Source organism: Actinoplanes sp. CA-030573, assembly GCF_050951115.1.
GTDB lineage: Bacteria > Actinomycetota > Actinomycetes > Mycobacteriales > Micromonosporaceae > Actinoplanes.
The window spans coordinates 9,645,780-9,991,100 of record NZ_CP192038.1 but is presented as its reverse complement, the minus strand read 5'-3'; the positions used below and the strand labels follow the sequence as shown (position 1 = coordinate 9,991,100).

The window sequence follows — 345,321 nt, the reverse complement described above, 5'->3', positions numbered from 1 at the left end:
CGCCGCGCCACCCCCATCGCCACCGACCCCCGGTGGACCTTGTCCGGCTTACCGCCTTTGCCCCGCCGCCGCCTGGTTTTCCAGGCGTCCGACGGCTCCCCCCAATCCAGCACCACATTTAACGTGCTGAACACGCTTGACGCCACCGGTTGTCCACAGGTTATCCACAACCTGTGCACTCGCCGGCGGTCGCTCCCCGGCCGGACGGTCGGCAGACTTACCGGAGCCTGACGGCGCGGTTGTACAGGCTCACCGTGCCGAACGATTCACGTGCTTGTCCGGTTTTGGCCGATTACGTCGTGGTATGCACACAGCGCTGATGACCAGCAAACGGGCACGCTAACAGCGAATTCGCCGAAGCTACAACTGTCCCACCGCTCGACAGGCGCCCCCGAGCGCGAAAAGATTCACTACCCGCGCAGAAGGACGAGCTGCCGCGGGTGATGATCTCGTCTGTCGGCGTGCCGACGAACGATATAGTTGACCTGCATCGCTGCCCTGCGTAGGGTCGAGCGGTTGCTCCGCCGCGTTCTGATAAGGTGGCGTCTTGCAGCCTGATGCCCCCTAGGACGTTCGTCCTCTCGAGTCTCGTAGTGAAGACGGAGTTTTGACGTGAGCAAGCGCACCTACCAGCCGAACAACCGCCGGCGCGCCAAGACCCACGGCTTCCGGCTGCGGATGCGCACCCGTGCCGGCCGTGCCATCCTCGCCGGCCGCCGCTCCAAGGGCCGCGCCAAGCTGTCGGCCTGAGCCGACGGCTGGCGGGGCCGGAATTGCCCAGGTAGTCGTGCTGGCCGCGGCGCAGCGTATGCGGCGTAGCGCCGAGTTCGCCGCGACCATTCGCGGTGGCCGGCGGGCAGGCCGGGGCACGGTCGTCGTCCATCTGCTTCTCGAGGAGCCGGTGCGAGCCTCCACGGCGCGCGCCGGCTTCGTCGTATCCAAGGCGGTGGGCAACGCGGTGGTCCGCAACAAGGTCCGCCGCCGCCTCCGCCACCTGGTCCGGCCCCTGCTCGGCGATCTGCCGGAGGGCTCGATGCTGGTGGTGCGGGCCCTGCCCGCGGCGGCCGGGGCGTCGTTCGCGACTCTCGGCGCCGACCTCGAGGCGGCCCTGGCGGCCGCTCGCCGACCCCGGCGGCAGCGATGAGCGTGCTCGCCCGTGTGCTGACCGCCATGGTCGTCGCGTACCGTCGTTATGTGAGCCCGGTGCTGCCGGCCCGCTGTCGGTTCTATCCCTCGTGCAGCGCGTACTCGTTGGAGGCGCTGGCGAAGCACGGCGCGATACGAGGGACGGGGCTGACCGTATGGCGGCTCCTGCGCTGCCACCCCTTCCACCCTGGCGGGTACGACCCGGTGCCTGACCCGATCCGTCACCGTCCTGCCGATGTGACTGGAGCCTGAATTGAGCCTCGACTGGATCTACACGGCCATTTCGTGGATCCTCCTGCGCTGGCACGACTTGTGGGACGCCATCGGCATTCCCGACAACTTCCTCGGAACCAGCTGGGACTGGGTCCTCGCCATCGTCTTCCTGGTGGTGACCGTCCGCGTCATCCTCTTCCCGGTCTTCGTCAAGCAGATCAAGAGCCAGCGGGCCATGCAGGCGTTGCAGCCCAAGGTCAAGGCCCTGCAGGAGAAGCACAAGGGTGACCGCGAGACGCTCCAGAAAGAGATGATGGAGCTCTACAAGACCGAGAAGGCCAACCCTTTGATGGGCTGCCTTCCGATGTTCTTGCAGATCCCCGTCTTCCTCGGTCTCTTCCACACGCTGCGCCGCCTGAACCCCGGAAACACCCAGACCACGCTGTACGGGTGGACGGACGCCGAGTTCAAGGACGCTACCCACGCGACGCTGTTCAATGCGCCGCTCGCCTCGAAGTTCGGGTCCACGGCGCAGGAGCTGGCCGCGCTCGGCGCCAACAGCGTCACGGTCAAGGTCGTGGCCGGCATCCTGGTCCTGATCATGATGACGACGACGTACGCCACCAGCCGTCAGATGATCCTGAAGACCGGCTGGGCCGAGGACCCGCAGCAGAAGATGATCCAGCGTCTGATGCTGTACGGCATTCCGCTGTCGCTGCTCGTGTCGGGCTCGCTGTTCCCGATCGGCGTCATCATCTACTGGGTCACGAACAACCTGTTCACCCTGGCCCAGCAGCAGTGGGTGCTCCGCAAGTTCCCGCCGCCGCAGATGGCCGGCAAGTCGGGCTCGTCCGCGAAGCCGTCGAGTGCCCCGGCCAAGAAGGCCACCGGCGCCGCTGCGAAGAGCCCGGTTCAGCCCGGCCGCAGCGGTGGTCTGTTCGGCCGCAACAAGGCCCAGGCCGCCGAGCCCGAGACCCCGGTCGTGGACACCAAGTCGCTCGCGCCGCGGCCCGGCGCCAAACCGGTGAATCCGAAGAAGGGCGCACGGCCCGCCAGTAAACCCAAGGGATGATCGCAGCTCGGACGTCGTGACGGCGCCCGAGCGCTCCCCTTACCGAGACCTCCCCGCGGGTGCCGCCGCGGGAAACATTGAGTACGGAGATGAGACCGTGACCGACACCAGCACTCCCGACTCTTCGGTCGCCGCCGAGTCGACCGAGTCTTCCGCGCCGGAGGAGACGGCCGAGGAGACCAAGAAGTCGGAGACCGTCACCTCCGAGGGTGACCTGTTCCGACAGAGCGAGATCGCCGCCGACTACGTCGAGGGTCTGCTGGACATCCTCGACTACGACGGCGACATCGACGAGCTCGTGTCGGCCGGGCGCCCGATGGTCGAGGTGGTCGGTGGCCGGCTGCAGCCGCTCGTCGGCCAGCGCGGCGCCACGCTGGAGGCGCTGCAGGAGCTGACGCGGCTGGCGATCTTCCGGGCGACTGGGTCGCCCTCGCGCCTGCTGCTCGACATCGGCGGCTACCGCGCGTCCCGCCGCAAGGAGCTCGCGGCCGTGGCCCGCAACGCGGTCGAGAAGGTCAAGGAGCACGGCGACCCGGTACGCCTCGAGCCGATGTCGGCGTTCGAGCGCAAGTGCGTGCACGACGTGGTCAACGCGATTCCGGGCGTGCAGAGCGAGTCCGAGGGCGTCGAGCCGAACCGCCGGATCGTGGTGCGGGCGGCGGACTGACAATGACGGAACCCCGCTACGGCGCGGGTGAGAGCGGCCCGGGCGAGTCGTCGCCCGGGCCGTCGTCTTTCCCAGGCCGCAAGTCACCGCGGCGCCCGGCCAAGTTCCCGGGGCGGTCTGCCCCGCGGACGGAGAGGTCTGCGCGTCCTTCCTCCGGGGAGTCTTCCGCCTCGGCCGCCCCTTCCGCGTCGCCCCCTTCCACCTCGACGGCCCATTCCACTTGGCCGGCCGCTCCGACCTCGGGCGCCCCTTTCACCTCGGCGGTCTCTCCCACCTCGCCGGTCGATGGGCTGCCGCCGGCGGAGATCGCGGAGGTTGCCTCGCGCGTTTTCGGTGACCGGTTCGGGCTGGCTGTGGACTACGCCCGACTGCTGGTCACCGACGGGGTTGTGCGGGGATTGATCGGTCCTCGGGAGGCGCCCCGCATCTGGGAACGTCACCTGGTGAATTGCGCCGTTATGACCGAGATCATCCCTATCGGCGCTTCGGTGGTTGACGTGGGGTCTGGTGCCGGTTTGCCCGGTATCGTGCTGGCAGTGGCCCGGCCGGATCTCACCATCAGCCTGGTCGAGCCGCTGGCACGACGAACCGCGTTCCTGTCGGAGGCGGTGACCGCACTCGGCCTCGAGTCGACCGTCACGGTCGTCCGGGGTCGCGCCGAGGACGTCGTCGACGGGCCCCCCGCCGGCGCCGACGTCGTCACCGCGCGGGCGGTCGCCGCGCTCGACCGGTTGGCCGGCTGGTGCCTGCCGCTGGCCCGGGTCGGTGGCCGGCTGCTCGCACTGAAGGGCAGCTCGGCCGCCGAGGAGATCGCGGAGCACGGGACCGTGGTCGCCGAGCTGGGCGGTGGGACACCGGTTCTGCGGGTGTGCGGGACGGGGCTGATCGAGCCGCCGACGACGGTCGTGGAGATCGTCAAGGAACGGGATGTCGTGCGGTCACGGCCCAAGCCGTCCGGCCGGGCGGAGGCAGCGGGGCGCGGTGCCGGCGGAAAGGCCGGTGGCCGGGGATCCGGACGAGGGAGAACGCGGAGGGGTTAGATGGCCAAGCGGGGCGCGCGGAAGCGGAATGTGAAGAACCGACGTCCCGATCAGGTCAGACCTCAAGCGAGCCAGGGGAACGGCGGTCTTCCGGGGCCGCGCGGGTCATTCGGCGTGGGCCCGCTCGCGTCTGAAGCTCCGGCGCACGACTCGGCGCGTGACCGGGCGCATGACTCGGCCCGGGACTCTCCGCGCGATTCGGAGTCGGGGTCCGGGAGCGTGCCGGGCCCCCGGGAGGCCGCGGCGGCGCCCGTTGTGGCGGACCAGAACTCGTTGCTTGTCGAGACGGTGTGGACGGGCGGATCTGCGGCGGGGTCGACCGAGGCGATTCTGAGTCGGCCTTGGCTGTCGGGCGGAATCGAGCCGTCCCTTACTTTGCGTCACGGGGCTGCGTCGTCGCGTACGGGTAAAAAGGTCGCGAAGAGCGATTCGCCCCGCGCGGAGGAAGCTGGTTCGGAGGCCGCGGTTGTTTTGGGCGCCTTTGGCCGGGAATCGTCGACGCCGAACGGGTGCGCCGAAGCGGCCGCATTGCGACTGGTGCCGGGCGTGATGGTCTTCGCAGTGCCCGAAGCGGATGATCTGTCGACGTCGCACTCGCCTCAACGTGTGGACGGCCGTGGCGAGGCTCGCCCAACAAACGTAGGCTGGCCGGGCGTCGATAGTGTGGACCGGTCTGACGCCGGAGCGCACGAGTCGCCTACCGACCCGTTCCTCACTTACAGGGATAAACCGGTGCATGAGTTCGGTGTTTCACGTGAAACCGAGTCGCCTCTCGGCCCTCCCGGGCCCGGGGGGATCGCCTTCGGTGGTCCTGTTGGCGCAACCATGGATCAGGGCGTGCCCACGCCTCGCGTAGGCAGCGGTTACGTGCCTCGCGCGTCATCGTCCGGGCAGGTGTACGGGACGCCGGCGCCACAGCCGGGCCCGGGGTCGGGGCCTGAGGAGCCGCGTTTGCCCGCGCCGCGTTCCGGACCGCCGGCCGTCGCATCGTCGCCTGTCCCCGTTTCGGCCTCTCCGGCCGCGGCTTCGGCGCCCACCTCGAACGCGGCTTCGGCGCCCACCTCGGGTGCGGCCGCGGCACCCACCTCAGACGGTCCGGTCGCCCCGGCCGGACCCTCATTCGGGCCCGCGAGCCCCTCGTTCGACGCTGACGAGCATGTTTCACGTGAAACGCCGAGCCAGGATGAAGACGATCCCCCGCTAGCCATGGAAGCGTTGCGAGCTGTGCAGATCCTCAACCCGAGCGGCGAAATCACCATGCCGCGTCCGGACCACCCGAGGGTGCTCTGCGTCGCGAATCAGAAGGGCGGCGTCGGCAAGACGACCACGACCGTGAACCTCGCGGTCGCCCTGGCGCTGCATGGCAACCGCGTGCTCGTCGTCGACCTTGACCCGCAGGGCAACGCCTCCACCGGTCTCAACGTGCCCCATCACGCCGGCGTGCCGGACGTGTACGACTGCCTGATCGACAACGTGCCCCTGTCCGAGGTGGCGCAGCCGGTCGAGGGTATCCCGAACCTGTTCTGCGTGCCGGCCACGATCGACCTCGCCGGTGCGGAGATCGAGCTGGTGTCGGTGGTGGCGCGCGAGTCGCGACTGGCCCGGGCCATCGCCGCGCACCCGGAGAAGTTCGACTACGTCTTCATCGACTGCCCGCCCTCGCTCGGCCTGCTCACGGTCAACGCGCTGTGCGCGGCGCAGGAGGTGCTGATCCCGATTCAGTGCGAGTACTACGCGCTGGAGGGCCTCAACCAGCTGATCAACAACATCAACCTGGTACGGCAGCACCTGAACCCGACGCTCGATGTCTCGACGATCCTGCTGACCATGTACGACCGGCGCACCCGGCTCGCGGACGCGGTCGAGCAGGACGTGCGCAACCACTTCGGCAGTAAGGTGCTCAACGCCGTCATCCCGCGGAACGTGCGGGTGTCGGAGGCTCCGAGTTATGGCCAATCCGTGATGACCTACGATCCGGGTTCAAGGGGTGCTACCAGCTACTTCGAGGCCGCCCTGGAGATCGCGATGCGTGGCGTCAACACGGGAGGCACGGCATGAAGAACCGTCCACGGGGCGGCCTGGGCCGCGGCCTGGGCGCACTGATCCCGACGGCACCGGCCGTCGATCCCGCTTCTTCTCCCCCGGTCGCTCCCGCGTCGGTGCCGATTCCGCCGCCGGCCGCCGCACCGTTCGACGAGACCGCGCCCTCCGCCGTTGATCAGCTCTCGCCCGTTCCCGGGGCGCGCTTTGCCGAGCTGCCCGTCGACTCGATCGTGCCGAACCCGAAGCAGCCACGGCACGTCTTCGACGAGGAAGCGCTCGAGGAGCTCAAGACCTCGATCAGTGAGGTCGGCCTACTCCAGCCGATCGTCGTGCGCGATCTTGGCGACGGTAACTACGAGCTGGTCATGGGCGAGCGGCGGTGGCGCGCGGCGCAGGCCATCGGCAAAGACAAAATCCCGGCGATCGTACGCGAGACGCGTGACGATGCCATGCTGCGCGACGCCCTGCTCGAGAACATCCACCGTGCGAATCTGAATCCTCTCGAAGAGGCGGCCGCCTATCAGCAGCTGCTGGAGGAGTTCGGCGCCACGCACGAGGAGCTGGCTCGCCGGATCGGTCGCAGCCGGCCGCAGATCTCCAACACGATCCGCTTGCTCAATCTGCCGGCGCCCGTGCAGCGGCGGGTGGCCGCCGGGGTGCTGTCGGCCGGGCACGCCCGCGCGCTGCTCGGTCTCGACGACGGCGAGGCTCAGGAAAAGCTCGCGCTCCGGATCGTGGCCGAGGGTCTTTCGGTACGCGCGACCGAGGAGCTCGTCTCGCTGGCGATCGCCGACGGGCCGGCCAAGAAGGCGGCGCCCACCCGCCGGGCCAAGGTCCACGCGCCGGCGCTGAACGAGTTGGCCGAGCGGCTGTCCGACCGGTTCGATACTCGGGTGAAAGTCGACATCGGCCGGAACAAGGGCAAGATCACGATAGAGTTCGCGACGGTCGACGACCTGGAGCGGATAGTCGGCATGATCGGCGTCGAGGAGGAGGGGCTGTCATCGCCCGACGGCGCTGAATAGCTGATCTCCGGCGGTGGTGAGGCACGTGATTCGTCACGTGCCTTTCTTGTTGTTGGCCCCTCTTTGCCGGTCTAGGGCGTTCCGTACCGTCTTGAGGCGCTTTCCGTTCGCCCTTGGCCGCCAATCTGGCCCCTTCCAAAATCCCAGGAGAATGGCTCTGACAGAACCGAACCGGAGCCGTCTCCACGGATGATCTCGATCTTCGTCGTTACTGTAGGCCTGTTATGAAGGGATGACGTATGACTGTCGAGCGGCCTGATCCTCCCCGCCGTGGTGGGGAGAGGGAGACGTTGCGAGTCTTTCTCGACTTCCACCGGGCGACGCTCGCGATGAAGTGCGCCGGTCTCACCGACGAAGAGTTACGGTCACGGTCGTCGCCGCCGTCGGAGTTGACGTTGCTGGGTCTGGTGCGGCACATGGCCGAGGTCGAGCGGACGTGGTTCCGGCGCGTCATCGCCGGCGAGGACATCCCGTTGGTGTGGTCCGAGTCGGGCAACTTCCAGGCGGCTTATGACGCCGGATCATCCACGCGGTCCGAAGCATTCGCCGTCTGGGAGGACGAGGTGGCCCGGTCGCGCCAGATCGAGCAGGCGGCCGAGTCGCTGGACATCACCGGCCATCAGGCCCGGTGGGGCGAGGACGTATCGCTTCGCTTCGTGATGCTGCACATGATCCACGAGTACGCCCGACACAACGGCCACGCTGACTTCTTGCGAGAGGCCATAGACGGCGAAGTCGGCGCCTGAGGGGTTGACCCGCTCGCGCGGTAGCCTTCGCGCCCCGTCACGCCTTTCGTCGGCCCCGGCGGTTTCACGTGAAACGGATGTCCGGCACGCGCCGATCCGATTCCGGGTCGGGGTCCAGGTCAGTCGGGGGCGAGGCATTAGCACATGACGGAGACTGCCGTCTGTCGTTGGCGGCCCGGCCGCCCGCTCTTCCGTTGACCCGCTGGCGCGCCGGCTCGCCGAGGCTAGTTCGCCAGATCGCCCGGACATCCGGACGTCCGATCTCCCGCGATCCCTCTTCCATCAGCCCGAGCCCTCGACCTCGCCTCCTTCGCCTACGCATCCCTTCGCTCAGGGTCTAGTCCGTGCACCTCGTGCACCTGGCGCCTCCCGACCACACGCTACCCCTGACGGATGTCTTGGCGGCGAGACGCTGCCTCTGCCGGCCACGTGCACCTAGCGCCTACCGACCATGACTCCGGGAGTACCGGCTTTGCGCAACCGCGTTGGCTCGGCCTACGCCCCTAGCATCTGCCGGGGCCTGCACACCTTGCGCCGACCGGCCTACCCACCCGCGCCCGCCTGCCCAACCCACCCGCCTGCCCAACCACATGCGCCTGCGCGATCCACCCGCCTGCCCACCGACCGACCGGCCGCTCCGCCGCCAGTTTGCTCACTCGCATACTGGCTGTGGCCCGCACGCTTGTCGCTCGTTGGTCAGCCAACTGTTCCGTTTCACGTGAAACGCCTTCCAGCCGCTACCGCTCCCGGAAGTCCACAGTTCGGACAGCAGTCCCGGCTGGCCCCCTTTTGGGGCGTAGCCGCAACCCTCTACTGAGATCGTCTGTCCGGTGCCGCGGGGTTAGCGAAGCGTCCGCTCGGAGCGACCTCGACTCGTTTCACGTGAAACGAGCGCCGCTGCACGTCGGCCTCCCGGATATCAGTCAGCCGCGGTTTAGTAGACCCTCTCGGATCGCGGCTCGCAGGCCGCTCCAGGCCTGCGTTGTGGGCGAGGCCGACGTGCTGCCAATCCCGTCTACGCCCCTCGGGCACGTGGATTCTTCAGCTGCCGTCTGGGAGTGCGGCGTGGGAACTCCTATGGCCAGCTGCGTCCCGCTGGGCGCTCCGCCCGCCCCGCCTAGGTTTTGTTCATGGGAACGGCTGCCTGTTTCACGTGAAACAGCTCGTCTACGATCCTCGGAGCCGGGAGCCGGGAGCCGGGAGCCGGGAGCCGGGAGCCGGGAGCCGGGAGCCGGGAGCCGGGAGCCGGGAGCCGGGAGCCGGGAGCCGGGAGCCGGGAGCCGGGAGCCGGGAGCCGGGAGCCGGGAGCCGGGAGCCGGGAGTTTCACGTGAAACCCAGGACCGCGCGGACGCAGGCGTTTGTGCGGCTGCCAACGGCCATCCGCTGTCGGGAGCGCGGGCGGGCCTGATCGTCTTGGACCGGAGAGCGATCCGCGAACTTGCCTACTGGGGCGGTGGTGACACCATGACGGCTCGGGGTTCTACCGCGGGCATCAGTCAAGTGCGCAGGTGCGTACTAGCGGTTGACGACCAAGGTGAGCTAAGACCTGGGCGGTCCATGGCGACGCACCTCGCTGAGAACGAAACCTGCTCCGTTGGCCGAAGCGGCTCCGTCCGGTCGTGCTCAGTCCGAGTCTCCGCTCCGGTCGGGGTTTCGGCCCCGGACCTACTATCGGCCCGGATCCAACTTCCGGCTTCGTCTTCAACCTCAGCCCAGAGGAAAACGGGCCACCGGTGCTGCCCGCGCCGCGCACGGCGCTACAGCCGAATGACGGCTGTGGTCCGTATCGCGCGGCGGCACGGCTCGGTCACTGCCCTGGCCAAAGGCGACCCGCAGACGATCCATGGTCACGACCCCTTCAAGCCGATCGAAGTCGGCCGTCGAGCGGATTACTCAAAGCGCTCCCGGCGTCGAACCCGATTCGCTAGGAGGCGCCGGCGCCGGCGGCCAGCTTCGCGGCGGGGGCCACGCGACTGCTGTGAGGGAGCGGCCTACTGAGTCGGTACAAGCGCGCGGCTCGGCTCGCGCTGTGGACGATGGCTGAGCGCATGAGGGAACGCTGGGCGAGGCGAGGACGACCTGAGGGTGCGAGGCTGTGGCATCGACGTCTGCGGGTCTGAAGTAACGCGAAGCTGGCTCGGTGCGGTGGGCGAAGCATCGGCGGGGGCGGTTATCCACAGGCTGTGTGTAAGGGCTGTTGAAAAGTGCGTGGCGGTGTTTCACGTGAAACGCGACCTATGTTGGAGCGGTCCTCCACTGGTTCATCCACAGGGGGTGCAAGCCTCCGACGTCGGGTTTCACGTGAAACGGCGGGGCCTGTGGATAACTTCTGTGGATAACTTTGGGTGTGCTGGAGTGCTGGCTTTGTGTGATGACCATCGACGTTGGTCTCGGCGGGACGGGGTGTGGGGAGGGGCCTGCACACAGGCCGGAAATTGACCCGGGACAGTCGCGCTGGCCTGGTCTAAAGTCACCCCGTGCCCGAGAACACCGCCCCCCTGCCCGACTTCACACGCTGGCCTTCGTTCCCGTTCGAGGGCGACATGAGGGTCAAGCCGCTGGCCGCTCCCGTGGAGGTCGAGCCGCCTCGCAGCGGTGAAGATGCGGCCGAGTGCGTTGCCTGCGCGACGCCCGACGACGCGTACATCTGGGTTAGTGAAAGATGGCGGGTGCGAGCGATGGACCGACCCACCGGGCTTCCGATGGTGTTGATCCTGGAGTGTCGGTCGCATCTCGATCTGGGCGACCTGCCGAACCTGCTCGCTGCGGAGCTGGGGGTCATGACGGTTCGTCTCGAGCGCGCCATCCGCTCGCTCGACGGGGTCGCTCGCGTGCACGTCAACCGGTGGGGTGATGGCTCGGCGCACCTGCATCTCTGGTTCCTGGCGCGGCCTTACGGGCGGCTGCAGCTGCGGGGGACGTTCCTTTCCCTGTGGGACGACATTCTGCCGGTCATCCCGGAGCAGCAATGGCGGGAGAATCTTGCGCTGGTCGCTGCTTGGCTGGCGGAGTTCGGTGGGGAGGCAATCGCAGAGCCTCCGCACATTCAGTGGGAGTCGCCCTCGACGATCACGTATTCGCCGGCGGCAAATGTCGGCGGGAACGCGAACGGGAACGGAAGTACGACGGCGACCGCGAACGACGTCGACGGTGGGAAGGCCATCGTGGCTGAGAGTGGCGCTCCAGAGTAGCGGGCTTTGAGTCGCGGGCTGCGATTGGCGGAGGCCGACTGCCGAGCCTGATCAGCGGGGCATGACTGGCGGGCGCCTGACTAAGCGAGGCACGACTGGCGGGGTCCGACTAAGCGGGGCTCGACTGGCGGGGCCTGACTAACCTTTGGCTATGTTGACCGCCGAGCGTGTGAGCATGTGGCGTGGCCGGTATCGGATTGCTGCCGAGGGACGGCCCGTTGCGGTGTGGGATCCGACTTGGTGGCGCACCGGTGGGGACTTCGAGGTCGAGGGCCGGCGCTATCAGGTGCGGGCCAACGGGTGGGGCACCAAGTATCGGATGCTCGATGAGATGGGGCAGGAAGTGGCGCTCATCGAGCGGGCCGGGCGCAAGCGGTGGGCGGTGCAGGCGGGCGGGCGCCGGTACGAGTTTCGGCGCGCCTCGTTCTGGGGGAACCGGCAAGAGTTGGTGGCCGACGGGGTGACGGTGGGATCGCTGCGCCGGACCAGTAGCTGGACGGGGGCCATCGAGGCGGATCTGCCGGGCATGCCGCTTGCGGTTCAGATCTGCGTGGTGGGCGTTCAGATCGCGATCTGGCAGGCGCAGCAATCGGCCGCCACGGCCGGCTGATAGCGGAGACATCGGCCGGCTGGGAGCAAAGCCGAGGCTGAGAGCAAAGCCGGGCTGGGAGCAATCTCCGGCTGAGAGCAAACCCTCAGCCGGAGACCGAAGGCCAAAAGAGCGGTGCTCGAGCCCAACGCACCGGATCGGCCGCGGCGATGTGGCGGCGATCGGCCTTAACTAGGCGCGCGCCACGGCGCGTTCGACCAGCGTTGCCAGGATGTGGCCCAGATCCAGGCCGGCGGCCTGGACGGCCAGCGGCAGCAGCGACGTCTCGGTCATGCCGGGCGACACGTTGATGCCGAGCACCTGCGGCGAACCGTCCGAAGCGACGATCAAATCGACCCGGGACAAGTCTCGCAGACCCAGCGCCTTGTGCGCCGCCAGCGCCGTCTCGGAGACCCGGGCTGCCACCTCCGGCGCGAGCCGCGCGGGCGTGTGCCACGTCGTGAGGCCGGCCGTGTAGCGGGCCGCGTAGTCGTAGACGCCGTCGCGCGGGACGATCTCGACGATCGGCAGCGCCTCGGGGCCGGAGCCCAGGTCGACGATCGAGACCGCCACGTCCTGGCCGGGCACGAACTTCTCCACGAGCGCCGTCGAGTCGTACGCGAAGCATCCCACCATCGCGGCCGGCAGGTCCGCGTCCTCCCGGACCACCGCGGCGCCCAACCCCGAACCGCCCTGGGCCGGCTTGACCATGAGCGGCAGGCCGAGCCGGTCGACGATGCGGTCGAGCACTGCCACCGCGCCGAGCTCGGAGAAGCGGTCGTGCGGCAGCGCCACCCAATCGGGCGTGGGGATGCCCGCCTCGCGCAGCATCGACTTCGCCGACGGCTTGTCCCACGCCAGCCGGGACGCCCGCGCGTCGCAGCCCACGTACGGAATGCCGCACAGGTCGAGCACGCCACGCAGCGAGCCGTCCTCGCCGGTGGCGCCGTGCAGCGCGATCACCACCGCGTCCGGCGGGTCCTCCTGGAGGGCCGGCAGCAGCGAGACGTCGGCGTCGTGCATCTCCGCGTGCACGCCGACGGCACGCAACGCGTCCAGCACGCGACGGCCGGAACGCAGCGACACGTCCCGCTCGTAGGAGAGGCCGCCGGCCAGAACCATGACGCGCGCATCGTGAGAACCCATGGGACTGATCATGCCAAGTCCGGTCCGGGAGCGTCGGCGGCGGCCGCGCCCCGACGACGGTGGTGGGTGGTCGCGGCCGGGCCGAAGACGGCGCGCATCGCCAGCTCCTGCTCCATGACGCCGGAGAGGCGCCGGACGCCTTCCCGCAAGCGTTCGGGCGCCGAGAACGAGAAGTTGAGCCGCATGTTGCTCCGCCCCGTCCCGTCGGCGTAGAAGCCGGTGCCGGGCACGTAAGCGACCCGCGCGGCGATGGCCCGGGGCATCATCGCCTTGGAGTCGAGACCCTCGGGCAGCGTCGCCCACACGAAGAGGCCGCCGGTCGGGTGCGTCCACGACGTGCCGGCCGGCATCAGGTCGCGCATCGCGGTCAGCAACGCGTCGCGGCGCTCGCGGTAGATCTCGCGATAGTCCTTGATCTGCTCACGCCACGGCATCGTCGCCAGGTATTGCGTCACGGCGCCCTGGGCGAACGCGCTCGGGCACAGCACGTTGGCCTCGCTCATCATCACGAGCTTCTCCCGGACCGCGTGCGGCGCGAGGATCCAGCCGACGCGAAGGCCCGGCGCGAACGTCTTGGAGAAGGTGCTCACATAGAAGACACCCTCACGGCGGCGGGCCCGGAGCGGAAGCGGGGCGTCACCGGAGAAGGAGAGCATCCCGTACGGGTCGTCCTCCACCACCAGGAGACCGGCCCGCTCGCAGATGTCGAGGACCTGCTCGCGCCGCTCCTCGGAGAGGGTGACGCCGGCCGGGTTCTGGAAGGTCGGGATCGTGTAGAGGAACTTGGCCCGGCGACCGGACCGGGCCACGGCCGCGATGGCCTCCTCGAGCGCGGCCGGGATCAGGCCGTCGTCGTCCATCGGCACGTGGTGAACCTGGGCCTGGGCCGCCTGGAAGACGCCGAGCGCACCGACGTAGCTGGGGCCCTCGGCCAGCACCACGTCACCGGGGTCGAGGAAGAGGCGGGCGAGCAGGTCGAGCGCCTGCTGGCCGCCGACGGTCACCACCACGTCGTCGGGCGAGGCGCCGGTGATGCCGGAGAGGGCCATCACCTCGCAGATGCGCTCGCGCAGGTCGATCGAGCCCTGGCCGATGCCGTACTGCAGGCTGACCGCGCCCTGCTCGGCGGCGAGCCGGCCGAGCATCTCGCCGACGGCGTCGAGCGGGAGTGCGGCGATGTAGGGCGAGCCGCCGGCCAGCGACACGACCTCGGGACGACTTGCGACGGCGAACAGTGCGCGGATCTCGGAGGTGGTCATCCCACGCACGCGTCGCGCGTACACATCGGTGTAATCGTCCTGGGTCGTGCCGGTCATGCGGCTCTCACCTCATAGCGGGGTGCGAAGACAAGGAGGGCATTCCGATGGTAGTCGGCGGCCGCGTTGAGGGCCCTCGGTTATCCGGCCGGATGCCCGACCTGGTCCCGTTCATGAGATTTGCGGCGTAGGATCCTGCGGGGGCCTAGGCACGTGCACAGGTTGGGGGCCCGAGAGGGGGAGCCGTGTCGCGACGCTTGGTCAACCTCACGCTGGATACCCTCGAGGATCTCCCGCGCCCGTGCCGGCAATGTGTCTACTGGGAGCTCGACCCGGTCTCGGCCGAGCGCGCCTGCGCCGCCGGCGACACCGGCCTCGAGAAGGAAGCGTGGGTTTCCCAGACGCTCCTGGAGTGGGGTTCGTGCGGCAAATTGGCGTACGTGGACGGGATGCCCGCCGGTTTCGTGATGTACGCGCCTCCGGCGTACGTCCCCCGGTCGATGGCCTTCCCCACGTCCCCGGTCAGTGCCGACGCGGCGCTGCTGATGACCGCGCACGTGGTGGCCGCGTTCGCCGGCGGCGGGCTGGGCCGCATGCTCGTACAGGGCGTGGCTCGCGATCTCACCAAGCGGGGTGTCAAGGCGATCGAGGCGTTCGGCGACGCGAAGTTCGGCGAGGCCGACGACGACAAGCAGGCCGGCTGTGTGGCACCGGTGGACTTCTTCCTGTCCGTCGGTTTCAAGACGGTACGTCCGCATCCGCGCTATCCGCGACTGCGCCTCGAGCTGCGCACCGCCCTGTCGTGGAAGTCCGACGTCGAGTACGCGTTGGAGAAGCTCCTGGGCTCGATGAGCCCCGAGACGCTGCTCCGCCCGGTGCGCCCGGCCGCCGCCACCCGCAACGTCGAAAGCTAGGCCTTGTTGGCCAGCGCCACCCGCAGCTGGCGCACGTCGATCGAGCCGGTCGGCACGTCGATCTCGACCGGGTAGTACATGCGCTGCACCGCCGCCAGGACCGCCTCGACGATCTGCTCGCGGAAGAGCGGGTTGACCAGGCGGTCGCGGTCGGTGGGCGAGGTCAGGTAGCCGAGGTCGACGCGAACCGCCGGCATCTTGGTCAGGCGCAGCAATTCCCACGTCTTGGAGTGCACGTGGCAGTCGCGCATGCCGGTGCGCACCACGATCTCGCGCTGCACCAGGTTGGCCAGCCGCTCGCCGACCGTGGAGCTCAGCCCGTTGCCGGTGCCGTAGTGATACGTCGCGACACCGTGCGCGGCCTCGTTGTCGAGCCCGTCCAGGTGCAGCGAGATGAACAGGTCGGCGCCCAGGCTGTTGGCCAGCTGGGCCCGCTCGGCGCCGCTGAGCTGCTGCGCCGGGTGCGGGCCCCGGGTCAGGTGCACCCGCATGCCGGCCGCGGCGAGCCGGCCCTCGAGGCGGGCGGCCAGGTCGAAGACGAGGTCGGCCTCGGTCCAGCGCAAAGGGCCCTCGGGCACGACCACGCCGGTGTCGTCCCCGCCGCCGTGGCCGGGGTCGATCACGATCGTCTTGCCCATCAGGTTGGTCCCGGCCTGCCGGAACGCCTCGGCCTCGCGCAACCACTGCGGGCGGCCGCCGACGACCTTGCGGCCGAGCCGGCGCAGCGCCTTCATCGTCTGCGGACCGCACGAGCCGTCGGGCGAGAGGCCGACCTCGCGCTGGAACTGGGCGACCGCGCGGGCCGTGCGGGGTCCGTAGATCGAGTCGGCGCGACCGGTGTCGTACCCCATCTCGAGAAGCCGCTCCTGCAGCGCCCGCACGTCCTCGCCGACCAGCGCGTCCGGCACCGAGTGGTACAGGGTGCGCGCGCCGAGGCGCCAGCGGGCCGCGTCGAGCGCGCCCCACGTCTCGTCGCCGACCAGGCCGTCGACGCCGATGCCGCGGCTCTGCTGGAAGGCGCGGACCGCGGAGTCCATGGCGTCGTCGAACTCGTCCGACGGAGTGTCGAGCAGATCCAGGCCGACCAGGATGGATCGGATTTCGGCAACGGCCGGGCCGTTGTCTCCACGTCGGATGGAACGCACGCGCGACTCCCTTGAATGAGGGTCCGAGGGAAAGAAAGAACGACTTCGGAGCGTACTCCCCGGGCGCCGTACCCACCCGACGGCAACGCCCCGCACCCATGGCGGGCGCGGGGCGTGACGGGACTGCTACAGAGCCGACTCGATGAAGTTGACCAGGGCGCTCTTGGGCCGGGCGCCGGTCACCGAGTTGACCGGCTCACCGCCCTTGAAGATGGTCAGCGTGGGCACCGACATCACCCGATAGGCGCGGGTGGTCTCCGGGTTCTCGTCGATGTTGACGCTGACGATCTGCACCTTGTCGCCCATCTCGTTGGCGATCTCGCCGAGCAGCGGGTCGACCTTCTTGCAGGGCATGCACCACTCCGCCCAGAAGTCCACCAGCACCGGCTTGTCCGACTGCAGCACGTCGGTCACGAACGTGGCGTCGGTGACGGGCTTGCCTGCTCCCACTACGACCTCCCGGGTCTTCTCAGAGCTCTACGAATGACGCGATGAAACGCTCGGCGTCGAGCGCCGCGGCACAACCCGTGCCGGAGGCCGTGATGGCCTGACGATAGGTGTGGTCGACGAGGTCGCCGGCCGCGAACACGCCCGGGATGTTGGTACGCGTCGAGGGCGAGTCGACCTTCACGTAGCCCTCGTCGTCGAGCTCGACCTGACCCTTGAACAGCTCGCTGCGCGGGTCGTGGCCGATCGCCACGAACACGCCGGTCACGTCGAGGACCTTGGTCTCGCCGGTCTTGACGTTCTTGAGGCGGACGCCGTTGACCTTGCCGTCCTCGCCGAGGATCTCCTCGACGACCGTGTCCCACTCGACCTTGATCTTCGGGTTGCTCAGCGCGCGCAGCTGCATGACCTTGCTGGCCCGGAACGAGTCACGCCGGTGCACGATCGTCACCGACTCGGCGAAGCGCGTCAGGAAGGTGGCCTCCTCCATCGCGGAGTCACCACCGCCGACCACGACGATGTGCTGGTTGCGGAAGAAGAAGCCGTCGCAGGTGGCACAGGACGACACGCCGTGGCCGAGCAGCTCCTGCTCGCCGGGCACGCCGATCGGCCGCCACGCGGAGCCGGTGGCCAGGATCACGGCGCGGGCGAAGTACTCCTGGTCGCCGACCCAGACCGTCTTGAGACCCTCGGTGTCGGCCTCGGTGGGCTTGTCGCCCAGCTCGACGCGGGTCACGTCGTCGGTGAGGAACTCGGCGCCGAACTTCTCGGCCTGCGCGCGCATGTTGTCCATGAGCTCGGGGCCCATGATGCCGTCGCGGTGACCCGGGAAGTTCTCCACCTCGGTGGTGGTCATCAGCGCGCCACCGGACTGGACGCCCTCGATCACGAGCGGCTTGAGGTTGGCCCGGGCCGCGTACAACGCCGCGGTGTAGCCGGACGGCCCCGAACCGATGATGATCAGATTGCGGACCTCGTCCACTGCCGACTCCTGTCGATCGAACCCGCCGGGCGGACGGCCCGGCGACACTGCACGCTAAAACGTCATGCTAGGCATACGCCATTCCCGCCCGACCGGCGGCCGTGGTGTGCCTCACGGGGGTGTCGCTCAGCGTACCGGCACCTTCGCCAGCGTGTCCGCGCCGCCGCTCAGTGTCCCGCATGCGGGGCCGCTCGCCACCGCCCAGGACTTGCCGTTCGACGTGAACCGCACCACGATCGCCGGCTTGCCGTTGTAGCGCGCGAAGTCGACGCTCTCCGCCTCCAGGTGCCCGCCGCCGTTCGCCGCCGCGATCATGTCGAGGCAGTCCTGCAGGGCGCTGCCGACGCGCAGCCGGGCGAGCGATTTGTCGTAGGCATCGGCGCTGGAGGCCATCGTGCTCGACACCGCCTCGCCAAGCGTCTTCTTCGAGTAGTTCATGCCGCTGGCCAGCAGCTGCGGGCCGGGCGGGACCTCGAGCTTGCGGGTGGGCGCGGGCACCGAGCCGGACGCGCGGTCGGGGGCGAGCGCGGGCGCCTGCGCGCTGTTGGCGGCGCCGCTGTCGGCCGCGGCGCCTTTGTCCGACTCGGCCTGGCCGCCGGCGGTGCTGTAGGAGCTGTCGGTGGACGAGCCGTCACGGCCGGCGAGATAGTCGAGGCCGAATCCGACAAATGCCACGGCGCCCGCGGCTACCGCGATCGGGGTCACCCAGCGCAACTTCCGCGAGGACTTCTTTTCCCGTACGGCCGGAGCAGTCTCGTCCTCGGACTCGGTGCTCCGCACGACGGCCAGCGGGGGCGGCGCCGCGGCGAGGGCGGCGTCCAATCGGGCCGCCACGTCGTCGGGCATCGGCTCGGCCTCGAAGCGGCCCAGCTCGGCGGTCACGGACGCCATGCCGCCGCTCAAGGTCTCGTAGGCGGCCCGCCAGGCGAGGTCGTCGGCGATCAGGGTGGCGACCACGGACTCGTCCGGCGTGCCGTCCAGGACGCCGCCGATGTAGTCGGCCAGCAGATTGACGTCGACGCCGCGGAACTCGGACCCGGTCACTTACCCTCCCTCCGATCGTTCGAGCCTGGTCCGGATGGGACGGTCTGGGTGGCCGCCTGGTTCCCGGGCGCGGGGTGAGGCGCGTCTCCCCCGCGACGCAGATGGCCCAGCGCCAGCGCCATCCGGGCGCGGCCGCGGGCACACCGGCTCTTGATCGTGCCCTCGGCGACGCCGAGCATCTCGGCCGCCTCGGCCACCGGGTAGCCCTGCACGTCGACCAGCACGATCGCGGCCCGCTGCTCGGCCGGCAGGTCGGCCAGCGCCTGCCGCACCAGCAGCGCGGTCTCGTGATCGGGGGCCGGCGCGGCCGGCTCGGGACCGGTCGGCCGGTCGTCGGCGCGGGAGCCGTCGGGCAGCGGGACGGTCGGGTGGGCCTGGCGGCGCCGGATCCGGTCGAGGCAGGCATTCACCACGATGCGGTGCAGCCACGTGGTGACGGCCGCATCGCCGCGGAACCGGGCCGCGTTGCGATGGGCCGAGAGCAGCGCGTCCTGCACCGCGTCGGCCGCCTCCTCGCGGTCGCCGATCGTGCGCAGCGCCACCGCCCACAACCGGTCCCGGTGGCGGCGGACCAGCACGGCGAAGGCCTGCGGGTCACCGTCGATATGGGCGCGCAGCAGGTCGGCATCGCTCGGAGCGGACCCGTCCGCGCCGGGCTGGGAAGTCACCCGAGCAATCTAACCGAGGCGCGCTCAGTACCCGTAGACCGAGACCTCGTTGACGCTGACCTGATACCGGTCGCCGTCGTCGGCCCGGGGCAGCTCGGTCACCCACACCAGCACGTACTGGTACTTGGTGTTGGCGTCGAACACCGAGAAGATCCGGTTGGTGCCGTCACCCTTGGCGTCCGCGTCGGGCTCGCCGAGCTTCTTGTACGTCTCGACGATCTTCTGGTCGCCGGCGCCGTTGTCGCCCGGGTCGGTGTTGCCCGTCCGGATCTCCATGCCGACGCCGGTCGACGAGGTCTCGACCCGCACGTCGGCGAGGTTGCGCGGCTTGCCCAGGTTGATCAGCACGCCCATGCCCGGCTTGAGGTTGCCGAACTTGGCCGTGTTGAAGCGGTGGGTCTCCCACGCCGTGTCGGGGTTGCCGTCCACGACGTTCTTCGCCTCGTCGGAGTCGGTGCGGTCACCCGGCGGCGGGTCGACGATGCGCACCATGTCGGGCGTCAGCTTGATCTTCTGCGGGGTCGGCGCGGGCGCCTGGGTGTCGCCGTCGGCCGGGTTGCCGTTGGCGTTGGCCTGGGTGGTCGAGCCGGGGTCGGGCTTGCCCCCACTGGTGATCGCGCGGATGCCGAAGACCAAACCGATGATCGCGATGACGACCAGCGCCGCAACTCCGATGACGATCTTCGAGTTGTTGCGGGGCGGCTCGGAGGTGGCGTTGCCCTGGGTGAACCGCAGCGGGCCGACGTCGTCGTAGTCGTCGTCGGCGGCCGCGTCGAGGCGGCCGAGCTCGGCGGCGAGCGCGTCGGCCTCGGGCGTCGCGACCCGGCGGTCGAGCAGATCCATCGTCAGGTCGTCGAGGTAGGCCGGGACGCCGGCGCGGATCTGGCGCGGCGCGGCCGGGTTGCCGGACGCGTCGCGGGTGGCGTCGGGCAGGGCCGACGGGCTCACCTCGTCGTGCGGCCAGTGCGCGGTGAGCGCGTAGTAGAGAAGGCCACCGACCGCGCGGATGTCTTTCTCGGCGGAGTCGGAGGAGTCGGCGCGCGCGTCGGCGAGCACCACCCGGCCGTCGTCGGCGATCAGCGTGGTGCCGGGGTGCACGTTGCCGTGGACCATGCCGGTGGCGTGCACGGCGGCCAGCGCGTCGGCGATGGAGTGGGCGATCGCGGTGGCCCGGGCCGGGTCGAGCGGGCCCTCGGCGGTGACCAGCTCGCGCATCGACTCGCCGTCGACCCACTCGCGGACGACGTAGGAGCGGGTGCCCTCGTCGATCGCGTCGTAGACGCCGACCAGGTTGGGGTGGATCACGCGGCTCGCGTCGACCGCGGCCTGGAGCATCTCGACGGCGTCCTCGCCGCCCGGGTAGCGCAGCACCACCGCGACGGGACGGCGCAGGATCACGTCGATGCCGCGCCAGACCTGACGGCCGGCGCTGTCGTCGTTGACGTGCTCCTCGAGCTGGTAGCGCTCGGCCAGGACCTCGCCGGCGGTGGGGGCACCGAAGGTCATGACCGGCCCGTCCGCATCGGCCGCGGTCTCGTGGCCTTCGCCGACCTGGGTCACCCGTCCTCCCTCGGTGCTCCGCGCACGGTCACCCGTGCTGGTGCAAGTCGCCTCATGCTGGCAGGCAGCAGCGTGCGAAGAGCACATGCCGACACCGACCATACCCGCCCCGGGCCACCGAGCGGCAGGTCGTCCCCCCGGCGCGGCACTCCGACATGCCCGTCCGAACGGACTTTTCTCCCCGCGGAACGGCGGAAAAATGCCTGATCAGGGGCGATTGCCGGGGAGGTTCGCGGCGATCATGCGGCGTTTCTCCTCATCGCCCGACTTTGCGGCGGACCATCCCGATCACCTGGTTGACCTCAGGCACCTTGACCACCATGGCCGCGATGAGGAACGCGCCGAAGCCGAGAACGCACTGCGCGGCCAGCAGGATCGCCGCGAGCAGGAAGCTGTCGTCCACGTGCGGGCCGACCAGGAGGTGGCCGGCCTCGGCGACGGCGAGCGCGGCCAGGCTGCAGACCGCCGCCTTCAGGAAGAGGGTGGCGATCTCGAGGCCGCCGAGCCGCCCGATGCGCTTGCGCAGCAGCACGATCGAGACCAGGCAGCCGACCGTCCAGGAGACGCCCTGCGCGCCGGCGATGCCGAGCACGACGTGCTCGGTCGGCAGCACCTTGGACATGACGACGGCGGTGATCGCCCCGGCGCCGGTCGAGAAGATCGCGATCAGGGCCGGCGTCCGCGTGTCGTGCTGGGCGTAGAAGCCGCGCTGCAGCAGCTGCAGGACGGTGAACGGGGTCAGCGCGATGGCGAAGACCCGCAGCACGTCGGCCATCACGGCGGCGTCGGCGGAGGTGGCGTTGCCGTGTGCGAACAGCACGAAGCAGATCTCGCTCGCGGCGCCGAAGAGCAGCGCCACCGCGGGCAGCATCAGCGCCAGCGACAGCCGAAGGCCTTCGCGCAGCTCGGCGGCCAGCCGGTCGAGGCGGCCCTCGGCGGCGCTCTGCGTCATCCGGGGCAGGATCGCGGTGATGATCGAGATGGCCACCACCGCGAACGGCAGCTGGAAGAACGCGTACGCGTTGGTCCAGGGAGTGAGGCCGACGCCGGTCTTGCTCCCGGTCTCCTCGGCGTAGCGTGCGCCCGCCGCGTTGGCCAGGTTGGTGTAGACGACCAGGGCGAGCTGCTGCGCCACCACGTAGAGCAGGGTCCAGCTGGCCATCCCCCACATCTGAGTGAGCTCGGCGCGGCGGAAGTCGAAGCGGGGCCGGAAGTTGAAGCCGAGCGCGCGCATCGAGGGGATCAGGCCGAGCGCCTGCGCGGCCACGCCGGCCGTGACGCCGATGCCGAGGAAGTTGATCTCACTGCTGGTGATCGACTCGGGGGTCAGATCGCCCTTGCCGTGCGTCATCACCATGAAGATGCCGAGGATGACGATCACGACGATGTTGTTGAGGACCGGGGTCCACATCGGCGCGCCGAACCGGCCGCGTGAGTTCAGCGAGGCGCCGGCCACCGCCGCGAAGCCGTAGAAGAAGATCTGCGGCAGGAAGAACAGCAGGAACAGGACGGCGAGATGGTGCTGCGCCGGGGTGAACTTGCTGGCGTACAGGTTGATCAGCACCGGCGCCGCGGTCATCGCGATCGCGGTGATGAAGCCGAGCAGGATCAGCAGGATCGTGAACAGCCGCTGCTCGAACTCCTCGCCGTACTTCTCCGACTTGTTGCGGGCCCGGATCAGCAGCGGGACGTGGGCCGCCGTCAGGACGCCGCCGAGCAGGATGTCGTACACGATGTTGGGGATCGTGTTCGCGGTGTTGAAGGGGTCGGCCACCAGGCCCGTGCCGAGGGCCGCCACCAGCAGTGCCGAGCGGAAGAAGCCGGTGACCCGGGACGCGAGCGTGCCGACCGCCATGATCGCGCTGGACCGCAGCAGGCCACCGCCCGGCTTCTGGGACTCGGCCGGCACCTCCTGCGGGGGAAGACCCTCCTCCTCGAGCAGGGGCACGCCCGGCATCGAGGCGGTGACCGGGCCGGCTACCGCACGCTCGTGGGCCGGCCGCCCGTACACGCCCGGGGGATTTTGCCGGGTCTGCTCGAAGCGGGCCGGCTCCCCCTCGGAGACGTCCTTCGCCGACGGCGGCAGGCCCTTGGAGTTGGCACTGTCATAAAGGCCGCCGCTCACGCCGACTCTCCCGGGGATAGGAACACAGAGTCACCATAAAGGGGTACGTCATACCTTGCGTCGCAGGAGGGTGCCCGGTTCGGCGCCGGCCAGGGTCTCCACCATCCAGTACGCCTCGACCGGGACCAGCGGCTCGCTCAGGGCGTCGAGCACCGTGGGATGGTCGCAGCCGGCCTCGGTGAGCGCGCCCAGCAGCGCGGGAACGGGCGCCAAATCGCCGCCGTCCAGGATCCGCCGGGCGATCGGCCGGGTCTCGGCATACCACGACTCGTGCGGCAGGCGATCGAGGTGGGCGGCCGCCCGGCGTACGAGATCGGCCAGCTCCTCGCGCGGGAAGCGCGGCTTGCTCCGAACCTCCAGCGAGGGTGACGCCGGAGAGCTCAGGGCCGCGATCGCCGCCTCGTCGAGCACCTGGGGCGAGGGCGACGGCGGGGCCGGCCACCACTCGTCGCTCGCGAACAGCGGCAGTGGCGCCTGCTCCGGACCGTGCGGCTCGACCGGGGGCACCTTCCGGCGCAATGACCGGTACGCGGCCTCGCGCATCGCGGCGATCGCGGGCTCGTCGTCCTCGGGCCGGGCCGGCGCGAACGGGCCGAGCAGCGCGACGACCAGGCCGGGATGCGGCAGCGTCGGGTCCTCGAGGGCGATCACCCGGGCGCACAGGTCGAGCTCGGCCCAGCGCAGGGCGGCCGGGTAGGGACCGTCGGCCGGTGCCCAGCCGAGCGAGGCCGGCTCGGACGAGGCGGGGCCGCGCAGGCCGAGCGAGCGCTCGCCGGTGGCCGGGTCGAGGTCGAGCACGAGCGCGTAGCCGCCGGTGACCGGGAACTTCACGCGCAGCTCGCGGGCGTCGGGGCCGTCGGGGTCGTTGCTGGTCGCGCCGTCGCCCGTCCAGAACCGGGGGTCCTCGGCAAGGCGACGCAGCGCCTCGGAAACGGGCACGCGTCCATCCTGCCCGCTGGTGGCCGCTCCTGCCACGACCGGCCGGCGCCGCCCTGGTTATCCTGGTCATCCCATGTCTGTGTTGAATGACGCCCAGCGGAACGCGGTCGCCGAGCTGCTCCGCGTGTCCCCCGTCGCGGACGAGCTCGGGCGCCGGTTCGACCGGGCCGGCCACGAGCTGCATCTGGTCGGCGGGTCGGTGCGGGATGCGCTGCTCGGCAAGCTCGGTGACGACCTCGACTTCTGCACCGACGCGACGCCGGAGCAGACCCTCGTCCTCGTGCAGGGCTGGGCCGACGCGATCTGGGAGACCGGCCGGGAGTTCGGCACGATCGGGGTGCAGAAGAACGGCCTCCGGCTGGAGATCACGACATTTCGGGCGGAAGCCTACGATGGCGTCACGCGGCACCCGGTCGTGCGGTACGGGACGTCGCTGCTCGAAGATCTTGAGCGGCGCGACTTCACGATCAATGCCATGGCCGTGTCGCTGCCCGGCCACGAGTTCACAGATCCCTTCGGTGGGTTGGCCGATCTCGCGGCGCGGGTGATCCGTACGCCCGCCGCTCCTGCTCTTTCGTTCGGTGATGATCCACTTCGGATGCTGCGTGCGGCGCGGTTCGCGGCCAAGCTGCGGTTTATTGTGGACAATTCGGTCGTCGCGGCCATGCGCGATATGTCCGCCGATCTCGACCGGATCACCGCGGAACGGATCCGGGACGAGTTCACCAAGCTGATGTGCGGCGCCGACCCGATCGCCGGCCTGCGGTTGCTGGTCGACACCGGGCTGGCCGACCGGTTCCTGCCCGAGATCTCCGGGCTCAAGCTCGAGATCGACGAGCACGCTCAGCACAAGGACGTGTACGAGCACACGCTGATCGTGGTGGCCAACGCGATGCGGCTCGAGGGCGACGAGGGCCCCGACTTCGTGCTGCGGATGGCCGCGCTGATGCACGACGTCGGCAAGCCGGCGACCAAGGCGGTCGGCCGCGACGGGCGGGTCAGCTTCCACCACCACGAGATCGTCGGCGCGCGGCTGACGAAGCAGCGGATGAAGGCGCTGAAATACCCCAAGGACGTGACCTCCGAGGTGGTCGAGCTGGTCGCGCTGCACCTGCGCTTCTACGGGTACGGGCGCGGGGAGTGGACCGACTCGGCGGTGCGCCGCTACGTGACCGACGCCGGGCCGCTGCTCTCGCGGCTGCACAAGCTCACCCGCTCGGACGTGACGACGCGCAACAAGCGCAAGGCGGCCAACCTGGCCGCCGACTACGACGCGCTCGAGGAGCGGATCTCCCGCCTGCAGGCCGAGGAGGACCTGGCCCGGGTCCGGCCCGACCTCGACGGCAACGCGATCATGGAGCTGCTCGGGGTGCCGCCCGGTCCGATCGTCGGCCAGGCCTGGCGGTACCTGAAGGAGCTGCGGCTCGACCGGGGGCCGCTGAGCCGGGACGAGGCCGAGGCCGAGCTCTACAAGTGGGCCCGGGACCAGGGGCACGTCTCTTAACTTGTCATACCCCCGGGGCAGAATCGGGGGCATGTTCGTCGTCGACTCGCCCATCGGCCCGCTCGGCGTCTCCGTCGAGGGAGACACCGTGGTCGGCGTGCGCTTCGGGGCGCGGCCCGGCCCGTCCGCCGCACATCCCGCCGTCGCACAGCTGACGGCCTACTTCGCGGGCGAGCTGACCGACTTCACGCTCCCGATCGAGTTGCGCGGCGGCTCCGACTTCGAGCGAGCCGTCTGGCAGCAGATCGCCAAAATCCCCTACGGCGAGATGATCACGTACGGCGCGATCGCCACCGCCCTCGGCGACCCCTCCGCGGCCCGCGCCGTCGGCACCGCCTGCAACCACAACCCGATCCCGGTCATCGTCCCGTGCCACCGAGTCGTCGGCGCCGGCGGCAAGATGGTCGGCTTCGGCGGCGGTCTGGACCGTAAGCGCCGCTTGCTGGAGCTGGAGGCGAGGGTCGCTTTGGCGCGGGCATGGGGTTGACGCACGCCTATTGGCGGTAGTACACCTGTCGCATGACAACGCAAGACCTGCAGCCGACGACCGACGAGTCCCTGGACCGAGCCATCGAGCGGCTGGTGTACGCCCTCAGATGCGAACCCGAGGAGGCACGGGCCATCCTCACGAAAGATCCCGAGCGCCGGAAGCTCATCGCCGAGATCGTCCGGCGCGAGGAGGAAGAGTATGCGGACTTCCATCGAGAGTTGGGCAACCGATGAGTCCCCGGGTCGAGGCCGAGAACCTGCTCACCTTCATCGGCGAGGCCACCGGTCCGGACACCCGCACCCGATGAAGGCACGCAAAAGGCCGGACCGCCCCGCGGCCCGGCCTTCCACTTGCGCTTGCGGGTCTCAGCGCTCGATCTCGCCGCGGATGAAGGCCTCGACGGCCTCCTTCGCGTCGTGGTCGTTGTACTGGACCGGCGGGGACTTCATGAAGTAGGACGAGGCCGAGAGGATCGGGCCGCCGATGCCGCGGTCCTTGGCGATCTTCGCGGCGCGGACCGCGTCGATGATGACGCCGGCCGAGTTCGGGGAGTCCCACACCTCGAGCTTGAGCTCGGCGTTCAGCGGGGTGTCACCGAAGGAGCGACCCTCCAGCCGGATGTAGGCCCACTTGCGGTCGTCGAGCCACGGCACGTGGTCGGACGGGCCGATGTGCACGTCGCTCTTGACCATCTCGTGCGGGATCTGGCTGGTGACCGACTGGGTCTTCGAGATCTTCTTCGAGACCAGGCGGTTGCGCTCCAGCATGTTCATGAAGTCCATGTTGCCGCCGAAGTTGAGCTGGTACGTGCGCAGCAGCTCGACACCGCGGTCCTCGAACAGCTTGGCCAGCGCGCGGTGCACGATCGTGGCGCCGACCTGGCTCTTGATGTCGTCGCCGACGATCGGGAGGCCGGCGTCGGTGAACTTCTGCGCCCACTCGGGGTTCGAGGCGATGAAGACCGGCAGCGCGTTGACGAAGGCGCAGCCCGCGTCGATCGCGGCCTGGGCGTAGAACTTGTCGGCCTGCTCGGAGCCGACCGGCAGGTAGGAGACGACCACGTCGACCTGCGCGTCGCGCAGCGCCTGCGCCACGTCGACGGCCTCGGCCGAGGACTCCTCGATGATCTCGCGGTAGTACGTGCCCAGGCCGTCGAAGGTTGGTCCACGCTGGACGGTGACGCCGGTGGGCGGCACGTCGGTCAGCTTGATCGTGTTGTTCTCGCTGGCGACGATCGCCTCGGCGAGGTCCATGCCGACCTTCTTGGCGTCCACATCGAACGCCGCGACGAACTGCACGTCCGAGACGTGGTAGTCGCCGAAGGTCACGTGCATGAGACCCGGGACGCGGTCGTTCGGGTCGGCGTCCTTGTAGTACTCCACGCCCTGCACGAGGGACGAGGCGCAGTTACCCACACCGACGATGGCGACGCGTACGGAGCCCATCGCGTTTGCCTCCTTGTTGTTCATCACGGCCGGTCCGTGTGCGGACGCGGGGATTCGGGGGGTGCGTCCCTCGCCGGGTCGGCGGGGAAGTCGAGAGTCTTGCCGGAGCGCTCATTGGTGATGAGCTCCTCCAGCCAGCGGACCTCACGCTCGCAGGCGTCGAGGCCGTGTCGTTGCAGTTCCAGCGTGTAGGCGTCGAGCCGCTCGCCGGCTCGGGAGAGCACGTCGCGCAGTCCCTCGCGGCGCTCCTCGATCCGCCGGCGGCGGCCCTCCAGGATGCGCAGCCGGGTGGCCCGGTCGGTGCGGGCGAAAAAGGCGAAGTGCACACCAAAACCGGCGTCGTCGTACGTCTCCGGGCCGGCCTGGGCGAGCAGGTCCGCGAAGCGTTCCTTGCCCTCGGCAGTGATCTTGTAGACAACCCGGCCCCGTTTGCTGGTCATCGGGGGGATCATCGATGGATCCGACTCCGACTCGGTGATCCAGCCGGCCGTCTGCAGCCGCTTGAGAGTCGGGTAGAGGGTGCCGTAGCTGATGGCCGCACGGATCGTGCCCAGCTTGGTGGCGAGCTCCTTGCGCAGCTCGTAACCGTGCATCGGCGTCTCCTGAAGGAGACCGAGGATCGCCAACTCCAACATCGGCCACCCCCTCCTCGTACCCCGATGTATCGAACCGATACATCGCTACCGTAGATCGAGTCGAAGCGGCGCGCAAGAAAGACTCGTCACCGCGATCGCCGCGCCACGCTGAGTGATGGCTGTCGCCGCCGCGGGAAGGACCGCGTACTCTCTTCGCCATGCGCACGCAGCGGCAGGTCGTCGACTACTCGCTACAGAAGCGGGCAGTGCTGCGTGACGTGCACAACGGCAGGGTCGGGACGCTCGAGGTCTGCGATGCGTCTCCGTACCTGAAAAACGCAGCTCGGTTCCACGGCGAGCCGACCGACGAACGCTGTCCGGTCTGCCGCCGCGACAATCTCACCCTCGTGCATTACATCTACGGCGATGAACTCAAGCAGTCCGCCGGGCAGGCCCGGAAGCTCGCCGAGCTTCCCGTCCTGGCGATGACTCTGCGTGAGTTCCAGGTGTTCGTCGTGGAGGTGTGCCGCTCCTGCGCGTGGAATCACCTGACCGAGCAGTACGTGCTCGGCCGGGACGCGCTGACCGCCGACGAGCTTGATCAGGGCGAAGCCGTCGCTTCGTCCGCCGCGGGCCGCCACCGCGAGCCAGGGTCGTCGTCACAACGCCGGGAGGGCCGCCGATGACGTGGCTCGATCTCGCTACCGTGTGCACGACCCCGACCGACTCGGGCATCCAGCGCCGCAATCGGTCATCGAAGACATCCGACAGGGCGGCTGCCGGTATGCAGCCCAAATCGTCCGCGCGTGGCGTGGCCGGCGGGGGCCCCTCCAGGGCTCTCCCGGCGCGCTTCACCGTGACCGAGGTGTGACCGCATGAACTCGTACGGCGATTCGCAGTCTCCGCGTGCCCGGGCCAGCGTGCCCGGGACCGGTGTCTCCGCGCCTGACGACGCCCAGTCCGCCGGCCGAAGTCCCGGCGGCCGTCCCGCACCCGACGCGTACCGCCGTGGGGCCGGCGGTCGCGCCAGCGTCGGCGCGGCCTCGGTCGGCACCGCCGGCCGCGCGTCGGTCGGCAGTGCCTCCGTCGGCACCGCCGCCCCCAAGGGCAGCGCCTCCGTCGGCGGCGTCACCGGCTCGGCCCGGGTCGGCGCGCGCGCCGCGGTCGGCGCCACGACCGGGTCGGCCTCCGTCGGCGGCCGGGCCTCGGTGGCCCGCGCCGCGGTCCGTCCCGGCCTCGACGCGCCCCAGGCGCCGGGCGCGCCCGGCGCAGGTCCCGGCCGCACGGGCAAGGACAAGTCGAAGGCGGCCAAGCGCCGCCGCCGCACCAACATCCTCACCGCCGCGGCCGCCGTGGTGGTCATCATGCTCGGTGCCGGCGTCGTCGGCGGCACCTATTTCTTCGATGACGTGGCGCTGCCGCCCCCGGTCACTGAGGACCAGTCGAACGTCATCCTCGACTCCAAGGGCACGGTGCTCGCCAAGCTCGGCGAGGCGAACCGGACCGTGGTGCCGGAAGAGAAGATCAATAAGGTCGTCGAGCACGCCGTCGCCGCGGCCGAGGACAAGAACTTCTACACCCACCACGGCATCGACATGAAGGGCATCGTCCGGGCCGCGTGGAACAACTTCACCGGCGGGGCGACGCAGGGCGCGTCGACGATCACTCAGCAGTACGCGCGGCACGCCGCCGACCTGAAGGCGATCAGCATCAACCGCAAGCTTCGTGAGGCGGTCATCGCCCGCAAGCTGGAGTCGCAGTACAACAAAGACCAGATCATGGGCATGTACCTGAACTACGTCGACCTCGGCGAGGGACGGTACGGCATCGAGGCCGCGGCCCAGGGCTACTTCGGCAAGTCGGTCACCACGCCGGCGGGCCAGAAGAACGCGATCACGCCGTACGAGGCGGCGGTGCTCGCGTCGATCATCAAGCAGCCCTACCCGAACTCGGCGCACCGCGGCTACGACCCGAACTACAACCTCCCGGACGCGAAAGAGCGCTGGGAGTACACGATGAAGAACATGCTGGAGATGAACTGGATCACTCCGGCGGAGTACGCGGCGCGGAAGTACCCGACGGTGCGGAAGCCGAGCGCGAGCTCCTGCAAGACCTGTGCCGCCAACAAGCCGGTCGGCATGATCTTCCGGCACGTCAAGGCCGAGCTGGCCCAGCTGGGCATCTCCGAGGCGGAGTTCGACAAGGGTGGCATGACCGTCACCACCACGATCGACCCCGACGTGCAGAAGGCGGCCGAGGACGCGGGCTCGCGCAAGAGCGAGGACTCGCCGATGCACGGCCGGCCCGCCACCTACCAGGCCTCGGTCATCGGCATCGATCCGAACACGGGCCGCGTGCTGGGCTACTACGCCGGTGACGACCCCAACGGCACCGACTACGGCGGCTATCTGTCCGGCGACGGCAAGCAGATCCTCGGCGGCCAGTCCCCCGGCTCGAGCTTCAAGATCTACACGCTCGCGGCCGGTCTCCAGGAGGACCTGTCCTTCAAGAGCATCTGGGACAGCACGCTGAAGCGGCCCAACGGCACGCCGATCAACAACGCGGGCGCCGACCCGGGCAAGATCTGTGCCGGCAAGATCAAGAACTGTGACCTCGAGACGGCGACGATCAAGTCGTACAACTTCCCGTTCTACTGGATCGCCGACAAGATCGGCCGCTCCAAGGTCATCGCGGCGGCCAAGGCGGCCGGTATCGACCACATGTGGACCGACGGCAACAAGCAGTTCCCGAACGGCAAGCTGGTCGACCTGACCAAGACCGACAAGTCGACCTGGGAGAAGTCCGGCTACTTCGACAACGAGGTCGCCTTCGGCCAGTACCGCGTCGTGCCGCTCGAGCACGCCGAGGGCGTAGCCACCATCGTCTCCGGCGGCGTGCATCACGCGGCGCACTTCGTCCGCCAGGTCAAGCGGGTCGACCCGGACACGGGCAAGGTCTCGTACCTGAATCCGGAGAAGGTCGGTGGCAACCGGGTCTTCCCGGCCGACCAGATGTCGAACCTCGCCGGCGTTCTCAAGAAGATCGTCGACGTGGACAACCGCGACCTGCGCAACGGCCGGGAGAGCATCGCGAAGTCCGGCACCTGGGAGTACGACGACGGCAAGGACGACCACACCGGTTCCGGTGACTGCTGGTTCGTCGGCGGCATCCCGCAGCTGGCGGCGACGGTCTGGGTCGGCGGCGCGAACAAGAAGGTCGAGCTGCACGACCCGAACAGCAGCAGCCGGTTCAAGGACATGTTCGGCGCCGGCATCCCGTCGAAGATCTGGAAGCAGTTCATCGACACCGTCACCGCCAAGCTGGACATGAAGAAGGAAGACTTCCCGCAGCGGCAGGACACCGGCAACCCGGAGGCTCTCGGCAACGGCATCAAGCCGGTGGTTCCCGAGACGCCCGCCAACGACTGCGCGCTGACGTTGATCGGCCTCACCTGCGACAACAACAACGGTGGCGGCAACAACAATGGCGGCCCCGGCAACAACGGCGGCCCGGGCAACGGCGGCAACAACAACGGTGGGAACGGCGGCAACAACAACGGTGGTGGTGGCACCGGGATCATCCCGAACGGCGTCACCACAACACAGGGAACCCCGGATACCGGCGGCGATTAGCGCCTGAAGCCGCTTTCACGGCCGGCGTGTGCCCTGCGGGGCGCGCGCCGGCCGTCGCCGTTTCGTCAGCCTTTCTCACGTACGCCGGAAGTTGTGTCCGACGTTTGGTGCCGGATGCGGCATGATGCGTTGTCATGAGCACGCATCCGTCCGAGGACGTCGATCGCCCCGCAGCACCGCCGACCGCTCAGGCGACCAGTGACGGTTTCGTGCGAGGTCTCTCCGAGGCGATCGGTGGGCCGCTGGGCAGTCACGCGGTGCGGCCGGAGGCGAGGCCGGGGCGGTTCTGGACCGCGGCGCGGATCATCCTTGCGCTGACCTGCATCACGCTCGCGTTCTCCTGGGTGCAGAAGTCGCCGTGCCAGACCGGTGACTGGCAGAAGAACATCCAGTACACCCGGTTCTGCTACACCGACGTGCTGGCGCTGTACTACGCCGAGGGACTCAACGAGGGTCAGGTCCCGTACAAGGACCATGCGGTGGAGTACCCGGTCGTCACCGGCTACTTCATGGGCGCGCTCGGGCTGCCGGTCCACGCGTACGGGGTCAAGCACCCGAACATCAACCAGGGCCAGTGGTTCTACAACACCAACGCCCTGGTGCTCTCGGCGCTGGCGGTCGTCACCGCGGCCGTGATCCTGGCGCTGCGACGACGACGGCCGTGGGACGCGGCGATCTTCGCGCTCTCCCCGATCATCTTCTTCACGGCCACCGTGAACTGGGACTTCCTGGCCATCGGGCTGGCCGCGATCGGCCTCTACCTGTGGGCCAAACGGCATCCACTCTGGGCCGGCATCTTCTTCGGCCTGGGCGCCGCGGCCAAGCTGTGGCCGTTGTTCATCCTCGGGCCGCTGCTGGTGCTGGCGGTGCGGTCGAAGACGATCGACAAGTGGTTCTGGGCCTTCCTCGGGACGGCCGGCTCATGGATCCTGGTCAACTTCCCGGTCTGGCTGCTCTACCACGACAGCTGGCTGCGCTTCTTCCAGCTCAACAGCGAGCGCCCGATCGACTGGGGCACGCTCTGGTACGTCGGCCGGTACCTCGACGGCAAGTGGCACAGCGGGGGCAGCGGTGATCAAGGGCCGTTCCAATGGCTCAGCAACCACGTGCCGACACTGAACATCATCACGTACGGTCTCTTCGGTCTCGCCTGTGTCGCCATCGCCGCGCTCGCGTTGGTCGCGCCGAAGCGCCCGCGCCTCTCCCAGCTCGCGTTCCTGGTGGTCGCGGCGTTCCTGCTGTTCAGCAAGGTCTGGTCTCAGCAGTACGTCCTCTGGCTGCTCCCGCTGATCGTGCTGGCGCGCCCGCGGTGGGGCGCGATCATCGCCTGGACCGTCGCCGAGTTCGGCTACTTCACCGCCTTCTACGCCGAGCTGCTCGGCGCCGGCGGCAAGCCGGTCATCCCGGAGGGCACGTTCGTGCTGGCCGCGACCTTGCGCATCATCACCGTGGCGGTGCTGTGCGGTTTCGTGATCCGCGAGATCTGGCGGCCGGAGCTCGACGTGGTGCGCCAGACCTACCAGGACGAGGACCCGGACGGCGGCTACCTGAACGCGCCGGACCAGCGCTTCGTCGACCGCCTGCGGCAGGCGTTCCGCATCGACAGGACGGCAGCGCCGGCATCCGAGTCGTCGTCATCGCCGGAGCCGGCCACAACGTAGCGGCCACGACGTAGCGGGGCTGGAGTAGCGGCCCGGAGCCGGGCACGAAGCCCGAGCCCGACGCGACCGTCACACGCGAAGCTCTTTACGGCGCCGGTTGCGCGACGAGATTCGGAACCTCGCGCTGCTGGCCCGGAGCGACCGGCTGGTTGGGGTCGGCCGGTAGGGTGCCGCCCGGCTGCACGCCGGTCCCCGGCTGGACGCCCGTGCCCGGCTGCACGCCGGTCCCCGGCTGGACGCCCGTGCCCGGCTGGACGCCCGTCCCGGGCTGCACGCCCGTCCCGGGCTGGACGCCCGTTCCCGGCTGGACGCCCGTCCCCGGCTGGGTGCCTGTGCCGGGTAGCGTGCCGGTCCCGGGGTCGATGCCCGTTCCCGGGAGGGTGCCGGGCTGGGTCGGCGTGACCGCGCCGGGCTGGGCCGGGTTCGCCGGCTGGGCGGGCTGCGACAGGCGGAACAGCACCGCGTCGTCCAGGTCTTCGCGGGAGATGCCCAGCGAGTCGACTGGGACGTCGCCCGCGCGTTCCCACGGGGTGCCGGTCACGTAGTCGCGCAGCAGCAGGACGGTGGTCACGCCCTGGGAGCGCAGGTACTCGATGCTCGTGCTGTCGGGGAAGCTCTCGACGGTGCGCCGCATGACGGCCTGGTGGACCGCGGCGAAGCCGCCCGAGCCGTTCGCGATCTGCTGGAAGCGGGTGGTCGACCAGAGCATCACCATCTGGTCGGTCGTGTCCCCGGTCGGCAGCACCAGCATCGGGCCGGTCACCGTCCGCATGGCGCTCGGCTGGGCCGGCACCACCGGGTGCGCGGTCGCGTTCCAGCCCTCGAGCAGCACCAGGACCAGCGGCACGAGCGTGGCCGACCGCAGCCACGGGCCGGGCCACGGCGGAATGCGGTGCTCGGCCCAGTGATCGGCGCGCCTCACGAACTCGGCGACCGCCCCGGCGGCCAGGATCGCCAGCAGCAGGGTCACCCAGAGCATCAGGCGGCCGGGAATGCGGGTTCCCAGCGAGGCGGGCAGGTGACCGAAGAGCGGAAGGTACGTCCATCGGCCGGCGAAGAAGCTGGCGCCCAGCGTCAGGATCGTGGTGACGGCCAGCCCGGCCAGCAGGAACAGCCGTTGCCACAGCGTCCAGATCGAGAAGGCCAGACCGGCCAGCGCCAGCGCGTAGAGCACGAAGCCCGGCAGCAGCGACATCTCGGCCGGCCACGGCAGCGACGAGCGCGGCACCTGGTGCGGCCCGCCCCACAGCCGAGACTCGGCCGGCCCGATCAGCAGGCTGCGCAGGGGCGGCGAGAAGAACTTGATCTCGGCGGTGGCGGTGGCGGCGGTCCCGGTCTTCCGGTACGGCAAGGCGATCACGGCGGCCGTGCCGGCCACGATCAGCGGGCCGATGATGTCCGTGGTCAGCAGGCGCCAGCCCAGCACCGGGCGCTCGGCCGGCCGCCGCCACCAGCGGATCGGCACCCGGATCAGCATCACCAGCAGGATCAGGCCGAGCACGCCGAGGAACGGCAGGCCGAGCGAGAAGCCGAGGCTGACCTGCCAGGCCGCGACGATCCAGCCGGCGGCGGCCCAGCCGGCATGGCGTTTGCCGCGCCGGAAGCCGCGCCGCATCGACCAGCCGTGCCCGCGCGCGATCATGGCGAGGGCGAGTGGGATGCCACCGGCCGAGATGATGTCGAGGTGGCCCTCCTGGGCGAGACGCCACGGCGCGTAGGCGAACGCGACGGCGGCCACGGCGGCGCCCGTGCGACCCGCGCCCAGTTGCCGGACCAGGGCGTAGGCGCCGATCAACAGCAGCGCGTGGGCGAGCACGAAGAGAATGTTGTAGCGCAGGACGGCGGCGAGGGGGCCGGTGCCGATCATGCCGGCCGGCGCATAACCGAGCAGGCTGTCGCCGTACGCGAAGCTGTTGGGTTGTGGGAAGTAAGCGTTGGATTGCCATAGCTTGACCGGATCGGTGAGCAGGATGTGGCCGCTCCAGGCGATCTGCCAGGCCTGGCGCGCGGGGTCGCCGAGATCTTGCGGGAGCGTGTGCAGCGGATATTGCAGGGTGGGCCAGGTCATCCCGACGGCAAGAGCGATGGCGATGTACGTGACCAGGGCGTACTCGTGGATCAGCGCCCGCCCGAGAGCGCGGGTCGCCCGCCGGATCCGCCCCGGGCCACGTTCCGGCGTGGTGGCGAAGGCGGTCCACGGGTCGGGCGGCGCGTCGGCGGGTCGCGAGCTGGGCAGCGGCTCCTTGATCTTCAAGGCAGGCGAAGTCGCTTGTGGAGCGATATCACCATCAACGGCGGAATCCGACACTTCGGGCGGGTGCGGGGCCGTTGGGGGAGTCGCCACCGCCGCTCCGACCATTGCCAGCTCCCGGGCCGGCGCCTTCTTCCCGATGCGGAAGAACCGCCGCCACCCGGTAGCGGGGGCGGCGGCCGGCTCGTCGGCCACGACCGGCTGAACCACCGTCGGCGGACTCGCCATCGCGGCGGCCCGCTGCGCCTCGGTGACCGGCGTCGCCGCCTGCCGAACGTCGGCGACCGGCAGCGTGACCGCGGGCTCAGCCTCCGTGACGGGCTTGGCCACTGTCTGCGCCTCCGTGACCGGCTTCGCCGCCGGCTGCACCTGGGCCGTCGGCTCAGCGCGGGGTGCGCGACCAGCTGACCCCGCGGCCGGCGTACCGGCCGAGCCCGGGACCTCGGCCGCCGCGTCCGGGCCGGGGCGCGCCGCCTCCGCCTCCGCACCCGGCGTGCGCGACGCCGAGGGCGAGGCGTCGGCCGCGGACTGCTTCGGCTGGTCGGTGGTCATGGTCCTCCCCAAGTACCGGCTGGCTCGGCCCGCCCCGTCAGCGGCCCGCGCGCTCCCGCAGGAGGGCGATGTCGGCGGTCTGACCCTCGACGCCGCCCGGCGTCTCGACGACGGCCGGCGCGCCGGCCGCCCGGATCGCGGCCACCACCAGTTCCGGGTCGATCTTGCCACTACCCAGGTTGTCGTGCCGGTCCTGGCCGGAGTCGAAGCCGCCCTTCGAGTCGTTCGCATGAATGAGGTCGATCCGGCCGGTGATCGCCTTCACCCGGTCGACGATGCCGGTCAGATCTTCGCCGCCCGCGAACGCGTGGCAGGTGTCCAGGCAGAACCCGGCACCGAAGCTGCCGACCGCGTCCCACAGCCGGGCCAGGTCGTCGAAGCGGCGGGCGCAGGCGTTGTCGCCGCCGGCCGTGTTCTCGATCAGGATCGGCAGCGGCAGGCCGCCGTCGGACTCCGCGTACTCGAAGGCCTTGCGCCAGTTCTCGAAGCCGGCCTCGAGATCGGCGTCCTTGCCGACGTGGCCGCCGTGCACGATCAGCCCTTTCGCCCCGAGCTCGGCCGCCGCCTTGGCATGCGCCATGAGCAGCTTGCGGCTGGGGATGCGGATGCGGTTGTTGGGCGACGCCACGTTCACGATGTAGGGCGCGTGGATGTAGATGTCCACCTCGGACTCCCGCAGGGCCGCGGCGTCCTCACGCGGTTTGGGCGATTTGTAACCCTGCGGGTCGGTCAGGAAGAACTGCACGGCGTCGGCCCCGCGTTCACGTGCCGCGTGCAGGGGGTCGGCGGGATCGACATGGGCTCCGATGCGCATGGGACGAGCCTACGACGCGGGTACGACGCTTTTGCCGCGCGTCACCGCGTCCGGCTGGGCGTCGTTAGCCCCAATCGAGGCCATTTACGCCGGTGACGACCGGCACGCCGGATGTATGCGGATGTGCGCCTCGCCGAACGACCACCGAACTGGGAGATGTGCATGTCGCGGCAGTTCCGATACCGGGTCACGGCGTTCGTGCTGGGCGGACTGATATTCGGGGCGCCGCTGCTGACGAACGGGACGGCCAGCGCCGAGCAGACCGACCTGCTCGACGAGGGCGGCCGGCAGGTGACCTTCGACGGCGGCGGCATGCTCGGCCTGTCCTGCCGCTCGCAGCCCGACATCGAGAGCATGGTCGTTCCGGCGGAGAGCACGATCCGCGTGGTCAACCGCACCGGTTACAGCGCCCGCCTGCTGCTCAGCGGCCAGAGCAAGGGGACGCTTCCGGACGATGCGGCGACCGAGGTCGTGTTCCGCCGGGGCACCACGTCGGTGCTGCTCAAGCCAAACTGCACGCTCGGGGACGACGACTCCTCGCCGGTCATGGTCACCGCCTCGCCGTCGGCCTCGGCCGCGATGCCGGACCCGATCCCGGTGCCCTCGGGCGGCGACTCGGCGGCCGCCACGCCGTCGGGCTCGGCGGCCGGTCCGTCTGGCTCCACGTCGGTCTCGACGCTGGCTGGCGCGGCGCCGGCGACGCATTCCTCCCGGCTGACGCCGGCGACGGGCCATGCGGGGGTGCGGGCTCCGGCGTCGACCTTGCGCACGTCGACGGTGAGCCAGGCGGCGGCGACCGCGGCGCAGGCCATGCCGCAGGGTGGCGGCGCCGCGAGGGTCAAGAGCAAAACCAGCGCCGGTACGCCGGGAAGCACCGTCCCGGCGTTCGCGGGCATGCCGCCCGGCGATCGCAAGGCGCTCATCCCCGGCGTACCTCCGCTGGATCTTGCGCAAGCCACCCCGGACGCCGCGCCGGCGGCAGCCACCCCGCCCCCGACGGAGATCGCCGCGGCCGAGCCGGTGGCCGCGATGACCCCGATGCGCCAGACCGCGCCGGTGGGCCTGCTGGGAGTGATCGCGGCAGTGTGCGTGATGGGTGTCGGCGCCGCCGCGATTCGGGCAATCGTGTCGCAGCGTGCAAATCGGGCTAAAGTGGCGTAAGATGGTTGTCAACAAGCTCCGCGGGGCGGCCGCGTCCAACCTCATCGGTGTGGTCGTTCCTCCCCAGGTCCCACCCAGCGAAAGCGGAACGGACGCCCCGCGGCTCCCGAAAGAAAGAGGATCCCGTCCGCCGATGGGGTCCTCTTTCTTCGTCTCCACAACCGGCCTCGGCCGGATTTGGGCAGGTCGACCCGCCTGGGTATGCTTGCTCGGTTCGCAGTGCGGAGGCCGTGGGCATACCGACCCACGGCTTTCGATGCGATCGACACAAGACCTCCTGCCACGGAGAGACCGTGGCCGCTCAGCCCACAGGAGGTGAGAACGTCTTGCGTCATTACGAACTCATGGTGATCCTCGATCCTTCGCTCGAGGAGCGCACCGTCGCCCCGTCGCTCGATCAGTACCTGAACGTGATCAGGACCGCGGGTGGCTCGGTGGAGAAGCTCGACGTCTGGGGCCGTCGCCGGCTCTCGTTCGAGATCAACAAGAAGGCCGAGGGCATCTACGCCGTCGTCGACCTTCAGGCGACCCCCGAGGCCGTCGCCGAGCTGGACCGTCAGCTGCGGCTCAACGAGTCCATCCTGCGTACCAAGGTCATTCGGCCCGAGACCCGCTGACCCTCGTTTTTGTCAGGGGGTGATGAGAGCCTCCTACGAACGAGAAAAGCGGCGAGGAGTAGATCATGGCAGGAGAAACCGTTATCACGGTCGTCGGTAACCTCACCGACGACCCCGAGCTGCGCTTCACCCCTTCGGGTGCGGCGGTTGCCAAGTTCCGCATCGCGTCCACGCCGCGCACTCTGGACCGGCAGTCGGGCGAGTGGAAAGACGGCGAGCCACTGTTCCTTGCGTGCAACATCTGGCGCGACGCCGCCGAGCACGTCGCCGAGTCGCTGCAGCGCGGCGCTCGGGTGATCGTGCAGGGCCGGCTGCGCCAGCGGTCTTACGAGACCCGCGAGGGAGAGAAGCGCACCGTCTACGAGCTCGAGGTCGACGAGATCGGCCCGTCGCTGCGGTACGCCACGGCGAAGGTGCAGCGGATGAGCCGCTCCGGCGGTGGCGGTGGCGGCGGCTTCGGCGCCTCCAACGGCGGTGGTGGCGGTAACCGGCAGTCCAGCGGTGGCGGCGGAGGCAACTTCGACGACCCGTGGGCTACGGCCGCTCCGGCTTCCGGCGGCTCCCGCTCCGGCGGTGGCGGCGGAAACTCCTCGTTCGACGACGAGCCTCCCTTCTAGCCCGGACGGGCTGCAACGAGTTCAGGAGTAAGAGCAATGGCTAAGGCTGCGGCACTGCGCAAGCCGAAGAAGAAGGTGAACCCGCTCGACAAGGACGGGATCACCTACATCGACTACAAGGACACCGCGCTGCTGCGCAAGTTCATCTCCGACCGGGGCAAGATCCGTGCCCGCCGCGTCACCGGGGTGACCTCCCAGCAGCAGCGGCAGATCGCCCGCGCGGTCAAGAACGCCCGCGAGATGGCGCTCCTGCCGTACACGGCGACGGCGCGCTGAGGGGGATCCGCGACATGAAGATCATCCTCACCCAGGAAGTGTCCGGTCTGGGCACGCCCGGCGACGTCGTCGAGGTCAAGAACGGCTACGGCCGCAACTACCTGCTCCCGCAGGGGTTCGCGATCCCGTGGACCAAGGGCGGCGAGAAGCAGGTTGCCGTGATCAAGCGGGCCCGCGAGGCTCGTGAGATCCGCGACCTGGGCCAGGCCAACGAGGTTAAGGGCCAGCTGGCCGGCCTCAAGGTCACGCTGTCGGCGCGTTCCGGCAACGGTGGCCGCCTGTTCGGCTCGATCACCCCGGCCGAGATCGTCGACGCGGTCAAGGCCGCCGGCGGTCCGTCGCTGGACCGGCGCCGCCTCGAGCTGCCGGGCCACATCAAGACCACGGGCGCGTACAACGTCCAGGTCAAGCTCCACCCCGAGGTGACCGCGACGTTCCCGGTGAACGTGGTGGCCGCCAAGTAAGTGCGTTTCTGACGCGTCGGACGGCGCGCTGGGCTTCGGCCTGGCGCGCCGTTTCGCGTTCCGGATATCTCCCGGCTCGGATGTCAGCTGAGGCTGTTGCCGGTGATGGCCGAACTGAGCACTGTGGCCAGTCCGCCGCCGACCACGGCCGCGGCCAGGCCGACGCTGATGGCCTTCCACGAGCTGCTGAACTTTCGCAGACCGAGGGCGACGATCACGCTGAGCACGAGTGAGATCAGGAACTGCGGGGCCGCCTTGGCCAGTGTGTCGAGCGCGTGGGACTGCGAGCCGGTGTTGACCACGAGCATGTACACGACAAAGAGGACAATGGGTACGCCGTACCAGATGACGGTGTAGCCGATCGCGGCGAGAGGGCCGCCGGTGTCCTGATCATCCTCCTCGTCGTCCGGATCGAGCAGGTCGCTCCTCCGGCTCGTCGGGAAACCGCCGGTGACCGGGCGGCGTTCGTAGGAACCGGTCGCGCTCTGCTGGAATCCGCCACCGGTGCGCTGGGGGCGCACCATCGGGTCGCGCTGCTCGCGGGGAACCGGCGAGATCAGCGACGTGGAGGTCATCGATAGGTTCGACGCTCGCGGGACCGATGCGGCCCCGCTGGGCCGAAAGGGCACGTAATCCGAGGTGCCAAATCGTCGGGACTCGCCCTCGGCGAGGTTGCTGCTGTCGGAGAGATCCCGGCGCCAGTCGTCGCCGCGGCCCTCGCGATAGGTCGCCGAGCCGTGCCCGTCACCCTCGGGACGCTCGGCAAACTCGAGCCGCCAGTCCCCGGTTGGCCGCGCGTCGGCGGGCGCGCCGGCGGTCCACGATGCGCTGGCGGAGGGGTTGCCGTTCCACGATCCGTTGGCGGATGGGCCGCCGGTCCAGGATCCGCTGGTGGGAGCATCCTCGGTCCAGGATGCGCCGGCGGAGGGGCCGCTGGACCAGGATGCGCCGGCGGGTGCGCCGCCGCCGGACCAGGGTGCCGCTCCGGTGCCGCGCGTTCCTCGACCCGGTCCGGCGTCGAGCTCGCGGCGCCAGCTATCGGTGCTCGGAGAAGGGTCGTAACCGCCCTCGGGCGCGGCGCGCCGCCGGCCGCCCGGCTCGCCGCCCTCCTCAGCGCGACGACGACCGCCGCCGCGATAGTCGGCCGCGCCGCCGTCGCCGTAGGGCGTGCCGCTGCGCGGAGCCGGGCCGTCGCCGTAGGGGCCGCCGGCGCGCGGACCTGGACCGTCGCCGTAGGGCGTGCCGTTGCGCGGAGCCGGGCCGTCGCCGTAGGGGTTGTCGCCGCGGGGATAGTCGCTCGGCTCGTCCGGGCGGGCCGGGCCGCTCGGGAGCGCGCGTCGCGCCGGCCTGTATGCGGGATCCGCCGCGCCACCGCCGTAGGTCTCCGATGCGCCGCCGTAGGTCTCTGCCGCGCCGCCGTAGGTCGTCTCGGCGGGGCCGCCGTAGTTGCCTGCGGGGCCGCCGTAGGTTCCGCCGCCGTAGGACGGGCCGCCGGGGCCGTAGGTCGGGCCGCTCGTCGGGGCCGCGCCGAACGCGGTCTCGTCGGCGCGGGCGCGGCCGCTGGGCAGCTCACGGCGCGGCGTGCCATATGGTGTGCCGCTGCGGGGCGCGCTCGGGTAGGAGTCGTCGGCGCCATACGGGGTCGCGCTGCGGGGCGAGGCGGGCATGCCGCTGCGCGGGGAGGCCGGCATGGCGCTGCGCGGGGAGGCCGGCATCGCGCTGCGCGGGGAGGCGGGCATGGCGCTCGGCGGGGAGGCGGGCATCGCGCTGCGCGGCGAGCTGGAGGGGGAGGCCGGCATCGCGCTGCGCGGAGAGGCGGGCATGGCGCTGCGCGGGGAGCTGGACGGGTCGCCGCGCCAGTCGTCGTCGGGGGCGGGGTGGGGCGGCTCGGGCTTCGCGGGGCCGGCGGGGAGCTCGCGACGCGCGCCCTGCGTGTGGTTCATCGCCTCGCGGCGGGCCGCCTCCTCGCGCCAAGCCTGCACGCGGGGGTCGTCTTCGGAACGGCTCCACTGGCCGGTGTCGGGGTCGCGCACCCAGCTGCTGGTGTCGGGCTCGGCCGCCCACGAGCCGGTGTGCTCACGCCAGTCGTCGTCGACCTCGTGGTAGCGGGCCTTGCCTCGCCCGGACGGGCGGGACGGGCCCTCGGGACGGGCACGACGGCCACCGCCGGGCGCGCTCCGAATACCGGTTTCACCGACGCCCCGGCCGTCCTCGGCGAAGCGATCGGGCTCGGGGCCGCGAGCCGGCTCGTTCTCGGCGCGGCTGCGCCGGCGGCCGACGCCGGGCTGTCCGGTGGGATAGGCCGGTGCGGCGCCCCGGCCGAAGCCGGTCGTCGGCGCCGATGCGGGAGGTTCCTCGACGCGGCTGAAGCTCGTGGTCGGCTGCTCACCGCCGCGGCCACGTCGCTCGCCACGCCCGAACCCGGGACCGCCCTGCTCGGCGCCGCGGCCGAAGCCGGTGGTGGGTGCGGCGGCCGGTGGCTCGGCGACGCGGCCGTAACCCGTGGTCGGTGACGCGGCGGGCGGCTCGGCGACGCGGCCGTAACCGGTGGTCGGCGCCGCGGCCGGCGGCTCGGCGCCCCGGCCGAAATTGGAAGCCGGCTGCGGGTCGGTGTAGCTCGTGCCCCGCCCGAAGCCGGACGCCGACGACGGGGTGTCGGGGTAGGCGGGCGCCGCGCCGCGGCCGAAACTGGTGGTGGGTGGCTCGGTGCCGTAGCCGGCACTCCGGCCGAAACCGCCGGTGGCGGGATCGGAGCCGCGCGGGATCTCGACCGCGGGGGGCTCGTCGGCGTAGCGACCGCGGCGCGGGGACGACGGCGGGTCGGCCGCGTGACCGCCGGACGGGCGGGTGTCGTAGCTCAGCGGCATCGCGGCCGAGGCGCTGCGGGCGATGCCCTCGTCGTGCCGCGAGCGGCGGGACGGGCTTTCGTCGTACGGGCTGGAAGGAAGCTCGCGGCGGCCCGCGGAGCCATCGTGGAGGCCGGAGCCGGCGTCGGGACTCGCCCATGAAGGCGTGGCGGGGTCGCTGAAGAGAGGGATGTTGCCCGTGTCGGTGTGACCGGCCCAATTGTCGGGGTCGGACTGGCTGCCCCAACCCGTACCGCCCTCGGGAGCGCGACGCCGGCCGACCGAGGGTGACGCACCACCCTGGTCCGAATTCTGCCGCCACGCCGCGCGATCGTCCTCGCGCACCAGGTGGCGCCCGTCGTCGCGGGAAGTCTGCCAGCTCGGCGTCTCGGCCGGATCCTCCATGCGCAGCCAGCTCGACATGGAGTCGGCGCCCTTGGTCGAGCTGCCCGCGGAACCGGGATCACTCCAGGTCGCGGTGCCGTCGATGGCGTCGCGCTGCCAGGACGGGCGCTCGGTCGCGCCCCACGCGGGCCGCTCCGAGCCCGAGTCGACCAGCTGCTGCCAGGACGATGAGCTCTCGGCCGGCGGGCGCTGCGACGGCTGCTGCCAGCTCGGGGCGGACTGCTGTTGCTGCTCCCAGGGTGCCGCGGGCGCGGTGAACTGCTGCCACGCGGGGCGCGGCTCCTCGGCCGGCGTGTCGGACGGGGACCAGGCCGTGCTCGAGATCGCCGGCTGGGAGGTGGGCGTCTCGACCGGCGGGTTGTACGAGTCGCTGCCGCCGGTCTGCCACGCCTCGGTGGTGGAGCGCCAGCCGTGCGAGCCGGTCGTCGAGCGCCACTCGGTGGTCTGCCGCCAGCGTGCGCCGGTGGCCCGCCACTCGGCCGTCTCGGACCGCCAGCCCACGCCGTCGGCCGGGAACGTCGGCCGGCCCGTCGAGGCCACCTCGGACCAGCGGCTGGCCGGCTCGACCGATTGGGAGTCGGACTCCGACTGCTGCGCCCACTGATCGGCGCGGCGCTGCCAGGCCAGGGCCTCGGGGCTGGGCTCCATGCTGCCGGTGTCGGTCAGCGACGCCCATTTCGGCTCAGCCTCGGTGAAATCGGTGCGCTCCGGACCATGAGTGGGATACGGCTGCGCCGCGCGACGGTCGCGCGGCATGCGGGCGCCGTAGTCCCATTCCCGTTGGTCCACCCAGAAAGCGTGACGTGCAAGCGACCGAACCGCAACGCCTCCGGGCGATGGCTTGCTCACGGGCGGCAGCTTTTTCTCCCTCCACAGCTGTTGACGACGTTGTTCCTGCTGGAGAAGGCACACCAGATTTCGTTCACAAGAGTTGTGCACAGGCTGTGCACAGGGCCGCCCACAGGCTGGGGCCAGATGTCCACAGGTTGTCCCGAGACTCGTCCACCGGCGCGCTTGGGCTGGTGGTGGGGCTGTTCGTAGAGTGGGGCCTCCTCACGCGTACGGGATCCGATATTTTTTTGGGATCTTGGCGGCGGGATCAGCCAAAAGTGTCGTACCCGGGCTGTTGGATCACGAGATAGACGTAGGCGAGCGGAGGGGGTCCGGGTGTCGATCACCGACGACGCACGGCCGGAGTCGCGGCCGCCAGCCCAGCAATCGGCCGGTGGGCCACCGCGCGGGGATGGTCCGGGCGGCGGTGGCGGCGGCTTCGATCGCAACCCCCCGCAGGACGTGGCGGCCGAGCAGGGCGTTCTCGGCGGCATGCTGCTCTCCAAGGACGCGATCGCCGACGTCGTCGAGATCCTCAAGCCGCACGACTTCTACCGCCCGGTGCACGCCACGATCTTCGACATCATTCTCGACCTGTACGGGCGGGGGGAGCCGGCCGATGCGCTGACGGTGGCCGCGGCCTTGGCCGACGCCGGGGACCTCCAGCGGATCGGCGGCGTGCCCTACCTGCACACGCTGATCGAGAGCGTGCCGACCGCGGCCAACGCCTCTTACTACGCGCGGATCGTCTCCGAGCGGGCGATCCTGCGGCGGCTGGTCGAGGCCGGCACCAAGATCGTGCAGCTCGGCTACGGCACCGGCGGCAACGGCGGACGCGACGTCGACGACATCGTCGACCTGGCGCAGCAGGCGATCTACGACGTCACCGAGAAACGGGTGAGCGAAGACTTCGCGGCCCTCGGCGACATGCTGCAGCCGACGCTCGACGAGATCGAGGCGGTCGGCGCCCAGGGCGGCGTGATGACCGGCGTGCCGACCGGCTTCTCCGACCTGGACCGCCTGCTCAACGGCCTGCACCCCGGTCAGCTGATCATCGTGGCCGGACGACCCGGTCTGGGCAAGTCCACGGTGAGTATGGACTTCGCCCGTAACGCGGCCATCCGCAGCAACTGCGCCAGCGCCATCTTCTCGCTGGAAATGAGCAAGATCGAGATGGTCATGCGTCTGCTCTCGGCCGAGGCGCGGGTGCCGCTGCACGTCCTGCGCTCGGGTCAGCTCACCGACGACGACTGGAGCAAGCTGGCCCGCCGCATGGGCGAGATCAGCGAGGCCCCGATCTTCGTCGACGACACCCCGAGCATGAACCTCATGGAGATCCGGGCCAAGGCGCGCCGGCTCAAACAGCGGCACAACCTCAAGCTCCTGGTCGTCGACTACCTCCAGCTGATGACCTCGCCGAAGCGCACCGAGAGCCGCCAGCAGGAGGTCGCCGACCTGTCCCGTGGCCTCAAGCTGCTGGCCAAGGAGATCGAGTGCCCGGTCATCGCGGTGTCGCAGCTGAACCGTGGTCCCGAGCAGCGAACCGACAAGCGGCCGCAGCTGTCCGACCTGCGTGAGTCGGGCTCGATCGAGCAGGACGCCGACGTGGTGATCCTGCTGCACCGTGACGACTACTACGACAAGGAGTCGCCGCGAGCGGGCGAGGCCGACTTCATCGTGGCCAAGCACCGAAACGGCCCGACCGACACCGTGACCGTGGCGGCGCAGCTGCACCTGTCCCGCTTCGTCGACATGGCGATCGTCTAGGCCTGGCGGCCGGAGGGCTCGGGCGGTGGGGGCCGGGCGCGGGTCAGGGTGCCGGCGCACGGGTCGTCCATTGGCCCGGGCCGTGGTACGGCAGCGGCGCCGGCCGTGCCTCGGCGTCGACCACCAGGGCGTCCATGGAGAGGACGTTGGCGTCGGCGGGGGCGCCGCGGTGGGCGTACAGCGGCACCTCCTCGCTGAGGCGGCCGATCTGCGGGTCCAGGAAGAGGATCGCGCCGCCGTGGTTGATCGTGGCCCACGCGTGGCAACCGCCGCGCTCGAGGTCGGTGAGCACGAAGGCGAACGCGCCGTGCCCCGAGTTGTGCAGGTGGTTCGCCAGGTTGAGCAGGGCGGCGTCGACCGCGGACCGAGCCGATGCGGGATCGGCGGCACCCTGGAACGGGCACAGGTTCTGGAACGTGGTTCCGGCTCTGGCCTCGATGCGCCGCGGACCATCCCACTCGCCGCCGGTCGGGCGGCTGGGCTCACCGTGGGCGTACCCGTCAAAGCTCCGCGGCGCCGCAACCCGCGGCCGACCGAGGAGATAGGTGTCGTAGAGCGCGAGGACGGCATCGGTGCAGTTCAGAGCCCGGGTCGGGTCCGCCGCCGGCCCGCCCGCGTTGATCAGCTGAAACCACTCCCCGGCGCGCGGATCGGCCAGGCGGGTCGCACGGCCGTCGCCATCTCGCGGCATCGCGTTCTCAAGAGCCTGCTGATGTACGGCTAGAGCAGCCCCCAGACCGCCATAGACCTCCGTGCCCATCCCAGCCGCGTGCGGCTTCGTGCCGGCGTGAGCGGCCTCTTCGCCCGGGGATGTGTCAGCGTGGTCGGCCGCGCGCGATGCTCCGGCGTGATCGGCCCCTGCGGCCGCCCAGGTCGCTCCCGCTTGATCGGCCCCGGCGGCGGCCCAGGTCGCTCCGGCTTGATCGGCCCCGGCGGCGGCCGAAGCCGCTCCGGCGTGATCGGCCGCGGCGTTCTCGAGGTCGGCAAGGATGGCGCGGAGGGTGCTGATGTGGCGACGTACTTCCTCGCCCCGCTCCGCCGAACCGCCGAGCGTTTCCTGTTCCGCGAGCCGGTCGAGGCCGGCAATCTTCGCGCGGATGTCTTGGCCCACCGAGTCCAAATAGGCGGAATAGTCGTCCCGACGGTCATCGGGTAAATATCCGAAATGCGATGTGGGCGCGGGTGGCGGATCGCTCACGATCGGGCCGGAAATCTCCATGAGCACCGTCGTTTCGCCACGCACCGACGGAATCGGCGGAATCGCGACGGTCTGCGTCCCTGGGTCATGTCGATCAGGAACATCCAAATCGGACGACAGAACTCGCCGTGTGCTTTCCGAGCTGCCGTACGACCTCCGCAAGATCCCGGACGCGCTGATGCCGGAAGACGTCTTGGCGGTCTTTTCCCTGCCGAGCGCGGGCCCGGGCGCGGCCACCTCATTCTCCGGCGGCGCGACAGGTGCGGCGGCCAACTCCACGTCCGCCGTCGTCGTCGGCGGGAACAACCTGCGAGTCGTCTCGTCAGCGACCCGAGCAGCGGCGGAAGTGCCTCCGGCCAGCCGAAGGGCGAGACCGGCGAAGATCTGTCGCAGCGCCAGGCGGGTAACGGCGATCAACACCTCGACGGCCGGGGCGATCAGTGGCGTACTCACCGAAAGCCCTAGCAAATCGCGCAAGAAGCGACCAATCTCGGTCCAGGCTTCCAGCTTCGCGGCCTCCAGCTCGCGCGCGCACTCGGCCACCGCCGCGCCGAGCTCCGACGCGACCGGCGCCAGGGCGTTGAGCGGCGCCGACGGATCGCCCGCCAGCTGCCGCCAGGCCTCCGCGAACTGCGGCGACGCGATCGGCGCCGCGGCGGCGAAGGCCTCGTCCCGCGGACCCGTCAGCGCCTCCGCCACGGCAAACCACTGATCCGCCACCGCCCAGGTCGCGACCTCATCCCCCGACGGCCACGAGAAGGCTCCGGCCGCCGCCGGCCTGGCCGCCGCCTCCGCGGACGATTCCGACAAATCGATGACCCGGGAGAGCGGCCGCACCGCCCACGCCGGCACGTCGAACGGGCAGAACTCCCGCGGACCCGGAATCGGGCTAGGCCAGACCGTCACGGCCGAGGCTCTCCATGTACTGCGCGAGCTGCTCCCACGCCGCCAGGACCTGCGCCTCCACCGGCCGATAGCGGCGCTCGAATGCCCGGCCGGCCTCGTCATCACCCCACGGCCGGGCCGCCGACGCCGCCGCGATCGACGCGCCGGCACCCTCGCGCAGCGCGGCGAGCGAGCGGGCCGCGCCCGGCCAGGAAGCGTTCACAACAGCGAGCCGAGGTCGTTGTCCCGCAGGAAGCGCAGCGTCGCCGAGTCGGCCGGAAGATAGCCGGCCAGCAGCTGCTCGACCTGCCCCGCCGTCTGCGACGCCGCCTCCTGCGCGGTGGCCACGATCGTGCGGGCGAGCAGCTCCGGATCACGGCACGCGTCCGGGTCGAGGCTCAGCTCGACGAGCCGGCCGCGCGGGTCGACCGTCGCCCGCACCCCGCCGTCGGCCGACGCGGCGCTGACCCGCAGGGCCGCCAGGCGTTCCTGCAGAACGTCCAGATCGGACCGCAGTTGGGCGTACTGCCCGTAAACCTCGCTCAACCGATCGCGCAGTGCCTGGTTGGCGTCGCGATCCGCCGTCTCTGACACGGTTCCAGCTCCCTGTTCGCCGCCATCGAACCTCGTGACAATACCGAGCTTCGCCACGTTGCGTGTTCCGGTAACTTCATTCCGCACAAGGAGAGGAAATTCACGATGATCAGTCGGGCGGAGGCCGAGGAGATCGCCTCCCGCTGGGCGCGCGGCGAGACCGAGCAGCGGGGGTACGCGTGTGAGCCCGCGCTCGCGGAGTTCGACCTCGGCTGGATCATCTGGACGCGGCCGGAGCCCTCGGTCCTGCCGCTCCCCGGCGACGGCGCCCGCACGGTCATCGATCGACAGACGGGCGCACTGTCCACCTGGCCTGCGATTCCGTCCGAGGAGATCGCCGCGCAGTACCGGCTGCGAGGCCCGCGTGCATCATCGACGGTCGATCCCGCGGTGGCGCTGCGGCGTGCCGCGAAGCGCCGGCCGACCCCGACCACGGCCGCCGAGCTGATCGTCGACGGCCAGATCTTCCGCGCCCAGGGTGCCAAGGGCGACCAAACCCTCAACCATCACCCGCTCGTACGCGAAGCCCTGTCCACCATCCCGCCGAGCGCCCGAGTCCGAGGCGTCGACCGTCACGCCGAGCTGATAGCCGCCTCCGACGCGCTGCATGCACTAGGGCGTCCGGGTTCGGCGTTGACCGCTTTCCTGGTACGCGAACCGGCCGACCCCCAGGCGGGCCAGGTGTGCCGCCCATGCGAGTCATGTGTGGCGGTCCTGGTGAGGCTGGGCGTGTTCCCACCCGAGGAGCTGGCGCACACCACGGAGTGGCGATACGGGTCGAGCCGCGTCCAGGGCCGCTTCCCGCCCGAGGTCTCCCACGCCCTGGCCGGCGGCGGTTGGCTGGGAGTCGAGCTCCCGACCGCAGTCGCCCCGGCAGAAGAGGGCACGTCGGCCGGCGCCGGGTCGGTGGGCAGCCCGACGATCGCCGAGGCCGAGCGGCTCAGCGGGTTGACCGCGTTCCCGGCCGCGCGGCGGGCGCTCGCCGAGTTCGGCGGGGTGCGGTGCGGACGCCGCGGCCCCGGCCGTCGCCGGGCGATCCGCCTGTTGACTTTCGACCCGCTCCCGGGCGCGCGCCAGGCCGCGACCCTGGCCGAGTTCGCCGACGTGATCGGCGCGCCCGTCTTCCCCCTGGGCACCGAAGGCGGCGACGCCCTGCTCGTCCTCGACGACCGGGGCCGCGTATTCGTCCTCGACCAGGCCGGCGAGTGGTTCGTGGGCGCGACCGTGGACGAGGCCGTGACGGGCCTGCTGACCGGGGACGGCCCGGCCGACCGCCTGCACGACGACGGTTCGTGGGGCTGAATCCCGACTCCGCACAGCGTCCCGCCCGCCGGCGCCACTGCGGGCGACGATCACGCGCCCGCATCGACACCGACCGCGGCGCTGCGGAAGGACGATCCGGTGCGGAAGGACGATCCGCTGCGGCTACGGCTACCGGCTGGCCGTGTTGCCGGGCGAGGCCGCCGACAAAGTTGCGCCGGCCTCGCCTCACGCGCGGTCAGTCGAAGAGGTCGTGCAGGAAGCTCTTGTGCCGCTTGCGGTGGTAATGCCCGTGATAGCCCTGCGCCCGGTAATGGCCGTGCGCCCGGTAGTGGCCGTGGTGGCCATACATCGGAGCGGCCGCCGGGTAACCGTGTGCGGCCGGCGCCCCGTAGGCCGGGGGCGGGGGCGCCGCGTAACCGCCGTGCGGGGGCGGGGGCGGCGGCGGGGCGTATGCGCCCGGCGGCGGCGCCTGGGGCGCGGCGGCGGGGCGGGGCGGGGCCTGCCGACTGTTGTAGCTTGCCTCGGCCTCGAAGAGTTTTTCCAGCTCACCGCGGTCGAGGAAGATGCCGCGGCACTCGGTGCACTGATCGACCGTGACGCCGCTGCGCTCGTAGACTCGCATCTCGCCGTGACACTTCGGACAGGTCATCTGCATCTCACCGACGGTACAAGGCGATGTCACTCCGACCGGCCTCGTCCGGCTGTGTGCTTGCTGAATGTTCGCCGGGAAACGTCGGACACCGGGGCCAACGCCGGGGCCCAGGCCAGCAGTGCGACCGGGTAGAGCAGGTAGCCGAAGCGGCTCGTCGGCAGCAGCAGGATCGCGGCGAGCAGCCCCCACGCGCAGATCAGCGCGGCCGTCGTCGCCGTCCGTGGCGGCCGCCGGATCAGCCACACCCCGATGGTGGCCGCGACCGCCACCAGCAGCCCGGCCGCCAGGAACCGCCCACCGGGCAGGTGCTGCGCGATCAGGTAGCCCGGGAACGGCGACTGCGCCGGGCTCTTGACCAGCCCGTGCCCGAGCGGGAAGCGCAGCACGTTCTCGACGAAGCCGCCCGAGTCGACCAGGAACGGCGGCACCAGCACGAGCACCGGCAGCCCGATCGCTCCCGGCAGGAATACTTTCCATCGGCCCCGGGCGACGGCCAGCACCGCGAGCACCACCACCACCGGAATGGCGAACAGCTTGCCGGCCGCGGCCGCGCCCACCGCGACGCCGGCCCAGCCGAAACGGTCCCGGGCGGCCAGAGCCAGCGCGAGCAGACAGAGAGCCAGCACGGGCAGGTCGTCACCGCCGGTAGCGATCGTCAAGGCAGCGACCGGGAAGACCGCGACGGCCTGGATCGCGCGCACCACCAGCGACGACGGGCCGGCTGCCAGGCGTACCGCCGCAATGAGCGCAACCACCGTCACCACCGCGAACCAAACTCGCGAGTCCGTCCACCAGTGAGCGCCGAAGGCAGCTCGCGGAAGTCCGAAAACCGCCATCCCGGGCTGATAGGGGCTGTAGGCCATCAGCCGCTCGTCGAGGGGTAGCGCCGCGATCGCGTCGCGTGCCAGATAGGGCGTGCCGTCGTGCAGCAGACGCTCGCCCATCCGCTCGACGACCAGCACTTCCTCCTGCGCGCGGTCGGTCCGCCCACCCGCGCGCTGCACCGCTTCGACGATCAACGGCACCAGACCCGCGGCCATCCCGACGGTCCAGGCGAGCGCGGCCCTCGCGCTATCGCCGATCAAGTTCCCCGAGCGCCCGTACGCGGTGAAGCGCCCCGCCATCTGCAGGAGCACCGCCGCCGCGCCGACCGCATAGGCCCACGCCGCGATCGCACCCCAGGCTCGATGCGGCAGGAGCGTCGAGGTGAGCGCCGTGATCAGCGCAAAGCCCGCGGCCAGCGCGTAGAGCACGAGATCGGCGGTGAGCCCGCTGCCCGCCCGATCAACACGCTCAAGCCCCCGAACGGCGCGACCAGTCACGCGCGCCAGTGTCGCAGAGCCCGCAACCGGCTCGCGCGAGCCGGATCACCCCAGCGTCGGCGCAGTGGTCACGATGGGTCGGATCGGCCTTGGCGGGGTGGGCCGCTCGGCTGGCGTCGGCGAGGTGGGCCCGCTGGCCTGGATCGATGTCAGCTGGGTTGGGCGGCGTTCGCTGGGTGGGCCGACTGGGCTGCTGGGCCGCCCGGGCTGGGCAGGTCCGGGAGCCGCATGGGCCCCCTCGGCTGGGTGGGTCCGTGAGCTGGGTGGGTCCGCTCGGCTTGGCGTGTCCCCTGAGCCGGGGTGAATCGGCTCGGCTTGGTGGTCGGCCCGTGAGGCCGGATCGGCCGCTGATGGCCGGCTCAGGCCGGTGGATGTGGCGTGCGAGCCGGTGGCGGGCGGCTCAGGCCGGTGGGTGCGGCGTGCCGGAGCCGGTGCGGCCCTGGCCGGTGGCGGGGCGGCGGCGCGGCAGGCGGACGACCGAGCCGGCGTCGTGCAACGCCGCGGCCAGGGCGCCGGGGCGGCCGCCGGAACCGCGCTGCAACGTGCCCAGCATGCGCGCCGAGGACATCGGGCGGGCGAACAGGTGGCCCTGGCCCGCCACGCAGCCCAGCTCCCACAGGGCGTGCCGCTGCGGTTCGCTCTCGACGCCCTCGGCGACCACGGTCAGGTGCAGGCTGCGGGCCAGGTCGACGGTCGAGCGGATCACGGCGGCGGCCTCCGAGGAGGTCTCGACGGCGGTCACGAACTCGCGGTCGATCTTCAGCTGGCTGATCGGGATGTGCGACAGCACCGAGAGCGGCGAGACGCCCGTGCCGAAGTCGTCCAGCGCCAGGCCGACGCCGGCCTCGCGCAGCTCGGTCAGCGCGCGCCCGACCGTGTCGAGCTGGCTGATCGTCAGCGTCTCGGCCAACTCGAGCACCAGGCGGTCGGCGGGCACGGTGTGCCGCTCGAGGCGGGACAGCACCGAGGCCGGGAAGCGCGGGTCGAGCAGGCTGCGCGGCGACACGTTCACGGCGACCGGCACGTCGAAGCCGGCCTCGCGCCACGCTCCCCAGGCGGCCAGCGCCTGGTCGAGCACCGCGTCGGCGAACGCGGGGAGCTGGCCCGAGCGCTCGACGGTCTCCAGGAACTGCATGGGCGTGAGGTAGCCGTGCTCGGGGTGCTGCCAGCGGGCCAGGGCCTCGGCCGAGATCAGCTCGCCGGTGCCGAGGTCGACGATGGGCTGGAAGTCGACCACGAACTCCCGCTCGGCCACGGCGCGCTGCAGCTCGCCGCCGAGCATCAGGCGGCCGACGTCGGCCGTGTCCTGCGAGTGGGCGTACGTCGCGGTGGTCTGCCCGGTCCGTTTCGCCTGGTACATCGCCACGTCGGCGCGACGCATGAGCTCGTTGATGCCGCCGCTGCCGGGGGCCAGCGCGATGCCGCCCGCGGCCTCGACCGTGATCTGCATGCCCTCGACCTCGAGCGTGGCCTCGAGCGCGCCCAGCATCTGCTCGGCCCGGTGCGTGGCCAGCGCCGGGGTGGCCAGGTCGACCAGCAGGACCGCGAACTCGTCACCGCCGAGCCGGGCGACCAGGTCGCCGGGGGCCGCCGCGTCGTCGAGCCGGCGGGCCACCTCGCGCAGCACTGCGTCACCGGCCGCGTGCCCGAGCGTGTCGTTGACCTCCTTGAAGTGGTTGAGGTCGATCAGCAGCAGCGCGACGACACCGTCGTCGGCGCGGCCGGTGAAATGCACGTCGGCCCGCTCGTACAGCTCGCGGCGGTTGGCCAGCCCGGTCAGCGGGTCGTGCGCCGCCTCGTACGCGTTCTGCTCGTTCAGCCGCTGCAGCTCCGCGTAGGCCGCCGCGTTGCGGATGGCCGTGCAGAGAGCGGAGGCGAACGTCTTGAGCTTGTAGCGCTCGAACTCGGTGAGCCGGATCTTCCCGTGGAAGTCGAGCACCAGCGCGCCGGCCCGGTAACTGCGGTCCCGGGTCTCGAGGTCGGTGGTGATTGCCGAGTCACCACCGAACTTCCGAGGCCCGGGACCGTCGTAGGTGACGCCCTCTGCCCGGGCGCGCACCACACGATCCACACCGCTGGCGGCCAGGTCGATCTCGACCTCGTCGGCGGAGAAAAGCCGGGCGCCCTGCTCGGCGGCCAGGTAGAGAACCCGGTTGAGGTCGACCGAGCTGAGCTCGTCGGTGGTGTCGGCCAGCCGCCGCCAGGACTCGCGCTCCTCGGCCGTGCGCAGCCGGCGCGAGTGCCACAGGTGCAGGCAGGCCACCACCAGCGGGACGAAGCCCAGCCAGAGCAGGCTGGCGCCGCTGACCAGCACCGCCACGACGTAGACGATCGTGATCAGCTTGGCCGCGTTGTCGACCAGGTCGGAGACGAGGTCGCGGAAGAAGACCCGCCGGATCGTCGAGTGCGATGCGATCGCGATGACCGGCAGGAAGAGGATCTGGTCGACGACGTTGAGCGCCAGGTAGGCCAGCGCGACCGCGCCCACGTTGACGTGCGGGTTCTGCAGGTCGGGCTGGGCGCCGGAGAGGATCAGCACCGCGCCCGCCGCGCTGCCGCTCAGGACCAGCTTGCCGGCCGCGAAGAGGGTCTTCTGTGGAGCGACCCGGGCGAAGACCTTGGCCACCGCGATGCCGGCGGTCGCGCTCAGCAGGACCCAGGGCATCGGCGCGAGGACGAGCCCGACGATCAGCGGGATCTCGCTCCAGTTGGTGGCGTTCTGGCTGGACTGCACGCGAACGTAGATCTTGACGCGATCACCGATCGCCGTGATCAGGAAGATCAGGAACAGGACCGCCGGATGCGGCGCGGCCAGGTGTGCGTGGAACGCGTACCAGCCGTCCAGGGCGGCGGCGGCGAAGGCGAGAACGACGACGAGACCGACGAGCAGCCGGAGCCGCCTATCGGTCACGTCGTCGTTGGAGCTTCGCTTTGCTGGCACGGGATCTTCCTGTCGCCGAGCTCAACGGGATGTGTTCCCGGGCTCAAGCGTATGCAACGGACGCCGGGCGGCGCACCGCCCTACTCCCAGTCGCGGACCCGCATTGTTTTCTCCTCGCGTAAGAACCCGGCCCCAGTCCGAGCTCTAAGTTGATCTCTGTTTGTCGCGACGAGCGAAACGTTATGCAACGATGCGGGCAGCCGTAACCCTTTTGTGTCGGTATGCGCAGAAAGCGATAATCGGGGGAGTGGTCGTTACTCCCTGTCCGAGAAAGGAAACTCTGTGCAATCTCGAATGTCGATTTGAAGCGCAGTGTCTACATAGCGCAGGGTGCTGTTTCTATTACCCTGCGGATTGACATAAGGACTATCTAATCCGTAACGTCGGCAGGCTCTTGAGCAGCGGATAGATCATGAACATTGCACGTCATTCAATGGTGAAGCGCATGTCGTGGGCGGGCTATCCCACCTGCTTCGACGAGGTTTCTATAAACTCCCGGTATGCCCGAGGAATCACCGCTTAGTCACGTCGACGAGACGGGTGCGGCCCGTATGGTCGACGTTTCCGCCAAGGAGGTCAGCGCTCGGCGGGCGGTGGCCGCGGGTCGCGTCGTCACCACTTCCGAGGTGGTCGGCCTGCTGCGGGGGGAGGGCGTTCCGAAGGGTGACGCGCTCGCCGTGGCCCGGCTCGCCGGCATCATGGGCGCCAAGCGCACGCCCGACCTGATCCCCCTCTGTCACCCGATTGGCCTGCACGGAGTCGTTGTCGATCTCGAGCTGACCGGCACCACCGTCGAGATCACCGCGACGACGAGGACGGCCGACCGCACCGGCGTGGAGATGGAGGCGCTGACCGCGGTCGCGACGGCCGGTCTCGCGATGATCGACATGATCAAGGCGGTGGACCCGGCGGCGAGCATCGAAGCCGTCCGTGTCCTGCGTAAGGAGGGCGGGAAGACCGGTCTGTGGGTACGCCCGGAGCACCGTCCATGAGGGCGCTGGTGATCGTGGCGAGCAACCGCGCGGCGGCCGGCGTCTACGCCGACACGAGCGGCCCGCGCCTGGTCGCTGGGCTGCGCGAGCTGGGCTGCGAGGTCGGCGATCCGGTCGTGGTGCCGGACGGCGAACCGGTCGCGCAGGCCCTTCGGGCGGCCGTCGCGGACGGCGTCGACGTGGTGCTGACCAGCGGCGGAACGGGCATCACCCCGACCGACCGGACCCCCGAGGCGACCCGCGGCGTGCTCGACTACGAGGTGCCGGGGATCGCCGAGGCCATCCGGGCGTACAGCCGCGACAAGGTTCCGGCGGCGGCTCTCTCCCGGGGCCTGGCCGGGGTGGCCGGCCGCACTCTGATCGTGAACCTGCCCGGGTCGACCGGCGGCGCCAAGGACGGCCTCGCCGTGCTCGGTCCGCTGCTCCGGCACGCAATAGACCAGCTCAACGGCGGTGACCACGGCCAGTCGTAGCCCAGGAGTACTACGCACGAGGGACTAAGCGAATAGTGCAAAACCCGACTATGTCGATCTTCCACATAGTGGGACCGAGCCTAGCCGGGCACCTATCCGTCGCGCTGGATAGGCTCGACCGGTGAGCTCTGACACTCCGGTCGACTGGGAGCAGGCCCGCGCGCTCGCGTACGAGGCGGGCCGCCGAGCCGCGGGACCGGCCGAACTGATCTCGCTGCCCGACGCCGACGGCCGCACCCTGGCCGAGCCGCTGCGCGCGCTCACCGACCTGCCCGCCTTCCCGACCTCCAGCATCGACGGGTGGGCGGTGCGCGGCCCGCAGCCCTGGCGCGTGACCGGCCGGGTGCTGGCCGGCGGCGTCGCGGCCCCGCTCGACGAGGACGGCGCCTGCGTCGAGATCGCGACCGGCGCCATGGTGCCGCCCGGGGCCGACGCCCTGGTCCGCATCGAGGACTCGACCCGGGAGGCCGACGGCCGGGTCCGGGGTGAGCCCCGGTCGGCGCCCGACTGGCGGCTTCCCGGCGAGGAGGCGCACAAGGACGAGGAGCTGCTCCCGGCCGGCACGGCGATCGACCCGGCGGTGATCGGCGTCGCGGCGACCTGTGGCTACGAGACGGTGAGCGTGCGGCCACGGCCCCGGGCCGGCGTGCTGATCTTCGGTGACGAGCTGCTCACCGCCGGTACCCCGGGCGCAGGCCGGGTGCGCGACTCCTTGGGCCCGCAGGTCCCGGGCTGGCTGCGCCGCTGCGGGGCCACCGTGGATCGGTCCGCGGTCGCCGGCCCGGTACGCGACACGCTCGAGGCCCATCTCGAGGCGGTACGCGGCGCGCTGTCCGGCGCCGACCTGGTCTGCACGACCGGCGGCACGATGCACGGCCCGGTCGATCACCTGCACCCGACGCTGGCCGAGCTTGGCGCCGAGTACGTGGTGAACACCGTCGCGGTCCGCCCCGGCTTCCCGATGCTGCTCGCCCGCGTCCGCGTCCCCGGCCCCGACGGCCGACCCCGCTTCCTGGCCGGCCTGCCCGGCAACCCGCAGTCGGCCGTGATCGCCCTCATCACCCTGGTCGCCCCGCTGCTCGCCGGGCTCCAGGGCCGTCCGGCGCCGGCGCTGACCCGGGTCGAGACGACCACCGACGTGCCGGGTCGCGGCGGTTTCACGCATCTCGCGCTGGCCCGCGTCGACCACGATGGACGGTCGGCGACACCGGTCGGCCACGTCGGCTCGGCGATGCTGCGCGGGCTGTCGAACGCCCACGGCTTCATCGTGGTCCGGCCGGACACCAAGGCCACCGCCGGCGACCTCGTCCCGTTCCTGCCGTTGCCGCTGATCGCCGGTGAGCGCCCATGACGGAGAAAAGCGAGATGTCCGAAGAGGCCGGGGGCCCGACCGGGGAAGTCGTCCTCGCCGAGGTGCGCGACGTGCCGCTTGATCTGGCCGCCCACGAGAAGGCGGTCGCCGACGTCCGGGCCGGGGCGGTGGTGTCGTTCCAGGGCGTGGTGCGCGACCACGACGGCGGGCGCGGCGTGACGCTCCTGGAATACGAGGGGCATCCGACGGCGGCCGCGATCCTCCGGGAGGTGGCGGCCGAGATCGCGGCCGACCCGGCGGTCTACGCGGTGGCGGTCTCGCATCGGATCGGCACCCTGGCGATCGGCGACGTCGCCCTGGTCGCCGCCGTCAGCACCGCGCACCGGGCGGCGGCCTTCGCGGCCTGCGCGCGGCTGGTCGACGAGGTCAAGGCGCGGCTGCCGATCTGGAAGCGGCAGGTCTTCACCGACGGCTCCGAGGAATGGGTCAACTGCCCCTAGGGCCGGGGATGGCCGGCGCCCGGCGGATCGGCTGTGGCGGGCGCGGGCGACGGGTCGGCACGGCCGGTGCCACCCCCGGGCGCCAGGGCAGGGCGTTCAGCAGCAGGATCATCGCGAAGGCGTAGCCGTTCCAGCCGGTCGTCCACCGCGGGCCGACCAGGATCAGCAGGTAGACCAGTGCCGCCGCGGTCGCGTGGCCGGCGCCGGGGAACCGTTGCCGGCGGGGCCGGCGGGTGGTGACGCGCAGGCGGGCCGCGGCATCGACCAGGATCAGGACCGTCGGCAGCAGCCAGATCAGCGCGTGGACGCCGCTCACCGGGCCGATCGCGGCGCCGGTCAGGCCGGCCAGCGTGAAGGCCGCGATCTCGTCGCCGTCGGCGTGCGCCGAGCGAGCCCGGATCATGCCGACCGCCAGCAGCAGGCCGGAGAACGACAGCCAGATCAGCACCGGCGCGCCGGACGAGTCGTACAGGCGGGCCAGCACGCCGGCCAGCGACTGGTTGAGCGGATCGTCGAGCGGGCCGTCACCGCCGAACGACGGGGACCGGCCGAGAAGGACCGCGCTGCCGAGGACCGTGGCCGCGGTGCCGGCGGCGGTCATGGCGGCCCGCCACTGACGACTGACCACGAGGTAGACGAGGAAGACGACCGGACCGAGGGCGAGTGCGGTCGCCACGCCGATGCCGACCCCCGCCCAGGCGCCGGTGGCCCACGCCCGCCGCAGCAGTGCGATGCCCGGCCGCGCGCCGAGCAAGCGCAACGCGAACAGCCGGGAGGCGGCCGAGCTCGACGTGGCGCGGGAGACGGCCGAGTGGGAGGGGGTCGAGCGGGAAGCGGGTGAGCGCGAGGCGGGCGGTCCCGGCCACCAGGCGGCCCGGCTGCGCGCCCAGGCCGACCGGCGCAACGCCACCACGTCCGCCGTGACCAGGCCGAAAAGCACCAGATCGAGGCCGCCGTGGCCGAGCGCGGCCCGCACCGGCTCGGCCACCAGGGCCAGCGCCGCGGCGGCGGCGACGGCCGTGGCCCGGGACCGGCCGTAGCGGCGGGCGACCGGGCCGGCCAGCGCCACCAGGGCGAGCACCAGGGCGGCGACGCCGGCGAACGCGATCACGTACCTCTAACGCCGGGATCGCCCCAAGGTCACCCGGCCTGCGGAATCACCCCGGGAGCTTGCGGGCGGCGGCGGCCGACATCGCCGCGATCTTGGCCTCCCGCTTCGCCGTCCGGACCGCGCGCCTCATCGAGCGCTGCGACCGGTTCACCGCGTGCTGCACCGTTCGCTGGGAGCGGTCCACCGCGTGCTTGACCTCGCGCTGCGAGCGGTCGACCGCGTGGCCGGTGCGGTAGCGCAGGCTCGGGCGTCCCTCGGTGTCGGCCGCGGCCAGCAGCAGGCCGCCGAGCAGGCCCAGGTTCTTGAGGAACTGGGTCTGGTGCGCCCCGCGCTCCTCCTTCTCCTTGCTCCAGAACGGGTGGCCGGCGAAGGTGGTCGGAATGAGACCGGCGGCGAGCGCCGCGGCGGCCGGCCGGGTGAAGTGACCGGTCGCCAGCGCCACGCCGGCCACCACGTCGGTGGCCGCCTTGGCCCGCACGAGGGTCCGCGCGTCGGTCGGGATGCGCGGGTCGACCTTCTCGAGGAGGGGCCCGACGCGGTCGGTGACCCGGCGCGCCGTCTCCACCTTGTCGTCGGGGCGGATCAGGATCTTGATGCCGCTGACCACGAAGATTGAGGCAAGCATGGCGCGGGCCGCGGTGCGTACGGGCTTCATGAATCTGGTTATACCCGCCCTGCGGGCCTTACACCGGCTGGGTACGCAGGTATCGGCCGAAATGCGGCACGGTGAAGGCCACGGTCCCCCGTTCGCCGGAGTAGATGAGGCCCTTCTTGATGAGCGCGTCGCGGGCCGGGGAGAGGCTGGCCGGCTTGCGACCGAGGGCCGTGGCGATCTCCGCGGTCGGCACGGCCGCGTCCATGTCGTTGTCGGGCTCGCCGGAGAGCGCGGCCATCGCCCGCATGTACTCGCGCTCGGCCGGGGTGGCGCGCTCGAAGCGGGAGCCGAAGAAGCCCACCGCCAGCTCGGCCTCGGCCTCGGGGGCGGCCACCCGCACGTCGGCGTCGGTCACCGGCGACTGCGGCGCGTGATCCCAGGTGGCTTTCCCGTACGCCTGGACGAAGTACGGATAGCCGCCCGACTTCTCGTAGAGCAGGTCGAGCGCCTTCGCCTCGTACTCGACCTCCTCGCGCGCGGCCGGGGCGCAGAGCGCGAGATCGGCCGCGACCCGGTCGAGCCGGTCGATGCGCTGGTAGCGAAAGAGGCGCTCGGAGTAGGACTTGGCCGCCGAGAGCACGGCCGGCAGGTGGGGCAGGCCGGCGCCGACCACGATCAGCGGCGCGCCGAGCTGGGAGAGCTCGTGGCAGGCCGCGCACAGCGCCGAGACGTCGGCCGGGCCCAGGTCCTGCATCTCGTCGATGAACAGGGCGATGCCGGTGCCGACGTCGGTGGCGAGCGACGCCGCGTCGGTGAACAGCTCGACCAGGTCGATCTCGATGTCCCCGGAGTCGGCCCGGCCGCGGGCGGGCGGCACGTCGATGCCGGGGGACCAGCGGTCGCGGATCTTGCCGTTCGGGTCGTTGGCCCGCAGCGCGAACGCCTTGAGCACGGCCAGCACCTCGTCGACCCGGTCCGGGTTGCGGTGATGCGGAGCCAGCTCGCGGATCGCCATGTGCAGCGCGGCCGAGACCGGCCGGCGCAGCGACTGGTCGGGCCGGGCCTCGATCTTGCCGGTGCCCCAGAGCCGGCCGATCGCGGCCGAGCGCAGCGTGTTGAGCAGGACGGTCTTGCCGACCCCGCGCAGGCCGGTCAGGACGAGGCTGCGCTCGGGGCGGCCGCGCGCGACCCGCTCGAGCACCACGTCGAAGGCGTCGAGCTCGCGGCCGCGACCGGCGAGCTCGGGTGGGCGCTGACCAGCGCCGGGGGCGTACGGGTTCCGCACCGGATCCACGGATAGCACCGTATCGGGTCGTCTAGCGCAAAAGCTAGAGAGCGCTATCGAAAGGTCGTCGTGTGTCGTCTACCCTAATCTACGAATCAGCCTAGAAAGCGCTAGAGCGACTTATGCTCCTTGAGGCAGAGCACGAAGTCGAGGTCGTCGAGCGGGCTGTCGTAGAAGTACCACTTGGTGTAACCCGGCACCTTGGCGCACTTCGACTCGGCGTCCTTCTCCCCCGTGGTCTTGCCGTCGATGCGCTTGAGCACCTCGTACGTCCCCGTGGTGCAGGTGTTCTTGCGCATCTCGGGCTTCGCGTCGGTGCCGTCGTTGACCACGCAGTCGCCCTGCTTGACGTTGAACCGGGCGTCCTCGCTGCCGATCGGCGCCGGGCCGGGGTTGGTCGCCGCGTCCGACGGGCCGGCGGTCGGGCTCGGCTTGTCGTTGCGGACCTTGAGCAGCCACGCCGTCGTACCGAGCCCGATGCAGATCAGCACGCCCAGCGTGACCACCAGCGCGATGATCGGCGTGTTCCGCTTCTCGGGCGGCGGCGGGGAAGCCGACGGCTGACCCCACATCGAGGCCCCACTGATCGGCGCGGACGGATAGGAAACCGGCTGCTGCGGGATGGACGGCGGATGACCACCCCAGGACGGATCGGGCGTGACCCCGGCACCCTGATCTCCCCACGGGTCGGCGGGCTCGGCATACGGCTCGTCGGAGCTCCCGTGCGACCACGGCGGGCCGGAGTGCGGGCCGTTCTGCGACATGGGGAATTTCCTCCGGATGCGGTCAACGCTGCCTGCCACCGTAGCGTGCGGGGGTCAGGCAAACCCGTACGGAATCGCCGCTGGTGTCGGCAACCTGACCCCCGGCGCGCGTGCCGTGACCGATACGGTCCACGGTCGTGTCGCCACTCCTCGTGATCTTCTCGGCCGGCTTCGGCGCGGCCACCGCCGCCTTTCTCCCCCGGCTCGCTCATCGCCTCGCCGTCGGCCGGGCCGACGGTCCTCGGCCGGCCTGCGCGGTCTGCGCACGGCCGTTCTCCCCGGGCTTCTCCGGGTGGGTACGGGCGGGAGCCGCGTGCTGCTTCGGCGGGTACGCGTGGACGACGGCCGCCGGCGCGACGGTCGCCGCCCTGCTCGCCGTCGTGATCGGACCGTCGCCGCGGCTGCCGCCCCTGCTGCTGGCGGCGGTGCCGGGCCTGCTGCTCGCGGTGATCGACCGGCGCTGCCTGCGACTGCCGGACCGGCTCGTCGCCGCGGTCGGAGTCCTGGGCGGCGTGCCGCTCGCGGTGCTGCGCCCCGACCGGATCGCGCCGGCATTGCTGGCGGCGGTCGCGGTGCTCACCGCGTACGGGCTGATGTGGGTCGCCGGAGGTCTGGGGCTCGGTGACGTGAAGCTGGCCGCCGTGCTCGCCATGATCCTGGGTTTCGCCGGCTGGCCGGCGGTGGTGGTCGGCGTGCTCGCGCCGCACCTGATCAATGGGCCGATCGCGCTGTTCGTGCTGGTCACCGGCCGGCGACAGATCATGCCGTTCGGCCCGGCGCTGCTGGTGGGTGCCCTGATCGGGCTTACAGCAGCCTGAGCTGGCGATCCTTCGGACGGGACGGGACGGTGTCGCCGAGGCGCTCGAACAGGCCGGAGTCGATCGCGTCGAGGAAGGGCGTGGGGCTCTGCTCGCGCTCGCTGCCGTGGCGGAAACGGCGGGCCGCGTGGCTCAGATAGAGGCGATCCTGCGCGCGGGTGAGGCCGACGAAGAAGAGGCGGCGCTCCTCGGCCAGCTCGTCATCGGTCGGCGTCGCGCCCGGCCAGCGCAGCGGCAGCAGGCCGTCCTCGCAGCCGACCAGGAAGACCACCGGGAACTCGAGGCCCTTCGCGGCGTGCAGCGTCAGCAGGTTGACCGCCTCGGCGCGGGGATCGAGCGCGTCCACCTCGGCGCCGGTCGCGATCTCCTGCAGCAGGCGTGGCAGGTCGTCGCCGATGCGCTGGGCCAGCGGCATCAGCAGGTCGGCCGCCGCCCAGATGTCCTCGGGGACGAGCTGCTCGGCGTCCAGCGTCGGCGCCGCGAACCGCTGGGCCAGCACCTGGGCGGTCAGTTTCACCCGTGCCGCCAGCGAGCCGCCGAGGCCGCCCGCGTGCCGCAGCTCGCGGGCGATGACCTGCACGCCGGCCCGGTCGCGCAGCCGGTTGTGCGACCGCTTCTGCACCGGCACGCCGGCCCGGGAGAGCGCTTCGACGATCACGCCGGACTGCGCGTCGGTGCGGTAGAGGACGGCAATGTCCGAGAAGGACAGGTTGCCGGCCGCGGTCGCGCGGGAGTCGACCCGGCCCGAGTCGAGCGACCGGTGGGAGAGTCCGCCGACCAGCTCGTCGATCGTGCGGACCACGAAGTCGGCCTCGTCGGCGGCGCTGGCGGCGGGGTAGCGGCCGACCAGCGGCGACTCGGGGTCGAGCCGGGCCGGGTCCAGGCGGCGGCCGCTGACCAGCGACGTCGGCGCGATCGCCTGCACGGCGGCGGCCAGGATCGGGGCGCTGGAACGGTAGTTGCGGGTCAGCCGCACCAGCCGGGCGTCGACGAAGTCCTCGTTGAAGCGCAGGAAGTACTTCACGTCGGCGCCGCGGAACGAGTAGATGGCCTGGTCCGGGTCGCCGATCGCGCACAGGTTGCCGTCGGCCGGGCTGAGCAGGCGCAGCAACTCGTACTGGGTCTCGTCGACGTCCTGGTACTCGTCCACGAAGATCCACTGCCATTGCCTGCGGTACTTCTCGATCAGGGCCGGCTCGTCGCCGAGCAGCGCCACCGGCAACTTGATCAAGTCGTCGAGGTCGACCAGGTCCTGCTGGCGGAGCAGTTTCGCGTACGCGAGATCGTCGTCCCCGGCCTGCTCCCGCGCCTCCGCCTGTTCCCGGTCGTCGGCGATCCGCCAGCTCGGACCGAGGCCGGCCGCCTTGGCGTTCTCCTTGAGGATCGTCAGCCCGACCGAGTGGAAGGTGCCGACCGTGATGTCCTCGGCGCCGTCGCCGAGCAGGGCGTCGAGGCGCTCGCGCAGCTCGGCGGCGGCGCGGCGGGTGAAGGTGATCGCCAGGCAGCGATGCGGGAAGACGTTCAGCTCGGCGCACAGATAGGCGATGCGATGCGTGAGCGTACGCGTCTTGCCGGTGCCCGGACCGGCGACGATCAGCAGCGGACCACCGGGGGCGCTCGCCGCTACCCGCTGCATGGCGTCGAGGCGATCGAGCAGGCCGGTGCCCACCTCTTCCATGCCCGCCAGCATCGGCTCGAACGGCTCGTGCGGGCTCGGCGGCACGGCCAGCGGGGGAGGCGGCACCGGATTTTTCGGCTCTTTAACCGCTTTAGCGGGTTTCTTCGGAGGGGTGACCTTCTCCGGCTTGCGCTGCTGCGGGACGTCGAAGGCCGGAAGGTCGAACAGCGCGTCGGCCTGGGGCGCCTTGCCGCGCAGCTCGCCGGGCTCGAAGAGGGTGATCACGCCGTACTCACCGTCGTAGCCCGGTACCCGGCGCACGTCGCCGCGCCGCAGCCGGCCGATCGCCTCCTCGAGGTTGTCCCCGCCGGCCTGGCCGATCTCGTCGAGCGGCACCCGGCGCAGGATGTCGAGCTCGGCGCCGAGGGTGGCGACCAGGTGGTTGATCTGGGCCTCGACCGTCTTCGACTTGGGGCCGACCCCGTTGATCTCGCCGAGGATCTCGTGCAGCTGGATCAGGTGCTCGACGTGGTCGTCGCGGTGGAAGCCGGTCGGCCGGTCGGCCAGGTCCTCGACCCGGCTGAGCACGCCCACGGTCAGCGGCTTGCCGCACTCGGGGCAGCGGCCGCCGGCCTCGCGGGTGCGCCGCGGCTCCCAGTTGACGCCGCAGGCGCGGTGGCCGTCGGCGTGGTACTTGCCCTCCTCCGGGAAGAACTCGAGGGTTCCGGCCAGTCCTTGGTGCAGGCGCACCGCTTCGTAGCCGGGCTCGCCGGTGAAGAGGGTCGCCTCGCGGGCCAGGGCGGCCGGCGAGTGGGCGTCGGAGTTCGAGACCAGGCGGTAGCGGTCCAGACTGGACACCCGCCAGTTCATCTCCGGGTCGGAGGAGAGGCCGGTCTCCACGGCCGTGATGTGGTCGGCCAGGTCGGCGTAGCAGTCGGCGATCGCGTCGAAGCCGGATTTCGAGCCGAGGGCCGAGAACCACGGCGTCCAGATGTGCGCGGGCACCAGGTAGCCGCCGGCCTCGAGGGTGATCTCCAGAAGGTCGCGGGAGTCGAGGCCGAGGATCGGGCGGCCGTCGGCGGTGAGGTTGCCGATCCGGCCGAGCGCGGTGTTGAACCGGGCGGCGGCCTCGAAATCGGGCATGTAGATGAGGTGGTGCACCTTACGCGTACGGTCATCGCGCTTGTAGATCGTGGAAATCTCGACGCTGAGCAGGAACTTCGCCGCGCGCGTGCCCTGCAGTGAGCCGGGCAGGCGCCTGGTCACCTCGTCCTCGCCGGAGAAGCGGTAGAGGCCGTCGCCGTCCGCGGTCAGGCTCTCGCGCAGGTGGTCGAACCACGCCGGGTGGGTGAAGTCGCCGGTGCCGAGCAGCGCGATGCCCTTGCGCCGGGCCCACCAGGCCAGGTTGGGCAACGTCAGGTCGCGGCTGCAGGCGCGCGAGAACCGGGAGTGGATGTGCAGATCCGCGACGTATGTGTCCGCGGCGACCGAGGACCCTGCGTTGTCCGAGGGCACGCGCTGCATCCTGTCACGGCCTCCGCTTCGGTCACCAATCGCCACGCGCAAACAAACTTACGGATCTTGATGCCTGGTCCTGCGCCTTTTACGCGGACCGCAACTCGACCACCGTCACCTGCGGGGGCGCGCCCACCCGGACCGGCGGTCCCCAGAACCCCGCGCCGTTGGTGACGAAGACCGGCACGCCGTCCACGTCGCCGTAGCCGGACACCACCGGTTGATCAAGCTTGACCAGCAGGTTGAAGGGTGCCATCTGGCCGCCGTGCGTGTGTCCGGAAACCTGCAGATCGACCCCGAACGGGGCCGCCTGGTGCGCCGCCGCCGGTTGATGGGCCATCAGGACGACCGGCCGCGCGGTGTCCCGGTCGCCGAGCGCCTTGCGGAAATCGGGCGGGTCGCCGACGTCCGCGCCACCGAGATCGTTGACGCCGGCCAGGTCGAGGCCGCCGAGCTCCACCCGCTCGTTGCGCAGCGGTCGCACGCCCAGGCTCGCCACCTCCTCGATCCATGGCTCGTATCCCGAGTAGTACTCGTGGTTGCCGGTCACGAAGTACGCCCCGTACCGCGACTCGATATCGGCGAGCGGCGTCGCGAACCGCCCCAGCTCCGCAACGCTGCCGTCAACCAGATCACCGACGACGCACACGATGTCCGCCTTCACCGAATTGATCAGGTCGACGATGCGTCCGACGTGGTGGGTGCCGGTCAGCGGCCCGAGGTGAATGTCGGAGACGACGGCCAGGCGGGTGCCGTCCATGCCGCGGGGGAGTTTCGCCATCGGCATCGCCCAGCGGTTGAGTTGCGGCGGCCCGAGGGCGGTCTTCATGCCGTAGCCGGTGATGCCCACCGCCGTCAGTCCCGCGAAGATCGCCGCTCCGCGCGCGAGGAGAAGCCGCCGGTCGATCCCGCCCGTGCCTTGCTTCTCACCGGCGCCGGCCGTCTCGCCCGTGCCGGCGGTCTCGCCCGTGCCGGCGGTCTCGCCCGTGCCGGCCGTCTCGCCCGTGCCGGCGGTCTCGCCCGTGCCGGCCGTCTCGCCCGCGCCCGCCTTTGTGCCCACGCCGGCCCCGTTGCCCGTGTCCGCCGCGTCGCCCGCGCCCGCGGTCTCAGCAACGCCCGCCGTTGTGCCCGGGGTCGTGGCCGCCTTCCCACCCGCGTTCGTTGGCTCCGACTCGGCTCTTGGCTCTGCGCTCGCGCCGACGAGCACCGGTTCCCTCTCGCCACGCCGCCGGGCACGCCACCAGAGCAGCACGCCGGCCCGGGGAGCCTCCAGCGGCAGCAGCACCACGAGCAGGTAGAACATCAGGGCCAGCCAGAGATAGCCCGGCCACGCCAGCCACTCCGCGTGCCCCGTTCGCGTCCCGATGAGCGTCGCCGGGAGCAGCACCGCCAGCACCACCGCCGCGACAGCCCCGAGACGCCGGGCCCGCTTGCCCCGCGTCGTGTCTTTCACGAGGCGTTTCCACAGATAGAAGTGAATGAGCCCGATGAGGACGAACACCACCGCGACGAAGACCAGCAAAGCCCCTCCTCAAAACCCCACCGGTCCGCAGCCGCCCGCTCTGGGACGCCTCAGGCGCCCGCTCTGGGACGCCTCAGCCGCCCGCTCTGGCCTCAGCCGCCCGCGAAGGGTGGCAACACGTCCACCGTCGCGCCGGCCGGAAGCGCGGCCCCGCGATCATGGCAGGCCAGCCCGTCGACCAGGAAGCTGGCCGCCTTCAGCACCAGCCCCAGCCGCTCGCCGTGCCGATCGGTCAGCAGCTGCGCCAGCTCCTCGATCGACCCCGCCTCGGCCGGTTCCGACGACACCCCGCCGGCCGCCGCCCGTGCCCCAGCGAAATAGCGCACGGTCAGCATGGTCGAGCTCCGATCGCCGACGTGAAGGCCACAGGTCAACCGCCGATCGCCGACATCGGCCGGGCCGGCTGCAGGAAGCTCGGATCATCGATGCCGTGCCCCGCCCGCTTGCCCCGCATCGCCACCCGCCAGGCCTCGGCGATCTCCTCGTCGGAAGCTCCACCCCGCAGCAGCCGGCGCAGATCGCTCTCCTCGGTGGCGAACAGGCAGTTTCGGATCTGCCCGTCGGCGGTCAGCCGGGTGCGGTCGCAATCACCACAGAACGGCCTGGTCACGCTGGCGATGACACCGACCCGGGCGGGCTCGCCGGCCGCGTCGACGTGGCCTGGGACCAGCCAGGTCTCGGCCGGCGACGTTCCACGTGAAACCGAATCGGCTCGCAGATCGAAGGGCGCCAACGCAGCCAGGATCTCGTCGGCGGTGACCATCGTGTGACGGTCCCAGCGGTGCTGGGCGTCCAGGGGCATCTGCTCGATGAAGCGCAGCTGATAGCCGTACGTCAGCGCGAATTTCACCAGCTGCGGCGCCTCGTCCTCGTTGATGCCGCGCATGAGCACCGTGTTGATCTTGACGGGCGTCAGCCCCGCCCGCGCCGCCGCCTCCAGGCCGCGAAGCACGTCCGAAAGCCGGTCGCGCCTGGTCAGGGCGATGAACCGCTCCGGATCGAGCGTGTCGAGCGAGACGTTGATCCGGTCGAGACCCGCCTCCCGCAGCGGCACCGCCAGCCGCTCGAGCCCGATCCCGTTCGTGGTCAGCATGAGTCTCGGCCGTGGGGCGAGACGCGCGGCGGCCGCGATGATGCCGACCAGGCCGCGCCGCAGGAGCGGCTCGCCTCCCGTGAACCGCACCTCGTCGATCCCAAGAAGCGAGACCCCGATGCGCACGAGCCGCACCACCTCGTCGTCGGTGAGCTGCTGCTCACGCGGCAACCAGGCCAAGCCCTCCTCGGGCATGCAGTAGGTGCAGCGCAGATTGCATCGATCGGTCAATGACACGCGCAGGTCGGTGGCCACCCGGCCGAAGCGGTCGACGAGCCCAGCCGGGAACGCCCCCTGGTCTGGTCTCGCTTCGTCCTCCACGCTTCGAATCTAGCCGCTCGGCCCGGTCGCCGCCGAAGCCGATTTCGATCTGTGGATAACCCGGTAATCCGGTTGAGCGGCGCGGGCCCGGCTGGGATGGTCGGCGCCATGCGAGGCTTCGACGATCTTGTGGCCGAGGGCGCCGCCGTGCCGGTCGACGGCTGGGACTTCTCCTGGTTCGAGGGCCGGGCCACCGAGGAGCGGCCGTCCTGGGGCTACGCGCGCCTGCTGGGCGAGCGGATGGCCCGGGCCCGTCGCGCGCTCGACCTGCAGACCGGCGGCGGCGAGGTGCTGGCCACGATTCCCGAAGCGCCGCCCACGCTGGTGGCTACCGAGGGCTGGCCGCCTAATGCGGCTCTGGCCCGGCAGCGGCTCGCGTCCCTGGGCGGACGCGTCGTGGAGGTCGGGGAGGATGCTCGCCTGCCGTTCCCCGACGAGTCGTTCGACCTGGTCACCAGCCGGCATCCGGTCACCGTGAACTGGACGGAGGTCGCCCGCGTGCTCGAGCCCGGCGGCACCTATCTCGCCCAGCACGTCGGCGCCGGCTCCCTGCGCGAGCTCATCGACTTCATGATGGGTCCGCAGGTCGTCGGCAAGGCGCGCGATCCCGAGCGGGCCCGAGCCGAGGCCACCGCCGCCGGTCTCACCGTGCTCGACCTGCGGACGGAGGCACTGCGCATCGAGTTCTTCGACGTGGCGGCCGTGATCGTCTTCCTGCGAAAGGTGATCTGGACCGTGCCCGGCTTCACCGTCGACGCGTACCTGGGCCGTCTCCGTGCTCTGCACGAGCAGATCGAGAGCGACGGACCGTTCGTGGCACATTCCCAGCGCTTTTTGATCGAGGTCAGGAAAGAGCCGCGTGGGCCGATCGGGCGGCCGTGACCACCGCGTTGCGGTAGGCGGCGCCGAACGCGGCCGTGTGCACAAGTAGAAGGTGCAGCTGATGCAGGGGCACGCGCGCCTGCCAGCCGTCCGCGAGCGGAAACGCATCCCGGTAGGCGCCGAGGATGCGATCGAGGTGCGGCGCGCCGCCGAAGAGCGACATCTCGGCCAGGTCGGTCTCCCGGTGTGCGCCCTGTGCGGCCGGATCGATCAGGTAAGCCGTGCCGTCCGACGACCACAGGATGTTGCCCGGCCAGAGATCCCCGTGGGTCCGGCTCGGCGGCTCGCCGTCGTCCCACCGGTCCAACGCGCTCAAGATTTCCTCCAGGAGCGCGACATCCTGGGCGGTCAACGCACCGGAGTCGGCCGAGGTGCGCACGTACGGCCGGAGCCTGCGCTCGGCGAACCACCTTCCCCACGGTCCGGGCTGCCGGGTGTTGTCCAGCGGGAGTGGACCGATGAAGCCGGGCCACTCGGCGCCGAACGACTCCGCTCCGGAGCGATGCAGCGCGGCCAGGTCACGGCCCAGGCGTTCGGCGGCCGCGGGAGTCGCCGGGCCGTGGTCGATCCACCCGGTCGCGAGCATCGACGGGAGGGCGACGAACACCTCGGGCACCGGTGCGCCCGCCTCGGCGAGCCAGCGCAGCCCCGACGCCTCGGCCTCGAAGAAACCACGCGGCGGTTCGCCGGACGGCCAGGTCTTGGCGAACAGGGACGTGCCGTCGTCGAGCGTCAGCCGTACGGCGTTGGACACGCTGCCGCCACCCACCGGGGTCTCGCGAATCCGCTGGTGGGTGAGAAATGTCGGGAGATGCTCGGGGTGCGCGCGTAAGTACGCCTGGTCCACCGGCTTATCTTCCACTTCGGCTTACGGCGGCCGGAAATCGGAGTCAAAATGTCGGCATGAGCCCTGTCACAGTGCGTTCGTACCGTCCGGGTGACCACTCCGCGGGTCGTCGACTGTGGTCCGAGCTGACCAACCAGCACAACCAGATGTACGGCTCGGTCGCCGACGACGGTGGGGAAGGCTTCGAGGAGTACCTCACCCGGCTCGATCTCTCCGGGCTCTGGGTGGCCGAGCACGCCGACGACGGGGTGATCGGGCTGGTCGGGCTGACGATCCGTGGGCGCTCGGGCGTGGTCGAGCCGATCGTGGTGACGATCTCGCACCGGCACAAGGGCGTGGGCCGCAAGCTGCTGCGGCATGTCGCCACCGAGGCCCGCAAGCGGAACATGGCGGCCCTGACGATCTCGCCGGCGTCACGCAACATTGACGCCATCCGCAGCCTGCACGCGGCCGGGTACGACGTGCTCTCGTCGATCGAGCTGACCCTCGACCTGGACCGGAACCGGCACGAGTGGCAGGAGGAGGGGCTCGAGCTGCACGACATGCAGTTCCGCTCCTAGCAGCTCTTCCCGTGGGTAGCGGCGCCTCCTGTGGATAAGAGCGCGTTGTCCACAGGCCGGCACTTTGGCACTCGCGCCGGCCGCCCGCCGGGCCACCATGCCCGCATGACCCCGGACTGCATGATCACCGTGAGCTCCTCCGCCGAGGCCGTCGCCGTCACGCCCTACATGCTCGGCTTCCATCCGACCGACAGCCTGGTCGTCCTCGGGCTGTTCGGCCGCCTGGTCGACTTCGTCGTGCGCTACGACTTCCCCCCGCCCGACCACCCATCCGCCCTCGAGGAGGCGGCCGAGCTCGTGGCCGCCCAGGGCGCCGGGCGGGTGATCGTCCTCGGCTACGGCCCGCCCGGCCCGGTGAGCCCGGCGGTGCTCGAGCTCGCCCACATGCTGCGCGAGGCGCGCGTAAGGGTCGAGGACACGCTTCGAGTGCACGACGGGCGCTGGTGGTCGTACGAGTCGCGCGGCCCCGCCGAGGGCACGGCGTGCTCGCTCGGCCTCGCGGCCGGCGCCGTCTTCCAGGGCCTGGTCGCGTTGCCGGACCGCAAGGCCCTGGTCGCCCAGCTGGCTCCGCTCGAGGGCGAGGCCGGTCGCGAGGCGGAGGCGGCGACCGTCCGAGCCCGAGCCCGCCGAGCTTCTTTGCCCGACGACGCCGCGCGGCGCGCGGGCCGCGAGGCGATCCGGGAGGCCGAGCGGATCGCCCGCTCCGGCGGCGAGCCGACCGGCGACGAGTACGCCTGGCTGAACGTGCTGCTGGCCGAGCAGCCGGTGCTGGAGCACGGCATCGACCGCACCAGTCCCGAGCGGTGGCGCGCCCGCCTCTGGACCGAGGCCGTGCGCCGGGCCGAGCCCACCCAGGTGGCCGCCCCGGCCACCTTGCTCGGCTTCGCCGCCTGGCGCGCCGGCGACGGCGCCCTGGCCCGGGTGGCGGTGGACCGCGCGCTGCAGGCCGCGCCGGGCCACCGCTACGCCGCCATCCTCGACCGCCTGCTCGGCGCCGGCATCCGCCCGTCCACGCTGGTCTCCATGAGACCACTCCCACCGCGGGGCCGCCGCCGCCGAAGGCCAGCCCGCGGCCGCGCAATCCCCTGACCCCGGCCCCGGCCGCCGCCCGCCCGGGCCGTCATGCCGGCTGACCAGGCTCGGACCGCCACGCCCGGCCGGGCCGAGGGTGGCCCATCAAGCCCGGCCGGGCCGGGCGTGGCCCACAGACTCGCCATGCCTGGTCGGGCCGAGCGTGGCCCACCAAGCCCGGCCGGGCCGGGCGTGGCTCACCGGCTCACCATGCCTGGCCGGGCCGGGCGTGGCTCACCGGCTCACCATGCCCGGCCCGGCCGAGCGTGGCCCACCAAGCCCGGCCCGGCCCAGCGTGGCCCACCGGCTCACCATGCTCGGTCTGGCCAAGTCCGGCCCGCCGAGCCGGGCTCGCCGAGCTGGGCCTGGCCGAGTCCGGCCGAGCACGCCCGGCCTAGCGGAGCCCGGCCCAGCACGCCCGGCCCGGCCGAGCCCGGCCCACCAAGCCCGGCCGAGCGCGGCCCACCAAGCCCGGCCGGGTCGAGCGCGGCCCACCGGCCCGCCTTGCCCGGGTCGGCCGAGCGCGGCCCACCGACCTCGGCCCGCGTGCGGTGTGCGGTGCGGTGCGGCGCGGATGGCATGCCCCTTCCGGGCGGCACGCCTGTCTGCGAGCCCGGAGTGCGCCCAGGGGAAGCAGCACGCTCGCCAACACCGGTGTGCGCGACATGGAGGTGACCGGTGTGCGCGACATGGAGGTGACCGGTGTGCGCGACATGGAGGTGATCGGCGTGCGCGAGATGGAGGTGATCGGCGTGCGCGACCTGGAGGTGATCGACGGCGCCTGGAGCTGATTAGACGGTGACTCGGGAAGGGACTGTGTAGACGTTCATGGTCTCGCCTCGGAGGAAGCCGACCACGGTCATGCCGGCCTCGTCGGCCAGTTCGACGGCCAGCGTGCTCGGGGCCGAGACGGCGGCCAGCAGCGGGATGCCGGCCATCCATGCCTTCTGGGTCAGCTCGAAGCTGGCCCGGCCGGAGACCAGCAGCAGGTGGCCGGCCAGCGGGAGGCGGCCCTCGCGCACGGCCCAGCCGATGACCTTGTCGACCGCGTTGTGGCGTCCGACGTCCTCGCGCAGCACGAGCAGGTCGCCGGTGGCGGTGAACAAGCCGGCCGCGTGCAGGCCGCCGGTGCGGTCGAACGTGCGCTGGGCGGCCCGCAACCGGTCGGGCAGGCCGGCCAGGGTGCGGGCCGGGACGGTCAGCGGGTCGGCGGCGACGTCGTGGGGGGAGCGGGTGCGTACGGCGTCGATGCTCGCCTTCCCGCAGACGCCGCAGGAGCTGGTCGTGTAGAAGTTGCGGCTCGGGTCGGTGACCGGCGGTGGCACGTCGGGGCCGAGCACGATGTCGACCACGTTGTACGTGTTCGGCGTGTCCGTGCCCGCGCACAGCTGGGCCGTCACCACGTCGCCGGCCGTGGTGATGATGCCCTCGCTGAGCAGGAAGCCCATGGCGAGGTCGATGTCGTTGCCGGGGGTTCGCATGGTCACGGCCAGGGGTTGCTTGCGCAGGCGGATCTCCAGCGGCTCCTCGGCGGCCAGGTCGTCGGGACGCCGGGACGTGGATCCGGCCAGGTTGATCTTTACGACCGGTCGCCGGGTGGTGGTGCGGGCCATGGGGCGAGCCTATGCCGCCCGATAGTGATCCACGACTGTGAAGTGAGCGCGCGGTCACGCTCGACACGCGCTCGGGATACGGTACGTACGTGGGGGGATTCGCGGCGGTGGTGCTGGCCGGTGGTGCGGCACGGCGGATGGGCGGCGCGCACAAGCCGACGCTGCCCGTTGCCGGTCAGTCCATGCTGACCCGCGTGCTGGCCGCGGTGCACGACGCGGATCCGCGAATCGTGGTCGGCCCGGTGCCGCCCGACCTGCCGGTTCCGGTGCACTCCACGCGGGAGGATCCGCCCGGCGGTGGGCCCGTCGCGGCCACCTCGGCGGGGCTTGCGCTGGTGCCGGAGGACGTGACCTATACGGCTTTGCTCGCCGCCGATCTGCCGCTGCTGACCGGCGAGGCGATCGACGTGCTGCGGCTGACGGCCGAGTCGGCGCCGATGCAGGGCGCGGTCTACCGGGACGCCGAAGGGCGCCGGCAGATGCTCTGCGGCGTCTGGCGCACCTCGGCACTGCGCGACGCGGTCGGCCGGCTCGAGGAGCAGCGCGGCGACCTGCACGGCGCGTCGGTCCGGGAGCTGATGGAGTTCCTGCGGGTGGCCGAGGTGTCGTGGCGCCGGCCCGGCCCGCCGCCCTGGTTCGACTGCGACACCGACGACGACCTGCGCACCGCCGAGGAATGGGCACGATGAGCGAGGACCAGGGCGAAGGCGGCCGCAACAACGCTCTGAACGCGTGGGTCGAGGCGGCGGGGCGCGCGCTGGGACTGGCCCCCGGCGAGGTGCCGACGAAAGCGGTCCTCGACGTCGCACGGGACGTAGCTCATGGAGTGGTCCGTCCGGCGGCGCCGGTCACCGCGTACCTGATGGGTCTCGCCGTGGGTCGAGGGGCCGACCCGGCGGAAGTCGCCGATCGTCTCAGCGAACTCGCCCTCTCCTGGCCGGAGCCCTCTCGATAGGGTGACGGGGAACGGAGGTGCGATCATGACGGCAGACAGCGCCACAGGCGGGTCGAACGACAACGGCATCCTGCTCGACGAGCCGACGACGGCCGACCTGCGGGCCAAGGTGACCGAGGCCTGGCGTGAGTTCGCCGGCGCGCTCGCCTCGCTGCTCACCGAGCTCGCGCCCGGTTCGCACGTCGACCTCACGCTCGACCCGACCGCCTCGGGCACCGGCCTCGCGGTCTACTCGGTGAGCATCAGGGTGTTGCCGGAGGGCGTCATCGAGGCGCTCGCCGTCGGCAACGCGGGACTTCCCGAGGGCTACCGGATGGACCGCGCCGCGGTGGCCGACCTGGTCGCGCTCGGCTGGTCGCCGCCGGGTGTGCTGGCCGGCTCCGGCGACTCGTTCGGCCTGAGCTCGAGCCGCGACCGGGTGAACCAGCTGGCCACCGTCGTCTCCCGCACGCTGCGCGACGTCTACGGCGCGCCGCACCCCGCGTTCCTGGTCTACCTCGTGCACGACGAGGAAGACGAGCCGATCGAGACGGCGCCGCTGGCCACCGCGCGGCACGAGCCCAGCCTCGAGGGCGGCCTCGACCTCGACGATCTCGACGCCGACGGCGAGCTCACGGCGGCGCTGGCCACCGCGGCCGAGGACGCGGTGCCGCTCGAGGAGCGGGTGCGCACGGTCGTGGCCACCATGTCCAAGACGCCGGTCGACCAGCTTCAGGTCGACACCGACGGCGACATCGGCATCCGAGCCGGCTCGGCCATGGTCTTCGTACGCGTACGGGACAATCCGCCTCTGGTCGATGTCTTCTCGCCGATCCTCACCGAGGTCGAGCCGACCGAGGAGCTGTACGTGAAGCTCTCGGAGCTGACCAACCGGATGCCGATCGGCCGCCTCTACTGCGCCCAGGACACGGTGTGGGCGTCGATCCCGGTCTTCGGCCGGAACTTCCAGGCCACCCACCTCATGCTCGCCGTGCAGGTGATGACCGGCCTCGCCGACGAACTCGACGACCGGCTGCACGGCGAGTTCGGCGGCAAGCGCTTCTTCGGCGAGGGCGACAAGCCGACGCCGGCGAAGCAGCCCGGCGACGATCACCGGACGGGCATGTATCTCTAACTGAGCGCGACCCGGCCGATCGGTTCCAGCGTGGACAGATCGGCCACCGCCAGCTCGTTGTCGCTCAGCGTCCACAGCCGGTCCCCGATCACCAGAGCTCGGCGGATGTTGCCGCCGGCCAGGTAACCGGCCTCCTTGAGGGTGCCTCCCTCGATCTTCAGCGCGATGGCCCGTTCGTAGGTGGGCACGACGAGCAGGTGCGTCGCCGGCCACCACAGCAGCGCGTGCGGGTCATATTCGGCCTCCGAGCCGGCGCCGGGCACGACGTGTTGCGCGAGCCGGGTCGGGTGCGCGGGGTCGGCGACATCGAAAAGCGACACCTGCAACCCTTCCCGTACGCCACCGGCGTCGGCTTCCTGTCCGATACCGACCACCCGGTCATCCCCGACCTGTTGCAGATGCGCGGAATAGCCGGTGATCTTCAGATCGCCGGTGACGCGCGGCCGTGCCGGGTCGCTCAGGTCGAGGCTGTAGAGCGGATCGGTCTGCCGGAACGTGACGACGTAGCCGCGCGACCCGAGGAAGCGCACGGCGTAGATCTGCTCACCGTGCCCGAGCCCGTCCACGACCCCGCGCTGCACCAGCTTGCCGCCCTGCTGGCCGAAGACCCGGACCGCCGACGACCGCTGGGCGAAGTCGGTCGTCGCCACCCGCAGCCAACCGTCCCATTCGGACAGCGAGTACTGGCTGAGCAGCATCCCGGGCACCGCGCCGGTCGCGGCCAGGATCGGCTTCCCGGCCGGCGGCAGGGTGAATTTGAAGATCTCGCTGTCCGGTGCCGACGAGTCGCGGAAGGTGTCGATCCGCCAGCGCTGGTCGTTGGCGATGTAGAGGCTGGTCGGCGTCCCGTAGACGATGTCGCCGTCGGCCACCAGCGAGACCGGGCTCCCGTCGGTCAGGGCGGGCGCGGCCAGGTCGAAGGTGAGCACGCTGAGCATCGACAGTCCGGAGAAGGACGGCGGCCGGCTCACATCGCCGCAGGCGGTACGCCCCTTGGTCGTCGTGCCGCCGGTGGTGACCTCCCACTCGGGCAGCCAGTCGTCGATTGTGGCGGCGTCCGGCGACTCGGCGAACCGCGGCGGGCTGCTCAGCACGACGCGGGCCACGCTGCCGGTCTGCCGCGCGTCGAGGACCCGGCCCGACCCGCGATAGCGGCTGATCACCTGCGGTGTGCCGGCCAGGTCGACCAGGATCGCCTGGGCCCCGGCCTCGGACGGCGGCACCAGACTGCGCCGCTCGAGGATCCGCTGGAAACCGGAGACCAGCACCAGCGCCCGGTCGCCGGACAGCAGCAGGTCGGCCTGGCCGGAGCTGCCGAGCGACAGCCGGCCGGTCTCGCGGCGGGACGCGGGGTCGATCACGTGCAGGACCCCGTTGGCGACGGTGACGATCCGCCGCCCGTCGGTCTTGACGATGTCCGGCTCGTCGCTACCGGCCTCGTTCACGTTGGTTCCGGAGAACGGGGTGGCCGCGGGCGCCGCCGCCTCCGCGCCGGCGGCGAGCGCGCGGTTGCCACCGTCGACGGCGATCCCGGCATCGGGCACCGGCCGCGAATAGCTCTTGCGGGCGGCCGCCCTCAACTCCTTCAGCAGCTGCTTGCAGGAGTCGAAGGCGACGAGGTCGAACTTCGGGGCGGAACTCCGGCTGGAGGTCGGGACCGGGCCGGGCCCGGGGTGGGTGGAGGTGCAGCCGGCGAGCGGCAGCACGGCGAACACGGCGCAGAGCCACAGTCGACAGCGCATGCCGGTTGGACGGCGCGGCGGCGAGCGCGGTTCCTACGACGGCGCGGGGACCACGGTCGGGGTCTCGACCAGGCGGGACAGCACGATCATGCTGCGTGTGGAGGTGATGAACGACTCGGCCCGCAACCGCTCGAGGGCCTGCTCGAGGTGCCCGATGTCGGCCGCCCGCAGGTGCACGATCGCGTCGGCCTCGCCCGAGACCGTGTAGGCGCCGACCACTTCGGGGTGCCGCCGGGTCGCCACCGTGATCTGGGCCGGCGTGGTGCGGCCGGTGCAGTAGAGCTCGACGAACGCCTCGGTGGTCCAGCCGACGGCGGCCGGCTCGATCACCGCGGTGAAGCCCTTGATCACTCCGCTTGATCGAAGGCGGTCGACGCGTCGCTTCACCGCGGGAGCGGACAGCGAGACCTTCGATCCGATCTCCGCGTACGACGCTCGCGCATCGGCCACCAGCAACGCAATGATTCGCTGGTCTACCGCGTCCATCTGCAACGATTCGCCTCCAACACACAAGATTTATTGCTGTTTCGTGCACCGAAGCCTACCTACGCTCTACCCCATGAGTCACCCGGAGCGCACGCCGCGAGTCAGGACATATCTGATGTGTCCGCCGGCGCACTTCACCGTCGAGTACGCGATCAACCCGTGGATGGACACCACCGTCCCGGTCGACGCCTCCCTTGCCGCCAAGCAGTGGGACCTGTTGCGCACGACGCTGATCGATCTCGGCCACACCGTGCATCTGCTCGACCCGGTCCCCGGCCTGCCCGACATGGTCTACGCCGCCAACGGGGCCTTCTCGGTCGACGGCCGGGTCTACGGCGCGCGCTTCCGCTACCCGCAGCGAGCGGCCGAGGCCGTGGCTCATCGCGGCTTCTACACCGACTGGGCGTTCGCCGACCCCGAGCACGTCAACGAGGGCGAGGGCGATTTCGCGTACGTCCCGGGCGCGCACGGCGGTGTCATCCTCGCCGGCTACGGCTTCCGCACCGAGCCGGCCGCGCACGCCGAGGCGCAGGAGGTGCTCGGCCGCCCGGTCGTCTCCCTCCGTCTCGTCGACCCCGCCTTCTACCACCTCGACACCGCGCTGGCCCCGCTCGACGACCACAACGTCGCCTACTACCCGGAGGCGTTCTCGCCCTCCTCGCAGCGGGTGCTGGCCCAGCTCTTCCCGGAGGCGGTGATCGCCGACCGGGCCGACGCCGAGGCGTTCGGGCTCAACCTGGTCAGCGACGGCCGCTACGTGATTCTCAACACCGAGGCCACCGCCATGGGCGAAAAGGTGCGCGCCGCGGGCTATGTCCCGGTTCACGTCGAGCTGACCGAGCTCAAGCGCGGCGGCGGCAGCGTCAAATGCGCGGTGGCCGAGCTACGCCGCTGAGCACCCGTGCGCAAAGATGGACCGCATGACCGACGACAACCGCACCGATGAGAAGCAGCAGGACGGCTCCGTCATCGTGGTCGGGCCGGACGGGCGTCCCATGGGCACGGTCGAGCCCGACGGCACGCTCAGTCCCGAGGAGCCCGGCAACCTGATCGAGCAGCCGGCCAAGGTCATGCGGATCGGCAGCATGATCAAGCAGCTCCTCGAGGAGGTCCGGGCCGCGCCGCTCGACGAGGCGAGCCGCGGCCGGCTGCGGGAGATCCATCAGCGGTCGATCACCGAGCTCGAGGACGGTCTCGCCCCCGAGCTGCGCGAGGAGCTCGAGCGCCTGTCGCTGCCGTTCGAGGGCGACACCCCGCCGAGCGAGGCGGAGCTGCGCATCGCGCAGGCCCAGTTGGTCGGCTGGCTCGAGGGCCTCTTCCACGGCATCCAGGCGGCGCTGGTCGCCCAGCAGATGGCGGCCCGGCTGCAGCTCGAGCAGATGCGGGGCGGTGGCGGTGGCCGGCCGGCGCTCCCGATGGGCCCCGGCGGCATCCCGGGCATGCCCGGGGCCCAGCCCGGCCAGCCCGGCGGTCCCGAGGGCCGCACCGGGCAGTACCTCTAAAGTCCGAAGACGTCTTCCAGGTAGACCGCGACGCCGTCCTCCTCGTTCGTCCGCGCGACCTCATCGGCCACGGCGCGGACGGCGGGGTGGGCGTTGCCCATCGCCACCGAATGGCCGGCCCAGGTCAGCAGCGGCAGGTCGTTCGGCATGTCGCCGAAGGCGATCACTTCGCCGGCCCGGATGCCGTGCTGCTCGCAGAGCCAGGCCAGCCCGGCCGCCTTGGTCACGCCGGTCGCGGAGATCTCGACGAGCGCGCTGCTCGACGAGTGCGTCGTCTCGGCCACCCCGGCCAGCATGCCGCTGACCAGCTCGCAGAACGCGTCGGGCTCGTGCGAGGCCGAGCGGGCCAGCAGCTTCACGGCCGGCGCCGACACCAGTTCCTCGGCGGTGGCGAGCACGCGGACGTTGTCGTGGTCCTCCGCCCAGCGCACGGGCCAGGCCTCCTCGTACCAGAACTTGCGCCCGCCCTCGACCTCGACGGCCAGCGCGATGTCCGGGATCGCCTCGCGCAGCCGCTTGCTGACGTCGAGCAGGATGTCGACCGCGAGCGGCTCGGCCCGGAGGATCTCGTCGGTCGCCGGGTCGTAGACCACGGCGCCGTTCGCACACACGGCCGGCATCGGCTCCGGCATCTGGTCGTAGAGCTGCCGGAGCCAGCGCAGCGGCCGCCCGGTCACCAGCACGAGCGGGACCGGCAGGGCGTGCATGACGTCGAGGGTGCGCGGGCTCAGCGTCCCGTCGTCACGGATCAGGGTGCCGTCGATGTCGGAGGCGACGAGGCGAAAAGGATGCATCACCTTGACAGTAACTGGTCCAGATAGACGGCCACCCCGTCCTCGTCGTTGGTGAGAGTCACCTCGTCGGCGACCGCCATGACCGCCGGATGCGCGTTCGCCACCGCCACCCGGCCCCACCCGGCCCAGGCGAACATCGGCAGGTCATTGGGCATGTCGCCGAAGACCAGGACGTCCTGCGGGTCGACGCCGACGGCCTCGGCGACCACCGACAGTCCCGCACCTTTGTCGGCATTCGCCGGAGTGATCTCGACGTAGTTCAGGCCGGCCTGGGTGACCGAGGCCACCTCGGCCGGAACCACCCGGCGGCACACCTCGAGCAGCTCGTCGACGTCGTGGTCGAACGACCGGGCGAACGCCTTGATCACGTCGCCGGTGAGGCAGTCGGCGCGCGGCCGCTCCTCGACCACCACCGGGTAGCGCCAGGTCGGGTCGTAGTCGCCCCACAGCGGGGACTCGTCGTGCTCCAGGGCCTCGATCATCACCGACAGCCGGCCCACCTCGGCCTCCACCCGGGCCAGCACGTCCGCGACCACCGGCCCGGACAGCCGCAGGCGCTGGAGGTACGCCGACTCGGCCTGGTCGAGCACCCAACCGCCGTGCGCCAGGATCAGGAAGTCGGCGGCCCGGATGTCATTACGGGTGAGCGAGGTGAGGCGCGGTCCGCGCCCGGTCGCGCCCACGATCCGAATGCCGGCGGCCCGGACCCGATCGAGAACCTCGTGCGTGTACTTGGACACGGTGTCGTCGCTGCGCACCAGTGTGCCGTCGAGATCCGTCGCGATCAGCTTGGGCAGTCCCGGCTTGACCATCGATTACCTCCGAGGGTGGGGCTTACCCCCGCGGAGGGCGGAAGGAAAACGGTACACCTGCCCAACTAGCTGCGGCTATGACTTCTGGTAGCGGGCAGGTGTATTACCCGTTAGCGAACAGGCTCGAGGACGTCGCGGCCGCCCAGGTACGGCTGCAGCGCCTTCGGCACGCGCACCGAGCCGTCCGGCTGCTGGTGGTTCTCCAGGATCGGAATCAGCCAGCGGGTGGTGGCGAGCGTCCCGTTCAGGGTGGCGGCGGTCTGCGGCTTGCCGTCGGCGTCGCGGTAGCGGATGTTGAGCCGGCGGGCCTGGAACGTGGTGCAGTTCGACGTCGAGGTGACCTCGCGGTAGCGGCCCTGCGACGGCACCCAGGCCTCGCAGTCGTACTTCCGCGACGCGCTCGACCCGAGGTCGCCGGCCGCCACGTCGATCACCCGGTACGGGATCTCGACCTTGGCCAGCATCTCCTCCTCCATGGCGAGCAGGCGCAGGTGCTCGGCGGCCGCCTCCTCCGGCTTGCAGAACGAGAACATCTCGACCTTGTCGAACTGGTGCACCCGCAGGATGCCGCGCACGTCCTTGCCGTACGACCCGGCCTCGCGCCGATAGCACGACGACCACCCGGCGAAGCGCTCCGGCCCGCCCTCGAGGTCGATGATCTCGTTCGAGTGGTAGGCCGCCAGCGGGACCTCCGAGGTGCCGACCAGGTAGAGGTCGTCGGCCTCGAGCCGGTAGACCTCGCTCGCGTGCGCGCCGAGGAAGCCGGTGCCCTCCATCGACTCCGGCTTGACCAGGCTCGGCGTGATCGACGGGGTGAAGCCGTGCTCGACCGCCTGGGCGATCGCCATCTGCAGCAGGCCGAGCTGCAGCAGCGCGCCCACGCCGGTCAGGAAGTAGAAGCGCGAGCCCGACACTTTGGCGCCGCGCTCGGTGTCGATCGCCCGCAGGCCCTCGCCGATCTCGAGGTGGTCCTTCGGGTTGTCGATCGCGGGACGGTCGCCGACCTCGCGCAGCACGACGAAGTCGTCCTCGCCGCCGGCCGGCACGCCGTCCTGCACGAGGTTGGGCACCGCGAGATGGGCGGCGCGCAGTGCCTCGTTGGCCGCACCGGCCTCGGCCTCGGCCGCCTTGACCTCGGCCGCCAGCTCCTTGGTGCGGGCCAGCAGCCCGGCGCGCTCGTCGGGCGACGCCTTGGGGATGCGCTTGCTCAACGAGTTCTGCTCGGCCCGCAGGGACTCGAAACGCTGGGTCGCGGCCCGGCGCTCCTCGTCGGCGCGCAGCAGGGAGTCCACCAGCTCGGTGGGCTCGCCGCGCAGTCGCTGGCTGGCACGGATCAGCTCGGGGTCCTCGCGGAGCAGACGCAGGTCAATCACGGTTGTCGAGCCTACCGGCGGCGATATCCGGTCAGCACCCGGATATCACCCTACGTCCCGATCATGACCGGGTGGGCTTGTCCCGGTCGTCGCCGAAGGAGGTGAACGGCTTGGCCGGGCCGACGGTCAGCTCCAGGGGCTGGTCGGGCGGCGGCTCCTCGCGCGGGGCCGGCGGACGCCGCCAGCTCCACTCCGCCTCCTCCGGCGGCGGGGCCGACTGGCGCGCGATCGGGGGCGCGGGTCGATGCCGGTCGGCCAGATAAAGGACGACCATGGCCAGGGCCACCCCCGCCGCGGCACACCACAGCCCTCGCCCGTAGGACCATTGGACCTGGTTCTCGTCGAACTGGAGCGTGTAGAGGCTGGGCACGGGCCGGCTCTGGTCGCCGAGCGAGGCCGCCGTCGCGAAGAGCAGCGCGAGCATGGTGCCGCCGACGCTCAGCCCGATCAGCCGCACCCAGCGCCGCCCGGCCGGCGGACCGAAGAGCGTCAGCACCACGGCCGCGACCAGCGGGAACATCCCGACCAGGTAGCCGGTGCCGAGCGCGCCGAGATCGGTGACGTCGGTCGCGATCGGCCTGGCGCCGGCCCCGTTGCCGAACACCTCGGGGTCGACCGTGGTCACCTGCCACTCGGAGATCAGCGAGGCGACGCCGGCGACCGCGGCCAGCGCCGCCGTCAGGGGGACCACCCGCCGGTCGGTGGCCAGCGACCGGCCGACGCCGGACACGTTCCACCGTCGCCGCGGCGCGGGCTCGTCGCCGCCGAACTCGACCACTTCGCCGGCGGGCGGCAGGCCGAGGTCGATCGGATCATGCTCGGGGGGCATGTGACCCATGATGACCCCTGCCCGGTCGCCCGGCCAGCGGCCGTCGCATGGACTAGCGTTTCGGCTATGCCTATTCGCACTGCCACGGCCCGCTGGGAAGGGAACCTCACCGAGGGTTCCGGCACGATCAAGACCGGTAAGGGCGGTTACCAGGGGAACTACTCCTTCAAGTCGCGCTTCGAGGAGGGCGAGGGTACGAACCCGGAGGAGCTGATCGCCGCCGCGCACTCCGGCTGCTTCTCGATGGCGTTCTCCAAGGGCCTCGCGGACGCCGGCTTCACGCCGACCTCCGTCGAGACCGTCGCCAAGGTCCACCTCGACAAGGGTGACGCCGGCTTCGGCGTGACCCGCATCGACCTCGAGACCGTGGGCACCGTCCCCGGCATCGACGAGGGCACGTTCCAGAAGATCGCCGAGGGCGCCAAGGAGAACTGCCCGATCTCCCGCCTGCTGTCACCGGGCGCCGAGATCACGCTCCAGGCCACGCTGGCCTGACCTGAGAAGAAACGCCGATGCGTCAGGGCCCGGTGTCGGATCCCTGACGCATCGGCAGTCCCGGCGGTGTGGCGCACAATGGTCGCTGTGCCGGTCGAGATGAGTCGCGAACGTTTCGAGGAGCTCGTCGGCGAGGCGCTCGACGAGGTTCCGGTCGAGTTGCTGTCGATGATGAACAACGTCGTCTTCATGGTCGAGGACCGGCCGCCGGACGGCAGCGACGACCTGCTCGGGCTGTACGAGGGCACCGCGCTCACCGACCGCGGGTGGGACTACGCGGGCGTGTTGCCGGACCGCATCACCATCTACCGCCTGCCCACGCTGCGGGTCTGCGATACCGAGACCGACGTGATCGACGAGGTGGCGATCACGGTCGTCCACGAGATCGCCCACCACTTCGGCATCGACGACCACCGCTTGCACGAGCTCGGCTGGGGTTGATTGTTGGTGCCACGCCCTACCCTGGTGGGCACATCTCGATCAGGAGGACAGCGTTCATGCGCAGCGAGCTCTTTTCGGCGGAGAACCTCGAGAAGGAGTCGGCCCAGCCCGGTCTGCGGCTGCAGAACTCCAAGCTGCTCAAGGCCGAGCTGAACGGCGAGTTCATGGCCCGCGTCGGCTCGATGGTCGCCTACCAGGGAAACGTGCAGTTCGAGGCGCTCGGCTCCGGCGGCATCGGCAAGTTCCTCAAGCAGAAGCTGACCGGTGAGGGCGTGCCGCTGATGCGCGTGCGGGGCCAGGGCGACGTCTTCCTCGCCGACCGGGCCGCCGACGTCCACCTGATCGACCTCGAGCAGGGCGACGCGCTCTCGATCAACGGGGCCAACGTGCTGGCCTTCGACTCGACCCTGTCGTACGACATCAAGATGGTCGGCGGCGCCGGGATGATGTCCAACGCCGGCCTCTTCAACTGCGTCTTCAGCGGGTACGGGCGAATCGCCGTCACCACCAAGGGCAGCCCGGTGGTGCTGACCGTCGACCAGCCCACCTACGTCGACCCGCAGGCCGCGATCTGCTGGTCGGCCAGCCTCCAGACCGGCTACCACCGGGCCGAGCAGATGGGTCTGGGCACGCTGATGGGCCGCACCACCGGCGAGCGGTTCACGATGAGCTTCGCCGGCCAGGGCTTCGTGGTCGTGCAGCCCTCCGAGGAGTTCCCGGGCGGCATCGGCGGCTCCGGCAGCGGCCAGCAGGCCGGCCAGGGCGGCGGCCTCTTGGGCAACCTGCTCGGAAACTGAGCTTGCCGGCCTCGCCTCCGGCTCGGCGGGCGTTGCTGTGACACGACCGTCCGGTTAGCCGAGATCCCCGGCGCGGAGGCGCCGCAGCCACGCGGCCGAGTCGGCGAAATCGGCGTCGGAGAGGCCCGGGGGCGACGGCACCGGGTCCTCCTTGACCAGGCGGTGCCGCGGGTAGCTACCGAGGAAGCGCACTTCGGCGCAGATCCGGCGCAGGCCCTGCAGCGCCTCGCCCATCCGGGTCTCGGCTACGTGGCCGGTGCAGTCGAGGAAGAAGAAGTAGGTGCCGAGCTGCTCGCCGGTCGGCCGGGACTCGATGCGGGACAGGTTGATGCCGCGCACGGTCAGCTCGGTCAGCACCGCGAGCAGCGCGCCCACCTGGTCGTGCCGGATCGAGACGGCCAGCGACGTGACGTCGTCGCCGGTCGGCTCGGCCGGCGGCCCGGGCCGGGTGAGCAGCGCGAAGCGGGTCACCGCGTCGGCGTGGTCGGCGACCTTGTCGGCCAGCACGGTCAGCTTGTTGCGCCCGACCCCGATCGGCGCGCAGAGCGCCGCGTCGTAGTTACCGGCGGCGGCGTCGATGGCGGCCGTCGCGTTGGACAGCACGTCGACCACCACCGCGTCCGGCACGTGGGCGAGCAGCCAGTTGCGGCACTGGGCCGACGCCTGCGGGTGGGCCGCGATCGTGCGGATGGCGGCGAGCGGGATCGGGCCCCGGGCGGCCAGCACGAACTCGACCGGCAGCACGACCTCGCGGGTGATCACCAGCGGGCTGCCCGTGACCAGCTCGTCGAGGGTCACCGGGATGGCGCCGCCCACCGAGTTCTCCAGCGGGACCAGCGCGGCGTCGGCGTCGCCCGAGCGGACCGCCTCGAGCGCCTCGGGCACGCTGCGGGCCGGCGTGCGCACCCCGCGCTCGGCCGCGGGCAGGGTGCGCAGGGCGGCCTCGGTGAAGGTGCCCTCCGGACCGAGGTAGACGAAGCGAGTCGGCGGCGTTCCCGGCATGCCGGAAGTCTAGGGCCTCTCCGGCCGGACGGGCCCTGGGTGTCGCTCACGATCCGCAGGCCAGCACCCGGATGCCGGCCGGCGCGTTGGCCACCACCTTGTTGAGGCACACCTCGGAGCCGGCCGCGACCTTCTTCAGCGTCGCATCCTTGCCGGTGGCCACCACCATCAGCGGCTCGGTCTGGTCCTCGCTCTCGCCGACGACCTCGAGCGTGGCGAACGACCAGTCCGACTGGCAGAAGGGGCCGTCGGCCACGCGCAGGGGCTTGTCCGGCATGCCCTTGTCGCCCTTGAGCAGCGTGATGATCTGGGCGGCGGTCGGGGAGCCGGTGCATTTGGCGGCGTGCGACGGGGTCGGCGTGGGGGACACGGTGGCGGGCCCGGTCCCGTGGGTCGGCGTGGTCGTCGGATGGACCGGGTAGCCCGGAACGTTGTTCGGGTAGCCGTTGGGATAGGCCGGCAGCGTCGGGGTGATGCCGAGCGTGGGCAGCGTCTGCGTGGCGCCGGCGGTCGGCACGCCGAGCGCCGGCCCCCCGGGTGGGGACGCGGGCAGCGAGAGCGGCGCCGCGCTCGGGCTGGGCAGCGGCGGCGACTTGGGCAGCGCCTGTGGCGGCTCGCCGCAGGCCGCGAGGGCCACCACCAGGGCGCCGGAGAGGACGCTCAGGGGGATGAGGTGTGTGCGGGGGGACACGCGGGACATGGTAGGCGCGTCCCGGTCAGGAGGCGATGCGATGCCCGGCGGCCTCGAGGGTGTCGACCGCCTCGCTCAGCCGCACGGCCGGCACCAGCAGGTAGTCCGTCGTATAGGTCGAGAACGTCACGATGTTCACGCGAGCCTCCGCCAGCGGATTGATCAGCGAGGCCAGCAGCCCGGTCAGCGCCAGGTCGAGCGGACCGACCACGCGCAGGCAACGCCAGGCGGTGTCGGCCACGGCGTCGTCCGGCACCCGGTCGGCCGGGCAGATGATCGACAGTTCGTCGGGGGCCCAGCTCAGCGAGATGACGCCCTTCTCGTCCGGGCCCGCGGCCAGCGAAGCCGGGATCGGTGAACCGGCCGGCAGCCGGCACACCGCGTACTCCTCCGGTAGCAGATCTAGATCGAGCATGAGGGCAGACTACGGTTCGAGATCAGCCCTTGCCCAACCCCGGAAGGTGCGGCAAACGCCACACGTACGAAATCGTCAGCGCACCGGGGAGAAGAACGTCAGCGATCCGGCCACCCGGTCGCCCTCCAGCAGCGGCGTGGTGATCGCGTCGACGGTCAGCGGCGGCTCACCCGGGCCCGGCACCACCCGCAGCAAGCCACGGGCCAGGCGCTCGCTGCGGATCGCCAGCAGCGGCGGGATCTTCTCCACGTCCGACCCGTCGAGCTCGGCCGCGCTCGCCGTGAAGTCGATCAGGCGCATGGCCTCGCCCAGCGACCGCCCGGTGACCTCGACCGGCTTGCCCAGGCCGAACAGCTCGCAGCAGGCGACCGATACGGCCAGGATGGTGGTGGACGTGTCGATCACCAGGCAGGGCTCGGCCGCCGCGGCAACCGTGGATGTCCATCGGTCGACACTCGGCACGAACTCGGCCTCGGCCGGTGTCCGCGCCTGGGGCACGAACGCTCCCGACAGGGAGAGCTCGACGTGTGCCACCCGGTCCTCCTCGCTCCGGTAGGAACGACGGGGAACGCCGCCGCATCAGCGGCGGCGACCCGTCGACTACACCGGGAGGAACGTTACCGGCGTGCCGTCCGCTTGTCAGCGGCCGTTTGTCCGTCGGGGTGCCACCGGTAGTCCCCGGTCGGGCGATAGGGTGCGTTGGCCCAGGTACCGGCGTGGTTGGCGACGGCGGAGAGCTTGCTCGCGGTGGCCGGCGAGATGCGCGCGCCACCCGCGATCAGCAGGCGGTCGAGCTCCTTGTCCGTCGCGACCAGGACCTCCTTGGGCAGCCCGTGCACGCTGATCACGCCGGAGCCCACGAACGTGAGCACGGGGGTGACCGGCACGGTCAGACCGACCGCGGCGGACAGCGCCTTGCCGGCCCGGCGGGCCTCGCGGCGCGCCTCGGCCACGTACTGCGGACGCTTTCCGTTGATCTGCACGACGTCCCCGGCGATCAGCACGCGGGCGCGGCCGTGGTCGGCCACGGTCACCGCGTAGACGCCGCCGGGGCCGATGGCCAGGAAGCCGGCGCGGTCGTCGGCGAGGTCGGGCTCGTAGTAGCTCTGCGAGTCGGTGTGCGGCCACGCGACGATGTGCCAGTTGGGACCGAGGCGGTCGAGCCGGGACAGGGCGCGGCTCCCGGCGGCCTCGACGCGGCGCGCGTCACGCTCGGCGCGGCGGCGACGGGCCCAGTCGGCGGGGTTGGAACGAGACGGCTCGATCGCGGTCGACGTCGCCGTGCGGCGATCGGTCGGACGACGGTCGACGGGTGTGAGCGCCTTTGCGGGCAGAGCAGGGCGCGGGAAGACAGTCACTTTTTCGACCTCCGGCAAAAGGTCTGTTAGGGCTCTCTAGTCACTACCGTACGTGCTCGCCCCCATACGGAAGCAAGACATCAGAGTGAAAGAGGCGGGAGTGAGTGGGGATGAATCCGACATTCACGCACCACTACTTCTTGCGGATGGTGCATCTTGGCGTCTGTCTCCCCCGGTTCGGCAGCTTCAAGCACAAAGTTAGCCTCACCTTCGCTCGCGTGCATCGCTGTCCCATGATCTAGTCAGAACGTCATCGGTCGAACGCGAGGAGTACCGAGATGGTTCACTACGTCGACAGTGAAGTGAGCCCGCTCCGAACCGTCATGCTGCACCGTCCCGGCCCCGAGCTGGCCCGCCTGACCCCCCGCAACAACGACAGCCTCCTTTTCGACGGCATTCCATGGGTCGGCCGCGCCCAGGAGGAGCACGACGCCTTCGCCGGCGCGCTGCGGGAGCGCGGCGTCGAGGTGCTATACGTCGGTGACCTGCTGGCCGAGACGCTGGCCGTCGAGCAGGCGCGGGAGGAGCTGACCGAGGCCGTGCTCGTCGACCGGCGCCTGGGCGACACCCTGCGCGCCAGCGTCGCCCGCTACCTGGCCGACCAGGACCCGCGCCGCCTGGCCGACGTGCTGATGTCCGGGCTGGCCCACCGCGAGCTGAAGCCGGGGCCGGGCGGGCTCGTCTACGAGCTGATGAACCCGCACGACTTCGTCATCGACCCGCTGCCCAACCTGCTGTTCACCCGCGACTCCAGCGTGTGGATCCGGGATCGGGTCGCGGTGACCAGCCTGGCCATGCCGGCCCGGGCCCGGGAGACGACGCTGACCCGGGCCATCTACCGCTATCACCCGCGCTTCGCCGGCACCGACCTGCTCTACGACCCGGCGCTGGAGCACGTCGAGGGCGGTGACGTGCTGATGCTGGCGCCCGAGGTGGTGGCGATCGGGGTCGGCGAGCGCACCACGCCGGCCGGCGCCGAGCGGCTGGCTCGCCGGATCTTCACCGAGGGCCTGGCGCACACGATCCTGGTGGTGCCGATCGCCCAGGAGCGGGCGACCATGCACCTCGACACCGTGTGCACGATGGTCGACGTCGACGCCGTGGTGATGTATCCGAACGCGGCCGACAGCCTGATGGCGTACACGGTGACCGCGGACGCCGACGGCGAGCCGCACGCCCGGGCCCCGCGCCCGTTCCTGGAGGCCGCCGCCGAGGCGATGGGCATCGAGCGGCTGCGCACGATCGAGACCGGCCTCGACCCGGTGACGGCCGAGCGCGAGCAGTGGGACGACGGCAACAACACGCTCGCCATCGCCCCGCGGCTCTGCGTGGCCTACGAGCGCAACGTCGAGACGAACGCGCAGCTCGAGCGGGCCGGGATCGAGGTGGTCCGGATCAGCGGGTCGGAGCTCGGCAGCGGCCGGGGCGGCCCGCGGTGCATGAGCTGCCCGGTCGAGCGCGCGCCCCTCAGGCCGCCGCGCGGGTGAAGTCGGCCGTCCAGTTCGTCTCCCAGGTCGCGCCCCGGTCGGTGGAGAACGCCTGCTCCCACCGGCAGGCGTCGGCGGTCGGCACGGTCCACTGGTAGCGGACCCGGATCGGCCGGCCGTTCCACTCCTCGTCGTCGTAGAAGCGGCCGACGCCGTCCTCCTCGAAGCGGCCCACGGTCGGCGGCAGCGCCAGGCCGGTGTCGTTGCGGGCCCAGTAGATCGACCACAGCTCGGTCTTCGGGTCGAAGAGGCGCACGGTCAGTCCCGTATAGCCCTGCTCCGGGAAGTGGACTTCGTCGATGTTGCCACCGCCGTCGAAGACGCTCCAGCAACGGGTGACGCCGCTGAACTCGTACCACTCGTCGCAGCCGGCCAAGATCTCGCGCAACCGGCGCTGCTTGGAGGTCCAGTTGCCGACCAGGAAATCGAAGTTGTTCGCCATGCCGGGCACGCTAGGCGGGGGTACCTGACATCCTTTGTCAGCTAACGGCGACGTGCTTGACGATCAACTCCGGCACCGGCACCTCGTCGCCGTCGGCTTTCTCCGGGAAATCGAAGACCGCGATCTGCAGCTGTACGGGGTAGTCGGGCGCCTGATCGACCCGCTTGACTGCCGAGCCGTCGACCGTGAACACCAGCTCGTCGCGGCGCCAGTCCACCGCGTACGTGTGCAGCTCGGAAACGTCGATCGGCAGCTCGACCACCGACCAGTCCTCGGTCAGCCGCGGGTCGCGGAAGCGGTGCAGCCCCATCCCGAAGCCGTGCGGCGCGCTGCCGAAGACCTCCATCACGCAGATCTCGCCGGACATCGACGGCTCGGTCTCGATGCCGGAGAGCCAGAACGCCGCCATCGACCGCGGCGTGATGACCGCCCGCATCCGGATCTCGATGTGCCCGTAGAGCGGGGTGATTCCCCAGAACTCGGGCTGCTCCTCGCGTACCCGCTGATCGTCGAGGAACGGCTGACCGCCGACCGTGCTGCCGACCGGGCCGGAGAAGTTGGCGCTCTGGATGCCGGAGACCCGCAGCGGCGTCTCGTGCACGCCCTCGGCCCACAACGGCTGATCGGGCGGGATGCTGAGCCGAAGCTCGCCCCCGCCCACCTCATACGTCGCCGCCGACTGCGCGCGGGAGCTCCAATGTGGCAGGTACCAGGGCACCCACCGGGAGCGGTCCAGCTCCGGGGAGTCGAACCGCTCCACGAAACTCATCGCAGCGTCAGTTGGCGGCCGATCAGGCCCTGCTTGGCCCGCCGGGCGTCGGCGTCCAGGGGACCCGTCTCGGCGAGGATGTCGGCGTAGCGCTTGGCGAAATCGGCGAGCGGCGCCTCCCAGTCGGCCGCCTCCGGCTCGCCCGGGATGTCCCACACCGGCACCAGCAGGCCGTGCGCGCGGAACATGCCGGCGAACTTCGTGTTCTCACCGAGCAGCAGGTCGCCGGCGGCCGAGAGGCGGGCCAGCGCGTCCAGCGCCTTGTCCTCGGGCTCGGCCAGGACCCAGCGCACGTGGCCCTTGTCCGGCGCGACCCGGCACCAGTACGCGGCCCGGCCCGCCGCCAGCCGGACGGTCGGGTAGATCGACGCGTTCGCCCGTTCGAGTGACGCCTTCACGTTCGGGTCCTCGGCCTGGTCGGCGTCCAGCCAGTACTCGAAGCCGTCGTGCATGGTGATCTCGAGCGGGCCGTCGACCAGCACGTCCTGCAGGCGCGGGCCCTCGCCGGGCAGCGCCGGGACCGACACCGTGTCGCCGGGCTCGGTGCGCAGCGCGCTGAGGATCGCCACCGCCAGGTCGCGGGAGACGTCGCCGGACTGCACGTGCCGCTGGAGGCCGATGAAGACCCGGCCGTCCGTGCGCGTCATCGCCGGCCAGGCCATCGGCAGCACGGTCGACAGCGTGATCGGGCGGTCGCCGTACTCCTCGATGATCTCGGGCCGCAGGGTCAGCGGGGCCGAGGCGGCCGGGACCAGCTCGCGCAGGGCGATCCACTCCGGCTCGTCGGCGAGGCCCTCGAACGGCCGGGCGACGAAGATGTCGCGCACCTTTTCGCGCTTCGGTGCGGTTTGGCGTTGGTTGCGGCGCTTGCTCACGGCTCGACAGCCTAGGCGCTGGCCTTTGTGTTGGGCCACTCAGGCGCGCGGGAGTCGCACCTCGGCGGTGGCTTTGCGCGGCACCTCAGGCGCGCGGGAGTCGCACCTCGGCGGTGGTGCCGCCGCCCTCGCGGGGGCGCAGCGAGACCCAGCCCTGCTGCCGCTCGACCAGCCGTCGCACCAGGTAGAGCCCGAGCCCCGCGCCCGGGTGCCGCCGATCGCCGGCCTCGGCCTGCCAGTAGCGCTCGAAGGCGCGCTCGACGTGCTCGGGACGGATGCCGACGCCGCGGTCGGAGACCCGGAAGCGCAGGGTCTCGCCGTCCGAGGCGGCACACACCTCGATCGGCGAGCCGGGCGGGGAGTTCTTCTCGGCGTTGGTGGCGAGCTCGGTGAGGATGGTCGCGATCGAGTCCTTGTCCCCGTACGCCTTCGGCAGCTCCGCCGGCACCTCCCCCTCGCGGATCCGGCGCCGCAGGTCCTCGGGCAGCTCCTCGACGGCGGCCCGCAGCGTCTCGGGCAGGTCGAACGGGCCGGCCGGGGAGGCGCCGATCTCGCCGTCCTCGCTGACCGCCGACAGCAGCCGGTCGACCAGCCGGGCCAGCTCGCCGGCCCGGGTGCCGACCACGCGTACCGCCTCCTGCCGGCCGGCCTCGCCGAGCGACTCCCAGTGGTTCGTCAGCGTGTCGGCGTAGCCCTTGATGACCGTGACCGGCGTGCGCAGCTCGTGGCTCGTGACCGCCACCCAGAGGTCCCGGTTCTCCTGGCGGTCGGCCTGGTCGGGGTCGCGGGGCTGGAGGGCGTAGAGCCGGCCGAGATAGGCCGCGAGCAGCTCGAGAACCGCGTCGAAGCCCTCACCGGGGTCGTCACCGAGGTAGACGTGCAGCGACCCGATGACCGTGTCGCCGATCTCGCAGCGGGCACCGATCACCCGGTGCAGGTCGCCGTCCTCCACCTGCTTGGCGAAGATCTCGTTGAGCGCGCTGAGCGGGATCGCCGCGCCCTCGGCCACGTCGACCCGGCGGCCGATCGCCCGGGCGCAGGCGCCGCTGGCGGCCACCACCCGGCCGTGCGACGACGCGTACTCCACGAAGCCGGCGCCCTCGCCACCCAGCACGTCCTGGGCGAGGCGGACGATCTGCTCCACCACGGGCAGCCCCGCCTCGCCGGCATTGAGCCGATCGAGGACCGCGATCTGACCCCGGGTCAGCGCGGCGTAATCGGGACGCTCGGGCATGACTGCGAGTCTGCCTCGCTTCTGGGGTTTTCGGCAGATGGTTGACTGCGGATCTTGGTGCGATTCACCGTACCGTGTCGGACGTCACATCTCGGCCAGGCGGTCGATCACGAACTTGGGCCGGTCGGTGATCACGCCGTCCACCTGGTGATCCAGGACCATCTCGAGATCGGCCGGCTCGTTGACCGTCCAGACGTAGACCTGATGGCCGGCCTGCTTGATCGAGGGGACCAGGCCGGGCCGCGCCCGCACCAGGCCCACCCCGGGACCGGCGATGCGCGCGCCGAACGGCAGCCGGCCGCGGCCGACCCCGGGCGGCAGGATCTCCAGCAGGTAGGCGGTCGGGACGCCGGGCGCCTGGGCGCGGATGCGGCGCAGGGCCAGCGCCGCGAACGACATCACCGTCACGTGCACGCGCTCGTTCGGGAGGTTGTGCCGGCGCAGCGTCGCGACCAGCTTGCGCTCGACCTCGGCGCCGTAGCGGGACGGATGCTTGGTCTCGATGAGCAGCCGCACCGGCCGGCCGCTGTCCCGCAGCGCCTCCAGCAGGCGGTCGAGCGTGAGCAGCCGGGCGAGGTCGGGCAGCTCCTCGTCGGCCGGGTAACCCGGGTGCCAGGAGCCGTAGTTCAGGGTGTCGAGCTGGGCCAGAGTCTTGCGGCTGACCAGGCCACGGCCGTTCGTCGTACGGTTGAGGTTGCGGTCGTGCACGCACACCAGGTGACCGTCGCGGGTCAGCCGCACGTCGCACTCGAGACCGTCCGCGCCCTCCTCGAGAGCGCGCAGGTAGGCGCCGAGCGTGTGCTCGGGAAGGGCGTCCGCGCCACCGCGATGGGCGAAGACGAGCGGGCGGTAGTCGCTCACAGCACCTGCGCTTGCTGACCGTTCTCACTGACCATGTCACGGCCGGCCGCGTCCCAGGACCGCATGCCGCCGTCCAGGTTGCGCACGTTGTCCCAGCCGTTGCCCATCAGGTAGGAGACGACCTGGCCGGAGCGGCCGCCGGAGCGGCAGACCACGACGACCTCGACGTCGGTCGGCACCTCGGCCATCCGGGCCGGGATCTCCATCATCGGCAGGTGGTGGGCCCCGGGGGCGTGACCGGCCGCCCACTCGTCGGGCTCGCGCACGTCCAGCAGGTAGGCGTCGGCTTTGACGTCGGCGGGGGTCACGCTGGGAACTTGTGGTCCGAACACGGCCAATAGCCTACTGGTGTCACTTCTTGAGGTTCGCGGACATCCACGCCGCCATCTTGTCGGCGGCGACCGCCTGGTAGAGCGCGAGCGCCTTCTCCCGGTCGGAGACCACGACCGACTGGCCGGCGATGGTCTCGCTGCCCTTGTTCGGGCTGGTGATGAAGGTCAGGTCCTTACCGCGAATGTCCTTGAACTTCATCATGTCGCTGAGCGAGAAGTCCTGGTCGACGGTGACCGCCTTGGTGACCGACTTGAGGAAGCCGTTGAGCTTGCCCGGGTTGGCCAGCACGCCGCCGCTCGCCGCCTTGTCCATCACGGCCTTGAGGAACTCCTGCTGGTGCTGCATGCGGGCGAAGTCGCCGCGGGGGAACTGCTTGCGCTGGCGCACCCAGTCCAGGGCCTGCTCACCGTTCATGTGCATCATGCCCTTGGTGAAGACCCGGTGCGGCTTGTGGATCGACGTGATGGTCTGGTCGACGTAGAGGTCGACGCCACCGATCGCGTCGGTGACCTCCTTGAAGCCGCCGAAGTCGATCGCCATGACGTGGTCGACGCGGACGTCGGTGAGGCACTCGACCGTGTGCACCGCGCGGGGCAGGCCGCCGAACGCGAACGACGCGTTGATCTTGGCCCGGCTGCCGTCGCCGCACGCGGCGCTGTTGGTCTTGGGCACGACCACCCACAGATCCCGTGGGATCGAGATCAGCTGGGCCGTCTTGTGGTCGGCCGGGATGTGCATGAGGATCAGCGTGTCCGCCCGCCAGGCGTTGGCCTGGTCCTCCTTGGCGTCCGGGTCGCGCGAGTCGCTGCCGACCAACAGGATGTTCTGCGCTCCGCCGGTGGCCGCGGCCGGCCGGTCGCCGGTGAGCTGCGAGAACGCGTCGGTCCGCTTGAGGTCCTGGTCGAGGTTGCTCGCGTACCCGTAGAGCGAGATGCCGACGATCGTCGCGATGATCAGCACGGCCAGGCCGGCCAGCAGCGCGATGCGGCCCCACCGCGGCCGGAGCCGGGGCTTGTAGGTCTTGCCCGGGCGGTCACCGTTTCCCGGCCGGTCATCGTGTGAAGGCTGCGGAATCGAGGCTCGTCCGACGGTCGTAGACATGGAACCCAGGTTACGTATCCGTACCGGTCGTGCCTGGTTATCGACACCCCTTCGGCACAAAGGGGGGAGTCCGGGGACCGCGGCGGGCGGCCCCCGGACCCGACTCAGTGTGCGCCGTAGCCGGTCAGCGAGCGGACCTCGAGCTCGGCGTACTTCTCGGTGTCGTCCTCCTTCGAGATCACCGTGCCGATCCAGCCGCAGAGGAAGCCGATCGGGATCGAGATGATGCCCGGGTTGTTGAGCGGGAACCAGTGCCAGTCGTGCTCCGGGAACATCGCCGTGGGGCTGCCCGAGACGACCGGCGAGAAGAAGACCAGCACCACGGCGCTGATCAGGCCGCCGTAGATGGCCCAGACCGCGCCGGAGGTGTTGAACCGCCGCCAGAACAGGCTGTAGAGGATGGCCGGCAGGTTGCCCGAGGCGGCCACGGCGAACGCCAGCGCCACCAGGAACGCCACGTTCAGGCTCTGCGCGAAGATCGACAGCGCGATCGCGACGGCACCGATGACCAGGGCGGAGATCCGGGCGACCCGGACCTCGTCCCGCTCACTGGCGGTGCCCCGCTTGATCACGTTGGCGTAGAAGTCGTGCGCCACGCTCGACGACGACGCCAGCGTCAGGCCGGCCACCACCGCCAGGATCGTGGCGAACGCGACCGCCGCGATGATCGCCAGCAGGATCGAGCCGCCGGTGTCGCCGCCGAAGTAGTCGATGCCGAGCGCCTGGGCCAGCTGCGGCGCCGCCGTGTTGCCCGCCTTGTCCTGCGCGGTGATCGCCTTGCCGCCGACCAGGGCCGCCGCGCCGAAGCCCAGGGCCAGGGTGAACAGGTAGAAGACGCCGATGATGCCGATCGCCCAGAGCACGCTCTTGCGAGCGATCTTGCTGGTCGGGACCGTGTAGAACCGGGTCAGGATGTGCGGCAGGCCGGCCGTGCCGAGCACCAGCGCGATGCCGAGCGAGACCAGGTCCATCTTGCTGTAGAAGGTCTCCGCGGCGGTCGCTTTCTCCACCCCGTACCGCAAGCCTGGTTCGAGGAACGCCGAGCCCTTGCCCGATTGCGTCGCGGCGTCGCCGAGCAGGTTCGACAGGTTGAACTTGTAGTGCCACAGCACCAGGAACGTCATCACCAGCGCGCCGATCATCAGCATGAACGCCTTGACGATCTGCACGTAGGTGGTGCCCTTCATGCCGCCGACGACCACGTAGACGATCATCAGGGCGCCGACCAGGATGATGGTGGCGACCTTGGCGGTGTCGGCGTCCATGCCCAGGAACGTGGTGCCCGGCTTGATGCCGAGCAGCAGCGAGACCAGGGCGCCGGCGCCGACCATCTGGGCGATCAGGTAGAAGATCGAGACCACCACGGTGGAGATGCTGGCGGCCGACCGCACCGGGCGCTGACGCATCCGGAACGCCAGCACGTCGGCCATCGTGTAGCGGCCCGAGTTGCGCAGGTACTCGGCCACCAGCAGCAGGGCCACCAGCCAGGCGACCAGGAAGCCGATCGAGTAGAGGAAGCCGTCGTAGCCGAACAGCGCGATCAGGCCGGCGATGCCCAGGAAGGACGCCGCCGACATGTAGTCGCCACCGATCGCCATGCCGTTCTGGAAACCGGAGAACTGCCGGCCGCCGGCGTAGAAGTCGGTGGCGGTCTTGGTCTGCCGGCTGGCCCAGATCGTGATGCCCAGCGTGATGGCCACGAAGAGCAGGAACAGCGTGATGGTCAGGCCGCGGGAGGACGACGCGGTCGCCTCCGCGGCGAACAGGTGGCTCTCCATCACTCCTCGCCCTCTTCCATCTTGTGGCGGATGCTGTCGGCGATCGGGTCGAGCTCCCGGCCGGCGTAGCGGGAGTAGTACCAGGCGATCAGGAATGTCGAGGCGAACTGCAGCAGGCCGAAGATCAGGGCAACGTTGATGTTGCCGACGACCTTCGTGCTCATGAAGCCCCGGGCGTACGCCGAGAGCAGCACGTAGAGCAGGTACCAGAGGAAGAAAGCGACCGTCATCGGGAAGATGAACCGGCGTACCTTCGTGCGCAGCCGCTGGAAGTCCTCGGACTTCTGGACGGCCTGGTATCTCTCGGTGGAGGACTCGGAAGGCACTTCTGTCGTCACCGGGATTCACCACCTTCGTGGGGGCGGGCGGACTTTCGGGCAACGTACGAAGCCCTCAGCCGCCGTGGCGAGGCCCGGTCGGACCCTGCGCCGAGTGGCGGTCTGACTGCGCCGAGTGGGCCGGCGGTCAGCCGTGGAGCTCGCGGTAGCGCCCTCGATAGTGGACGAGCGGCGCCGGGTCCGTCAGCACCGCGATGGTCTCGACGACGCCCTCGACCAGCAGCGCCCATCCGCACTCCCGGCTGCTCTCGAGCCGGCAACCGGCCCACGTGCCGGCCGCCGCCGGGACCGGGCCGTAATCGGTGGCGGTCCAGTCGCCGATGGCGAACGGGCCGCCGGGCGCCGGCATCAGGCCGGCGAACCGGTCGGCGAGCTGCCGGTCGGCCGGGGACAGGGGCGTCACCGCAAAGCGGCCCGATTCGGACAGCGCCTCCCAGAGATCGCTCTCCTCGTCGATCAGCCCGAGCACCCGGCCCGGCTCACCGTCGGCGACGAGCATCGACGACACGGTCAGTCCCCGCGGTCCGGGCGCCGTCCAGAGCGTGACCGGCGCGGCGAGCCGGCCGCGGAGCCGCCGGATCGGGGAGCGCTCCTCCTGCGGGGTGGCGAACGGATCGGTCGAGTGGATGCGGCCGCCGGCCGGGTCAGCTGTCACCGGATCATTGTCGCCTTTCGGGTTACCCGGCTTGTGCGATCCGATCCCGTTCCGTAGCCGGGCCCGTACTCGGTGGCATGCGAAGGGACGCGGATGGCTGAGCCGTTGCCGCAACCCGGCGACGTCCTCCACGTGGGAGGTGCCGCGAGCGTCCAGTTCCAGGGCGATCGTGCCTTGACCTTCCGCGTCATCCGGGTCGACCCGCGCCGTACCTATGACGGATGGTTGTGGATCGACGGTTACGTGCTCGGCCCGTCCGGCGACGCGATCGAGCGGCGGGTCATCTTCGTCCGCCAGGACGGCCTGCGGAAGGGGCGGTGAGTCCGGTGCTCCGGAAGATCGACTGCGTGATGGTCCATGTCGATGACCTGACGGCCGGGATCGGCTTCTACACGCGGACCCTGGGGCTGCGGGAGATGTGGCGGGACGGGACCTCGGCCGGGCTCGGCATGCCGGAGACCGACGCCGAGATCGTGCTGCACACCTTTCCACTGCCGGCCGGTCGCGGTGTCGGCTATCTCGTCGATGACGTCCGCGCGGCGGTGGCCGGCTGGGGATCGGAGGTGCTCGAGCGGCCCTTCGAGATCGCGATCGGGTGGTGCGCGGTGCTGGGCGACCCGTTCGGCAATCCGGTGTGCATCCTGGACATGACGAAGGGCGCGCGCGGTTAGCGGGCCGGGGTCACGGCGGCCAGCAGCTCCGGCATCCGGCGATCGAGGAGGTCGGCCGCGACACCGGAGCCGATCAGGTAGGCGGCCGCGGCGTACGCGATGCCCACCGGCAGCCCGATCCACAGCCACACCGAGCTCGCCACCAGCGCGATGATCTGCAGCGGCAGGCTGATGACCACGGCGCCGACCAGCACCGCGAGCGCCAGCAGACCCTTGGCCGGGCCGCCGCCGGAGGACATCGCGAACGGGTTCGACGAGTTCGGCAAGGCGTAGGCGGCGCGGATCGACAACGGCAAAACCAGACCGAGACCGACGCCGTACGCCGCGACCAGCAGCCCGAACGTGCTGGGAACCCGGCCCGGGTTCGCCGAGAGCGCACCGACCAGCACGGCGATCGTGAACAGCAGCGGCAGCGTGTAGATGGCATGCGCCGCGGCCCGCGAGTGCACCTCGACCCGGCCCGGCACGCCGGCCGTGATGTTCGCGGCGTAGGCGCTGCCGTCGAAGCCGAACTGGTTGGCCAGCGCGATCGCGGCCAGCGACCCGACGAAGATCACCATGCTGCCCGGCGACCCGGCGCTGATCGTGAGGCTGACCGGCAGGAACAGCCCGGCCATCGAGAACGTGATCAGGCTGGCCCGGCGCCGGGTCTCCCGCCACCAGTAACGGACCTCGCGGGCCACCAGCGCGCCGAACCGGGTGCGCGGCAGGCGCCGGAACAGCAGCAGGTCGACCGGGCTGCGGTCGGTCGCGCCGCCGCGGCGGCCGCCCTCGGAGGCGGCGCCGAGCATCGCGCTCTCCAGCGTCGTGCTCCACCACCAGAGCAGGCCACCGACCGCGGCCGCGCTGATCAGCAGCTTCAGCGGCACCGCCCAGGCGCGGCCCTCGACGACGTCGAGCCCCATCGAGTACGGCGATCCGAGCGGCGTCCAGCCGATCACGTCGGCGATCGTGGCGAACGTGTCCCAGTCGGCGCGCTCGGCGCCGGCCAGGGCCGCCAGCTGCAGCGGGCCGACCGCGGCGGCGATCAGGGCGAGCGCGACGGCGGCCAGGTCACGGGACCGGCGCGAGCGCAGGGCGGTGGCGAACGCGCTGGTCACCGAGCGGCTGACGGCCACACACAGGATCAGGCCGAGCAGCACCCCGGCGAGCTGGGCGACGGCCGCCCCGGGTCCGCCGAGCCGGGCCGCGGTGTCGACCATGCCGGCCGTGGCGGCGAGCGTGGCCAGCGCGGGCAGGCCGGCCAGCGCCGCGATCGACAGGCCGGTGATCAGCGTGCGGCGGCGCAGCGGGAGCAGCGCGAAGCGAGCCGGGTCGAGCGACTCGTCGACGCCGAAGAAGATCAGCGGGAGGAACAGCCAGCCGATCACCAGGGCGGCGCCGCCCAGCGGCAGCAGCAGCCCGGCCGCCCGCTCGCTGCCGGCCACGCCCGGGATCGCGAAGATCGCGTAGCCGGTGATGGCGAAGAACCCGGCCGCGAGCACGCCGAGGACGAAGAGCGTGATGCGGGCGGGCCGGCCGCGCAGGCCGTTGGCGGTCAGCCGCAACTTGAGCCGGACGAACGGCCAGACTCCGGGCTGGGCCGTCACAGCCAGGCCAGTTCCGAGCCGGTGGCGACCCGGCCGCCGACGACCTGGACGAACACGTCCTCGAGCGAACGGTCGCCGCGGACCTGGGCGAGCGTGCCGTGCAGCCGGACCACGCCGTCCGACATGATCGCGACGTGGTCGCAGAGCCGCTCGACGACCTCCATCACGTGACTGGAGAAGACCACGGCGCCGCCGCCGGCCACGAACCGCTGGAGGATGTCGCGGATGAGGGCGGCCGAGACCGGGTCGACGGCCTCGAACGGCTCGTCCAGCACGAGCAGGCGCGGGGCGTGCAGCAGCGCGCAGGCAAGACCGATCTTCTTCTTCATGCCGGCCGAGTAGTCGACGACCAGGGTGCGGTTGCCGGCGCCGAGCTCGAGCACGTCGAGCAGCTCGCGGGCGCGCTGGTCGACCGTCGCCTGGTCCATGCCGCGCAGCAGGCCGTGGTACGCCAGCAGCTCGGGCCCGGTGAGCCGGTCGAACAGGCGCACGCCGTCGGGCAGCACGCCCAGTCGCGCCTTCGCCGCCGCGGGATCGGCCCACACGTCGTACCCCAGCAGGAAAGCCCGGCCCTGATCGGGCCGCAGGAGGCCGACGGCCATGGAGAGCGTCGTGGTCTTGCCCGCCCCGTTGGGGCCGAGGAGGCCGTAGAAGGAGCCGGCCGGCACCTCGAGGCTGACGCCCGAGACGGCGAGCTTGGTATCGAAGTGCTTGACCAGGCCGCGCAGCGACATGGCCGCGACCTGCTCATCCGTTCGCTGCGCCGGCACCGTCATGACCATCAAGTTAGCGGGCCCGGACCACCTCGAACAGGTGTGGCCCGGGCCTCCCCTCAGCCCACCCGTTCGATGACGGCGCGCCGGATCAGGAACTTGCCCGGCTCCCGGACCTGCTCGAAGGCCGCGTTGTTGAGCAGCACGCAACTGCCCGACGTGGTCTCGACCTTGACCGTGATGCTCTTGTTGTTGTCCAGGTTCGTGACCTTGAGGGTCGTGCCCAGCGGGAAGGTGCCGCTCGACGCGAACGGCGCGCCGCCCTCGCCGGAAAGCGTGACCGTCGAGCCCTTGCAGACGACCTCGCCCGCCCCCGTTCCCGCGTTGTTCGCCGGTGCCGTGGTGGCCGGCGGCTTGGCCGGCGTGGTCGTCTTCGGGGGATTCGCCGGCTTGGCCGGCTTGGCCGGCTTCGCCGGTGCGGCCGGCGCGGCCGCTCCGGGGACCTCGCCCGCCACGTCGGCGGTGCAGCCCGCGACCTGGCGACGCTGGTTGATCAGGTCGACCACGGCCTGCCGGTTCTGGATGCGCGCGTCGGAGAGCGCGTCCGGGTTGGCCCGCTGCCCGGCGATGAACTGAAGGTTCTGCCGCAGCGCCTGGTCGAGGCCGACGCAGTTCTCGCCGGCGCTGCTCACCCCGGTGCTGATCGCGAACGCCCCGCCGGCGATCGCCAGCGCGACTCCGCCGATCGCCAGCTTCCTCGTACGCCCGGACATCGCGTTACGCCGGTACCGCCTCATGGCCCGCTCCTTTGCTCGGTGGCTGCCCATCGATACGGGGGGCAGCACCGACGGAGATCGGGGGTCGCACCTTAAACATCCTTAAATGCGCAACGACTCCGGCGCGTGCAGCCGCAGCATCGTCGCGCCGACGTCGTGCGGCACCCGGCGGCCGGTCAGCAGCGAGCCGACGATCATCACGAGGAACGCGAGCGGCACGGTCCAGGCGGCCGGCTGCCCGATGAGCTGGGCCGGCCACCCGCTCAGCGGTGGGCCGAGCACGGTGATCAGCACGGCCGCCATCGCCGCGCCGCCGCCGATCAGGATGCCGGCGGCCGCGCCTACGTCGGTGAGGCGCCGCCACCAGATGCCGAGCACGAGCAGCGGGCAGAAGCTCGACGCGGCGACCGCGAAGGCGAGCCCGACCACCCGGGACACGTCCATGCCCGAGACGTAGAGCGAGAGCGTGACCGGCACGATCGCGGCCAGCAGCGTGGCCACCCGGAAGTCGCGGACCGAGCCGGTGCGCCCGGCGTGCAGCACGTCGGTGAAGACCACGCCGGCCACGCTGGTGAGCAGGCCGGACGAGGTGGAGAGGAAGGCGGCGAGCGCGCCCGCGGTGACCAGCGCGCCGAGCAGCCGGCCGAGGTGGCCGCCGCCGAGCGCGGCCTCGGGCAGGGTGAGGACGACGGCGTCGGTGCGACCGGTCATCAGCAGTTGCGGGGTGTAGACCCGGCCGAGCACGCCGTAGAGGGTGGGCAGCAGATAGAACAGGCCGACCAGGGCGAGCACGACCAGGGTCGTACGCCGGGCCGAGGCGCCGTCGGGATTGGTGTAGAAGCGCACGAGCACGTGGGGTAGGCCCATCGTGCCCAGGAACGTGGCCAAAATCAGCGAATAGGTGGCGAAGAGGCTTCGATCGCCGCCGGGCAGCAGCCAGTCCGTCCCGAAGTGCGCGTCGACGGTGCTGACCGTGGGCACTGGGTCGCCCTGGTCGTAGTGCAGCTCCTGTCCCTTTTGGACCGGTTCGCCGTCGACGACCGCGTCCTGCTCGATCACCACGGCGGTGGCGGCCGGGAAGACGGCGCCGGCGGGCGGGGTGACCGACGGTCGCCCGTCCGACTGCCACTGCAGGACCAGGAAGATCACCGGTACGGCGAGGGCCGTGAGCTTGAGCCAGTACTGGAAGGCCTGGACGAACGTGATCGCGCGCATCCCGCCGAGGGCCACGTTGGCGGTCACCACCACGCCGACCAGGAGCGCTCCCCACACGTACGAGCCGCCGGTGACCGTGGTGAAGGTCAGTCCCGCCCCCTGCAGCTGCGGCACCAGGTAGAGGCAGCCGATGAAGACGACGAAGACGCTGGCCAGCCGCCGCAGCGTGGTCGAGCGTAGGCGTACCTGGCAGAAGTCGGGCAGGGTGAACGCCCCGGACCGGCGCAGGGGCGCGGCCACGAACAGCAACAGCGCGAGATATCCGGCCGCAAAGCCGACCGGATACCAGAGCACGTCGACCCCGTACCGCAGGATCAGCCCCGCCACCCCGAGGAACGAGGCCGCCGAGAGATATTCGCCGCTGATCGCCGCCGCGTTCCAGGAGGGGCTCACCGAGCGCGAGGCGACCAGGAAGTCGGAGGTGGTGCGGGCGAACCGGAGGCCGTAGGCGCCGATGCCGACGGTCACCAGCACGACCAGGACCAGACCCGGCACGACGTACGGATTCACTGCTCCGGCTTCCGGATCAGCGCGATGAAGTCCTGCTCGTTGCGTTCGGCCCAGCGCACGTAGGCCCAGCCCACGCCGACCAGGAACGGGAAGGCGGCGACGCCGAGCAGCAGCCAGGGCAGGTTGACGCCGAGGAGCTTGACCGTGCCGACCGCGGGCGCGCCCACGAACAGCAGCGGCAGCGCGCCGAGCCCGGTCACCACCACCAGCGCCAGCCGCAGGGCGAGCGCGAGCTGAGCCCGGACCAGGCCTTTCACCAGCGCCTCGCCCACCGGCGTCTGTTCCGCGAGGTCGGCGTGGCTGCGGTCGGTGGGGCGGCGCTGGGCGGCGATCTCGCCCAGCACCACCCGCGTACGCCGCGGCGACTGCTCCTCCATGCCCGGAGTCTTACGGTCGGGGCGTAGATGTCAAGGGCAGAACCACCCCGGACCCGATAGATCGCGGGCGATGATCGTGCGGGCCCGCTCCCGGCCGAGGTTCCAGCTCCGCCAGTCGTCCGGGTGCTCGGAGAGCCAGAGGTCGATGTGGCCGAGCACGCACTCGCGGCGGGCGGGGTCGAGGCCGGCCAGCCCCGGCACCGCGTCCGGCGAGAGCGAGCCGAGGTAGGCGAGGTCGAGGTTGTGGTCCTGCCGGACGTTGTGCTCGGCGATCAGCCGGTCGGGATTGGCGGCCGCCAGGCCGAGCAGCGCGAGCACCCCCGCGGCGATCGCGACGCGCGGCAGCCAGGCGGCCCGCATCCGGATGCCGGCGACCAGCACCAGCAGCAGCACCAGGCCGAACCAGGCCTCGCAGCAGGCGACCAGCAGCCGCAGCCGGGTCAGGCCGTAGGTGTCGGCGTACAGGGTGATCCGGTGCAGCGCCGAGGCCACGATGACCAGCGTCAGGACGGCCAGGGCGCCGAGGACGACACGGATCGTGCGGCGGTCGGCGGGCGTCGTCCGGGGCGCCCAGCGGGCCGCGCCGGCCAGCACCACCAGGGTGAGCGCGGTGACGAAACAGAGCTGCCAGAAGCCGCTGCGGGCGTACTCGGCGTAGGTCAGGCCGTCGGTCTCGAGCACGTGCCGGTTGCCGCCGAACAGAACGGCCAGTTGCACCGCCACGAAGCCGGCGAACAGCAGCACGAGCAGGCCCAGCGGGAGCGCCCATTCGAAGCGGCTGACCTTGCGGCCCTCGGTGGTGTCCAATCCGGACAAATCGGGTGGGCCGGCTCGCAGGAACGCGGCGCCGCCGAGGGCGAGGACGGCCACCACGAAGACGAAGATCCAGCGGGCGGTGGCCCCGGCGCTGACGCTCGGGCTCAACCGGGACAGCGCGTCGGCGAACGCGGCGTCGGCCGAGGCGAAGAGGGCGCCGAAGACGGTGAGCAGCGCGATCGAGACCGCCACGGTGGCCGCGACCCGTACGTTGGCGGCGGCTTCGGCCGGCCTGCGCAGCCGGGACGCGCCGCGAGCGAGCCAGGGCAGCGCCCGGAACGCGGCGATCGGCGGCATCGTGACGCCGGCCGCGATGCTGCGCAGGGAGTGGCCGCCGGTCAGGGCGAGGGTGCCGGTGAGGGCGGCGGTGGCGAGGCAGAGCAGGAACAGCCAGCCGGCCGAGCGGAAGGTGCCGACCGCGAGCAGCGCCACGGTCGCGGCCGACCAGGCGTAACGGTCCGGGCTCCGGTTCCTCTTCGGGGCGGTGACCAGCGGTTCGGGGGCGCCCGGCGGCCGGCGGGCCGGCACCGCGCCGGCCAAGATCAGCGCGATCGTGCCGGCCACGGCCGTGACCAGCCAGCCGACGCCGGCCCGATCGAGCGGGAGGCTGATGGCGGCGACCGCGGCTCCCGCCCCGATGGCGAGGATCGTGGCGGTGGTGGCCGGGCGGCTGGCTCCCGACCAGTGCCGTCCCCAGGGCGAGTCGGACGGCCAGGGTCCGTGGATCGCCGGCGGATAGCCTGGCGGCTTGGTTGTCACCGTCATAACGATTTACCTCCATATTTCGGGCAGCGTTGAGCAGCCCGGGCTTTGCTCGGGCTCGTTCCGGTGCGTTTTGCGGTGCGTTCTAAGCGGTCGGCAGGGTGACGTGGATGTGGCAGCCGCGGTGAGTGCGGTCGGGGTCGACGACGGCGATCGTGCCGTGGTGCAGCTGCACCACCCAGCGGGCGATGGCCAGGCCAAGCCCGGTCCCGCCGCCGGCCCGCTCCCCTCGGGTGAACCGCTCGAAGACCCGGTTGCGCTCCGCCTCCGGGATGCCGGCGCCCTCGTCGGCGACGGCGAGCAGCAGGTGGTCGTCGCGGCGCTCGGCGCGCACCAGCACGGTGCCCCCGGGCGGGCTGTGCCGGGCCGCGTTGTCGAGCAGGTTGGCGAAGACCTGGTGCAGGCGCTCCCGGTCGCCGGGCACCATCATCACGGCCGGCGGGGTGGACACCTCGAAGCGCACGTCGCGGCCGGCGCCGGCCGCGTTCACCTGCGCCTCGCGGACCACCTCGTCGAGGAAGGCGGGCACGTCGATCGGGGTGCGGGTCAGCGGGATCACGCCGGCCTCGACCCGGGAGAGGTCGAGCAGCTCGGTGACCAGGCGACCGAGGCGCTCGGTCTGGGTCAGCGCGGTCTGCAGCATCTCGGGGTCGGGCTCGGCGACGCCGTCGACCAGGTTCTCCAGCAGGCCCTGCAGCGCGGTGATCGGCGTACGCAGCTCATGGGAGACATTCGCGATGAGCTCGCGCCGCTGCTGGTCCGCCGCCGCGAGGTCGGCGGCCATCTGGTTGAACGCCTCGGCGAGCTGGCCCACCTCATCCTGCGAGGTGGCGCGCACCCGGCGGGTGTAGTCGCCCTGCGCCATCGCCTTGGCCGCCGCCGTCATCTCCCGCAGCGGCGAGGTCATGCCGTGCGCGAGAAACTGCAGCGTGGTCAGCGCGACGACGATCGCGGTGACCGAGGTCCAGACCGGGAACCAGCCCAGCCACAGCGTGAACCAGGCCATGCCGGCCGCGCCCGCCCCGATCAGGATCATCCCGATCTTGATTTTGATCGACCGCACCGGATCGAGCGGCCTCGGTAACCTGATCATCGCTCGACCTCCAGGGCATAACCGACCCCGTGCACCGTACGGATGAGGTCCGGCCCGAGCTTGCGCCGCAGACCCTTGATGTGGCTGTCCACGGTGCGGGTGCCCGACGCGTCGGCCCAGCCCCACACGTCGGCCAGCAGCCGCTCCCGCGGCAGGACCGTCCGCGGGTGCGCCGCCAGATGCACGAGCAGGTCGAACTCGGTCGGCGTGAGGTGCGCCTCGACCCCGGCCCGCAGCACTCTGCGCTCCGCTTGATTGATCTCCAGGTCTCCGAACCGCAGCGTCGCGGGCCCCTTCGGCGCCGGTGCGCTCTTGGCCGCCCGCCGCAGCAGCGCGTGCACCCGGGCCGCCAGCTCGCGCATCGAGAACGGCTTGACCATGTAGTCGTCCGCGCCCACCGCCAGCCCCACCAGCAGGTCGGTCTCGTCGTCGCGGGCGGTGAGCATCAGGATCGGCACCGGTCGCTCCGCCTGAATCCGTCGGCACACCTCGAGCCCGTCGAACCCCGGCAGCATGACGTCGAGCACGATCAGGTCGGGCGGGGTGCGCCGGGCCGCCGCCACCGCGCCCGGCCCGTCGCCGGCGATCTCCACCGCGAAGCCCTCGGCCCGCAGCCGAGCCGCCACCGCATCGGCGATGGTCCGCTCGTCCTCGACGACGAGCACCCGCCGTTCGGCCGTCTCCATGCTCGCCTCCGTCTGCCTTTTGCTCTGCTTACCTATACGCGCGGATGCTCGGTCATCGCATTGAACCGGGCGGTGGCAAGGCGCGGCCGGTGCGCCCCCGTGACTCACCGGCCAGCCTTCCGGCGAGGAGCCTAAAGATCACCCGTGCAGAGCCGGCGGTGAGTTTGTGAACAAGCTGTGTAGATGCCGACCCTGTGGATAACTCTGTGGAGAACTCGGCGAGCTTGTGGACAACGGTGTGGAGAACGTCGTACCGGGGCCGTATTCTCGCCCCACCCAGTGCCGGGGTGGGGTTCGGTAGGGCGCCCGCCTCGCCGGGGGTTTGTGCTTCGCGTCCCGCCCCGCGCCCGCGTCCCGCGCCCGGCCCCCCGCGCCTGCGTCCCGCCCCGCGCCCGCGCCCGGCCCCCGCGCCCGCGTCCCGCCCCGCGCCCGCGCCCCGCCCCCGCACCCGCGTCCCGCCCCCCGCGTCCCGCCCCCCGCGCCCGCCCCGCGCCCCGCGCCGGCCCCGCGCCTTGCTAGCCCCGCGCGTGCGTGCCGCCGGGCGCTGCGACCCTCGGCGGCCGGGATGAGTGGCCGGGCGGTGTGACGAAGGCTCGCCCGGTCTGGTGGCCGGCGGTGTGCCGACGGACGGCCGGGTTGAGTGACCCGCGGTGTGCCGACGGCTGGCCCGGCTTGGTGGCCTGGGCGGCGGCGTGACGATGTGTGGCTGGGCTGAGTAGCCGGCTTGAAAGCGGATGCGGCGGCCGTCAGCCGCGAGCGCGGCGCGGCGAGCGGGCCAGTGCGGCGCGGAGCTCGGGCCGTGCGGCGCGGCGGTGCGGTAAGTCGGGCGCGGCGGTGGGGTGGGTGCGGCGCGGCGGTGGGGTGAGTGCGGCGCGGCGGTGGGCTGAGTGCGGCGCGGCGGTGGGGTGAGTGCGGCGCGGCAGTGCGGTGAGTGCCGCGCGGGTCGCCTGGTTGCCGCGCGGGCCGGCCGCGTCGGGCATCAAGGGCGACGACCCCTCAGCGGGTCCAATCGTGCTTTGCGGCCCTGATCAGCTTGTCCTTCAGCTCCCGCGTGTGCCGGCGGCTGACCGGCAACTCCACCCCGTCCACCGCCACCACGTAACCCGAGCCGGTCAGGCGCAGCTCGGCGATCAACCTGATCTGCACCAGGTAGGAGCGATGAATGCGGACGAAACCGGCATCGGCCCAGCGGTCGGCCAACGTTGCCAAGGAGACGCGGACCAGGTGGGACGCGTCGGCGGTGTGCAGGCGGGCGTAGTCGCCCTGGGCCTCCACCCAGCGGACCGACGAGCGGGGCAGCATGCGGGTCGTGCCGGCCAGCTCGACCGGGATGGTGAGCTCGTCGGCCGGGGGCGGCGCCGAGCCGGCGGGCATGGACGGGGTGAAAGACGCGGCCACCCGGGAGCCGGCCACCCGGCGCAGGGACTCGCCCAGGCGCTCGGCCCGGACGGGCTTGCGGACGTAGTCGGTGACGCCCAGGTCGAAGGCGTCGACGGCGCCGTCGTCGTACGCGGTCACGAAGACGATCGCCGGCGGGCGGGCGAAACGCCGCAGGATGCGGGCCAGCTCCATGCCGTCCAGGCCGGGCATGCGAATGTCCAGGAAGACGGCGTCGACCTCGGTGTCGCGCAGCACGCGCAGGGCCTCGGTGGCGTCGCCGGCCCGGTGCACGTGCGCCACCCGGCCGTCCGCGTTCAGCAGGTAGGCCAGCTCGTCGAGGGCCGGCGGCTCGTCGTCCACCGCCAGCACGACCAGGGTCACGCTCGTACCCCGGGATGGAATTTCGGCACCCGCATGCTCACCTTCGTCCCCGCGCCGGGCGCGGTGTCCACCACCAGCCCGAAGTGGTCGCCGAAGACCGACCGCAGGCGCTCGTCCACGTTGGTGAGGCCGACGTGCTGGCCGTCGTCGGTCTCGGGGCGGCCGGGGGCGAACACCGCCGGGTCCATCCCCACGCCGTCGTCCTCGACCGTGATGTGGCACTCGGCCCCGGCGTCACGAGCTTCGATGCTCACCATACCCACGCCCGGCTTGCGCGACAGGCCGTGCCGGACGGCGTTCTCGACCAGGGGCTGCAGGCAGAGAAAGGGCAGGCCGACGGGCAGGACCTCGGGGGCGATCTGCAGGCGTACCTGGAGACGGTCGCCGAAGCGGGCCCGCTCGATGGTCAGGTAGCGGTCGATCGAGCGCAGCTCCTCGGCCAGCGTGGTGAACTCGCCGTGCGCCCGGAACGAGTAGCGGGTGAACTCGGCGAACTCGAGGATCAGCTCGCGGGCGCGCTCGGGGTCGGTGCGCACGAACGAGGCGATCGCGGTGAGCGCGTTGTAGATGAAGTGCGGGCTGATCTGGGCGCGCAGGGCTCGCACCTCGGCCCGGGCCAGGCGCTCGCGGGACGTGTCGAGCTCGGCCAGCGCGATCTGCGAGCCGGCCCAGCGCGCCGCCTCGGCGGTGGCCTGCACGAGGCCGGGCGCGGGCTGGTCGTCGGCCACCGCCACCAGCGCGGCCGTAGCCCGGCCGTCGGGGCCGGACAGCGGCGAGACCACGGCGCCGCGCACCACGCAGTCGACCCGGTCGCAGGGCAGGTCGGCGGGGGTGAGCACGACCGAGCGATGGGTGGCGAGCGCCCGCTTGGCCGCGGCCGTGAACTGCTCGCCGTGGTGGCTGCCGCGCCCGTCGAACGCCAGCGAACGCGTCCCGTCGTCGATGGTCAGCCCGACCGCGCCGACCAGCGAACGCAGGTGCCGGACGGCCTTGCCGGCGGTGGCGGTGGTGAGCCCGGCCCGCAGCGGCTCGGCGGCGAGCGCGGCGGTGTGCAGCACGTCGTAGGTGGCCCGCTGCATGGCGGTCGCGATGCCGCGGCGGGCGCGCAGCCGCACGACGGCCACGACGGCCGCGGCCAGGGCGGCGAGCACGGCGATCACCGCCAGCGCGCTGCCCACCTGTCCGGCCATGCGCAGATAGTAGGGCGCTAGTAGGCGCCCTTGCGCTTGAGCACGACCCAGATCGTGCGCCACAGGATCCCGAGGTCGTACGTCAAGGACCAGTTGTCGACGTAGTAGAGGTCCAGGCGTACGGCCTCGTCCCAGGAGAGATCGGACCGGCCGGAGACCTGCCACAAACCGGTCATGCCCGGCCGCACCAGCAGGCGGCGGCGGACGTCGCCCAGGTAGTCGCCGTCCTCGGCGGGCAGCGGGCGGGGGCCGACCAGCGACATCTCGCCCTTCAGCACGTTGATCAGCTGGGGCAGCTCGTCCATCGAGGTGGCGCGCAGCTTGCTGCCGAAGGAGAAGATCCGGGGATCCTCCTTCATCTTGAACATCATGCCGTCGGACTCGTTGAGCTCCTCGAGCGTGGCCTTGCGCTCCTCGGCGTCCACGTACATCGTGCGGAACTTCCAGACCCGGAACGTGCGGCCCTCGTGACCGACGCGCGGCTGGCGGAAGAAGACCGGGCCCGGGTCGGACAGGCGGATGCCGATCGCGATGAACAGCAGGAACGGGCTGAGGATGAGCAGGCCGAGGCCGGCGGCCACCCGGTCGAGCAGGTTCTTCACCAGCCAGCCGGGGCCGGAGAGCGTCGGTTCCTCGACGTGCAGCAGCGGCAGGCCCTCGATCGGGCGGATGTGCACGCGCGGGCCGGCGATGTCGGTGAGCTGGGGCGCGACCACCAGGTCGACGCCGGTGCCCTCGAGCTGCCAGGCCAGCCGGCGCAGCTCGCCCGGCTCGGCGCTGGCCGAGCCGCAGACCGCGATCGTGTCGGCGCCCACCTCGCGCACCAGCGAGAGCACGTCGCGGGAGGCGTACACCGGAACCGGCGTCTCGATGCCGCGGGCGGCCGCGAAGCCGTCGGTGAGATGGATGGCGACCGGTATCAGGCCGGCGGCCGGGCTGCGGGTGACCGCCGTGTAGACCTCGAGGGCCTCGGGCAGCGTGCCGACCAGGATCATCCGGTGCGCGCCGTGGCCGGTGCGGCGCCGGGCGAAGTGCAGGACCTGGCGGGCGAGTACTCGGCCGAGCAGCAGGAGGACCAGGGCGCTCAGCGAGACCAGGGCGACCGTGCCGCGGGAGAGCTGGGTCTTGGTGGCGAACGCCAGCAGCGACACACAGGCGACCACGGTGACCGAGCAGCGCACGATCCGCTTGAACTCTTCGCTGCCCAGGCCCAGGTAGCGGCGGTCGTAGGTGCCGTTGGCCCAGAGCAGGATCAGCCATCCGAGCGGCAGAACCACGTACGCGAAGAAGTAGAAAAGCTGAGCGTCGTGCAGGAAAAGCCAGTCCCGGTTACGGAAGCCGGTCTTGGCCTTCTCCAGCGAAGAGGTGGTCAGATAGGACGCCAGCAGCACCGAGAGAAGGTCGAGCAGGACCAGGGCCAGCGTGTACGGCCGATGCCAGCGCGACAGACGCTTGTGCGTCCGGTTCCAGGCCGACCGGGGTACGCCGTTGCTCGGCGGCTGCTCCTGCTGCCACTCGAAGCTGTCGTACGGCACGGGCTTTCTCCGGCTGCTGTCGGTAACCGGGCGATGCAGGCTTGTCGTCACGTCGCCTACGTCCTCCCGCATCCGGAAAAGATTACGCACCGCCACGAGTGCCTGGGACCGGGCCACTATACCGATGGACGGCGCGGAAGGGAGGGTACGTCACGCACCATGTACCGGACCGAGTTGTACGTGTACCGACCGTGATATTTGGGACTATCGAATCAGCTTCGACAGGCGGCGGTCGGCCAGTGGCTTGCCGCCGGTCTGGCACGTGGCGCAGTACTGCAGGCTCTTGTCGGCGAACGACACCTCACGCACGGTGTCCCCGCACACCGGGCAGGGCAGGCCGGTGCGCGCGTGCACCCGCATGCCGGCCCGTTTCTCGCCCTTGAGCTCGGCCGCCTTCTGCCCCACCGAGCGGGCGACCGCGTCCGTCTCCACCTCGCGCATCGCCTGGTAGAGGGTGCCGAGCTGCTCGTCGGTCAGCTTTCCGGTGAGGGCGAACGGCGACATCTTGGCGACATGCAAGATCTCGTCCGAGTACGCGTTGCCGATGCCGGCCAGCACCTCCTGATCGGTCAGCACGCCCTTGATCTGCCCGTTGCGGGAGCGGATGCGCTCGGCGAACTCGGTCTCACTCACCGCGAGCGCGTCGGGGCCGAGACGCGACACGCCCGGGACCTCGTTCGGATCCCGTACGAGATAGGCGGCCAGCGACTTCTGCGTGCCGGCCTCGGTGAGGTCGAAGCCGGAGCCGTCGTCGAGCCGCAGGCGCAGCGCGATCGGGCCGCTGCCGGGCTTGAGCGGGGCCGGCGACTTGAACGAGTCGCGATAGTGCAGCCACCCGGCCCGGGCCAGGTGCACGACCAGGTGGAGATCGTCACCGAGGCCGATATCCAGGAACTTGCCGTGCCGGCCGGCCGAGGTGACCGTCAGCCCGGCCACGGCGGAGGCCGGCGGATCGTACGTCTTCAGGGCGCTGAACGAGGAGACCTCGAGGCGCTGCACGGCATGGCCGACCGCGCGCTCGCGCAGGTAGGCCGCGAGCGCCTCGACCTCGGGGAGTTCGGGCACGCGTTCAAAGGTAGCGTTCCCTGCCGTGAAGGTGGTCGTCGCGCACAACCGATACCGGGAAGCGATCCCGTCCGGCGAGAACGTCATCGTCGACACCGAGATCGCGCAGCTCCGCGCGGCCGGCGTCGAGGTGCTGCCGTTCCTGCGCAGCTCGGACTCGATCGGTGAGCTGCCGGCCGTGCAGAAGGCGTTGCTGCCGCTCTCGCCGATCTACGGGCGGGCGGCCCAGCAGGACCTGGCCCGGCTGCTGGCCGACGAGCGACCGGACGTGCTGCACCTGCACAACCCGTACCCGCTGCTGTCGCCCTGGGTGATCCGCACCGCGCACGCGCACGGCGTCCCGGTGATCCAGACCGTGCACAACTACCGCCAGGTCTGCTCCTCGGGGCTCTACTTCCGGGACGGGCACAACTGCCAGGACTGCCGGGGCAAGCTGGTCGGCTGGCCGGCGGTCAAGCATCGCTGCTACCGGGGCTCGGCGGCGCAGAGCGCGCTGATGGCGACCACGCTCGCGGTGCACCGGCCGACGTGGCGCTCGGTCGAGCGGTTCATCGCGCTGACCGACCGGATCGCGGCGCACCTGCGTGACTACGGCATCCCGGACGAGCGGATCGTGCTCAAGGCCAACGGCCTGCCGGACCCGGGCGATCCGGCGCCGCTGGGCGAGGGTTTCCTGTACGGCGCCCGGCTGTCCCCGGAGAAAGGACTGGGCCTGCTGCTGGACGCCTGGCGACGGCACCCCGACGGCTCGCTCGGGCCGCTGCGGATCGCCGGCGACGGCGAGCTTCGTCCCCTGGCCGAGCGGGCCGCCGCCGAGCGGTCGGACGTGACCTACCTGGGCGGGATCAGCCGCGACGAGATGGCCGCGGCCCGCGTGGCGTCGGCCGTGGTCATCGCCTCGCCGACCTGGAACGACGTGCTGCCGACCGTGATCCTGGAGGCGATGGCGGCCGGCCGGCCGGTGCTCGGCACCGACGTGGGCGGCATCCCGTACCTGGTGGGGGACGAGGCCGGGTGGGTGGTGCCGCCCGACGCGGCGTCGCTGGCCGCCGCGTTGCCGGTGGCCCGGGACGAGGCCGCGACCCGGGCCAAGGGCGCCCGGACCCGCTATCTGCGCGATTTCCACCCCGATGTCCTGACCGGCCGGCTGCTGGCGGTTTACCGCGAGATCTCAGGGAACTCTGACCCGACCTCCAGGTAGAAAGCGGAGCCGTCGGGGAAGGGTAGGCCCGTGACCGAATCTTCGCGTGTCTCTCGGCGGACGTTGCTGCTCGGCGCCGGCGGCGCGGCCCTGGTCGGCGTGGCCGGTGTGGGCGTGGGCTACGCCCTCGGCCACGATGACGACGACAAGACCGACAAATCCGCGGGCGCGACCGAGGCCGCCGAAGCCGGGCCGCCGAAGTTCCGCTCCCGTCCCGACCTGCGCACGCTTCCGGACGTCACGATCACGACCGCCGCGAACGGGACCGTCGGCGGCTTCATCTGCCTGACCCCGGCCTCCGGCGCCGGCCTCTGGGGCCCGCTCCTGGTCGACGAGAAGGGCTCGCCGGTCTGGTTCAGGAAGGTGCCCGACCCGGCCACGGTGGCGATCGACTTCAAGGTCCAGCAGTACCGCGACCAGCCCGTGCTGACCTGGTGGGAGGGCACCATCGGGGGCACCGGCGGGCAGGGCGTGGGCCAGGGCGAGTTCGTCATCGCCGACCGGTCGTACCGCGAGATCACCCGGGTGCGCGCGGCCGGCTCCGAGCAGGCCGACCAGCACGACTTCGTGATCACCCCACGGGACACGGCGCTCTTCTGGGTCTACGACCCGGTGCCGTGGGACCTGTCGGCTCTGGGCGGCCCGAAGGACGGCGTCCTGCACGACGGCGTGATCCAGGAGATCGACATCGCGACCGGCAAGAAGCTGTTCGAGTGGCGGGCGCGCGAGCACGTCACGCTCGACGAGTCGTACGCGCCGCTGCCCCAGGGCGAGTCGGCCCACCTGCCGTACGACTACTTCCACGCGAACTCGGTGGGCCTGGCGGCCGATGGGCACATCATCATCTCGTCCCGGCACACCTGGACCACGTACAAGATCGACAAGAGCAGTGGCCAGGTGATCTGGCGCCTGGGCGGGAAGAAGTCCGACTTCACCATCGACGAGAAGGCCAAGTTCGCCTGGCAGCACGACTTCCGCCAGCGGCGGGACGGCACCTACAGCGTCTTCGACAACGGCGCCGGCGTCACCAAGGTCCACGACTACTCGCGCGGCCTGGTGATGAAGCTGGACGAGGCGGCCCGGCGGGCGACGTTCGTGGCCGAGTTCGTGCACCCCGACAAGCTCTCGGCGCCGACGCAGGGCAGCTTCCGCGAGCTGGCCGACGGCGGCGCGTTCATCGGGTGGGGCCAGTTGCCGTACTTCACCGAGCACAACGCGGACGGCACCGTCCGGCTCGCCGGGCACCTGCCGCTGGACAACCAGTCGTACCGCGCCTACAAGGCCGACTGGACCGGGCAGCCGCTCGACCAGCCGGCGCTCGGCCTGCACGTCGACGGCGGCAACGTGATCGTCAGCGCGAGCTGGAACGGCACGACCGAGGTGAGCAAGTGGCGGGCACGGTCGGGGGCCCAGCCCGGCGCCCTGCAGGGCGCGATCGAGGGCGATCGGTCCGGCTTCGAGACCACGCTCACGGTCCAGGGCACTCCCGAGTACGTGGTGGCCGAGGCCCTGGACGCGACCGGCAAGGTGCTCGGCGCGTCGTCGGCGATCCCGGTCCGGGTCTAGCGTCGGCCGCTCGAGGTCGCCGCCCAGCCCCCACCCCGGAACTGGGTGGGGCGACTCTACGGCCGCGATACGACACTCTTGCGGAGTTATCCACAAGCCGGCGGGTGCGGCACCTCAAGCCGGAAGCGGCCCGGCGTTCACCCCCGCAGGGCGGCGCGGGCTGAGAAGACCACGCTGGCGGCCAAGAAGGCCGCGTTCACCAAGGTGAACAGGCCGACGAACCAGATTGTCCACTGTGGTGCGACGATCAGGACCAGGCCGGCCAGGGCGACCACGGCGCCGTAGTCGCGGACCAGCTTGACCAGGCGGACCGGCAGCGAGCGGCTGGTCACCATGCTGGCCGCCTGCTCGCCGCCCTGCATGACCGACGTGACCAGGTTGACCATCCAGGTGCCGGCGAACGCGGCCAGCAGCCAGGCCGGTGTGTCGCTGACCTGCGCCTCGGCCGTCGCCGACAGGGCCGCGACCAGGGAGATCTGCACGGCCACGTCGCAGAGCACATCGAGGCGGCCGCCGGCGGTGCTGGCCCGGTGGGTCACGCGCGCCAGCTGGCCGTCGGAGCAGTCGAACGCGTACGCCAGCTGCCAGCCGATCAGCGCGACCAGGCCGATCGGCCAAGCCCAGATCTGGCCGTCGGCGACCGGGCCGGCCGTCGCGATCACCACGAACGACACCAGGCAGCCGAGGCCGAGGTTGAAGACGGTCAGCACGGACGGGGCCAGGCCACGCTTGTACGCGCCGACCGCGATCCGGGCGCCGATGCGCTGGCTGATCGCCTCGCTGAACAGGCCGCCCCCGCGGTTCACGGCGTAGTAGTCGGCGGCCGTGGGCGCGGGCGGGGGGCCGGCGGGCGGGGATCCGGCGGGCGGGGATCCGGCGGGTGTGGGGCCGGCGGGTGTCGGGGGCATCTGCCCGGAATCAGCGGTCCTCGATGGCTTCGGCATACTCGGCCAGCTTTCGACTGATCTCGTCATGGCTCATGGCGAGGTGTTCCAGGATCGTGTAGCGGTCGGGACGGGTACGCGGCGCGAAGAGCACCGCCTCGACGAACTGCTCGCCGGTGAGGCCGACGTCGTCCGGCAGCCGCGGCAGCTGGTGCCGGGCCAGGCAGGCGGACATCTGGGCGAGCCGGCGGTCGTCGCCGCGCAGGAACGTGCAGAACAGCGCGCCGAGGCCGGCCAGCTCGCCGTGCGAACCGGTGCCGGGGAAGAGCGAGTCGATGGCGTGCATGATCTCGTGACAGCCGCCGCTGGCGGGCCGGCTGCTGCCACACACCGCCATGGCCAGGCCACTGGAGATCAGCGACTCGGCGAGCACGGTGACGAACGCGTCGTCGCTCATGTCGCCGGGCATCGTCAGCATCGCCTCGGCGCCCATCCGGGCCAGCGAGGCGGCCAGGCCGTCGACCGGCTCGCCGCGCACCTCGCGGGCCAGCTCCCAGTCGGCCAGCGCGCTGATGTTGCTGATCACGTCGCCGATGCCGCCGCGGTTGACCCGGTCCGGCCCGTTGTCGACGAAGTCCAGGTCGACGATCACGCCGAACGGGATGTGCACGCCGTACGAGCCCTTGATGCCGTCGTTGACCAGGCTCGCGACCGGCGAGGCGATGCCGTCGTTGGCGAGGCTGGTGGCCACCGAGATCATCGGCATCGCCCAGCGGTTGGCGGCGTACTTCGCGGTGTCGATCGTCTGCCCGCCGCCGATCCCGACCACCGCGTCGTAGTTGCGGGCGCGCAGCTTGCCGGCCAGCTCGAGCGCGGCATCGAGGGTGCCCCCGCCGGTCGTGTAGATGTCGGCCGAGCCCAGCGTCGGGCGGATCAGGTCGACCACCTGCTCGCCCAGCCCCGGCCCGACCACGACCGCCACGTCACCGGCCGCGGAGATCCGGCCGTCGGCCAGGATGCGGCCGAGGTCGGCGACGGCGCCCCGGCGCACGTCGATGTGCAGCGGCGTCTGGATGCTGCGGGCTAGTAACGGCATGCGATCTCCCGGGCCTTGGCCAGGTCGTCGTGGTTGTCCACCTCGACCCAGCTGACCTCGCCGATCGTCGCCGCGCGCACCTGGCCGCCGCGGTTCGCGTACTCCTGGAAGCCGTCCTCGTAGTACAGGTTCGGGTCGCGCTCCCAGGTCGCCCGCAACGCGTCGGCCAGATCGGCGGCGGCGGACGCCTCGATGACGTTGGCCCCGATGTACTCCCCGAACGCGTCGGCCGGCTCCATCAGCTTCGTAATCTTGGTCAGCTGTCCATCTGCGTCGAAGACAGTCTTCATCTCCTCGTCAGCCAGCTTCTTCAGATTGTCGATGGCGAGCAGGATGCTCGGACCACGACTCGCGAGGAGGGTCTGCTCGACGCTCACGGGATGCACGGTGTCGCCATTGACCATCAACGCGCCCTGCGCGAAGTGGTCACGGGCCAGCCACAGCGAGTACGCGTTGTTCCACTCCTCGGCCTTGTCGTTGTGCACGAGGCTGATTTTGACGCCGTACTTGTCCTGGAAGGCGGGCACCCGCTCCTCGACGGCGCCGGCGCGGTAGCCGACCACGATCGTGACGTCCGTGAGTCCGGCCGCGGCCAGGTTGCGCAGTGAGATATCCATGATCGTGGTATCGCCGTCCACCGGGACGAGCGCCTTGGGCAGGGTGTCCGTGTACGGACGCAGCCTGCGGCCGGCGCCGGCGGCGAGTACGAGTCCGATCATGCGATAGCTCCTGTCGACGGTCACGCGAGGATAGCGGTACGACCGGACCGCCCGGAAAATTCTATAGAGGCTGCTCGTAAGCTGTTGGGCATGACCGCTGAGCAGCTGATCTCGTTCGCCCGTGGCGCTCCGTCGCTGGACATCATCGACGTCGAGGGCCTGAAGGCCGCCGCCGCGCGTGCCTTCGACGCCGACCCGGCCGGCGTGACCGCTTATGGCACGTCTGTCGGCTATGTCCCGTTGCGCGAGTGGATCGCGAAGAAGCACGGTGTCTCCGCCGACCAGGTCATCGTGACGAACGGGTCGCTGCAGGCCGACGCGTTCCTGTTCAACCACCTGGTGCAGCCCGGCGACGACGTGGTCGTCGAGAAGCCGACCTACGACCGCACCCTCCTGAGCCTGCAGAACCTCGGGGCCAAGGTGCACCAGGTCACGCTGCGCGAGGACGGCATCGACGTCGACGAGCTGCGCGGCCTGCTCGAGAGCGGCGTCCGGCCGAAGCTCGCGCACATCATCCCGAACTACCAGAACCCGGCCGGCATCACGCTGTCGGAGGAGAAGCGGCGCGCCCTGCTGGCGCTGGCCGTCGAGTTCGGATTCACCATCTTCGAGGACGACCCGTACGTGGACATCCGGTTCCGCGGCGACGCCCTGCCCTCGATGCTGTCGCTGGACAGTGACAACGCGGTCGTCCACGCCTCCAGCTTCACCAAGACGGTCTGCCCCGGCGTCCGCGTCGGCTACCTGGTCGGCCCGGCCGCGCTGATCGACGCGATCGCGAAGAAGGCCACCAACCTGTACATCTCGCCCGGCATGGTGTCCGAGGCGATCGTGCACCAGTTCTGCATCTCCGGCGACATCGAGCGGTCCGTGCGGACGGTCAGCGCCGCGCTCGCCGAGCGGGCCTCGGTCCTGGCCGACTCGCTGCGCAAGCACATCCCGGGCGCCACCTTCACCGAGCCCGACGGCGGCTACTTCCTCTGGGTGGACCTGCCGGCCGAGGTGGACGTGGACAAGCTCTTCCCGGCCGCCATGAAGAAGGGCGTGGCTATCGTCAAGGGGACGGACTTCCTGCTCGAAGGCGGGAAGAGCTCGGTGCGCCTGGCGTTCTCCGCGGTCACCGTCGACCAGATCGACGAGGGTGTCCGCCGGCTCGCCGCGGCCATCGACGAGGTACGCGCCTAGGTTTTCGCCCGCGCCGGGCGGGCATCTGAGCCCGTCCGGCGCCCGCCTCGCGGTGAGCTAGCCTGCTCCGGGCCCGTCGTGCGGTTTGTGGGGAGGTCATCATGAGCGAGCGTGAGTCCGGCACGCCCGGCACGCCGGGCACGTCCGGCACGTGGAGCCGCAACAAGCCCTTGTCGCGGGCCTTCACCGCGCCGGTGCGAGCGATGAACCGTTTCCTCGGCGCCAACGGCGAGCATCCCGACGGTTCCGGTGGGCGGCCCGCCGCCAGCTCGATCGTCGACTGCGGGGTGTACGTGGCGGGCAAGCGCCTGGCCGGGGAGTTCAGCCCGGACGAGGCCTTGCGGGTGGCCTGCTCGCACGAGGACGGCTTCGTCTGGCTGGGCCTGCACGAGCCGTCCCAGGAGGAGATGGCGGCGATCGGGCACACGTACGGGCTGCATGAGCTCGCCGTCGAGGACGCGGTCAAGGCCGAGCAGCGCCCCAAGCTGGAGAACTTCGGCGCGGTGCACTTCCTGGTCATGCGCACCGCGCGCTACGTGCCGCACCACGAGATCACCGAGACGTCCCAGGTGGTCGAGACCGGGCAAATGATGATCTTCGTGGGCGAGCAGTTCGTCATCACCGTCCGCCACGGCGACGCCTCCGAGCTCGGCTCGGTGCGGGCCGACCTGGAGACCGAGCGGGCCGCGCTGCTGGAGCAGGGGCCGTGGGCGGTGGCCTACGCGGTGACCGACCGGGTGGTCGACCATTACGTGCTGGTCGCCGACCAGGTCGAGGCCGACCTCGACATCATCGAGGAGGGCGTCTTCTCCCGCGGCGCCGCCAGCCCGATTCAGGCCATCTACCAGATGAAGCGGGAACTGGTGGAGTTCCGCCGGGCGGTGGTGCCGCTCCAGCGCCCGCTCGCCATGATCGTGGCGATCGTGCCCAAGCGGATCGGCAAGTACTTCCGCGACGTTCAGGACCATCTCACGCGTACGGTCGAGCAGGTCTCGTCCTTCGATGATCTTCTCAACTCGATCCTCCAGGCCCGGCTGGCCCAGGTGACCGTCGACCAGAACAACGACATGCGGAAGATCGCCGCGTGGGCGGGCATCGCGACCGTGTGGGCGGCCGGCGCCGGCATCTACGGGATGAACTTCCCCAACATGCCCGAGTTCAAATGGATGTACAGCTATCCGGCCTGGTGGGCGCTGATCGTGCTGGTCTCCGTTTTGCTCTACCGCGCGTTCCGCCGCAACGGCTGGTTGTGAGGGGCTGCCCCCTGAGCATCGACAGCGACCCCTAAAGTGACAGGGTGCCGTCGCGTCAGGACCAGCTCCACTCGTACCAGTACTCGCTTCAGCGGGTGGTGGCCGCGCTGGTTTCGCACGATCCCGACCCGGCCCGCTCGCCGCTCCGCCGCGCCGGCACCACCGCCCTGGTCAGCCTGCTGATCGCCAGCCTCGCGGTGGGCGCAGCGGCGATCTACGGCCTCCTCACCGGACACAGCAATGTGGAGCCCAAAGATCCGAAGGTGGTGTTCCAGGAGAAGGGCACCGGCGCGCGCTACGTCTACCTGGAATCGGACGCGAAGCTCCATCCGGTGCTGAACTACACGTCCGGCCTGCTGCTGGCCAACGCCGAGGCGCCCGAGCTGAAGGGCATCTCGGCCGAGAAGCTGGCCACCGTGCCGCAGGGCGCGCCGCTCGGCATCCCGGACGCGCCCGACTCGCTGCCGGCGAAGGCCGCGCTGATCACCGGCCGCTGGTCGGTCTGCACCGACAATCAGGGCGAAGAGGACACCCCGCGCAGCACGCTGCTGGTCGGCGACAAGCTCACCGACGGGGCGGTCGCCGCGCGTACGGGCGAGGCGCTTTTGATCCGTGAGCCCGAAGGCCGCACCGCGGTGGTCTACAACAACCGGCGGTTCAGCATCCCCGGCGATCGGCTGACCGCGACGTTGCGCGTGCTCGGCTGGGCCGGCAAGGACCCGTGGCCGGTCTCCACCGCCTGGGCCAACGCGGTGCCACTCGCCCGCAACCTGGTCGCGCCGAAGATCCCCGAGGTCGGCAGCCCGTCGCAGGTCTCCGGTTTCCGGGTCGGCGACCTGGTCACCGACTCGGGCAAGGGCTTCGCCGTGATCATGCCGGACGGCGCCGCCGACCTCACCGAGGTGCAGGCCAAGCTGATGCAGGCGGTGCCCGGCGTCGAGGCGCCCCGGGCGATCGGCAACGAGTTCATCCAGCTGCCGGCTTCGAAGACCCGGATCAGCGACGCCGGCGCCCCCGACGGCCTGCCGGTCACCGTGCCGAAGCTGCACGACACCGCGCCCGGCCGGGTGTGCATGACGCTGCCGATCGACGACAAGGCGGGCGACGGCATCCGCATCGACCCGACCGTGCCAACCGGCGTCGAGGTCGAGTCCAGCGCCTCGGACAACGGCGTAGCGCTCGCCGACCTCGTGCACATCCCGCGCGGCAAGGGCGTCCTCGCGGTGCAGGCGTCCTCGCCGACGGCGCCCGCCGACAGCGGCACGGTGAGCGTGGTCACCGATACCGGGCGCAACTTCCCGCTGGCCAGCCGGGCGATCATCAGCAAGCTCGGGTACGGCGGCGTGAAGCCGGTCCAGATCCCGTCCGAGCTGGTGGCGATGCTGCCCCGCGGCCCGGCTCTCGATCCGGCCCGGGCGCGCCAGACCGACGTTCAGTAGGTGCACGCCCGGGCGGGCGCCGCGAAGGCGCCCGCCCGGGACCTGCTGTGTCGCTCTACCGAGGGGTTTGCGGCGCCGTGTCCGGCACCGTGCCGTTCGGCGTGGTGTGGATCGACGGCTCCACCGGCTCGAAGGCGGCGTCGGCGGCGCCGCCGACCTGAGTCTCCGGCGTCACCGGGTCGTACTCGTCCCACTGGTCGGCCTTGCGGCGCTTGGCGACATATGCGGCGCCCACGCCCACGGCCGTGCCGATCAGCGCGAAGCCGAGCAGCCGCGACTTGCGCGACTTGCCGCGGTCCTTGCTCAACGCCGAGCCCGCCCGCTTCTGCAGCTTCTTCGCGTTCTTCTTGTTCTGCTTCGCGTTCTTCTTGGCTTCCTTCTTGGTCACCTTGCCGGTCTGCCGCACGTTCTCCGTGGCGGCCGCGACCAGCGGGGTGATCGTTGCGAGAGCGCTGTCCCAGCCGGTCGACGCGGCACCCTTGGCCTTGACGGCGGCCGGTTGCACCTTGTCGACCGCGGTCTGCAGCTTGGGCCCCACGGTCGCGCTGGTCTCCTGCGCCGCGAGCGAAGCCGCGCGCTTGAAGTGGTCAACGCTCAGTCCGAGCTCGTTCTTCATTCGCCGGTTACGGCTCTTGCGGCGCATCGTTGCGAACACCAGTGCCCACCTCCTGTGGTTCTCTCCCACGTCATGGTGCCCTCTATGGGTACCCCGGCGCTGCCGGATCAGACACATGGGGGAGGATCCGAATTGCAAGAGAACTGTCCCATCGCCCCTTAGAGGTACGCCAGGGGACGACCGCGACACAGACAGGAGTACCCGTGGCCGAGAAGCTTTACGCCACCCTGCACACCAACCATGGCCCGATCCGGCTGCAGCTGTTCCCGGACCACGCCCCGGCGACCGTGCGCAACTTCGTGGAGCTCGCGGAGGGCAGCAAGGACTACGTCGACCCGCGCACCGGTCAGCAGGGCAAGGGCACGCCGTACTACGACGGCACGATCTCGCACCGGGTGATCGCCGGCTTCATGATCCAGCTCGGTGACCCGACCGGCACCGGTCGCGGCGGGCCCGGCTACAAGTTCGCCGACGAGTTCCACCCGGCGCTGCAGTTCGACCGGCCCTACCTGCTCGCGATGGCGAACGCCGGGCCCGGCACCAACGGCTCGCAGTTCTTCATCACGGTGGCGCCGACCCCGCACCTCAACCGGCGGCACACCATCTTCGGCCAGGTGGCCGACGAGGCGTCGGCGAAGGTCGTCGACTCGATCGCCAACACCAAGACCGGCCCCGGCGACCGCCCGGTCGAGGACGTCGTCGTCGAGCGCGTGGAAATCGAGCGCGTCAACGACTGACGTAACGCGCGTCAACGACTGAAGCTTGTTCGCGACCTACCCGGTGAAGATCTCACCGTAAGTGATGCACGCGGTCTCCACCGTCGCGAACAAGCTTCACCGACGTACCGTTGATGCATGAGTGAGGCTCCCTCGACGGTTCCGGTCTGCTACCGCCATCCGTCGCGGGAGACTTACGTCCGGTGCACGCGTTGCGGCCGGTCGATCTGCCCCGACTGCATGACCGAGGCGGCCGTCGGCCACCAGTGCCCGGAATGCGTGTCGGAGGGAAAGCGCAGCCAGCGGCCGGCGCGGACCGCCTTCGGGGGGAGCCGCGTCGGCCAGGCCGCGTACGCGACCCGCGCCCTGATCGGCGTCAACGTCGCCGTCATAGTCCTCTCCGCCCTCGTCGGCGGCACGCAGGCGATCGCCGGCTCCGGCGGCTGGTTCGGCCTGCTCGGCTCGGGAACGCCGCTCACACAGTGGGGCGAGGTGCTGGGCTACGCGTCCTACGTGCCCGGCGGCGAGGTGCACGGCATCGCGGCCGGCGAGTGGTGGCGCCTGTTCACGGCGATGTTCCTGCACTACGGCGTACTGCACCTGCTGCTCAACATGGTGCTGCTCTGGCAGTTGGGCCGGTACCTCGAGGCCCACCTCGGCCCGATCCGCTTCACCGCCCTCTACCTGCTGGCCGGCCTCGGCGGCAACGTGGCGGCCTACGTCTTCACCGCCCAGAACCAGCCGGCCGCGGGCGCGTCGACGGCCGTCTTCGGCCTGGTCGCGGCCGCGATCATCGTGAACCGCCGGCTCAAGCTCGACATCACCACGCTGGTGCCGCTGCTGGTAGTAAACCTGATCTTCACCTTCTCGATCCGCAACATCTCGGTGGCCGGACACCTCGGCGGCCTGGTGGTGGGCGCGGTGGTTGCGGTGATCCTCGCGTACGCGCCGGCGCCGCGCCGAACGCTGTACCAGGCGGTCGGCTGCGCGGCCGTCTTCATCCTGCTGCTCGCGGCGGCGGTCGTCCGCACCCAGGCGATCCTCGCCTAGCTCGCCGGCGGTCATCGCCACACACTGCCCGAAGGGCATGGCAGCGGCAACGCATCGCCCGTCGCGGATGAGGACGCGTCGATGGCGCCGGAGCAGACTTTGCCGGTTGCCAGCCTCACCCGGGAGCAGCCATGGACAAACAGCTGCCGCTGCGCACTCGTCTGGCCGTAATCGTCGCGTCCGGGGCCAGCCTGGCCATGGTCGCCGTGGCGGGGCCCGGTCCGACGGCGGCCGCCTCGGCCCTCGCCTCGGCATCGGTCCGGGTAACCGCCACGGTCGAAGCTCCCGTGTGGAGCCACAACCCCGCGCTGCCCGATGGGCCGACGCACTGGGCCGGGCTGACGCCCGACTGGGCCGCCTGCGGTGGCGACGGGGACCAGTCGCCGATCGTGATCAACGACGGGCGTCGTGTGGCGCTGCCGCCGCTCCAGGTCGACTACCCGCGAGTGCCGCTGATCGTCGAGAACACCGGTCACGTGGTCGAGGTGCCGCAGCCGGCCGACGCCGTCGGCACGCTGCGGTTCGGCACCGCGGTGTACCGGCTGACGCAGTGGCACGTCCACGCGCCCAGCGAGCACGTCGTCAACGGCCATCGGGCCGACCTGGAGATCCACCTGGTGCATCAGGACGCGCAGGGGTCGACCGCCGTGCTGGCGATCTTCGCCGACATCGCCCGGCCGGGTCCAGGCGCCGACGGGCGCGGCGGTACCGCCGGTCTGCTCCGTCGCACGCTGCGCGCCGCGCCCGAGACGGCCGGGGAGGAGACCGACACCGGAACCAAGGCCAGCCCGGTCACGCTGCTGCCCTCGGACGCCCGGCGCTCCGGCCGCCCCGGCGCCGTGGTGGGCAGCTACCTCACGTACGGCGGCTCGCTGACCACACCGCCGTGTACCACCGGGGTGCGCTGGTTCGTCCTGCCGACCCTGGTGCGAGTCGACGCGGGCACCGTCGACCGCCTGCACGAGCTCGTGGCCGGGTTCCCCGGCTATGGCGGATACCCCGACAACAACCGTCCGGTCCAGCCGATCGGCACCCGTACCGTGCAGCGCCGCGCGGGCTGACCTGCGAGCTTTGGAGGATGGCCGTGAGCCGGATCGCCGCCGTATTCGAGCTCAACCGCAAGGGATTCAGTCCGCGCCGGGGAGCCGCCGTCCTCGTCATGATCGTGCCGCTGGTCGTCCTCGGGCTGCTGGACCTGGAGAAGTACTGGCTCAGCGTGGCCTTCGGGGCGCTGTTCGTGGGCCTTTGCGACCCCGGCGGCCGGTACGGCTACCGGGTGCCCCGCATCGCGGTGGTGGCCGTGGCCGGGGCGGTGCTGACGGCATTGGGCTTCGCCGTCGGCCGCGCCGCCTGGGGATGGGTCGTCCTGTCCGCCTTCGTGGTGACGCTCCTGGCCGGGCTGGCGGTGAAGTACGGCCCGCACCGGTTCGCGGCCGCGACGTTGCTCAACGTCTGGTTCCTGGTCGCGCTCGCGCTGGCGATCGCCGACCGGGAGGCGAAGGTGGACACCACCGCGTGGGGACAGGCGCTGGCCTGGCTGACCGGGGCGGCCGCCACCATCGCGTACACCTGCATCGTGTGGTTGATCCGCGGGCGGACGGCGCAGTCGCAGCCCGCGGCCGACGTGTTCCCCGGCGACATCACCCCGATGCCGCTGACCCGGCCGGTGGTCCTGTTCGTAGTGATCCGGGCGGTGGCGGTGGCGATAGCGGTCGCGATCGCCTTCGGGCTGGATCTGCCGAATGCCGACTGGATGCCGATCGCCGCGCTGGTCGCGATGAAGCCCAGCCTGCAGCAATCCGCCCTGGTGGCGGAACAGCGGGTGGCCGGGGCGATTCTCGGTGCGGCCGTGGCGGCCCTGTTCCTGCTCACCGTCGATGCCAAGGTCGCGCTGGTGGCGGTCATCGTGCTGCTGGGCATGCTGGCCGCGTCGCTGCGGAGCGTGAACTACGCCTGGTACTGCACGGCGGTCACCGGGGCGGTGCTGATCGGCATGGACATCCCGCATCCGGCCGACCTGGCCGACGAGGGGCGGCGCATCCTGTTCACGCTGATCGGCGTCGCCATCGCCGTGGTGGTGATGCTGGCGGCGAGCCTGCTCGGCAACCGCAACCGCAACCGCAGCCGCGGCCGCGGCAGAACGGCGCCCGCGACATAGGGTGAGCGAAGCCGCACGTCGGGAGCTCAGGCAGGACCGGCCGCGGCGCGTATTGGTGAGCAGAGCTGCACGTCGCGGGCGCAAGCACGGACGACCGCGGCGCGTATGGGTGAGCAGAGCAAAGGGCGCCGGGCCGGCTACTCCGGGGCGAGGGGCTTGGCGGCGCCGGAGGCGAGCAGGCCGATCAGCAGGGCGGCCAGGACGCAGAGGATGGCGTTCAGGACGCCCAGGTGCTGGGCCAGCACGCCGATCAGCGGCGGGCCGGCCAGGAACGCGCCGTAGCCGATGGAACCCGCCACCGAGACTCGGATGGCCGCGCGGACCGGGTCGTCGGCGGCCGCGCTCATGCCGACCGGGAAGCCGAGCGACGAGCCGGCGCCCCAGAGCAGGCCGCCGATCAAGGCCAGCGGGACCGCCACGCCGGAGTGGACCAGCAGCAGGCCGGCCGCGCCCAGCGCGACCGTGGCCCGCAGGACGCGCACCCGGCCCCAGCGCTCGATGGCCTGGCCGCCGAACAGGCGGGAGAGGGTCATGGCGGTGACGAACGTGCCGTAGCCGATCGCCCCGACCGTCTCGCTCGTGCCGTAACCGTCGACCAGGCTGATGGCGAGCCAGTCGTTAGCGGTGCCCTCGGTGAAGCCGAAGCCCAGCATGATCAGGCCGATCAAGATGGTGCGGGGCTCGCGCCACGCCTGGCCGACGCTCATCGGCGGACGCTCGCCGGGCGGCAGCGGGATGTGGGGCAGGAGTCGCCGTACGGTCGGAAGCGTCACCGCGGCCGCGAGAAGCGCGGTGAGATAGAGCTGCGCCCAGATCGGCAGGCCGGCGGCCGCGGCCAGCGCGCTCACCCCGGCGCCCAGCACCGTGCCGAGGCTGAAGCCGGCGTGGAAGCGCGGCATGATCGTGCGGCCCAGGTGGCGCTCGACCGCGGCGCCCTCGACGTTCATCGAGACGTCCCAGACGCTGTTGCCGGCGCCGACCAGCACGAGGCCGACCGCGGCGACCGGAACCGAGCCGGTCAGCGTGCCGGTGGCCAGGCCGGCCAGGCCGAGCACGAGCGAGCCGCTGCCGAGCAGGATCGCCCGGGCCGGGCCGACCCGCTGCACGAGCGGGCCGGAGAGCGGGATCGACAGGATCGCGGCGGCCGAGATGCAGAACAGCAGCAGCCCGAAGCCGGACGGCGAGAGATGCAGGTCGGCGCGCACGGCGGGGGCACGGGCGAGCCAGCCGGCGAAGGCCAGCCCGTTGGTGGCGAAGGTGGCGGCGACCGCGACCTTGGCCCGCTCGAGCCGCGGGCGGTCGAGGTCGAGAGTCGTCACGACACCCAACTTACTCGTTAAAGCTTGATCAGCACCACCGGTCGACCGCCTCCCGCAACGCGCCGGCACCGAGGGACTCGACCCAGGCGACGTGCCCATCGGGCCTGATCAAGGTGGGTGGGCCGGGATAGGGGACTCGTCGCACGTGCGGCGGCACCGCGGCGTCGCCGAGCAGGACCGGGCGGGCGTCGTGGAGATGCGAGAAGAGGCGGCTGCCGTCGGGGAGATCGAGATCGGGCACGTGATGGCCGGCGCCCTCGGGAAGCGGATACCGAACGTCGAGGGCGGCGATCATCGAGGACAGGGACCGGTTCACGTCACCGTGAGCGATCAGGCCGGTCACGACCGACCGTAGCGCCGACGTGTGCTCGTCGGGCCGGGTGAGCGCGGTTTGCGCCCTCGTGTTCTCGAGCACCCGCTCGGCCACCGGACGGCGCTCCACCTCGTACGTGTCGAGCAGCGTTTGATCTTGATCGCCCCGCAGCACGGCGGCGAGCTTCCAGCCGAGGTTGACCGCGTCCTGCACGCCGGTGTTGAGGCCCTGGCCGCCGGCCGGATAGTGGATGTGCGCGGCGTCGCCGGCCAGCAGGACCCGGCCCGCCCGGTAGCGCGCCGCCAGTCGCGCGGCATCGTGGTAGCGGGAGATCCATCGTGGATCGCGCAGGCCGAAGTCGGTGCCGGCGTGCCGCTCGAGCGAGGCGCGCAGGTCGGCGACGGTGATCGGCGCGTCCCGGTCGGCGACGGTGTCGAAGTCGTTTGTGATCACCCGGTACCAGCCGGGCTCGAAGTTCAGCACCGACCAGTTGCCGAACGGCGTGCGCCGCTGGAACACCGGCCCGGGCGGCGGGGCGTCGAGCGTGACGTCGCCGAGCACGGCGGTCATCGTGGCGGGCGTGCCGGGGAAGTCGATGCCGGCCAGCTTGCGGACCGTGCTGCGCCCGCCGTCACAGCCGACGACGTACTCGGCGGTCAGCTCACCCTCGGTGGTCTCGATCTCGACGTGGTCGGCCGTCGGGTGAAGACCGGTCACCTCCACCTCGCGCCGCAGCCGTACGCCCAGATCGCGCGCCCGCCCCTCGAGAAGCCGCTCGATGCGTCGCTGCAGGATGGCCAGCAGGAACGGGTATCGCGTGGGCAGGCCCGAGAAGTCCAGCGGGATCCCGGCGAAATGCCCGCCCGGTAGCCGGCGGCCCTCGGCCAGGAACGGCTCGAGCATGCCCCGCATGTCGAGGACCTCCATCGTGCGAGCGTGAATGCCGCCGGCCCGGGACTCGCCGCTCGGGCCGGCCAGCCGCTCGAGCACCACCGGATCGGCACCGCCGAGCCGCAGCTCACAGGCGAGCATCAAGCCGGTCGGGCCGCCGCCCGCGATCACTACCTGTTCCATGCCGTCCCCGCTCTCTAACTAAGTTAGGGATACGCCTAACGTTGATAGAGTGTCAAGCGTGAAGCTGACCCGGGACGCCATCGCCCGCGCCGCCCTGACCGTCCTCAACGAGGTCGGCCTCGACGGCCTGACCATGCGCGTGCTCGCTACCGAGCTGGGGGTGCAGGCGCCGACGCTCTACTGGCACATGAAGAACAAGCAGGAGCTGCTCGACGCGATGGCCGACCTGCTGGCGGCCGAGACCGCCGAGGGCGTCGAGGCGCCACGCCGGGGTGAGAGCTGGCAGGAGTGGCTGATCGGGCTGGCCGTGCGCAACCGGCGCGTGCTGCTGCGCTACCGCGACGGCGCGCGGGTCGCGGCCGGGGCCTACTCGGCCAACCCGGCCGTCGCCCGCACGGTCGAGCTCATCCTGCGCACGCTTCAGGACGCCGGCTTCGAGCCGGCCATCGCGGCCCGAGCGTTCCCGGTGCTGCTGCACTACACGATCGGCTTCACCATCGAGGAGCAGGCGCGAACGGGGGTGGCCTACGAGCGGAACCCGTACGCGGGCGGCCTCGCGGTCGACGCCGAGAAGTTCCCGCTGACCGCGAGCGTGGCCGGCGACCTCTACCCGGCGGACACCGACGCGAACTTCGAATACGGGCTGCGGCTGATCCTCGACGGGATTCAGAGCCAGGGCAGCTCGCGGCTCTCGGCGTAGCCGGCGATGCCCCGGCGCACGTCGGCCGGGGTGAACCGGTGGTGCGGGCCGCCGGGGGCCGACTCGTGCACGGTCCACGAGCCGTCCGGGAACGCGACGAGCGTCGACTCGAGCGTGTGGCCCGCCACGACCATGCCCTCCCGGGCGGCCGGTATGTCCTCGCGCCAGGTGCTCAGGACCCAGCCATTGCGCGTACGGGAGAAGCGCCGTTTGCCGTTGATCTGGAAGTTGGTCTCGATGTCGTGCCGCCCGGCCCAGTCGCCGAACTTGCGGCACAGCCGGGAGATGCCGTCGACGCGCTCGGCCTCGTCACGCTCCTGCTGCTCGACGCGGGCCCGCAACTCCGCGAGCTGCAGCGCGTCGTCCGGGTCAGCCTCGTGCCGGTTCACGGGCAGATCGTAGGCGCGTCCGTCCACAAAGCTCCAGCCGCAAAGCTCCAGCCGCAACAGCTCCAGCCTCAAGCGGACGGGGACGGCGGGTTGACGATCATCTGAGGTCCGGTGCCGCGGGCGGCGAGCCGGTCGGCCGGATTGATCAGGTTGCAGCGCTGGAGGGAGAGGCAGCCGCAGCCGATGCACCCGGTCAGCTGGTCGCGCAGCCGCTGCATCAGCACGATGCGCTCCTCGAGCCGTCCCCGCCAATGCGCCGAGAGCCGCGCCCAGTCGGCCTTGGTCGGCGTGCGCTCGTCCGGCAGCTCGGCCAGCGCCTCCCGGATCTCGTCGAGCGAGACGCCGACCTGCTGAGCGATCTTGATGAAGGCGACCCGGCGCAGCTCGGCCCGCGCATAGCGACGCTGGTTGCCGGCCGTACGGGTGGACCGGATCAGACCCTCGCGCTCGTAGTAGCGCAGCGCCGAGGCGGCCACGCCGCTGCGAGCCGCGAAATCCCCGATGGTGAGCGACTCCATCACACCACCCTTGAGTTGAAGTGCACTTCAAGTTGCAGCCTAGTCGGCATGACCGTGACCGCACTGCCCACCGACCGGATCCGGCAGCTGATCCGGCGCATGACCGGGGACGAGAAGCACGCGCCCAGCTCGTACTCGACGCTCGACGTGCTCTGGGTGCTCTACGACCGGGTGCTGCGCATCGATCCCGGCCGCCCCGACGAGCCCGACCGCGACCGGTTCCTGCTCTCCAAGGGCCACGGCCCGGCCGCCTACTACGCCGTGCTGGCGGCCAAGGGGTTCTTCCCGGAGAGCTGGCTGGACGACATGGGCGGCTGGGACAGCCCGCTCGGCAACCATCCCGACCGGCTGCGGGTGCCGGGCGTCGAGATCGGCACCGGCTCGCTCGGGCACGGGCTCGGCATCGGCGTCGGCGTAGCGCTCGGCCTGCGGGCCCAGGGTTACGCCCGGACGCGCACCTTCGTGCTGGTCGGCGACGCCGAGCTGGACGAGGGCTCCAACCACGAGGCGATCGCGTACGCCGCGGCGGTGCGCCTGCCGATGACGGCCATCGTGATCGACAACCAGTCGGCGACGCACGGCTGGCCGGGCGGGATCGCGGCCCGCTTCCCGGGCTGGGACGCCACCGTGATCGACGGCCGGGACCACGAGCAGATCGAGCACGCCCTGGCCAAGCGCCACCACGACCGCCCCAACCTGGTCGTGGCGGTTGTCGAGTCGAAGCGAGGCCTCTGATGATGCGTGACACCTTTGTCGCCACCACTACCGAACTGCTGGACGAGGATCCGCGTACGGCCCTCGTGCTCGCCGACATCTCCGCCGACTCCTTCGCGCCGGCCATGCGCCGGCATCCCGACCGGGTCCTCAACGTCGGCATCCGCGAGCAGCTGATGACCGGGGTGGCCGGCGGCCTCGCGCTCACCGGCATGCGGCCCTACGTCCACTCGTACGCGCCGTTCGTCGTCGACCGGGCCTACGAGCAGATCAAGCTCGACCTCGGGCACCAGGACGTGGGAGCCGTGCTGGTCAGCATCGGGGCTTCCTACGACGGCGCGGCCTCGGGCTACACCCATCAGTCGCCGGGCGACGTGCAACTGCTCGACACGCTCGAGGGCTGGACCGTGCACGTACCCGGTCATCGGGACGAGGTTCCGCCGCTGCTGCGCGATGCCGCCCGGCACGACGACCGGGTCTATGTCCGTCTTTCCGAGCAGGAGAACACGCGGCCGTACGCGGACAGCACCCGTCTCCGGGTCATCAAGCGCGGCGGCCCGTTGATCGTCGCCGTCGGGCCGATGCTCGATCCGGTGCTCGAGGCCACCCGCGACCTGGACGTGACGGTCGCGTACACGAACACGCCGCGCCCGCTCGACGCCGAGGGCCTGCGCCTGCTCGCCCAGGGTGACGTGATCATGGTCGAGCCGTACCTGGCCGGCACGTCGGCGCGGCAGGTGGCCGAGGCGCTCGGCGGCATCCCGCACCGCGCGCTGCACCTGGGCGTGGCCCGCGAGGAGGTCCGCCGCTACGGAACCTGGCGGGACCACGCGCGGGCCCAGGGGCTGGACGCGGCCGGCCTGCGCGCGCCGATCACGGAGTTCCTGTGGTGATGGTTGTTACGCGGCCGCGGTCCTGGGCGTACGGAAGACATGCTGGAGCAGCGAGTCGAAGTGCCAGACCGCCTCGGGCTCGGTCAGCCGCAGCCGGAAACGCTCGCGGACCCCGTCCACCGCCGTGGCCGCCAGCTCGACGGCGGAGCGGCTCAGGTCCGGGCTCCAGGTCACGTTGCTCAGGTGCCGCAGGTCGGCGTTGAGATGCAGCCGGAGCCGGTGCAGCACCTTGGTCTCCTGCGTCACCACGAGCCGGCGGTAGGTCAGCAGCATCATGAACTCGCCGGCCATCGGGGCCTCGGGGCGATGACAGCGGCTGACCAGCACGGTCGTGTCGTCGGGCTCCACGCAGCGCCGGAAGATCGGCATGTGCCGGCTGACGGTCGGGATGGCCACACCGGCTTCGGCGGCGGCGGGCAAGAACGTACGGGAGAACACGTCCATGTGGCATTCAACGGAGGTGACCGGGACAGGCATCGGCCACCGGCCGATGAATGTTTCAAATGACATAGTTGCTTCATGCAGTGGCGCATCAGGCCGGTCCTGCCGGTCACCAAGTTGATGGGTGCGGTCGCGGTCGTGGTGCTGGCGGTCGCCTTCGGCGCCGGCGATCCGATCCGCTGGGCCATCGCCGTGGTGGCGGCGGTCGCGCTCACCCTGTGGGCGGTGCGCGATCTCATCGCGCCGGTCCGCCTGGCGGCGGACGCGTCGGGGGTGACGGTGGTGGCCGGTTTCGCGCGCCGCCGGCACCTGCCGTGGGCGTCGATCGAGCGCGTACGCGTCGACCGGCGCACGCATCGGGGCCTACGTTCCGAGATGCTGGAGCTCGATGCGGGCGACGCGATCTACCAGCTGAGCGCCAACGACCTGGGCGCGCTCCCGGAGGACGTGGCCGTCGCCCTGGCCGATCTGCGCCCTCCGCAGCACACCGGTATCGACTAGCCTGCCCGTCCGCCTGACTACCCGAGCGGGATGAGGCGGCCACGGCCCGAGACGGTGGACAGTCGACCGATGCAGGGCCAGTTGACCCGCCCGCGCTTGTGGCCGGCGCCTCGACCCGCCACCCGGCCGCCGCTTTACCCGTCGCGGCCCGGCTCGGTGTTGGTCGTGTTGCTCGTCCTGACGGCATGGATGGCGCTACCGGCCGGCCCGGCCGCCGCCTTCGGGACGATCGACGGAGGCGGGCAGCACCGCGAGCACGAACGGCTGACCCGCGCCGCGTTGAGCTGCGCCGGCACCGCGCGTTCGGACCAGGACTGCTTCGCGGCCCGCTCCATGGATCAGCTCGCCGGACGCGGTAAGGGATTCGGGGCCGTCGGCGCACCGGACAGCGACGAGATCAGCGACCCGGCCGCACATTGCGACAACGCCGACTTCCTGCCCGGCAGCTATCCCCGCACCCGGGACCAGGCCACGACGCAACTCATCGCCTGCATCGATCATCTGCGGATGCGGTTCCGGCAGGGTGTGGACAGCGCCGAGGATCTGCTCGACGACCAGGGGCGCGTCGTTGCGGACGAGGTGATCCTGGACCGGGACTGCCGGCCCGGCAACGACGAGGACCGCGCCAAATGCACGGTCATCGAAGGGCTGGGCCGGGCCCTGCACGGCGCCCAGGACTTCTACGCGCACAGCAACTGGGCCGACGAAGCGGATCCGGCGCGTCCCACCGGACCGGAGAATCCGCCGGGCCTGAACCGTCCGGGGCCGAGTGCGCTCTTCGACCTGCGCGGCGATGCGGCGGTGAGCGTGCCGGAGGGACTGGCCACCGGGTGCTTCGTGCTCAAGGACGAGTCTCCCGGCGTCGGCAACTGCACGGGCCGGATCACCCACGCGGCGCTCAACAAGGACAACGGGATCATCGATCCGGCCAGCGGCGAGGTCACCGGCCCGACCACTGCGCGCGGGATGGTCGCACGGAACTTCGCCAAGGCGGTCGCCGGTGCGATAGCCGAGACCCGGCGCCAGTGGCAGGACTTCCGCGCCGCGCTGGCGGAGCGGTACGGACCGGACCGGGCGGCGCGCATGATCTGCGCGCTCACCCGGGACGATCCGGTCCGGCAGTGCAACCGTCCGACCGGCGCGGCCGCTGCCGGTCACGGTGCGCAAAGCCGCGCCGCGCGCCTCGGCGTCCTGGCCGTCGCCGGCGTGGCATTCGCACTGCTGGCCGGCGCGCTGACGCTGCGCACCCGGCGCCGTGGCTGGGGAAGGCGGCATACCGCTCGTCGCGAGTGAGCCCGACTGTCCGTGCGGAGGGCGTGGGATTCGAACCCACGATGAGTTTCCCCATACCGGTTTTCAAGACCGGCGCCATCGGCCACTAGGCGAGCCCTCCCGGTGGTGCCGGTCCAGTCTGCCAGACCCCGTCACGGCCTCCGGCAGGCACTCTTGACCGAAACTTGTATTAAGACTCTGAAGAGGCGTCTGAGCAGCGCAAACACGGCGAAGTCGCCCGCTTTTGGCAGTTGACAAGGAATCGACCGAGGTGTTTATTGTTCACCTGCCTTACCAATCCCCGCCAACGGCCCCCACCAACGGCAAGGGAGTCCCCATCCATGTCCATCCCCAGAACCCGAAGAACGCTGATCATGGCGGCCTCCGCGGCGGCCCTGGTCACCTCGATCGTGGTGGTCGCCCCCCAGGCGTTCGCGGCGAACGAGACGGTGAACGTCTACCTGACCACGACGAGTGACAGTGGCGGGCGCACGGTGACGCGTGGGCTGCAGCAGCAGACCCCGATCGCATTCGCGAGCAGCAGCGGCAGCGCGAACCAGACGATCACCGTCAACGAGAACACGACCTACCAGCCGTTCGAGGGCGCGGGCGCGTCGATGACCGACACCGCCGCCTTCGACATCAAGGGAAGCGGCGCGCTGTCGTCGAGTGCGCAGTCCGATGTCCTGACCAAGCTGTTCAGCAACAGCGGGGGCATCGGCGTCAGCGCGCTGCGCAATGTCATCGGCTCGTCCGACCTGGCGCAGAACAGCTACTCGTACGACAACACCTGCTGCGACCTGAACGATTTCTCGCTCTCCCGGGACGCCGACATCATGGCGCTCACCAAGCAGGCGTACGGGCTGAATCCTTCGATGTTCGTCATGGGGTCGCCGTGGTCGGCACCGCCGTGGATGAAGGACAACAACGCCTACAGCCAGGGTTACCTGCAGGCGCAGTACTACAAGACCTACGCGCAGTACTTCGTCAAGTACATCCAGGGCTACCAGGCGCAGGGCGTGCCGATCCGGTACGTCACCGAGCAGAACGAGCCCGGTTGCTGCGCCGGTTACCCGTCGATGCAGTGGCCCGTCTCCGGGCTGCAGTCCTTCGCCAAGAACGACCTGATGCCCGCGCTGCAATCGGCGGGACTCAGCACCAAGCTGCTGATCGGCGACTGGAACTTCGACACGTACGACACCTGGGTCTCGCCTTTGATCAATGACACCGCGATCCGGAACCACCCGAACTTCGGCGGCATCGCGTGGCATGACTACGGCGGCAACCCGTCCACCGAAAGCTCGGTCCACAACCAGTTCCCGTCGGTGAACATGTACAACACCGAGCACTCGGGCGGCACGTGGGTCTCCAACCAGCAGTCCGAGGACATGGGCGACCTCATCGACTACTTCCGCAACTGGGGTCGTAGCTGGACCAAGTGGTCGCTCGCCGTCGACGAGGCGATGGGTCCGCACAACGGCGGATGCGGCACCTGTACGGGATTGATCACCGTGCACCGCAACGACAGCCGGCGCGGGCAGGTCGACTACACCATCGAGTACTACACGATGGGCCACCTCACCAAGTTCGTGAAGCCGGGCGCGGTGCGGATCGACTCTTCGGCCAACTCGACGGTGCCGAACGTGGCGTTCAAGAACAGCGACGGCTCGAAGGCGCTGATCGCGTACAACACCAGCGGCAGCGCCCAGTCGATCAAGGTCAACTGGGGTGGGCAGTCCTTCACGTACTCGCTGCCGACCAAGACCTCGGCGACGTTCACCTGGGGCGGCACGCAGAGCGGCGGTGGCGGCGGCACCGGGACCGGCACCGGCAAGACCGGCACGATCACCGGCCTCGGCGGCAAGTGCCTGGACGTCACCGGCGGCTCGACCGCCAACGGCAACCAGCCCCAGCTGTGGGACTGCACCGCCGGCAACACCAACCAGCAGTGGACGGTCGGCACCGACGGCACCATCCGGGGCCTCGGCAAGTGCCTGGACGTCGCGAACAACTCCACTGCGGACGGCGGAGCCGTGCACCTGTGGGACTGCATCTCGACGGTCGCCACGCAGAAGTGGACCGCCTCCGGCGGCACGCTGATCAACTCCGCGTCCGGCAAGTGCCTGGACGTCAAGGACAACAACACCGCCAACGGGGCCAAACTGCAGATCTGGAGCTGCACCGGCGCCGCCAACCAGAGATGGACGGTTCCGGCATGAAGCGGCTTCTAGCAATCGCGGCCGGGGTCGCGGTCGTCGCGACCATGGGCATCCTCGGCATCACCAACGCCTCAGCGGCCAGCGCCGGCGCCCTGGTGAGCTCGCTCAACGGCAAGTGTCTCGACCTCACCAACGGCTCGACCACCAACGGCAACCAGCCGCAGCTGTGGAGCTGCGTCGCGGGCTCGGCGAACCAGACCTGGACGCTGGCCGACAACGGCTCGGTGCAGGTCAAGGGCAAGTGCCTGGACGTCGCCGGCAACTCGTCGGCGGACGGCGCGGTCGTGCACGTTTGGGACTGCTTCGACACGGTGGCGACCCAGAAGTGGAGCCTGTCCGGCGGCTCGCTGATCAACTCGAACGGCAAGTGCCTGGACGTGAAGGACAAGAACACCGCGGACGGGGCCAAGCTCCAGCTGTGGACCTGCACCGGCACGTCCAACCAGAAGTGGACCTTCGGCGGGGGCTCGACGCCGCCGACCACCACGCCCACCACGCCTCCCTCGTCGGGCGGCCCGGGCATCAAGGCGGTCGCGCCGTACTACTACACCGGCTGGGGCAACCCGCCGAACCTGACCACGGTCACCCAGACGACCGGGGTCAAGTGGTTCACGATGGCGTTCATGCTGAACAGCGGCAACTGCGACCCGAAGTGGGACGGCAGCCGGGCGCTGACCGGCGGCCAGGACCAGACGGCCATCAACACGATCAGGGCCAACGGCGGTGACGTGGTGATCTCGTTCGGCGGCGCCTCCGGCCCGTGGCTCGAGCACTACTGCACCAGTGCCTCGGCGCTGGCCGCGGCCTACCAGAAGGTCATCAACGCGTACGGGCTGAAGGCCATCGACATCGACATCGAGGGCACGCCCTACAACACCGCCGCCGATCAGCAGAAGACGGTCGACGCGCTGAAGACGATCAAGGCCAACAACCCCGGCATCACCATCTACATCACGCTGGGCAGCGGCACGAGCGGTCCGGACGCCTCGCTGATCAACCGGGCCGCGTCGGCCGGGCTGGTCATCGACGGCTGGGGAATCATGACCTTCGACTGGGGCAACACGACCGGTAACCAGGGTCAGCTGACCATCCAGGCGGCGGACGGGCTGAAGAACCGGCTGAAGACGGCCTACGGCTGGTCGGACGCCGAGGCGTACAAGCACGTGGGCATCTCCTCGATGAACGGGATCACCGACGAGCACGCGACGGTCACCCTCGCGGACATGCAGACCATCACGGCGTACGCGCAGCAGCACACGATCGCCCGCCTGACGTTCTGGTCGCTGAACCGGGACCGTCAGTGCCCGAGCGGGTACCCGAACGACGACACGTGCAGTGGCGTGGCGCAGTCGGCGTACCAGTACACAAAGATCATCGGCGCCTACAAGGGCTGATCTTCCCTGGTCAGGAAGCCTCGCGAGCTGCGGTGGGCGCAGCTCGCGGGGCTTCCTCCCCGTCCGGCCGCCCCGACCACCGCCCCCGGACCGGACTGAAGGCTCGTTTTCGGTCGCAGCCCTCGGGCAAGCTGAACCCATGCACGCGATAGTGATCGAAGACAAGCGGCTGGTGCTGCGCGAGGTGCCCGACCCGGTGGCCGGCGAGGGCGAGGTGGTCGTCGACGTGACCGCCGCCGGCGTCAACCGGGCCGACGTGTCCCAGCGTCAGGGCTTCTACCCGCCGCCGCCCGGCGCCTCCGACTATCCCGGCCTCGAGTGTGCCGGCGTGATCAGCTCGGTCGGTCCCGGCGTCACCGGCCGGCACGTGGGCGAGCGGGTGGCCGCGCTGCTGGCCGGCGGCGGCTATGCGGAAAAGGTCGCGGTGCCGGCCGGGCAGCTGCTGCCGGTGCCGACCGGCCTCTCGCTGCAGGAGTCGGCCGCGTTGCCCGAGGTCTCGTGCACGGTCTGGTCGAACGTGGTGGACGTGGCCCGCCTGCGCAAGGGCGAGACGCTGCTGGTGCACGGCGGCGGCAGTGGCATCGGCACGTTCGCGATCCAGCTCGGCAAGGCGCTGGGCGCCACGGTGGTGGCCACCGCCCGGGCGGCCAAGCACGACAAGCTGCGCGAGCTCGGCGCCGACCACGTCGTCGACTACACGACCGACGACTTCGTGGCGGCCACAAAGGACTTCACCGGCGGTCGCGGCGCCGACGTGGTGCTCGACATCGTGGGCGCGAAGTACCTGGCCCGCAACGTCGACGTGCTGGCGCCCGACGGCCGCATCGCCGTGATCGGCATGCAGGGCGGCCGCAAGGGCGAGCTCGACCTCGGGCAGCTGATGGCCAAGCGCGGCCGCATCTCGGCGACCGGCCTGCGGGCGCGCCCGCTCGACGACAAGGCCCGCGTGGTGGCCGGCGTCCGTCGCGAGGTCTGGCCGCTGGTCGAGGCCGGCGCGGTCAAGCCGATCATCCACACCACGCTCCCGCTGGCGGCCGCCGGCGAGGCGCACGAGCTGATGGAGTCGAGCGACCACCTGGGCAAGATCTTGCTGCTGCCCTGAGGGACCGTAACACTTTCGGGTGCATTTGGAGGAGGTTTATGCGCGGATAGGTCCGATATGCGGCGTGGCGATGCCGCGAACGGGGGACGGGTGCCGAGCATGGTGCCGCGACCCGGGCGCTCGCCGGGAGCTGCGGGGTCGCGTCTTGTCGCCGAGCCCGGTTCGGGAGCCCGCCATGAGTTCGAAGCCGCTACGCCCCGCCGCCGCGGACGAGTTGGAGCCCACGTCGCCGGACGCTAGGGCGCCGCGGGAGACGGGCACGCGCGGGGATGAGGTCTCGCTGCCGGGCTCGGGTGGGCGGCGACGCGGGAAGTGGATCTGGGTGCTGGCCGGTGGGCTTGCCGTTGTCGCGGCCGGGTCGGGGGCCTATGCGGTGGGTGGCTCGGGTGATCGGGGCGTCGCGGTGCCGGCGGCCAGTGCCTCGGGGTCGGCGGCGCCGGGGACGAAAGGTGCGGAACGGGGCGTTGAGGACGCGACGCTCAACCGGACCGGGGCGGACGGGGCGTTCATCGTGACGGTCACGGGGCTGCGGTGCGGCGTCTCGACGGTCGGGGCGGGCGAGCTCCGGCAGCGGGCCAAGGGGCAGTTCTGCCTGGTCAGCGTGAACGTGGAGAACGCCGGGCGGGAAGCGCGGCTGCTCGACAGCGGGGCGCAGCGGGCCCTCGACGTGCATGGGCGGGAGTACTCGCTCGACGATCACGCGGCGGCGATTCTGAGTGAGCGGAGCTTGGAGGACGGGTCGGCGACGCTGCTGGACGAGGTGCCGGCGGGGGCGACGGTGAGCGGAGTGCTGCCGTTCGACGTGCCGGCGGGGACCCGGCTCTCCGCGCTTCTCGTGCACGAAACGGCCGGCAGCCGGGGCGCGCGGATCGCCCTCTCGTAGCCGAGCCGCCGGGTGGAGGGGGACACGCCGGTGGGACACGCCCGGCCGGGATGCAATTTTTGCTATCGAGACGTGGCTATTTACAGCTCAAAAAGGCGCCCTTTTCCCGAGGGGGTGAGGGCGATTGTTGGAATTCGGCCCCAAAAGATTCCGGTTCTGTGTTGGCATGGTCGACGGAATTAACGAGTAGTCCGGGTTCCCATTGCTGTCCATCGACGGGCGGTATGGGCGCGGCCGAACGTTATGGCCGTGCTGATGGGATTCGCGCGAGTGCCCCGGGCCGATTTCGGAGGCAACGCTGCACCGTCCGTCCGCGAGCCGGGCGCTGACTGCAGGCGCCATTGCGCTGGCAGTCGTCACGCCGGCCCTAGAACCCGTCGAGCAGGCCAGTGCCGCCCTGCAGGCTCCGGTCGCCCCCGTCCGGAGCGGCCCGGTGGCCCGCCCGGAATCGGCCCGTCTCGACCCCGATAACGCTTTTGCCGTACGGGCGGTCCTCGCCCAGCGCGCTTCGCGCGCCTTGATTCGCCGCGCCGCGGGGGTCCGCCCGGCCGTCGCGCCGGCCTCCCGCCGCCCGGCACGGGCCGTCGTGCGCCCGATCCGGTTCGCCGGCGAAAACCAGATCTCCGCCGCCCAAAACTCGATCTTCACCGCCGAAAACTCGATCTCCGCCGCCGGACAGGATCTGACCCGGCTCGGAGGAAGCCCCCTCGGGCTCGGGGAAAACCCGATCGGGCTCGGAGAAAGCCAGATCGGGCTGGGAGGAGGTCAGATCCGGCTCACCGGACCGGGCTCGACCCGGATCACCGGCGCGAACGGCCGGCGGATCACCAGCTTGAACGGCCGGCGGATCACCGGCTCGAACGGGCGGCCGGCCGGGCTCGGCCTGAGCCGGGGCGGGGACGTCGCCCGGCGGGACAACTCCGATCGCACGACGGCGACCCGCACCGTACGGGCAAAGGCCACCCGCCGAGCCGTCACCCGCGTGCGCAGCGTCGTGCGCCGCACCACCGCCCCGGTCACCCACCGGGTGATGCGACTGGGCAACATGACCGCGGTGGTGGCGTTCGCCAGGTCGCAGGTCGGCCGGCGGTACGTCAGCGGCGGCGAGGGCCGGGGCGGCTTCGACTGCTCCGGGCTCACCAAGCAGGCGTACGCCCGGGCCGGCATCCGGCTCCCGCACTCCTCCGGCGCCCAGGCCGCCCGCGCCCGCCGCATATCCCGGTCTCAGGCGCGGCCCGGTGACCTGGTGGTCGGACCGGGGCACGTCGGCATCTACATGGGCAACGGGATGATGATCGACGCGGGTAACCACCGGACCGGAGTCGTCTATCGGAAGCTCTATTCGGGGCTGTCGGTGGAGCGCCTGTAAAGCCCGGTAATCCGTTCGCGGCCGTCCGCCGCACCCGAGACAATCGCGTTCATGATTGCCGATCAGTGGCCCCTCTTCGGGCTGGTGTTGCGGACACCGCGACTGGAATTGCGCGTACCGGATCTGGATCGTCTCGCCGAGCTGGCCGCCCTCGCGGCCGCCGGTGTGCACGATCCCGGGGTCCAGCCGTTCGTCGCGGAATGGACCGATCAGCCGCCGGAACGCGTCGCCCGCAGTGTTCTGCAATGGCAGTGGCACACGTGGGCGGCATGGCAGCCGGAAAAATGGTCGCTCGGTCTGGTGGCGATCGCCGACGGCCGGGTGGTGGGCACGCAGAGCATCGACGCGGCCGGTTTCGCCACCCTGCGGGAGGTCGGCACCGGCTCGTGGCTGGGCCGGGCCGAGCAGGGCCGCGGCTACGGCACCGAGATGCGCGCGGCCGTGCTCGAGCTGGCGTTCGCCGGCCTGGGTGCGGTGTTCGCCACGTCGGAGGCGTTCGAGGACAACCACGCCTCGTACCGGGTCTCGCGCAAGCTGGGCTACGCCGACAACGGCGTCGAGCGGCACGTGATCCGGGGCAAGGCCCTGGTCGGGCGGCGGCTGCGGCTCGATCGCGAGGCGTGGGAGAAGGCCCGGACGGTCCCGGTGCGGATCGAGGGGCTCGACGCCTGCCGGCCGCTGTTCGGCCTCACCGAGCAGGCCTAGCGGGCCGGCAACGTGAGACGAACGGTCGTGCCGACGCCGGGCGCGCTGGTCAGGTGGATGCTGCCGTGGTGGGCCTCGATGATCGATTTCACGATCGCGAGGCCCAGGCCCGGTCCCTGGGCGGCCATCACGTCGGCCGACGCGCAGCGGTAGAAGCGGTCGAAGACGTGCGGCAGCTCTTCCTCGGCGATGCCCATCCGGGTGTCGCTGATGGTCAGCTCGGGCTCGCCGTCGTCGCGGGACTCGACGGTGATCCGCCCGTCCGGCCCGGTGAACTTGATCGCGTTGACCACGAGGTGGTTCAGGGCCTGGGTGAGGCGCTTCGCGTCGCCCCGGGCCGGCACCGGCAGCGCGGTGCGGTCGATCAGCTCGACCTCTTGTGCGCGGCCAGCGGCCGGCACGCGGTCACGACCTGATGGGTCAGGTCGGCCAGATCGAGCTCCGTCACATCGAGCTGCATCGTCTCCTCGGTGTCGAAGCCGCCCTCGAGCAGGATCTCGAGATAGCCGCGGATGGTGGACAGCGGCGTACGCAGCTCGTGGCTCACCGTGGACAGGAACGAGTCGTGCCCGCTGATCGTGTGCGTGCAGAAGGACAGGTCGCGCGGTCCCTGCTCGAAATCGATGCCGACCCTTGCCTTCACCCACTGGCGGGTGGCGTCGACGAAGCTGACCAGGCCCATCGGGGTGTCGCAGATCTGCGAGGCGAGCAGCGCGATGTCGTCGAAGTCCTCTTCCGGCGCGGTGTCCAGAACCCCGGCGTCGTGCAGGGCGGCGAGCCGGGCCGGCTCATCCGCGGGCACCGGGGCTCTCATCGGCGGAGGAATGCGGATACAGCAGTCGGCACCCGCCCCGTGGGCGAGTGCCGACTTGCTGATCGCCACCGGGCACGGGGATCTCTGCCGCGCGCACCCGATCGGATGTCGAGAGAAGCATCGCCCGGTGGCGGGGAGCCCGCGCGCACCGCGTGTGCGGCTACCCGAACGAGTGAGAGAACGAGCCCGGGCGAGGCGCGGAGCGGCGTTCAGGTCTACCGGTTACTCTCGGCCTGGTTTGGGAAAGCGGAGAAGGTTTTCACCATCTCGCCGGAGGAAATCGCCATGAGTCTCGACCGCACGGTTGCCCCGGATCCGTACGATCATCTGCCCCCGGTCCCGGAGTTCACGGTGACCAGCGCCGACGTCACGGACGGCCAGCCCCTCGACGAAATGTTCGCGCACCCCAGCGTGGGCGGAAAGAACCTGTCACCCCAGCTGTCCTGGTCGGGTTTCCCGGAGGAGACCCGTGGCTTCGTGGTGACCTGCTTCGACCCGGACGCGCCCACGGGCAGCGGCTTCTGGCACTGGCTGGTCGTGAACCTGCCGGTCAGCGTCACCTCGCTGGAGCGCGGCATCGACCCGCTGCCGGGTGAGGCGTTCTGCGTGCGCAACGACTACGGCGAGCGCAACTACGGCGGCGCCGCCCCGCCGCCCGGCGACCGGGTGCACCGCTACGTGTTCGCGGTGCACGCCATCGACGTGGACAAGCTCGAGGTCGGCGCGGACGCCTCCCCGGCGTACGTCGGCTTCAACCTCGCCTTCCACACGCTGGCCCGGGCCACCATCCGCCCGACCTTCCAGGTTCGCGGCTGAGTGACCCCGGCCCCACCGCGGCACGACGAAAAGGCCGCCGGAGATCCGGCGGCCTTTCGTGTGTCCCGAGCCGAGTTACGCGACGAGCACCCGTCAGCTGGGGGTGCGCGCCACCACGAAGACCGACTGACCGAACGGCGGCTTCACGATCCGCTCGGCGGCCTTGGTCACCGGGAGCACGAGCGAGTCGTACACCTTGACCATCGGGCCTTCCTTGGGCGCCAGCTTGAAGATGCTGGTGGCGCCGTAGTAGCCGATCAGGCCGAGCGCGTTGGCGTAGTGCAGCTTCTCGATCTGCAGGCCGGCCTCGCTCATGGCCGCGCGCATCGTCTTCTTGGTGTACCGGCGGATGTGGCCGGTGGCGATGTCGACCTGGCTCATCGCGAACATGAACGCCGGCACGATGAGGATGACCCGCCCACCGGGGCGAACCAGCTCGGCCATGCTGCGCAGCGCCCCGACGTGGTCCTCGATGTGCTCGAGCACGTTGTACGACACCGCGGCGCTGTACTCACCGGCCGCGTCGGCGGCCGGCAGGAGCATCTGACGCACGTCGATGTTCGGGTAGTCGGCCATGCGCTCCTTGAGCTGCACGAGCCGGTCGGGGTCGGCTTCGGTCGCCGTGAACCGCGGAAGGTGCTCAGCCCACTCGATCGCGTAGTCGCCGAGACCGCTGCCGATCTCGATCGGGTTGTCCCCCAGGTACGGGAGCGCGAGCTCGACGAACCACCGGCGGTGGTTCACGGCCATGGCGAGGCCCTCGAGCACTTCGGACTGGATCCGCTGGTCTCCAGTGATGTCTGCCATAAGTAAGGTTCCCTCGTCTTGCCGATCGAAGCTGACAGCGGGACCGAACGAGTTAACCATCCGGCGCGCTGAACCGAAAGTTGAGCGGCACCCGCCCTCACATTATTTGCCTGATTGAGACATAGGTGCACGGGGTACTGCGGCAGGTTGGTGTGCCTGTGCCCGGAGCACTGGATGCCCGGAATACAACGTTCATATCGGCTCGATCACGCATGGCCCGCTCGACACAACACCGTTACCAACCTCGGTTAGGCTCGCCGATGCTATGACGATTACGGGTATTGACTCGACAGGCCAGTCGGCCGGCGGGAACGTTCTGCCACCCCGTCAAGTGACCGGCGCGGGGGACCTGGACGCGGAGCTGGCGGCTCTGGACACGGAGGTCGAGGCGACCGCACCGGTCTCCGTCGTCCCCGATGTCGAGGCGGCCCCTGAGCAGGAGCAGGAGCCCACCCGCCGCCTGCGCGTGTGGCGCCGGCTCAACTGGCGGGACGTTCTTGCGGTAGTGACATTCGTCGCTGTAGCGCTCTACATCACCGCCCCGTTGTGGCTCAATCTAGATCATCAGTCGGCCGACGATCCGCAGGATCAGGCATTTTTCGAGTGGATGCTCGCTCATGGCGCGCGAGTCCTCTCCGACGGCGCCTATCCGTTCTTCTCGGATCGCATGAATTACCCCGATGGGGTGAACATGATGGCCAACACCTCGGTGCTGGCCGTTTCCCTGCCGTTGTCGCCGGTGACCCTGCTCTTCGGGCCGCATGTGGCGTTCAACGTATTTCTCACTCTCGCGTTGGCGCTCACCGGTGTCTCGTGGTATTTCGTGCTTTCCCGTCAGTTCGTGCGTTCCCGGCTGGCGGCCTGGGTCGGTGCTCTTTTCTGCACTTTCGCGCCGAGCATGGTGTCGCACGCGGGCGGTCACCCGAACATCGTCTCGCAGTTCCTGGTGCCGCTGATCGTCTGGCGTACGCTGCGGCTCCGCCAGCCGGGACGGGCCCTGCGCAACGGGTTGGTCCTCGCCGGCCTGCTGGTCTGGCAGGCGTTCATCAACCTCGAGATCCTGTTCATGACCGCGGTGGGGCTCGGCGTCTTCTGCGCCATCATGGCGATCGCCCGTCGCAAGCAGCACCGGGGTGAGGCGCGCGCATTCCTGCGCGGCCTGGCGGTGACGGCCGCGGTCACGGTCGCGGCGCTTGCCTATCCCCTGTCCGTGCAGTTTTTCGGGCCGCAGAGCTATCACGGCCTGCCGCAGTTCGTCCGTAACTTCGGCGCCGACCTCGGCTCGTTCACGGCCTATTCCAGCCGGTCGGTTGCCGGAAACTCGGTGCTGGCCGAGCGCATCGCCCAGAATCCGCAGGAAGAGAACGCATTCTTCGGCTGGGGACTGGTCATTCTGTTCTTCGGCCTGATCGTCTGGATGCGACGCACGATCGCGGTCGTCGCGCTGGGCGTGGTCGCGCTCCTGTTCGCGGCGATGTCGCTCGGACCGCGAATTTTCCTCAACGGCGTCAACACCGGCGTACCCGGCATCTGGGCGGTTCTGCACAGCGTTCCGGTGCTCAACTCGGCCGTGCCGACCCGGTGGGCGATGGCCATCGCGCCGGCCGTGGGCATCCTGCTCGCGCTCGGCGTGCAGCGCGCCATCGATCTGGTCCGGGCCCAGCCCTCGGCCCGCGGCCCGGTCCGGGTGGCGATGATCACGGCGGTCGCGATGGCCCTCGTGCCGCTGGCGCCGACGCCACTCAAGACGGCCCCGATGACGCCGACCCCTGAGTTCGTCACCTCCGGCGCCTGGAAGCAGTACGTCGACGACGACCACACCGTGGTGACCCTGCCGCTGCCCGACTCGAGCTACCCGGACCCGATCCGGTGGAGCGCGGCGACCGGGCAGGACATGCGGATCGCCGGGGCGTACGCGCTGCTGCCCAACCAGAACCCGCTGAACCCGGCCGACCGTACGGCTCTCTTCTCGCCGCCGTGGCGCCCGACGAGCGGCCTGATGGCGTCGATCAAGCAGGGCAACCCGATCCCCGAGATCAGCGACACCCGCCGCGAGATGACGCTCGCCGACCTGCGGTACTGGAAGGCCGGCGTGATCGTGCTCACCCCGCAGATCCGCGACATCGAGATGCTGCGGGTGATGACCGACCTGCTGGGCTTCGAGCCCACCTGGAAGGGCGGGGTCTGGATGTGGGACGTGCGGCGGCTGGTCGACGACCCGGACGCGGTTCTCACCGGCCCCGACATCAGCTGACGTTCAGTATGTTGATTCGGTGACCGCTCCGGATCAGATCAGCTACATGGATGCCGCGGCCTCGACCGCGGCCGGTGCGGATTACAAGCAACGGTCGGTGGCCCTGCTCGACCTGCGACCCGGCCTGACGGTCGCGGACATCGGGTGCGGGCCGGGCACCGATCTCGGTCGGCTGGCCGACGAGACCGGCGAGACCGGGCTCGTGCTCGGCATCGACCGCGACCCGGCGATGCTGGCCGAGGCCCGCCGGCGCTTCGCCGACGACCCGCGGGTGTCGGTGCGCGAGGGTGACATCCACGACCTTCCGCTGGAGTCCGGCTCGGTCGATCGGGCCCGGGCCGACCGGATGCTCCAGCACGTCGAGTCGCCGGCGGCGGCCATCGCCGAGGTGCGCCGGGTGCTGCGGCCGGGCGGGCTCTTCGGGATGGCCGAGCCGGATTGGGACACCTTGGCCGTCGGCGACGAGGATCTCGCGTACAGCCGCGGATTTGCCGGGTTTTCGGCCGGCGGCGTGCGTAACCCGACCATCGGGCGTGAGTTGCCGCGGCTCTGCGCGGCCGCGGGGTTCGCGGTGCGGCACGTCATTCCGGTTCCGGTGATGTTCCAGGAGTTCGAGACGGCCGATCGGATGCTCGGCCTGCGGCGCAACTCGCAGCGCGCGATCGAGGCCGGTGTGCTGGACGAGGGAGACGCGCGGGCCTGGCTCGCCCGGCTCGAGCGCGGACCGCTCGTCGCCGGCTTCACGTTCTATCTGGTGGTTGCGGAGGCGTGACCGTGACGAAAGGACCGGAGATGCGGAACACGACGCTGGGTGACGGCGGGCCCGAGGTGGGCGTCATCGGCCTGGGGTGCATGGGCATGACGCACGCGTACGACATGGGGGCCGCGCGCGACGACGACACCTCCATCCGGGTCATCCGGCAGGCCCTGGATCTGGGCATGACGCTCATCGACACGGCCGACGTCTACGGGCCGCACACCAACGAGGAGCTGGTCGGGCGGGCGCTCGCCGACGGGCACCGGGAGCGGGCCGTGCTGGCGACCAAGGTCGGCCTGGTCTCGGCGATGGGCTCGACGCCCGGCGGCAACTCGCCCGGGATGGTCCGCAACGGCCGGCCGGAGTACGTCCGCGAGTCGATCGACGCCAGCCTGGGCCGGCTCGGCACCGACCACGTCGACCTTTACCAGCTGCACCGGGTCGACCCGGAGGTGCCGATCGAGGAGACCTGGGGCGCGATGGCCGAGGCGGTGGCGGCCGGCAAGGCCCGCCGGATCGGGCTCTCCGAGGTCACCGTCGACGAGATCCGGCGGGCCCAGGCCGTGCACCCGGTGGCGTCGGTGCAGTCGGAGCTCTCGCTCTGGACCCGGGACGCGTTGGCCGAGGTCCTGCCGTACTGCGCGGCCGAGGGGATCGCGTTCCTGCCGTTCTCGCCGCTCGGCCGCGGTTTCCTGGCCGGCCGCTTCGCCTCCTTCGACGACCTGCCCGAGGACGACTTCCGCCGCCGACTGCCCCGCTTCCAGCGCGAGGCCCTCGAGGCCAACCTGGCGATCGTCGGCCGGGTGCGCGCGGTGGCGTCGCGGATCGGCGCGACGCCGGCCCAGGTGGCGCTGGCCTGGGTGCTGGCACAGGGCGACCGGGTGATCCCGATCCCGGGCACGAAGACCCCGAAGTACCTGCTCGACAACGCGGGCGCGGCCGGCGTGACGCTCTCCGAGACCGACCTGGCCGAGCTGAACGAGCTGCCGGCGCCGACCGGCGACCGCTACTAGCTCACCGGCGGAAGCCGCTCACACCGTCCGCAACGCCACGGTGGGCGGCATTCGCGAGGCCCGGACGGCCGGCAGCAGTCCGGCGCCCGCGCCGATCAGGACGGCCGAGGCGATGCCGCCGGTCCACGCCTCGACCGGTATCACGACGGCCCAGCCCTTCGCCGCGGCGTAGATCGCCGTCGCCGCCACGCCGGCCAGCACCCCGACGACGCCGCCGATCACGGCGAGCAGGATCGACTCGGCGAGGAACTGGGTGCGGATCTGGCCCTCGGTCGCGCCGAGCGCGCGGCGCAGGCCGATCTCGGAGCGGCGCTCCAGCACCGAGATGATCATGATGTTGGCGACCCCGACGGCCCCGACGATCAGCGCCACCACCCCGAGCCCCAGGAAGAGGCTGTCGAACGCCCCGGCCGCGGCGGCCCGGGCGGTCAGCGCGTCCGACGGCTGGCTGACGTTGACCTCGTTCGCCGCCCCGGGCTTGGCCGTCTGGGCGAGCACCGACTGCACCGCCGCGACGTGATCGATGGCGGCCCGGACGTAGATCGAGCTGGGCGGAACGGCGTCACCCAGGTACTTCCGGGCGGCCGGGTACCCGACGAGGGCGCTGTTGTCGACGTCCGGCACCAGCGGCGCGGGCTGCAGGATCCCGGCGACGTTGAACCACTGGCCGCCCAGCCAGATCCGCTGGTCGGGGTGGACGCGCTCGATGCCCAGCCGTTGGGCGGCGACCGCACCGAGCACCGCGACCGGCTCGGCGGCGGTGCCCTCGTTGAGCCAGCTGCCGCGGGCGACGGCAGTGCGCAGGACGTACGGCAGATTGAGGCTGGTCGCTCGCACCTGGAGGCCGCCGGTGTTGGCGGCCGGGACCATCGAGCTGCGGTAGACCTTGTCGTCGGTCATCAGGGCGGTGTGTGCCACCTGTTCGACGTCCCTCAGGTGGGTGATCCGGGCCGGCGCCTCGACCGGCAACGTCGCCGGCCCACCGGTCAGGCTCTGCCCGGACTCGGCGGTCAGCATGTTGGTGCCGAGCCGGTCGATCTGCGCGAGGAGCCCGGCCTGCGAGGACGAGGACAACCCGAGAACGGCCACGATCGCGGCCGTCCCGATCGCGATCCCGAGCGCGGATAGCGCCGCCCGCAGGGGGCGGGCGCGCAGGCCGACGCTCGCCACCCGCAGGGCGTCCTCCGGCCGCAACCGGGCGCTCATCGGGCAACCACCTGGCCGTCGAGCAGCCGGATCCGGCGAGGCAGGCGGTCGGCGAGGGCGGCGTCGTGCGTGATCATGATGATGGTCGCGCCGGCGGCGTTCAGCTCGTGGATCAGCTCCATGATCGATGCGCCGGTGACGCTGTCGAGGTTGCCGGTCGGCTCGTCGGCGAGGACGATCGCCGGCCGCCCGACCAGTGCCCGGGCGATCGCCACCCGCTGTCGCTCGCCGCCCGAGAGCTTGGCCGGCTTGAACGTGGCGCGCCCGGCGAGGCCCACCCGGTCGAGCGCCTCGTCCGCGCGCCGGCGCCGCTCGGCGGCCGGAACCCCGGCGTAGAGCAGACCGTCGGCGACGTTCTCCCGTACCGTGGCGTGCTCGGCCAGGAAGAACTGCTGGAAGACGAAGCCGATCTCGCGGGCCCGCAGCAGAGACACCTCGCGGTCGCTCAGCCGGGCCGCGTCGACCCCGCCGATCCGGACCACGCCGCTGCTCGGCCGCTCCAGGGTGCCCATGATGTGCAGGAGCGTGGACTTGCCCGACCCGGAGGGCCCGACGATCGCCACCAGCTCGCCGCGCGCGACGGAGAAGGACACGCCCCGCAGGGCGGGCACCGGCGGCTGCTCCCCGTAGACCTTGGTCACTGCATTCAACTCCAGAACCGATTCGCTCACAGCGACGGCACCACCACGTCGTCGCCTTCGCCGAGGTCGCCCGCACCGGGACTGACCTGCACCCGGCCGCCCGCGGTGTCGAAGAGGCCGAGCCGCACCGCGACCAGTTCGCGGCGGCCGCCGGCGCGGACGACCTCGACCGCGTACCCGCCGCCCGACTTGCCGACGATCGCGGTGACCGGGACGCTGAGCGCGTTGTCCACGCCCGTGGTCGTGATGTCCACCCGGGCCGGCGCCCGGTCGAGCCCGCCCGCCTTCCCGGGACTGTCGAGGCTGATGTAGGCGGGGATGGTGGCGGCGCCGGCGTCCTGCTCGTGCCCGGCCGGTACCTGGGCGACCCGGCCCAGGCGGTCGACCCGGCCGGGCACCGACCGGTCGCCGGGGAGGGTGATCTGCGTGCGGGCGCCCCTGTGCACCTCGGTCTGCTGCGCGGGGTCGAGGGCGACCTGCACCTCGAGCGTGTCGGAGGTGGCCTGGGCGACCGGCGTGCCGGCCCGGGCCGGTCCACCCGGTGTGCCGGTCAGCTGGGCGACGCGTACCGGCTCGGGAAGGAAGATCGCGCCCGCGAGGGTGAGCTTCCCGGTGGCCTCCGCGCCCTTGGCGCGCTGCAGCGCGGCCAGACCCGCCCGCGTCCTCCCGGTGAAGTGGTCGCCGCCGTCGGCATCGTGACCGAGCCGCCGCAGATTGGCATTGAGCTCGCGTACGTCGTTGCCCGCATCGCCCTCGTGCAGGTCACGGTAGGCCGGAACGTCGCCGCACAGCAGCAGCACCGGCTTGTCGTCGACCCGGTAGAAGACGTCGCCGCAGCCGACCTTGTCGCCCTCGGCCGGCAGCCTGGTGTAGATGCCGGCGGCCTGATTGATCACGGGGTACGGCGAGCCGTCCGGCCGCCCACGGTAGGTCAGGGTCCCGTACAGGGAGATCCGGGCCGTCAGCTTGCCCTTTGTGACCTTCGCCGTGGTGGCCGGCTGCTCCCGCGCGGCCGCCGGTCTCGGGCCCGACGTCGCGGCCACCACGCCGATCACGACCAGGATCCCGGCCGCCGCGCTCAGCCAGACCTTCCGCCTCACTTCGGTCCGTCCAGGGCGCCCGCGGCGAAGTCCTTGCATTTGGTCGAGGCGGCCTCGAAGCCGGGTATCTCCTTGGCGCCCCGGCCCGCCGCGGACGGGATCCGGTTGGTGTCGATCAGGGCGCCGTCCGGCTCCGGATCCGGAAAGTCCTTGATCCCGTTGTCGCGCATGCACTGGGCGAACTTCAGGGCGCTCTGCTGCTGCGCGGCCGTCCGCTTGTGACCGGTGAACCCGGCCGGCTCCAGATCCCGGCACGCGTCCATCGCCTTCTGCCATGTCGGCGTGCTGGTGTCCACCGACGAGTTGTTGGCCACGCCGTCGGCGGTAAGCTCGCCGTCCGCGTCTGGGTCGGGGAAGTTCGTGACGCCGTTGTCGCGCATGCACTGGGCGAACTTCACGCCCTGCGCGCGCGGGCCGGCGGCGTCGTCACCGCCGGAATTCCTGCTCGAACAGCCGGCGCCGATCAGGGCGACCATGATCAGGGCCGCCATCGGTCGTAGTTTGCGACTCATGGCACTCAGTCAAGGCGGCCGGGCGTTGCCGCCCCGTATGCGCTTTCCGATACGCCCGCGATATGTGCCGGCCCGTTAAAATCGTGCGTGCGTGTATTGATCGTCGAGGACGAGCCCTGGATGGCCGAGGCCATTCGCGACGGCCTGCGGCTGGAGGCGATCGCGGCCGACATCGCCGGTGACGGCGACACCGCTCTGGAACTGCTGGGCATCAACGCGTACGACATAGTCGTCCTCGACCGCGACATCCCCGGCCCGTCCGGTGACGAGATCGCCAAGCGCATCGTCGCCGCCGGCACCGGCATGCCGATCCTCATGCTCACCGCGGCCGACCGGCTCGACGACAAGGCATCCGGCTTCGAGCTCGGCGCCGACGACTACCTCACCAAGCCGTTCGAGCTCCAGGAGCTGGTGCTGCGACTCCGGGCGCTCGACCGGCGTCGCGCACATCACCGGCCTCCCGTACGCGAGATCGCCGGCCTGCGGTTGGACCCCTTCCGCCGGGAGGTGTACCGCGACGGCCGGTACGTGGCGCTGACCCGCAAACAGTTCGCGGTACTCGAGGTGCTGGTCGCGGCCGAGGGCGGGGTGGTCAGTGCCGAGGAGCTGCTGGAGCGCGCCTGGGACGAGAACGCCGATCCGTTCACCAACGCCGTACGCATCACCGTCTCGGCCCTGCGCAAGCGGCTCGGCCCGCCCGGGATCATCGCCACGGTGGCCGGGGTCGGATACCGCATCGACACCGTCGCCATCGGAGGCTCGGAGTGAGCGTCCGCCTCAAACTGACCCTCAGCTACGCCGGTTTCCTGATGGTGGCGGGCGGCCTGCTGCTCGCCGCGGTGTGGGTGTTCCTGCTGCGCTATGTGCCCGACCGGGCGCTCATCGTCTCCGCCGATCCGCTCAACGGGGTCTTCCCGATCCGCTCCAACCTCCTGCACGTCTTCGCGCCGAGGGCGATCGCCGTGCTGGCGTTCCTGCTGGTCTTCGGCCTGGTCGGCGGCTGGGTCCTGGCCGGCCGCATGCTCGCGCCGCTGGGCCGCATCACCGACGCGACCCGCAAGGCCGCGACCGGATCGCTCTCCCACCGGATCGGGCTGAACGGCCCGCACGACGAGTTCCGCGAGCTCGCCGACGCCTTCGACGGCATGCTCCACCGGCTCGAGGCGCAGGTCGCCGAGCAGCAGCGGTTCGCCGCCAACGCGTCGCACGAGCTGCGCACCCCGCTGGCGATCACGCGGTCCCTGCTCGATCTCGCCCACCGGGACCCGACCCGGGTCACCGGCGAGCTGGTCGGTCGCCTGCAGGTCATCAACACCAGGGCGATCGACCTGACCGAGGCGCTGCTCCTGCTCAGCCGGGCCGACCAGCGGTCGTTCACGCCCGAGCCGGTCGACCTGTCGCTGGTCGCCGAGGAGGCCACCGAGACGCTGCTGCCCCTGGCCGAGAAGAACGGCGTGACCGTCCAGACGGCCGGCGAGGTGGTCCTCACCACCGGATCGCGCGCGCTGCTGATGCAGATGGCCATGAACCTGGTGCACAACGCGATCGTCCACAATCTCGACGATCGGGGCACCGTACGGGTTACGACCGGGATCGCGGCCGGGAGGGTGTCTCTCGTCGTCGAGAACACCGGTGCGATCCTCGCTCCGGACCTGGTCGGGACGCTCGCCGAGCCGTTCCAGCGCGGCACCAGCCGCATCCACGGCGATCAGGCGGGCGTGGGCCTGGGGCTGGCGATCGTCAAGAGCATCGTCAAGGCCCACGACGGGACGCTGACCATCGCCTCGCGGGCCGGCGGCGGCCTACGCGTGACGGTCGAGCTGCCCGCCGATTAGGCTCTCGGCCGTCTCGGCGATGGTGTCCTCGATCGGGCGGGCCTTCCACCCGAGCAGGCGCTCGGCCTTGGCCGACGTGGCGTCGAGGTTGCGGCCCAGCAGCATCCGCAGGGCGCGCATCTGAGGGTTGACCCGGGCCAGGGCGCGCGCGACCCACAGCGGCATCTCGCGCGTCGGCACCTTGGCCGCCCGCTCACCGAGACGCTCGCGCAGCACGGCGGCGACGTCACGCTGCCACAGGCTGTGGCCGGCGGTGGCGATGAACCGCTCGCCCGCGGCGGCCGGCTCGGTCATCGCCAGCAGGTGCAGGGACGCGACGTCCCGTACGTCGACGTAGCCGGTGGCGAACTTGAGCAGCGCCGACATCGACCCGTCCAGCATGCGGGCGATGCCGTAGAGAGACGGCGAGTAGTCGGGGCCGAGGATCGGGCCGAGCACGGCGGTCGGGTTGACCGTGGCCAGCTCGAGCCCGCGGCCCTCGCCCGCGACGAAATCCCAGGCCGCCCGCTCGGCCAGCGTCTTCGACTTCTGGTAGGGCCCGATGCCGGCGTCCACGTTCGTCCAGTCATGCTCGGTGAACGGGGTGTCGCGCGGCGGGTGCCCGTAGGCGATGGCGCCGATGGCCGAGGTCATGACCACGCGCCGGACGCCCGCGGCACGGGCCTCGCGCAGCACCCGCCGGGTCCCGTCGATGGCCGGGCGGACCATCTCGTCGTCGTTGCGCGGCGGCCGGGTCAGGGTGGGCGACGCGACGTGCAGCACCGTGTCGCAGCCAGTCACCGCCGCACGCCAGCCCTCGTCGCTCCGCAGGTCGGCTCGCACCACCGTCACCTTGGCCTCCGGGCTCGCTCCGCCGCGGGCCAGCATCGCGCGCACCTGAGGCTCGCGGGCCAGGTCGCGCACCGTCGTGCGCACCGAGTGGCCGGCGTGGAGCAGCGCCAGCGTGCACCAGCTGCCGATGTAACCCGAACCGCCGGTCACCAATACGTCTGCCATTTCGCCCTCCGTGGGTTGTCCGTTTCGCGCGACTCCCACGGTATTGGAGACGTCTCCGGTTAGTCAAGGGAGACGTCTCCACTTATTTGGACGCGGTGTTCAAGCCGTCGAGGATCAGGCCGAGCATGGGTCCCGTACGGTCCGGGGAGGCCCGCCACAGTGCGCCCGTGAACTGCAGGAAGTCACCGGGATCGGCATCGGCGCGGATGCTGCCGTCGTGCTTGCCGGCGTCGAGCAGCCGCGTGATCGCGGCGATCACCGGGCCGTAGGTCTGCTCGGTTATCGACCGGTGCGCGTCCGGGCTGAGGGCGGCGCCGAGGGCGTGCTTCGTACGCATCCCATCGACCAGCTCGGTCGTCCACCGCCGTAGCGCCTCGAGCGGGGGCAGCGTGGCGAGCAGCTCGGACACCGAGCCGGCGAGCCGGTCGACCTCCTCCTGATAGATCTCCAGGATGAGCGCCTCGCGGGAGGGGTAGTTGCGGTAGAGGGTGCCCGGGCCGACACCGGCGCGCTGTGCGATCTGGTTCATCGACGTGTCGCCGTCCTCGGCAAAAGCCTGGCGCGCGGCGGCCAGGATGCGAGCCCGGTTCTCGCGGGCGTCCGAGCGGACCATGCCCCTCCTCGTGCTAGTGGAGACCTCTCCGAAACTAGCAGACGCCTGAGGGTTCGAGGGGCCGTGTCCAGTTGTGGGTCCAAGTGGCGAGTAGCTGCTCGAGGTCGGCGGGGTCGAGAGGTTTGGGCAGGTGCGCGTCGAAGCCGGCGGCGCGGCTGCGGGCGCGGTCGGTGTCGGCGGTGAAACCGGAGACGGCGATCAGGCGGGTATGGCGGTGGGTGCGGCTGCGGCGTAACCGGCGGGCGACCGTGTAGCCGTCGTTGTCGGCGTCGAGGGTCAGGTCGCACAGGATGAGGTCGTAGGGCGTGCGGCGGGCGGCGCTCAGTGCGGCGTCCGCGGTGGTCGCGATGGTGACGGTGTCACCGCGTTCGGTGAGCAGACGGTGGTACATGGCGGCGAGGTCGTCGTTGTCATCGATGAACAGGATCCGCAGTGGGGGACGGGGCGGCGGGTCGGCCGCTTGCTGGTCGGTGACGGGCCGCCGGGTCAGCGGCAGGCGGATGGTGAACGTGGCGCCGGTGCCGGGGCCATCGCTATGGGCGGTGGCGGTGCCGTCGTGGGTCTCGGCGATGCCTCGCACGACGGCCAGGCCAAGGCCGAGCCCGGCGGGAGTGCGTTGCGCGGACGTGCCGGCGCGGACGAACGGGTCGAACAGGCTCGCGGAGCTCTCGGGCGGGAAGCCGGCGCCGGCGTCGTGGACGTCGATACGGGCGTGGCCGTCGGCGGCGGTCAGCTCAACGGTGATCGCGGTGCCGGCGGGTGTGTGTTTGTGGGCGTTGTCGAGCAGGTTGGTCAGCATCTGCGCGAGCCGGACCGCGTCGCCGTCGACGAGGACGTCGGTGTCCGGCTGCACCAGCCGGATGGCGGGCGCGTCCCCGGTGCGGGCGATCCGTATGGCGTCGGCGTCGCGGACGGTTGCGGCCACCAGACGCCGCAGGTCGAGCGGGCGGCGGGTGGTGCGCAACCGGCCGGTGATGGTGCGGGCGGCGTCGAGCAGATCGTCGGTCATGCGGGTCAGCGCGGTCAGTTGCCGGTCCAGCACGGCCCGGGCCGGGTGCTCGGGGATGTCGAGGGTGAGCACGTCCAGGGCGGCCCGGGCCGAGGCGAGAGGATTGCGCAGCTCATGGGAGAGGGTCGCGATGAAGCGGTCCTTGGCCTGCTGCTGCGCCCGGAGGGCGGCGCTGGTGGCGGCGAGCTCGGCGTTGACCTGCTGCAGTTGGCGGTTGGTGTCCTGCAGTTCCCGGCCGCGCGTGAACAGGTCGGCTTCCATCTGGTCGACGCGGGTCCGCAGCGCGGCGGCGGCCTGCTCGTGCGCGTCGCCGGCGCGGCGCAGTTCGACCAGGTCGGTGACGTCCTGGACCCGGTGCACGATGAAGGCGACAGTGCCGTCCTCGGCCAGCAGCGGTGTGTTGACCGGGCTCCAATAACGCTGCACGAACGTCCCGTCCGGAGCGCGCACGTCGTAGCGCTGCAGGGCCAGGGCGTCGGACCGGCCGGTGTCCACCACGGTCTGCAGGGATCGGCGCAGATTGCGGACCCCGTCGGCGCTCGGGTCGTCGGGGTTGTCGGGGAACACCTCGAACATCGGTCGCCCGGCCACCGCCTCCCGGTCGATCATGGTGGCGGTGGCGTAGGCGTCGTTGACGGTGACGATGGTGAAGTCCGCCGTCATGATCAGGTACGGCGAGGGCAGCGCATCGAACAATCGCTGGTAGTTCAGCGTCGGCGTCATGCCGGGCAACCTCCTCGCCTGGCTCAGGGGTCCAGACGGTAGCCGACACCGCGGACGGTGACGATCCGCGGCTGGGCCGCGCCGGCCCGGGTGAGTTTGCGGCGCAGCCGGTAAACGTGCTCGGCGACCGCGGAGTGGTCGCGTCGTTCGGAGGCCGGGCCCCACACCTCGGTCAGCAGTTGCCCGGCGCTGAACACCTGCCGGGGTGCGGCGGCGAAGGTGGCCAGCAGGTCGAACTCCAGCGCCGTGAGCGCGACGGCCCGGCCCTCGACGTTCACCTGCCGTGACCGGGTGTCGACCGCCAGGGCGCCGACGCGGTGCACCGCCCCGGCGCTCGCCGACCGGGCCCGGCGCAGCACCGCCCGGATCCGCGCCCCGAGCTCGGGCAGCGAGAACGGTTTGACCACGTAGTCATCGGCGCCCAGTTCCAGACCGACCACCCGTTCGTGCTCCTCGGCCCGACCGGTAAGGATGATCACCGGTAGGTGCCGCCCGGCGATGACGCCGCGCAGCAGGTCCAGCCCGCTGCCGTCGGGCAGCATCAGATCGAGAACCAGCAGATCCAGGGGATGCGCGCGCACCAGCGCCGCGGCGCCACGCACGTCGGCGGCCGTCACCACCGAGAAGCCGTCCCGGATCAGGTAGTCGGCGCTCATCATGACCAGGTCGGGCTCGTCATCGACGAACCCGATCACCGGGCGCGGTCCCGCTGCGGACAGCTGCACGTGCGGGCCTTTGTCGACCTGCCGTGGATGCGCCGGTGATGGCGTGGCCATCCCCGCACGTTAACACCGAAGCAGACCCGCTACCGCAGTCGAAAGGGGACGACCGTGCCGGCACCGGACCGCACAGCCCAGCATCTCGCCGGCGACAGTGAGCCCGGACGACAGACGGACGAGGCGGAGCGCGCCACGCCACCGACGCCGGCGGCGACCTTCGCGCGCACCGCGGTCCAACGCGCCGACGAGCTACGTCGCAGTGCGGCAGCAGCGCTCCAGCGCGCCGATGTACGTCTGCAACGCGCCAACGCCCTGCTCGCCTCGTCCCATCGCCGGCTGGACCGGCCGTCCGATTAGGTTCGTCCGGCGTCCCTCCTCATGTCACGAACGCAACGTGTGGCTCGGCAGAACCCCGAACGCCTCCCGGTACGCCGCGGCGAACCGGTCGGGCTTGGCGAAGCCCCACCGGGCGGCGATCGCGTGGACGGTCGCGCCCTGCGTGGGGTCGGCGGCCTGCAACTCCCGATGGGCGTGTTCCAGCCGGACCCGGCGCAGGTAGCCCATCGGCGTGGTGCCGTAATGACTGCGGAACGCGTACTGCAGCGCGCGAGCGCCCGTACCGGCCGCCGCCGCGATCTGCGAGAGGGTCACCGGGCGGTCGGCGTTGGCGTCGATGTAGGCCACGGCCCGGCGCAGCGCGGCCGGGGCGACCGGACCGGCTCCGCGCAGGTAGGGCTGAACGATGGCGGCGTTCGGGAAGGTGTGCAGCGCGGCGATCGCCACGTTGCGGGTCATCTCCTCGGCGACCAGCGGCGACGCCATCGGCGAAGGGTCGTCCAGCAGCGCGCCGTTGGCGAGATGGACCACGGCTCGCCAATAGCGCTGCATCGCCGTCGACACCGGCCGCACCCCGTCCAGGCGTAGTTGCCCGGCGGGGATGTCGAATGCTTCCTCACCTATCTGGTCGAGCCGCTGCAACGGCAGCCTCAGCACGCTGAGGGTGATGTCATGCATGGCGAACCCGACCGGAACGCCGACCGGGCACACGGCAGCCGCGCCCGGCGGCAGCTCGAGATCGCCCTCGGTGGGCGTCGTGATCCGCACCCGGCCCCCGTGCACCACGAAGAACAACCAGTAGCCGAACGGGTCGGTCGTCTGGGTGTAGTCCAGGGTGCTGCGGATGCGATCACCGGCGATGACCGGCAGCTGGCTGGTCTGCACCGAGAACCGCGCCTCGTCGCTCGTACGCGCGAACCGTGAACGTGTGCCGACGAACGTCTGCCGCATGAACTCGGTGATCTCGTCCTCGACCGCGGAGGAGATTGCCGACCGCTCGGGCGGATGCAGGCCAGCTTCGGTCACCGAGCGTCGCCTCCCGAAGAACCGACTGCGGACGCGACGGTCGACCCGCCGCCAAATACGCAGCATCTACCCTCGGAGCGAAATCCACCACTCTCCGCCCGCGGCGAACCACCGCTTGGGTGAACCAGGCCGAGGCCTTTCGCCAAGGCGGGGCTCGCGGTACCCGCGATGCGATCATTGCACCCTCGAAACGAAGCGACAAACCCGGCAAGGTTGCTTGGTCGGACCGCGCGTATTCCGATGACGACGTGGACCAGCCCGCCGACACCGTCCAGCAACAGCCACAAGCCCTCCTCGCGTACGCCATGGGCGCCCGCAGCCGCGCCGCGGAGCGGCAGGCCGACGCGGAAATGCACGCCCAGTTCGCCGAGGCCGCACGCGCCGCGGCCGAGCGGGCCCGGCAACGGCTGCTCGACCGGCAACCCCTCGCGCTTCGCTGGACGGGCTAGGGCCTGATCGTCGAGGTCGGTGTTCGCGTCGAATCTCCGCCTCCTGACGCGACGACGTTTGGTCGGCTCCAGATCGGGAAGGCCGTCGGCCGGCTGAGAGGCGGAAGACGACATGCGTCGGGATGTGGTTGTGATCGGCGGGTCCGCGGGCTCGCACAGGCCATTGGCCCAGACGTTGGCACAATTGCCGGCCGACCTGCCGGCCACCGTGTTGGTGGCCCTGCATGTGGCGCCGGGGGCGCGGGCCGGGCTGGCCGACTCGCTGGCTTCGTCGTGCGCGTTGCCGGTGCGGGCCGCCGTGGACGACACCCGGCTCGAACCGGGCTGTGTTCACGTGGCCGTGCCGGACCGGCATCTCATCGTGGACGAAGGTGACGTCATGCGGCTCAGCGGCGCCCCGCGGCAGAACCGGGTGCGTCCGGCCGTGGACGCGCTGTTCCGCTCTGCGGCGCGGTGGTGCGGTCCGCGGGTGATCGGAATGGTGCTGTCGGGCAGCCTGGACGACGGCGCGGCGGGCCTGGCCGCCATCGCCGCGGCGGGCGGGATCGCTCTGGTGCAGGACCCCGCCGAGGCCCGCTTCCCCAGCATGCCGGAAGCCGCGCTCCGCGTCGTGCCCGATGCGGTGACGGCCTCGGCTGTTGACCTCGGCGACTCCATCGCCGAAACGGCCGGCAAACCGGTCACGGCCGAGATCCGGCCGCCGGACCCCCTGATCTGGGAGACCGACATGATCGCGTACGGCGCATCGAGCACCCCCGATCGTGGTCAACCGGTCGCGCTCGGCTGCCCGGAGTGCACGGGCGGCATGTACCTGGTGCGCACCGGCCTGGCCGCCCACTACGTTTGTCACATCGGCCACTCGTACTCGCCGCAGTCGCTGCTTGCGATCCGCGACGACAGGATCGAGGAGGCGATCTGGACCGCGGTCAGCGCCCTGCAAGAGAAGGCCATGGTTATCGAGGAGCTGGTGCGGCAGTCGACGACGGCGAACGACGCCGCGGCGGCGCAGGGCTACCGGGCGGAGGCCGAGCGGGCCAACCGTGCGGCATCGGTGCTGCGGGAACACGCCGTGAAGCGGTCAGGCGGTGGCCGACCGAGCGCCGCACCACCGCAGTCTGTGGCTGACGGGAAGCTTGGCTGACCGCTTCAGCCGGTCATCTGGGCGTTGTGACTCGCCGCCGTCCAACCAGCCCGACGACGTTTACCCGAAGAGAGACAGGCTACGTCAAGAGTTGGCGGCATGCTGAGCCTGCTCGGAAGGAGCCTTTCCGTGCCTTTCGGTCAATCCGCATCGCAGTTGCGCATCGATGGCGTCGAACAAGCCGCGGACGGTTCGATCCGGGTGAGCCTGGTCAGTGAGCTGGACCGCGACGAGAGCGAATACCTCCTGTCCGGCGTCGCCGACGTGGTGCAACGGTACGCGCCGGCAACGATCAGCATCGACGCCACTCGGCTGACTTTCCTCGATTCCGCCGGCATCCGCGCCCTGCTCACCTGCCGCAAGCTCGCCGAGCGGGCCGGCTGCCGGCTTTCGATGCCCCGCGTGCACCTGCACGTCTTCCAAGTCCTGGAGATCTCCGGGCTGCTGGGCAACCTCGGCGTACTCGAGCAGACGGCTCCGAACGCGGCGCGCGAAGCACCTGGCGTAGCGGGACGGTCACGCTGACGGAAGCCGGTCCCAGAAGGCGGCCAGGGTGGCCGCGCCGGCCAGCAGCACGTCGATCGAGACGCGCTCGTTGCTGTCGTGCCAGCGGTCCTCCGGCAGACCGGTACCGAAGAACACCACCGGCGCGCCGACGCTGTGCGACAGCCAGACCGCCGGGCCGCCGCCGGCGTTGCCCATCCGTCCGGCGGGACGCCCGAAGCCCTCGCGCATGGCCTCGGCCAGGACCGCAACCGCCGGCAGGTCGTCCGGGGTGCGGTACGGGTCCTGCGCGTCGTCGGCGGGCACGGTCAAGCGGTACTCGAACCGGTCGCTGATCGTGTCGGCGACCCAGTGCCGCAGCTGTTCGGCGATGCCGGCGCCGGTCTGGTCACGTACGTATCGAATGCTCAGGTCGGCGGTGGCGACCGACGGCACGGCCGCTCGCGACGGTCCGATCGGGTCACCGCCGATCACGCTGGTCACCTCGATCGCGGGACGGGTCCACAGGCGCTCCAGGACGGTGTATCCGGCCTCGCCGCCCACGCTGCGCGTTTTCGACCGCTCGAGCCAGTCGGCATCGGTGTATGGCAGGGCGGCCAGTTCATCGCGGAACCGCGGCGAGGGCTCGACGACGTCGTCGTAGAAGCCGGGCACGGTCACGCGGCCTTTTTCGTCGTGCAACTGGGCGAGGAGCCGGCTCAATTCGAAGATCGGGTTGGGCGCCGGCCCGGACACCGCCCCGCTGTGCACATCCTGCAGCGGGCCCAGGACCTCCAGCTGCGCGAGCATGGTGCCGCGCATGCTGAGGCACACCGCCGGATGATCGGCGCGCCACATCAGGGTGTCGGAGAAGATGATCAGATCGGCGCGCAGCCGCTCCCGATTCTCGTCCAGCAGTTGCCGCAGGTGCGCCGACCCGGTCTCCTCCTCGCCCTCCACCAGCAGCTTCACGTTCACCGCCGGATGCCGGCGGCCGCCGGCGGCCAGGTGGGCGCGCAGGCCCCATACGTGTGCCAGCACCTGCCCTTTCGCGTCCGAGGCGCCACGACCGTAGAGGTAGCCGTCCCGCTCCTTCGGCTCGAACGGCGCCGTCTCGTCCCACTCCTCGTCCTTCGCGGCACGCACATCGTGATGGCTGTAGATCAGCACCGTAGGAGCGCCGGGTTCGGCGCACCATTCGCCGTACACCGCCGGGCCACCCTCGGTGTCCCAGACCTCAACCGTGGGAAAGCCGGTATGGCGCAGGGCCGCCGCGAGCCAGTTCGCCGACCGTCGAAGATCAATGGAGTGTTCCGGGACCCCGTCGACGGACGGCACCCGTACCCAATCCGCCAGTTCGGCGACCATCGCATCGCGATGTTCAGCCAGGAACTCCCGTACCTTGCCGGTCACTGATGACTCCCCTGTCCGCCTCGCCGGGGCCCCGTCGCGTGCCGGCCGACGCCGCTCGGACTACCCCTGAACAGGGGTGCTACACCTTCGGGGTGGTCAGCGGCAGTCGGTGACTCGGCGAGGTGGTCGAGCAGCTCAGGCGGTGCGCAGTGATCGGGCTTCCGGGTCGTGGAGCCGCAAGTCGCAGGCGCCGGCTGTGATGTGGGTCTGCGCGGCGGAACCGGGCGAAAATCGCCCGTCGGCCGGCCCGCGACCCCGCTGCCATCGTCGACCATGACACGTACTCCGGGTCATTCGGGGGTCCCGGTACCGCCGGCATTACGGTTGGCGGCGAGGCGGTTCATGAGTTCGCGTGATACGGCGACAAGATCATAGGCGTGGCCGAGCAGCGACTCCGACGTTCGGATCACCTCGGCCACCACCGCCTGGGCTGAGTCCGCAGACAACGGACCCCGCTGCGGAGCCGGGCGGACAGCCGCGACCAAATCGGTCGAGTCAGGCGGGCACAACAGCCGCCGTGCATCGGTGATGTCCAGAACCCGGGCGACGATCCCGCTGTCGTTGGCGACGCGCAGGCTGCCACCGGCCGCGAGGGCGAGGCCGCGGCAGGCGAGCAGGGCACGAATGCTGGCCGAGTCCATCAAGGTGACGTGCTCGACGTCGACGACGATGTGGGGCGAGCCGACACTCAGAGCACCCCTGACGGCGGTCGTGAGCTGATGGCAGCTGCTGCGGTCGAACGCGCCGCCGGCCAGCACCCGGACAGCCCGCGCGTCCGCCGGATCCGGAGCGAGCACGCGGGTCGACGCCCCGCTCGTACCGACCATCTGCCCTCCTCACGCCGGTACTCAGCTTGATGCCGGAGATCGGTAGGCCGCTACGTCACCAGACGACGTACTGGCCTACGCCCTGTTGGGTGAGCGAAGTGGCCACGCTGACGAAAGCTCGTGGCATTTCCCGTGGCAGACGACGCGCTGGGCAACGACGTGGTCGTTCGTTTCTGGTGGCGATAGCTGGTCCGCCGCGGTTCGACCACCGGAGGCTCGCTTGCGTTGTGATGGATCACGACTGTCGAGGCGACCAGACGGACAACTCGCCGCCAGGGCCGCAGACCACCTTGAGGCCGTCGGGGCCGGCGACCGTCCACGCTTCGAAGGCGCTGTCCGGCGTGGCCACCAGCCGCGTCCCGCCGGCGAACTGGATGCGCAGGCCGCCGGAGTCGTCGGCGCGGGCGACCGACACGACCTGGCCGGACAATTGCGCCACCGCGGAAGCGTCCGCGTTACGGCCCGGTTCGATTTCCCGGTCGAGACCGTCGATCCGCAGCGTGAGTGGGACCTCGACATGCACCTGGTAACCGCCGCCGAATTGCAGCGCGACGGTGTAGCCGAAATCGGTACTGAGGACTGCCTGGCCTGCGAAACCGAGATCCATTGCTGCTACCACCCTTGCGGTGTCAGATACGTGCCATCGACGTTGACCGGCAGCAGCCCTCGCCGCGTCGACCGTCACCGCCGCGAGCATCAGCCTCATCGGAGCCATCCAGCACGCAACAGCCTCCCTGATGAAGCACAAGCCCAAGACCGACTATCTCCGCGAGTCACTCCACTCGCCGACTGATGCCACGGCTGCAACGGGCATTGCGCCGGGAACAAGGAGCGCTTACGGGTCATACGGCAACGCGATTGCCCAGGTAGCGCTGCTCGGCGCACAGCGACATGCCGACTTCCTGCTCGGCTGAACGGTACTGGGCGTCAAGAGCGGCAGACTTGACCCTGAGACTTACGTCCTCCAGCTGATCGGATACGGCCTCCTCGCCCATGACGGTCTACGCCGTCGGCTACTAACGACTGCTGCGCTTCGCGGATAGAGCCGCGGCTCACCCTCGATACAGCAAGAGCCGATTTCGCTCTCGACCTGCGCCGAACGAACGCGGACGCTGCCGCCAACCTCATTCCCCGCAAGGCGGGATGACGCATCCCTCAATCCGTCCGCATGCGCGATCTCCGACCACATCCTGGGCCGCGCCGGCTTCGAACGTGGCCCGGCTCCTCGGCCGCCTCACCGTCCGGTCAGGGCCGGAACCTTAGCCGCCTCAGTTTTGCCGCTCCGGTCAGTAGAAATAGGCGTGCGCCGTCGCCGGCGGTTTGCCGGCGCGGGCGTAAGCGCGCAGGATCGCCGCCGCTATCTGGCTGAACAACCGGCCGTCCACCCCGGCCGCCATCCCGTTCGTGTCTCCGGAAACCGCGTCGAGCAGCAGATCCCCAATCGGCTGCCCGTTGCCGTCGGACGGGCGGAACCTGCGTGTCGGCACCTCGAACGTCACAAAGCCACGGTCCTGATCGGCCTCCCACCGGTACAGCACAAGGTCCCCGGCCGCATCGCCCTGAGCCCAAATCCCTATCGAAGCGGTCATTGCCAGTACTCCTGGTATTCGCCGCGCACTCGTCAGTCCCTTCGCTGATAGCCGACGCCGTCCCTGGCCGCGGCTTCAGGATCCCACGTGTAGCCGGCGTCGATCGTGGCAGCGTGCGCGCGTTGATAACTCGAATCCCCGGTAGTTCGCATGAATTCGGCCTCGTACCGCTCGTGTCGCAGTAGGTCGATGTCGGCCGGATGTGGATTGCCGTCGGCGAGCCGCTGCCACGCCTCCGCCATCCGCGGATTGGCGTCGAAGCGGGCCAAGGTGCTTTCCCCGTACGAGTCGAGTAGGTGTTCGTCGCGGAACACGTGGTTCTTGATCGCGGCGATGTCGTCGGGGGTGAAACCGTACGGGCGGGCGGTCTCGGCGATCGCTGCGATGTCGTCGTCTCCCGCCCTGATCCTGTCATAGGCCCGATCCGCCCACTCGAATTCGAAGTCGAAGTCGTTGCGGGGACGACGAAGTTCCCCTCCGGTCTGGCGAACCACATCTTCCCCGCCACGCGCGTCGTGACCGCCGCGTCCGAGCCGGCCGAGTAGCTCCTTCAGCTTCGCCAATAGCTCGCCGACCTTGCCGGCTGTCCCGCGCAGCTTGCTCAAGCTGCTGATCAGGTCCTTGAGCCATCTGCTGATCCGAGCAGCCCACGAGGCACACAGCGTGCTCACCTGCTCAACGACAAGGGGCGTCGCCAACCCGAACGACGCGACCTCCTCCGCCGCGTACACGATCAAGCGCGACACCAGCACCGCGATCGCGTCGCGCACCATCAGCCGTACGCCGGCAATCAGCATCCCCGCGGCCTCGGTGATCGCCGCCAGCGTCTCCGCCGCCTGCGCCATGCCACCAACCGCACCATGCTGCTGCGCCGTCCAGGCCCGGTACGCGTCCGCCGCCGAGCCGGTCCAGTCGGAAACGTCCCAGCGCACCGCGCGTTCCAGATCGGCCGCCCGGTCGTGCAGCGCCCCAGCGATGTTGCGCCAGGTCTGCGCGTGCGCGGCGATCTGCCCCGGATCACCGGCCAGCCAGTCCAGCGCCTCGGACAGCGGCTTGACGTGCTCGATGATCCACGCGACCCCATACTGCAGCAGTGAGCCCAGCGGATCGGACACCACGGCGAGTGCATCCAGACCCGCCGACACCGCTCCCAAGGTGCCGTCGATCCAACTGCCGTCCTTGACTCCACGGCACAGCTGCTCGATGTCCTCGGCAATCCACACGCCCGCCAGCGGATCAACCGGGCTGGCGACTTTGGTCGCGACGAGCGGGTTAGCCGTACTCATCGGGTGTTCCGGAGCCGCTCGGCCGCGTTGCTGTCCGAGCTGTCGTACGCGGCGGCCACCGACCGCAGCGCGTCCGCGGTGTCGTGGGCCGAGCCGGCGGCGGTCTCGATCCCGTCGATCACCTGGCTGTGCAGAAGGTTGATCAGCGCCGGCACGAACTGGCACAGCTGGCCGTACGCGCCGGCATCCGTCCGGACCACCGCCCCGGCGCGCTGAGCGAGTGTCAGCCCGTCACCGATCCCGTCCACCTTCGCCGCATGGGTCACCAGATCGGCAGAATTGACCCGGACCTGCCCGCTCACTTCGACTCCTCGTCCGTCAGCCTGGCTGCTAGGCCGGCCATCACCGCACGCCCAGTCTCACTGTCGACGCCGACCGTCTCCGCCGTGACCAACTGGAACTGCCGGGTCAGCTCGGCCTTGGCAGCCCGGATCGCCGCGAGGATCTGCCGCGCCGTGGTCGCCGCCGGCTGCCGGCGGATCCCTTCGTCCAACCGCAACCCGGTCACCTGACCGTTCGAGCCGACCGTCACCTCGATCAACCCGTCGGCATCCTCGGCCGTGGCCGACAATCCAGCCGTACGCTCGGCCAACGCCTTGGCCTGCGCCGCCCGCTCAGCGAACTCACGTTCCCACTCGTCGATCCGCTCCACCGTCGGACCGGTCCACAACTCGTCGGACATCGCACCCTCCGCCATCGATGCGCTCCACACTGTAACTAGACCCCGAAATTCGCAGCGGCGGCGCACGCAGTTATCGACCGCATCCCAAATCTCCTCGCACTGGCAGAGCTGTGGTTATCGGACCAGGATGGAGTCGCCTACCACCTACAGGTAGGTAGCGGAGCCGCGTACTCCTCAATGCTGATCCTGGCGCTATCGGACCAGAACCCGGGCCACGACCGACTGTCTCCGCGAGTACGACCAGCGGTTTTAGCTCACCGGCACCGTGAGATTACCGACAACGGCGTTCACGTCACCCTGGCCGGCGGGACAGACGGAAGGCCGTGACCCGCGTTTCGGTGGTCACGGCCTTCCTGAAGAAGCACACCGAAGGGACTCGAACTCCGAGCAACTCCTCCCCGGCGCCTGAACGAGTTAAGGAGACGCCGTGTCCGAGCCTGACCCAAGCCGGTCACTCGAAGAGATCGAGGACGAGCGCTGGGGCGACCCGCCGGCCGACGCGACGCGGCTGGTCACTACCGCGTACGCGCTGCGCAAGCGTCCCGTCGGCGCACTCGACGCCGAGGGGCTGCGGCTGCTCATTTCGCAACAGATCGGGCTCGACACCCTCGTCCCGGTGGCTCTCGACCAGGTCGAGCAGGATCCGCTCGCCGAGGGCGACTTCTATGCAGGAGACCTCCTCGACGCCTTGATCCGACGCGTGCCCGACTCTTACTGGCAGGCGCACGAAGATCAACGTACGCGCGTGCGCACCGTGGCCCAGGCTCTGGACCCGGACGAAACCTTCGACGCTCTATACAACCGGGCCACCGAATTCCTCCGTCGATAGAGCGATGGCAAAAGACGCAGAGCGCCACGCGCCTTCGAGGAACTCTGGGCGCGCTACAGCGGCGGCTTGACCTCAACCCGTACGTCCGGCAGCTGATCAGCTACGCCCTCCTGGCCTACTTCGACGGCCATACGGTCACGCACGTGGCGGTCTACGCCATCCGATACCAGCGACTGCTCCGCTTCCGGATAGAGCCGAGCCGGTTTCGCTGAAGCGGTAGAAGGCAGCCGAAACGGCACAGCAGCAGCCTGAGCGCCACGCGCCGGACCTCCCAACCGAGGTCCGGCGACGCTGCCAGCGGGTTCCCAACACGAGGACCGTTCGCCACGGTGTCGGCCGCCACGCGGCTGGGCGCACGAATAGTCGCTCCAAGTCATGAAGAAGCGGCCACCGGTGCGAGGTGCACCGGTGGCCGCCGTATTCATGCCGCTATTGCTGTGGGATCAGGGATAGGCCACAACCTGGCGCGGGGTGGTGTTACCGGCCGGGTTGGGGACGGAACCGCCGGTGTCGTTGACGACGTTGGCGATGGTGCCGACATCGCCGAGCGAGACGGTCAGGATGCTGCGCAGCTGGACGCCGGACCGGTTGGGCACCTCGAACGCGCGGTCGACCCGCACGCTGGGGTTGACGTTGAAGAAGCAGTACGAGCCGCCGCCCCAGAGCTGGTGGTCGGTGACGTTGTCGGCGACCTTGTAGGCGGCGTAGCCGTTGCCGCGAGGCCCGATCCACGCGGCCTGGTTCGGTACGTCGTACGGCTTCTCGTTCTGGAAGAAGATCGTCTTGCCGCGGTTGCCGTTCCAGATCACCTCGTACTTCTGGTAGTGCTCGACGAACAGGCCGGTGGCGAGGACGTCGTCGCCGTTCACGAGCAGGCCGGTGTCGCCGGTGTTTACCGTCCAGCCGGTGGGTGCGCCGCCGTGGTCGGCCCGCCAGGCCCAGATGTGGTCGATGATCGTGTCGTCACTGTGCACGGCGAGGGTGGTGGTGGCCTTGCCCTGGACGCTGCTGCCGATGCGGAAGAAGACGTCCTGCACGCTGATCGGGTTGGCGGAGTGGTCGGTGTGGACGCCGGCCCGTCCGACGCTCATCAGGGTCGGGCTGTTGGTCGTCCCGGCGTCGAAGGTCAGGCCGCTGACCTTGACCCCGTCGACGTCCGCGACGTTCAGGGCCTCGACGCCGCCGGTCGGGATCAGGGTCGGGAAGCCGATGCCGGTCACCACGGTGTTTGCGCGGGTGACCCGGATGGTGTCGTTGAGCGAGTAGGTGCCCGGGGTGAAGAACAGGTTCAGCCCCTGGGCGAGGGCGGAGTTGATCCGGGCGGCGCTGTCGCCGGGCTTGGCCACGTAGAACTGCCGCATCGGGATCGAAGTGCCGGCAGTGTTCGGCCAGTTGGCGCCGGCGGAGTTACGCCGCAAGTTCGGCACGAAGACGCTGTACTTGCCGGCGCTGTCGACGTACAGGAAAGGCTTCTCTCGGGTGATCGGGGTGGTCGCCAGCGTGGTGTGCGGCGGGTTCGGGAACGCGTTGGCCGGGCCGCCCTGGACGCCGGAGAAGACCATGTTCCAGACGCCGCCGTCCCAGCGGGAGATCCGGCTGTCACGGGTGTACCACTGCTGCTGCGAGCCGGAGGACACGACGCCGTCGACGACGGAGTCGGCCAGGTAGCCGCCGCTGGAGTAGCCCTGCCCGCCGTCCTGGTTGGAGGGCGCCAGGGTCAGGTTGCCCTTGATGTGCACGCGGCGCATCGGGGCGGCCTGGGAGACGGCCCAGCGGTTGGTGCCGCCCTCGGGCACGATCGACAGGTTCTCCATGCTGCGCCAGAAGTTCTGCGTCGCATTCTTCTCGTCGCCGTAGTTCCAGCCGGAGTCGACGTTGACCGCGCCGTTGATCGTCACGTCGTCGGGGTTCAGGCCGAGGCCGGCGACCGTCGTGTAGAAGCCGACGTTGGCCCAGATCCGGCCGTACGTGCCCGGCTTGAACAGGAACACGTGGCGCTGGGTGCCGAACTGCGCGGTCGGGCTGCGCAGCTGCGCGTTGAACGCCTGGTCCACCGCCGACTGAATGGTCGCCGTCGGCGTGGACGGGTCGAAGATCCGCACGTTCTGGCCGAGGTCAGGGGTGTCAGACGTCGGGAGGGCCGACCCGGTCGGCGTGGGCGTGGTCGGGCTCGGGGTCGGCGTGGTCGGGCTGGTGCTGGTGCCGAAAACCTGGAACTCCCAGAGCGAGTAGCCGTACGCGGTGGCCCGGGAGGTGCCGTTCATCCGTACGTACCGGCCGCTGCCGGAGACGTTCAACGTCTGCTCGCCCACCTTGCCGGCCGTCACCGGCGAGATGTTCGTCCAGGTGGTGCCGTTCGGCGAGGTCTGGATGGTGAACGCCGAGGCGTACGCCCCCTCCCAGTTCAGCACCACGCGGCTGATCGTCTGGGTGCTGCCCAGGTCGACCTGCAGCCACTGCGGGTCGCTGAACGCCGACGACCAGCGGGTGCTGGTGTTGCCGTCGACTGCGGCGGCCGCCGGGTAGGGGCCGGGGTTCTCACTGGACGAGGCGGTGGCCGGCTTGCCCTGCGACAGCGGGACGTCCGCGGCGCTGGCATTGGTGGTGACCGTGGCGACGGTGACGCCGAGGGCGGTGGCAAGGACCGCGCTCAGCGCGACCAGCCCGCGGCGCCGGCGTGTCCGCGGCGGTGGGGATGTCAGTGTCGGGTATGTCATGTGCCTGCCTTCTCGGGGCGGGTTGCCGCGCGTCCGTTGGGGACGGACGAACGGCGAGGGGGATGACCGTGCCGCGCTCCTGAGAGAGCGCTTTCCGGATTGTTACTTCCGTGTTGCGACGAGTCAAGATCGCGGAAACAAAAGGCTGCCTGACCTGCCCTTTCTGCTCAGACGACGACCCCGGAATCGCAAAAAATTGTTTCCGCAAAATTGTTATCGCGCTACACAGACGTTGAATCGACGAGTTCATCTGTGAGTGAGTGGCGTGTTGGCGTGACGGATGTCGATCACACCGGTAGGCCGGAGGGATGAGGTAATCGGACCTGGCCACATCCTGGCAGCGTTCGGACGCAAGGCTCACCAAGCGCAGTCGACGATCGCGGTAACGCCCGCACAGCTGGGGAACGCGCCGACAGGACTGCCGCAGTTGGTCGTTCGCACCTCGGTGTCCGCGCAGACCCCCGCGTGGAAGCGAGCAATACGGCAAGCCTGTGCGGACGCGGTTACTCGTCCGCTGCCGCCCGGAGCAATCCCGCCTACCGTTCCGGCCGGACGATGACCGGATCATCGATCTCGACCTTTACCGGCACCTGGACGACACGCTGGGGAACGACGTGGTCGTTCGTGTCTGGTGGCGATGGTGGTCCGCCGGGGCCCGCATCGACAACTGCTGTTGTGCGCTCGCGGAGCGATGAATCACGACTGTTGAGCGGACCAGACGGACAGCTCGCCGCCCGGCCCGCAGACCACCTTGAGGCCGTCGGGGCCGGCAACCGTCCACGCTTCGAAAGCGCTGTCCGGCGTGGCCACCAGCCGCGCCCCGCCGACGAACTCGATGCGCAGGCCGCCGGAGTCGTCGGCGCGGGCGAACGACACGACCTGGCCGCCCAATAGCGCGACCGCGGGAGCGTCGGCGTCGCGGCCTGGTTCGATCTGCCGGTCAACGCCGTCGATCCGCAGGGTGAACGGGACCTCGACACGAACCTCGTAGCCGCCGCCGAATTGCACCGCGACGGTGTAGCCGAAATCGGTATTGAGGACTGCCTGGCCGGCGAAACCGAGATCCATTGCTACTACCACCCCTGCGGTGTCGGGTACGTGCCGTCGGCGTTGACCGGGTCCGGCGACGCTGCCACAGCGGGTCCGACTCGCGAACCGTTCGCCACGGTGCCGACCGAATCTCGGCCGGGTGCGAACAGTCGCTCTCTCATCGAGACGTCAAGTGGGCCGCGAGACGCATAAGGACTGGTCACCATCGTTCCGAAGGGAAACGGCGGAGCACCATCGGAGCACCACCCGTCGCGGATCCCCCGAGCGGAACCGCCGCACCGTGGGGTTTCCGGGGGCTCGGCCCCCGGAGCAGATATGCCGAGTGGCCCCGGTCCGCGCATTCCGCGAACAGAGGCCACCCAGACCACTCGGCGCGCCCGAAGGGACTCGAACCCCTAACCTTCTGATCCGTAGTCAGATGCTCTATCCATTGAGCTACGGGCGCTCAGTGCTCCGCCAGCATACACACCGGCCTTACACGCGGAGACTCCGGGATTCGAACCCGGGAGGGGCTTTAAAACCCCAACCGCATTAGCAGTGCGGCGCCATAGACCAGACTAGGCGAAGTCTCCACGGCAGCCCTAAGCTGCCGACGCTTGAGGATACCGGACCCGGTCTGGCCCGCACAAAGAGGTTGCCCACTCGCGCGCGTCCGGCCTGCCGCACCGGACTCCAGCAGGTGAAATGCGCGACTTGCGACTAGGCTGCCACCCCATGGAGGAGAAGCCGCCCACCGAGCGCCGCGGTCGAACCGCGCGGCCCGCGTTCAGTGCTCCCGAGCAGGCCCAGCCGGAGGAAAAGCCGGTCGCACCGGCCCCTCGCCGCGCCGCCAAGTCGGCGCCGGCGGTCATGTTCCAGCCGCCGAGTGCCGAGAATCACCCGGGCGAGATCCCGGCATCTGCCTCCACACCGAGCCGTCCGGGGCGAAACACCCCATCCGGTACGCGTCCCCGGCCGCCCGCCGACGCCACCCCGCCGGCCAAGAGCGCTACCCCGCCGGCCAAGGACACCACCCCGCCGGCCGGGAGCGCCACCCCGCCGGCCAAGAAGGCGACGCCCCGCAAGGCACGACCGCCGCGCCCGGAGCCCGAACCGGAGCGCCTGGCCGCCCGGGCTATCCCGGCACAGGAAACCGCGGCGCGGGAAACGGCAGCGAAGGAAAGCGTGGCCCCAGCGACCGCAGTCGAGGAGAGCGCGGCGCCGAAGACAGCAGCGGAGGAGAGCCCGGCTCCAGACAAAGCTGCCCAAGAGAGCGCGACGCCGCCGGACCCCGCTCCCGCCAGGAAGGCGGCTCCGGCGAAGGCGGCCAAGCAAGTAAAAGCCACGCCTGCCGCGAAGGTCACCCCGGCGAAGAGGACCCCGGCTAAGCGAGCCGCCCCGCGCAAGGCCGCACCGCCCGCCGCGGCCACGGCTCCCGCCGCGGCCGGGCCCGTGAAGGCCGTTCCCGTGGAGGTCGCGCCCGTGGAGGTCGCGCCCGTGAAGGCAGGGCCCGTGAAGGCAGGGCCCGTGGAGGCCGCGCCCGTGAAGGCAGGGCCCGTGGAGGCCGTGCCCGCGGAGGCCGTGCCCGCGGAGGCCGGGCCCGTGAAGGCCGGGCTCGTGGAGGCGAGGCCAACGGAAGCGGCGCCGGCTCAGGAAACACCGGCTCAGCCAGCGACAGCGGACACAAAGCCGACCGAAGCGGCGCCGATCGCGCCGCTTGCGGGTGCGGGACTTCGTGCGGAGCAAACGCCCGACGAGCGAATCAAGGACACCTGGGCCAAACTGGTTGCGGACCCCGGTCACGCGCCCGAGCTGCTTGCGCTGGCCGCGGTCCAGACCTTCGGGCCTCGGGCTCGTGCCTGGGCCGAGCAGATCCGCGCCGACTACCCCCACGCCGATGACCGGGCCATAGCTCGGCTCGCTCGGCGGCAATTCACCCGGGTCGGGAGCATCGGCAGCATCTTCGGGGCGGTCGCGGGCTCCTACGCCCCGATCACGTTGCTGGGGACGGCCGCTGTCACGCACGCCGAGCTCATTCTGCACGTGGCCGCGGCGTACGGGAGAGATCCGGTTGATCCGCGACGGGCGGTTGATCTGCTGGTCATCACCCGGGTTCATCCGACGGCGGGGGACGCCGAGGCGGCATTGGCGAGCGCCGAAGTGCCGGCCTATGAGGATGGCGGGGTCAGCGGTGCGGTCTGGCGGCTGGGGCGGATGATCGCCGCGCAGGCCGGTGGGTGGGCTCTCGTGCGCCTGGTCAATCGGTGGTTTCCGGGCACCGGCCTGCTCGCCGCGTTCCTGGCCGGGTCCGCGTCGGCGGAGACGGTGGCCGTCCGCGCCGAGGCCTTCTACAAAGCCGAGGCCTTCTACAAGAAGGAAGCCGAGGCCTTCTACAAGAAGGAAGCCGAGGCCTTCTACAAGAAGAAAGAAGCCTAGACCCAGGTAAGCCACGAATGCGGCAACACGGTGTAACCGACGAAGGCCGTGATGTCGAGCAGACTGTGCGCCACGATCAGCGGCATCACGCGCTTGAAGCGGAGGAAGAACAGGGCGAACACCACGCCCATCACGGCGTTGCCGGCGAACGCGCCGAAGCCCTGGTACAGGTGGTAGGAGCCGCGTAGCACGGCCGACGCCACGACGATCCAACCCAGGGGCACCGCCATCGAGCGCAGGCGCGTGATCAGGTAGCCGACCACGATCACCTCCTCGAGCACGGCGTTCTCGATGGCGGACAGGATCAGCACGGGGATCGCCCACCAGTGCGGCGCGAGGGCCGAGGGCACGATCTGGGCGTTGAGGCCGAGCAGCTTCGCGACGTACACCAGACCGAGGCCGGGAATCCCGATGCAGGCGGCGAGCAACGCGCCCCAGCCCAGGTCGAAGCCCGGCCGGGAAAGCGAGATGCCCAGCTCCCGCCGCACCGAGACGCGGTCGCGCACGAGCAGATAGAGGGCCAGGGCGACCGGTACGAGATCGAAGAAGATCCCGAGCAGCTGGTACGTGAGATCAAGGTACGGCCGGGGCGAGACCGACGCGTTGAGCACCGCCGCCTGTGACGAGAGCGGCTTGCCGGCCGTGAGTTTCGCGATCAGCGACACCACCGCGTAGACGGCCGACTGCCCGAGCGACAGCAGCAGGACGATCACGATTTCGACGGTGAGGACGCGCCGGTCCGGCCGGGCTCGATCCAAGGTCACGCGACAACTCTAGGGACAGACCCTAGGGCGATCACTCAAAGGAGACCGCTCGCCTAAGCACAAACGGACCTATCCGGGCAAGCGACGCGCCGAACATTGAGACGAGTCGCACTTTCGGTGCGTCGGGTACCCGATTGAGCTGACCACCCTGAACGACATGGGAGACCTCGCTCGCTTGCTCAAGGAGAGCTGGAGCCTCGTCGAGGAGCATCAGGACAAGGTCGCCGGATACTTCTACGCGCGCATGTTCCTGTCTCACCCCGACCTGCGCGACCTGTTCCCGGTCCAGATGGATCTGCAGCGCTCCCGGCTGCTCCACGCGATCGTCACCGCCGTGCAGACGCTCGACGATCCGGAGAAGTTCGACGACTACCTCAAGGGTCTCGGCCGGGACCACCGGAAGTTCCACGTGGAACCGGAACACTACGAGGTCGTGGGGGGCGCCCTGATCGAGGCGATGCGCCGGCACGCGGGCGAGCAGTGGAGCATCGAGTACGACCAGGCCTGGGCCGACGCGTACGCGGTGATCGCCGCCCGGATGCTCGCCGGCGCCGAGGCCGATCCCAACCCCCCTTACTGGTACGGCGAGGTGGTCGCGCACGAGCGCCGTGCCCAGGACATCGCGGTCTTCACGGTCCAGCCGATGCAGCCCCTCGAATTCCGGGCCGGTCAGTACCTGAGCATCGAATGCCCGAAATATCAGTCTCGGATGTGGCGCACCTACTCCGTGGCCAACGCGCCGCGAAAAGACAACACCCTGGAGTTCCACGTACGCGCGGTGGGCGCCGGCTGGGTATCGAGCGCACTCGTGCGCCGGCTCGCCGTCGGCGACATGATCAAGCTGGCCGCGCCGATGGGCACCATGAACCTGGATCGCCGGTCGACCCGGGACGCGGTCTTCATCGCCGGCGGCACCGGACTCGCCCCGATCAAGTCACTGCTCGAGGAGCTGACCCGCTACAACCGGACCCGCTGGGTGCACGTCTTCTTCGGCGCCCGCAACCGGGAGGACCTCTACGACCTCGCGGATCTCAACCGGCTGGCCGCGCGCTACCCGTGGCTGTCGGTGGTGACCGCGTGCAGCGACGACCCGACCTTCCCCGGCGAGCAGGGCAACATCTCGGACGTGGTCGCGCGCTACGGACCGTGGAGCGATCACGACTTCTTCGTCTCGGGCTCGGGGCCGATGGTGAAGGCGACCCTCAAGACGCTGGCCGAGCTGCAGGTCCCGTCGATCCGGATCAAGTACGACAGCTTCAGCAACATGTCCTAGTAATCCCACGGACGGCCGGTCTGGTGATAGTCCGCCACCGGGACGAGGTTGGACTCGGCGTTCATCCGGTCGACGTAGAGCCGGCCCTCGAGGTGGTCGATCTCGTGCGCCACGAGCCGGGCCATCGCCCGCTCGAACGACGTGATCACCCGTGCGCCGTCGTGGCGGGCGTGCTCGACCTCGATCCGCAGCGGCCGCTTGACCAGGCCGCGGTAGTCGAAGAAGGACAGGCAGCCCTCATACTGCTCGTCCCGGTCACCGGACTCGCCGACGATCCTCGGGTTGAGCAGCACCACCGGCTCGGCGGCACGGTCGGGCGGGCGTACGACCGCGGCCGCCACCGACCGCCCGATCTGCGGCGCCGCGAGGCCGACGCCCTTGCTGAAGTCATGCAGGTCCTCGAGCCGGCGCAGCGAGGCGAGCAGCGCGTCGACCGTCTCCCGGGCCTGCGCCTCCTCGCGTGGCAGCTGGAAGTGCCGGGCGCGCTGCCGCAGCAGGTCCGAGCCGCGCTGCACGATCCCGATCCCGCGCATCTGGTGGGAGGCGCGGCGGTCGCCGTTGCGCTCGGCCGGGGCGAACTCCGCGTACGAGGGAGCGCCCGGCCCCCGGAACCGCCACTCCAGCCGGTAGCGGGCGTTGAGCAGCGGCGAGTCGGTCGACCACTCGAAGATGGCCCGGCCGTCCTCCTCGTGCCGCTCGAGCGGCGTGCGCACCGGCACCTCGGCCGCCAGCGACGTCTCCACGCCCCAGACCTGCGGATCGAAGGCGGCCGGGAAGTTGAGCCGAACGGTGAGCCGCCGGGTGGGCAGCCGTACGGCCCGCTGGAACCACTGGCCCCACTTCTCGGCGCCGACCGTGTACGCGTACTCGATGACCGTCCGCCGGCCGGGATAGAGCGGGAACTGCCCGCGCTCGTTCGCGAAGAGCAGCCACACCTCCTTGGCCGCGTCCCGGTCGAGCTTGACCCGCCACTGCATCGGCTCGCCGGCGTCGCCCTCGCCGGCCACGGCCTCGAGGTCCATCTCGTCGAAGGTGAGCGGGTGCTCGCGGTGGTGCCGGTTGGAGCCGGCCGGATCGTGCGGGTAGCGGTCCACGGCGATCTTCACGAGGTACCGCGTGACGGGCTCGGCGCCCGCGTTGTAGAGGCTGCGCCGGACCCGGCAGCGGTAGGCGCCGTCGGCGTACGTGAGCTCGGCGATCTCCTGCTCGACGATCAGCCCGGTCCCGGGCGGAAGCCACTGCACCGGCACCGGCGGGTCGCGGTGCAACGCCGTGCCCCGGGCGTGGCGCAACTCGTCGTACTCCTGGAAGCGTTGCCAGATCACCCCGCCCGCACCGAGGACCGCCTCGGCCCGGCGGGCGAAGTCCTCGGTCGGCTTATGTCGGCGTCCCTCGACGTGGCTGACATAGGACGGATCGAAGCCCATGCGCGCAGCGAGTTGCTTCTTGCTCATCCCGCGCTCGACCCGCCAGTGCGCCAGCGCCGTAACGAATTGGTCAGCGGCCCGCTCGACGGGCGAGGTGGTCATCATCGATGTCCCCTTCGCGACGAGAACCTCAGTGTCACCGCCGCCTCGTGTCCGCAAGGTGCTAGTAGCGCGTAGCCGACAGATACCTTGACGAATCCGGCAACGCATCAACGTACGGTTAGGCAACCCTTGCTGAGGGTATTCGTCCGAAAGGATCGGGTTGGGGGCGTTGGTTAGGCTAGCCTTAGAGGTGTACGGTGGGTCGTCTTGGAGCGTCCGGACACATCACCGGTAACGAGGATTGGCGAGGTGAGAGCGGTTACCACGACCCTCCGCCCGCGCACTCGTCCCGAGCCGCTGGCCCCGATCACCGCCACCCTCACCGCGATGTTCGGCACGAATACGGCGATCCCCGGTCTCGCGCCCGGCCTGGTCGTCCGTGACCCGGCCGCCTGGCGTCCCGCCTCCGACCTGGTCGCCGATCTCGACCTCCTGCTGAACGCCGCGGGCAAGCGGTGGAACGCCCAGCCGCACGCCGCCGCCGCGATGGCCTGGAAGGCGTACACCTATTGGCTGGCGCTCCCGGCCGTCCTCGGTTTCGCCTCGGCCCGCCGGGTCCCGCTGCTGACCAGCACGAACGTGCTCACGCACTTCGACGACCCGCGCCCGCTGATCACGCTCGGCCTGCGCGCGGACACCCCGGTCGCGGTCCTGGCCACCGATCCGCTTGCGCTGAGCGGTCTTTCGCACGTACGCGTGGTGCCCGACGAAGACGCGCTGCTGGCCGAGCTGCGCCGGTCGCTCCTCGACGAGCACCTCACGCCCCTGCTCAACGCGCTGCACACCCGGGTCCGCCTGGGCAAGCGCACGCTGCTGGGCTCGCTCTCGTCGGGCGTGGCCTACGGCGTCCTGCGCTCGGCCGACGTGCTGCCCGGACCGTCGGCCGAGACGATCGCCCGGCTGCACGAGGCGCTGGGCGTCGAAGACCTGATCGAGCTGGTCCCCGGCGCCGCGGGAAAGCTCGACGTCCAGCGCAAGACCTGTTGTCTGGCCTTCACGCTGCCCACGCCCAAGGTCTGCCGGGGTTGCTGCATCAAGAGCTGACCCGAGGCTTAGAACACCACGGGTAGACGCCACGTGATGGCGGTCCACGGGACGCCCTCAGGGCGCTCAGCGTTGCCGGCGACCGTCCGCGTCCAGGGCTCGTCGTCGCCGATCTCAGTCCGCATCGCGCGCAGTACCTTCGCGTTGAGCTCGACCGCGTCATCCCCGGCGCCGGCGTCCCGCAGGCAGACCGCCAGGTTCGCCATCGCGGCCAGCACCAGCGGATCGTCGTCCGGACGCGAGCTCCGAAGTTGGCGCAGGGCCGCATCACACTGCTGCACCGCGAGATGTTCCCGGCCGGTCCGGCGCAGGGAGTCCGCCAGCTCGCTGCGCAGCGCCAGAACCTCGAGCCGGGTGTCCTCCGCGGGCAGCTCGCCGAGGAACTTCTCGGCTTGCCACGCCGCCTCGCGGAACTGACCGGCGGACCGAAGAACCATGGCGAGCACCCTCTTGGCGTCGATCACGACCGGGTGCGCCGCGCCGAAGGCGGCCTCGGCGGTGGCCACGTTCGAGGTCTGCATATCCTCGATGTGCTCGGCCGCGCCTTCACCGGTGCGGACCGCCGCCACGACTGTGCGGGCGTGCGCTCCCAGAGGATCACGCGTCCGGGCGAGCTCCGGCGCGCCCACCGCGATCCACCCGGCCAAGCGGTGAGCTTCGCGGGTACGGCCGGCACCCTGCAGAACGAGCGCTAGCGCCAGTTCGGTCGCCAGCGTGTCGCGGTGGCGGGACCCCAGTTGTGCACGTACGCGCGGCAGGTCGGCCACGCCCAGATCGGCGGCCTCGCCGAAACGCCCGGCCACGGCGAGGCCGAGCCACGCAAGGCGGCCACCCAGCACGGAGACTCCGGTCTCCTTGTCCGGCGGCGCGTTCCCGGTGGCGATCATCAGCTCCGCCGCCCGGCGCCGTACCTCCGGGATGTCGGCATCGGCGAGGACGGCGATGAGCCGCTCGGCTGCGCCGATGTTGCCGACCGCCCGCCGGTAGTCGACGAGCCGGATCAGGAACTGCCGTTCCCTGGCGTTGTCCAGATCCCACGAGTCGACCACCGCGGCCAGCTCGTCCAAGGCCCGGTGGGCCGGCCAGCTGATCCCCCGATGGGGCGAGCCCGGGCGCGAGCGGCCGCAGAGCGCCCGGATCATCGGCGCGTACCGGCGGGCGCCGTCCACGCCGAGGTACGACAGGAGCGCGGACCTTACGTGCGGATGGACCGTGACGACCCGCTCCGACCTGGCGCCGGTCAGCAACCCGAGGTCGTGCAGCTCGGTGAGGGCCGCCGACCAAGTCCTTGCCTGCGGCGAGGTTCTGGCCTCCCAGGCCTCGACGACGAGATCACGCGCCTGGCCGAAGAGGACGCCGATCTCGAGCGCCGCCATTAGGTCCGGGTCGTCGCCGCTCAGGCGAGTGAAGACGTGGGTCAGCAACCGATCAAGACCCGATCCTCGGTGTCCGGCGAGTGCGGCCGGCAGGTCGGCCGGGGAGGTGCCGGACTTGACGATCCAACTGACCGCGATGTGGAGTGCCAGCGGAAGGTGCTCGAGCGCCTCGGCCAGCTCGGCCAGTTGCTGCCCGTCGGCGTCGTTGAGGGCGGAGAGGTACGGCAGGCTGTGATCCGGACGCAGCGGCGTGACCGCACTCCGTTCATCGGTGTACGGGAAAGCGTCCCTTTTCTCGTCGGCGATCAGCACCGCGACCGACGGATAGCGATCGACGATCGTCCGATCGGCGGCTTCGGCACGGATCAACCAGCGGCGGGCCTCGAGGCGACCGTCCTCAGCCAGTGCGATGCCGAGCGGCGCCACGGTGTCGGGCCGGTCAGACAGGTCCGAGAGTGCGGCCAGCAGCTCGGAGATCTCGAGCTCCGAACTGGTCTGCACCAGCTTGCGGGCCGCGTCCAGACGGCGGTTCGCGTCGATGGAGGGCGTGCGGATCAGGTCCGCCACGATCGGCTTCGCGCTGTTGTTGCCGTCCTCGAGGAGCAGGACGGCCGAGATCAGCCGGTCGCCGGGCGCGCCCTCGACCGCGTTGGTCTGCAATAGATGGGTACGCAACCAGTTCTGCGAGCGGGCGGTCCGCCGGCCTTCGGGCGGGGTGAACTGCGGCGCCGGCCACCCGCGGGAGGCCAGTTTGGCGCTCGCCCATCGTCGGGCATCGGGGTCGGCGTCGGCATCGACGGCCAGGGCGATGAGTGGGCCTGGCCCGATGTCCGGCACCCGTAGCAGCTCTTCGGAGAGCAATCCGCGGACCCAGGGGTCGGTACGGCGCGACGTTGCTATGTCGGCGAGCCGGGTGCCCAGAGCCTCGTCGAGGGCCAGCTCGGCGAGAACCCGTACCGCGCCGATGGCGTTGCGGTCCTGCCCGGTCACCAGCCGGATCAGATCCTCGACTACACGTTCCCGCAGTGCCGGATCGACGGCGATCCCGTCGACCAGGGCCTCACCGGCGACGACGGCGTACTCACCGCCCGTCTCGGCCAGTGTCGAGACAACGCCGTTGAAGTCGGCCTCGTCGTTGCGCGCCAGGATGAACATCGCGAAGTTGCGGGTGGCGGTAGCGCGGGCCAACTGCACCCACTCGGTGTAGTCAAAGCTTCGGGACCGGGCGCCGGCCGCGAGGTATTCGGCGACGCTCTGGTGGATGAAGTCGAGGCTGTCCTCGCGGCGGTGCGTGAAGACGCCGGACGCGTCAAGGAAGGTACGGAGCACGACGTCCCAGGAGAAGGCGGCCTCCAGCAGCTCGGCCGGCGCGTTCTCGCCGGTCCAGCGCGCGGCGGTCCGCATGATGGCGTCACGCTCGCCCGACATGTAATGGTCGGCGACCTGCTGCAACAGCGTCGTGCGCTCCTCGAGCAGCCAGGCCCAGAAGGCGCTCTCCCCGCCGTCGCGGTGCCCGGGCGTCGCCGCCCGATGGAGGATGCGCCCACTGAGAAGGTGTCCCAGGAACTTTCGGTACAGGCCTTCGCGGCTCGGCGGCAGCGCCTCGACACGATTGGCGTCGAAGACGAGCGCGGCAATGGTGGCCAGCAGCGGCACTTGGGCCATGACGTCGAGCTTGGCGGCGTTGAGCTGGGCCAGAAAGCGGCCGGCAAGCTGGTCGGCCTCCTCGGTCAAGCCGACGCGCTCGGTGAACCATTTGCCGGCGAAGCTCACGAGGTCTGCTTGCTCGAACGGCCGGAGATGATAGTTCGCCTTGGACCGCAGCTCGTTGAGCTCCCCGAACGGCAACGGCCGCGTGGTGACCAGGAACCGGCGGTCGTCCCGCTGGTCGCTCATCACCGCGTCGAGTTGGAGAAGCACGCTGGATCGCTCGGCCTGGTCGAACAGCTCGTCCAGCCCGTCCACCATGATCAGCCAGCGCAGGCCGGGCCCCGGGCGCTCCGCCGGATCGATCTGATAGGACGCGGCAAGGTCCTCGAGGGCACGGTCCAGGTTGCGGTCCACGATGGTAGACGCCGGGAGCAACATCGGCACGACCGCGCCGTACGGAGCGGAGTTCCGTCCGGTTGACCGGGTCGCATCCAGCAACCACTGGCACTGGTCGTAGACGATGTGGGCCAGCAGCGAAGACTTGCCCATCCCGGCACCGCCGACGACAACCGCGTGCATCGAGGCGGCGAGCATCTCCGCGGGAGTGACCAGCTTCGTGGTGGAGCCCACCCGTTCCGCGTGCTGTTCCACGTAGATCTTCGGCAGCGCCGGCGTGTGTCCGGCGAAGCGGTACCGATGCCGATTGGCCTCTTCCCGCTCGTCGCGCAGCACGGACCGAAGACCCGGGTGCTCGAGCAGGGGCCGCCGGCGCCGGAGTATCGACTGAGCGATCAGGATCCCGACCGCCGAGGCCGCCGCGACGATCGAGATGGGCAGCGCCGGCACGTTGCGCAGCGGATGGAAGGTGTGCAAGGTACCAGCCGCGACTGCCACGACGCCGCAAGTCAGAGCCACTCCGGTAAGCCATCGCCGACCCCTGCCGGCGCTCGCGCGCTGGGTCGAGGGAGACCCGCCCGCCTGCGTCAGCGCGACTACCAGGCTTGCACCGCCGATGACGGCGCCGGCCACGGACGACACCTTGTCGGCGACGTCCAATGGATCCACGGATCTGAACGTATGTGGATGGTCCGGCGCCACGCATCGGCGGTACGGTCCAACTCCTAGTCGTTCCTGGCGTTGAACTTCGAGGTCGACCAGAAATAGCCGAGCACCGCGAGCCCGACGCACCAGGCGACCGCCAGCCAGCCGTTGTGGCCGATGCCGGTGCCGAGCAGCAGGCCCCGCAGGGTTTCGATGGCCGGGGTGAACGGCTGGTACTCGGCGATCGGCTGGAACCAGCCGGGCATGGTGTCGACCGGGACGAAGGCGCTGGACAGCAGCGGCAGCAGGATCAGCGGCATGGCGTTGTTGCTGGCTGCCTCCGCGTTCGGGCTGACCAGACCCATGCCGACCGCGATCCAGGTGAGCGCGGTGGCGAAGAGGACGAGCAGCCCGAGGGCGGCGAGCCATTCCAGCGGCGTGGCGTCGGTGGAGCGGAAGCCGATCGCGACGGCGACGGCGCCGACCAGGATGACGCTCAGGATCGCCTGGATGACGCTCCCGGCCACGTGTCCGACCAGGACGGAGCCGCGGTGGATGGCCATGGTGCGGAAGCGGGCGATGATGCCCTCGGTCATGTCGTTGGCGACGGAGACGGCGGTGCCGATCACGGTGCTGCCGATGGTCATCAACAGCAAGCCCGGCACGATGTACGCGATGTAAGCCGACCGGTCGGGACCACCTCCCCCAATCCCGGCGCTGAGTGTGCCGCCGAAGATGTAGACGAATAGCAGCAGCAGCATCACGGGCGTGAGCAGCAGGTTCAGGGTCAGTGACGGGTAACGCCGGGCGTGCAGCAGGTTGCGGCGCAGCATGGTCGAGGAGTCGCGGACGGCGGTGCTCATCGGGTGGCCTCCGAGGTGGCGGTGAGGGCGAAGAAGACGTCGTCGAGATCGGGGGTGTGGACCGTGAGCGACTCGGCCTGGACGTCGGCCGCGTCGAGCCGGTCGAGGATCGTGCGCAGCGCGCCCTGGCTGCCGTCGCTGGGGATCTGCAGGGTGAGGGCCTGGTCGTCGGGGACGCTGCCGGGCACGGCGACGACCGCTTTCTCGTACGCCGCGGGGTCGTCGAACCGCAGCGTGACGTGCCCGCCCGGAATGCGCCGTTTGAGCTGCTCGGCCGTGCCCTCGGCGACGATCTTCCCGTCGTTGAGGACCGCGATCCGGTCGGCGAGCTCGTCGGCCTCGTCGAGATATTGGGTGGTGAGGAAGACGGTGACGCCGTCGGCGACCAGCTCGCGGATGATCTGCCACATGGTGTGCCGGCTGCGCGGGTCGAGCCCCGTGGTCGGCTCGTCGAGGAAGATGATGCGCGGGCGGCCGACCAGCGTCATGGCGATGTCGAGGCGGCGTTTCATGCCGCCGGAGTAGGTGGAGGCCGGCTTCTTCGCGGCCTCGACCAGGTCGAAGCGCTCGAGCAGCTCGGCGGCGACCCGGACGCCGTCGCGCCGGGGCAGGTGGTGCAGGTCGGCCATGAGCAGCATGTTCTCCTCGCCGGTGATCAGGGCGTCGACGGCGGAGAACTGCCCGGTGACGCCGATCGCGGCGCGCACCGCCTGCGGATCGGCGGCCAGGTCGTGGCCGCCGATGCGGATCTCGCCCGAGCCGGGGCCGGCCGAGATCAGCGTGGACAGGATCTTCACGGCGGTGGTCTTGCCGGCGCCGTTCGGACCGAGCAGGGAGAAGATCGTCGCCTCGGGGACGGCGAAGTCGACGCCGTCCAGCACGAGCTTGTCGCCGTAGGACTTGCGCAGTCCGGTCGCGGCGATGGCCAGGTTCGTCATGGTTTCGCTGATCCTTCTCTTCACAGGCTGCGGGCGGTGATGTCGCCGTACGAGGTGGTGGCGCGCACGGCGAGCTCGGAGGTGCCGTCGTTCTTCAGGCCGTTGCTGATCCGGCCGTAGGCGGTGGCCGCGTCGAGGGAGGCCGAGACGCCGGGGGCGGCGACGACCGTGATCGAGCCGGCCTGCGTGGTGAGGACGAGCTCCCCGCGTACGGCCTCGGTGATGGTGATGTCGCCCTTCTGGGCGCTGATCTGGGCGGATCCGGTCAGACGGCCGACGGTGACGTCGCCGGCCGAGATGGTGAGCCGGGCGGTGGCGGCCTCGTCGAGCTTGATCTCGCCGTGGGCGCCGTCGAAGACCACGTCGCCGAGGCGGCCCACGGCCCGGAAGCCGGCGCTGGCCGCCCGGGCCCGGACGTGCGAGCCGGCCGGCAGCTGGACGGTGACCTCGATCGAACCGGACGGGCCGAAGATCTGGTTCTTGGCCGAGGAGTCGATCCGCAGGACGCCTTCGGCGTACTCGACCGTGGTCTCCTCGGCGGCCTTGACGTCCCGGCTCTTGGCGGGGTCGGCGGGCTGGATGTCGACGACGGTGTCGGTGCGCTCGGCAGCGACCAGCTGGACGCGGCCGGCGGGGATGTCGATGACGGCGGTGATGGCGGCGGGGGTGGCGAAGTGCGGCATCGTGAGCTCCTTGCTCGTTCGTTCATTGTTTCCGATGGAGGAAACGCTACGTTGCGTTCACGAATCGAGCAACAAGCTTGTTGCACTTGTCAGCTTAAATACCAGCTCCTAGCCTTCAAATCATTGCAACCGTTTGGATTTCAATGCAACGTTGGCCGCGCCGGCCGTTGCACTAGTTGAAAAGTTAACGCTATGCTGGCGGCGTCGGGCCGTCGAAAGGGAGATCGCGATGCCGGGAGGCAGGCTCACCCAGCAGGAGCGTCAGCAGATCGCGCTGGGCGTGTCGGAGGGGCTCGCCTACGCCGAGATCGCCCGGCGTCTGGACCGTCCGACCTCGACGATCACCCGCGAGGTCATGCGCAACGGCGGCCCGACCGGCTACCGCGCCGATCTGGCCCACCGCGCCACCGAGCGGCGTGCCCACCGGCGCAAGCCGGCCGTGGCACGGGGCGAGGCGCCGGCCGACGAGCACGGTCGTGATCCCGAAGCCGTGCGCGAATATCAGGAGACGTTCACGACGCTGATGATGGCGTCGGGGCTGCCACACATCGCCGCCCGGGTGCTGACCTGCCTCTACACCAGCGATGCCGGCAGCTACACCGCCGCCGAGTTGGTGCAGCGGCTGCAGGTCAGCCCCGCCTCGATCTCGAAGGCGGTCGCCCTGCTCGACCACCAGGGCCTGATGCGCCGCGAGCAGGACGACCGCCGCCGCGAGCGCTACGCCGTCGACGACGACGCCCTCTACCAGTCGATGATCGCCAGCGCCCGGGTCAACGCCCAGCTCGCGGAGACGGCCCGCCAGGGCGTCGGTGTGCTGGGTGCGGGCACTCCGGCGGCCGCCCGGCTGGAGAATGTGGCCCGGTTCGTGGACTTTGTCGCGGAGGCGATCGTGCGGGCCGCGGAGCAGGCTCGAGCGGTGCTTTACACGAAGCCCGCAGAGGAGGCCGGCGGCCCGGAGGAGCCGGCGAAGCCCTGAGCCGCGGGTGTGGATAAAAGGCTGTGCCAGCACGTGGAACCACGCCGGTCAGCCGCCGGGCGCTATTGGGACGCGGTCAGTGCGTCGAGATGCTCCTTGAAGGTCGCCGTGAGGCTGTCGAGGATCATCCGGCCCTTGTCGGCGGAGGCGTTTGACGGCGCGCCGATCACTCCGGTCTCGGTGTACGCGGCCATGCCGTGGACCAGGAGCAGCTTGCGTTCGGAAGCGTGGTGATCGCTGTCCTCAACGCCTGGTTTCAGCAGTTCGGGGGCGACGTGGCGCAGCACCGAGACTTCAAGCTCGCCGGCGTGCATGTCGTCGTGGCCGGTGCTGGCGAGGCCGGCCGCCTCGCGGGCGGAGTTCCAGTCCTCTCGCGCCGGGAACAGGGTCATCGTCGGTCGCTCTACGTTGGCTTCCTGCACGATGTTGCCGAGGACGTAGTTGCCGCCGTGCCCGTTCACCAGCGCGAGCTGGCCTATGCCGGATTGCCGAAGTGAGCCCAGCACGTCGGAGATGATCGCGGTCAGCGTGGTGTGGCTGATGCTTACCGTGCCTGGCCAGGCGCTGCGGGTAGCAGAGTCATGGGTCAATCGTTGCAGGCCGTGAGGGCCATCCCGGTTGGACTCCGTGAGCTCGGGAAACACGACTAGCTCCCGATGCCGACGCAGACGCGGCAGCAACGTCGAGCGTCAGGCCGGGATGATGCGCCAGCGCTGGTTGGGCAGGCCCAGGTCCGGCCACTGGCCGACGTCGGCGCTGTTGGCGGTGGACTGGCCCTGCACCTCGAGCACCTTGCCGCTGTGCCGGGCCACCAGTGTGAAGACGTTCGGGCCCGACCAGGCCAGGCGCCACTGCTGGTTCGTGCCGCCCAGGTAGTCCCACTGGACGGCCTTCGCGCCGTCGGCGGTGGACTGGCCGGAAATGTCGACACATTTCCCGTCCATGGTGCTGACGATGGCGACGTAGCCGCCGCCTACATCCTGAAATTTCCAGACATGGTCGGCGGAACCGACCGGCGGATACTGCTGCAGCTGAGCACCATTCAAGGTCGACATGTTGTTGATCGCCAGCACATCGTTGGTGTGCGTGACCTGCAGTTTGACGTTGCCGTCGGGGATCAGCCGCCAATTGTGGTCGGCCGAGCCGTTGTCGGCGAACTGCACGACGTTGGCCGAGTCGGCCGTCGACATCCCGGCAACCGCGAGCACCTTGCCGGAATTCTTATTCTTTATCCGAAGATAACCAGTGCCGTTGTCCAGCACCTGCCACAGGTGGTCGGCGGTCCCGTTGTCCTCGAACTGCACCACCTGCGCCGAGTCCGCCGTGGACATCACATCGACGCCGAGCAGCTTGCCGGAGTTGACGTTCTGGATTTTGACCCAGCCGTCCGAAGCGGGGACGAACCGCCACAGGTGGTCCGCCGTGCCGTTGTCGGCGAACTGCACGACGCGAGCACTGTTCAGAACCGACATCCCGTCGACGCCGAGGACCTTGCCGCTGTTCTGGTTCTGGATGCGGAACGCGACGCTGCCGTTCTGCCAGGGCGTGCCGGCGCCGATCGTCGGGAACGAGGTGATCCGCAGCCGGGCCGCGCCCATCGGGATCAGCGTGATCTGCTCGACCGGCTCGCTCGACGGCGTCGGGCTGTCCTGCAACGGCGTCACGATCGTGTCCGCGTCCGCCTGCCAGCCGGGGATCTTCCGGGCCGGCGTCGTGATCTTGATCGGCGCATTCCCCCAAACGAACGGATCGTCGACGTTGCCGAGCCCGGTCGTCACCGCGAACTGCGTCCCGCCGTCTAGCCCGTAGTTCCAGGCCGAGCCGGGCCGCACCTCGCGCGTCGGCCAGGTCGAGGAGCCGCCGGTCTGCGCCCAGTTCTCGGTGATCGCCAGCGAGAAGGCGAGCGCCCCGAAGTCGACCGACACCGACCGGTGGTTGGCCGTCCAGGTGCGGGTCCTCGCCTGCATCGGCAGCCGCAGCACGACCTTGTCGCCGTTGACCCAACTGCGGGAGATCTTCGCGTACGCCGGACCGGCCGCCACCGCCACCGCCGACCCGTTGATCGTCACCGCCGGATTCGCGCACCACCCCGGCACGCGGAGGTAGAGCGGGAACGAGGTCGTCGAAGGCGTGCTCACCGTGTACGTGATCGTGTCGCCGAACGGATACGTGGTGGCCGCCTTGATCGAGACCGAAACGCCCGAGCCGACCTTCGCGGTGACCGTCGCCGGCCCGTGCAGGGTCGCCGCCAGGCCGCCGTCCGGGGTGGCCACCCACATCTCCTCGACGTAGTACGGCCAGCCCATGCCGTAGTTGTGCGGGCAGCACCGGTAGTTGTCGATGCCGAGCATGTACGCCTGCATCGCGAACCCGTTCTGGAACTGCCCGGCGTGCCCCGGCCGGTCGAGCAGGGCGACGCTGTTGGCGCTGGTGATGTAGTGGATGCCGCGCTGCTGCGGGTCCAGCGCCGCGGGCAGCGAGTTGAACGCCAGGTCCTCGGTGCGGTCGCCCCAGACCGGGTCGCCGGTGATCCGGGTCAGGATCTCGTGGCTGGCCATGAACTCGACGATCCCGCACGTCTCGAAGCCCTGGCGCGGGTCGCCGAACCCGGGCCGGGCGTTCTCGTCACCCGCGAAGCCGCCACCGGCGAACTGCCCGTACGCGCTCATGATCGTGTTGTAGTCCTGGTACGAAGCCTGCCGGTGGTTCGCGTCGCCGCTGAGGACGGAGTAGACGGCCGGCTCCCGGAACCCCTGCGCGAGGTTGACGTTGTGCAGCGACGGCAGGTTGTTCAGGTAGTTCGCCGAGTTCGAGTGGATCTTCCGGGCCAGGTCGAGCAGGAACGCGTCGCCGGTCCGGTTGTAGGTCCAGAACACCACCTCGAGCGTGTCGGCCCACCGCTGGCTGCCCCAGCTCTGGTTGAAGGCGCTCGGCCCCTGCGCGTTGACGAACTGGAAGAAGCGGGTGAAGAACGGCACGATGCGGGCGTCGGCGGTGAACTCCCCGTACGTCCGGAGCGCGTGCAGCATCGGCATGTGCGGCCAGAAGTCGGGGCCGCCGTTCAGGCTCGTGCGCAGTCCCGTCGGCCCGAAGTAGCCGTCGCTCGCCTGGGTCGCGAGTACGCCGTCGACCCACTTGGCGGTCTCGGTCTGCACCCGCGAGTCGCCGGTCACGTACCCGAGGCTCGAGAAGCCCTTCAGCCAGTACGGCACCTCCTCCCAGCCGGTCAGGTTCGGGTGGATCCAGCCGGTGTTGTCGTACTGGAGGAAGTGCGAGACCTCGGTCATCCGGCCGTTGATCCCGTTCAGCTGATAGCCCAGCTGCGTGGCCAGCCAGCCGCCGGCCCTGGTCGCGCCCGGCGGCAGCCGCAGGAAGGCGTCGGGCTTGAGCGGCGTCCGGTTGGTGACGTATCCGGGTACGGCGGCGGCCGCCGACTCGGCGCCGGCGAAGGGAGCGGCGGCTGCCACGGCCGCGGCCGAGGCCAGGAGCGTACGACGATCCACGGGGGAGACCTCCTGTGTGCGCTCGTGCTCGAAAATGTGCGAGCCGTTGCGTACAGGATGGTAAAAGACGAATTCATCCCTGTAAATGAGCGGCTTCCCCTCCGCCCGGCGACGGTGCCCTTCCGGGCAGCGGGGTGGTGGTCCGAACGGCGCGGGGGAAAGCGGACGGCCCCGGCGGCGGGCGAGCAGCCCGGTCCCGGCCCGGATCGGCGTGGTCCTCTCCGGCGGGAACGTGGGCGCCGCCCGGCGACCGCCGTTCACCCGATGGCGGTCGCCGGAATGACTCGCCCCTCGTCCGAATAGGTGCCCCAAGACGGCACGAACCGCCGCTCCACAATGCGCGCCGAAATGCGCTAAGCGCCGATGGAAATGCGTCCGGAAACGAATGTCAGCGCTGCGGCGCTTCGCCGGTTCCGCCGCATGCGGGGCACATCCGGGCGGGGGCGTGCCGGTCCTCGAAACCGTCGCCGACGAAGTTCAGGGTTCGTTCCGGCTCGCGGTCGACCCAGCCCGTTCCGCGGCACTGCAGGCAGCGCGGCCGGGGCCGCTGCCGGTCCCAGCTCGGGCGGCGTAGCCGCAGGAAGAAGCGGGTGTCGCCGACCGTGTTGACGACCGCCGCGAGCGCGCCGGCGATCAGCAGGAAAAGGAGGAGGAGCAACAGCCACTTCATGGGTTTTCATCTCCGCCGTTCGGCCGGACGGTGGTCGCCGATTGACCAGAAACGTACACCCTAGATGTACGTGGTCTTTTCAACGCGCTCGGTGGTTGGCTCCAATGAAATCAAATCCCCGAAAGCCCCGGAAGGCAGCCCGCCGCGATGACCGACGTCGTGCCTCATGCGAATCCGCTCCCGATGCTCGCCACGCCCGGCGAGCGTCTCGGGTGGATCTTCAACGACCGGAATCTCTATCGGCGCAAGTTCATGGAACCGCCGCCGCAGCCGGGGATGGTGCCACCGCACCTCCTGGAACGGCTCCACCGCGCGCAGCGGGGCCTGGCCCGGCGCATCCTGATCTCGCTCGGCGCCGGCGTCGGCCTCGCGGTGCTGATCAGCTGCTGTGGTGGCTTCGCGTCCCTCGGCCAGCAGGGCAGCAACGTCGGTGCGGGCGTCGGGTTCCTGGCCTTCCTGGCCTTCGGGGCCGGTGTCGTCGGCGCGGTCGTCTTCGGCATCATGCCGCAGCTGGCCAAGAACGCGATCCAGTCCGCGCAGGAGCAGATCCAGCAGGAGTACGCGCGGCAGTTCGCCGACTGGGACGGCCGGCGCCAGTGGTACGACCAGCAGCAGCAACAGACCGTCGACACGATGTTCGAGTGGGCCGCCGCGACCCCGTCGCCGGGCACCCGTCGCGTGGACATCATCGGCGGCACCACGTACGGCTGGGAGGCCGTCCTCACCGTCTTCGGCGGCTCGCTGCTCGCCACCCGCGGCCACATGACGCTCGTCGACTTCACCGGCGAGGCGCTCTGCGGTGAGCTGATGGACCTGGCCGCGATGACCGAGCGCTCGGTGCAGGAGCTGCGGCTGCCCTCCGAGCTGGCCCGCTTCGACCTGGTCGCCGGGCTCGAGCCGAGCGAGCTGGTCGACTGCCTGGTCGAGGCCATGTACGGCGACGCGCAGGGCGCGAACCGGGCCGAGCGCCACCAGGACGCCCTGCTGCTGCGCGAGATCTGCGACGTGCTCGCCCCGGCGATCACGATGGCCCGGCTGCTGGCCGCGCTGCGGGTGCTGACCGACCGCCCGGTGCAGGCCGCGCTGACCGCCGAGGAGAGCGGCCGGCTGCTCGACCTGCAGCCCGACGAGAGCCGCCGGCAGATGCACTCCCACCTGCGCCGGATCGAGGCGTTCCTGCAGCCGCTGGAAGCCATGGGCAGCGAGTCGTCCACTCCCGGCCTCACCGACCTGACCTGCCTGATCGCCGACGGCGCGGGCGGCAACGCGCAGAACGAGCTGCTCAAGGACCTGATCGTGCAGTGGCTGGCCCGCCAGGTGCGGCGCGAGTCGGCGCCGATGGGCTCGCTGGTCCTGCTCGGCGCGGACGAGGTCAACCACCGCTCGATCGAGAAGCTGAGCACGCTGTGTGAGCGCCGCGGCGTACGCCTGGTGCTGTTCTTCGGTCATCTGCGGGAGGAGTCGCTGCACACCATCGGCGGCGGCGAGGTCGCGCTCATGCGGCTCGGCAACCACCAGGAGGCCAACCAGGCCGCCGAGTACATCGGCAAGGGCCACAAGTTCGTGCTCAGCCAGCTGACCCGCACGCTCGGCGGCAACGAGACGCACACGCTGGCCGACACCTACGGCGAGTCCGAGACGCACGGCGGCAACAAGAGCAAGAGCTACAGCAAGCACGGCAAGAGCACGTCGTACGGGACGAACTGGAGCAAGACCCGCAACTGGAGCCAGACCGAGTCCACGGCCAAGGGCACCAACTGGAGCGACGCCAGCTCCGTGCAGCGCGTCTACGAGTACGCCCTCGAGCCGCGCGTTCTCCAGGACCTTCCCGAGTACGCGATGGTGCTGGTCAAGGGCCAGGGCCGGGGCTCGGTGATCCAGGCCGTCGAGGTCGACCCGGCGATCGTGACCCTGCCCCGGGTGTCGATGGGCCCGCTCGACCTGCCGCCGCTGCCCGACCCGAACGAGGCCGTCATCCCGGCCACCCGCCAGCCCAGCCAGGTGACCGTCTCCCAGCCGCAGCCCCTGGCCGCGCACGAGGCCAGCCCGCAGACCGCGGCCGGGCCGTCTCTGCAGGGCTGGGGCAACGCGCCGATCGGCCAGCCGCAGCCGCAGTACCCGCAGCAGCCCTACCAGGGACCGTGGGGCGGTCAGCAGTGACCGCCGCCGCCGAGCTGTTCGCCCGGCTGCCGGTCAGCCGGGTGCTGGAGCTGTCGCGGCGGCCGCCGTCATCGTCGTCGACGCGGGACGACCAGGGCGCCGACGTAAGCCGCCGGCAGCGTCTGGCCGGGATCGTGTCGGCCTACCACGGCGGCGCGAGCCTGTTGCTCGGCTGGCACCGCCGCGCCGCGGGCCGGCCGGTCGAGGTGTTCGCGTCCGGCGGCGTGACGGGCGAACCCGACGGGCGGGGAAGGATCCCGCTCTCGCTGCCGCCGGGGGCGCTCGGTCACCCGTACGGGCATGGTGATCTTTTGAGCTCGTTGCGCGCGATGCCACAGTGGACGCGCGTCGCCGGGCTGACCGACGGGCTGCTGGCCGACGACCCGACCCTGCGCGACGACGACCCGCGGCCCACGCTCGACGAATGCCTGCTGCACGTCTGGCACGCCGGGTTCGCCTGGTTCGTGCTCGCCGAGCCGGTGGCCCCGGCCGAGGTGCTGGAGGCCGCCCGCCAGGTCGCGCTCGAGGAACGCCAGGCCCAGTCGAAGGCACAGTCTCCGGAGCACGCGATCGCGGCCGCCCGTCTCCAGCGCCGGCACCGCGAGCTGCAGCAGGGCCGCTCGACCGGGATGTGGCGGGTGCACCTGCTGGTCGGCGGCGAGACGGCGCAGGCGGCCTCGGCGGTGGCGGGACTGCTGTGCGCCTCGGCCGATCTCGGGCGGCAGCCGTACGCGCTCGCGCCCACCGGCGTGGTCGGCGACCTCGACAAGGTGCTGGCCCTCGACGAGGTGCCGGACTCGCCCGTACTGGCCGGCTCGCCGCTGCTGGCCTCGCTCGCCGTCGCCCCCACCGACGAGGTGCCCGGCCTGCGTTACGTCATGCGGTCCGAGTTCGACGTGACGCCGGAGACGCTCGGGCACGGCCCGGAGTCGCTGACCGCCGGGTCGGTGCTCGACCGCACGGACACGCCGGTGGGCCCGATGGAGATCCCGCGCGGCAGCCTCAACCGGCACACGTTCGTCTGCGGCGCGACCGGCGCCGGCAAGTCCCAGACCGTCCGTCACCTGCTCGAGTCGGCCACCGGCCAGGGCATCCCGTGGATGGTCGTCGAGCCGGCGAAGGCCGAGTACCGGCAGATGGCCGACCGGATCGGCGCCGACCAGGTGATCACGATCCGGCCCGGTGACCCGCTGGCGCCGCCGGCCGGGTTCAACCCGCTGCAACCGGCGGCCGGCTTCCCGCTGCAGACCCACCTCGACCTGACCCGGTCGCTGTTCCTCGCCGCGTTCGAGGCCGAGGAGCCGTTCCCGCAGGTGCTGGCGGGGGCGCTGACCCGCTGCTACGAGGAGCTGGGCTGGGATCTCGCGCTGGGCGAGCCGCGGACGGCCGGCCATCGGCCGCGCTACCCGACCCTAGGCGACCTGCAGCGTACGGCCGAGTTGGTGGTCGACCAGATCGGGTACGGCAAGGAGATCGCCGACAACGTCCGCGGCTTCATCCGGGTGCGGCTGTCGAGCCTGCGCCTGGGCACGACCGGGCGGTTCTTCGACGGCGGCCATCCGCTCGACTTCGCGGCGCTGATGCGGCGCAACGTGGTCTTCGAGATCGAGGACGTGGGCGACGACCGGGACAAGGCGTTCCTGATGGGCGGCCTGCTCATCCAGCTCACCGAGCACCTTCGCGTCGAGACGCGTCTTTCTCCCGATCTTTTGACGCGCGGACTGCGACATCTGAGCGTCTTCGAGGAGGCACACCGCTTGCTACGCCGCCAGGAGCAGCCCGGGCCGGCGGCCCATGCGGTGGAGCTCTTCGCGTCACTGCTGGCGGAGATTCGCGCGTACGGCGAAGGTCTCATCATCGCCGAGCAGATCCCGAGCAAGCTGGTCCCCGACGTCATCAAGAACACCGCGGTCAAGTTCCTGCACCGCCTGCCCGCCGCCGACGATCGCGAGGCGGTCGGCGCGACGGTGAACCTGACCGAGCGCCAGTCCCAGTTCCTGGTCACCCTGCCGCCGGGCACGGCGGCGACGTTCGCCGACGGCATGGACCAACCCGTTCTCGTACGCTTGCCCGACGGCACCGCCCGCGAGCAGGGCGGCCGCACCCCGACCGCCGCGCCCGACCCGATCATCGGCCGGCGCAGCGCGACCTGCGGCGTGTCGTGCCGGGCCGAGGCCTGCACGCTGCGCACGATCCGCACGTCGCAGCGCATCATCGAGGACCACCCCTGGCTGACGCTGCTGGCCGAGACGTCCGTGGTCGCCCACCTGACCGGCAAGCCACGGCCGACCCTGTGGGACGAGCACCTGGCGGTCCTGCGCTCGCTGGAGCCCCGGGTGCGCGACTGCGTGCTGTCCCAGGCGGTGGAGGCGGCGGTAGGCGTGCGGTCGGCGGTGCTCGGCCGTGGGACCGACCCGTTCGCGCTGGCCGGGCACGTGGTGTCGGCCCTGCTCACCGGCTGCTCGTCCGACGAGCCCGAGTTCGTCGCGCCGGCGTACCGCTGCGGTCCCGTCCTTGATCTGCTCCTGGCGCAACCACCGGATGCGCCCGCCGATCCCCGCGTGCCGTCGTTGCTCACCCGCGAGATCGCCGGCGAGACCATCGCCGAGCAGGCCGAATGGGTCCGCTTCTGGATGAGCATCGACCTCGGCGCCCCGAACGCCCGGCGCCACGTCATCTTCGGCGCCGAGTCGCCGTCCGCGGTCGAGAGGGCGGTCGGTTCCACAGTGACCTCACCGGATTGGCCGAACCGGCTGGCATTGGCGGCGGCCGAGGCGTTCCGCACCGGGGAGTGGATCCAGGACCTGTTCGTCGCCGCACCCGCGGAGGAAGCTCATGCCTGACAATCCGACGCGCAACGATGCGCCGAAGGCCGGGACCGCGTCCGGACTCACCGAACAGCGGGTCTCCCCGGAGGTCCAGAAGAAGATCGACGATTTCCGGGCGCTGAGGGCGGAGGAGTCGCCGGCGACGGAGGCGAGCGGCGGCGGCCCCGGGAAGCGACCGCCGCGACCGCCCGGCGCGGGTCCGTCCGATTCCGGCCTTTATCCGAACGGACCCGGCGACCCGGATGGGCTCGGCGCGCTGGGCCACCTGTGGGAGAAACCCAAGGACCTGAAGCAGTCGGCCGAGTTCCTGCCGCCGGGCACGCAGATCGACCGATACGGCCGGCCGGACGGCGAGTTCTACGCCCCGAGCGGCACGCCGATCAGCGATCGCACCCTGCGACCCGGAACCAACACCGATCAGGTCAGCGCACGATGGGAGATACTCAAGCCGCTGCCCCCCGACTCGTTCTCGCAGAGCGTGGTGGCGTCCTACTACCAGGAGCGGGACGGCGGTGGGATGCAGTACCGCTTCCACACCCCGTTGAGCGAGCTCGAACGAGGCGGCTACGTGCGGCCGGTGAGCGAGTGATGGCCGAGAGGCTCGACGAGCACCAGGCGCGGAAGGCAGCACGCGACGTTGGCTGACACGCCCACCCGCACCGACACGCCGCCGCCCCCGCCGCCCAAGCCACCGGAGTCGTTGAAGCCGTCGCCGGAGATGCAGCAGAGGCTGGACACGTTCCGGGCGCAGAAGGAGGCGCGGCAGGACGCCGGCCAGGCGGTGGACCACCGTGCCGCGAAGGCGGAGAACTCGGCCGCCCGGGAGGCGTCCCGGAACGCGCCGAAGCCGGAGGGCCCGCAGCAAACTCCCGCGCAGCGTGCGGAGAACGGGGCGCCCGCGCGGCGTGCGGACAACGTCGCGCCCGCGCAGCGTGCGGAGAACGGCGCGCCCCCGCGGCGTGCGGACAACGTCGCGTCCGCGCAGCGTGCCGAGAATGGCGCGCCCCCGCGGCGTGCGGACAACGTCGCGTCCGCGCAGCGTGCGGAGAACGGCGTGCCCGCGCGGCGTGCTGAGAACGCCGGGCCTGCGCAGCGGTCGGAGCACGTGGCGCCTGGGCATCGGCCGGAGAATGGCGCGGCGCTGCACCGGGTCGAGGGCAATCGGCCGCCGCAGCAGCGGGTGGGCGAGGGCGACGGTGGGGCGCGCCATTCGGAGAAGGCGGGGCGGAACGGGACATCCGAAGCGCCTGGGCTTCGTCCCTCGCCGGAGTTTCAGCAGAAGCTCGATGACTTCCGGGCGCAGAAGGAGGCACGGCAGGACGCCGGCCAGGCGGTGGACCACCGTGCCGCAAAAGCGGAAAACCAGGCGGCGCGGGAGGCGGCGCAACAGTCCCGCACCGAGGCGGTGGCGGTTCGGCAGCCGCGGGCGGAGGGTGCGGCGCAGCGGCCGCGGGCGGAGGAAGCGGCGGTCCGGCAGCCGCGGGCGGAGGAAGCGGCGGTCCGGCAGCCGCGGGCGGAAGATGCGGCGGTCCGGCAGCCGCGGGCGGAAGATGCAGCGGTTCGGCAGCCGCTGGCCGAGGCAGCGGGCCGGCAGCCGCAGCGGGTTGATGTGGGTGGGAGACAGCAGGTGGAATCTCAGCCGCAGCAGCGCGTGGCCGAAGGCACGCGGCCCCAGGAGGCGGCGCGGAGCAAGTCCGGCGAACCGGCCGGGCTGCGTCCTTCGCCCGAGTTCCAGCAGAAGCTTGATGACTTGCGCGCGCAGAAAGAGGCGCGACAGCCCGAAGTCGGCAACAACATCGATCACCAGCGGCCGGGCGAGACGGACACGAACCGGAAATCCGACGTGCCGGCGACCCGGGACTTCTTCAGCAGGGGTCAGACGCGTTCCAATCAGGAGGTTCTCGACAACGGATCGGGAACGCCCATGACTCTCGACAACGTGCACAACGTTGCCGGCCGGATGGATGTCGATCTGCGGAACGTCGACGTCGTGATCGTCAACGATCCGGAGGAGATCCGCTATCTCGATCACATGGACGCGGTTGCCTACACGCCCTCCGAGAAGAACGGCTCGGAGATCCGTCTCGGGCCCGCGAGCTTCGCGGACGAGGAGACGCTAGCGGCTACGATCGCCCACGAGCACACTCACGTCCAGCAGCAACGCGCCGGGGACCATCTGCACATGTCGATGGAAGACCTGGAGGCCCAGGCGTACGACAGCGAGATTCCGGCACTCGAACGATTGAGGAACAGCGAGTCATGACTGCGGTGACATTCCGGGTTAACGAGGTCTTCGACATCCCCGCCCGTGGCGGGCTCGTCGCGGTCGGTTCGACGGAGGGCGGCGACCTCGTCGGCGTGCCGCGATTGCGGGATGACGCCAGCGGCCGGGTCGTTCGCGTGCTCGGGGTGGACAACCCGACGCCGCGGACCCAGCGGACCGGCGAGACGATCCTGGTGATCGACCGTGACGACGCCGACCTCGTCGAGGTGGGACGGCTCTGGAACGTCGAGTAGCCGGCTCAGGCGATGCCTAGGCTGGGCCCATGACAGTGCGGGCGCGGCCGTTGCGGGCCGGTGATCTCGTGGCGATCGTGGCTCCGGCCGGGGGAATCAAGGCGGCCGAGCGGGTGGCGGGCGCCGAGGAGACGCTGGCCGGGTGGGGATTGAAGGTGCGGGTCGGGCCGCATGCCCTGGGGCGGCACTCGTTCTTCTCGGGCACCGACGACGAGCGGCTTGCCGACCTCAACGAGGCGTTCCGCGATCCCGAGGTGCGGGGCATCGTCTGCCTCCGGGGCGGGTACGGCGTGCAGCGGATCGTGGACCGGATCGACTACGCGGCGGTGGCGGCTGACCCGAAGCTGGTGATGGGCTTCTCCGACATCACGGCCCTGCACTTGGCGCTGTGGTGCGAGGTGGGGCTGGCGACGGTGCACGGGCCGATGGCGTCCTATCTGGAGCGCGGGGCCGACGGGGCGCGGCGGGCCTTGATGCTCGACGAGCCGGTCGTCGTGCGCGCCGAGCCGGGGTTTCGGGTTCCGGGACGGGCCGAAGGGGTTCTGCTCGGGGGCAACCTCACGCTGCTCGCCGCGTCGGCCGGCACTCGGCACACGCCGGATATGTCGGGCGCGATTCTCCTCGTCGAAGAGGTGGACGAAGAGCCGTACCGGATCGACCGGGCGATCGTGCAGCTCGGGCGGGCCGGTTGGCTGGACGGTCTGGCCGGCGTCGCGATCGGGCAGTTCATCGACTGCGTGGATCCGGGACATGCCACGTCGGCCGGGGAAGTCTTGGCCGAGCGGTTCGGCGCTCTCGGCGTACCGGTGCTCGGAAGTTTGCCCATCGGTCACGGTGAGTCGCAGACGGCCGTGGGTCTCGGTGTGCCCGCGGTTCTTGATGTCGAGCGCGGGACTCTGACCGTGGGGCCGGCGCATTCCGGAGCTGGTCGCGTCGGTGTGGGGTGAGGTTGGACAGGGGCGGCCGCTTCACGGAGAGGCAGCCTGCTCTCCCCCGAGGAGCAGGCTGCACGATCTCTACGTCGCGGCGCAGGTATGGGAGCGCTCCCGGGCCGACTTGACCCAGTCTCCGGTCCGCCGCCGAAAGCAGTCAAGACTTCTCGGAAACTTCCGATGATCGTTCGGAAGTTCCGAGTGGATCGGCCCAGCTTCCCGCGGCTGCTCGGCTCGGCCGACTGCCCCCTGCCCACCGCCGTCCGCCGGCTGCGGGTGGCCGCGGTCTGGTTCGGTGACGGCTTTTGGCGGCGGCAATAACGACTTTTTCGATAAGCGTCTGAATGATCACAAGACCTGCCGAATAGGTCGGGGTGTTTGTAATTTCAGACGCCGTGCGGAGAGCGGGAAGATGGGCGGCGGCACTCAGTCTGCTGATCGTCACCGTGCTGTGGATCGCGGGCCTCGGCCACGCGCCCACGGGCATAGCCGCGGCCGGCCGTCTGGTCGCGCTCTGGTCGGCCGATCTGCTCCTGATCCAGGTCGTTCTCATGGCCCGCATCCCGTGGCTCGAGCGGTCTTTCGGCCAGGACACGCTGGCCAGGTGGCACCGACTGACCGGCTTCAGCTCGTTCTTTCTGCTGGTCGCCCACGTGGTGCTGGCCCTGATCGGGTCGGCGGAACGGGCCGGAACCGGTGTTCTCCGGCAGGTGTGGGAGCTGCTCACCGCGTACCAAAGCATGGTCTTTGCCTGGTTGTCGCTTTTTGCCTTTGTGCTTGTCGTGGTGACGTCGGTGCGCAAGGTGCGGCGGAGATTGCGTTACGAGTCCTGGCATCTTTTGCATCTGTACGCCTATCTCGGTGTCCTGTTCGCGCTGCCGCACGAGATCGGGCTCGGGCACGATTTCCGCTCCCCGGCGGCGCGCGGTTATTGGTGGACGCTGTACGCGGTCGCCACCGCATCCACGCTGATCTTCCGAATCGGCCTGCCCGTCTGGCGGACGCTGCGGCACCGGCTGACCGTCGACACGGTCGTGACGGAGGCGCCCGGACTGGTCTCGGTCTACCTTCGTGGACGGCGGCTGGACCGTCTCCCGGCACGCGCCGGTCAGTACTTCGTGTGGCGGTTCGCCGACGGTCCCGGGGTGCTGCGTGGCAATCCGTTCTCCCTGTCGGGCCGCCCCGACGGCGACCGTCTGCGCATCACCGTCAAATCGGTCGGTGACGGAAGCGCCCGGGTCGCGACGCTGCGGCCGGGCACACGCGCGTTGATCGAGGGCCCGTACGGCCGGATGACCGCCGCGAACTACTCGGGCGGACCGGTCACGATGCTGGCCTGCGGCATCGGCGTGACTCCGCTGCTGGCCCTGCTCTGGGACCTGCCGTACGGCCAGGGCAAAGCGACCCTGGTCTACCGCACCCGGCATCCACATGACCTGGCGTTTCTGCGCGAGCTGCAGTGGCTGGCGCGGGAGCGGGGCGTGCGGGTGGTTCCGCTGGTCGGGCCGCGCCTGTCCGACACGTCGTGGCTTCCGGCCGAATACGCCGACTACAGCGACGCGGAGGCATTGCGCCAGCTTTCGCCGGATATCGCGGATCATGACGTGTACGTGTGCGGGCCCGATCCCTGGACCGACGCCGTGTTGAAGGCCGCCCGGCAGTTGGGTGTCCCGCCCGGGCGGCTGCATCGAGAGCGGTTCGCCTGGTAGGTCGCGTGCTGCTTGACGTTTGTCAGGTCACCGCCCGGACGCCCACGCCCAGGCCGACGAGAACGACCAGCGCGGCGGTGGCGGTGGGCGCGCCGGCCGAGACGCGGCTCGTTATGTGGTTCAGCAGACCGCCGAGTCGCGCCGTGCGCCCGCCTCGGGTGATCAGCGCGCCCAGCCTGCGTTGGGCGACGACGAGCAGCAGGCCGACGGCGGTGAGCGTGCCGGCCATGCCGATGCCGTAGGCCAGGACCAGCAAGACGCCCAGCCCGGCCCGGCCCAACCCGATCGCGCCGAGCAGCACGACCAACGCCGATGGACTGGGCACCAAGCCGCCGGCCAGCCCGATTCCGGCCAGTCCGAGCCGTCCGCCGGGCCGATGATGATCGTGCCGGTGCGGATGGTCGTGCGGGTGCGGGTGGTCGTGGGGGTGCGGGTGGTCGTGCGGGTGCGGATGGTCGTGGGGGTGGTCGTGTCCGTGCGCGTGGCCCTGCCGGCGGGTGTCTTTGCGGGAGCGGCGGGCGGAGATGAGCATGCCCACGCCGACCGCGACGACCAGCGCGCCGCTCGCCGCACCGAGCCACGTCAGCACCCGGTCGCCGGCCAGGGCGGTCGACGTGCTCAGCAGGAGGCCGACGACCAGAACGCCGCCCGTGTGCGCGAGCGTCACCGTGCCGCCCACCGCCAGCGCGTCCCGGAGGCGACCGCGACGGCCGGCGAAGTAGGCGGCCATCACCGTCTTCCCGTGACCGGGCAGGGCCGCGTGCCCGGCGCCCAGCAGCAGGGCGAGCAGGAACGCCGAGGCGACCACGACGGGCGTCAGGTGGCCGCTCACCACGGACTCGATGCGGGCCTCGGCGCTCGTCAGCCAGCTCGGCCCGGGACTCGTGGGCGACGTCGCGGCGGGGGCAGGTGCCGAGCCGGCGGCCCCGACCCGGATGGTGGCGGTCCGGACATCGGGAGCCGACGTCAGCAGGTCGCGGGGATAGGACGTCAACCGGCCACTCACGCTGTCGGCGGGCAGTGAGCCTGTGACGCGTACGCCCTCGCCCCGGGCAGTCAGCTCGCGCCAACCCACCCGCCCGGACCGATAGTGGTTGTCGACCCGCACGGTGGCAACGCCGTCGAGCCGCGCGCGGGCCGAGAACAGGCAGGAAAGCCGGCTCGTGGAAAGGCCGCCCGCACCGGCCTTCACGCCGAAGGACGGACCGCTGACGGTCCAGGCAACGCGACCTCGATCGGCGTCGACCACGAAGGCGTCGGCGTAACGGCGACACTCCGCCAGCGCGTACCCGGACCGCTCCTCGTCCGACAGGGAACCGTCGCCGTCGGCGTCGACCAGAGGCTTCTCCTGCAGGGTCGGGATCTCCGCGATGTCGGCCAGCGCAAGCACGTCGATGCGGTCGGGGTGCAGGGTGATCTCGGCATACTGGTTGATCGAGAAGTTGCCCATCGGGTGCGCCTCGGCCGGTGCGGCGAGGAACAGCACACCGGCCGGCACGGCGGCGACCACGATCAGCGAGCGGACGAACCGGCTCATCTCGCGCCTCCGAGGCCGGACAGGGCACGGCGGGCGGCGGGCCCGTCGACGGGGGAGAAATACGGATTGGTGTCGAGCGCTCGGCGAAGCTCGGCCCGGGCGGCGGACCGGTTGCCTTGCGCCAGGTTGATCAAACCGAGGTGATAGGCGTACGTCGCGGGATGCGCACCACCGGAGACGGCGCGCCGGGCATAGGTGAGTGCTTCCGCGTCGTGGCCGGCGGCGTGCAGCGACCAGGCCAGCATGTCCGCGACGTCGGGATGCCGGCGGCGGGACCACTCGGCGCGCGCGGCGGCGACCGCATCGGCCGGGCGGCCCTCGGCCAGGGCGAGCGCCGCGGTGGCCAGTTCGTCGCGGCCGCCGTTCGCGGTGAACAGCCGCTGCGCGTTGCCGGCCAGGCTCAGTTGCTCCTTGGCCTGGGCGGGGTGGCCGGCGGCGGTGAGCAACTCGGCGTACTCGAGGAGATACGACGGACCGGGCAGCCGGGCGGTGAGGTCGGCGTAGTCGGCGATCGCGCCGGTCAGATCACCCTCGGCGGCGCGGACCCGGGCGCGGCCACGCTGGGCGGCCACGGATGCCGGGTCGGCGGCCAGCCCCGACGCGTACTCGTCGCCGGCTGTCGTCAAGTCGCCGCGACCGAATGCGAGGTCGCCGAGCTGGGTGTGGCAGAACGCGGCATCGTGCGGGTCGGCCGCGTCGTCCAGCGCGCGCCGCATCAGTGCGGCGGCCTCGGGGATGCGGCCGCGCAACTCGAGGTCGTAGGACGCGCGGGCGTACGCCGCGAGGCCGGGCCGGGTGTCGAGCATGCGCTGCACCGCGGCGGTCGCCCCCTTCGCGTCGCCCAGCTGGGTGAGGGCGTCGGCCAGCACGCCGTACGCGTCGGCATCCGCCTCGTCGATCCGAAGAGCCGCGCGGGCCCGGTCGCGCGCGGCGCCGAAGTCGTGGCGGGCGTTGGCGAGCGCGCCGAGCACGACCAGCGCGTCACCGTTGCCGTCGTGCCGCAGCTTCAGGGACTCGCGAGCGGCCTGCTCGGCCTGGGGATAGAGGGCGGGATCGGCGGTGACCCGGGCCTGCTCCAGATAGGCGGCGCCGAGCCCGGCCCAGCCGGTCCAGTCGCCGGGAACGTCGCGAAGATGCTGCTGAGCCCGGGCGACCCGGTCGGCGAGGACGTCCACCGGCTGACCGACCGGGACGGGCTCCTCGGACGGCGCGGCGTGCGGCCGGGCCACGATGCCGGCGACCGCGAGCGCCGTGGCCGCGAGCGCGGCGGCCAGGGCCAGGCGGGTCAGGGTGCGGCGCATGGTGAGCCTCCAAAGGGGATGCCGGGTGGGCGCGCGAGCTCGCGCGCCCACCCGGGCCGGTCACATCGGGACGGTCTTGCCGGGGTCGTGGTTGCCGGTCGCGGGCTGCGGCCGAACCGGTGCGGGCCGGCGTCGCCGCATGAAGGCGAGCAGACCGAAGGCCAGGATCAGCGAGCCGATTCCGGTGGCCCCGGTCGCGTACGCCACCGGCTTGGTCGGCCATCCGTCGCCGGCGGAGGTCAGCGCGGGCGCGGCCGCCGCCCCGGACTGCTCGGGGTCGGCGATGCCGGCGCCCACCGCGTCGCTGTCGGATGGCGTGGCCGTCTGCGGTTGCACGGCGGGTGGCTGGGCGGCACCGCCCTGGGTGTTCACGCCGGCCCCGTTCGGCAGGGCGACGTACGGGAAGCTGCCGCCGAACTGCTGGTTGTTCGCGTCCACCCGATCGCCCGCCGCGAGAGCGTCGACGAGCTTGCCGGTCTGCGCCGCGCCGGCCAGCGCCTGCAGTTCGATGTCGACCACGTCGTCGGTGAGGCGCCGTCCGTTCGGGAAGCCCTGCAGGTCACCGCCGAGCACGCCCAGCCGGTTGGGCCGGCCGGCCACCGGCACCGACAGGTTCAGCCGCAGCTCCTCGGCCGGCGTGAACCGGCCGGCCGGCACATCGGCGTTGTTGAGCTGCGAGTTGAGGTCGGCCTTGATCGGTCCGTTGGCCTTGGTGGTGATGCCGGTAAGGAAGATCTCGGCGAGGTCGTTGCGCGGCGTCGCGGGCGCCGGGATCTTGTAGATCTGTTGCAGCAGCCGCGGCACCTCGGGATCGGTGACCTGCTTGACCAGGGCCGGAATCTTCGCGTCCCGCTCGGGCGGGGTGGCGTTGAACGTGTCCTTGAGCCCGGCCGGGACGACGACCTCGTTCACCAGCGGGTTGCCCAGGCGCGAGACCTGCACCTTTCCGCCGTACGACGAGCCGTCGGCGACCCGGATGCGGTCGCGCTCGGTCGTGGTCCAGACGCCGACCACCGGGTTGCGGGCAGCGTCGCCCTTGAGAGCCACGTCCTTGAACGGGACCTGAATGGCGATGGTGTTCACGTTGTATCCGGAGAGGGTGTCCTGCCCGGTCTCGCTCAGGTCCCCGCCGTACAGCAGATCGAAGACGCGCAGGTCGAGGAAGAAGGGGTCGTCGGCCTGGCCCGCGAAGATCTTCCACCCGCCGGGCAGCGTGCGAGTGGCCTGGTGGCGCAGGGCGCCGTAGTCGGGCATCGACGCCGGGCCGACCCGGGACGGTGCGACCGGCACCCCCTGGGCGCGCATCTTGAACGGTCCCCCGCCGAACGACGACTCGAGTGAGTACGTCTGGCGGAACAGCAGGTTGTCGTCGTCGACCGAGGTGACCGGGCCGTTGTTGTAGAGGAAGGTGTTGTTGCCCCGCTTGTCGATGTTGCTGAACTTCCAGCGGAACACGGCGTCGGGCTTGGCGTCACCGTCGTTGTCGACCTTGATCAGGTACGTCGCGTCGGTGGCGAACGGATAGAAGTTGGGGCCGCCGTTGGGTTCCTCGAACGGCTGCCAGTTGGCGATGAGCGTGACGTAGCCGGGGCGGTCCGGGCTGACGAACGCGTACAGATCGGTGTTGTCGATGGCCGGGTCGGCGGCGACGAGCGGGGCCTCGCGGTGGCTCGACGCGGTGGCGGCGCCGGGACCGAGCCCCCACACCGAGCCGGCGAGCAGTGCGGCCACGCCGATTGCGGCCGTCGCACGCCGGCGCCGGAGGGCCGGGTTGACCGTCATGATGATGTCCTTCCGTGCCGGTGCAGTGACTTTCTCGGCACGAGTTCGCCACCACCGGAGCCGCGGCTTGGGCGTTGTGAGATTGCCGTCGCCGACCCATCCGCGGCGGTGACGGCGCCGAACCGTCTCGATGTCTTTTGGTATAGCCAGCGCTACTTCGCTCGGCGCCGATCCGGTCTAACCTCTGGCGCGGAGGTGACCGATGACGACTCTGCCCAGCCGTGCACGCCGCGCGATCGACGCCCTGGAACACCTGGTGGGCGGCCTGGCGACCGCCGTCCTGGCGCTCGCGATGCTGGTCTGGACGCTCGCCGTCGCGATCCTCGGCCTGCTCGTGGTGGGCCTGTCGCTCGTGCCCGGCACGCTGCGCGCGATGCGGATGGTCGCCGATCGGGAGCGAGCGCGCCTGTCGCGGTGGGGTCCGGAGATAGTGTCGCCCGGGCCGACGCCGACCGGCTTGCGCGCGGCTCTGACCGACCGTGCGTGCCGGCGCGAGCTCGCCTGGCTGGCCGTGCACGCCACCTTCGGGTTCGCGATCGGGCTGCTCGGTCTGACCCTGCCGCTCTACGCCGTGCAGGACGTGACCTATCCCCTCTGGTGGCAGCTCACCCCGGCCGGCAGCAGCGGTCCCAGCGTCGCGTTCTGGCCGGTCAATACGTGGGCCGACGCGTTGGCCGTCGGGTTGCTGGGCCTGGCCTGGGTCGCGGTCGTCGTGGTGGCCGTCCCGCAGCTGGCGCGGCTACCGGGCTGGATCGGCCGATCGCTGCTCGGGCCCGGGCCCGGCGCCGACCTCTCACTCCGCGTGGAGCAGCTCACCGCGACCCGGGCCGCCGCGCTCGACGCGCACGCGGCCGAGTTGCGGCGCATCGAGCGGTCGTTGCACGACGGCACGCAGAATCGGCTGGTGGCGGTCAACGTGCTGCTGGGCGCGGCCCGCCGGCAGCTGGCCCGAGATCCGGCCGCGGCCGCCGAGATGCTGGCCCGGGCGCAGGACGCGGCCGAGCAGGCTCTGGCCGAGCTGCGGACGGTGGCGCGCGGCATTCTGCCGCCGGTGCTGGCCGACCGCGGCCTCACCGAGGCGGTCGAGAGGCTGGCCGGCGACTGTGCGGTGCGGTGCCGGGTCGACGTGGAGGCCTCGGGGCGCTGCGCCGCGTCGGTCGAGGCGACCGCCTATTTCGTGGTGGCGGAGGCGTTGACCAACGTGTCGAAGCACAGCGGCGCGACGAGCGCGACGGTGACGATTCGGCGCGCGGGCGACCGCTTGCACCTGCGCATCGACGACGACGGTCACGGTGGTGCGGACGAGGGGCGGGGGTCGGGGCTCGTCGGCATCAGGCGGCGGGTCGAGGCGTACGACGGAAGGATGTCTTTGACGAGCCCGGTCGGAGGGCCGACGACCATGCGGGTGGAGCTGCCATGCGGATCGTGATCGCCGAGGACGACGCACTGTTGCGGGAGGGGCTGGCGCTGCTGTTGCGGGCCGAGGATCTGGACGTGGTGGCGACCGTCGACGAGCCGAAGGCGTTTCTGGACGCGGTCGACGAGCACCGGCCCGACGTGGCGATCGTCGACGTGCGGATGCCGCCCACGCACACCGACGAGGGAATCGTGGCGGCGGTCGAGGCGCGGCGCCGGCAGCCCGGTCTGGCCGTGCTGGTGCTGTCGGCCTATGTGGAGCGGGCGTTCGCCACCGAGCTGCTGGGTGGCGGCGCGACCAAACTTGGCTACCTGCTCAAGGAGAGGGTCGGGCGGGTGGAGGAGTTCCTCCGGGCGCTGTACCGGGTCGCCGAGGGTGGCACGGCGATCGATCCCGAGGTGGTCGCCCAGTTGATGAACCGGATGCGGCCGGACGGGGCGCTCGAGCGGTTGAGTCCGCGGGAGCGGGACGTGCTCGCGCTGATGGCCGAGGGGTTGGGCAATACCGCCATCGCCGAACGGCTGGTCGTCACCGAGGGGGCGGTGCACAAACACATACGCAGCATTTTCGCCAAGCTCGATCTCGCGCCGGACGATCGGGCGGACCGGCGGGTGACGGCGGTGCTGCGGTATCTGGAGGACGATCGCCGCCGCGGCTGAGCGAGCGTGGGGCACCACAGCGACACCGCCGCGGCCGAGTGAGGTGGGTGACCGGGGGCGGGATCCGGGCGCCCCGGCCGCGGCGGGCCGTCGTCAGCGGCCGGGGCCCGGAACCCGGAGTCCCGACCGCCGACGGCCGCGTACCCCGTAAAGGCGGGGGCTAACGCGCGGGATGCCAGTTTGCCGAAGAACGCCCCCGGGTCGTTGTCAGGTGTTCGATGGGCGCTCGATCTCGAGCGGAGAGCTCACCCCACCGCCGAGCTGGGGGCGTTCGGTGACGACCCGATCAAGTTGCCTGGCCAGCTGCGGGATGGTGGACGAGGACAGGTAGGTCTCGGCGCCCGCGTCCAGCATGCGCCGGATCGCTCCGAGGTAGCTGATGCCGAGGGTGTCGTCCTCGAACTCGGCGGCGACGATGCGGGCCTTCGGGAACATCGACCGGAAGTGCCCGATCAGTTGCGGACTGATCGGCGGCACCAGCAGGACGTCCGTCGTGGGCGGGGCCGACTGCAGATCGACGACGATGTAACCCGGGCCGAGCTGGTCGGAGAGCGCGGTGCGTGCCGCGTCGGGCAGCTTCATCGCGGTGGCGACGACGGTCACGTCGTCGTAAGTGGGTCGCTGGTGTTCGGCTTCAGGCACAGGGGTGGGCGCCACGATCTCGCCGTGGAGCGCGCCGGCGGCGGCGCAGACGGTCGCGATCGGGAGGCCGTTTCGGGTGATCGTCAGCTCTTCGCCGGGGCCCAGGTCGTCGATGAGGGCCGCGACGTCGTCGGGGAGGCGTGAGATGTCGATGCCGCGAGTGTAGGAAGGGGCCGCCAGCCGTTACCTAACCCCACCCGGTCACTGGGTGGGGAGGAAAGTAGACGGCGCGTACGACAATCTCGACCCGAAATCCACCAGGTGGCCGGGGAAGGTGACCTCGATACGCAAGCCGCCGGCGGGACCGGGGACACACGTCAGAACGGCATCGTGTGCGGCCGCGATCGCTCGCACTATGGACAAGCCCAGACCGTGGTGGCCGGGCGTCACGGCGGTGCGATCCAGGCGCTGGAACGGTTCGAACAGCCCCTCGATCCGGTCCGGAGCGATCCGCTCGCCGGTGTTGACGACCACGAGCGCGGCACGGCCGTCGTCGAGCACGCCCGTCGTCACCGAGATCGAGCCGTCCGGGACGTTGTAGGCGACCGCGTTGTCGACCAGGTTGGCCACCAGCCGCTCGACCAGCGCCGGATCGCCGGTTGTCCAGGCCGACTCGATGCGGGCTTCCACGCGTACGCCCAAGGGAAGAGCGACCGGGCGATAAGCCGCGACCGTCCGCCCGGCGATCTCGGAGAGATCGACGTGTTCGCGCTGCGCCAGCCCGCGCTCGCTGCCAGCCAGGGTGAGCAGCGACTCCAGCATCGCCGCCTGCTGTTTCCGCAACTCCAGCAGGCGTTCGACGAGGGACCGGTACTGCGGCAGCGTCGCCGTGCGGTCGGTCAGCGTCTCCTCCATCAGCGCGTGCTCGAGCGTGATCGGCGTGCGCAGCTCGTGGGCGGCGTTGGCGACGAAACGCCTGTGCGCGTCGAGCGCGGCCTCCAGGCGGTGCAGCAGGCCGTCGACCGTGTCGGAGAGCTCGCGCAGTTCGTCGCGCGGGCCGGTGGCGGCCAGCCGGTCGTGCACGTTGCGGGCCGAGATGCGCTGGATCGAGGTGACCATCGTCCGCAGCGGACGCAGGATGCGACCGGCCAGCAGCCAGCCCAGCCCGAGCGCGAGCACCGCGATGACGGTCAGCGCCACGCCCGAATAGACCAGCATCAAGTGCAGCGTGGCCTGGTGTTGTTTCTGGGCCTCGTCCGCCGCGCGGGCGGCGATGTCGTCGAGGGAGGGCGGTGGTGAGCCGAGGCTCGCGACATTCTGCACGATCAGCTTCCGGGGCGCATGCGAGACCAGCAGGTACGTGATGGCCAGCATCGCCGCACCGCAAAGCACCACGAGAGCGCTGTAGAGCAGGGTCAATTTCGCGCGTACGGGAAAGGTCATCTCGCCCTCAGATCCGGTATCCGGCCCGCGGGACCGTCGCGATCAGGGCCGGCTCGCCGAGCTTGCCGCGCAGCCGGTTGATGGTCGCCTTGACCGTGGTGGTGAATGGGTCGGCGGCCTCGTCCCACACCCGTTCCAGCAGCTCCTCGGCCGGCACCGCGCGATGCCGGGCGGCCAGCAGGTACTCCAGCACGGCGAACTCCTTCGGGGTCAGCGCCAGGCGCACCCCGGCCCGGGTGGCGACCCGCGTGGCCGGGTCGAGCCGCAGGTCGCCGTGGGTGAGCACGGCGGGGGCGGCGGGCTGGGTACGGCGGGCGATGGCGCGCACCCGGGCGATCAGCTCCGCGTACGCGAACGGTTTGGGCAGATAGTCGTCCGCGCCGAGATTGAGCCCCTCGACCCGATCGGCGAGCGTGCCCGAGGCGGTCAGCATCAGTACCCGCGGACCGGTGACCTGACGGCACACGTCGTCGCCGTGCACCACCGGAAGATCCCGGTCCAGCACCAGCACGTCGTAGTCGGTGGCAATCGTCCGTTCCAGGGCGGCGCCGCCGTCGTACACCACGTCGACGGCCATGCCCTCGCGCCGCAGCATCCGCCCGATCGAGTCGGCCAGCTCGGACTGATCCTCCACCACCAGCACTCGCATCGGCCCAGCGTGGCGGAGGGGACGTCACACCGGGGTCACCAAACCGCGGACCGCCCTGTGACCGCCCGGTCCGTAGAACCGAGAGCCATGCGAATGAGAACTCTGCTCGTCCTGCTGGTCCTGGTGACGGCCGGCTGCGGCGGCAACCACGACGAACCCACCGCGACACCGACGACGGCCGACCGCCAGGCGCAGGCCGTGAAGTACTCCCAGTGCATGCGGGAGAACGGCGTGCCCAGCTTCCCCGACCCGGTCGACGGCCGCATCCAGCTGCGGGCGCGCAAGGGCAGCGACCTCGACCCGGAGAGCGCGTCGTTCAAGAAGGCCCAGGAGACCTGCAAGCAGTACCAGCCGGCCGGCGCCGAGCAGCAGGGACCGGGCGGCGCGCAGCAGGAACAGGCGCTCGAATGGGTGCGGTGCATGCGGGAGAACGGCGTGCCGAAGATGCCGGATCCGCAGGCCGACGGCCGGATGCTGCTCGGGCCCGACAACGGCGTCGACCCCGAGTCGCCGGCCTTCAAGGAGGCCCAGCGCAAGTGCCGCGACCAGGCGCCGGACGGCATGGGATGAGACGGTGGACGACGGTCCTGGCCGGCGTGGTGCTGATCGCGGCCGGGGCACTCTACTGGTCGCGCTCGGGCCAGGCGGCGCCGTCGCGAGCCGCGGAGATTCCGCCGGCGGTGGCGACCGTACGCGAGGGCGCGCTCCACGGGCAGGTCGATCAGAGCGGCACCCTGTCGTACGCGGCACGGGCCGACGGCAGCGACTATCCGGTCGTCAACCAGGGGGCCGGCGTCTACACGAAGCTGCCGGCGGCCGGTCAGGTCATCGCCTGCGGCCAGGTCCTCTACTACCTCGGCGACGACCCGGTGTTCCTGCTCTGCGGCAGCCGTCCGCTCTATCGCGACCTCGCACGCGGCGACGAGGGCTGGGACGTCGCGATCCTCAACCGGAACCTGCGCGATCTCGGGTACGACGCCGACGACGGTGACGACTTCACGTGGCGGACCGCGGACGGCCTCGAGGACCTGCTCGGCGACGACGCCCTCGGCTTGGGCGATGCGGTGGTGCTGCCGGGGCCGGTGCGGATCGCCGCGGTGACCGCCCAGCTCGGTGGACGGGCCGTGCCCGGATCGCCGCTGGGCTCGGCCGTCACCACCCGCCGCGAGGTCGTGGTGCAGCTCGACGCCGCCCAGCAGGCCCAGGTCAAGACCGGCGACCGGGCGCGGATCACGCTTCCCGACAACCGGGTGACGAGCGGCCGGGTGAGCCGGATCGGCGCGGTCGCGGTCGAGGGCAAGGACGGCGCGACCATCCCCCTCTACCTGACGCTGGACAAGCCGACGGACGCGGGCGCCTGGGACGCCGCCCCGGTACGGGTGCAGATCGCCACGGCCGCGGTGGAGAAGGCGCTGATCGTCCCGGTCACGGCGCTGATCGGCGCGGGCGCCGGCGGCTTCGCGGTCGAGCGGCTCGGCCCGGACGGCGGCCGCGAGACGGTGCCGGTCGAGCTCGGCCTCTTCGACGACGGCGCCGGGATGGTCCAGGTGCGCGGTGGAACGCTGCGGGCCGGCGACCGAGTGGTGGTGCCGTCGTCATGAGCGAACCGGTTCTCGAACTGCGAGGCGTCGTCAAGCGCTACGAGGAGGTGGCCGTGCTGCACGGGATCGACCTGCGCGTCGACGCCGGTGAGCTGGTCGCGGTGGTGGGCCCGTCCGGCTCGGGCAAGTCCACGCTGCTGCACATCATGGGCACGCTGGAACGGCCGACCAGCGGGGCCGTACGCATCAACGGCGCCGACGTGGCCGGGCTGGACGACCGGCGGCTGGCCGACGTGCGCGCCCGCGACATCGGCTTCGTCTTCCAGCAGTTCTTCCTGGCCGCCCACGCCACGGTCCTCGACAACGTGGCCGACGGCATGCTCTACGCCGGCATCGACGCGCGCACTCGCCGGCGCCGGGCGGCCGAGGCGCTGGATCGGGTCGGCCTCGGCCACCGGCTGCGCTTTCGGCCGGGCAAGCTCTCCGGCGGCGAGCGGCAGCGGGTCGCGATCGCCCGCGCGGTGGCCGGTCGCCCGGCGATCGTGCTGGCCGACGAGCCGACCGGCAACCTCGACTCGGCGACCGGCGCCGCCATCGTCGAGCTGCTGCACGAGCTCAACGCCGACGGCGCGACGATCATCGTGATCACCCACGACCTCGGTCTGGCCGGCAAGCTGCCGCGGCGGGTAGGGGTGCTCGACGGCCGGATCGTGCGGGACAGTCATGCGGCTACGACCCACTGACCAGGCGCGGGTCGCGAGCATCGGGATCCGGGCCCGCAAGCTGCGGGCCGCCCTGTCCGCGCTCGGCATCGCGATCGGCGTCGCCGCGATCGTGGCCGTGCTCGGGCTCTCCTCGTCGTCGCAGGCCGGTCTGCTCGCCCAGATCGACCGGCTGGGCACCAACCTGCTCACCGCGAGCAGCGGCCAGTCGTTCAGCGGCGGCGATGCGCCCCTGCCGTCGGCGGCCCCGGCCCGGGTCGGCCAGCTCGCCGCCGTCCGGCAGGTCGCGCACACGGCGGCGATCGACGAGACGAAGGTCTACCGGAGCCCGCTGATCCCGTCGATCAGCACCAACGCGCTGCGGGTACGGGCGGCGAGCCTGAACCTGCCGGACGTGGTGGCGACCGGGATGGCCGGGGGGAGCTGGCTCAACGAGGCGACCGCGACGCAGCCGGTGGCGGTGCTCGGGGCGGTCGCGGCGCGGCGGCTCGGCTTCGACCGGGTCACGCCCGGCCTGCGGGTCTGGCTCGGTGGCCAGTGGTTCTACGTCTCCGGCATCCTCGCGCCGGCCGTGCTCGCCGACGAGCTGGACAGCAGTGTCCTCATCGGATACCCGGCCGCCCGGCGTTACCTCGGCTATGTCGCGATCGAGGGTGGCCGGGCCGTCGCCGGGCCGCCGGGCGAGCTGTACGTGCGGGCCGACACCGATCGGGTCGGCGAGGTGCAGGCGTTGCTGGCCCGGACAGCCAACCCGGAGGCGCCGAACGAGGTCGACGTCGGCCAGCCGTCGGACGCGCTGACCGCCCGGGCCGCGGCCGAGGGCGCGTTCGACCGCCTCTTCCTCGGGCTCGGCGTGGTGGCGCTGATCGTCGGCGCGGTCGGCGTCGCCAACATCATGATCATTTCGGTGCTGGAGCGGCGGTCGGAGATCGGCCTGCGCCGGGCGCTCGGCGCGACCCGGCGGCAGATCCGCGCGCAGTTCCTGGCCGAGGCGGTGTTGCTGACCGTGCTCGGCGGCCTGGCCGGGGTGGCGGCCGGCCTGATCGCGACCGCCGTCTATGCCCGCGGCAAGGGCTGGCAGGTGGTGGTGCCGGTCGAGGCCTGGGCCGGCGGCATCGCGGCGGCCGTGCTGATCGGTGCGGTCGCGGGGCTCGTGCCGGCCGTGCGGGCGGCGCGGCTGTCGCCGACCGAGGCGCTACGGACCGTCTAAAAATCGATCGCGGTGAGTATTGTCCGGCCACGTTACTCACGGGTAACGTGGCCGGATGGAGCGTCTCCTCACTCCCTCCGCGCGCGGCGGATTCCTCAAACCGCTCGCCTTCGGCGCCGGCTTCGCGGTGCTGACCCTGTTCGTGCTCGGCGGGCGGCCGTTCGCCTGGGACTTCCGGTCGCCGGCCTCGGCCGGGGCGATGGGCGCCGGCTATCTCGGCGGCCTGGCCATGCTGACCGCGACGGTGCGGCTTCGTCGATGGGTGGACGTGCGCCTCGCGTACGGGACCACGCTGTTGTTGATGTTCCTGATGCTCGGCGTGACGCTTCGCCATCGCGGGTCGACCCATCTCGGCGGCGGCGACGTCATGGGTTTCGGCTACGCCTGGGGCTGGCTGTTCGTGCACGTGGCGACCGTGATCGTGGGTGTCGTGCTGCTCGTCGGCCAGCTGCGGGCGCCCGGGAAGCCGTCGGCGCGGGTGGAGCCGCGAGCCTGGTTCATGGTGCTGCCGGTGGCTGTGGTCGCCGTGATCGGCACGGCGATCGGCGTGCTCGCGCTGCTGTTCCCGGCGGCGGTGGCGCCACGCTGGCCGTGGCCGGTGTCCGATCTGGACGTCTCGGCGCTCGGAGTGTGGGCGCTGGTCTTCGGCGTCGGGTCGATGCTGGCCCTGCGCGAGGGCGACGCCGACCGGCAGCGCGTGGGCGCGATCAACTACCTGGTCGCGGGCGGCGCGGCGGTCGTGGCCATGATGCGCTCGGCCGGGGAGATCGACTGGTCCTCGGCGTACGCGTGGATGTATTTGATCGCCATGCTCGCGCTCGCCCTGACCGGCCTGGTCGGGTGGGCGACCGCCGGGCCCGCCGAGCTGCGGACCTCGCCGGTGCTCGGGCGCTGAAGTTCGCCTGGGGTTCATCCGCCGGAGGGCGTTCGTGAACGAGCGACCGTCAGTCTCGGCGTTCGTGGCTGATGCGCGCTTCCGGATCGTGCGGCACCGACCCGACGGATCGTTGAGCTGGCGGTTGCTCGCCACCAACAACCGCGACATCGGGCGCTCGCCGGTCCGGCACCCCGACGTCGAGGCGTGCCGCGCGGCGGTACGTGACCTTCAGCTTCGTCTCGGCCGGGCTCGGACCTCGATCGTACGAGCGGAAGCCTCATCGTGGAGCTGGCGGATCGCCGTGGGTGACGTAGTCGTCGCGGTCTCCAGCCGGGACTATCAGCGCCGCATCCAGGCCGAGCAGGCCGCGGGGATCGCTCTGGCGCTGATCCCCGCGGCCGCGATCGTCGAGCCGGCTTGAATGCTTGTCCGACCGCTCGCCGAGCCCTTTATCCGAGCCGTTTATCCGAGCCGTTCATCCGAGCCGTTTACCCGAGCCGTTTATCCGAGCCGGAAGCTTTGGGCGCCGGTGCCGTTGCAGGCGTACTGGACGAGCTGGACGCCGTCGGCCGTGCTGGCCGCGGGGACGTCCAGGCACTTGCCGCTGTTCCGGTTGACGAAGTGGTAGTAGCCGCCGCCCTCGGACACGGACTGCCACTGCTGGTTCGCGCCGCCGCCGTACGTCCAGGTTTGGATCTTCGCGTTGTCGACGGTGGAGACGTTCGTGACGTCCAGAACCTGGGCGCTGTTGCCCCGGTTGTTGATCCGGAGGTAGCCGCCGCCCACGTCGGCCAGCTGGTACTGCTGGGTGTTCGAGCCGTTGCAGGCGTACTGCTGGATGACCGTGCCGTTGGCGGTGCCCGCGCCCTTGGCGTCCACGCACTTGCCGCTGTTCTTGTTGATGATCTGCTTCCAGGTCGGGTCGCTCGTGGGCGGAGTCGTCGGCGGGGTCGTGCTGGTTTGCCCGCCCAGCCACAGCAGCCCATTGATCAGCCATTGGTTCTGCTGGGCGGACTCGAACGTCGACGACGTACGCGTGTTGGTGTCGTAGTTCATGCCGTTGTGGCCGAAGTTCGCGTACAGCATCTTGTAGTTCTTGTTCGTCCACATGATCGGGTAATACCCGCTGCGCCACTGCTGGTTGGGGTCGCTGCCGACCGGGAACGTCGACGGGTCGAGCGACGCCAGGATGTCGATGTTCGGGTTCTGCCGCAGGTCGTTGCTCCACGAGTACCACTCGCTGACCGAGGACTGGATGGTCGCCGGCAGCCCCGCGGTCGAGGGGTGACCGCGGTCCTCGATCTTCAGCGTCTCGGCCGTCGGCCCCCAGGTGTTGGAGACGAAGTTCCCCGACCCGAGGAACGTGTTGTAGTACCAGCTCCAATCGTTGGCGCTCGTGGTGAACGCACTGACGTGGAACCCGAGAAACCCGCCGCCGCCCTGCACGTACTGCTGGAACGCGGCCCGCCGCTCAACCGGCGGCGCGTCGTCCAGAAACATGATCACCTGGTAGCCCGCAAGCCCGCTCGCACTGAGCCGGCTCCAGTCGGTGGTGGCTTCCCAGCTGAAGCCGTACTGGGCGCCCGCCTTCGGAAACCACTCCTTGGCTTCCTTGTCGAAGTCGATGTGCGCCGCGTCCCAGGTGCCGTTGTAGAACGCGAGCACCTTGAACGAGGCGGCCGCGGCCGCCTCGGCCCCGCGCACGGCAATGCCGGTGGCAGCCACCGTGAGCAGGGCAATAACCGCCACGAGGGCGCGTCGGAACAGTCTTCTCGCCACGATCCATACCTCAGGGGATGAGAGCGGTAGGGGAAGCGGCGCCGCTGGCTCACATCCTCAGGCATCGATGTCCGCCATCACAAGGTTAAGAGCATTAATAGTTAAACTAACTTCCGAAGCGGCCGCTTCCGCGCTTCCGGGCTTGCGTGGGTTCGTCTGGGGCGCTGGGGTCTTGGCTGGCCCCTTTGCTCTGCTTACCAATACGCGCAGATCAGCCTTCTGATCAGCGCCGTAACCCACCCCACCCCGTCACTGGGTGGGGTGAGAGTAGGTGCTGGCTACGACAACTTCGGCCGTAATCCACAGCGGGCCCGACCCGTTTCGGCGGACAGATTTGCTGGGTGAGCCGTTCCCGCCGCCGGGGGTGGCCGGTGGTGAGCTGCGGTTTTCGTAGGCGGCCGGGGCTGAGTTAGGGGGCCGGGGCAGAGTTAGGCGACCGGGGCTGAGTAGCCGAAGCCGGAGTGCCGGTGGCGAGGTTGGAGTGGCTGGGCCCGGTGTTCTCCTGGCGAAGACGACTCGCGATGTCCCACCACGACCCGCGCCGGCTGACCGACCGCCGCACGAACGTGGTGGCCGCCCAGCGGCCCCGACTCTTGCCGCGCACGCCGTCGGCCGACTCTTGCCGCGCACGCCGTCGGCCGGCTCTTGCCGTGCACGCCGCCGGCTGGCTCTTGCCGTGCACGCCGTCGGCTGGCTCTTGCCGTGCACGCCGTCGGCCGGGTCTTGCCGCGCCCGCCGTCGGCCCGCATAAGCGGGGCCTTGCGTTGGCGGCCGTGCCGCAGTCCGGCAGCGGGGAGTCCAGCGTCGAAGCGCGTTCCCCTGTAGGCGCGCTCCGACGTCGCGTGCACCTCGACCGTCTTTGTCGGTGAGCTGGTCATCCGCGCGGGCCCGTGCGGACTGCTGACCACGGGCGTGCTGGTAGAAGGCGAACCGGCAACCTCGAGCAGCTCACACGCACGCTCGATGTTGAACCCAGGCGGGCTGCTCCGCCGCGATGATCGGATACACGTTCATCGGTGCAGCCTCCACCCCACCCGGTCACTGGGTGGGGTGAGATTAAGGGCTGGCTACGACAACTTCGGATCGCTTATCCACAAGGCAACCCGTGTTGGCGCGTGGAGGTAAGCAGAGCAAAGGGCCGCGAAAGCGGGCGGCGATCAGCCGTTCCGGTGGGACGCCGGGCCGGTCGAGTCGCGGACTATCAGCTCGGTGGCCAGCTCTATGTGCAACGCATCCAAGCGATGCCGGTTGAGCAGACGCAACAGCAGGCTTACGGCGATGCGGCCCATCTCCTGCAACGGCTGACGGACCGTGGTCAGCGTCGGGCGGGTCGCCTGGGCCAGGTCGATGTCGTCGAAGCCGGCTATCGACAGGTCCTCCGGGACGCGCAGGCCGCGCTGGGCGGCGGCGGCCAGCGCGCCCGACGCGGCCTTGTCGTTGAAGCCGAGCAGGGCGGTGGGGCGGTCGGGCAGGTCGAGCAGGCGCTGAGCGGCCTCGTAACCGAAGCGGACGGTGGGCTCGCCGGGCAGGGCCAGGGCGGGATCGGGCAGGACGCCGGCGTCGGCCAGGGCGGAGATGTGGCCGGCCCGGCGGGCGGTGCTGGCCAGCCAGTTGTCGGGGCCGGCGATCACGCCGATGCGGCGGTGGCCGAGCTCCACCAGGTGGTTCGTGAGACTGCGGGCGCCGGCGAAGTGGGCGGCCGACACCGCCGCTATGTCGCGGGGGACGGTCTCGCGCGGGTCGACGACGACGAACGGGAAGCCGGCCTCCTGCAAGGCGACCAGCGCGGCGCCGGGCTCGGGGGGCAGCACGATGATCGCGCCGGCGATGCCGGGGCGGGACGCCAGGGACGAGAGGACGTCGTGGTCCTGGGTGGCCTCGCCGGCGTTGAGCACGACCTGGCGGTCGTGCACATCTAACGTTTCGGCGATTGATGAGACGATAAGTCCGAAGTAGTCGGTCAAAAGGTACGGGCAGCGGAGGAAGATCGCACCCGGCGGAGCGGGCCGCCGCGACGATACCTGGCCGCCCAGCTGGGAGATGGTGCGCTGCACGAGATCGCGCGTCTCGGGCGCGACATGCGACTGCTCGTTGAGCACCCGCGAGACGGTCGCGATGGACACCCCGGCATGGGCGGCTATGTCCCGGACCGTCACGCGTTTCATCAGCGAAGCATAGACATTGACGTGCGGCGCCGGTCAGTGGTTACCTGACCCGTATCAGAAACGTTTCGTGGTTGTTTCAGATTGTTACATCGGGAGAGAGCCCATGGCCAGCCTCGGAACCGCCGCCCTGACCGCCCTCGTCCTGGTGGCGGCGCCCGTCCCGGCCGCCGCGCATCCGGGACATCAGCACACCCGCTCGGCGCACGTCTGGCTCTCCACGCCCGACGGCACGAACAAGATGACCGACGCCGGCACGGTGGACTTCGGCGCGGCCGTCGACAGCGCGACGCCGACCATCGTCGTCGACCAAAACCGCAAATATCAGGAAATGGTGGGGTTCGGGGCTTCGATCACCGACTCCTCGGCGGCGGTGCTCTACCGGCTCGACCCGAAGGCCCGCGACGCGGCGATGAAAGACCTCTTCGCCGCCGATCGCCTCAACTTCCTCCGCCAACCTATCGGCGCCTCCGACTTCACCGACGAGCCGGCGTACACGTACGACGACGTCCCGGCCGGCCAGACCGATTTTGGCCTGCGCCACTTCAGCATCGCCCACGACAAGACCCAGATCCTGCCGCTGCTGCGCCAGGCCCGGCGGCTCAACCCAGAACTCAAGGTCATGGGCACGCCCTGGTCACCGCCCGCCTGGATGAAGACGAACGGCTCCCTGGTCGGCGGGCGCCTGATCGACACGCCGGCGATCTACCGCGCGTACGCCGCCTATCTTGTGAAGTTCATCAAGGCCTACCGAGCCGAGGGCGTACGCGTCGACTACCTCACGCTGCAGAACGAGCCCCAGAACCGGAACCCCTCCGGCTACCCGGGCATGGACCTGCCGTCCTGGCAGGCCGCCAAGGTGATCGAGCAGCTCGGTCCCATGCTGCGCGGCGAAGACACCAAGATTCTCGGGTACGACCACAACTGGACCGAGCACCCGAATGATGCCGCCAACACGCCGCCGGACGAGACCGCCGACATCAACCACTACCCGCAGGAGCTGCTCGCCTCGCCGGCCGCCCGCTGGGTCGACGGCACCGCCTACCACTGCTACTCCGGCGACCCGAGCGCGATGACGGCCCTGCACAACGAGTTCCCGACCAAGGGCATCTACTTCACCGAGTGCTCCGGCAGCCAGTCCGGCAACCCGGCCGACACGTTCTCGGACACGCTCAAGTGGCACGCCCGGAACCTGATCATCGGCAACACCCGGAACTGGGCGAAGACCGTCGTCAACTGGAACCTCGCCCTCGACGAGACGAACGGCCCGCACACCGGCGGCTGCGGCACCTGCACCGGCGTGATCACGGTCGCCGCCGACGGCACGGTGACCCGCAACGCCGAGTACTACACGCTCGGTCACCTGGCCCGGTTCGTCCGGCCGGGCGCCGTCCGGGTCGCCAGCACGTCGTTCGGCACCACCGGCTGGAACGGCCAGGTCATGGACGTGGCCTTCGTCAACCCGAACGGCGAGACCGTCCTGGTCGCCCACAACGAGAACGACAACCCGCAGGCGGTGAACGTCCGGTTCGGCGACGAGCAGTTCACGTACACGCTGCCCGGCGGCGCGCTCGCCACCTTCGTGTGGCGGGGCCGCACCGACGACCGCCCGATCGCGCCGACCGGCTGGACCGCCACCGCGTCGACGGCGAGCGCCACCGAGGGACCGGCCTACGCCGTCGACGACGACGCCAGCACCCGCTTCAGCACCGGCGCCGCCCAGGCGCCCGGGCAGTACCTGCAGGTGGACCTCGGGAAGGTCCAGCGCGTCGGCCGGATCGTCTTCGACACCGGCGCCTCGACCGGCGACTACCCGCGCGGGTACACGATCACCGCGTCGACCGACGGCATGACCTGGGGGCCGGTGCGGTCGGTCGGCGCGGCACCATTCGCAACCGGCTACCCGAAGAGTCCGGTCCGGTACGTCCGCATCACGCTCACCGGCGAGTCCGGCAGCTGGTGGTCGGTGGCCGACGTCCGGGCCTACCGGTAATCAGACCGAGGTGTAGAACCGGCTCGGGTCCGCGGCGAGGGAGGCCTTCACCTGGGCACTCCAGTCGTCCGCCGGGACCTCGAGCCGGTTCTCCTCGATCCCGTTGAGCGCGGCGGCCACCACGGTGGACGGTGCGATCTTCGGCCCGTCGTAGCCGGCCATCATGTCGGTGTCGGCGGCACCCAGGTGCAGACCGGTCACCAGCGTCTTCTGGGCCGCGAGCTCCAGGCGTACGCCGTTGGTGAGGTTCCAGGCGGCCGCCTTCGCCGCGGCATATCCGCCGGCGCCGGGATAGGCGAACCAGGAGAGCGCCGACAGCACGTTGAGGATCGCGCCGCCGCCGAGCCGTGGTGCGAAGGCCCGGATCATCCGGAGCGTTCCCCAGTAGTGGGTGTCCATCTCGCGCCGCAGCAGCTCCAAGTCCCCGCCGACCAGGTCGGCGCCGGTCGACACCCCGGCGTTGTTGACCAGCAGGGTGACGTCGGTGGCGGCCTCGGCCGCGGCCGCCACCGAAGCCGGGTCGGTGACGTCGAGCGGCAGCACCTCGACGCCGGGGATGTCGACGAGTGACGGGCGACGCGCCGTGGCGTACACCTTGGTGGCGCCGCGGGCGAGAAGCTGGGTGGCGAACTCGCGGCCGAGACCGCGATTGGCCCCCGTGACCAGGGCAATCGATCCGGAAATCAACATGGCGCTACGCTAGAACCTGACGTTGACGTCAGAGGCAAGGATCGCGACGGAGGTCACAGTGCGTATCGGCGAGCTCGCCACCAGGTCGGATGTGAGCGTCCGGGCCCTGCGCTACTACGAGGAGCAGGGGCTGCTGGTCAGCGAGCGCAGCGGCAGCGGGCAGCGTCACTACCGGGAGGCGGCGGTCGAGCGGGTCCGGCTCATCCAGAACCTGTACGCGGCGGGCCTGGCCAGCCGCACGATCGCCGAGCTGCTGCCCTGCGTCGACGCCCAGGTCAGCACCCCGGAGTCGCGAGCCCGGCTGGCGGCCGAGCGCGCCCGCATCGACCGGCAGATCGCGGAGCTGACGGCGACGCGCGACCGGCTCGATGCGATCATCGAGCTCACCGAGAGCCCCGAGCACAGCGGATGCCGCATTCAGGCCGGGTAAAGGATTCGGGCCACGTAACGGATTCAGGCCACGTAGAGCTTGCGGATCGGTGAGGTGACCTCCCACGTGGTCTCGGTGCCGGCGTCCAGCCGCACCAGGTCCCCGGGACCGACCGCGACCGCCGCCTCGCCCACGGTGATGGTCGCCGAGCCCGCCAACACCAGGAAGACCTCGTCGATCTCGACGTCACGGACGACGCCGACCGACATCTCCCAGACGCCGATCTCGACGCCCGAGTCGCCGAGCTCGGTGATCCGCGTGGTGCCGAGCGTCGGCGCGCCCGACACCACGTCCGTCGCCGGGGCGGCGGTGTGCTTGACCGCGATCTCGGCCAGCCGGAAGACCTCGACTCCGTCCATGCCCGAACGATAACCGGGAATGATCAAGGCTGCCGGAGCCGGCCGATCGCGGAGGAGACGTCACCCACCCGATCGGCGAGCAGGCCGACCGCGCCGACGGCCCGCGACACCGGGTCGTCGCCCTCGCCACCCAGGGACTTCGCCCGCAGGTAGGCCGCCTTCACCTCGGCCCACCGGGTCACCTGCTCGGGTGTCATCCGTCCGCGCAGCTCGGCCAGCTTCAGCAGGTTCGCCTCGGCGCCGGTGGTCAGCGTCTGCGCCTCACCCCGGTAGTGGTCATCGAGCACGGCCTCGACCTCGTCGTCGTTCATGGCCGGCACGATCCGCTCGGCGAGCTTGTTCATGTTCCGGTACGAGCCCTGCAGCCGGAACGGCGGCTCGGTGCGGGACTCGTCGGACTGCCCGGCCGAGGCGATGTAGGCCTCGTTGTTGCGCAGGACCACGCGCTGGACGTACCGCATCTTGCCCAGCACCGCGAGTACCTGCGAGAGCTCGGCCGCGGAGTACGCGTACGACAGCCGATCGGGTCGCACGGTCTCGTCGCCCTCGGCCAGGCGCAGCAGCAGCGGCAGATCCTCGGGAGCACGGGTGGCCAGCGGCGCCAGCACCGGGTTCGAGGTCAGCGCGTTCTCCAGATAGGACAGCTCGAAGAGATCGGACCGGCCGGCCAGCACGTCGCCCAGGTTCCAGACGTCGGCCCGGTTGGCCAGCATGTCCGGGATCCGGAAGCGCTGCCCGCTCTCGGTGTACGGGTTTCCGGCCATGCACACCGCGAACCGCTTGCCCCGCAGGTCGTACGTCTTGGTCGACCCCTCCCAGATGCCCTCCATCTGCCGCTGCGCGTCGCACAGCGAGATGAACTTCTGCAGCAGCTCGGGCGAGGTGTGCTGGATGTCGTCGAGGTAGAGCAGCACGTTGTTGCCCATCTCGAGGGCGAACGAGATCTTCTCGACCTCCTGCCGCGCGGTCGCGTTCGGCGCGGCGGCCGGGTCGAGCGAGGTGACCCCGTGGCCGAGTGCCGGCCCGTTGACCTTGACGAAGATCAGCCCCAGCCGGTTCGCGACGTACTCCATCAGCGTGGTCTTGCCGTAGCCGGGCGGCGAGATCAGCAGCAGCAGGCCGGACTGGTCGGTGCGCTTGGCGTCGCCGGTCGCGCCGATCTGCCGGGCCAGGTTGTCGCCGATCAGCGGCAGATAGACCTGGTCCAGCAGCCGATTCCGGACGAAGGCGGTCAAGACCGCCGGTTCAAACTCGGCGAGGCGGAGGCGGGTGCGTTCGGCGGCGGCCAGGGCGGTGCGCTTTTGCTGGTACGACCGGAAGGCCGGGACCGTGACCTCCCGGAATGCCGTGGTTTCGGCGAGGAATCGGTCGAGCCGGATCGTGAGCCGGCCCCCGTCGATGCGGGGGTGGACGCCGAGCAGCCCGTCGACGGTCTCGGCGAGCGCGGCCGCCGAGTCGTAGCGGGTGAGCTGGGTGCCGCAGAGCTCGACCGCGACCGCCTCGACGAGGTCGTCCTCGGTGCCGCTGTCCGGGTTGGCCGCCCGGAACGCGCTCAGCCAGCCGGTGATCAGCGCGCGGCGCGCGTCGACGTCGGGCAGGCCGCCGAGGTCGTCGAGATAGCCCCGCCCGGTCCGGTGGAAGCGATCGAGGAAGGTGCGGGCCCCGGCCGCGGTGACAAATCCGGAATTTCCGGCGGCCAGCTCCTCGGCGAGGTATGCGCCGACGGGTGAGGGGGCGGCGGGTGAGGAGGCGGCGGGCGAGAGGGCGCCGGGCGGGGAGGCGGCGGGCGAGAAGGCGGCGGCCGAGATGGCGGCCGATCGCGAGACCGAGGAGGCGACGGCCGCGGACAGCTCGGCGGCCAACTCGTCGAGCAGCCGCGGAGCGCCGAAGACCGAGCGCGCGCGGGCCAGCGAGGTTGCCCGCAATGTCCAGGCCGCGCGCTGCTCCGATGTGGTGTCGAAGGCCCAGAACAGCTGCGCCGCGACGCGCACCGAGGGCGAATACCGCAACAGGCCGGCCGCCGCGTGCAGCCGCACGACCGCGGCCAGGATCAGGGCGGCGTCGGCGTCGTGGACGCCCCGCTCGTAGCCCTCCTCGATCCGCGACTCGGCTTCCCGGCGTACGAGATCGCGAAGTGAGCCGTCCGCCAGCGCGGCCGCCGCACCGGCCGGATCGGCCGCGAAGATGGCGGCGGCCAGGTGCTCGGCGCGGTAGATCGCCCGGTTCTCGGAGATCAGCGGCTGCCCCCAGAACGGGCGCGTCGACGCGATGAACGCCGCGTCGCGGATCGGCGCCCGGTAGTCGGTGCCGGTGATCGTGAAGGCCAGCTCGTCGCCGTCCGGCACCAGGGTCAGGTCGATGGGCTGGGTGTTCACCGCGAACGAGTGCCGGCCGAGCCGAATCGTGCGGCCGCCGTCGGCGTAGAGGTCGAGCCGGTCGCGCAGGGCCCGCCCGGCCTCCTGCCGGGCCGCCTTGACCCGGCCGTCCAGCTCCTCCGCGCGTACGGTGTCGCCGAGGCCCCGCAGCTCGTCTGCCACCGACCGCAGCTTGCCCACCATCGGGTCGGTCGCGAAGTAGGTGTTGACCTCGTCCAGCGTGGACAGCGACGCCACCCGCCGCTGGACACTGGCCAGCGTGCGCTGCGCCGACGCCGCCAGCCGGTCGGCCCGCCGTGCCCGGTCGTCGAGCAGCGCCTGCCGCCGGCCCGCGAACGCCTCGTAGAGCTCGGTCCGCTTGGCCGAGAGCTGGTCGGTGAAGTCGTCGAAGTCGCCGAAGCGCGACTCCAGCGCCTCGACCTGCAGCAGCAGCTTGGCCGACTGCTCGTCGCACCGGGCCGGGCTGTCGGCCGCCGCCAGCCCGGCCGTGATCGCCTGCCCGAGCAGCGCGAACTCGGCCGCGAACGCCGAGCGCCCCTCGGACTCGGCCAGCGACCGGCGGCGGCCCTCGAGCGTGGCCCGGGCCCGGTTGATCCCGCCCAGCACCTCGCCGATGCGCTCGAGGATGGCGACCCGCATGGTGGCGTCGGCGATGTCCAGGCCGCCGACCACGTCGATCACCACCTGGAGGCCGTCGGCCTGCTCGGCCAGCCGCGCCGACACCGGTTCGGCGGCGGCGACCGTCTCGATCGTGGCGGCCGCGGCGGCCAGCTCCGACACCGCCTGCTGGTAGCCGGTGAACGCATCTTCACGGCGCAGGAACTCGACGGCCCGGCGTGCGGTCGCGTCGAGCTCGTCGGCCAGGCTCGCCTGCACCCGATCGAGACGGGTCAGGTCGGCGTAGCGCATCTCGCGCAGCGTGACCGCGTGGCCCTGCCGCTGCCGCAGCTCGGCCAGCAGCGCGATCCAGCCGTCGGTGGCGGTCGGCGCCTCGGCCTGGGCCCGCCGGATCAGCGCGGCGGCGTCCCGCTCGGCGGCGTCGACGGCGGTGGCTGCCTGGGCGGTGAGCTGCTGCACCGACTCGAACTCGTCGAGCACCTGCTCGGCCGTCGCGCGGACCTCGCGTACCGGCGTGGCCAGGTCCTCCAGATCGGGCTCGGCCAGCCAGAAATAGTGGTCGAAGAGCCGGCCGCAGGCCGCGATGATCGCCTCGAACACCGCGGCCGACGGGGACATCTCGTCGATCATCCGGGCCACCGACAGCGCGTCGGCGATGCCGCGCACCAGATCCGCGTTGCCGATCCGCTCCAGCGGTCCGGCGCCGGTCGGCTGCGCGGCGGCGAAGGTGTCCGAGACGTACGGCGTCTGCCAGATCTGCATCGGATGCACCCGGCTCGGCTCGTCACCGTCGTGCCGGAACGCGATGAGCGTGCCGTCGTCGAACAGCGAATAGCCGTGGCACGCGATCGGGGTGGGGACCTCCTTGCGGATCACGTTGTAGGGCAGCAGCAGATAGCGCCCGGCCGCCCGCGCGTGGAAGACGTAGAGCACGTCCTCGCCGTTGACCGACCGGATGACCCGCTCGAACTCGAGGTCGCCGGTGTCCGCGTCGAACGTCTTGGCCACGCCGGTGGCCAGGTAGTAGCCGCCGGGGAAGATGATCCCCTGGTCCTCGGGCAGCCGCTGGCAGGCCTGCCCGATGCCGTCGAGCCGGGTCACCTCGCGCGTCCGCGTGTTGAAGACCAGGTACCGGTGCTGCGTCTCCTTGTAGGGAAGGACCCGAAGCAAGATCAAAGACCCGATGCGGGCGTACGCGATATCCGCGTCGGCCAGGCTCTGCAGGGGCTCGGCCACCGGCTCGGAGTAAATCCCCTCGCCGTTCTCGGTGTTGTTCTCGATCTTGATCGTGAGATCGCCGCCGACCGTCTCGACGAAGACCGCGTCCTCGATCGAGACGTGCGGGTGCCGTCCCTGCACGTGCTGGTCGCGGGTGGTCGCCGTCCACTCGAAGTCGTGCGCCGGCGGGAAGACGTGGTCCCGTTCGCCCCGGTTGTCGAGATAGGACACCGTGCCGTCGGCCGTCACCCGCCAGCGCAGCACCTTGAGGTCGTCGCCGCGCGCCCCGGTCTGGAAGACGGCCAGCAGCAGCCCCTCCAGCCGGCGCAGCTGGAGCAGCTTGGTCTCCTTGTAGTACCGGTACAGCTCGGCGAAGTCCCGCTGGAAGGTCTCGTTGTCGAGCAGGCCGTTGACCGTTTTTTCGTGAAACGCGCCTTCTTCGAAGTCGTGGACCGCGAAGACGTCGGCGACCGCAGTCTCGGCCTTGAGCCCGATGAAGACGTTGTAGCCGAACAGCATCGCGCCGCCGACGTGCGCGATGTCCCGCGGCACGCAGTTGTTCTCGGTGCGGATCCGCTCGGTGCCGGTCAGCGTCATCGGCCGGCCGCCGAACGTCTCCACCCGCCTGTCGTTGAGCGCCTCGGCGCGGGCCGCCAGCTCCTTGGCCTGCGCGCCGAGCCGGGCGCGCAGCACCTCGTAGGTGCCCGCGTCGAGGTGAGGCTCACTCATTTGGCGTGGTTCTGCTTGGCCAGCAGGGCGGCGACGCTGACGTTCGCCACGTCCTCGGTGCTCATCCCGGCCAGCGCCTTGCTCAGGTCGCCGACCAGGTCACCCTCGCCGTCGAGATAGCGTGCGCCCAGTGTCTGCGCCACGGTCGAGTGCTCGACGAAGCCGTCCACGCTCTTGCCCAGCGTGATCGAGCCGATCAGCTTGTCGAAGAAGACCGACTCGCCGCCGACGATGTCGATGTCCGCCTTCTCGAGGCCGGCCGCGATGACCCGGGCCTGCGCCTCGGCGACCTCCCGGTGCACGTTGATGCCGGCCAGCCGGATCTCCTTCTCCGCCTCCAGGCGCAGGCGGTACTCCTCGTGCTCGCGGGTGGCGTCGTCGAGCGCCGCCATCGCGCCCGCCTTGTCCTGCAGGCCCTCGGCCTCGGCCAGCAGCTTCGCCTTGATCGCTTCGGCCGCGATCAGCGCCTTCTCGCGGGCCACCACGTTCTCGGCCCGGCCGGTCTTCTCGACCACCTCGGCGTCGCGCTCGCGCACCTGCACGTCGGCGAGGCCGGCCGCGGCCGCCTCGGCCTGCAGGCCCTCGGCCAGCCGGATCTTGGCGCGGGCGTCGAGCTCGGCGGTCTGCTGCCGGGCCTCGGCCAGCAGCAGCTCCTCGCGGGCCTTGAACTTGGCCGCGGCCTCGGCCGCCTCGGCCGCCTTGATGTCCTTGACCAGCGCCTCCTGGGCCTCGGCCTCGGCGTTGATGATCACGGCCTGGCGGGTGCGCTCGGCCTCCTCGACGACCCGCAGGCGCTTGATGTTCTCCTCCTGCTCGGCGACCGTCTTCTCGACCGCGATCCGTTCCCGGATCACCTCGGCGATCGAGCGCTTCTCCGCCTCGACCTCCTTGTTCTTGGCGATCGTGGTCAGCTCGGTCTCCCGCTGGCGGGCGATGACCTCGAGCATCCGGTCCTTCTCGATGCGCTCGGTCTCGATCGCGATCACCCGCTCGCGGTTCTTCTCGGCCACCGCGATCTCGCGAGCCTTGTTCTCCTGCTGCACGCCCAGCTGCTGCTCGGTCTTGAGCTTCGCGCCCTCGGCCCGCAGCAGCTCCTCGGCGTGCGCGAGGGCGATCTCGGCCTCCTCGCGGGCCCGCATCGTCTCGATCTCCCGGCGCTGCTTGATCTCCGCGTCCGACTGCCGGCGCTGCAGCTCGAGGATGGCCTCCTTGGCTTCCACGTTCTGCCGGGTGATCTCCTTCTCCTCGTTGCGGCGGTAGTCGTTGGTCTTCACCGCCTCGATCGCGGTGAGCTCGGTGATCTTCCGGATGCCCTGCGCGTCCAGGATGTTCTTGCTGTCCAGCGACATCAGCGGCGTCTGCTCGAGGAAGTCGATGGCCGCGTCCTCGAGGCTGTACCCGTTGAGGTCGGTGCCGATGACCTCGATGATCTGGTCGCGGAAGTCGTGCCGCTTGGTATAGAGGTCGACGAAGTCGAGCTGCTTGCCGACCGTCTTGAGCGCCTCCGAGAACTTCGCGCTGAACAGCTCCTGCAGCGTGATCTCGTTGCTGGCGCGGGCGGTGCCGATCGCCTGGGCGACCTTGATGACGTCCTCGACCGTCTTGTTGACCCGCACGAAGAACGTGATCCGGATGTCGGCCCGGATGTTGTCGCGGCAGATCAGGCCCTCGCGGCCGGTCCGCGCGATCTCGATGGTCTTCACCGAGATGTCCATGATCTCGGCCTTGTGCAGCACGGGCAGCACGACGGCTCCGGTGAACGTGACGTCCACGCGGCGGACCTTGGAGATGATCAGCGCCTTGCCCTGCTCGACTTTGCGGAACATGCGGCTGAGGAAGAACAGCACGCCGAGGGCGATGAGAACGACGACGGCAACCAAGATGCCCAGACCGGTGGAAATTACGTCCATCAATTGTCCTTCGTAGCGATGTCGGCCGGAACGACCCAGAAGAATTCGCCTTCCGGGTCGAAGTCATAGAGCAATGCGACGGTGCCGGCGTGCAGATCGTCGGCGCCCGCCTGGCGGACCTGAACGATGGCCGAGGCGCCGTCCTCGGCCCGCACCTCGGCCTGGCCGAACGTGCGCGTCACGCGGCCGGTGCGGATGACGCAGGTGCGGCCGACGAAGTCGGCGCGCGACTCCGGGCCGTCCGGCCGAAACCGTCCGATGAGGACGACGGCGGTCCGGGTGAGCAGCCAGGCCAGCACGATCGCGCCGATCAGCGCGACCCAGCCGGGCAGGAAGACGGTGCCGGCGAGGCTGCCGAACCAGGCGAACACCACCAGCAGCGAGAGCGGGACCGAGACCGGGACACCACCCAGCCCGGCGAAGGACAGCAGGTCGCCGCCGCCGTCCGCATCCGGATCGGCGCCGCCGGCGACCACCACCGCCCAGAACGCGACGACGATGATGAGAAGCGGTGTGAAAAGGACGGCGGGAAAACTGAGCGCAGCGTCGACAAATCCGCCCATCGCCCGATACCGCCCCCGTTTCGTTTTGACCGATGTCATGGTGACAGGCGCGGTCAACTAACACGAATCCGCCGAACGTGTGAGAAGTTCCGGGAAAGCTCCACCGAACGCGTCGTCCCCGATCGAACGTCCGGTTTCGTGCTGTTTGTGCCGCTAACGTCAATTCCGATGACAGAGGCGAGAACCGAGGTACGTCACCCGGCCGCGAATCGCGCGGCCGGGCCGTCCCTGCCGTTCCGGCCCGACATCGAGGGGCTGCGCGGCGTCGCGGTCGCCGCCGTCGTCCTGTTCCACGCCGGCGTGCCCGGCGTCGGGGGCGGCTACATCGGCGTCGACGTCTTCCTCGTCATCTCCGGATTTCTGCTCACCTCGCTGACGATGCGCGAGGTCGCCGCGACCGGTGAGCTGGCGCTGCTGCGCTTCCTCGGCCGCCACGCCCGGCGTGTGCTGCCCGCGGCGAGCGTCGTGCTGGTCACCGTGACCGTGGCCGGCTACCACTGGCTCGGCCAGCGTCGCGGCGACGAGATCGCCTCGGACGGCCGGTGGGCCGCGCTGTTCGCTTCCAACTTCAACCTCGCCGCCCAGGGCGTCGACTACCTGCGGGCGCAGGCCGCGCCGTCGCCACTCCAGCATCTGTGGTCGCTCGCGGTCGGGGCGCAGCTCGGTGTCCTGTGGCCGGCGCTGCTGGCCCTGCTGATCTGGCTCGGACTGCGGCACGCCACCCCGGCCGTGCTCGGTCTGGCCGTGGCCGGGTCGCTGGCCTGTTCGGTGTGGCAGGCCGGCGCCCCGTGGTCGTACTTCTCCCCAGCCACCCGGGCCTGGGAGCTGGGCGCCGGCTGCCTGCTCGCGCTGGTGGCCGGCCACCTGAGCCGGATACCGGCCGGATTGTCGGCGGCCATGGCCGGAGCGGGCCTGGCCGGCATCGTGGTCGCGGCGCTCTCGTTCACCGACGGCACGCCGTTCCCCGGCCACGCCGCGCTGCTGCCGGTGGTCGCCACGGTGCTGGTGCTGGCCGGCCGGGGCGACGCGGTGCTGGGGTGGGCGCCGTTGCGCTGGGTCGGGCGCATCTCGTACCCGCTCTACCTCTGGCACTGGCCGCTGCTGGTCATCGCCGAGCAGGCGTACGGCCCGCTGTCCGGCCGGACCCGGGCGGGGCTGGTGCTGCTCGGGGTGGTGCTGGCCATTTGCACGTACGTGCTGGTCGAGAACCCGATCCGGCAGTGGAGGACGAGCCGTTGACGAGCGAGGAGGGCGCCACCGGGCGCCCTCCTCGTCGCTTACGCCTTGCTCTGCTTACCTCCGCTTGCGCAGCACCGCTACCAGCAGCGCGGCGAGGCCGAGCGCGGCCGCGCCCACCACGACCAGCGGCATCGGCCGGCGGGCGCCGGTCACCGGGTCGCGGTCGGTGAGCTGGTGCCGGGCCCGGTCCGCGACCTCGGCGATCCGGTCGCCGGCGTCGGCCGCCAGCCCGGCCGCCCGCGTGGTCGCCTCGGCCGTGGCCTGCTGCACGTGCGCGGTCTTCTCCGAGCTGCCGACCTGCGCGGCCTTGTCGGCGACGGCGCCCTTGACCTGCGCCGCCTTCTCGACGGTCGCGTCCTTGACGGCTGCCGCCTTCTCCGCGGTGGCGTCCTTGACCGCGGCCGCCTTCTCCGCCGCGGCGTCCTTGACCTGGGCCGTCTTGCGGGCCGTGGCCTGCTTGACCTGGGCCTTCACGTCGGCCTTCTCGGCCAGCGCGGCGGCCGTACGGCCCAGTTCCTCGCGCGTCTCGGCGATCTCCGCCTTGATCTCCTCGGCCGACCTGTTGTCGCCGCCGCTCATCGACGTCCCTCCTGGATCGCGTGCTTGACCGCCTCGACGTCGCGCTTGCCGCTGGCCATCGCGGCCTCCGGCTCCGGCGGCATCGCGGCGCTCACCTGCTTCTTGCCGACCAGCGCCGCCACCCCGGCCGCGGCGAACAGCACCACGGTCACGATCAGGGCGGCCACCCAGACCGGCATCGCGAGGGCCAGGAGGGCGCCGATGGTGACGAGCAGCGCACCCACGCCGTAGAGCGCGAGCACCCCGGCCGCGCCGAACAGGCCGGCCCCGGTTCCGGCCCGCTTGCCCTTCTCGACCATTTCGATCTTGGCGAGCGAGAGCTCATCCTTGACGAGCGTGGAGACCTGCTCCGAGATCTGCCGGACCAGGTCGGCCGTCGACTGCTGATCAGTCTGTGTGGTCATGCCTGCATCCCTCCTTCGCCGGGCAAATACCCGGCGAAGCGGCAGGTAATCGGCCGGTGACCCGAAATCCCCGGCGGGGGCTACTTGCCGATCTCGCTGACCTCGGTGAACGGGCGGTCGTCCCACCACGTCGCGTGAATGATGAAGCTGTGGTTGGTCTCGTTGAAGTAGACGGCCATGTTGTCCGGCGAGTCCTGCACCTTCTGCACCGCCCAGCCGTCCGCGGGCGTCGCCGTGACCAGCGCGACCACCCCGTCGGAGGTCATCCTGATCACGGCCTGGCCGCCTTCGACCTGAAATGAGCGGACGTACGTGCGCAGGCCGTCGGGGGCGGTGGTGACAGTCCAGCCGTCCTCGGTCGTCGTCGGCGGGGTCGTGGCCCGGTCCGGCGGCGTCGTCGTGCCTCCGGTGGCACCGGTCGCCGGCTTGCTCGTGGCCGGCGCGGTGGTGCGCGGGCGGCGGCTGGTGGGCGAGTTGTCCGGGAACTCCGGCGCCTCCGACACTCGCGGCACGCTCGGCAGCGGCGCCGGGAAGCTGGTGGCCGCCGCCGGCAGCTGGGCCAGCGCCTTGTCCTGTGGCTCGCTCGGGCGCAGCACCGGCAGTATCGCGGCGCTGGCCAGCACGATGCTGGTCGCCGTGGCGGCCGCCCAGCCCGCGATCGGAGTCACCCGCGAAGATCCCACGCGGCCATCGTCTCATCTGCCCCTATGCTTCCCCGCATGGCGTTGATCCTGCTGGTCGAGGACGACCGCATCATCACGGCCGCGCTCTCCCGTGCCCTGACCGATGCCGGGCACGTCGTGCGGCCGGTCGGCCGTGCCGCCGAGGCGCTGAAGATCGTCACCGAGGAGCGGCCCGACCTGGTCATCCTCGACCTCGGGCTGCCCGACATCGACGGCACCGACGCGTTGCGGATGATGCGCTCGGTCTCCGACGTACCGGTGATCGTCGCGACCGCCCGCCGCTCCGAGGCCGACATCATCAACCTGCTCAGCTCCGGCGCCGACGACTACGTGACCAAGCCGTTCTCCGGCGGCCACATCCTGGCCCGGATCAACGCCGTGCTGCGCCGGGCCCGCACCGCGCCCGAGCCGATCCAGCAGCAGATCGTCGTCGGCGAACTGGTGATCCACCCCCGGCAGCGCCGGGCCGAGCTGGGCGGTCAGCCGCTGCAGCTGACCCGCCGGGAGTTCGACGTGCTGGCCTACCTCGCCGAGCGGGTCGGCCAGGTGATCAGCCGCCGCGAGCTGATGAACGAGGTGTGGAACCAGGCCCGGATCGGCGAGGAGCAGACCATCGACGTGCACATCTCGTGGCTGCGCCGCAAGCTCGGGGAGACCGCCGCCCAGCCCCGGTTCCTGCACACCGTCCGCGGTGTCGGCGTGATGATGGTCGACCCCCGATGAGGTGGGCCCTCAACCGGCTGGCCCTGGCCATCACGTCGATGGTCGCGCTCGCCTTCCTGGTGCCGCTGGCGGTCGCGACCCGGCAGATCGCCCATGACCGGGCCATCAGCGACGCGCGGCAGCAGGCGACGTCGCTGGTCACGGTGCTCGGCGTCGACGCCGATCCGACCCTGCTGACGAACGCGGTGGCGAGCACCACCGCGGGCAGTGCCGGGCGTCTCGCCGTACATCTGCCGAATGTCTCTCCGATCGGCGTCGCGCACACCGCCGCCGACCAGATCTCCCTCGCCGCGCAGGACCGCAGGTCCGTGCTGGCGCCCGCGCCCGACGGCGTCGCCTACCTGCAGCCGACCGTGCTCACCGATGGGCGCACGGTCGTGGTCGAGGTCTACGTGCCGGACGCCGAGATGCGCCGCGGTGTGTACTCGGCCTGGCTGATCCTCGGCGGCCTGGCGACCCTGCTGGTCCTGGGCTCGACGCTGCTGGCCGACCGGCTCGGCGGCCAGCTCGTGCGGGCGACCCGGCAGCTGGCCACCTCGACCCGGCGGCTGGGCTCCGGCGATCTGGCCACCCGGGTCGACCCGATCGGCCCGCGCGAGCTGCGCGACGCCGCGAACGCGTTCAACACCATGGCCGACGACCTGCGCAGCCTTCTCGACAAGGAACGCGAGCTGGCCGCGGACCTTTCCCACCGATTGCGTACGCCGCTGACCGCGCTCCGGCTCGACGCGGAGGCGATGCCGCCGGGCCCGGTGGCCGATCGCATGCGGCAGGCGTGCGACCTGCTCGACGAGGAGCTCGAGGCGATCATCACCGGGGCCCGGCTCGGCGTCGAGGCTCGCGGGCAGGAGCGCACCGACCTGGTCGAGGTGCTCGCCGACCGGCTGGCGTTCTGGTCGGTGCTGGCCGAGGACCAGGAACGGCCATGGGAGGTACGCGGCGGGGACGTGCCGGTGATGCTGCCGCTTCCCCGCAGCGAGCTGATCCTCGTGGTCGACGCCATGCTCGGCAACGTCTTCTCGCACACTCCCGAGCGCACGGCGTTCCGGGTCTCGATCTCGCCCGACGGCCTGCTGGTCGACGACGCGGGCCCCGGCATCGCCGACCCGGCCCGCGCGGTGCAGCGCGGAGTCAGCGGCGCCGGCTCGACCGGCCTGGGTCTGGACATCGTGCGCCGGGCCGCCGCCGAGTCGTCGGGCCAACTGGTCGTCGACCGCAGCCCGCTCGGCGGGGCACGGGTCGGCATCCTGTTCTAGTTTTATGATCCTTTCCGGGTTCGTTAAGGCTCAGTTATGGCGGCCCTCCCTACGGTCTCCGCCATGCGCAGGAAAATCGCCTACCCCCTGATGGCCCTCGGAATGACGGTCGGCTCGAGCCTCGCGGTCGCCTCGCCGGCCCTGGCCCACGGCTACGTCTCGACGCCGCCCAGCCGGCAGGCGCTCTGCGCGTCCGGCGCGGTCGCCGACTGCGGCCCGATCCAGTTCGAGCCGCAGAGCGTCGAGGGCAAGAAGGGCCTGCAGTCGTGCGACGGCGGCGTGGCGCAGTGGTCGGTGCTCGCGGACGAGTCGCGGAACTGGCCGGCCAAGGCGGTCGGCAAGTCGGTGACCTTCACCTGGGTGCTGACCGCGCGGCACCGGACCGCCGACTGGGAGTACTTCATCGGCGGGGCCAAGGTCGCGACTTTCGACGGCGGGAATGCGCAGCCGGATGCCGTCGTGTCGCACACCGTCGACCTGAGCAAGTTCCCGGGCCGGCAGACCGTGCTCGCGGTCTGGAACATCGGCGATACCGGGAACGCCTTCTACAACTGCATCGACCTGAACGTCGGCGCGGGCACCGGCGCTGGCACCGGCACCGGCACCGGCACCGGCACCGGCACCGGCACCGGCGCTGGCGCTGGCGCTGGCGGCGCGTCAGCGTCGCCCGGCTCGCCGAGTTCCGCTCCTTCCTCTTCCCCTAGCTCCGCCCCCACCTCTTCTCCTTCTTCTCCTTCCCCTACGTCTCCGCCGTCTGCCTCGGCCCCCGCGGCCGGCTCCTCGTCGTGGGCGCCCGGCGTGTCGTACAAAACGGGCGAGGTCGTGACTTACGGCGGTAAGAAGTACCAGTGCCGACAGTCGCACACGGCGATCAACAGCTGGGAGCCGTCGATCTACACGCTCGCGCTCTGGCTGCCGCTGTGAGGCGCCGGTTCCTGGTCACCGCCGCGCTGCCGCTGTTGCTGATCGGCGCATGCGGAACCGACCGCACGGCCGCCACCCCGCAGCAGACGGTCTCCGCCCAGGCCGTGGCCCAGATCCAGCCCGGCGACGACTTCAACGACACCGACGTGATGTTCCTGCAGATGCTGGTCTACCACCAGAAACAGGGCCTGCAGATGACGTCGACGGCGGTCTCCCGAGCGCAGAACGCCGACCTGGCCGTCCTGGCCGGCGCCGTCCAGGCCACCGAGAAGGACGAGCTCGACATGATGCAGGCGTGGCTGACCCACTGGAAGAAGCCGGTGGACGTCGACACGAACAAGAGCCTGCACGCCGACCACGGCGGCCTGCCCGCAACCGGCCCGGCCGAGATCAAGGCCCTCAAGACGGTCAAGGACGCCGCCTTCGACACGGCTTTCCTCAACCTGTTCCTGGCCCACCAGCACAACGCCATCGAGATGGCGCACTTGGAAACTACGAACGGTTCGAACAAGGCGGTGAAGGACTTCGCGACCCGAGTACGCGAGTCCCGCCAAGGCGAGGTGCAACAGATGCTCAAGTTGATGAACAGCTGACGTTTTGTCTTCTTGACGGGGATTTGCTGCTTACCGTCGGCGTCGTGGACGCTCTTCGCCGTACGGTCGCTGCGCTTTTGTCGTTTGCCGTGGTCTTTGGGCCGTCGCCCGCGTGGGCCGGCGCGCCCGCCGGATGGGACCACGCGGGCTATGACGCCGAGGACAGCTATTACAACCCGCACGAGTCTGCCATCAATGCCGGCACCGTGGGCAAGCTGTCTTTGCGCTGGTCGGTACGGTTGCGTGACCACGACATGAGTTGCGGGCGCTTTTCCGCCCCGCTGGTCGCCGGCGGCCGCGTGATCGCCACCGACAAGCTCGGCATCGCCGCCTACGACGCCCTTTCCGGCCGGCCGTCCTGGCACTTCGACTGGGCGGACCCGGGCGACGCCGACGTGCCCCGAATGGCGACTTCCGGCAACACGCTGATCGCCGCCACCGACGACTGCAATTCGGCGAGCGACCCGGACGGCCAGATGGTCGCCCTCGACCTGACCACGGGCCGAGTCCGCTGGCGCTTCAAGATGGGGATTCCGGTCTATTCGTTCAGCGTCGACAAGGGCGTTGCCGTGGTCTCCGGCTATTCGATGTCGGACGAGAAGGAAACCGTCGCCTATCGCGCGTCCGACGGCCGGGTGGTCTGGCGAAAGGCCGGCTACACCAGCGGCAGCGCCTCGGCGAACGGCCGCATCCTCATCACCGACGAACGCGTGACGTCGGCCGTCGACATCACCAGCGGCGCGGTCCGCTGGACGAGAAACGCTTACTGGACCGCCCAGGCCGCCACCCCCGCCGCCGACCGTTTCCTGGTCACCGACGGCGCGCGGACCTTGTCCGCGGTATCCGCGACGACGGGTGCCGTTTTGTGGACCGCACCCGGCACCGACAATTACCGCTTGGCCACGGACGGCCGCCGCGTCTACCGCGCGACGGATTCCGCGGTGGAGGCCCTGAACGCCGCGAACGGCCGGCGGGCGTGGTCCCGGTCGATGTCGTCGAAGGCGGTGCAGCCGTTGCGGGCGGGAGGGCTGCTGTACGCCGGCGGCCCGATTCTGGCCGCGGCGTCGGGCGCCCGGTTGCCGCAGAACTTGTCCAACGTGCAGACCATCACGGGTGGCCGGCTGCTGACAGTCACCAATAACGTTCTCTCCAGTTACACGCCCTGATGCGGCGAAGAGGAGAGGCAATGGCGATCATCAGCCGCCCGCTCGTCGGCCGCTTCGGGCTCGTTCGATAGCGTGGACCGGGACAAGCCGGCATGGCGAAGGGACGCACGTGGAGCTGTTGCACTCGGGGAAGGTCCGGGACGTCTACGCCGACGGGGGTGACCTTCTGCTTGTCGCCTCGGATCGGGTCTCTATCTATGACGTTGTTCTGCCCACGCCGATCCCGGAGAAGGGCAAGATTCTCACGCAGCTGTCGCTCTGGTGGTTCGAGCAGCTCGCCGACGTCATCCCCAACCATGTCATCTCCAGCACCGACGTTCCGTCGGAGTGGGCCGGGCGGGCTATTCGCTGTGAGCGGCTCGACATGGTCATGGTGGAGTGCATCGCCCGGGGGTACCTGGCCGGCTCGGGGCTCAAGGAATACGAGCGGGACGGCGCGGTGTCGGGGGTTGCGCTGCCGCCGGGGCTGATCGAAGGCTCCGAGCTGCCGGAGCCGATCTTCACGCCCACGACCAAGGCGCCCGTGGGGGAGGGGCATGACGAGTTCATGACCTTTGCCGACGTGGAGGAGAAGGTCGGCAAGGAGCTGGCGGCCGAGCTGCGGCGGGTGACGCTCGAGGTCTACCGGCGCGGCCAGCAGGTGGCGCGGGACAAAGGCATCATCATCGCCGACACCAAGCTCGAGCTCGGATTCACCAAGGACGGCACGCTCAAGCTGGGCGACGAGCTGCTGACGCCGGACTCGTCGCGGTTCTGGCAGGCCGACGAGTGGAAGCCGGGCTCGGCGCAGCGCTACCTCGACAAGCAGTTCCTTCGCGACTGGGCCACCCACAACACGGACTGGGACCGTACGGCACCCGGCCCGGAAATTCCCGCCGAAGTGGTCGATGCTACGAGAAATCGGTACATCGAGGTGTACGAGCGACTGACCGGGGCTAGCTGGAGCTAGTACGAGGGCGGCGCGCCGAGGACCAGATCGACTCGCCCGAGCCGGCCGCCCGCTTGGCCATCAGGTGTGCGCCATAGCCACCGCCGATGGCCGCCATCAGCACCCCGGTCCACCCGCCGTAGATGATGCTGAACGGCGCCATCGTCCACAGCAGAATCGCCATCACCAGGTACAGCTGCTTTCGCGGCCGGCACATCCGGTCGACCTTCTGGGCGAATCGGGGATCATCCGCACGCAGCCGGCTCACCATGCCATCGAAGACGACCTTCTCATTGGGCTCGAGCACGGGGGACCACCTCCGCCCGGTGGCTACCCCCGACCCGGGCCATGGAAACGGCCACGTTCGCCATCTGCCCAGAATGCGCGGCGAACGCGACGAAAGACGTAGCAAGAGCGTGGGAAACCCCGACGCGCGGGCCCGGTCATCGGGCAAGCTGCGATCATGACCGCCGAGCCGGACGAGGATCGCCTGCGCCGATGGGAGCATGCCACCGCGTACCCGCTGACGGCTTTGTCCGTGCTCTTCATCGTCGTCTACGCGTGGCCCATCCTCGACCCGGCCCTGGACCAGCGATGGCGCGACCTCTGCGAGATCAGTGACCTGGTCATCTGGGCCCTGTTCTGCGTCGAATACCTGATCCGGCTCCGGCTCGCCCGGCGGAAGAGTTGGTTCGTCCGCTCGCACTGGTTCGACCTCGCCGTCCTGGTGTTGCCGGTGCTACGTCCGTTGCGCGTGTTGCGCCTGCTCAACGCCCTTCGCGTGATCAACCGGCATGCCGTGCACTGGACCCGTGGGCGGCTCGCGCTCTACGTCGTAGCGGCGACGTGGCTGATCGTCATGGTCGCTGCCCTCTCCGTGCTCGAGGCGGAGCGCGGTCACCCCGGAAGCACCATCGAGACCTATCCCGAAGCGCTCTGGTGGGCGATCTGCACGATAACCACGGTCGGGTACGGCGATCTCTATCCCGAGACGCTCGAAGGCCGGCTGGTCGCGGTCGCCCTCATGATCGGCGGTCTCGGCTTGATCGGGTTCACCACCGGTTCGCTCGCCAGCTGGATCGTCGACCGGATCTCCGACAACGACCGCCCGGACGGCGCCGCCACCCGCGCCGACGTGGCGCGGCTGGTGCACGAGATTCGGGCGCTGCGGGCCGAGGTCGCCGAGCTGAGAGCGCGAGCCGACGACGATCGCTGACCGCGTTCGACGGCGTATTCGCACGGTGCGGAAAACTTCTCGGTGGTGGCATTCGGTGCATCGCCGTCGAGATTGGACTTCGTGGGTGCCGAACTGCCCCCATTTTTCCGGGGGCTCGTTCTGTCGTTCGAGGCCGGCCGGCGCCCCGAGCGCCTCACGGAGGCCCGTCCACCTGGGATTTTGGCTCGTTGCCGGGCTCGAAGACAGGCGCGATAACGCCACGAACGTCTTCCGCGACAACTTCAATATCGACCCTTTGGGTGATTAGGGCTCGCCCGGTCGCGCATTCGATTACCGACAGTCACCGTCGATGGTCCGTTCGGCCCCAGATCGACTCCTCGAATTCACCCGTTGGACGGTACGGACGGGGGATACACAAGAAGCCGGCGCTCAGCGCCGGCTTCTCTGCTTCCCCGGTTACCGCGAGCGGGCGGTCCGGGTCATCTAGGGGTGGTGGTGGCCACCGGCCGCTTCGGCCAGGCCGCGCCGTTGCCGCAGCCCTCGCAGGCGAGCTGCTCGCCGCAGGCCGGGCACCAGTCGTTCGACCGGCGGAGGTACCAGCCCAGCGCGACACCGCCGAGCAGGCTGAGGAGTCCGACGAAGGCCGCGACCGCCACCGCGCCGGTCATGCCGCCGAGCCTCGCACCGGCAGGCCGGTGGGGGTCATCCGGCGGCCCTGACCGCGGTCGCGGCGGTCGAGAGCGGGATCTTCGGACGAGCGGGCCGAGACATAAGGCGCGGTGAACGTGTCGACGCCGGTGCCGCGGTGCTCGGTGGGGCGATAAGTCACGGTCACGGCCCGGGGCGAAGCAGCTTCGATCACGCCGGCACGCCAGCCGTCGCGGTAGACCCAGACCCGGTCCGCGGGGTGGTAGCTGTCGGCGGGCGCCACGTCGGCGGGGTCGCGCTGCGGCGGGGCGATGGTCGGGGTGGATGACGAAGGCGGGGGTGCCGTGGACATCGAGATGACCCTCCCAGATCTCGGAGACTCGGTCGTGAGAAGGCGGGGGCGCCCTCTCTCCGTACGCGTCGGCCGAGAAGCCGATCTATGCAAACGCGCCCCAACTCACCGACGGGCCTGCCCTCAACACGGTCGGTCAGTGAGTGGTGCGTGTGTGTCAGTTATCATCCTCGCCAACAAGTGCGTCCGCAAGGCCGGATGCACGTGCATCCGCAGCGGGCGAACGCCTCGAGCGTTACGCTCCGGATGTATGCAGGTGCTGTTTCGTTGTGGACGATCTCCCCTTTAGGATGCGTAGGGACTGCGGCCGGGCAGCCCAGGACAGCGATGACGAGGAGCCAGGTGAGCGCGGGTTCGCAGGAGGAGGCACCGGGCAGCGGCCCGACAGTGCTGCGCATCCTGCTCGGCGCGCAGCTCCGCCGTCTGCGGGAAGCCAAGGCGATCACCCGGGAGGATGCCGGGTGGGAGATCCGCGCCTCGGGCTCGAAGATCAGCCGGATGGAGCTCGGGCGAGTCAGCTTCAAGGAGCGCGACGTCGCCGACCTGCTGACGCTCTACGGCGTCACCAACACCAACGAGCGCGAGGCCCTGCTCGTCCTGGCCCGCCAGGCCAACAACCCGGGCTGGTGGCAGCAGTTCAGCGACATCCTGCCCGGCTGGTTCCAGTCCTACCTGGGCCTCGAGGCGGCCGCGACGCTGATCCGCACCTATGAGATCCAGTTCGTTCCCGGCCTGCTCCAGACGCCCGACTACGCCCGCGCCGTGATCATGCTCGGCCACGCCGGCGTCACCCCCGAGGAGATGAACCGCCGCGTCGAGCTCCGGCGCCAGCGTCAGCAGGTCCTCGACCGGCCCGACGCGCCGCAGCTGTGGGCCGTGATCGACGAGGCCGTGCTGCGCCGCCCGATCGGCGGCGTCGAGGTGATGAAGGCGCAGATCGAGGCCCTGATCGAGGCGGCCAAGAAGCCGAACGTGCGCCTGCAGATCATCCCGTTCAACGCGGGCGGGCACGCGGCGGCCGGTGGGCCGTTCGCGATCCTGCGCTTCCCCGAGCCGGAATTGCCCGACGTGGTCTACGTCGAGCAGCTCACCAGCGCCATCTACCTCGACAAGCGCGAGGACGTCGACCAGTACGCGATGGCGATGGAGCGCGTCTGCATCGACGCCGAGCCGCCGAACCACACGCCCGAGATCCTCGGCAAGCTGCTGCACGAGGTCGGCCGCCTGGCCTGAGGCCGCCCGACCCGACGGCCGCCCGGCCTGTCGGCCGCGCGGCCCGAAGCCGCCCGGCCTGACGGCCGAAAGGGCACGAAAAGGGCCGCGTCGTCAGGTCGACGATCGCGGCCCTCTTTATGCCTGGCCTTGCGGGAAGGCGTCAGGGCCTCAGCCGAGCAGGTTGTCGAAGTCGCCGTCGCGGACGCCACCGAGGAAAGCCTCGATCTCGGCCGGGGTGTAGATCAGGGCCGGGCCCTCAGGGTCCCGCGAGTTGCGCACGGCGACGTCGCCGTTCGGCAGCAAGGCGCACTCGACGCAGTTGCCGCTGGGGTTGCTGCGCCGGCTCTTCTGCCAGGTGACACCGTCCAACTCGCCGGCGGGAATGCCGTTAACCGCGTGCGTCATGTGAAGCTCCCTTGATTTGGTCCGGTCGGGGATCGCCCGGACGCAGGTGGTCTCTCGTGGCAACCGCCGCGTCACACGTTGTGCAAATGCACGTGCATTTGGCCTTGCGTACTCACGGGATTGTGAGCATGATAACGCACGTACACATACTCATGGGGGTCACTTACGGTGACATCTTTGAGTGACTGTTCGGTCGCGGAAACGGCGTCTGCGGCCTCGACGCGAGGCTCCCTGGCGGGGGCGTCCGAGCGAGAGGTGACGGATATGTCGATTCCCAACATCGGACCGGAGCATGCTGACCCGGGTGACCCCGACGGGGTGGAAACGCCGCGAAAGGGAAACCCGCCGCTCGTCTACCGAGGCGAGCCGGTGACCGACGAGGTGACCGCCGCGACGGCCCGTGCCACCGCGGTGACGCATCGATTCGGCGGCGTCAGATATGCCCTGACCCGCCACGACATGACCGGCGGCGCCGAGCGGCGACCGGGCGAGGAGGATGAGTCCGACGCGCGCGAGTGACCTCCTCCGCTGCACGAGGGGACGCTGGGCCGGGCACTTTCCCGGCCCGCCCGTCCCGGTGCCGACCGCGGTCGTCTTCCGCCGCGGCCGCCTCCTGCCACGCCGGCCGGTCTGGCCGGCGCACGAGTTTGCGGAGGCGGACTATCGTCATGGCGCGGGAACGGTTCGGTTACGCATCGTGCACGTCGAGTGGGGTCGCGAGGTCGTGCGAGAGGGCGTGACGTGGCTCCGTGCGGACGCGGTCGAGGTCGATTCGGCCGGGCGTCATGTCGCCCGGCGCCGGCTTTTGATCCGCGCGGAGCGCCTCCCGGCGCCGCTGGCACGGAAGAGACCGCGATTGCGGGTGTGACGCCGTAACACCCACCGGCGCCCGCGAGGGGCGCCCCCGACGCCGGTCGGGCGGTCCGGTTCCCCCGTGCCTGATCGCCCGGCCGGTCCACAAAGCCCGACCGGTCCACAAAGCCCGACCGGTCCACAAAGCCCGACCGGTCTACATAACCCGACCGGTCTACACAAAGGGAACACCACAAGCTGCCGGGTAACCCACGCCTACCCGGTGGAATGGGGGTACCGACCGGGGATCGCTTCCCAAGGGCGATCCTCGGTCCGCCTCCCGTCCGAGCCTTCCTCCTCATAGTGGGGGTCAGGTCAGCATCCCTGGCCCCCACCCGAGGTCACGGCTCTCAGGCGGCCGGCGCCCGCCCGCGAAGGGGCTGTCCGTAGACCACCCGGTCGCGTCCGCCGTGCTTGGCCGCGTAGAGATGGCGGTCCGCAATGGACAGAAGCGCCGGTTGAGTCGGTGCCGCGGCGTCGGCGACGCCGGCCACGCCGATGCTCACGGTGACCGGCAAGCCCTCGGTGAGCGATTCCCAGCCAAACCCGCTGACCGTACGCCGGATGTCGTCCAGCAGCGCGACGGCCGGCCCGACCGGGGTCTCGGGCAGCACCATCAGGAACTCCTCGCCCCCGAGCCGGCAGGCGAAACCGTCCGGCACCGCCGCCGCCAGCTCGGTCTCGAATATCTTGGCCACCTGCACCAGCACCCGGTCGCCGACGTCGTGCGAGAGCTGATCGTTGATCCGCTTGAAGTGGTCGAGGTCGATGATCGCCACGGTCAGCGCCGGGTCGGACTCGATCAGGCCCGGCAGCTGCTCGTTCAGGAACCGCCGGTTGCGCAGCCCGGTCAGCGGGTCGCGGCGGGCCTGCTCGCGGAACCGCTCGGCCTCCTGCCGCGCCTCCTCGGTCTCGAACATCGCCTGACGCGTACGCGCCTGAGCCTCCCGCTGCAGCGAGTGCTGCCGGGTGTAGGCCGCGAAGAAGTCCTTGTGGGCCGCGAACGCCTCGGCAAACTGACCGCGGGCCGCGTACAGCTCGGCCTGCTCCTGGTGCACCCGCACGAGCACGTGACCCAATTCCCGCTCGGCGCAGAGGCGGTGGGACTCGTCGAGGCTGTGCTGCGCCCGGTCGTACGCCGGGAGGCCGCGCTGCGCCCGCGCGAGGGTGAGCAGGTATTCCGGCAGCGCGTCGGCGTCGTCCTGGCTGCCGGTGGTGTGCTGCTCGATGCACCGCAACAGCGTCGTCTCGGCCTCGGCGTGCTGTCCGTTCTCGATCTGGATCGCGCCGACCGTGTCGAGCAGCGACGCGTCGAGCCGGAACCCGCACGTCCGGGCGTGCTCCTGCAACCGGGCGGCAACCTCCTGGGCCCGCTCGTGGTTGCCGGCCGCCAGTTCCGCGTACGCGAAGTTGTTGAGCAGCACCAGCAGCAGGTCGGGCCGGCCCAGCCGGGTCGCGAGCTCGGCCGCCTGCTGGTAGCGCAGGCGGGCGGCGTCGATCGACCCGTTGAGGCTGAGCGCGTCGGCGAGCTTGACCCGATGCCAGATGCGCATGTGATCGGTCGCCGTCTCGTCGAGCAGCTCGACGCTCAGCACCGAGTGCTCGAGGCACTGGGCGGCGTCGCCGAGGAGCCGGTGGATGTTGGCCCAGACGAGGTGGGTGCGGGCGGTGAGCTGGCGCGCGCCGTGCTCGACGGCCCACTGGTGCACCTTCCAGATGCGCCGGGCCGCGCCGGCCAGATCGCCGGACCGCATGTGCAGGTTGGCCTGACTGAGCCGGGCGCGGGCCACGAGCAGCTCGTCACCGAGCGCCTTGGCCTCCCGCTCGAGCCACTGGGCCCGCTCCAGCATGGCGCCGGCGTCCCAGTTGATCTCGTCTTCGAGCTCGAGGAGGGCAGCAGCTAATCCCGAGCCGTCGACCGCGTCGCCGTCCAACCGTCCACCCCTCCCCAACAGCGTTCCGTCTTCAAAGGCTAGCTCTGGGTAAGCGGAAGATCCTACGGGCGGGGCGGGTGATCCATCTCGCCGTTCGAAACCCTCAAGAAACAGAAAGCGGCGCTCCCGGGCCGGGAGCGCCGCTTTTGCGGGAAATCAGCGAGCCAGGGTCTCGGCCGGAACCTTGGCCTCGTCCTCGGCCGCCGGGGTGTCCGTGGCCGCCTTGGCGAGGTCGACCGTCGACCGCAGGGCGGTCGGCTTCATCAGCAGGGCCGCGATCACACCGACCACCGCGATCGCCGCGGAGATCAGGAAGATGTGGCCGGTGGCGTCGCCGTACGCGACCCGGACCAGGTGCTGGATCGCCTCCGGCAGGGCCGACAGGTTGAGCGTGCTCGACGACGCCGCGCCGCTGGACGACGCGGGCACGCCGGCCGCCGCCAGCTCGTGGGTCAGGTTGTCGGTGACCCGGTGGGCGAGCACCGCGCCGAGCACCGAGACGCCGATCGTGCCGCCCAGCGAGCGGAAGAACGCCACCGTCGAGCTCGCCGCGCCGATGTCCTTGAGGGCCACCGTGTTCTGCACCGAGAGCACCAGGTTCTGCATGGACATGCCGACGCCGATGCCGACCAGGGCCATGGCCACGCCGACGTACCAGAGGGACGTGTCGTGGTCGAGCATCGAGAGCCCGGCGAAGCCGCCGACCAAAATCAAAGTGCCGGCCACGATGTACGGCTTGATCCGCCCACTCTTGCTGATCAGCCGGCCGGAGACGGTGGACGAGACCAGCACGCCGGCCATCATCGGAATGGTCAGCAGGCCCGCCTCGGTCGGGCTGTACCCGCGACCGATCTGGAAGTACTGGCCGAGGAAGACGGCGCCGCCGAACATGGCCATGCCGACCGCGAGGCTGGCGACGATCGCCAGGGCCGTGCCGCGCTGCTTGACGATCTCGAGCGGGACGACCGGCTCGGCCACCCGGGTCTCGACCCACACCGCCGCGGCCAGGATCGCGAGCCCGACGCCGACCATGGCGAAGGTCGGCCAGGAGATCCAGGCGAACGAGCTGTCCACGAACGACACCCAGATGAGCAGGATGCTGACGCCGGCCGCGATCAGCGAGGCGCCCACGTAGTCCACCTTGACGTTGTCCCGGCGGATCACCGCGAGGTTGAGCGTCTTCTGCAGCACGACGAGCGCGATCACGGCGATCGGCGCGCCGATGAAGAAGCACCAGCGCCAGCCGAGCCAGGCGGTGTCCACGATCAGGCCGCCGAGCAGCGGGCCGCCGACGGTCGCGACGGCCATGACGCCGCCGAGGTAGCCGTTGTACCGGCCGCGCTCCCGCGGCGGGATCATCGCGGCGATCGCGACCTGGACCAGCGCCTGGACGCCGCCCATGCCGAGGCCCTGGAACGCGCGGGCGGCGATCAGCTGACCGGCGGTCTGGCTGAAGCCGGCCACGATCGAGCCGAGCACGAACACCACGATCGAGATCTGCACCAGCAGTTTCTTGCTGTAGAGATCGGCGAGCTTGCCCCAGATCGGGGTGGACGCGGTCGCGGTGAGGAGGCTGGCGGTGACCACCCAGGTGTACTGGGTCTGGCTGCCGTCGAGGGCACCGATGATCTTGGGCAGTGCGGTGGACACGATGGTCGAGCTGGCCATCGCGACGAAGAGCACCAGGAGAAGGCCGGACAGCGCCTCCATGATCTGGCGGTGTGTCATGGGTTTCGCGCTCATCGCGCAGCCTCCAGTAGGTCGTCGGTGAAGCGGTGCAGCAGGGTCGAAAAGGTCCGGAGCTCGTCGGGGGTCCAGCCACGCAGTGCGTCGGCGAGGCCACGGCCGTAACGGTCGAGCACCTGGTCGTAGGCGGCGCGGCCGGCGTCGGTGCTGGTCAGCACGCAGGCGCGGCCGTCGGCCGGGTCGGCGGTCCGCTCGACTAGCCCGTCGCGGACGAGGGCGGCGACCGCGCGGCTGATCGTCGACGGATCCAGGGCGCTCGCGGCCGCCAGCTCCTTGACGTGCGAGCCACGGCTGGCGGTGATGGCGGCGAGAACGCCGAGAGCGCCGGCCGGAACCACCGTGTCGCGCGGGGCGGTGCGCTGCTTGAACAGGCGCACGGCCTTGAGGGCGTCGCGGAGGTGGGACAGCAACTCCCGATGGCGCTCGTGCATGGGGACCTCCTCGGGGTGGTTGCTACATACAACAATCGGCCAACGCTTCTCATTGCGCAATGTTTCTCGTTGAGAAGCAAGTCACACGCCGGTACGCTTCACCCATGAGCACGACGGCGGAGCCGGGGCTGCGAGAGCGCAAGAAGGCCGCCACCCGGCAGGCGCTGCACGAGTCGGCGGTGCGGCTGGCGACCGCGCACGGCCTCGATCGGATCACCGTGGAGGCGATCGCCGACGAGGCCGGCGTCTCCCGGCGTACGTTCTCGAACTATTTCGGAAGCAAAGAGGAAGCGCTGATGTACGGCGACTTCCAGCGAGTCCGGGCACTCATCGAGTCGGTCCGGGCCCGGCCGGCCGGCGAGGCGCCCTGGACGGCGCTCACCGCGGCCGCCGCCGAGTTCAACCGTGAGCTCGGCGACCTCGATCCCGAGATGGTGGCGCGCGGTCGTCTCGTGCGTTCCCATCCGACGCTGATCGCCGCCCAGGTGCAGACGTTCGCGGGGGTGGAGCGCGAGCTCGCGGCGGAGATCGCGACTCGGCTCGACGAGGCCGACCCGCGCGGGGTCCGGGCCCGGATGACCGCCGCGACCTTCCTGGTGGCGCTGCGCGTGTCGCTCAACATGTGGCTGGACGCGCCGGCCGGCACCAGTCTGTGGGAGATCGCCGAGGAGGCGCTGGCCAACGCCGGCCGCGGCTTCGCGTGAGAGTGCGAAAAGCGCGACTCCGGGTGGGGGCCCGGAGTCGCGCTTCTCTTACTTTTTGGGGATGGGAACCAGGTTCTAGCCGGTGAAGCCGGCGAAGATCTTGCTGAACTCGAGCGGCGTCTGCGTCACGTTGGTGCACTGGAAGAGCGCGCCGCTGCAGGCGTTCTTGTCGCGGTTCAGCTCCCAGAACGAGACGAACCCGAGGTGGTTGGCGTTGGCGAAGGCGATCAGGTCCTTCGCGTCGCTCTGGGTGAACTTGCCGTTGTCGTCGTTCACACCCAGCATCGGGGTCACGCCGACCATCTTGAAGGCGGCCGCGTCGCTGTTGCCGTACAGCTGCTTGATCTGGTCCTTGGTGCTCTTGACCGCCTGGATCGCGAGGTCGCCGTAGTCCTGTCCGGAGCGGCCGTAGTCCATCGCCATGATGTTGACGAGGTCGAGGTTGACGCCCGCGTCCTTGGCCGACTTGACCACGTTGACGCCGTCGGTGGTGAGGCCCTCGGGCAGCACCGGCAGGGTCAGCGAGATCTTGAGGCCGGGGTTAGCCTTCTGCAGGGCGGCCAGCGCGGTCGAGCGACGGGCGATAGTGGTCGGATCGGCCACCGCGGCGCCCTCGATGTCGAGGTCGATGTACTTCAGGTTGTACGCCGAGACGACCGCCTGGTACTCGGCCTGCAATGCCGAGACGCTGGTGCAGGCCTGAGCCAGCTCGATGCCGGTGGCGCCGCCGAACGACACCTTCACGTCACCGCCGGCCGCCCGGACCGCCGCGATCTGGTCGGCGAACTGCTTCTGCCGCGGGTCGAAGGCGTTGAACCAGCTCGCCTTGCAGCCGACGCTGGTCACGAAGGCCAGGCTGAAGGACTTGACGTTGCCGCCGCTGCCGAGCTGGGCCAGCGTGGTCGAGCCGTTCGAGAGCAGACCCATGTCCACGTACGGCGCGACCAGCACATTGCCGCCGCCGGTGCCCGGGTTGGAGGTCGGCGGGTTCGTGGTCGGCGCGGTCGTGGTCGGCGCGGTCGTCGGGGCCGTCGTCGGCCTGGTGGTCGGCGCCGTGGTCGGCGTGGTCGTCGGCTTGGTGGTCGCCGGCGTCGTCGGGGCGGTCGTCGTGGTGCCGCCGCCGGCGCAGGAGGCCCCGTTGATCGTGCAGCTGGTCGGCGCGCCGCTGCCGGCCACGACGAAGCCGAACTCGGCGGTGCCGCCGGCCGGGATCGTGGTCGCGTAGCCCGGGTTCTTCGCGGTCGAGGTGCCGCCCGAGGTGGTGACCGTGGCGTCCCAGAAGCTGCCCAGCTTCGCGGTGGACGGCAACGCGAAGACGACCTGCCAGCCGTTCACGGTGGCGCCGGTGTCGTTCTTGATCGTGTAGCGCGCCTGGTAGCCCGATCCCCAATCGCTGTCCTTGCTGAAGGTGGCGGTGAGGACGCCCGCGGCCTTGGTGGTCGGGGTGGTGGCCGCGACGGCCGCGCCGACGCCACCGCCGACGGCGAGAACGGCCGCCGAGGCGTAGATGGCGAGACGCAGACGGCTGCGTTGCATGGGTTGACTCCGATCGCAGGAGATGACGACGGGAGTCGATTCTGCTGAACCGCCTGTTTAAACGACCTTGACCAGACCTTAAAGATCCTTAAATGCGGTTGGCCAGGCCGTCCAGCAGCAGCACGAGCTGCCGCTTCCAGGCGTTCGGATCGGCCGAGCGCTGCACCACCCCGGCGTTGGCGCGCATCAGGATGCCGATGTCCTGGCGGGTGAAGTCGGCGCGCAGCACGCCCGCCGCCTGGGCCCGCTCGATGACCTCGGTGGCGCCGCGCTGGGCGGCCGCCCGCAGCGACGCGAGCCGGTCGTCGTCGTCGAAGCTGGTCGAGACCATCAGCTCGGACAGCCCGCGATCGGCGGCCTGCAGCTCGAAGAGCCGGGTCAGGTAGCCGACGAACGCGGCCCACGGGTCGGGCTCGAGCAGCGCCAGCTCGGCCAGCTCGACGTACTCGGACATCTGGCCGGCAAAGACCTCGGCGATCAGGTCGCGCCGGGTCGGGAAGCGCCGGTAGAGGGTGGCGTTGCCGACGCCGGCCCGGCGCGCGATCTCGTCGAGCGAGGCGTCCAGCCCGTGCTCACCGAAGATCTCCCGGGCCGCGGCGACGAGCGCGACCCGGTTCCGCTCCGCATCCGCGCGCAGACGTTGGGGCATGGGTGACAGGGTACGACGACGACCGGGGATGCCTCCCCGGTTGGTGCTAGGTTGCGCTCATGCAGACCCAGACCACCGAAGTTCAGGTGCCGGCCGCCGACGGCGAGGCGGAGGCGTACCTGGTGAAGCCCGAGGGCGACGGGCCGTTCCCGGCCGTGCTCATGTTCATGGACGCGTTCGGGCTGCGTCCCCGCCTGGCCGAGATGGCCGAGCGGATCGCCGAGCACGACTACGCCGTACTCGTGCCCAATCTGTTCTACCGCAGCGCGCAGGGCCCACTGGTGACCAGCGAGGAGCTGACCGACCCGGAGAAGCGGGGCGCCGCGTTCGGCCGGCTGATGCCGATGATGCAGGTGCTCACGCTGGAGCGGATGGCTCTCGACAGTGCGGCGTATCTCGATTTCCTCGCGGCCCAGCCGGGAGTGGCGTCCGGGCCGGCGGCCGCCGTCGGCTATTGCATGGGCGGGCGCAACGCGCTGATCGCGATGGAGGCGCACCCCGACCGGATCAAGGCGCTGGGCAGCTTCCACGCCGGCGGCGTCGTCACCGACCAGCCGAACAGCCCGCACCTCGCGGTCGGCAACCTCACCGGCGAGGTCTACTTCGCCCACGCCGACAACGACCGGTCGATGACGCCCGAGCAGATCAAGGCGCTCGAGGCGGCGCTCGACGAGGCCGGCGTCACCTACACCTCCGAGGTGTACGAGGGCGCGCCGCACGGATTCACCATGAGCGACACGTCGTCGTACCACGCCGAGGGCGAGCGGCGGCACTGGGAGAACCTGTTCGAGCTGCTTTCTAGTTTTCGTACAAGCCGGGGAAATAGCGGTCGGTCAGCGTGACGTCGTAGACCTGGCGCACCTCGGTGATCCGGCCGTCCACGACGGCCAGGAACTCCACCATCCGCGCCGTCCCGAACGGCGCCGTCAGGTCGTAGACCAGGGCGGCGCCGTCCTCGGCGACGGTCTCGCCGACCACCGCGACCGAGTCGGCGAACGCCGCGATCCGGTGCTGCACGGCCAGCAGCTCCTCGTCGTCCACCGGCGCGTCGAGATTCCATTCGACCTCGACGTCGGGCGCGAGCAGCTTGCGGACCGCGACCTTGTCGTCGCTGATCCACGACTTGGTCCAGAAGTTGATGACGTCCATGGCTCTCGTCCTTCTCAGTGGCTGACGCCGGCTTCGGGGCGGGCGGGCATCGGCTCCGGGAACTGCCCGTGCCCGAGCAGGGCGGCGGTGGCCTGGGCGATCCGGGCGGCGGCGAGGCCATCCCCGTACGGGCTCCCGATCACCGACATCGAGTCCCGGCGCACGCGGCTCTCCAGCAGGTCCGCGACCGCGGCCAGGATCGCACCCGCCTCGGGGTCGACCGGGTGCGCGCACCCAGCGTGGATGGCCTCGGTCAGCCCGCCGCCGTCCCCCGGCACCAGCACCGGGGTGCCGGCCGCCAGCGCCTCCTCGGCCAGGTCGGCGTCGTCGGTGACGACCACCTCGGCCGCGGCGATCAGGCGGGACCGTTCCGGATAGGGGAGGGCGAGGCCGCCGAAGACGTCCAGCTCCGGGCGCCGTGCGGTCAGGGCGAGCATGGCTTCGCGTACGGGCTGGTCGTGCTCGCTTCCGGTTTTGATGCCGGCTACCACCACCCGGTTGCCCTTTGCTCGCGTGGGGAAGCGCTCGGCCATGAGCCGGGCCGCCTCCACCGCGGTGCCGCCGGTGAGCAGCACGTCGCCCGCCACCACCCGCTCGTCCAGCAGGTTCATCGCGGCCAGCGGGGCGGGCGCCAGGTGCACGGTCGCGGCCTGGGTGAGCAGCCGCCGGTCGCCGTCCGCGTCGTCGGCGACGAGCGAGCCCGACCGGCGCCCCGCGTCCATGTGCATGACCGGGACCCGGCGCCAGTACGCGGCGAGCCCGGCGGCCAGGTTGTCCCCGCGAACCACCACGGCCGACGGGGTCCGGGTCGCCCACAGCTGGTCGTACCGGCGCATCGCCGCCGCCACATCGGCCGAGGCCGGCAGCGTGACGTCGGCCGCGAGCCCGCAGGCGATGAACGTGCGGGCCACGGCGGTCGGGTCGGACCCCGCGGCCAGCAGCACGGGGGCGACCCGGCCCTGTTCGCGCATGGCACGAGCGACCGGCGCCAGGCGTAGCGCCTCGGCGCATGTACCACCGGCAAGGTGGACTTCGGGCAGCGACATGTTTCTCTCCGGGCCTGCGGGGGTTCGGCGGCAGGTCAGGAACGCTATGCAGTTACGCAGCGTAAAACAAGGGATCGCCACGCATTGTGGCCGAAAGGTCGAGTCGGATGGTGATTTACGGCTCTTACGTGCTCAAACCGTGCGGGCTCTCGTGACAGAAAGCGACCGTCGCCGTCTCGCGGTCGTTACCCGCAGTGCCCTTCCCCACCCCGTTCAGTGGGTGGGTGGAGTTAAGCAGCCGGGTACGACGTTTCTTCGCCGTCGTCCACAAACGAAGCGGTGCCCCCTACACAAACCCCACCCCGTTACTGGGTGGGGTGGAGTAGAGCAGCCGGGTATGACGACTTTTCGGCGTTATCCACAGGGCTATTCGCCGCGGGGGGCCTGGTTCAGCAAAGATGGGTCGTCGCGGAGGAGGGCGGCCAGGCGGCGGGCGGCCATCTCGGTTTCCTCGGGGCGTTCGACCTGCAGTGGGATCGGCTTGGGCAGCGGCGTCGGCATGGCGCCTCGCTGGGGCTGCGGCTGGGGCGGGATGATGCGCTCGGTGGCGGCCGGCTCGGCGGGGGCGCGGTGCTGCTCGGCGTGGATGCGGCGGGTGGCCTGGGCATCCGACGGCGGGCGCGGCGAGCTCTGCGGGGGCACGGGCGGCGGCGGGGTGGCCGCGAAGGGGTGCGGGGGGTACTGCGGAGCCGAGGGCGCGGGGCCTGGCGGCATCGGGCTGCCGGACATCGGGCTGCCGGACATCGGGCCGCCGGACATCGGGCTGCCGGAGACCGGGGAGCCGGAGTGAGGGCTGGTCAAACGGGTGCCGTCCAGCGGGCCGGTGAGAGGGCTGCCTGCGGCTGGGCCCACACCGGCGGCGCTGCCCGAAAGAGGGCTGCCGGAAAGAGGGCTGCCGGAAAGAGGGCTGCCGGAAAGAGGGCTGCCCGAGAAAGGGCTGCCCGCGAGAGGGCTGCTGGAAAGCGGGCTGCCCGAGACGGGGCCGTTCGCGGTGGGAGCGGGAGGGGCGCTGGGTGCGGACGGGGCGCGGGACGCCATGCCCAGGTCGCGCATGCGGGCGCCCAAGTCGCGGGATGTCTCGCCGGGGCTGTGGGACGGGTAGCGCGTGTCCGCCGGCTGGCCGTCGAACGAGCCGTAGCGGCGCTCGGCCGTGTCGGATTCGCTGTAATAGGCGGCCGGCTCGGTGTAGCCGTACTGCGGGGCGCCGTAGCGGTCCTGGTCGTCCTGGTGGCGCCGCATCTGGTCGGGGGTGGGGCGGTAGGTCTCGACGGGATCGTCGAGGTCGACGTCGACGATCTCGGCGTGCCTCGCCGGTGGGGACTCCTCCAGCGGTGGGCTGTCGGCGCTCACCTGCACCTGGCCGTCGGCGTAGAAGAAGTGCAGCAGGATCGGCTCGCCGGAGCCCTCGGCGCCCACGGTCACGCCCAGCTCGGGGTGGCGGCCCACGACCGCGGCGATCGCCTCGACCAGCTCGGTCACTGCCGGTGACGTACCGGTGGCCTCACCGGCCGCGCGCCTGCGCAGCTCGTCGCGGCGCGCGAGCTTGTCGAGCGCGTCGTCCAGTCCGCCTCGCACGCGTCACCGTCCTTCCAGTGCGGGTCGTCCTCACCTACTGTGCCCGCTGGAAGGCCGATTTGGAAACCTCGATCTCCGCGACGCCTCGCACACCCTACGTGGACTTGGCTCGGATGGCCTTGTCAAGAGCCTGGTCGAGTACGACCAGCAGGGCGTCCCGGACGGAGGCGCGGAACCGCGCGTCGTATGAGAGGACGGGCACATCGTCGCGGATGGCGAGCGCCCAGCGAACCTCCTCGAGGCTGTAGTTCATCTGTCCGTTGAACGTGTTCACGCCGACCACGAACGGCAGTCCGGCTCGCTCGAAGTAGTCGATTGCGGGGTAGCAATCGTCGATCCGAGCGGTGTCCACCACCACCAATGCACCCAGAGCGCCCTTGATCAGGTCGTCCCACATGAATGCGAAGCGTGACTGGCCGGGCGTACCGAAGATGTAGAGCTTGAGCGTCTGGTCGATGGTCAGGACGCCGAAGTCCATGGCGATCGTCGTCGTGGTCTTCATGGTCGCCTGGCCGGGATCATCGATGCCGACCGACTCCGACGTCATCTCCGCCTCGGTGGTGAGCGGAGAGATCTCGGAGATGGCGCCCACTGTTGTCGTCTTTCCGACACCGAAGCCGCCGGCCACGATGATCTTGACCGGAACCGGGGCCTTCTTCGGCGTACCGCCGCCCACCCGGGCGGAGCCGACGACGCGGTTAGGTGATTGCTCGAAGTCCACGGATCACTCGCATGATGGTCTCAGGGTCGGGGGTCTCGTTGTCCAGCACATGGACGTCCAGCTGGCCGGCGGCGCGCAGGTCGCCGACGAGGATGCGGGTGACGCCGAGGTGCAGACGCAGCCGGGCGGAGATCTCCGCCACGGACGTTGGTTCCCCGCAGAGCGCAACGATCGCGCGCATCTCCGGGGAAAGCCGCATGGGAGTCGCGGCGTGGTTGACGGTCACCTGGGTCTCCATCCCGATGTCGGGATCGGCGCCGTCGGTACGCCCGGACGTGATGACGAACGGGCGTAGCGTCGTGACCTGCTCGTCGACCGGCGGCTCGCTCTGTGGTTGAGGGCGGTAACCGCCGGCCGACTGCGGGCCGGACTGCAGGAAGGGCCGGACACTCGGCCGAGCCGGGTATGCCGGGTCGTCGGGGTCCGGATAGGTCATTGCTGGACGGCGTTCTTCAATTCGGCGATCAGACGCGGGCTCAGCGCGCCACCGGCACGGGTGGCGAAGAGCGTCATCTCGTACGCGAGGGTGCCCAGGTTGGCTGACCGGTCGGCGATGACGCCCAGCACCGAGCCGGCACTGATCGCGGTGACCAGCAGATAGCCCTCGGCCATGTCGATGATGACCCGGTTCAGGGAGCCCAGCCGGTACCAGCTGGCGGCGCCGCCGGCGAGGCTGGTCAGGCCGGAGACGACGGCCGCGAGACGCTCGGCGTTCGGCCGGTCCTTGATCGCGGACATCGCCATCAGGAGACCGTCGGACGAAACAGCGATGGCCTCGATCACGCCTGCGGTGCCGGACGTGAACGAGTCCAGCAGCCAGTTGAAGGTCTTGGCCTCGGCGCTGAGCTGTGCCTGGCCGTAGCCGTTACCGGTTTCCGTGGAGTAAGGGGAAGTCATCGCGGTTGTCCCTCGGGTTGTGGCTGAGTTTCGTTCAGTGCGAGTGCGACTCCGTACTCGAACTGTTCCATCAGTGCTCGTGCGGCATCCGGATCAAGCGGAGGTGCCGGAGCGGGCGGTGGCGAGCTGTGCGGCTCGTCCCGCGGAAGCGTGGCACCCGGAACCCGGCGGGCGAGGGGTGCATGACCGGCCGACGGCGGCGCCGTCATCTCGGTCTCGGCGACGTCCCACTGGGCGCGGCTGACGCCGGCCTCGAAGGCGTCGAAGGCGGCTCGTGCCGCGACCGCGTCGTCCTGTGACGGCGGAGCGGCCGGCAGCGGCTTGCCGGTCTCCATCGGCAGCTGACTGCCCGGAACACGGCGGCGGAGCGGTCCGCCGTTCGCCGACCGCAGGCCCGCGGCGGACTGCTGCGGGTCCGGCTGGGCCGGTGGCTCGTTGTACGCCGGCTGGCGGCCGTAGTCCGGAGACTGACCGTAGCCCTGCGGCTCGGCGTATGGCTGCTGCGCCTGCGGCTCCGGCTCGGCATAGCGAGGCTGGGCGTAGGCCTGCGGCTGTCCGTAGGCCTGCGGCTCGGCATAGGCCTGCGGCTCGGCGTACGGGGACGCCGAGGCCGGGGCCGGTGGCGTGGCCTGGGCCGGTGGCATGGCGTGAGCGGGCGGCGAGGCCGGGGCCGCCGGCGGCGAGTACGCCGCGGGCGTGCCGTAGCGGTAGTCCTCGTCGGTCCGCTGGCGCGGGATCGACGGGCTCGACGGAGCCGCCCCGACCTCGGGAGTGTTCCAGGTCGGCTGCGGCGCCTCGACCGGCTGCTGGTTCCACGCCGACGGACCGGCCGCGGGCAGCTCCGGCAGCGAGGCCGGCACCCGGCCGGCGACCGGCGCGCCCAGGTCGTACACCGGCTGGGGCGCCACCGGCGGCTGGTAGACCTGGCTCGGCGCGTAGACCGGCTCGGCGTCGTAAACCGGCTCGCCGTAGGACGGCGCCGCAGGCTCGGCGTAGGCCGGCGCCGCGGTATCGGCGTACGCCGGCGCCGCAGGCTCGGAGTAGGCCGGCGCCGCAGGCTCGGCGTAGGCCGGGGAAGGCGCCGCGAGGGCCGGCGCCGCCGGCGCCGCGAGAGACGGGAGAGCCGCGGTCGCGAAGGCGTTCCACGACCCGCCCGACTCCAGCGTCCGGGTGGCCCGCTCGAGCACGTTGGCGTCGAACGGCAGCTGGCTGCCGGGCACCGAGGCGCGCGCCGCGGAACCGGCGATCACCTGGGCGAACTCGGACGTGTGGTAACCGGGCGCCACGCCCGGCGTGGCCGTCGGGAACGGCGAGCCGGCCATCGCGGTGGTGCTCGGCACCCGCGAGACCAGGTGCGCCGGGGTCAGGTCGACCCAGACGGTGACACCGCCGCCGGGCGTGTCGGTCAGCGTGACCTCGATGCCGTGCCGGCGGGCCAGCCGGCCGACCACGAACAGGCCGAGCACCTCGGAGGGCACCAGGTCGAGGCGCTCACGGCGGGTGAGCCGCGAGTTCTCCTCGGCGAGACGCTCGGGCGACATGCCCAGGCCGTTGTCGATGATCGCCAGGCGGGCGCCGCCGCGCAGCTCGGTGGCGCTGATCAGCACCCGGGTGTTCGGCGGGGAGAACGCGGTGGCGTTCTCCATGAGCTCGGCCAGCATCAGGGTCAGGTCGGCCAGGACGGCCGGCACGACCACGATCTCCTCGGGCACCTCGACGTCGACGCGGGTGTAGTCCTCGATCTCACCGAGGGCGAGACGGACGACGTCGGAGAGGGACAGCGGCGCCATGTGCTCGTTCGCACCGGCCCCACCGGAGAGCACGACCAGCGACGACGCGTTCCGCCGCAGACGGCTGGACATGTGGTCGAGCCGGTAGAGCTCGCGGAGCCGGTCGCTGTCGGTCTCCTTGCGCTCCAGGTTGTCGATCAGGGCCAGCTGGCGGCCGACCAGGTTCTGGGTACGCCGTCCGACGTGACCGAACATCTGGGCGACGTTGCGGCGGCCGAGAACCTGGCGTTCCACCAGCCGGGCGGCGGTGGTCTGCACCCGGTCGAACGCCCGGGCCAGGTCGCCGATCTCGTCCTGGGCCTCGACGTCGACCGTGTCGAGACGGATCGGGCGTACGGCTTCGGCGTCGTCGTCGGCGACCCGTTCGAGCTCGGCCTCGGCGGCCCGGGCGATCCGGTCGGCCGAGGTGGTCAGGCGGCGCAGCGGCAGGGCGACCGCGCGGGCCATGAAGATGCTCAGCGTGATCACCAGGAGCAGCAGGATCAACGAGCCGCCACCGATGAGGAAGGCGTCCCGGAGAGCCGTGTCCCGGTTGTTCGTCACGATCGTGTCCACGTCGGCGGCCACGCGCTTCTCCACGAAGCCACCGAGCACGAGCACCGACTGCAGCGACGGGAACAGCGTCTTGATGTTCAGCGTCTGCACCGCCGCGTTCGGGTCGATCGCGGCCTGGGTCAGGAAGTCCGAGCCGACCCGGGACGAGAACGCGTCCTGGGCGCCGAGGTACAGCTTGTACTGCGAGTCGGTGAAGAACGCCTGGGCGTTCACGATCAGCTGCTGCAGCTGCACCAGCGTCGAGTAGAAGAGGCCGACGAAGCCGGCGTTCTTGGTGATCGTCGCGACCGTGAGGTAGGCCGACGCCTGACTGATCAGGTCGTCGGACCGCAGCGACTGCTCGAGCGCGAAGACCTGCCGCCCGACGCCGGTGGTGAGGTCGGCGCGCGACGCGAGGTCGAGCCCGTTGAACAGCGGGGTGATGACGCTGGTGAACTCGGTGACCAGAATGTCGGGGCGGATCGCCCGGTTGATCACGTTCTGCCGGGTGTTGTCGAGGCGCTCGGTTCCCCGCAGCGCCCGCCGCATCTCCTTGGAGAGCGGCTGGCCGTCGTCGTCGATCCGGGCGATCGCGTCGGTCGCCTTGGCGCTCTGCACGACCAGCTCCGGCTCCTGGATCAGGCCGAACAGGAAGCCGATCGAGAGCAGGCGCTCCTCCTGGAGCTCCTGCACCGCGGTGCTGACCCGGGTCGCGAGCTGAATCGTGTCCGACGTCTTCTGCGCGTCCTGGGCGTCGCTGATACGCGTGACGATGATCGGCACGCTCAGCGCGACGACGCCGAGCAGAGGAACGATGACGAGCAGGGCAAGCTTGCCCAGAATGCGGAACTTACCGAAGAGCACCGGACCGCTCCCGCCGTGTCGGGTCGTTGTCGCCGTAGGCCGGGGCGATGTCGTACTGACCGCCGTAGGGCGGGGTGGCCCGGCTGGTGGGTATGTCGCGGGTCGACTCGCCGATCGACGCCGGGGCCGGCGCCGGCGCGGTCTCTCGACGGCGGCCGAGAACCGGCCAGATCAGCGCGGCGAGCACGAGGAGAATCGCGAGCAGGCCCATGACGACGGCCTCGGTGCGCCGGTACGAGATGGTGCTCGACCGGTCGTCCAGCAGCTTCGCCATCTCCTTGAGCGTCACGCCGGCCAGCGCGTTGAGCGCCGTCTGCAGCGCGGTCTGCGCGGTCGACATGGTCGCGACGTTCGGGGTGCCGCCCGGGTTGGCGCCACGGGTCATCGACTCGACCCCGCGGCGGAAGGAGTCGAGCGTGCTGACCAGCGAGCCGCTCAGCGTCGGGCTCTTGGTGTTGTCGACCGCGGCCTGGAGGTCCTCGGTGAGGTCGCTCACCGAGTCCTGCACGGTGAGCACCGCCTGTCCGAACTGGACACCGAGGTTGGCCCGGTCCTTGGCCGCAGCGACCTGGAGCAGCTGGGCGTAGTCGCCCATCCGGCTCACCAGCACCACGGTCTTGGACATGTCCTTGGCGACCGCCTCGGCCAGGTTGGAGACGTCGCTGTCCGGGTCGCGGTTCAGCTCGGCGTTGCGCCAGATCGCGGCGTAGAGCGCGAGGGTGAGGTCGGTGACCTCGATGTGCGCCTGGAAGGCGGCGAGCGGGCCGGCGGCCTTGGGCAGCTTGTCGATCTTCGACTTCAGATCGGCCCAGCGCTCCTTGGTCTTGAGGTCGTCACCGAGGCTCTCGTCGGCGGCCGCGGCCTTGGCGACGGCGGACTTCAGCGAGTCGGGCGGGGCGGAGACGCCCTGGATCGCCGACGACTCGGACTCGGCCAGCGCGCTGACCAGCGGGGTGAGGGCGCTGATGTACTCGACGCCCTTCTTCTCCAGATCGGTCTGTGCCCGCTGGTCCGAGTTCTGCTGCCAAACACGTCCAAACAGGACCGCAGTCGGTACAAGTACCAAAACCGTCAAAATCACCGCGAGAGCGGAGCGTAAACGGGTTCGCCGGCTGTTCATTGCTTTCGTCCTCCGCCATGCAACACGCGATGAGCCGTTGGTGACGACTACTGTCCGTAGCCGGATGGGCGCACGGATCCGGGCCAATCTATCCGAGAAAACCTCGGGAAGCCCCTCGCCAAGGGGCAGAGTTCTCTCGGCTGATCGGTGGATGCGGGCTCGGCCTTCGTTCGGCTTCGGGCGCGATTCCCAACCCGTTGTTTTTGACCGAAGCCGCAGCGCAGGCCGGTTCCGGGAGCCGGTTGGCCACGGCGCAGATGGTAACGGGAGGCCGGGCTAACGAAAAGCTACAAGATTCGCAATAGATAACGATTATGACTCGGAACGCTATTCACGGAGAGTAGTCACATGATCGCTCAACGAAAGATAATCGCATTAGGTAATGTCGACCGCGTCGCAAAAGGGGCGTTTCCCCGCCGTTAACCCGGGGAAACGCCCCGAAACGCTAGAGCCGCGCCAGCGCCTTCCGCAGCGGGTCGAGCCCGAGCGAGCCGAGGTTCAATGCGTCCCGATGGAACGCTTTGAGGTCGAAATCGGCGCCCTTGCGCTGCTTCGTCTCTTCGCGTGCCTGCAACCAGATCCGCTCGCCGACCTTGTACGACGGCGCCTGACCGGGCCAGCCCAGGTAGCGCTTCCACTCGAAGCGCAGCACCTCGTCGGCCATCCGGGTGTGCGCCCGCAGGAACTCCCAGCCGAGCTCGGGTGTCCATCTCTCCCCCGGGTGGAAGCCGAACGGGTTGTCCCGCGGGATCTCCAGCTCGAGATGCATGCCGATGTCGACGATCACTCGAGCCGCGCGGAGGGCCTGGCCGTCCAGCATGCCGAGCCGGTCGCCCGGGTCCTCGAGGTAGCCCAGGTCGTCCATCAGCCGCTCGGCGTAGAGCGCCCAGCCCTCGCCGTGCCCCGAGCACCAGCACAGCAGCCGCTGCCAGCGGTTGAGCAGGTCGGCCCGGAGCATCACCTGGCTGACCTGGAGGTGATGGCCCGGTGCGCCCTCGTGGTACACGGTGGTGACCTCGCGCCAGGTGGAGAACTCGGTGATCCCTTCGGGCACCGCCCACCACATCCGGCCGGGGCGGGAGAAGTCTTCGCTCGGGCCGGTGTAATAAATGCCACCGTCGCTGGTCGGGGTCAGGCAGCACTCGATCTTGCGGGCCGGCGGCTCGATGTCGAAGTGGGTGCCGTTGAGCTCCGAGATCGCCTTGTCGGCGAGCGCCTGCATCCAGTCGCGGAAGGCGTCCTTGCCGGGGATGCGCCGGGCCGGGTCGGCGTCGAGCGCGGCCACGGCCTCGGCGACCGAGGCGCCGGCGCCGGCGATGGCGGCCGAGACCACGGCCATCTCCTGCTCGAGCCGGTGCAGCTCGGCGAAGCCCCAGAGGTACGTCTCCCGCAGGTCCACCTTGGCGCCCAGGAAGTACTGGGAGGCCAGCGCGTACCGCTCCGGACCGGCCGCCTCCTTCTCCCGCCCGACCGGGGCCAGCTCCTCGCGGAGGAAGGTGGCGAAGCCGGCCGTGGCCGCGGTGGCCGCGGTGGCGCCCCGCTCGAGCTCGGCCGCGAGCGCGCCGCCCGCCGTGAGCCGGCGGGTCAGCCCGTGGAAGAAGTCGTCGCGCCGCGGGTCGGTCCACGAGTCGCACTGCTCGGCGACGGCCAGCAGCTGCGCGCGGGCGCTGACCCGGCCGGCGGCCGCCTCCTCGCGCAGCGTCGTCTTGTACTGCTCGAGCGCGGGGGCGAACAGGTTGAGCCGGGCGGCGATGTTGGCCACCGCCTCCTCGCCCTCGGTCGGCATGATGTCGAAGGTGCCGCGCATGCCGTGCAGGGCACTGGAGATGACGCTGACCGCGCTCTTGGTGTAGCCGGCGTCGTACGTCGCCAGCTCCAGGCCGAGCCGCTCGATCATGGCGTCCTTGGCGACCTCCTCGGACTCGTGCTCGGGGTCGATCACGTCGAGGTCGTTGAGGGTGCGCCGGACGAGCTCGGCCTGGGCCGCGTAGCCGTCGGGCGAAAGGTCGTCGATCTTGTCGTCGTGGCCGGCGATGCCGACCGAGGTCGCGCCGAGCGGGCTCAGCTCGGCCCACTCGTCCACGTAGCGGTTGGCGAGGTCGTCAATTCGTCCCACGCCGCGACCCTACGGGAACGAAACCCTACTTGTGGCCCGCGGTCCACTCGAGCAACCGTTCCATCGGCCAGCTGTTGACGACCCGGTCGACCGGCACGGCGCAGAGCGCGGCCCGCTCGCAGCCGTTGCCCAGCCAGTCGAGCTGGCCGGGCGCGTGGGCGTCGGTGTCGATGCTGAACAGACAGCCGGCCTCGACCGCGACCGTGAGCATCCGCTTGGGCGGGTCGAGCCGGTCCGGCCGGGAATTGATCTCGATCGCCTTGTGGTGCTCCAGGCAGGCGGCGATGACCTTGTCGAGGTCGAACGTGCTCGGCGGCCGGGTGCGCCCGCCGCGGTGGCCCTTGTCGCCCTCGCCGGCCGCGGACACCTTGCGGCCGGTCATGTGGCCGAGGATGTCCAGGTGCGGGTTGGCGATCGCGGCCAGCATCCGCCGGGTCATCCGCGGCGACTCATCGCGCAGCTTGCTGTGCACCGAGCCGACCACCACGTCGAGCCGCGCCAGCAGCTCGTCCTCCTGGTCCAGCGAGCCGTCGTCGAGGATGTCGACCTCGATGCCGGTGAGGATGCGGAAGCCCTCGGGCAGCTGGTCGTTGAGCCGGGCCACCCGGTCGAGCTGGCTACGCAGCCGAGCCGGCGACAGGCCGTTGGCCACCGTGAGCCGGGGCGAGTGGTCGGTGAGCACCAGGTACTCGTGGCCGAGCTCGACCGCGGCCAGCGCCATCTCCTCGATCGGCGAGCCGCCGTCCGACCAGTCGGAGTGCGAATGGCAGTCGCCGCGCAGCGCCGACCGGATCGCGGCCGCCGCCTCGGTCAGGTCGGTGCCCTCGGTGGCCCGCACCCGGCGCAGGTAGACCGGCTCCTCGCCGGCCAGCGACTCGGCGATGCAGCGGGCCGTGACGTCGCCGACCCCGGCGAGCTTGCTCAACGTGCCGGCCGCGGCCCGCTCGGCCAGCTCCTCCGGCGAGAGCTTGGCGATGGTGGCGGCGGCCGAGCGGAACGCGCGCACCCGATAGGTCGCCTCGTTCGCGCGCTCCAGCTGGAAGGCGATGCGCCGCAGGTCGTCGACCGGATCGCGAGATGCCATGGCGCAAGGGTAAGTGGTTAGGCTCGGCCTCGTGCGGACGATCGAATGGGTGGACGGGGCGGTCGAGATCATCGATCAGACGGCGTTGCCCCGGGAGGTACGTGTCCTGCGCCTGCACACGGTGCCGGAGCTGGTCGCCGCGATCCAGTCGCTGGCCGTCCGCGGCGCTCCGGCGCTCGGCGTCGCGGGCGCGTTCGGCGTGGCGCTGGCGGCCCGGGTGCACGCCGACGACCCGGAGGCGCTGGCCGCCGCGGTGAACCGGGTCGAGACGGCCCGGCCGACCGCGGTCAACCTGGCTCGCGGCGCGCGCCGGGCGGCGGCCCAGTTGCGCCGCGGTCCCGAGGCGGTGCTGGCCGAGGCGTACGCGATCCGGGACGAGGAGATCGCCGCCTCGGAGGCGATGGCCGCCCGGGGCGCCGATCTGATGGTCGAGCTCTGCGGTCACCGGCCCCGCCTGCTGACCCACTGCAACACCGGCGGGCTGGCGACGGTCGTGCTCGGCACCGCCCTCGGCGTGGTCTACGAGCTGCACCGGCGGGGCGCGCTCGCCGGCGTGGTGGCCAGCGAGACGCGGCCGTTGCTGCAGGGCGCCCGGCTCACCGCGTGGGAGCTGTCCCGCTGGGGCATCGAGCACCAGGTGGCGGTTGACTCGGCCGGCCCGTTCCTGATGGCCCGCGGCGAGGTGGACGCGGTGATCCTGGGCGCCGACCGGATCTGCGCGAACGGCGACGTGATCAACAAGATCGGCACCTACTCGCACGCGCTCGGCGCCCGCCGGGCCGGCCTGCCGTTCGTGGTGGTGGCGCCCGAGTCGACTGTGGACGTCTCCACGCCGAGCGGCGACGCGGTCCCGATCGAGGACCGCGGCGCCGCCGAGATCACCCCGTGGTCGGACGCGGTGAACCCGGCCTTCGACGTCACGCCGCGCGACCTGGTCACCGCGATCGTCACCGACCGCCGCGTGATCCGCCTGGACAAGGGCCAGCGGGTCTGATCACTCCGATCGGGCCCAGGGCTTCAGCCACGGCGTCTCGGGCCACCCCTCGGCGGCGGCCATCAGCGGGTACGCCGTGGCGCCGTCGATCGACTCGCGCACGATGTCGGCGTGCCCGGTGTGCCGCGCGGTCTCCTGGATCAGGTGCAGCAGGATCCAGCGCACGTTCCAGTGGGTGAGGTCCTTGCGGTTCCACGGCACCGAGTGGTCGACCTCGATCCGGTAGTCGAGGTCGCCGAGCTCGGTCACCGTCTTCTCGGTCTGCTCGGCCACCCGGTCGTAGCGCGCGAAGACGTCCTCGATCCGCTCGTCGTCGGCGAGCTTGAAGTTCTCGGCGTACTGCTGGTAGTCGACCGTCTGCGGCTCCCGCCGGATGGTCGCCAGCCAGTTCTCCTCGGTCGAGGCGCAGTGCTTGATGAGGCCGCCGACGCTGAGCGCGCTCGCCGACGGCGTGGCCCGCAACTGTTCGTCGGTGAGCCCGTGCGCGGTCAACCGCAGCACGTACCGCATCTGGGCGAGGTAGGCGAGCAGGCCCTCCTGCTCGTTGCTGACCGGGCCGACCTGACCGGGCATATCGTCGTCTCCTAGCTCGAAGAATCGCTGTCGGGGACGAGCCTATGAACCATTGCGGCCAGTTTCCGGCCGCATTGTCGTGACGCTGACCCGATTTTCGGCCACTGCCGTGACCCAGCCGCCGTCCCGCCCGAGCGCCAGCAGGCCGTCGACCGAGACCGGCATCTCGACCGGCTCACCGCCCCGGGCCGGCCAGGCCCGGCGCAGCGACCCGCCGAGCTCGACCAGCGGGGTGAGCGCGTCGTTCGCCAGCGCCTCGTCCATCGCCTTCAGGTCGTCGATCAGATTACGCAGAACGGAGTGCACGGCCGTGGCGTTGCCCGCGCACATCGCGACGATCAGCTCGGCCCGGGTGGCGGCGACCCGGGTGCCGTCCCGGAACGATCCGGCCGCCAACGCGCCGGCCAGCGGGTTGCCGTCGAGTTGGCGGGCCAGCGCGGCGGCGAAGAGGTGGGGCACGTGGCTGATCTGGGCGACGGCCCGGTCGTGCTCGGCCGCGGTGACCGGCACGACCCGGGCGCCGAGGGTGGTGAACAGGGCCGCGAGCGTGAGCCAGTCGTCCAGCGCGGTCTCGCCGGGCTCGAGGCAGAGCACCCAGGCGCACCCCGCGAACAGGGCCGGGTCGGCGGCCGCGAAGCCCGAGGTCTCCTTGCCCGCCATCGGGTGCCCCCCGACGTACCGCCGCAATCCGCTTTTGATCGTCAGCTCGCGCACCGGGTCCTTGACCGAGGTGACGTCGGTGACCAGGCCGTCGAAGGCGGCGAGCTCGGCCAGCACACCGGGCAGCACCGGCAGCGGCACGGCGAGAACGACCAGCTCGGCCCCGGCGGCGGCGTCGGCGATCGAACCGGCGGCACCGGCCAGCTCGCGGGTCGCCGGATCGGCGTCGTAACCGGTGACGCGATGCCCGGCGGCGCGCAACGCCCGCAGCAGAGAGCCGCCGATGAGCCCGAGACCGATGACCGCCACATGCACGCCGGAACTCTCCCACACCTTCAAGATCAGCCGTTCGGCCAGGCGCAATCTGTCCGTTTTGCGCGTGAAAACCGGGGATATGCGGCAATACGGTGGTCTGGTGACTTACCGGGGGAAAGCACTCGCCATCGGACTCGCCGCCGCGCTCACCGCCGTGGCCGCGCCCGCCCAGGCGCAGCCGTCCGACGCCATGCCCAGTTTCAACGGCGCCGTCCTGACCGTCGCGTACTCGGGGGACGTCCTCTACGTCGGCGGCGACTTCACCGCCGCGATCGTCCGGGGCAAGCAGGTCGCCCGCGGTCACCTCGCCGCCGTCGACTCGCGCACCGGCACGCTGCTCTCCTGGGCGCCGGCCGCCGACGGGCGGGTCAAGGCGATCGTGGTCAGCGGCGGCTCGGTCTACCTCGCCGGCGACTTCGCGACGGTCGGCGGGCAGAAGCGGGACAGCCTGGCCCGGGTGGACGCGACCAGCGGCGCGCTCTCGGCCACCTTCAAGCACTCGATCAGCGGGCGGCCGTACTCGATCGCCGCCGCCGGCAACCGGCTCTACCTCGGCGGCGCGATCACCGCGGTCGACGGGCAGGCGCGCGGGCGGCTCGCGGCGTTCGACCTCGGCACGGGCGCGCTCGACACCCGCTGGCGGCCCACCGCCGACGACCAGGTCGAGGTGGTCGCGAGCGGCGGCGGACGGATCTACGCCGGGGGCAAGTTCCACAAGGTCAACGGCATCTCCGGGTACGACCGGCTGGTTGCCCTCGATCCGGCCGGGGGCGCCGTGGTGCCGTCCTTCAAACCGAAACCGCCGGTCATCACGTACGCGATCGCGGTCACCGCGGACGGCGTCTACTCCGCGCACGGCGGTCAGGGCGGCCGCGTCAGCGCCTACACGCCGGACGGCCGGCTGCGGTGGTCGGCGACGTTCGACGGGGACGCGCAGGCGATCACCGTGCTCGGCGGCGTCGTCTACGCCGGCGGCCACTTCGACCGGGCCTGCAGCACCGCCCGCACCGGCACCCAGGGGACCTGCGTCGACGGCTCGGACGACCGGGTCAAGCTGGCGGCGCTCGCGAGCTCGGACGGGCACCTGCTCGACTGGACCGCCGACGCCAACGGGGTCGAGGGCGTCTTCGCCCTGGCCGGCAACCCCGACCGCGGCACGGTCGCGATGGGCGGCGCGTTCACCAGCGTCGACGGGCAGACCCAGAAGCGGCTGGCGCAGTTCAGCTGAGCCGTCCGCAACCAGACCTTTCTCCCGGCAGCGCGGGGCCGCATTCCTTGGGCGAGGATGCGGCCCCGCGCCTCTACGCCGGCCGCACCGGTACCGGCCGCGATCCGGTTGCGCTCGCTAGGCTGGCGGGGAGAGCCGAGGCAGAGGAGCGTCGCCCGTGAGCGAGAGGCACCCGTCCTGGCCGGCCGGCCCGCCGCCGGGTGCGGTCGTGCCGCCGGGTGGGGTCGTGCCGCCGGGTGCGGTAGCGCCGCCGGGTGCGGTAGCGCCGCCCGGAGCCGGCGCGCCGCCGGTCGCGCCGGCCGTCTACAGCTCGCCGGCCGCGCACCCGGCCTTTGCCCAGACGCATGCTCAGGCCCTCGGGCGGCCGCCCTCCGGGCTCTTCCCCGGGCCCAGCCGGCCGGTCTATCGCGAGGCCCACCCGGTCGCCGCGGCGCCGGTGCTCGCCGGGCTCGGCGCCGGGCTGCTCTGGTTCGGGCTGTTCGGTGGGCTCGCCCACGACCTCGCCGCCTACGCCTGGTGGACCCTGGTGGCGGCGGTCAGCGCCTGGGTCGTCGCGCTCGTACTGACCGTGCTCGGCGACCGTGGCGTGGCGGTCGGTGTGGCCCTCGCCAGCGGGGTCGGGCTGTCGATCGCGATGTTCTTCGTGGGCGCGCGCTGGATCGATACGTACAACTGGCCGCTGTGGTGACCCCGGCGACGGGACGTGCCGTTACCGTTGCCGTCCGCACTGGGTCTTGACTCGCGTGCGCCTGGTGTGCAATCTCGGCTTCATGGCTCCCTCACCGCCACGGCTCGACCCCGATCGCCGCCGTCGTCGTCTGGAGTTGCTCGCGGCTCTCGCCGATGCGAAAGCTCGGGAGCTCGCACAGCCGCAGCGGCTTCGCGGGGCCCGCCTCCGCGAGCTCATCGCCTCCCGCCGTCGCCTGGCGAACTGACTTCCAACCCTTTTGGGGGCGTGGCGCGCCGCGCCCGCCGTTCTTCCCGCTACCGTCACTCGCTGAAGACAAAAGTCGCATGGGGGGAAATCTTGTCGACTTTCGCTGCCGCCGTTGCTCGGGGCAAGAACGGGTGGACGGCGTCCGAGCTGGACCTGACCGGCCTCGCCGACATCGACGAGGTGGTGGACGCGCTGCGCGACGTCGAGCCGGACGCCGACGTGGCGCTGCTCTTCGTCGAGAGCGACGACCAGTACCTGGCGATCCTGCGCCTCGACGAGGGCGAGGACCTGCGGGTCTTCGGGTCGGACTCGGCGTTCGTCGAGGAGTCGCGCATCGGGTCGGTGCTGCTCGGCGACATCGAGGCGCCGGCGTTGGAGATCGACGAGCTGACCGCGGGCGGTGACGACGAGGAGGACGGCGACCGGCCGTCCGACCCGGACGCCGACCCGGTGGGCGACGCCGACCTGCTGAACGATCTCGGGATCAGCGCGCACCGGCTGCTGGGCCTCTGCGGTCAGGAGGGCATGCTGCCGTCCGACGTGACCGCCGAGATCTGTCAGCGGATCGGCTGCGGCGACGAGGTCGAGGAGTTGCGGGAGGCGTGAGCGCGTGAGTCTCCAGCCCTCGCCCCGGCACGAGAGCTGGATGCGGCGGGCGATCGAGGTCGCCTCGGCCTATCCCGAGGACGTCCCGGTCGGCGCGGTCGTCTACGGGCCGGACGGGGTGGAGCTGAGCGCCGCCGGCAACGAGCGGGAGGCGACCGGGGATCCGACCGGGCACGCCGAAATCCTCGCGCTGCGCCGGGCGGCCGTGCTGCTGGGCAGCTGGCGTCTCGAGGGCTGCACGCTGGTGGTGACGCTCGAGCCGTGCACGATGTGCGCCGGTGCCCTGGTGCTCGCGCGCGTGTCCACGCTCGTCTTCGGCGCGTGGGAACCCAAGACGGGCGCGGTCGGCTCGCTCTGGGACGTCGTGCGCGACCGGCGGCTCAATCACCGTCCGGCGGTCTACTCCGGCGTCCTCGAGGCGGATTGCGCCGCTCTCATACGTGATTTCTTTCGATAGAGGGCGGCCTTCATCCCGTACGGGTAAAGGCGCCGCGGCGTCGCGGAGAGTGACGCCGCGGCAGCACGCTCAGGCCGCGCCCGCGATCGCGGTCTCCAAACCGATCCGCACCATGTCGCCGAAGCCCTGCTCACGCTGGGCCGAGTCCATCTTCTCGCCGGTCTTGATGTGATCGCTCACGGTGAGGATGGTCAGCGCCTTGGCCCGGTAGCGCGCCGCGATCGTGTAGATCGCCGCCGACTCCATCTCGACCGCCAGCACGCCGTAGTCGGCCAGGGCGTCGTAGAGGTCGGGACGGTCGGTGTAGAACGCGTCGGCGGCCAGGATCGGACCCACCCGCAGCTGGGTGCCGTGCCGCTCGGCCACCTCCGCCGCCGTGCGCAGCAGCCCGAAGTCGGCGACCGGCGCGTAGTCGATCAGGCCGTCGAAGCGGGCGCGGTTCATGTTCGAGTCGGTGGCCGAGCCGATCGCCGCGATCACGTCGCCCAGCTTGAGGTCCGCCGCCAGCGCGCCGCACGAGCCGATCCGGATGACGGACTTCACGCCGTACTCGTTGATCAGCTCGTGGGTGTAGATCGAGGCCGACGGCATGCCCATGCCGGAACCCTGCACCGACACCCGTACGCCCTGGTAGGTGCCCGTGAAGCCGAGCATGCCGCGGACCTGGGTGTAGCACTTCGCGTCCTGCAGGAAGGTCTCGGCGATCCACTTCGCCCGCATCGGGTCGCCCGGGAGCAGAACTCGCTCGGCGATGTCGCCCGGCTGCCCGCCGATGTGCACGCTCATTCTTCGTGCTCCTCTGCTCGCTTGGTCATGCCGCCGATACTGCCAGGTCAGGACCGGTTGCCCCGGCAAAGGGTGACCCGGCGGCAGAGCCGTCGAGGCGTCCGGTAACGTACTTCCCGGTGGTGTGTCCGAGCGGCCTAAGGAGCACGCCTCGAAAGCGTGTGAGGGTTTACGCCCTCCAAGGGTTCAAATCCCTTCACCACCGCCATCTAGCAGGGAAAACGCCCGGCGACTCTGAGTGAGCCGCCGGGCCTCTTTGTGTGTGGTCTCAGTTCTGGTCTCGGTTGGCCGAAACGCCTGCCTGACGGCGCGACGTCAGGCGGGGTCATCATCGTTCGTCGGCTGCCGCCACAGCAGGCCGCCGACTCGCTTCGCCACGTCCCGCCGAACCTGCTCGGTGATGTGCTGGTAGCGCTTCGCCATCGCGGAGTTGGACCAACCCATGATGCCCATGACGGCGCGTTCGGCCACTTCAAGGATCAACAGCACAGTGGCAGCCGTGTGGCGCGCGTCATGCAGCCGGCCATCACGCAAGCCAGCACTCTTGAGCAGCCGTTTCCACTCGTCGTAGTCCGTGCGAGGGTTGAGCGCCCCACCGGTCGGGGTGGCGAATACCCACCCGCCCTCGGTCCACAACTGCGCGGCTTTCAGGCGGTCCGCTTCCTGGTCTTTGCGGTGCTGCTGTAGCAACGAGACGAGTTGGTCGGGAACGCCGATGCGGCGGCGACCGGCACGCGATTTAGTCTCGGCTGCCTCATCTCGAATCGGTTTGCGGTCCGGGCAATAGCCGCCGAATTTTCGACCGCACGGATCATTACACCCATGCTGCCAGCGCGGCCGAAGCCGTGAGCGGCGAACAGTGAGCGTCCCGGCTGTGAGGTCAACGTCTCGCCATTGGAGGCCGAGCACTTCGCCTTGCCGAAGACCGAGCGCAAGAGCAATTGCCCATCGGACTCCATTGCGTGGCAGTTCGGCCGCCGCCATGAGTAGCCGCTGTACCTCCTCGACCGAGTAAGGTTCCACTTCCTCTTCATCGAGCCGCGGAGCTTTGGCGAGGGTCGCGGGATTACGGCCGAGATGCCCCCGTCGCGTCGCTTCGTTCAACGCGGTGCGAAGGGTGCGGAACGCTTGATGCGCCGTTGCCGGCTTGCTGCCGCTCTCCTGCATTCTGCGGGTCATCTTTTCGATGTGCTCCGGCGTGAGCTTCTCCATGCGGTGAGCGCCCAGGCTCGGGATCAGATGCACGCGCACCGCGACGCGATATCCAGCCGCTGTGTTTTCGCGAACGTTAGGCGGCGTGGCGATGTTCTCCAACCAGTGGGTGAGCCACTGGGCTACGGTCCAGTTTTCGCCGGTCTTCCGGAGTGTGCCGTTGTCGCGCTCCTTTTCCAGCCGCTTCACTTTCGCCTTGACGATGTTCTCGGTTTTGCCGGTCACGTGCCGACGATCCGGTCTTCCATCATCCCGGGTGCCGACGGTCACGCGACCGTGCCAACGACCGTCGGCACCCTCATAGATGGACGACTCGCCGTTTGCGCGGCGCTTCGCCATTGCGGTTCTCCCTCGTGATTAGGCTGCGGCTGGTAGTTGTGTGTTGTGCTGGCGGAGTCGGTTGATGTATTCGGTGAGGCATTCGGCGGGGATGCGGCGGAGTCGGCCGATGGTGACGGATTCGATTTCGCCGCTGGTGACGAGTGCGTAGGTGAGGGTTCGGCCGATGCCGAGTCGGCGGGCGGCTTGTTCGATGGTCAAGACGAGTGGTGTGGCGTCGGTGGCCATGTCGGTTCTCCCCGTGGTGCGGCGTGAGGGATGCGGGGGTGGCGCCCAGGTCGCCGCTGAGGCTCTTTTGGCGTGCCCGGGGCCTCAGACGTGGGCAGGAGAGGCGATTGCGTAGAGAGGCGTATAGCGGCCCGCTGAGAGCCACGCTGAGCCAAGATCTCGGGCCGGTTGGTATGACCGGATGTACCGATGGCTCAGCGTCGCTCTCAGCGGGCCGCGGTCGGGTACGTCGTTAGTGGGATGGTTCGGCCGTGTGGGTGTGGCTTAACGTCACCGAGATGCACGGGCTGAATGTCGGTGTTTTCGCAAGTGTGGTTGCCCAAAGCAGGCACATGCGGTCGCACGCGAGGGAGCTAAGGGATCGGGCGGCCGAGGCGGCGGCGGAGTCGATGAGAGTGTGTGCCCGTTCACGTGAGGTTGCCGAAGTGCTGGGCCTCCGGTCAGTGCGTGATGTTGCGGGTGTTGCTTCGGGAGCAGCGATAGGTCCCGGGTTGGCCGGCCGCCCTGTTGAGGGTGGGTGAGCCGTACCAGCCGTACCAGCCGTACCAGTGCAGGTCAGGGGCGGTACGGCTTGGTGGGCTGGTACGGGTCAAGCCGTACCGGTGCTGTCGGCTTGATCGGGCGGGGGCATCTCGTCGATGGTGGCTTGGTACGGCTTGAGCCGTACCACCGGTGCGAGCCGTACCGCCTCTGAGCTGGGCGGGTACGGCTGGTACGGCTGGTACGGCTCGGCCTCGGGGACGTGGTCGGGGTCGGTATCGGGGGTGTAGCGCTGCCACGCGTCGGTGAACGTGGTTTTGCGGTAGCCCTTGGCTTGCCCGACGGGTTGGGCGAACCGGATCGTCTCGGGGCGGATGTCGTATTCGCGGAGTAGCGCGCCGAGCCGCATTGCGGTTAATCCGGTGCCGCCGTATTCGGCCCATGGCGCTTCGGGGTCGGCTTTGAGCCGTTCCAGCAGTACGCCGGTCGGGATGGCCTCGGCGGTACCAAATGCGGTGCGGCAGTCGCTCAGCAGCCGGATGCGGTCGGAGGCAACGGTGTTGTTGTCGCGTTCGGCGGTCAGGACTTCGGCGGCGTGCCGGCCGCGGTCGGGCCAGTCGCCTCCGGCGAGGTCGGCGATCGCGATGAGCGGTTCCCAGGTGTCGGCGGCGCGGTCCTCGAGTGGCATGTCGGGCTCGGCCTTTTCCAGGGTGGGCAGGTGCCCGGTCAGCCATTCGGTGAGGTCGTTGGCGAGCTGGCGTAGTTCCGGGCCGTCACGGCGGTTGCGGTAGGGCTTGACCTGTTCGCCGGGTCCGCGGCGGCGCATCCGGATGACAACGGCGCGGTCTTCGATCGTGTCGGGCATTTGGCCGATCCCGGCGAGCGCGGCCATGGCGAAGGTAGCGATCTTCTCCACCCGGTTGCGGGCCGAGTCCCATCGGATGGTGGGCCGGTTGCGCTGGTGGCCGGCGTTGAGTAGGCCGCGTAGTTCTTCGTTGGCCTCGGCTTGTTTCCCGCCGAAGATCGTGTCGGCTTCGTCGACGAGCAGGGTCGGCGGTTCGTCCTTGCCGATCGACCGGTACACCGCGGCGGTCGAGGCGTTGACGGTCATCAGCGGGTTGTGGCAGGTGCCCTCGACCACATCCAGCAGCCGGGACTTCCCGCACCGTTTCTCCGGTGCGCGAATGACCAGCCGGGGTGCGTGCGCCCACGCGGCGATGGCGTGGGTGGCGGCGATCCACAGCACCACAGCGTCGGTTGCCTCGGGCGAGGGCAGGATGACGTAGCGGGTCAAGGTTTCGTGGAGCCGGTCGAGGATGGCGGTTCCCTCGATGATCCGGTGTGGTCGGGTCATGCCGTCGCTCCCATCAGGGGCTCGCACGGCGGCGTGGGCTCGCCGTTGTAGTTGTCGCGGTAGCTGCCGTCGGGCAGCCGCCACTCGGTGAACCAGCGGCGGGCATAGGGGTGCGGCCGTTTCTGTGCCCACGTCCCGCATTGCTGGCAGTGCGCGTTGTGGGCGTCTCGGTGTTGCCATCGGTGACGGCGGACGGTCATGCGGCGAGCCCTTCTGTGGCAACGGATTCCGCGCGGAATCCGCCGAGGATGGCGGCGCGGGTGTCCCGGTCGGTTTGCCCGGCCGCGCGGCCGGCGGCGTACAGCGCGGTGTAGCCGTCGGCGGCGGTGATCGCTCCGGCGGTGACCATGCGGGCGACGCCGCGGGCGGCGCCGTAGACGGTGTTGCGGCGGCTGCCCTCGGGGGCGCGGGCGATCGCGGCGAGGTTGGCGGCCAGCAGGGCGGCCGGGTCTGAGATGCCCTTCCCGCGGCCGAGTGGGGTGACGGTGGCCGGTGGGGCGGCGGGCGGCTCGATCGGCCGGCACGCCTCGATCAGCGGCGGGGGCATCTCGATCACCGCCCGGTCACCGACCCACCGGTAGGGCTGCCGGGTGTCAGGGTGGATCGAGGGCGGCGCAACCACATAGCCGCCGTCGGCCTTGACGTCGATGCCGGGGTGGCCGCGTAGTTTCGCGCCGAGGGTGCCGCCGGGGTGGCGGTAGTACAGGTGCCAGCCACCCGAGCCGGTGCCAACACACCGGGTGGGTGGCATCAGGTCGGGCAGCACGCGGCCGCCGTTGCGGGGGTCGATGTCGATCACGGCGATGCCGGCCGCCCGGCCGGTCCGTATGGCCAGTAGGCCGCCGGGTACCGCCTGGTGCATGGCGAGGATGCGGTCGGGGTCGCGGGTGGCGGCGTAGAAGCCGTGGCAGGTCAGGCAGCCGCAGGCTTCCGGGTCATGGGTTGGGTCGGTGTCGGCTTTGGGGCAGGTCGGGCAGTTGGCGACCGGCCGTTTGGTGCGGCCGAGCAGGAACACGGGGTAGCCCTCGGCGGCCAGCGCGAGCGCGGCGGGCAGCGTCGGGGCGAGGTCGGGCATGGTCGTCTCCGCGGTGGGTGAGGTGGGAGGGGTGCGTCGTGCGGGTTGGCCGCTCGCTTTGATCGCGCAGGCGGCGCACTGCTTGGGGGCGAGTCGGATCGGCCGGGTACCGGTGGTTGTCTCGTCGGCGGGGATCAGCCGCCCGCATAGGTGCGGGTAGGGCTCGGCGGTCGTCACGGGTCGGTGGAGCACGGCACTAGCGGCGAGCCACTGGCCCGTGACGACGGGCCGGTTCATCAGGCGGCCTTGCGACCGATCGCCGGGCGGTCCGCCCGACCGGGCAGGCTTTCCGGGCGCACGGCAGCGACGGCGGCGAACAACCGCCGCAGCAGTAGCAGGGTGATAGCGACTTGCCGCCGGGCGATCGCGTCGAAACTGCCGAGCGGGATCCGGCCCCGGATCTCGGCGTACTCCACCTCGCCCGCCCGGACGCGGGTGACGGTCACTCGGCCGCCGACCGCGTCGGCGATCATCTCGGGCGATCGGTGCTCGTTGAGGCCGCACCGATGATCGCGAGCGCACCAAGCGGTGTGCGGCGTCTCGGCGCGCTGAATACGTGCCATCGTGCGGGTCTTCATCGGTGCGCCTTCCGGTTGGGGATCGACGGGCGTCCGGGGCGCACTCGCCGGCGAGCAGCGAGTGTGCGGATGAGGTGGAGCGCGGTGACGTACTCGTCGCGGACCGGCACGCAGGTGCCGCACAGGTCGGCGCGGCAGTTGCCGTCCCACCACTGGGCGGGGTCGCCGCAGTTGGCACAGATCGGCGGCTTCATCGGTTGCCGGCCTTGTGCTCGGTCCGCAGGTGCTCGTAGATCCGGCGGCCGACGCGTACGCGTTTGCCGGTGCCCTCGCAGCGTCGGCATTCGCGGAAGACCTTGCGGGACATGCGGGAGTAGATCCGGCCGCCCTCGCAGCGCGGGCGGCGGCAGCGGCCGAACGGGAAGATCGCGCAGTTGATGATGTAGAACGCTGAGTAACCGAGGATGGCGGCGCTAGCTAGCGCCAGCAGGGTGCCCATCGACGTGCCTCCACAGGCGGTTTGAGGGTGTGAGCGGCCAACGCCGCTAGGTGCTAGGGCGCTGATCAGGGATTCTTTGAGTCGCTAGCGGTGCCGCTAGGTCTAGCGGGGGTGGCCGCTAGACCTAGCGGCGAATCGCGGGCTACTTGGTCTTGCCGTTCCCGTTGTCGCGGTCACGCTTGGTGATGGCGTTGAGGATGTCGGCGCGGGTGATGCCCTTGCGGTTCGCGCCGCGGTTGGTCTCGGGGTCGGTGCCCCACACCTGTCCGGTGCGCACGCCGTAGGGCTTGAGCGCCGCGGTGAGCTGATCCCGCGTGAGCCCGGCGTAGACGTCGGGCCGCAGCGCGGTCAGCCGCTCCGTGATCACCTCGGTCCACAGCTTCGGCTCGGCCTCGGCCATCACGCCGAGCACGTCCTGCAGCACCGTGTCTCGGCGCACGGCGGTGGTGTCGAGCACGACCCCGGCGGCGTGGCCGGTGATGTTGCCGTAGCGCTCCCGCGCCGCGCGGGCACGGGCGACGATCGCCTCGGCGGCCGGGCCGTCGATCTCGAACGTCTTGACGATGACCGGCTCGTCGCCCTCACCGGCGAGGTAGCCGATGCCCTTGTCGCGGCGGGCGAACATCGTGGCCCGGATGCCGTTGCGGTACATCGAGGTGCCCAGCACCATGTCGTTCTCGGTTTGACCCATCACCTTGAGACAGAACCGCAGCACCGCGTTGGCGGAGATGCCGGTCGGCAGGCTCTTAGCGTCCGGCCGCTGGGTGGCCAGCAGCAGGAAGATCCCAACGGCCGGGCCGCGGCGGACCAGGTCCTCAGCGATCTCCTCGATCTCCGCGCCGTACTTCGGGTGCTCGAACCCGCGCTGACACTCGTCGATGCCGATCGCGATCGGGTGGAGCTTGAGCTTGCGGTTGGACGCCAACTCGTCGGTGACCTTGTTCTCCGGGCACAGGTCCCGCGGCAGGTCACGGATCACCTTCGTGCGGCGCCGCATCTCGGCGTGGACCTCGCGCAGCGCGGTGACCACATACTCGATGTCCTCTTCGTCGTCGCCGGCGCGATAGGCGTGGGCGACCGGCTCCAGCGGCGACAGGTCACCGGTGCCCTTGAGGTCGAACGCCTCGATCCACGCCCGCGGGTCGAGGCAGGCCAGCAGCAGCGCCAACCGCAGTGCGAACGTCTTACCGAACCGCGGCAGCGCACCGATGATCATCGACGCGTACATGAGCGTGATGGTGACCACCGCGCCGCGGGGGTCGGTGCCGAACGGTGCGGCCTTGAACAGGTTCACCGTTCCGGACTTCAGCAGCGGGAACGGCTTCTGCTTGGCCCGGCTCATGTCCTTGTCCGCGACGAACAGGACCAGCCGGCCCGGGTGGACCTCGGCGTTGGCCTCCGGCCACACACAGCCCAGCGGGCGGGTCAGCGCGGCGGCCAACTCTTCGCGCTTCTCCACTACGGACGAGGCGGTGACGCCGCGGGGTAGTTCCACCTCGGCGCGCCAGCCGACGCCGTTCTCCCGGGCGATCGGCGCCGGGAACCAGCGCTTGCCGTTGTCGCCGCGGCGGATCGCGTCGTTGATGCCCTTGATGCCCAGCACCGACAGTGCGGTGAACACCTCGGCCGAGGTCAGCGGCGCGGCGTCGTTACGCACGACCGCGGTGTCCAACAGCGGCTTGTCTGCCGGGGCGCCGACCACCCCAAACAGGATCAGCAGCGCGGCGAGCGTGGCGTATTGCGCGGCGTGCGGGGCGAGCAGCAGCGCCCCGACGGCCAGCATGAGCGCGACGGCCAGGAACACCGTGACCATGCCCCGCCACCGCACGCGCCGATCGCGCTTGCTGGAGAGCCGGTCGTACATCTTCGCCTCATCGGGCTTGTCGACCGCGGCTCGCACGATCGCCTGCCGGACCGGCTCGCCTTCCAGGTCCCACAGCCACCGGTTGTAACCGGCGCAGATCCGGGCGAACCCGCGCGGGGTGCGCCACGCGAGCTTGACCGCGTACTTCGGTGTGCGCAGTCCGTGGTAGGCGATCGAGTGCAGGCCGAACCCGGCCGCCCACGCGAGGTTGCCGCCGAACTCGGCAGACGACTTGAGCCAGGACGGGACGATCGGGACCCGGGTGGCGTCGCGGAACCCGGACAGGGTGAACCGCGGCCGCCGCTGCGCGGCGATCGAGTCCACCAACACCGGCCCGTCCTCGCCGTCGTCGGGGTCCTCGGCGGCCAGATCGGCGGGCGTGTAGTTGGCGCGCCGCTCGCGGACGGCGTCGAGATCGACGACGTCGGCGTGGGATACATCGTTCTCGGCGGCCTGCCAGTCGAAGCCGTCGTTCGGCTCCGGGGTCGGGTTGGGATTCACGGGCGGTCCTCCTTCCGGATCGTGGTGCCCGGGTCTGCGAGGGGTGTGGCCAGGGCCGATGCATCGAGCTGCGGATAGCGGCCGCCGTCGAACAGGAAGACGAAGTCCGCCACCGGGTCTGTGGTGGCCAGGCCGATGTTGATGTCGGTCCAGGTGTAGAGGTCGATCACGCGATCAAGCACGGCGACCGAGCGCACCAAGGAGACGGTGTGGATCAGGTAGTTCGCGATCGGGCAGCGATCCGCCGCGTCGCGATAGCCGTTCTCGCCCAGCTCGGCGAGCCGGGCTGCGATCGCGTCGGGGGTCTCACCGAGCGCGGCGAGCACCTCGCCGATATGGTCGGCCACTTCGGCGGGGTGCAGGTCGGCGACGTTGACCGGTGTCACGCGCGGGGCGGTCATCAGCGTCGCACCTCGACAGTGCCGATGCCGCCGCAGCCGCTGCACTGATGGGGAATTTTGCGGTTGCCGCCGCAGGCGTCGCAGGTGCAGGTGACCGTACGAGCCCCGCGGCAGCGGGTGCACTTGTCCCGGCTGACGTAGAGGGTGCCGGTTCCCGCGCAGGTGCCGCAGGCCAGCCGGAGTTGGCCGGCGCCTTTGCAGCGGGTGCAGGGGCGGTACTGGACGCGGGTGCCGTTGCACCCGACACAGCTGGTCCGCATGAGAGTGATCTCCGTTCGAGGGGGTTGAGGTTGACGACGCTGAACGGGTGTGCGGGGTTGGCGGTCGCCGCCGATCCGGTTGCGGCACAACCGGATCGGCGGGCCGAGGGGGTTAGCGGCCGGCCCGGAAGGTGCGGATCGAGTCACCGAGGGCGAAGCGGCGTTTGGTCGTGCCCTCGAAGTAGAGGGAGCCCTTGTGCTTGGACTCCTCCATGACCGCGTAGCGGTCTTTGTTGTCGAGATCGACGCCGTAGGTCTTCTTCTTCCAGCCCATGGCTTATCGCCCCCGACGGTGCTGCGGACGCAGCGGGTCACAGCCGTGGGGGCAGCGCGCCGGGCGGGCGGTCTTGGCGCCCGTGGCGAAGCTGGCGGTGTGCCCGCACGCCGGAAACGTGATCGCGACTGTGGTCTGCTCGACACGGGTGCGGTTGTCGCGCTTCATCGCGTGCCGCCGATCGAGCGGCGGTCGCGGCCGGCGGCGGCAGCGGCGCGGCGCTGCCGGGCGTCGGCGGCCATGGCGGCGGCCCGGCGGGCGGCGCGGTCGGACTTGCCGAGCTGGTTTTTGACCGGGTCTGCCGCCCGGTTCTGGTTGCTTGCCATAATCTGGGTCTCTCTCCTCGGCGGTTCTGCCGGACTGAAGGGGTGGAGACCGGCGGCACAGCACATGGCTGACAGGCGTTGGGCTGTGCCGCCGGGCGGGGTCAGTTCTGGTCGGCCTTGCTCTTTTGGGCTGAGGCGGCCTTGCGGCGCCGGACGGCCTCAGCGCTGAACATCGGCGGGGCTGCCTTCTCCGCGCGGCGGCGAAGCTCAGCCATCTGCCGGTCGGTGATCGTGTTGGGCACCCGGGCGGCCATCAGCGATGCCCCCGGCCGCCGCAGTCGGCGCACAGCCCGGTTCCCGAGCACGAGCGGCATGCGGTCTTGCCGCCGGCCCACCAGTGCCAGCCGTGCCCGCTGCAGGCTCGGCACCCGCGCTTACCTCGGCAGGTCATACAGATCTCGAGATTGCTCGCCATAGGGATCTCCTTGCTTCGGCCGCCACGACGGCGGCCACCGCGTGGGTGATGTCAGTGCTGGTGATCGGCCATCCAGGCGCAGGCAGCGCGGGTAACGGGCTGAATCCGGCCCGGATGCCGTCTGGGTTTGGCAGCATGAGGGATGCCTCCTTCACCCGACGCCCGCTAGCTCTCGCGGAAGGGGGCCGGTGACACTCGTGGCCTTCCTGCAGTGCTGTGTCACCGCGTCAGGCGGTCATCGCGAGCACACCGGTGACCGCCTGACACCATGTCGCCGTTTATCCGGCTGGCCATGGCTGTCGGGTCCTTGGCCGCCACCGCAGAGTCGGGCCATACTGTGGGCCTCCCGATGGTTCTGGGGACCGGGTTGGGGTGACCGGCGGCACGGCTCAAAACATGCGGTTTAGGCGCTGTGCCGTCGGGCGGGGTCACTTGTGCATCAGGTGCGCGAGCGCGGCGCCCATGCCGAGCACGGCGACCGGGATGCAGGCCACAGCGGCGGTGATCGGCCACGGGGCCGTCGTCCAGCCGGCGGCGGCCATCAGGTGGTAGGCGATCTGGCCGAGGCCACCGACGGCGAGTGAGAAGATTGCCGAGATCTTGGCGAACTTGCGGGCGTCGCCGGTGGCGCGGCCGGACAGCCACGCGAACAGCGCGTACGCGGCGTACGTTTCGACGCCGATCGGGAGCGTGATTGCGGTGTTGAGCTGAAAGTGGTCGGCGATGCCGGGCAGGAGGGTGACCTTGCCGAAGCCGGTCAGCCGTCCCATCTCGACCCAGCCGCCCCAGATCGCGACGAACGCGGGCAGGCACAGGATCAGCACCGGCCAGGTGACCGGCCGACGCTGCGGCTCCGCCTCGATCGCGGGCGGCTCGGCGACCGGCTCGACCGAAGAATTTGCGGCCGGCGGCGTCGAGCTCGTGGGGTCCGGCAGGAAATCCTTCGGCTGCGGCTCCGGCTCGGGCTCGGGCTGGGGCTCCGGCTCGGCCTCGGGGTCGGGGTCGGGGTCGGGGACCAGCGTCAGCGGCGGTCGCTCGGCGAGGCTGCCCCGGACCACCATCGCGGTGTGCAGGTCGGTGATCCGCTGATCGCGCTCGGCCAGCGCGGCCAGCTCGGCGAGCACAGCTTTGGCCTTGTCCGAGCCGATGTGCAGGTGCTTCATCAGGCGGTTACGCGAGGGCAGCTCGCCGTCAAGGGTTTGGGTTAGCTCGATCGCCTGGGGCATCAGGTCAGCGATCGCGGGCGGGTAGGCGCTGCGGACAGCGGTCGCGGCGGTCATCGGCTCGCACCCTTCTTGGTGGGCTTCGGCCAGCGGCAGTCGCAGAACTTCACGCACTCGCCGCAGTCCGGGCAGGTCGGAAGAGAGCAGTTCGAGGCGGAGCAGGTCAGGACAACGGGCGGGGTCTTCATGCGGCAACCTCCACGGATGCGCAGGTCAGGCACTCGCCGAGCGAGCGCGGGATGTAGTAGGGCCGCACCCGGCGGCAGGTCGGGCAGGTGCGCCGGGCCAGCAGCGCTCGCCGCACCGCGCGCAGTTGCGCGGGGCTCGGGGTGCGCTTGGGTCGGGCCAGGTCGAGGCGGTAGAGGTAGGCGACGCGGGTACCGCCGATACCGGCCCACAAGATCTGTGCGGCGATCGGCTGTCGGCCCGGGTTAAGACCGCGTTCGCGCAGTTGCCGGCGGGTGGCGTAGCCGTCCGGTGCGCCGCGCCACCAGTAGGTGGGCAGGCCGTACCGGCTGCCGTCCGGGTCGAAGAACGCGGCCCGGATGCGGGCCATCAGGCGGCGCGGCGCGGCCCGGGCGTACGGGTCAGCCGGGCCACGTGGGCAAAGGTCTCGCGGATCACGCGCGCCTCGGCGCGGCGAACCCGGCGGTGATCCAGGTCGCTGACCGCGCCGCGGTCGATCGCGTCCAGCAGCGTGATTTCGGCGTCCAGCCAGGCCAACTCGGCGACGATCAGCGGCTCTTCCGCCTCGATCGCGTCCAGGTCGGCGTCGGCCGGCTCGAAGTCGAATTCGTCCCTCACGGGAAGTCCTCCAAAGGAAGGGTCAGCGCGGCAACAGCCACAGGCCATCACCGCCCTGACCAGGAAAAGACAGGATGGAATGCGACTGCGGCTGAGCCATCGAGCGGACACGTCTTGCGACCGGACACGTCAACGGCCGACACCCGGGGCAACCCCGCAGTCACGCAATGCATGTTCAGTTCTCAACTAACAAGCCGTGGCCAGGCCATTCCTGCCTAAGCGGGCGCGCCGGGTCCGACGTTCGTAGGTTTGTAGGTTTGCCCACAAACTTGCGATGAGAGGGACGCTAGGGCAAGGGACCGGAGTCGCGCAAGAGGTTTGCCCACAAACCTTCAAACTGCGCTACGGTGGCGGCATGAATCCGCAGCCCACAGGCGTCGCCAGGCCGATAAATCTGCGCATCGCGGACGATCTACGTATCCGGATCGAGCGCGGCGACCTCGCGCCAGGCGACACGCTCCCCACCTTGCAAGAGATCGCAGAGGAGTGGGAATGTTCGATCAACTCTGCGCGCGGGGCTATCGATCTACTCAAACGTCAGGGGCTCATCACCGGCGGCCGAGGCAAGCCGCCGAGCGTGCGACAACGAGCGCCGCGGGTGTGCCGCTCATCGGAGCGGCATCAGGATGAGAAAGACCTGGTGCTCAAACCCGAATCGGTTCGTCGATCGGTCGGACTCGCCGAAACCGACATGGGCAGCAAGCTCGAAGAGTTGTCGTTTGCGGCAGAATACGAGACGGTCAACCCGTCGCCAAAACTGGCCCAAGATCTCGGAATTGCAAGGGATTCCCAGGTTCTGCAACGCGTCTACGAGATGCGCGACAAAAAGACAGGGCGACGACTCTCATGGAGTGTTTCCTATATCCCGGCCGACATAATCGAGTCGAATCCCGCTCTTTTTGACAAGGCTAATGAACCCTGGCCCGGTGGTACGCAGCATCAGCTCTATACGGTCGGCGTAGAGATTGTCCGAGTCGTTGATCAGGTGTCGGCAACCATGCCCACCACCGTCGATTCTCACGAGTGGGGCCTCGATGACGGTGTTCCGATGATTCACGTCCGCCGAATTTCCTATGATGAGGCGGGCCGGATTGTGGAGTTGTCCGACGCAGACTTTCCGGCCGATCGAACCGAGCTTAGTTTTACCACCCTGCTGAAGAAGTGGTGACCTCTCAACATGCCGAAAGTTTCCATAATTACCGCCGCATATGCGCCGGGCGCCGATTTCCTTGCGGAAACAATTGCCAGCGTAGAAGGTCAGCAGCTACCGCCGGGGTGGGAACTTGAGTGGATCGTGCAGGAGGATGGCGAAAGTCCAGTGCTCGCAGAAGCGTTCGCCGCGATTCCGTACGTTAAGTACGCAGCGAATCAACGTCAGCTAGGGATCTCAGGAACACGAAACCTCGCGCTCGATCGAGTCTCTGGCGGACTCCTTCGTGTTCTGGATTCGGATGACGTGCTGCTCCCCGGGGCGCTCTCCACGCTGGTGCCTCACTTCGAGGAGACGTCAGTCCACTGGGCTGTCGGCCAGGCTGACGACTTGATGACGGACGGGCGGCGGGTCAAGTGGGACCCGCTCATCCCGACAGGATTTGTGAAGGCCGGCGTCGTCAACGACTACGCGATTGCGCATGGTGGGAACTGGCCAATCCATTGCGCTGGCTTGATGGCACGCACAGATACCGTTCGCGCTATCGGTGGGTGGGCAGGGACTCCGAACGACGAGGATATCGTGATGTTCGCTGCGCTGTCGGAGATGGCCGACGGTTTCAATGACGAGTCGGTCACGTGGCTATACCGGCAGCATCCAAATCAGGTGACGCGAACGGAAAGGTGGCGCGCGCAGAGCGAAATAACGAGACGGATCGCGCTGCACCGCGTAAATGCAGTTCGTGCGCTGCGAATGAGCATCGGCATTGCGGCGTTGCCGCCCCTTGAAACCGCGGGGAATACCGAAGTTGTCGTTAGGCGAGCGCTAAAAGACCGAGAAGCGAACGACTATCTCTAACGAGGGCTGGGGGTGGTGGCAGGCTCGGGTGACACGCTCGGTGAGCATGAGTGCATGTTCCGAAACGGATCACGAGGGCCGCAGCGCAGCATTTCGCGCGGATTCCGCAAGGGATCGCTCGATGGCGTAGTCGACGGGTCGCTAGTCGGAACGGCAGAGGGTTCTATTCTGCGGCCGCATCGCCCCACATATCCGCCAACGCCGCACCAGGCAGGGGCGTTCACATGGGAAACGCGCCATCCATTATCGTTTCGGGTCTCAATAACCCAGGTCCGGGGTGAGCTGCTGTACCCGCCTAGGCGGCCGTTCTCGTCTGCACTCCACCACACCGCATGAACGTTGACGCGTACCTGAGCACGGTCACCGGCCGCCGGTCGCAAGTCAAGCGAGGCGAAGTCGAGCCGGAAGGGTGGCGGGTCTGTCGAGAGCATCGCGGCACGGTAGTCACGCCACTGCTGGATGAGGTCATCCTGATGCTCGTCGTCCAGCAAAGGAAGCAGACCGGCGTCGTCGCCGTATGACAGCCTCATTAGGTACTCGTCGGCCGCCGCGTCGGGCGTGGCCGCGCCCTGTCCGGCGGCGACGGTTGCCCGGAGCGTCCACACCACCGGCACAGCAAGAGGGCCGCCGCAACACAGCGCGATCATTGCGGGCAGCCACACGAACAGCACAAGGCGGCGCTTCGGCGACCAGCCGGCGAACCGGGCATCGACGACTCGCAGTTCCCAGCTCAGGTAGCGCTGCTTCATCGTCGCCAGGCGACGCAACGCACGATGTGGTGCGGTAATCATCCGAGCACGGTAAGCAACATCGCCATCGATGTCGATCGAGTTGGGGCGATGGTCTCAGTTGTGGTCTCGTTCATGGGCGTTCGCGGCCGGTCGGTGGCGTACGTGCGAGCCGGGTTGCCGCTGGTCACAGACGGTTCCGGACACTGGCGAACGGTAGGTCACAGACCTCGAAAGCGTGTGAGGGTTTACGCCCTCCAAGGGTTCAAATCCCTTCACCACCGCTCTTCAGCCCGGCGGCTTCCCTCGGATCCGCCGGGCTTTTCAATGCTTAATCGCTTACGTCGTGTATCGGTGTCAATGCTTATGGTGATTGGCCGGCATCACGGTGCGTGTCCGAAGATCGTTCACCCGTACGCCCGAGCGGCGGCTCGGCCGTTCGGGTGTTCTCCATGATCAGATGTCGTGCACGTAACGCGGCCGTTTCGGCCTCGACCGGTGCTCGGCGCTAGCTGGATCGATTACGGCGCGTCACGATTCGAGGACGGCCCTAATACGTTGACTGTTGCGCAAGTCACGGAGCCAAAAACCACCGGATCAGACAATGTGCTCCAACCGGCTGGCGAGAACTTTTCACAAGATTGCCCTACGCCGATCTCCGAGAACTGTCCTAGATTTGACATGTGAGAGTTGAGCACCACTGGTGGAATGGTGACGTCCGGCTCGCGCGCCGTGACGTCTACGTGCGCACCGACGGCGACGCCTGGGAGGTAGTGGCCCAGATGGGCGGCCCCGACGGCAAGTCGAAGGTGCAGACATGCCCAGGACGCGCCTCGGCGTTGATCCTGGCCGACGCGTGGCGTGGTCCACGCTGGCATTGGCGCGAGATCTAGCGCCCTGGCCGGCTGCGCCGCCTGCTTGACTTCATCGGCCAGCCGAACTTTCCGGACGGGCCGGACCCTACCCCCAGGGTCCGGCCCGTTTCGTGTTCTTTCACGGCCGATTCTTTGACGGCCGATTCTTGGACGGCCGATTCTTGGACGGCCGAGCGCACTGGTTGTCCGGCGGCAATCATCCGGCCGGAAATAACGTTTCACCCATGCAGGCCACTGTCACCGACCACCGCAGCGACGTCGCGGTGCTCCATCTCCGGGGCGAGCTCGACGCCGACACGTCCGACCAGTTGCGCTCGACGCTGGCCGAACTCCTGCAGCGCCCGGTGCCGCGGATCGTGGTCGACCTGACCGACCTGAAGTTCTGCGACTCGGTCGGGCTGAGCGCCTTCATCACCGCCAAGCAGGTGATCGCGGACCGCGGCGGGTGGTTGAGCTTCGCCGGCCCCAACCCGTTCCTGCTGCGCCTGCTGGAGACGGTGGGGTTGAGCCGGTATTTCGCGATCTTCCCGGAGGTGGAGGACGCGATCGCCGCGGCGCAGCTCTGAGCGTTCAGAATCGGTGTATGTTCATCCCGAATGAACAACGCCGATTACTGAACGAGCGGTAGAGATGCTTGCGCACGATGAAGTCGAGCTACTCGAGACGGCTGCGGCTCATCTGCGGGCCGCCGGCCTCGCGGTCGCCCTCACCGTGCCCGCCGATGGGGATCGGCACGACGCCCTCTTCCGGCTGGGCTCGGCGGAGCCTCTGTTCGTCGAGGTGAAACGGCGGATCTCACCGGCCACCGCGCACTTCCCGTCGACTCGCACGTGGCAGGTGCTGGTGGCGCCGCATGTGTCGGATACGGTCGCCGAGATTCTGCGAGAGCAGGGCGTCTACTACGTGGACTCGGTCGGGAACATGTACCTCCGCGGGCCCGGCTTGCTTCTCGACGTTCGCGGGCGACGCGGGCCCGAGGCGCCGAGGCCGGGCGCGGCCGGGCGCCCGATGCGTGCCTTCAAGCCCGGCGGTCTCAAGGTCCTGTTCGTCCTGCTCGCCGATCCCGGCCTGGTGGCCGCGCCCTACCGGGACATCGCGGCCGCCTGCGGAGTATCGGTCGGAACCATTCACTGGGTGATGAAGGAGCTCGAGGACGCCGGATACCTGGCCATCGAGCCCCGGCGGCTCTACCGGACGCGCGAGCTCTTCGACCGCTGGGTCGAGGCGTACGGCTTCGAGCTCTGGCCGCGGCTGACCCTCGCGCATTTCGACGCGCCCGACCCCGGCTGGTGGAAGAACGCCGATGACGCGCTTCGCGCCGCCCACGCCCAATGGGGTGGTGAGACGGCGGCCCACCGGCTCGATCCGCGTCTACGGCCGGCCCAGGCCGTCATCTACGCAGCCGAGGTGCCAGCGCAACTGGCGCTGGAATACCGCTTCCGCCGGGCCGGCGCCGACGGCAACGTCGCGATCCGGGAGCGCTTCTGGCGTCTCCCGGCCGATCCGGTGGACACCGTGCCCTCACCCTTGGTCTACGCGGACCTGGTCGCCTCGGCCGATCCGCGGCTGATCGAGGCGGCCGCCGACCTCAGGAGAAACGATGAACTCCTTGGACGCCTCGACCACGGCTGACCTCCACCCGGTCGCAATGGTCCTGGCCGACCTGCACCACCGCGCCGTAGCCTGCGGTCTCGACATCATGGTGGTGGGCGCGACCGCCCGCGACATTTTGATCCGGCACGCGCTGGGCGCGGCGCCGCAGCGCGCCACCGCCGATGTCGACGTCGCGGTGGCCGTGTCATCGTGGGCCGCGCTCCGGCAGCTCACCGGCGGTCTCGCCAAGCGAAGCGGAGGTGAGCACCGCTTCGAGGTTCGCGGTACCGAAGTCGACCGCCCGGTCGTCCGGGCGCTGCTCCGGCCCGAGGAGCGGCTCGGCCGGCTCGCCGCCGACATGGGCGGGCTGATCGCCGGGAACCGGCAACTGCTCGTCGCGTACCGGGAGGGATTCGAGGCCGAATGACAACGGCCGGGCTCGCGGGAGCCCGGCCGATCAACTGGCTGGTGGCGGAGGATACGAGATTCGAACTCGTGAGGGTGTGAACCCAACACGCTTTCCAAGTCTGCGCTCCTACGTTCGTGATCACCCGGTACCATCCGCGACCTGCCCGTTCGCCGCTTCAAGGATGATCGACAGTGCGGCCGAACCGAGACGAACGAGACGGAAACTGAGACGGTTCCGGGAACAGCATCGACAAAGTTGACCATGCTGCCTACCGTGCTCGGGTGATCACTACGGGCGCGCAGGGGCCGCGAGGCTTGGCGAAGATCAAGGCCCGATATGAGCCCTGGGAGCGCCGTAGAGCCGCCCGGTTCGCTCATTGGTCGGTCGGCCGTAGGTACGCGACGTTCGTGCTTCTACCGACGTTCCTGCTGTGCTGCGGGGGCGGCGTGGTGGGCGTTCCGGTCGCGTGGGTGCTGCGGGAGACGATCGAGGCGAGCAAGGGTGCGCCGTCGCCGGACGCGGCGGCCGACGAGTACCTCTCGGCCCTCAGCTACGCCAACGACCAGGGCCTGTTGCCGGTCCTGGACAACGACCACCAGGACACGCTGTTGGCGGGATGGCGCGCCTACCGCAAGGCCATGGACGGCACTACGCCGAAGCCGTCCAAGCTCGAATACGGGTCGTTGACCGTCGGCCCGGTCGTCGACGGCCGTGCCGAGGTGACCACGGACGTCTCCGCGACCTGGTGGGGCACTGAGGGCGGCGGCGGGGGCTACCGCAGCCAGGCGCGTACGTGGCGGTTCCAGACCCGTGAAGACAACGGGTGGCAGGTCGTGGCGGTCGACGCGCCGACCTGGTGCGGCGGCTACGTGCGGTTGGACGCCTGCACCTCGAAGTAGGCCCAGCTCACCGTGACTGCTGCCGGGTTGACGCGCCGAGCAGCTTCTCCAGCTCCGCGCCGTGCGTGCCTCGGCAGACCCTGCACGGGAAGTCGATGGCGTCTGGCGGGAGCGGCCACCGGCCAGACCGGTCCGGGACGTATGGGTGTGGTCCGTAGTCCGGCGTCTCCCAGGTGACCATCGGAATGATGCCGATCCTCGCGATCTCTGCGATCGGCTTGTCCACCCATTCGAGGGGGAAGCAAAAGTGGAGTCGGTGATTGGGCAGCGACTCTGCCACGGAGGCGATGGGCAGCGCTGGTAGCTCTTGCCCTTCGACGCAGTGCGGGACATGGATGATCGCTGCTTCCGGGTAGTGGCGTCGCTCGACCACCTCGATCAGTGCTCCCTCTGGTGAAACGGCTAGCTCGGCTTGCGGGCGACCCCGCCCCACATCGACACCTCGCACGGTGCGGGAATCACTTCGTCTGGCAGCCGCAGTCCTGGACCCCAGTCGCTGATCACGCCTGGGAATCGGCTTCCGTCGTTCCCGTCGGTGTCGTCGAGGTCGAGCAGCTCCCACCCGTCGAAAAACGCGGCGACCTCATTTCCGGAGCGGGGGAAGAAGTCGTCGCGGCCGGGATAGTTGTCCTCCCTGAGCCGCCGGGCGATGTCGGGCGAGATGAGGTCGTAACTGCCGTGCGAAAGTACGAGCAGGCTCCCCGCCGCCATCTCAGCCGTCAGGTGCCGCACCGCCCTGTACGCCTGGTCCAGGTCGGGCAGGAAGTGCAGGACGGCGAGGAGCATCAAAGCCACGGGGCGGGTGAGGTCGAGGGTCTGCTTGGCGTGATCAAGGATCCGGTCGGGGTCGCGTAGGTCGGCATCCACGTACGCGGTCATGCCCTCTGGCCGGCTGGTGAGCAGAGCCCGGGCGTGGACCAGTACAAGGGGATCGTTGTCGACGTAGACGACTCGGGCTTCGGGTGCGATCCGTTGGGCCACCTCGTGAGTGTTCTCGGTGGCGGGCATGCCCGTGCCGATGTCCAGGAACTGGCGAATACCCAGCTCTCCGGCGGCGTAACGGACCGCACGCCGGAGGAACAGGCGGTTCTCCCGGACTGCTGTGACGATGCCCGGCCAGCGCTTCCTGACCTCCTCGCCGGAAGTCCGGTCGGCCCCGAAGCTGTCTTTGCCGCCCAGCCAGTAGTCATACCTTCGCGCCGAATTCGGAACGGAAACGTCGATCGGATCCCATACGTCGCTGAATTGAGTCACGACCGACCTCCCAACTGTGCGAGGCCGTCCCGAAGTCGCCGCAGCTGCCGCGCGTCCCAGCGCCGGGGGGCCTCGGAGCGACAGGGCATCGGGACTGAGGCGACGCCTCGAAACCTCCCGGGGTCTGGCCTTGATCGGTAGAACTCGCTGGGCCAGTGCGATCCGTACACCCGTTGCGGCAGGGGTACAGGGCGTCGGGGTCCGTCAAGCCGAGAGTCCACTGATCGCTCCTCAATGTCCGAGTCCATGAACGACGGTAGGCAGCGTTCTTGACCGACCCCAAGATGTTTGCTTCAGTTTGCTCAAATCGATGGCCTTGACAGATTCGAGCATTCCCGCGAAACATCGAGCCACGGGCAAGAAAACGTGAGCAACATCTGACTGGGAGGGAAGCGATGCAGCTAACGTTCCTCGGCAAGTCGACGCAAGGCGGTGGCTCGCCGACCCTGTACGCGACGGATCGTGATACGTACGTGGTCCAGGGTTGGCGAGTAATGAGCCAGCCATCGACCTTGGTGGAGATCCCCGAGTCCCTGCTGAGCTATCTCTTGCCGGGTACCGAACTGGGCGCGGCGCTGAGCCCAACCGGCAAGCGCTGGCGCGGCGACTCGGGCGAGTGTGATACCTACACACTGAGCGGGTTCCCGGTCGCCGACCGGGAAGCGCTTGAACAGATGAACATCCCTGATCATGAGTCGTGTGTCGAGGTCGGAAAGCTTCGGAAGGAAACCTAAGGTGCGACTGCTTCAAGGTCCGGACTTCTGGGATATCTTCCGGAGGCTGGAACGCTCGGCGTTTCACCTTGAGGTGGAGGACGCGTATCACACTCCGGACGAGTCCGAGCCATTCCAGAAGTTCCTGACCGGGGAGCCGGACGATTTCGAGTGGCACAAACCGTGGCTCGATCTGGTCCGGGACGTTGCCGCAAACGGTAGACGGATCGAGAGAGTCAGGATCGTCACGGTGCCGCACGTCGACTACACGCGGTGGGGTCTGACAGTCGCGCCGCTGAACATCGATTCCGGCGAGGATATTCGTTGGCTGCCCCGCTCGCTCTTGGCGGGTGTCGAGGTACCGTCAGACGACTTCTGGCTCATCGATAGGGAGCGCGTCGTCTTCACCGTTTTCACCCCCGATGGAACGTTCTCCGGTGGAGCGGAAACCGTTGATCCCGTGATCGTCGAACGCTGCAACAAGGTTCGTGACACACTTTGGTCACTGGCGATTCCGCACGCCGAGTACGTGAAGAGCTGAAGCGGTTATCGTTGGCCACCAGCACCGTTCATCAGGCACGCGAGGCGTTGGGCAAGCGTCTGCGTGACCTTCGCCGTGATGCTGAGCTGACCGGCAGGGGTCTTGCCACCCTTGCCGGTTGGCACAGCTCGAAGGTTTCCAAAATCGAGTACGGCAAGCAGAGCCCGTCCGAGGACGATATCAAAGTCTGGTGCCGTCTATGCCGAGCCGAGGATCAGACTGCCGACCTGATCGTCACCGTTCGGGACATCGAGGCAATGTATGTCGAGTGGCGGCGGCGTCTCCTCACCGGAACCCGGGCGAGACAAAACAAGCTGATATCAATCGAAGATGAAACTGAACTATTCCGCTGGTATGAGCCGATCCTCATCCCGGGCTTGCTGCACACAGCCGAATATGCGGCATCGGTCTTGCGACGTGTCGCCGCGTTCTACGAGATCCCAGACGATACCGATGCTGGCGTGTCGAGTCGAATGGAGCGGCAGCAAGTCTTGTATCGGCCCGGACATCAGTTCCACTTCGTTATGGGCCAGCAGGCACTAAAGACTCTCGTTGGAAGCGCTGACGTGATGGCCGGACAGCTTGACCGTCTCCTGTCGGTCATGTCGATGCCGCGAGTCAGACTCGGGGTGATCCCAGCGAACGCCCCTTACGTCGCGCCATCCAATCAGTTCATCATCTTCGACAACCGCCTCGTTCATGTCGAGGCTGTGTCGGCGGAGATCGCCGTTACCCAGCCACGTGAAATCGCGCTGTACGCCCGATCGTTCGCGGCCCTGTCAGGTCTCGCCGTGTATGGCTCAGGTGCCAGGTCCATCGTCATGAGTGAGCTGGATGAACTGCTCAGGGGCGATGCTCCGCCGCCTCTGGAGTAGTTACCGCGCCCTTGGTCTCTCGGACCAATCTGTTGACAAGCTCCGCAAGATCGTCGACCCGCTCAGGAGCAACAGCCGAGGCCCCGAAAGCGACGATGCTTGCTCCGGCAGCAACGTAGTCCGGAGCGGCGGCAAGAGACACGCCACCAGTCGCCAGATAGCTGACGTCCGGGAACGGTCCACGGATCGCAGAGAACCAGGTCGGTCCCAGCGTGCTCGCTGGGAAGACCTTCACCCATCGGCACCCGGCTGACCATGCCTGTTGCACCTCGCTCGGCGTGGCTACGCCCGGAAGGTGCGGCATGCCCATTGCTTGGCTCTGCGCCATCATGCGCGAGTCGAAGCCAGGGGCCACGGTGTACCGCGCTCCGGCCGCATGTGCCTCCTGGAGGCGGCCGGTCGCGATGATGGTTCCTGCGCCGACGACCTTGTCCCGACTTTGGCCGGCAGCGGCGACGGCGGCCAAGGTCTCTGTGTCGCCGGGCTGCCCTATAGGCACCTCCACCAGTTCGACGCCAGCGTTCCACGCACGGTGTGCGGCATCGACGGCCGAGCCGGGCGAGGGCATCCCTCGAAGGATGACCATCACCCGGTGGCCGCCGAAGATCTCGTCAAGATTCAGCAAGGGTTGCCTTTCCCGGCGTGTCGCTGGTCAGCGCGGCGATCAGTTCCCTGGCCTGTTGCTGCAATGGCGTGCTCGATGCTGAGTTCTCGATCACGTGATGCGGGGCGTCCGGCCGAAAGCCGATCGTGATGTTGGCGAGGTAGCTCGACCAGTCACCCAGCTTGCCAGCGTCGCGCGCCGCCCCTCGACCTCGTAGGTACAGGTGCATTGTCTCGGCGTCGCAATGCACCCAGACCAGGGACATCGAGGCGTTGGAGCCGCTGAGGCGCTCGCGGGTCCGGTCGATCCAAGCCCGGTCGGAGAACTCGCGGATGAACGGCGCGGTTGCGATCACGCTGTTACCGCACTCGAGGTTCTCGACCATCGTCGCCATCAAAGCCTCGTACTCCCGCGGCCGCACGATGTTCAGATACGGATCCGACTCCCGGTCGTTCGGAGACAGCCCGAGCAGCTCAAGGGCCGCTTCGACGACCGGTCGAGTGATCGTGTCCTTGTCGATCAACGGCCAGCCGGTTTCGCGAGCGATGATGCGGCCCAGCTCGCTCTTGCCGCTTCCCGCATAGCCACCGATCAGTAGTACGTGTGGTGCCCCCGCGCGCAAGTCGTTGCGTTGCCGCTGGTCGGGCGCATGCACGGTCCGCTTCGACCGGGACTCGCTGACGACCAGGCCCTCGTCAATGAGCATCTTCATCGCTTCGTTGATCGTGAAGACGCTGACGTTCCACTGCTTGGCCAGTTCACGGGTGGACGGCAGGGCTTGACCGTCCCTGAGCTGTCCTGCCTCGATCGCCGTCCTGATGTTGCGCGCTACCTGACGTGTGCGGGACTCCACGGGGGTCGGTACGGGGTCGATGCCTGGCGGCATGGCGTGCTCCCTGCTGATAGCGGGTGTGTAGCAACGGCCCGAGCCTATCAGCCACCTAACAGACCTGTCTTCTTTAGCTGCTCAAACTTGGTTTGTGCCAAACAGATCGACTTCGTGAACATAACAGTTGACCTGTAGAGCTAGCAGTTGTTAGGTTGTCTCCATCACGGACGACGTGATGACGGCAACACCGACGGGAGCACGGAAGGCGACACGGTCGCACGCCGCTCGTCTGTCCTTTGAGAACTGAACAGTGAGGCGCAAATAGAGGCGCGGGTGTGGGTCGCAAGACCCTGACCTGCGCATTCGCATCACACATGGGGCCGCATGCTGCGGCCCGTTCTTGCACTTCCTTTCCCTATTTCCGCTGGTCGGCGCGGTGGCTACCGCTTGCGGTCACTGCCGTGCCGACCTCTCCACTGGAGGACATCCCATGAAGCTTCACCTGGTCACCGAGGGTCCGTCGGCCGCCGACCTGGACGAGATCGAGGCCGAGTGGCCGCTGATCGAGGCCGAGCTTGACGACCTGGACGCTGAGATCTCTCTCATCTACGCCGACGACGAGCGGGGCGGACCGACTGCCCTGGACTGGCGCCGCAAGCGCCGGACCGAAGCCCGAGTCATCCGCGTGGCCGCCGAGCTGGCCGCGCGTCCCACCGTCCGCAAGGCGGTGGCCTGATGCGCAAGCCTTCCGTCACCGGTCGCGGTTGGGCCTACATCGGTGCCGCCCTCGGTGGCACGGTGTCGATCGCCGCGAACGTCGCCCACTCGTACGTCCCGCCCACGGGCGCTCCGGCCGCCTGGACTCCGCAGACGGGCGCGGTGGTCGGTGCGATCTTCTGGCCGGTCGCCCTGTTCGTGGCGACGGAGATCCTCGCTCGGGTGGCGTGGCCGTCCGGCCGCCGCTGGACGTCGCTGCGCTTCGGTGGTCTGCTGCCGGTCGCCCTTGTCGCCGCGTTCGTCTCCTACAAACACCTCGCCGGACTGCTGAACTTCTACGGCGAGGACACCCTGACCGCGATGCTCGGCCCGCTGGCTGTTGACGGCCTGATGGTCATGGCTACCGGCGCGCTGCTGGCGACCGCCCGCCGCGTCGCCGACGTGGCCGAGGACATCGCGACCGTCATCAACACGGTGCCGGACGCGCCAGCCGCGCCGGTCGCCGAGGTGCCGCCCGTCCCGGCCGCGCCGGTCAAGAAGACACCCGCGACGCGGGTCACGCCGCGTCCCGCGTCGGCCGCCAAGGTCGCCAAGGTGGCCGCGCGGATGCCGGGCGCGAGCGTCGCGGAGATCGCCAAGAAGGCCGAGGTTTCCCCGTCGACCGTGCGGCGTCACCTCGCCGCACTGCGCGTCACCAACGCGTCACCATCCGCCCCGCAGCCTGCGGAAACCCCGGCCCTCGCCGCCGCCTGATCAAGAAAGGGGAGCCACTCATCATGACCGAGCAGCGTGTCTACCCGTTGCCGCGTCCCGACGCTGACCGGCGGTTCACGTTCGGCCTGCTGATCGACATCGCAGAGCAGTTCACCAAGCACGGTTACCCCCGCCCGATCCACTCGCGTGACCTGGTCGCGTTGCAGCAGGCCCTGTTCCGCTTCCTCTACGCCACCGACCACCAGCCGCCCCGATGACTTCGCCCGGCGGCACGGCTCAACCGACCAAAGCGACGCCGTGCCGCCGGTTCCCTCCGCAAGCCCTTCATGACCCACAGGAGAGAACCTGATGGTCCCGCAGAACCCCACCCCTGACGACAACAAGTTCGACTGGACCGCCGCTGAGGCCGACGTCGCCGAGGTCGTTGACCTGGACGAGGCCCGGACCCGCCGCACCACCGTGGCGGGAGATACCCACTTTGAGGTGACCCTCGACGAGTCGCCGACCCCCGGCGGCATGCCCGTCGACCCGCCTCCGCCGTCCGGGGCGGCCGGTCGGGTGCCGATCGTGCCGGTCGGCTGGTCGACCTGTCCGAACATCAAGCACAGCATCCGGCAGACCCTCGCCGTGTTCGGCTACCGGTGCGGCTTCCACGCCCTGCGGTCGCCGCAGTACGCCATCCTCGCCGCATTCTGGGCCACCGTCGGCGTGTTCCGGCTCGCCGGTCGGCAGATCAAATGGTGGTGGGTCACCGAGCAGTACGCACTACGACAGGGCACGGCCGACGCCAACGACCCCGCGATGTGGCTCAAGCTGCACCGGGAGGTCAAGGCCACCCGCATGTGGCGGTTCATCGTCCTGTGCGCCGAAATGCTGACCGTGGTGATCGGCGGCCCGATCCTGTACGCGACGGCCCCGTGGTGGACGCTCGCCCTGGTCGTCACGGCCGTGGTGGCGTTCCTCGCGCACTTCGGCCGCCCGGACGACCGGCCGATCATCACCCCCGCCACCGTCGCCGGACGGTTCCGGCGGGTCAACCCCGACATCATCCTTCGGGCCTACTACGCCGCCGGACTTGGCCACCCGGACAAGCCCCACCAGCAGATCAGCTTCGGCTCGACCATGGCCCGCGACCCCTCCGGTACCGGTTCCCAGGTCAGCATCGATCTGCCGTACGGCAAGACCTTCGACGAGGCCGTGAAGGCGCGCGGCGCGATCGCGTCCGGCCTGGACGTGGCGATCTCCCAGGTCTTCATCAGCCGGGACTTCAGCTCGCACCGTCGGCACACGCTGTGGGTGGCCGACCGGGATCCGCTGTCGGCGGGCGCCGGCCGAACGCCGTTGCTGCGGTGCAAGGCCACCGACGTGTGGCAGCCTGCCCCGTTCGGACTGGACGAGCGAGGCAACAAGGTCATGGTGGACCTGCTCTGGAACAGCATTCTGATCGGCGCTCAGCCCCGGCAGGGCAAGACCTTCGCCGCCCGGCTGCTGGCCCTGTACGCGGCGCTCGACCCGTACGTGAAGCTCACCGTGCTCGACGGGGGCGGTAAGCCGGACTGGCGCAAGTTCTCGCTAGTGGCCGACCGGTGCGCGTTCGGTCTGGCGATGACCCGCGACGGCGACCCCGCCGAGATCGTCTTGGACACCCTTCGGGAGATCAAGGCCGACGTCCAGGACCGGTACGAGCGGCTCTCGAAACTCCCCGTCGACGTCTGCCCGGAAGGCAAGCTGACCAGGGAGATCGCCCGGGACCCGAAGTACAAGATGCCGGTCCGGCTGGTGTTCCTGGACGAGTTCCAGGAGTACTTCGACCTCGGCGACATCAGCAAGGAGATCGCGTCCCTGCTGGTCTACCTGGTCAAGGTCGCCCCGGCCGCTGGAGTCGGGTTCGTCGACGCCACCCAGCGCCCGTCGGGGATCGGGTCGGGGCAGGTCGCCCAGCAGTTCGTCTCCTTCCGCGACAACCACCAGGTGCGCTTCAGCCTGCGCACCGGCTCGTGGCAGGTGTCCGACCTGGTGCTTGGGTCGGGTGCCTACTCCGAGGGACACGACAGCTCGACCCTGCTGCCCTCCTACAAGGGCGTAGGCATCCTGCGCGGCGCATCGGACGCCACCCCGACCGTGCGGACCTACCTCGCCGACGCCGACGACGCCGAGAAGATCCTGACCGCCGCGCGGGCACTGCGGGAAGCCGCGGGAACACTGTCCGGGATGGCGGCCGGTGAGGACATCGCCCGGGTCGCCCGCGACGTGCTTGCCGACGTCCGCAGCGTGATCGAGCGCAGCGAGACCGGCGCGCAATGGGAGGAGATCGCCTCCCGGCTCGGCGAGCGTCTCCCGGAGGCGTACGCCGATGTGACGGCCGAGTCGATCTCGGCTCAGGTTCGGGCGTTCGGTGTACGCAGCGTAGATGTCAAGCGGAACGGTAAGGCGCTCAAGGGAGCCAAGACCGACGACATCGACGCCGCCATCGGCCGCCGGAAAGCCGCCTGACGGTCGCGGACGACCCGCGACCGGTCGCGTTCACGCGACTCGACCCGCGACCGGCCTGGTCAGGCCATACATCGGCCGGTCGCGGGTCGCCCCCGCCCCAGCTCAAGCCCCAAAACCCGCCCTGGAGGCTTTCCGTGGCCACCCTCGCCGCGACCGCAACCCCTTCCGCCGGTCTGTCCGGCCTGCTCTGCCTTACCCTCGTGATCGTCACCCGGCGTCGGCTGCTGGATCTGGCCGTTCGGCGCGTGCCGCAAGTGCAAGGGATCCGGCAAACGCCGGTCGCCGTTCGGCCGGGCGTTCGGTCTGTGCCGCCGCTGCGGCGGCGACGGCCGCCGCCTACGGATCGGCCGCCGGATCATCAACAGCCTCCGGGAGCTGCACGACAAGGGCACCCGCTGATGGCCACCCGGACCATGGCCCGCATCCAGCGGGCCGAGACCCCGCACACGACCTGGTGCGCCCGGGACCACCGTTGCGAGGGTCTCGACGTGCACCGGTCGGCCGACATCAAGGCCGACGAGATCGGCGGCCGGGCGTGGCTCACCCGCGTACGCGCCGGAGACGTCGAGTACATCGAGATCCGCGCCCGGATCCCGTTGCACAGCAACGAAAAGGTTGCCCGCTGGCAGCTCGCTACCGCATTGCAGATCATGCGCGAGCTGCTCAACGAGGTCTATCCCCGGCTCATCCGGCTCGGCGGCCGGGATCGGCAGCGCGCGATCAACCAACGTGCCGCCTGATGAGCCGCTCCGCACCGTGCGGGCACTGGATTGGTGGCGAGGCCCGGACATGTCTCGCCGCCGACCAGGTGCGCCGGTTCCTGACCGGGCCGCGCTGCCCGCAGCACACCCCGGCCGCTCTCGCTGGTCGGTCCGAACCGCAGTCCATCCCGCTCGCTCAGATCGAGGAGCCACATATGCCGGACTCTGTCCCGACGCTGCCCGCCGCGCTCGCGCTGGCCGCCGAGGGTTACCCCGTGTTCCTGCTCGGCCGCACGAAACGCCCGGTCGCCAACTGCCCGGACTGCCGGACGGACCGGGAAGGCCACCAGGCCGAGACGTGCGGGCACCTGACCTGTCACGGCTTCTACGCGGCCACCCGCGATCCCGACCGGATCCGGGCACAGCATCGGGCCGTTCCCGGTGGCCTGCTCGCCATCCGGACCGGCCGCATCTGCGGCGTGGCCGTGGTCGACATCGACCCCCGCAACGGCGGCCGAGTGCTGACCGACCTGATGCCGCCCACCCGGTGCGTGCGGACCGGTTCCGGTGGCTGGCACCTGTACTACCGCCACCCCGGGATCAAGCTGGCCGCCAAACTGCGCGGACACCAGGGCATCGACATCAAGGCCGACGGCGGATACGTCGTCGCCCCACCCTCGATCCACCCGGGCACCCGGCAGCCGTACCGGCCGGTCGGGAACTGGCCAGTGACGGAGATGCCCCCGCCGCTGGTGGAGCTGTGCCGGCCAAACGAGGCAGCCTCAGCCCCGGCCGCCACCGTCACCCCGATCGGCAACGGGCGGGGCATCACGGATCCGGCCGCCCTACTGGCCGCCAACCTCGACGCGGTAGCCCGCGCCCCCGAGGGCACTCGCCGGACCACGTTGTACGGCGCGGCCCGGGGCGTGGCCCGCATGGTCGCCGCCGGAGCGCTCACCGCCGCCGACGCCTACGCCGCTCTCAACGCTGCCGGACGTGCGGCGGGACAGAGCCACCGCGACACCCGCGCCGCCATTCTCGGCGGATTCCGCGCGGAATCTGTTGCTACCGAAGGGATCGCCGCATGACCCGCCCGCACCGGATCATCGAGGGAACCGCCATCCTCGACCGGCTACACGAGATCCTGACCCGCTACGTCATCCTTCCCTCCCCGGAGGCCACCGACGCCGTGGTGTTGTGGATCGCCGCTACGCACGCCATCTCGGCGTGGGCGCACGCGCCCCGCCTGGTCATCCGGGCACCCGAAAAGCGGTGCGGGAAGTCTCGCCTGCTCGACGTGGTGGAAGGCACCTGCCGCAACCCGCTGATGACCGTCAACGCCTCGACCGCTGCTGTGTACCGGTCGATCGGCAACGATGACCCGCCGACCCTGCTGGTCGACGAGGCCGACACGATCTTCGGCGGCAAACAGGCCGAAGCGAACGAGGAGCTGCGCGGCCTGCTCAACGCCGGTCACCAGCGGAATCGGCCCACGATCCGGTGGGACAACGCCCGCAACCGGGTGGACAAGATCGCCACGTTCGCCATGGCCGCGCTCGCCGGTATCGGGCAGATGCCGGACACGATCGAGGATCGGGCCGTGGTCATCCGGATGCGTCGCCGTGGACCGGGCGAGCAGGTCAAGCCGTACCGCAACCGGCGCGACGGGCCGGAGCTGCGGCAGCTCGCCAACGACCTGACCGAATGGCTGTCCGGCCATCTTCCCGCGCTGGAGAAGGCCGAGCCGGACATGCCGCTTGAGGACCGGGCGGCCGACACGTGGGAACCGCTGATCGCGGTCGCCGATCTCGCCGGAGGCGATTGGCCCGACCGGGGGCGGCATGCGGCCGAGGTGCTCACGGCCGAACGCGACAGCAACACCGTCGCCTCCGACCGGATCCGGCTGCTGACCGACTGCCGGGCCGCGTTCGGGGAGGCGGACGCCGTACCGACCGCTGTGCTCCTGGACCGGCTGAAGGCCGACCCCGAGGCACCGTGGGCCGAGTATGGCGGGACCGGGCTGACCGCCATGAAGCTCGGCGCGCTGCTGCGCGAGTACGAGATCCGGCCCGACACGATTCGGTTCGCCCCGCCGCTCGGGCAGGCCAAGGGATACCGAAAGGTCGCGTTCTCCGACGCGTGGCAGCGCTACACGCCGGAGGATGAGGCGGAGCCGTACCAGCCGTACCAGCCGTCCCAGAGCAGCTCAGAGCCGGTACGGCTCGACAACGTGGTACGCCTCAAGCCGTACCAGGCACCCTTCGACGAGATGCCCCCGCCGCCCGAGGCCGACGCCACTGGTACGGCTTGACCCGTACCGGCCCGACAAGCCGTACCGCCCCTGACCTGCATTGGTACGGCTGGTACGGCTGGTACGGCATGCCCGCCCCGGGCGGCACACCCTGACAGAACGGCCCGCTGAGAGCCACGCAGACCCATCGGCGCATGGCTCCACCTACGGCTGCCCGAGATCTTGCTTCCACGGCGCTCAGCGGGCCGTTCTAGCTCTCCTGTAGCAACCACACGACGCACCTACGTCCCGAGGCTCCGACTACGCGCCAGAGCCTCAGCGACCGCGTGAAGGCACCGAATACCCCTCGCCACGTCGACCCAGGAGCGAACCTCAATGGCCACCGACGCCACCCCCCTTGTTCTCACGATCGAGCAGGCTGCACAGCGACTCGGCATCGGCCGAACGCTCATGTACGCGCTCGTTTCCAGCGGCGAGATCGAGTCCGTCACTATCGGCCGACTGCGCCGCATTCCCGCTGACTGTCTGACCGAATACGTAAGCCGACTTCGCCACCAGAATATTCAGCTTCCGGCCGCCGCCTGAAAGGGAATCGATGAAGCGCAAACCAAACGGTGCATCGAGCATCTACCAAGGCACCGACGGAAAATGGCACGGCCGGGTCACGATGGGCGTCCGCGACGACGGGAAGCCGGACAGGCGGCACGTCGAGCGCAAGACCGAAGCGGAGGTGATAATTGCCGTCCGGAAGCTGGAAAAGGAACGCGATTCGGGCCGCGTGCGAAAGGCAGGCTCGTCGTGGACAGTCGAGAAGTGGTTGACCTACTGGGTCGAGAACATCGCCGCTCCGTCGGTCAAGGCGAACACGACTTCCGGCTACCGCGTTGCCGTCTACGTCCATCTCAACCCCGGTATCGGAGCACACCGGCTTGAGAAGCTCACGCCCGAGCACATCGAGAAGTTGACGCGCCGGATGCAAGAGAACGGCAGCAAGCCCGCGACCGCACACCAGGCTTTCCGGACGCTGCGAACCGCGCTGAACGAGGCGATGCGGCGGGGGCATCTCACCCACAATCCAGCGAGTCTTGCTAAGTCGCCCCGTCTCACGATGATCGAGGTGGAGCCGTATTCGGTGGCGGAGGTGCAGAGCATCCTCCTGGCGGCCGGAGAGCGCCGGAACCGCGCCCGATGGGCTATTGCGCTGGCGCTTGGACTGCGTCAGGGAGAGGCGCTTGGCTTGAAATGGGATCACCTCGATCTCGACAAGCAGGCGCTGCGTGTTCGTCGCAATCGGCTCAGGCCGAAGTACGAGCACGGATGCGCGGACAAGCCGTGCGGCAAGAAGGCCGGTTACTGCCCTCAGCGAAAGCACGTGAACGAGGACACCGACGACACAAAATCGGCCGCCGGACGCCGCGTGATCGGCCTGCCGGCGAGCGTGGTGCAGCTCTTGCGGGAGCACAAGGAGGTACAGGATGCTGAGCGGCGGAAAGCCGCCCAGCTCTGGGACGAAGGCGATTGGGTGTTCACTACCCCGACTGGTCGCCCGCTCAACCCGAATACCGATTACCACGAATGGAAGAAGCTCCTGAAGGGGGCGGGGGTCCGGGACGGTCGGCTTCACGACGCGCGGCACACGGCGGCAACCGTGCTGATGGTCCTTGGGGTTCAGGAGCGCGCTGCCATGGATGTGATGGGCTGGGCAACGACCGGCATGGCCGCCCGTTACCAGCACGTGACTGATCCTGTTCGTGCTGACATCGCCAGCCGCGTCGGTGGCCTTATATGGGAGTCGGATGCACCGAATCCAGTTCAACGACGAGCTCAGGAGGCGAGGCCGGGAGGTGCGGCACTGTCGAGGTCAGCCAGACGGCGTCATAGCGTGAGGCGAATCAGTTAGCGAGCCGGGGTCTTCAGCGTTCTCTTCAGAATATCGTTAGCTGCTCATTTGATTGCATGTAGGGAATCCGAACGACCGCGACATCGATGCCGATGTCGCGCAGGAGAACGGCCGTCCGCTCCAAGTTGATCTTCGAGAAGAAGAACAAAGACCTACGTAGGGGTCCGGGCTTCCTTGTCGCAATTGCATAAACGATACGCCACTGGCCTCTGTCGAAAGGAAGCCCGGCCTCGCTAGGTACTAGGTGCGCCCGGACTCGATCTCGGTAACCCTCGAAATCTCGAACCAGCAGCTGTGCTGACGTAAGTCCCTGTGAAAACAAGTGGGAAAGTTCGGAAGCGCTCGTTGCCTTCTTTACGCAGATCAGGTCGCGTTGTGGCGAAAGCACATCGCATACCTCGATCTTTTGATGAGGGCCGCCAATCATGAAGTTTTTGGCGTCCATCAGTGTGCCTCCGCACCACCTTGCCAGGTCGCGGTTGTAGTGGCCCTCTATTCGGTGCTTTGGTTGCCACGGACGGATGCCGATAGCTTTAGGGTCCAGCTCAGGTATAAGAGACAGTGCCCTTTCTATCGACTCAAGATTGTTCGCGTCGATCTCATACCAAGACCCTTCTGAGATGGCATACGATCGGCCATCAAGGGAAATCTCCGCGACTGTATATGCTCGAAGGCGGTGTTCCGAGATGGGGCCCTCTGCGTTCTCCAGTAGTCCTAGTACCTTGACTTCGGAGAGTGGGTGACGGACCCCCCACGTGGCCAACTTGGCCGTAACGTTGTCGGAGTCGAGGTACGTCATTCGTGATGAGTAGGACGACTTGTAGCGAAGGACGTAGTAATCAGGAAGCAGTCGCGGGTCGCTGACAGGCGAGCCGTAGTCAACGGTGTTTGAGGGAGCCAGTATCTGGCTTTCCAGCATCTCGTCAAGCGTGGAGCGGAGCGTCACCTCTCCCCGGTTCAATCGGCGATAGTAGTCGATGAAAGGATAATGCACTCTATATTTATCGGACAGGTAAGCATCGACGACTTCCTTGAGCTTCGGCCCGAGTCCTCTGAGGCTGAAATCTTTCACGCTTAAGCGGAGAGTGTCGCCGCCCGATACCCCTCGCCCAAATGCTTCGGCGGGCTTCCCTTCCATTTCACGGATTAAATCTTCAGAGGGCTCGATTCCAAGATGGTAAAGAGGTCCGGCTTCTGGCATAGCTACGTAGGAGGTACGACCGTGAGCGCCTGGTTTGCGGGTAAACGCAGCTCGAATTCTAGTTGGCTCGATCACGCTTGCGGCGACGCGTAGTCCGAACCCTTGTTCGATGGAATCCGATTCTATGGCGTGCCGACCAACTCCATACGCAATGATGAAGCGGTAGTCCTTGAACTTGACAAGAAGTAGCGCACCGGTGGCACCGTTCTGGAGCTTTGACAAGTCCGCGTGGTCGGCTATCGATAGCAGATCCTCTTGCCACTCGGGTGCCTTAGGCTCCGCGTACTTTACCAATAGCTGTGCATCTACGCCGTCAATCGGTCGTGTTTCGAGCTTCTTGTAAGAATCTGCGGATGCCCGAAGTCCCCAACTTTCGCGGTCGAGACTGTCGCGCAGCTTGTAGAGCGTGATCGTTGTATCCAAGGCTGACGTCCGACCTTTTGGTGGCAGTGCAACGGGCTCCTACCGTAGGCCCGCTTTGCGCCATGATGAACCTTCGTCTGGCCACATGTGCCTACTGACCGGATGATTTCGCATGGCGATCAACAGCCCATGTCGCGAAGATTCACCCATCTGAGGCCCAGACCGGGGACCGAGGACCAGGGGCACGACCGCAGTTGCGGTGCACACCCGAGGTACGTCGCGACCCGCGAGCGAGACGAAGTTACGGAGGGAGCGGCGTAGCCAGGTCGGTAGTGAGACGGAAACTGAGACGGAGACAGACGGAAGGCCGGACCTTCGGGTCCGGCCTCACCATGTTTGCCCTGCTCAGGGTGGCGGAGGATACGAGATTCGAACTCGTGAGGGTGTGAACCCAACACGCTTTCCAAGCGTGCGCCCTAGGCCTCTAGGCGAATCCTCCGTCGGCCAGGATACAGACATCCGGGGCCACGGTTGCGTGCGGGTCGGCGCTCACGGCTTTCCGGCGACGGGTACGCTCTTGGTCAGCCCCTCGTGCGGCGTGTATCTCGTGAACCTCCCCAGGGCCGGAAGGCAGCAAGGATAAGCGGGCTCTGACGGGTGCACGGGGGGTCCTTTCATTCCTGGCACACGTGCCACCCCAGAGCGACTTTGTTCTTGTCGTACCCCCGACGGAGAATGGCCCGGTCGTTGAGGAGGGGTAGTGGCACTCGCGCTATACCGCAAGTACCGTCCGCGCACGTTCGCCGAGGTCATCGGGCAGGAGCACGTCACCGAGCCGTTGTCGCAGGCCCTGCGCAGCGGGCGGCTCCACCACGCCTACCTCTTCTCCGGCCCACGTGGCTGTGGCAAGACGTCGAGCGCGCGCATCCTGGCCCGCTCGCTCAACTGTGAGCAGGGTCCCACGCCCGAGCCGTGCGGGGTGTGCGCGTCCTGCCGCTCGCTGGCCAACGACGGCGCCGGCTCGATCGACGTCATCGAGATCGACGCGGCCAGCCACGGTGGCGTCGACGACGCGCGTGAGCTGCGGGAAAAGGCGTTCTTCGCGCCGGCCAACAGCCGCTACAAGATCTACGTCATCGACGAGGCGCACATGGTCTCGTCGGCCGGCTTCAACGCGCTGCTCAAGCTGGTCGAGGAGCCGCCCGACTACGTGAAGTTCATCTTCGCGACCACCGAGCCGGAGAAGGTGCTCGGCACGATCCGGTCCCGCACCCATCACTACCCCTTCCGGCTGATCCCGCCGGCGGTGCTCCGGCCGTACCTCCAGCAGCTCACCGACGCCGAGGGCATCCACGTCGAGCCGGCCGTCTTCCCGCTGGTGGTCCGGGCCGGCGGCGGCAGCGCGCGCGACACGTTGTCGGTGCTCGACCAGCTGATCGCCGGCGCCGGCCCCGAGGGCGTGTCCTACTCGCGCGCGGTCGCCCTGCTCGGCGTCACCGACGTCACCCTGATCGACGACATGTGCGACGCGATCGCGGCCGGCGACGGCGCCGCGGCGTACGAGACGATCGACCGCGTCGCCGAGGCCGGCCATGATCCCCGCCGGTTCGCGTCCGACCTGCTCGAGCGCTTCCGCGACCTGATCGTGCTGCAGCAGGTGCCCGACGCGGTGTCCAAGGGCCTGATCGACGGCCCGGCCGACCAGCTCGAGACGATGAGCGCGCAGGCGGCCCGCTTGGGCCAGGCGACCCTTTCCCGCTGCGCCGACATCGTGCACAACGGCCTGGTCGACATGCGCGGCACGACGGCCCCCCGGCTCCTGCTGGAGCTGATCACGGCCCGCATGCTGCTGCCCGGAGCGGAAGACTCGACGGGCGCGCTGTTGCAGCGCTTGGAGCGCATGGAGCGGCGGCTCACGCTGAGCGGTGACGCCCCGGCCGTACGCGATGAAGCTCCCGCCCCGCTCCCGCCGGCCGTGGTGACGTCCGCCCCACCATCGCCCGCCGACGATCCGGCGCCGAGCCCCGCCGCCGCGGGTGGGGGTGGCGGTGGCGGTGGTCTGTCCGCGGCCCGAGCCGCCGCGGCCGCGGCAAGTCGCCGTTCGCCTACGGCCAACACCGGCCGGCGCCCGGCCGCCGCCGCCGAGGCCCCGACCGTTTCCGCCGCTGAGGCTCCGGCCGCTCCCGCCGCCGAGGTCGCAACGGCGCCCGTTTCCGCCGCGCCCGTTTCCGCCGCGCCCGTTTCCGCCGCGCCCGTCTCCGCTGCGCCCGTTTCTGCCGAGCCTGCGGCATCCGCGCCCGTTTCCGCTGCGCCCGCAGCTTCCGCGCCCGGTTCCGGCGCGCCCGCGGCTCCTGCGCCGGTTTCCGCTGCGCCCGCGGTTTCCGCTCCTGTTTCTGCTGCGCCTGCGGCATCCGCGCCCGTGTCGGCCGTGCCCACTTCGCCGACGGCCGCGACGTCCGAGCCTGAGTACTACGACGACGAGCCGCCGTGGGATGACGAACCGGAGCCCGACGCCTACGAGAGCGCGCCGGCTCCCGCTCGCCGCTCCGAGCCCGCCGCGTCGGCGTCCGCCCCGACTCCCGCGAGCCCTTCCGCCGCCCAGTCGGCCTCGACACCTGGGCCCGCCCGGCCCGCCGCGACACCTGCGCCCGCCCGGCCCGCCCCGCCCGCTCCCGCTCCCGCCACGGCCGCTGAGCCGTCGCGCCCCGCTCAGCGCAGCCGCCCGGAGCCTCCCGGCGTTCTGCCCGACGCTCCCGAGGAGCCCGGCGCCGCCGCGGTCGAGCCTCCTTCCGGGAAACTGACCGCCGCCAACGTCCGCGAGGTCTGGCCCGAGATCGTCAGCGCGATCCGTCGTCAGAACAAGCGCCTCGCCGCCCTTCTCATCGACGCCGTCGTGCGTGACTTCGACGGCCGGACGGTGGTGCTCATCTTCCGCTCGGCGCGGCTGGCCGAGATGGCCACGAACGGCGCGTCCGAGGTGGCACGGGCCCTCTACGAGGCGCTCGGCGGCCGCTGGGAGATCAGCTGCGAGACCGCCGGCGACGGCGCCATGCCGCCCGCCCCGCGTGGTGGAGGCGCGCCCGCCGACCGCAACGGCGCCGACTCCGCCCGCGGCGGCACGCCCGAGTACTCCGGAGTCCGCCAGGGCCGCCAGGCACCCATGAACCCGGGCGCCCAGCAGTCCCACGCGGCCGCCGCCCGTCCGGCCCAGAGCCGCCGCCAGGAGACCGAGTCCACGTCCTCCTCCGGCGACGACGACTGGCCAGAGCCGGCCAAACCAGGCGGCTCCGCCGCGACCACCCCGACGACGGGGCCTCCGGTCGAGGAGGAGGAAGAGGACTGGCCCGAGGTCCGCCCGATAGGTTCGCCCACCGCGTCGACCGCCACGACCGCCTCGACCGCCACGACCGCGCCGAACGCGTCGACCGCGTCGACGGTGTCGGCCGCCGACGAGCCGACCGAGCCGCTACGAGCCGCACCGGCCCACGCTGCTCGCGATGCCGTAGCCGCCTCGTCTGCTGGGACCACGCTGCCAGGTGGCATTACCGCCGTGCCTGCCGCTACGGCCGGCTTCGGCGCGGGTGCAGCCACGCCTGCCTCGGCCGCGTCAGCTTCTGCCTTCGCGCCCGGCGCGCCCGCTGCCTCGGCCGCGCCTGCCACCCACGCGGCGCCCAACCCGCCTGTCGGCCCGACTGTGTCCCGGGCCCCTGGCGGTCCGACGGTATCCGCCGCTCCGGCTGGCCTCGCGGTGCCTGCCGCGGCGGCGGCTCCCGCGACGCCGGCTGCGGCGGCGGCTCCCGCGATGCCCGCTGCGGCGGCGGCTCCCGCGATGCCCGCTGCGGCGGCGGCTCCCGCGACGCCCGCCGCGGCGGCGGCCCCCGCGACGCCCGCTCCGGCCGCGGTCCCCACGACGCCTGCTGCGCCCGCGGCCCGCACGATGCCCGCCGCGCCGGTGCCCCCGCGCGCGGCCAGTGCCGGAAGCGGCCTCGCCGCCGCCCGCGCCGCCGCGGCCGGTGCCCGCGCCGCGGCGGCGGCCCGGCAGAGTGGCGCTCGGCCGGCCGTCACGCCACCGGCGGCAGCGCCTTCCCCGTCGGCGTGGTCCGATGGTTCGCCGACCGAGGAAGCGCCCTACGACCCCGAGTTCGACGGCCCACCGGCGGCAGGCGCGCCGCCGGGCAGGGCGGCGAACTTCGAGGGCTTCGACCCCGGCGACGAGCCGCTCGACGACGTGATCGACGAGAAGACCGCCCGCGAGAGCGGCGAGCAACAGGCCATGCGCCTGCTCCAGGAGGTTCTGGGCGCCGAGAAGATCGGTGAGAGCTAGGGCGGACGTTGTGGGGCTCGAGAAGATTGCCGAGAGCTGGGCCGGCGCTGGGTGGCGTGTGGCCGATGGTGCCGGTTAGGCGGCTACGCTGGGCGGCGATTGACATGGACCGGCCGCGGGGTATCGATGGCCGTGCAGACGACCGGTGACTTTTATTTGAGGAGCGATCATGCGCCCCGGTGGACAGCCGAACATGCAGCAGCTGATGAAGCAGGCGCAGAAGATGCAGCAGCAGGTCGCTCAGGCGCAGGCCGAGCTGGCCGCGGCCGAGGTGACCGGCAGCGCCGGCGGCGGGCTGGTCAGCGTCGTCATGACCGGGCTCGGTGAGGTCAGCTCTGTGCGCATCGACCCCAAGGCGGTCGACCCGGAGGACGTCGAGTCGCTGGAAGACCTCGTGCTCGCCGCGATCCGCAACGCGGCCGAGTCCCAGCGCGAGCTGGCCGAGGCCAAGATGGGCCCGGCCACCGGCGGCCTCGGCGGCGGCCTCGGCATTCCGGGGTTCTGATCCGGTGTACGAGGGCGCCATCCAGGACCTGATCGACGAGCTGGGCCGCCTCCCGGGTGTCGGGCCCAAGAGCGCCCAGCGGATCGCCTTTCACGTCCTCTCGGCCGACCCGGCCGACGTCAACCGGCTCGCCACCGCGCTGCGGAAGGTGAAGGAGCTGGTCCGCTTCTGTACGACCTGCTTCAACGTGGCCGAGTCGGATCAGTGCCGGGTCTGCCGCGACACCCGCCGTACCAACGAGGTGTTGTGTGTGGTGGAGGAGCCCAAGGACGTCGTCGCGATCGAGCGGACCGGCGAGTTCCGTGGGCGCTACCACGTGCTCGGCGGGGCGATCAATCCGCTGGAGGGCGTGGGTCCGGACAACCTGCGCATCCGGGAGTTGCTTCTCCGGCTGGGGACGGGCGAGGTCAAGGAGTTGATTCTCGCCACCGACCCGAACACGGAGGGTGAGGCGACCGCCACCTATCTGGCGTTGATGGTCAAACCCATGGGGATCTCGGTCACCCGGCTGGCGAGCGGCCTGCCGGTGGGCGGCGACCTCGAATACGCCGATGAGATCACTCTGGGTCGTGCGTTCGAAGGACGTAGAGCAATATAGATCTACATCGCGTAACGTGGCCGTAACGCCACGCTAGTGATTTAGTCCGAATTAGCTCTATGCCGACCATCTAACGCGGTAGTTTCCGTTTGGTCGGCGCCATAGGTCACAGCCACATCACGAGGGAGACACGGAACTGTCCGTGTGCGGTCGGTGAACTTGACCGAGGCACCGCATTAGGTGAATGTTCCTTGCGATGGCGGCACCCCCGCCGTCGAGTGCCTTCGTGGCGCGGGCTCATCTGACCGTCGCGACGAGGGTCGGCACTCGAGGCACGAGACAACCGATCGGTTGCCGGACGCTGCGGGTAGCCATCGCCCCCGGCCCGCCCGCATGCGGCGTGCCGCTGGCTGTGAGCGCCCGCTTCGCCCCGGAGACCGGGAGAGGACCGGCGCTAGATGTCGCTTGGCCCGGAGGCGTCAATCTCCGATGAGACGACGACGCCCGTCGCCGATGCGGCTGTGGAGCGGGATAGGGGCGAAGCCGCGGTCGCCGGTCGATCGCTGAAGCAGATCGCCTGGCGTCGTCTCAAGAAGGACCGGGTTGCGGTCGGCGGCGGCATCGTCATCATCGTCCTGGTCGTGATCGCCTTCATCGCCCCGCTGCTGATCAAGCTGCTCGGGCATCCGTTCGACGAGTACCACAACGAGAAGATCGACCCGACGCTCGGCTTGCCGATCGGGCACCTCGGTGGCATCTCGAAGGACTACATCCTGGGCGTCGAGCCGGTCAACGGGCGGGACATCTTCAGCCGGATCGTCTACGGCGCGCAGACGACGCTGACCGTCGCGTTCCTCTCCGCCTTCGTGTCGACGATCCTCGGCGTGCTGTTCGGCATGGCCGCCGGCTTCATCGGCGGCTGGGTCGACTCGATCGTCAGCCGCATCATGGACTTCCTGCTCGCGTTCCCGCAGCTGCTCTTCTCGATCGCGCTGGTCTCGGTGCTGCCGGCCACCTCGTTCGGGCTCGGCCCACGCTGGTCACGCACCTTCGTGCTGATTGCCGTGATCGGGTTCTTCGGCTGGCCGTACATCGGTCGCATCGTCCGCGGGCAGACGCTCTCGCTCCGCGAGCGAGAGTTCGTCGAAGCCTCGCGAAGTCTGGGCGCGCGCTCGCCGCGCATCCTGTTCCGCGAAATGCTGCCGAACCTGGCGGCGCCGATCCTCGTCTACACGACGCTGATCATCCCGACCAACATTCTGACCGAGGCGGCCTTGAGCTTCCTCGGCGTCGGTATCCCGCCGCCGTACCCCTCCTGGGGCGGCATGCTCTCGGATGCTCTCCAGTTCTATCGGTACGACCCGATGTTCATGATCATTCCCGGCGCGATGATCTTCATCACCGTGCTGGCGTTCAACCTGTTCGGCGACGGTCTCCGGGACGCACTCGACCCGAAGGCCCGCTGAACGACGTTCTGGGATCCGCAGCGGTTCCATCGCATGAATCTCGGCGACACCCCGCAGGTCGCCGTTCGAGGAGGTAGGAGTTTTGGTGGCAGGCAAGACGAAGGTGATGGTGGCCGCCACGGCCGCCGTCACATTGGGACTGACCGCCGCATGCGGTGGCGGTTCGGATGACAAGAACAGCAACGGCAACTCGAGCTCGGGTGCGGCCTTCAACTCGGTGGCGACCAACGTCGCCAACGCGAGCGACAAGAAGGGCGGCACGCTCAACTTCTGGAGCCCGCAGGACGCCGACTCGTTCGACCCGGCGATCTCGTACTACGCCTGGACGATCGACATGAACCGGCTCTACAGCCGGACGCTCATGACCTACACGCCGAAGCCCGGCCAGGACGGTCTGATTCTGTCCCCGGACCTGGCCCAGGCGGCCCCGGAGGTCAGCGCGGACGGCAAGACCTACACGTTCAAGCTGAAGAGCGGCCTCAAGTTCGACGACGGGTCGCCGATCACCTCGAAGGACATCAAGTACGGCATCGAGCGCATCTTCGCTCAGGACGTCGTTCCCGGCGGCCCGCTGTACCTGATCGAGGAACTCGACCAGGGCCAGAGCTACCCGGGTCCGTACAAGGACAAGGACCCGAACAAGCTGGGCCTGAAGACCGTCGAGACGCCGGACGACTCGACGATCATCTTCCACCTCAAGGCGCCGAACGCGAACTTCCCGTACGAGCTGGCCCTCCCGGGCGGCGCTCCGGTACCGCAGAAGCGGGACACCGGCGACAAGTACGCCCTCGCGCCGGCCTCCTCGGGCCCGTACAAGTTCCAGAGCATCGAGCCGGGCAAGGGCGCGACGCTGGTTCCCAACACCAATTGGGACGCGTCGACCGACCCGAACCGCAAGCAGCTGGTTGACAAGATCGTCCTGACGATCACGACCAACGCCGACGACATGGACTCCCGCCTGATCGCCGGCACCGCCGACCTGGACGTGAGCCAGAGCGGTGTGCAGACCCAGGCGCGTACGCAGATCCTGACGAACGACAAGCTCAAGGCAACCGCGTACAACCCCAACAACGGCTTCATCCGGTACGCGGCCCTGGGCACCAAGGTCGCGCCGTTCGACAACATCGAGTGCCGCAAGGCGGTCATCTACGCGTCCGACCCGACGACGCTGCAGACCGCTCGCGGTGGCCCGGTGGCCGGTGGTGACATCGCCACGAACATGCTGCCGCCGAACATCCTCGGCGCCGACCCGAAGTACGACCCGTACGGTCGCGCCCAGGGCAAGCCGCAGCTCGACAAGGCGAAGGCCGCTCTCCAGGCCTGTGGCAAGCCGAACGGCTTCGACACCAAGATCGCGGTCCGGAACAACAAGCCGGCCGAGGTCGCGACCGCGACCGCCCTCCAGGCGGCGCTCAAGGCCGTGAACATCAACGCCTCGATCGAGCAGTACGACGGCAAGAACGTCGCCTCGGTCGTCGGCTCGCCGGCGGTCGTGAAGGCCAAGGGCTACGGCATCATGATCGCCGGCTGGGGCGCCGACTTCCCCACCGGCTACGGCTACCTGGCCCCGATCGCGATGGGCTCGTTCATCGCCAAGACCGGTAACTACAACCTGCCCGAGATCGACGACCCGGCGATCAACGACCTGTTCACCAAGGGTCTCGCCGAGAAGGACGCGAAGGCGGCGGCTGCTGACTACCAGCAGGCGAACATGAAGGTCATGGACGGCTACTACTTCGTGCCCTTCGTCTTCGACAAGGCGCTCAACTACTACAACCCGCGGCTGACGAACGTGTACTTCCACCAGGGTCTGGCGATGGTCGACTTCGCGTCGATCGGTGTCAGCGACGGCAAGTAGTACCCGGTCGCTCCAGCAACAACGGGTAGATCGAAGGGCAGGTGAAGGCCGCCCCTCCGGGCGGGTGCCGGGTTCGCAAGAGCTCGGCACCCGCCCGGTATTCGGCCGAAAGTCGTGCTGGCTTACCTCATCCGGCGGCTGTTCAACTCCGTCGTGACGCTGCTTGTGGTCACGTTCGTGACCTTCTGCGTCTTCTTCCTGGTGCCCAAGGCCACCGGCAGCGATCCCGCGCTGCTGTATCTCGGCAAGCAGGCCGATCCGGTGGCGATCGAAGGCATCCGGACCAAGCTCGGGCTCAACGACCCGATTCTGGTTCAGTACGGCAAGTTCCTGAGCGGCCTGGTCGTCGGCCGGGATTACACCAACGGCACGGACACCACGCACTGCGCCGCCCCCTGCCTCGGCTACTCGTTCAAGACCAACCAGGAGGTGTGGCCGCTGCTGTTGGACGCCCTCCCGGTCACCGTCTCCCTCGCCATCGGCGCCGCCGTGCTGTGGGTACTGATGGGCGTCATCTTCGGTGTCATCTCGGCTCTGCGACGCGGCTCGATCTGGGACAGATCGGTGATGACGATCGCCCTGGCCGGCGTCTCGTTGCCGATCTACTTCACCGGCCTGCTCTCGCTGAGCATCTTCGTGTACTGGCTGGGCTGGCCGAACCCGAGCTTCACGCCGTTCACGGAGAACCCGTGGGACTGGTTCACCGGCCTGATCCTGCCGTGGATCACGCTGGCGTTCCTGTTCGCCGCGACCTACGCCCGGCTGACCCGGGCCAACATGCTCGAGACCCTGGGTGAGGACTACATCCGCACCGCCCGGGCCAAGGGCCTGCGCGAGCGTACGGTCATCGGCAAGCACGGTCTGCGCTCCGGCCTGACCCCGCTGGTCACCGTCTTCGGCCTCGACCTCGGCGCGCTGCTCGGCGGCGCGGTCCTCACCGAGGCCGTCTACAACCTGCGTGGCCTCGGCTACTACGCCCTCAACGGCATCCGCACCAGCGACCTGCCGGTGATCCTGGGCGTCACGCTGTTCGCCGCGTTCTTCATCGTCATCATGAACCTGATCGTCGACCTGCTGTACGGCGTCATCGACCCGCGTGTGCGGCTGGGCTGAGGAGGCCACGTTGTCCATCGGCTCCGTCACCCCGCGACCGTTCCTCGAAGTGAAGGACCTCAACGTCCGGTTCGAGACCGACGACGGCATCGTCCAGGCGGTCACCGGCTCGGCGTTCACCCTGGAGAAGGGCAAGACGCTCGGCATCGTCGGCGAGTCCGGCTCCGGCAAGAGCGTGACCTCGCTGGCGGTCCTCGGCCTGCACCGCACCCGGAGCAACGCCAAGGTCACCGGCGAGATCTGGCTCGACGACCAGGAACTGGTCACCGCCACCGACGAGCAGGTGCGCCTGCTCCGCGGCGGCAAGATGGCGATGATCTTCCAGGACCCGCTGAGCGCCATGCACCCGTACTTCACCGTCGGGTCGCAGATCGTCGAGGCCTATCGGGTCCACCACCCGAACGCGAACAAGAAGGTCGCCCGTGAGCGGGCGATCGACATGCTCGCCCGGGTCGGCATCCCGCAGCCGGAGCGGCGCTTCAACGACTACGCCCACCAGTTCTCGGGCGGCATGCGGCAGCGCGCCATGATCGCGATGGCGCTGGTCAACGACCCGGCGCTGCTGATCGCGGACGAGCCGACCACGGCCCTCGACGTCACGGTGCAGGCGCAGATCCTGGACCTGATCCGGGACCTGCAGGAGGAGTTCGGCTCGGCGGTCATCATGATCACCCACGACCTGGGCGTGGTGGCCGAGCTGGCCGACGACGTCCTGGTCATGTACGGCGGAAAGGTCATCGAGAAGGGCCCGGCCCTCGATGTCTTCAAGAACCCGCAGCACCCCTACACCTGGGGTCTGCTCGGCTCGATGCCCCGCCTCGACCGTGACGTCCGTGAGCGGCTCACCCCGGTCAAGGGCACCCCGCCCAGCCTGATCAACCTGCCGAAGGGCTGCGCCTTCAACCCGCGCTGCCCGTACGCGGGCCGCAACGGCAACCGGTCCTTCACCGAGGTGCCACAACTGCGCCCCGATGGCCACAGTGCCGGGCACCTGGTCGCCTGCCACCTGCCCGCGGAGGATCGCACCAAGATCTTCCACGAGGAAGTGCTACCGAACCTGTGAGCGGAGTTGAACAACGATGAGCGAGAACCTGCTCGAGGTGTCGGGGCTCGAGAAGCACTTCCCGATCACCAAGGGCCTGCTCAAGCGGCAGGTCGGCGCCGTGCGCGCGGTGGACGGCATCGACCTTCAGGTGAAGGCGGGCGAGACGCTCGGCCTGGTCGGCGAGTCCGGCTGCGGCAAGTCGACCACGGGCCGGCTCTTCAGCCGGATCCTGGAGCCGACCGGTGGCAAGATCGTCTTTGACGGCAAGGACATCACGCACAAGTCGGTGACCCAGATGCGGCCGCTGCGTCGCGACGTCCAGATGATCTTCCAGGACCCGTACTCGTCGCTGAACCCGCGGCACACGGTCGGCTCGATCATCGCGGCGCCGCTGCAGATCCAGAGCATCCCGACGCCGCAGGGCACCAAGAAGGCCGTGCAGGAGCTGCTCGAGCTGGTCGGCCTCAACCCCGAGCACTACAACCGGTACCCGCACGAGTTCTCCGGCGGTCAGCGCCAGCGCATCGGCATCGCCCGCGCGCTGGCCCTGCGGCCCAAGATGATCATTGCCGACGAGCCCGTCTCGGCGCTCGACGTCTCGATCCAGGCGCAGGTCGTCAACCTCCTCGACGACCTGCAGAGCGAGTTCGACCTGACCTACGTCTTCATCGCGCACGACCTGTCGGTGGTACGGCACATCTCCGACCGGGTCGCGGTGATGTACCTGGGCAAGGTGGTGGAGATCGCCGAGCGCGACGACCTCTACCGGAACCCGCGTCACCCGTACACGGTCGCCCTGATGTCGGCGGTCCCGGTGCCCGACCCCGCGCGGCGTGATCGGGCGCAGCGCGAGCGGGTGCTGCTCACCGGCGATGTGCCGAGCCCGATCAACCCGCCGTCCGGATGCCGCTTCCGCACCCGTTGCTGGAAGGCGCAGGACATCTGCGCGACGGAGGAGCCGCCGCTGGTCACCCGGCTCGACGACCCGGCCTCGCACCAGACGGCGTGCCACTTCCCGGTGGTCGAGGACGAGCAGGTGGCGGGTCGCCGTCCGGCGTCGGCGCCGGCTTAGACCCCTGAGCCCGTACGCCCGGAGCCCGCGCCCGTGAGAGCGCGGGCTCTAGCCTTCTTCGGGCCGATTGAGCAGACCGACCGCGAGCTTGTGAATGGCCGCGGCGTCGGCCGGATCCTTGACCGTCACCTTGCCCCCGGTGACCTTGTACCACTCGTCGGCCTCGAGATACTGCACGTGCACGGTCACCTTGTTGCCGTCCGCCTCGGTCCGCAGCGTCAGGTCCCCCGTGATCACGCCGACCTCGTCGGTCATGACCCCACCGGGCCCGGCCGTAATGTTCGTCTTGAGCTCGCCCTTGGACGACCGACCTTCGCGCGCCGCCCCGCCGGTCTTCTCCGCCCCGCCGGCCTTCTCCGCCGCGCCGGCGTTCTCCGCCGCGCCGGCGTTCTCCGCCGCGCCGGCGTTCTCCGCCGCGCCGGCGTTCTCCGCCGCGCCCGCCTTCTCCGCCGCGCCGGTCTTCTCCGTCGCGGCGACCGCGTCCGCCGCCCCCGCGGTCGATCCGGCTCCCGGCATTTCCGCCGCGACGGCCGCGGCTGCCGACCCGGCACGCAGCCCACCATCCGATTTATCCCCCGGGCCGGACATTTCCGGCGCGGGACCGGCGCCAGCCGCGGAGGAGGCGGAGGAGGCAGCCGCGTCGGCGGCGGACCCGCCGGCAACGGGCGCTCCGACAGCGTCGGACGCGGGTGCGGTGGTGCCGGCGGGGGCGGAGGCTGGGTCGATCATCAGCACTTCCTCAGCATGTCGTCGAGGGCGGTCTTCTCGGCGGTGGTGACCGTCAGCTTCCAGTGGGTCTTCACCGCGATCCAGTCTTCCGCATACCCACACCACGTGCTGGTATCCGTCGGCTTCCAGGTCGATGGATCCTGGTCGCCCTTCGAGCGGTTCGACGACGCCGACACCGTGACCAGCTGCGGGTCGTCCAGATCGTTGGCGAAGTCGCCGCGCTTCGCGGTTGTCCAGGCGGACGCGCCCGACCGCCAGGCGTTGGCCAGCGGCACCAGGTGGTCGATGTCGGCCAGGGTCGGCGACGACAGTGTCTTGCCGTCGTAGACGCTCTTCCACGTGCCGGCCACCACGTTGCAGCCGGAGAGCTTCACCTTGCTCCCGTCGCGCTTGAGCACCGAGTCGCGCACGTCGCAGTTGCCGCCGGTGCTGCGCCAATGCGGGAACTTCTCCCGGCTGTAGCCCTTCATCGGGCCGGGCTTGGCCACGGTCAGCTTCTTGAGCTGCGCCTCGGCCGTCGCGCTGCTCCCGCCGCCGCCCGAACCGGGCTTACCGGTCTTGGTGGGCGCGGGCTTGGTGGTTTTCGCGGGCTTGGTCGTCTTGGTGGTCTTGGTCGCGCCGGGAGCGGGGCCCACGTCGATCGAAACACCCTGGCAGGCGCTCAACCCGATGGCGGCGGAGAGGAGAATAACAGTCCAACGAGGAGTGTGGAGGGGCACTCCTTCAGACTAAGGCCGTCTCGTCCGATCTGTCCCGGTCGATAACCCGTGAGTGGATCATCCCGCGCGCCGCCAAGCCGGGTGCGGAAAGCGGCGCGCGGGAGACCCCGAAATCAGCGAGCGCGGTTGATCGCGCTGGTCACGGCCTTGATCGAGGCGCTGACGATGTTGGCGTCGATGCCCACGCCCCACACCACCTTGTCGCCGACCTCGACCTCCACGTACGCCGCGGCCTGCGCGTCACCACCCGAGGTGAGCGCGTGCTCGTTGTAGTCCAGCACCCGAGCCTGGATGTCCAGCGGCTTCACGGCCTGCACGAACGCGTCGATCGGGCCGTTGCCGACACCGAGCAGCGGGCGGCGTACGCCCCGGTGGAAGATCTCCACGTCGATCTCGACCTTGCCGTCCACCGTGGCCGTCGAGTAGCTCTCGATCTTGAATGCCGTCGACATCTGGTGCTCGACCAGGTACTCCGCCGCGAAGATGTCCCACATCTGCTGCGGGCTGACCTCGCCGCCTTCCTCGTCGGTGTGGTGCTGCACCACCCCGGAGAACTCGATCTGCAGCCGGCGCGGCATGTCGAGGTTGTGCTCCTCCTTCATGATGTACGCCACGCCGCCCTTGCCCGACTGCGAGTTGACCCGGATGACCGCCTCGTAGCTGCGGCCCACGTCCTTGGGGTCGATCGGCAGGTAGGGCACGCCCCAGGCGAACCGGTCGACCGGCACCCCGGCCTCGTCCGCATCGGACTTCAGCCAGGCGAAGCCCTTGTTGATCGCGTCCTGGTGGGAGCCGGAGAAGGAGGTGTAGACCAGATCGCCCACGTACGGGTGGCGCTCGTGCACGGGCAGCTGGTTGCAGTACTCGACGGTCCGCTTGATCTCATCGATCTGGGCAAAGTTGATCATCGGGTCGACGCCCTGGGAGAACATGTTCAGCCCCAGCGTCACCAGGTCGACGTTGCCGGTGCGCTCGCCGTTGCCGAACAGGCAGCCCTCGATGCGGTCGGCGCCGGCCATCAGGCCCAGCTCGGCGGCGGCCACGCCGGTGCCCCGGTCGTTGTGCGGGTGTAGGGACAGCACGACCGAGTCGCGCCGGGGCAGGTGCCGGTGCATCCACTCGATCGAGTCCGCGTACACGTTGGGGGTGGCCATCTCGACCGTGGCCGGCAGGTTGATGATCAGCGGCCGGTCCGGGGTGGGGTCGATCACGTCGATGACGGCCGAGCAGACCTCCAGCGCGTACTCCAGCTCGGTGCCCGTGTAGGACTCCGGCGAGTACTCGTAGAAGATCTCGGTGTCCGGCGTGTAGATCTCGGCGTACTTTTGGCAGAACCGGGCGCCGCTGGTCGCGATGTCGGTGATGCCGTCCTTGTCGAGCCCGAAGACCACCCGGCGCTGCAGCACCGACGTCGAGTTGTAGAAGTGGACGATCGCCCGCTTGGCGCCGCGCAGCGACTCGAAGGTGCGCTCGATCAGGTGCTCACGGCACTGGGTCAGCACCTGGATGGTGACGTCGTCCGGGATCAGGTCCTGCTCGATCAGCTGGCGGATGAAGTCGTAGTCGGTCTGCGACGCGGCCGGGAAGCCGACCTCGATCTCCTTGTAGCCCATCTGCACCAGCAGCATGAACATGCGCCGCTTGCGCTCGGGCGACATCGGGTCGATCAGGGCCTGGTTGCCGTCCCGCAGGTCGACCGCGCACCAGCGCGGGGCGGCCTCGATGTGGCGGGACGGCCATTGGCGGTCGGGCAGCTCTACCTTGAACTGCTGCTGGTAGGGCTGGTAGCGCTCGAAGGGCATGGCAGACGGGCGCTGAGTATCGAAAGAAGACGTGGACATGTCGGCTGCTCCAAGGAAGGACGAGGCGAGGAGGCGGCGCCCGCGTTCTAGATAACGCAGAAACTCCGCGACGAGGTGCCGGCCTGGGATGGGGCCTCGTCGCGGCAGCGAAGAAGGAGTGCCTGCCACATGTCGGAATCACCCTACGTGATCAACTCGGACGGAGCTAACTCTACGCCCGGATCGTGGGATGCCGGGGTCAGGCTGGTGACGCCACCCCGGACGGCTCGACAACGGCCGGTGGCGGCGGCGGGGCGTCGGTGGTCATCGGCTGGGCGCCGGACTCGGGGCCGGGCAGCGCCACCGTCGCCGGGCCGGCCACCTGGCTGACCAGCTTGAGCGTGCCGAAGTCGACCCGGGCCGCGGTCAGCACGCCGTCGTCGGCGTAGCAGTAGATGCCGACGTCGACCGGCGCCTTGAGCGACGCCGAGACCGAGTCGACCGAGAAGCAGGTGCCCTGCGCGCCCGCGAGCGGCTCGACCTCGGTCACCGAGAGCGCCGACTGCCGGTCGGCGAAGACCGGCAGCCACTGGCGGAAGAGGCGCTCCACATCCGGCGAGTTGCCCTTCGGCACCCGCTTGCCGGGCTCGGCCACCTTCACGCAGGTCGGCGTGACCGGGTTGCTCGCCGAGGCGACCGTGCACTGGTCGACGCCGGTCCGGGCCGAGACGATCGAGACGTCGGTGGTGCCGCCGAGCATGCCGTCGCTGACGTCCACCCGCCAGGTGCCGTCGGCGCCGATCGTGGCGACCACGTTGTGCCGGCGCCCGTCCTGGTCGTCCAGCGTGTAGAGGGCCGCGTACGCCTTGTCGAGCGCCAGCGTCGCCCGCGCCACGAGGTCCGCCCGCGCGTCGGTGCCGGCCGGCGGCGGGGAAGCCGACGCCGTGGGATCGGGGGCCGGATCGCCGCCGCCGCACGCCGTTCCGGCCGCCAGCACCAGCAGGGCGGCGGCCGGGACGGACAAAGAGCGGAAGCGTGGGCGCACCGAGACATTCTCGCCTCCGCGGGCCGAACCGGTCGGCGTCGCGAGCCTGGCGTGTCGCGGCTATCCCAAAGCCGGTGCGGCTCTCCGAAAGCGGGTGCGGCTCTCCGAAAGCCGGCGCGGTTCTCCGAAAGCCGGCGCGGCTCTCCGAAAGCCCACCGCGGCTGTCCGAGAGCCCAGGACGGCCGGAATCTGGGATCGGCTGTCGGAGTTCGGCGGGGTCGCGGCTACTGTGGTGGCGACCGAACTGACCGGTGTTGCCGGTATGTGATCCGAAGGAATGGTTACCCCGTGGCACTGGTGGTGCAGAAATACGGTGGCTCCTCGGTGGCGACCGCCGAGCGCATCAAGCGGGTGGCGGAGCGCATCGTGGCCGCTCGCAAGGCCGGCGACGACGTGGTCGTGGTGGTCTCGGCGATGGGCGACACGACCGACGAGCTGCTCGACCTGGCCAACCAGGTGAGCCCGCTGCCGCCCGGCCGCGAGCTCGACATGCTGCTGACCGCCGGCGAGCGCATCTCGATGGCGCTGCTGGCCATGGCCATCCACAACCTGGGCTACGAGGCTCGTTCATACACGGGCTCGCAGGCCGGCGTGCTCACCACCTCCACGCACGGCAAGGCCCGGATCATCGACGTGACCCCCGGCCGGCTGCGCTCCGCGCTAGACGAGGGCGCGATCGCCATCGTCGCCGGCTTCCAGGGCGTCTCGCAGGACACCAAGGACATCACCACGCTCGGCCGCGGCGGCTCGGACACGACCGCGGTGGCGCTGGCCGCCGCCCTGCACGCGGACGTCTGTGAGATCTACACGGACGTCGACGGCGTCTTCACGGCCGACCCGCGCATCGTGCCCGACGCCAAGCACATCAAGCAGATCACGTACGAGGAGATGCTCGAGCTCGCCGCCGGCGGGGCGAAGGTGCTGATGTTGCGATGCGTGGAGTACGCGCGGCGCTTCAAGGTGCCCATCCACGTACGCTCTTCGTACTCGCACAAAGAAGGCACGCTCGTCACCGGATCGATGGAGGACCCTGACGTGGAGCAAGCTTTGATCACCGGGGTGGCCCACGAGCGCAGCGAGGCCAAGATCACCATTGTCGGCGTGCCCGACGAGCCCGGTGCGGCCGGCCGCATCTTCGAGACCGTGGCCCAGGCCGAGATCAACATCGACATGATCGTGCAGAACGTGTCGACCGAGGGCACGGGCCGCACCGACATCTCGTTCACGCTCCCCAAGGCCGACGGCCCGACCGCGATGGCGGCCCTCGACAAGATCAAGGAGCAGATCAAGTTCAAGAGCCTGCTCTTCGACGACCACGTCGGCAAGGTCTCGCTGATCGGCGCCGGCATGCGCTCGCACCCGGGCGTCGCCGCCTCCTTCTTCGCCTGCATCGGCGAGGCCGGTGTCAACATCGAGATGATCTCCACGTCCGAGATCCGGGTCTCGGTCGTCTGCCGTGACACCGACCTCGACACCGCGGTGCGGGCCGTGCACGACCAGTTCGAGCTGGGCAGCGGCGAGCAGGCGGTGGTGTACGCCGGCACCGGGCGGTAAGCGCTCCGATGGCGCAGCCCACGCTCGCCGTCGTCGGGGCCACCGGCTCCGTCGGGACCGTCATGCTCGAGCTGCTCACCTCCCGGCGCAACGTCTGGGGGGAGATCCGGCTGCTCGCGTCCGCGCGGTCGGCCGGTAAGCAGCTGTCCTGCCGCGGCGAGCAGCTGACCGTGCGCGAGCTGACCCCGGAGGCCTTCGACGGCGTCGACATCGCGCTGTTCGACCTGCCCGACGACGTGTCGCTGGCCTGGGCGCCGGTCGCCACCGCGCGCGGGGTCACCGTGGTCGACAACTCGGCCGCGTTCCGCATGGAGCCGGACGTGCCGCTGGTGGTGCCCGAGGTCAACCAGGATGCGATGGGTACGCGTCCGCGGGGCATCGTGTCCAACGCCAACTGCACGGTGATGGCGATGATCATGGCGATCGCCCCGCTGCACCGGGAGTACGGCCTGCGCGAGCTCGTCCTCGCCTCCTACCAGGCCGCCTCGGGCGCCGGTCAGGTCGGTGTCGACACCCTGCACGACCAGCTCAGCAAGGTCGCCGGCGACCGGTCGCTGGGCTCGCGGCCGGGCAACGTGCGGCAGGCGGTCGGCGACGACCTCGGGCCGTTCACCGCGCCGCTGGCGCTCAACGTGGTGCCCTGGTCCGGCGACCTGGCTCCGATGGGCTGGTCGTCGGAGGAGCTCAAGCTGCGCAACGAGTCCCGCAAGATCCTGGGGATTCCGGCTCTCAAGGTGTCGGCCACGTGCGTACGCGTGCCGGTCGTGACCGGTCACTCGATCGCCGTGCACGCCGTCTTCGGCTCCGAGGTCGACGCCGACGGCGCTCGTCAGGTGCTGCGCAACGCCCCCGGCGTCATCCTGGTCGACGACCCCGAGGCCGGCGAGTTCCCGATGCCGATCGACGCGGTCGGCACCGACCCGTCGTGGGTGGGCCGCATCCGCCGGGCGATGGACGACCCGCGGGCGCTCGACCTCTTCATCACCGGCGACAACATGCGCAAGGGTGCGGCCCTCAACACCGTGCAGATAGCAGAGCTGCTGGCAGCTGAGGGCCGGTAACCCGGGGTCAGCTCAGGTCGTCGCGGGTCAGCAGCGCCCGCAGCTTGATGCCCTCGGCCGCCAGCGCCTCGGCGCCGCCCTCCTTGCGGTCGATCACGCACAGCGCGTGGTCCACGTGGGCGCCGAGCTTCCGCAGCTCACCGGTCGAGATCACGACCTGGCCGCCGGACGTGACCACGTCCTCGACGACCAGGACCCGCCGGCCGGCCACCTCGGCGCCCTCGGCCAGCCGCGCCGTCCCGTACTGCTTGGCCTGCTTGCGCACGAAGGCGGTCGGCAACTTGGCGTGCCGGGCCAGCGCCGTCACCACCGCGATGCCGCCCATCTCGAGGCCGGCCAGCACCTCGGTGCCCTCGGGGATCAGCACCGCCATCCGCTCGGCCAGCCGGTCGAGCAGCTCGGGGTCGGCCTCGAACTGGTACTTGTCGAAATACTCGGTCGCCGTCCGTCCGGACCGCAGCACGAACGAACCGGTCAGGCGGCTCACGTCGCGGACACGCCGCGCGAGGTCATCAGGAGAAGTCACAAGGACCAAGCCTGTCACTCCGCTCGAAGACACCGAACAGCACCCCGGTGGCAACCACTCAGCAACCGACAGATGATGCCGATCAGGGGATCATGCAGATCAACCCGCACCGTTGGTTCGGCGCCGGGCAGAGCAGCGCGGCCGATTCGGCGAAGGCAGGCGCCGAGGCCGCGGCCGAGGCGACCGGTGGCCGCGTGCCCAAGGCCGTCTTCGTCTTCAGCTCGGTCGCGCACGACCTGCCGGCGCTGCTGGCGGCGGTACGCGAGGAGGCCGGCCCCGACGCCGCGATCGTGGGCAGCACGACGATGGGCGAGCTCGGCAACGGCGGCATGACCGTGGGCGGGGTCGCGGTGGCGGCGCTCGGCGGTGACGGCTTCACGGTGCACACCCGGGTGGCCGTGGTCGACGAGCACGACCCGCGTGCGGCCGGGGTGGCGGCGGCCGAGGCGTTGCGCGGGCTACACGACGACAACCGGGTGCTGATCCTGCTGTGCGACGGGATGACCGGGCACCCGCACGAGATCGTCCGGGGCGCGTACTCGTCGGCCGGCGCGGCGTACCCGCTGGTCGGCGGTTTCGGCGCGGACGACCGGCACTTCGAGCGGACGTACCAGTTCCACGGCGACGAGGTGTTCTCGGGCGCGGTGGTCGGGGTCGCGCTCGGCTCGGACGGCCCGATCGGCATCGGGATCGCGCACGGCTGGCGACGCATCGAGCCCCCGATGATCGTCACCAAGAGCCACGGCGCGCACATCTACGAGCTCGACGACGCGCCCGCGCTCGACGTGCTGCTGGACCGCAACGACTTCGAGGGCACGGCGGCCGAGTTCTTCGACCGGGGACGCCAGCTGCAGCCGCTCGGTTTGTCCCGGCGCAACGGCGAGGACATCCGGGTGATCCACGCCGGCGACGACGAGGAACGCTCGGTCTGGGGCACCGCCGACGTCCCGCAGGGCGCCCTGGTCTGGCTCATGGAGGCCGACCGGCAGGCATTGCTCGACGGGGCGACCTGGTCGTGCACCGAGGCGGTGGCCCGGCTCGACGGGCTGGCCCCGCTCGGCGTACTGGCCTTCGACTGCGGCGGGCGCCGGGCCGGCCTGGTCGAGGGCGGGGGCGGCATGGAGGACGAGATCGCCGCGATGCGGGAGGCCCTTCACGGCGCGCCGTTCGCCGGGTTCTACACCACCGGCGAGATCGCCCGGGTCCGCGGCGCGAGCGGTCTGCACCACCTGACCCTGGTCACTCTCGCCCTGGCCTGAGCGATGTTGACCTACCTACTCACCGAGTACTTCACCGCCGTGAACGCCGCCGCGGACGAGGAGTCCGCGATCGCCGGCGCCGTCGAGCGGGCGACCGAGATGGTGGAGGCCGAGGCGGGCGCCGTCGTGCGCGAGGGCCGGGTCTCTGGCGCGTACGGCTTCGGCGCGCAGGTCCCCGTCGCCGGCCTGCTCGCCGTCGCCGCCGGTCAGACCGTGCTCGACGTTCCCGGTCTGGGGGAGTTGCACGCCGCGCCGAACCCGCTCGGCGGCGAGGACGGCGACGCGTTGATCGTCTGCCGGGCCGACGAGCCGTTCACGCCCGCGGAACGGCAGATGCTGCGGGGGATGGGCCAGGTGCTCGGCCTCGCGCTGCGCAGCATCCGGGTGCTCGCCGCCGAGCGGCACCTGCGCGCCGAGAAGGAACGGCAGGCCAGCAACGCGCAGACCCGGCAGCGGCTGGTCGAGTCGCTGCTCACGATCCAGCGGGCGATCTCCGCCCGGCGGCCGCTGCCGGAGATCCTGGACGCGGTGACCAGCGGCGCGGCCGATCTGCTCGACGGCGCCACGGTCGCGCTGCTGCTGGCCGAGGGCGGCCCGGACCGGCGTCTGTCGGTGGCCTCGACCTGCGGCGGTACGGACGGCGAGCCCGTGGCGGAGTCGGCGGCGCGGGCCGCGATGTCCGGCGGCACGGTGCTGGTCCGCCCGGACGCGACCGGCACGGTGATCGCGGCGCCGGTGCGGGTCACCGGCGAGATGGCCGGCAGCCTGATCGCCCACCTGCCCGGGAGCACCGAGCAGTACGCCGAGCAGCGTGACCAGCTCGCCGCGTTCGCTCAGCAGGTCAGCCTGGCGCTGACCGACGCGCGGACCGTCGAGGCGGTCCGCGAGGCGCACCACGACCCGATCACCGGGTTGCCCAACCGCGCGCTCTTCCTCAAGATCCTCAACCGGGTGCTGGCCTCGCGTGCGACCGAGACCGACCCGACCAGCGTGCTCTTCGTCGACCTCGACCGGTTCAAGGCGGTCAACGACAGTCTCGGCCACGAGGCCGGCGATCAGCTGCTCGCCCTGGTGGCCCGGCGACTGCGCGGATGCGTACGGGCCAGTGACACCACCGCCCGTCTCGGCGGCGACGAGTTCGCCGCGCTGTTGCACGACTCGCCGGTCGAGGCCGCCACCATCGTCGGAGACCGGGTCGTCGCCGCGATCAAGGAACCGTTCCGGGTGGCCGGCCGCGAGGTCTTCATCGGCGCCAGCGTCGGCATCGCCACCTCGCGTGAGCCCACCGAGCGCTCGGAGACGCTGCTGCACAACGCCGACCTGGCGATGTACCGGGCGAAGAAGGACGGAACCGGGCGGGTGCTGGTCTACGAGCCGTACATGCACACCGAGGCGCTGGACTACCTGAGCATGCGCGGCGACCTGCAGCGGGCGCTGCGCGGCGGCGAGTTCCGGCTGCAGTACCAGCCGCTGGTCCGGCTGACCGACGGCGTCGCGGTCGGCGTCGAGGCGCTGATCCGCTGGCACAGCCCGACCCGCGGCTTCGTCTCACCGGTCGACTTCATCCCGATCGCCGAGGAGTTCGGCCTGATCACCGACATCGGCCAGTGGGCGCTCGAGACGAGCGCGCAGCAGGTCGCCCGCTGGCGGCGCGACTTCCCCGACCTGGGGCTCAACGTCAATGTCTCCGGGCACCAACTCGTACATCCGCGATTCGCCGACAATGTGATGCGCGCGCTCGCCATCGCCGGCCTGCCGTCCAGCGCCGTGACGCTGGAGCTGACCGAGTCGGTGCTGATGAGCGAGCCCGACCTCGGCAAGGCGGCGCTGCACGTGCTGCGCGGCCTGGGCGTGCAGCTGTCCATCGACGATTTCGGTACGGGCTATTCGTCGCTGGCCTATCTGCGCGAGCTCCCGGTCGACGAGCTGAAGATCGACCGCGCCTTCATCGCGCGGGCCGAGCTGACCGCCGAGGATCTAGCCCTGGTCCGCACGATCGTCGAGCTCGCGCAGATCCTGGGCCTGCGCACGGTGGCCGAGGGCATCGAAAACGCTGCCCAGCTGGAGGCGTTGCGCAAGCTGGGTTGCGGCTACGGCCAGGGCTACTATCTGTGCCGCCCGACCGACCCTGACCAGCTGCCGTCGTGCCTGGCCCGCCCGCTGCGCGAAGACCTCGTCACCCATCCGCGTACTTGATCTCCGCGCTACAACATGGAAGATCCTTTTGGGGTACTTTTCGCCTAATTGGTGCTAATTACTCGGAAGGAACATTCCGTGACACCCTTCGCATTGTTCTTCCTCCTGGCACTCGCCGGCTCGTCCTGTTTCGCGCTCGGCCGCGCCCTGGGCCGCGGCGAGCGCTACGAAAAGGGTTACCGAGAGGGCTTCCGCGACGGCGAGACCGGCTCCCTGGCCCGAGCCGCCCGCCTGATCCAGCTCGACGCCCGCCCAGCCATCGCCCCCGCGGTCGAATCGATGCTGGGCCCTTACTCGGTGCCCCAACAGATCCCCGGCCGAAGCGTAGGACCAGCCGTAGCCGCGGTCCCGGTCCGCCCACAGTTGGCGCTCTGAATTCCCCATCAAAATCCAGCAGCAGATATACGCCGAGAGCCGCCCACGACCGCAGCAGCCGGCCGTGCGCGGCTCTTCGCGCATCTAGCGGCCCCGCCCCCGCGAGGCGAGCCGACCCACCCCTGGTCGACCCCGCCACCCCGCCCCGCTCAGGCCCCAGCCCCGCCCACCGCCGCCGCCACTCGTGAACGTTGATAGATACTCTGCGCCCGTGCTCGATCGCGACGATTGCCCACCCTCGACCGAATGCCACGGCAGCTCTCACCGGCAGGGGGACAGGCAGTGATCGATCTCGACCAGCCGGCTCAGTACCGCACGCCACCGAACGGGACCGCACGATGGCTCCGCCTTACCGCCCCGAAAGCGCTGCTAACGATCGTGCTCGCGTCGCTGTTGGCCGGCGCGATACTGGGCGGCGTCGCGACCTATATCTGGCGCTATAAGCCCTTGGCCGCGTCGATGAAACACGACGAGTCCGCCGTCGCCGTCCTGCTGTTCGCCGAGCCCGACACCATGACCATGACCACCAAACAGCGCCGGGTGCACCTCGAAGCCCAGGTCACCGTCGTGAACGCCGGCCCGGCATTGCTCAACGTCCGGGCCGTCCGCGTCGACCAACCCGGCGTCACGGTGCGCAGCGCCGACAAGGAACGCCAAATCCCACCGGCGACAGCCTTACCCATCGACGTCGCGGTCGACTGGAATTGCCCGGGCGGCGAGCCCACCGTTCTTACCGCTTCCGTGAGCGTGGAGACAGCGGACGAGCAGCCGCGCAACATCACACCGGTAGCCCTGGGCGGAACGCCGTGGCTCGAAGCCGTACGCACCGGTTGCGCCGGCTCGTAAATGCGGCCCCAGAGAGTCGTACCGCGGCCGTAGCTGGTGTCTCGCATGCTGGGCGGAGCGTCCGGTAGTACCGGGCTCAGCGGCCTTTCAGACGGACCTGGGCCGGAAATCGGGCGAGATTTTTTGGAGCTTGAGCGCTTGCTGAACTCTTGACGGGAAGGGTTGTTTCAAACTGTGATCGAAGCTGTTTCGAGCACATGACGGGAAGGACCCCCTCCAGCATGACCACACTTGCCGGGCGGCCCGTCCGCCGCCACCTCGGGCGGATGCTCGCCATTGGTCTCGCCGTGGTGACCATCAGTTCCCTCACGGGCACGTCGGCCACCGCCGCACCCCCTGCCGGGGTTTCGCCGGCCTTCGGCCCCAACGTGATCGTCTTCGACCCCAGCATGCCGACGGCCGAGATCCAGGCCAAGGCCGACGCGATCTTCGCGCAGCAGGACAACAACGAGATGGGCAGCGCGCGCTACGCGCTGCTGTTCAAGCCGGGGACGTACGGCACCCAGGCGCAGCCACTGATCATCAAGGTTGGTTACTACACCGAGGTCGACGGCCTCGGCCAGGACCCTTCCGACGTGACGATCAACGGCGCCGTCGCGGCGTTCGGCCACAACGGCAGCGGCGCGCTCGACACGTTCTGGCGGTCCGTCTCGAACTTGACGATCAACTTCAAGGGCGTCGGCGACTGTCACACGTCGAACGAGATGTGGGCCGTGTCGCAGGCCGCGCCGATGCGCCGCGTCGACGTCAAGGGCTTCACCACGTTCATGCCGTACTGCGAGAACCCCAACTTCGCGAGCGGCGGATTCGTCGCCGACTCCTTCCTCGAAGGCGGAGCCCTCAACGGATCGCAGCAGCAGTTCTACGTCCGGAACAGCAACCTCGGTGGGGGCTGGTCCAACTATGTCTGGAACCAGGTCTTCTCGGGTGACATCAACGCCCCCGCACAGGACTTCGGTAACGGCCACGCCTACACCACGCTCGCGACGACCCCGCTGAGCAGGGAGAAGCCGTACCTCTACATCGACGATTCCGGCAACTGGGCGGTCTTTGTTCCGTCCGCGCAGCGGAACTCCGCCGGAACCTCATGGGCCAACGGCCACACGCCCGGCACCTCGCTCCCGCTGTCGAGCTTCTTCGTCGCGAAGCCCTCCGACTCGGTCCAGGCCATCAACAATGCGCTGTCCAAGGGGCAGAACCTACTTCTGACTCCAGGCGTTTACGACGTTGCGCAAACCATCAAGGTCAAGCGTCCCGATACGGTCGTCCTCGGCCTCGGCATGGCGACGCTGACGGCGCAGAACGGTGCAACAGCGCTGAGCACCGCTGACGTCGCCGGCATCGACATTGCCGGCATCACGGTCGACGCCGGGCCCGTGAACTCGTCGGTGCTCGTCCAGATCGGCACCAAGAACGGGAACAACGGCGTCCCGCACAGCGACGACGCCCGTCCGGTCGCGCTGCAGGACGTGTTCTTCCGCGTCGGCGGGCCGCACGTCGGCAAGGCTGACGTCGCGCTCGAGGTCAACACGAACGGCGCTCTCCTCGACGACCTGTGGGTCTGGCGTGCGGACCACGGCGTCGACGGCTCCGTCGGCTGGACGGTCAACACTTCCGGCACCGGCCTCGTCGTCAACGGTGACGATGTCACCGCGACCGGCTTGTTCGTCGAGCACTTCCAGAAGTACAACGTCGTCTGGAACGGCAACGGCGGCACCGTGGTGTTCTTCCAGAACGAGCTGCCCTACGACGCTCCGAGCCAGGCTGCGTGGTCGCACGACGGTGTGCTCGGGTGGGCCGCGTTCAAGGTCGCGGACTCGGTCGACACGTTCCAGGGCTATGGCATGGGTAGCTACATCTACACGAACAAGACCTCCGGACTGCACGCAACGCGGTCCTTCGAGGCGCCCGTAAAGCCCGCTGTCCAGTTCCACGACCTGACGACGATCGCGCTCACACCATCGACCGCGACATTCGACTACGGCACGATCGACCACGTCATCAACAACACCGGCGGCTCTGCCAGCAGCAGCGTCAACCCGGACGTGGCCGTCCAGGTGGTCAGCTTCCCCTGAGGCGCGACCCCAGGACGCCCGCTCACAAGGGCAACCCAGATCGACTCGATGGGCCGGAGCTCTGCTCCGGCCCATCCGCCTTCCGCGGCTCTTCACGAAGCAGGGGGTAGCCGTCGTCTGAATCCGCGTCGTGAAGCGTCGCGACTTTCGGCGCCGACAAGAGAGAAGGTGCGCAGCGCGGTCGCACAGCTGGGGTACGGGCGTGGCGGCCCGGTCTACCCGGAGCGGCTGCAGAGACACTTCAGGACCGGCTCCCCTGATCGGAAGAACCGGTCCTGACGTGGCAAAACTCTTGGTCGGGGTGGCCGGATTTGAACCGACGGCCTCTTCGTCCCGAACGAAGCGCGCTACCAAGCTGCGCCACACCCCGAGCTGCCTGGAAATAGTATCCGACGCCGAGGCCCACGCGAAATCGGTATCCCCCAAACCGCAAAACCGCAGGTCAGCGGGGTATCAGCGTCAGCACCGAGGCCTCCGGCCGGCAGGCGAAGCGGATCGGCGCCGTGGGGTGGGTGCCCAACCCGGCCGACACGTGCAGCCATGACTCCGACCCGGGCCAGCGGTGCAGCCCCTTCGCCATCGACTGGGGCAGGTCACAGTTGGTGGTCAACGCCCCGTACAGCGGCACGCAAACCTGCCCACCGTGCGTGTGACCGGCCAACATCAGCGAGAACCCGTCGGAAGCCATGGCGTTCAGCACCCGGGACGCGGGCGTGTGCGTGACCCCGATGTGCAGGTCGGCCCCGCTCGACACCGGGCCGGCCACCGACGGGTAGTCGTCCTGCTCGATGTGCGGATCGTCGACCCCGACGAGCTCGATCGAGCGACCCCCCGCCTTGAGCACCGTGCGAGCGTTGTTCAAGTCCGCCCAGCCGGCATCGACGAACGCGGCCCGGAGATCCTCCGCGGGCAGGTCGACTCCCTGCACGTACTCGCGCTCTCCGGGAAGCACGTAGCGCAACGGATTCCGGAAGACCGGCCCGCGATAGTCGTTGGAGCCGAAGACGAAGGCGCCCGGCAGCGACAGGTACGGCTCGAGCGCACGCAGGACGCCGGGTAGCGACTCCGGGTCGGCCATGTTGTCGCCGGTCACGACGACCAGGTCGGGGTCGGTGCCGGCGAGCGCGGCCACCCATTCCTGCTTGCGCCGCTGGGTGGGCATCATGTGCAGGTCCGAGATGTGCAAGATCCGCAGCGGCTCGGCGTCCGGCTCGAGGACCGGCACGTCGAAGCGGCGCAGCGTGAAGAGGTTGCGCTCGATCAGCGAGGAGTAGGCGAAGGTGGTCGCGCCGGCCGCCGCCACACCGGCGGCCAGGGCGATAAGGGGGCGCTTACGCATGTCGGCAAGAGTAGTTTCTCCGGTCATGGGAACGTTGAAAGATCGCCTGAACGATGACCTGCACACCGCCATGAAGTCCCGCGACGACCTGACCACCGCCACGCTGCGGATGGCGCTGGCCGCGGTGCGCAACGCCGAGGTGGCCGGCAGCGAGGCACGCGATCTCTCCGACGACGAGGTGCAGGCGGTGCTCACCAAGGAGTCGAAGAAGCGTCGCGAGGCAGCAACCGCCTTCGCCGACGCCGGACGTTCCGACCAGGCGGCCAAGGAGCGCGCCGAGGGCGAGATCATCGACCGCTACCTGCCCAAACAGCTCACCGACGAGGAGATCGCCACCATCGTCACCCAGGCGCTGCAGCAGGCAGGCGTGAGCGGCAAGGCACAGATGGGCCCGGCGATGAAGGCGGCGCAGGCGGCGGTGGCGGGCCGAGCAGAGGGCGGCCGCGTAGCAGCCGAGGTGCGGCGCCAGCTAGGCGTCTAGCTGCCGGCTCAAAACCAAATTCACGCGGATGTACGAGCGGACCGGCCCCCAACCGCACCACCGGCGGCGGGGCTGGCTACCGCGTCCTACGGCCCCGCCCAGTGGAGCGCCCACAGGCCCCGCCGCTCGCCCGCCGCGCCCGATCGGTTCGGCACGAAGACCCTCGTCGAGGGCAATAGGGAAATCCCTTGCAAGCATCGACGAACTCTTGTCTGTCGATCAGTGTCCGACAAGACTCCGGGGGTTGGTGACGATCTCGACACCCCGATGAGGCTTCTATGCACTTAAGCGGCTCCCGCCGGCACGCAACGCTGCACCGGCGTGCGGCAGCCTCGGCGTCGGCACTCACGGTCGCCGTTGCGGCGCTCCTTCCGGGCAATGCCCACGCCGAACCCCGACCCGCTCCGAACACCGGCAGCGCCCAGTCCACGAACCGCATCGATGCGCTCGGCGACAACGTCGACTTCTTCGACTCCCGCGAGAGCGCGGGGGCCGGCAAGGCCCTCGCCGCCCGCTCGGCGCGGCTGTCCGCCAGCCCGTCGTCCGGCGTGCGGGCACTGCGCAAGGCGCTCGGCACGCAAGGCATCCTCGACATCGACCCGTTGACCAAGACTCCGCGTACGGTGGCCCGGCTCGACGGCTTCCTCACCGGCCCGAGCGGGATGTCCGCCCGTACCATCGCACTGCGCTACGTCAGCTTCCACCGCGACGCCTTCGGCCTGTCCGCGGCCGACATCGCGGGCCTGAAGCTGCGCAAGGACTATGTGGACATCGCCGGAACGCACCACCTCAGCTTCGTGCAGTCGGTGCGCGGCGTGCCGGTGTTCGGCAACGGCCTGAAGGCCAACGTCGCCAAGGACGGTCGCCTGATCAACGTGCTCGGCTCGCCGGTGCCCGGCGTGGTCGACGCCGGGCTCGGCACCGCGAAGATCACCGCCGAGGCGGCCCGGCTGCGGGCCGCCTCCGACGTCAAGGTGGCGCCGCGGGCGGCCACCGCGTCGAAGCCGGTCGGCGCGGCGCAGGCCACCACGTTCAGCACCGGCGACCGCGCGCAGCTGGTCGTCTTCCAGAGCCTCGTCGGGCCGCGCCTGGCGTGGCAGACGCTCAGCTACCCCGACGCCAAGCGGCTGTTCCTGCACGTCGTCGACGCGGCCAACGGCCGGGTGCTGTACCGGCAGAGCCTCACCGACTCCGACAACGGCCTGGCCTGGGACAACCGGCCGAACGCGCCGAAGGGTGGCCAGCAGCAGCTGCGCGACCTGACCAAGCCGGGCTGGCTCCCGAAGAACTCGCCGTGGCTGGCGGGCAACGTCGCGCACGTCTACACCGACGCCAACGACGACAACACGGCGCAGAAGAGCGAGGAGATCCTCCCGGTCAAGCCGGGCTCGTTCGCGTACGGGTTCACGCCGTTCCAGGCGCCGACGGGGCTGTGCTCCACCACGTACCCGTGCTCATGGGACCCGGCGGTGCGGAACTCCTGGCAGAAGAACCGCGCCCAGGACGCCGTGCAGCTGTTCTACTTCCTCGGCAAGTTCCACGACCACCTGGCGGCCAACCCGATCGGCTTCACCCGGGCGGCCGGCAACTTCGAGGCCGTGGACGACGACGCCGTGCAGGGTGAGTCGCTCGACGGTGCGAACACCGCGAACGGCCTGCCCGACCCGCAGCACGTCGACAACGCCAACATGTCGACCCCGCCGGACGGCACCCCGCCGCGGATGCAGATGTACCTGTTCCACACGCCGGGTGACGAGACCGACCCGTTCGTCGCGACGAGCAGCGCCAACGAGGCCGACGTGGTGTACCACGAGTACACGCACGGCCTGTCGAACCGGCTCGTCGTCGACGCGAACGGCGTCTCCACGCTGGGTAACGTGCAGGCCGGCTCGATGGGCGAGGCCTGGAGCGACTTCTACGCGTTCGACTTCCTGGTGGCGCAGGGCTTCTACACCGACACCCCGGCGCCCGGCAACCTGCGCGTCGGCGAGTACGTCGGCCGCAACCAGGACCTGATCCGCACGATGCCGATCGACTGCCCCGTCGGCAGCGCCGCCAAGGCGTGCGCTGGCACCCCGTTCTCCGGTCCGGGTGGCTATACCTACGGCGACTTCGGGCACGTCATCGGGTTCCCCGAGGTGCACGCCGACGGCGAGATCTGGGCGCAGACCCTGTGGGACCTGCGTAAGGCGCTCGGCAGCAAGACCACCGAGAGCCTGGTGACCCGGGCGATGGAGCTGTCCCCGGCGAACCCGTCGTTCCTCGACGAGCGCAACGCGATCCTGCAGGCCGACCGGGTGGTCGACAACGGCCGGAACGCCGCGAAGATCTGGAAGACGTTCGCGGCCCGCGGCATGGGATTCTTCGCCGGCGTGCTCAACGGCGACGACGCCGAGCCGGTCGAGGACTTCTCGCTGCCGCCCGCGGCGAACACTCCACGAGGTGCGGTGACCGGCACGGTGACCGACAACTTCGGCAAGCCCGCGGCCGGCGTGCCGGTCACCTTCGGCGGCCACGCGTCCGGCTTCCCCGGCGACTACGCCGCGGTCAGCGACGCGGCCGGCAAGTACACGATCACCGGCATCCTGCCGGGCACGTACCCGAAGGTCTCCGCCGGCGGCGCCGGCTACGACCGGGTCGTGCGTACGCTCTCGGTGCCGTCGCGCAGCATCACGGTGAACTGGTCGGTACGCCGGGACTGGGCGGCTCTGGGCGGCGGCGCCAAGGTCGTGTCCGCCGACGGTACGGACTACAGCCAGTACGGCTGCGGCCCGGCGGCGGCGTTCGACCAGTCGCTCGGCTCCAGCTGGGTGGTGGACACCACGCTCGAGGGCGGTGCCGCGGTGCCGCAGGGTGTGGTCGTGCAGCTACCGGCCGGCGTCAACGTCTCCGAGATCGACATCGACCCGGGCGCGCCGTGCATCGGTGACCCGACGTCGGGCACGAAGGGTTACCGGGTCGAGACGTCGGCCGACGGCAAGGCGTGGACCGTGGCGGCGACCGGCTCCTTCGCCGTCGCGGACCAGGGCCGGCTCAACCCCGTGTCGCTGACCGGCGGCACCGCCGCGGTCGCCTTCGTGCGGGTGACGATCCTGTCCCCGCAGGTCGACGGCGACCTGGCGACCGCGTGCGCGAGCGCTGACCTTCCGGCCGGCTGCGTGTACACGTCGTTGGCCGAGGTCGGGGTGTACGGCACCACCTCGTAGCACCGGCTACTGTGGCGGGGCCCCGTTCGCGGGGCCCCGCGCTGCAGAGGCCCACGGTCAAGAACATCGTCAACCCGCCGCTCGACGGAAATGTCGTACCCGGCGGTCATCATCGCTCTATGACCCAACCCGCCGCAGCCGCGCCTCGTCCCCCGCTGGAGCTCACGCTGGCCGAGGCGCGTACCCGTTTCGTGCAGCTGGTCAGGCTCGCCGGCCTCACCCGGCAAGCCACCGTGGTGACCGACGCCGGCCGCCCGGCGGCCGCCATTGTGCCGATTGACGTGCTGCGGCAGAGCGGCCGCCGGCAAACGGTCGACGGGTGGCTGAGGCGCATCGAAAAGGTGCGGGAGGACCTGCGAGCCGAACACGCGGCACTGCAGCACGCGCTCGGCGAGGCGTGGGCCAGGCTCGATGAGGTACGCCCACCCGGTGCGGACCCGGATGTCGACGCCCTGCGAGCGTCCCACGCCGACCTGCGGCGCCCGCCGTAGGATCGCGTAGCCTCCCGACGATGGACGAACGAACTCGGGCTCAGCTCCGCCTGATCCATCGGGTGGTGGACACGCTCTCGGCCGCCGCGATACCCCTCTGGCTCTTCGGCGGCTGGGGCCTCGACGCGCGGATCGGCCGCGTCACACGCGACCACGGCGATGTCGAGTTCTGGGTTTCGCGGGCCGACGACGAACGCTCGAAGGCTGCCCTGGTGGCCGCCGGCGCCACCGCGCTGGCCACCCAGCCGCCGGAAGAGGCGTGCGAGTTCGTCTGGGACGGCGTCGACTTCAGCACTGCCTATTTCGACCGCCGAGCGGACGGGAGCTTCATTCAGGTGCAAGGCCGGTTCGCGGACTGGGTCTTTCCGGCCGATTCGTTCGGTACGGATCCCGGCGTGCTCGACGGCGTTGCGGTGCCGGCCATGAGCGTCGCCGGGATGCTGGCGATGAAGGAACAGTTTCCGACGCTGCGCAACGGCAAGCCGTGGCGGGACAAGGACGTTGCCGACATCGCCGTGCTTCGCCGGCTTCTCGCCTGAGCTCAGCCGGCCGGCGGCGGGTCGGGCGCACGCCGGGCGCCGGCTCGTTTGGCCACCGCGGCGGCCCGGTCCTCCTGGGCGCTGCGGCGATGCTCGACCGCCCGCTGCGCGTACTTCTCGCGGTCCGCGCCCTCGTGCTTCGCGAACTCCTCGTTCACCGCCGCGGCGCGGTCATGGGCATGAGCCGCGGCCTCGTTGGCCTCGGCCGCGAACTCGGCCGCCTCGTCGGCCGCCAGCTTGGCCCGCTCCAAGTTGTCGTGGGCGAGCCGGACCTGGCCCACGCCCGAGCCGCGCGCCTCGGCGATGTAGCGGTCGAGCTCGCGACGCCGATCCGCCAGCTCGTCGATGCGCTCCTGCAGCTCGTGCACCCGGTGGTGGGCGTGCTCGTCGCGACGCGCACGGCCGGCAGATTCGTCGTCCCCCACGCGACAAAGCGTAGTTAACGCCAACGTCGAGGAAAAGCGACCGGACGGCTCAGGAGAGCGCCCGCCGGAGCAGCTCGATGTCCGGCACGTCCTTGGCCCGCCCGGCGGCCTCCTTCCAGCGCAGCACCTCGGCCAGCGTCACGAAGCGGATGCCGTCGATGACGTCGGCGCCGTCGATCAGGGAGTCGGTGTCCCAGGACGGGGACGTCCAGGCGTTGAAGATCTGGATGCGGCCGCCCTCGAGCTCGACCATCTCCCCGTACCCGGATGCCGGGACCACGGGCGTGCCGAGCGCGAGCGCCCTCTCCCACGCCGGTCCCCGGGCGAGCACGTCGAGGTCTCCGGCGCTCGCCTTGATGCCGTGCGCGACCAGCGGGCCACTGCCGAAGACCGCGCAGTGCTCCGCCGGCAGCCGTAGCCGCCTCAGGCGCTGGAACAACGGGTTCGGCGGCAAGCGCACACCTTCAAACGGGTCGATGACTGATCACCATACGTCATCCATCGAGCACCGTAAGGATATGCGCCCAATGCCGGAATCGGCGTGAGCCGCCACAAACCAGGTCTTTCCTCCGCGGCCGTCGGGTGAAGACTGGCATTCGTGGGCGCCGCCGCCCCGGCCCGACGGGGGGTGCGCGCGCCATCAGTCCCCACGTCTGGACGGAGGCAACGATGCCAGGAAACCGAGCAGTGGTGTATGAGGGACCCGGACGCGTCGAGGTCCACGACATCGACTACCCGACGTACGAACTGAAGGACGGGCCGGGCGTCAATAAGGCCAACATCGGCCGCAAGGTCCGGCACGGGGCGATCCTCAAGACGGTCGCCACCAACATCTGCGGCAGCGACCAGCACATGGTACGCGGACGTACCACCGCACCCCAGGGCCTGGTGCTCGGCCACGAGATCACCGGCGAGGTGGTCGAGGTCGGGCCGGACGTCGAGTTCGTCAAGGTCGGCGACGTGTGCTCGGTGCCGTTCAACATCGCCTGCGGGCGGTGCCGCAACTGCAAGGAGGGCAAGACCGGAGTCTGCCTGAACGTGAACCCGGATCGTCCCGGTTCGGCGTACGGATATGTCGACATGGGCGGCTGGGTCGGTGGTCAGGCCGAGTACGTGCTGGTCCCGTACGCGGACTGGAACCTGCTCCGCTTCCCGGACCGCGACCAGGCGATGGAGAAGATCCTCGACCTGGCCATGCTCACCGACATCTTCCCGACGGGATACCACGGCTGCGTGAGCGCGGGCGTCACGACCGGATCGACGGTGTACGTGGCGGGGGCCGGCCCGGTCGGGTTGGCGGCGGCCACTTCGGCGTACCTCCTGGGCGCCGCGGTGGTGATCGTGGGTGACCTGAACGAGGAGCGGTTGGCGCAGGCCCGCAGCTTCGGTTGTGAGACCGTGAACGTCGCTCAGGGTGACCCGCTCGAGCAGGTCCAGCAGATTCTCGGGCCGGACACCCCGGCGATCGGTGAGCCGCTGGTCGACGCGGCGGTGGACGCGGTCGGTTTCGAGGCGCGCGGGCACGGCCAGAACGCGGAGACCGAAATGCCGGCCACGGTGCTCAACTCGCTGATGACGATGACTCGCGCCGGTGGGGCGATCGGCATTCCCGGCCTGTACGTCACCGGGGACCCCGGCGGCGTCGACGAGGCGGCCAAGGTCGGGTCGTTGTCGCTGCGGCTGGGCCTGGGCTGGGCCAAGTCCCACTCGTTCGTGACCGGACAGTGCCCGGTGATGAAGTACAACCGGAACCTGATGATGGCGATCCTGCACGACCGGGTGCAGATCGCGAAAAACGTCAACGCCACGCCCATCCCGCTGGACCAGGCTCCGCAGGGTTACCAGGAGTTCGACCAGGGCGCGGCCCGGAAGTACGTGCTCGACCCGCACGGCGTGATCCGCCGCTGATCGATGCCCGGACCGGCCCGTGGAAGGCGCGGGCCGGTCCATCGGCGGGGTGAGGGATCCGTGGGTGGCGGTTCCCGTCGACGTGGTGGGGAACTACGCTTACCGGCGTGGGCGACGACGCCGCCGATCGGCATGGCCGCCGCGGATCGCGCGCCCGCGATCGCGCGAAGGAGATCCAGGAGCGGCGCGACGAGCTGGCCTGGCGGCGAAAGCGGGCCCCGGCCGACCTGGCGCAGCTGAAGGACTCGGGCGCCGAACAGGTGCGACGGGCGCGGGAAAACCTGGAGCGTGCCCGGCAGGCCGCCGACGAGGCGGTCGAGCTCGCGGCCGAGGCCAACGAAGCGGCCGCCGCCGCCCACGAGCGCGCGGCCGCATTGAACGAAACGCTGGCACTGCTCGGCGACGCCGACAGCGCGGATCACGCTCGCCGTGCGGCCGAGCACCGCCACTCGGCCCGCGAGGACCGCGACGCCGCGGAGACAAAGCGGGCAAGCCGCCGCCCGCCGGCCGACGGCTCGCACCCGCCGACCGACGAGTCCTAGGCCACCGGAGTGCACAGGGTGGCCGCGGCGGGCCGGAAGACCCTCCCCGCCCAGGTCAGCGGCGCGGTTTCGTCGGCTTCACCGTGGGCAGGGTCGGCAGGCCGGGCTGCTGTGGCTCGGTCGGCTGCTGCGCGCTCTTGCCGTTGCTCTTCTCGATCACGACCACGCCGCCCTTGATGGTGCGGCCGCTCGGGTTGGTGTCGGCCGCCGTGCCGGCCGGGCAGGACGAGTCGACCTCGCCGCCGACCGAGGCGTCGAAGCCGGCGCCCTCCAGGCGGTCGAGGGCGCTGGAGATCGGGTCGCAGGTCACGTCGGGGATGGAGCGCTGGTCACCGTACGCGATCTTCTCGTTGCCGGGGGTCTTGAACTGGACCTTGGGCTTGCCCTCCATGAAGTCGCCCAGGGTTTCCCAGACCGCCGGGTTCACGATCTGGTGCGACATGCGGTCGGAGTGGTCCTGGTAGTCGGGGTTGACCAGGTAACCGGCCACCACCAGGGTCGTCGTGCCGGCGATCAGGGCCGCGGTCTTGTCGTGGTCGGTGGTGCCGGTCTTGCCGAAGACCGGGTGGCCGACCTGGCCGTGGGTCTGCCCGGCCGTCGTGCCGTGGCACTGGCCGAGCTGGGCCGAGTCGCCGACCGGGCAGCGGGCCGCGTCGAGCGCCGCGCGGGCCACGTCCTTGCTGGTGGCGCGGATGCAGTGGGACTTGCCCACATCGAGCTTCTCGCCGGTCTGCGAGGTGATCTGCTCGATCGGCGTCGGCTCGCAGTACATGCCGTCGCCGGCCAGCGTCGCGTACGCGTTCGCCATGTCCAGCGGCGTCGAGGCCGAGACGCCGAGGGTGAAGGCGCCCCACTGCTCGGCCGAGCCGGGCGCGGCCAGGTCGGCGTCGTCCTTGACCCGGAACTGCACGCCGAACCGCTTGGCCACGGCCACCACGTTCTCGGCGCCGACCCGCTCCTCGAGCGGCACGAAGTACGTGTTCACCGAGTTACCGAAGCCGGTCCACATGTTGTAGACGCCGGCCTCGCCCTCGCCCGCGTTGCCCGGGCACCAGAAGTGCGTGCCCTTGCAGGCCGACGGGCTGCCCGGCTCGATGATGTAGCCCGACCGGTACTGCTTCGGTGCGTTGATCGTGTAGCCGAGCGGATAGCCCTTCTCCAGGGCCGCCACCATGGTGAACATCTTGAACACCGAGCCGGCCTGGTAGCCGGTGATGTCGCCGCCGCCGCTGAGCAGCGGGTTCGTCGTGTTCGGGTAGGTGCCCCGGATGCCCTGCTTGGCCTTGCGCGGGTCGGACGAGATCTTGTTCTGCGGGTGCGCCGGGTCGTCGAGCTTGTACTTCCGGTTGGCGGCCAGCACGCGGACCTTGCCGTCACCGGGCTCGACCGCGGCGATCAGCAGCGCGTTCTTGTTGGTGTCCTTGATCTTCTCCGAGATGTTGTCACGGGCCGCGGTCTGAGCCTTGATGTCCAGCGTCGTCGTGATCCGGTATCCGCCGCTCTTCAGGCGACGCTCCCGGTCGTACGCGGTCTCGCCGAACTCCTCCCGGCCCATCCACCAGCGGTAGAAGTAGTCGCAGAAGAAGCCCCACGCGTTCTTGGCCACCGAGACGCAGCCGTTGCCGACCGGCTTGACCGTGCGCGGCAGCGGCTCCTTGACCGCCTTGTCCGCCTCGGCCTGGGTGATGGCGCCCATCTGCACCATGCCGGGGATGACGTAGTTGTTGCGGCGCTGGAGGATCTGGTCGTACCCCTCCTTGGTGGTGGGGTTGAAGCTGGTCGGGGCCTTGACCATGCCGGCCAGCATCCCGGCCTGGGCGATCGTGAGGTCCTTGGGCTTCTTGTTGAAGTACACCTGGCTGGCGGCGAAGACCCCGTACGCCTGGTTGCCGAAGGGCGCGATGTTCAGGTAGCGCTCGAGGATCTGGTCCTTGCTCAGCTCCTTCTCCACCTGGACGGCGTACTTCATCTCGGTGATCTTGCGCTTGGGTGTGTCCTTGGTCGCGTCCACGACCTCCTGCGGGTTGGTCGCCGAGTAGGCCAGCGACATGCGCACCCACTGCATGGTCAGCGTCGAGGCGCCCTGCTGGGACTTGCCGCTGTTGTTGTTGACGAACGCCCGGGCCACGCCCTTCAGGTCGACGCCGTTGTGGTGGTAGAAGTTCCGGTCCTCGGCGGCGACGATGGCGTCGCGCATGTACTTCGAGATCTCCTTCAGCGGTACGTCGCTGCGGAACTCGTCGTAGAACTGCGAGATCTGAGTCTTGTTGTCGGACGCGTAGATGCGGGTGATCTGCGGCGAGCTGAAGTCTTTGAGCTCACTGGGCAGGTTCGCGAAGGTCTCGCCGCCGGCCTTGGCGGCCAGGCCCGACATCGCGGCAGCCGGGAAGGCGGCGGCCGCGACGACGACGCCCGCGAGTAGGCCGCAGATCAGCAGCGACGTCGCGTTGGCGAAGATGTTGTGATCGCGTCTGCGCATCCAGGAGGTCACCTGGGCAGGGTACGCGAACGGGAGGCGTGACCGCGCGTCGAGAAGGTCACGGTTCGCCCAGATTGATTGTGCATCGAGCAGGCCCCTTCGCGCTGCCCCATCGCCAAATCGCCATGTGGCCTTTGCCCGGTACTCCCGAGCTATGGGTATTTGAGGGACAACGTTGCGTAATCGCCCAACTACAGAGCATGATGGTCCGGCGAGTTATCGCACGACGTCTGCATCGCTTGGGGGACATAAGCGCGCGGACGTCAGGGGGTGAACGCAAGGGGGGACGTGTACAGATGGGGATGATCAGCGATTGGCCCAGCATGGCGGCGTGTCAGAGTGGCGACCCTGACGCACTGTTCGTGCAGGGCGCCGAGCAGAACGTGGCGAAGAGGATTTGCCGCAGCTGCCCGGTTCGCTACGAATGCCTCGCCGATGCTCTGGACAACCGGATCGAGTTCGGGGTCTGGGGCGGAATGACCGAACGGGAGAGGCGGGCGCTGCTGCGCCGCCACCCGCACGTCGCGAGCTGGCGAAAGATGTTCGAGGCCGCGATGCGCGAGAAGAGCGCCGACAAGGTGCTCGTGCCGACCCGTTAGCTCAGGCGGCTAGCAGAGCGCCGATCGTTCGCAGCCCGTCGACGTCGTGGACGTCGGCGGGCTGCGCCGTGACCGAGGTGGCCGGCACCGACGGGAATGCGTCGGTCAGGGTGGCGGCCACCCGCACCTCACGCTCGGTCTGCCGCATCAGCGCGGCGTGGATCCGCAGGGCGTCGGCGGTCATGCTCTGCTCGGGCGGCAGCGCGTCGGCCGAGGCCTCGCTCTGCTCGGAGCTCAGGTCCGCGACCTCGGAGCCGTGCATCCGGTTGACCACCAGGCCGGCCAGCGGCATGCGCTCGGCGACCAGCCGCTCGGCGAAGTAGGCGGCCTCCCGGACGGCGTCGCGCTCGGGGGCGGCGACGAGCAGGAACGCGGTCTGCGGATCCTGCAGGATGCGGTACGTCTCGTCGGCGCGCTGGCGGAACCCGCCGAACATCGAGTCGAGCGCCGCGACGAACCCCGACAGGTCGGTCAGGAGCTGGGCGCCGAGGACCTTCTGCACCGTACGGGAAAAGAGCCCGAACGAGGCCGTGACCAGCGAGAACATGCTTTTCCCGCCGGACCGCGCCGGGGCCAGCAGGAGCCGGAGCATCCGGCCGTCGAGGAAGCGCGACAGCCGGGCCGGCGCGTCCAGGAAGTCCAGGGCCGAGCGCGACGGCGGCGTGTCGACCACGATGAGATCCCACTCGTCGGTGGCGCGCAGCTGGCCCAGCTTCTCCATCGCCATGTACTCCTGGGTGCCGGCGAAGGTCGAGCTCATGGCCTGGTAGAACGGGTTCGCGAAGATCTCGGCGGCCCGCTGCGGGGTGGTGTGCTGCTGCACCACCTCGTCGAACGTGCGCTTCATGTCGAGCATCATGGCGTGCAGCTCGCCGCCGTTCTCGCCGTCGATGCCCTTGACCTGACGCGGGGTGTTGTCGAGCTCGCTGAGGCCCATCGACTGCGCGAGCCGGCGGGCCGGGTCGATGGTGAGCACGACCGTGCGCCGGCCGTGCACCTCGGCGGCCCGCAGGCCGAGCGCGGCGGCGGTGGTCGTCTTGCCCACGCCGCCGGCGCCGCAGCACACGACGATGCGGACGGCGGGGTCGCCGAGCAGGCGGTCGACGTCGAGGCTGGGAACGGCTCGCTGCTGCAGGGGCACCATTCGAGCGTACTGATGCGTAACGAGTACGGCCTGTAGAACGCGTCACGGCTGAATCGATATCTATCTAGGAAGTTGAATTAATCGATGATCTTGTGTTCCCATGGCCCCGCTCGCAAAGAACGGGGGATGAGCAGTGTTCAGCATGCCCAGAATCGCCTTCGCCGCCCTGGTCAGCCTGTTGGCGCCGCTGGCGGTGGCGCCCACCGCGGCGCCGGCCGCCACGGCACAGGCCCGGCCCGAGGTTCACCCGGCACAGGCGCTCGACTTCGGCCCGGACGCGGCCCGCTCGGCGGACGTGGCCCTCGACGGCCACGGTGACCAGGACGGCTATCACCTGCTCGTCGGCCGGGAGAGCGCCGGCTTCGCCTGGCGGGAGGTCGCGGTGCTGCGACCGGCCGGCCGGGACGAGAGCTCGTGGACCGGCTACCAGTGCCTCTCCGGCGACGGCCGGTACGCCGCGGTCGCCATCCTGCCGATCTCCGGTGCCAACTCGGCGGCGGCCCGCGACCACGGCGGCTTCGCCTACTCCGTGGACCTGGCCAGCGGGAAGGTCCACCCGGTCGCCAAGGGCGTCGGCGTGAAGTACTTCTCGCCCGGCTGCGGCGCCGGGGACGACGCGATCTTCACCCTCTACGTCGGCGCCCAGGACGAGGACACCCGGCTGCTGCGGGCCGACCTGGCCACCGGCCGGGTGACCACCGCGGTCACCGTCGACGGGCAGGTCACCTCCTCGGTGCCGCTGCCGAAGCAGATCGTCGGCGTCCGCGGTCACCACCTGGTGTCGGTGGCCGGCGGCAAGGCCGCGAACCTCGCCGCCGTCGAGGGCACCGCGTACGACCTGCGGCCCACCGCCGACGGCGTCGCCTATCTGCAGGCCGCGGCCGGCGCGACGACCGCCACCGCCATGCACTACCGGTCCGGGCGGACCACCCGCCTCGGTGTGGGTCCGCTCGCCCGGATGCAGCTCTTCGCCGGCCGGTCCGGGCATCCGCTGCTGGCCGGCGCGACCAGCACCGACCTGGCGAGCAACACCGGGGTGCGCAAGGTCGACGACAAGCCGCTCACGTACGGCGCCACCGCCGCCTCGCTCGACGGGCACGCGCTGCAGGGCGCCCAGCCGGGCGAGACGCTGGCCACCCGGACCGGGAAGGTCGTGCGGACCGAGCAGCCGGACGGCGCGGCGGTGCGGACGACCACCGCCACCGCGGCCTACACCGCGACCGCCGCGGTCGCGGCCACCCAGACGCCGACCTGCGCGGTGCCCCGGCTGGACCCGGCCAAGCAGGCGATGCAGCCGAACGCGGCCCAGGTGAACTGGGCGATCCAGATGGCCGAGCAGGGCCTGCTGACCGGCTCGGCCTACACCCGGCCGGCCGGCTTCGCCAACATGGGCCTGGCCGCGTACGCCCCGAACAGCGACTTCCCGAAGATCGGTCTACAGCACCCGGCCGCCGACTCGTGGAACTCGGTGCCGCGTTCGGTCTACGACGCGATCGTGGCGCAGGAGTCGAACTGGTCGCAGGCCTCCTGGCACTCGGCGGCCGGCGTCGCGGGCAACCCGCTGATCGCCGACTACTACGGCGCGGCGGGCGACATCCGCTCGATCAACTACGCGGCGGCCGACTGCGGTTACGGCCTCGGCCAGGTCACCTCGGGCATGCACGTGGGCGACACCGCGTACTCGGTCAACGGGCAGACCAAGATCGCCGTGGACTACCAGGAGAACATCGCGGCCGGCCTGCAGATCCTGGAGAACACCTGGAACCAGCTCTACACCGCCGGGATCACCGCCAACGACGGCAGCCCGCGTTACCTGGAGAACTGGTACTTCGCCATCTGGGCCTACAACTCCGGCATCCAGCCGAACGCGGCCAACGGCAACACGACCGGCTGCACACCCGGCCCGACCTGCACGGGCCCCGAGGGCACGTGGGGCCTGGGCTGGTCGAACAACCCGGCGAACCCGGACTACTCGCCGAGCCGGCCGGCCTACCTCAAGAACACGTACGCCGACGCCGAGCACCCGAACAGCTGGCCCTACCAGGAGCGGGTGCTGGGCTGGATGGCGCAGCCGCTGCAGCGGTACAGCGCCGACGCCTACGCCCGGCCGACCTACCACAACGGCAAGACCTGGGTGCAGCCCGCGCCGTTCACCACGATGTGCACGGTCGCGGACAACCACTGCGACCCGAACGGCCAGAACACCAGCAACCCCGGCGCCGGGCACTGCATGCTCGACTCGTACCGCTGCTGGTGGCACAAGGCGGTGAGCTGGCTGGACTGCCCGACCAACTGCGCGACCAGCGCGTACGAGGTGGGCAGCGGCTCGTCCGAGCCGGCCAACCCGAGCCGGAACCCGCCCACGTGCAGCCTGGACACCAGCAAGGTCGCGGCCAACGCGATCATCGTCGACGACGAGCCCAACCGGCGGAACCTGCAGGGCTGCGGCGCGGCCAACTGGACCAGCAACGGCACGTTCACGTACGCGTACGGGAAGAACGCGGCCGGCGACCCGATCGGCGCGATCGACACCCATCAGCTCGGCTCCGGGCTCGGCGGCCGGGTGCTGTTCACGCACACCCAGAACGGCAGCGAGCCGTCCCTGATCAATACGGGCACCTGGACGCCGGTCCTGCCCAAGCTCCAGTACTACAAGATCAAGCTGCACATCCCGGCGATGGGCGCGCGGGCCACCAACGTGGTCTACACGATCAACCCGGGTGGCGGCGTGAGCCCGTGGCGGATCCGGGTCAACCAGGCCTGGAACTCCGAGCAGTGGGTCACCATCGGCACCTTCGCGATGCAGAACGGCGGCAACGTCGTCCTCACCAACAAGGGCAGCTCGATCGACAACGGCGGCTTCGCGAACTCCGACTTCGACGTGGCCTTCGATGCGGTCGCGTTCATCCCGCAGGGCGGCACCCCGGGCAAGCCGATCGGCGGCCCGCCCGGCATCAAGGACGCCCCGCGCGGAAGCAACCCGGCCTACATCGCCTGCGGCTGCGCCCGGCGCACCGCCGGTGACCCGGTCGACACCAGCACCGGCTACTTCGGGCAGGCCTTCACCGACCTGACCACGCCGGGCCGCGGCATGTCGCTGGCCATGACCCGCAGCTACGCCGAGGGCATCGCCGACCCGAACGGGCCGAACAAGACGCTCGCCGAGAACGGCGCGTTCGGCTACGGCTGGAGCTACGGATACGACCTGCGGGCGATCACCGACGCGACCACCGGGGACGTCAC

327 protein-coding genes, 6 tRNA genes, 1 other RNA gene and 1 pseudogene (1 of these 335 cut by a window edge) are annotated in these 345,321 nt (G+C 70.3%); 157 read left to right on the top strand and 178 right to left on the bottom strand.

Annotated elements, in window-relative coordinates:
- The first annotated feature begins 612 nt into the window (after positions 1 to 612).
- The 11 genes and pseudogenes from rpmH (at position 613) to ACQP2F_RS46365 (ending at position 11,754) form a co-directional block, all read left to right on the top strand.
- On the top strand, positions 613 to 750 hold the full coding sequence (gene rpmH / locus ACQP2F_RS46415) for a 50S ribosomal protein L34 (protein ID WP_030440868.1): 138 nt from the start codon (positions 613 to 615) through the stop codon (positions 748 to 750).
- Between the two features lie 37 nt (positions 751 to 787).
- Complete coding sequence (gene rnpA, locus ACQP2F_RS46410; protein WP_433299518.1) at positions 788 to 1,144, top strand: ribonuclease P protein component; 357 nt, start codon at positions 788 to 790, stop codon at positions 1,142 to 1,144.
- Positions 1,141 to 1,398, top strand: a complete 258-nt coding sequence (yidD, locus tag ACQP2F_RS46405) for a membrane protein insertion efficiency factor YidD (RefSeq protein ID WP_433299516.1) — start codon at positions 1,141 to 1,143, stop codon at positions 1,396 to 1,398. The genes rnpA and yidD overlap by 4 nt, the downstream gene beginning before the upstream one ends.
- A 1-nt stretch (position 1,399) precedes the next feature.
- Positions 1,400 to 2,431, top strand: a complete 1,032-nt coding sequence (yidC, locus tag ACQP2F_RS46400) for a membrane protein insertase YidC (RefSeq protein WP_433299514.1) — start codon at positions 1,400 to 1,402, stop codon at positions 2,429 to 2,431.
- Between the two features lie 76 nt (positions 2,432 to 2,507).
- Positions 2,508 to 3,098 (top strand): protein jag, encoded by a 591-nt coding sequence (locus ACQP2F_RS46395; protein ID WP_433307917.1) that lies wholly within the window; start codon positions 2,508 to 2,510, stop codon positions 3,096 to 3,098.
- A 290-nt stretch (positions 3,099 to 3,388) separates the two neighbouring features.
- A complete protein-coding gene (gene rsmG / locus ACQP2F_RS46390) occupies positions 3,389 to 4,138 on the top strand; it encodes a 16S rRNA (guanine(527)-N(7))-methyltransferase RsmG (protein WP_433307915.1) in 750 nt (249 codons plus the stop codon).
- 951 nt (positions 4,139 to 5,089) lie between these two features.
- Positions 5,090 to 6,196, top strand: a complete 1,107-nt coding sequence (locus ACQP2F_RS46385) for a ParA family protein (protein WP_433299512.1) — start codon at positions 5,090 to 5,092, stop codon at positions 6,194 to 6,196.
- Entirely contained in the window at positions 6,193 to 7,206 is a 1,014-nt protein-coding gene (locus ACQP2F_RS46380) for a ParB/RepB/Spo0J family partition protein (RefSeq protein ID WP_433299510.1), read from the top strand. Before ACQP2F_RS46385 ends, ACQP2F_RS46380 begins: the two co-directional genes overlap by 4 nt.
- A gap of 239 nt (positions 7,207 to 7,445) precedes the next feature.
- Positions 7,446 to 7,952: a DinB family protein gene (locus ACQP2F_RS46375; RefSeq protein ID WP_433299508.1), complete on the top strand. Its 507-nt coding sequence runs from the start codon at positions 7,446 to 7,448 to the stop codon at positions 7,950 to 7,952.
- Between the two features lie 2,499 nt (positions 7,953 to 10,451).
- A pseudogene (locus ACQP2F_RS46370) lies at positions 10,452 to 11,132 on the top strand (hypothetical protein); the annotation flags it as partial.
- A 163-nt stretch (positions 11,133 to 11,295) separates the two neighbouring features.
- Positions 11,296 to 11,754, top strand: a complete 459-nt coding sequence (locus ACQP2F_RS46365; protein ID WP_433299506.1) for a hypothetical protein — start codon at positions 11,296 to 11,298, stop codon at positions 11,752 to 11,754.
- Between the two features lie 171 nt (positions 11,755 to 11,925).
- Here ACQP2F_RS46365 and ACQP2F_RS46360 read toward each other — a convergent pair whose 3' ends face one another.
- Positions 11,926 to 12,879, bottom strand: a complete 954-nt coding sequence (locus tag ACQP2F_RS46360) for a D-alanine--D-alanine ligase family protein (RefSeq protein WP_433299504.1) — start codon at positions 12,877 to 12,879, stop codon at positions 11,926 to 11,928.
- Between the two features lie 8 nt (positions 12,880 to 12,887).
- Positions 12,888 to 14,195 carry a PLP-dependent aminotransferase family protein gene (locus ACQP2F_RS46355; protein WP_433299502.1) on the bottom strand — a complete coding sequence of 436 codons (1,308 nt, stop codon included), beginning with the start codon at positions 14,193 to 14,195 and terminating at the stop codon, positions 12,888 to 12,890.
- 185 nt (positions 14,196 to 14,380) lie between these two features.
- Between ACQP2F_RS46355 and ACQP2F_RS46350 the strand changes: the two genes are divergently transcribed.
- A complete protein-coding gene (locus tag ACQP2F_RS46350) occupies positions 14,381 to 15,049 on the top strand; it encodes a GNAT family N-acetyltransferase (protein ID WP_433299500.1) in 669 nt (222 codons plus the stop codon).
- Here the strand turns inward: ACQP2F_RS46350 and ACQP2F_RS46345 are convergent.
- From ACQP2F_RS46345 to ACQP2F_RS46310, 8 genes are all read right to left on the bottom strand, one after another.
- Positions 15,046 to 16,194, bottom strand: a complete 1,149-nt coding sequence (locus ACQP2F_RS46345) for an N-acetylmuramoyl-L-alanine amidase (protein ID WP_433299498.1) — start codon at positions 16,192 to 16,194, stop codon at positions 15,046 to 15,048. The genes ACQP2F_RS46350 and ACQP2F_RS46345 overlap by 4 nt on opposite strands.
- A 126-nt stretch (positions 16,195 to 16,320) precedes the next feature.
- Positions 16,321 to 16,644 (bottom strand): thioredoxin, encoded by a 324-nt coding sequence (gene trxA, locus ACQP2F_RS46340; protein WP_433299496.1) that lies wholly within the window; start codon positions 16,642 to 16,644, stop codon positions 16,321 to 16,323.
- Positions 16,645 to 16,663: 19 nt separating this feature from the next.
- The gene (gene trxB / locus ACQP2F_RS46335; RefSeq protein ID WP_433299494.1) at positions 16,664 to 17,623 is read right to left on the bottom strand and encodes a thioredoxin-disulfide reductase; all 960 of its coding nucleotides are present in this window, start codon (positions 17,621 to 17,623) and stop codon (positions 16,664 to 16,666) included.
- 126 nt (positions 17,624 to 17,749) lie between these two features.
- The gene (locus tag ACQP2F_RS46330; RefSeq protein ID WP_433299492.1) at positions 17,750 to 18,667 is read right to left on the bottom strand and encodes a hypothetical protein; all 918 of its coding nucleotides are present in this window, start codon (positions 18,665 to 18,667) and stop codon (positions 17,750 to 17,752) included.
- Positions 18,664 to 19,335 carry an RNA polymerase sigma factor SigM gene (gene sigM, locus ACQP2F_RS46325; protein ID WP_433299490.1) on the bottom strand — a complete coding sequence of 224 codons (672 nt, stop codon included), beginning with the start codon at positions 19,333 to 19,335 and terminating at the stop codon, positions 18,664 to 18,666. Before sigM ends, ACQP2F_RS46330 begins: the two co-directional genes overlap by 4 nt.
- 24 nt (positions 19,336 to 19,359) lie before the next feature.
- Complete coding sequence (locus ACQP2F_RS46320) at positions 19,360 to 20,895, bottom strand: protein kinase family protein (RefSeq protein WP_433299488.1); 1,536 nt, start codon at positions 20,893 to 20,895, stop codon at positions 19,360 to 19,362.
- 256 nt (positions 20,896 to 21,151) lie between these two features.
- Positions 21,152 to 23,020, bottom strand: a complete 1,869-nt coding sequence (gene murJ / locus ACQP2F_RS46315) for a murein biosynthesis integral membrane protein MurJ (RefSeq protein ID WP_433299486.1) — start codon at positions 23,018 to 23,020, stop codon at positions 21,152 to 21,154.
- Positions 23,021 to 23,068: 48 nt separating this feature from the next.
- A complete protein-coding gene (locus ACQP2F_RS46310; protein WP_433299484.1) occupies positions 23,069 to 23,959 on the bottom strand; it encodes a hypothetical protein in 891 nt (296 codons plus the stop codon).
- Positions 23,960 to 24,032: 73 nt separating this feature from the next.
- On the opposite strand from ACQP2F_RS46310, the gene ACQP2F_RS46305 reads away from it, so the two are divergent.
- Genes ACQP2F_RS46305 through ACQP2F_RS46295 form a run of 3 tightly spaced genes read left to right on the top strand, consistent with a single transcriptional unit; the run spans position 24,033 to position 26,186 of the window.
- Positions 24,033 to 25,463 carry a CCA tRNA nucleotidyltransferase gene (locus ACQP2F_RS46305; protein ID WP_433299482.1) on the top strand — a complete coding sequence of 477 codons (1,431 nt, stop codon included), beginning with the start codon at positions 24,033 to 24,035 and terminating at the stop codon, positions 25,461 to 25,463.
- A 31-nt stretch (positions 25,464 to 25,494) separates the two neighbouring features.
- Positions 25,495 to 25,950 (top strand): methylated-DNA--[protein]-cysteine S-methyltransferase, encoded by a 456-nt coding sequence (locus ACQP2F_RS46300; protein ID WP_433299480.1) that lies wholly within the window; start codon positions 25,495 to 25,497, stop codon positions 25,948 to 25,950.
- Positions 25,951 to 25,982: 32 nt separating this feature from the next.
- Positions 25,983 to 26,186, top strand: coding sequence for a hypothetical protein (locus tag ACQP2F_RS46295; RefSeq protein ID WP_433299478.1), 204 nt, complete (start codon positions 25,983 to 25,985; stop codon positions 26,184 to 26,186).
- A 132-nt stretch (positions 26,187 to 26,318) separates the two neighbouring features.
- On the opposite strand, the gene ACQP2F_RS46290 is transcribed toward ACQP2F_RS46295, so the two are convergent.
- Positions 26,319 to 27,398, bottom strand: coding sequence for an inositol-3-phosphate synthase (locus ACQP2F_RS46290; protein WP_433307913.1), 1,080 nt, complete (start codon positions 27,396 to 27,398; stop codon positions 26,319 to 26,321).
- Positions 27,399 to 27,421: 23 nt separating this feature from the next.
- Positions 27,422 to 28,033 (bottom strand): PadR family transcriptional regulator, encoded by a 612-nt coding sequence (locus ACQP2F_RS46285; RefSeq protein ID WP_433299476.1) that lies wholly within the window; start codon positions 28,031 to 28,033, stop codon positions 27,422 to 27,424.
- Between the two features lie 158 nt (positions 28,034 to 28,191).
- On the opposite strand from ACQP2F_RS46285, the gene ACQP2F_RS46280 reads away from it, so the two are divergent.
- From ACQP2F_RS46280 to ACQP2F_RS46270, 3 genes are all read left to right on the top strand, one after another.
- On the top strand, positions 28,192 to 28,659 hold the full coding sequence (locus ACQP2F_RS46280) for a DUF5318 domain-containing protein (RefSeq protein WP_433299474.1): 468 nt from the start codon (positions 28,192 to 28,194) through the stop codon (positions 28,657 to 28,659).
- A gap of 189 nt (positions 28,660 to 28,848) precedes the next feature.
- Positions 28,849 to 31,605 carry a transglycosylase domain-containing protein gene (locus ACQP2F_RS46275; RefSeq protein WP_433299472.1) on the top strand — a complete coding sequence of 919 codons (2,757 nt, stop codon included), beginning with the start codon at positions 28,849 to 28,851 and terminating at the stop codon, positions 31,603 to 31,605.
- Between the two features lie 134 nt (positions 31,606 to 31,739).
- On the top strand, positions 31,740 to 33,266 hold the full coding sequence (locus tag ACQP2F_RS46270; RefSeq protein ID WP_433299470.1) for a glycosyltransferase family 87 protein: 1,527 nt from the start codon (positions 31,740 to 31,742) through the stop codon (positions 33,264 to 33,266).
- Positions 33,267 to 33,351: 85 nt separating this feature from the next.
- On the opposite strand, the gene ACQP2F_RS46265 is transcribed toward ACQP2F_RS46270, so the two are convergent.
- Complete coding sequence (locus ACQP2F_RS46265; protein ID WP_433299468.1) at positions 33,352 to 36,069, bottom strand: hypothetical protein; 2,718 nt, start codon at positions 36,067 to 36,069, stop codon at positions 33,352 to 33,354.
- 37 nt (positions 36,070 to 36,106) lie between these two features.
- Positions 36,107 to 36,883: a deoxyribonuclease IV gene (locus ACQP2F_RS46260; protein WP_433299466.1), complete on the bottom strand. Its 777-nt coding sequence runs from the start codon at positions 36,881 to 36,883 to the stop codon at positions 36,107 to 36,109.
- 162 nt (positions 36,884 to 37,045) lie between these two features.
- On the opposite strand from ACQP2F_RS46260, the gene ACQP2F_RS46255 reads away from it, so the two are divergent.
- The 5 genes from ACQP2F_RS46255 to rplI all read left to right on the top strand — a co-directional run bounded on the left by ACQP2F_RS46255 (position 37,046) and on the right by rplI (position 40,018).
- Positions 37,046 to 38,044: a hypothetical protein gene (locus ACQP2F_RS46255; RefSeq protein ID WP_433299464.1), complete on the top strand. Its 999-nt coding sequence runs from the start codon at positions 37,046 to 37,048 to the stop codon at positions 38,042 to 38,044.
- 326 nt (positions 38,045 to 38,370) lie between these two features.
- Complete coding sequence (rpsF, locus tag ACQP2F_RS46250; protein WP_014448192.1) at positions 38,371 to 38,661, top strand: 30S ribosomal protein S6; 291 nt, start codon at positions 38,371 to 38,373, stop codon at positions 38,659 to 38,661.
- A 65-nt stretch (positions 38,662 to 38,726) separates the two neighbouring features.
- A complete protein-coding gene (locus ACQP2F_RS46245; protein ID WP_433299461.1) occupies positions 38,727 to 39,278 on the top strand; it encodes a single-stranded DNA-binding protein in 552 nt (183 codons plus the stop codon).
- Between the two features lie 36 nt (positions 39,279 to 39,314).
- Positions 39,315 to 39,554, top strand: coding sequence for a 30S ribosomal protein S18 (rpsR, locus tag ACQP2F_RS46240; RefSeq protein WP_007073789.1), 240 nt, complete (start codon positions 39,315 to 39,317; stop codon positions 39,552 to 39,554).
- A gap of 14 nt (positions 39,555 to 39,568) precedes the next feature.
- Positions 39,569 to 40,018 carry a 50S ribosomal protein L9 gene (gene rplI, locus ACQP2F_RS46235; RefSeq protein WP_433299459.1) on the top strand — a complete coding sequence of 150 codons (450 nt, stop codon included), beginning with the start codon at positions 39,569 to 39,571 and terminating at the stop codon, positions 40,016 to 40,018.
- Between the two features lie 83 nt (positions 40,019 to 40,101).
- Here rplI and ACQP2F_RS46230 read toward each other — a convergent pair whose 3' ends face one another.
- Positions 40,102 to 44,058, bottom strand: coding sequence for a hypothetical protein (locus ACQP2F_RS46230; protein ID WP_433299457.1), 3,957 nt, complete (start codon positions 44,056 to 44,058; stop codon positions 40,102 to 40,104).
- Between the two features lie 378 nt (positions 44,059 to 44,436).
- Between ACQP2F_RS46230 and dnaB the strand changes: the two genes are divergently transcribed.
- A complete protein-coding gene (gene dnaB / locus ACQP2F_RS46225) occupies positions 44,437 to 45,867 on the top strand; it encodes a replicative DNA helicase (RefSeq protein ID WP_433299455.1) in 1,431 nt (476 codons plus the stop codon).
- A 43-nt stretch (positions 45,868 to 45,910) separates the two neighbouring features.
- Here dnaB and ACQP2F_RS46220 read toward each other — a convergent pair whose 3' ends face one another.
- Genes ACQP2F_RS46220 through ACQP2F_RS46210 form a run of 3 tightly spaced genes read right to left on the bottom strand, consistent with a single transcriptional unit; the run spans position 45,911 to position 48,544 of the window.
- Complete coding sequence (locus tag ACQP2F_RS46220; RefSeq protein ID WP_433299453.1) at positions 45,911 to 47,971, bottom strand: toxin glutamine deamidase domain-containing protein; 2,061 nt, start codon at positions 47,969 to 47,971, stop codon at positions 45,911 to 45,913.
- Complete coding sequence (locus ACQP2F_RS46215; RefSeq protein WP_433299451.1) at positions 47,955 to 48,173, bottom strand: hypothetical protein; 219 nt, start codon at positions 48,171 to 48,173, stop codon at positions 47,955 to 47,957. The genes ACQP2F_RS46220 and ACQP2F_RS46215 overlap by 17 nt, the downstream gene beginning before the upstream one ends.
- Positions 48,170 to 48,544 (bottom strand): YbaB/EbfC family nucleoid-associated protein, encoded by a 375-nt coding sequence (locus tag ACQP2F_RS46210; RefSeq protein WP_433299449.1) that lies wholly within the window; start codon positions 48,542 to 48,544, stop codon positions 48,170 to 48,172. Before ACQP2F_RS46210 ends, ACQP2F_RS46215 begins: the two co-directional genes overlap by 4 nt.
- 105 nt (positions 48,545 to 48,649) lie before the next feature.
- Between ACQP2F_RS46210 and ACQP2F_RS46205 the strand changes: the two genes are divergently transcribed.
- Entirely contained in the window at positions 48,650 to 49,846 is a 1,197-nt protein-coding gene (locus ACQP2F_RS46205; RefSeq protein WP_433299447.1) for an SUKH-3 domain-containing protein, read from the top strand.
- Positions 49,847 to 50,042: 196 nt separating this feature from the next.
- Here ACQP2F_RS46205 and ACQP2F_RS46200 read toward each other — a convergent pair whose 3' ends face one another.
- From ACQP2F_RS46200 to ACQP2F_RS46190, 3 genes are all read right to left on the bottom strand, one after another.
- On the bottom strand, positions 50,043 to 50,462 hold the full coding sequence (locus tag ACQP2F_RS46200; protein WP_433299445.1) for a zf-TFIIB domain-containing protein: 420 nt from the start codon (positions 50,460 to 50,462) through the stop codon (positions 50,043 to 50,045).
- Between the two features lie 23 nt (positions 50,463 to 50,485).
- Positions 50,486 to 51,781: a glycosyltransferase 87 family protein gene (locus ACQP2F_RS46195; RefSeq protein ID WP_433299443.1), complete on the bottom strand. Its 1,296-nt coding sequence runs from the start codon at positions 51,779 to 51,781 to the stop codon at positions 50,486 to 50,488.
- 400 nt (positions 51,782 to 52,181) lie between these two features.
- Positions 52,182 to 54,722 (bottom strand): putative bifunctional diguanylate cyclase/phosphodiesterase, encoded by a 2,541-nt coding sequence (locus tag ACQP2F_RS46190; protein ID WP_433299441.1) that lies wholly within the window; start codon positions 54,720 to 54,722, stop codon positions 52,182 to 52,184.
- Positions 54,723 to 55,273: 551 nt separating this feature from the next.
- On the opposite strand from ACQP2F_RS46190, the gene moaC reads away from it, so the two are divergent.
- The 4 genes from moaC to ACQP2F_RS46170 all read left to right on the top strand — a co-directional run bounded on the left by moaC (position 55,274) and on the right by ACQP2F_RS46170 (position 57,999).
- Entirely contained in the window at positions 55,274 to 55,714 is a 441-nt protein-coding gene (gene moaC / locus ACQP2F_RS46185; RefSeq protein ID WP_433307911.1) for a cyclic pyranopterin monophosphate synthase MoaC, read from the top strand.
- Positions 55,711 to 56,187, top strand: coding sequence for a MogA/MoaB family molybdenum cofactor biosynthesis protein (locus ACQP2F_RS46180; protein ID WP_433299439.1), 477 nt, complete (start codon positions 55,711 to 55,713; stop codon positions 56,185 to 56,187). The genes moaC and ACQP2F_RS46180 overlap by 4 nt, the downstream gene beginning before the upstream one ends.
- Positions 56,188 to 56,308: 121 nt before the next feature.
- Complete coding sequence (locus ACQP2F_RS46175) at positions 56,309 to 57,538, top strand: molybdopterin molybdotransferase MoeA (RefSeq protein WP_433299437.1); 1,230 nt, start codon at positions 56,309 to 56,311, stop codon at positions 57,536 to 57,538.
- A 14-nt stretch (positions 57,539 to 57,552) separates the two neighbouring features.
- On the top strand, positions 57,553 to 57,999 hold the full coding sequence (locus tag ACQP2F_RS46170; RefSeq protein ID WP_433307909.1) for a molybdenum cofactor biosynthesis protein MoaE: 447 nt from the start codon (positions 57,553 to 57,555) through the stop codon (positions 57,997 to 57,999).
- Here the strand turns inward: ACQP2F_RS46170 and ACQP2F_RS46165 are convergent.
- The 4 genes from ACQP2F_RS46165 to ACQP2F_RS46150 form a co-directional block, all read right to left on the bottom strand.
- Positions 57,986 to 59,110 (bottom strand): glycosyltransferase 87 family protein, encoded by a 1,125-nt coding sequence (locus tag ACQP2F_RS46165; protein WP_433299435.1) that lies wholly within the window; start codon positions 59,108 to 59,110, stop codon positions 57,986 to 57,988. The two genes, ACQP2F_RS46170 and ACQP2F_RS46165, sit on opposite strands and share 14 nt — an antisense overlap.
- 46 nt (positions 59,111 to 59,156) lie before the next feature.
- Positions 59,157 to 59,765: a DoxX family protein gene (locus ACQP2F_RS46160; protein ID WP_433299433.1), complete on the bottom strand. Its 609-nt coding sequence runs from the start codon at positions 59,763 to 59,765 to the stop codon at positions 59,157 to 59,159.
- Positions 59,766 to 59,793: 28 nt separating this feature from the next.
- The gene (locus tag ACQP2F_RS46155; RefSeq protein ID WP_433299431.1) at positions 59,794 to 60,999 is read right to left on the bottom strand and encodes an AAA family ATPase; all 1,206 of its coding nucleotides are present in this window, start codon (positions 60,997 to 60,999) and stop codon (positions 59,794 to 59,796) included.
- A 101-nt stretch (positions 61,000 to 61,100) separates the two neighbouring features.
- Positions 61,101 to 61,754 carry an LppU/SCO3897 family protein gene (locus ACQP2F_RS46150; protein WP_433299429.1) on the bottom strand — a complete coding sequence of 218 codons (654 nt, stop codon included), beginning with the start codon at positions 61,752 to 61,754 and terminating at the stop codon, positions 61,101 to 61,103.
- Between the two features lie 137 nt (positions 61,755 to 61,891).
- Between ACQP2F_RS46150 and ACQP2F_RS46145 the strand changes: the two genes are divergently transcribed.
- Positions 61,892 to 62,572, top strand: coding sequence for a prepilin peptidase (locus tag ACQP2F_RS46145; RefSeq protein ID WP_433299427.1), 681 nt, complete (start codon positions 61,892 to 61,894; stop codon positions 62,570 to 62,572).
- Here the strand turns inward: ACQP2F_RS46145 and ACQP2F_RS46140 are convergent.
- The 4 genes from ACQP2F_RS46140 to moaA all read right to left on the bottom strand — a co-directional run bounded on the left by ACQP2F_RS46140 (position 62,559) and on the right by moaA (position 68,641).
- Positions 62,559 to 65,714: a UvrD-helicase domain-containing protein gene (locus ACQP2F_RS46140; RefSeq protein WP_433299425.1), complete on the bottom strand. Its 3,156-nt coding sequence runs from the start codon at positions 65,712 to 65,714 to the stop codon at positions 62,559 to 62,561. The genes ACQP2F_RS46145 and ACQP2F_RS46140 overlap by 14 nt on opposite strands.
- 79 nt (positions 65,715 to 65,793) lie before the next feature.
- Positions 65,794 to 67,227 carry a metallophosphoesterase gene (locus tag ACQP2F_RS46135; protein ID WP_433299423.1) on the bottom strand — a complete coding sequence of 478 codons (1,434 nt, stop codon included), beginning with the start codon at positions 67,225 to 67,227 and terminating at the stop codon, positions 65,794 to 65,796.
- Between the two features lie 92 nt (positions 67,228 to 67,319).
- Complete coding sequence (locus tag ACQP2F_RS46130) at positions 67,320 to 67,562, bottom strand: MoaD/ThiS family protein (RefSeq protein WP_433299421.1); 243 nt, start codon at positions 67,560 to 67,562, stop codon at positions 67,320 to 67,322.
- Positions 67,563 to 67,597: 35 nt separating this feature from the next.
- Positions 67,598 to 68,641, bottom strand: coding sequence for a GTP 3',8-cyclase MoaA (gene moaA / locus ACQP2F_RS46125; protein ID WP_433299419.1), 1,044 nt, complete (start codon positions 68,639 to 68,641; stop codon positions 67,598 to 67,600).
- Positions 68,642 to 68,749: 108 nt separating this feature from the next.
- Between moaA and ACQP2F_RS46120 the strand changes: the two genes are divergently transcribed.
- The gene (locus ACQP2F_RS46120; RefSeq protein WP_433299417.1) at positions 68,750 to 69,523 is read left to right on the top strand and encodes a class I SAM-dependent methyltransferase; all 774 of its coding nucleotides are present in this window, start codon (positions 68,750 to 68,752) and stop codon (positions 69,521 to 69,523) included.
- On the opposite strand, the gene ACQP2F_RS46115 is transcribed toward ACQP2F_RS46120, so the two are convergent.
- Positions 69,486 to 70,370 carry a fructosamine kinase family protein gene (locus tag ACQP2F_RS46115; RefSeq protein ID WP_433299415.1) on the bottom strand — a complete coding sequence of 295 codons (885 nt, stop codon included), beginning with the start codon at positions 70,368 to 70,370 and terminating at the stop codon, positions 69,486 to 69,488. The genes ACQP2F_RS46120 and ACQP2F_RS46115 overlap by 38 nt on opposite strands.
- 56 nt (positions 70,371 to 70,426) lie before the next feature.
- Between ACQP2F_RS46115 and ACQP2F_RS46110 the strand changes: the two genes are divergently transcribed.
- From ACQP2F_RS46110 to ACQP2F_RS46100, 3 genes are all read left to right on the top strand, one after another.
- Entirely contained in the window at positions 70,427 to 70,930 is a 504-nt protein-coding gene (locus tag ACQP2F_RS46110) for an N-acetyltransferase family protein (RefSeq protein WP_433299413.1), read from the top strand.
- Between the two features lie 105 nt (positions 70,931 to 71,035).
- On the top strand, positions 71,036 to 72,019 hold the full coding sequence (locus ACQP2F_RS46105; protein ID WP_433299411.1) for a DUF4192 domain-containing protein: 984 nt from the start codon (positions 71,036 to 71,038) through the stop codon (positions 72,017 to 72,019).
- Between the two features lie 638 nt (positions 72,020 to 72,657).
- Complete coding sequence (locus ACQP2F_RS46100) at positions 72,658 to 72,792, top strand: hypothetical protein (RefSeq protein ID WP_433299409.1); 135 nt, start codon at positions 72,658 to 72,660, stop codon at positions 72,790 to 72,792.
- On the opposite strand, the gene fdhD is transcribed toward ACQP2F_RS46100, so the two are convergent.
- On the bottom strand, positions 72,793 to 73,614 hold the full coding sequence (gene fdhD, locus ACQP2F_RS46095) for a formate dehydrogenase accessory sulfurtransferase FdhD (RefSeq protein ID WP_433299407.1): 822 nt from the start codon (positions 73,612 to 73,614) through the stop codon (positions 72,793 to 72,795).
- Positions 73,615 to 73,751: 137 nt separating this feature from the next.
- Between fdhD and mobA the strand changes: the two genes are divergently transcribed.
- Genes mobA through ACQP2F_RS46080 form a run of 3 tightly spaced genes read left to right on the top strand, consistent with a single transcriptional unit; the run spans position 73,752 to position 75,683 of the window.
- Positions 73,752 to 74,303 (top strand): molybdenum cofactor guanylyltransferase, encoded by a 552-nt coding sequence (gene mobA / locus ACQP2F_RS46090; RefSeq protein ID WP_433307907.1) that lies wholly within the window; start codon positions 73,752 to 73,754, stop codon positions 74,301 to 74,303.
- Entirely contained in the window at positions 74,291 to 74,569 is a 279-nt protein-coding gene (locus tag ACQP2F_RS46085; protein ID WP_433299405.1) for a DUF6457 domain-containing protein, read from the top strand. Before mobA ends, ACQP2F_RS46085 begins: the two co-directional genes overlap by 13 nt.
- A 25-nt stretch (positions 74,570 to 74,594) precedes the next feature.
- The gene (locus ACQP2F_RS46080; protein ID WP_433299403.1) at positions 74,595 to 75,683 is read left to right on the top strand and encodes a T3SS (YopN, CesT) and YbjN peptide-binding chaperone 1; all 1,089 of its coding nucleotides are present in this window, start codon (positions 74,595 to 74,597) and stop codon (positions 75,681 to 75,683) included.
- On the opposite strand, the gene ACQP2F_RS46075 is transcribed toward ACQP2F_RS46080, so the two are convergent.
- Positions 75,680 to 77,398 carry a beta-propeller domain-containing protein gene (locus tag ACQP2F_RS46075; RefSeq protein ID WP_433299401.1) on the bottom strand — a complete coding sequence of 573 codons (1,719 nt, stop codon included), beginning with the start codon at positions 77,396 to 77,398 and terminating at the stop codon, positions 75,680 to 75,682. The genes ACQP2F_RS46080 and ACQP2F_RS46075 overlap by 4 nt on opposite strands.
- A gap of 60 nt (positions 77,399 to 77,458) precedes the next feature.
- Positions 77,459 to 77,917, bottom strand: coding sequence for an Lrp/AsnC family transcriptional regulator (locus ACQP2F_RS46070; RefSeq protein ID WP_433299399.1), 459 nt, complete (start codon positions 77,915 to 77,917; stop codon positions 77,459 to 77,461).
- A gap of 67 nt (positions 77,918 to 77,984) precedes the next feature.
- Here ACQP2F_RS46070 and ddaH point away from each other — a divergent pair, with 67 nt between their 5' ends.
- Entirely contained in the window at positions 77,985 to 78,806 is an 822-nt protein-coding gene (ddaH, locus tag ACQP2F_RS46065) for a dimethylargininase (RefSeq protein ID WP_433299397.1), read from the top strand.
- Between the two features lie 25 nt (positions 78,807 to 78,831).
- Positions 78,832 to 79,413: a bacterial proteasome activator family protein gene (locus ACQP2F_RS46060; RefSeq protein WP_433299395.1), complete on the top strand. Its 582-nt coding sequence runs from the start codon at positions 78,832 to 78,834 to the stop codon at positions 79,411 to 79,413.
- On the opposite strand, the gene ACQP2F_RS46055 is transcribed toward ACQP2F_RS46060, so the two are convergent.
- The 4 genes from ACQP2F_RS46055 to ACQP2F_RS46040 all read right to left on the bottom strand — a co-directional run bounded on the left by ACQP2F_RS46055 (position 79,410) and on the right by ACQP2F_RS46040 (position 83,221).
- The gene (locus ACQP2F_RS46055; protein WP_433299393.1) at positions 79,410 to 80,207 is read right to left on the bottom strand and encodes an HAD family hydrolase; all 798 of its coding nucleotides are present in this window, start codon (positions 80,205 to 80,207) and stop codon (positions 79,410 to 79,412) included. The two genes, ACQP2F_RS46060 and ACQP2F_RS46055, sit on opposite strands and share 4 nt — an antisense overlap.
- Positions 80,207 to 81,019 carry a Cof-type HAD-IIB family hydrolase gene (locus tag ACQP2F_RS46050; RefSeq protein WP_433299391.1) on the bottom strand — a complete coding sequence of 271 codons (813 nt, stop codon included), beginning with the start codon at positions 81,017 to 81,019 and terminating at the stop codon, positions 80,207 to 80,209. Before ACQP2F_RS46050 ends, ACQP2F_RS46055 begins: the two co-directional genes overlap by 1 nt.
- 110 nt (positions 81,020 to 81,129) lie before the next feature.
- On the bottom strand, positions 81,130 to 82,392 hold the full coding sequence (gene serS / locus ACQP2F_RS46045; protein WP_433299389.1) for a serine--tRNA ligase: 1,263 nt from the start codon (positions 82,390 to 82,392) through the stop codon (positions 81,130 to 81,132).
- Between the two features lie 61 nt (positions 82,393 to 82,453).
- On the bottom strand, positions 82,454 to 83,221 hold the full coding sequence (locus ACQP2F_RS46040; protein ID WP_433299387.1) for a hypothetical protein: 768 nt from the start codon (positions 83,219 to 83,221) through the stop codon (positions 82,454 to 82,456).
- A 66-nt stretch (positions 83,222 to 83,287) separates the two neighbouring features.
- On the opposite strand from ACQP2F_RS46040, the gene ACQP2F_RS46035 reads away from it, so the two are divergent.
- The 3 genes from ACQP2F_RS46035 (at position 83,288) to ACQP2F_RS46025 (ending at position 84,954) form a co-directional block, all read left to right on the top strand.
- Positions 83,288 to 83,716 carry an OsmC family protein gene (locus ACQP2F_RS46035; RefSeq protein ID WP_433299385.1) on the top strand — a complete coding sequence of 143 codons (429 nt, stop codon included), beginning with the start codon at positions 83,288 to 83,290 and terminating at the stop codon, positions 83,714 to 83,716.
- A 78-nt stretch (positions 83,717 to 83,794) separates the two neighbouring features.
- Positions 83,795 to 84,157, top strand: coding sequence for a metallopeptidase family protein (locus ACQP2F_RS46030; protein WP_433299383.1), 363 nt, complete (start codon positions 83,795 to 83,797; stop codon positions 84,155 to 84,157).
- A gap of 56 nt (positions 84,158 to 84,213) precedes the next feature.
- Positions 84,214 to 84,954 (top strand): AIM24 family protein, encoded by a 741-nt coding sequence (locus tag ACQP2F_RS46025; RefSeq protein WP_433299381.1) that lies wholly within the window; start codon positions 84,214 to 84,216, stop codon positions 84,952 to 84,954.
- A 54-nt stretch (positions 84,955 to 85,008) separates the two neighbouring features.
- On the opposite strand, the gene pheA is transcribed toward ACQP2F_RS46025, so the two are convergent.
- The 5 genes from pheA to ACQP2F_RS46000 all read right to left on the bottom strand — a co-directional run bounded on the left by pheA (position 85,009) and on the right by ACQP2F_RS46000 (position 88,420).
- The gene (gene pheA / locus ACQP2F_RS46020) at positions 85,009 to 85,956 is read right to left on the bottom strand and encodes a prephenate dehydratase (RefSeq protein ID WP_433299379.1); all 948 of its coding nucleotides are present in this window, start codon (positions 85,954 to 85,956) and stop codon (positions 85,009 to 85,011) included.
- Between the two features lie 46 nt (positions 85,957 to 86,002).
- Complete coding sequence (locus ACQP2F_RS46015) at positions 86,003 to 86,647, bottom strand: hypothetical protein (protein ID WP_433299377.1); 645 nt, start codon at positions 86,645 to 86,647, stop codon at positions 86,003 to 86,005.
- A 25-nt stretch (positions 86,648 to 86,672) separates the two neighbouring features.
- Positions 86,673 to 87,062 carry an ACT domain-containing protein gene (locus ACQP2F_RS46010; protein ID WP_433299375.1) on the bottom strand — a complete coding sequence of 130 codons (390 nt, stop codon included), beginning with the start codon at positions 87,060 to 87,062 and terminating at the stop codon, positions 86,673 to 86,675.
- A gap of 75 nt (positions 87,063 to 87,137) precedes the next feature.
- Positions 87,138 to 87,596: a hypothetical protein gene (locus ACQP2F_RS46005; RefSeq protein WP_433299373.1), complete on the bottom strand. Its 459-nt coding sequence runs from the start codon at positions 87,594 to 87,596 to the stop codon at positions 87,138 to 87,140.
- An 83-nt stretch (positions 87,597 to 87,679) separates the two neighbouring features.
- A complete protein-coding gene (locus ACQP2F_RS46000; protein ID WP_433299371.1) occupies positions 87,680 to 88,420 on the bottom strand; it encodes a hypothetical protein in 741 nt (246 codons plus the stop codon).
- A gap of 278 nt (positions 88,421 to 88,698) precedes the next feature.
- On the opposite strand from ACQP2F_RS46000, the gene ACQP2F_RS45995 reads away from it, so the two are divergent.
- Positions 88,699 to 89,907 (top strand): arginine deiminase, encoded by a 1,209-nt coding sequence (locus ACQP2F_RS45995; protein WP_433299369.1) that lies wholly within the window; start codon positions 88,699 to 88,701, stop codon positions 89,905 to 89,907.
- Here the strand turns inward: ACQP2F_RS45995 and ACQP2F_RS45990 are convergent.
- The 10 genes from ACQP2F_RS45990 to ACQP2F_RS45945 form a co-directional block, all read right to left on the bottom strand.
- Positions 89,888 to 90,349 (bottom strand): hypothetical protein, encoded by a 462-nt coding sequence (locus ACQP2F_RS45990; protein WP_433299367.1) that lies wholly within the window; start codon positions 90,347 to 90,349, stop codon positions 89,888 to 89,890. The two genes, ACQP2F_RS45995 and ACQP2F_RS45990, sit on opposite strands and share 20 nt — an antisense overlap.
- 37 nt (positions 90,350 to 90,386) lie before the next feature.
- Positions 90,387 to 91,118 (bottom strand): glycoside hydrolase family 16 protein, encoded by a 732-nt coding sequence (locus tag ACQP2F_RS45985; protein WP_433299365.1) that lies wholly within the window; start codon positions 91,116 to 91,118, stop codon positions 90,387 to 90,389.
- Positions 91,115 to 91,993: a DUF5926 family protein gene (locus ACQP2F_RS45980; RefSeq protein WP_433299363.1), complete on the bottom strand. Its 879-nt coding sequence runs from the start codon at positions 91,991 to 91,993 to the stop codon at positions 91,115 to 91,117. Before ACQP2F_RS45980 ends, ACQP2F_RS45985 begins: the two co-directional genes overlap by 4 nt.
- Positions 91,994 to 92,078: 85 nt before the next feature.
- Positions 92,079 to 93,227, bottom strand: a complete 1,149-nt coding sequence (locus ACQP2F_RS45975; protein WP_433299361.1) for a sensor histidine kinase — start codon at positions 93,225 to 93,227, stop codon at positions 92,079 to 92,081.
- A gap of 84 nt (positions 93,228 to 93,311) precedes the next feature.
- Positions 93,312 to 94,088 carry a glycerophosphodiester phosphodiesterase gene (locus tag ACQP2F_RS45970; protein WP_433299359.1) on the bottom strand — a complete coding sequence of 259 codons (777 nt, stop codon included), beginning with the start codon at positions 94,086 to 94,088 and terminating at the stop codon, positions 93,312 to 93,314.
- The gene (locus ACQP2F_RS45965; RefSeq protein ID WP_433299358.1) at positions 94,085 to 94,420 is read right to left on the bottom strand and encodes a rhodanese-like domain-containing protein; all 336 of its coding nucleotides are present in this window, start codon (positions 94,418 to 94,420) and stop codon (positions 94,085 to 94,087) included. Before ACQP2F_RS45965 ends, ACQP2F_RS45970 begins: the two co-directional genes overlap by 4 nt.
- Positions 94,421 to 94,439: 19 nt before the next feature.
- On the bottom strand, positions 94,440 to 95,522 hold the full coding sequence (locus tag ACQP2F_RS45960; RefSeq protein ID WP_433299356.1) for an LCP family protein: 1,083 nt from the start codon (positions 95,520 to 95,522) through the stop codon (positions 94,440 to 94,442).
- A 104-nt stretch (positions 95,523 to 95,626) separates the two neighbouring features.
- Complete coding sequence (locus tag ACQP2F_RS45955; protein WP_433299354.1) at positions 95,627 to 97,300, bottom strand: solute symporter family protein; 1,674 nt, start codon at positions 97,298 to 97,300, stop codon at positions 95,627 to 95,629.
- Complete coding sequence (locus ACQP2F_RS45950; RefSeq protein ID WP_433299352.1) at positions 97,300 to 97,638, bottom strand: DUF485 domain-containing protein; 339 nt, start codon at positions 97,636 to 97,638, stop codon at positions 97,300 to 97,302. The genes ACQP2F_RS45955 and ACQP2F_RS45950 overlap by 1 nt, the downstream gene beginning before the upstream one ends.
- Before the next feature lie 127 nt (positions 97,639 to 97,765).
- Positions 97,766 to 98,293, bottom strand: coding sequence for a flavin reductase family protein (locus tag ACQP2F_RS45945; RefSeq protein WP_433299350.1), 528 nt, complete (start codon positions 98,291 to 98,293; stop codon positions 97,766 to 97,768).
- A 93-nt stretch (positions 98,294 to 98,386) separates the two neighbouring features.
- On the opposite strand from ACQP2F_RS45945, the gene ACQP2F_RS45940 reads away from it, so the two are divergent.
- The gene (locus tag ACQP2F_RS45940; RefSeq protein WP_433299348.1) at positions 98,387 to 98,614 is read left to right on the top strand and encodes a hypothetical protein; all 228 of its coding nucleotides are present in this window, start codon (positions 98,387 to 98,389) and stop codon (positions 98,612 to 98,614) included.
- Between the two features lie 5 nt (positions 98,615 to 98,619).
- Positions 98,620 to 98,964 (top strand): VOC family protein, encoded by a 345-nt coding sequence (locus ACQP2F_RS45935; protein ID WP_433299346.1) that lies wholly within the window; start codon positions 98,620 to 98,622, stop codon positions 98,962 to 98,964.
- On the opposite strand, the gene ACQP2F_RS45930 is transcribed toward ACQP2F_RS45935, so the two are convergent.
- The 12 genes from ACQP2F_RS45930 to ACQP2F_RS45875 all read right to left on the bottom strand — a co-directional run bounded on the left by ACQP2F_RS45930 (position 98,961) and on the right by ACQP2F_RS45875 (position 113,052).
- Positions 98,961 to 100,553: an ABC transporter permease gene (locus tag ACQP2F_RS45930; RefSeq protein ID WP_433299344.1), complete on the bottom strand. Its 1,593-nt coding sequence runs from the start codon at positions 100,551 to 100,553 to the stop codon at positions 98,961 to 98,963. The two genes, ACQP2F_RS45935 and ACQP2F_RS45930, sit on opposite strands and share 4 nt — an antisense overlap.
- Entirely contained in the window at positions 100,550 to 101,329 is a 780-nt protein-coding gene (locus tag ACQP2F_RS45925; RefSeq protein WP_433299342.1) for an ABC transporter ATP-binding protein, read from the bottom strand. Before ACQP2F_RS45925 ends, ACQP2F_RS45930 begins: the two co-directional genes overlap by 4 nt.
- 56 nt (positions 101,330 to 101,385) lie before the next feature.
- Positions 101,386 to 102,063 (bottom strand): hypothetical protein, encoded by a 678-nt coding sequence (locus ACQP2F_RS45920; RefSeq protein ID WP_433299340.1) that lies wholly within the window; start codon positions 102,061 to 102,063, stop codon positions 101,386 to 101,388.
- Between the two features lie 81 nt (positions 102,064 to 102,144).
- Positions 102,145 to 103,767, bottom strand: coding sequence for a cation acetate symporter (locus tag ACQP2F_RS45915; RefSeq protein ID WP_433299338.1), 1,623 nt, complete (start codon positions 103,765 to 103,767; stop codon positions 102,145 to 102,147).
- Positions 103,764 to 104,144: a hypothetical protein gene (locus ACQP2F_RS45910; protein ID WP_433299336.1), complete on the bottom strand. Its 381-nt coding sequence runs from the start codon at positions 104,142 to 104,144 to the stop codon at positions 103,764 to 103,766. The genes ACQP2F_RS45915 and ACQP2F_RS45910 overlap by 4 nt, the downstream gene beginning before the upstream one ends.
- A gap of 30 nt (positions 104,145 to 104,174) precedes the next feature.
- Positions 104,175 to 105,725 (bottom strand): DUF4153 domain-containing protein, encoded by a 1,551-nt coding sequence (locus ACQP2F_RS45905; RefSeq protein WP_433299334.1) that lies wholly within the window; start codon positions 105,723 to 105,725, stop codon positions 104,175 to 104,177.
- An 82-nt stretch (positions 105,726 to 105,807) separates the two neighbouring features.
- Complete coding sequence (locus ACQP2F_RS45900) at positions 105,808 to 106,815, bottom strand: ATP-binding protein (protein WP_433299332.1); 1,008 nt, start codon at positions 106,813 to 106,815, stop codon at positions 105,808 to 105,810.
- Positions 106,812 to 107,501 (bottom strand): response regulator transcription factor, encoded by a 690-nt coding sequence (locus ACQP2F_RS45895; protein ID WP_433299330.1) that lies wholly within the window; start codon positions 107,499 to 107,501, stop codon positions 106,812 to 106,814. The genes ACQP2F_RS45900 and ACQP2F_RS45895 overlap by 4 nt, the downstream gene beginning before the upstream one ends.
- 996 nt (positions 107,502 to 108,497) lie before the next feature.
- Positions 108,498 to 109,262, bottom strand: a complete 765-nt coding sequence (locus tag ACQP2F_RS45890; RefSeq protein ID WP_433299328.1) for a LytR/AlgR family response regulator transcription factor — start codon at positions 109,260 to 109,262, stop codon at positions 108,498 to 108,500.
- Positions 109,259 to 110,452, bottom strand: coding sequence for a sensor histidine kinase (locus ACQP2F_RS45885; protein ID WP_433299326.1), 1,194 nt, complete (start codon positions 110,450 to 110,452; stop codon positions 109,259 to 109,261). Before ACQP2F_RS45885 ends, ACQP2F_RS45890 begins: the two co-directional genes overlap by 4 nt.
- Before the next feature lie 17 nt (positions 110,453 to 110,469).
- Positions 110,470 to 112,059: a sugar transferase gene (locus ACQP2F_RS45880; RefSeq protein ID WP_433299324.1), complete on the bottom strand. Its 1,590-nt coding sequence runs from the start codon at positions 112,057 to 112,059 to the stop codon at positions 110,470 to 110,472.
- Between the two features lie 132 nt (positions 112,060 to 112,191).
- Positions 112,192 to 113,052 (bottom strand): Fpg/Nei family DNA glycosylase, encoded by an 861-nt coding sequence (locus ACQP2F_RS45875; RefSeq protein WP_433299322.1) that lies wholly within the window; start codon positions 113,050 to 113,052, stop codon positions 112,192 to 112,194.
- Positions 113,053 to 113,077: 25 nt separating this feature from the next.
- On the opposite strand from ACQP2F_RS45875, the gene ACQP2F_RS45870 reads away from it, so the two are divergent.
- Positions 113,078 to 114,253, top strand: coding sequence for a glycosyltransferase family 4 protein (locus ACQP2F_RS45870; protein ID WP_433299320.1), 1,176 nt, complete (start codon positions 113,078 to 113,080; stop codon positions 114,251 to 114,253).
- A 30-nt stretch (positions 114,254 to 114,283) separates the two neighbouring features.
- Positions 114,284 to 115,819, top strand: coding sequence for an arylsulfotransferase family protein (locus ACQP2F_RS45865; RefSeq protein WP_433299318.1), 1,536 nt, complete (start codon positions 114,284 to 114,286; stop codon positions 115,817 to 115,819).
- Positions 115,820 to 115,956: 137 nt separating this feature from the next.
- Here the strand turns inward: ACQP2F_RS45865 and ACQP2F_RS45860 are convergent, their stop codons facing one another.
- Genes ACQP2F_RS45860 through ACQP2F_RS45850 form a run of 3 tightly spaced genes read right to left on the bottom strand, consistent with a single transcriptional unit; the run spans position 115,957 to position 118,518 of the window.
- Positions 115,957 to 116,727 carry a CDP-alcohol phosphatidyltransferase family protein gene (locus tag ACQP2F_RS45860; protein WP_433299316.1) on the bottom strand — a complete coding sequence of 257 codons (771 nt, stop codon included), beginning with the start codon at positions 116,725 to 116,727 and terminating at the stop codon, positions 115,957 to 115,959.
- 10 nt (positions 116,728 to 116,737) lie between these two features.
- Positions 116,738 to 117,799, bottom strand: coding sequence for an iron-containing alcohol dehydrogenase family protein (locus ACQP2F_RS45855; protein WP_433299314.1), 1,062 nt, complete (start codon positions 117,797 to 117,799; stop codon positions 116,738 to 116,740).
- Positions 117,787 to 118,518 carry a sugar phosphate nucleotidyltransferase gene (locus ACQP2F_RS45850; protein ID WP_433299312.1) on the bottom strand — a complete coding sequence of 244 codons (732 nt, stop codon included), beginning with the start codon at positions 118,516 to 118,518 and terminating at the stop codon, positions 117,787 to 117,789. Before ACQP2F_RS45850 ends, ACQP2F_RS45855 begins: the two co-directional genes overlap by 13 nt.
- 90 nt (positions 118,519 to 118,608) lie before the next feature.
- Between ACQP2F_RS45850 and ACQP2F_RS45845 the strand changes: the two genes are divergently transcribed.
- The 3 genes from ACQP2F_RS45845 to eccB all read left to right on the top strand — a co-directional run bounded on the left by ACQP2F_RS45845 (position 118,609) and on the right by eccB (position 122,395).
- Positions 118,609 to 119,703: a PLP-dependent aminotransferase family protein gene (locus ACQP2F_RS45845; RefSeq protein ID WP_433299310.1), complete on the top strand. Its 1,095-nt coding sequence runs from the start codon at positions 118,609 to 118,611 to the stop codon at positions 119,701 to 119,703.
- Between the two features lie 101 nt (positions 119,704 to 119,804).
- Positions 119,805 to 120,956 carry a magnesium and cobalt transport protein CorA gene (locus tag ACQP2F_RS45840; RefSeq protein WP_433299308.1) on the top strand — a complete coding sequence of 384 codons (1,152 nt, stop codon included), beginning with the start codon at positions 119,805 to 119,807 and terminating at the stop codon, positions 120,954 to 120,956.
- 44 nt (positions 120,957 to 121,000) lie between these two features.
- A complete protein-coding gene (eccB, locus tag ACQP2F_RS45835; protein WP_433299306.1) occupies positions 121,001 to 122,395 on the top strand; it encodes a type VII secretion protein EccB in 1,395 nt (464 codons plus the stop codon).
- Positions 122,396 to 122,450: 55 nt separating this feature from the next.
- Here eccB and ACQP2F_RS45830 read toward each other — a convergent pair whose 3' ends face one another.
- Positions 122,451 to 123,050, bottom strand: a complete 600-nt coding sequence (locus ACQP2F_RS45830; RefSeq protein WP_433299304.1) for a hypothetical protein — start codon at positions 123,048 to 123,050, stop codon at positions 122,451 to 122,453.
- Between the two features lie 164 nt (positions 123,051 to 123,214).
- Here ACQP2F_RS45830 and ACQP2F_RS45825 point away from each other — a divergent pair, with 164 nt between their 5' ends.
- From ACQP2F_RS45825 to ACQP2F_RS45810, 4 genes are all read left to right on the top strand, one after another.
- Positions 123,215 to 123,748, top strand: coding sequence for a peptidylprolyl isomerase (locus tag ACQP2F_RS45825; protein WP_433299302.1), 534 nt, complete (start codon positions 123,215 to 123,217; stop codon positions 123,746 to 123,748).
- Between the two features lie 117 nt (positions 123,749 to 123,865).
- Positions 123,866 to 124,777 (top strand): rhomboid family intramembrane serine protease, encoded by a 912-nt coding sequence (locus tag ACQP2F_RS45820; protein ID WP_433299300.1) that lies wholly within the window; start codon positions 123,866 to 123,868, stop codon positions 124,775 to 124,777.
- 131 nt (positions 124,778 to 124,908) lie between these two features.
- Entirely contained in the window at positions 124,909 to 125,838 is a 930-nt protein-coding gene (locus tag ACQP2F_RS45815; RefSeq protein ID WP_433299298.1) for a carbonic anhydrase family protein, read from the top strand.
- Between the two features lie 23 nt (positions 125,839 to 125,861).
- Positions 125,862 to 126,935 (top strand): FUSC family protein, encoded by a 1,074-nt coding sequence (locus tag ACQP2F_RS45810; RefSeq protein WP_433299296.1) that lies wholly within the window; start codon positions 125,862 to 125,864, stop codon positions 126,933 to 126,935.
- A 137-nt stretch (positions 126,936 to 127,072) separates the two neighbouring features.
- On the opposite strand, the gene ACQP2F_RS45805 is transcribed toward ACQP2F_RS45810, so the two are convergent.
- Together ACQP2F_RS45805 and ACQP2F_RS45800 are read right to left on the bottom strand one after the other, a co-directional pair.
- Entirely contained in the window at positions 127,073 to 128,254 is a 1,182-nt protein-coding gene (locus ACQP2F_RS45805) for an MFS transporter (protein ID WP_433299294.1), read from the bottom strand.
- A gap of 28 nt (positions 128,255 to 128,282) precedes the next feature.
- Positions 128,283 to 129,641, bottom strand: coding sequence for an FAD-dependent monooxygenase (locus tag ACQP2F_RS45800; RefSeq protein ID WP_433299292.1), 1,359 nt, complete (start codon positions 129,639 to 129,641; stop codon positions 128,283 to 128,285).
- Between the two features lie 58 nt (positions 129,642 to 129,699).
- Between ACQP2F_RS45800 and ACQP2F_RS45795 the strand changes: the two genes are divergently transcribed.
- Positions 129,700 to 130,341 carry a TetR/AcrR family transcriptional regulator C-terminal domain-containing protein gene (locus ACQP2F_RS45795; RefSeq protein ID WP_433299290.1) on the top strand — a complete coding sequence of 214 codons (642 nt, stop codon included), beginning with the start codon at positions 129,700 to 129,702 and terminating at the stop codon, positions 130,339 to 130,341.
- Here ACQP2F_RS45795 and ACQP2F_RS45790 read toward each other — a convergent pair.
- Positions 130,308 to 130,730 carry a hypothetical protein gene (locus ACQP2F_RS45790; protein ID WP_433299288.1) on the bottom strand — a complete coding sequence of 141 codons (423 nt, stop codon included), beginning with the start codon at positions 130,728 to 130,730 and terminating at the stop codon, positions 130,308 to 130,310. The genes ACQP2F_RS45795 and ACQP2F_RS45790 overlap by 34 nt on opposite strands.
- A gap of 68 nt (positions 130,731 to 130,798) precedes the next feature.
- The gene (gene soxR, locus ACQP2F_RS45785; protein ID WP_433299286.1) at positions 130,799 to 131,251 is read right to left on the bottom strand and encodes a redox-sensitive transcriptional activator SoxR; all 453 of its coding nucleotides are present in this window, start codon (positions 131,249 to 131,251) and stop codon (positions 130,799 to 130,801) included.
- A gap of 45 nt (positions 131,252 to 131,296) precedes the next feature.
- On the opposite strand from soxR, the gene ACQP2F_RS45780 reads away from it, so the two are divergent.
- Together ACQP2F_RS45780 and ACQP2F_RS45775 are read left to right on the top strand one after the other, a co-directional pair.
- Positions 131,297 to 131,983, top strand: a complete 687-nt coding sequence (locus ACQP2F_RS45780; protein WP_433299284.1) for a transketolase — start codon at positions 131,297 to 131,299, stop codon at positions 131,981 to 131,983.
- Positions 131,984 to 131,985: 2 nt separating this feature from the next.
- Entirely contained in the window at positions 131,986 to 132,855 is an 870-nt protein-coding gene (locus ACQP2F_RS45775) for a transketolase family protein (protein ID WP_433299282.1), read from the top strand.
- 6 nt (positions 132,856 to 132,861) lie between these two features.
- Here ACQP2F_RS45775 and ACQP2F_RS45770 read toward each other — a convergent pair whose 3' ends face one another.
- Positions 132,862 to 133,299 (bottom strand): hypothetical protein, encoded by a 438-nt coding sequence (locus ACQP2F_RS45770; protein ID WP_433299280.1) that lies wholly within the window; start codon positions 133,297 to 133,299, stop codon positions 132,862 to 132,864.
- Between the two features lie 75 nt (positions 133,300 to 133,374).
- Between ACQP2F_RS45770 and ACQP2F_RS45765 the strand changes: the two genes are divergently transcribed.
- Together ACQP2F_RS45765 and ACQP2F_RS45760 are read left to right on the top strand one after the other, a co-directional pair.
- Positions 133,375 to 133,797: a PH domain-containing protein gene (locus ACQP2F_RS45765; protein ID WP_433299278.1), complete on the top strand. Its 423-nt coding sequence runs from the start codon at positions 133,375 to 133,377 to the stop codon at positions 133,795 to 133,797.
- Between the two features lie 165 nt (positions 133,798 to 133,962).
- Entirely contained in the window at positions 133,963 to 135,090 is a 1,128-nt protein-coding gene (locus ACQP2F_RS45760) for a CinY protein (RefSeq protein WP_433299276.1), read from the top strand.
- A gap of 15 nt (positions 135,091 to 135,105) precedes the next feature.
- Here ACQP2F_RS45760 and ACQP2F_RS45755 read toward each other — a convergent pair.
- Positions 135,106 to 135,190 (bottom strand) — tRNA-Ser (locus ACQP2F_RS45755).
- A 220-nt stretch (positions 135,191 to 135,410) separates the two neighbouring features.
- Between ACQP2F_RS45755 and ACQP2F_RS45750 the strand changes: the two genes are divergently transcribed.
- The 6 genes from ACQP2F_RS45750 (at position 135,411) to ACQP2F_RS45725 (ending at position 142,741) form a co-directional block, all read left to right on the top strand.
- Positions 135,411 to 137,288: a ricin-type beta-trefoil lectin domain protein gene (locus tag ACQP2F_RS45750; protein WP_433299274.1), complete on the top strand. Its 1,878-nt coding sequence runs from the start codon at positions 135,411 to 135,413 to the stop codon at positions 137,286 to 137,288.
- Entirely contained in the window at positions 137,285 to 138,682 is a 1,398-nt protein-coding gene (locus ACQP2F_RS45745) for a ricin-type beta-trefoil lectin domain protein (protein ID WP_433299272.1), read from the top strand. Before ACQP2F_RS45750 ends, ACQP2F_RS45745 begins: the two co-directional genes overlap by 4 nt.
- A gap of 139 nt (positions 138,683 to 138,821) precedes the next feature.
- Complete coding sequence (locus ACQP2F_RS45740) at positions 138,822 to 139,784, top strand: NAD(P)H-quinone oxidoreductase (protein ID WP_433299270.1); 963 nt, start codon at positions 138,822 to 138,824, stop codon at positions 139,782 to 139,784.
- A gap of 175 nt (positions 139,785 to 139,959) precedes the next feature.
- Entirely contained in the window at positions 139,960 to 140,667 is a 708-nt protein-coding gene (locus ACQP2F_RS45735) for a DUF4352 domain-containing protein (RefSeq protein WP_433299268.1), read from the top strand.
- 433 nt (positions 140,668 to 141,100) lie between these two features.
- Positions 141,101 to 142,036, top strand: a complete 936-nt coding sequence (locus ACQP2F_RS45730) for a C40 family peptidase (RefSeq protein ID WP_433299266.1) — start codon at positions 141,101 to 141,103, stop codon at positions 142,034 to 142,036.
- A 51-nt stretch (positions 142,037 to 142,087) separates the two neighbouring features.
- Positions 142,088 to 142,741: a GNAT family N-acetyltransferase gene (locus tag ACQP2F_RS45725; protein WP_433299264.1), complete on the top strand. Its 654-nt coding sequence runs from the start codon at positions 142,088 to 142,090 to the stop codon at positions 142,739 to 142,741.
- On the opposite strand, the gene ACQP2F_RS45720 is transcribed toward ACQP2F_RS45725, so the two are convergent.
- Both ACQP2F_RS45720 and ACQP2F_RS45715 read right to left on the bottom strand, forming a co-directional pair.
- Positions 142,738 to 143,142, bottom strand: a complete 405-nt coding sequence (locus tag ACQP2F_RS45720; RefSeq protein ID WP_433299262.1) for a sensor histidine kinase — start codon at positions 143,140 to 143,142, stop codon at positions 142,738 to 142,740. The two genes, ACQP2F_RS45725 and ACQP2F_RS45720, sit on opposite strands and share 4 nt — an antisense overlap.
- Positions 143,106 to 143,543: a histidine kinase dimerization/phospho-acceptor domain-containing protein gene (locus ACQP2F_RS45715; protein ID WP_433299260.1), complete on the bottom strand. Its 438-nt coding sequence runs from the start codon at positions 143,541 to 143,543 to the stop codon at positions 143,106 to 143,108. The genes ACQP2F_RS45720 and ACQP2F_RS45715 overlap by 37 nt, the downstream gene beginning before the upstream one ends.
- Positions 143,544 to 143,840: 297 nt before the next feature.
- Between ACQP2F_RS45715 and ACQP2F_RS45710 the strand changes: the two genes are divergently transcribed.
- Positions 143,841 to 144,371 carry a YbhB/YbcL family Raf kinase inhibitor-like protein gene (locus tag ACQP2F_RS45710; RefSeq protein WP_433299258.1) on the top strand — a complete coding sequence of 177 codons (531 nt, stop codon included), beginning with the start codon at positions 143,841 to 143,843 and terminating at the stop codon, positions 144,369 to 144,371.
- Positions 144,372 to 144,464: 93 nt separating this feature from the next.
- Here the strand turns inward: ACQP2F_RS45710 and ACQP2F_RS45705 are convergent, their stop codons facing one another.
- Complete coding sequence (locus tag ACQP2F_RS45705; RefSeq protein WP_433299256.1) at positions 144,465 to 145,178, bottom strand: class I SAM-dependent methyltransferase; 714 nt, start codon at positions 145,176 to 145,178, stop codon at positions 144,465 to 144,467.
- A gap of 265 nt (positions 145,179 to 145,443) precedes the next feature.
- Between ACQP2F_RS45705 and ACQP2F_RS45700 the strand changes: the two genes are divergently transcribed.
- From ACQP2F_RS45700 to ACQP2F_RS45690, 3 genes are read left to right on the top strand one after another with little or no spacing between them, the layout of a single operon-like run.
- Positions 145,444 to 147,432, top strand: coding sequence for a hypothetical protein (locus tag ACQP2F_RS45700; protein WP_433299254.1), 1,989 nt, complete (start codon positions 145,444 to 145,446; stop codon positions 147,430 to 147,432).
- A 19-nt stretch (positions 147,433 to 147,451) separates the two neighbouring features.
- A complete protein-coding gene (locus tag ACQP2F_RS45695; RefSeq protein WP_433299252.1) occupies positions 147,452 to 148,204 on the top strand; it encodes a methyltransferase domain-containing protein in 753 nt (250 codons plus the stop codon).
- A gap of 20 nt (positions 148,205 to 148,224) precedes the next feature.
- Positions 148,225 to 149,202, top strand: a complete 978-nt coding sequence (locus ACQP2F_RS45690; protein WP_433299250.1) for an aldo/keto reductase — start codon at positions 148,225 to 148,227, stop codon at positions 149,200 to 149,202.
- Positions 149,203 to 149,220: 18 nt separating this feature from the next.
- Here the strand turns inward: ACQP2F_RS45690 and ACQP2F_RS45685 are convergent, their stop codons facing one another.
- From ACQP2F_RS45685 to ACQP2F_RS45670, 4 genes are read right to left on the bottom strand one after another with little or no spacing between them, the layout of a single operon-like run.
- On the bottom strand, positions 149,221 to 150,408 hold the full coding sequence (locus tag ACQP2F_RS45685) for an ABC transporter permease (protein ID WP_433299248.1): 1,188 nt from the start codon (positions 150,406 to 150,408) through the stop codon (positions 149,221 to 149,223).
- Positions 150,405 to 151,079 carry an ABC transporter ATP-binding protein gene (locus ACQP2F_RS45680; protein WP_433299246.1) on the bottom strand — a complete coding sequence of 225 codons (675 nt, stop codon included), beginning with the start codon at positions 151,077 to 151,079 and terminating at the stop codon, positions 150,405 to 150,407. The genes ACQP2F_RS45685 and ACQP2F_RS45680 overlap by 4 nt, the downstream gene beginning before the upstream one ends.
- On the bottom strand, positions 151,076 to 152,149 hold the full coding sequence (locus ACQP2F_RS45675) for an efflux RND transporter periplasmic adaptor subunit (RefSeq protein WP_433299244.1): 1,074 nt from the start codon (positions 152,147 to 152,149) through the stop codon (positions 151,076 to 151,078). The genes ACQP2F_RS45680 and ACQP2F_RS45675 overlap by 4 nt, the downstream gene beginning before the upstream one ends.
- Positions 152,146 to 152,640 (bottom strand): hypothetical protein, encoded by a 495-nt coding sequence (locus tag ACQP2F_RS45670; RefSeq protein WP_433299242.1) that lies wholly within the window; start codon positions 152,638 to 152,640, stop codon positions 152,146 to 152,148. Before ACQP2F_RS45670 ends, ACQP2F_RS45675 begins: the two co-directional genes overlap by 4 nt.
- Before the next feature lie 108 nt (positions 152,641 to 152,748).
- On the opposite strand from ACQP2F_RS45670, the gene ACQP2F_RS45665 reads away from it, so the two are divergent.
- The gene (locus ACQP2F_RS45665; RefSeq protein ID WP_433299240.1) at positions 152,749 to 153,429 is read left to right on the top strand and encodes a response regulator transcription factor; all 681 of its coding nucleotides are present in this window, start codon (positions 152,749 to 152,751) and stop codon (positions 153,427 to 153,429) included.
- Positions 153,426 to 154,496, top strand: a complete 1,071-nt coding sequence (locus ACQP2F_RS45660; protein WP_433299238.1) for a sensor histidine kinase — start codon at positions 153,426 to 153,428, stop codon at positions 154,494 to 154,496. Before ACQP2F_RS45665 ends, ACQP2F_RS45660 begins: the two co-directional genes overlap by 4 nt.
- On the opposite strand, the gene ACQP2F_RS45655 is transcribed toward ACQP2F_RS45660, so the two are convergent.
- From ACQP2F_RS45655 to ACQP2F_RS45635, 5 genes are all read right to left on the bottom strand, one after another.
- The gene (locus ACQP2F_RS45655) at positions 154,464 to 155,492 is read right to left on the bottom strand and encodes an SDR family oxidoreductase (RefSeq protein ID WP_433299236.1); all 1,029 of its coding nucleotides are present in this window, start codon (positions 155,490 to 155,492) and stop codon (positions 154,464 to 154,466) included. The two genes, ACQP2F_RS45660 and ACQP2F_RS45655, sit on opposite strands and share 33 nt — an antisense overlap.
- Before the next feature lie 82 nt (positions 155,493 to 155,574).
- The gene (locus ACQP2F_RS45650; protein ID WP_433299234.1) at positions 155,575 to 156,105 is read right to left on the bottom strand and encodes a TetR/AcrR family transcriptional regulator; all 531 of its coding nucleotides are present in this window, start codon (positions 156,103 to 156,105) and stop codon (positions 155,575 to 155,577) included.
- 34 nt (positions 156,106 to 156,139) lie between these two features.
- The gene (locus ACQP2F_RS45645; protein ID WP_433299232.1) at positions 156,140 to 157,837 is read right to left on the bottom strand and encodes an ATP-binding protein; all 1,698 of its coding nucleotides are present in this window, start codon (positions 157,835 to 157,837) and stop codon (positions 156,140 to 156,142) included.
- 23 nt (positions 157,838 to 157,860) lie between these two features.
- Positions 157,861 to 158,613 carry a response regulator gene (locus ACQP2F_RS45640; protein WP_433299230.1) on the bottom strand — a complete coding sequence of 251 codons (753 nt, stop codon included), beginning with the start codon at positions 158,611 to 158,613 and terminating at the stop codon, positions 157,861 to 157,863.
- 324 nt (positions 158,614 to 158,937) lie between these two features.
- Entirely contained in the window at positions 158,938 to 159,918 is a 981-nt protein-coding gene (locus ACQP2F_RS45635; protein WP_433299228.1) for a helix-turn-helix transcriptional regulator, read from the bottom strand.
- Positions 159,919 to 160,037: 119 nt separating this feature from the next.
- Here ACQP2F_RS45635 and ACQP2F_RS45630 point away from each other — a divergent pair, with 119 nt between their 5' ends.
- The 3 genes from ACQP2F_RS45630 (at position 160,038) to ACQP2F_RS45620 (ending at position 162,033) form a co-directional block, all read left to right on the top strand.
- Entirely contained in the window at positions 160,038 to 160,367 is a 330-nt protein-coding gene (locus ACQP2F_RS45630; protein ID WP_433299226.1) for a hypothetical protein, read from the top strand.
- 112 nt (positions 160,368 to 160,479) lie between these two features.
- Complete coding sequence (locus ACQP2F_RS45625; protein ID WP_433299224.1) at positions 160,480 to 161,508, top strand: chemotaxis protein CheB; 1,029 nt, start codon at positions 160,480 to 160,482, stop codon at positions 161,506 to 161,508.
- Between the two features lie 99 nt (positions 161,509 to 161,607).
- Positions 161,608 to 162,033: an STAS domain-containing protein gene (locus ACQP2F_RS45620; protein ID WP_433299222.1), complete on the top strand. Its 426-nt coding sequence runs from the start codon at positions 161,608 to 161,610 to the stop codon at positions 162,031 to 162,033.
- Here ACQP2F_RS45620 and ACQP2F_RS45615 read toward each other — a convergent pair.
- The 8 genes from ACQP2F_RS45615 to ACQP2F_RS45580 all read right to left on the bottom strand — a co-directional run bounded on the left by ACQP2F_RS45615 (position 162,025) and on the right by ACQP2F_RS45580 (position 167,758).
- Positions 162,025 to 163,404: a M20/M25/M40 family metallo-hydrolase gene (locus ACQP2F_RS45615; protein ID WP_433299220.1), complete on the bottom strand. Its 1,380-nt coding sequence runs from the start codon at positions 163,402 to 163,404 to the stop codon at positions 162,025 to 162,027. The two genes, ACQP2F_RS45620 and ACQP2F_RS45615, sit on opposite strands and share 9 nt — an antisense overlap.
- A 290-nt stretch (positions 163,405 to 163,694) precedes the next feature.
- On the bottom strand, positions 163,695 to 164,231 hold the full coding sequence (locus tag ACQP2F_RS45610; protein WP_433299218.1) for an STAS domain-containing protein: 537 nt from the start codon (positions 164,229 to 164,231) through the stop codon (positions 163,695 to 163,697).
- 235 nt (positions 164,232 to 164,466) lie between these two features.
- On the bottom strand, positions 164,467 to 164,937 hold the full coding sequence (locus tag ACQP2F_RS45605) for a DUF6188 family protein (protein ID WP_433299216.1): 471 nt from the start codon (positions 164,935 to 164,937) through the stop codon (positions 164,467 to 164,469).
- A gap of 136 nt (positions 164,938 to 165,073) precedes the next feature.
- The gene (locus ACQP2F_RS45600; protein WP_433299214.1) at positions 165,074 to 165,226 is read right to left on the bottom strand and encodes a hypothetical protein; all 153 of its coding nucleotides are present in this window, start codon (positions 165,224 to 165,226) and stop codon (positions 165,074 to 165,076) included.
- Positions 165,227 to 165,517: 291 nt separating this feature from the next.
- Positions 165,518 to 165,820, bottom strand: a complete 303-nt coding sequence (locus tag ACQP2F_RS45595) for a hypothetical protein (RefSeq protein ID WP_433299212.1) — start codon at positions 165,818 to 165,820, stop codon at positions 165,518 to 165,520.
- Positions 165,821 to 165,852: 32 nt separating this feature from the next.
- Complete coding sequence (locus tag ACQP2F_RS45590; RefSeq protein ID WP_433299210.1) at positions 165,853 to 167,106, bottom strand: WXG100 family type VII secretion target; 1,254 nt, start codon at positions 167,104 to 167,106, stop codon at positions 165,853 to 165,855.
- Positions 167,103 to 167,408 (bottom strand): type VII secretion target, encoded by a 306-nt coding sequence (locus ACQP2F_RS45585; protein ID WP_433299208.1) that lies wholly within the window; start codon positions 167,406 to 167,408, stop codon positions 167,103 to 167,105. Before ACQP2F_RS45585 ends, ACQP2F_RS45590 begins: the two co-directional genes overlap by 4 nt.
- Complete coding sequence (locus ACQP2F_RS45580; protein WP_433299206.1) at positions 167,405 to 167,758, bottom strand: YbaB/EbfC family nucleoid-associated protein; 354 nt, start codon at positions 167,756 to 167,758, stop codon at positions 167,405 to 167,407. Before ACQP2F_RS45580 ends, ACQP2F_RS45585 begins: the two co-directional genes overlap by 4 nt.
- A gap of 457 nt (positions 167,759 to 168,215) precedes the next feature.
- Between ACQP2F_RS45580 and ACQP2F_RS45575 the strand changes: the two genes are divergently transcribed.
- Complete coding sequence (locus ACQP2F_RS45575) at positions 168,216 to 168,617, top strand: contact-dependent growth inhibition system immunity protein (RefSeq protein ID WP_433299204.1); 402 nt, start codon at positions 168,216 to 168,218, stop codon at positions 168,615 to 168,617.
- A gap of 443 nt (positions 168,618 to 169,060) precedes the next feature.
- Here ACQP2F_RS45575 and ACQP2F_RS45570 read toward each other — a convergent pair whose 3' ends face one another.
- The 4 genes from ACQP2F_RS45570 to ACQP2F_RS45555 form a co-directional block, all read right to left on the bottom strand.
- Positions 169,061 to 171,334: a discoidin domain-containing protein gene (locus ACQP2F_RS45570; RefSeq protein WP_433299202.1), complete on the bottom strand. Its 2,274-nt coding sequence runs from the start codon at positions 171,332 to 171,334 to the stop codon at positions 169,061 to 169,063.
- 696 nt (positions 171,335 to 172,030) lie between these two features.
- Positions 172,031 to 172,402 (bottom strand): DUF6188 family protein, encoded by a 372-nt coding sequence (locus ACQP2F_RS45565; RefSeq protein ID WP_433299200.1) that lies wholly within the window; start codon positions 172,400 to 172,402, stop codon positions 172,031 to 172,033.
- Between the two features lie 354 nt (positions 172,403 to 172,756).
- Positions 172,757 to 172,829: transfer RNA gene (locus ACQP2F_RS45560), tRNA-Arg, on the bottom strand.
- Positions 172,830 to 172,865: 36 nt separating this feature from the next.
- Positions 172,866 to 172,956, bottom strand: a tRNA-Ser gene (locus ACQP2F_RS45555).
- Positions 172,957 to 173,098: 142 nt separating this feature from the next.
- Between ACQP2F_RS45555 and ACQP2F_RS45550 the strand changes: the two genes are divergently transcribed.
- Positions 173,099 to 174,799 (top strand): hypothetical protein, encoded by a 1,701-nt coding sequence (locus ACQP2F_RS45550; protein WP_433299198.1) that lies wholly within the window; start codon positions 173,099 to 173,101, stop codon positions 174,797 to 174,799.
- Here the strand turns inward: ACQP2F_RS45550 and ACQP2F_RS45545 are convergent.
- Positions 174,796 to 175,563 (bottom strand): CPBP family intramembrane glutamic endopeptidase, encoded by a 768-nt coding sequence (locus ACQP2F_RS45545; protein WP_433299197.1) that lies wholly within the window; start codon positions 175,561 to 175,563, stop codon positions 174,796 to 174,798. The genes ACQP2F_RS45550 and ACQP2F_RS45545 overlap by 4 nt on opposite strands.
- A 157-nt stretch (positions 175,564 to 175,720) precedes the next feature.
- Between ACQP2F_RS45545 and ACQP2F_RS45540 the strand changes: the two genes are divergently transcribed.
- On the top strand, positions 175,721 to 176,836 hold the full coding sequence (locus tag ACQP2F_RS45540; protein ID WP_433299195.1) for a globin domain-containing protein: 1,116 nt from the start codon (positions 175,721 to 175,723) through the stop codon (positions 176,834 to 176,836).
- Here the strand turns inward: ACQP2F_RS45540 and ACQP2F_RS45535 are convergent.
- Positions 176,833 to 178,365, bottom strand: coding sequence for a peptide deformylase (locus tag ACQP2F_RS45535; protein ID WP_433299193.1), 1,533 nt, complete (start codon positions 178,363 to 178,365; stop codon positions 176,833 to 176,835). The two genes, ACQP2F_RS45540 and ACQP2F_RS45535, sit on opposite strands and share 4 nt — an antisense overlap.
- 327 nt (positions 178,366 to 178,692) lie before the next feature.
- Here ACQP2F_RS45535 and ACQP2F_RS45530 point away from each other — a divergent pair, with 327 nt between their 5' ends.
- Positions 178,693 to 179,409 carry a hypothetical protein gene (locus tag ACQP2F_RS45530; RefSeq protein WP_433307905.1) on the top strand — a complete coding sequence of 239 codons (717 nt, stop codon included), beginning with the start codon at positions 178,693 to 178,695 and terminating at the stop codon, positions 179,407 to 179,409.
- Between the two features lie 8 nt (positions 179,410 to 179,417).
- On the opposite strand, the gene ACQP2F_RS45525 is transcribed toward ACQP2F_RS45530, so the two are convergent.
- From ACQP2F_RS45525 to ACQP2F_RS45510, 4 genes are all read right to left on the bottom strand, one after another.
- On the bottom strand, positions 179,418 to 183,308 hold the full coding sequence (locus ACQP2F_RS45525; protein ID WP_433299191.1) for a tetratricopeptide repeat protein: 3,891 nt from the start codon (positions 183,306 to 183,308) through the stop codon (positions 179,418 to 179,420).
- A gap of 248 nt (positions 183,309 to 183,556) precedes the next feature.
- Complete coding sequence (locus ACQP2F_RS45520) at positions 183,557 to 184,339, bottom strand: ABC transporter permease (protein ID WP_433299189.1); 783 nt, start codon at positions 184,337 to 184,339, stop codon at positions 183,557 to 183,559.
- Positions 184,336 to 185,277, bottom strand: coding sequence for an ATP-binding cassette domain-containing protein (locus tag ACQP2F_RS45515; RefSeq protein WP_433299187.1), 942 nt, complete (start codon positions 185,275 to 185,277; stop codon positions 184,336 to 184,338). The genes ACQP2F_RS45520 and ACQP2F_RS45515 overlap by 4 nt, the downstream gene beginning before the upstream one ends.
- A 20-nt stretch (positions 185,278 to 185,297) precedes the next feature.
- Positions 185,298 to 185,960, bottom strand: a complete 663-nt coding sequence (locus ACQP2F_RS45510) for a DUF4097 family beta strand repeat-containing protein (RefSeq protein ID WP_433299185.1) — start codon at positions 185,958 to 185,960, stop codon at positions 185,298 to 185,300.
- Positions 185,961 to 186,189: 229 nt separating this feature from the next.
- On the opposite strand from ACQP2F_RS45510, the gene ACQP2F_RS45505 reads away from it, so the two are divergent.
- Complete coding sequence (locus tag ACQP2F_RS45505) at positions 186,190 to 186,936, top strand: helix-turn-helix domain-containing protein (RefSeq protein ID WP_433299183.1); 747 nt, start codon at positions 186,190 to 186,192, stop codon at positions 186,934 to 186,936.
- A 62-nt stretch (positions 186,937 to 186,998) separates the two neighbouring features.
- On the opposite strand, the gene ACQP2F_RS45500 is transcribed toward ACQP2F_RS45505, so the two are convergent.
- The 3 genes from ACQP2F_RS45500 to ACQP2F_RS45490 all read right to left on the bottom strand — a co-directional run bounded on the left by ACQP2F_RS45500 (position 186,999) and on the right by ACQP2F_RS45490 (position 191,109).
- On the bottom strand, positions 186,999 to 187,580 hold the full coding sequence (locus tag ACQP2F_RS45500) for a creatininase family protein (protein WP_433299181.1): 582 nt from the start codon (positions 187,578 to 187,580) through the stop codon (positions 186,999 to 187,001).
- Positions 187,581 to 187,625: 45 nt separating this feature from the next.
- Positions 187,626 to 190,439, bottom strand: coding sequence for an RICIN domain-containing protein (locus tag ACQP2F_RS45495; RefSeq protein ID WP_433299179.1), 2,814 nt, complete (start codon positions 190,437 to 190,439; stop codon positions 187,626 to 187,628).
- Positions 190,440 to 190,827: 388 nt separating this feature from the next.
- Positions 190,828 to 191,109: a hypothetical protein gene (locus ACQP2F_RS45490; protein WP_433299177.1), complete on the bottom strand. Its 282-nt coding sequence runs from the start codon at positions 191,107 to 191,109 to the stop codon at positions 190,828 to 190,830.
- A gap of 147 nt (positions 191,110 to 191,256) precedes the next feature.
- Between ACQP2F_RS45490 and ACQP2F_RS45485 the strand changes: the two genes are divergently transcribed.
- From ACQP2F_RS45485 to ACQP2F_RS45455, 7 genes are all read left to right on the top strand, one after another.
- The gene (locus ACQP2F_RS45485) at positions 191,257 to 193,269 is read left to right on the top strand and encodes a hypothetical protein (protein ID WP_433299175.1); all 2,013 of its coding nucleotides are present in this window, start codon (positions 191,257 to 191,259) and stop codon (positions 193,267 to 193,269) included.
- Complete coding sequence (locus ACQP2F_RS45480; protein WP_433299173.1) at positions 193,251 to 196,112, top strand: helicase HerA domain-containing protein; 2,862 nt, start codon at positions 193,251 to 193,253, stop codon at positions 196,110 to 196,112. Before ACQP2F_RS45485 ends, ACQP2F_RS45480 begins: the two co-directional genes overlap by 19 nt.
- The gene (locus tag ACQP2F_RS45475; protein WP_433299171.1) at positions 196,105 to 196,686 is read left to right on the top strand and encodes a TNT domain-containing protein; all 582 of its coding nucleotides are present in this window, start codon (positions 196,105 to 196,107) and stop codon (positions 196,684 to 196,686) included. Before ACQP2F_RS45480 ends, ACQP2F_RS45475 begins: the two co-directional genes overlap by 8 nt.
- A 48-nt stretch (positions 196,687 to 196,734) precedes the next feature.
- Positions 196,735 to 198,360 (top strand): hypothetical protein, encoded by a 1,626-nt coding sequence (locus tag ACQP2F_RS45470; RefSeq protein ID WP_433299169.1) that lies wholly within the window; start codon positions 196,735 to 196,737, stop codon positions 198,358 to 198,360.
- On the top strand, positions 198,357 to 198,614 hold the full coding sequence (locus tag ACQP2F_RS45465; RefSeq protein ID WP_433299167.1) for a hypothetical protein: 258 nt from the start codon (positions 198,357 to 198,359) through the stop codon (positions 198,612 to 198,614). Before ACQP2F_RS45470 ends, ACQP2F_RS45465 begins: the two co-directional genes overlap by 4 nt.
- A 29-nt stretch (positions 198,615 to 198,643) precedes the next feature.
- Positions 198,644 to 199,561 carry a S66 peptidase family protein gene (locus ACQP2F_RS45460; protein WP_433299165.1) on the top strand — a complete coding sequence of 306 codons (918 nt, stop codon included), beginning with the start codon at positions 198,644 to 198,646 and terminating at the stop codon, positions 199,559 to 199,561.
- A 380-nt stretch (positions 199,562 to 199,941) separates the two neighbouring features.
- Positions 199,942 to 201,255: a ferredoxin reductase family protein gene (locus tag ACQP2F_RS45455; RefSeq protein WP_433299163.1), complete on the top strand. Its 1,314-nt coding sequence runs from the start codon at positions 199,942 to 199,944 to the stop codon at positions 201,253 to 201,255.
- A 22-nt stretch (positions 201,256 to 201,277) separates the two neighbouring features.
- Here ACQP2F_RS45455 and ACQP2F_RS45450 read toward each other — a convergent pair whose 3' ends face one another.
- Genes ACQP2F_RS45450 through ACQP2F_RS45440 form a run of 3 tightly spaced genes read right to left on the bottom strand, consistent with a single transcriptional unit; the run spans position 201,278 to position 205,875 of the window.
- Entirely contained in the window at positions 201,278 to 202,792 is a 1,515-nt protein-coding gene (locus ACQP2F_RS45450) for a hypothetical protein (protein ID WP_433299161.1), read from the bottom strand.
- Positions 202,789 to 204,093, bottom strand: coding sequence for a tetratricopeptide repeat protein (locus ACQP2F_RS45445; protein ID WP_433299159.1), 1,305 nt, complete (start codon positions 204,091 to 204,093; stop codon positions 202,789 to 202,791). Before ACQP2F_RS45445 ends, ACQP2F_RS45450 begins: the two co-directional genes overlap by 4 nt.
- A 60-nt stretch (positions 204,094 to 204,153) precedes the next feature.
- Complete coding sequence (locus ACQP2F_RS45440) at positions 204,154 to 205,875, bottom strand: DUF4331 domain-containing protein (protein WP_433299157.1); 1,722 nt, start codon at positions 205,873 to 205,875, stop codon at positions 204,154 to 204,156.
- A 202-nt stretch (positions 205,876 to 206,077) separates the two neighbouring features.
- On the opposite strand from ACQP2F_RS45440, the gene ACQP2F_RS45435 reads away from it, so the two are divergent.
- Entirely contained in the window at positions 206,078 to 207,304 is a 1,227-nt protein-coding gene (locus tag ACQP2F_RS45435; RefSeq protein WP_433299155.1) for a sensor histidine kinase, read from the top strand.
- Positions 207,292 to 207,951 carry a response regulator gene (locus ACQP2F_RS45430; protein WP_433299153.1) on the top strand — a complete coding sequence of 220 codons (660 nt, stop codon included), beginning with the start codon at positions 207,292 to 207,294 and terminating at the stop codon, positions 207,949 to 207,951. The genes ACQP2F_RS45435 and ACQP2F_RS45430 overlap by 13 nt, the downstream gene beginning before the upstream one ends.
- A 207-nt stretch (positions 207,952 to 208,158) precedes the next feature.
- Here ACQP2F_RS45430 and ACQP2F_RS45425 read toward each other — a convergent pair whose 3' ends face one another.
- The 3 genes from ACQP2F_RS45425 to ACQP2F_RS45415 form a co-directional block, all read right to left on the bottom strand.
- Positions 208,159 to 208,593 (bottom strand): hypothetical protein, encoded by a 435-nt coding sequence (locus tag ACQP2F_RS45425; protein ID WP_433299151.1) that lies wholly within the window; start codon positions 208,591 to 208,593, stop codon positions 208,159 to 208,161.
- 201 nt (positions 208,594 to 208,794) lie between these two features.
- Positions 208,795 to 209,976, bottom strand: coding sequence for a sensor histidine kinase (locus ACQP2F_RS45420; RefSeq protein ID WP_433299149.1), 1,182 nt, complete (start codon positions 209,974 to 209,976; stop codon positions 208,795 to 208,797).
- 7 nt (positions 209,977 to 209,983) lie between these two features.
- Positions 209,984 to 210,625 (bottom strand): response regulator transcription factor, encoded by a 642-nt coding sequence (locus ACQP2F_RS45415; RefSeq protein ID WP_433299147.1) that lies wholly within the window; start codon positions 210,623 to 210,625, stop codon positions 209,984 to 209,986.
- Positions 210,626 to 210,718: 93 nt separating this feature from the next.
- On the opposite strand from ACQP2F_RS45415, the gene ACQP2F_RS45410 reads away from it, so the two are divergent.
- From ACQP2F_RS45410 to ACQP2F_RS45385, 6 genes are all read left to right on the top strand, one after another.
- On the top strand, positions 210,719 to 211,195 hold the full coding sequence (locus ACQP2F_RS45410; RefSeq protein WP_433299145.1) for a hypothetical protein: 477 nt from the start codon (positions 210,719 to 210,721) through the stop codon (positions 211,193 to 211,195).
- Complete coding sequence (locus tag ACQP2F_RS45405; RefSeq protein ID WP_433299143.1) at positions 211,192 to 212,226, top strand: efflux RND transporter periplasmic adaptor subunit; 1,035 nt, start codon at positions 211,192 to 211,194, stop codon at positions 212,224 to 212,226. The genes ACQP2F_RS45410 and ACQP2F_RS45405 overlap by 4 nt, the downstream gene beginning before the upstream one ends.
- A complete protein-coding gene (locus ACQP2F_RS45400) occupies positions 212,223 to 212,909 on the top strand; it encodes an ABC transporter ATP-binding protein (RefSeq protein ID WP_433299141.1) in 687 nt (228 codons plus the stop codon). Before ACQP2F_RS45405 ends, ACQP2F_RS45400 begins: the two co-directional genes overlap by 4 nt.
- Positions 212,890 to 214,098 (top strand): ABC transporter permease, encoded by a 1,209-nt coding sequence (locus tag ACQP2F_RS45395; protein ID WP_433299139.1) that lies wholly within the window; start codon positions 212,890 to 212,892, stop codon positions 214,096 to 214,098. The genes ACQP2F_RS45400 and ACQP2F_RS45395 overlap by 20 nt, the downstream gene beginning before the upstream one ends.
- Before the next feature lie 55 nt (positions 214,099 to 214,153).
- Positions 214,154 to 214,993: a hypothetical protein gene (locus tag ACQP2F_RS45390; protein ID WP_433299137.1), complete on the top strand. Its 840-nt coding sequence runs from the start codon at positions 214,154 to 214,156 to the stop codon at positions 214,991 to 214,993.
- Between the two features lie 64 nt (positions 214,994 to 215,057).
- Positions 215,058 to 215,396 carry a hypothetical protein gene (locus ACQP2F_RS45385; RefSeq protein ID WP_433299135.1) on the top strand — a complete coding sequence of 113 codons (339 nt, stop codon included), beginning with the start codon at positions 215,058 to 215,060 and terminating at the stop codon, positions 215,394 to 215,396.
- 80 nt (positions 215,397 to 215,476) lie between these two features.
- Here the strand turns inward: ACQP2F_RS45385 and ACQP2F_RS45380 are convergent, their stop codons facing one another.
- Both ACQP2F_RS45380 and ACQP2F_RS45375 read right to left on the bottom strand, forming a co-directional pair.
- Positions 215,477 to 216,754: an RICIN domain-containing protein gene (locus tag ACQP2F_RS45380; RefSeq protein ID WP_433299133.1), complete on the bottom strand. Its 1,278-nt coding sequence runs from the start codon at positions 216,752 to 216,754 to the stop codon at positions 215,477 to 215,479.
- A 1,157-nt stretch (positions 216,755 to 217,911) separates the two neighbouring features.
- Positions 217,912 to 218,919: a LacI family DNA-binding transcriptional regulator gene (locus ACQP2F_RS45375; protein ID WP_433299131.1), complete on the bottom strand. Its 1,008-nt coding sequence runs from the start codon at positions 218,917 to 218,919 to the stop codon at positions 217,912 to 217,914.
- 103 nt (positions 218,920 to 219,022) lie between these two features.
- Here ACQP2F_RS45375 and ACQP2F_RS45370 point away from each other — a divergent pair, with 103 nt between their 5' ends.
- Positions 219,023 to 220,909 (top strand): discoidin domain-containing protein, encoded by a 1,887-nt coding sequence (locus ACQP2F_RS45370; protein ID WP_433299129.1) that lies wholly within the window; start codon positions 219,023 to 219,025, stop codon positions 220,907 to 220,909.
- Here the strand turns inward: ACQP2F_RS45370 and ACQP2F_RS45365 are convergent, their stop codons facing one another.
- Complete coding sequence (locus tag ACQP2F_RS45365; protein ID WP_433299127.1) at positions 220,910 to 221,599, bottom strand: SDR family oxidoreductase; 690 nt, start codon at positions 221,597 to 221,599, stop codon at positions 220,910 to 220,912.
- A 58-nt stretch (positions 221,600 to 221,657) separates the two neighbouring features.
- On the opposite strand from ACQP2F_RS45365, the gene ACQP2F_RS45360 reads away from it, so the two are divergent.
- On the top strand, positions 221,658 to 222,029 hold the full coding sequence (locus tag ACQP2F_RS45360; protein WP_433299125.1) for a MerR family transcriptional regulator: 372 nt from the start codon (positions 221,658 to 221,660) through the stop codon (positions 222,027 to 222,029).
- Positions 222,030 to 222,052: 23 nt separating this feature from the next.
- On the opposite strand, the gene ACQP2F_RS45355 is transcribed toward ACQP2F_RS45360, so the two are convergent.
- Genes ACQP2F_RS45355 through ACQP2F_RS45340 form a run of 4 tightly spaced genes read right to left on the bottom strand, consistent with a single transcriptional unit; the run spans position 222,053 to position 229,840 of the window.
- A complete protein-coding gene (locus tag ACQP2F_RS45355) occupies positions 222,053 to 222,388 on the bottom strand; it encodes a cupin domain-containing protein (protein ID WP_433299123.1) in 336 nt (111 codons plus the stop codon).
- Positions 222,389 to 222,411: 23 nt separating this feature from the next.
- A complete protein-coding gene (locus ACQP2F_RS45350; protein WP_433299121.1) occupies positions 222,412 to 227,328 on the bottom strand; it encodes a DNA repair ATPase in 4,917 nt (1,638 codons plus the stop codon).
- The gene (locus ACQP2F_RS45345) at positions 227,325 to 229,238 is read right to left on the bottom strand and encodes a flotillin family protein (protein ID WP_433299119.1); all 1,914 of its coding nucleotides are present in this window, start codon (positions 229,236 to 229,238) and stop codon (positions 227,325 to 227,327) included. The genes ACQP2F_RS45350 and ACQP2F_RS45345 overlap by 4 nt, the downstream gene beginning before the upstream one ends.
- Positions 229,238 to 229,840: a hypothetical protein gene (locus ACQP2F_RS45340; RefSeq protein ID WP_433299117.1), complete on the bottom strand. Its 603-nt coding sequence runs from the start codon at positions 229,838 to 229,840 to the stop codon at positions 229,238 to 229,240. Before ACQP2F_RS45340 ends, ACQP2F_RS45345 begins: the two co-directional genes overlap by 1 nt.
- Before the next feature lie 129 nt (positions 229,841 to 229,969).
- Here ACQP2F_RS45340 and ACQP2F_RS45335 point away from each other — a divergent pair, with 129 nt between their 5' ends.
- Positions 229,970 to 231,040, top strand: coding sequence for an acyltransferase family protein (locus ACQP2F_RS45335; protein WP_433299115.1), 1,071 nt, complete (start codon positions 229,970 to 229,972; stop codon positions 231,038 to 231,040).
- 54 nt (positions 231,041 to 231,094) lie between these two features.
- Here the strand turns inward: ACQP2F_RS45335 and ACQP2F_RS45330 are convergent, their stop codons facing one another.
- The 3 genes from ACQP2F_RS45330 to ACQP2F_RS45320 form a co-directional block, all read right to left on the bottom strand.
- Positions 231,095 to 231,619: a DUF3618 domain-containing protein gene (locus tag ACQP2F_RS45330; RefSeq protein WP_433299113.1), complete on the bottom strand. Its 525-nt coding sequence runs from the start codon at positions 231,617 to 231,619 to the stop codon at positions 231,095 to 231,097.
- A complete protein-coding gene (locus ACQP2F_RS45325) occupies positions 231,616 to 232,023 on the bottom strand; it encodes a phage holin family protein (protein WP_433299111.1) in 408 nt (135 codons plus the stop codon). Before ACQP2F_RS45325 ends, ACQP2F_RS45330 begins: the two co-directional genes overlap by 4 nt.
- Before the next feature lie 80 nt (positions 232,024 to 232,103).
- The gene (locus tag ACQP2F_RS45320) at positions 232,104 to 232,691 is read right to left on the bottom strand and encodes a DNA mismatch repair protein MutL (RefSeq protein ID WP_433299109.1); all 588 of its coding nucleotides are present in this window, start codon (positions 232,689 to 232,691) and stop codon (positions 232,104 to 232,106) included.
- 51 nt (positions 232,692 to 232,742) lie between these two features.
- Between ACQP2F_RS45320 and ACQP2F_RS45315 the strand changes: the two genes are divergently transcribed.
- The 6 genes from ACQP2F_RS45315 (at position 232,743) to ACQP2F_RS45290 (ending at position 238,317) form a co-directional block, all read left to right on the top strand.
- Positions 232,743 to 233,429: a response regulator transcription factor gene (locus ACQP2F_RS45315; RefSeq protein WP_433299107.1), complete on the top strand. Its 687-nt coding sequence runs from the start codon at positions 232,743 to 232,745 to the stop codon at positions 233,427 to 233,429.
- Positions 233,426 to 234,685: a sensor histidine kinase gene (locus tag ACQP2F_RS45310; protein WP_433299105.1), complete on the top strand. Its 1,260-nt coding sequence runs from the start codon at positions 233,426 to 233,428 to the stop codon at positions 234,683 to 234,685. Before ACQP2F_RS45315 ends, ACQP2F_RS45310 begins: the two co-directional genes overlap by 4 nt.
- Positions 234,686 to 234,748: 63 nt before the next feature.
- A complete protein-coding gene (locus ACQP2F_RS45305; protein WP_433299103.1) occupies positions 234,749 to 235,609 on the top strand; it encodes a lytic polysaccharide monooxygenase in 861 nt (286 codons plus the stop codon).
- Positions 235,606 to 236,202: a DUF305 domain-containing protein gene (locus ACQP2F_RS45300; RefSeq protein WP_433299101.1), complete on the top strand. Its 597-nt coding sequence runs from the start codon at positions 235,606 to 235,608 to the stop codon at positions 236,200 to 236,202. Before ACQP2F_RS45305 ends, ACQP2F_RS45300 begins: the two co-directional genes overlap by 4 nt.
- A gap of 44 nt (positions 236,203 to 236,246) precedes the next feature.
- The gene (locus ACQP2F_RS45295; protein WP_433299099.1) at positions 236,247 to 237,368 is read left to right on the top strand and encodes a PQQ-binding-like beta-propeller repeat protein; all 1,122 of its coding nucleotides are present in this window, start codon (positions 236,247 to 236,249) and stop codon (positions 237,366 to 237,368) included.
- A 109-nt stretch (positions 237,369 to 237,477) separates the two neighbouring features.
- Positions 237,478 to 238,317 (top strand): phosphoribosylaminoimidazolesuccinocarboxamide synthase, encoded by an 840-nt coding sequence (locus ACQP2F_RS45290; protein WP_433299097.1) that lies wholly within the window; start codon positions 237,478 to 237,480, stop codon positions 238,315 to 238,317.
- Here the strand turns inward: ACQP2F_RS45290 and ACQP2F_RS45285 are convergent.
- Positions 238,304 to 238,603, bottom strand: coding sequence for a DUF3040 domain-containing protein (locus tag ACQP2F_RS45285; protein WP_433299095.1), 300 nt, complete (start codon positions 238,601 to 238,603; stop codon positions 238,304 to 238,306). The two genes, ACQP2F_RS45290 and ACQP2F_RS45285, sit on opposite strands and share 14 nt — an antisense overlap.
- Before the next feature lie 156 nt (positions 238,604 to 238,759).
- Here ACQP2F_RS45285 and ACQP2F_RS45280 point away from each other — a divergent pair, with 156 nt between their 5' ends.
- Positions 238,760 to 239,512 (top strand): potassium channel family protein, encoded by a 753-nt coding sequence (locus ACQP2F_RS45280; protein ID WP_433299093.1) that lies wholly within the window; start codon positions 238,760 to 238,762, stop codon positions 239,510 to 239,512.
- 440 nt (positions 239,513 to 239,952) lie between these two features.
- Here the strand turns inward: ACQP2F_RS45280 and ACQP2F_RS45275 are convergent, their stop codons facing one another.
- Positions 239,953 to 240,141, bottom strand: a complete 189-nt coding sequence (locus ACQP2F_RS45275) for a hypothetical protein (protein WP_433299091.1) — start codon at positions 240,139 to 240,141, stop codon at positions 239,953 to 239,955.
- Complete coding sequence (locus ACQP2F_RS45270) at positions 240,138 to 240,473, bottom strand: hypothetical protein (RefSeq protein ID WP_433299089.1); 336 nt, start codon at positions 240,471 to 240,473, stop codon at positions 240,138 to 240,140. Before ACQP2F_RS45270 ends, ACQP2F_RS45275 begins: the two co-directional genes overlap by 4 nt.
- A gap of 342 nt (positions 240,474 to 240,815) precedes the next feature.
- Here ACQP2F_RS45270 and ACQP2F_RS45265 point away from each other — a divergent pair, with 342 nt between their 5' ends.
- Positions 240,816 to 241,706: a helix-turn-helix domain-containing protein gene (locus tag ACQP2F_RS45265; protein ID WP_433299087.1), complete on the top strand. Its 891-nt coding sequence runs from the start codon at positions 240,816 to 240,818 to the stop codon at positions 241,704 to 241,706.
- 150 nt (positions 241,707 to 241,856) lie between these two features.
- Here ACQP2F_RS45265 and ACQP2F_RS45260 read toward each other — a convergent pair whose 3' ends face one another.
- Positions 241,857 to 242,093 (bottom strand): DUF397 domain-containing protein, encoded by a 237-nt coding sequence (locus ACQP2F_RS45260; RefSeq protein ID WP_433299085.1) that lies wholly within the window; start codon positions 242,091 to 242,093, stop codon positions 241,857 to 241,859.
- A gap of 264 nt (positions 242,094 to 242,357) precedes the next feature.
- On the opposite strand from ACQP2F_RS45260, the gene ACQP2F_RS45255 reads away from it, so the two are divergent.
- Positions 242,358 to 242,612 (top strand): hypothetical protein, encoded by a 255-nt coding sequence (locus ACQP2F_RS45255; RefSeq protein WP_433299083.1) that lies wholly within the window; start codon positions 242,358 to 242,360, stop codon positions 242,610 to 242,612.
- 683 nt (positions 242,613 to 243,295) lie between these two features.
- Here ACQP2F_RS45255 and ACQP2F_RS45250 read toward each other — a convergent pair.
- The 3 genes from ACQP2F_RS45250 to ACQP2F_RS45240 all read right to left on the bottom strand — a co-directional run bounded on the left by ACQP2F_RS45250 (position 243,296) and on the right by ACQP2F_RS45240 (position 247,056).
- The gene (locus ACQP2F_RS45250) at positions 243,296 to 244,879 is read right to left on the bottom strand and encodes a diguanylate cyclase (protein ID WP_433299081.1); all 1,584 of its coding nucleotides are present in this window, start codon (positions 244,877 to 244,879) and stop codon (positions 243,296 to 243,298) included.
- A gap of 156 nt (positions 244,880 to 245,035) precedes the next feature.
- The gene (locus ACQP2F_RS45245) at positions 245,036 to 246,607 is read right to left on the bottom strand and encodes an MDR family MFS transporter (RefSeq protein WP_433299079.1); all 1,572 of its coding nucleotides are present in this window, start codon (positions 246,605 to 246,607) and stop codon (positions 245,036 to 245,038) included.
- Positions 246,608 to 246,618: 11 nt separating this feature from the next.
- The gene (locus ACQP2F_RS45240) at positions 246,619 to 247,056 is read right to left on the bottom strand and encodes a MarR family winged helix-turn-helix transcriptional regulator (RefSeq protein WP_433299077.1); all 438 of its coding nucleotides are present in this window, start codon (positions 247,054 to 247,056) and stop codon (positions 246,619 to 246,621) included.
- 104 nt (positions 247,057 to 247,160) lie between these two features.
- On the opposite strand from ACQP2F_RS45240, the gene ACQP2F_RS45235 reads away from it, so the two are divergent.
- On the top strand, positions 247,161 to 247,760 hold the full coding sequence (locus tag ACQP2F_RS45235) for a TetR/AcrR family transcriptional regulator (protein WP_433299075.1): 600 nt from the start codon (positions 247,161 to 247,163) through the stop codon (positions 247,758 to 247,760).
- 75 nt (positions 247,761 to 247,835) lie between these two features.
- Here ACQP2F_RS45235 and ACQP2F_RS45230 read toward each other — a convergent pair whose 3' ends face one another.
- Positions 247,836 to 249,296 carry a cellulose binding domain-containing protein gene (locus ACQP2F_RS45230; RefSeq protein WP_433299073.1) on the bottom strand — a complete coding sequence of 487 codons (1,461 nt, stop codon included), beginning with the start codon at positions 249,294 to 249,296 and terminating at the stop codon, positions 247,836 to 247,838.
- 88 nt (positions 249,297 to 249,384) lie between these two features.
- Entirely contained in the window at positions 249,385 to 249,945 is a 561-nt protein-coding gene (locus ACQP2F_RS45225; RefSeq protein ID WP_433299071.1) for a TetR/AcrR family transcriptional regulator, read from the bottom strand.
- Positions 249,946 to 250,004: 59 nt separating this feature from the next.
- Here ACQP2F_RS45225 and ACQP2F_RS45220 point away from each other — a divergent pair, with 59 nt between their 5' ends.
- Entirely contained in the window at positions 250,005 to 250,787 is a 783-nt protein-coding gene (locus tag ACQP2F_RS45220) for a dienelactone hydrolase family protein (RefSeq protein WP_433299069.1), read from the top strand.
- Here the strand turns inward: ACQP2F_RS45220 and ACQP2F_RS45215 are convergent.
- The 10 genes from ACQP2F_RS45215 to ACQP2F_RS45170 form a co-directional block, all read right to left on the bottom strand.
- Complete coding sequence (locus tag ACQP2F_RS45215) at positions 250,744 to 251,094, bottom strand: hypothetical protein (protein WP_433299067.1); 351 nt, start codon at positions 251,092 to 251,094, stop codon at positions 250,744 to 250,746. The genes ACQP2F_RS45220 and ACQP2F_RS45215 overlap by 44 nt on opposite strands.
- A 14-nt stretch (positions 251,095 to 251,108) precedes the next feature.
- Entirely contained in the window at positions 251,109 to 252,065 is a 957-nt protein-coding gene (locus ACQP2F_RS45210; RefSeq protein ID WP_433299065.1) for a UDP-N-acetylglucosamine 2-epimerase, read from the bottom strand.
- Positions 252,066 to 252,506: 441 nt separating this feature from the next.
- Positions 252,507 to 253,715, bottom strand: coding sequence for a hypothetical protein (locus ACQP2F_RS45205; RefSeq protein WP_433299063.1), 1,209 nt, complete (start codon positions 253,713 to 253,715; stop codon positions 252,507 to 252,509).
- Between the two features lie 94 nt (positions 253,716 to 253,809).
- Positions 253,810 to 254,436, bottom strand: coding sequence for a GTP-binding protein (locus ACQP2F_RS45200; RefSeq protein ID WP_433299061.1), 627 nt, complete (start codon positions 254,434 to 254,436; stop codon positions 253,810 to 253,812).
- Positions 254,414 to 254,872, bottom strand: coding sequence for a DUF742 domain-containing protein (locus tag ACQP2F_RS45195; RefSeq protein WP_433299059.1), 459 nt, complete (start codon positions 254,870 to 254,872; stop codon positions 254,414 to 254,416). Before ACQP2F_RS45195 ends, ACQP2F_RS45200 begins: the two co-directional genes overlap by 23 nt.
- Positions 254,869 to 255,333 carry a roadblock/LC7 domain-containing protein gene (locus ACQP2F_RS45190; RefSeq protein WP_433299057.1) on the bottom strand — a complete coding sequence of 155 codons (465 nt, stop codon included), beginning with the start codon at positions 255,331 to 255,333 and terminating at the stop codon, positions 254,869 to 254,871. The genes ACQP2F_RS45195 and ACQP2F_RS45190 overlap by 4 nt, the downstream gene beginning before the upstream one ends.
- Complete coding sequence (locus tag ACQP2F_RS45185) at positions 255,330 to 258,521, bottom strand: ATP-binding protein (protein WP_433299055.1); 3,192 nt, start codon at positions 258,519 to 258,521, stop codon at positions 255,330 to 255,332. The genes ACQP2F_RS45190 and ACQP2F_RS45185 overlap by 4 nt, the downstream gene beginning before the upstream one ends.
- Positions 258,508 to 259,587 (bottom strand): hypothetical protein, encoded by a 1,080-nt coding sequence (locus ACQP2F_RS45180; protein WP_433299053.1) that lies wholly within the window; start codon positions 259,585 to 259,587, stop codon positions 258,508 to 258,510. Before ACQP2F_RS45180 ends, ACQP2F_RS45185 begins: the two co-directional genes overlap by 14 nt.
- A 499-nt stretch (positions 259,588 to 260,086) precedes the next feature.
- The gene (locus ACQP2F_RS45175) at positions 260,087 to 261,757 is read right to left on the bottom strand and encodes a DUF885 domain-containing protein (protein WP_433299052.1); all 1,671 of its coding nucleotides are present in this window, start codon (positions 261,755 to 261,757) and stop codon (positions 260,087 to 260,089) included.
- Between the two features lie 25 nt (positions 261,758 to 261,782).
- The gene (locus ACQP2F_RS45170; RefSeq protein ID WP_433299050.1) at positions 261,783 to 262,841 is read right to left on the bottom strand and encodes a PHP domain-containing protein; all 1,059 of its coding nucleotides are present in this window, start codon (positions 262,839 to 262,841) and stop codon (positions 261,783 to 261,785) included.
- A 31-nt stretch (positions 262,842 to 262,872) separates the two neighbouring features.
- Here ACQP2F_RS45170 and mtnA point away from each other — a divergent pair, with 31 nt between their 5' ends.
- Positions 262,873 to 263,835: an S-methyl-5-thioribose-1-phosphate isomerase gene (gene mtnA / locus ACQP2F_RS45165; protein WP_433299048.1), complete on the top strand. Its 963-nt coding sequence runs from the start codon at positions 262,873 to 262,875 to the stop codon at positions 263,833 to 263,835.
- Here the strand turns inward: mtnA and ACQP2F_RS45160 are convergent, their stop codons facing one another.
- Both ACQP2F_RS45160 and ACQP2F_RS45155 read right to left on the bottom strand, forming a co-directional pair.
- Positions 263,836 to 264,408 (bottom strand): DinB family protein, encoded by a 573-nt coding sequence (locus ACQP2F_RS45160; RefSeq protein ID WP_433299046.1) that lies wholly within the window; start codon positions 264,406 to 264,408, stop codon positions 263,836 to 263,838.
- Positions 264,409 to 264,450: 42 nt separating this feature from the next.
- Positions 264,451 to 265,383 carry a prephenate dehydrogenase gene (locus tag ACQP2F_RS45155; protein WP_433299044.1) on the bottom strand — a complete coding sequence of 311 codons (933 nt, stop codon included), beginning with the start codon at positions 265,381 to 265,383 and terminating at the stop codon, positions 264,451 to 264,453.
- A 100-nt stretch (positions 265,384 to 265,483) separates the two neighbouring features.
- Between ACQP2F_RS45155 and ACQP2F_RS45150 the strand changes: the two genes are divergently transcribed.
- From ACQP2F_RS45150 to ACQP2F_RS45135, 4 genes are all read left to right on the top strand, one after another.
- The gene (locus ACQP2F_RS45150) at positions 265,484 to 266,611 is read left to right on the top strand and encodes a PQQ-binding-like beta-propeller repeat protein (protein ID WP_433299042.1); all 1,128 of its coding nucleotides are present in this window, start codon (positions 265,484 to 265,486) and stop codon (positions 266,609 to 266,611) included.
- Between the two features lie 157 nt (positions 266,612 to 266,768).
- Positions 266,769 to 267,299, top strand: coding sequence for a hypothetical protein (locus tag ACQP2F_RS45145; RefSeq protein WP_433299040.1), 531 nt, complete (start codon positions 266,769 to 266,771; stop codon positions 267,297 to 267,299).
- A 339-nt stretch (positions 267,300 to 267,638) separates the two neighbouring features.
- A complete protein-coding gene (locus ACQP2F_RS45140; protein WP_433299038.1) occupies positions 267,639 to 268,154 on the top strand; it encodes a tRNA adenosine deaminase-associated protein in 516 nt (171 codons plus the stop codon).
- Between the two features lie 40 nt (positions 268,155 to 268,194).
- Positions 268,195 to 268,611 (top strand): nucleoside deaminase, encoded by a 417-nt coding sequence (locus ACQP2F_RS45135; protein WP_433307903.1) that lies wholly within the window; start codon positions 268,195 to 268,197, stop codon positions 268,609 to 268,611.
- A 69-nt stretch (positions 268,612 to 268,680) separates the two neighbouring features.
- Here ACQP2F_RS45135 and deoD read toward each other — a convergent pair whose 3' ends face one another.
- Positions 268,681 to 269,397 carry a purine-nucleoside phosphorylase gene (gene deoD / locus ACQP2F_RS45130; RefSeq protein ID WP_433299036.1) on the bottom strand — a complete coding sequence of 239 codons (717 nt, stop codon included), beginning with the start codon at positions 269,395 to 269,397 and terminating at the stop codon, positions 268,681 to 268,683.
- 118 nt (positions 269,398 to 269,515) lie between these two features.
- Between deoD and ACQP2F_RS45125 the strand changes: the two genes are divergently transcribed.
- Positions 269,516 to 269,605 (top strand) — tRNA-Ser (locus tag ACQP2F_RS45125).
- A gap of 107 nt (positions 269,606 to 269,712) precedes the next feature.
- Here the strand turns inward: ACQP2F_RS45125 and ACQP2F_RS45120 are convergent.
- The 16 genes from ACQP2F_RS45120 to ACQP2F_RS45045 form a co-directional block, all read right to left on the bottom strand.
- Positions 269,713 to 270,948 carry a tyrosine-type recombinase/integrase gene (locus ACQP2F_RS45120; RefSeq protein ID WP_433299034.1) on the bottom strand — a complete coding sequence of 412 codons (1,236 nt, stop codon included), beginning with the start codon at positions 270,946 to 270,948 and terminating at the stop codon, positions 269,713 to 269,715.
- Positions 270,949 to 270,966: 18 nt separating this feature from the next.
- Positions 270,967 to 271,176, bottom strand: coding sequence for a helix-turn-helix domain-containing protein (locus ACQP2F_RS45115; protein ID WP_433299032.1), 210 nt, complete (start codon positions 271,174 to 271,176; stop codon positions 270,967 to 270,969).
- Between the two features lie 589 nt (positions 271,177 to 271,765).
- A complete protein-coding gene (locus ACQP2F_RS45110) occupies positions 271,766 to 273,151 on the bottom strand; it encodes a DUF3631 domain-containing protein (protein ID WP_433299030.1) in 1,386 nt (461 codons plus the stop codon).
- Positions 273,152 to 273,206: 55 nt separating this feature from the next.
- Positions 273,207 to 274,085, bottom strand: a complete 879-nt coding sequence (locus ACQP2F_RS45105; RefSeq protein WP_433299028.1) for a bifunctional DNA primase/polymerase — start codon at positions 274,083 to 274,085, stop codon at positions 273,207 to 273,209.
- A gap of 236 nt (positions 274,086 to 274,321) precedes the next feature.
- Complete coding sequence (locus ACQP2F_RS45100) at positions 274,322 to 274,663, bottom strand: hypothetical protein (protein WP_433299027.1); 342 nt, start codon at positions 274,661 to 274,663, stop codon at positions 274,322 to 274,324.
- A complete protein-coding gene (locus ACQP2F_RS45095; protein WP_433299025.1) occupies positions 274,660 to 274,857 on the bottom strand; it encodes a hypothetical protein in 198 nt (65 codons plus the stop codon). Before ACQP2F_RS45095 ends, ACQP2F_RS45100 begins: the two co-directional genes overlap by 4 nt.
- On the bottom strand, positions 274,854 to 275,102 hold the full coding sequence (locus ACQP2F_RS45090; protein WP_433299023.1) for a hypothetical protein: 249 nt from the start codon (positions 275,100 to 275,102) through the stop codon (positions 274,854 to 274,856). Before ACQP2F_RS45090 ends, ACQP2F_RS45095 begins: the two co-directional genes overlap by 4 nt.
- Positions 275,103 to 275,244: 142 nt before the next feature.
- Positions 275,245 to 277,467, bottom strand: coding sequence for a cell division protein FtsK (locus ACQP2F_RS45085; RefSeq protein ID WP_433299021.1), 2,223 nt, complete (start codon positions 277,465 to 277,467; stop codon positions 275,245 to 275,247).
- Complete coding sequence (locus ACQP2F_RS45080; protein WP_433299019.1) at positions 277,464 to 277,868, bottom strand: hypothetical protein; 405 nt, start codon at positions 277,866 to 277,868, stop codon at positions 277,464 to 277,466. Before ACQP2F_RS45080 ends, ACQP2F_RS45085 begins: the two co-directional genes overlap by 4 nt.
- Positions 277,868 to 278,128 (bottom strand): hypothetical protein, encoded by a 261-nt coding sequence (locus tag ACQP2F_RS45075; protein ID WP_433299017.1) that lies wholly within the window; start codon positions 278,126 to 278,128, stop codon positions 277,868 to 277,870. Before ACQP2F_RS45075 ends, ACQP2F_RS45080 begins: the two co-directional genes overlap by 1 nt.
- Positions 278,129 to 278,240: 112 nt before the next feature.
- A complete protein-coding gene (locus ACQP2F_RS45070) occupies positions 278,241 to 278,402 on the bottom strand; it encodes a hypothetical protein (protein WP_433299015.1) in 162 nt (53 codons plus the stop codon).
- A gap of 164 nt (positions 278,403 to 278,566) precedes the next feature.
- Positions 278,567 to 278,728 carry a hypothetical protein gene (locus tag ACQP2F_RS45065; RefSeq protein ID WP_433299013.1) on the bottom strand — a complete coding sequence of 54 codons (162 nt, stop codon included), beginning with the start codon at positions 278,726 to 278,728 and terminating at the stop codon, positions 278,567 to 278,569.
- Positions 278,729 to 278,829: 101 nt separating this feature from the next.
- Positions 278,830 to 279,096, bottom strand: coding sequence for a hypothetical protein (locus tag ACQP2F_RS45060; protein ID WP_433299011.1), 267 nt, complete (start codon positions 279,094 to 279,096; stop codon positions 278,830 to 278,832).
- Positions 279,097 to 279,571: 475 nt separating this feature from the next.
- Complete coding sequence (locus tag ACQP2F_RS45055; protein WP_433299009.1) at positions 279,572 to 280,423, bottom strand: ABC transporter permease; 852 nt, start codon at positions 280,421 to 280,423, stop codon at positions 279,572 to 279,574.
- A gap of 127 nt (positions 280,424 to 280,550) precedes the next feature.
- The gene (locus tag ACQP2F_RS45050; protein ID WP_433299007.1) at positions 280,551 to 280,922 is read right to left on the bottom strand and encodes an RRQRL motif-containing zinc-binding protein; all 372 of its coding nucleotides are present in this window, start codon (positions 280,920 to 280,922) and stop codon (positions 280,551 to 280,553) included.
- Positions 280,922 to 281,170 (bottom strand): DUF6284 family protein, encoded by a 249-nt coding sequence (locus ACQP2F_RS45045; RefSeq protein ID WP_433299005.1) that lies wholly within the window; start codon positions 281,168 to 281,170, stop codon positions 280,922 to 280,924. The genes ACQP2F_RS45050 and ACQP2F_RS45045 overlap by 1 nt, the downstream gene beginning before the upstream one ends.
- A 355-nt stretch (positions 281,171 to 281,525) precedes the next feature.
- Here ACQP2F_RS45045 and ACQP2F_RS45040 point away from each other — a divergent pair, with 355 nt between their 5' ends.
- Entirely contained in the window at positions 281,526 to 282,338 is an 813-nt protein-coding gene (locus tag ACQP2F_RS45040) for a GntR family transcriptional regulator (protein WP_433299003.1), read from the top strand.
- Between the two features lie 9 nt (positions 282,339 to 282,347).
- Positions 282,348 to 283,178 (top strand): glycosyltransferase family 2 protein, encoded by an 831-nt coding sequence (locus ACQP2F_RS45035; RefSeq protein WP_433299001.1) that lies wholly within the window; start codon positions 282,348 to 282,350, stop codon positions 283,176 to 283,178.
- On the opposite strand, the gene ACQP2F_RS45030 is transcribed toward ACQP2F_RS45035, so the two are convergent.
- Positions 283,175 to 283,969, bottom strand: a complete 795-nt coding sequence (locus ACQP2F_RS45030; RefSeq protein ID WP_433298999.1) for a hypothetical protein — start codon at positions 283,967 to 283,969, stop codon at positions 283,175 to 283,177. The two genes, ACQP2F_RS45035 and ACQP2F_RS45030, sit on opposite strands and share 4 nt — an antisense overlap.
- Before the next feature lie 620 nt (positions 283,970 to 284,589).
- Between ACQP2F_RS45030 and ACQP2F_RS45025 the strand changes: the two genes are divergently transcribed.
- The 5 genes from ACQP2F_RS45025 (at position 284,590) to ACQP2F_RS45005 (ending at position 287,682) form a co-directional block, all read left to right on the top strand.
- Complete coding sequence (locus ACQP2F_RS45025; RefSeq protein ID WP_433298997.1) at positions 284,590 to 284,799, top strand: hypothetical protein; 210 nt, start codon at positions 284,590 to 284,592, stop codon at positions 284,797 to 284,799.
- A 206-nt stretch (positions 284,800 to 285,005) separates the two neighbouring features.
- Positions 285,006 to 285,347, top strand: a complete 342-nt coding sequence (locus tag ACQP2F_RS45020) for an STAS domain-containing protein (protein ID WP_433298995.1) — start codon at positions 285,006 to 285,008, stop codon at positions 285,345 to 285,347.
- Between the two features lie 64 nt (positions 285,348 to 285,411).
- The gene (locus ACQP2F_RS45015) at positions 285,412 to 286,413 is read left to right on the top strand and encodes a type IV toxin-antitoxin system AbiEi family antitoxin (RefSeq protein ID WP_433298993.1); all 1,002 of its coding nucleotides are present in this window, start codon (positions 285,412 to 285,414) and stop codon (positions 286,411 to 286,413) included.
- Positions 286,382 to 286,801: a hypothetical protein gene (locus ACQP2F_RS45010; protein WP_433298991.1), complete on the top strand. Its 420-nt coding sequence runs from the start codon at positions 286,382 to 286,384 to the stop codon at positions 286,799 to 286,801. The genes ACQP2F_RS45015 and ACQP2F_RS45010 overlap by 32 nt, the downstream gene beginning before the upstream one ends.
- Positions 286,802 to 287,190: 389 nt before the next feature.
- A complete protein-coding gene (locus tag ACQP2F_RS45005) occupies positions 287,191 to 287,682 on the top strand; it encodes a hypothetical protein (RefSeq protein ID WP_433298989.1) in 492 nt (163 codons plus the stop codon).
- 402 nt (positions 287,683 to 288,084) lie between these two features.
- Here the strand turns inward: ACQP2F_RS45005 and ACQP2F_RS45000 are convergent, their stop codons facing one another.
- Positions 288,085 to 288,936, bottom strand: coding sequence for an SAM-dependent methyltransferase (locus tag ACQP2F_RS45000; RefSeq protein WP_433298987.1), 852 nt, complete (start codon positions 288,934 to 288,936; stop codon positions 288,085 to 288,087).
- A 395-nt stretch (positions 288,937 to 289,331) separates the two neighbouring features.
- Here ACQP2F_RS45000 and ACQP2F_RS44995 point away from each other — a divergent pair, with 395 nt between their 5' ends.
- Genes ACQP2F_RS44995 through ACQP2F_RS44985 form a run of 3 tightly spaced genes read left to right on the top strand, consistent with a single transcriptional unit; the run spans position 289,332 to position 291,065 of the window.
- Entirely contained in the window at positions 289,332 to 289,670 is a 339-nt protein-coding gene (locus ACQP2F_RS44995; RefSeq protein ID WP_433298985.1) for a hypothetical protein, read from the top strand.
- Between the two features lies 1 nt (position 289,671).
- Positions 289,672 to 290,190, top strand: a complete 519-nt coding sequence (locus ACQP2F_RS44990) for a DUF6879 family protein (protein ID WP_433298983.1) — start codon at positions 289,672 to 289,674, stop codon at positions 290,188 to 290,190.
- An 11-nt stretch (positions 290,191 to 290,201) separates the two neighbouring features.
- Positions 290,202 to 291,065, top strand: a complete 864-nt coding sequence (locus tag ACQP2F_RS44985; protein ID WP_433298981.1) for a helix-turn-helix domain-containing protein — start codon at positions 290,202 to 290,204, stop codon at positions 291,063 to 291,065.
- Here the strand turns inward: ACQP2F_RS44985 and ACQP2F_RS44980 are convergent.
- Both ACQP2F_RS44980 and ACQP2F_RS44975 read right to left on the bottom strand, forming a co-directional pair.
- Positions 291,034 to 291,690: a bifunctional 4-hydroxy-2-oxoglutarate aldolase/2-dehydro-3-deoxy-phosphogluconate aldolase gene (locus tag ACQP2F_RS44980; protein ID WP_433298979.1), complete on the bottom strand. Its 657-nt coding sequence runs from the start codon at positions 291,688 to 291,690 to the stop codon at positions 291,034 to 291,036. The two genes, ACQP2F_RS44985 and ACQP2F_RS44980, sit on opposite strands and share 32 nt — an antisense overlap.
- Complete coding sequence (locus ACQP2F_RS44975; protein WP_433298977.1) at positions 291,677 to 292,555, bottom strand: GntR family transcriptional regulator; 879 nt, start codon at positions 292,553 to 292,555, stop codon at positions 291,677 to 291,679. The genes ACQP2F_RS44980 and ACQP2F_RS44975 overlap by 14 nt, the downstream gene beginning before the upstream one ends.
- A 433-nt stretch (positions 292,556 to 292,988) precedes the next feature.
- On the opposite strand from ACQP2F_RS44975, the gene ACQP2F_RS44970 reads away from it, so the two are divergent.
- From ACQP2F_RS44970 to ACQP2F_RS44930, 9 genes are all read left to right on the top strand, one after another.
- Complete coding sequence (locus ACQP2F_RS44970; protein WP_433298975.1) at positions 292,989 to 293,234, top strand: DUF6284 family protein; 246 nt, start codon at positions 292,989 to 292,991, stop codon at positions 293,232 to 293,234.
- On the top strand, positions 293,234 to 293,968 hold the full coding sequence (locus ACQP2F_RS44965; RefSeq protein WP_433298973.1) for a winged helix-turn-helix domain-containing protein: 735 nt from the start codon (positions 293,234 to 293,236) through the stop codon (positions 293,966 to 293,968). Before ACQP2F_RS44970 ends, ACQP2F_RS44965 begins: the two co-directional genes overlap by 1 nt.
- Before the next feature lie 23 nt (positions 293,969 to 293,991).
- Positions 293,992 to 294,186 carry a hypothetical protein gene (locus tag ACQP2F_RS44960; RefSeq protein WP_433298971.1) on the top strand — a complete coding sequence of 65 codons (195 nt, stop codon included), beginning with the start codon at positions 293,992 to 293,994 and terminating at the stop codon, positions 294,184 to 294,186.
- Between the two features lie 91 nt (positions 294,187 to 294,277).
- Entirely contained in the window at positions 294,278 to 296,422 is a 2,145-nt protein-coding gene (locus ACQP2F_RS44955) for a cell division protein FtsK (RefSeq protein WP_433298969.1), read from the top strand.
- A 398-nt stretch (positions 296,423 to 296,820) separates the two neighbouring features.
- A complete protein-coding gene (locus ACQP2F_RS44950) occupies positions 296,821 to 297,162 on the top strand; it encodes a hypothetical protein (RefSeq protein WP_433298967.1) in 342 nt (113 codons plus the stop codon).
- A 176-nt stretch (positions 297,163 to 297,338) separates the two neighbouring features.
- A complete protein-coding gene (locus ACQP2F_RS44945; protein ID WP_433298965.1) occupies positions 297,339 to 298,211 on the top strand; it encodes a bifunctional DNA primase/polymerase in 873 nt (290 codons plus the stop codon).
- Positions 298,208 to 299,434: a DUF3631 domain-containing protein gene (locus tag ACQP2F_RS44940; protein ID WP_433298963.1), complete on the top strand. Its 1,227-nt coding sequence runs from the start codon at positions 298,208 to 298,210 to the stop codon at positions 299,432 to 299,434. Before ACQP2F_RS44945 ends, ACQP2F_RS44940 begins: the two co-directional genes overlap by 4 nt.
- A 315-nt stretch (positions 299,435 to 299,749) precedes the next feature.
- The gene (locus ACQP2F_RS44935) at positions 299,750 to 299,959 is read left to right on the top strand and encodes a helix-turn-helix domain-containing protein (protein WP_433298961.1); all 210 of its coding nucleotides are present in this window, start codon (positions 299,750 to 299,752) and stop codon (positions 299,957 to 299,959) included.
- 10 nt (positions 299,960 to 299,969) lie between these two features.
- A complete protein-coding gene (locus ACQP2F_RS44930) occupies positions 299,970 to 301,274 on the top strand; it encodes a tyrosine-type recombinase/integrase (RefSeq protein WP_433298959.1) in 1,305 nt (434 codons plus the stop codon).
- A 25-nt stretch (positions 301,275 to 301,299) separates the two neighbouring features.
- Here the strand turns inward: ACQP2F_RS44930 and ACQP2F_RS44925 are convergent, their stop codons facing one another.
- On the bottom strand, positions 301,300 to 302,898 hold the full coding sequence (locus tag ACQP2F_RS44925; RefSeq protein WP_433298957.1) for a DUF6119 family protein: 1,599 nt from the start codon (positions 302,896 to 302,898) through the stop codon (positions 301,300 to 301,302).
- Between the two features lie 351 nt (positions 302,899 to 303,249).
- Positions 303,250 to 303,337: transfer RNA gene (locus tag ACQP2F_RS44920), tRNA-Ser, on the bottom strand.
- 81 nt (positions 303,338 to 303,418) lie between these two features.
- On the opposite strand from ACQP2F_RS44920, the gene ffs reads away from it, so the two are divergent.
- From ffs to ACQP2F_RS44875, 9 genes are all read left to right on the top strand, one after another.
- Positions 303,419 to 303,515: signal recognition particle sRNA small type (ffs, locus tag ACQP2F_RS44915), an RNA gene on the top strand.
- An 83-nt stretch (positions 303,516 to 303,598) separates the two neighbouring features.
- The gene (locus tag ACQP2F_RS44910; RefSeq protein WP_433298955.1) at positions 303,599 to 307,162 is read left to right on the top strand and encodes a DNA polymerase III subunit gamma and tau; all 3,564 of its coding nucleotides are present in this window, start codon (positions 303,599 to 303,601) and stop codon (positions 307,160 to 307,162) included.
- Between the two features lie 193 nt (positions 307,163 to 307,355).
- Positions 307,356 to 307,667: a YbaB/EbfC family nucleoid-associated protein gene (locus tag ACQP2F_RS44905; RefSeq protein ID WP_433307901.1), complete on the top strand. Its 312-nt coding sequence runs from the start codon at positions 307,356 to 307,358 to the stop codon at positions 307,665 to 307,667.
- A gap of 4 nt (positions 307,668 to 307,671) precedes the next feature.
- Positions 307,672 to 308,265 carry a recombination mediator RecR gene (gene recR / locus ACQP2F_RS44900; protein WP_433298953.1) on the top strand — a complete coding sequence of 198 codons (594 nt, stop codon included), beginning with the start codon at positions 307,672 to 307,674 and terminating at the stop codon, positions 308,263 to 308,265.
- A gap of 398 nt (positions 308,266 to 308,663) precedes the next feature.
- Positions 308,664 to 309,671 (top strand): ABC transporter permease, encoded by a 1,008-nt coding sequence (locus ACQP2F_RS44895; RefSeq protein ID WP_433298951.1) that lies wholly within the window; start codon positions 308,664 to 308,666, stop codon positions 309,669 to 309,671.
- An 85-nt stretch (positions 309,672 to 309,756) separates the two neighbouring features.
- Positions 309,757 to 311,529: an ABC transporter substrate-binding protein gene (locus ACQP2F_RS44890; RefSeq protein ID WP_433298949.1), complete on the top strand. Its 1,773-nt coding sequence runs from the start codon at positions 309,757 to 309,759 to the stop codon at positions 311,527 to 311,529.
- A gap of 114 nt (positions 311,530 to 311,643) precedes the next feature.
- Complete coding sequence (locus tag ACQP2F_RS44885) at positions 311,644 to 312,642, top strand: ABC transporter permease (RefSeq protein ID WP_433298948.1); 999 nt, start codon at positions 311,644 to 311,646, stop codon at positions 312,640 to 312,642.
- A gap of 10 nt (positions 312,643 to 312,652) precedes the next feature.
- Complete coding sequence (locus ACQP2F_RS44880; protein ID WP_433298946.1) at positions 312,653 to 313,705, top strand: ABC transporter ATP-binding protein; 1,053 nt, start codon at positions 312,653 to 312,655, stop codon at positions 313,703 to 313,705.
- Positions 313,706 to 313,721: 16 nt separating this feature from the next.
- On the top strand, positions 313,722 to 314,759 hold the full coding sequence (locus ACQP2F_RS44875; RefSeq protein ID WP_433298944.1) for an ABC transporter ATP-binding protein: 1,038 nt from the start codon (positions 313,722 to 313,724) through the stop codon (positions 314,757 to 314,759).
- A gap of 48 nt (positions 314,760 to 314,807) precedes the next feature.
- Here ACQP2F_RS44875 and ACQP2F_RS44870 read toward each other — a convergent pair whose 3' ends face one another.
- The 4 genes from ACQP2F_RS44870 to ACQP2F_RS44855 all read right to left on the bottom strand — a co-directional run bounded on the left by ACQP2F_RS44870 (position 314,808) and on the right by ACQP2F_RS44855 (position 319,033).
- Positions 314,808 to 315,488: a hypothetical protein gene (locus tag ACQP2F_RS44870; RefSeq protein ID WP_433298942.1), complete on the bottom strand. Its 681-nt coding sequence runs from the start codon at positions 315,486 to 315,488 to the stop codon at positions 314,808 to 314,810.
- Complete coding sequence (locus ACQP2F_RS44865) at positions 315,488 to 316,123, bottom strand: HNH endonuclease family protein (protein WP_433298940.1); 636 nt, start codon at positions 316,121 to 316,123, stop codon at positions 315,488 to 315,490. The genes ACQP2F_RS44870 and ACQP2F_RS44865 overlap by 1 nt, the downstream gene beginning before the upstream one ends.
- 197 nt (positions 316,124 to 316,320) lie before the next feature.
- Complete coding sequence (gene leuA, locus ACQP2F_RS44860; RefSeq protein WP_433298938.1) at positions 316,321 to 318,048, bottom strand: 2-isopropylmalate synthase; 1,728 nt, start codon at positions 318,046 to 318,048, stop codon at positions 316,321 to 316,323.
- A 199-nt stretch (positions 318,049 to 318,247) separates the two neighbouring features.
- The gene (locus ACQP2F_RS44855) at positions 318,248 to 319,033 is read right to left on the bottom strand and encodes a hypothetical protein (protein ID WP_433298936.1); all 786 of its coding nucleotides are present in this window, start codon (positions 319,031 to 319,033) and stop codon (positions 318,248 to 318,250) included.
- Between the two features lie 288 nt (positions 319,034 to 319,321).
- Between ACQP2F_RS44855 and ACQP2F_RS44850 the strand changes: the two genes are divergently transcribed.
- The gene (locus tag ACQP2F_RS44850; RefSeq protein WP_433298934.1) at positions 319,322 to 320,587 is read left to right on the top strand and encodes an aspartate kinase; all 1,266 of its coding nucleotides are present in this window, start codon (positions 319,322 to 319,324) and stop codon (positions 320,585 to 320,587) included.
- A gap of 8 nt (positions 320,588 to 320,595) precedes the next feature.
- Complete coding sequence (locus tag ACQP2F_RS44845) at positions 320,596 to 321,648, top strand: aspartate-semialdehyde dehydrogenase (protein WP_433298932.1); 1,053 nt, start codon at positions 320,596 to 320,598, stop codon at positions 321,646 to 321,648.
- A gap of 7 nt (positions 321,649 to 321,655) precedes the next feature.
- On the opposite strand, the gene pyrE is transcribed toward ACQP2F_RS44845, so the two are convergent.
- On the bottom strand, positions 321,656 to 322,174 hold the full coding sequence (gene pyrE / locus ACQP2F_RS44840; protein ID WP_433298930.1) for an orotate phosphoribosyltransferase: 519 nt from the start codon (positions 322,172 to 322,174) through the stop codon (positions 321,656 to 321,658).
- A 92-nt stretch (positions 322,175 to 322,266) separates the two neighbouring features.
- On the opposite strand from pyrE, the gene ACQP2F_RS44835 reads away from it, so the two are divergent.
- The 5 genes from ACQP2F_RS44835 to ACQP2F_RS44815 all read left to right on the top strand — a co-directional run bounded on the left by ACQP2F_RS44835 (position 322,267) and on the right by ACQP2F_RS44815 (position 328,925).
- Positions 322,267 to 323,433 carry an FIST signal transduction protein gene (locus ACQP2F_RS44835; RefSeq protein WP_433298928.1) on the top strand — a complete coding sequence of 389 codons (1,167 nt, stop codon included), beginning with the start codon at positions 322,267 to 322,269 and terminating at the stop codon, positions 323,431 to 323,433.
- Positions 323,434 to 323,436: 3 nt separating this feature from the next.
- Positions 323,437 to 325,629 (top strand): putative bifunctional diguanylate cyclase/phosphodiesterase, encoded by a 2,193-nt coding sequence (locus ACQP2F_RS44830; RefSeq protein WP_433298926.1) that lies wholly within the window; start codon positions 323,437 to 323,439, stop codon positions 325,627 to 325,629.
- A gap of 78 nt (positions 325,630 to 325,707) precedes the next feature.
- Positions 325,708 to 326,004: a hypothetical protein gene (locus tag ACQP2F_RS44825; RefSeq protein ID WP_433298925.1), complete on the top strand. Its 297-nt coding sequence runs from the start codon at positions 325,708 to 325,710 to the stop codon at positions 326,002 to 326,004.
- Between the two features lie 282 nt (positions 326,005 to 326,286).
- Positions 326,287 to 326,850 (top strand): hypothetical protein, encoded by a 564-nt coding sequence (locus ACQP2F_RS44820; RefSeq protein ID WP_433298923.1) that lies wholly within the window; start codon positions 326,287 to 326,289, stop codon positions 326,848 to 326,850.
- A gap of 221 nt (positions 326,851 to 327,071) precedes the next feature.
- A complete protein-coding gene (locus ACQP2F_RS44815; RefSeq protein WP_433298921.1) occupies positions 327,072 to 328,925 on the top strand; it encodes an adenylyl cyclase in 1,854 nt (617 codons plus the stop codon).
- 293 nt (positions 328,926 to 329,218) lie between these two features.
- On the opposite strand, the gene ACQP2F_RS44810 is transcribed toward ACQP2F_RS44815, so the two are convergent.
- Positions 329,219 to 329,295: transfer RNA gene (locus ACQP2F_RS44810), tRNA-Pro, on the bottom strand.
- Positions 329,296 to 329,367: 72 nt separating this feature from the next.
- Positions 329,368 to 330,264 (bottom strand): metallophosphoesterase, encoded by an 897-nt coding sequence (locus ACQP2F_RS44805; protein ID WP_433298919.1) that lies wholly within the window; start codon positions 330,262 to 330,264, stop codon positions 329,368 to 329,370.
- A 25-nt stretch (positions 330,265 to 330,289) separates the two neighbouring features.
- Here ACQP2F_RS44805 and ACQP2F_RS44800 point away from each other — a divergent pair, with 25 nt between their 5' ends.
- The 4 genes from ACQP2F_RS44800 (at position 330,290) to ACQP2F_RS44785 (ending at position 334,981) form a co-directional block, all read left to right on the top strand.
- The gene (locus ACQP2F_RS44800) at positions 330,290 to 330,745 is read left to right on the top strand and encodes a GatB/YqeY domain-containing protein (RefSeq protein WP_433298917.1); all 456 of its coding nucleotides are present in this window, start codon (positions 330,290 to 330,292) and stop codon (positions 330,743 to 330,745) included.
- 278 nt (positions 330,746 to 331,023) lie between these two features.
- Entirely contained in the window at positions 331,024 to 333,951 is a 2,928-nt protein-coding gene (locus tag ACQP2F_RS44795; RefSeq protein ID WP_433298915.1) for a M36 family metallopeptidase, read from the top strand.
- A 119-nt stretch (positions 333,952 to 334,070) separates the two neighbouring features.
- Complete coding sequence (locus tag ACQP2F_RS44790) at positions 334,071 to 334,442, top strand: hypothetical protein (RefSeq protein WP_433298913.1); 372 nt, start codon at positions 334,071 to 334,073, stop codon at positions 334,440 to 334,442.
- 62 nt (positions 334,443 to 334,504) lie between these two features.
- The gene (locus ACQP2F_RS44785) at positions 334,505 to 334,981 is read left to right on the top strand and encodes a nucleotidyltransferase domain-containing protein (RefSeq protein WP_433298911.1); all 477 of its coding nucleotides are present in this window, start codon (positions 334,505 to 334,507) and stop codon (positions 334,979 to 334,981) included.
- 2 nt (positions 334,982 to 334,983) lie between these two features.
- On the opposite strand, the gene ACQP2F_RS44780 is transcribed toward ACQP2F_RS44785, so the two are convergent.
- Both ACQP2F_RS44780 and ACQP2F_RS44775 read right to left on the bottom strand, forming a co-directional pair.
- A complete protein-coding gene (locus ACQP2F_RS44780; protein WP_433298909.1) occupies positions 334,984 to 335,406 on the bottom strand; it encodes a hypothetical protein in 423 nt (140 codons plus the stop codon).
- Positions 335,407 to 335,455: 49 nt separating this feature from the next.
- Complete coding sequence (locus ACQP2F_RS44775) at positions 335,456 to 335,860, bottom strand: hypothetical protein (RefSeq protein ID WP_433298907.1); 405 nt, start codon at positions 335,858 to 335,860, stop codon at positions 335,456 to 335,458.
- Positions 335,861 to 336,096: 236 nt separating this feature from the next.
- On the opposite strand from ACQP2F_RS44775, the gene fdhA reads away from it, so the two are divergent.
- Together fdhA and ACQP2F_RS44765 are read left to right on the top strand one after the other, a co-directional pair.
- Positions 336,097 to 337,314 (top strand): formaldehyde dehydrogenase, glutathione-independent, encoded by a 1,218-nt coding sequence (fdhA, locus tag ACQP2F_RS44770; protein WP_433298905.1) that lies wholly within the window; start codon positions 336,097 to 336,099, stop codon positions 337,312 to 337,314.
- 107 nt (positions 337,315 to 337,421) lie between these two features.
- Positions 337,422 to 337,856, top strand: a complete 435-nt coding sequence (locus tag ACQP2F_RS44765) for a hypothetical protein (protein ID WP_433298903.1) — start codon at positions 337,422 to 337,424, stop codon at positions 337,854 to 337,856.
- A 55-nt stretch (positions 337,857 to 337,911) separates the two neighbouring features.
- Here the strand turns inward: ACQP2F_RS44765 and ACQP2F_RS44760 are convergent, their stop codons facing one another.
- Positions 337,912 to 340,335, bottom strand: a complete 2,424-nt coding sequence (locus ACQP2F_RS44760; RefSeq protein WP_433307899.1) for a transglycosylase domain-containing protein — start codon at positions 340,333 to 340,335, stop codon at positions 337,912 to 337,914.
- 296 nt (positions 340,336 to 340,631) lie between these two features.
- On the opposite strand from ACQP2F_RS44760, the gene ACQP2F_RS44755 reads away from it, so the two are divergent.
- Positions 340,632 to 340,934: a WhiB family transcriptional regulator gene (locus ACQP2F_RS44755; protein WP_433298901.1), complete on the top strand. Its 303-nt coding sequence runs from the start codon at positions 340,632 to 340,634 to the stop codon at positions 340,932 to 340,934.
- Position 340,935: 1 nt separating this feature from the next.
- Here the strand turns inward: ACQP2F_RS44755 and ACQP2F_RS44750 are convergent, their stop codons facing one another.
- Positions 340,936 to 342,078, bottom strand: coding sequence for an ArsA family ATPase (locus ACQP2F_RS44750; RefSeq protein ID WP_433298899.1), 1,143 nt, complete (start codon positions 342,076 to 342,078; stop codon positions 340,936 to 340,938).
- Between the two features lie 142 nt (positions 342,079 to 342,220).
- Between ACQP2F_RS44750 and ACQP2F_RS44745 the strand changes: the two genes are divergently transcribed.
- Positions 342,221 to 345,321 carry the start of an RHS repeat-associated core domain-containing protein gene (locus tag ACQP2F_RS44745; protein WP_433298897.1) on the top strand. The gene runs 3,343 nt beyond the window's last position, so only the first 3,101 of its 6,444 coding nucleotides appear in the window; it begins with the start codon at positions 342,221 to 342,223; the stop codon falls past the right edge of the window.

Bases quoted from the DNA above. Each gene is read 5' to 3' on its own strand.
- yidD (WP_433299516.1), top strand. From the start codon at position 1,141: ATGAGCGTGCTCGCCCGTGTGCTGACCGCCATGGTCGTCGCGTACCGT.
- ACQP2F_RS46380 (WP_433299510.1), top strand. From the start codon at position 6,193: ATGAAGAACCGTCCACGGGGCGGCCTGGGCCGCGGCCTGGGCGCACTG.
- ACQP2F_RS46375 (WP_433299508.1), top strand. From the start codon at position 7,446: ATGACTGTCGAGCGGCCTGATCCTCCCCGCCGTGGTGGGGAGAGGGAG.
- ACQP2F_RS46365 (WP_433299506.1), top strand. From the start codon at position 11,296: ATGTTGACCGCCGAGCGTGTGAGCATGTGGCGTGGCCGGTATCGGATT.
- ACQP2F_RS46360 (WP_433299504.1), bottom strand. From the start codon at position 12,879: ATGGGTTCTCACGATGCGCGCGTCATGGTTCTGGCCGGCGGCCTCTCC.
- ACQP2F_RS46355 (WP_433299502.1), bottom strand. From the start codon at position 14,195: ATGACCGGCACGACCCAGGACGATTACACCGATGTGTACGCGCGACGC.
- ACQP2F_RS46305 (WP_433299482.1), top strand. From the start codon at position 24,033: ATGTCTGTGTTGAATGACGCCCAGCGGAACGCGGTCGCCGAGCTGCTC.
- ACQP2F_RS46300 (WP_433299480.1), top strand. From the start codon at position 25,495: ATGTTCGTCGTCGACTCGCCCATCGGCCCGCTCGGCGTCTCCGTCGAG.
- ACQP2F_RS46295 (WP_433299478.1), top strand. From the start codon at position 25,983: ATGACAACGCAAGACCTGCAGCCGACGACCGACGAGTCCCTGGACCGA.
- ACQP2F_RS46290 (WP_433307913.1), bottom strand. From the start codon at position 27,398: ATGGGCTCCGTACGCGTCGCCATCGTCGGTGTGGGTAACTGCGCCTCG.
- ACQP2F_RS46285 (WP_433299476.1), bottom strand. From the start codon at position 28,033: ATGTTGGAGTTGGCGATCCTCGGTCTCCTTCAGGAGACGCCGATGCAC.
- ACQP2F_RS46280 (WP_433299474.1), top strand. From the start codon at position 28,192: ATGCGCACGCAGCGGCAGGTCGTCGACTACTCGCTACAGAAGCGGGCA.
- ACQP2F_RS46275 (WP_433299472.1), top strand. From the start codon at position 28,849: ATGAACTCGTACGGCGATTCGCAGTCTCCGCGTGCCCGGGCCAGCGTG.
- ACQP2F_RS46270 (WP_433299470.1), top strand. From the start codon at position 31,740: ATGAGCACGCATCCGTCCGAGGACGTCGATCGCCCCGCAGCACCGCCG.
- ACQP2F_RS46265 (WP_433299468.1), bottom strand. From the start codon at position 36,069: ATGACCACCGACCAGCCGAAGCAGTCCGCGGCCGACGCCTCGCCCTCG.
- ACQP2F_RS46260 (WP_433299466.1), bottom strand. From the start codon at position 36,883: ATGCGCATCGGAGCCCATGTCGATCCCGCCGACCCCCTGCACGCGGCA.
- ACQP2F_RS46255 (WP_433299464.1), top strand. From the start codon at position 37,046: ATGTCGCGGCAGTTCCGATACCGGGTCACGGCGTTCGTGCTGGGCGGA.
- ACQP2F_RS46245 (WP_433299461.1), top strand. From the start codon at position 38,727: ATGGCAGGAGAAACCGTTATCACGGTCGTCGGTAACCTCACCGACGAC.
- rpsR (WP_007073789.1), top strand. From the start codon at position 39,315: ATGGCTAAGGCTGCGGCACTGCGCAAGCCGAAGAAGAAGGTGAACCCG.
- rplI (WP_433299459.1), top strand. From the start codon at position 39,569: ATGAAGATCATCCTCACCCAGGAAGTGTCCGGTCTGGGCACGCCCGGC.
- ACQP2F_RS46205 (WP_433299447.1), top strand. From the start codon at position 48,650: ATGATCAGTCGGGCGGAGGCCGAGGAGATCGCCTCCCGCTGGGCGCGC.
- ACQP2F_RS46200 (WP_433299445.1), bottom strand. From the start codon at position 50,462: ATGCAGATGACCTGTCCGAAGTGTCACGGCGAGATGCGAGTCTACGAG.
- moaC (WP_433307911.1), top strand. From the start codon at position 55,274: ATGGTCGACGTTTCCGCCAAGGAGGTCAGCGCTCGGCGGGCGGTGGCC.
- ACQP2F_RS46180 (WP_433299439.1), top strand. From the start codon at position 55,711: ATGAGGGCGCTGGTGATCGTGGCGAGCAACCGCGCGGCGGCCGGCGTC.
- ACQP2F_RS46170 (WP_433307909.1), top strand. From the start codon at position 57,553: ATGTCCGAAGAGGCCGGGGGCCCGACCGGGGAAGTCGTCCTCGCCGAG.
- ACQP2F_RS46160 (WP_433299433.1), bottom strand. From the start codon at position 59,765: ATGAAGCCCGTACGCACCGCGGCCCGCGCCATGCTTGCCTCAATCTTC.
- ACQP2F_RS46150 (WP_433299429.1), bottom strand. From the start codon at position 61,754: ATGTCGCAGAACGGCCCGCACTCCGGCCCGCCGTGGTCGCACGGGAGC.
- ACQP2F_RS46140 (WP_433299425.1), bottom strand. From the start codon at position 65,714: ATGCAGCGCGTGCCCTCGGACAACGCAGGGTCCTCGGTCGCCGCGGAC.
- ACQP2F_RS46130 (WP_433299421.1), bottom strand. From the start codon at position 67,562: ATGCTGACCGTGCGCTATTTCGCTGGGGCACGGGCGGCGGCCGGCGGG.
- ACQP2F_RS46120 (WP_433299417.1), top strand. From the start codon at position 68,750: ATGCGAGGCTTCGACGATCTTGTGGCCGAGGGCGCCGCCGTGCCGGTC.
- ACQP2F_RS46110 (WP_433299413.1), top strand. From the start codon at position 70,427: ATGAGCCCTGTCACAGTGCGTTCGTACCGTCCGGGTGACCACTCCGCG.
- ACQP2F_RS46105 (WP_433299411.1), top strand. From the start codon at position 71,036: ATGACCCCGGACTGCATGATCACCGTGAGCTCCTCCGCCGAGGCCGTC.
- fdhD (WP_433299407.1), bottom strand. From the start codon at position 73,614: ATGGCCCGCACCACCACCCGGCGACCGGTCGTAAAGATCAACCTGGCC.
- mobA (WP_433307907.1), top strand. From the start codon at position 73,752: ATGGGCGGCGCGCACAAGCCGACGCTGCCCGTTGCCGGTCAGTCCATG.
- ACQP2F_RS46085 (WP_433299405.1), top strand. From the start codon at position 74,291: ATGGGCACGATGAGCGAGGACCAGGGCGAAGGCGGCCGCAACAACGCT.
- ACQP2F_RS46080 (WP_433299403.1), top strand. From the start codon at position 74,595: ATGACGGCAGACAGCGCCACAGGCGGGTCGAACGACAACGGCATCCTG.
- ddaH (WP_433299397.1), top strand. From the start codon at position 77,985: ATGAGTCACCCGGAGCGCACGCCGCGAGTCAGGACATATCTGATGTGT.
- ACQP2F_RS46060 (WP_433299395.1), top strand. From the start codon at position 78,832: ATGACCGACGACAACCGCACCGATGAGAAGCAGCAGGACGGCTCCGTC.
- ACQP2F_RS46055 (WP_433299393.1), bottom strand. From the start codon at position 80,207: ATGCATCCTTTTCGCCTCGTCGCCTCCGACATCGACGGCACCCTGATC.
- ACQP2F_RS46050 (WP_433299391.1), bottom strand. From the start codon at position 81,019: ATGGTCAAGCCGGGACTGCCCAAGCTGATCGCGACGGATCTCGACGGC.
- ACQP2F_RS46040 (WP_433299387.1), bottom strand. From the start codon at position 83,221: ATGCCCCCCGAGCATGATCCGATCGACCTCGGCCTGCCGCCCGCCGGC.
- ACQP2F_RS46035 (WP_433299385.1), top strand. From the start codon at position 83,288: ATGCCTATTCGCACTGCCACGGCCCGCTGGGAAGGGAACCTCACCGAG.
- ACQP2F_RS46030 (WP_433299383.1), top strand. From the start codon at position 83,795: ATGGTCGCTGTGCCGGTCGAGATGAGTCGCGAACGTTTCGAGGAGCTC.
- ACQP2F_RS46025 (WP_433299381.1), top strand. From the start codon at position 84,214: ATGCGCAGCGAGCTCTTTTCGGCGGAGAACCTCGAGAAGGAGTCGGCC.
- pheA (WP_433299379.1), bottom strand. From the start codon at position 85,956: ATGCCGGGAACGCCGCCGACTCGCTTCGTCTACCTCGGTCCGGAGGGC.
- ACQP2F_RS46010 (WP_433299375.1), bottom strand. From the start codon at position 87,062: ATGCTCGATCTAGATCTGCTACCGGAGGAGTACGCGGTGTGCCGGCTG.
- ACQP2F_RS45995 (WP_433299369.1), top strand. From the start codon at position 88,699: ATGGTTCACTACGTCGACAGTGAAGTGAGCCCGCTCCGAACCGTCATG.
- ACQP2F_RS45990 (WP_433299367.1), bottom strand. From the start codon at position 90,349: ATGGCGAACAACTTCGATTTCCTGGTCGGCAACTGGACCTCCAAGCAG.
- ACQP2F_RS45985 (WP_433299365.1), bottom strand. From the start codon at position 91,118: ATGAGTTTCGTGGAGCGGTTCGACTCCCCGGAGCTGGACCGCTCCCGG.
- ACQP2F_RS45975 (WP_433299361.1), bottom strand. From the start codon at position 93,227: ATGCCCGAGCGTCCCGATTACGCCGCGCTGACCCGGGGTCAGATCGCG.
- ACQP2F_RS45960 (WP_433299356.1), bottom strand. From the start codon at position 95,522: ATGTCTACGACCGTCGGACGAGCCTCGATTCCGCAGCCTTCACACGAT.
- ACQP2F_RS45955 (WP_433299354.1), bottom strand. From the start codon at position 97,300: ATGGAGAGCCACCTGTTCGCCGCGGAGGCGACCGCGTCGTCCTCCCGC.
- ACQP2F_RS45940 (WP_433299348.1), top strand. From the start codon at position 98,387: ATGGCTGAGCCGTTGCCGCAACCCGGCGACGTCCTCCACGTGGGAGGT.
- ACQP2F_RS45925 (WP_433299342.1), bottom strand. From the start codon at position 101,329: ATGACGGTGCCGGCGCAGCGAACGGATGAGCAGGTCGCGGCCATGTCG.
- ACQP2F_RS45920 (WP_433299340.1), bottom strand. From the start codon at position 102,063: ATGAGGCGGTACCGGCGTAACGCGATGTCCGGGCGTACGAGGAAGCTG.
- ACQP2F_RS45910 (WP_433299336.1), bottom strand. From the start codon at position 104,144: ATGGAGGAGCAGTCGCCGCGGCGTACGCGGGTGGTGCTGGGCGAGATC.
- ACQP2F_RS45905 (WP_433299334.1), bottom strand. From the start codon at position 105,725: ATGACGGTGACAACCAAGCCGCCAGGCTATCCGCCGGCGATCCACGGA.
- ACQP2F_RS45900 (WP_433299332.1), bottom strand. From the start codon at position 106,815: ATGATCAGGTTACCGAGGCCGCTCGATCCGGTGCGGTCGATCAAAATC.
- ACQP2F_RS45895 (WP_433299330.1), bottom strand. From the start codon at position 107,501: ATGGAGACGGCCGAACGGCGGGTGCTCGTCGTCGAGGACGAGCGGACC.
- ACQP2F_RS45885 (WP_433299326.1), bottom strand. From the start codon at position 110,452: ATGGCCGGACAGGTGGGCAGCGCGCTGGCGGTGATCGCCGTGCTCGCC.
- ACQP2F_RS45880 (WP_433299324.1), bottom strand. From the start codon at position 112,059: ATGCGGGAGGACGTAGGCGACGTGACGACAAGCCTGCATCGCCCGGTT.
- ACQP2F_RS45860 (WP_433299316.1), bottom strand. From the start codon at position 116,727: ATGCCCCCGACACCCGCCGGCCCCACACCCGCCGGATCCCCGCCCGCC.
- ACQP2F_RS45855 (WP_433299314.1), bottom strand. From the start codon at position 117,799: ATGCCGTTACTAGCCCGCAGCATCCAGACGCCGCTGCACATCGACGTG.
- ACQP2F_RS45850 (WP_433299312.1), bottom strand. From the start codon at position 118,518: ATGATCGGACTCGTACTCGCCGCCGGCGCCGGCCGCAGGCTGCGTCCG.
- ACQP2F_RS45845 (WP_433299310.1), top strand. From the start codon at position 118,609: ATGACCGCTGAGCAGCTGATCTCGTTCGCCCGTGGCGCTCCGTCGCTG.
- ACQP2F_RS45840 (WP_433299308.1), top strand. From the start codon at position 119,805: ATGAGCGAGCGTGAGTCCGGCACGCCCGGCACGCCGGGCACGTCCGGC.
- ACQP2F_RS45820 (WP_433299300.1), top strand. From the start codon at position 123,866: ATGAGTGAGGCTCCCTCGACGGTTCCGGTCTGCTACCGCCATCCGTCG.
- ACQP2F_RS45815 (WP_433299298.1), top strand. From the start codon at position 124,909: ATGGACAAACAGCTGCCGCTGCGCACTCGTCTGGCCGTAATCGTCGCG.
- ACQP2F_RS45800 (WP_433299292.1), bottom strand. From the start codon at position 129,641: ATGGAACAGGTAGTGATCGCGGGCGGCGGCCCGACCGGCTTGATGCTC.
- ACQP2F_RS45780 (WP_433299284.1), top strand. From the start codon at position 131,297: ATGACCGTGACCGCACTGCCCACCGACCGGATCCGGCAGCTGATCCGG.
- ACQP2F_RS45775 (WP_433299282.1), top strand. From the start codon at position 131,986: ATGCGTGACACCTTTGTCGCCACCACTACCGAACTGCTGGACGAGGAT.
- ACQP2F_RS45770 (WP_433299280.1), bottom strand. From the start codon at position 133,299: ATGGACGTGTTCTCCCGTACGTTCTTGCCCGCCGCCGCCGAAGCCGGT.
- ACQP2F_RS45765 (WP_433299278.1), top strand. From the start codon at position 133,375: ATGCAGTGGCGCATCAGGCCGGTCCTGCCGGTCACCAAGTTGATGGGT.
- ACQP2F_RS45750 (WP_433299274.1), top strand. From the start codon at position 135,411: ATGTCCATCCCCAGAACCCGAAGAACGCTGATCATGGCGGCCTCCGCG.
- ACQP2F_RS45745 (WP_433299272.1), top strand. From the start codon at position 137,285: ATGAAGCGGCTTCTAGCAATCGCGGCCGGGGTCGCGGTCGTCGCGACC.
- ACQP2F_RS45740 (WP_433299270.1), top strand. From the start codon at position 138,822: ATGCACGCGATAGTGATCGAAGACAAGCGGCTGGTGCTGCGCGAGGTG.
- ACQP2F_RS45735 (WP_433299268.1), top strand. From the start codon at position 139,960: ATGAGTTCGAAGCCGCTACGCCCCGCCGCCGCGGACGAGTTGGAGCCC.
- ACQP2F_RS45725 (WP_433299264.1), top strand. From the start codon at position 142,088: ATGATTGCCGATCAGTGGCCCCTCTTCGGGCTGGTGTTGCGGACACCG.
- ACQP2F_RS45710 (WP_433299258.1), top strand. From the start codon at position 143,841: ATGAGTCTCGACCGCACGGTTGCCCCGGATCCGTACGATCATCTGCCC.
- ACQP2F_RS45705 (WP_433299256.1), bottom strand. From the start codon at position 145,178: ATGGCAGACATCACTGGAGACCAGCGGATCCAGTCCGAAGTGCTCGAG.
- ACQP2F_RS45700 (WP_433299254.1), top strand. From the start codon at position 145,444: ATGACGATTACGGGTATTGACTCGACAGGCCAGTCGGCCGGCGGGAAC.
- ACQP2F_RS45690 (WP_433299250.1), top strand. From the start codon at position 148,225: ATGCGGAACACGACGCTGGGTGACGGCGGGCCCGAGGTGGGCGTCATC.
- ACQP2F_RS45685 (WP_433299248.1), bottom strand. From the start codon at position 150,408: ATGAGCGCCCGGTTGCGGCCGGAGGACGCCCTGCGGGTGGCGAGCGTC.
- ACQP2F_RS45670 (WP_433299242.1), bottom strand. From the start codon at position 152,640: ATGGCGGCCCTGATCATGGTCGCCCTGATCGGCGCCGGCTGTTCGAGC.
- ACQP2F_RS45655 (WP_433299236.1), bottom strand. From the start codon at position 155,492: ATGGCAGACGTATTGGTGACCGGCGGTTCGGGTTACATCGGCAGCTGG.
- ACQP2F_RS45650 (WP_433299234.1), bottom strand. From the start codon at position 156,105: ATGGTCCGCTCGGACGCCCGCGAGAACCGGGCTCGCATCCTGGCCGCC.
- ACQP2F_RS45645 (WP_433299232.1), bottom strand. From the start codon at position 157,837: ATGACGCCGACGCTGAACTACCAGCGATTGTTCGATGCGCTGCCCTCG.
- ACQP2F_RS45640 (WP_433299230.1), bottom strand. From the start codon at position 158,613: ATGGCCACGCCATCACCGGCGCATCCACGGCAGGTCGACAAAGGCCCG.
- ACQP2F_RS45625 (WP_433299224.1), top strand. From the start codon at position 160,480: ATGCGTCGGGATGTGGTTGTGATCGGCGGGTCCGCGGGCTCGCACAGG.
- ACQP2F_RS45620 (WP_433299222.1), top strand. From the start codon at position 161,608: ATGCTGAGCCTGCTCGGAAGGAGCCTTTCCGTGCCTTTCGGTCAATCC.
- ACQP2F_RS45610 (WP_433299218.1), bottom strand. From the start codon at position 164,231: ATGGTCGGTACGAGCGGGGCGTCGACCCGCGTGCTCGCTCCGGATCCG.
- ACQP2F_RS45605 (WP_433299216.1), bottom strand. From the start codon at position 164,937: ATGAGGCTGATGCTCGCGGCGGTGACGGTCGACGCGGCGAGGGCTGCT.
- ACQP2F_RS45600 (WP_433299214.1), bottom strand. From the start codon at position 165,226: ATGGGCGAGGAGGCCGTATCCGATCAGCTGGAGGACGTAAGTCTCAGG.
- ACQP2F_RS45595 (WP_433299212.1), bottom strand. From the start codon at position 165,820: ATGACCGCTTCGATAGGGATTTGGGCTCAGGGCGATGCGGCCGGGGAC.
- ACQP2F_RS45590 (WP_433299210.1), bottom strand. From the start codon at position 167,106: ATGAGTACGGCTAACCCGCTCGTCGCGACCAAAGTCGCCAGCCCGGTT.
- ACQP2F_RS45570 (WP_433299202.1), bottom strand. From the start codon at position 171,334: ATGACATACCCGACACTGACATCCCCACCGCCGCGGACACGCCGGCGC.
- ACQP2F_RS45565 (WP_433299200.1), bottom strand. From the start codon at position 172,402: ATGGATCTCGGTTTCGCCGGCCAGGCAGTCCTCAATACCGATTTCGGC.
- ACQP2F_RS45550 (WP_433299198.1), top strand. From the start codon at position 173,099: ATGGAGGAGAAGCCGCCCACCGAGCGCCGCGGTCGAACCGCGCGGCCC.
- ACQP2F_RS45540 (WP_433299195.1), top strand. From the start codon at position 175,721: ATGGGAGACCTCGCTCGCTTGCTCAAGGAGAGCTGGAGCCTCGTCGAG.
- ACQP2F_RS45535 (WP_433299193.1), bottom strand. From the start codon at position 178,365: ATGACCACCTCGCCCGTCGAGCGGGCCGCTGACCAATTCGTTACGGCG.
- ACQP2F_RS45530 (WP_433307905.1), top strand. From the start codon at position 178,693: ATGTTCGGCACGAATACGGCGATCCCCGGTCTCGCGCCCGGCCTGGTC.
- ACQP2F_RS45520 (WP_433299189.1), bottom strand. From the start codon at position 184,339: ATGAGCACCGCCGTCCGCGACTCCTCGACCATGCTGCGCCGCAACCTG.
- ACQP2F_RS45515 (WP_433299187.1), bottom strand. From the start codon at position 185,277: ATGACGAACCTGGCCATCGCCGCGACCGGACTGCGCAAGTCCTACGGC.
- ACQP2F_RS45510 (WP_433299185.1), bottom strand. From the start codon at position 185,960: ATGCCGCACTTCGCCACCCCCGCCGCCATCACCGCCGTCATCGACATC.
- ACQP2F_RS45505 (WP_433299183.1), top strand. From the start codon at position 186,190: ATGCCGGGAGGCAGGCTCACCCAGCAGGAGCGTCAGCAGATCGCGCTG.
- ACQP2F_RS45490 (WP_433299177.1), bottom strand. From the start codon at position 191,109: ATGAAGTGGCTGTTGCTCCTCCTCCTTTTCCTGCTGATCGCCGGCGCG.
- ACQP2F_RS45485 (WP_433299175.1), top strand. From the start codon at position 191,257: ATGACCGACGTCGTGCCTCATGCGAATCCGCTCCCGATGCTCGCCACG.
- ACQP2F_RS45475 (WP_433299171.1), top strand. From the start codon at position 196,105: ATGCCTGACAATCCGACGCGCAACGATGCGCCGAAGGCCGGGACCGCG.
- ACQP2F_RS45465 (WP_433299167.1), top strand. From the start codon at position 198,357: ATGACTGCGGTGACATTCCGGGTTAACGAGGTCTTCGACATCCCCGCC.
- ACQP2F_RS45460 (WP_433299165.1), top strand. From the start codon at position 198,644: ATGACAGTGCGGGCGCGGCCGTTGCGGGCCGGTGATCTCGTGGCGATC.
- ACQP2F_RS45450 (WP_433299161.1), bottom strand. From the start codon at position 202,792: ATGAGCCGGTTCGTCCGCTCGCTGATCGTGGTCGCCGCCGTGCCGGCC.
- ACQP2F_RS45445 (WP_433299159.1), bottom strand. From the start codon at position 204,093: ATGCGCCGCACCCTGACCCGCCTGGCCCTGGCCGCCGCGCTCGCGGCC.
- ACQP2F_RS45440 (WP_433299157.1), bottom strand. From the start codon at position 205,875: ATGACGGTCAACCCGGCCCTCCGGCGCCGGCGTGCGACGGCCGCAATC.
- ACQP2F_RS45435 (WP_433299155.1), top strand. From the start codon at position 206,078: ATGACGACTCTGCCCAGCCGTGCACGCCGCGCGATCGACGCCCTGGAA.
- ACQP2F_RS45430 (WP_433299153.1), top strand. From the start codon at position 207,292: ATGCGGATCGTGATCGCCGAGGACGACGCACTGTTGCGGGAGGGGCTG.
- ACQP2F_RS45420 (WP_433299149.1), bottom strand. From the start codon at position 209,976: ATGACCTTTCCCGTACGCGCGAAATTGACCCTGCTCTACAGCGCTCTC.
- ACQP2F_RS45415 (WP_433299147.1), bottom strand. From the start codon at position 210,625: ATGCGAGTGCTGGTGGTGGAGGATCAGTCCGAGCTGGCCGACTCGATC.
- ACQP2F_RS45410 (WP_433299145.1), top strand. From the start codon at position 210,719: ATGAGAACTCTGCTCGTCCTGCTGGTCCTGGTGACGGCCGGCTGCGGC.
- ACQP2F_RS45405 (WP_433299143.1), top strand. From the start codon at position 211,192: ATGAGACGGTGGACGACGGTCCTGGCCGGCGTGGTGCTGATCGCGGCC.
- ACQP2F_RS45400 (WP_433299141.1), top strand. From the start codon at position 212,223: ATGAGCGAACCGGTTCTCGAACTGCGAGGCGTCGTCAAGCGCTACGAG.
- ACQP2F_RS45395 (WP_433299139.1), top strand. From the start codon at position 212,890: ATGCGGCTACGACCCACTGACCAGGCGCGGGTCGCGAGCATCGGGATC.
- ACQP2F_RS45390 (WP_433299137.1), top strand. From the start codon at position 214,154: ATGGAGCGTCTCCTCACTCCCTCCGCGCGCGGCGGATTCCTCAAACCG.
- ACQP2F_RS45375 (WP_433299131.1), bottom strand. From the start codon at position 218,919: ATGAAACGCGTGACGGTCCGGGACATAGCCGCCCATGCCGGGGTGTCC.
- ACQP2F_RS45370 (WP_433299129.1), top strand. From the start codon at position 219,023: ATGGCCAGCCTCGGAACCGCCGCCCTGACCGCCCTCGTCCTGGTGGCG.
- ACQP2F_RS45365 (WP_433299127.1), bottom strand. From the start codon at position 221,599: ATGTTGATTTCCGGATCGATTGCCCTGGTCACGGGGGCCAATCGCGGT.
- ACQP2F_RS45355 (WP_433299123.1), bottom strand. From the start codon at position 222,388: ATGGACGGAGTCGAGGTCTTCCGGCTGGCCGAGATCGCGGTCAAGCAC.
- ACQP2F_RS45350 (WP_433299121.1), bottom strand. From the start codon at position 227,328: ATGAGTGAGCCTCACCTCGACGCGGGCACCTACGAGGTGCTGCGCGCC.
- ACQP2F_RS45345 (WP_433299119.1), bottom strand. From the start codon at position 229,238: ATGGACGTAATTTCCACCGGTCTGGGCATCTTGGTTGCCGTCGTCGTT.
- ACQP2F_RS45340 (WP_433299117.1), bottom strand. From the start codon at position 229,840: ATGACATCGGTCAAAACGAAACGGGGGCGGTATCGGGCGATGGGCGGA.
- ACQP2F_RS45335 (WP_433299115.1), top strand. From the start codon at position 229,970: ATGACAGAGGCGAGAACCGAGGTACGTCACCCGGCCGCGAATCGCGCG.
- ACQP2F_RS45330 (WP_433299113.1), bottom strand. From the start codon at position 231,619: ATGAGCGGCGGCGACAACAGGTCGGCCGAGGAGATCAAGGCGGAGATC.
- ACQP2F_RS45325 (WP_433299111.1), bottom strand. From the start codon at position 232,023: ATGACCACACAGACTGATCAGCAGTCGACGGCCGACCTGGTCCGGCAG.
- ACQP2F_RS45315 (WP_433299107.1), top strand. From the start codon at position 232,743: ATGGCGTTGATCCTGCTGGTCGAGGACGACCGCATCATCACGGCCGCG.
- ACQP2F_RS45310 (WP_433299105.1), top strand. From the start codon at position 233,426: ATGAGGTGGGCCCTCAACCGGCTGGCCCTGGCCATCACGTCGATGGTC.
- ACQP2F_RS45305 (WP_433299103.1), top strand. From the start codon at position 234,749: ATGCGCAGGAAAATCGCCTACCCCCTGATGGCCCTCGGAATGACGGTC.
- ACQP2F_RS45280 (WP_433299093.1), top strand. From the start codon at position 238,760: ATGACCGCCGAGCCGGACGAGGATCGCCTGCGCCGATGGGAGCATGCC.
- ACQP2F_RS45275 (WP_433299091.1), bottom strand. From the start codon at position 240,141: ATGACCGGCGCGGTGGCGGTCGCGGCCTTCGTCGGACTCCTCAGCCTG.
- ACQP2F_RS45270 (WP_433299089.1), bottom strand. From the start codon at position 240,473: ATGTCCACGGCACCCCCGCCTTCGTCATCCACCCCGACCATCGCCCCG.
- ACQP2F_RS45260 (WP_433299085.1), bottom strand. From the start codon at position 242,093: ATGACGCACGCGGTTAACGGCATTCCCGCCGGCGAGTTGGACGGTGTC.
- ACQP2F_RS45255 (WP_433299083.1), top strand. From the start codon at position 242,358: ATGTCGATTCCCAACATCGGACCGGAGCATGCTGACCCGGGTGACCCC.
- ACQP2F_RS45245 (WP_433299079.1), bottom strand. From the start codon at position 246,607: ATGACACACCGCCAGATCATGGAGGCGCTGTCCGGCCTTCTCCTGGTG.
- ACQP2F_RS45240 (WP_433299077.1), bottom strand. From the start codon at position 247,056: ATGCACGAGCGCCATCGGGAGTTGCTGTCCCACCTCCGCGACGCCCTC.
- ACQP2F_RS45235 (WP_433299075.1), top strand. From the start codon at position 247,161: ATGAGCACGACGGCGGAGCCGGGGCTGCGAGAGCGCAAGAAGGCCGCC.
- ACQP2F_RS45230 (WP_433299073.1), bottom strand. From the start codon at position 249,296: ATGCAACGCAGCCGTCTGCGTCTCGCCATCTACGCCTCGGCGGCCGTT.
- ACQP2F_RS45225 (WP_433299071.1), bottom strand. From the start codon at position 249,945: ATGCCCCAACGTCTGCGCGCGGATGCGGAGCGGAACCGGGTCGCGCTC.
- ACQP2F_RS45220 (WP_433299069.1), top strand. From the start codon at position 250,005: ATGCAGACCCAGACCACCGAAGTTCAGGTGCCGGCCGCCGACGGCGAG.
- ACQP2F_RS45215 (WP_433299067.1), bottom strand. From the start codon at position 251,094: ATGGACGTCATCAACTTCTGGACCAAGTCGTGGATCAGCGACGACAAG.
- ACQP2F_RS45210 (WP_433299065.1), bottom strand. From the start codon at position 252,065: ATGCGCGAACAGGGCCGGGTCGCCCCCGTGCTGCTGGCCGCGGGGTCC.
- ACQP2F_RS45195 (WP_433299059.1), bottom strand. From the start codon at position 254,872: ATGACCTATCCGGACCCCGACGACCCGGCATACCCGGCTCGGCCGAGT.
- ACQP2F_RS45190 (WP_433299057.1), bottom strand. From the start codon at position 255,333: ATGACTTCCCCTTACTCCACGGAAACCGGTAACGGCTACGGCCAGGCA.
- ACQP2F_RS45170 (WP_433299050.1), bottom strand. From the start codon at position 262,841: ATGGCATCTCGCGATCCGGTCGACGACCTGCGGCGCATCGCCTTCCAG.
- ACQP2F_RS45160 (WP_433299046.1), bottom strand. From the start codon at position 264,408: ATGCCCGGTCAGGTCGGCCCGGTCAGCAACGAGCAGGAGGGCCTGCTC.
- ACQP2F_RS45135 (WP_433307903.1), top strand. From the start codon at position 268,195: ATGCGGCGGGCGATCGAGGTCGCCTCGGCCTATCCCGAGGACGTCCCG.
- deoD (WP_433299036.1), bottom strand. From the start codon at position 269,397: ATGAGCGTGCACATCGGCGGGCAGCCGGGCGACATCGCCGAGCGAGTT.
- ACQP2F_RS45120 (WP_433299034.1), bottom strand. From the start codon at position 270,948: ATGGCGAAGCGCCGCGCAAACGGCGAGTCGTCCATCTATGAGGGTGCC.
- ACQP2F_RS45115 (WP_433299032.1), bottom strand. From the start codon at position 271,176: ATGGCCACCGACGCCACACCACTCGTCTTGACCATCGAACAAGCCGCC.
- ACQP2F_RS45110 (WP_433299030.1), bottom strand. From the start codon at position 273,151: ATGCGGGACGTGGGCACAGAAACGGCCGCACCCCTATGCCCGCCGCTG.
- ACQP2F_RS45105 (WP_433299028.1), bottom strand. From the start codon at position 274,085: ATGCCCGACCTCGCCCCGACGCTGCCCGCCGCGCTCGCGCTGGCCGCC.
- ACQP2F_RS45100 (WP_433299027.1), bottom strand. From the start codon at position 274,663: ATGAAGACCCGCACGATGGCACGTATTCAGCGCGCCGAGACGCCGCAC.
- ACQP2F_RS45095 (WP_433299025.1), bottom strand. From the start codon at position 274,857: ATGAAGCCGCCGATCTGTGCCAACTGCGGCGACCCCGCCCAGTGGTGG.
- ACQP2F_RS45090 (WP_433299023.1), bottom strand. From the start codon at position 275,102: ATGGGCACCCTGCTGGCGCTAGCTAGCGCCGCCATCCTCGGTTACTCA.
- ACQP2F_RS45080 (WP_433299019.1), bottom strand. From the start codon at position 277,868: ATGACCGCCCCGCGCGTGACACCGGTCAACGTCGCCGACCTGCACCCC.
- ACQP2F_RS45075 (WP_433299017.1), bottom strand. From the start codon at position 278,128: ATGCGGACCAGCTGTGTCGGGTGCAACGGCACCCGCGTCCAGTACCGC.
- ACQP2F_RS45070 (WP_433299015.1), bottom strand. From the start codon at position 278,402: ATGGGCTGGAAGAAGAAGACCTACGGCGTCGATCTCGACAACAAAGAC.
- ACQP2F_RS45065 (WP_433299013.1), bottom strand. From the start codon at position 278,728: ATGGCAAGCAACCAGAACCGGGCGGCAGACCCGGTCAAAAACCAGCTC.
- ACQP2F_RS45055 (WP_433299009.1), bottom strand. From the start codon at position 280,423: ATGACCGCCGCGACCGCTGTCCGCAGCGCCTACCCGCCCGCGATCGCT.
- ACQP2F_RS45050 (WP_433299007.1), bottom strand. From the start codon at position 280,922: ATGGCCCGCATCCGGGCCGCGTTCTTCGACCCGGACGGCAGCCGGTAC.
- ACQP2F_RS45040 (WP_433299003.1), top strand. From the start codon at position 281,526: ATGAATCCGCAGCCCACAGGCGTCGCCAGGCCGATAAATCTGCGCATC.
- ACQP2F_RS45035 (WP_433299001.1), top strand. From the start codon at position 282,348: ATGCCGAAAGTTTCCATAATTACCGCCGCATATGCGCCGGGCGCCGAT.
- ACQP2F_RS45030 (WP_433298999.1), bottom strand. From the start codon at position 283,969: ATGATTACCGCACCACATCGTGCGTTGCGTCGCCTGGCGACGATGAAG.
- ACQP2F_RS45020 (WP_433298995.1), top strand. From the start codon at position 285,006: ATGCAGGCCACTGTCACCGACCACCGCAGCGACGTCGCGGTGCTCCAT.
- ACQP2F_RS45015 (WP_433298993.1), top strand. From the start codon at position 285,412: ATGCTTGCGCACGATGAAGTCGAGCTACTCGAGACGGCTGCGGCTCAT.
- ACQP2F_RS45010 (WP_433298991.1), top strand. From the start codon at position 286,382: ATGAACTCCTTGGACGCCTCGACCACGGCTGACCTCCACCCGGTCGCA.
- ACQP2F_RS44995 (WP_433298985.1), top strand. From the start codon at position 289,332: ATGCAGCTAACGTTCCTCGGCAAGTCGACGCAAGGCGGTGGCTCGCCG.
- ACQP2F_RS44975 (WP_433298977.1), bottom strand. From the start codon at position 292,555: ATGCCGCCAGGCATCGACCCCGTACCGACCCCCGTGGAGTCCCGCACA.
- ACQP2F_RS44970 (WP_433298975.1), top strand. From the start codon at position 292,989: ATGAAGCTTCACCTGGTCACCGAGGGTCCGTCGGCCGCCGACCTGGAC.
- ACQP2F_RS44965 (WP_433298973.1), top strand. From the start codon at position 293,234: ATGCGCAAGCCTTCCGTCACCGGTCGCGGTTGGGCCTACATCGGTGCC.
- ACQP2F_RS44960 (WP_433298971.1), top strand. From the start codon at position 293,992: ATGACCGAGCAGCGTGTCTACCCGTTGCCGCGTCCCGACGCTGACCGG.
- ACQP2F_RS44955 (WP_433298969.1), top strand. From the start codon at position 294,278: ATGGTCCCGCAGAACCCCACCCCTGACGACAACAAGTTCGACTGGACC.
- ACQP2F_RS44950 (WP_433298967.1), top strand. From the start codon at position 296,821: ATGGCCACCCGGACCATGGCCCGCATCCAGCGGGCCGAGACCCCGCAC.
- ACQP2F_RS44945 (WP_433298965.1), top strand. From the start codon at position 297,339: ATGCCGGACTCTGTCCCGACGCTGCCCGCCGCGCTCGCGCTGGCCGCC.
- ACQP2F_RS44940 (WP_433298963.1), top strand. From the start codon at position 298,208: ATGACCCGCCCGCACCGGATCATCGAGGGAACCGCCATCCTCGACCGG.
- ACQP2F_RS44935 (WP_433298961.1), top strand. From the start codon at position 299,750: ATGGCCACCGACGCCACCCCCCTTGTTCTCACGATCGAGCAGGCTGCA.
- ACQP2F_RS44930 (WP_433298959.1), top strand. From the start codon at position 299,970: ATGAAGCGCAAACCAAACGGTGCATCGAGCATCTACCAAGGCACCGAC.
- ACQP2F_RS44905 (WP_433307901.1), top strand. From the start codon at position 307,356: ATGCAGCAGCTGATGAAGCAGGCGCAGAAGATGCAGCAGCAGGTCGCT.
- ACQP2F_RS44895 (WP_433298951.1), top strand. From the start codon at position 308,664: ATGTCGCTTGGCCCGGAGGCGTCAATCTCCGATGAGACGACGACGCCC.
- ACQP2F_RS44875 (WP_433298944.1), top strand. From the start codon at position 313,722: ATGAGCGAGAACCTGCTCGAGGTGTCGGGGCTCGAGAAGCACTTCCCG.
- ACQP2F_RS44870 (WP_433298942.1), bottom strand. From the start codon at position 315,488: ATGATCGACCCAGCCTCCGCCCCCGCCGGCACCACCGCACCCGCGTCC.
- leuA (WP_433298938.1), bottom strand. From the start codon at position 318,048: ATGTCCACGTCTTCTTTCGATACTCAGCGCCCGTCTGCCATGCCCTTC.
- ACQP2F_RS44845 (WP_433298932.1), top strand. From the start codon at position 320,596: ATGGCGCAGCCCACGCTCGCCGTCGTCGGGGCCACCGGCTCCGTCGGG.
- ACQP2F_RS44835 (WP_433298928.1), top strand. From the start codon at position 322,267: ATGCAGATCAACCCGCACCGTTGGTTCGGCGCCGGGCAGAGCAGCGCG.
- ACQP2F_RS44830 (WP_433298926.1), top strand. From the start codon at position 323,437: ATGTTGACCTACCTACTCACCGAGTACTTCACCGCCGTGAACGCCGCC.
- ACQP2F_RS44815 (WP_433298921.1), top strand. From the start codon at position 327,072: ATGACCACACTTGCCGGGCGGCCCGTCCGCCGCCACCTCGGGCGGATG.
- ACQP2F_RS44805 (WP_433298919.1), bottom strand. From the start codon at position 330,264: ATGCGTAAGCGCCCCCTTATCGCCCTGGCCGCCGGTGTGGCGGCGGCC.
- ACQP2F_RS44800 (WP_433298917.1), top strand. From the start codon at position 330,290: ATGGGAACGTTGAAAGATCGCCTGAACGATGACCTGCACACCGCCATG.
- ACQP2F_RS44795 (WP_433298915.1), top strand. From the start codon at position 331,024: ATGCACTTAAGCGGCTCCCGCCGGCACGCAACGCTGCACCGGCGTGCG.
- ACQP2F_RS44790 (WP_433298913.1), top strand. From the start codon at position 334,071: ATGACCCAACCCGCCGCAGCCGCGCCTCGTCCCCCGCTGGAGCTCACG.
- ACQP2F_RS44760 (WP_433307899.1), bottom strand. From the start codon at position 340,335: ATGCGCAGACGCGATCACAACATCTTCGCCAACGCGACGTCGCTGCTG.
- ACQP2F_RS44755 (WP_433298901.1), top strand. From the start codon at position 340,632: ATGGGGATGATCAGCGATTGGCCCAGCATGGCGGCGTGTCAGAGTGGC.
- ACQP2F_RS44750 (WP_433298899.1), bottom strand. From the start codon at position 342,078: ATGGTGCCCCTGCAGCAGCGAGCCGTTCCCAGCCTCGACGTCGACCGC.